We start from the raw sequence: 461,373 nt of genomic DNA, 5'->3' as shown, positions 1-461,373 counted from the left end.
CGTTTCAAAAAACATACATTATTAAAGTGTGTTATCGAAACTGGGAGAACTCATCAAATTAGGGTACACATGAATTACATAAAACACCCTGTTTTAGGAGACCCGCTTTATGCTTATAAAGAAGATGAAAAAATGGAGTTTGGACAATACTTGCATTCTCACAACTTAAGCTTTGAGCATCCGATATCAAAAAAAAATATCAGTCTAAATAGTGATTTACCAAAAGAATTTAATGATAAACTTAAAGAGTTAGAAGAATAGGTGTAAAATATGAACGCAAATTTTAGTGAATTAAAACTAAACTTGGTACACTTTTTAATTAAAGTTGAAAAATATAAAGCTTTACCTAAATACAGTAATGAAAATATTTCTTATTTAGTTAATCCTAAAAATAAGTTTCAAATTGTATGTGTTACTATTGGTAATCCTGTAACATCAGACAAAAATTTAGAAGAAATAAAAAATACAGTTAAGTCTGCTAAAAGAGAAAAATTAAATACTTTGATCATTGCCTTAACTTCAAATTTAGAGATATCGCTTGTTGATGGAACTTTAATAGATGTTGATTCTTTAGAAACTATTAAAACTAAATTAAGTAATCATTTCCCTAGAATAAATAGTCTTGTTATTGAAAAAAACGAAGATTCTCCAGAAATTGATGAAGAAGAATTGTTAGCCTCATTAAAAAATCCTTCAGAATCTAGTAATATTAAGTTAAAAAATCTAGCTGCAAGAATGACAACTAATAGTGCGCTGTCAATTTTGTTGGGTGCAATGTTTATAATTTTACCAATTGTTACTTATATAATGTGAACTATGTTAAATATGAGAAATCCAAATACTCCTTTAAAATCTGATGCAGTTGCCTCACTTTTCTTTGGTGCTACAAATAGATCTTTAACAGTTATTGGACAACAATATTGAAGAATATTCACATATGGTTTTACAGCTAATAATGGTGGATTGTTGAAAGCCATAATAGAAGTATTTATTATTGGTTCTTTAACCTTGAAACTATCTAAATACACAGAAGGTGTTCTGGGAACACTGAAATTTGCATCAATTACATTAATAACCTATGTTCTTGCTGGATTATTTGTATCAGTCATGATACCTTTTGGTCAATTTAATGGTGTATTAGGTTTCACAGCCTCAACAATTGCAGCTTTAGGTGTTACAACTTGAGATAAGAAAAACGACACCGTTATTATTTTCTCTAAAAATAGAATTATTATGCCACTTCTTATAATGATTGCATATTCATTATTTTTTAAAACAACAAACGAAATAATATTAATAGTTACTGCATCAGGTATTTCTGGAGCTTTAACTATGTTGATGACTTATAATTATAAAAATCTTGATAGATACTTTGTTATGCCAGTTGTAATGATTGCTGGATTCGTAATCATTCCAATTATTTTCCTATTTTTACCATATTCTTCTTTAGCAGAAGACCGTGATTCAATTAATGCTATGGGAGCTTATATACAATACAATACTTTTAGTGTTGAGCAAGCTAATCGCTTTTTAGGACTAAATAAATGAAGATTGTATTTCAATGCAAACGGAAACTTAGTACGTTTTTAAGTAGGAGGTTATAATGATAAGTAAAAGAAAGAACTATATCGACTGAGATACATATTTTTTGGCAATGGTTCAGTTAAATGCTATGCGAAGCAAAGATCCAGAAACACAAGTAGGTTGTGTAATTGTCAATAATTTGAATATTATCATTTCAACTGGTTACAATGGACTACCTAGGGGACTAGATGATGATAATTATCCTTGAGATCGTAATGGTGACTGAGAAAATACTAAATATCCATACATAGTTCACGCAGAATTAAACGCGATCCTTTCTTCACAAAGAAGTGTCGATGGATGCACATTGTATACCTCTTTATTTCCATGTAATGAGTGTTCTAAAAGTATAATTCAGTCAGGAATCAAAAAAATCATATATTCATCTGACAAATATTGCAATACAACTGAAAATTTAGTATCAAAAAGAATGTTAAATGATGCAAATGTAATATTGGAGTATAAAGAAGCTGTAGTATTAGAGTTGAAATAATTAAATAAAAATTAATACAAATAAATCCATACTTTGAAGTATGGATTTATTTGTTTTTATGAGACATTTATTTTATTTTGTCATTGAAATGTAACTTGATAAAACTTTTTACATCATTTGGCAAGCTGGTTTTATAATTGTTCACTAATGTCTTGACACTATTACCAGCCCCCAAAGGTAGATTAATGTTATATTTCTTACTTAGGGTTCCAATTGTGGTCAAAAAATGATATCTAGCAATTATACTGGCACAAGCAACAGCAATGACTTTATCTTCTGCTTTAGTGTAAAATTCAATATTTTTTATAATCTTAGTATTTTGGTCCTCGAGATAAGAAAAATATTTTTCTTTGTTAACAAATTGGTCCATTATTATTTTGTCATAGTTGATTTCAGCGTCTTCTAAAAATAGATTTAAACATTTGTTGTGTGCTATTGCTTTTAATTTATGTGTATTTTGGTATTTATCGTAAAGATCATTATATTCCTGATTATCCATTATATAAAATGAGTGTTTTATATTTTCAAGTAATAATGGATAAATTCGGTAAATATCGTTATCAGTTAATTTCTTAGAGTCTTTTATTTTAGAGAAAACGGTAGGCTCTGACTTGGCAAAGTCCTTAGGAACTAATGCACAACAAACAACAAGTGGACCAAAAAAGTCACCAACTCCCACTTCATCACAACCAATAACACTAATATCATTGAAACTTTCAATCATTGATTGTTCTTTTTTTTGACTGTTTACTGTGTTGTTGTAAGGTAAATTGAATTTAATAGCATACTTTTGTCAATTCGAAGATTGTATCAATAGAGTATTATTTGTATATATACTTATAACATCATTATTAGAAAGTCTAATAAGGTATTTTATATAAGGATTTTTACTTTGCTCAATGTAATTGTCATATTCTTTAGTGATACTATTGATGATTGTTAGGCTAACATTTTTTCAAGATTTGTTATTCACAATTGTACTCCTTAAAATCTACCTTAATATTATACTATTGCTTTTTATGTTCTATTTCATAAATAAAAGTTGGTATAATCTTTTTAGTAAATAAAGGAGCGCTTCTTGATGATATTTAATATTGGGCCATGATGACTTTTTGATATCTTAGCGTTAGCAATAATTATATCAACTACAGCTTTCGGTGCAAAACGAGGGTTTTTCGTTTCTTTTTATATCTTGCTTGTTGAACTTGTTGCAATTGTTTTAATGATGTTTATTCCAACAATAATAACTAATTCAATTAATAAAACAGTTGTGAATTTTTTAGCCTCAAAAGGTTTGGCTTCTGCATTTGAATCAATGTCTGATAGTATAAAAGATGTTTTGTTGAATTTATTCAAAACCATGGGTATTACTAGTGATCTTAATTTTGATTCTCAAGGCCTAGGCTATGAGTTTTTTACTGTTTGTGTTGCTTGTGTTCTTTATTTAATTTTAACAATATTGACATTTATTTTAGTCAACCTTATTGGTCTATTCTTATTTATAGCTGTTAAAAAAAGAATTAGACGTTTAAAAATAATTGGTTCAGCAGACACAATGTTAGGGGCTGTTAATGGTTTTGCAATAGGAATGACATTTTCTTTAATATTTACAACACTTTTATCGAATCCATTCATAGCAACTGAAACACAAACTCTTGGAAGATTGAATTTTAATGAAATGAGCGAAAAAGAACAAGCGGATTGGACAAAAGACGGTAATTCATTTAATAGATATGCAATTAGTAGAAAAATCTCAACTGAGATTCCTTATTTGAATTTTTCATCTATAGTTTATACTAATCAATGTATTCAAAAATATATGATTAAACCTTTAACAACTATTGCTAATCAAAAGATGGAATCTATGGATACCTCGACTTTGAAACCAGTTTTTAAAGAATTTGAGGAACTGATGGTAAATGGATACACTAGTGACAATCCTTTAACTGCTCCAATTTCAGCTTGTATAAATCTTATGCCAGAAGACAGTAAAAGTGTATTTAGAATTACAAGTGAATTACTACTTATGGGAATTCAAGCATTTGTTACCAACACAGAAAAAACAAAAGTTTATAGTCATGATCTCATTAATAGTTTAGAAGAATTTAAAAAAGAAAAAAATATAGAAACAAAACTTCAATGAGTAACACCAGAAGTATTAAAAGATTTTTATGATTGAAACAAGCAAAAACCAGACGCATCACAAAATGAAACTAATCCTTTTATAAAAATTGCTAACAATATAGACAATTTAGACAATGCAACTGATGACAGTGAAAGACGAGCACTTTCAAAAGTTTTAAGAAACCCTGTTAAGACATATAGTTTTATGAGAAACATTTACTACGTAAATCAGACAACAACAAAAAACATGGAAACTTTCCCATTCTTAGCTTCATTATATTCTTCCAACTTCTTTATAAAAGGTATGGAGTTTGTACCGACTGGTGGTTTATTGACACAAAAATTAGGTGAAATTGAAAACTGAAATCATTTAAATCCAAATGCATTGTTGGTTTTAGGAGGATCTGAAAATCCTGATATTGCTAAAAAAAATTATAATGGATTTTGAATAAATAAATACTTTGCGTATGCAGATTTGGGTGAGAATGATTAAAGTTGGTATAGATATTATAGAAATAAATCGTGTTTCTATAGAAGAACGTCTCATAAAAAGAATACTTCACACCGAAGAAATCGAGTTGTTAAATGCAATTGAAGACCATCAACGTAAACTACAATTTTTAGCGGGTCGATGAGCCGTTAAAGAAGCTATCTTTAAAGCAATTGATATAAACATAGCACCACATAACATCAATGTAAGTTATTTAAATAACAAGCCAATAGTAAAAAATGATGAATTAGAAGACATTCAAATATCTATATCACATGAAAGAAACTATGCTGTGGCAATTGCAATAAAACCATAATATCAATATATAATTATTTATAGTGAGGTGTTTATGAAACAATATCTAGAATTAGTAAAAACTATCTTAGAAAAAGGCGAAACAAGAATGGACCGTACTAGTACTGGAACTATTTCATTATTCGGTACACAAACAAGATATGATCTTAGGGAAGGTTTCCCTCTTTTAACAACTAAAAAAGTTTTTTTTAAAGGAATACTACATGAAATTCTTTGATTTATAAAAGGAGATACCAATATAAAATACTTAGTCGATAATGGGGTAGGGATTTGAAACGAATGACCATTCGAAATTTATAAAAAATCTTCTGATTACAAAGGGGAAACTTTGAACGAATTCGTGGAAAAAATAAAAAATAACGATGAGTTTGCAAAAAAACACGGAGATTTAGGTCCAGTATATGGAAAACAATGAAGAAACTTTGAAGGAGTTGACCAATTTACTAATTTGATAAATGACCTAAAGAATAACCCTTATTCTAGAAGACACATTATAAGTGCTTGAAATCCTTCTGAAGTACCTTTTATGGCTTTGCCACCATGTCATTCTTTATTTCAATTTTATGTATCAAGTGATGGTTATTTAGACTTACAACTATATCAAAGAAGTGGAGACATTTTTCTAGGTGTTCCTTTTAACATAGCTAGTTATTCTTTGTTGTTAACATTAGTTGCATTAGAATGTAATTATAAACCTAGATACTTTGTTCATACAATCGGAGATGCTCATATATACTCTAACCACTTGGAGCAGATTAATTTACAATTATCTAGAGAACCCAAACCATTACCAAAATTAAAAATTAACTTCAAGAATAAAACAATTTTTGATGTTACTTATGAAGATATCACTTTAGAAGGATATGAAAGTCATCCACCAATTAAAGGAGCTGTTGCAGTATAATGATTACTTTGATTTGAGCGCAAGACGAAAAAGGAGTAATTGGTTTAAACAATAGACTACCTTGAAATATAAAGTCAGAAATGCAATTCTTTGTTAACTACACAAAGAATAAAAAAGTATTAATGGGTCGTAATACATGAGAGTCTTTAAGATTAAAACCACTCCCTAACAGAACAAATTATGTTGTAACATCACGAGTTATTGATTTGAAGCACCCCGATCTAATAATAATCAATGATTTTGAAAACTTTCTAAATTCTTATAAAAATAGCTCAGAAGAACTTATAATTATTGGTGGAAAGCAAATTTACGATTTTAGCTTAAAGTTTGCAAATAAACTTGTTGTTAGCGTTGTTAAAGGCCTTTATGAAGGGGATACTTTTGCACCTCAAATCAATGATAAAGAATTTACATTAACAGAAACCATATATAACGATGAGTTCGAAGTTAAAATATATACGAGGAATTAAAAAATGGAAAAGAAAAAAGAATTAAAAGCAAATGAAGTAGCGGTCTCTGACCAAAAGCAATTACAAGTTAGAGAAGAAAGAAAAGAAAGAGAAATTGTTTCTAAATGAAGAATCTTTTTTAGTGCTTGAACGATATGAAGAACTGTAAAAAAAGCTAAAAAAATGACAAAAAAAATAAAAACAGACCCTAACATGTATTCTGAGGAGTATCGTTATAATTGAGTTAAGAAAAAAATTAGAAAAGTTCTAAAGATTGCAAATGTTAACATTTCAGTATTTGGTATTGAAAATTGATTAGATAGAGGAATAGTATTAGCACCAAATCATCAATCAAATTTAGACCCAATTCTTTTATTAGCAATTAATGATTATTCATTGCAACAACCTGTTGCATTTATCGCAAAAGAAGAATTATGAACAAAAAAAATATTTAAGCATTTTATGAACTTAACTGATAACATTTCATTAAATCGTGATAGTCCTAGAAGCGCCTTACAAGCTATGAAAGAAGGTAAGGAACTTATCAACCAATATAAAAGAACTGTTGTAGTTTTCCCTGAGGGTACAAGAAGTGCTAAACAAGAAATGAACGAATTCCTTGGGGCAAGCATGAAAATTGCTCAAATGGCATATGCACCAATTGTTCCAGTAACAATTATTGATTCTTGCAAACTATTTGATAAAAATAGGCCAAAAAAAATAGAAGTTAAGGTAATTTTTGGTAAACCAATGATGCCTGAAAAATTTATTTCAATTAAAACAGAATTATTAACTAAAAATGTTCAAAAAGAAGTTCAAAAAAATATGGATAAATACATAAATTTTGATCCAAAAGCAAATGGCTTAGTTCCTAAAAAAGTGGACAAAAAAAATAAATGTAGCTTTTATTAATATTTATCAATCTTATAGATTTGAATAGGTGAACGTAATGAGCTTTGTTAAGATCATTGAAAAGAAAAAAAATAACATAGAACTATCAAAAGAAGAAATAACATGATTAGTAAGTTCATTTACTAATGGCTCTTTAAAAGATTATCAAATGTCTGCGTTTAATATGGCAGTTTGATTTAACTCAATGACTAAAAATGAAATATCATATTTTACAGAAGCTATGGTAAATTCTGGAGTAACTTATAATTTAGAAGGTGTAAATGGGCCAACTGCCGATAAACATTCAACTGGTGGTGTTGGAGACAAAACTAGTTTAATTTTTGCACCGCTAGTAGCTGCATTTGGGGTAAAAGTTGCCAAATTATCAGGAAGAGGCTTAGGGCAAACTGGTGGAACAATTGATAAACTTGAAAGTTGTCCTGGTTGAACAGGTGAAATAAGTGAAAGCAAGTTCAAACAAATTTTAAACGAAGTTGGCCTTTCGATCATGAGTCAATCAGAAGATGTTGTACCAGCTGATAAAAAAATATATGCATTAAGAGATGTTTCTGGTTCTGTGGATTCAATACCCTTAATCGCTTCAAGTATTATGTCTAAAAAACTGGTAATACCAGCTGACAAGATTATTTTAGATGTTAAAGTAGGAAGTGGAGCATTTATGAAAACAGTCGACGACGCTATTGAGTTGTCAAAGACTATGATTAATATTGGCCTATCTCATAAAAGAGATGTAACTGCTATGATTACAAATATGAATCGTCCTTTAGGAAGAGCTATTGGAAACGCTTTAGAAGTAAGAGAAGCGTGGAATACACTTAATGGTAGTGGACCTTCGGATTTGATAGAATTGTGCGTTAAAGCAGCCAGCATAACGCTTGTAGAGTCTGAGATATTTGAAAATCTTAACTTAGCTGAACAAGAAATAATGAAACTATTGAAATCTGGTAAAGCAGCCAACTTGTTAAAAGAATTCATAATAGCGCAAGGGGGAGATTTCTCGGTTATCGAAAATTACGATAAAAATTTTAAAACAGCCCATACTATTGAAATACGTTCTCCTAAAAAAGGTTATATAAATTTCAAATCCGCTGAATCACTAGGCCTTTTATCAATGGAATTAGGTGCGGGTAGAAAAACTAAAAATGACAAGATAGATTTCGCTTCTGGCATATATCTAAATAAAACAACAGATGATTATGTAGAAGAAAACGAAGTCGTTATGACATTATTTACAAACAAAGATAATACAGAGAGTTTTACATTACAAGCTCAGGCTATAATAGATATTTTGCCTCAACCATCAAAAGAACCATTAATCCTTAAAATAATGAACAAACACGACATTTAGCATCGTGTTTTTTAATATGTTTTTTTGAAATCAATTATCGATTTTCAATTAGTACTAAAAAATTACCACCATATTTATTTTTAAAATTTTTTCAATATTCTCAAATTTGTTTTACATTTTCTTACACTCGTACTTTATAATGTAAAATTAAAAAAATCAAGGAGGTGTGTTGATTTTAAAATGTTGTCGGTGAATAAGAATATAAATAAACAAATTTGATTAACAAACCTTTTTAGTAATACTTTTACTATATATTCCAGTTAGTCATTTTTACTAAGATAAAAAAATATAAGGAGAGACAAAAAAATATGAAAAGATTATTAAGTTTAATCGGAGCAATCAGTATTGGTGCTTCGACGAGTGCAACAGTTGTTGCATGTGGCGCTAAAAATACTCAATTAATAGACTCAAATAACGAACAATATAAAAGCGTAATCACATCAAAATTAATGTCACAAACGGCAAAAGCTTTATTTATGAATCAAAATGAAAACATCGATTACAATAATAAGCACATAAGTACTTCTTCGATATTAACCTCACTTGTACAAAATAAAACATTGAGCGAGTTAGATATCACAGAAGAAGGAAATTCAAATGATATAAATGTAAATAGTAAGTTTAATGATGTTTATAATACTTACTTTGATAAAAACTTGATGGCAAAAGAGTTAAACTTGTCAGATAATATTTACCAAAGTGGTGTCAAAGCTCTAGATAATGAAACTATTGAGTCATTGAAGAAAGTTACAGATCTTTTACCAACAATATTAAATTTATGCACAAATCCTTCTAGTTTAGGTCAATTGCTTTTAATGTTAGCAAAAGACCCTTCATTTATTACAAATTTAATTTCAGAAGATACTTTAAAATCATTGGCAAAAGTACTTGATAATGATACTCTAAAATTATTTGAGAAAGCTTTTAGCAGCAATATTTATAAAGACATGACATATCAAGATTCACTTGATTCTAGTGTTATTGGATTAGCAAACGCTGTAAACAATCTATTTTCGATTGAAGGTTTTGATACATTAAAGTATGATACAAAAGATGATATAAATTCAAATTATGATAAAGCAATAGATTCACTTGCTAATAATATTTCTTATCTACTGAGTGGTGAAAAAACAATTAGTTTTGACATAACTAAGAATATTAAAGCTATACCTGAAGTTATTAGATTTGTAAGAACTTTATTATTGCCGCTTGATCAATTCAAGTTTGAAGATATTACATCCAGAGCAATGACCTTAAACGAGGTTGGTGCCATGAGGGATACAAAAATTGTTTCTAACAAAATAGATATAAAGAATATTTTTAACATATTAAATGCTTTATCAACCGATAATGAAGGCTTCATCTTAAAAAATATAGTAAACTTTCTTTTAGGAACTGACGACAAACTAAATATTAGTTACATTGATGCATTATTTGGAACTGTAAAATATAAAGGAAACAAAAAAGGCGGTTTAATCAAATTAGTTTCTAAATTTGTTGAAAAACTTAATAAAGCAGACTTCGTAGAATTCTCTGTTGTTGCGGGACTAAAAGTCAAAATTTCAATTGATTTTATTATAAGAGCATTTTTAAATATGGGTCTAGGGCAAAATAAGGATGATAATGGTTTAACTAGTTATGTTGAAGATGGTACAATCACCGCTGATACATTATTAGGTGTTGAAGCTCTACCAGATTTCTTAAAAAATGTTATAAAAGCCGTAAACGAAAACAATGACTGAAATAAGTTTGCCTTAAATTGAGTTGGGTATTTATGAAATAATGATAATAAACACTTAAATTTAAGTTTAAAGAGTTATTTAGACAAAACTGTTGGTGAGTTAGTAGAGATGTTTCAAAAACAACCAACAGATAAAGCATTAGGATTTGATCACGTAACAAATAATGCATTAGATATGATTTTTAATAAGAAATTGTCAGATATTTTCAAAGATTTAAAAGATTCTACAGAAAAAGTTGAAAAATCTACAGTTGATTTCGATACCTTAGCAAGTTTATTTAAAAGTATGTATGAAAATGATGCCTTACAAAATGCTCTTAACGATGTTAACCATTTATTTAAACATCTAGGACTAAATGATGATGGAAGTTTTGTAGAGTCATCAGTGTTAAGTAATGTAATCAAAATGGGTGCAGAGAATAAAGATTGATTAACTCCTCTAATTGGTTGTCTTGATAACTATATAAATGAAGAAACCACTAATTTAAGCACCATTAAAGAAAAAGTTTACCAATATTTTAAAAAGCTAACTGTTGATATTGAAATAAATGCAGAGAATGATTTTATTTATAAAGTATCAGATGGGAAAATTACTAACATATTTAATATAAAGTTGAAAACAACCAACTCTAAAGCACAAATAAGTGAAATAAGATTATTAAAAAATTAGTCATCATTAATGACTAATAAATGTAACTAAATACTCATTGAACATTAATATGTTTAATGAGTATTTTATTTTGCGAAATATTCATTAATTTAGATTATTTTTTAAAACTTTTAAAAATCAAAACAACTTGATACCACTTTATGGGGCTTCAAAGCAATCACAAACAAAAAAGCCTATAATCACATCTTCTAAGTTTGTTTTTGGTTGTTTATGACCCTTATATGGGGTAAAAACACTATCTTTGTTTAGTGATAATGAGTCTAAATTATTGATCAATAGATTGTTTATTATAAGTAAGTATTTTTTATAAATATTATTTACAAAATAATCACTCTTTATTGATATTCTGAACAAAATAAAATATAATTAAATATGTCTGGAACAGGTTTAAATATAGCCCATGTTGTTTATTTAGCCCTATCAAATAAGCATTTTTATAAATTTAATTATAATAATAGACTTGTTTTGGATTAAATCTTTTAAAAGTGCTCCGCCCAGAGTACTTTTTATTTTCTTTACTTACAAGTTACATTTTTTTTAGTCAAATGTAAATAAAAGATGATTACTCATTTTTTTAAAAATTAATTAAAATTTATTGACATAATGACTTATTATTTTGTATAATTGAAAAGGTTCTTATCTTTAAGAATTATCAGAAGACGCTGACTTAGCTCAGTTGGTAGAGCAATTGACTAGTAATCAATAGGTCGAAGGTTCGACTCCTTTAGTCAGCACCACTTATTATCTTGGGGAGATAGCGAAGTGGCTAAACGCGGGTGGCTGTAAACCATCTCCTTTCGGTTCGGCGGTTCGAATCCGTCTCTCCCCACCATTTTTTTATTATTGGGCTATAGCCAAGCGGTAAGGCAAAGGACTTTGACTCCTTCATGCGCCGGTTCGAATCCTGCTAGCCCAGCCATTTTATCAATACGTCTCGTTAGCTCAGTCGGTAGAGCAACTGGCTTTTAACCAGTGGGTCATAAGTTCAAGTCTTATACGGGACACCATTTTTTATTAATACCCCCGGGTGGCGGAAGTGGTAGACGCACTGGACTTAAAATCCAGCGATTTTAAACGGTCGTGCCGGTTCAAGTCCGGCCCCGGGGACCATTTATAGGACTTGATAAGACACACTTGTGTCTTTTTTTGTTTTCTAGTTTTGAACATTAATAACAATCATACTAGTAAGACCGGAGAATATTTTTTTCATAAAATGGAAAATATTTTAAAAAAAGTTACTGAAAAGAGTAACTTTTTTCTTTTGATAAATATAAAATACTTTATGTCAATAATGTGATTTTAAAAGACATTATTATGAAGAGAGGTGTAATGTTAAAGTAAGATGATTGTTTTATAGTTGAAAAAAGTAATTTTTTTTATAGGTCTAAAAATTACTTTTAAAATTTATAAAAAGTGTTTTATATAAAATCTTGTTTAAAATTTTTTTAATAATTAACTAATTTGACTTTAATATAATCAATTAACTATAGTTAAATAATTTCCGTTTTTTTTAAGCTATATTAATTTGTCATTTAGTTATTTTTTTAATAATAATTTTATTGATCATAATATCTATATTAAATAATAAAAATATTAATTTCATTAATGTGAACAAGGACTAATTTTAATTAGTCCTTATTAAAGGAGAATATAATGAAAAAATTAATAGGATTATTAGCATCAATAGGACTTATTTTATCTACTGGTTCAGCTGTAATTGCATGTGGTGGTACAAAGAATAAGTCTGAGGAAAAACCAACAACACCCACAGAAAATTTAGGAACAGTTAAAACTGATATCAATGAAGTAACAAGTAAATCTCAAAAAGTTAAGATAACTGTCAATTTAAAAGATACTTTAGCACCAAATCAAGAACTATCTCTATTTTCTGACCAAGGTGATAAATCTTTATTAGAACTACCCAAAAAGCTTTCTAAGGATTTTTTCGATAAAAAAGTTTATACAGGTACAATTAAAGTTAAAGATTTTGGTATTGTAACTGAAAAATTATCTGTTAAGATTGGTGATAAACTAGTTGGATCAGAAGTTTCAATAAAAATTAATATAATAGGAGATGTAAATCTTTCTTCTACAAAAATTGCAAGTAGTTCTGATGAAGTAACTTTAAATGTTGAATTATCTTCAACGTTGGCTGGTAATGAATCTTTAGAAGTTATTTCTGATAAAGGAGATAAATCTCTTTTAAAACTAAGTAAATTTGTAAAAAATGAAAAAGACCCGAAATTTTATACAAGTATCATCAAATTGAGTAAAAACGTTGATGGTACAACTACAGAAATGTTAACAGTTAAAAAAGGGGACAAATTAGTTGGAAACGCTACTCCCATAAAAATAATGCCGGTTGGAGAAGTAACTCTTAATAGCAAAATCATTACTAGTAAAAAACAAAAAGTAGATATTACAGTTAAAATAAATAAAACCTTAAATGAAACAGATAAAATAGTTGTATCTTCTGATAAAGGTACTGAGTCAGTTCTTCAAATCTCCGAGTTTACAAAAGTAGGTAGCTATTTTAAAGGTACTATTAGTTTGAAAAACTTAAAAGACGTGCCATTTACTACTGAAAAGTTAACTTTTAAACTTGGAAATGATAATATCGGACCTGGATTTACTATAGATATTAAGCATTTTGGAGAAACATATGCTTCAAAAGTCATTTTTAATAAAAAAGATGATACCAGTAAAATAGAAGTTATGTTAAACAAACCCTTAGGGGAGGGCGAAAAGTTATATATATCAAAGTCTAAAGAATCAAACTTTGATGTTACTGATTTAGTAATCGACCCAAAAGATAATAAAAAATATACTTTAGATGTATCGATTAAACCAGAAGCAATGGGTTATGGTCCTTTTGACACACCCGCAACAGAATTTATAGGTATAATAATTAATAAAGACAACAAATCTAGTGTTGTAGGTTTACCTTTACCATTTGTTTTTGATTATCATAATGTTGAGATTTCAATGCTTTCTGGCTTTTTAAAAGATGTTAAGTTAAGTCAAAGTGTAGATCTAAAAAGCCAAAAACAAGTTAAAGATGATTTCATAAGTTATGTTAATAAATTGGTAGAGCGTTATAGTTCTTTTGCGCCTGTATTAAAAAAACTAGATATAAATAAACTTGTTAATGAAACAGTTAAAATTGAATATTTTAATGATAAGAAAGAACTAGCAAAAGATAATATTGATACAGTAAGGTCATTTACTTTTGAAATTATAAAGGGTAAAGAAGACTCATTAAAAGGATTACATTTAACAGGTAAAGCAGAGGCATATGTAAGTAAATAAATTGAATTTTATAGATCTATCAAATATTAATTACTCTAATAAATAAGTCATCACTCAAGATTTTTTTAAAAAAGTGAATCTATTATAAATTGAAAGAACAGGGTATTCTAAACAAGCAAAAACAATTCTACACTAGAAAGAAGTGTAGAATTTTTTTTATGTCAAGAGCGAACAATTGAACAATGGTTAAAAATAATAAAATTTATAAAAATCAAGGAATAAGAGTTGTTGAGCTGTGATATAGAATTAAAAAAAATAAAGTTATAAGACTTATAGGTGAAATTCAAAAAAGATTTAGTATAAAATCTAAGTTACTAGATAATTATGGTATAAAAATTTTAATTAGAAAAAAGGTATCTGGAAGACATAAAAAAAGAGGTGATTCTGATATACCATAAATAAACGATGATTTAAATAAAGAGCAGAAAAAAGAAGTTATAGAAGATTGAAAATAAAATATACGAAAAAGAAAAAGAAGTGGTTAATAAAATACAATATCTAAACACAACAATAAAAGCAAGGATTATTTTAATGCATAGAACATTCTTTTACAAAAAAAAGCATTGTTAGAAGTTATAAATATAACCTTTTAAAAAGTGAGATATATATGTATTGAGTGTTTTGAAATCCATCTTTTGGAGTAGAAGAATAATTATCTTATTGAGACAAAAAAATTTTAATATGAACGACAAAATTCTAAGATACTATATAAAAAAAGAGGTTTTATTATTACAAAAAGTGAAAAACTTTAACACTAAGTTAAAGGATTTAATAAAGTGTGACTATAATCCTAAAACGATAAAATTATAGCAATTGATGTTTCTTATCTTCAAGAGTTGGTAGAAGGAAATAATTATTGTTTATCCGTAGCTATTATCCATAAGACAAACAAACTAGATGCTTATTATAAAAAAACACTTAATTAATGTTCGATACTTTAAAAAAACAAACAAGTTTTATATTGTACTCAGACCAAGGTTCTGAATTCTTAAGTTATGAAGTAAGAAATTTAGTAAAAAAATGAATAGTGAAATATGAATGAGCAGAATAGGCAACTCTTTAGACAATAGAAAAAATTAGTTTTCTTTTGATGTTCAATAAGTGAATATTTAAATTGTATCAATACTTACAAAAGGAAGTTCAACGAGATAAACGGGCACATAAATTGATATAATGAGAAAAGAATACAAAAAGTAGCAAATTAAAAAAACGCCAGCTAACGCCAGCGTTGTTATTTAATAACTGTATAATTTAAATTCCCAGTTTAGTCCTAACGGTTTTTTCCTTTAAAACTAATTATTGATTTTTCGAAAACTTTTTTGTATAGTTTTAAATAAACTTTTTTATACTAAGATTTAATAAATTATATTTAAAAGTCACCAAGTAATATCGAAAAATCACCAGTTAATTTTTTACCTAAGGTCATTTCTTTTCCTGATTTTATTGTTACATCCACGCTAAATACATCATCTACACCATCTTTTGCCTGTTTTCCATCATCTGTTATATATTCAAAATTGAACACTTCCGTGATTTTTGTTTTAAAAATTTCGTAATCTAATCCAGCTTTTTTAACTTTTGCTTCTGATTCTACTTTAATTTTTTCTAGAATTTGCGCTTGGTTTTTGTAAGATTCTAAATCTGATAGTTGTTCAACAAAGATATTTTCGATATTCAATTCTTCAACCTCAGAGATTGTAAAAGAAACTTCAATTGATGTTTCAGAATAAAAACTTTTCCCTAAAATAGCATCTATTTGTGCAGTTCCTTTTGTTTCATTAATAGAAATATTTTTAATATCTATATCATATATATTTCCGCTATTAAAACCTGTTGTTGAATTTTTTTCTAAAATAGCTTGTCTTATCACATATTCATCAGGGTTACCTTTATCTATTTTAAGTTGACCCAATTCTCTAACTTTTAAAGCTTCCTCTAACTTATTTTGTTCAAATATTTTGATTTTAGCACTACCAGTAATGTGATAACCATCTATTGTGTCCTCTTTCCCTTCAATAATTTCTAAATTAACGAAGGCAACTTTGTCCTGATTATTTATAGCTAAATCTGTGTCATTTTTCAAAAACTTTACATTCACCATTGATAGGAGCACATCTACATCAATTGCAAATCCATACTGACTCAATAAACCTTTTGCAAAGTTAATTAGTGTATCTTTTACTTTCTCTTGATTTTTAATAATGTTTGAATTCACGCCAATACCACTACCAATGACCGCTTGAATTAAATTTAAACTCACATCTGTTCTTGATGCATCTTTATTTTTAGATATTTTTATTTCAACAGAACCAACTTCTGTATCATTAAGTTTAACAGTTAATCCTTCACTAACCTCGTTTTCAGGTAAATCATCTTTTAACGAAACTTTATAAACAACTTTTTTTGTTTCTTTTTTTGTTTCTTCGATATTCAACAATGAGTTTTCACCTTTGTTACTTGTTACTGTAATTTTATCAGCACTTGCTAGATCTTTATTAAGTTCGACTGTTAAATTTGTTGAGTCATCTTTAGCACTCAAGGTACTTTTCTCTAAAGAGACTTTACCGATTGATTCAGTTTTTTTACCACATGCTACAACAGATACACCTGTTGAGGCCACCATTCCTAGTGCGCCTAATAATCCTAATAATTTTTTCATATAATTCTCCTTTTAGTATATTAATATTTAATACACATATAAATATGATACACAATAAAGTAATAATAATTTTCAATATAAAATTATTTTTAGATTTTAGAATTCTTTTAAAAATTAATGTTAATGCTAGACATTTTATAATTAAACTTTTTATTAAAAGTAAAAAAAACCTAAGACTTTCGTTAAGGAATCTCAGGTTTACGATTTTATTTCTTATTTATGTATTTATTTAAGTCTAAATTGTAATTATACTTTTCAAAATTTGATAAGCTTTCTTTTTTATCTTCAGAAGGTTTCGAACCATCAATTTTATCTGCTATTTTAATTTCTATTTGATCTTGATTAAGTGCATCATCGAATGTTTTAAATCATTTCTCTAAAGCTTCTTTATAATTGTTGTTAGTTGCACCTTCAAATCCTACTTCTCAAAATACAAGTTTACCATTTCTAACCAAAAGATAGAATGGTGTCCCTCTATTAGAAGATAAGTAGGTTTTAACTCTATCTTCAGCAATCTTATAATATCTTTTATAATTGTCTTGAATTTCTGGTTTTGTTTCAAATCTTACTTTTATATAAACTTTTACTATTTGTTCAACGATCCAATTGTAGATATTTTTACTTCAATTTTCATTTCAATTATTTGCTTTTTCATCAGTAATAAATTGATGAAAATCTATTTTATTGTGTTTTATTTTTCGACCAAAATCAGTCAAATCACCGTTATTTATTTTAGATTCATTACTATGTTTTGCATTATATATACTATTAGCTTTAGCTAATAGTTGCTCTAATTCATTGTTGGTCATTTTTAATGTGTCTTCAAATTGTTGACAGTAATCACAATCTTTGGCTCCAATGTATAATAAAAAACTATCTTCGTTTTTTATTCATGATTTAAATTCTCTAAAGTTAGCGTTACTACTACAAGCAACTACTGAAACTGTAGATGATGCTATTAAAGTAGTTGCAGTAAGTATACTGATAAGCTTTTTCATTTATTCACTCCTAAATATCAATATTATTTTACACATTTTTGAACACAAACTTTATATAATTTCTAAAAAAGGGTAGGAGAACATAATATAAGATTCTATAAGTGAACGAAATAATGATTAATCTATTTTATAAGAGGGGTCTATATTTTAATTAACAATCTCTTTATTGAACTATCCTAATATAATTTTTTTATCTATCTTGAAGATTATATTAAACTATATATTCTAGAAAAACTATCAAACAATTATTAAACTCACAATAATGATTGTAGAAAATGTAAATTATAACAACCAATAATCTTTATTTTAATTTAACAAGTATTGTTTCTTCAATTGAAAATATAAAATTCGCGCTAATAAAAAATAGTGTTATAAAAACGCTAGCATAAGCTAGCGTAGTTTTGAAATTATTAAGCCTGTCCTATTGAAAATTTGATCTCAATATTTTTATCATTTTGAATTGAACTGTTAAAATTAAATTTAAGTTTTGCTGTTCCTAATGTGTCATTAATTTGATCTAATTCTATATCTTTGCTTTTAAAAGCATCTTTCAATTTTTGATCAATATTTTTTTCTAATAACTTATCTTGTATTGCTTGTTTTAGTTTTTCTTTATCATTAGGGTCGACATTTAAAGCTCCTAGTTCATTATTGTTATTAGTAATTAGTTCTGATATTTTTTTCTTTTCTGCAAGTTTTACCTTTGCTTCTCCAATAACATGATAATCCTCAATATCATTAGCGTGACCATCTTTAACTGTGATTTTGATTGCTGCTACATCTTTATTTTCAGTAACTTCTTTTCCTGATTCATCTAAATAAGTTATATCTACCATTCCTAAAACTGTTTTTACATCCAATTTTATTATCATTTGAACAAGTTCTAATTCTAAAACATTTTTTACATACTCTTTAACTGAATCGTTGATAAAATTCTTATCTGACATTTTCCCAGAGTCAATTGAAAGAAATCCTTTATTTCCGAAGTTATTTATCGTACCTGCAAAACCAGTTCCGTTAATGAAATCACCAATAAGACTTAAATCAAATTGACCTCTTTGTGATATTGATAATTCAACACTTTTATCTGTTGCTTTTCCGTTCAAATTGGCAATCAATTTCTCTGTAGTTGATTCTTGTGGTAAGTCATCTTTTAAAGTGATTTTGAATTCATATATCTTAGCGTTCTTATTGTTCTTTACACCATCAGCAATTTTTAAAATTGATTCATTCCCTTTATCACTTGTAATTGTTAGTTTATCAGATGATGATAGTACTTCTTTTAATTCAACTTTTACAATAGATTCTCCTGATTTTTTACTAATAGTATCATTGTCTGTTTTTACAGATATGATTGTAGCATTGCTTTCTGTTGTTTCAGTGGTTGTTTTTCCACATGCAACAACTGTTGCACCAGTTGATGCAACCATTCCTAATGCTCCTAATAAGCTTAATAATTTTTTCATTTTTCTCCTCCTTATATAATAAATTTATTATATATAAACTAATATTACACTATTAAGATTTAACAAAGGTTGCAATAAATGTTTTTTTAAATCATTAAATTTCTTTTAAAATTATAAATTGCAAATATTTCTTAGTTGAATGATAAATATTTTAAAAAATTAAAAAACTTTTAGGTTTCTATTTTATGTGAAATATAAGTTAAACCATTTATATCAATTCACTTATTCGTGAGTAATTAATAAAAGTACAAAACTATTATCAAATTTTTATCTAGTTTTATTAATTTAAAATTATTAATCAATAATCGAAGTTTTTGCTTATGTTCAATTAGTATTAAAATAGTTGATAAGTTTTTATATAAGATAAGTTTTGTTAATATTATCCCTATAAGAATTGTGATCATAAAAGAAATTCGTCTTTTATTTATGAAAATATTAAAATAATTTATGAAATAAAAACACTAGCTAGGACTAGTGTTTGTTTGAAAACTTTAATATCTTTTTTATGTCATAAATGTTGTTAAATTTATGCAAATGTAAATTTGATAACTCTATTTACATCGTTTTGAATTGAACTATTAAATACAAATTTAATTTTAGTTGATCCAGATTTTGCTTCTTTATCAATTTCAACGTTGTCAATTTCAATATTCTTAGTTTTAAAAGCTGTACCTAATGGTTCAAAAGTATTTACAGCTAATAACTTCTCTTGTACAGCTTTCTTTAATTCTGCCTGGTCATCAAGATTTTTTATTGTTAATTCTCCTAAATCAGAAGTTTGAATTAGTTCTGATATTTTTTTCTTTTCTGCAAGTTTTACATTTGCTTCTCCAATAACATGATAATCATCAATATCATCAGCATGACCATCTTTAACTGTAATTTTAATTGATGCTACATCCTTATTTTCAGTAAATTCTTTTCCCTCTCCATCTAAATAAGTTATATCTACCATTCCTAAAACTGTTTTTACATCCAATTTTATTATCATTTGAACAAGTTCTAATTCTAAAACGTTCTTCACGTATTCATTAATCGAATTATAAATAAATTCCTTGTCTGACATTTTACCAGAATCAATTGAAAGAAATCCTTTATTTCCAAAATTATTTATCATACCTGGAAAACCAGTTCCGCTAATGAAATCACCTATAAGACTTAAATCAAATTCACTTCTTGGCGATATTGTTATTTCAACACTTTTATCTGTTGCTTTTCCGTTCAAATTAACAATTAAGTTTTCTATAGTCTCTTCTTGGGGTAGGTCGTTTTTCACACCAATTTCAAATTCATAAACTTTTTTATTTTTATCATTAGTTTTAACTTGACCTACTTTTAAAATTGAAGCGTCTCCTTTATCACTTGTTAAAGTAAGATTCTTAGTATTAGATAATTCTTTACTCATTTCAACTTTTACAGTTCTTGTTTCTGCCTTTTTACTAATACTATCTTCATCAATGGTTACTTTTTCAACTGAATTTCCTACTTCTGGTTTAACTTCCTCTTCTGGTTTATTTTCCTCTTCTGGTTTATTTTCCTCTTCTGGCTTTTTTTCTTCTGTGTCTTTTTTTCCACAAGAAACAACTGTCGCACCAGTTGATGCCAACATTCCCATAGCTCCTAATAAGCTTAATAGTTTTTTCATATTTTTTTATCCTCCCTATATATAAAATACATTATATATGTGTTAATAATACACCTTATAAGTTTGTCTATAAGAACATTAAAAGGTTTTTTAAAACTATAAAATAATTTATAATGAAAAAAAGGAATTTTTTTTCAGGAATATATCTAAAAAAAGTAAGAAAAATGTTATATTTTATAGTTTTTTTTGATATCATTAACTTGCTTATATCTTAAATAACCAAGGAGGCTATTACTATGCGCGAAGGAGTTATCTTACGTTGTTCAATCTGCAAAGAAGAAAATTATATTGCTAAGAATGACAAAAGAAAAGAAAAAATCGAAGTAAAAAAACATTGCTTTAAATGTAATGCACATCAAGTACATAAACAAAAAAAATAGGGATGCTTTTTGTGTCTCTTTTTTTTAAGCTAAATGAGAGGAATATATTATGAAAAAAGAGCTTTTATTAAAAATATTAGAAGAAAACAATGCGGAGGCTATTTTATTGTACTCTCCCCAAAATAGATACTGATTCTCAAGATTTCCATCTTCGTTAGGATATATTTTATTTACAAAAAATAAAAGTTATCTATTTGTTGATGGAAGATATATTACTGCTGCTAAGGAAAGTAACTTATTATTGAATATTGATGAGATTGTTGGTTTTGGAAATCCTTTTCAATTGATGAACAATATAATCAAAGAGAATAATATCAAAAAAATAATATTTGAGTCAGATTGAGTATTTGTCAACGAAGCCAAAAGGTTTGCTAAATCATTAGATGCTGAGTTAGCTGAATATAACTTTGAAGCGGTTAGAATGGTTAAGGATAGTTGAGAGATCGAACAAATTAAAAAAGCTTGTGAGATAACAAATCAAGTATTTTTAGAAGTTTTAGATTATGTTAAACCAGGTATTACTGAATTACAATTAGCTAGATTTGTTAGTGACTCATTTTTGAAAAACGGAGCACAAAAACTAAGTTTTGATACGATTGTTGCTTCTGGAGTTAATGGTAGCAAGCCACACGCTGTACCAACAGATAAAGTGATCGAAGAAGGGGACTTTGTAACCTTAGACATGGGTTGCTACTATAATGGTTATTGTTCAGACCAGACAAGAACATTTGCAATCTATAATGATCAAAATGTGAAAATGAAAGAGATTTATCAAATAGTTTATGAGTCTCAACAAGCTGGTATTGATGCAATAAAACCAGGTGTTTTGGGTAAAGAAATTCATAAAATTTGTTTCGATTACATCGAAGAAAAGGGTTATGGACAATATTTCACTCATGGAACAGGTCACGGTTTGGGTATAGAAATTCACGAAGAACCTTATAACTCTGTTGCAGGTGATAAACCATTAGTACCTGGAATGTGTGTCACAGTTGAACCAGGAATTTACATCCCTGGTCTTGGTGGAGTTAGAATTGAAGATGATATTTTAGTAACAGAATCAGGATATGAATATTTAACAACACCACTAAGATCATTGCAAATTACAAAAAATAAGTAATTTCTATGAAAGAATTGAATCATGTAGCAATTATATTGGATGGCAATGGTCGTTGGGCAAAGTTACAAAATAAAAATCGAACATACGGACATAAAGTTGGTATGGAAAAAATATTTTCAACTATTATGATTGCAAAAAAACATAATATTAAGTTTTTGAGTTTATTTTGTTTTTCTACTGAAAACTGAAACAGACCAAATATTGAGGTTAAGTATTTAATGAAGTTTCCAGGAGAAATATTTAGCAAAGAAAAACAACAAAAATTTATCGATGAGGGAATCAAAATAGTTTGGGTTGGAAGAAGAACAAAAGTTCCTAATGCAACTCGCAAATATCTTGAAAATATTGAAAAAAAGACAGCAAACTTAAATGAAATAGTTGTTAATATTGCTATTGATTATGGAACTAGTGAAGAATTAGAAAACAGTTTGAAGGCTTTGTGTCAAGAAATCAAAAAAAACAATGTTAATGTTGATAATCTACAATATAATGACATTAGTAAGTACTTTTATACGAAAGATTCACCAAATATTGATTTTTTGATTAGAACTGGTGGCGAAAAACGTTTAAGTAACTTTATGCTACTACAAGCAGCATACGCAGAATTGTATTTCACAACTACTTTCTGACCAGAATTTGATGAAATACATTTTGAAAAGGCGATAGAGGATTATTATAAAAGAGATAGAAGATTTGGAACAATTAAGGAGTAGTTATGAAAAATAAAATGCAAGACAACAATAATTTTGAAGAAAAAAACCTAGATGTTAGTTTTAAAACAACAACAGGTATGAGTGTTTTAAAAGTTAGAACTTTGTCTGCTATTATTTTGTTAATGCTATTAAGTTTATATGTTTTAACTGGTGCCTTATATTCTTATCTACCAAACTCAAAAAATATTGAAATTACTTCTTATTTTTCAATATTAATGAATATTGCAGTACTAGCGATCAGTATTTTTGAAATAAATAGGGCATTAGGTTTTAAAAAATGATATCAACAACTAATATTAATAAGTTTAAATGTTATTTTATATTTATTCCCTGTGTCAAAAGACTTATATAATTTCTCATTTTATCGATTATTAAATATGGACAACTGATTTGCAACTTGACAATTTACCTTACTTTTCCCGATGATTTTTCTTTTCTACATCATTTTAGGATTACTAGATAAGTCTATAGGGTTTAAAAATACAGGAATAAATTTTGTAATTTGTTTACTGATAACATTTGGGATAAAAGCTTTTACAATCACTTCTTTAGATTTACAAAGACCTTACAACACAACCCCTGAATATTCTTTTAATACAGCGGTTTGAATATGGTTAATGATCATATTTGCTGACACTTTTGCATATATTGGTGGAGTTAATTTAGGTAAAACACCTTTAGCTCCTAAAATAAGTCCAAAAAAAACTTGAGAAGGTGCATTAATAGGTTTATCTAGTGCAACAGTATTTGGGATAATTTATTCTGTAATATTTTTATATTTATTACCAGATTTTAAACCATTTAATTCAGCTATTTCTGAATTACAATCAAGATCTGGTAATAACTACACTGTTATAGCATTTTATGTAATTTTTAGCTTATTATTTCCGATAATTGGTTTGTTTGGTGACTTACTATTTTCATGAGTGAAACGTAGCGCAAATATTAAGGATTTCTCAAAAATCATCCCAGGACATGGTGGATTCTTAGATAGAATGGACTCGGTCATTTTATCATTTGCTGTTCTATTTTTGATAATAGTTTTCGTATAGATGAAAAAATTAATTTTATTTGGTGCTTCGGGGAATGTCGGTCAACAAACAATAGATGTTTTAACATTTAAAAAAACCGAGTTTGAAATAGTTGGTTTAAGTGTTGGTAACAATACAAAGAATTTGAAAGAAATGATAGCTACTTTTCCAAATATTCAAATGATTTACGTTTCAAAAGATCCAGAAAAATGACAACAAGAGTTTCCAAATGTAAAAATTATAAATGATGATATTTGTAAACTATTGACTTTAAAACATGATATTGTTGTTAATGCTTTATCAGGTTTTTTTGGTCTTAAAGTAACCCTAGAAGCAATTAAGAAAAACTCAATTATTCTAAATGCTAACAAGGAATCTTTTGTGGTTGCGGGTGATTTAATCTCGAATTTATTAGTTAATCATGAAAAGGCTAAAATTTACCCCCTAGATTCAGAACATTGTGCCATTTTTCAATGTCTAGATAATAAAAATAAACCAGAAATTCTTTATTTGACAGCTTCTGGTGGTCCGTTTAGAAGCATTTCGCTTGAGGAAACTAAAAATGTTACTTTAGAAAGAGCTTTAAATCATCCAAATTGAAACATGGGAGCTAAAATCACTATTGATAGCGCTACTATGTTTAATAAAGCATTTGAAATTCTTGAAGCATTCCATTTGTTCAAAATCAAAAATATTTGTACGTTAGTACATCCTGAATCGATTGTACATTCTATGGTAGGTTATGCTGATGGTTCGATAATATCACAAATGTCGGTGCCAGATATGAAGCAAGTAATCAATTATTTTCTTGAATATCCACTGAGAACTGATTTTGAAGGACAAAAAAACTTAAGTTTTCAAAAAAACTTAAGTTTAAATTTTAGCGAGATAGATCAAAAAAGATTTCCACCAATTAAAATGGCACTATCAATTCTTGGTAAGGAAAACTCAAAAGCTATTGCGATGAATGCAGCAAATGAAATATGTGTTGATTATTTTTTGCACAATAAGTTAAAATTTAATCAAATTACAGAAATTGTTTTACAAGTATTTGAGAATACGGAGAATATAATATTGAATACATACGAAGATATTTCGAATTTTGATTCAAAAATACGAAAAAAAACAATACAATTAATTAATGAGGTAAATTAAATGAGTAGTCTAATGATCGTGCTTGGATTTTTTGTTGGAATCTTTGCATTACTAGCTTTAATAACAATACATGAGTTCGGACACTTTATTGTTGCCAGATTATCTAAGGCATATGTATATGAATTCTCGATTGGATTTGGACCAAGAATATTTGTTTTTAAGGGAAAAGAAACTTGAATATCAATCAGAGCATTCCCGTTAGGTGGTTATTGTTCAATTGCATCAGATAAAGTTGATCCACCAAAAGACCGCGAAGATGTGGTTGTACCCAAGGAAAGACAGATGGATTATATTGCTAGATGAAAAAGATTTTTTTTCATTATTGCAGGTCCACTAATGAATTTATTTATTGCATTACTTTTATTTACAATAATATTTGCCAGCACCCAAGTTAAAAAGAATGATATGTCTTACTTCGGAGCTAAATATGACCAAAATAAAATCGCATATAAACTGATTGAAAAAGAAGAAAAAAAGCTTCTCAAAACAGATAAAGTCGATATCAATCAACAATATGTTATTTGAGGTTGAACTTTAAAGGACTTTGATTCAAATGAATTTATTTTTGATAATATTTGTGATAAAACAACTAAATGCGACGATAAGATTAATGAGATAAGTTCTCAACAAGCAGTCGATTACAAAAAAACGGTCTATAATTTTATCGATAATTTGAAACGTAGTGAAAATCATAAAAATGTACAAATTATGTTCCAATATAAAAAAGTAGATAAATTTTCAGGTTTAGCCTTAGATGGTTACAAAGATGGAAGAATTACTGAAATGTCAAGTACGGATATAAATGACAATTTATATTATGAATCTGGACAAAATGTTGGTATTGCTTCGCCTGATAGGTTTTATAAATCATCAAACGAAGCTTATCTTGCGGGTTGAAAAGAAACATTTGATCAATCATTATCGATTATCAAATCACTAGGTATGATATTTACTGGACATTTTTCTCAACTTTCAGGACCAATTGGAATAGCTGGACAAACGGCGACAATGTTGCAATCAGCAGATCAATTTTTCTTATATGTTGCAATGATTAGTGCTAATTTATTTATTTTGAATTTGATGTTTTTCCCTCCTTTTGATGGTTACAAAGTTGTAGAACTTTTCATAGAAATGATTATTAGAAGAGAAATTCCTCAAAAGTACAAAATTATTATTTACACCATTGGTGGGGTCTTATTTTTGGGATTATTAATCGCTGTTACTATAAAAGATTTTATTGTTTAACTATTTGGAGGAAAAATGGATAAAAGTTTGAAGGAGTTTTTCGATAAATTAAGTATCTTTTTAAGTGAAGAGGAAACTCTTTATTTTAAGGATGCTCATTTATATAAAAAATCTGAATTCATAAATTCTTTAAAAATGTTACGCATATTTGTTAAGCTTAAAGATTTTTTGCCGATTATTTTACTTGAAAGATTAGAATCAGAGTTAGTTAACAATACATTTTTACCAACTAAACTAAACTTACAAGTTGAAAATACAAACTATAATAAAGAGTTAATTTGAAATTATATAGAATACATAAAAGATAAAAAAGCTGAAGTCAAGACGGGTACAATTAAAACTCTTTCTCCAAAACTAATAGAATACAATGTTGATAATAGAACGGTTATTTTTTATGCTGAAAATGAATTAGAAAAAAATCTTCTCGATATGCATTCTGATTACTATAAAAATAAATTAATCAAGTACGGTTTTACAAATATCAACTTATCTGTTATTGTTAAAAATGATTTAGAATCAAATGCATTGAATGAAGTGAAGAAAATGTACGAAGATGCTTCGTTTTATAACGAAAATCATTTAAGACAAAATACAACTGTTGTTGCAAAAAAACCTAAATATAAATCTACTAAAGTTCTTTTAGAAACTCCAACTTATGAGAGTATTGCTGATTTAGAAGAAAATGCTCAAAATGTCACAATACATGGTCAATTAATTTCAAAAAGTGCTCGTGTTTCTAAAACCGGAAGAAAGATATACCACCTTCCAATAACAGATGGTAAATCATCAGTTTTGTGTGTCTTTTTTCAGTCAGACTCTAATCCAACTTATTTTGATGAATGTACTGATGATAACAAAAGTTTTTTTGCGGGTTATGAAGATCAAATGATAAACAAAGATGATTGAGTAGCTTTTAACGGAAAATACATTTACTCAGAATATGAAAAAAACTATATTTTTTACATAGATAAATTTCAGAAAATTGAATCAAAAACAGTTTTAAGAAATGATAATGCAGTTGATAAAAGGGTGGAACTTCATACTCATACCAAAATGAGTGCAATGGATGGTGTTAGTTCTGTAAAAGAATATATTGAAACTGCTAAAAGATGGGGTTGAAAAGCCATTGCTATTACAGACCACCTAAATGTCCAATCATTTCCTGATGCCTATTGGGCGTTAAAAAATGCAAATGATTCTATTCAAAGCGATCAAGATTTAAAATTAATTTATGGAAGTGAAGTCGTTATGTTGGATGACGATTTCTGATTTGTAAAAAATCCTAAGCAAACTAAACTAAGAGAAGCTAAATTTGTTGTATTTGACTTAGAAACGACAGGTTTATCACCAGAATATGACGAAATAATTGAATTTGGAGCCAATGTTTACGATTATAAAAATGGGACTTCTAAAAAGTTTGATATTTTAATTAAACCATCAAAACCTATTTCAAAGTTCACAACAGATTTAACTAATATCACAAATGAAATGCTTGAAGATAAAAATACAATCGAATCAGAAATAGGAAACATAATGGAAATAATTAAAGATGGAATTTTAGTTGCTCACAACGCGAACTTTGACTTTAATTTCTTAAACGTTTTGGCCATTAAGTTTGGATATGGAGAATTAAAAAACACAGTAATTGATACTTTAACACTTGCACGTAGTCTTAAACCAAAGTTAAAGAACCATCGATTAGGAACGGTTGCTAAGGCTTATGGAATATTATATGACGAAAAAATTGCCCACCGTGCAGATTACGATGCTGAGGTTCTAACTAATCTTTACGAACATATGTGAAGTGATGCAAAAAAAATAAGACCAATTGACATTGATAGTGATTGAGACTTGTTCAGAAATAATCCTTATGAAGAAGAAAACCATAAAAGAGTTAGAGGTCATCACTTAAATATCATTGCCAAAAACCAAGAAGGACTAAAAGATTTATATAAAATAATTTCGTTATCTCATACAAAAAACTTCTTAGGTAGTCCAAAAATATTTAAAAGTGCTATTTTAGAATTCAAAAATCGTAATAACATACTAATTGGTGATGGTTGTGTTAATGGGATGGTTTTTGATTATGCACGTACAGGCACTAAAAAAATGCTACGTGAAGCAATAAGTTTATTGGATTATATTGAAATACAACCTTTGAGTGTTTATAAAAAACTAATACAAGTAGGAGATTTAACTCTCGAAGATTTGAAATTTTATTTAAAACTTATAATTACAGAAGCTAAGAATTTGAATAAATTAGTTGTAGCTACGAGTGATGCACATTACGTTGACCCTGATAAGAAAATTATTCGTGATATTTATATCAATACAAAAGGACTAGGTGGAGTATATCATCCGTTGTATGATTTCAAACAAAGAGTAAAAGATAATCCTGATCAACATTTAAGAACTACTTCTGAAATGTTGAAAGAGTTTGAATGGCTTGATGATGAAGAACTTGTGAGAGAACTTGTAATTACTAATCCAAATCTTATTGCAGAAGTTATTGACTCTGGTATATGCCCGATTAAGTTTGGTTCCTTTCCACCGAATATCGATGACGTTGATAAAATGCTTGAGGATGAATGTTATAAAAATGCGAGATCACTTTATGGAGAAGTGTTACCAGAAATTGTGGAAAAACGCTTACAAAAAGAGTTAGAGTCAATCATAAAACATGGTTTTGCTGTTGTATATTGAATAAGTCACTTGCTAGTTAAAAAAAGTCACGAAGATGGTTATTTAGTTGGAAGTAGGGGTTCTGTTGGTTCATCATTTGTAGCAACAACCTCGAATATAACAGAGGTTAATCCCTTAAAAGCACATTATCGTTGCCCAAATTGTAAATATTCTGACTTTAACACACCACCAGAAGTGAAATGTGGTTATGATTTAGAAAAAAAAGTTTGTCCAGAATGTAACAACGAAATGATAGGTGATGGTCATGATATTCCCTTTGAAACATTCCTAGGTTTTGATGGTGATAAAGTACCAGATATTGATTTAAACTTTTCAGGTGAATATCAACCGATTGCTCATAACTTTACCAAAGAAATGTTCGGAGAAAATAATGTTTTCAGAGCCGGTACAATTTCAACAGTGGCAGATAAAACAGCTTATGGATTTACAATGGGTTATTTTGAAAAAAAATTTGAAAATCAATCTCAAATTAGGAAAGTTGAAATTGAAAGATTAGCCAATCTTTGTACTGGTGTAAAAAGAACAACAGGTCAACACCCCGGAGGAATAATTATTCTTCCTAAGGAATATGAAATTGAAGATTTCACACCTGTTAATTATCCAGCCGATGATGATACGAGTGAATGAAAAACAACACACTTTGATTTCCACTCAATTCATGATAACTTATTAAAAATGGATATTTTAGGTCATGTTGACCCTACCGCTTTAAGAATGTTATATGATCTAACGGGTGTAAATCCAATAACTATACCTACAAATGATAAAAAAGTTTACTCATTATTCTCTAATTTGTCAGCTTTAGATATAAACTCGGATGAATTACTTGGTGAATCAACTGGGGCCATTGGATTACCTGAATTTGGTACTCAATTCGTTAGAAATATGTTGAAGGAAACCAAACCACAAACATTCGCTGATTTAGTCCAAATTTCTGGTTTGAGTCATGGTACTGATGTCTATGTTGGTAATGCTCAATCTTTGATCAAAGATGGAACAGCTAATATATCTACTGTAATTGGTTGTAGAGATGACATAATGGTTTACTTGATGTCAATGAATTTGGATGCATCTACAAGTTTTAAAATTATGGAAAGCGTTCGTAAAGGAAAAGGACTTAACAAAGAATGAATTGATATGATGAAGGCACATAGTGTTCCTGATTGATATATCAATAGTTGTTTGAAAATAAAGTATATGTTCCCTAAGGCGCATGCAACTGCCTATGTTTTGATGGCATACAGAGTTGCTTGATACAAAATTTATTATCCAGAAGAGTATTATGCAACTTGATTTTCTACAAGATCAGATTTTTTTGATTTAGAAACAACCATAAAAGGACCTGAGGCAATTAAGTCTAAGTTAGAAGATATTAAACAAAGACAATTTAATAAAATGCCTGTCTCTGCAAAAGAAGTAGGGCTTATTACAACTTTTGAAGTACTTCTTGAAATGTATGCAAGGGGTATAACAATGGAAAATATCAATTTTAATATTTCTGATGGTATGAGATTTAAAACAGTAATTAACCAAGAAACCGGAAAAAAAATACTATATCCGCCTTTCAATGTAATAGATTCTTTGGGTGAAGCAGTTGCTAATTCAATAGTTAACGCTAGAAAGATAAGACAAATTACAAGTGTCAACGACTTAAAACAACGAACTCAAGTAACCCAAACGCAATTACAAATTTTTGCTAAGTTGAAAATTACAGATAATCTAAAAGATGATGAGCAACTTGCATTCGATTTTTAAAAAGTCTTTTAAAAGGCTTTTTTTGTTTCTAGTTTTTAAGATAAAATAACTTTGGTAAGGAAAATTAAAAATGTCATTGAAAATTATTGAAGAAAAATATAAAAAAAATATAGAGATCATTTTGGAGAAATATGGATTTGATTTATATGAATTAAATTGAATTTTTGATTTTGAGTCAAATGTTTTACAAGTTTTAGTTGAGAACATCGATAAAAAATCGATGTTCATAGATTTCGACCTACTTGTAAGCGCAAATGAGGAAATTTCTAATTTATTAGATCAAGAGGATATCATAACCGATAATTATATATTAGAAGTATCAAGTGCTGGTGCTGAACGCCAAGTTAAAAAAGAAGAAGTTCTAATAAATAATATTGGAAGCTATTTCTTTGTCAAATCTAATATCAGTTTTGAAGGAGTTAATGAATTTAATGCTTACTTAGATGCTTATGATAAAGATTCAAAAGATTATACTTTTTCCTTTTTTATTAAAGGAAAACCAAAAAAAATAAAACTTAAATACGAAGACATAAATTTTATAAGGTTTGCAATAAAGTTTTAAACCTTTTTTTTTTTTTTTTTGCAATAAATTTAATTCTGTGACGATATATCTAAGGGGTATTTATGGAGCTTAAATTTATAAAACAAAAAAGTGCAAAAGATTGTGGTCTAGCTGTTAGTTCGATGTTAATAAACTATTATCACAAAAAGAACTTTTCTATTGAAGAACTACGTTTCCAGAATACTTTAGAAGATAGTGAAATGAGCTTGCATAATATTGAAAAATTACTAGAAGTTTATAAAATTGAATTCAAGTCTTTTTATTGTGAATTCGAAGAGTTCTCACAGCTTGATATATCTAATCCAGTAGTTGTAAATATTTTGAATGCCAATAAGGATGAACATTATGTAATTGTATATAAAAAGAAAAAAAATCATTTTTTAGTAGCTGACCCAGATAAAAATGATATATTATGAGTCAAAAAAGAAGAACTGGCGTCTGTTTATCAGGGTTATTTTTCTACAACAAGTCTTTTAAAGAGGATTACTTTTAAGAGTAACAAATTAATATCATGATATAAGTTACTTGGTTATTATTTGAAAGAGATTTTAATGATTCTATTTATATCTTTGTTTTTAAATCTTTCGATATTATTATCAAATAATTTTTTAAAAATTTACTCTTTAAATGTAGGTCTAGAGGATTTTGATGATCTTAAAAAAGTCTTTTTGGCATTCAGCCTTTTGTTTGTATTTCAAATAGTTATTAGTTTTGTGGTAAATAAAATAATTTTTTATATACAATCCGACTTGAATAAGCGAATTTTCATTTTTTATAAGGATAAAATATTAAGCATTAACATAGAAGATTTTGGTTCTGTTTCGAAAGAAGAATGACTAAACAAACTTAAATATATAAATGTAATGTCATCATTCATTGTGCAAACTACATTGACTATCCCAATACAGTTTGTTCTCTTCTTTATGTCACTAATAATGCTTTCTATGATTTCGAATTTATTATTAGCAATCATTTTACTAGAAAACTTGGTATCGGTATTTTTATCCTTTGTTTTCTTTTACTTCATCAGAGATACTAGTATTAAGGCTAAGAGAAAGAATATAATTTTTGGATCAATGTTTAGAGAAATTATTGATGGATATAACGAGATAAAATTTAAAAAAATGTCTTCATATTTTTCAAGAAATATTGAAAATAACTTCAGCGAAGTTAATAACATAAGTAAGTTGTCTAATAATCAAACGAGTTTAAATAGTCTGACATCCAGCTTATTAAGTAAGTTTTTCTTTCTTGTTATTTTTTATATTTCTGCGTATATGATAACAAATAATGTGTATAAGTTTAATGAACTTCTGTTTTATATCTCTATTTCGCTTTATATAAATAGTTTTACTAATTCACTAGCAGGATTAATATTCAACTATCAAGAGATAAAAATTGCTTCTAGTGAGCTTAAGTTCATTTTTGATACAAGTGTTGACAAGAAAACTGAGAGCTTAAATAGTAAAATAATCTCAATCAAATGTGAAAATATTTACAAGTTCAAAAATGAGTCCTGTTTGATCAAAAATGTTAGTTTTGAGTTTAATAAAAATACTTTTATAAAAGGTAATTCAGGATCAGGAAAGACTAGTTTACTCAAATTAATATCAGGTAATATTCAAAATTTTGAGGGCAAGGTTTCATATAACAATGTTAGTCATTCTCTCTTAAATGAAGAAAAATTAACCTCAAAAATTTGTTACATAGGACAATATGACTATTTATTTAATGATACAGTTTGAAAAAATCTACAGTGTTTTCAGAATTATATAAATATCGACTACTTTAAGGATATGAATTTTTTAGGAATTTTAGAATCTCATAATATTGACATCCACAAAACAATAGTTGATAATGGGAGCAACTTGAGTAAAGGTCAAAGGCAAATGATTAATTTTTTAGGTTTGTTTTTTGTGGAGAAAGAGGTTTATTTGATAGATGAACCTTTAAGTAATGTTGATCGTAAAACAGCAAGAGTGTTGTTAGAAAAATTTATAGAGTCTAAAAAAAATAGTTTAATTATAATGACAGATCATAATCTTGATTATCAAAATTTATTTGAAGAAAGTTTGGTGTTGTAATATCTCTAATAGGGTTTTAATGTATTTATATTTATCAATTGTAGTTACAATAAGTTTAATTGGAGTTTTATCTTTTATCAAAAAAAGCGATGTTTCTTTAGCTACTATTTATATCAAAGAATCAATGAAAGAAACAGGTGAAGTAGTCCAAGAACCATATATTTTAACAACAGAGAAGATTAATATTTCAAATATTAAATCGGTAAAAGTGGAATTTATGAATGGTTACCAGAACTTTGGTAATGAAGTTTTAAAGTATAAAGATGGGTTATTAACAATAAAAGAAGAGGTTGTAAGTAATATAAAAAAACTGAATGGTAAAATTTGGTTATACAAGGAAAAAATATCTTTGCTAAAATACCTATTAAATAGTTTCTTTTAATTGATATAATTTATTTGGTGACTTTATGGACGATTTAAATTTTATTTATGATGATGATAGCGAAGAATTAAAGAACTATGAATCTGTATTTTCTCAGTTAGTGAGAATCACAAAAGATGTTCTTAACATCAATAATAGTTTAAGTATGTCTATTAATTATATAAAAGATGAAAAATCACTTGAATTGAATAAGAAGTATCGTAACAAAGATTATATTGGAGATGTTATCTCTTTCCCGATTGATGATGATTATGGATTGTATCAACAATTAGATTTTAGGGAAATTGGTGATATTTTTATAACTTATCAAGAAGCCAAAAGAAAAGCTGACCATTACAATCATGATATTAAAACTGAAATGTGTTGATTATTTGTTCATGGATTGTTACATATCTTAGGCTATGATCACGAGTTGAGTGATAAAGATGAAGAAATTATGTTTGCGCTTACGGATAAAATATTAAATAAAATAAATGTTAAATATAAAATAGTATAATAAATTTCATAGGAGCTAATTATGTCGAATAAAATTAAGAAAAAATCCAAAGTTGGAATAAGAGTTAAAAACAAATTCGGAAATGCAGCAAGAGGGATTGCTACTGCATTTAAAGAAGAATCCACTTTAATTGTGTACTTATTCGCTATTTTGTTCTGTATAGGATTTGGAATTTGATTAAAATTAAGTTACATTCAGTGGTCTATAATCTTGATTACAATCGGTGTTTTAATTGGTTTCGAATTTGTTAACACTTCTATAGAAAATTTTGTAGATTTATTAAGCTTTGAATATAATATACAAGCAAAAAAAATAAAAGATATATGTGCCGCTGCTAGTATAATAAATGCATTTATTTCGGTTGTTGTAGGATTTTTGATTTATCTACCGATGTTAATTGAAAAAATATCAAGTATGATCAATTAAAAGGAGTAAGTTATGAGTTATACATTCGACAAAGTATATGAAGAATTAAAGGAACTAAGGGTCTTTTCATATTCTCCATACTCAAATTTTAGGGTTTCTTGCATCATTTATTTAAAAAATGGCAAAAAAATAAAAGGAGTTAATGTTGAGAATGCTGCATACAACCCGTCTATTTGTGCAGAAAGAACAGCAATTTCACAACTAGTAACACAGGGTTATAACAAAAATGATGTGGATTTTTTAGCATTATACACTGATTCTAAGGGTTTTGGTTCACCTTGCGGTACTTGTAGACAAACATTGATGGAGTTGCTTGAACCAGAACAAAAAATGTGGGTTTATAATGCTGATAATTTTTTAGGTGAATTTACATTGAGCTCGTTTCTGCCTTATTTTTTTTCAAAAAATAGCTTGTAAGTTAACATTTTAACTAAAAGTCCTATAAAATAAATTAATAATTAAATTTAACTACACTTCAGTGTAGTTTTAATTTAACGGAGGAAAAATGGCTACTAAAACTTTAAATCTCTTTAAAAAACCTGTTGTTTGAAATGAAATAGGTGCAAGAGCAATTAGCGGTTATGCTATGATTTTGGGAATACCTTGCTCGTTTCAAGAAATTAACGATTTTATAATTAATAGAGAATTTTTAGACCCAAATGAAGATCATGGATTTGAAGATGAAATTGTTAATATGGCAAAGTCTTGGGAATCTATAAAAGAATTAATATTGGAAACTAAATACAATATTGAAAGTAAAAATGTGGAATCAACAATTGAAATTAGTCAACTTTTAGACGTTTATACAAAATTAGATCCAAAAAAAACTTATAGAGATTATTTTTTAGGTGAATCGGATGAAAGTAAAGATTTCATCCAGGCTATCAATGATGCATTAAAACATTTATCAATTGAAGAAAGTCATGAATCTACTTTGGAATATATGGCAACTTTTTTTATCGAACAATGTATCAAAAAACCATTAGGTGAGTTTACAGACCCATTTATTTTTTCACTTATTGAAGGACTGTTGATATTTAAAGATGTATCGCCGCTAGTCTTTATAGATGAAGACGAGTTTTTTAATGAAATATATAATCAACATACTAAAACAGTGGAGATTTGCTCAACTATACCGCAAAATCGATGAATTGAAAATACGATATTCAGACAATATGTTAATTTATGAATTAATAAGTCAGAATATTATTTAGAAATTAATAAAGAAAACTTTGATTTTTAGTGGAGGTCTTAATGAGTAAGAATATTTATGATATACCTTGAGATAAAATTGACAATAATATTTTATGCAATTTGTCCTATTTAGAGGGTAGAACTTTCTTGTGAGAGGAATTCGAAGACTTCATTTCTAATAATACTGACATACAAGATGATAAAGAAGATTTGTTTGAAGAAGAAATTTATAATTTATTAAATTCTTGAACACTTGTAAAAAAACTAATTATTTTTGAGATTGAAAACAAATTAGATTATAAGTATAGAAAAGTCAGATTGATTCATGATATGCGAAATGTTTACTCCAACATTGATCCTACAAAAAGAATGATTTATAGATTTAATATTCTTAAGCCCTCTGGTTATAAATTTTTGAAGGACTTATTTAAGCTATTCAAAAAAGTAAGTAGTGGAGATAATTACTTTTCTACAATTCAAACATTACTATATTTTTATATTGATAATACAATGAATCACACATTTGGTAAGTATTCCAGAGAATTATTTTGTCTTCTTTTCGAAGCTTGCTTATTGATAAAATTCAAAACACCATTGATATTTAGTCAAGACGAAGTTAAGGCTTTATCCGATATATGTGAAATTGTCAGAAAAAAATGTTTGTGCATTGAAAAAAGACATTGAAGTAACCTGATAGAATTTAGACAACTATTGAATACATTAGTTTCAACCTACGAGCTCAATAAATTAAATTATGTTCTTGGTGAAAGTTAATTAACATAATCAATATTATTACTTTAAGATAACTAAATATTAAATAAGAATAAAATAACTAAGAATTTTCTTAGTTTTTTTTATATAATGAATAATATGTCACTCGTAAACAAGGAGAAATTATAATGTTTCAAGAAAACACAATAGTAACAGATATTTTGTCAATTATTGGCCTTGTTATAATAGTTTTATCACCATTTTATTTCTCGATGTTACATCGTAAAATACTAAATGGTCGTTTACACACGAAAGTTGATGGCGAAAAACTTTTTGAAAAGTTGAAATATGATTTAAAATTATCAAAAATAACAGGTGTAGATAAAAAAAGATTATACAGAGATGTTGATTATGCAAAAACTATATTCCGCGGTGCAATGGAATATAACTCAAGAGAATTAGTATTATATTTCAATGAGTTATTTGCAAAAAGGTTCATACACAAAACAATCAATAATAAGTCGTTAGTTCACTTTTTGATATGAATTGTAACTATCGGAATTATTATGGGTGGATCTCTATTTGATCTTTGATATTGATTAACTAATATGAAGTCTATGGATAAATCTTCTGGGATTGTTTCAATATGAGTTATGTTTTTTATAGCCTTTATTGGTACAGGTATTAATAAATTTTTAGAGTTTTTCAAAGTAAAAACTGTTGTTAATGATGAAGTACGAAGAATAAATTTAGCTAAAAAAGAAAAAGTATGAAAGGATTATGTGATTGTATTTTGGTGTTCAATCGGCACTGGTGTTTTTGGTTTTTTACTTATATTCATCAATATATTCATCACGTAGGAGGATAAAATATGGGACATATGAGTAAAAATATTGATGGTAAACTTGGTGAAGTTTTCACAAAGAGATTTTTAAAATCAAAATATGTAAATATGGTCTCAGAAGGAGATTATTTAGCTAGATTAAGTAGTTGTTGTAAGGCTACTTGAGCTATGATATTTCAATGTCTTTGAATTGCATTCTTTTTATATGCAAGATTTGTTGTTGGTAAGCAATATAATAATTCGCTTATAAGTAATGAAGCTATGTCTTGACTATATAAAGAACAATTATCAGTCTTAAATAGTTATATATACATACAAATTTACCATATATTTATATTATCAACTGTTCTAATTGTCATGTTGAATATGACTATGGGTGTTGGTACAACCATTTACACCGTCTTTTTTAACCTACTATTTATTTCAGAAGCTTTATTGTATGGAAGTTTTATATTTATATTAGATTGAACAGGTTTACTTCACTCATTTAAAAATATTTCTTTTATTTGGGAAGTATTAAAAACTCAATGGTTATGATTGCTTTGCATTTTTATAGCAGTTTGATCATTTATTCCTATGTGTTCTATATTTAAGGATGTTAATATGCTTAATAGAGAATGAATTAGGGTAGATAGATATAGAAAAACAGAGGATAAAGAGAACGCATTTGTATTTAAAACATGAGTTACCCCAGGAGAAATCAAATCTAGAAAAGGGATGATTATTGCAGGGTGATTCGCTATCTTAACGGCCTCTATTTTCGAACTATGTGATGTGTTTATTGATACTAATTTTACTGTAATGAAATATATTATATTAATTTTCGGGTATGTAGTTTTTCTAGGTGCCTATGTAATACCCTATAGTAAAATAAGCTTAATTTTTTATTGAGTTAATCAAACATTTTTGTTATGTTTATTTATTTATAGCTTATATTTGGTACAAAATAAAGCTTACATTAGTGGCTATAGATATTATTATGCATATCTTGCGATCTTTGTACCTTGGTTTTTAAGTTTTAAAGCATCGATTCGTTACACATGAACTATCAAAGATAGGGAAGAAATTAAAGCAATAGTTCTTAATAGTTTTGAAAGTCAAGATGAATTTGAGGAATTTTTAGAAGAAAGAAATAATACATTAAAAGAAGCTGCCACAACGATTTAGCTTCTAAGGAGAAAAAAAACGTGGACAATATTAAATCAGGATTCATAGCAATCATAGGTAGACCAAATGTTGGAAAATCTACCTTACTTAATACTTTATTATCTAAAAAAATAGCCATTGTAACAAATAAGGCACAGACTACTAGAAATAGAATTAATGGAATTCTAACAAAAGAGGACTGCCAATATGTATTCGTTGATACACCAGGGGTTCATAAACCTCACAATGAGTTGGGTAAATATATGAATAAAGTAGCTTTGCAAACTACTAAAGGTGTAGACCTAATATTGTTTTTAGCACCTTCAGATGAATTTATCGGAGAAAATGATAGATTTGTACTAAACGCTCTTAAAGAAAGAGATCTACCAGTATTTTTGATTATAACTAAAGCAGATTTAGTTGATGAAAAAAGTATGGACATTAAAATCAAAGATTGAAAAAACCAAGGTTTTAACTTTGCTCAAATTATAAAAGTTTCTTCTACTATGAACTTCAATTTGGATGTTTTACTAGAAAAAATAAAAGAAGTTTTACCTGAAAATGGTGTTAAGTTTTACCCTGATGACCAATATACAGATCAACCCGAAAGATTCATGATACGTGAAATAATAAGAGAAGAAATATTGCTCCAAACTGAACAAGAAATTCCACATAGTGTTGCTATATTAATAGATAAATTTGAAGAAAATAAAAATATTATCAAAGTCATTGCATCTATTATATGTGAACGCACTAGTCAAAAAGGAATTATTATTGGAAGCAAAGGATGCAAAATCAAGTCCATTGGTATTGAATCTAGAAAAAAATTAGAAGAACTTTTTACAAAGCAGTTTTATTTAGAGTTGTTTGTTAAAACTAAGGAAAAATGAAAACAATCTGCTTCCTTATTAAAACAACTTGGTTATGATAAGGATAGCTATTAAAAACTTCAAATGAGTGCTATTAAAATAGATGCTTTTGTAATAAGTAACGAAGATTATGAAGAATTTGATAAAATTTTGACGGTTTTTACAAGACAATATGGAAAACTTAATTTATATGCTCCTGGTGTTAATAAAAGCACCTCTAAAAACAGCTACTCTGTTCAAAATTTCTCGTATAGTCATTTTGAAATATTCAAATCCAAGAGAAGCGATAAGTATAGTAAATTAAAAACTGGATACTTAATAAAAGATTATTATGCTATAACAAAAAATTTTACCAATTATGTCTATTGTTCAATAATTATGAAAGTTACAGAACAAATATTCGAATTTGGTCAAAAAAACTACAAGTTTTTTGATGCATTAGTAATTTGTATGGAAAATATGGAGTCAAACAGAGATGCATTTAAAAACTACTTAATGTTATTGTTTTTTCTACTTCAAAATAGCAGGTATAAATTTCATATTTCAAAATGTAGTAGATGCAGAAAAACTAATAATCGTTTTGTTAGATTTGAACATTCTAATAAAACTTTAATTTGTTATAAATGTATTTGACCCGAAGAAGTTAAGCAACCTATATCTTTCATAGATTTAATAACAACTTTCGATAGTTTGTCATTTATTGAAATCATACAAAAGAAATATAACCCACATGATTTAATTGTTTTACACAATATATTATTGGATTATTTCGAGTATGATTTAGGCTTTTATATACCACCTTCAAAATTATTGAAGAACACTTCCGCTACAAACTTAAACCAGAAGATCATCGATTTATATAAATAACACTTATAGTAGGTTGACAAAAACTTGGTATACATAGACAATCAATAGGGTACAAATAGTGTGTAAATCAACAAACGATATCAAGTTTGTTTTTTTATTTGTAAGGAGTTTAAAAGAAATGAAATTAGAAATTGATAAATTAATAGCACATCTAAAATCGCAAGGATTTGTGTTTCAAGGCTCAGAAATTTATGGAGGTTTAGCTAATTCATGGGATTATGGACCGTTAGGTGCAGAAATGAAAAATAAACTAAAAAAAATGTGATGAGATTTTTTTGTTAGAAGAAATCCTCATAATATTGGATTAGATTCTTCAATTATTCTTAATAGTAATGTTTGAAAAGCTAGTGGTCATTTAGGTAACTTTAATGATCCTTTACTTGATTGTAAAAACTGTAATTCTAGATGAAGAGCTGACAAACTTATTGAAGAAAAGTTTCCAGATATGAATGTTGGTGGTTGGAAAAACGAGGAGTTAGAGAACTATATACAAGAAAAACAAATAGCTTGTCCAAAATGTGGTAAGTTAGATTTCACAAATATAAGACAGTTTACTTTAATGTTTAAAACTAATCAAGGTGTTGTTGAAGATGACTCTTCAATTGTTTATCTTAGACCAGAAACTGCACAAGGTATATTTACTCAATACAAAAATTGTCAAAGGTCTTTAAGAATGAAATTACCATTTGGAATTGGACAAATCGGTAAATCTTTTAGAAATGAGATAACACCAGGTAACTTCATATTTAGAACTAGAGAATTTGAACAAATGGAATTAGAGTTTTTCTTTTCTCCTGATGATAGTTTTGATTGATTTGATTATTGACAAAATAAAGTAGTTTATTTTTTGGAAAATAAAGTTCAGCTTAAAAAAGAGAATTTCATTTTAAGAGCACATAGCGAAGATGAACTTTCACATTACTCAAACAAAACTACTGATATTGAATTTAAATTTCCTTTCGGAGTTGGTGAATTATGAGGAATTGCTCATAGATCAGATTATGACCTTTCTCAACACCAAAAGTTTAGTGGGGAAGACTTGTCATATTTAGACCCTTTAACTAATAAAAAAATAATACCACACGTTATTGAGCCAAGTGTTGGTGTGGAAAGACTAATGTTGGCTATTTTATGTCAAAGTTACTATGAAGAATCTTTAGAGTCTGGAACAAGAGTTGTTTTAAAATTACCTTATGCATTAGCACCATACTCATTAGCTGTTATGCCTCTTCAAAAACAACAAAAAGAAGAAGCTTATAAATTATATGAAAATCTTTTATTGGATTTTGATGCAACATTTGATGAAACAGGTAATATAGGTAAGAGATATAGAAGACAAGATGCAATAGGTACTCCATTTTGTATAACTATCGATTTCGACACTGAAAATGATGGTTGTGTAACAGTACGAAATAGAGATACAATGGAACAAGAAAGAATTAATGTAAAAGATTTAAAATCATACTTATTGAATAAACTTTCTTAAGAGGAAAAAGATAAATGAAAATCTCACAACAACAGATTGACAACATTATACAATTAACAGATATCAGTGAAGTGATTGGTAAATACTTAGATTTACAAAAAAAAGGTAGAGATTACAGGGCTGTTTGTCCATTTCATGATGATTCATCTCCATCTTTAATGATATCTAAGGAGAAAAAAATCTTTAAATGTTTTGTTTGCGGGACAGGTGGCAATGCAATAACTTTCTTACAAGAATTTAATAATATAAGTTTTTATACGGCATTATCTTTACTAGCAAAAGATTTAAACATAGTTATCGAGGGGTTAAATAATTTAGAAGATAAACCAAAAGTCTCTTCTTTCGAATCTAGATTATTCGATTTGAATAAAGAAGCCGCTAAATTTTTTAATGGACTATTACTTACTAGTGAAGCAAAAAAAGCTCGTAACTATCTTACAAATAGAAATATATCTTCACAAGAAATAGAAAAATTTAAGATTGGTTACTGCCCGGGTAATTCAAATTTGTATTCATTTCTTAAAGGAAAAGGTTTCACAAAAAAAGAAATAGAAATATCAGGACTTATTTATACTCAAGGAGTTAATCAAGTACCGTTTTTTAAAGATAGAATAATTTTCCCTATTACAGATATAGATTCTAATATTATAGGTTTTTCTGGAAGAGTGGTAGATCCAAATGATACACCTAAATATAAAAACAGTAGTGAAAACAATGTATTTAAAAAATCTCAGTTAGCTTATAATTTAGAAAATGCAAAAAAAGAGATCAGAATCAAAAACGAGATTTTAATTTTGGAAGGTTTTATGGATGTTATAAGTTTAGAAAGAATTAATATAAAAAACTCTATTGCAATCATGGGAACAACTTTCTCAAACTTTCATCTAGATTTGATAACAAAAGTTACTAAAAACATAAAACTCTTTTTAGATGGTGACAAACCAGGAGTTATGGCCGCGCTAAAAATTGCAAAGTTTCTTATGTCAAAGAGGTTAAATGTAACAATAATTCAAAATGATACATCTAAGGACCCTGATGAATTAGTTACAGCAGGTGAAGTAAATTTAATTAATCAAATGATAGCTAATTCAAAACATCCAGTAGACTTTGCAATTGACTATTTTGTTAAAGAAACTGATTTGAATGACACATTACAAGTCGATAATTTTATTAAAAACGTTATTGATGTTTTACAATATGAAAAAAACGAAATTATTTCAGCTAAGAACATCAATAAAATTTCTGAGTTAACAAATATAGATAAATCTCTTATAGAGAAAACTTTAGCAAAGACAACTCCAAATATATTTGTTAAGGAAGAGAAACCAAAAACGGAATTTATTCCTCCATATATTATTGGTAATGAAACACAAGATAATGGATTTTTTATACCAAATTATGACTTGCAAGAAAAAACACTAAACTTAGTTACTAAAAAAAGTTTTGATAATAACTTAAATAAACGGGATTTTAATAGGATTAAATCTGCAAAAAATAAAGCTGAGTCGGCAATAATTTTAGAACTTTTAAGAAGTGATGAAAATGCTAAGGTTATTGAAAAAAAATTAAATTTATTTGAATCCAGTTCATTACGAACGATAGCTAAGTTTATAATAGAACAATACCGAGAAAATAAATACAATGGTAATGATTTTGAAATAATTGCTAACGCGGCTTCACAAATAAGCCGTAAATTTCAAGAAATTCTATATAATATAAATAACTTGAACTTTGCTTGAGTTCAGAATAGGTTATCGGAAAAAGCAATAGAAGATATTTTTGATACAATCGAGATTTATCGTTTAAAATTAGAAGAAGAAAATTATATCAATAAATTAAAATCAACTAACAATTATCAATTAAAGAAAGACCTTATGTTGCAAATTGACAATATTAGAAAACAAATACAGGTTGTAGAAAAAAAGAGAGGAAATTAACAATGGCATTAAATTTAAAGAAATTTGAAACAATGGAGGAATTTAAGGAGTATCTTTTTAGTTATTTAGAAAAAAATGATAATGAAATTGCTCAAGAAGAAATACAAGAAGTCATCTTTAAAAAGTTCAAAGATGTAGATGACGATGAAATTGGAGAATTGTTTCAAGAACTAGCTTCTAGAAATGTAGTATTTACCGATGAATTGATAGAAGAAGAGGATTTAGAAAAATTAACTTCAAACCTTGATGAAGAAGATGGTGAATCAGCTTCTGATTTAGCTGAAGGTTTTGCAAAAAGAAAAAAACAACAAAAAGATATTAAAAGTGCAAACCAAAACAGCGGTCCTGTAAAATATAGGGTTGGTGGTATCAGTAATGAAACAAAAATACAAGATATCATAAAGTCATACTTTAATCAAATTGGTTCATCTAAGATTTTGACAAAAGATGAAGAAGTTATATATGCGAAAATGTTAGAAGATGATGATCCAGAAATCAGAAAAGAAGGTAGAGACAAACTTATAACTTCTAACCTTAAGCTTGTAATTTCTGTAGCTCGTAAACACTTAAATAGAGGGTTAGATTTTGCAGACCTTATTGAAGAAGGTAATATTGGTTTGATGAAAGCTGTTGATAAATTTGACTATACAAAGGGTTTCAAATTTTCTACTTATGCAACTTGATGAATTCGTCAAGCTATAACTAGAGCAATCGCTGACCAAGCTAGAACAATACGTATACCAGTTCACATGGTTGAAACTATAAATAAATTAACAAGAATCGAAAGACAATTAACTCAAGAGTTAGGACGCGAACCAACATCTAAGGAAATAGCAAAAAACTTTGGTAAAGGAATAACACCTCAAAAAGTTGTTGAAATTAAAAAGTTATCAATAGAGCCAGTTAGTTTAGAAAAACCATTCGGTGATGAAGATGATACTCATTTTGGTGACTTCGTTGAAGACAAAGACATTTCTTCTCCTGACGATTATGCAGAAAAAGAAGCACTAAGAGAAGTTATTGATGATGTATTTGCAGAACTGCTTGCACCTAGGGAAGAAAAAGTTATAAGAATGAGATTTGGAATTCTTCCAACTAAACTTAGAACTTTAGTTAGATTGGCAGAGGAGTGCGAAGATGACTCTTACGAACAACTAAAAGAAACTATCAGTGATCTAGATATACACTATGATACTTCGATTGAAAAAATACAAAGATATAGACATCCGATGATTCAATTGCATTTATCTAAGTATGATTCACCAAAAACTTTAGAAGAAGTAGGTAAGGAACTTAAAGTAACAAGAGAGAGAATACGTCAAATTGAAGCTAAAACTATTAGAAAGTTTAAGCCTTCTGCTTCAAATCCAAAAGCAAAGGTATTAAGAGATTTCTTTAAAGGTTAATATGAATTTTTTACGACCCAGGTTATTAACTATAGCAAGCTTGGTTTCTGATGGAGAAGTTGTAGCCGATATAGGTACTGATCACGCTTACCTATCTATTTATTTAGCAAAAGCAAATAAGGCCAAAAAAATATATGCTACTGATATTGCAAAAAAACCATTAGAAGTAGCTAAAAATAATATTTATAGTTTTAATGTTTCAGACAAAGTTGAAACATTATTAGAAAACGGAATTTCTTGAACAAAATCAAGAAATATAAAAATCTCTTCTTGTATTATTGCTGGGGTAGGTTCTTCAACTATTTTAGATATACTAAAAAATGATAATGACAACATCGATTGTTACATTATTTCTTCTAATACCAATCTAGAACCGATAAGAGAATGGGTTAAGAAGAATAAATATTACGTAGAAAAAGAAGTAATAGTTTTGGATAATGATATTATTTATGAACTAATGAAAGTAAATAAATACGCTGGTCAAAAAATAAGAACAAAACAAGATTTAGTTTTTGGTCCAATTTTAAAAAAAGATAAACAAAATAAACTTTTTTTAGAGCGTTGAATGAAAGAAGAACAAAAACTACATTTACTTCTTACTAAAATTCCAGAGCATACAAAGAAACATAAACAATATAAAAAAAGAGAGCGTTTCATAAAAAAAATGCTAAAGAAGGAGATTAATAAATAATGCCAAAAATTAAAGTCAATAATCTAATAAAATATCTTAATGACATCTTTCCACAAGTAACTGCTGCTGAATGAGACAAAGTCGGTTTTCAAATTGAAGAAGTTTACAATCTACCAAGTCAAGATGAAATAGATACAGTTGTAGTTTGTTTAGATGTTACTAAAGAAGTTATTGAGAAAGCTATTGAACTTAAATCTAATTTTATAATATCTCGACATCCATTTTTATTTAACTCACTTGAAGAAGAAATGAAAAATCCAGCTAAACGTAGAATGCGTAATCTACTTATAGAACACGAAATTCAAGTATTTTCTATTCATACAAACTACGACTGTAGTGTTAGTCAAAATATAATTGAATTATTGTCTACTCAGTTTAATATCAAAAAAGTCGAAAAAGTTGGAGAAACTAATGAAGGTTATAAAATAAATTTATTAAATGACGTAACTCTAAAAGAGTTAGTTGATAAAATGAAATTTATATTCGGCCGCAAACAAGCAAATCTAACAAAAAATATAGACTTAGAAAAGTTTGTTAAAAAGTTTTATTTAACTACTGGTTCGGGAGCATCAACCATGAGTTATTTGGAACTTGAGAACGAAGTATTTATAACTGGTGAAGCAAAATGAGATCAATGGTTATATGCAGATCAAAATAATATTGATTTAATAACTGTTGGTCATTACATGGAAAATCATTTTATTGACGATATTAAGAACAAGTTACTTAAAACATTTAATGATGACTTAAAAATATGCGCATTTGATATTAAAAATACATTCATAATCTATTAAAAAAATAAAAAAACCTAAAATAAAAATTGGTAACCAGAAGCATTTCCTTTTAGTACCAATTAATATTTATAGGTTTTTTTTCTTTCTAAAGCTCTTCTAAAAATTTGATAACTTGATTTTGGATTATACTAGATGTAGATGCACCAGCTGTGACTGCTACTGTTTTAATATTTTTTAAGTCATCTAAATCTATATTATTTTTTGTGTCTATTCGTAAAGTTTTTATTCCTTTACTCAAACCCAACTCAACAAGTTTGAGAGTATTGTTACTTCTTTCATCTCCAACAACATATAAAAGGTCAACCAAATTAGAATCTAAATCTAAGACAGCTTGTTGTCTAACTAATGTTGCCTCACATATATCATTTTTATAAAGACATTTATCATACTTACTTTTAATTGCTTTATGGATTTCTTCTGTATCTATTATTGACAAAGTGGTTTGATTTGTAACAAATATATTTTCATTTTCTATGTTGAGATTTTTAACTTCTTCAACGGTTGTGACTAAATGAACTTTTTCTTTATTTATACTTGTTAAAGCAATTGTTTCGGGGTGATTATGTTTACCAATAAAGATTACATCGTAACCTTTACCTAAATATTCGTTAATTAAAATTTCGGTTTCTAAAACTCATTCACATTTTGTATCTATCGTGATTAATCCTAAATCTTCTGCTAATTTTATAACCTTTGCATTTGTACCATGCGCTGAAAATACAACCACACTACCTAATGGTATATTTCTTATTATTTCTTCTCTAGGAATTTTTCAGTCATCGATTGCTATGATACCTAATTCGCTAAGTTCATTAACTATTATTTTATTGTGCACTAACAAACCTATCATATATACTTTTTTATCTGGGTACATTTTTAACGCATCTTTTGCCATTTTGATAGATTTAACTACTCCTAAACAAAAACCTCTTGGGGTCACTTTAATTACGTTCATTTGTATACCTCGCTAAAATTATTTTATAAGAAATATGTAGATATTTTAGTGTTTATTTTATTAAATGTAAAAAAATCCTTTAAAATATACTTATATTGATTGGAGAAAGTTATGAAGAAAATAATAGATTTTAATACAAGATTAAAACCTTACAAGAGTCTTTATAAAATATTTTGGTTATCATTCACACTTGTTGTCTTATTTCTATTTCAATTAATAATGCTTTCACTCACTATTGTTGTTCCTCATATAAACTCTGGTTTTTTTTATTGATCTCGTGGTGTTCATTCTTTGTTGTTGGATTCTCGTTCAGAACCACATTCTAGTCAAGGATTTATTTTTGCTGCAACTGTTTTGGGTTTATTTCCTTCGATTGCTATAATACCTTTTCTATATTTTATTTCTGCAAACTGATATATTAATGAGAAGTTAAGCGAAAAGTTTATAAACACCCCGAAAGTTAAATATATGAAATGGAGTAAGTTCATTCATTTCGCTATAATAGGAAGCGTTTTTATATTAATTCCAGGATTGATCTCACTAATGAATGGGGGAGGGTTATTACCTCACCATACCTATAAAGCAATAAGTGGTGCATTTAGTGATGAATTTAAAATAAGAACTGCTGGAATTGCTGCATTTTTATATTATGGTGTTGGTTGTTTATTTACTTCAATAGTGGTTTTTTGAGCATTAGGGATGATTTTAAAATGAATACAAATAAAAATAAGTGCAATATTAGGGAAATGGCTTGAAAAATATCGTGAATGAAAAAGTAAAAAAAGAGACCTGAAAATAAACAAAATAGAAGCTAGAATACAAAATAAAAATAAAAAAAAGAATAACTAGTCTTAATAAATAACACCAATATTAATCTAAAATTAAACATTTAAGATATAATATTGTTAATAAAAAGGAGTTGTTAAATACATGAATAAACTGATAATGTTACTAGGTTCAATTTCTATATCTAGCGCTTCTCTTTTAACTGTAGTATCTTGTGGAAGAACAGGCAGAATGAATGTTATTACAAGTGAACAAGAAAAAATCACTTCATTAACTAGTTTGAAAAAAAGTTCATTAACCGAAAATAATGTAAAATTAGGTGGAAATATCTCAACTGAAGAAATATGAAAATTAGTTGAAGCTCTTAAATTAACTGAAGTAATAAAAAATAATCCCACAGCAACAGCGATGATCGAAAGTCTTCGCTCTTTTGTTATGTCTAATATGTTATTGTCAGAAATTTCAGCAAAAGTACCGGGATTAGGTTGAATTGTTCAAAAATTACAGTGACAAAATTTAAATTGAGGTTTTAATCAACTTTACGATGTAGATAACGAAAAAAATGCATTTGCAAAAAATGCAAGTGGATGAATGGAAAATAATGACCAATGAAGTATATCTGTAACATTTTTGAATGAAGACTTAACAGGTTGAGTAGGAATAAATAATCCTGTATATGCTCGTATAAACATCAACCAAAAAGTAGGAGTTAATGATGACGGAACAGTAAATCTCAAAAATTCTAATCCTGATGCAGTTTGACCAGACGAAAATAACAAAATTGATGGATCTAGTGCATTTTTACCAATTGCATCATCTACAAGTGATCAAACAAAAAAACGTGGTTTTATATATCAAGGATTTGTTAACTCATCTGAACTTATAAATTTGACAGACATTTATGATCCGAATAGAACTACACTCCCTAGTGGTTCGCTGATTTATACTCCATCTGCAACTGATTTTGTAAACAACTCCATATTACAAGGTGATATCGTTAATGAATCGCTTAAAAATGCTAAAGATAAGATAAAAGAAGCAATCGAAAAATACTTATTAGATGACCCAATATTTATAAGCGATAATATGAATTCAGATCACATTCAAATAAGAATAAAAAATCAAATTTATGCTGTCTTATTTAAAGAACTTTTATTAAGAAGGAAACGAGACTTTAAGGAAGAACAGTTGGTATATTCTAACTCATTAATTACAATGTATTGAAATTCGATAATAACAAAGGCAAAAAGAGTGCGTGATTCAGAGTATATCAATTCTGATGACTATAATACTATTAATAATATAATCGAGGACTTCATCAGTAAAAAAGATAAAGATTTATCTACTGACTTTTCTAAGAATGGTGGTCTTTCTGAATCTGAAGCAAATACTGTATATGAAAATCTACTTAAAATTATTAAATTTAGTAAAAATGACAATGATGTTTCTAAGACAGAAGTTGATTTTGCTGAAAAAAATATAACAATAGAAATGTATAAAAGAAACTATGATTTCTCAAGTAATTCATTCAATAATGGCAATGATATTCCGCTACTTAAACCAGAAAATTACGAAGATTTTGGTTTAAATGGTAGTTATCAATTTAAAGTAATATATTACAATAAACCAATTGCAGAAAGTGATCGACCAGACTTCACTTATTTGTCAGACGAAAATAAAACTCCATTTAAAGATGAATTTATTTCTGATCTTGGGTTTAAAAATGTATTTACTAAACCAAGATTTGAAACATTACTAAAAACGTTTAATAAAAAAAGCAACGTGAATAATCAAACATTAATAGACGATTATAAAGATAGTGAAGCGACTGTTATTGAACCATTTAATTTAAGCGAAGTTGATGATAATAATGTAAAAAATCCATCATGGTTTAAAGATGCAGGTTACTTAAAACAATGGTTAGGTGATAATGCTGATGATTCTGATTGAAGAATTAGGAATCTTTTGGGTGTTATAAATAAAACATCAAAAGAAAGATTAATACAGATTTTCGATACAAGTTCGAAAACACATGAGAATATTACCAATTATAAAATATCAGCTAGTAATCTTGTTTTTGGTGAATTAACTAACCATTCAAATCCGTCAAGTTTTATAAATGGAAAATCTAATGATGATGAAGCATTTGCAGAACTTATCTCTAATAAGAGTGGAAATGAATTGCCATTCCACATTGTAGACGTTGATAAAAACGGTAACTCTGACTCAAGAGATTTTATACATGAGGCTGGACTAGAGAATTTACAACCATTTGATCTTAGACTTATGGTTGGCACATTGGATACCTATGGTAAAAAAGTCGATACATTAGATTATTCACAATGATGGTATAATGACTTATACGATTTATCATCTACAAAACTTGAAGTATGACTTAATATCTATAAATCTAAATCAATATATCAAGCGTTTGTTAATTATTGAAATGATAATGTTAAAAACAATGAAAACAACCCTGATAATAATATTTAGAAACAAAAAAAGACGTTCGAAGCGTCTTTTTTTATTATGTAAAATGTAGTACATACATTTATATATAGTTGATTTGTTAATAATTAAAAAATATGAATGAGTAATGAATAAGACTTATAATAACTCGTAAACTTATGGAAAGCGATTATAAGTCAAGTCGAAAGAAAGGATGTTATAAATAAAACTATCAACAACCTTATAATGAGGCTCGAAAGTGATGCGAAAGAGCTTGTCATTAACAGTTGTTTATCCATAAGTTGTCTAAATTGACAAAATAAGAATAACAAATATTTTAATGAGTTGCAATAATTTTTCACTTTTTTTTAAAAAGTTATTGATTTTTCTATACCATAAAACAAATGAAATTTATTTTCAATGCAAAAAACTTAAAATATTTTTTAAATATAGTATAAGGACAAACTTTATTTAATGCTAAAATAAGTTTAGAAATCAAAAAATTACAGGAGAGATATTTATTATGGCGATGCCTTTTATAGCTTGTGACCTAGACGGTACAATTGTTAGAAATGAAGATTTCAAGATCTTAGAATCTACAATAAATGATATATTAAATTATCAGCAAAATAGCGGTTCTAGGTTCTTTATTGTAACTGGAAGATCGTTTGAAACAACTAAAATGTATGCTAAAGAATTAGAGGTCAAGTTACCAGTAATTGGTTGCAATGGTGCAGTAATAACAGACCCCATAACTGGCAATGTTATATTTGAAGATGTAATAAATACCGAGATAAGTGTTAAATTAATAGATTTCTCTATTGAAAATCAACTTGACTTAGCTTTCTATACTTCATCTGCTATGATTGCCTTGACATTCTCTGAAAGAGATAATTATTTTAAAAAAGCTTATGCAGATATCGACAATGATATGAAGCCAAAAATTGTTTTTATTGATAGTCTTGAAGACATGAAAGAAGCAGTCATGAAAAATATCCATAAACCTGTTAAATTTTTGTTCTCGTTTCCTCAGGAAGGAAATGGAAAAATAGTGGAAAATACTAAGAATCTATTATCAAACCTTGGTTTAAATCACCCCATAACTTTAATGAATAATAGAATACTTATTGATGCGATGAATTCGAATATCAATAAGGCAACTGGTTTAAAGAAATGAGCAGATTTAGTTGGGGTTGATGTTGAGCTGATCCATACAATTGGAGATAATAACAACGATATTGAAATGACAAAGCAATCCAAGTTTGGGTGCGCTGTCGACAATGCTGTCCCTGCACTTAAAAATACAGCTAAAACTATCTTAAAATCTATTGAAGATAATGGGGTTGGATTGTATCTTTCAACTTTATTAGAAGATTAATAAGAATGAAAAAAATAGCTTTATTCGGTGGAAGTTTTGACCCAGTTCATACTGATCATGTCAATATTGTAAAAACTTGTCACTCGTATTTAGGATTTGATGAAGTTTGAATTATACCTGCATATGTAAACCCTTTTAAGGTTTTGTCTAGTTCAAGTGTAAAACAAAGACTTGAGATGCTTAAATTAGCTACCAAGAGTCTTGACTTTGTACAAATTAAAACTTTTGAAATTAGAAAATCTACAAAAAGTTATACATATGATACGGTACGTTATTACAAAAAGGAGTTTCCTGATTATAAATTTTCATTTATAATGGGTTCTGACCAATTGGATAATTTTGAAAAATGAGATCATTTTGAAAAATTGATTAAAGAGATAGATTTTAAAGTTTTTTTAAGAAATAAAACTTTTAACAAAGATGTTATCAAAAAATATGATATTGAAACTTTCGAATTTGAAAATAATTTTCTTAGTTCCACAAAAATTAGAAATTTAGAAGATTTACATTTACAAATTAAAGAAGTGAATGATTATGTCAATTCAAAATTAATGTATTTGTATGAAAGACTTGAATCTAAAGTTGATGAAGAAAGATATTTTCACTCATTAAATGTTGGAAGAGAAGCTTTAATGTTAGCTAACTTGAACAACTATGATTTGAACAAGGCTTTGATTGCGGGTACACTTCATGATATTGCAAAACAATGAAGTGATGAAGCAATGATAAATGCATTAAGTTCTTTTGATAAAACTTTGCTAAACGAACCTAAACCTGTATGACACTCATTTGCTGGTGCAATCCATATTAAAAACGATTGACTTATGGATGACGAAGATATATTTAGCGCAATATTTAAACATACGGTTGGTGATAAAAAAATGTCAACCTTGGATATGATAGTATTTTGTGCTGATAAAATCTCTTCGGAAAGAAAATATAAGGACGTCGATAAATATCGCGCATTAGTTTATTCTGACTTGAAAACGGGATTTATAGAGTTGTTGAAAAATCAATTTGAAGTCGCTGTTTCAAAGCATGGGATGGATTCCATCGGGACTAGGTTAAAAGAAGCTTATACATATTGAGTAAAAGGTGTTAAATAATGAATGTTTGTATAATTTTTGCAATGAAAGAAGAAGCACAATCGTTATTAAACGATTGTGCAGCAAAACAAATATCAAGTTGGCCCTTTAAAGTCTTTCAAAAGGATAATATTTTGATTGCAATTAGTGGTATTGGTTTAGTAAATGCCTCTAGTTGTCTAACATTTTTAGAAACTAATTATAAAATAAATTTTTACATCAATTGTGGGCTTGTTGGATCTGTTAACGATGAATATAAGTCATTAGAATGTCTAGTTATCAAGAAAACTTACTTTAGCACTGCCAATGCTACTGGGTTTGGATATAATTACGGTCAAATTCCTCAAATGCCAAAATTCTTTTCCTCAGATTTAAATCTGATAGACCAATTTCTTAAAACAAATAAAGATATAAAAATATGTAATATTGCATCTAGTGACATATTCATTAACAGCCTTGAAAAAAAAGAATTATTTATAGTTCCTATAAAAGACCAAATTGATGTTGTAGATATGGAGTACGCTGCTCTTTGCCAGGCCGCCTACTTGTTTAAAAAACCCATTTTTTCGTTTAAAATAGTTAGTGATAAATTCACTAACAAAACAAATGAACAGCAGTTCAAAGAAATTCTTGATATTGCCAGTCAAGAAATAAGTTCTAGAATGATTGTTTATTTGAAAGATATAAATTTAATCTAAACTTACCGTAAGGTAAGTTTTTTTTAACATCAATCTATTTAAAATATTTATAAAATTTGTTTATTGTATAATTATTAAATTGGAGATAAATAATGGAAAATAAATATTCTAAATACAGTTGTATTCTTTATAATGAAACTAAACCACCTGGAACTAGTGTTGATGGTGATTTGGAGTTCTATAAAAATTTATTGTTGCCAGTAGAAGGTTATATATTAGAAGCGGGTGTTGGCAATGGAAGACTTTTAATACCGTTATTAAGATACAAACTCAATGTTATTGGAGTAGATAAGTCTTTGGAAATGATTGAAATCTGTAAACAAAATATGAATATGGCGGGTTTAAATGCTAGTATTATTCATACAACCCTGGAAAATTATGTCGAGAACAATTTTTTTGAATTTATTATTATGCCGAATGCTAGTTTTTGTTTGTTAGAAAATAGAGAAAAGGCAAATATAGTCTTGACAAACTTTTACAATAGCCTTAAATCGGGTGGTGCTTTGGCAATAGATTTAATTTTCCCAATAGACTTTAAAGCAGGTACTAAACATTCGATGGAACATAAATTAAATAATGATCATGTGGTTGTAGAGAATTACTCTAAAGAGATCAATTGATATGAACAGTATACAATCAACGAAATTAAATACTATGTTGACCAAAATCTTTGTGAAACACAATTAATGAAATTACGATGATATGGTGTTAAAGAATTTGAAGAAATGCTAAGTAATATAGGCTTTACAGATATTGAGATAATCAAAAATTATAATAATAAAAGAATTCTCAATCTCAAAACAATCACAATCATAGGTAAAAAATAAGTAAAAATTCTGTTAAACTGAAAATGAGGTTAATCAAAATGAGTAATTTTAACAATGGAATTTATGAACTTTTATTAACAAGATTAGAAGCAGATGCTTTTAAGGAAGACGAACTTGATATATTAGAGGATGTAGATGATGAATGATTAATTAATCAGTTCTCACGTTTTCTTAAAGAAAAATTAAAACAATTTCAGGAGAAAGCAGATAAAATAAATTATTTGAATAATTTTTTAAAAAATGATAAATTGTCTGAATTAGTTGCTAACAGAAAGAATCTTGAAAAAAAATTTTATATTCATAATTTAAGTCAAAATAAAATAATAACGAGAAATCTTGATAAAGAAATGCATCAAGAGTTTTTTTCTTGCGATAGAATTAAAATTATTTGTCCTTTCCTAACAAAATGAAGTGTAACAGAACTAAGAGAAATAATTAAAGAAACTGATGAAAGCGTTATGATAAAAATTATTACAACTACTTACAACGGAGAATCTAATTTTTTGGATATTGAAGGCTTGCAAAAATTAGTGGAAGATTATCCTAGTCGTATTAGAGTGAAAATAGAAAATCTTTTTAGCGAAAATGTAAATAGATTACACATCAAGTCATATTTATTTGAAAGAGATAGTGGATTTTCTTCTCTTTACATTGGAAGTAGCAACTTTACCAAAACAGGTTTTGTAACAGGTAAAGAATATAGTGTTAAGATTAGTGAATTTAGAGAAAAAGAAATTATTAAACAAGCAATAAATGACTTCGACAACTTATTTGAAGATAATTTATTTATTGATATTTTAGAGAAAGAAAAAATAGCTACCATAAAAAACTTAATGTACGATAATTTACCTATTGAATATTTAGATAGAGTGAATAAACTTCAAAAAGACTATAAACCATATGATTATCAAAAAGAAATTCTTGTTAATTTTGAGAAAAGGCTATTAAGTGGTATAAAAAAACACTTATTAATTATGGCGACAGGAACAGGTAAAACAGCAACCTTAGCTTTTATTTATGGAATTTTGCAAAAGTGATTCAAAAACAATGAACCGTCCTTATTATATATAGCACCATCAACAGAAATATTGAAACAAGCAAAAGAAACCTTCCGTAATATATTAAACATAGACGACTTTGGTGTTGATTTATACGATGTCATTAATCCTAATTTGAATATCAAGAAAGAAAAAGTAATATTTACTACTAACTATACAGGTAATAATAAAATAGAACAATTCAAAGATACTTATTTCGATGTCGTTGTATTTGACGAAGCTCATCACTTAGAGGCAACAACTTTCTTAAATATCTACAATGCTGTAGTGAAAGAAGATAATTTCGTATTTGGTCTTACAGCAACACCTGAAAGAACTGATGGTATAAATGTATTGAAATACTTTGGAGATGAACCCTTGGTAGATATCAGATTATATGATTCATTAGAAAAAGATTTTCTTTGTGATGTAGATTATTATTTCATCAAAGATAATTCTATTGATCTTAGTGGATTTGATATTTTAAAACGTGAAGGTGAATACTTAAAAACCTTAAGTTCTAATAAAAGAAATGATTTTATTTACAAAACAATCATGGAGCATCTTGGTCAAAATAATTCTCATATTAGAGCCATAATGTTTTGTGAAAGTGTTGAGCAAGCGGAAACTTTAGACATATATTTGAAAGAACATGGAGAAAAAAGTGCGCTACTGGTTTCTGAAAGTAAGAAAATGAAAAAACCTCCAAAAGAAGTTATATCCGATTTTAGAGAAGGAAGAGTAAATTATTTGTGTGTTAGAGATATGTTGAATGAAGGTTTTGATGTTCCAGAAGTGAATTGTGTATTTTTTCTAAGACCAACAACATCAAAAATTTTATACTTACAACAACTAGGTAGGGGTTTGAGAAAACATTTGGATAAAAAACTTAGAGTTTATGACTTTGTTAATAATATTGATATGAAGGTAAACAAGAGATTTAACCCATTGATTCCTATACAAGTACTTACTAAAAATTTAAACTTACAAGAAATTGTTAAGAAATTTAATTATATAGATACTTACTTACCAGGAAACACAAGAATTATAATGGACGAATATATTAAGCAAGACTTGATCTCAAAGTTAAAAACATTTGAGTCCAATAATCTATATCATGAGATTATGGAAAGTTATGTTACTGGAATTTTCGAAGACTACGAGTCGTTCTTTAATGATTATGGTATCAATATAATAAGCTTTTACAAAATGAGATCTTTCTTTAAAGAAAATCGTAACCGTCTAACAATATTCAAAAAGTTCTCTTATATAAATTTAAGAGAAGTCTTGGAAGGTTTTTATTACATTCTTGAAAATAAAAAGTTTGTTTCAAATAGTAGAATAAACTTTCTATTTTTAAACAGTTATTTTTATAGCATAAACAAATCTAATCCTCTTTATAACGATGTTCAAAAATCTTTAGAAAGTATTTTTGAAGATGATAATAAGGCTTTTATAAAAGAGCTTACATATTTAATAAAATATAAGCTAAAAAATGATAAAAGTTTATTAAACAACATTGTCGATGAAAGTATTGAATCATTCAAAAATATATATTTAAATGTTAATCAAGCAAAAGCATTGCTAGGAAAAATGGTTAATATGCAATCTTTTACATCTGATACACAAAATAAAGGTATTGTAAGATGTCTTAACAACGAGTTGCTAATTGATTGTAGTTCTGAGACAGCATTAACTAAAGATGGACATAGAAATAGCTACGACTATAAAAATAAATTTTTATATTGGGAGTCACCAAACGGTTGAACCACAAATGAAAATATGAAACAAAAAAATCAGTTAGAGATGGAAAATACAAAAAATTTTAAAACCTTTGTTATATATCAATCAAAAGATTTGGCAGAATTAAAAGAAGACTTAAAGCAATTAGTAGGTATAGTTGATAAAGTCCATAACAGTAAGCAAGTACAAATATTAAAAGATGGAAAACTAATAAATAAAGTTCAATATACTTTGGAAATTAAATAAAAAAAGCAATTTCAATTGCTAACCTCTTGCAAAAAAAAAAAAAAAACTATAATTACTCTCATAAGAGATCGCAATCTCTTTCTAGATAGAGTAATTTTTTTTATGAATAAAATAAGAGTATTTGAAACATTTGCAGGAATTGGCGCACAACACAAAGCCATCTCCATTTTAAAAGAATATTTAAAAGATGATTATCAATTTGAAATTGCTGGAACTAGTGAATGAGATATTTGAGCAAACATTAGTTATAACGCAATTCATCATAACAATAAAAATATAGCTAAGAATTTGAGTGAAGATGAATTAGATGAGTTTCTTCTGAAGTTTGAACACTCAAGGGATTCTAAAAAACCTATGTCACCAAAAAACGTTATTGGGTTACAAAGAAATGTAAAAGAACTTCTTTATAGTTCTATTGTTAATTCTAAAAATCAAGGAAGCATTACAAAAATTAAAGGCGAAGATTTGATAAAGAACATCAATGAATTTCAAATGTTAACTTATTCCTTTCCGTGTCAAGATCTTAGTGTTGCTGGTAGTTTCCACGGATTTAACCAAGGTATGGCCAAGGGTTCAAATACACGAAGTGGATTATTGTGAGAAATAGAAAGATTATTAATTGAACTTGATGATATAAAAAAACTACCAAAATATTTATTACTAGAAAATGTAAAAAATATGATTTCTAAAAGACATAGAAAAGATTATGAAGAATGACTTCAGTTTTTATCTAGTCTTGGATATAAAACACAAACTTACGTTTTAAATTCCTTAGAGTATGGTGTCCCCCAATCTCGGGAAAGAGTTTATGCTCTAAGTGTAAGGGATGCCGATGATGGTGTTTTTCATGATACATTTAAAAAAAATGGATACATAACGGAAAAAAATAAACCAAAAGATATATCAAGTGAGATTAATATTTCACGTAAGTTAAATGAACTTTTACATATTGATTACGATAATGTTAATGATAAAAATGAAGCTCTAAAAGCAATACCAAACAGGACCGTTAGTAGAAAACGCATGTATGATGACAATAGATTATTATTTACACTTAGAAAAACAAAAAAAAACTCTCGCGAGCAACAAGCTAAGTATAAATATTATGAAGTTGATAATAAATATTATTTAACTCATTGTAGCACAATAACAACTAAACAAGACCGGCACCCTAATGCAGGAAACATAGATCTGAAAAGTACAAAATTAGGTGGAGGAAAAAAAGCGCGGTATAGATTTATAACACCAAGAGAGGCGTACCTGCTTATGGGTTTTCACGAAGCTGATGTAGATAAAATTTTTCAAAATGATTTTTTAAAAAAAGAAGTTCTGTATAGGCAGGCTGGAAATTCCATAGTTGTGAATGTCTTAGTAGCAATTTTTAACAAAATAATTAAAAAAAGAGGAGATTCTAAAAATGATTAGTAAAAACTTTGAATTTTTGAAAGACTATCATAAATACAAATGAGTTTATGAAAAAATATCTATTATAGAAGATAGTCTTTTAAGTGATGACAAATATACTTTACAAGTAGATTCAGCTAAGTTGTTAGAAAAACTTTTAAAACAAGTGATGAATGAAGAAGAAAGAATAAAAAAAACATTAGGAGAGTTAATAAATAATTTTAACTTATTTTATAAACTCAAAAAAAGTGATGCCTTACCGTCAAATATTTTAGCGTCTTTCAAATGATTAAACTCTATAAGAAGTGAAGGTGTGCATCATAATGATTTATCTTATGTTGAATATCAACTATCATTTACCTCAAAGGTAAATTTCATTTTAACTTTACGTAAAATTTTACATTTTATTATTTATAGTTTTGAAGACACAAAAATAAACTTGCCGGATTGTGATGATGATATTTATTATAATACTTGCAAACTGGCGAAGAATTTAAAAGACAAAAAAGATTTTGATTATGAGAATAATCAAATAATGACAGAGAAATTATCTATTGGAGATTTTGTTTTAAATAACAAGATCCGTTTTTTCATACCTACTTATCAACGGGACTACCGATGAACTACCGAAGAGTGTGAAGAGTTAATTGAGCAGTTATTTGATAAAAAAGATTCGAACGAACAAATATATTTTGGAACAATGGCATGTAGAATGTTTCCTAGCCAAGTTGGTAACTTTACAAAAGAAGTAAGATTAATGGATGGTCAACAACGTGTAACAACCTCATTAATACTTTTTAAAGCTATATTTGATGTTATTAAAGATAAACAAAAAGAACTGGATGATTTTTCTGAATCCATTCCAACAGAGTTAACAGACTTATTTGATTACAAAATAAATGATTTACATTCAGATGCCTTAATAAAAATTAAATATGAGAATAGTACTTCTACATCAGAAAATAATATATACAGTTTATATAAGGTTCTTACAGGATATAATATTGCATCCAAGTTTAAAAATGATTTGAAGCTACTCACACGAAGTCAAGTTATAACAAATTATGAGTATTTTTACAGTGTGTTTAAAAACTATACCATAGAAAAAAATTTGGATATATATAATTATTATGCAAATAATTTTATTGTCTCTTGTATAAGGTTTAATGATGATGATATAAACGAAATGGAAGTATTCGAGAATCTTAACTCGAAAGGAAAAGATTTAGATACTTTTGATATGTTGAAAAATTATATTTATAATATGGTCGATCAAAAGTTATTTAAGGAAAATTCAAAAAGAGTTGTAGATGAGTACAACAAATATTTTAACTTGAGCTTAGTTCCCAAGTTTAAAGGTAAAGAAGATGAACAAAATAAAAAATATGAGGCTTTCTTTTACAACTTTTTGACTTATAAGATTGCGCTTAAAGGTACAACAAACATTGATCTAAAACAAAATAAAAAAAGTTTATTAAAAGCTTTTAAAAAGTTTTACAATGAAAAAAATATTACTTTTGATAAGTACGCCTCTATTTGCAGTGAGATAGGTCGTTATTTTTATATTTATAAAAATGTAAAATTAGTTAAAGATTATGAAAATATTACAAGTGAGTTTTATAAGTTTAGAATAACTCTTTCCAACATAGACGAAAAAGACTTCTCAATATGTTTATTCTATTTATTTGATGTTTTTTCTGACAACTCTTGAAGCTCTGCTGAACGAAAATTACATCTATTTAATGAGCAACTTCTTGAAAAATGTTTGTTCCAAATAGAAAGATGATTTATTATGTTATTGCAAGTTAAAGGTACAGGTCAATCATTAAAAGGCGCTGTTATGATAAAATTGGTAAGATATTTAAAACTTTTTGAAAATTATTCTAACTTCAAACAAGATTTACCTCAACATTTACAAGAATGATTTGCAGGAAAAACAAAAATAACTAAAGAAAATGAACATCTACTAATACCGTTGGAAAATAAATTGCCTTCAAAAGAAGTTGCGATCGATTCATTAAAAAATAGGGATGTACAAAATAATTACATGAAAGTAATATTTTTAAAAAGATTAGAAAATTACTGATTAAATTTAAGTACAAAAGCTTGTCAAGAAGTTATATTCAAAGTATCTACAGTAGAACATATCATGCCTAAAACTCCAAATCAGGAGTGGTGAGAAATGTTAAACGAAAAAGAAAACCTTAACAGACAAGAATTAAAAGATAAGCACGCTGCATTTTTAAATAGAATTGGTAATCTTTTGTTGTTGGATTCTAAAAATAATTCAGAATTAAGTAACTCTCCCTTTAAAATAAAAGTTAATAATTATATTGCAAGTGATTCGAGGTTAGCTAAAATACCTTTCACAAATAAAAACGAAAGCTTAGTTGATATTGACCACTTTGATTTTAAAATGATAGATGATCGAAGTGCAAAGTTAGCTAAGATATTGGTTAATGATATTTATGAAATTGAATAAAGTACAAAGAATTCTTAACTTATTTAAAGATAAAGAGGATTATAAATTTTGAAACGTCAAAACTAAGATAACAACAATTATAGATAAGACTTATTTGAATTTTACATCTATAGAATCAAGTAAACGCATACCTTTCATAAAAGTAGAAAAGTATATAGACAATCAATATAGTCTAGTATGTAATGGAATTAAAATTACACCAACCGATAAGAAAATGCGAATAGTTAGTCTTTCAGCAATTAGACAATACTTAGATGTACTAGAAACTTTTCGAATAATAAAAAGAACAGATAAAATATCAAACGAATATAAAATTATAAATGAGGAGTTTTTGAATTTTGATACAAAGTTTGATTCTACTCACTTATTTGAAATTCTTTATAGAAACTTTAATAAATTATCAAAAAAAGGTAAAGAGCTTTTTTATAGCACTGTTGTTTCTTGACTTGCTATTGATTATTTAGATAATTATGATACATTAGAAATCATTTATGGTAAAGACAAAAATAAGAAAGTTACTTGTGACCAAATTTACAAAATGGCTAAAGATTGTGGTTATGATCTTATAAAAAATGATGCGGGTATTCTGGGTTATGATTTAGATGATATATATCTAACTTTAATAAATTTATTTAAAAAACAATTTTAAAAAATATTTAAATCAAAATATTAAAAAATGCTAATCAATAAAATGATTAGCATTTTTTAATAGTAGTTAAAATACTTTTTAATTTCCCAGTCTGTTATTTCTGAAACGTAATCTTTTCATTCTTTTTCTTTGATAGTTATGAATTTATCAATAATATCATTTCCAAAAACTTTTTTAATTAAGTCCGAGTTTATAAAAAAATTAAGTGCTTCTTTTAAATCTGTAGGCAAATTTTCTATACTTAAATTTTTTCTTTCTTCTTCTGAAAGGCTAAACAAGTTTTTCTTGATTGATTGGTGAGTAGTTTCTTTTGTTAATATACCATCTATTCCGGCCATAAGTATTGCGCTTAAAGCTAGATATGGATTGGAAGTTGAATCTACCGAACGCACCTCAACTCTTTTTGCTTTATCATTGGCGGCTGGTATTCTTATCATTGTTGACCTATTGGAATCACTTCATGCTATATAACATGGAGCTTCATATCCAGGAACCAATCGTTTAAATGAATTTATTGTAGAGTTTGTTGATAAAGATATATCTTTTGCATGTTTTAATACACCGTTTATAAAATGTATAGCCAACTCACTTAAACCGTTTTCCTTAGATGAATCATAAAATAAATTGTTATTATTTTTATCAGCAATGGAGCAATTTACGTGCATCCCATTACCATTCATACCTTTTAGAGGCTTAGGCATAAAATTTGCATGCATATTATATTTTTTTGCAACAGCTTTTACAAGTACTTTGAAAGTTTGTAATTTATCACATGTTTCCAAGGCATTTGAATATTCAAAATTAACTTCGTGTTGAGATCTTGAAACTTCATGGTGAGAGACTTCCATATTAAATCCTAACTTTTGTAGTTCGTACATTATTTCTCTTCTGACTAAAGAAGATGTATCAATTGAAGGCGTACCAAAATACCCGCTATCATCTGTATGTTCTAAAATTGGAGTATTATTTTCGTCAAGTTTGAATAAAAAAAACTCTGGTTCTAAACCCACATTAAAATATTTCCTATTTTTAAATCTCTCATTTTTTGTATGCAATTTTTTAAAATACTTCTTGGATCACTTTCAAAATGTGTTTTATTTGAAGTGTAAACATCACATAATAGTCTTCCTACTTTATATTCTTTTTTAGATTCCATCTCCAAAATTAATCAAGTATTCAAATCGGGATAAAGATACATATCTGCATCATTTATTTTAGAAAATCCTGTTATCGAAGATCCATCAAATATTATTTCATTGTCTAATGCTTTATCAATTTTCTCAGCAGGAATTTCAATACTTTTAAGAAACCCCAACATATCAGTAAATTGTAATTTTATATATTTAATATTCTCTGAGATAATAATTTTTTTTAATAATTCTTTTGTCATTTTTTTTCTCCATATAAAATATTATATAGAAAAAAATAATTTATTATTTATTTGCTAGAATATTAACATTCTTGGAAAAAACACTTTCAATTATAAATAAAACAAAAATAGTTTTTTTAAAACTATTTTTGTTAGCTCAATAAAAAAACTTAATATTTTTTATGTTTAATTCTATTTTTAAGAACTAAAACTATTTTTTAAAAGACAATCAGTTTTATTTATATTATATATTTTAAAATACTTTAATAAATAAAAGATTATTTATTAGTTTGCTTTATATGAAATCATAATTTAGTTGTTAAATGATTATTATTTAAAGAAGTTAACTTTTCTCGTTTAGCAGTTTTATCTAACTTTTCTTGTATGTGATAATCAATAAGAAGAAAAAACATCGCATTGATGGATATAAAAATAAATTTATTAACTTAAAAAACTTTATAGTAATTTATTATAAGTAGCCTTATACACGGGCGAGGGAAAAAATAAGGGGGTAAGAAATAGATCAAGTAAATATTTAAAACTGCTGTAAAAGCAGTTTTTATTTTGATTAAAAAAGAAATAAGGTGATTGAACGAGCAAATATGCAAATACTAAAACAAACATAAATTAAATATGCTGTGCGCTATCTTACTAAAAAAAAAAAAAAAAAGTCATGACTAACTTAAAATAAATCAACAATTGCTAAATAAAAATATATGCAATTTAATTTTTTGTATTGCTTAAATGAAAATTTTGAAAAAATGAACGATTATAATCACAGATTATACTCAAGAATTATTTATAAAAAATCATTTAAAAATATATCAAATAAATTAAAACTTATAAATTAACATTAAATAATTAATAATCTTTGATTATAATCAAACGATTATAAAAAAAGAAAATAAAAAATTTTCCCCGGGGAAAATAGAAAGGACATCTATGGGGGTTAAAAATAAAAAAATATGGTTGCTAAACCATTGATTTAAAGGATGAAATATTAATAAAACAGCTTTTGCAATTCAGAGTCCTTGAAATACAAATGGATTAATTTGAATTTATAAAAATTATTATTTATCAAGTAAATACAAAAACTGATTTGGTATTGAAATAAATCTTCGAAATTATAAAACAAATGAAATTCATTATTATCAAGAAATAATATACTCTTTATCCGAAAAACAAGTTAATCAAGTTTCGGGAGAAACATTAGCTCAATTCTTTGAAGAATTAAATGACAAAAATTCTCAAAAATATCGTGATTTTGTAAGTAATTTTATTGGAGAAAAATTATATGATTAAAACTAAATTGAATATAGACCATGATCTTGAGTATGAAAAACTTGATTATTTAATCAATAAAAATTTAAAAAATAATAAATTTAAAAATACTGGCATTTTTATATACGGAAAACCGGGGGTTGGTAAAACCACTTTTTTAAAAAAAATTTGTCAAAAATTATTAAATGAAAAAGTTGAAATACAAGGATATAAAATTCCTAAATATAAATTAATGTTTTTTAACTCAAATGATTGAATAAGAGATATTCAAAAATCATGGATAAAAGAACTTGAATTTTCTACAGCAACAAAAATTGATACTTCCGCTAATATATTATTGATTGACGATTTTGGAAGCGAATTTACACACAATTCTACATTACCTTATATATTAAATTTATTTGAATCAAGATTTGAGTTTATTAAAAAACAAGAAAAAAATACGACTACAATTATTACTTCAAATTATAGTATTGAACAGCTTAAAAATAAATATTCGAAAGTAATTAATGATTCGATGACAATTGAAAGATTATTTTCAAGAATACAAGGAATAATAAATTTAACTATAGAATTTGAAGGCGTTGACAAAAGGCACTCCAACAAAATTGAAAATAAAACATTTGAGTATGTGGATTTGTAATTGTCCTTACAAAAAAAATGAGTAAAATAATATTTTTAATTGGAGTTGGAGGAACTGGAGGACTTCTTGCTGGAAAACTAGCCAAGTTTTTGAGAAATAATGATAATTTAATTTTAATTGATGGAGATAAGGTAGAGTATAAAAATGTGATTCGCCAACCTTTTCAAAATCATGATGTTTATAATTATAAAGCTGAAAGTTTAGCTAAAAAAATAAATAGTATAAGTAGATTTAAAAATTGTTATTCTATTAATAAATTTTTAAATAAAGAGAATTCTTTATTTAAAATAATTAAATCTTTTAATAATTCTTTTAATAAAGTAATAATAATAAGTTGTGTCGATAACCATAAAACTAGAATATTTATTGAAAAATCTACAAACATGTTTAAAACCTGACTGACAGAAAAAGATTTTAGTTGATTTGGTTATTCAAAAAATTCAGATATAGTTTATATAGATTCAGCAAATGAAGATGTAAATGGTGACATTATTGTTAACGAATTTAGAAGTAATATTTACAATTTGAAAATTGAAAAAGATACTGAATTAAAAGTTACAGAAGAGAGTTGCGAAGAGTTAATAAATGATGGCGTTGTTCAACAATTTGCAACAAACGATCAAGCTAGTAATTTAATTTTAAAAGTTTTATCAAATATTGATATCTTTATAAAAGAGAAATATCATATTAAGTTTTGAGAGTTCAACTCTAAATTAGAAAAAATTAAAGGAAATAATAAAAATGGACATACACCAAATTAGTATATTCTTTAGTAATTTAAAAATTATTAAAGAATGTAATATTGATAGACTATATTTTTTGAAAAAAAATATTATAAACAAAATTTATTTATTAGCATGACAAAGAGATAAGTTAATAAACAATATTGTAGTTTATAATGAAGTACTTATTTCTAACTATGATAAATTTGATTTATATGAAACAATTTTACTTAATATAAACCAAAATGCATCAGAACCTAACTTTATTTTTAAAAATACTAAAAATAGAGTATTTGTAATAACAAAGTACTTAACTAAAATTCCAAAATACCAAAAAGAATATTTATTAGAAAACTTTAAAAGTTCAAAAAATATAAAAATCCTAAGTTTAGAAAATGAACTATTTTTTGAAATATTACCAATAATTGACAAAAATAAAAATCAAGATATTTTGTTTTTAAAAGAACTAGAAGAAAAACGAAAACAAATTAAGGAGCTTATAGATGAATCTAAATTTAAAAGAAATAAAAGAAATTAAACTTTTAGAAAATAATCCTGTTAAAGAGAAAAAAAGTTCTGATAAAAGTAAATACAATGAGTTTGTTCAAAAAAACGAAAATAACTTTAACATATTAAAGCTTATATATTCAATTAAAAAAATATCTAAAACATGATATTTATATGAAAAACTTAGAGTACAAATCTGTGAGTGAAATGAATTAGATTTGAATTGAGTCATTAAAATTAAAGAAATACTTGATCAAAATTCAAGTTTTTTGACACTTAATTTAAAAGAATTCTATAGTTTTATTCAACTAAAGAAACAAGTTGAAAAAGAAACAAGAATTTCAACTTTGCCCGAAAAGGAGATAACTTGTACAGAAATTATTTTTGAAAGGGTTGATGACTATGAAATCCTTTTCTAAACTTAAGTTGGAATTTAAAAAAAACGATAGAGGTTATTGCAAAGTAGAATTAGAAAATAAGAGTGGAGTTAATAAATCTGGATGAATTAAATTTAATGAATTTTTAAATTGATTATTTATTAATACAAAAAATAATGTAGATAAAATTGGAAGAATTAGTTTTTCTGAAAAACTAATTACTATAAAATCGAATGAATATTATGACTTATACTACTTTTATTATGAACCTTCCATTAGAGATATTCTTGTTTATAGCAAAGGTAAATATGTTCACAAAACAATATTTTTACCACAATTGATCGCAGAAGTTAGATTAAATAAAAAAAATGATTTTAACAATTGAAATATTAGGTTATTTGCTTTTACCGGAGAATTAAAAGCAAAAACTAAATTTTTCTCGATGTGTTTACCTCATTTCTATGATGATGGATCTTTGTGTTTAGGAAACTTAAATACTTTTAAAAAAATAAAAGAGTTAAAAGAGTTAGATAATCTTATGAATTATATATTTTCTACAAAATTTAGTCATGAATGAAATGAGATAAATGAACAATTTACAAAACCAATGCATTTTTTAAAAGGATTAGAAGGTTTAAAACAATATAAAAAAATCGATGAAAAAATACTTTTTTTATAAAAAATTAAAAATTTTCCCCAGGGAAAATAGAAAGGAAATGAAATATGTCAATATTTAGTGAAAATAAAGAAACAAAAGTAACATGACCAGCTTTTAAATTCAAAACTGGTAAAAAAATCAAACAAAAAATCGATACCAATAATTCTAATGAAAGTGAAATGGAGGAAGTGGTTAAAAAAACAAAAGCTTCTAAAGAAAATGAAAAAGTGGAAGAGATTGAAATAGATGAAATTATAGATATTCCAAAAGGTTCTATTTTAAGAATAGACGGTGAAGAATTTCAAATACATATATCTATTAAAGAAGATGCTGTAATTGATCAAAATTTTATTCATAAGAAAGTTATTAATCCAAATGGAATTATTAATAAATGAGAGTATAAAAATGGTGAGTTAAAATACGATAAAGAGGATAACATATTTTATTATGTAATAGAATCTCCAAAGAAAGGATAAATAAATGGCAATAAATAAAATTGAAAAAATTGAAATTGAACGAATCCTTCCCAATCCGTTTCAACCAAGGAAAAACTTAAATAAGGAAAAAATCGAAGAATTAGCAAACTCCATAAAAAAAGTTGGTTTGTTACAACCTATAATTGTAAATGTGAATGATAAGAATGAGATAAAACTTATTGCAGGGCAAAGAAGATTAGAAGCATTTAAGTTATTAAAGAATCAAACTATTGAATGTCTTGTTTTAGTAGGAAATGCAACTGAAAAAGATTTTAGACAAGCATCAATTATAGAAAATATTCAAAGAGAAGAAATGACAACTTACGATTTAGCAGTTTCAATTAAAGAGTTGAAAGAATTAGGTTTAAGTTTAAATGATATTAGTAAAAATATTGGTAAATCTATTAGTTGAATATCAAAAGCATTATCAGGTCTTAATTTAAGCGAATTAGATAATGAAATTAAAAACTATATTGAAAATGGAGAGTTAGAAATTTCTAAAGCTGCATTAATAGCAACAGATAAAACTCTAAATAATGATGAAAAAAAAGTTTTAGTTAAAGAAGTTGTTGAAAAAAATATATCTAAAAATAATTTAGAAAAAAAACATTTAACAGTAAAAGATAATTCTAGAAGTGATGAAATTATAAATCTAGAAAAAAAATTTAGTGAAATTTTAAAGGCAGAAGTAGTTATTGATAAATCAAAATTAAGTATAAAATATAAAACTTATGGTGAATTAGAGAATATTTTAAATTTGATTGAGGGTAAATAAAATGGCTTATAAACTTTTAAATAAAGAGCACTATTTATGACTTTTAAACATTTCAAAATATCATAATTATGAAGAAATTCATCATGCATTAAAAATAATTAGGCAACAAAAGAAAATTATTGATAATAAAGATAAATGAATTAATAAAACTACTTTGAGCAGAAATAGATATTGAATACTTTCTACATTAATGGACAAATACAATTACAATGATGTTTTAAATGCTTTGAATCAAATATTTTCAATATAAATAAAAAAAATTCAAGATGAGAAAAGAAAAAGATATGATAAAAATAAATTCATACCATAATTAACTTAATAATGTTTAAATGCAAAAATATTGAATTATATTGATTTTAGAGTAGAATTTCTATTAAAAAAGTATAAAAAGATTGTAATTTTAACTATTTATGATAAACTTAAATCATCCTAAATTAAGGAGAGTTTAGGCCTATTTATAATAGGTAGGGTGTTCCCTTTAAACAAGATGAAAAGCACATTGTGTGCTTTTTTTTATAAACAAGAAAGGTGATGAAATTGTCTAAATATAAAATTGGTGAATGGGTGGTATTATATAGCCCTATAAAAAATGACAAGAAGAAGACCGGCAAAGGTCAAGAAACTAGATTTGGTTTTATTTATAAAATCAATATAACTCACAATAATAATCAATATTTTGTACAAATGTTATCTTCTAAAGATAATGAAAATACAAATTGAGAATATCAAAGAAGTGACGGAACGTTTATAAGAGCAAGAAACTATTATAATGTAAAAGTTAAAGAAAAATATATTATTAGAAAAATAAACAAATTTAGGGAACTTAATGAAAAAGAATTAAAAGAATTAAGGAACACGATTAATATAGCTAAAATAAAAGAAGTCTCAAGAAAACAAGAAAAAAATAATACACTTGATTTTGAAATGTAAGATCCATGTTATTATAATAGTAGTAAATAGAGCACTAGCAGCGCTAGGACTCTATTTTTTTGTTTAAATTAATATGTTACTAGTTACTGCTAGTTTTTTATTTACCTATTTTCCCAGGGGAAAATAGAAGAAAAGAGGTATTGAAATTGAGAAAATTAGTAATCCTAGAATCACCAGGTAAAATTAAAAAAGTAAGTCAATTTTTAAAAGAAATTGACAAAAATAACAATTATATTGTTAAAGCTTCAATTGGACATGTTAGAGAGTTTTCAAATGAAAATGACTTTAATATGGGAATTGATTTAAAACAGATGAATCCAATTTATAAAATTTCAAATGACAAAAAGCAAGTTGTAAATGAGTTAATTGAACAAGCTAAAAATGTTCAAGAAATAATTATTGCAACAGACCCTGATAGAGAAGGAGAGGCAATTGCTTTTCATTTATTTGAAATATTAAAAAAATATAATAATAATTTTAAAAGAATGAGATTAAATGCTATTACAAAAGAATGTATTCAAAAAGAATTAAATAACTTAAATGAAATAAACCAAAGTTATGTAAACTCTGCTATTACAAGACAAATACTTGATAGAATGGTTGGGTTTAGAATTTCTCCAATTTTGCAAAAAACTATTGGAGCTGCAAGTGCAGGAAGAGTACAAAGTGCAGTGCTAAAAATATTGTGTAATAGACAAAAAGAAATTGAAGCTTTTGATAAAAAACAATACTTTTATATACAAGATGAAACCGTTAGAGACATTATATTTAAAAACTACGTTTATAATGAAAATAACAAATTAGTAATTAATAAAATTTATGATAAACAAAAAATTTTAGAGTTAAAAAATAGTTTAACTAGTAGTTTTATCATAAGAGATATAAAAGAGAGCGAATTTGAAGAAAATAACTTTAAACCATTTTCAACTGCAGATTTATTAAAAGCTGCTAAATCTAAATTAAAGTTAAAAACTAAAGAAACTACCAAATTAGCTCAAAGTTTATATGAGAAAGGTTTAATTACTTATATTAGAACTGATTCTAATAATTTAGATCATGAAACTGAACAGAAGTTAGTTAAATTTATTATTAATTACTTTGGCCAAGATAAATTAGGTAAACTAATTAAAACCCAAACTAAAGAAACAGATCAAGAAGGACATCCTGCAATTACACCAACTCATTTTGAATGACTTGTTGAAGATATTGATAAACACTGTAGTGAGCAAATAAACGATAAAGAAAAGAATTTATATTGATTAATATGACAAAATACTATAAATTCGATTTACCAAAAACCTAGCGGTATTAAAAAAGAAGTTTTTTTAGAAAATAATGGAAGTATTTTTTATACAAATTTAAAGCAATATATAGTTAAAGGATATTATGAAATTGATAAAAGTTTAGAATTACCTAAAAATATTGAATTTAATTACTTTAAAGATGATGAATTGAATGTAAATAATCTAGAAATTATTGAAGATTATGATAAAGCTCCTAGTAAACTAAATGAAGTTAGTTTAATTGAACAATTACAAAAGTTAGAAATTGGTCGACCTAGTACTTATAAAACAGCAATAGAGGTAAATGTTTTAAGAGGTTATGTTGAATTAGAAAAATCAAAAGCTGAATCAATGATAGTTAATGAATTAGGTTTAAAAGTTAATGACTTTTTAGAAGAAAACTTTAAAAGTATTATAAATTTAGATTTTACTAAAGACATGGAAAAAGATTTAGATTTAATAGCTAATAACAAAATAGTTGATCATAAGCAATACTTGAGAGACTTTTATTTAAAATTAGATAATTTATCTACTAACTATAATTTTGATGGTTTAAAGTGCTCAAAATGCCAAATAGGCTATATTCTAGAGAGAGTTAGCAAAAAAGGAACAAAGTTTAAAGGTTGTTCAAACTATCCAAATTGTGATTTTATTGAGTTTAATCAACCAGATTACTCAAATAATAAATCATGTAAAGTTTGTAAAAAAGGTTATATGGTTGAAAGAAGTTATACAGATAAAAAAACCAAAAAAACTAAGAAATTTATGGGTTGTTCAAACTATCCAAGTTGTAAAAATGCAGAATTTTAAACACCTTTAAAGGTGTTTTTTTTAGTATTATTAAATTATTAAAATTTTTTTATAAGGAGGTCTGAAATGAATTTTTTTTATTAGGAAATGGTTTTGATTTGGCATTAGGTAAAAAAACAAACGTTGCAGATTTTATTAATTGATTGAAAAAACACAATGATAATTTAACTAAAACACAAAATGAACAATTATGATTTTTTATAAAAAATTATGAAAATTTTTGAAGTAAAGAAAATAAAAGTAATGATTTAAATAATGAATTGGAATGAAATTTATTAGAAAAAAATATTTATTATTTTTTTACAAAAATTAAGGAAAAGGAATTTAAAGAATTTAAATTAAATTATAATATTTTTTATAAAAGCAGTAAAGAAAACTTTTTTATGAAAAATAAAAATGGATATTTAGTTTTTTCTTTTGTAATGCAGGAATTTTATATTAAGGAAATTACTAAAAAAATTAAAAGAAATTATGATGTTATAGAAAGTAAACTAAAAAGATTTTGCTCTTTTATTAATGAAGAAGATTATATTGTTTCATTAAATTACACAAATTTTTTAAATTTTATTCCTAATAATAAAATTAAATTGCCAACTAAGGTTTACTTTCTTCATTACATAATTCCAGGAATATTATTTTCAAACTATAATAAAAATTTAACAGAATCTAAAAAAGAATTAGATCCATTTAATTATATAAATTTAGGAGATTGAATGACTTTTGATGGTCTAATAGATTTAAATTCTGTTGATAATGAAGAAAAAAGATTAAAGTATTTAGGAAAAGTAAAATACTTTAAAAGTATTAATACTAGATCAATAAAAGTTGAAAAGTATTATCAATTACTTATTTTGGGAAATGAAAATATTGAGGATTCAGAATTATGCTTTTTAAGTAAAAATCAAAATCCAAATTTATTTATTCAGAATTATCCCAAAAAAATAATTAATGATATTAAAATAAGAATTATGTTATCTAATGAATCGGATAACACTATATATCTGTTTGGATATTCCTTTGGCGATTCAGATAAAGAGGTAAACTTATTTTTAGAGTGATTAATTAATAATAATTTTAAAATATGCTTATTATTTTTTATTGAAGATAAAGATAATATTGAAAAATTTAAAGTATTTCAAAAAATTAAAAATTTTTATAATAATTTTTTAAATAAAGAAATAAACAAAAATGATTTTTCAGAATTAATTTATTTTATATAAATATGTTATACTTAAATTAAGGTAAATAGAGCACTAGCAGCGCTAGGACTCTATTTTTTCGTTTAAATTAATATTTTGTTACTAGCTACTGCTAGTTTTTTATTTACCAATTTTCCCCGGGGAAAATAGAAAGGAATAATATGAAAAAAACTCCATGAGTTATTTTTAAAATATTGAAATTTAATCAACCAATTGATTCAGTTACCAAAGAAATAAGAAATAAAAGTAAAAAGGCTAGAGATAATTATTACAAGTCTGGTGACTATTTAAACTATATTTCTAGACCAGATGCTGTTTTTAATTTAAATATAGATGATGAACAAGTAAAACTATTAAATACTTTAAGAACCGGTTCAAGAGAAGATAAAAAGAAATATAATAAAATGCTTGAAGAAATAAACAAAAATTTTAAGAGTACCGGAATATATTCAAAAAATGGAGTAATGAGTATAGAAGAAGTTAAAGAACTAAGAAATGATATGAAAAAATTAGATGATAAACAAGTTTTTTGAGATACTATAGTTTCTTTTTCTGAAGAATTTATTAAAGAAAATAATCTTTATACACCAGAAAAAGTACAAAAAGCGTTAAACGTTGAGCTTAAGGGTTTTTTTGGTGACAACGGCATGGATTATGAAAAAGTAAATTGATTCTTTTCAATGCACACAAACACAGATAATAACCATATTCACCTAGGTTTTTTTGAAAAAGAACCTACTAGTTATGAATATGTTTTAGATAGTAATAAAAATAAGGTTTTAAATAAGTATGGAAAACCAAAAAGGAAAAGGATATGAAAACAAAACGGAAAATTATATTCAAAAATTGATTTTAGAGCAGGGCTAGATATAAACATTAGGAATCAACAAAAAGAAAGTATTAATTTCTTAGAAAGTCAACATAATTTAAGAAAAAAATTTGAAATATCATGAGATAGTTTTTCTAAGTCAAATACAACTTCTTGAAATGATGCAAAACAAATTTATGTTGATATTAATAAAAGTAAAATTAACTTGATTGACAAAATTGATTTATTTTCTAATCAATTAAAACAAAAACTAAAGTTACATTTTGGAAGTTTTAAAGATATCCCTTTAAAAAAAATCACCTATGGTTCTAAATATATAACTGATTTAGATAGGAAAAAGTTAGATGAAATAACTTTAGATTTTATTAAAAGTGATCCAAACTTAAAAAATGCATACGATGAATTTATTGAAGAAAATGATAAAAAAGCAGAAGATTTTTGTCGAATTTATTCAAGTTATGAATTAGAAGATGTTGACTTAAAAATAGAAGAAAAAAGTTTGATTTTAACAACACAAGACTTATTAAAAGAGGAAAAAGATTGAAATTTAAAAGATCCAATAGAAAAAATTAAATATAAAAAATTAAAGTACAAAAACGAACATATCAAGTCATTAAATGCTCAAGGTTTTTATCAAGGAATACTACCTGCATTTGGTAATAAAATATTAAAAAAAATCATTTGAAATTGAAAAAAAGAGAAATTTAAATCTAAAAGAAGTTTTGTAGGTAACAATTTATTCAATCCTAATGGAGTAATTAGTAATAAAAAGTATATTTCATCAATTTTATATATGCCAAGAAACTTATTTCAGATGATTCAAAAAGAAAAAAGAAAAGCGAAACAATCAGCAATGAATATTTTAAAAGAAGAAAATAAAATTAGAGATAAGTTAATTAAAGAAAGAAGGTCTTACAATGGAATTGACTATTAAAATATTGTCATGTTTATATGCATTGTTTTTTGTAATTTCAATTTTTTATTTTTATAAATATATATACCTACTATATAATTTTAAAAATAACAATAAAGATAAAGTGGATAATAATGATTTTAAAATAAATTATAAAAAAATTAAAAGAAAAGCGTTAATACTATGGTTAACTTTTTTACTTTTATTTTTGATTACGGTTATAACTACCTACATTTTAGTTTATGCGTAAAAAAAGTTTTAAATGAATAAATAGTTATAGAAAATTCATTTTAATTTCATTATCTATAATTTCAATTTTTACTATTTCTTTATTAACTATTGCTATCTTATTTATTTTAACTTTAATTAAAACTAAGTTTAATTTTTTATTTACAATTGAAAAAATTAAACACTTTAATTTTAGGGAGGAAAAAAAGACACTCATTTATATTATTTTATTTTTGATTTTGATTCATATTATATTTATCATTTTATTTGCTCATTTAAAAGGTAAGCAAACTTCTAAAAATTTAGTAAATGAAGCGAAAGAAAAAGCGTTTGGTAAAGCAAGTTGAGATGTAAATGAGTATGAATATCCAATAACTAAAAATCAACAATTATTGAAATTTGAAAATGTTTATAATAAAAATTTTGTTAATCCAAGTTTTATCACAAGAAGTGAAATTGATATTAAAAATAAAAATCTTAACGTTTGAGGGATAGAAGTTAAAAAAGCTGTTCACACTATTACAATTGGTTCTACTGGAAGTGGTAAAACCGAAAGAATAATTTATGTTTCTGCCTTTGTTAATTGTCAACTAGAGTTTGACAAAAAACCATGTATGGTATTTTCAGACCCAAAAGGAGAGCTACATGCAAATTTAGCATCAATATTAGAAGAAAACGATTATGAAATTTTGGTTTTGAATTTGAGAGACCCTATGTATTCTCAAAGTTGAAACCCTTTATCAAATGCTTATAAATTTTTAGTTCGTGGAATCAATTATATAAAGGATTTTGTTCTTCAAAATACATTTTACTCGAAAGTATTATTTGAAGATTATATTAAAAAAGTAAAATGCAAGGTTCATAAAGTTAAAAATTGTGTTATTTGTAAAGAAGAAATATTTGCAAATATGAAAATTGATAATAATATTGAACCAAATCCAGAAAAATATGAATTATCTGTAGTTTGAAAAGATTTATTAGTATATGAAATCGATAGTTATTGAACTTATGATGAAATACTTGCTAAAGAATTAATTTCAGGAGAAGTAAACAAATTAAAAAATTTAGCTTATGAAGAAATTAACAATTTAGCCTCAATTTTATTGAATCCTGGTGAAGATTCAAAAAACAAACAATGATATGATGGTGCTCAAGGACTATTTAAAGGTTTTATATTTGCTATGATGGAAATGATTGAAGAAAATATAAACTCTATTACAGAAAATCAATTTAATATTGTCACAGTTACAACTCATTTATCAGACAAAGAAAAAATACAAAAGTTTTTTAAAAAATGAAGTGTTGGAAGAGAAACAAATCAATCTGTGATCGCTGCAAATAAGGTTTTAACAAGTTCTAGTCAATCAATCGGTAACTTTTTTTCAATCATTTCAACTTGTTTACAACTTTTCGAAGGTAATGAACTAAGAAGCTTACTATGTAAAAATAATATAAATTTATTTGATTTTGTGTCTAGTGGTAAACCCAAGGCAATTTTTATGATTGTTCCTGATGATAAAGAACAAAAACATCCATTAGCTAGTTTGTTTATTAGTCAACTTTATCAAGCGAATGTTTTCAAAGCAGGACAAAATTTAATTAAATATGGTAAAGAGCAATTAGAAAGGGATGTAATTTTTTATCTAGATGAGTTCGGTAATTTCCCAGCAATTACAAATTTTGCAACCATATTAACAGTATCTAGAGGAAGAAGAATGTTTTTTAATTTAGTATTGCAGTCTTTTGAACAATTAAGTTCAAAATATGGAACTGATACTGCAAGTACAATAATGGCTAACTGTTTACTTACTGTTTATTTAAAGTCAGCATCAACAAAAACTCACGAGCAAATCTCAAAAATGTGTGGTGATACTACTGTAGAGGTAAAAAATAGTAGTCCAAATATTGACAAAAACGGTAAAAAAACATTTTCTTATCATTTACAAAAAAAACCTTTGATTGAACCAACAGATATTAGATTAATATTTCCTCCCGATAAAACTCAAAATAATAAATATGCTATTGTAATTTATCAAGAAGCAAACCCAAATATAGTAACATATGAATATTTTTACAAAATTAAAGAATTTTTTAATATAGAAGTTAAAGATAAAGATATAAATTTAAATAGGTCCATTAATTTTGAGAAAGACTACTTTATAAATTTGTTCAATTTAGATATAAAATCTAAGGTTATTAATGAAGAAATATTAACCGATGATGTAAATTTAAATGAAGCTTTTAAAAAGGAAAAAAATACTACTAGAGAAGATATATTTTCAATTTTAGAAGACACAAGTAATCAAGATATTGATAAATTATTGGATTTAAAGACTAAAGAACGAAATATAAGAAATGATTTGTACATATTACAATCTAAATCAGAAGATTTATTATCAAGTGAAGAAAAAGAAGAAATAAAAAGACTTCAAAAAGAATTAAAGGCTTTAATAAAACAAATTTAACACCTTTTGTGGTGTTTTTTTTGATATTATTTAATTAAAGGAAAAAAAATGGGAAAAAATATACCAAAGTTTATTATATTACCGGAAATTTTAGAAAATAATCAAGTTGAATTTATAAAATATGATATATATTTTAATTCTAAAAAAAATATTTTATATAAAAAAAATAATATTGAACAAAAAACAAATTTAAGTATTGTAAACTTTTATAATTATTTTCAAAGTATTTTTATATATAGTAGTAATTTATTATTATTTTTTACTGATTTATTTGAAGAAAAATTATTATTAAAACTTAAAGCACATAGTAATAATTTACCTATTAATTTTTTAAATGATATTAATTTTAGTGAATCAAAAATTAGATGACTAGTTTCAAAACAATTTGTTTTTAAAAACTCAATATTAAATTTTTTGATGAATCTTAAAGTATTATATAAGTTTTTTATTATAAATACTAATATAGATAAAGAATATGATAATTTATTAACTTTAAAACAGAGTTTAATAATATATTTATTTTCAATTTTAGAAAATATTATTGCTATGATAAATATTATAAATATGGGAGAAAAATTTTATAATATTTCTATTAAAGAAGAGAAAAATATATATAAATTAAATTCAAAAAATAGTGAAATAATTAATAATTTAGGAAAAAAAATTATTAATTATTTAGAGGAAAATAATAAAAATAGATTTATTGAAAATTATGAAACTTTAACTAAATTAAGAAATATAATAGCTCATCCTTGTATAGTTTATGAAAATGAAAATAAAGAAGTAGTTTATTCATATTGACAAATTGATTTTTTACTTAACAAAAATAAAAATAAATATTTAATTAATGATATTTTTTTGGCAAAAGTAGCTGAGAGAAATAAAAGTAAAGAAGATATTGAATTAGAATATTCTAAAACAAAAAATTTTTTCTTGAATGAAGAAACAATAGATATTATGAAATTATCTAAAGAAATGTTTGAAGATTTAAATAATATATTATCTAATTTCTTTAGTTAAATAATATTAAAAATATATTTATGTTATACTTAAATTAAGGTAAATAGAGCACTAGCAGCGCTAGGACTCTATTTTTTTGTTTAAATTAATATTTTGTTACTAGCAACTGCTAGTTTTTTATTTACCAATTTTCCCCGGGGAAAATAGAAAGGAAATAATATAAATGAGTGCTATAATTCCCAAAAAATTAGGAACACAAAAATTAAAAATTATAGGCAATATTACAATTATTGATTTTCTCAGTTGTGTTTCTTTTATTATAATTGCTACTATAATAACAATACCTTTAACCATAATTGGAGTCATAGGACAAATTATAACCGCAATTTTTATTTTTGGATTTCTAACAATTTTTTTATTACCTAGTGGTAGAAGTGGCATGAGAATTTATTATGTTATTTATTTATTTTTTAAATATAAATCATCAAATAAAAAATATAATCATGATAGTAAAAATTATCCTACGAGTTTACTAATACCATACAAAGAATTAATGGGAAATATTGATGAACTAGGAGTTATTAAAACCGATAAGTTATTCGAAAACAAAAATTTTTTTGTTTGTGCTGTTGAATTAGAGGGATATAACCTTTTAAATATGAGTTATGATGAACAATTAAAAAAAATAAACATTTTAAAATTTTTTTGATCAAGTATTGAGGTTAATTGTTCGTTAGTAAAATTAGAAAAAAACTTTAATAAAATTAAGGGTACAAAGTATCTAAATACAAAAATAAATGAATTAAAGGATATGAAACTAAATGAAAAACAAATTAATTCTCGAATTAAACAATTAAAAGATAGTTTACAACTTTTTGAAGATAATGGAGAATTAGGAAAAGATAATTTTCAACATAAATATTATTTATTTTTATACTGTGATGAATACAAACAATGTAAAGAAATCATAAATGGCGTTGTTCAAAAAGGCCAAAATGCAGGATTAAACGTTAACTCATTAAATGGCTATGAAATTATAAATGCAATTAAATATTTATTAGATCCTAGCGAAGAAGAATTTAGTGACGAATTAATTTATAAAAATAAAAATAACTTAAAAGAAATTATGAAGTTTGATAACTGTTTTTTTAAAAAAGATTCTTTTAGCTCAGGAGAATTGGAATATAATATCAGCACAATAAGAGAATTTCCAAAGTTTCCTGAACGTTGTTGAATGTTGCCATTAATGACAAGTGATTCAAGTGTTGTTATAAACATCGGAATTTTAAATAAACAAAAAGTGGTAAAAAAACTTCAATCAACTATATTAAATTTACAAAGTAATATGTATACATTATCAAAAAAAGAGTTAATTGGTGCTAGAGAAATGCAATTAGAATTAGAAATTTATAATGAAGTAGCTGATTCTATTGGTTATGGTGATGAAACAATCAAATCAATGAATATTTTTTTCATAAATTATGGAGTTGATAAAAAAAACTTAGAAAATAAAACAAGAAATTTGAGCAACACACTAAAAGATTCTGGATTTATTTTAGATAATTTAAATTATAGACAATTTGAGGGATTATCATCAGTTATATTGAAACCAACTGACCCTTTGAGTATTGCATTTTCAAGAGAAGTACCTTCAATTACGTTAGCAGAAGGTTTCCCATATTTAACAAGTGAATTAAATGATTCTAACGGATTTAGAATTGGAGAAAATATGCTAGGAAATCCAGTAATTTTAGACCAATATAAATTAACAAAAGATCGAAAAAATCACAATATGGTAATTATGGGAACAAGTGGAAGTGGTAAAACTACATTAGCAAAACTTTTATTGAATTATCATGCATCTGTGGGAAGAAAATTAATAGTCGTAGATCCAGAAAGAGAGTATAGAAATTTATGTAATTATCATAATGGAAATTGAGTTGATGTAGGAAATGCAACTTTTGGTAGAATCAATCCGTTACAAATTTTTACTACTTTAGATGATGAAATAAAACCAAATAATAAAACAGTAATTTCCAATCATGTTGCCTTTTTAACCGGTTGATTTGAAATTTTATTTAGTGATTTAGATAAAAATATAGTTAGGGCTTTCAGCTCTAGTTGTGCTGAATTATACGAATCTTGATTAGGAGATTATGCAGATATAGTTAATATGAAAAGTACTGAATACCCGATATTAAGCGACTTGATTAAATTTATTAGTAAAACCAAAATTATTAAAGAAAATAATGATGTGCAAGAAAATTTATTAAGTTTGTTAAAATCAGAATTTGAAAATTATGGGCAATATACCAATTTATATAATGGACATTCAACATTGGTAAAAAGCGATAATCCTTTTATAGTTTTCGATATTAACACTTTATTTGAAAAAGGGCAGCAAAACATTATTCAAGCTCAGCTTTATTTAGTAACTGCGTTTATTGGAAATGAAATAAATACAAATTATTTAAAAACAAATAAAGAAACATTTGTTTTGATTGATGAAGCCCATTTATTGGTTGATAAAGATAAGCCGATTGCTTTAAATTTTATTTTTCAAATGGTTAAAAGAATTAGGAAAAGACGTGGTGCAATGACATTAGTTACACAAAATCCAGATGACTTTCTAGGGAGTGAAGATGTTAAAAAGAAAACTATGGCAATGTTAAATAATGTACAATATTCCTTATTGATGAATTTATCTTCAAAGAATATTCAAGATATTGCTGAATTATATAGTAATTATGGCGATGGATTAAGTAATGAAGAATTAAATTTCATATCTTATGCGAAACAAGGAGAAGGATTATTAATGGTAACTGGATTTGATAGACACACAATTTCTATAAAAGTAACTCCAGAACAATTTAAAGCATTTAATAATGAGGTGATTATAGATGTCCAATAACAAGCAAAAACAAATTAATATTAGAATAACCAATAAAAAAAATCTTGATATTTTCTCTGAATGAGAAGGCAAATATCAGTCTAGTGAATTAGATATAAGTAAAAATAAAACACTTGAAAACTTACTTATAAACTCGATAAATTATGATTTGTTAGAGAATAAAACTGATTTTTTGGAGGAAAAATTTCAAAAACTATTTGAGAAAAATATAAATCATATTTTAAAAAGAGTTTTTGCAAGACAAGATTTGATTACTTTGAATATAATAAAGTTTTTAAAGATAGATGAATTAAAAAGTAATTATTTATTAAGTCAATTATTCGAATCTGGAATTATTAAGGATAACGCTTTTACTGACCCACACAAACAACAATTGAGTGATGCTCCTTGAGTTAGAAAACAAAAAAATAATTTAGATTCAGAATTCGCTTATTTACAAAAAACTGAAATAATTAAAGATTTTGCATCAATTGGAAAAGAAAGCATTGTGTTACAAAAAGAATTAGAAGATGACTTAAATAAAACTATTGAACTAATAAATAAAGATATTGATAATAAATTGAAAAAACATAATTTACAGTTAAGTAAAAAAATAACTAAAGAAAGAAGGAATAAAAATGACAATTAAAGATTTAACAGATTTATATGATGAAAAATTTTATGCTATAGAGCTTATATCAGATGAAACACTTGAGACATTAGAACCTTTCAAGTCCGATTTAGATAGCAATAAATTACAAGTATTAGCATTTAGCACTGATTTTGATGATAAAGAAAATGTAAAAGTTTTAAAAATTGTAGTTGATTGTAAACAATATATTGAACTTAAAAATTGATTAAAATCTAATAAATTAAGTTAAAATATTCATAATTATTCATAAATTAGGAGGAAAAAAATGAATAAAATAAAAGAAACATGATCTAATGATGTAAACAAAATCTTAGAAGAGCATTTTGGATTTGAAAATGTAAAAATTGTTTTTAAAGCAAATGAAGAAACTAATAAATTCTTTTATAATACAGCAAATGAAAATGATTATTTAATGGGTGATGTGGTTTATTTAATTAATGATTCGGTTTATTATGTGTTTGAGTTTTTTACAGATGATAAGTATGAATATAGATTCTCTTCTAAAAATAAGTTTTTTTATAAAATCAATAGAGAAACCAAAGAAAGAACACAACATAATACTAATTGAATAGATATTTTCAAAAAAAATAAAATTAATTTAGATAAATTTAATGGTCAATATAACAATTTCTTTTTAAAAGCAAATTACATAAACTTTGATGGTGCAGGAAAAGGAATATATGGAGTAAATGATAACTCCTTAAAAAAATTGTTAGAATTTAAACCTAAATAGAAATTTATAGAAAGGAAGTAAATAATGAAAAAATTATTAGGATTATTTGGTGCTTTGGTATTTATTGTTAGTGGAGGAACAACTTCTATTTCTTGTAGTGGTTGATCACCTTCGGGTAGTATAAATGAAGGTACTTCTGGTGATAGCGATAAAAACCCATATAGTATTATAGATATTTTAAAAACACCAAAAGAAAATTTGGATGTATTTGCAAAAACAAAAAAAGATTGAAATTATATTAATAATCTTTATTCAAGAGAAAGAGATAGAACAAAAAAAGGGGTGGAAGAGTTTAAAGAATGAGAACAAAATTCCTCAGGAGAAGTAAAAGAAAATTATAAAAAATTACGATTGACATTAGAAGTTTTATACTTATGATATTCAATTATTTCACAAGAAGCTGATTTTTATTTATATTTACATGAAAATAAAATAGACATTGATTATGAAAAAGACGAAAATTTATTAAATAATATTTTGATGATTAATGATAAAACTAAATTTTTAGAAGTATCTAAAAAAACGTCAAATTTATATAGAGATATTAATAACTTTAGCAATACTCAAGATAGTTGATGGAATTATATAAGTCATGATCCTGATTTTGATTCTAAAAAATATGAAAAAGAAAAAGAATCTTGAGAATATTTGAAAAATCCGATAATGTCTTCAAAAATAGATAAATATACTAAGTTTACAAATAAAATTGAAGAATATTTAAATAATATGAATTAATTTTAAAAAAATGATAATATAAAAGTGCAACTTATGCTAAATAATAGTATAAGTTGGTTTACATAATAGTTTATTGAAACATAAACAATAAAAAGAAGTAATTATTACTTCTTTTTATTTTTAATGCTATACTTAAATTAAGGTAAATAGAGCACTAGCAGCGCTAGGACTCTATTTTTTTGTTTAAATTAATATTTTGTTACTAGCTACTGCTAGTTTTTTATTTACCAATTTTCCCCGGGGAAAATAGAAAGGAAAATTATGAAAAATAAATATGGGAACTTGATTATTTCAGACCGAGGATTAGCGGCTCGAGAAGATGGTGCTGTTATATTTTCACAAATAACTAAAAAATGATTTACAGATATGTTATATGACACATCATATAACGATGTAGATAATTGACTAGAAATAAAACAAGAATTGAACAATTTAAATTTAAGAGAAATCAAAAAATTAGCAGAGATATCTTGAACTGGAGAATGGCATCATTCTGGTAAATATGCTGCAGAAGTAAAATACTTTTGATTTAATGACATGATTGATTATGTTGTTGAAAAAAAAGATCTATGCCTTGAAAATATAAGGTTTGAAGTAGGAAAAGATTTAGATAATAAAACTAATTCAGTTGAGGTTGAAGGAAAATATGCTGTTTGAACTGGAAGTAAAAAGCAACCAAAACTAGAAAAATGGGAACCTTTTAAAGGTGTTTTAAAAGGTGACTGAATTTATATAGAAGGGGTTGGTAAAAAAAAGCAACAGGGAACTGAATAGAATATGAGGAAATGAAATTTAGTAAGGAATCAGAAATAGAAATGGAGATGTAAAAATATAGTTTTCTAAAGTCTGAATACAAAAAAATACTAATTAATGTTATAAAAATTTATGATAAAATATTTTTGATTGATAGAGCACTAGCAGCGCTAGGACTCTATTTTTTTGTTTAATTTAATAGCTTTAACTAGCAATTGTTAGACTTGATTGTTGCTTAATTTTTTAAGGGTTTAGAAAGGTGATGAAATATGAATATTTATAATTTAAAAACTATATTTCCAGGAGATTTTCATCTAAATGATGATAAAAATGGAAAATATAAACAGGGTGATTGAAAGATAAGAAAAGTGGTAGAAATTGAAAAAATAGATAAAAATTGGGTTATTGTTGGTATTTTAAGTAATAAATATAAAAAAGAAAAAACTATAAAAATAAAAAGCAGTAATAAAATTTATAAAAACGGTATTTTAGTAAATACTCATAATTTACAAATTGATGATATTTTTATTGTTAATAAAAAAAGATTAAGAGAGAAAGTGGGGATCATTGATGAAAAAGACATAGAAAAAATAAAGATGGTATCAAAAAAATATTTATCTAATTGTAAAGAAAAGTTTTCATTTTTAGAAATGATTCAAAAGAAAAAAATATATAGATTAAGTTTTAATGAACCAGTAAATTGAGAAACTGTAAAACAATTTAGTAAAGTCAATAAAGATAAATATTTTAATGTTAATAAAATGATTTTAAGAAATAAAATAATCGATAAAAGACAAAAAGAATTAAATAAAGATATATTATCAGTTACAAATCAGCTAATTATTTTTACTAAGAAAGCTAAAGAAACAATTGAAAAAATTAATTTATTAAATAGTAAGAGTTTTTTAGACAACAAAGATAAAAACTTGCAAAAGCTTTACTTTGAATTAGCAGATGAAAAAGAAAAATTAAAAATTGAAGTTGATGTATATAAAAAACAATTAAATTTGCTTAAATTAGAAAAAGAAGATAGAAATGAATATATTAAAAAACTAAAAAATAAAATTAAGGAATTAAAAGAAAAAAATGAAATTTATAAAACTCAAAATAATAAGAATTTTGAAAAAAAAGAATTTGAGTAAAGTATTTTAGTTTAGAATTTAATTGAATTTAAAATAGAAAGGAAGAATAATGAATAAATTAGAAAAATTAGAAGGATTGAAAGTTTGCATTTATGTAGAAACTGAAGAAGGAAGATTAAATTTAGCAAATAAAGATGATTTAGAAAATTTTAAAAAATATAGTGCTAATTGATCAGAAAAAGAAATAAATGATTTTATGAGTAATATAAAAGAATCATTAGATAAATTAGAAAATGAATTTGATAAATAAAATCAAATAAATAATGTTATTATATTTATAAGGTAAATAGAGCACTAGCAGCGCTAGGACTCTATTTTTTTGTTTAAATTAATATTTTGTTACTAGCTACTGCTAGTTTTTTATTTACCTATTTTCCCCGGGAAAAAATAAGAAACATATAAAACTCAGGAAACTCATTATGAATATGATTGAATAAAATATTGTTTATAAGCTAGAAGGTGAAAAAAATGAGAAGCATTATTATTACTGTTGAAAATAAATATAATGAAATTATTGTTGGTGTTTCTTGCAAAGGTGATTCGCCTAAAGAAGTTAAACAATTTTTAGAAAGTTTAAATTTAACAAATAAACAAAAAATTAAGTATAATAAAGACATTGTAAATTGTATTAAGGAGTTTAAATTAGAGATGTCAAAATGTAGTGTAGAAATTGAAAAAAATAATAAAATTTGAGAAGAAAAAATGAATAATATTTTGCTTGATCAACAAAACAAGTTCAAAGAACAAGAAAACAAGTTCAAAGAACAAGAAGAAAAAATCAATAAGCTTCAAAGAGTTTTAAAAGATAATGAAATTGACTTTGAATTTTAATAACTATGCTATACTTAAGTTAAGGTAAATAGAGCACTAGCAGCGCTAGGACTCTATTTTTTCGTTTAAATTAATATTTTGTTACTAGCTACTGCTAGTTTTTTATTTACCAATTTTCCCCGGGGAAAATAGAAAGGAAAATTATGGATTATTTACAAAATTTAATCAAAATGTATGAAGAAAGACTTGAGTGTGCAAATGAAAATATGAAAGAACTTAATCAGGAACTAGAAAAAAATGATGGTAGTTACCCAAATATTGAGTTTGGACAAGAATACGAATCTGAAGAAGCTACTCAATGTTGGTTAGAGACCTTTTTAAAAGATTTAAAACAATTAGAAAAAGAACTAGAAAAAAATGAAGTAAATTTTGAAATTTAATTTTAAAAAAAGGAGATGATTTATATGAAAAGTTTTATAACAAATTTAAATATGAAAATACTTGCAGATGCACCCGATTTCAAACCTATTACTGATTTTATATGAGGTTATGGACTTGCGGCAATAACAGCGTTTTGTAGTCTTGTAAGTTTGTTTCTAATATTCGTTTTAGTGAAAATAGGTTTTAGAATTTCTAAAGCATCAAGTGATGGAGATATTGAAGGAAGAAGTGCTGCAATTAGAGATATAATTTGGGCATCTGTAGGGGCTGTAATTGTGTTCTCTGCAACCATTGCAGCAGGAGTGTTTTCATCAATATTTTTAAAAGGTTAGAAGGGAGAAAATAATATGGGTTTTATAGGAGAAGCTATTTGAACGGCTATACTTAAAGTTATTTGATTCATTTTTATTCAAGGACCTTTACAATTAATTTCTGTAGTACAGGGAGTTTTTGTGTACTTAACAACAGGCATCATTTATGATGTAATTTTTAATGGTCAAAAAGACTTTAGAATCGAAAACATTCCGCAAAGTTTTTGAGCATTTTGTATAATTGGTGGATTTGTTGCTGTTTTAATTTTTATAATTCAGTATATGACATACACTTTTAATGAAGATTTTGACTGAAAAACAAGAATTGTAAAATCTTTGAAGTCAACTTCCATTTCTATAGTCTTTGTATTTTTTATACCAATAGGATTTTATGGATTAACTTTTTTAATAGAATTTCTACAAAAAGCCTTTCAATTAGCTTTCGGTCTAAAAAATGCAAATTTAGCAGATTTATTATACAAAATGGGAGACCCTGATTGAAAGGGGGTTTTAGAAAATATCCCTACTGATTATTCAGCTCCCCCAAATATTAAAAATTACAACATAGTTGTAGAAATACTTGCAGTTGCATTTTTGCTTTATACATTAATAATGTTATGTATGGCAATTGTTCAAAAAAGTATTGAACTATTTTTAATGTTTTTAATTGGTCCACTTGTTGCTGCATGAATGGTAAATGATCACGGTATAAGAATGAAACAATGAAAAGATATGGTTTTGGCCAAAGCGCTTGTAAGTATTGGAAACATTCTAAGTTACATAATAATGATTAATTTTTTAATGTTATTTATTTCAAAATCAATAACTAAATTTGAATTTACCACAAAAATGTTTTTACTAATTGTTGTAATTCTCGGTGTTTCAACATTTGCACTTGTTGCCCCACAAATTATAGGGAGTTTCACAGGCGGAGAAGGAGTTACTCATAGTGAAGGTCAAAATGCCCTTTTAAGTGCAAAACACGGGAAAGGTATATTTAGTGCCGGAGCAAAAGCACTTGGATGAGCAGCTGGAGGAGCGGGATTGATGGCCTTATTTAAAAGCAAAGGTTCGTCTAGTTCGTCAAAGGGAGCGCTCAACAGTATTTCTGATAAGTTTTCTAATAATATGCAAATGCAAAACTTCTCTGCATTAGACCCAGATGGTTCTATTGCTGGTGGTAAACAAAATTTACAAAATTACCAAAATGGAAGAAAGAAAATGTCTGGAATACCAAGTGTGATAGGAAGAGTTGCAAGAATGGCTGCTGTTGGAGTTGCAGTTGGAGGAGGATTGTTTTCAAGAAAAGGTTGAGTAAGTATGGGAGAATCTGTAAAAAATTATACAAGTGGAGTTACTTCTAATATTGGTAGAACCATTAAAGAAAACACAAGTTCAATTTATAAAGCTAAAAATGAAAAAGCAACTAAAAATTATATAGAGGTATTAGAACGAGGAAAAACCAAAAGAAAGACTAAAATTGAAGAACTCAAACAGAAAAAAAGAAAATTTAGTATCAAAAATAAATAAAGTTTAAAAAGATAATAAATATATAAAAAGTATGTTTTTATGACATACTTTTTATTATAATAACTTTAAATATATCTTTTAAGAAAGGGAAATATTATGTCAGTTTTTAGAGCACTAGGATGATTGTTGGGTATTCCCCCAGCAGAACAAAGACAACAATCAAAAATGCTAAAAGAAGATGAAGGTAAAACTATTTGAAAGATAAAAGATAAAGTCTATGAATATACCGAAATTAAAGAAAAAATTTTTGAGGATTTAGATGTTTATTGACATATTAACGATTTAATAAATAGTTTTCTAATAACTTATAATAGTCAAGGAATAAGATTAAGTATTAATTCAAATTCATATCAAATGTTTGAAATAATAGTTTTTAAATATATAAATGATTTATATGAAGAATTAAAACTTGAACAAACCCAAGATAGTGAATTAAAAAATGCCGAAAATATTGCTAAAAAACATTTTGAAATATGAAAGAAAAAGAAAACCGTAGAAGAATTACAAGAAGTTTACGATTTAGCTATTTCAAAAGAAAAGAAAAGTGACGTTGATAAAATTGAAATGCTTGAAAAAGAAAAGAGAATATTAGAGTTAGAAAAAGAAATAAGGGAATTGAAGGCGAATAATAAGGAAAGAGATAGGTAAAAAGTATGGGGGAAAATACTTATAAAATTATCCTTACTGGAAATGGTTTTGATATGCTTCTTGATGAAATTTTCAACAAAAATAAACCTAATGCTTTTTCAAAAAATATTGAAAAAGCATTTATTCAAAACATTACAGACCTGAAAAATTTTGATAACTTAAATTTATTTTTTATGAATAAATTTAAAAACATCTTTCTTTATCGAAGATGAATAAATAAAGAAGATAAAGTGGAGCATATAAAAGATCTAAGTAAAAAATTTACAAAATTTACAAAAAATTCTTCAATAGAAATTACCTTCAAAAAGTTTTTTGATTATTATAATATTCAAGAAGAATATGAGAAAAATTTTTTTACAGACTTATATTTAGTAACTATATTCAATGAATGAAATAAGATTGCTTTAAACCTCGATAATAATTTACTTCATAAACTTGAAAAATTATCATTATCTGAATCAATGATTAAAAATAAACCGAATTTATTAATTACAACAAATTTTACATCTGGAACAAATACATTTAGAAAAATTATTAATAATTTATTAATTAAATTAAAAGTGAAAGAAAAAGTTTCTTATGAACAGATACACAACTACAGTTTTTATGGGTATAGTATACCCATAATTAGTACAAAGGATAATTTTGATGATACAAAAGAAAGTTTTGTAATATATCAATTGAATACTTTGGACTATATTTTTAAAAATCCAATAATCAACACAAAAATAAAAACATTAGATGATGTGAAGGACCCATTAGATAAAGTTTTCGATTTTTTGAATAAAAGTAACCCAAAAAAAATTATTTTTGAGACATTTGGTCATGCAACATATAATGATGAACATATATTTAAATATCTTAATTTTAAAAAAACAGAGTTATTAAAAGAACAAATAGAATTGGAAGTGATATGTAATTACTATTCTCCACAAGAAAAAAAACGTTTCAAAGACTCAAAATGAAACTTTTTAAAAATAAAAACACAATTATATAATGATTCTTGAATTTATGAGATTTTAAATAAAGTAATTTAGAATATTTAATAATTTAAAAAATAAAATAAAAAATAATTATGTTATACTCAAAATAAGGTAAATAGAGCACTAGCAGCGCTAGGACTCTATTTTTTTGTTTAAATTAATATTTTGTTACTAGCTACTGCTAGTTTTTTATTTACCAATTTTTCCCCGGGGAAAATAGAAAGGTTTAAAAATGATTATACAAGATGAAATTTATGATTATAGTTGTGAACTATGTTGTATTGATCTAAAGGAAGAAAATATCAAATTAATAAGTTCGTATAAACAAGGGGCAAAAACACTTTTAGAAGTTTGCAACGATTGCTATAAAGAAAATTTTATTTTAAAAGAAAGGAATATTAAATATGTTGTTTAATAGAAATTTTTATAAACAAGAGTTTATAACCATGGATAAGAGTATTAGAGCTTTTGTCGAATTAAAGGATGCAGAGCCAAATAAATACCAAATAATGTTTAAAAAAGATAATGAAATTTGAACAGAAGGAGAGAGTTTGATTACTTTCAACGATTGAACTAAAATAGTAGATAATAATTTGAAAATAGGAAGTTATAATATATATAATTCTCCAATAAATGATTATGACTATAAAAACATCTTATCGGGTTCTAAAAAGAAAGAATGTTATGGTTTTATTACAAATTTTGAAGGTTTTTTTCCTGACCGCGAAAATAAAGATATAGATACTTACTTGACTTTTAAATCACTGTTTAAGGAATTAGTGGAATATAGTTTAAGTCTTGAGGATGAAGATATTCAACAAAGTTGAGAAAAAGATAACATAAAGGGTTGTTATATAGATTATTTAAATAAAAATTTTATAGTCAATAATATTTGAAATATCTTAAAGAATAACGAAATTTTACCAATAATATTAGACACTAATTCTGATGTTGTTGCTTATGTTGCAAAAAACGATGTTGCTTTAGATAATTCATTTATTGAAAACTATATAAACACTACTTCAGTAACAAACAAGAATTTTATTTGTGAGTTTGATGTAAAAGAACCACTAAATTTGAAAAAGACTTTCTTAAAAGATTTTAAAAATAATTATTATAACAATTCAATATTAGATAAGAATGAAGAACTTGATATGGATTTATAAAAACTATGTTATACTCAAATTAAGGTAAATAGAGCACTAGCAGCGCTAGGACTCTATTTTTTTGTTTAAATTAATATTTTGTTACTAGCAACTGCTAGTTTTTTATTTACCAATTTTTCCACGGGGAAAATAGAAAGGAAATAATATAAATGAGTGAATTAATAGAAAAACTAAAGTTACTTAATAAAAAACTTCCAAAAGTTTATGTAAAAAATAAAAATATAGATAAAGTTTTAATGAAAGATTGTGTTATTGAAACAATAGATGTTTCTGGGTTAAATCTTACTAAAAGCGAGATTTGAAAGTTAAATATATTATCTGGAAAAGTATATGGTTCTACATTAGAACAGTGTTTGTTAAATAATTTGATTATCAAGGATTCAATAGTTAAAGAAGTTTTTTTAGAAAACGGTGTAATAAATGATGTTGAAATTAAAAACTCAAAAATAGAGTCTTTAACATTTAAAAATATGCTTGTTGATAATGTTAAATTTAAAGATTGTGAAATAGAAGAGATTATTTTAGAAGCTAATAATGAATTTATAGAAGTAAGTTTCGAAGACTCTAAAATTAACAAGAAAATCGAAATAAACGGTAACGTAGTTTTTCCAGAAGGCGACTTAAGATTTAAAATTGAAAATTTAAAAAAAATGTTAACAGAACCACATCATTTCGCAGAAAAATACAAAAATTATGGTTTAACAATTTCTGAAAATCACATAGATAAGAATGAAGAACTTGATATGGATTTTTAAAAACTATGTTATACTCAATTTAGGGTAAATAGAGCACTAGCAACGCTAGGACTCTATTTTTTTGTTTAAATTAATATTTTGTTACTAGCAACTGCTAGTTTTTTATTTACCAATTTTTCCCCGGGGAAAATAGAAAGGAAGAATATGAAAAAAATAATAATGTCTTTAGTACTTTGTCTAAACTTAGTTTATATCCCCATAACACCAGTTAATTTAGAAGGTAACAAATTAGAAAATATAGAATATAATAAAAATGAATCAATCACAAATTATAACTATGATCCATCATATCCAAGTTTTGATTTTTATGCTAACAATTATAGTGCCTTAAAAAGACTTTATATTGACAGCAGTGGAGATAATTGGTTACCATATTATTCAAATTCTATTGATAAAACTTATTCAAAAGTTGGCAACGGAAGTTGATATAACTTTGAATGGGAAGTAAAAAGAATTAATATACTAAATTATGCTCCAAATAAACAAGTTTTTTTAAATAACTATAAAAATATGGAAGTAAGTTTTTTTTATAACTATAATACTTGAGATTCATCAACTGGTTGAAGTGATAGTCTTGGCAAAAATATAAACTCAAGTATAAAAAGCAATAAAAATTACACACTAGATTCTAGTGACCGATGATTTAATTTAACAACGTATCATAACGAAACAAATAAGGCTCATGCAAATATGGATTTTGGTTGAAATTGAAATGGAAATGAAATAATTTTCAAATGAAGATTAAGTGCATGCGTTTATTGAACCGGATGGTCATCTATTGATCATAGTAGTTTAATAATTGTAAATTATGAATTAATAAAATTTAATTCTACTTTTAGTCAAAACAATTTAAAAGAAAAAATAATAAAAAGTTTAGAAAGCCCTTTCGAAATCAAAAGTGATACTTCTGCAAACATCTCATCAGAGGAAAAAAACGGTATTGCAGGCAATTTAACGAAGTCGAACAAAGAATTTATAAATGACGAAATTGAAAAAAGGTTAAAATACTCATTTGGGGTTGATTATGATGCTTGATTTAATAAACCCATTTTGAAAAGAAATGACACATTTAATGATGAGAAAAGTTTCGTTTCTATAACTTTTAAAGACGAGCAACAAATATCAGGAAATAGTCAATTTCTAAGTAATGTAGTTATGCCAATAACTGTGAAGTTAACTGACTTATATTATCAAAGAAGTGCACAAAAAAGGTTACAAGTTGTTCCGGGGAAAATTGTGAACCCAAATTCTAATAAAAACGAATTAGTTGTAGATAAACCTGAATATGATCCTAAAAATAATACTTTAATTTATCACAACTCAGTAGATATAACATTTTTTGCGATTAGTGAGTCAGAAATTATGACAGTTAACGGTAAAGAAGTTCCTGTTTTTAATAACATATATAGAATCAAATTAGATGATAGTGTTGATACATATAGAATTGAAGTAAATGGTATCAAAAATTCTGGGAATATCACTAAATTAAGTTTAAATATTAATATTCAAGCGCTTTCAAATCAATTAAGTTATAGATGAGTTGGTTGAAATCCAAAAGAAAATTTAGAACAAAGTAAATTAATAGAAAAAAATCTTCCAGATGGAAAACCAAATCCCGATTATGATTCCTCAATTAACCCAAAAACAGGAATGAGAAATGAGTATGTTTATATTGAAAAAAAATCAAATTATCCCTTTTACCAAGATCCATTGGATAAGTTTGGAAACAGAATAACTGATTTTAGTAATAAAAATACAGGAATAATCGTTGAAGCTAGTGTTGCAAATAGCGGTGTAACATTAATCGAAAAGTTTGACATGTCAAAGATTTATAGAGTTGACAGATTAAGATTAAACGAAGAACTTGAAGCAATTGAAACACAAAAAAATGTGAGTCTAAATTTAAATGAGCAATGGTCTAAAGAAGGAATATGACATTATGTAATATATTTGAAAGACTATGTTGATAAAGAAATTGACCCCTCAAATCCAGGAAATGAAGAAATTTTAGCTACAAAAGGAAGCACTATTCATAAAATGCTTTATATATCGAATAAAACCAAAGATTATACAAAGTTCTCAAGTTTGGACTTTGTAATAAAAAACCAAAATATTTCTAGATTTTGAAATTCTTTACAGGGTTCTCATTTGAAAAATTATTTAATTAATTACACCACAATAAATACAAGTCAAAAAATTGAACAATTAAGTTATGAACAAGTTATTATGTATTGAAAAAAGTATGTAAGTGATCAAATAAGTCAAAAAGTAGATGTGCCTCAAACCCCTGTTAACTTTAAAGACCTAAAAAACTTAAATATGAGTAATTTAAAAATGAACGAATTAAATCCTATTGAGGTAAGAAATAAAATTGTGGAACATATTAAAAAATATGTAAAAAAATATAGTGATAACGCAGTTTATAAAGAAGACTATACAATTTGTGACTCAAACGAGAATCAAATAGAAAATATAGACTTTAAAGATTTCACTTCTTTTGACGAAAATAAAAAAATAAAAAAAATAAATTTATATATTATGGCAATAAACACATCGTCTCTATTAATAGGAAGAAAAGAATTTACTATTATTAATAATAAAGATTTCGAAGAAAATAATGTCTTAGACCTTTCTAAGATAAATAATTTAAAAGAAATTAAATACAATTTCACAAACCTTTCTAACGAGAAAAAACAAAACTTTGTCAAAAATTATATCTATGATTATGTAGAAAAAATTCTTGAGTCTTATAAACCAATAAATATAAAATGAGATTATATTTATAAGGAAGATTATTACATCTCTATAAACTCGAAAGATGGAGTTGATATAAAAGATTTAGATACTTTTGAAAAGACAATTTCTCTCTTTTTAAATTCCAAAGAAGAAAGTTCAATAGAAGTTTTTATTAATTCTAGTGATGATTCTATAAAATTGAGTGGTTTTACAAGTTATAAAATTATTAATGACCCTTCAAGTAAAGAGGTGGCCCCAGATAAGCCAACTCCTCCAACACCACCAGATAATAAAAATCATCAAGAAGATAAAACTAAAATATATAAAAAAAATTTATGATGAATAATTTCTTGTGTTATTCCATTTATTGGATTGATAATTTTTTTCATATGATGGAAAAAAAATAAAAAAAATAAAAGAATAAAGTAATAAATGTGATATTATTAATTTATGGTTGATAGAGCACTAGTGGTACTAGTATTCTATCTTTTTTTGTCCTTTCAACTCGTATTTTAATATTGAAAGAATCTAGTATAACTAGAGTTTTTTCAATCAGATTTTCTTAATAAGAAAATGAAAAACTGCTTGTTAGGAGGAAATAAAAATGAGCGAAGTAACTAAAAAATTTACAAATATATATTTGCATAGAAATGCTATTAAAAAAACATATGTAAACTCTAATGGGAATGAATTTTCTATTATAGAGATTATTAATAATGATAAGGAAAAAAAATATATTACACTTTCAACAAAGTTAATAAAAAATATAGCTTTTTCAAAAGAAGATGACAAAACTTTTTCTTTGTCTGAAAATAAAGACTCGCCTTTTGTGCAGGTCGCCATTCCAAATAGCGGTGAAATCACAATTGATGTTTTAAATAAAGAGAAAAATAAAGATAAAGAAAATAAAAACTATGAAAAAGAAACAATAAAAGCAAACGATTTATTTTCTGACCTTTTAAAAACTAATCAAGAAACAATCTCTTGAGCAAAACAAGCAAAACAAAAATGGGTAAGAGATATTGAAGAATCTGATTTACCTTCTCCAAATTTGCAAAAAGAAATCGATGTTCAAGAAGGAGATCTTGATTTGTATAATTAATTTAATCAAAATAAAAGCTATAAAACACCAAAAAAACTTGGTGTTTTTTATTTTGCTATAATAGTTAAAAATTAGAAAGGATTTATTATGGACAATATATTTTCAAACGAATATACTTCAATTAATCAAATAGATATTTTAAAAAAATTAGAAGAAATATACTTTATAAAGTTAAGGAATGAATTTAAATTGAATTTGGAAAAAATTGATGAAGAAGTTGTAAATTCACAATGAAGAATAAATAAAGGATGAATCATTAAAGAAAAAAATATAAAAAGAACCATAATAACTAAATTCGGAGAGGTTACCTATAAAAGAACAAAATTTATTAATAAATTTAATGGAAAGTGTAGTTTTTTAGCGGATCCTTATATGGAAATAGAAAAATATCAAAGAATATCATTCGCATTAGAAAAAGAAATTCTTGAATCATTTAATCATGGAGAAAGTAACATAATAGTTTGAGAAAAATTTAAAATGTCAAACATTACAAAAAGAACGATATCAAATATTTTAAAACGCAATTCAAATTTTAGTTTTAAAAATTCAAACTTAATAAATCAAAAATTTGAGAATGATTTACCTATTTATGTGGACATTGATGATTGTTGAACAACTGCTAGATATAAAAAGAAAAAAAGATTGGTCAGAGTCAGGGTTGCTGTAGCATATCAAGGAAAAATAAAAGATAACAAAAGAAATAAACTAATTAATAAAAAAGTGTTTTTGAAAACTTTTTTAAAAGGCCGTTCATGTAACACTTATGAATATTCGTTATGATTACAAAATAAATTAAAAGAAAATTATGGAAATATGGAAAATAAAAAACTTATTATTTGCGGGGATGGGGCAAACTGAATATCTGATATTTCAAATTTTTTAGGAGCTGAGTTTATTTTAGATAAATTTCATTTATTTCAAAAAATATATGCTTGTTTTCCATACAAAAAAAGTAATAATAAAAGTAAATTAATAAAATTATATGAATTAGCTATTGAAAAATACAATTCTAAAAGTATCAAATCACTAATTAATTTTTTATGCGAAAATATTGACTCAAATGGTTTGAATAATAAAAGAATTAAAGACGCTATTAGATATATTTCGAATAATACTAAAGGAATTGAAAATCACTTTAAAGACTGATATATAGGTTGTTTTGCAGAATCTGCAGTAAGCCATTTGGTTAAATCAATAAAAGGATATGGAGCTAAAATTTATAACAAAAAAACTTTTGAGTTACTTATTAATTTAAAAGCAGCAAAAATCAATAATATAAACATTTTAGAAATAATTTATTCTAAATTTAAAGAAAATTTAGAAGATCGAATTTATGATGACCTAAACGTTTTTATTCCAAATGAATATGAAATATTTGAAAAAACGGAAATAAAAATTGTTAAAATTCCTATTTTAGACTCTAAAAAATCTGCTTATACTGATTTAATTAGAAAAATATTAAATTAATTATTTTAAAATCAGATAATCTGCAAACTTGGCCTCCAAGTTCTTTTTGTGCTAGTATTTATGCTAGCACAAAAATTGCGAATGCTAGCATTTTTTTTGCCAAAAAACCCTTTAATAAAGGGTTTTTCAAAAAAAGTGATAGTATTCCTTATCCTGTTACCAAAAACTGCGTTTTTCGGTAAAAAAAAGAAATTAGTCTTTTTTTTTAAATAATATGTGTTAATATAATTTTGAAATAAAAAACTATTTAGCAGTTCTAAATTTTTACTTGAAAATAATTTTGCCTTTTTGATTCGAATGAACCGAATCAAAAAGGCCAACACCCCCTTATTTTTTCCCACAGCCTTATACACTAGCAATTTGCATATAAAGCATCTATTTGGTAGTATAGAAATAAGGGGGTATTTATATGGACATAGCAAAAGAAGTCATAGGCTGATTAGGATTTGCTACTAGTTTCTCTATGCTATTACCTCAGGTTATTAAAGTTATAAGATCAAGAGATACAAAATCATTATCTTTAGTTATGTTTTTATTAACCTTTGTTAATGCATTATTGTGATTTACATATGGTTTAATAGAAAAAAACATGCAATTATACATAGCGAACGCCTGTGCAATGGCAGCAAGTGTCATAATTTTATTTTTCATTATTGTCAATTTGTTGAAGATCAAAAACAAATCAAAGAAAAATAAAGTTGAGAAAAAGAGTGAATAATTTTTAAAATTATTTAAGGAAAATGAAGCAAGGTTGTGTTTTTTTTTTTTTTTTTCAAAACTACTTTAATTTTAGAGAAAGTAGTTTTTTTATCCTTTATAATTAATGTCTTTTCTTGTAAATAGTGGAGAATCATAATCGAAAGGGAATAGATTATGGAAATCAAACTATATGCACCTTCCGATTGTTTTGTGAAAGGTCTAGAAGAATGTTCTTTTAAAGACTTCTCACGCACAAAAAATAGGCAAGGTTTTATAATGATAAGTAATAATAATAAATTTTGGTCACCGTTTGATGATTTAAAGATAAAAAAAATATCGTTTTCTAAAGAGTCTTTGAATTTAGAAGTAGAAATCAATAATTTCTGCATAATAGTTCGTGTGTATACAAATAACTTTAATAAAAATTTTATCACTCATAGTTTAAAAGAAGGTCAAATTTTAAAATTCGGTGAATCTTTTTTCAGCGCTGATTTCAATAAGATGAAAATCAGTGACTCTAAATTTGAAGTAGCTTTAATTTTTCAAACAAGTGAAAGTTTTAAACTTATAAACAATGTTCAAGAAAAAGGCTTGTTTGAAAAAGGTGACTTACTAGCAACTATAATCTTAGATAAAGAAAATATAAATGACGATGAGTTATTATTGACTGGGTATCAAAATAAATATCAAAATACCGCTAAGAATTTTATATCATATGTTGGAAGTTTTAGTAATTTTAAAGAAGTTTATAATTGCATGACAAGATTGAGATTCATTATTAAAGATAAAAAGCTTGTAGATACTAAAAGTATTTTAAAAAATGCTTTAGTTAAAGGCATAAAATGAAATGGTCTTGAACTTCAAATTGTTATTGGAGGAGAATGCTACAAGATCAAAGATGAAATATTTAAAATTAAAAAGTTAAATGAGGTACCAAATAAAGAAAATAAACCTTGTAAACCATCAATAGGTGCAAGATTGATGCAGGCAGTTGCTGGAATAATGGCACCAAATGTTCCAATTTTGATGGGAGCTGGAATTATATCAGCGCTTTACGCTGTGTTTTGTCAAGTCGGATTAACACAAGATTTAGGTCAAGGTACTTCAATGGGTAAGGCTGATTTATTTTCATCTATAATGTTTATCTCATCTAAAACTGGATTATTATTGATTGGAGTTTTCTTTTGTGTTAACACAACAAAATATTTTGGAGGAAATTACTTACTAGGTTTATTTATAGGTCTTGCACTAGTATCAAGGTACTTTTATGGAAGTGGTATTATTGATCCGAATAGCTATCATTTTGGTGCATATATCCAAAATGCTAATTATGGAGTGCAGGGTTGGTACTTATTTTCTATATCCGACTACCCAATAGTTATTAGATCTTATGAAGGAAGTGTATTACCATTTATAATAGCAGGAATAATTACTGCATATTCTGATAAGTGAATTAAAAGTTGAATGCCAAATGCTGTCGATATAATTTTTAGAACAGCATTAGTCTTTGTTTTCGCAATTGTACCAACATTATTCTTATTAGGTCCTCTATTATCTTTGATAGAGTTTGGAATGTCGCAGTTTATTTTTCAAATAGAAGGATTACCTATTGGATTAGGGGTGGCTATATTTGCGTTTATTTGACAACCACTAGTTTTAACTGGTGTCCATGTTGCTGTTATATTGACAATTATGATTCCTTTATTTCAAGGCACTCCAAGTTTAATTTTACCTGGGTATATCATTGCGGTTTGAGCACAAGTTGGTGTTGCAGTAGGGGTATTGTTCGCAACAAAAAATAGAAATTTGAAGGTTATAGCTTTAGGGGCAATACCGGGCGGTATTTTTGGTGTTACTGAACCAATAATTTATGGTGTATCTCTGCCAAAAGGAAAACCCTTTTTAGTCGGCTGTGCGGCTGCTTTTTTCGGTGGAATGTTATCTGGTATATTAGACATTAAACTTGATGTTCCTACTGGACAAGGTATTTTATCCATATTAGGAATTTCAGCATTAAAAAAACAACTTCTTTTAGTTTTGGTTTGAATCATTACCATAAGTTTAGCAGCAGTATTTACATTCTTTGTTTACCGAGAGAGAGTTAACGAGTATAAGTATGTTAAAAAAATTAATAAGAAAATAATGAATACTTTTAAAAAAGATGGATTCAAAAATATAACTATTTTGAAAAAAGAGTCCGATTCATTATTACATGATATTCATAACTCCAAAAAAGTATTACAAAACTACGAGAACTACCTGATCGGTTTAATAAAAATAGAATCTAAAATTTTTAACTTAGTAGAAAAAGAAGCTACCAAAAAAAACTTATTGTACATTTCTGCCAAAAAGATTTTGAATAAGAAAAAGTCTAGCAGAAATAGAAAAGTTGAAGCCGTTAATAAATATAACAAGTTTACTCTTGAATCTGAAATTGAAGTATTTATAAAAGAAAAAGAGAATTACATTTTAAGTAACAAAAAGAAATTAGAAGCTTACTCAGAATTTGTTGATACATTCATGATAAAAAGTGAAAAGTTTATCAATAAAATTGCAACTTTTTCTAAAAGAACATATATAAAATCTTTTATCAATGGATATTTCAATGCCGCAAATAGTGTTGAAATTGGTTATGGTTATAAAGATACAATGTACTTTGGAAAGTTAAAAGAGTAGTCGTTCTAATGAAATAACTTAGAAAATTTAACCAACCTATAATGTAGGTTGGTTTTTTAACACACATTTATTACTTTTTATATTATTTTTCACTTATAACAAGTTATGATATTATCTTTAATATAAGAAAACAGTCGAGGAATTATAAATGAATAAATACAAAGATAAATGATTTTATTTTGAAATATTACTTGGTTCTATGATAATTTTTGGACTTGTTTATGTATATCTTGACCATATGATTAATCAATATTGATTACGTAATATTGATTATCCATTCTCTGTAGTTATTTTTCAAGGTCAGTTTTTTAGTTTTTTCACTTATCAAAGTAATTTTATGGTCGCTATTTTCTTATTGCTTTCTGGAATCTTTTATAAAAAGAAATTAGCGTTTTGTAAAAGTCAAACTATATTGTTAGCAATTACTTCTTACATCACTGTAACATGTGTTACATACACATTTATTTTATTTCCATCAATACTTTTTAGCCATAAACCAATAAAACCATTAGATATGGTTGGAGGCACATTTTTTCATATGATTTCACCTCCTTTGATGATCTTCTATTGTGTTAAGCATATAGATTTATCAGAAATAACTAAAAAGAGTTATTTTACTAAAAGTTTTATTCTATATTTGATTTATCCTTGATTATATACATTATTTTTATTGGGAAGATTAATAATGTATACTGTAGATTTTAAGTTCACAGATGTACCGATTGAAATAATTTATCCGTATTCACCGTTCTTTGACTATAATTCTAAAAGTCTTAATGATTTTATGAGTGAAATTATTAATTTGATATTGTCTGTTATTGTTTTCTTTGTCTCTGTACATGTTTTATTTATTACAGTTAATCTAATATATTTCTTTAGTTTCAAAAAAATGGCAAACAAGAAAGCGTTAAATAATACTTTAACTCAAAACGAGAACTTAAATCTAAAAAATAAGGTTGTAAATAAATCTAAAAAAGTGAATACTAAACAAAAACAAAAAGAATAAGAGTCCATCTTTTACAAGAAAATAAAATTATTTTAGACTTTTAAAAACCTTTTACAACTTGTATTTCGAATAACAATATAATATATAATTTGTAAATATAGGAGAGAAAAAATGAAATATAAAAATTTTCAAGTGAGCTATAAATTATTTTTCGGTATTTTATCAGCTATAACTTTATATAGTTATTATTTATATAATGTAATTGATGGAAGTGAAATCAAAGATACATATTATAACAACTATGAGATATACACTATAGATTACTTTACAACATTTACCTTATTATCAAACGTACTTGTTCATGTATGATTAATTTATTCAGGTATCAAACACAAAAATGAAGGTAAAACAAAATTATTAAGTTATACAACAGCTAATGCATTAGCTACTATGATAACAATTACATTCTTAGTATACAATTGTGTACTAATTCCAGTTAACGGTTTTCCGTCATCTGCATTTTCAGTATTTACTACTTTAGTAGATCATGCAATAGTACCTGTTGCATTTGTAATATACGTATTATTTTTTATGACTGGTAAGCAAAGAGTTGGCTACAATGAATTCTTCCTTAAAAAATTTTGAATTCAATTTACACTAGTTCTAGGTTATTGCATATTTGCAATGGTTCGTGGGGAATTAAGATATGCAAACGAATCGTATTATTCTTATTTAAATAGTTCAGGTAAAGTTCAAAATCATCTTTACCCATACTTTTTCTTAGATGTACACCATAATGGTCCTATGAATCTACCTGGATATGTATGATTTATGATCGCTTTTGTAGGAATAATTGGAATTATGATTGGATTTTCATATTTATACAACTTTTTAAGTAACTCATTAATCAAGAAAAATTATTACCGTAATTTTGAAACAAATTAAAAGAATTAAATAAAAGTTTTCCGATAAAAGAATATAATGACCTTGGGAGATGAGTTTTATGAAAAAAATTATAGAAAACTTATACTTAGGTGATATGAATAGTGCTCCAAAAGACACAGAATTAAGAATATCTTGTGCTGAAGAAATATATTTAAAAATGGCACCAGATAAAGAAAAAAATTCTTTCTATGATGAAGCAGATAAATGCATTTATTATAAATTTGAAGATTATCCAATTTTTGAAGAAATGGAAATCAATCTAGTTAAGGATGCAATCAATACTATTGAGCAAAATATAAATAGCAAAAAGATTTATGTTCATTGTTTATGAGGAGGCAACAGAAGTGCTTCCATAGTATTTATGTTTTTAGTTAGAAATGATCATATAAAAAGTTCTGATTATTATGAAGCGCAAACTAAGTTTAATCAAATATACCCTAAACATAGTCCAAACCCAGGTTGAAAAGACTTTTTGATAAAAATGTATCCGTACAAATTTTAACTATCAAATATAAAAACCCAGTTTAATCCTAATTAAACTGGGTTTTCATTTTTAAATTGTATGCAATATTATTTAGTAGAATTTCATTCTTTAATCAAATCATAACCAATTTCAAGATTTTTGGCATTTTGTTCTATATTAGTTTTAAATAACTCCATAAAAATTAAGTCCACTACAACTAGTTGAGATAATTTACACGAAATTGATGTTAATTTTTGATTATCTTCGTATGTTTTAAAGTTAAGGAGATAATCGACTTTATCAACATTTTTAAAACTTAGTGAAGAAGTAATTAGTCCGCATTGAATGTTGTTTTCTTTAGACTTTTGTATTAAAAATTGAATTTCTTTAGACATTCCGCTTTTAGAAATTAGCAACACCATGCTATTTTGGTCGAGCTTCGCAAAATGTAACAATTGCTGATGATAATTCGTATTTAGGATTATATTCATACCGATTTTTTCTAAATTATTAGCTAGTTCACGGCAAGCCATGTAACTAGTTCCGACACCATACAATAAAATTTTGTTTGCTACTTTCATTTTTGCGACCAACTTATCAATCTCTTTTGGATCTAAGTCATCAAAAGTTTCATTTAATGAATATGAATGATAAAGCTTTAAGTTATTTATTATGGCGTTTGTATTTGTTTCGTCTATAAAATCATAATTTTGTTTTGCAAAGTTATGTTTATTTGATACTTCTAATTGAAAATCCTTCAATGATTGATATCCAAGCTTCTTAGACAATCTTGTGATCGTAGAAGTTGACACATTTGCTTTTTTTGCGATATCATTTATTTTTTCTGTAATAAATATTTCAGGATTTTGGTTAATATATTGAGCTAAATAAGCTTCTGAGTTACTTAATTTAACTTTTGGTATAACTAGTTCGATACTTTTCATCTTTTTCCACCTATAACTTCCATATCAATTTTTTAAAATTATTATTGATACATTATTTATAAGCCATTTATAGATAACTAATTAGGTCGTCATAAAATACTATGCTTGGATAGTAATTCTATAAAGTTGATAATGTAAACTATCATTTTGTCTACTTTATATTGTACTACCGAGATAGTGTCACTATTATAACACTATCTATGTTACTTTTACACCACTCATAAATGGCATTACTCTGAAACACGTTAAAAAACCCCTAAAAATCGTAATTTTCCAAGAACAATGTTTTTTTTCATTTTAAGGTACACTAGTTAAAAATAATTTTCAATTTTAAAATAAATTTATTTTTTCAATTTATTACCTGTTGTAGTTATTATAAAACTTTATAAACTGGTGCTAATAATGATAAAATTATACATATTTAGGAGAATTGCTATGAATAAAAAAGAAATGATGAAACAAATAAACATTTTTTTAAATAAACAGGGGTGCCAAGATATTCTTTTTTATGCACCAAAAGATGCAAGATTTTTGGTAAAAGAAAATTATAGGGTAATAAAAGATCTGTTTAAAATAAGTTTTAAAAATAAAAACATGCAAAATATAAATATATTTTTAAAATTTAATCCCAATTCATACATTTATAGAGCTAGCAATGAGGACACTATTTCTTATTTGATGGAGTTATCTGATGATGACAAGAATAATATTGATGAGATATTAAATCTTTATTCAGGTAGAGATGATAATATAGGATTTGAAAAAATGGAATTTTCATTACAATCAAGTCCAGTAAGATTTTTAAACACTTTGAATGAGTTTGAAATTAATATTTATGTAGAAATATTAAAATATCCAAATATGATAAAACAAACTTGTAGCATAACTAAAATAATGTTTTTTGATATTTTTGGACATTTCATGCGTGATTTTCTTCCGCTGTTTGTTTAATTTCTAATAAGTACCTAAAAATGAGTTTTTACAACTCATTTTTTTATTTTTTAACATTGAAAAAAAACACTAAAAAGTTATTTTTTTCATAAATATATGAATTTTATGTTTTAATTATGTTAATAAATTACTTTAGCAAGGATTGAATTTATGAAACTGTTCAAACAAAAAAGTATTCATAGCGATGATTACATTCTTTTAACAAAACTGTTAGGTGGAATTGAAAATATTGATAGTATTAATCGTTGCTCAACAAGAATGAGAATTGTTGTTAAGAATAACGAGGGTATAAATATCGATGATGTTGAAAATATATCATTTGTAAAAGGTGCAATTATCAAAGAAAATATAATTCAACTTATAGTTGAAGGTGATTTGAACACGATTAATAAAGAATATCTAAGAAGTTTGGGTATTTCCCTGCGAAAAGTGACAAATATTTTTGATGTTAAATTAACTACAAAGAAAAACTTTTTCAAGGCGACAATGGACGGAATTGGTGTTTTGATAACACCATTAATTCCATATTTAATAACCTTAGCAATTGTTTCGACTATTTCTAACATATTTAATGTGATAGAAATAAATGGTCAAAAGCTTTCTGGACAAGGCTCGACATTGAAAATAATTGGTGAAATGTTGGTTACTTTGCAAAATGCTTTAACATTAGCGTTTTCGATTCTAATACCATGATCAATTTTTAAAATGATGAATGGTAGTCAAGCAATTGGTATTTGCATTGGAGTTTCATTGTGTGCCAAAGACCTATATGTAAGTCAAAAATTTATGGAATCCGACCAACCTTTATTTAATTGAGTTACCTCTAAAGGGGGTGAAGGATTGTCTTTTGGGGAGTTAGCCAGTGGTTATCCTTGAAAAATTTCTTACGAAGGTCAAATCATTCCCCTTGTAATGATTGGTTTTTTAGCAGTTTATATTGAAAGATTAGTCAAAAAAATAAAATATGGTGTGATAAAGGAACTTATAGGTATTCCGATGGTAACAATAATCTCTTTCTTTGTAGGAATATTGTTATTAGCACCAATCGGAATGATGATTACTTACGGAATGAATATCGGAGTATTATGAGGAACTACCAATAAAATAGCAAAGTATATTTTCAATCCAATATTTGGTTTACTTTTACCTTGGTTAGTTGTTACTGGATTTATTCAAATATTTGTTGTTATAAATCTTCAACAATTCGCAACTTATCAAGCTACTTCTATTATGCCAATGTTCACACAACTAAATGTTGCTGTCGCAACGAGTGTTTTTGCTTTTTCTTTACTACATAAAAGTAATAAAGAATTACAAAAAGAAGCAATTCCATCATACTTGATTGCTTATATTGGTGGAACAACCGAACCTGCTTTATTTGGTATTTCACTTAGATTTTTATTCCCTGTTATAGCAACAAGTATTGGTGCCACTGTCGGTATCTTGATAACTACAGCTTCAGGTGTAATTACCACAATGGGTGCGGCCTCTTTATTAATATTTTTATCAACAATTCCTCAAGCATTGACTGCTGCACCATCATTTGGTATTGAAACATGACCAGGAACAGGATTTTTATGGATGGCTGTAGCACTTGGAGCAACAATAATAACTACTTTTCTAGCAACTATTTTACTTTCTAGATTAAATTATTTCAAAATTTCAACAAAAAAAGTACTAGAAAGAGATTTCTCACCAATCCCTATCAAAAAACGAAATGAATCGTAAGGAGTTAATATGAAAAAAAATGATGAATTATTAAATACAAAATACAACGAAATACCAAAAGATGAATATAAAAAAGCTAATAAGCTTGTTGACAGTGACATATATTACCGACCAACTTATCACATAGCACCACCAAACGGATTATTAAATGATCCCAATGGTTTAGTTTATAAAGATGGAGTACACCACATACATTATCAATGAACACCAATCCAGCCTTATCATGGTTTAAAACATTGACGATATTTAACTACTAAAAATTTTATAGATTTTGAAGACCATGGCGTATCAATAGTGCCAGAAGAAGAATTTGAAATCAATGGGGCATTTTCAGGAAGTGCTATCGACTTGGGCGATAAGATTAAATTATACTATACTGGAAATATTGAAGATGAATCAAATAATATTGCAAAAGAACATCAAATCTCTGCAGATTTAATCAACGGTGTTGTAACAAATAAAAAAATTGCTGTTGAATGGGATGCAACTAAATTTACACCTCATGTTAGAGACCCGAAAATATTTGAATACGAAGGACAAAAATATATGTTGTTTGGTGTTCAATCTAGTGATGACAAGGATGGTGGTTTAGCTATATACAAAATGATAAACGAAGATCAATTTGAATATAAAACTACATTAAAATCTAATAATAATTATTATGGTTACATGTGAGAATGTCCAAATTTAGATAAAGTTGGAGATAAATACTTATACATAATGTCTTCAGAAGGTTGAATCAAAGAAGATGATAAATATGAATTGAATGGTTTCAGAAATGTTGTTTATACATTGATTGAAAAATTAGATTTTGATGATACTAAGTTAAATGAATTATTCGAACCCAGAACAATGGACTACGGACATGATTTTTATGCACCTCAAACATATTTTGAAAATAACAAGTTGTTAGTGATTGGTTGAATGGGAGCTGTTGGTGTTCAATACCCAACAGATCAATATTCGTGACATTCTATGTTAACAATACCAAGAGAACTATCAGTTGAAGGTGATAATCTTATACAAAAACCATATATTGGATTTACAATGAATGCATTATCAGAAACCGAAACAATCTTTGATGATAATTTAGAAGTGAACAAAAGCATCCATCTTAAGTTTGAACTTGATGAGATTTTGGAAATTAAAATTTCAAACGATCAAGGTGAAAATGTTGTTATAAGTTTTTCAGAAAAAGAAATTATGCTTGACCGAGATTGTGGTTCAGAAATTGTAGATTGAGATTACGAAAATCCTCGATTTGCTAAAAGAAAATTAAAAGAACAAACTGTAGAAATATTTATTGATTCTTCTTCAATAGAACTATTTGCAGATAATTATCAAACAGTATTTACTTCAAGATTTTTTGTAAAGAACTTTAATAGAATTGAACTTTCTAAAAAAACTAATATGCAAGTATCAAAAATTAAATCAATCAAAGTGATAAATTAAAAAAATATTCACTTAGTTTAATAAGTGAATATTTTTATGCTCAGAAATTTTTAAAAAATTTTTTTACCTTAGTAATTTATTTACATATGGAATTTAGGTAATTAAAAATAACACTATGATATATAGTGTTTTTCATTTATAATATAAGGGATAAAAAGTATAAATTAATATATTTAAAGATAAATTAATAATATTATAAAGTCAATTTAAAGAATATGTTAAATTTTTATTTTAGAAGGGTATCAAGGAGGAAAAAACTGTGCTGAATAAAAATGAAAAGAAAGTTTGAAATATATCGTTTTGATTACTATTGAAATTTTCTTTTAAATCTGTAGTTTTAGAAAAATCATTTGTAATATTAAATTTAGTAGTTTCAATATTCTCAATAGGGTTTTCTTTTTACACATCATTTTTGAAATCTGGAAAAGAAATAGTTATTGCTTTTGATTACTACACATTAATTTTCATATCAAGTCTACTTTTTATAATAATACTAAGGGGACTACAGTTTTTCTTTAATAGGAAAGTCGAAGATAAAACAATGTATATTGTTATATCAAATCAAGTGTCAAGAAAAAAATTCTTTATAGCTCAATGATCATTGATAGTTATAGTTTCATGAGCAAATGTATTATTTGGTTATTTTATTATAAATTTTAATTATTTAGTTATGAACCAATTTGAGGTTAATAATGTTTTATTTAGAAAAACAACAGTTTTCCTACTTTATACATTTGTGGTTAGTGTTTGCTTAATCAATTTCATTTTATTTTTGTTGTTATTAACAACACCTCAAATAACAATGATTGCCTCAACATTATTATTATCGTTCTCATTTATAGCAAATCTACCTTTAAAATTTTTAAAAACTAAAGAAGAAAATGAATTATTAGTTTTTAACATGAAGAATACAAATAGATCACAACAGTTAACGGTTTCTTCTTTATATGAAACATTCAATTTGCAAAAATATATTAACTCAGGAGATATTAAATACAATTATTTGGCAAAATCTCTTAATGATTTTATACTTGAAAATAAGTTTGAAAAAGGAACATTTTCAAGTAAAGATAATATTGAAAAAAGACTGAATAATTATTGAAAAGAGTTAGGTCTTGTAGATGAAAAAACAAGAGAATTCAAAAAATTAAATGCAACTTTAATGAATTCTCCAAATGAACTTAAAGGTTGGGATTTTAACGATCCAATCGAAATAGATATGAAAATGAAGAATTTATTTATTAACGATTATCAATTAGAGAACGTTATTTTAAATGAAACAGATCAAAATAAAAAAAATGTTTTAAAAGATTTTTATGATTTTTCAAAATCAATACAAGCAATTTTACCAGATCTACAAAAACAAAAAGCTGAATTATTTAATGACTTTATTTATGTTGATGAAGCTAATAGTTTTATGGAAAATAAAAACAAGAATAAGAAACTTGATAAAGTTACATTCACAACTTCATATTTAAAATCTATTTATAAATATTACTTTACAAGTGCGGCTTCTCCAACTGATTTAACAGTTTCATCAAGTACTGAAGTAGCAAGTTTTATGGAAAATAATATGTATTTCCCACTTATGTTAGCTGCAAATATAGTAGAAAAATACTTGGTTGATTATGCAACTATCTACCAAATAGCAACAGAAAACCCTGTAATTCAAGAGCAAGGTCAATGAAAAACTTATAAATCTGGAAGAGATGCGCTCGAAATATTCTCTTATGTAAGTCCATTTTTTGGAACTTGAAGTACATATACTTATTTTTCTGGATACTCATTTAAGGACTTTTGATTTAGTCCATACAGTAGTTCAAAAATAATTTTAGACAATCAAGACAACTTATTTTTACCTTATGTTCAATATACCTTTAATTTAAATGATGACGGTGCTATAAAAAAAGAAACTTATAATGATTTCTTGAATCCTATTATATTTATAGGTGTTCAATTAGGTATTGCTGCAACATTAATGTTTATTACTGGTTTGAAATTTACAAGAAGGGACTTGAGATAATATGGAAGACTTAATTATACATTTTGATGAATACGTAAAAAAATTTAGAAACCACAAAATAGGTCCATTAAGTTTCGGTATAAAAAAAGGTCAATTTACAGCTATTTTAGGATCATCTGGAAGTGGTAAATCGGTTATCATCAACACCATAATTGGAGCTATCAAAACATTTCATGGAAAAGTAACGGTTAATGGATTTTCAAAAAAAAGTGGTAAACACTTTTACGGAAATAAAGATATTAGTCTTTATACTCAACTTGACTTCTCACTTTTCGAAATGTCAGCAATTCCATACTTAAAACAAATGTGTTTAATAATGGGAATTCCTAAGAAAGAAATCAAAGCTAAAATTGATTACTGATTGAAGTATTTTGATTTATGAAAAGATAAAACAAAAAAACTTAAAGAATACTCTTGAGGGATGCAAAATAGATTAAGTTTGATTCTTTGTTTAATAAAAGAAGCTGACGTTTTAGTTTTAGATGAACCAGCAGCCAATCTAGACTCATTTTGAAGAAATAAAGTAAGAAATTTATTAATAGATTACAAAAACGCTGGCAAGACTGTCATTATGACTTCACACAACATTGATGAAGTAAATGATCTAATTGATTATTATATAGTTGTAGAAGCAGGAAAATTACTTTTTACGGGATCAAAACTACAACTTGATATGTATTCTAAATATAAAGTTTTCTTCTCTGATGAAATTAATTTACCTAAATTGAAGGCATTCTTAAAAGAAAAAGGGTTAAAAACATTTAAATATGATGAGTTTGAAAACTCTCTTGTTATTGCTACAAATACTTCAAAAGAAATCAATTGAGTATTTTTATACTCACTTAAAGAAACTGCACCAATCTTAAACTTGGTAAAGTTACCAGTTAATATTGAATCAATTTATAAAGCATTAGAAGCAAATGCAAAAAATAACGACATAATAAAAAATTTAGTATAAAATAAATAAAAATGAAATGAAGGATGGAATTTATATGTATTATGTATTGGGATCAAGTTCATTGTTCTTTATAACAGATGCAAATGGTTGTTTTTATTATGTATTTAATGATTTTAATCAAGCCAAAAACTTTTGCGATTTATTAAATGCGCATACTAATAATTTTTATCAAACATTAATGAAAAACGATTATTATTTAAAAAGTTTATTTTATTCTACGCAAATAAACAATGTTTATCAAAATGTGGGATTAGTTAATAATAATTTTTCTAATCAATCATATTACGATATAAATAATGGTTTATCATTCAATAATAATCACTCAACAAACTCTAGTTACTCACCTAGAAATGATTTTTTTGGAGCTCAATTAGCTTCTCATAATCAAGGTTCTGCTACTTTCATAGCAAATCAAGATTATATGAATAAAAATAATCAACCATTTCCAAATAGTATAAATCAAAACTATAATACAGTAGCAAATGATTATTCAAATAAAACAAATTCATTTTTATCAGAAAATAAAGATAATAGCTTTATTAATCCATTAGAAAGTGTATTTGTTAAAAATAAACACGTTGTTAAATCAAAAAATGAAGATTATCTGTCATCTACTATCGAAACTGCTAATAAGATTTTAGAAAACTCTAAAATTGATGTTGTTGACTTTGACGATGTATCAAGTGCAGATTTTGACACATTAACTGTAGATAACTTTGATAATGTCTCAAACGAAAATGAAGAGACAACTTTAAATGAGACAACAAACAATAATACTAATTTATCAAACGAAGCAAATGATAGTAATTTTAATGAAGAAACTAATGATAATAACAAAGAAGTTGAAGTAGTGGAAAATAAAGTTGAAAGAAATGAAGATGACGATCCTAAAGAATCTGAATACGACTTCTCAAATTGAAACTACAAAACTATAAAGTTCGATGAGTTTATAAATAAAATCAATTAGTTTAATAAAAAAACCAAAGAAAGTTGGCTTAAACATGTTTAAAAAATTTTGGATACATCTATCATCTTTCATTTTATTATCTCCAATGGTTATTTTTATAACGAAGCTAAATTCAAATAAAGAAGATGAAGTGGTTACCAAAAACTTTGCAGAAGGACAAGAAGGTTCTTCGAATGTTAATGACTTTATGTGGGGCGGAAAAAGTCTACAATATTTTATTTACAAGCACTCAAATATTAAAGAAAATGAGGATGCAAATAAATTATTAAGAGAGTTTAAAAGCAGGTTATTAGATCCTTACAAAAATAATGAAGATGATTATTTTTATATGTCCTTAATATCGAGTGTAGTTAATATATCAGCTTATGGTATGTCATCTTACCAAGAATTTTTCGCTGAAGCTTATTCTAAATGAACCACTACTGAGGATACTGCAAAAAATAAATCATGAGAAATATTGAATGAATATTTTTCAAAAATTTATAATAATATTAAAAATGAGTATTCTGGTGTAATAAATGATACTAATTGAAATAATATAAAAGCATTAATTGATCAAAATACAATTAGTTCTAATATTTCATATGACACAAAAAAAACTAAGAGTGAAAATGATTTATCATATAAGGATTTGCTTTATAAAAGTGAAAATTTTGGTTTAAGAAGTATTGGTGAAAATGATTCAATCAAATATTGTCAAAATGCATTATTAGCAAGTGCTCAATATTATATTGGTAATGGTTCTAATGATACAAATTATGGTGCCAGTTCATCTTATCTTATTGATAATGAAGTTAAAAAGTTTTTTGGCATTTTTTCTTATGATTCCCTAGGTACAATTATGAATGACTCTTTCACAAAAGCTAGTGATAAATCTATTCAAGAATTTAAAACTTTTAAAAAAGAAAATGTCATGTTTGAAAGTTTTGATAAAATGAATGATTATTATTCAAAAGCTACAAATAATGATAGTTATTCAAATAACAAATACAAATTAAATCCAGGCGCTAATATAGCATTAGGTGACTCAATCGAAAGATTAGGTAAATTTTATAACTGAAGCACTGAAAAAGTAGATGAACTCAAATCTCAAACGTTGGATTTATTTAATATATCAATAAAATTGAGTAAGTACGGTGATGAATATTATTTATTATATTATTTATGAGGTTTTATAATTTCTTCAGACTTTCCTTTAAAAGATGCTGGAGAATCAACAATGGCCTACACCTTAACTAAGTTTGTAGTTAATAAAAGTAATAAAAATTTAGCAATTTCATCATCCAGTGCTTTTTTAATTTTTTCTAGTAAATCAATGAATATGTATGAGTCATCAAGCTTGAATGATCAATACCAAAAAGGTTGATGAAGTAGTCCGAATATTTTTTGTACATTAAATCACGAAATGGGTCATGTAATGGATGGTTATTTAGGATCTCTGAAAGTTTATTCCGAAATGAATAAAAGAAATTTTTCTGATTATATAAAACAAAATCCAAACAATGTAACTTATAAAGGGGAAATTTTAGGATATGAAGGGGACCAAACATACAACAAATCAAACTTATTTATGATTATTGGTATCACTGTTGGTTGTGTTGTTGGGTCTTTATTAATCGCTCAATTGATAAGAACATTAGTTAGCAAAAAACCTAAAAGTGAATAATAATTAATCTTACTTATGTAAGATTTTTTTATATGTAGGTAAAATTTTTTTTATTTATCTAAATTTGTTTTGAATTTCTATATTATTGGATATTTTAGTTTATTATAAATTTAACTTGTACTTCAAAAAAAGTTTAGAAAAGAGAGAACTTCGTGAAAAAATTATTAGGGATAATTGGAACGTTTACCTTATTGTCATCGGCTTCAACAAGTGTTGTTAGTTGTGGACCTAAGATATCAAGAGCCACAATTAAAGATGAAAATGTACTTGAACATAGTGAATCTTTATCTGTTGTTCTTTCCCAAGTTACAAAAGGATTATATTTTAATCAAAATAGTATCAAAAATAACGAACATATCAGTACTAATTATATTTTGAATAACTTCGTAAAAGACAAATCTCTCAATGATCTAGGTATTGATAAATTACCTAGTGAGTTATCTGGTGATACTAAATACAAAGAAGTTTACGAAGAGTTTTTCGATAACTCTTTGTTTTCTGAGCAGATAAAATTATCTGATAATATTTATCAAGGAACCGTATTGTCACCATCAAACAGTACATTAAGTTCAATAAATGAATACTCTAGTTTAATACCTATGATTTTGAATGGATTGATAGACCCATCAATGTTAGCCAGTCTCGGAAGTATGGTTAGTGGGTTTCTAAAACCAGATTTATTAGCTTCGGTTGCTAATTATGTAAGCAATGAGAACTTAATGCTTTTAGAAAAGGCTTTTAGTCCAGATATTTATAAAGACATGAGTTACCAACAGGCAATGGATTCTAGTGCTATTGGACTCGCTAATGCGATTGAAACATTACTGAATGTCAACTCAAATAAAATATTTAGTTATGATAATTCTGATGACGTTGCTAAAAACTTTTTACCAGCAATTGATCAGTTAGGAGATAATTTGATATCTTTAATCAAGGGTGAAAAAAAGTTAGCATTTGATATTGAGAAGAATATGAGTACAATTGCTGAGATTTTAAGGTTTGTAAGAACTTTGCTCCTTGCAATCGATTCATTTACTTCCGATGAACTAACAAAATCACCATTAAGTCTCGATTATGTTTTGAATAAAAGAAAAAGTAAAGTTACAACAAATAAAATAAATATTAATAAACTTGTGACATTACTTAAAAAAATGACTGAAGATGAAAATGGAGTGATTTTAAAAAATATTATAAATATTTTATTAGGAACTGGAAATATAGTTGATGGTAATGATGCAAATAGCAATGTTAATAAAGATGAAAACGGTGCTATGAGTTATTTAGGGGACAGCAACGGTGGTTATGTCAAAGTCTTAACAAAGATATTAAGCAAATTAATAAATAAGGATTATTTAGAGATAGATATAAAAACAGTAAATTTAAAAATAAATGTTGATTATTTATTGAGATGCTTTATTGATACAGGTTTAGGTGATAAGAAAAATCTTGTCTCTAATTTATTAAGGTCAGGTCTTATTACTCCTGGATTAATATTACAGGCAGGGGATAGTTTACCAGATATGTTCAAAAATATAATCAAGTCTTTTGATGATAAAGAGTGAAACAAATTCAAAGAAGACTGAATAGGTTATATATGGAATAACGATAACCAAACTTTAAACTTTTCTATAAAGAAATTATTAAACCAACCTTTAAAAAGTATTATGGAAAGTTCTTTATTTAGTTCAAACCCTTCAAAAACTTTCAATAAAGAAAAAAATAACTCAATGGATTTTCTAATGCAAAAAAGTATTTCTGAAATTGCAAATGACTTATATGAATCTGTAAATTCTTCTAATGCAACTTTAAATTTTGATGATGTTGCGTTATTGTTCAAAAGTTTATACGAAGGTAATACTTTGCAAAATGCATTGAAAGATCCAAAAAACATTTTTAATATTTTGGGACTAGATTCATCAAGTAAAAAGTTTAAAGAAGGGTCTCCGCTTTATTATTTAGCGTTAATTTTAAAAGAAAACATTGATTGAATAAAGAACGCTTTAACTAAAGTTCTATCTTACATAAAAACTTATTTACAAGAACTTGAAGAGTACAATAAAATAATAACCGAAGAATTCAATAACTTGAAAATTTCGAAATCTAAAATACAAAAGAACAAATTTACATATAAAGTATCAAATGGCAAAATTGTTAATAAGTATGAAATTCAAATAACTCAAAAAAACGGTTTATATTTAATTTCAGAAATAACTCTTTTTGACTAACAAATCCTTAGACAATAAAATTATGCTTGCTAGATATTAGCAAGATTTTTGTAATTATGAACCATAAATACCTATTGATTTTATTCTGTCACTTTTATTCACTATTACTTCCTAATAAATTGTAATATCCCATCATTAGTTTTATATATGGTTATTTCATTCGACTATCAAAATGTTCAAGCATTTATACTTGTACTTCAATTTTTGGTTTTTTCATTTATGAACACTTTTTATAGATAGATATTTTCTTTGAAACAATTTATAATCTTTTTATTATTAAGGAGTAAGTATGTCGAGGTTATCTAAAACACTTGTGAATATCGGAGCAATATTTTTGTTGAGCTGTTTGCCATTAGTTATGACTTTTTCAATATTATTGATAAGTTCAACATCTTTTATTGAAAGTGGTTATGACCAATTACATAAATTTGGTCAGTTTCTAAGAGAACTAACAGGTGAAGTTTTAAGTTCCATAAAAACGTTAGGATCTTTATTGTTTGTTTTATGTTTAATCATACTTAGTTTTATAATAATTTTCTTAGTTTTTGTAAATTCACAAAAAGCCCTTACGCAAAGAGTTGGATATCTTTTGGGAATTATTGGATCAGCGATCTTGTTTTTAGTATCTCTATCGATATTTTCAGCTACGGCAACAAGTGCATCTGATGGCTCTAAAATTTTATTATCAGGTTTGGGTTTAATATTTTTTGGAATAGCAGGATTGATTATCTTAGTCGGTTCAATTTTAGGAATGATTTGTGCAAAAACCAATAAATAATAATTTTAAAAGGAGAACTATGAATAACCCATTTGTTAAATTTTATAAAAACTCCTCTAAACTACCATTATCATTAGCTGGTACAGGACTTGGAACAGCCACTATGGGTAATGCTTGAGGATTATTTAATAATCCTATAGGTTTTGCATTTGATGGAAGTTTTGTGAAATATATTACTATATCAATTTCTCTTTTGTTGATAATATTAATGTTAATTAGATACATAATACACCCAGTTGATTTAATAAACGATTTTAAAAGTCCAGTGTCTAGTAATTTTATTCCTACGATCTTTATGGCTCTATTTGTGATATCTGGTTTTTTTGGTGTAGTTAATTGTAATTGAATACAAATAGTTATTTGACTAGTTTGTGTTTTTTTACATTTAATTTACATAGTTTCTTTTTTGATCTACCACCTAGTACGTTTTAAGTTTAATAACTATATGGCTTCATGATTTATACCACCGATTGGAATTGTAGTTGCTTGTGTTATGTCAAATAATCTGGGAAGTTTTTTAGGTGGTGATTTTGCTGCGGTTATCAATTTAATATCAAAGTCTTGTTGATATATTGGTCTTGCTTTTTATGTACTTATGTTACCACCAATGATGTATAAATATTTGTTTACAAATCATTTGAAAGAAAAAAAATTACAAACCTTTGGTGTTATGGCAGCACCACCAAATCTTTTATTAGCAGGTTATTTAACTACCTTTAGTAATCAAGATATTAGTAACCATAAATATTTTTTTGTATATATATTATGTGCACTGGCTATTTTGTTTACGTTAATTGTTTACTTATCTTTATTTAAAGTTTCAAGAGAAAAATTCTCTCCTTTGTTAGGATGCTATACATTTCCATTAGCTATCGGAATGATATCTATGATAAAAATGAGTGAGTTTTTATTCACAAGTTTAGGGGCTGATAACATTTATGTGATTAGTTTTAAAATATGAGCCCTAATTGAAACTATCATAGGAACAATAGTAATTGTATTATTCAACTTTGCAATATTTACATATAGTTATGTAGTTCTTTTTGTTGGAGAGTATCAAAAAAATAAAACGAATAAATTCATAAATTATATAATGAACTATTAAGTTGCTAAAAAATATTCTTTTTCAAAATAATTTTTGAAAAGAATTAACAAATTTTATAAAATATTTCCATAAACTTGCTATTTTCTTTTCAAAATGTAATCTTTTTATAAGCATATGTAAACATATGCGATATTTAAAAGGAGAAAAAATGAAAAAATTACTTGGATTATTAGGAGCTATGGGAATGGTAGCCTCTACTGGAGCAACAGCTGTTGCTTGTAGCAAAAAAGAAGACACTTTAGGAAAAGTTGAAGTTGACAAAAAAATTATCGAAAAAGTTGAAGATAAAATTACTATTAAAGTAACTTTAAATGAAGAGAAAAAAGATACTGTTAAATTAGTAGCTAAATCAAAAGCTGCTACTAGTATTTTAAAATTTGGAGAAGCAAAAGTTAACGAAAAAAATAAAAAAGAATACACTATTGAAGTATCTTTAATTGCTAATGAATTACCAAAAGCAGACGTTAAAGAAGAAGTTAATGTTTCACTTGGTGATAAAATGGTTGGTTCAAAAATAGAAATTACTATTAAAAAAGCAGCCGATGTTGCTTTATCTGGTAAAGTGTCAGCAGATAAAAATACAATTGATACAAAAGATACTAAAATAATTTTGACAATTGAATTAAATAAAGCAGTGGAAGCTAATACAGTTATTGCATCTTCTGATGCAAAAACATCACTTCTAAAATTTGGTAGTGCGGTACAAGATGGAACCACTAAAACAAAATATACTATAGAAGTTAGTCTTAAAGGTGCTGATCTTCCAGCAACTATGACTAAAGAAAAATTAACTGTTAAAGTTGGTGAAACAACCATCGATAAAGCAGTTGAAATTACTATTAATGCTAAAACAGCTTAATTATTAAATATTTTTGAAAATTTTGGGTAAAACCAAAATTTTTTTTATTCTCAAAAATATAAATTTTTTATAATACAAAAAGATTTTTACATTTTAAATCTTTTATTAGTTGTATTTTTTATGTTGTAAAATTAAAAAGCAATTAGAAAGGTAAAAAATACATGAAAGCAAAACTTAAAGAGTTTTTCTCAATAAAATCAAAATTAAAACTGATAATATTTTCAGTTATATCTTCATTAGTGTTCTTATTAAGCATCTTGATGACTGTTCCAGGTGTTGGATTAGAAGCTAAAAGATTTATAGACAGTATTGAAAAACAAATCAAGGAGGTTATGCCACAAGGAGTTTATGTAATTGAAGCTAGTGACCCGACATACGAAGCAGTCATGAACTCTGTTATAAAAAGTGCATACTCAAGCGATGCTGTTTCAACACTAAATTCTTATCAAGAAACAAATTATCAACAAAAAAAAGAAGCTTACATCAAGTTTTCAAATGATTGATTCAATAAAAGATGATCAAGTGTCATTGAAAAAAAACAAGATGTTGATCTTTACGATTTAGGAATGGACCTTGTTCAATTCGATCAAGCTGTTTCAACAGAATTCCTAAGCTATGGTTACGTTCACAGTGGTATCCAATGATTTTTCCAAAATGGAGGGATCAAAGATATCTTCTCTAAAGAAAGATTTGATGACTTAAAAAGAAATCAAACAAGTATAGACCAAGAAACTTATAATTCATATATGGACAACACTCCTCCAGGAACAGAGGGAATAACAATTAATCAATCAATAGGAACTTTATTAGTTAATAACAAAGTATGGTTCTTAAATCTACAAATTGAAAACATAAAATACGGTTTTAGTATATTTGGTCATAGTATTTTTAAAAACAAAGAACTTAACGAATCAAATATGCCTAAAAAATTTGTTACTAAAGATGAATTATATACACCATTTTTCACTAATAATTTAGAAGTATTGAGATCTGGAATTATAATGTTCTTTATTTACATAATATTTATATTACCAATCTCTGCTTATGCAATTACAATGCTAGCAATCAACTTAAAGAAAGGAAGTAAATAATGAAAAAATTATTAGGGTTTTTAAGCTCAGTATCTTTAACGGTGAGTACAGCCTCATCAGTTATAGCCTGTACTCCAATTCAAGCAAACGTTAGCTTTGAAAAAGATTACACAATTGGAAAAAATTTAGACAAGAGTAATGCCAAAGATACTAGTAGTGATCCGGAGAAACATTTTGGATTCTCAAACTTCTTTACTCTTGGAGATAGTCTAAGTGACAACTACGGACTTACAACAATTATCAAAGATGAACTTGGAGCAAATGCAAAAATGACTGGGGAATATAAAGAAGGTTTTAGTAATGGACCAACAGCCGCTAGATTAGTTAATTCGGCTCTAGGATTTAGTTCTGAAGAATTTGTTACATCAAATATTATTCATAAAGCAGATGTAACTAACGAAAAATATAAAGATACAAAAGTTTGAGGTAAAAACTACTCAATTGGTGGTGCAACAGCTTTTGTAAGTGATGGTGTTGCTGGAAAATTACTGATGGGAAACACAGGGATATATAAACAAGCACAAGCACTTGTTCAACAACAAGTTATCAATGATAAAGATTTATTTTTTATTGAAATCGGTGGAAATGATTTATTTGAAATGTTAGGAAATATTAATGACTATAATCATCAAGTTTCTGTTATGAACCAAGCGTTAGAAAACATCAAAAATGCTTTTTACACTTTATTAAATAATGGTGCTCGTAGAATAGTTTTTGCAGCTCCTCCAAAAATGACAATAATACCTAGATTCAATAAGGAAAATGATGAAGTCAAAAAAAATATTGAAAGAGTTAATAAAGAGTTTGATGTAAAGATTTCTAAAATTGTTAAAAAGATAAACGAAAGTTTTGGGGATGTTATTTTAGAATATAACTTATACTTAGAACTAGAAAATATACTTAATGGTTTCAAAAAAGAAATCGGAAATGGTGCAAACACAACAGATGCGTTATGTAAATCAAACGCTTTCAACCTTGGTGACATGGACTTTAGTAATATAGAACTAAAAGCAGAAATCAAAGATGGAAATGATGGTATGGAAGATAACTTCTTCTTTATAGATGAAGTGCACCCTACAAAAAAAGGACATGAATATGTTTCAAAAATATTAATCGATATAGTTAAAGAAAAATGAAAATCTAATTAAAGGAGTAAAGTATGAAAAAATTATTAGGACTATTAGGTGCTCTTGGTTTAACTGTTTCTGCAGGTGCAACTGTTGTTGCTTGTCAAGCAGAAAGTGAACAGATAAACTTTGACAATAAAAGTCAACAAGATTCAATATCAAAAATCATGTCTTCTTACTCAAAGGGTTTATTTTTAAACCAAAATGAGTTAGGAAAAAATAAGTATCACTTTAGTTCAGAATATCTAATGGCTAAAAAAATAAAAAACTCATATTTGAGTGATTTAGGATTAAAAGATTTTAATGAAAATGAAGGTGTTATGGACACAACTAGATATAGTGAAATTTATAATAAATATCTAGATAGCAATTTACTATCTGATGATCTAAAATTATCTGATGATATTTATCAAGGAGAAGTTTTATCACCAGAAAGTTCTATTGTTTCAACTCTATCATCAATTACTGGAATGGTGCCAACAATATTAAACCTTCTAAGTGATCCTAGTAAGGTTGGACAACTTTTATTAGGTTTTGCAGGTAATGTTGATAAAATATCATCAATTATTTCTCCAAGTGTTTTAAAAACATTGGCTAATGTTTTAAACGATGAAACATTAGAAACATTAGAAAACGCTTTTAGTAATGATATTTATAAAGATATGAGTTACCAAGAAGCTTTAAATTCAAGTGTTATTGGTTTGTCTAATGCCGTAAATAAATTGATAAACGGAAAAAATGTAAAAAAACTAGCTTACAAATCTAATGAAGATATTAAAACCAATTTTAAGGAAGCAACAAATGTTATTGCTACAAACGTTTTAGGATTATTCTCTGGTGAAAAAAGTTTTAAATTTGATATTTTAGAAAATATCGACTCTATAGCTGAAGTAATTAGATTCGTAAGAACTATGGTTTTGTATCTTGACTCATTCAAAGATGAACTAAATGGAAAATCTTTACTTACTATTGAGAGTGTTGATAAAAAAAGAACGCAAAAGATTGACATAAAGAAAAACTCTTTCGATGTTAAAAATATATTAAATATTTTAGAAGAAATGGTTAAAGATGATAGTGGTGTTGTCTTTAAAAACTTAGTAAACATTTTCTTAAGTACTAATGAAAAGATTGAGTTTAATAAACCTTATAAGTCAAATGCATCTGATGGATATATGTCTATCATAACTGCTGTTGTTGAAAAACTAGCTGGTGGGGAAAGCCTAAAAGTTGGACCTATTGAAATTTATGTTAGTAGTTTTGTAAGAAAGTTGTTTGATTATGGTCTAGGTCAAAAATTTGATAATGATCCTTTCCCGGGAATATTTGCAACGTTACCAACTTTTATTGACAAACTACCTGAAATGTTAAAAAAAATACTAAAACCAATTAATGATAAAGGTGATTGAAAAAACTTCAACGAAGATTGATTAGGTTACTTATGAAATAACAAAAATGAAAAATTAAATTTATCTATTAAAGGATTACTAAATAACCCAATTAAAAATATTTTAAGTGGTGGTTTACTAGGAATTGGTGGAAATACTGAGAAGCCAAAAAAATTTAACCAACAAATGAGTACATTCAGTCTTATTTTTGGAGAAAAAAGTTTAGCAGATATTATTAAGGATCTTAATAGTTCTTTGCAAGCTACAAACCCAAATATTTTTACAATAAATTTTGACACATTCAAAGATTTGATTGTAAAAATGAGAAAAGACGACACCTTAGTAAGAGCACTTAGGGATGTAGAAAACATGTTCTTTATCCTAGGTTTAGAAAAAACTAGTGATGGTAAGGCTAAAATCAAAGCTGATTCTGTTTTAGAACAACTATTTAAAATTGTGAAAGAAGTAAAACCAGTTGTAGAACCTTTAATGAAAGTTATCGATGGTTATTTAAAATCATACAACAAGAGTATGGATGAAATTACAAACGAAGCGTTTGAAGTATTCAAAAAACTAACAGTGACTACTGAGATTAAAGATATAAACGATTTTATATACACTGTTTCAGATGGAAAAATAACTAACAAATTTGAAATTAAACTAAAAGTGGTTAATAAAAAATTAAAAGTATCAGAAATAAATCTAATAAAATAAATCTTAAACCCACATTTTGTGGGTTTTTTAAATAAAAAAAATAAATTTTATGCTATTTTTTAAAAATCCCTTTAAAATAAATATCTAAGGTATTGATTACATTAGAAATTATAAATTATTTTAATAGGGGTGATTCGTTTGAATAAAAAAATAAATACTAAAAATATGGTTATGATCGCATTTTTAACAAGTCTTATGGTTGTTTTAGGAATGCTATCTAGTTACTTTACAAAACAAACAGGTAAAGGTATCCTTCAGTTATCAGAAGTTATTTCTTTATCATTAGTTAACACAGTTCCTTTTTTTATATTAGTATTTGCCTCCGTTTGTTCGGGAATATTAATTGATTTAGCTAGTGGAGGTATAATATATATACCAATCACGATAGTGGTTAAGTTACTTATTTTTCTAATAGTCTTTTTACTTAAAAAAAGAATAACTATGTACATTGTGGTTTACATAGCTTACCTACCAGTATTCATTTATGTACCTTATGCATGAATTACATATGATGGTAGTAGAGCAATTCAATCACTAATAAATGAATGTATACAATATACTGGTACAACAGTGTTTGCATGTGTGTTTTTAAGAGTGTTCAAAAATAAACGTATATATCAGTATTAAATTTATATTGTTTTCGATAAATCACTTGTTTATTTTTTACAAGTGATTTATTTTATATTAAAATGATGAGATTAATTATAAAATAAAAATAGTTTCTTTTAATGAAAAAGAAAGTTAATAGTGGAGTAAAACTATGGGTTATAAAGAAAAAATGCTAGTAATAATAATAATTATATGAATATTTGCTTTATTAATTACAGGTTCCTTGGCGATAATATATAAGGTAAGACATAAAAATTACTTGTCCTTAAATAAAGAATACACTCAAATTTTAAAGAATATTGAACCAGATTTTACTTTAAAAACATATGATGTAAAATATGAAATGCCAAAAGATGAAGAGTGTTACTATTTTATTTCAAATATACCCTTATATGTTTATCCAATAATTAAGAAACAAAAGAAAAAGTCTATCAATGAGGCAAATCCTAAATTCGAATTTTATCGCTCCTTAAAAAATAATTTTTCTTTAATATATATAAATCATAAGAAAAGTTGTCTAGTAACTAGTATCTTTGTCACTAATAATCGCGTGTTGTTTGAAACACCAAATGAATTTATACAGTTCCCTATAACAAAGATAAAAAATATTTATGGGGCAACTTATAATATTGATAAGACTTGATATAATGGAATTGAAATTGTTCTAGAGAAAGTTAGATATCGTATTAATATTTCGGATATCGAGTTACTTATGACATTCAAAAAAATTATAGAGGGAGGTAATAATTAAATGATAATATCAAAAACCAAAATAATTACTGGGTTAATTATGATTTTAATTTGTACATTAGTTTACTTATCAATGTTAACAATCACTATTATTAGATTAAGGAAATTGCAAAAACTAGATAAAGATCGTGTATATATAAGAAAACCAATTTATCATCTGTTTTATTGAACAATTTGCTTTATTGTACCTTTCTTTTTATCAATTAATATAGCTTTAGGAACAATGTCCTTGGTTCTTGGGGAAAATGATAAGTACCATCTTGGTTTGGTTTTTAATATCTTATACTTATTTTATATTTTGATTATTTTGTTAATAATATTAACTGGTCAAAAAATAATTAATTCTATGTATATTGCAGAATATCAAGGCAATTATTTTTTTATCAATAATTTAATTTCTAAGGAATCTATAATATCGATTCAACCAACATTAAGAAGAAAATCACTTATAATTACATTCAAAAATGAAGAGGAAAACATTGAAACAATGACTATCAAATATCATTGAGAATTATATGATTGATTTAAGCTAAACTAAACTTATTAAAATAATATACATTTTTTCTTACTCTTTAAATTATAATTATAATAATATTAAAGAAAGGTTGGAAGTCGAAATGATGAAAACATTTTTAAATAAAGAGGAAAAAAAGTTATTTTCAAAAAAGAATATTAAAAAAATAAAAAAAGAAGATTTTTTTTCATACTTAGAAATGCAAGAAACTTTCCTGAAATCCCTTAAAGAAAGTTATTACGGTGATAACGTTGATAATGAAGTAACCGAAAAACAAATAGAAAAGCAAGAAAAATATGTAGCAGATTTGAATAAATACTACTACGAAGTAGTATTAATTAGTGAAAAGTCAACTAAAGATCCTTTCCAAAACTTGGATAAGGAATTTAAAAATTTAATTAAACCCTTTGAAAAAATACAAAAGGATTAATTATAGATCAGGAATAATATATGATAAAACAAGCTAAATTTATAAAATCAGCAGCTCAGAAAAGCGGATGAATACAAGACAATGTTAATGAAGTTTGTTTCATCGGAAGAAGTAATGTTGGAAAATCAACATTTATAAATGCCTTAACTAATCAAAATAAGTTAGCTAAAACCTCTTCAACTCCTGGAAAAACTAGATTATTGAATTTTTTTGACATAAATAATGGTGAGTTTAGAATTGTCGATGCACCTGGTTATGGTTTTGCGAGAGTTAATCATGAACAAAAACTTGAGTTTGCAAAAATGATGGATGAATACTTAACATCTAGAAATAATTTGAAATTCGTATGTCAGCTGGTTGACCTAAGACATAAACCAACAAACGATGATGTAGAAATGTATAATTTTTTTAAACACCATAATATACCTGTTTTGATTGTTGCAACAAAAAAAGACAAATGCAAAAAAAACGATATCAAAAAAAATGAAAAAATCATAAAAGAAACTTTAAAAGTTGTGGATACGGATAAATTTTTGTCAATTTCCTCTATGGAAAAAAACAGTTTGCAAAATGTTTATGATGTACTAGTTGAAATGATCAACCCATAATATTAGAGAAAAAGGGGAATCGATATGTACAAAATCAAAAAAGTAGTGGCAACAGACTTAGACGGGACTATTGTTAACAGAAACAATCAAATATCTATGAATACTATAAATCTTATTAAAGAATTTAAGGAAAAAACCAATCATGCTTTAACTTTTGTTACTGGTAGAAATTATTTTTTAACCGTAGATCATGCAAAAACATTGGACATAAAGCTACCTCTCATAACAACAAATGGTATCAGTGTAATTGACCCTTTTACACATTCTTACATTGATAAATTACACTTTTCTAATGAAGAATTGATAAGTATAGTTGATATATTACACAAAAAAAACTTCAAATATAGTTTATTAGGAGATTTTGAAGTTCATTTGGTTAAAGATGCTGGTTATGTTATGGAGTTCAAAGAAATAAAATGAGACTTTTCTCATAAAAAAGATAAGGCTTTTAATGTCTACAATAATTATGAAGAATTATATAAGCACATTATTAAATTAGAGTCTTTCCCTTCAATCAATGTAGAGTGCTTTACTTCTCAAGAAAAAGAGGATGTCTATAATGCATTGAAAAATTTAGACATTGAAATAATTTCTTTCAATTATAATAAAAGAACTAATATAGAAATTTATAAAAAAGGTGCTGGTAAAGATTGGGGTATCAGAGCTTTATTGAAACATTTTAACTTATCTGATGAAGATGTTCACGTGTTTGGTGATGAGTTTAATGATTATCCAATGTTTAAAGTCTTTCCTAACTCTTATGCCATGGGAAATGCCATTGATGGAATAAAAAAACTATCTAAAGAGGTCATCGATTCCATTGATAATGACGGTGTTGGTAAAAAAATTACAGAACTAATAGAAGAGTTTATTTAAAAAAACCTATGTTTTTTCTTTTTTTTCTCTATCATAAAAATTGTATTTGAAAAAATTTGAATACAATATCATATGGAAAGAGGGAATAAAATGAAAAAAATTCTTGGAATATTAGGAGCAATGGGAATGGTTGCTACAACTGGTGCGACAGTTATCTCTTGTGGAACAAAAGTTTCAAAAGAAACTAGTGAAACAGAAAAAAATATGTTAGCAAAAATCGAAGAAGCAGTAAAAGATAAAACATTCAAAAATAACGACGAAGCAATTAAAGCAGTAAAAGATGCTGCAACTTCTGTTAATAATGTAACTGCCAATGATGCTGATCCTGCTGCTAATGGTAAAATCTTATTTGTTGAGGCTAGCGTTGTCACAAAAACAATTAAAGTAAAATATAAATATTCAATCAGCGATTCAAAAGATAAAGACAAATATATATGATCAAGCAAAGAAGAAACAAAATCATTTAATGTAAAAATTACAGAATAAAACAAATTTTAAATCATAAAAAATGTAATTAATAATTGTATTAATTACATTTTTTTTATCTTTGTTATAAAATAACAAAAAGAGGTAATCATAATGAGTATTCTAAAAAAATATCTAAAATTTAATAACGGATTAGAAATTCCGCAAGTAGGTCTTGGTACCTATAAATTAACTAACGAACACGAAACATATTCTTCAGTTCTAGCAGCCTTAAAAGCAGGTTATCGTCATATAGACACTGCTACAATTTATGGGAATCATAAGATTATTGCTAAAGCAATAAAAGATTCAGGTGTACCAAGAGGGGAATTATTCATAACATCGAAAGTATGGAATAGTAGCCACGATTATGAAAAAGCTAAGTTAGCTATCCAAGTTATGCTTGAAGAACTTGAATTAGAATATTTAGACTTGGTATTAGTTCATTGACCAACAGAAAAAAGATTAGAATGTTGAAAAGCTCTTGAAGAAGCGGTTGATGAAGGTAAAGTTCAATCAATTGGTGTAAGTAATTTCCTTAATGAACATTTGGATGAACTGATGAAGGTTGCAAGAATTAAACCTGTCATTAATCAGTTTGAATTACATCCTGCACTTCAATGTAATTCTTTGGTAAAAGCTTGTCAAAATTATGGAATAGTTGTTGAGTCATGAGGTACATTAATAAGAGGAAAATGTTTTGATATAGAACAAATCAAAACATTAGCTAAGAAGTATCAAAAAAGTGAACCTCAAATATGCTTAAGATGAGCATATCAAAAGGGGTATGTCATTATACCAAAATCCTCTAAACCAGAAAGGGTTGTAGAAAACATTAAAATAGATGATTTTGAATTAACTATTGAAGATATGGAATTATTAGCAAGTATTTCTGAGTACCGTGACGGACCAGATCCAAATAACTTTGATTTTTAAAATTTGTTGAAAGGGTATAAGTTTATGTTGTCAATCTATGAACAATTAGAAAACTTATCAAGACAAACTAAGAAAACTACATTTAAATTAATAGCTACTAAGTTGATTGAAATGTACTCAAGTGGAGTTTTTAAAACACAAGACGAAATCTCACGTGATTGTTATGTAGCAAAGTCAACAGTTACAAAATTTGCACAATCTATAAATTGCAGTGGTTATCGTGAGTTGATAGTATTAATGAAAGTAGAGTATCAAAAAATTTTAACTAAAAAAAAATTAAAGTCAGTTGAACAAGATAAAAAAGATTTTATAAACAATTCAATTATTAAATGAGTCTATGAAGACGTTGATTTTGTTAAATCTTTTAAAGAAGATTTGAAATATATTAAAAGTGTAAATATTGTTCCTAGTTTTCAATCGATGGAGAGTGCGAATTTTTTAGCACAAGTACTTTTGAACTCAAATATTTACTCTCAAATAATTGATGTTTCAAAACAAAACTATTTAATAAAGAAGCTTAATGTCTTTGATAATTCAATAAACCTGATTATTTTAACTGGAAGAGACAACGAAACTTTATTGAAGTTTATCAAAAAAAATTATCTTTATTTCAGTCAAAATATTAATTATATTATTTCTACATTAAATCAAATCGAGAAGCTAAATTATCTTCCTCAAAAAAGTCAGAAAATAATTACTTTTGAAGGGGATAACTCTGGTTTTTTTTATAGACATATAGCCTTAACACAATTATTTTTCTATATATACGAGATACTGTAAAATATTTTCTTTTTTAAAAAATAGTTTCCAAAGCACTAATTAAGATGTGCTTTTTTTCTTTTTGTTGTTAAATATAAAACGAAAGGATTAAAGGAAAGGAATATGAAAACTAATAATATACCTTGAAGCTTCCTGTGGGGAGCGTCAACAAGTGCTTATCAAGTAGAAGGGGGATACAATGCTAATGGTAAAGGGTTGAGCATCCAAGATATCAAAGATAAGAATTCTGGTATAGCAAACTTCGAAATAGCTTCCGACCATTATCATAGATTTAAAGAAGATGTTGCTTTAATGGCTGAACTTGGATTAAAATCTTATAGATTTTCTGTATCTTGAGCTAGAATTTTCCCAAATGGATTTGGAGAAGTTAATAAAAAAGGTATTGCTTTTTATAACGAACTAATAAATGAACTCTTGAAATATTGTATAGAACCAATTCTAACAATTTATCATTTTGATCTTCCATTGGAACTAGAAAAACTGGGTGGATGAAATAATAAGAAAGTTACTATTGAGGCTTTTTTAAACTATGCGAAAGTATTGTTTGAATCTTTTTGAGATAGAGTTAAATATTGACTAACCATCAACGAACAAAATATGCTAATTTTAGCAGGTAATGCGATTGGAGTAAGTAATCGTAAAAATGGTAATTCTTGAAAAGAATTATATCAACAAAATCACTATATGACATTAGCACAAGCGAAAGTTATAAAATTATGTCATAAAATGTTACCTAATGCTAAAATAGGTCCAGCACCTAATATTTCTTATGCTTATGCAGCAACGTGTAATCCCGAAGATAAAATGGCGGAGTTAAATGCAAATGCATTAAGGAATTGGTTGTATTTGGACCTAGCTGTCAAAGGTGAGTATAATCCAATAGTTTGAAGGTACTTTAAAGAAAATAATTACACTCCAAAAATCTCCAAAAGCGATATGAAAATAATCAAAAGTGGAAAGCCCGATTTCATAGCTTTTAATTATTATTCATCTTTAACTGTTAAAAAAAAGTTCGTACACAAAAGAAGATAATATAAACAAAAAAACTGATCAGCATATTTATAATGATTGTTATGGCATGTATGATGTACAAAAAAATGATTATTTAACTAGTGATAATTATGGTTGAACAATTGACCCTGTTGGTTTACGAGTAACAGCAAGAAACCTTTATGAGCGCTATGGATTACCATTGATAATAACAGAAAAGGGTTTAGGAGCAGAAGATGTTTTAACTTCTAATAATGAAATATATGACACCTACAGAATAGATTATTTAAGGTCTCATATCGAACAAATAAAAGAAATCATCAACGATGGTGTCGAATTATTTGGATATTCTCCTTGAAGTGCTGTTGATTTAGTATCAACACACCAAGGTTTTAGCAAAATGTACGGATTTGTTTATGTAAATAGAGGAGAAAAAAACTTTAAAGACTTGAAGCGATATAAAAAAGCAAGTTTTTATTGATACAAAAAAGTTATTTCTTCAAATGGAAATAACTTGTAAATTCTACTTTTTTATAGGTAATTATTAAGAAAACTTTGAAACTTAAAAAACTTTCAGAATAAAGATATAAAATTTTAAAAGCTTTATCAAGAATTTATTAAAAATTAGAACATTTTTGTTATAATTTTCTTAAATAATGTAAAAGGATTTGTGACAAAAATGGACGATTATCTGTCGAAAAAAATTAATTTATTAGAAAAAGAACTTGGTTCAAATATAGAAATAGGTTTGACTACCGAACAAGTAGAAGAAAAACAAAGGAAATATGGGAAAAATGAACTACCTGAGGCCAAAGTGACACCTTGGTATGTAATATTTCTTAAGACTTTAATAGAGCCAATTCAATTGATTTTAATAGCTGCTGGAGTTATTAGTATTATTGCACCCTTAATAAGCAATAATTGACAAGTTCACTTTGATGAGTTTATTGACTGTATTGTAATATTTTCAATCGTTTTGATTGACTCTATACTAGAAACTGTTCAAAGTGTTAAAGCAAGAAAGTCTATGGACTCATTAAAAAGTTTGTCTAAACCAAAAACCGTTGTTTTACGAAATGATCAACAACAAGAAATTGACGCATCTGAATTAGTTCCTGGTGATATTGTTATTCTTGAAGCTGGTAAGTATGTTCCTGCTGAGTTGAGAATTTTTGAAGCAAGCGACTTATGTTTGGATGAATCAATCTTAACTGGTGAATCATTACCAGTAGAAAAAACTCACGAAGAGTTAAAAACACCAACAAATATATTGGCAGAAATGCGAAATATAGCATTTATGTCAACTTTTGTTACTTCTGGTAGAGCAATTGGAATTGTAATTAAAACCGGTAAAGATACAGAAATAGGTAAAATTGCTACATCAATTAATAGTAGTGAAGAAGAAAGTACACCGTTAGAGAAAAAATTAGCGAAATTTACATTATGAGTTGCGCTAATGAGTTTCGTAATTGGTGCTCTGATATTTATTACTTTATTCTTTTCAGGTAACAAAAATGCATGATCAAATTATTTGATGGTAGCAATTACTTTAGCGATTGGTGTAATCCCAGAATGTTTAGCTGCCATTGTTTCGATAACTTTAAGTATAAGTACAAAAAAAATGGCAAAAGAAAATGTTATTGTTAAAAAACTACAAGCTGTCGAAACTCTTGGAAGTGTAAATGTGATTTGTACAGATAAAACTGGTACACTAACGCAAAACAAAATGACAGTTAAGAAAATGATTATGGATAACAAAATCATTGAATCAAAAGATTATTCTAAAGAGAAAAAAGATAAACACATGGATTTATTCTTAAATTCCCTAGTCTTGTGTAATGACTCTGTGACTGAGAACGATGAAAGAATCGGAGATCCTACAGAATTAGCTCTTGTAGACTATGCTGAAACAATAGGTTATGACGAACAAGATGCTCGTGAAGAATTCAAAAGAATTGATGAAATTCCTTTTGATAGTGAAAGAAAAATGATGACAACCGTTAATAATATTAATGGTGTAAATACAATATTCACTAAAGGAGCTATTGATGAACTATTAAAACATTGTACTAAAATTATGATTGACAATGTTGAAAGACCTATAACCCAAGATGATAAAGATTCTTTACTTGAAATTGCCAATAAATTGAGCAATGATGCTTTAAGGGTCTTGTCATTTGCATATAACGAAAATTATGACTCTTTTTCAGATAAAGATGATTTAGAACATGATTTAACATTCTTGGGTGGTGTAGCAATGATTGACCCAGTTCGTAATTCCGCAATCGAAGCTGTGAGAAAAGCACGAGATGCCGGAATAAAAGTTGTTATGATAACTGGTGATCACGCTGTTACTGCGTTGGCGATAGCTAAGGACTTAGATTTAACCGACAATAAAGATGAGGTTATGAGCTCTGAAAAACTAAATAGTCTTTCTGATGAAGAACTTTACAATATCATCGAGCAAATAAAGGTATTTGCTCGAGTTAACCCCGAACATAAAGTTAGAATTGTAGAAGCCTTACAAAAACGAAATAACATAACAAGTATGACTGGTGATGGTGTAAACGATGCGCCTTCACTTGCCAAAGCAGATATTGGGGTTGCAATGGGTATCACAGGTACTGATGTTGCAAAACAAGCTAGTGATATAATTTTAACCGACGATAATTTTGAAACAATAATTAAGGGAGTTCATGAAGGTAGAAACGTTTATCAAAAAATTAAACGTGCCATTGCATTTGTAATCGGTGTTAACCTTGCCAATGTAATATCAATCTTTATTCTTTCATCAATAAACACAGTTTCACCACTAGAAGCAACAGATATTTTGTGAATGAATTTAATTGTTGAATCACTAATAGCCTTAGCGATTGGTATGGGAGCAAACGATGATACATTGATGAAGATAAAACCGATAAAAGGTAAAAACTCTTTATTTAAAGGAATTGTGTTTACTTTATTTAAAATAATATTCTTTACAACAACTACAACCGTTGCCGCTTATTATTTAGGTATGACATTTTTAACAAATAATGAGCTAATTGACATAACTGAGTCTAATAATTATAGTTCTTGATGAAAAGCATTAAGAGATCCTAACTTGGATATTGAGAAAAAAACAAGGTTAGGTAATTATGGAAGAACGGCTGTATTTATAACAATTACAATCGCTCCATGTTTATATGCTAACTTCATAAAACTTTCTAATTGAAAAGCTTCGAGAAAACTTAATATAATAATAAATAAACCTTTATGAATGTCTTCAATCTTATCATTCACCTTGAATGTTATTGTTATTTTCTTACCTGGGTTGAATAATAACGTACTTAATTTACTTCCTACAAATAGTTATAATAGTTCTAATTGATATTTTGTTCCAATGTTTATAGCATTCGCAATGATACCAGGAACTTTAATTTTAATGGTGGATGGAATAATTTTTGTCAGTTATCATTATTTCCCAGAACCAAGAAGAAGAAATAAAATGATATTAGAAAAAATGATAGCTACCGATAAGAGAAAAACAAAGAAAAAAAGAAAAAGCTTACAAAGTTAATACCAATTATTAATCTTTTTAAAATCTAAAGAGCAAACACTCTCTAGATTTTTTTTTTTTTTTTTCAATTAACGGAAATATTATAAATTCAAGTTCTAATTTGGTAATGTACTATAAATGATAACAACATATAAATAATAATAATTTGAATAATTTGTAATAAGATTATGCCTTTATTAGTAATGTTGAAGTATGTTATAATTTCTTAGTAGGAGTTGTTTTTAATGAATGAAACAATTAAAAATATAAAGAAAAATATTAAAAAAGTATTAATCATATCAATTATAAGCTTCATACTATTTTCAATAATAGCATCAGTTCTTATTTTTATAAGACCTAGGTGATGAAGATTGGAAATAATATTTGCTTGCTTATTTGTAATATTGAGTGTCTTATGTTTATTTTCAATTGTTGGTGGAACAACGTTCTTGTTAGTTAATAGGAAAACCTTTGATATAAATATGATAAAAGCAAGAAAAGCTCTTAATATTGGAATATTTTACTTCAAATCATCAGGTAAAATAGAAACAGCACTAGATAAATAATTTTTTTAGAGATAAAAAATATTCTTTTATCAAATTAAGGATTTGTTATGAAAATTAAAACAAAAGTTTGAAAAGATTGAAAATATTTATATAAGGTTATAGCTGCTTTATTAGTTTTTGCTGTGTTGATAGACACTTATACAACAAACATCGTAAGTATTGCAAATAGCGGTTTCGATTTTGATGGTATTGATTGAAGAATAATTTTAAATGATTCAAAAACTTCTTATGGAAATGATTATCAAGGTTTTACCATAAGATATTTGAGTTTTTTTACCATTCAATCAAACATAATGGTTCTTATTTGATTTTTTGTTAGTGCACTAAAGCATTCTAGTGACAAAAAAACTTGAAAAAAATCAATAATTTTATTAAGAGAAGCCACAATTTCAATAACAATTTACATAATAATTACTGGTGTAGTCTATAATTCTGTAATTTTACCAGCATCATTAATGAGCGGTAAAATATTTAATGCGCATGCTTGAGTTCAACAAATGATGTTACATTTAATAATTCCGTTAATGATGTTTTTATATGTCTTCCTATTTAATGATCGAACTTTCGTAGCTAAATCATTCAGAAATTTTGCTAAAAAAGATATGTTGTATGCAATGATTTATCCAATTATATATCTAATTTATTCACTATTAAGGGGTGAAATGATATTTAGAGCCTATAATTCTAATTGGGATTTAGCAAAACCACATAGACCTTACCCATATTTTTTTCTTGAAGTACATAACCCAACGCCATTAAAAGGACTTCCAATTAGTGGTCCAGTATTGTTAATCCTAACAATCCCTGTGATTATTGGATTTATTATTGGATTGGGAGCTTTATTGAATTGAAAAATTTCTAAAGATTATGACTTAGCCGAACGTATTTCTAATAATAAATAATTTTCAAAAAGAAAAATTTTTTTAAAAAATAAAATTATTACACTTAATAATGACTATTTGTTTTTTTTATATATAATAATTTATTATCAATATATATAAAAAGGAGAAATTTATGGAAAAACCAAATCTTGTAAAAGATCAGATGAAGTTCATTAATGGTTTAATGAGACTTAAAAAGGGTGCGTTTTCATATTTCATTTTAGATCAAACAATATTATTATCAGTACTTATTGTATTTATATATAATTTTTTTTATAACATAAGCTACTTAAGTATTTTGATTTTTATTGGTGCAGGTTATTTATTATTTAAATTTGTTTTGATAAATTGATTTAAAATAAATACTTATTATAAATCAATAAGTGTATTTAAAATTAAATTACATGTTGACCGTACTAAAGTGTATGTTCAAAGAAATATTGATTTCTCACCATTGACATTTTTATTTTGAACAGTTGCTTCAAATTTCTTTACAGCAGTCTTGGTAAAATATGAAATTCTAACATTTTTGGAAACTAGCCCAAAATTAACTGTTGTAAAAGCTTTTACAATGGTTTCTATGGACATGCTATTAGTACCAACATTTATTAATTCATTCAATACTATGGCAGCTGGAAACCAATCAGTAACTTCTAACTACATCAAGCTAATTAAAGATCAATATTACTCAAATGAAAGTTTATTTGAGGATGTTGAATTTGAAAGCAATTATTTAAACTTAACTTGCGTAAAACCAAATTTAAAATCTAAAAACGGAATATTTGTACTATTAAGTCAAGATGATCTAAATAATAGAGAAGCAAAAGATATTAAAGAAATAAATAACGAAATTTTAAAAACTTACTCAAAAATATGAACAAGTTACTACGATTTACTTCAATCTCGTTTGAAAAGCAAATTTAGTAAATCAGCTTCACACAAACTGTATTGAATGGAAAGAATATACGACCACATATTTTTAGACTTTTTTGAAATTTAATCATTAGATATATGAAAACACTTAACTCCTAAATTTTTAGGAGTTTTTTAATTTCTTGAGTGGAATTTTAAACTGATTAACCAACTCAAATATTTAAGCCAAATGCCTTGCTTTTTGCTTAATTATAAAGTAAGTTTTATATAAGTTTGAAAAAAATCAAAAGAGGTGTTTTTATGAGAGCAAGTAAACAACATTTTATATGCTTAAAAGTATTGCTCTTTTTGACATTGATGTCATTATTTGTTACATCTTTTATATTAGAAAATTATTTTGTCACTTTTGAAAATATAAATATTTTTATAATATTTAAAGTTGTTCTTAATATAACATTTGCTATTTTTATAAATTGCATATACATATCTGTTCTTGTCAAATATTCTAAACGTGAGAAACTAAGTTTGTTAATGAAGAATGAAATAACCACTAAAGAAATATTTAAAACTTTTATTTATTTCAGTTATAGATTCTTTCTTTTAGTGATACCATTTCTTGGATTATTTATAATTAATGTTATGGTTAAAGAATGCAATATCGAAAGCTTGGTTCACCAAAATTATAAAGATAACGTATTAACTTCTTCACTTTTTGGTTTCATAGAGATATTCGATATTCAATACTTAATTTATGAATTGATTTTAATGATGTCTTTTTCCTTTTTACCGATAATTTTTTCTACACTTCTATTTGTAATGGTGATACTTTACAAGTTGGCTTCAATTATATTCAAGAAAATGATAGATTTTAGAAATTATATTATACTCAAAAACATTTCTATTTATAAAAAAGCTATTCTTGGTTTGAGTATTGCTACAATAATCTTACTTTTTATAGAAAAAATAAAACTATTTCTAAATTTAGTAAGGAAGTCTGTTTTTTTAATAATAAAAGTAAAGTTTTCTAATATTATACTCATATTCAAAAAAGGAACTACACCTCCAAACCTTAAATTCATTTAATTTAACAAGATTAATTGAATTTAAGGAGAAAAAGAAAATGAGAAAAATGCTGAATATTTTAGCAATAACAACTATAGTAGGGGCTTCTTCTTCAGCCACACTTGCTTGTGGTAATAAACATAAAGAGTCCAATAATAATTCAGAAAATTTAACAACTTTACAAAAAGATATGTTCGATGGTGTTAAATCTATTACTAAAATGATAATAGGTAGTAGACACGAAAACTTAAATTATAATTTAAATGAAATTTTATCAATGTATCTAACACCAACTAATACAGCTTTAAGAATACCAACTTCATACTCATTCGAGAATAAACAAATAAATGCCTTGGAAGATGTGGTTAAATTCAAAAATCTTATGTTTCCAAGCATTAATAAGTTTGATGTTGATAATTATGCAGGTATGTATGCAAGTTATGTTATGGGTATGTATGATGATGACTTTTATCAAAACTTTATCAAAGGTAATAATGGAGCCTATTCATTTGAAGATACCTTTTCTGCAAGTGGTAATGTTGGAAACAATAAACCTAAAGATAATGCAACTGGTTATCTTGCAGGTCTTAATAAAGATTTAAAATTATCAAATAACCAAGAAAGAAGAAACTTAAGCTGAGGTATTCAAGATACAGGTGCCTTAACTAACTTCTTATTAAACAATGGTCTTGATGGTGGTTTTCCAGGAGATACAAATAGTACAAGTGGACCTAAATCTAGTGCAACTGATAAAAAAGGTGGAACAAATGGTGGTGGTTATGCATGATATAACAGTTTAATAAGCACAACAAAAGGTAAAAATAATGCGAACAAAATAAAATCATTAGATATCAATACTAAATTGAACAATGATATAAAAATTTTAAATGCAAAGAATACAAATGAAGAATATGGCTCAAAGCTTAAATTTAAGGGCAAAGATTTAGAATTTAATAACACAGGTTCATTACTAACTAATACTGCTGGAAAAATGAATATTAATGGTTATATTAATATGTTTGGTGGTATGCCAGATAATATCTTTGAAACCGAGTCTGGAGCATTGGTATTAGGGGAATATCTTAACTATGTGCTACCTACAAGAGTTACCGAGGCCGGTGGATTATTCTCTCCAAATGCACATACTTTAATGCAACAGCAGGGATTTAAATTAATAACTTCTGGATGAGAAGGATTTTACAATTTATTAAATAATAAAGAAGTTGTTGATTACCTTAAAACAGTTGGTTTTGATGTTAATAAAGATTACTTTAAATTAGATAAAGCACCAGATGTCGGTGGAAGTGGTTTAATTCCAAGCCCAAAACCTGAAAATATTGGTTTTGATAAGTTATATGGGTTAATGCCAAATGACATAAACGAAAACGGAACTAATATGAAGTACTTAAAAAATATTATTATGGATCTAACTAGCATTTATAAAAATCTTAATAAAGAACAAAAAGTTGAGTTCACAAACCGTTTAATGATCGGTAAAAACACTCCATTTGAAAAAGCTTATTCTTCGCAATTAAATCAAATTGACAAAGATAGAAGCTTATGAAATAACATCATCCAAAATGATGGTCAAGGAGGAATAAATCTTTTAAATATGCTGAATAGGGTTTTTGAAGACGCTACTAATGATGGAATAAAAGAGCAAGTGAAACAAGCTGGTGAATTTATGGATAAACTTGAAAACTTTAAATTTAGTTCATTCGACCTTGCCTCTAAAAAACAGTATTTGAAAATTCTAGGCTATGATAATGGTAAGTTCAAAGATGGTAGTTTCTTAAAAAGATCTTTTGATGGATTAAAAAATGACAATGTAATCGGTTCAAAAGAATTTAGACAATTATTTGCAGGATTCAAAAATACAGTTTCAAATGAAATGCAAGATGTTCATAATAAATTAATCAAATACTTGATAGATGATAACTACTGAGTTTCTAAAAATGTAAATATTACTTCAACTAGTAATACAAGTATTGGTGCCAAACTTGAGTTTGACTTAGAATATCAAGGAATTGGTGATATCTCTTCAAATGCATCAAATCAATATAAAAAAATAGATGTTCCAGAAAACTTTAATCCTTATCAAACTAAAATCAAACATCAAGAAGAGGTTGCCAAAACTTTAGAAAACAAAATAGATAAATCAAGAATTTCAGGTGAAGTTTTAATAAACAACAACATGTTCAATGGTAATTTCAATGATGAAGATCTAATAAAATATGATGGTTTAGGTAATTACAATAATTATAAAAATGTTCGTAATAAATATAAAATAATATGGGAAAATATTAGTAAAGACCCAGATACACCTTTGTGAGTTATAACTTCTTTGAAATGTTATAATGATAAAGATTTGGAGTTTTTCAATATATATTAAGGAATGTGGACGATGCTATTATTTAAAAATGGTTTGAAAAACCTTTTGAAAGATTATATACAATTTTCAATATATATTATACTAATTAGTATTGCTGTAATTTTTACAGCAACTTTTGGTATATCTGCTTCCAATCTATTAAGAACCAATAATCAGGTATCTAGTCATAGTAAACACCACGATTACTCATTTAGATATACTTCTAGTAAATATAAATCTAACGATACACAAACTCTGTCGCCGTGATTTGCGTTTGATTCAGATTTAGTAAAAGATTATAAAAATAATTACTTTCCAACACTTACGATTGGTGGAAACAATGGTGTTTTAAAAGCATATACATTTAAAGATGGATTAAAAGAAAACAAAAGTAGCTATGATTCAAGCATATATATAATTGGTGACAAAGGTAATGATGGCAAAAAATGAATTAACTTTCACTTTGGTGATGTAGAACCAAACGTAATATCTTCAGAAAAAGACTTAAGTTATAAGCCAACATCTGAAAAAGATTACATACTTAATTTTACTAAGGAACAAAAAATAGAAAAAGTCAGAAGTATGGAGTTTGGAAGTTTTTATAGATTTAATAAAAACTCTAATGCATTCAAAAGATCATTAATTGGTCAGTTATATGAAAAAAATGATTATTTCCAAGGCAAATTATCTAAGAAAACAGAAAAAACTGCTCTTGATATTTTTGATTATATGTTCTATGTTAATAATTCTTCAATCACATCAGTTATAAAGTCTTCTATGGTGAATTACTATGAAACACTAAAAGATGATAAAGTACAAAAGATGAATAAATACATAAATGGTGATGGTATAAATGGTGATAAAACCAAAGATGATATCATCAAAAACGGTTATAATGGTAGAATTGGTAACATAGTAAAGGACGATAAAGACGATCAAAACTCATATTTTATTTGTGAAGATAAAAACTTTAAACTGAATGGTAAAGATTTGGACCCAGATAACACACTTAAAAAGTTTGGAAGTTATTTAATTAAAAACTTTTCTGCTTATAACCTTTTTATAAATCCAGGGACTAATAATAATCCATATAATATAAAGTCTAATCCATTAATTTCTAGAGATTTATTTAAAAATTATTATTCTTTATTAGGTGATCTCTCAGATTTTAATATTGATTTAACAAGTGAAGTTGTTATGTGAGACTCATCTGGTAAAAAGTTTAGATATGTTTCTGCATTCTATAATGAAAAAAACGAAAAAAATGAAAATATTGTAAAATTCTATAATAGAAAAAATTACACTATTTACGAAAGTTTAAAAGTTGATGATGGATCTCTGTTTACTGAAAAGAGTTTCATGGTATCAAGTGGTTATGCTAAATATAATAATATGGAATTAGGAGATGAGTATGAAATCTTTCCTGGTCAGGGTAAAAATGGAGCCCTTAGATTAGATGCAATTGGTGTTGACTCTCAAAATGTGTATCCATCAATCTACGAAGAAGACTTATTAACTAATCAACAAAATGAAGCGATATTTTATATATCAAATGATACCTTTAGAACAATGTTTAACGAAACTAACAATCAAAAAAACAACATTGTTGATGATAGTAAATACCAAGACGTTAGTAGAGGGTATATGTATTATCACGGAAAGATACATGAGAAAAAAGACAATCTTTCTAAGTTTAAATTATATGCAGCAGATAATTTGGTTAATATAAATGATGTAAAAGAACAACAAGAAGCCTATGCTAGCAAAGGTTCTTTAAGTGAAAACTCAGATTTGTCAAGAATAAATGTCCAAAGCTATAAAGATACTAATTTGATAAATTTAAGAAGTACACTGTTTGGTAGTGTCACAAAGTTATTTTTATTAATAGCAGTAGTATTTTGTGTCATATTCTTACTAATAATTTTATTTGTGGTATACAATATTGTACGAAAAATCTTAATATCTCAAAGATCTCAAATAGGTACCCTAAAATCATTAGGAACCACCAATAATAAAATATTAGTGAATTATGTAATGTATATGACGTTACCAATAATTATTACAGTTCCAATTGGTTGAGCAATAAGTGTATTCTTGCAAACTCCAATCATGAATATTTTTGAGTATTATTTTAATATTCCTTCAATGTTAACAATTGATTGAAAATTTTTATTGATAATGTGATTAGGGTTCTTCCTTGTTGTTGGTTTTATGGTCTATATGACAGCATATTTAACTGTTAGACAAAGTCCTTTAACATTATTACAACCTTCAAAAAGCTCGCATCCTAATTTATTTTTAGTTAGAATATTCTCGCGAATTAAATATATCAATTTTACTTCTAAATTAAGAGGTGTTATTGTTTCTGTCTCTTTGAAAGACATTTTCATCTTTTTGACAGTGATGTTCATTTCTTCAATAATTTTAATGGTTTCTGTAGCCACACCTAGCATTTTATCAACAATGTCCAATGAATATTACCGAAATGTTCGTTACAATAATGACTACACATACTCCTACAATACGCCAAATAACCCTTTGTCTAGATATTCATTTTATAATTTGAATAACAATATTACTCAAAGTACTATGGATGCTTCAACTTTTTCAGGTATTATAAAAACCAAAGAAGGAAAAGAAGTGACTTTATTTGGTGAAGATAAAGCATCTAAAAATTATTGAAAAGAAAACTCGGGAGATTATAAAAATTACTTTGAAAAAATGTTGATAAATAATTTATTTACATTTAAAGGAAATGTATTATCAGTTGGAATAATGGATAAAATGGTAGACCATTATGAAAGTTTATTTAATAAAGGGGAAGAAAATCTTGTTCTAACGTATCTAAATCAATTAACTTGTGAAGTTATTCCTAAACTATTCAATCAAAAATCACTAAGTTGTGACAATAAAAAAAGATCATATAAAGAAAGTATAAAAGAAATTTCTAATAACATCTTGCCATCATCTATTAAGCAACTATGGGATAATGATGATTCAGAATTTAAGAACTTTACATATGGATTTGGTTCAATTCCTTTCAACTCAAATGAAGATGAGCTATTTACAAAATTCGACGCTAGAATATTAGATGGATCAAAAGACGGTATAAATGTTCTTGGATATGGTTTGGATAAAGAATCTAATTTCAAAGGTATAGGTTTCAAAAATAGAAGCAAGTTATTTGAAAGTATGCGAGATGATGAAATACCAATCATTATAAATAGGAAACTTAAATTAAAAGGATACAATATCGGTTCAAAAATTAATTTAGCAACTGAACAAAATATAATAGAGTTAAAATCTGAAAATAACTCATTTACACCCGTAAATAATGATTGATGAAGCTATTCTGATTCTAAAAATACTAAAGACGTCTTCTCAATGGATTTAAGTAAACTAACTTTTTATGAGCAAAATGATGATAAGTTGTCTGAATGAAATTATAGAGATAATGATAAGCTAAGTAACTATAACAAATTACAAAATATCCAATTGAAAATCCCTAAAAAACTATTTAACCAAGAACTATTGAAAGAAGTTAATAGTAAGTATAAAGAGTATTCTGGATTTGATGTAGACACAACTAATGAAAATATCATTGTAAAACCTTTTGATGTGAGAATGTATCGTGGTGATAAATGAGAACCTCTTCAGATTACTAACTTACTTGGTGGAACTAACAATTGATGAAACATAGCTCTTAAAGAAGGTCTATTCGTTAATAATAAATTATCAAATGAATCTAAAATTAATTATAGAGTTGTTGATATAGTCGACACTTATGATCAACCAAAAATATTTGTTGATCAAGAAAAGGCTAATGAAATACTTGGATATAAAAATCCTAAAGAAAGAGTAAAAGTTGGTCAAACAAGCGTAAACATCTGAAGTAATGCGAAAATGAGTTCAAATGATATGATATCAGATCAATTACAAAGAATCATTTTCCAATCAAAAGATGGAAATATAACAACAGACGGTTTCAAACAATATATGGCAACCGCAATTGGTAAAACTGATTATATGAAAGTACGAAAAGAAGCTACTTCAAACTTGATTAGCTCAGCAACGAGTTTATCAATTGTCTTTGTAAGTATTTCAATTATTAGTGCCATCATCGTTATATACTTAATTACCGACTTATTTGTAGGTAAATATAAAAGATTTATGAACTATATGAGAATACAAGGGTACTCGATGCGTGAAGTTAACTCCATAATTATGTGGATATTCCTACCATTAACACTGATAGGAATAGTTTTAGCAGAAGTGTTAGTAACTTTAATTATTTACACAGCAATTCCTAAAATTTTAATATCTTTAAATATTGCAGTGCCTTTATCATTTAGTTGAACTGTGTTCCCGATAATATTGGTTTCTGGTTTATTGATATTTGCAATCGCTTACTTTGTAATAATATATAGTATGTCAAAAACTAAATTAGCATCGTTAATAGGTGTTTCTTAAAAAACTTTCTAAAACCATTCTAAATCTTAAGTATTTAGAATGGTTTTTTTAATAATTATGATTTATATGCTAATATTTAATTAAGTTTTAAAGAAAACTTAATATTTCAAATTAAAGAAAGATGATTTTTATGTACATAATAGAAAACATTAAAAAAATATATCAAAAAAAAGCTGTATTAGATATAAAACACTTGACAGTAGATGATTATGAACATTTAGGGATAATGGGTGTTAATGGTAGTGGTAAATCAACCTTAGGTGAAATTATTTTAGGTACTAAAAAACCTACAGAAGGAACCTTGAAAATCGATAATAAAGAGCTTAGAAAAAATGCTGTTTTTCAAGAAACATCATTTGATAATGAGATCAATTTAAAACAAATTGCAAATTTTTATAATGAATTATTTAAAGCTAGTGCAAATATAGATGAATTATTCCAAATTTTTGAGTTAAATGACTTTAAAAAGGCAAAATATGCAAAGCTTTCTGGTGGTCAGAAGCAAAAGTTCAAGCTGCTAATATCTTTTATTAACAAACCTAATTTATTGTTGTTAGACGAACTAACAACATCCCTCGATTATCAATGAAGAAAAAAAATTATAAATTTAATAAAAGAATATCTTAACAAAAACAAAGTTACATTAATCCTTGTTTCGCATGATGTTAGTGAAGTTGCTAGTCTTTGCAAAAGGGTAGTTTATTTAGAAAAGGGCAACATAGTTAAAGATATTGCTTTAGGTTCGGATTATAAAAATAACTTAGAAATATTAGAAAAGGAAAATGATTATGAAACCGTTGATAAAACTCCAAATCTATAAGTTTTTTAAGAATCCATTCAATATTATTTTTTCTGTTATTTTTCCAGTTGTATGAAATGTAACAATAGCACTTTTGTGAGGAAAATATTCTATTAAGTTTCACGGTAGTGATATCAATATGATGAATTTTATTATGCCTTCAATAGTTATTTTTCTGATTTTATCTTTTACGATAGCTAATGTACCTATTATTTTAGGTTCTGATAGATTAGATAAGAGAATCAAACATATATCATTAGCTGAAGGGTCAAGAAAGAAGTATCTATTATCTTTAATTATATTTTATTACTGTTCATATCTTATTATTTTCACTATAAATTTAGCAATTAGCCTAATCTTTTTTAATCTTGAAATCTCGGCCAGAATGATCTTAACTTTAATATTTTTGCCACTATTTATTTTCTATATACATTTCATGTTGTCTATTATCATTGCAAATAATACAACGACTCTAAAAAATAATACATTTGTAACCATTATTGCATTATATGCCCTAATGTTTCTTACAGGAGCAACAGTGCCAACTTACGTTTTAGATCCAAAGGATATTTGATTCAAGTATGTGCAATATCTTTCTCCCACTGGGTGTTCAGTAGTTTTAATGCAATATCTTTGCAATGGTTTAAATACTGGGGAAGTTTGATGATTATATTTAATATTGATAGGCTATACTGGTTTGTTAAGTTATCTAGCGGTTAAAACTTTTAAATGAGAGTAATATTTTATGAAACAAACAAGTATTATGGTATTTATTAAATAGAAAAAACACCTTTAAAGGTGTTTTTTCAGTCACTCAATTAAAAGCTAATAGTTATTTCAAACATATTTGTTTAATAATGTTTAATTTTCAAGTGTTTTTGGAGAAGGGTTAGTGTCGTTACTTTTTTTTGCTTCAATTTTATTTTGTATATAATATTTTAAAGCCCCAATAGGTAGAATCAAAATAACTAATATAATCATAACAATCGGTTTTCAAAGTTCCTTAGTTGATATTCCACTTATCATAATCATGACTGAACCAACCAAAGTTAATATGCAAGTAATGTATGAAAATATTACAAACAACCAAAACAATCAATTTTTATATACTTTCTTATAATCTTTGTCTTTCAATCTTAAATAAACAACGTTTGTGGTCATTATTATTTTCAAAGCACTAACTGCAAGGGAGAAGTAACCCAATAAATCTCTAATTTCATTGAATATTATGTAAAATGAAGCAGCAATCATCAACAACAACATTGAGTTATACGGTTTTCCTGAGAATTTAGACTCTTTTAAAAAGTGGTGAGATAAGTCTTTTTCTGTTGCCATTTTTTGAACTAAACTAGTTTGATAGACTAAATAGGAATTAAGGCCACCAACAAATAAGATAATAGCAATGGCATTGAATACTATTTTTGCTCAATATGGAGTATATGCAAAAACATTTAAAAATTTATTTTCACCAACTGAACCAATTGATAAGATAGCAACTGCATATATTAGATAGACTAACATAACAACTAGGACACCGACTAAAATAACTTTTGGTGTTGTTTTTTCTGGTTCTTTAGTATCAGAAGTAACATATGTAGGTATTTCTGTACCTGAATACGAGAACATAGTCATAGTAATTGCAGGTATCATAAAAGCACCACCGATATAAGCTTCTGTTAAATTTTTTTTCATAGCGTTTGAACTTAGTAAGTCATCTTTTGTACCATAAATTAATGCCAATATTAATATAAATAAAATTGGAAAGGTTTTTAAAACCATAAAGACAATTTGACTTTTAGTACTCATATTTTTAACAAATATTTGTGTACCACCAATAAAAAATAATATCAATATTGACGTAAATTTTCACAGATACTCGTTTTGATAATTTGTAAACTCTTGTAAAATGTTTGTTATCGCTAGACTTGCAGTAGCAATTGCTACTGCAGAAACAAACAGTGTTAGTACTCATCCAAACCAAAAGGCAACAATCTTTCAGTTTGCTCTCCTTAGTCAACTATAAGCGGTACCATTTTCTTTAAATGATATTGCTGGTTCGATCATTATGAAAGTTTCAGGAAGAATTATTATTCCACCAATAATTCAAGCAAAAATCATCAATAAAGGATTGTTTTGACTTAAAGAATAAACATTACCATAAGTAAGTATTATACTTGTACCAATGGTTGCAGTTAATGTCATAGCTAGTACTGTTCAAAAACCCATTTTTTTATTTTTCATTTATTAATTTCTCACTTTCTTTTGCAAATTCTAGTGTTTTAGTTATATATCCATTGTAATAATCACTAATCATATAAACGTGTTCTGAGCCTTCTGGTGTCCATATTTTACTAATTGGGGGATTAGGTTCGCTCTTAACCTTTTTTTCATACATATCTCAACTCATTTCATATGCAATGAAAGTATCTCCTTTTCCATGTACGAAAAATATAGGAATGTTCTTGTTTAAATTCATATACTTCAATAAGTTGTATTTATTTTGATTAGTCTTTGTCAATTTACTTAATTTCTTTGTATAACCAAAACTAACTACTCACCAAGGCTTTTTAAATAAGTTATTTTGTATGTAGTATCGATATTGCAATTTGATACTACTAAATCCACAATCAGAAACAACTCAACTTATTAGGTCTTTATAATTACCTTTTTGCGAGTATAGAACAGATGTCGAAGCTCCCATGCTATTTCCTATTAAACCAATGGATGTAACTTTATGCGTTTTTTTAAGATCTTCAATTATTGCATCCATCATTTCAATTGAAGAGTAACCGATATCTGTGTTTTCACCATAACTTTTTCCATGAGCAAATGAGTCGAATGTTAGTATATTATATCCTTTTTCATAAAAGTGTCTAACTAATCTTAATCCTAAGTATTTATCTTCAGTTCAGCCATGCAAACCAAAAACTCATTTGCTAGAATTATTTGCTATTGCTTTTAAACAACTTATATTACCTTTATCGGTTTGAATTTGATATTCTTCGAGTTCATCTTTTTCAAATGATTTAAATTTTAAGTTCATTTTTTCTAAGTCTCAATAGTGGTATTCTAATGTATTCGTTTCTGTGGGTATTTTTTTATAATATTCATTATTACCTTGATATCTACCAAATCTCGGGTAAGTAAAACAAAAGTCTCTGAAGTTATTGAACCTTCTCTTGGAAATGATAGCGACTATAGGAAATAACATAATTGTCGAAAATACTCTACTGAAATTGTACTTATATTTTTTAGTTGTTTTTGTCATATAAACCTACTTTAAGTGTTTTTCACAATAACATTTTAAAGTTAAAAAAATGAATTATTTTTTCAGAGTAAAAAATATTATTTATTAGGTTAATAAAGGCGACAGTTATGAGTATTTGTAAAATAATATATTCTTTTGAAAATTTTTTATTTATCTTTCATTTTAAGTTACTTAATTTATAAATGTTGTATTATTTATAAGAGGTAAAAAATATGAAGAAAATATTAAACTTATTATCATCAATAACGCTAGTGGGATCAACACTTGTAACCGTTGTTTCATGTAGTAAAAAGAACATAAAAAACGAAGGTAGTTCAGCAACTAATAATCAAAAAGAAATGATAGAAGGTGCTGAATTTATGACTAGACTTATTATTGGTGGTAGACACGAAAATTTAAACTACAATTTAAATGAAGTCCTTTCAAGCTTTATTACACCATCAAATACTGCGCTTAAGTTACCAACAGCATATACTTATAACGGAAAAGATATAGATTTATCTAAAAAACTAAATAGTTTTAAAAACGTATTGGCTCCTGGATTAAACGCATTCAATAATGATAGTTATTTAGGCGTTTATGCTAGTTACATAATGGGTATGTATGATGATGATTTTTATAAAAATATTATATCTCCTGAAAACAATAAACCTTATTTTGAAGATACCTTTTCTACAAGTGGTAATGTTGGAAATAATAAAAAGGAAAATAATGCTTTTGGGTACTTAGCTGGTTTAAATAAAGACATAAATTTATCTTTTAATCAAGAAAGACGAAATCTAAGCTGAGGTATTCAAGATACTGGTGCATTAACAAACTTCTTGTTAAATAACGGTTTAGATGGTGGTTTTCCTGGTGAGGTGAATAGAACAAAAGGTACAGATACTGACCCAGAGGATAAAGATGGTGGAACAAATGCTAGTGGTTACTTATGATACAATAGTGTAATTAGTAATCCTAACCCTGGTTCTAAAACTAATACAAGAGAGACTAGACCCAATAAATATGACGACATAAACAAAAAATTAAAAAATTCAAATTTAAATATAACAGGGATGTCAGGTCCAAATAGTTTTGGATCTAATATTAAATATAATGATAAGGATTATGAATTTAATAATACTGGTTCTCTTTTTGTTAATAAAGCTGGTGAGTTAAATGTCAATGGAAATATAAATGCCATTGGAAGTATGTTAGATAATATTGTAGAAACAGAATCTGGTGCCTTAATATTAGGGGAACTTTTGAGTTATATCTTACCAATTAAAAGAATAACATCAGGTTATACTGCTCAATTAACTCAAAATAATGGTTTTGGTATGATAAATGATGCATGAAAAGGAATTTATAATTTACTTAAGTCTGACGAGTATTCTGGTGCAAAAACATTTTTAGAAGAACAAGGGTTTAAATTAAAAAATAAAGATTATTTAAATTTGGATGATGCTTTATCATTTGGTCTCAAAGACAATATAGGTTTCGAGCAACTTTATAAAACTCAAAATAATGATAAAGAAGAAGGTAAAAACGGAACTAATGCAAAATATATAATTAAGTTCATTGAAGATATTGAAACTTTTTATAATAATTTAAAGGATAATGACAAAAATAAGTTTGCTGAAAAAATTATCCTAAACTCAGATTCCCCTTTTTATAATGCTTATAAATCTAAGTTATCTATAATAGATAAAGACGGATCGTTGTGAGAATCAGTTATTAAAAAAGATGGATCAGGTGGTATAAAACTTTTGAACATCATAAAAAGAGTATTTCAAGATGCAACTAACGATAAAATAAAAGAACAAGTTGAAAATGCAAAAGATTTTATGGAAGATATTGGAAATAGTAATTATAGTACTTATTCATTGGCGAATAAAAAAGAATATCTAAAAAGGTTAGGTTATGTTGATGGTAAATATGAGAAAGGAAGTTTCTTACAAAGATGTTTTGAAGGTTTAAAAGATTCTTCAATACCAGGATCTATTGAAATCGCTGGGTTATTATCTGGATTCAAAAACATTGCATCTAATGAAATGAAAGAATTACATGAAAACGTCATTCAATATTTATATGAAGATAAATATTGAAAACAAGATGATATTGTTTTGTCTACCACAAGCAGTACAAGTATTGGTGGCAAAATGGAGTTTGAATTAACATACACTGGTAACGGGGATAAAACTTCCAATGCGTCAACACAAACAAAAGAAGTAAATGTTCCAGAAAACTTTAATCCATATCAAACTAACATCAAACATCAACAAGGTGTCGCTAATTCTTTGAAAAGCAAAATAGATGAATCAAGAATTTCAGGTGAAGTTTTAGTAAATAATAAAAGTTTCGGTTGAAATTGAGATGACGATAAGTTTATAGCATATGACGGGTTAGGTAATTATAATAACTACAAACCTGTGAATAATAAATATAAAGTCGTTTGAGAAAATATTAGTCAAGACCCTCAAGCACCTTATTGAGTAGTTACTTCTATCAAATGTTTTAATGAAAATGGAAAACAATTTTACAATATTTACTAAAAAAATCTTTACTTTTTTAAGTAAAGATTTTTTTAGTATTTGATACTTAATAATACTAAAAAAACTTTTAGTTTTGAAGTATTTTGAATAAGTTTAGACAAAAAAACATTGTAATTAGTCATACAATGTTTTTTAAAAATAAATATTAAATTAATATTTTATTGTGCTTTTGCGTTTTTTAGAGTGTATGTTACGACAACTTGTCCGGTGTAGTTTGATGAATCCTTAGCTTTTATAGTTGCTTTAGCAACCTCTGCATCTCCAACAAGTTCAACATCATCCTTAGTTAAAGTAGAACTTGCGTTTACAACTTTGATTGCTGCCACTAATTGTTCAATAGTTGGAACTTTTGTTTGGTTATTCAAATCGATTTCTCCCAAAGCCTTTACTGTTACAACACTATCTAAAGATTTTTTTGCATCTGCTTTTTTAACTGTGTATGTTACTTCAACAGAACCAGTATATTTTGATGAATCAGTTTTAGCTTTTATTTTTGCTGTTGTAGCTGTTGCTGCTCCATCTAAGTCAACATCATTTGTAGTTAAATCAGAGCTTGCGTTTTTAGCTTTGATTGCTTTTATTAATTGATCAAGAGTTGGAACTTCTGCATCACTTGCAATATTAATTTCTCCCAAAACTTTTGTTTTTACAATACTTTCTAAAGTTGCTTTTGCGGCTGCTTTTTTAACAGTGTATGTTACTTCAACAGTTCCAGTATATTTTGATGAATCAGCTTTAGCTTTTATTTTTGCTTTTGTAGCTGTTGCTGCTCCATCTAATTCAACATCATTTTTAGTTAAAGTAGAACTTGCGTTTTTAGCTTTAATTGCTACTAGTAATTGATCAAGAGTTGGAGCTTCTGCATCACTTGCGATTTCTATTTCTCCTAATGCTTTTACTTTTACAATACTTTCTAAAGTTGCTTTAGCTTCATCTTTTGATTTATTACCACATGAAACTACAGCAGATCCTGTTGAGGCTACCATTCCCATTGCCCCTAATAATCCTAATAATTTTTTCATAAATTTGTTTTTCCTTTCAAATATTAACCACTTATGTAGTTAATATTTATAACATTATATATCAAACATTTTTCTATCCACTTAAATGTTTGAAACTGAAAAAAAATTTCATTATTAAGTTGTAATGTATTGATTTTTTTGATATTTCCTCTACGATTAAGTTTGTATAGAAAAGGGGAACATCTATGAAACTTAATAATACGAATGCTTTAAGATGTTATCTTTTCTTTTATTTTTGCTTGTCATGAACAAAATTTGTATTACGTCATCTTAAATTATCAGTTATGACGATAATCAGTGGTTATTCTATAATAACTAGATTTTTCTTTTTAAGTAAATTTAACTTTGTTAGTATTAAAAACAAACTTATTTATTCTTTAAATATTTTACATTTTTCTATTTTATTTATATTTGCCATTTATATTTATGTCACTAATTTTAATATGTTTGATTATGACACCATTTTTGATTTAGGATATACACTAAAGCTATTGTTTTTCCATGGTAATTTTGTAAAACTAATTATCATGACGCTTTTATATTTGGTGGCATTTTTCTTCTTTTGTTTGCTTTGATTTAACATACTTATAACATATGTATTGTTCATAGATTTTTTGATCATTAAATTAAAAAAATACATTGTTAAAAATATCAATCATTCTTCAATAATAAATATAAAATCTAAGTTTATATTGGTCAACTTAAATTTTAGTTTCATACTAAAATTATTTAATAACATTACTAAGAATTTATTAAATATTCGAAAAAATAGTGTAGTACTCAAAGTCAATACTATTAAAACTAAAATTACTATTGATTTAAAAAACGGTAATACTCCCCCAAATTTAATCCTTATCTAAACAAAAATGAATAGGAAAAGGGAGAGATTTTATGAAAAAATTACTGAATTTTTTGTTGGCTGGAAGCTTATTGACAACTTCTTTATCATCAGTTATTTCTTGTAACAAACCAAAAGTAACATCTAAAAAACAAAAGGAAACAAATAACCAAAAAGATATGCTAGAGGGGGCAGATTTCATTTCAAGATTGGTAGTTGCCTCAAGACATGAGAATTTAAACTACAATTTAAATGAAATTTTATCAATGTATTTAACACCCAATAACTCTGTTTTGAAAGTTCCAACAAGTTATGTATATAACAATCAAGAAATCAATGTAACCGAAAAAATTAGTAAATTCAAAAGACTTTTAGAGCCAAATTTAGACTTATTTGATGACAATCATTTTACAGGGATGTACGCAAGTTACGTTATGGGTATGTATGATAATGAGTTTTATTCAAATTTTATAACTGAAGGTAGTGATAAAGCAGTTTATTTTAATGATACATTTTCTAAAGAAGGTAACACTGGTAACAATAAACGAAAAAATAACGCAACTGGTTATGCTGCGGGTTTAAATAGAGATATCAACTTAGCAAAGGAAAAAGAAAGAAGATCATTAAGTTGAGGTATACAAGATACTGGAGCATTAACTAATTTTTTACTTGTTAATGGATTAGATGGTGGTTTTCCAGGTGATGCAAATAGTACTGCTTCACCAATGAATCCAGCAAGTGATAGATTAGGTGGTACCAATGGTGGGGGTTATGCTTGATATAACAGTTTGATAAGTTCAACAAAAGGTAACAAAAACGCAAATGGTATACAACAATTAGATGTCAATAAAAAGTTAAAAAACAAAAATATTGAACTAATAAAAAATGAGAACAAAGAGAGCTTTGGAACAATATTACAAGAAAATGGTGTCGGAGTAGAATTTAATAATACAGGTTCTTTACTTGTTAACACTGCTGGTGCATTAAACTTTGATGCTCATATTAATAACATTGGTAGCTTTTTAGATAATATTTTTGAAACAGAATCTGGAGCAATGATATTAGGTGAATTGATGAGTTATTTATTACCAGTAGTTCCAATGTCTAGCAAAAACGGTTTTGACGCGCAAGCAATATCTCAAGTTGAAGGTTTTAAATTGGTGACATCAACTTGAAGTGCGTTAAAAAATATAATAGACAATGAAAATGTCAAAAAATATTTACATGGAGTTGGACTAGATATTGCAAAAAAAGCTTACTCTAATTTAGATAAAGCACCAAACCCAGGATCATCAATAGCAGGGAATGAAGATCAAATTGGATTTGATAAGTTATATGGGTTAATGCCAAACGACAAAGAAAATAATGGAACTAATGCCAAGTACATTTTAAATATGATTGATGATATAGAAAAAGTTTATTCAAATTTAAAAGACTCTAAAAAACAAGAAGAGTTCGCAAGAATGATGTTCATGGATGACTCACCATTTAAAAAAGCATTTGAAGAACAATTAAAAAGTATCGACGCAGATGGAAGTTTATGAGAAAATACCATCCAAAAAAATGGTATTGGTGGAATCAATATTATGTCGCTTATGAAAAGACCATTCGAAGATGCAATTAATGAAGATATTAAAGAGGAAATGAATAAAGTTGCTGATTATATGAGAGAACTTCAAAAAAAGAAATTCACTAGTTTGAATTTAAAAGAGAAAAAAGTTTATTTAGAAATGCTTGGTTATAAAAATGGAAAATTCGCTAAAGATAGTTTTCTAGGAAGAGCTTTTGAAGGTTTAAAAGATAAAAATATTAGGGGAACTAAGGAACTGGAATATATTTTTAAAGGCTTTAAAAATAAATTATCAAATAAAATGAAAGAACCACATGATAAAGTATTTAAATACTTAGTTGATGATGAATTTTGAGATAAAAATGTAACTTATGTTTCTTCAACAAGTAATACAAGTATTGGAGCAAAGATGGAGTTTGATTTAACATATAAAGGAAAGGGCGATACTACTTCAAATGCTTCAAAACAAACAAAAGAAGTAAATGTTCCAGAAAACTTTAATCCTTATCAAACAATAAAAGATAATCAAAAAGATGTTATTGAAAAGTTAGGAAGTAGAATAGACACTTCTAGAATTTCTGGGGAAGTATTAGGCGTTAACAGTGGTGTTATTAGTAAAGATGATCTCAAAGCTTATGATGGTTTAGGAAACTATAATACATATGAGTCAGTTGAAAATAAATATAAAATAGTTTGGGAAAATATCAGTATAGACCCATCTTCACCACATTGAGTTATTACCTCATTTAGATCTTTTAATAATGAAGGTAACGAATTCTTTAATATTTATTAAAATGTTGTAAAAAATAACATTAACCGCCGAGAGTGGCGGTTTTTTTCATTTTTTCCACTTTTAGTAGATTTTTTTCCAAATTAGTATAAAATTTTTCTAAGTTTGGATAAAGATTTATTTTAAATTTAGTTCAGACAGTTTGAAAGGAGTTATAAAATGGATTTAAATAATATTGATAAAGAAGAACTTTTAAAAGTTGAAAAACCACTTTATTTATTTGAACTTGGTTATGTTGAAGCGTTAAAAGCTGTTGGCGATACAATAAAATTTTCAAATATGAAACATTTTATATTAGGAATATTAGCTGGAATTTGAATTGGGGTTGCTTTTACTGCTGCATTTTACGCATCATATGCACTATCAGCACCATCTGCACAAAAAATACTATTGGGGGTAGTTTTTGCAACCGTCCTTTCTCCAATCTTTTTTGTTGGTGGTCAGTTTTTAACATCTTATTTTTTTATTACTTTTAGTGTCATAAAAGGGTCGGATAAAGTGATGACCCTATTAAGAGCTTTTGGCTTTATTTATCTAGGAAATATCATAGGTCAACTATTTTTTGCTGTTCTATGACAATTTAGTAGTTTTGGACAAGATTTAGAAATGAATACTTATTTATATAATGTTGGTGTCTCTAGATTATTTGATATTGGTAAATCAGCATTAGCATTATCAGAATTTAATACAGGAAACATTTCTGTTAAGGATTATGCTATTACTATTCTTAAATGTCTTTTTTCTGCTATGATGTGTGGATTTTGCGTTACTGCTGCATTACCTGCATCTAAGTCTGTAAAAGGTACAAACGACCTTTTGGCAACTATATTTTTAATGTCAGTTATGATTTTCTTATTTGCAATTTCTGGTTATCAACACTGTGTTGCTAATTGATATTTATATATATTAATTTTGTTTCAAGCAATCTGTCAAAACGATATTTTAATGCATGGTATTCATCAACACTCATCCATTATGGTATTTATTTACTTAGTAATATTCAATTTACTGCCAACATTGCTTGGAAACTTTATTTCTGCAATTTTACTAGGTTGATTACTACATTTAATTAATAAAAGAATGAGCAATAGATATATAGCTTATAATGGTGCAATCAATGATGTTTCAAGATCTCTAAAACTTCAAAAAAAAGTAGAGGAAGAATATTTAAACTCTAAAAAAAAACAAGTAACTTTGAGATATAAAACTACTATTAAGTAGTTTTATTTTGCCAAGTTTTTAAGAGGTTATTGGTTAGTTATCCTTAGTTTTTTATACAACAAATATGAAACTTAAAAAAATTTTTTCATATTTTAGTTATAAAATATATACATAATGTATTTAAATTCATAAAAGGAAGGTAGTATAAACAATGGTTTTCATAAGAGGCAATAAAAAATCATTTTTAGAGTCAAAAATTAGTTTGTCATTAGTCATTTTATGTTCAATTTTTGCTATACTTCCTTGCTTAGATATTCTTTTCAAAAATGAGTTTGGAGTAAAAGCTTATTTTACTGCTAAGTCAACAATAAGTTTTGTAATCTCTTTGATTTTTATAAAGATCTTTGTATTTCAATTCAAAAATTTTGTAAAAAGTTATAATGAAGAAAAGAAAAAAATTACTTCTTACTTTTACTTCTTTAAGAATAAAATGTTTCATAATATTATAAAAACAGGTTTAATTTTAACAATATTTATCTTATTAACTTTTTACTATATTAACTTCTTACAAAAAAGTGAATTTACTGAGAATTTTTCAAGAAATAACGGTTTGATTTACAAACAAGGTGATTATTGAGCTTTAAATTCTGTCACAGATATAATGAATATTTTTAATAATTATTATGTTAAAAACATAATTTATCTATTGGTGTCTTCATCATCATTGTTTTTTGTTATTCTTGGAACAGGTATTATCATATCTTATACTTGCTTCAAAGTCTCAGAAGTAAGAATGCAAAGAAAAATTATTAAAAGTATTGAAAAAGTATATAGAATGTCAAAAATATCTAATAAAAAAGAAAAAGAGTCTAAATTAGAGTTTAAGAAATTCCTACTTGAAAAACAAGCTGAAAATAGAATTGTTTTTATAGAAACTTATTTATATACTTTATATAAAGTTATTTTTAGTGAGGTTAAAATACTTCGAGATACTAAAAAGGCTACAACCCCACCATTAGAAAGATACATTTAATATTTACAAGTGTGATTTCTAATTGCTAATGAATTTTTTAATAAAATAATATATTAATAATAATAGTCGGGATAAATCGCCAGAATTTTTATAATTCAAGGCGATTTTTTTGTAACATGGAAAGTAATTAATGAACTTTTTATATAGTTGTGAATTGATAATTTTAATTACATTTAAAAGTTTCTAGAAATATTAAGGTTTGAATAAAATAAATATACTTTTTTAAAATTTATTCAAAAAAGAAAACAAATGTTTTTTAACAGTTGATTTAAATAAAAATTTTAAATTAAATAGGGCGGATAAAAAGAATGATTGAAATTGCAAATATCCAAAAAAATATCGAAATAAGGTTGCCTTAAATATGTATCATTAAACATTTCTAAAGGTTAAAATGTAGTGATAATTGTTGCAAACGGTAGTGGTAAGTAACACTTGTAGAAATTATTTGCGGAGTCCAAAAACCTTCAAGTGTAGTGTAAAAAATATCTAAAAATATAGACGACATCATCAGTTTATAGTTTCAGGAAGGTAACTGGCCGACAAAATCAAGACCTTTATATTTAATAAAGCTTTCAAAGGGTAAAAATGAGCAAGAGGATAAGTATGTTGCAGACATTTTAAAATCTTTGAAATTGAAGAGATCTATAAACGCAATATTATTAAACCTTTACTAGGCAAAGACAAAGGTTTAAATGCTAATTACCGTAATAATGTTTCCAATATGATTAAAGCCGATCCAAGAATTGACACAAGGAATGAAAAAGTTGATGATAATAATCCAATTTATAAAGTTTATGATTATAAAGAAAATAACGGATTAATTTCTAATAGTTTCGGGATTGGTAACATTATTCGAGAATTTAAAACAATCAATGATCAAAACTTAGCAGATAAAGGTGGTATAAAATCAAACTTTTCACTTGGTGATGGTATAACTTTCTTAAATAGAAACAAAGAAGGTAAGTTATTAACAAAAACTAACAATTATCCATGAACAAATAGAAGATTCACATATTTAAACCCTAAATACAATTTTGATATGAAACAAAATAATCAAAATAATTTATCTTCACTACCTATTACCGGTGGTTTGAATGGTTTTTATGATTACTATGATGTTTATCAAAAAGGTAACTCACTCGCTTTTGGAGGACAATTAAAACTAGATGGTTCAATTACTGAAGGGACTTGAAAAGCAAATTCTACTTATGATTGGAATATAATGGGTAGCAACCTTTCAAAATATTCTTATGACATCAGTTTTATAGTGAAAGCAAGTCATGATAACAAAGTCTTAAATGATGTAATTAAAAATATAAATGTACTTACTACTTTTACTAATGATGGGAAAAGAGAGATAATTGAATCTCATAAACCAGTTATTGAAAATCTAGAAGATGGTTGATCAAGAATTACAATTAAAAATATTGCAACATCAAAAGAAAAAACTCTAGCAAAAATTGGACTTAAAATTAATGTAAATGATAATACACAATTTAAGTTTAATGTTGGTGAGTTTAATATCAGCAAAACTACTAATCCTTATAAAGGTGCTAAAGTTAAAAAGTTAAGTTCAGAAGCTATCATAACAAGAGGAAATGGAAAAACAAATGTTCGATTAGAATGAGAGACAGACAATAATAATTATGATTATTTCGAAGTCTATTATAATCTAGACAATAAATGATATCGTGTTGGTGAGTCAAAAATTAAGGCAGCATATATACCAAATCTGCCATTTAATGAAAATATGCTTAAAATTGGATTAAGACCCGTTACACAGGATGGAGAAAATAATACATTAAGCATTTTCAAAATAAAATCATAAAATTTAATACTCGAAATGATCGATAACTAAAATTATCAAAATAAGAAAATTCTCTAAGTAATTATTGTGTTTAAAAACATAAATCCTACAAGGAGAATTTTTTTTTATGAAAATTTGTGTGTTGAGAAATACGTCATATTATTATTTGATACCAAATATGAAGTTGTGATTAATCATTATATAATTAACCTTTAAATACAAAAAAATTAATCAACATAATAGAAAGGGAAAATCAACATAAAATAATAAGAGTTATTAATTTGTGATTTAAATAAAAGATTAAATTTACTAGAAGTGAGAAATGTAGTAAAAAAAATTTAAATGAATCAATATGAGTTAAGTGTTTAATGATAAAGTATCATACAACTATGAATATATATAAGAAAAGTAATTGATATATGAATTTCAGGAATAAATATAGCTTTTAACAAAAGAAAATTACTTTGAGTGCAATAAAGCTGGCAATTAATATAAAAGCTTTAGGATTATATCGACATTTAGAATTAAAAAATTGAGTGAAAACTCAAATAAAAAAAATAACGGACGGCTAGTATTTTGAATATAAAATCAAACAAAATACTAAATTAATTAGTGTTAAGTTACAAAACTACAAATACATTTTAAAAATTTTTTTTTAGTTTTATTTATCCATGATAAAAATCTTTTTAATCATGGATAATGTTTTTTTCTGTAATAAAGAATAAAAAATTTATAAAAAGTTCTTGAAAACTTTTATTTCTATAATTGAGGGATTTGAAAGTCTGATCTTGATTTTATAATGTAATTCATTATACCCTTATATTTGTGAATAAGTAGGCTGAGAAAATACCAATATTATTGTCTATAATTTTAATGATATAAATAATGTATGTGTGAAACATCCTTTTATAATTAAATGAGCAACTAACTCAAAACAAAATTGTTTTCTAATTTTAAGAGTTGTTGAATATTATGATTTATTTAAGATAATGTAAAAACATAATAAACTACTATATTTGGGATATTTTAAACTCATTATAACAATAAAACCCATAAATTAATAATTTTTTACGAGATGTATCTTTCAATTTACTTTCAATTTAACATCAACTGTAAAAAAACCTTCTTCTTATAGAAAATATCATAAATGATTATGTAATACTAAATATTTTTACATATCAAAGCTACAAAAGAAGTATTAGAAATAAAATGAAGGAATTTTGTTATAATAAAAACAGTGTAAAAAGGAGATATGTATGGATAATAAACTTATTAAAAATAATATTTTTTCAAGTACAAAAAATTTAAATATGCCTTTTGGTGTCGAAATTTTTAAAGAAAAATCTTTAAAATTTGATAATAAATATAAAATTGATGGATTGAAGTTATTAGATAAATTAAAAAATAATAGTATTCCGGTAGTGTTTTTTGATCCTCAATATAGAGGAGTACTAGATAAAATGGGATATGGTAATGAAGGAAAAAGACAAATTGGAAGAAGCCAATTACATCAAATGTCTGAAGAAACTATTATTGATTTTTTGATTGAAATTGATAGAGTTATGATGCCAAAAGGTCACTTATTTTTATGAATTGATAAATTTCATTTATGCGAAGGAATTAGTTCATGACTAAAAAAAGTAGATTTAGCATTGTTGATATGATAGTCTGAGATAAAGAAAAAATGGGAATGGGTTATAGAACTAGAAAGCAAAGTGAGTATTTGTTAATTTTGCTAAAACCTCCTTTAAGAGCAAAAGATGTTTGAAAAGCAAGAAACATTAGAGACGTATGATCCGAAAAAATTTCAAATAAAAAACATCCCCATCAAAAACCATTAGAATTACAAAAAACATTAATAGAAGCTGTTTCAAATCCAGGAGATATCATTTTAGATCCAGCAGCGGGAAGTTTTTCTGTTATGGAATCTGCAAATTCAGTAGACAGATTATTTTTAGGAACAGATTTAAAAATAAAAGAAGAGTAAGTATGAGTTTAATAAGAGATAGAAAAGAAAATGCAACTGGATCATATGAAAGAGTTTTAGGAATTAAAGAATTAGGTTCTTTAATTTCAAAGGTTCATGCAATAGTTATTAGTAATGGAACTGAATTGGAAAAGTATATTTTGGAGAATACAACAGCAAGAGTTATTGATAATGTTGAAGAGTTTAAGAAATTGTTAAATCACAATTTAAATGACAATAACAATGTTTTTTTGATAAAGAAAAAAATAGTTAAAAAATCTAAAGTATCAAAAAACAATAAGGAACCAGACTTTATAATTATTAAGAAATTTGAAAAGGAACTTGATATCATTGAATTAAAAGAAGGATGAGTATTTGATACTAAAAAGGCAAGAGGAGAATTCAATGATTTAAAACTCTTTGAACAAGAAATAGCAACTCAAATTAGTTATAAAACCAAAACTTTTATTTGTAGTTTTCATCAAAATAATAAAAGTAAAATAAAAGAAGGCTTTAAAAATGAAGTGCCAATTGAAAATATAATGAATGGTATCTAATTTTGTGACCTCTTAGGTATAAATTACGAGAACATCAATAAAAACAGGAATTATGAACAAGAAGAAAATTTGAATTACTTTATTTCAGAATTAATTAAAATACCTGAAGTTAAAGAAAAATTAAAAAAAATATTAAATGAAGAATACTAAAACACCATTTAATCACTATTTACTAGTGATTTTTTCATTTCATCCAATTAAGTTTTTAATACTTATTTCTTAGAAAGTTCTTAATTGTTAGGGAATCAATGATAAGTCTGCTGAGTAAGAAAGTAAGTTTATAATATAAAGAAGATATATGGATAAAAAACAAGAATACTAAAAAAACAATGAATTTAGCAAGTATCCAAGTTATAAAATGAGGAATATTAGAAATAATTTATTTTTATTAAAAATTAAAATTTAGTATAAAATAATTAAAAAGAGGTGTCTCAATGGCGAATAGATGTGAAATTTATACACCAATTAAGGTTGTTAAAAATATGCTTAACTTAGTTGATTATAAAGGCTCTAAAATACTTGATAAACATATAATTGATAATTCTTTTGGTAAAGGAGCTTTTTTGTTAGAAATAGTCGATTTATACATTCGTGAATATTTCAAAGTTGATAGCGATATTAATCGATTATCTAGAAATTTAGAAAATTTTATACATGGCATTGAAATAAATAAGAAATCAGTTATTTATACAAAAGCGCAATTGAATTTATTATTAAAAAAATATAATATAACAAATCGGATTAATTGAGATATTGCTTGTGGCGATGCATTGAAAGTTAATAAATATGATACAAAGATGGATTATGTTATTGGTAATCCGCCATATGTTAATATCCATAATTTAGTAGATGTAGATTATAGAAAGTTCATTTTCACACAAAACGGTATGATTGATTTGTATTTAATATTTTTTGAATTAGGAATTAAAATGTTAAATAAAACTGGAAAATTAATTTATATAACACCTAACTCTTTTTTAACTTCTAAGGCAGGAGAAATATTTAGAAAAAAAATAATTAATGATAAATTATTAGTCAAATATATTGATAATAAGCATAATTTAATATTCAAGAACATACAAACATATACAGGTATAACATTATTAGATAGAGAAAATAAAGAGGATATATGTAGATATGAGAATAAAGATAATAAAGTTGTAAAAAAACTAAAATATAGCGATTTTTTTATAAATCAAAAATTTTATTTTGATGCATTTAGTAATTCGAATATTTCAAAAATCCTTAATTTTAAGTTAAACTCAGATATTATTATTAGAAACGGATTAGCCACAAATGCTAATAATGTTTTTTTTGGATATAAAAAAGATACTATATTCTCAAAAAAAATATTTAAAATTAAAAACTTAAATAACTCAGAATTAACTCTTGGAAAAGGTATTTTTCCTTATGATAATGAATATAAACTTTATAGCATTGATTATATAAAAGATAAAGATACTGATTTATTTAATTATTTAAATTTAAATAAGAACATTCTCATAAAAAGAGCTTTAAAAGAAGGACAAAAATGGTGAGAGTATTCTAGAACACAAGGATTGTTTGCTTTAGAAAATAAAAAACTTGTTATAAGTAATATCATGCGTGCAGAAGATCAAGTCACTTTAAAAGAATTAGAGAAGGATATATTAGTTTATGGCTCAGGTTATTATATTTATTCGAAATCTAATGAGTATAATATCAAATGGATAAAAAAAATGTTTGCAGATTTAAAAATAAAAAGAGATTTTATTGATTACATAACTTTAATCGGTAAAAATAAAGGGTCTTCATATTATTTTTTTAGTACAGAAGATCTAAATAGGTTTATTAGTTATAATATTGAAATATATAAGCAAGAAAAAAAACTAAACAAATTATCTAATAATTTTATTAATTTGTTAGAGTATAATGATTAAAAATAAATATATATAGTAATTTATTTTTTTCTATTAAGAGGATTCAAAAATGATTAGAGATTTTAGTGATTTTAATTTAACAACAATTACATTTGGTGAAATAGTAATTTGAAATACCACAAATCGATTGGAACTAAATCACCCTACCCAAAGGCATTCAGTTTGAAATATTAGTAATGCTACCAAGTTTATAGAATCAATAATTGAAAAGTTTCCATTTGAACCAATATATGTAGTTAAAAATAGAGATAGATATTCAATAATAGATGGTAAACAAAGAATTTCTACTTTATTACTATTTATAGGTGGAATCGAAGAAGAACTTATTTATAAAGATAAATCCAAAAAAAATGATCAATCAATATATAAAAACTTTAAGTTATCATATTATGATTTATCTAATGACTTTATTGAGGATTATAATATTAAAGAAGAAGATAATATAGATTACGAATATTTACAAAAAATAGTTCCTAAATTCAATAATATTATAAGTACATTATTATTTCCATGCTATATATCATTTCAAGAAGATAAAGAGCTTGGAGATGAAAATAATGTATTTGAATTATTTATAAGAATTAATTCAAGTGGTGTTAGTATTGAAAATGGAGAAATAATTCAAGCTAATTTGTTAGAAAAAAATAATTCCAATGAATTTAAGCACGTTATAAAAAATCTAGAAAAATATATTTATTCGAAATATGAGCATTTACCAAGGAAAAGAATTTGACAAATTTTTGCGAAAATAATTTATATTTATGAGAATAAAAATAAATTTTTATCGGGTGAATTTGATTCGATAAATCTAGATGAAAATATTGAGAGATTTATAACTGATTTAGAACCTGAAAAATTAAATGAATGAGTTTTAAAGTTTTCTGAACTTAATGAAAAATTAAATAAATTTCTATCAAATAAAAATAATAATTACAATTTTTTTAATAAAAGTTCAAAAATGGATGCAAAACCTGAAAATATCTATTTGTATTCAATTTTGATTAAAATGCTAGATGATAATATTTCAGAATTTATAATTGACTCAATAAAAAAAGTCGTAGATAGCATTCAAGATAAAAAAAGTATTTTCTATTATGATGAAGTTATAGATAAAGAAAGAAATGAACGCAAATCTAGAAAATTAATTTCAAAATTTGATAGAGAACCTAAAAAAATAAAATTAGGATTATTTATTTCTAATTTAGATTTTCAAAAATTTATAATAAGAGGAGAAATGGATTATGAAGCAATCAGAGATAATATTATACAAAAGTTCATTTAAAAAAGATTTATTAGAAATAAAGTTTAGAAATGATGAAGAGTTATTGTTTCACATATATAGAAACTTTGAATTTTATATAAAAAAAATAATAAGTTATTTGATCAATATGCATATTTCAAAATGTAAATGTGATTTTTTGTTAAGAATTTCAAAAATCATAGAAGAGGATTTAAAAATCAATGTATCAGATTCTATAAAGTATTTTAAATCTTTCAATTACGAAAGATACTTTGAAAAAAGATTTAAAATATCAAAATTGTGAAGCAGATCTGTAATCAAAGATTATATAATTGGTTTAGAAAATGAAGATAAATTTAAATACTTTATAAATGAAAATACTAAAAAGATAAGGAATAATTATGCACATGGTTCTCTTTTGCAAACAAATTTAAATAATTATGTCAATGATAGAACTTATTTATTTAATGTTTCTATTTTATTGGATAAAATAGAAAAAAAAGTTTTATTTCATTAATAAGAAAATTTCTATTGATTTTTTTAAAAATTCACAAAAGGCACATAAAAAATAAATAAGATTATTTTTAAAATTTAGATATGTTTTAAATAAATGTTTCAAGTTTCTACCACTCATCCTAGATTAAAGAAAAGAGTTATTTTAATGGGTTTAAAGGTAGTAAGGTGTATTATTGATTTAGAGGAAAAAAATGAAAGCTATATTAAAAGTTATAAAAAAATATAATTTAAATCAAATTTTAAAAAATTTAGAATTATGTTTTGAAAACTCTCTTTTAGAAACAATAAAATACATCATTAAGAATAGTATTAATACTGTTGAGCCTTACATTTTTCAAATCTTATTGAAAGAAAACTATAAAGCTGATTATGATAAGCTTGTTTTCAATGGAGATAATTTCAACTTCAAAGATTTTTATGGCATATGTAAATATCTGTCTTTAAAAAAAATTTATAAATTCGAAAAATACGAAAGATTGTTTTTGAAATTTAAGGAATTAAGATGTTTAATCAAATGAATAAAAAAAAATAATGAGTTAGATTATATTGAAAACATTTTTTATTTTGATGTTCCTGATTTTATTATTCATTATAAAAATAAAATATTAGGGTTAGAAATAAGTTCTATTTATTATCAAAATACAACAAGTAAGCATAAAGAATATGAAGTTAATTTGTTATTACCAATAAAAAAGCTCAATGATTTTGCACAAAAAAATGGAATAGAATCATTGGAAAGTATGAATAGAAAGAATACCTTTATTTCTATTCATAGTATTTATAAAGAACCTAATTTATTGTCTTTCAAAAATCACATAAATTTTAAAAAAATTGATTCTTATTATAATAATATAAAAAACAAATATGTACAGAAAAATAAAATAGATTTAGAATTATTCTTTTATATTGATGAATATGCTGGAGAAATTCACATAGATGAACTAGAAAGAAAAAAAATTAATGAAGGAATTACATCGATACTAGAGAATTTAGGAAGTGAAAAAAGTTTTAAAATCTGTATTTACTATGAATATTCAGATATGTTGATATATTGCTAAATTAATAGAGTCTTAACGGTTCCAGAACGCTCTTTTTTAGTCTAGATCTCTAATTTAATTAGAAATGAATACAAATTAGTAAATTAGATGAAAAGCGAAAGTTCCTCAATAAAAAATATCTTAAGTTATTGTAAAAAAATAAAAGTGAATATAAGTTTTTTATTTTAAAATGTGTTATTTCAACAAAGTTTTTTTCTATAATAAGCCTTATTGAAAGTTAGATATAAAAGTTGAATATAGTATTCGAATAATTATAGGAGTTTTTGTTGAAAAAAAATCCTGTAAATAAATTAATTATCAAGGATTTGAAGGTTATAGAAGTTTTATAAAAAAAGCGTTGTAATAAATGATGTTGAAATATAATATTTGAAATAAAGTTACAACATTAAGAAAATTTGCTTTTTGATAGTGTCAGATTCAAGGATTGAGATATAATGTAAGTATTTTAGATAATAATAACAAGTTTATAGAAGTAAGTTTACACGATTAGAAGAAAATCAAAAAAAGATAGAGTAATTTACCCTAAATGAATATAATTCTCTAAGTATACATTATGTTAAAAAAAACATAAAATTATACAAGGAGAATTTTTTATATGGCTAATTTAAAAGAAAACAAATCAAACATCCTAAATTTTGATACTAAAAAAGAGTTGATTATCAAGCATTTTGATAAACATTTATTTTATAAAGACCTATCAAAAATGTACAATATTTCATATTCAACAGCTAGAAGAATGTGTATGGATTGAGAAGTTTTTGGTGATGAGTCGCTTATTTCAAAAACTGGAAAACACAATAAGCACAACGTAAAGATTAGAATAAAGTCAAAAGATCCAAAAGATAAGAAAATTGCAGAACTTAATAAAAAATTAAAATGATTAGAAATGGAGAATGAGGTTTTAAAAAAGTTCAATGAACTGATGGAGGATTCAAAAAAAATTATAAAGTATTACAAAACTATAGTTAAATATAATAGCAAATACACGGTTCTTTCTTTATGTAAATTATTCAATGTCACAAGAGCGAGTTATTATCGTTGATGTGGTAAAAATAAACCGGATTATGAAACAAATATAGATATGGACTTAGCATATAAAATAAAAAATATATTTATAATAAACAATGGAATTTATGGTGCACCCAGAATAAAAATAATTTTAAATAATTAAGGCATAGTAGTAAGTCAATCTAAAGTTGCTAGAATAATGAAATTATTCAATTTATATTCAGTTATAAGAATAAAAAAGATGTATAGAAAACCAAAAGAAGTAAAAAAAAATAACTTATGGTCCTAATCATGTCGATAGAAATTAATCTTTGTATTCAAAAAATGAGCTTTGAGTTACAGATATTACATATATACCTTTCAATAAAAAAATTTGCATATTTAAGTGTTTTGAAAGACGCAAACACTCGATTCATAGTAGGTCATGAGGTATCTTTAAAAAATGACATAGATATTTACAGAAAAACACTTGAGAAAGCTTCGCTTCATAGACAAGATCTATCTAAGAAACTTATTATCCATTCTGTTAACGGAAATCAATATACATCTATATTTGCAAAGCGTTAGCTAAAAAAATAATATTATAATATCATTATCTAGACCAGGTAATTCTATTGATAATGGGATGTGTGAAACCTTTTTTCATCATTAAAAGAAGAGTGAAAAATAAAACTAAAGTAAATTGAGTTTCTCAAGTTGAAAATAGCAACCGACAATTATATAGAGTTTTACAATTATGAAAGAATAATGATTAAACACAAGAGCCCTCCAGCGTATGCTTATTTAGATTTCAAATTATGAAAAAAAATACTTCAAACTTGGTTGAAGTATTCTTATAAAAAACATTTTGTATACTTGACAAAATATATTTACCTAAAATTGACGCGCTTAAACAAAAAAGAAAATTTAGTATCAAAAATAAATAAAGTTAAAAAAGATAAGAAATAATAAAAAGTATGTCTATAAGACATACTTTTTATTATAATAACTTTAAATATATCTTTTAAGAAAGGGAAATATAATGTCAGTTTTTAGAGCACTAGGATGACTGTTGGGTATTCCTCCAGTAGAACAAAGACAACAATCAAAATTGCTAAAAGAAGATGAAAGAAAAAGCATTTCAAAATTAGATGATAAAGTTTATGAATATACTGAAATCAAGGAAAAAATTTTTGAGGGATTAGATGTTTACCATAATATTTCATTTCATTTGATAAATAGTTTTCCAATAACTTATAATAGTCAAGGAACAAGATTAAGTATTAATTCAAATTCATATCAAATGTTTGAAATAATAGTTTTTAAATATATAAATGATTTATATAAAGAATTAAAATTCGAACAAACCCAAGATAGTGAATTAAAAAATGCCGAAAATATTGCCAAAAAACATTTTGAAATATGAAAGAAAAAGAAAACCGTAGAAGAATTGCAAGAAGTTTACGATTTAGCTGTTTTAAAAGAAAATAATAATGACGTTGATAAAATTGAAATGCTTGAAAAAGAAAAGAGAATATTAGAGTTAGAAAAAGAAATTAGGGAATTGAAGGCTAATAATAAGGAAAGAGATAGGTAAAAAATATGGAGGAAAGTACTTATAAAATTATCCTTACTGGAAATGAGGGAGTATATTTTTTTTGTAGTGTGAAAATTAAAATAAAATAAATTTAAAGGATGAAAAAATATGAAAGAATATAAAAATCAGGAGTATAAAGAACCATGACCTATCTAGATATAAAACTAAAAAAACTAAAAAGTTTAATTAATGAATTTGATAGTAGGCGAATTAACTTTTTTAAAAAATATCGGGATACTATTCTTTATTTGCCAGAAAATGTAACAAATAAAGAAGAATTCACTATTATTGCTGAAAGATATAATTCTGCAGAAAGCCAAATTTTAATACATTATAATATTTTTAAAAATATTTTTAATCAAATTGATTCATTGAATTATAAAGAATATCAGGGATTAATTTTTTATTCTTTGCCATTAAATATAACGATTTTAATAGAGCTTAGTTTATTTTTTAGAGAATGTTTTAAAACAGATCCAAATATTTTAATTGATGAGTTAAAAAGTAAAGACTTTAATAGAAACGGAAGCAGTTATTTCTTTTATAAGGAAATAGAAAAATTAAGAAAATGTTCAAATGAAAATATATATTTTTTTGAGGATTTGAAGCTCTTAAGAAATTCAATTGAACACCCTTTAAACTTAAAAGTAGATAAAAAATCAACAGCGATTAAGTTTTTAGATTCTAACAATACAAAAATTATAACCACATTAAGCAGTTTAGCTTTGGCTACTCACCCACTTAAAAACGATGGTATAAAATACGACAAACCAAATATTATTCGGGATATGGATATTATTGATACTTTTACAGAAATTTTTGCTTATATAATTGATGAAATATTTGTTTAAATGGATATAAATGATTGAATTGTTGCAATAATATCAAATATAATTTAAGCCATATTATATATAAAATATATGGAAATGTAAAAACTATGTTATTATAATAGTAGTAAATAGAGCACTAGCAGCGCTAGTGCTCTATTTTTTTGTTTAAATTAATATTTTGTTACTAGCTACTGCTAGTTTTTTATTTACCAATTTTCTATGGGGAAAATAGAAAGGTTTAAAAATGATTATACGAGATGAAATTTATGATTATAGTTGTGAACTATGTTGTATTGATCTAAAGTAAGAAAATATCAAATTAATAAGTTCGTATAAACAAGGGGCAAAAACACTTTTAGAAGTTTGCAACGATTGCTATAAAGAAAATTTTATTTCAAAAGAAATGAATATTAAATATGTTGTTTAATAGAAATTTTTATAAACAAGAGTTTATAACCATAGATAAGAGTATTAGAGCTTTTGTTGAATTAAAGGATGCAGAGCCAAATAAATACCAAATAATGTTTAAAAAAGATAATGAAATTTGAACAGAAGGAGAGAGTTTGATTACTTTCAATGATTGAACTAAAATAGTAGATAATAATTTGAAAATAGGAAGTTATAATATATAAAATTATCCAATAAATGATTATGACTATAAAAAAACCTTATCGAGTTCTAAAGAAAAAGAATGTTATGGTTTTATAGGAAATTTAGATTTCTCTTTCGCTGACCGTGAAAATAAAGATATAGATACTTACTTGACTTTTAAATCACTGTTTAAGGTATTAGTGGAATATAGTTTAAAACTCAAAGATGAAGATATTCAACATAGTTGAGAAAAGAACGACATGAAGAATCGTTATATTGATTATTTAGCTGATAATTTTAAAAATAGTACTATTTGAAATAGTTTAAATAATAACGAAGAATTACCAATAATGTTTGATACAGACCCTGATTGTAATATTATTGTTAATGTTGCAAAAAAATGATGTTAGAACTAGTTATTTGAGTCGTGAACCTCTAATTTTAAATGAGCAGTTTTTAAAAGATTTTAAAAATAATCACTACAAAAATTCAATATTAGATAAAAATGAAGGGATGAGAGAAAAAAAAGGGGGTAAAAAATAGATCGAGTAAATATTTATAATTGATGTAAAAACAGTTTTTATTTTGATTAAAAAAAGAAATAAGGTGATTTAAAGCGCAAATACGCAAATAATGAATAAACATAACTTAATTAAATGTGCTGTGATCTGCTAAAAATTAAAAAAAGTCATGACTAACTTAAAGTAAATAAATTAAATATCGCTAAAAAAATAAAAATGTATGCAATTTTAGTTTATTGTATTGCATAAATGAGAAATTAAAAAAAGGAGCGATTATATTTACCCCTAACTAAGTAAAGTTTCTTTAAATGGTTTAAATTTAAATAAAAATTAAATATAATAAAGATATTAGGAGTTGCCTCAATATCTTTCAACTAAATATGTTTAAAGCCAGTAAAAAATCGAAAAAAGAAGTACTAAATAAACAAAAATTAAAATTGAGGCTTGAAAATTATGAATACAAACAAGGAAGTTAAAAAATTTAAAAAAGATTATGAAAAATACTTATTAAAAGCTATTTTTCTTGAATCTTTTACTGAATTTAATAGTTTTGGAAAGTATACTTCTCAAAACGTGCCGTTAGTAAAACATGGTTATGAAGAATATATTTATCCTGATATTTCTAATTTAAAGCAAAATGATAAAAGAAGAAAAAATCTAGAATTTAAAAATGAAGAGACAAAAGTATATTTGAATATAAAAATAAATCTTGAGAAATTAGAAAAAGATGATTGATATAAAAAAGAAAGCTTTGATATGTCACTCTTTGTACAAAAGTATGTAGAATTCGATTTTGATCGTAATTTTGCAAGATTTTTAGATAAATTTAAAAGATCTTATCATTTATTTGTTGAAGGTTACATAAAAACTACCTATATTAAGATAAAATATATCAGATGTGATGCAGCTAATAGTATTTATTACAATAACGAGAACAACATGAAAATTTATGAAAATTATAATTCGGATGAACATAGTGATTTTTTGAATAATGCAAAAGCTTTAAATGATGTATTTAATAATTTTCATTTTAAGATATTTAGATGTAGTTTAAGTAATTCCTCAAGTAGGGAAAGATTTTTTCAAGAGTTATTTTTTAAAGGTGATCAAAAAATAGGATTAATATATTATGAATTGACACCTACTTTAACTTGCAAAGGATTAGAGTTAAGTAAAAATTGATTTATCAAAAACTGAAAGTTCATTTTAAATCTAGTCTTCTCAAAATTTGAACTCTACTAGGTTATTTTTTATAATTTTTTCAAATAAAAAACGCATCTAAATTTATCATAACTTCTTAGATGATTTTGTAAGAGTGTTGTACACTTGTTAAATTCAGATATTTATAAGTGAAATAATAGTTACTTATTTCCTCATTTGTTTGAATCAATTAAAACAAGGTTAATAAAATGCTTTATTTTAAAATAAGTACAATAAAAAAAACAAAGACTTAAAGAAAAAAATATCTAAGTATTTACTGAGATTATAGTAATGAAGTAATTTATATGCATATATAATTATAGTATTTAATAAACTTATATGAAAACAATTTTAAGATGCTTTGGGTTAAAAAACCTATATAAATACTATAAGAATCTCAAGATATATAAAAACTTAAAGAAGAGAAAAGTAACGAAAGTTTAGACTTCAAGCATGTAGGTTGAGTATATAAATGATTAAAACCCAAAAAAAGTGTATAATATTTCTAGACATAAGGAGTAGGTATCTTTATTCTTTCAGAGAGTTAGTGGTTGGTGCGAACTAATATTATAAAATACCGAAGGTTGTATGGTTAATTAAACTAAATATTTTAGAGTGGACTCACTTTTGAGTCAATCAGGATGGTACCGCGGATTTAATTCGTTCCTTATATATAAGAAGGAACGATTTTTTTATTTAAAAAGGAGAAAGTATGAAAAAAGAGTTAGAAAAAAAATATAATCACTTAGCAGTGGAAGAAAATAAATATGATTTTTGAATGGAAAAAAATCTCTTTGTAGCAGAAAATGATTCAAATAAACCACCATATTCAATTGTTATTCCACCCCCAAATGTAACTGGTAAGCTTCATTTAGGTCACGCGTGAGATGGTGCCCTACAAGATGCACTAATTAGATACAAAAAACTATTTGGCTATGATACCTTGTGAATTCCTGGAATGGACCATGCGGGAATTGCAACTCAAGTTAAAGTTGAACAGAAATTAAAGGAACAAGGGATTTCTAGATATGAAATAGGTAGAGCGAAGTTTTTAGAAAAAGCTTGAGAATGAAAAGAAGAGTATGCCAATACTATCAGGGAACAATGGAAAAAACTTGGTTTAAGTTTAGATTATACAAAAGAGAAGTTTACATATTCTCCAGAAATGAATAAAATTGTTAATTTTGTTTTTGTAGAAATGTATAAAAAGGGATTGATATACAAATCTAAAAGTATAATCAATTGAGATCCTAAACAAAAAACCGCTATTTCTAATATCGAGGTTATTTACAAAGAAACAAATGGTGGGATGTATCACTTCAAATATATTTTAGAATCTAATAGTGATAAATATTTAGAAGTAGCTACTACAAGACCAGAAACAATGTTTGGTGATGTTTGTGTTGTTGTGAATCCCAACGATAGTCGTTATACAGACTTTATCGGTAAAAATGTTATAAATCCAGCTAATAAGCAAGTTATCCCTGTTATAGCAGACGAATATGTCGATATAGCATTCGGAACTGGGGTTATGAAGTGTACACCCGCACATGATATTAACGATTTTGAACTTGGTTTAAAATATAATTTGGAAATGCCAATTTGTATGAATACAGATGGTACTTTAAATGAGCTAGCTAAAGATTTAGAAGGATTAGACCGTTTTGAAGCAAGAGAAAATTTGGTTAAAAAATTAAAAAATGAAGGAACATTTATAAAAAAAGAAGATATTGTCCATCAAGTAGGTTATTCTGAAAGAAGTGGTGCTATTGTTGAACAATATCTATCAGAACAATGATTTGTTAAAATGGAATCTCTAGCAACAGAAGTTATTAATTTACAAAATTCTGAAAAAGAGATAAATTTTTATCCTTCAAGATTTAATGAGGTTCTTTTAAAATGAATGGAAAACGCTAATGATTGAACTATCAGTCGTCAGTTATGATGAGGGCATCAAATACCTGCTTGATATCATAAAGAAACAGGTGAATTATATGTTAATATCAATCCACCAACCGATATTGAAAATTGAGTACAAGATGAAGATGTTTTAGATACATGATTTTCTTCTGCTCTATGACCTTTTTCAACAATGGATTGATCATCAACCAAAGATTCAAATTTAATGAAAAGATATTTTCCAGTTTCAACAATGGTTACAGGTTATGATATTATCTTCTTTTGAGTAGCTAGAATGATTTTCCAAAGTCTTGAATTCACAGGTTATAAACCGTTCGAAAACGTTCTAATTCACGGACTTATTAGGGATGAAGAAGGCAGAAAAATGTCAAAATCACTTGGTAATGGCGTGGACCCTATGAAAGTTATCGAAGATTATGGTGCTGATGCATTAAGATTTTTTCTTTTAACTAACTCAACCCCAGGTCAGGATTTACGTTATAGCGAAGAAAAAATAAGATCAAGTTGAAACTTTGTAAATAAAATCTGAAACGCTTCAAGGTTTGTCATGATGTATATTGATGTTATTCCTGATGAAACAAACTTTATTTTAAGTACGTCAAACTTTTCTTTTGAAGATAACAAATTAGAAAAATGAATATTAAATCGCTTGTCTGTTACTAAAAAAGAAGTTAAATCTGCTATGGACAAGTTTGAGTTCACAATTGCTGGTAAAGCTTTATATAATTTTATTTGAAACGATTACTGCAGCTGATTTTTAGAGTTAGCAAAAGCTAAAATTGGTGATAATAATAAAGCTGCATTAAAAACTAAAGAAACTCTTGGATATGTACTTAAACATATACTTATAATGTTGCATCCATTCATGCCTTTTGTGACAGAAGAAATTTATCAGAATTTTGATCTAAAAGAATCTATAATGTTAGAAAGCTGAAGTGAAGTTAATTTTGCATTTGAGAATGACTTATTTGAAGAAGTTATTTTAGAATCAATAACAAAAATACGTGAATTTAGAGCAATACACAACATAAAAAATTCTATTTCATTATCTTTTTACCTTAATTGTTCAACCTCTCAGGAGTCAGAAAAAATAAAAAGTCTTGTAAATATTTTGAATAAATATTTAGGTTTATTATGTAATTCAAATGTTTCATTAGAAAAAGCTCCTTCAAATGATATTACTTCTATACCTTTATATGATTGTTTTTTAGAAATATTAAATAGTGATTTCATCGATAAAGAAAAACAGTTACAAGAATTGATTTCTAAGAAAATAGAATTAGAAAACGAACTTACACGAAGCAAAAACTTATTAAATAATGAAAACTTTCTAAAAAAAGCTAATGCTTCTAAGGTCGAAAACGAAAGAAAAAAATATGATCAGTATGAAAATCAATACAATATAATTTTAGAAAAGCTTTCGGATATCAATAAAAATGATTAAATGAAAACCAATTAAGTTCATTGGTGGTGAAAGAATTAATTTAATTCGGTGTGAAGAAAAATATAAACATGATATATTTGAATATTGTAGTGACGAAAAGATAAATTATTTTCTTTCATTTGAAGTTCATAAATCAATTACTGATACAGAAAAAAATATTCAAGAATATTATTTAAATGAACCAGAAGGAAAGTTTTTAATTGAATTAAAAACTAATAACAAGGTTATAGGAGCGATAAATATAAGAAGTTATGAGAAAGATTATGCAATAGGTTATGTTGTTAATAAAATTTTCAAAATCTCGGATATTGTACAGAGGCTGTAAAAACTTTAACTGACTTCGCATTTGAAAAATTTAAATATAAAAAAATATATGCTTTACACGATATTGAAAATGTACCATCGGAAAGAGTCATGGAGAAAGCGGGATTCATAAAGACTGGAATGTATTATGATACTATCAACAAATACAATAAACCCGCAAAAGATTGTGTGCATCTTAAAAAAATACCATCTTAATATTTTATAAAGATAATAAAAAATCCTTAAATAAGCGATGATTGAATTCTATCAAAGATCTATCTCGCCTAAAGGTTTTTTTTTTTTTTTTTAAAAAAAAAAAAAAAAAACGTACGAATATATTTGTGGAGGGTACTTTGAAAAAGATTCATTACTTTTTTATTATTTTAATTTTGTTGTTAATTGCATTTTGTATTTTCTTATTTACTCGTAACAACAGTACGGCAACTATAAATAAAATTGACAATAAGATTACTCTGAAAGTTAAATATAACATACAACTAAAGGATAAAAATCTTATGCCTGATTATATTGAAAATATAAAAGATGCAAAAGATGAGTATGATTTATTAAAGAAAAATAAACTACTACATTTGTATAATATTTTTTACGTAGAAAGTAACAAAGATTACAAAAGTAAAAAAATAATTAACTTATTGCCAAAAGAACATATACAAACTATAAAAGTATCAAGATTTAAAACTACCGTAGGCTTTTTTGAAACTAGGGGAATATCAACCAATGTTAGTAATAAAACCGTAAAAATATTTAAAGATTATTCATTAAGTTTCGAAATGTGTTTAACAAAACTCAAAAAAATCTATGTTGGGAGTGATTATAATAGGCAATTTTTTAAAGAAGCTTTATGGCGTTTGGTTAACTAATGTTAACTACATCATATTGACAGCTATTAATATTGTATTAGTTTGTTTAACAAAGAAACTTAATTCTGATTATCTTATTTGATCAATTTACTCAATTCTATTTTTAACATACCTGGTTGATATCAAAAATAGCTATAAATTCCTAACAGTGTGGGTTATATTTTTGTGTCTATTTTTGATTTTCTATAAATACAATCTGTTTGTAATCAATAGTATAAATTTTTACCAAGTCTATGATGTCAAAGATAACTATTTCCTCTTATCGAAGGGACTAGATAAATATTATTTAAGAGTAGGGGAGATAAAATTAGCGGTAGGGGAGTATGTAAAGATAGTAGGGGATTTTAAAAAACTCAATGGTTATGCTAACTTTTGAGAGTTTGACTTTGGTTCTTATTTAAATGACAAAAATGTTATTTATGAAATAATGAATTATACAATTGAAAAGTATAGCTTCCATAATTTGCGTTATTATTTCTTTAATAACACTCAAGGTACTGAATTGATGAACCTATTTTTCTATCAACAAAGAACAAATGACCCTATCTATAAAAATCTTGTTGAGTTAGGTTTAAGTTTTATGTTAAATCTGAGTGGTTTTTATTTATACGGTATAGCTTTGATCTTTAATAAAGTTATTTTTAGAAAATGCAAAAAACTTCAAAAGTATAAAATAGTTTTTACTTTTTTACTTTTGATTTATTGTTATTTATTAAGGTGACCAAGCATTTTACTGAAATTTATTATATTTTCATTCATAAATTGGTTTGCCAAAATAAGGGGTATCACTCTGAAACGGACAATAAAAAACTCCTTGGTATGGAGTATAATGCTAATTTGGGACCCTTTATATGTATATAATATTGGTTTTATATACTCATCGGTAGTTATTGTGTTTTTAAAAAAGTTTCAAAATAGAAGAATGTTTTCTAATATAGTATTGAATTTTATAAATTTAAATTTAGTGTTTATTCCTATTCAAATGTACTTAGATTATAAAGTTTTTTGAATAAGTGAAATACAACAAATGTTCTTGCTTCCAAATATTTCTATTTGCTATTTTTTATCTTTTTTTGGGTTTCTTCAGTTTCTTGATCCTATATTTACTTTTTTTTATTCCACTTTAAACGAGACAGTCGCTTTCTTGAAAACTAATAATGTCATTACTCACTGTGGACATTTCAGTGTTTTTTTGATATTTGCTTATTATTTGTGTTTGTTTGTTTTCGTGAAAAGTGAATTAGCTCGTAGAATAACAAAAAATTTAATAAAAGGGACGTTACTATTAATCATATTTTTTATGATTCAATGAAATCAATTTAAATTAAACTATTCATCAGTTGATATGTTAAATGTTGGTAATGGAAACAGTTTTGTATTGATACATCGTGGTGAAGCTTTTTTATTTGATACAGGTAAAGGTAAGGGTGGTTATGGTAAAAACCTTTTAAAAGATTATTTGAACTATCTAGGGGTTCGTACTGTCAATACTGTTTTTATTTCACATAATCATGAGGACCATTATAATTTATTGGAAACTATCAAGGATGAATATAATATTGAAAATATTTTTTACAACTATGACAAGGTGCAATTTTTTAGTTATAAGGATTTAAAAATAGACAACTTTGTCGAAAATGGAAATAAAGATGAGAACGATAATTCACAAATTTCAGTCGTCAAAATTGGAAATAGAAAAATGGTGTTTACGGGTGACACTACTAAGAAAAGAGAATATAGAGTTATAACAGAAAAAAGATTTATAGAATCTATTGGAAATGGAGTGGATTTATTGCAAGTAGGTCATCATGGAAGTAAGACAAGTAGTTCAAAAGAATTTATAAGCTTATTAAAACCAAAGTATTGTTTTATTTCTGGTGAAAATATTCCTAGTAGACCTTTCCCTAATATAGAAACTATCAATACTTTGAATGAAATTCACTGCAAAACTAGTGTTACATATTCTAGGCATAGCTTTAGATATAAAATTGATGACAATATTGTTAGAGAAATAAAAAAAGAGTTATAAAACTCTCATAGAATAATTATTTCATCAATCTTGATTTTTCTCTAGCTGCTTTGTTTGCTTTTCAAATTCCTTTAGTTACTGATTTATCAATCAAACTCACTGCAGTATTGATTAAAGTTGTTTGTTCTTCAAGTCCATCTTTTTTTGCAAGTGCTGCTTTTTTGATAGCAGTTTTGACTTGACTTCTAAAAGCTTTATTAGCCAAACGAGATTTTTCGTTAGTTAAAATACGTTTCTTTTGTGATTTAATATTTGCCATCTAATTCACCCCTTTATAGTAAAATTTCACATATACAAAATGATTATAGAGTATTTTGGACAGCAAAACAAATAAAAATACAATATTTTACAAAAAATAGTGTTTAATTATATTGAAAGAAGAGTGTTGAGTATGTTTTTTATCTATTCTAGTGACAATTATTTAATAAAAAAACAAGTAGAAAAAATAACTAAAAAACTAACGTCTGATCAAGAATATGAAATATATACATATTCTTTGATAGATCACTCAATAAGAAATATCGATGAACAAGCCAAAACATATTCTTTATTTAATACCAAAAAACTAATAATTATTAATGATTGCTGATTTATGAATGAATCAAAAGTTAAATTAAATAGTGACTTTGATTTAAAATATATTGAGAATTTTCTAGAATTAAAATCAAATAATGTAACCTTTATATATACCTTAAACAGTGAAAAAATCTCAAAAAGGCTAAAAATAGTTAAACTTTTTGAAAGTAAAGTGAAAATTATCAAACTTGATCAACCAACATTTGAAACAAAAAAAGAATTAGTTATAAAAAAACTGACCACTTTAAATAAGGAGTTTGAAGAAGATGCAATTTTAGCATTTTTAGAGTTAATACCGATAGACATGTCTATTTTTTCAAATGAGTTGAACAAATTATTGAGCATAGAAAAAAAGATAACTAAGGAAGTTATTAACTCATTTTTCAACAAATATATGCAATATGACACTTTTGAAATAGCCAATGCATTTTTGACTAATGATATTAAAAAATTTTTAAAAAGCTGAAAAGATTACTCTGAAAGTAATAAAGATATATTCGGGTTTTTGATGCTTTTAGCAAATAGTTTTATAATACTAAGAAACGCAATAATATTAAAAGAAGAAGGGCAAAGCAACTCACAAATAGCTTCATATTTGTCTCAAAATCCCTACAGAATACAAAAATTAATGGAGCAAAATAAGTGAGATATCACACAAATTAATGATAAAATCAAATTGTTATATATATTAGATAAAAGTATCAAAGAAGGTATTATCGATAATAAGATTATTCCTTCTGTAATGTTGTTAAAAATGTTTGTTTAATATAATTTGAAAGGTAAAGATTGTCTTGGAAGCACAAAAAATATATGATAGCACTGTAATTTCTTTATTTAATATCGTAAAGAATGAAAAATTAAGAACAAAAATTGTTTTGGATGATAATTTTAAAGAACAAGTAATTCAAATGGTTAACAATCTACTTTTTTTAGAAGTAGAAGAAAAGACTTTGTATAAGGATATAAAATGAAGTCCTATTTTTGGAAAGTCAATTGTAAACATCTTAAAACAAAAAATCAAATTCGAAAAACCAGATAATAAAAAACTTGAAGACATATATGCCGATTATTCTTATACACTTACTTTTTGTTTAAATAATTACAGTGTATCTAGAGATGAATTGAATAATAGTTTGATTGATATCAGTGAGAAAGAAATCCAATTAAATAGTAGAGTATCAGAAGAAATGAAAAATCTTTATAATGAAGATACAAAAGAAAACCCAACTGTTGAAGTGGTGGACAAATCTGATGAACAACCTAATCAATCAAATAGTAATACCAACCAAAATTTCAACAACAACTACAACTATCAGGGTGAATCTATACCGATCCCACCAATGCAAGATCCAAGATTTTACCCATATTTGACTAAACCTAAGTATATTAGGTGAGTGAAATTAGTATTTGGTGTTATGTTCGGCTTGACAGGGTTGTTCTATCTTGTTCTTAATCTATTATTTTTATTTCAAAAACAAAATGTAGGAGCATCTGTTGATGAAATTAAAGATTTATTTGAAAATTGAAAATTCCTTGGTGGAAAAACAGGGATTATCGATAGTGGTTCTTTACTAGGAATTAAATCAGGTCAAGCCAATTACGTTATGATTATTTTAATAATGTTACTGCTTTCATGAATTGTTTATACAATAGTTGCACCACCGAAGAGATACAGAGAACAATTTGTTTTTCCAATTTATAACCTTATTGTTCCAGTAATATTCCTTGTCGCTATCGTTATAACACCTGGTATTGGCGGGTTTTCATATATTTTTGGTATGAATGATTTAGAAAAAAACATTTCAAATCTCCTTTCTACTCAAAAAGATATTCAAATAAATGATGGAGATATAAAAAGATTAGTAGATTTCTTAGTAGGTAAATTTAATCTACCTTTAATAAAAGCGGTTATTTGACTATTATTTGTATTTTTAATAGCATCATTCGCATCATTAATAGTGTTGATTTCAATTAATCCAAGATTAGATAGACAAAAAGTTATCAGAGCTACACAAGAATACCAAAAACTAATTAATGAAGCTCTTCAAGGTCGCAAATATCAAATGGATCCAACTTTATACGAAAATCAAGAAGAGGTTGACAATTTCTACAGAAAAATTAAAGAGAAAAGAGAAGGTCGTAACAAACCTAAAAATGATTAGACAAAAAAATCAAACTATATAATTTAGTTTGATTTTTCATTATAATAATATTATAAAGTAATTAGAAGGTGTGTATTATGGGTTATTATTATCGTCATCAGTTTAATTTTTCAACCCACAGCATTCACAGAATTCGTCAAAGACTTTTACTTCCTAATGAAGAAGAGTTTTTATTAAAAGAAAAGGTACTTGACTTGATTGAAAACTCAACTGAACACTTTGAAACTACAAAATACATTTATATTAAAGTTAATAAAAAAGACATTTTTTTAGTTATAGATATAGGTACGAAGACCATAATTACAGCAACACCGATTTCTCCAACTAAACAATTATGATTGATTGAGAATGAGTAAAGAGGATAAAAACATGTTCGAAAAGTATAATGAAATTTCAGAAAAAAAAAGGATTAAAAAGAACTTAATATTACCAAGTAGTTTTTTAGATAAATGAATAAGTACCAAAGAAGATGGTACAAAATGTTTTAAATATATAGATTTTCAATCAGATGAAATAATTGAAGTTGATGTATACAATGAACCTCTTATAAATGTTTTGTTTTCTTGAGACACGAGTTTTAACATTGATAGAATAAATAAAAGATATAATCAAATCTCAAAAATTGCAAAGTCTATAATCGAAAGAAGAGTAGATAAAGAACATGGTTATATTTCTTTGACAGGTAAAGAAGTTCTTTTTATAAAATATTTCTATTTTTTAGTTAGTTTACTAAATGGCGACTACAAATATTTTTTTGTGTCTAGGGATAAAAGATATAGACTTTTCGATGCTGTAAATAAAGAAACACCATCAGAAGTTAGAAGAACAATCTTATCAATAATAAGTTATGTTATATTTGAAATGTACGATTACATATTTACTTCTAGAACTTTTGAAAGTTTATATGATTATGTAGAAAACTCAGGAATAAATTTTAGTGAACAAGAATATAAAAAACAAATAATAATTCCTAATGATTTTGATCTTGAACAAAATTATAAGTTTGTCGATTATTATTTTCACAATATTGTAAATAATACTTTTTTAAAAATGTATAAAATCTCAATGTTGGAAAAATCTTCATTCCTACTTACTAACAAGACAATTGCACATTTTATGGATGAAAGAACAAAATTAAATGTTTTGAGCGTTTTTGTTGTTGATCCTAGATTTGCATTTGGTTTAGTTAATATGGGACCTGGTAGAGGTGAGTACCGACCTATGTTTAAATATTTAACTAGTCAAAATAAAATGGATAGAGAAAATATTTCTGCTTGTGTAAAACCTGAACATATAATTGAAGAAGAGGGTATCTATTTAGGAGAAACTCAAAAATTCTCGTTTAAACCATTCGAACTTGTAGAGAATCAAATTCGTTTAATTAATGATTGTCTTACTTATCGAGATCTAAAACTTGACTTTGAACAATTCTTAAAATATTAAAATTACTAGTTAAAAATTTTTGCATTATTTGTGGAGGACCTTATGATTATCAAAGATAAAAAAATGTTTAGGTTTATTTTTATTCCCGGAGCAATTGTGTTTATTTTAAGTCTCTCTGCTTTTATTTATGCAAGCCCTTGAGAAAATGATTTAGAGTTAGCTAAAATATTTGAAAAAGCATTGAGTTATGAAGTTTGAAAGTATTGGTCACAGTATTATTTGATGGCTGGTAATATGGATTTATCTGTCTTATTTTTATTATTAGGGTCGATATTATTACAAACGCATTTTCAATATATGAGAATAAAAAAACCAGCATCTTGATACTCTAATCAACATTGATTAACAAAAAGTATAATCATTTTTGCTGTGACTGCTTGATTAAGTGCATGAGCATATGAACTTTGTACTTTGTTTTTTGTGGACAATGGAATTGGTTTAGGTAATGATATAGAAATATTTGATAGTATAAAATATAAAATTGTTGGTAAGTTAGTTGCTTCTTCTTACGAACTACCATTTTTATTTTTTATTATGTTTTATATGATCGTAAGGTTCCCAAAGCGTAAAGATATTTTTGAACAAGAGTATTGAATTGACGCCATCAAAGGTTTGATGTTTGTTTTTTTAAATTATTTTATTATTGTTTTTTTAAAAGTTTTATTTGGTAGACCTTATTACTACAATATCTTCTTTGGTGATTTTTATTCTAAATTTAGCGAAGATTGAAAACAAAGTTATTTGAATTCAGGCTTAAGGTTTGGAAATTTCTATGAATTAACTAATGGTTATACGAGTAATATAAACGGGGAATGACCATGATGAAAAGTTAATGCATTCTTTTTACGAGACAATAACTCTTTTGCGGGTCGAAGTTTTTTTGATTATGCTTTTCCTTCTGGTCATGTTGTATCAGCATTTACTAACGGAACATTCATTTATTTACTTGTTGGAAAAAATAAAAAACGTAAGTTATCAAGTTATAAAATAATATTGATGTATATCATAACTTTACACGCAATTTCAATGAATTTTGCAACGGTTGTTATGAGAGGGCATTATATTACAGATACTTCATTCTCTATTTGTTTGTGTTTGGTATCAATACCCATTATTAATAGATTGGTTGACAAAAATGTCTGAAAATTTGTAAACAAATCAAGAATGAAAAGACAACTTGAAAACGAAGGTTTATTTATAAATAAAGGACAAAATATAATATTTTATGTAATCAATAATAATAGAAATTATTATATAAGCACTTTTAAAGCATCTAATGAGCATAAAAAAGAGAATTTAATTAAAAAATATTCAATAACTGAATCTAAAATTATAAAGAATAATTAATATTAGTTATATAATTAATAATTTTTTATAAACACACTTAAATTAATTATTTATTACTCATTTGCTTATATAAAATAACTTATTATTATATAATAACTTTAAGATAGTTTTGGAGGAAGTGTTTTGAAAAAAATAAAGATTTTAAAAAATAATAGAAAATCTAAATTTATGTTAATTTCACTAGCTATTTTTGCTTTTTTATACCTCTTATTCGGAACTCTAATGTTTTTCTCACCAGCAGTTATTGGTGAAACAGGAATTGATGAATCATTCGAAAAAATATACACATTATTCTATGTCAGAGACTACAAGAGAATGCCTAGTATATTAAGTTTTATTTTTTACAAAGATGGTTATTTTATTTTTGTACCAAATAAATTTACATTATTTTATCTACCGTGGATTATAGGTGGCTCAATTTTATTTTTGATTCTAACCAGAATTATTATTCATAATGTAGGTTATAATAACAAAACTAAAAAAGGAGTTGCAAGAATAGTTAAACCTATTAGGGGTTATCAACTAACAATGATAATTTGTTGAATAGGTATAGTATTGTTGGTATTAGGAAGTTTAATCACCTTGAATGCTTCTGCACCATTCTCGATAGGACTTTTATGAGAATATAGTTTTAAAGGCACTCCTATGGTTAATTCAGAAATTGTAAAATCCTTGTCAAATATATTAACAGAATCAGCAGATAAACTTTATAAAGCATTCTACTGACCTAGTTTGGTTTGGTTTTACGATGGTTTAATTTACATGGCAGGTGATAATGAATTATTGAAATGAGGGTGAATTCTAACGCCAACATTGTTAATATTGCCTATATTATTTATATCTTTTATTGGTGTTATTATAGGAGAATGTGCTTGATGAAATATCAATATAGCTGTTTTAAAAGATATTGATGCATACGTTGGGACACAATTAACTCCTGATTATGAATATGTTAAAAAACCAAATTTGAAATCAATAATATTGGAAGCTAAAGAGAACAAAAGTCAAACAAGTGAGTTGAGTAACGAGAAAGAAGAATTGAAGCGAAAATGTTTAAATTATTATAGAACATTATTGAAAATGCTTGAAATATCTAAAAATACTAATAGCAGTCTTTATACAAAAAATAAGAATAAATATGATTTTATTGTTAAAACTAAAGACTCACAAAACTGAAACTTTATTTTTGAGGAGATCAAAGAGAATTTTCAAGATTTAACACATACTGATCAAAGATTTGTAAAAATGATTGAAAATTTAACCAAAAGAAAAGATTTAAATATTTTTGGAAGGTATCTTGATGATTTAACAGAACTAATTAATGATTATTGAGTTGCAATTGAAACATGAAATATTTTAGTTGCTGAAAGTGTTGTAGAACAAATATTTGCAATCGCATTCAGAAAAGAAGCATTACTTGCAAAGGTTGGATACTGCATCAAAGAAAGACTGACAACTCACTTCAGACATATTCAAAAAGAAGCTAATTATCTTAGAAGACTTGATGAAGCAAAGCAAGCTGAAGATTATGAAGATTATCGAGATACTTGTCTAGAAGTTCTTCAATTAATGTCTCCTATCAAAACAAAGCTATCTAATTATGCCAATAAAATAATATATAATTAATCTAATCTAATGTAAATTAGATTTTTTTGTGGAGGGTTTATTTTGAAACTGGTAGGAGTAAGTGGTTTTATTGGTAGTGGTAAAACAACTTTATTAAAATATGTTAAAACTATGAAAAATGTTTTAATCATCGAAGCTGATGAAATAGCAAGAGAATTTTTATATCACAAAGATGTTGTGAGATTTATTGAAAATAATGTCTCAGAAGCAATAAAGGATAATATAATTGATAAAAGTATATTGAGAAATATTGTATTTAATAACACATTTTTAAATAACCAGTTTACATCTCTCATGTGACCGCTTATTTCAAATAAAATAAAAACAATAGTTTCTAATAATATGGATAAAGATATGATAGTTGTTGAAGCTGCTATGATCAATGGTATTGATATGAAATTTGATAAGAAAATACTATTAAAGAAAAAATGAACTAAACGTTTTTCTGATACTTTGAAGCGAGATAAAAGGGGAATGAATGAGTTTAAAAAAATAACTAAGTATCAAAAAGAACAATTAAAAAATTGTGAGTTCGATTATGTTATTAAAAATAATTATAATATTTCACAATTTCATAAACAAATAAAAAAAATTATAGACGAAATCTTAATGAGTTAGTCTATAATTTTTTACTTTTTGTTTTACTATTATTATTTGTTGTTTTTTCTTTTACATTTTGTGGTTTGGTTGTTTTTTTTGTATTACTAGAAGTTGTCTTAACTGTCTTTAGTTTAGTATCATTCAAATACCCAACTTTTTTTAAAGCTTCTTTAACAGCGTTTTGAATTAACTCTTGTGTTTCTTCTTCTGTGAATAATTTTTTACTTTTGTTTGATTCTTCTAACTTTTCTTCTTTAATAGGAGGTGTAGATTTTTTTTGTTTTTTGGGTGAAGAACTTTTATTTTTCTTTGTTGTTATAGGCTCAACGATAGGGGAGTTATCAGTTTTGATAATATCTTCCCCTCCTAACATTTTTCTTCTCAGTGATGCCATTCTGTCAGATATTTCTTCTTGAGTAACTGGTTTAGAGTCGGTATCACTATCAATCCCAGTTTTTTTAGTGTACTCTTCCTTTTCTTTTTTTATTTTTTCTTTAGCTCTGGCTAAAATATCTCCCAGAGTACCTTTTTGTGGCTTTCGCTTTGCTTCTTCTTTAAGTCTTTCTTCTTCTGTTTGTATCCCGTGCAACCTTCTTACCTTAGCTCCTAAATCATTCTCAATATTAGAAACCTTTTTAGTTACATTTTGTAGCTCACATACGTGAATTTTTAAATGTGTGGGACAAAATTTTGGTGCGAAACCTGACATGTGCTTACCTCCAGTAGTCTTAAAGTAGACTTTAATATACTAATTTTACCATTTTTTTTAAACTCAAAACAATAGGGGGTCAAAAAAAGTAACTTATAATTATATTATCTGAATAAACCAAATACATCAAATAAAGTGTATATTTAAATATATACACTTTATTTGATGGTAAGAGTTAAATCACAATCTAAACATTTTAAATTTAGTTCTTTTGAACTACTTATCTTTAAGTTGCAACCTAAGCAAGTGTAAGTATTTCTACTACTATACCCCTTTTGCGCTCTATTTATTGCATAGGTATGTTTAAGACTAAATACAGATTTATTAAAATCTAGTTTTTCGTCTATTATTTTTTTTAAACTTTCACTAGGTTCTGTAAACATGAAACCTTTTTTAGAATTTGTACCATCACCTCTCACAGTTTTAGGTAACGAAAGTTCCACTCTTAATGCCGCATCTCTAAATTTTTTATTATGTCTCTGATTATTTTCAACATCTTTTATTCCGTTTTCGTAATTGAATTGATGTACCATTTCGTGTAGCAAGATGGCTATTATATTATAATAATCACCGTCTAATGAAGATGTTCATATTGTGATTTGACTCTCTTTTGAACTTCAATTATCATTTGGTTCGAAAGTACCTTGGGTTAAAACTTTTCTACGTCTAATGTTATTTTCTATATTGATTTGAACAGAATGCAGCTTTCCTTCAAAAAATATTTGATTAAGTTGCCTATGAATTGATCTCAATTCTAAAATGATATCATCTAATTTAATATCTACTTGTGACATGTTATTCACCTTTTCATTTATCCATTATTTGTTTGTTTGATAAATGTACATCATCATTTTTTAAATATTTACTTTGACTTCGATTTTTTTCATTATACATCAATAATTTATTACCAGTGAAAATAAATTCTTTACCAAACTTGATATTCAAATCATAAATTATTCTTTCAATAAAATTTAAATTAGCAGTATCGTTTAAATCAATTTCATCAAAGGTTATTTGTTTCTTCTCTTCTATCTTATTTGATAACTTGGTTAATCGAACTCCTAATAACAAGAGTGGATCACCTTCTCAAATATCATAAAGACATTCTTTCGCAACTGAATAAATAACTTCTACATCATTTGTTGGATCGGTGATAGTTTCTTGTCTTATTAAGTGTTTCTTTCTTTCCTTCTTGTTGTATTCGCCATGACTATCACTTAAAAATTTTACAACTATAGCAATAGTTTTACCAACCAAATATCTTTTCTTTGCTCTTTCACTAACTTTTAGTGATAACTCGTATATTATTTCTTCAATTTCATCTTTGTTGGTTGTTGTAAAATGAAGTGTCATCTCGTTTCCAATAGATTTCAATTCACTAGACTCTCTAGTTACTGAATCATTACCTATACCATTCGCTCAATTTCATAAAACATAGCCACGTTTTCCGATGGAAGATATTACAGCATTGACATCAGCTTTCGCTAAATCTCCAATAGTATTAATATCTAAGCTCTTCATAATTTTTTCAGTAGCTTCGCCAACCATATGCATTTCTTTTATTGGTAATGGTCATAATTTTTCTGGTATATCTTTTTCTAATAAGAACGAAATTCCAAAAGGTTTATTGAAATCAACTGCAGTCTTTGCTAAAAATTTATTTGTACTAATTCCAATTGAACAAGTTAAACCTGTTTCTTCGAATATTTTATTTAAAATCGCTTGAGCTGTTCTCTTTACTGTACCATGTTTTTTTCAAATATTAGTCACATCTATATAGCATTCGTCTATTGAAGCTACTTCAAAATTTTTTGTAAAGTGTTCGTATATTATATCAAAAACCCTATGAGAGTATTGTATATAAAGATTAAAATCACTTTCAGCAATATATAAGTCCGGACATAATTCTTTAGCTTTAAACACTGGTGTTCCTGCTGAGATTCCAAACTTTCTTGCATTATAACTTGCAGTTGTAATTATTGCTCTTCTATTAGTTGATGCCACAACAACATTTTTATTTTTCAAACTCGGGTCATTAACCATATGACAACTTGCAAAAAAAGCATCCATATCTAATAAGAAAATAACTTTATTCATTGTTAACCTCAAAATATTTTCAAGCCGTTTCAACTATATCTAATATGTTATTTATTGTAGGTTGTTCATGACTGACATTACTTAGTTTTTCGATGTAACAAATGTATTCAATATTTTTCTTTTTATTTCCTAAAATAGGGGAAAAATCAATTCCGTTTACTCTGAAATTATTAGCATTACAATAATCAACTACCCTATTTATCGCTTTTTTATGATCCATCTTAGAGTTGATTTTTCCTTTTTTAACATCTTCTTTGTCTAATTCAAACTGAGGTTTTATTAAAAGTACACCAAAAGTATTATCGTCAACTATATCTTTTAAAGGTTTTAATATTTTATCTAAGGATATAAAACTCACATCACAACAAAAAAAATCAATGTTTCTATCGAAATGTTTTCTTGTTACATTTCTAAAATTAGTTTTTTCCATAGAAGTTACCCTTTTATCGGTTCGTAACCTATAATCTAATTGATTTGTACCAACGTCCACAGCAAATACATGATTTGCTCCGTACTGTAAACAGCAATCTGTAAAGCCACCAGTAGAGCTACCAATATCTAAACAAACTTTGTTTGTTATATCTAATTTTCATAAGTCTAAAGCCTTTGATAATTTAGCACCAGCCCTACTTACAAATTGGTTATCCTCATTTACTAAGTTTAGCTTTATTTTTTCACGATCAAATAATGTTCCTGGTTTAGTTATTTTTTCATTATTGACAATAACCTTTCCATCCATTATTAAACCTCTTGCTTTGCTGCGAGTCTCAACTAGTTTTGAGTCTAATAAAATTTGGTCCAACCTTTCTTTCATCCTTTCACCTCCTATTTAAATCTTTTTCTTTTTGCATTTATCTTTTCTTTCTTTAAATTCAATGCCTCAAGTTTTTTTTCTTTGTCAGCATTGTGGTAAAGAATATTTTCTTCAATTATTCACCCTCTAATTTTCTTGAATATTTCTGAACCATATGTATCAATAAAGCTTTGTTTAATTTTATTTAATTTTTTCATATATCTATTGCATGTTAAAGACATTCTTCTATTTAATTTAAGTTTATTATAATTACCTTTATTTAAATTATTTGCTATTTCATTTAAACATTCTTGTTTTTCTTCTTCTGAGTTCAAATAAATTTCTTTAACTTCATCTGATAAAGTTTCATTTTTATAATCTGATTCTTCTTGGTCTATAATACTTTGCGGAGATAAAATTGTTTTCATATCATCAGAATTTAGTTCTTTAGTGGTTTCCTGTATATATGGTTGAGATAAATTAAAAATATTTTTTTTAATCGGTTTAGGTTTAGTGAACTCCTTTTTAAGTTCTTTTATTTTTTCTGGAAAATCTAAATTATAATGTTCTGGAAAATCATCATACATGTTTTTGTTAAAAATATTTAACTCTTCGATTAATGTTTCTTCACTACCTGTTGGTATGACAATTTTATTATTGTATTCTTGAAAGATTTTTTTATCATTCTTTTCTTTTATATGTAGTATTTCTTTTATTTGATTTAAATTTTCAAGAAAGCTTTCTAATTTTTTTTCAGATTTTGAATCTAATAAATTATTTAAAAGTTCTTCTTCTGCTATTTTTTTAAGTCAAAACTCTTTATCTGTATCATTCATAATTTACCTCCTATTGTACTAATTGTTTTTTAAAATTATATTCACTATATCTTCTGGATCCATTTTCAAATAACTTAGCAAATCTTTTTTAGAACCGTGATGAATATCATTTCTATTTAAAGCATAACTATATATATTATCTTTCTTTTTATAAAATAAATCTATGTTTGTAAATAAATTATTTTTATTTATAACTTGTTCGTATACATAAATTTTATTTTCTTTATGTTTTTCCAATAATTTTTTATCTATGGGGTTTATAAATCTGGCATTTATTAAATTTATAGGATAGTTGTTATTGGTTATGATGTCGTAAAACTCTTTTAAGATCACACCGTATGTAATTATAGTTGACGAGTTATTTTTATTGTAAATAACTTCCACTCATCCTTGATCATTTTGATTTTCATTATAATTTAAATTTATCACTTCTGCTTTTTCATATCTTATGAATAATTGTTTTTTGTTATTAACAATTAAATTTTTTATATTTGAAATATCGCTTGAAGTAGCTGGACAATAAATAATTGTTTCATTGAAATTTTGGATTAAACTAACGTCATAAATTCCGTGATGACTAATACCTGTTGTATAATTTATACCTGCTCGGTCTATTAGAAAAATAATACTTAAGTTATTTCTAAAAATATCGTGTGTTAACTGATCAAACATTCTTTGGAAAAATGTTGAGTACACTGATATAAAAACCGTTTTACCCAAATTAGCCAACGAACTTGCAACTAGTGCTGTTAGTTCTTCGTTTATACCACAATCTATGACGTTTTTAGGATAATTTTCCCATAGTTTTGTGAAGCCACTGGCATTAATCATTGCAGGACAAATCAAGTAGGAGTTTTTGTTAAAACAACTTTCAATAAGTTCAGGTATTTTTTTTTGAAATGTATTATTTTTATTTTCTTCTATTGTGTGATTGAATGTTAATTCCTTTTCACCATTATATTTAAATCCTTTTTTAGTTATCACATGTATGATTACATGATTGTTGTATTTTTCACATTCATTGAAAGCATCAAATAATTTGGAAAAGTCATGACCATCATCACAATATACATAGTTGAATCCAATTCCTTCTACATATGATCTTAAGTTCTTTATTTTGATGGAGTTTCTACCAATTGCTTCATTATTATCATTAACAATTGTTATAGTTTTATTTTCACTTTTAATCAAGTTTAACAACCCTGCATTGGTATATGAACCGTAAAATGCAGCATCTCCAACAATAGATATAACTTTTTTTTCTGATTGCCCAACGCTATATCCCATAGCATATCCAATTGCTGTTCCGCTATGACCTGTTGATATATAATCAAAATCACTTTCTGAAATCTCTTGAAAGTTAGAAATACCATTAAATTTATTTATAGTTTCAAATGTTTCTTTTCTATCTGTAAGAAGCTTATAAACATGAGATTGATGTCCTGTGTCAAAAAGATAAATATATTTTTCTGGACTATACCTCGAAAGCAAGGCAATAGTTAGTTCTACTACACCAAGATTACTTCCGATATGACCACCATTCAAGTTTGTAAAATTAATAAGAAAATTCCTTATTTCCTCAGCCAAGGAAGCAAGAGTATCAGTACTTTCACAACCTGATATATCATTGTAATTATTGATTTCCTTTCAGTTCATAAACATCAACCCCCCTCTCTATATTTAAACATAAAAAGACCTAAAAAGGTCTTAATTAAAATCTTCTAACTCATCATTATCTAGAACTTTTTTTATTTCACCTTCTAAAGTTTCTAGTTGAGTTTTTGCTTGAGATATGATCTCCTTACCTTCTTTAAATAAATTAATTGACTCCTCCATTGATGTATTTGGGTCATTTAATTTATTAGATATTAACTTAATATTTTCTAACATTTCATTAAAACTTTTATTTGACATTCTTTAATTCTCCTTTAATTTTCTACTTTCAAATTGATTTTACCGTCAATCAGAATAGCTTCTATGTTATTTTGTTTGTTGATACTTCTGACTGATTTTATTATCTTTTCATCTTGTTTTAAAATTGCAAAACCGTGTTCTAAAGGTTTTAGAGGGTTTAATAAATCTAACTTTTCATCTAATTGAAAAATATTATTTTTCAATAAATTATAGTTTTCTAATAATTTTTTGTTTCATCCTTCATTGGTTGCAATTAAATAATTTTTTGTTTTATCAAAATTATGTTTGAATAGGAATCTTACATTGTTGATGTGGTTATTTAAACTTGTTTTTGCCATTTGGAATTTTCTAATTAAACTTTCATTCAAATAGTTATCCAAGTGAGATAATTCTTTATCCATGAATAAAATTTTATTTATCAAAACTTTCTTTTGTTCGTTCTCAAAATTTAATATTTTATTTTTTTCAATATTTATTTTATTTGATAACACATTACCCAACTCTTTTAGTTTATTATTTAAAGCTTGGATCAAGTTAGTTTTCTCGGGCGTTGCTCTTTCCCCTGCGGCTGTTGGTGTTGAAACTCTCAAATCAGCAACATAATCGGCCAATGTTACATCAGGTTCGTGTCCTACAGCAGAAATAATGGGAATATTAGATTTATAAATTGCTTCCAATACTGCCATTTCGTTAAACGTTCATAAATCTTCATAACTTCCTCCACCTCGACCAACAATCAATAAATCTAATTTTTTATGAAATCTATTAGCCTTCATTATTTTATTAGCGATATCATTAGCTGCAGTTTCTCCTTGTACTGATGCTGGGAATAAATAAATATTTACTGGTGGATATCTTCTTCTAGCTGTTGTTATAAGATCCCTTACTGCATCTCCCGATGCAGCTGTAACAATACCGATATTTTTTGGAATTTTAGGAATATTTTTTTTGATTTCATTATCAAATCAACCCTTTTGTTTCAACTCATTATATCGTTTATCATAAATTATCGATAACTCACCTATACCATCGAGCTTAACATTCACAATTGTAAATGTTAATTTTCCTGTTGGTTTATAAAAACTAAGTGATCCTGATGCGATAACTTCAGTACCTTCTTGTGGATTTAAGTTGATAAACTTTTGTGCATTACTTTTTCAAATAGCACAATCTATTTTCGCTTCATTATCTTTCAAAGAAAAGTATATATGACCTGATTTGTTATAAGTAAGGTTTGCAATTTCACCTTTTATATTAATATTTTTAAAATTATTTGATGACTCTATGAAAAATTTTAAGTTTTCATTCAAATCTTTAATTTTTAAAACTTTTGTTTCCAAAATGTATACCTCTAATTATAGTTTTCTAAAATTAATTTGATTTCCTTCGTTGTCGTTATGACTTTCATGTATAACTGATAATAATAGTGATAGGAATTAAGGTCTAAGTTATTTGTCTTAATTATTTCTAAAATGCGTTCGCAAGAATTGTTGACTAAGACATGCAATTCTTTCAATGTGATACCATCTAATGATGAATGGTTTCCTTTATTTTCTGTGTTATTCAAACTCACATTAGTATTACTTTTTCATAATTCCTTAAATAGATCAATATATCGATTCAAACTTTCCTTCAATTTGTTGGAGTCAAACTTGAATGAATCTATATCACTATAATTATTATCGCTTAATAATTTATCAATTAGTAAGGTGTTTTTGTTTTTAAAAATATTAAATTCGTGAGGTTCATTGATGTCAACAGTTTTCAAAAGATCACTATCTTCTCACATATTTTTTTCTTTTGCAAAAAAATTATCATCATCTTTTAAAGTTTCTTCTAATAGTGTTTGATCTTTTAAAATTTCTTCTCAATAATTATTTAAGATATCAGTTGGCTTTATTGGCTCTGAAACGTTATCTTGACATAACAACTTTTGCAAATCTTCTAGATTTTCAAAATTATATATTTCTAAAGTTTTAATTAAGTTGAATAAACTAGTATTTCTTATTGAGATTACGGGTGTATTATTTTTTAACAATTTTAAAAACGTACTTATATTATTCAAATACAAAGATTTATAAAGTGAGTTCATTTTTACATTATTGTAAAAAATAACTAGTGTATTTTCAGTAATTGCATCCTCACTCATTTTTATTTTTTTCTCTAAAGAATCACTATCGACTTCTATGTATGTGTTCATAAAAATTTTAAATTCGGGTATTATATGAGAATTTAAGTAGTTTTTTCAATCGTTTTCAAAGTTTAAACTTGTATTTTTAAATTTGTAATTTGTAATATTGTTAAATAATGAAACATCGTAATTTGAAAAATCATTTAATAGGTCTGTTTGCAAGTAATTCAACATCGAGTGATGAAATATGAATTTATGAAAGTAAACCTTATTGTATCAATTCATATTTTTTATACTTATATTCTTATTTGTATGTTTTGCTATTTTATTTACGAGGTCAACCATTTTTTTATTTTCTTTTGTTACATTATTGGCTCCAATTATAAGAATATTATCATACTCTTTATTCTCAATTTTTTTTGTTGCTTGAGAATTATAATTAGTTAAATATTTGTAATTATTTTCTGTAAAGTTTTTTTCAATTATTTTCTTTAAATAATGAACAGCTACAAACTCAGAAAAGCCTTTTTTCAAGAAACTTTTTTCTACATTATCAAACTTTTCTAATTTTGTTTTATAGATATAGTTCTTGAAATCAATCATAAAAAAAACCCGTATTTTTTCTTTAACTTCAAGAAAAAGTTTTTGTGCTTCTGAGATTAAAGTATCATAGTTTTTTAATTCCACAATATTAACCTTCCTTAATAGGATTTATTTGATCTAAAACTGCATTGATGAATGTTGGGTTTCAGTTCGGTAAAAATTCTCTTACTAACTCAATTGATTCGTTGATAATAACAGGTTTAGGAATATCTGTTTCGCTTATTTCGTAGACACCATTTAATAATATAGCCTGAATCATTTTAGGTAATCTATCTCAACTTCATGTTTTACCAATGAAAGGTTTGATGATGAAATAAGCTTTCTCACAATAATCTAGGTTATTTAACAAATACTCACTAGTTTTATCATCAATATTTTGTAATTGAAATCCATCAAGAACGTCTTGCTTTACTCTATCAATATTTTCATCGAGAATAAGCGCTCTATAAATCATTTGAATAGACATTCTTCTTCTTTTTTTCAAAAAACTAACACTAAGAGCCATTATATTTACCTCACTCAATAATTGTTTATATTATAACAAAAAAAAGACCTTGAAAAAGTCCATTTTGTTTATGAAGTTATTTTATTTTACTATTGTTAAACCTTTGATACATTTTATAGTAAATATTTGACCAAAGATGGTTGCATCAAAACTTTTTTTAGCATCTAATTGTGAAACTGAGGTTGTTTTAATATTATCCCCGATTTTTTCCTTGTATCCAATTAAATAGTTTATTAGCATTTCAGAGCTAAAGTTTTTATACTCTTCTGTTTTAGATTCATCTGTTGGGGATTTTCTTGTGTCTTTTTTTATTAGACTATTTATGAATAAGGTGTGATTTAGATTCTTGTTTAAAGCTTTTAAAATTTCTACTTTCAAATCTAACTCTGTTAGTTCACCCTTGACATTTTCGTCTAAATAAAATGTTGGATTATTACCAGTAGTTTCTTGATCTGTTGATGCTTTCATATTTTTATTTCAATTTTTTAATATTTTCATATTTTCATTTCAACCGAGTACATATGTGTAATTACCACCAGAGATTGACTCTGAATTTAAATAAATTGTATGTTTATTTGTAACATTGAAATCAATAGTTCCCAAGTTGTCACTTTTTAAATAGAATGTAGCCATTACAGGTTCATTACTTGATAAACCAGTATATTCTAAATAGTCTTCTAAATTAGTATCATTGATTTCTTCAGCTTCTTTATTTTTTTGTGGATTATCAAAGTAGACTTTAACATCTTCTTTATTGAACTCGGTATATGCCTTTTCTTGACTACTTTCATCACCATCTGTTGCACTAAATCGATATGCAACTAGTTTAGATAAAGATAGTTTTAATTTATCTTTTCAATCATCTTTTTTTTGAAAACTTTCCTCAACTTTTGATTTTACATAAAATTCTGATAAAGATATAGTTTTGAAATTATTTGTATTTCAAAGCTTTCCAATATCCGAGATGCTGTTAAATTTTTTATTTGATGTAGATGTGTTGCATGAGATTACCATAGAAGTGATTGGAGTTGTAACAAGACCAACTGATGCAATTAGAGATAGAATTTTTTTCATTTTTTCACCTATTCTTATTTAGAATGATTTTATCATAAAAGTAATTTAGTAATCTTATAATTTAATTTCACTAATTTCTTCAATGTTGCTTTCATTTAATAATTTTTTATATATATTTTTCAAAGATGTTTCCTTTACTTTTACTTCTTCATAGCTTTTTGAAAGTTTAACAATATTTGAGAATAACTCTTCCATTTTGACGTCATAATTTTCTATATATTTCATTGTTTTAATAAGAACTTCCACCTTTTTATCGAATTTACTAATATCATCGAATAATGACATATACTTGTCAACCGACTGAAGAATCGCCATCAATGTACTTGGACCTGCTATTATTACTTTTTTCTTGTATGCACTGTCTATTATATCTGTATTAGCATTTATATAAGAGAATATTCCCTCACTTGGCACAAACATTATGGCATATACAGTGTTATCTTCGCTACTAACATATTTTGATGTTTCTTTGACTCTTGCATTAACATCTTTTTCAAACTGTTTAACTAAGTCTTTATAGTTATTTGAATCGACTTCTGCATTTAGAAGCGCTGTATATGCATTGAAAGGAAACTTAGAATCAATCGGTATATTAACAAATTTTGAGTCATCACCTTTAATGAAAAGATCGACTATCAGTTTTTTACCTTCATTAAGTTTTTTCATTGTATATTGTCTTTCATAGATCAAATTGTGATTTTTGATAAAACCAGTTAAGTTAGAAAATATTCTTTCTAGTAAATACTCCCCTGAACTACCCGCCTTATTATTTTGACTTAATAGATTGTCTAATTTATTAACTTTTTCTTTTACTTCTGCTATTGGTAGTGATTGTTCTGCCACCTTATATATCATTGACCTAACAATTTCGTTTGCGTTTACTAGTTTATCTTGTGTTTCTCTGGTTTTTTCTGCAATGATTTCTCTAAAATTATTTTGAACACTGTATAAACTTTCTTGTTGTTTATTCATATTTTCTAATAACATTACTTTCAGTTCACTAGAACTCTCAGAGTTAGTTTTGTCAAACTCAAGTTTTAAATTTTCTAAATCAGTTTTTCTAACACCATCAGTGCTTTTAACTGATTTTTTAAAAACAAATATGAAAATCAGAACTAAAACCAATACTATTAGTACTATCAATAACGATAATGAAGCTGTTTGCATTATAAATCTCCTTTATTTTCTCAAATATTATTTTACTCGCATAACTTAATCATAATAAAAAAAAGTAATATAAATTACTTTTTAGACAATTTTAACTCTCTTTTTTCTTTTACTTTGATTAAAAAATTTTCTCACCAAGTATTATGAGCTTTGGTACCTTCTTTTATATAAATTGGTTTGAAAAAGTAGGTAAAGCTCAATCCAATTAAAACAAATGGGACACCCCCAACAAATGTTATCAATAATTGTAAAGGTCTTTTTAGATGAGTGATATTAAATGCACCAGCAACATCACCAATTATGAAATTTTGATCAAAGTAAAGATTATATACTTCAACACCAAATACCACTATAAAACCTGTAACTGCGCTTCAAACTATTGAATCTTTTGAAAGTTTATAGTCTGTATAACCATATAAATAAATATACATTGCAGTAAATAGAGTACAAGCATGAGATAAGTAGAAAGTGAAAAAGTTTATATCTCACAAAACTGGTTTTTCTGTTGGAAAAATAAATGTCACAACAGGACCCATTATCATATATGGGAAAAAGCAATTTAGAGTTCTTTTATTTGGATAGATCAAAATCACAATTGCAGCTCATGCTGATAATGAACAGAAATACAATAAGAAGTAGTCTGCAGGGTTACCTCAACCATTAACTCTTAAATGTAAATATCATGTTCTTTGGAGTTGAACAAATAGTAAAAATACTATTAATATAACTCTTATTGATGTGTAAGTTTTTTTATTTTTATAAAATTTCGGAAATAATGATAGTGAAGTTCATAAAAATAAAGAGAGAAATATTGCTAATAATCATGAAAATATAACCATAACGGCCTCCTTGAATACTATAAGTTTACTTTTAAAAAAGTAAAAAAAATTTTCATATGTTAATATTTGTGATATTTGGTTATTAGTCCTAATACCGACCTAAAGTCAGAAATAACTCATTTTTCAAATATATTATTAAATATTTCAAATTGTCTTATTTTATTATTTTTAAATAAAATAATTACTAGTAATAAAGGTATTAGATAATCAGGTAATTCCATCATAGTTGTAGCTGCTTGCAAAATTTCTAACACTAATATCGATCCATAAGTTAGGATTTTTATTAAATATACATTAAAAAACAATAAAATCACTCATTTCTATATTAATAATAAAATGATTCATAAGAATAGTATATAAAAAATATATTTTATAAATAATTTTTAAATAAGTAAATTATTTTAAGTATTTTTATCATTAGTTACGTAAATAAATAAAGTACTTTCAAACATTGTTTGTACTTTTGATGCCAAATGTATTTTAAATTTATTTTTTTAGTTTTCGATGAACTTATAAGAATGTTTTTTGGGTTCCCTATTTGTTTTTAATAAATTTTACAATAGATGTTTTTTCGCCTTATTCATTAGGAATAAATTGTGTTTGTGAGTTAGAGTACATAGTATTTTTTTCGTTATTTCCATCGATTATAAAAGTTTCTATTTCAAACAAACTATCTTCCTCTTTATTTGATGTCCTTTTCATTTTATGACCTATAAACTTAACTTATAAAATTACACACTTTTAAAAAAATGTGCAACAAAAAAACACTTTATATAAATATTATGACAACAGTCGTAATTTTTTATATAAAGTGTCTCAATAATTTTTTATATTGATTGTAATCCTAAGAATACACCTGCTGCCAATGTAGCACCTAGTAAAGGTCCTACGATTGGAACTCATGCATAGTTTCATTCTGCAGATTTCATTGATTTATTTGGTAGAGGTAGAATTGTGTAAATAATTCTAGGGGCTAGATCACGAGTAGGATTTAAAGCTGGACCAGTAATTCCACCAGCTCCAATAACTAAAGTCATAACTAAAAGTCCTGCTGTGATTCCAAAAATGAAGTTTTTAGAACTTCCAGTTAAATCGAATGTCCCTTTTCCGGCTGCGAAATATAAATCTGCACCCTTTAATCCTATCAATAGAATAAAAGTACATACTGTTTCTACACAAAAAGCTATTAAAAATTGTCCTTTTACTGAAACTTTATCGCTTTTGATTCTTGTTGTTGCGTGCATTGCAAAAATTTTGCTTGAGTCATCAGTTTCTTTAAAACTAATATAAAATAAACCATCTAATACTAATTGTGATGCCATTGCTCCAACAAATTGCGCAAGCAATGCAACTGGTACTAGTCAATAACCATGTTCAAATGTATTTCCTTTACCTCCAATTTGCAATATTATATCTAAAAGTGTTGCTGCTGGGTTTAATTGATGGTTTGAAAAACCTGAACCAATTACTCCTATGAATACAGCAAGTCCATAACCAATACCAACACCAAGTCAACTTAGTCCACCTACTGGTCTTTGAGTACCTTTTGTAGCTTTTAGGTCGTAGCAAGCTACCGCACCATTTCCTAAGAATATAAGAACAAATGTTCCTAGAAATTCACTAAAAAAGAATTTTAATGCATAATGATAATCCATAAATGTTACCTTTCTATAAAAGAGACAAAAAAAATAAAACTAAATACCGTTTAATTTTACAAATTTTGACCAAGATAATAATAACATTTTTTTGAGTTTTTTTTCTAAAATAGTGATTTTTTTCGTTATTACAGTTGTATAATATTTTGCTTTTTTTAAATAAAAAAAAAAAAAAAAGATTTGCTAAATCTCAATGTCAAATCTTTTCTCAAATGTATTTTGTTTCAATAGTTCTATTTCATCTTTGTATGGACTATACTTACCATCAATTCAAGGTGTTTCTAAAATTATTGGAATATCTTTAAAAAGTGGATTATGCACAATACTTGCTAATGCTTCAAAACCTATATGTCCATAGCCAATGTTTTGATGACGGTCTTTGTGTGCTCCAATTGGATTTTTAGAATCGTTTAAGTGTATTACCAATAGTTTGTTTAAACCAATCATTTGGTCAAAATTTTTAACAACTTGATCAAAGTTATTTTTAATATCATAACCAGAATCATGCATATGGCAAGTATCAAAACAGACCCCTATTTTTTCTTTATGTTTCACATTATCTAATACATACTTCAAATCTTCAAAGTTAGTGCATATTTCTGTACCTTTGCCACTCATTGTCTCTAGAGCCACCTTTACTTCTATATTTGGTAACTCATCATAAACTTTATCTAAACCTAAAATTAAGCTATCAAGAGCCTTGTTTTTAGGGGCACCAACTGCTGCCCCTGGATGTAACACTAAAAGTTTAACTCCTATTTGTTCTAATCTAATCAATTCCTCTTTTAATAATCTAACTCCTAAATCAAATGTCTCTTGTTTAACGGAATTAGCAAGATTGATGGTATAAGGTCCATGACATACTACTTTTTCAATATCTATGTTATTTTCTTCCAAAAGCCTTTTAAAATCGCTTATATTTAATTTTTCTACTGCTGTTCTAATGGTATTTTGCGGTGCACCAGTAAAAAACATTAGTGTATTAGCGTTGTTACTCAACGCTTCTAAAACACTTCCAATAAGATATTTATTCTTTGAATTCATACCTACATGACTACCTAAATAAAATTTTTGTTTTTCCATTTTTATCTCCTTAAGAAATGTTTATTTCTGTTTGTCTAATTTTTTCAACATCTTGTTTCAAAAGTTCCTTTAATTCTTCTATTGTATTAACCTTTTTATTATTACGAAGTTTGCAAATTGGTGTTATTTCAACTTCTCAGCCATAGATATCCTTATCAAAATCTAAAATGTTTATTTCTAATACTTTTTGATTTAACTCATTTATTCAGTAACAACCAGCACCTTTATAGCTTTTTGCAAGATGTTTTATATGCACATCACAAGCGTAAACTCCTTCTGATAATAAGATTGGCTCAGGGGTTAATAAATTTATTGTTGGAAACCCAAGGTTTCTACCCATTTTTTTACCCTCAGAGACTCTCCCAGATATTTTGTAATAAAGACCCGTTTTTTCTTTAAATTTTTTGAAATCGGCTTCTAATAGGATTTTTCTTAAGGAGTTTTTTTGCTCATCGATAGTTTCTTCGATAAGAAAACAATTATTATTCCAGAATTTTTTAAAGAACTCACTTGAAAAAACTATCTTATTTTCTATTTTAAAATTATCAACAACAATTATTTTTTTTATATTTAGAAATTCATAAAGATTTGAATGCAGATACTCTTGATTATCGTCGGTTGTAAAATCATTAAGAACATAAAATATAACGTTAGTGATATTCATTTTATCTGCTAGTTTTTTAATATTTTCGTAGTTTCATAGTCCAGTATTGATTTCGCTGGTTACTGGTACCAATAAGGTTGTGTTTAATTCATATTTTTTTGCCAACTTTTTAAGGTTTGATACTAGTTCCTCTTCGTAATTAGATCAATTTTCAAAGTCACAAACTAATGCCATACTTTCTTGTAAATTGATCATTATTCTAGATAAGTTATTGTAAAAAAATGAATTAACCATTAAAACCTCCTGATTATTATTTTTCTTTATAATTTTCTATTTTAGTTTTTATTATCATCATTTCTAACTCAACAAATCCTAAATTATTTTTTATTTCGTGTAGCTTTTCGAATATTTCTGGTTTAGATTTCCTTCTTGTTAGATGAAAATAATAAGCAAATAAACCAAAGACTGGTAATATAAACCAAAAGTATAAATTCTTTCTTGCTTTTTTTTCGTAAAAATTTTCTTCTTTAGTTAAAACTTCTTGCTTTTGTTCTTGTTTTTCCAACGAGTTATTAAGATCTTCTAATGACATATCATTATATTTTTCAAACATATAATTCCCCTATTCTGCTTTAACAATGCTTAGCAATATTTCGTTTATAATATGATTCATTGATTGAAATACTATTTTGATTTCGTTTGTGTGAGCTAAAAATTCCTTTTTTTCACTTTCAATACCAACAGCTTCAAGTGATGCGTAAATATTCTTTGTATCTTGCAAGAATTTTACTAAGTTTTCTGAACTTGCCAATCTTTCAACGAAGTCATCCTTATTATTAATATCATTGATTATATTTATTAAATCTTGTCCAAATTTTTTATTTCATTTCAATATATTAAAAGATTCAATTAAGTTTAAATAATTATATGTATAATTTTTGATTTGAGTTTCAAAGAAAGGAGCAACGTATTCCAAGAAAAATGTACCAGGATTTATTTCCATTGGTATTTCTATTCCAATAGAATATTTCTTTCACTCATTTTCTGTAACAAAGAAATAATGATATCTTTGTAAAAATAAAGTCAACATCAAGCTCAACTCAAACTTATCATCGGTTAAGTTTTTTTCGAAAACATTATTCAATCCCTCGTAAAGAGTTTTCAAGTTATCGGTTTTAGCTAAAACAATTATTTCAGATACGTCTTTCTCGCTAAGTTTGTAATCTTTAGATTCTATTAATGAATGAACATCTTTTTTGTATAAATTAAAAACTATTTTTTTTAAATCTATTTTGTCGTATAAATTCATTTTTCATTCCTTCTTATGATTTTTTGGTAAATCACATTTATTTTATCTTATTTTAATATACATAACCACCCTTTTGTAGTATCATAATTAATAGTTCAAAATAAAAGTATAGGAGTGTTAATTTATGTTTGTGATAGGTACGATTTTAGCATCAATAATTGGTTATTTTGTTGGCAGTTTCTCATTTTCAATTACTGTTGTTAAAATTAAAACCAATAAAGACATAAGGCAAGAAGGAAGCAAAAATGCTGGTGCCACTAACGCTAGTAGGATCTTGGGTAAAGCATGAGGAGTTGTAATTGTTTTTTTAGATGCTTTTAAAATACTATTCACAGCAATTGTTGCAATGCTATTTTCTTACATACCGTCTCCAGCATTCAATGAGACTAGTTTCTTTGTAGCATCTTTTTTTGCGGTTTTAGGTCACTGTTTTCCAATTTATTATAAATTCAAAGGTGGTAAAGCGGTTAGTTGTTTTTTTGGTTTAATGATGGTTACAAATTGAGCTATCTTATTAGTGTTTTTTGGTCTTTGATGATTAATATTACTAACAACCAAAAAAGTAAGTATTGCATCAATATTTTCATCAATTATTTCTATGATTTTACTTTGGGTCCCACAAATAACTGGTGGAAGTTCATTCATAATAAATGGACTAGAATTTTTCACCCCTATTTATGATAATGGTAATCATTTGTGTTGATTCAATTACTTATATGTTTGAAATAAACATAGCTATTTTGAAAGTTTCTTAACAATGAATATTGTTGTGACAATGTCAACAATAGTTTTAATTTTAAGACATATACCTAATATAAAACGTTTAATCAAAGGTGTTGAGCCAGCTTATTTAAAATCTAAAAAAGATAAAAAAGAACAAACACTTTCGAATGAAAAGAAATAAAAATTTACATAATCCTCTTAGAGTAAATAAATATAGTAATTCGTCAACTATGCTCATTGAGGATTTTTTTTATTATTAAATATCATAAAATACATTTTAAGATTTAAGTTCACTTGATAATTAGTTTTAAAATCATGTTTATAAAGTACCGTAGATATTTTGGTACTTTAGTAGTGATTAAAAATAATTTTCGCTTAAAGTAAAAAAAACAAATACTTTAAAGTATCTGTTTCAATGCTATTATTTCTCTTTGTTTTTTTTGGGAAAAATGTATTTGAAATATCTTTTTTTTATTATATTACTTTTTTCATATACATCACGAATCGTGAATCCACAATCAAAATGACCTGGATATATTGAGTATTCTCGAGAATAAGTTTCTAAGATTCATTTAATATTTTCTAAGATACTTTGATTACTTTTCTCAGAAGGTTTTGAATTTAAAACATCAAACTTTAAAAACAATGAGTCCCCATTAAATAAACTTTTAAGATCAACAAAATCTAACATTATAGAACCAATTGTGTGTCCTGGTTTAGTATAAATTTGTAAATTATAACCATTTACAATCATTGAACATTGTTCTGTAATAACTCTTAAGTTTTTTATTGGTTTTGCTGCTCAAGGTTTTTCAAGAACATCATAAAGACCACTAGTGTTTTTGCTTGGATCAAATAATGCCATTAAATCATCCTTACCAATATATACATTAGGATAATTCAATATTTCTGTTATTTCATTTATTCCATAAAAGTGTCCAAAGTGTCCATGTGTTATGAAAATATCTGTGATTTCAATATTGTTGTTGATAGCAAAATCGATTATTTCACGATATTTTCGAAAAGCTGTATCAATTAAAATTCCTTTTTTGTCCTCATTATAAATAAGATACGCATTTGTTCTTTTAAAATCTATATCACTAAAAACTTGTATCACAACATTCACCTTCTACTTAACTTTTATAAGACCTTTATGATTATACATATTATTAATCTAAAAAGTCTTTTATTTTAATTTATTTTTTTTAAAAATACATTCATTTTCTTATGTGTTTTATTATTTAGTAATTTGTATCAATCATCGCAAAGTATATTTTTTGTACCCTTCAAATGATTTTATCGAATTAACAAAAACACTCAGCCATAAAAAGTTTAAAAAAAAGCACACTGGTGCTTATAATTATTTACCCCTTTTAACGGCATTCATTGTTTTTTTGATATCTGCTTCAGTTGGTTTACGACCCATGCTTCTATACATTGCTCTGATTTGATTTTCATTAATTGGGGGATTATCTTTTAATTGTTTTTGAATTATTTTTCTTGTTATTATAAAACCTAAAATTCCACCAACAAGAGCGGCAACGATAGCTATTATAAGGACTCCTCATCATACCATAATTTAAATTCCTTCCTATGTAAATTTTACTTTAATATTAATATAACATAAGTTTATTGATTTATAAACTTGACGATTTTTTCTGCTATTGATTTAGCGTTAAAATCTAAGTGATTCATAATTGCATCATAAGGTGCAGAATATCCGAAATTATCGATACCAAAGGCAACTCCATCATCACCTAAAAATCTATGTCAGCCATAAGTTGTTCCTAATTCAATTGAGAAACGTTTGGTTTTCTTATTAATGATTTTATTTTGATAACTTACATCTTCTTTTAAAAATGCATTCATATTAACCATAGATACTACATTTACTTCAAATCCTTTGTTTTTAAGGATTTCTTTTACTTCTAAAGCGATTGATACTTCACTTCCTGAAGCAATTAGTGTGATAGAAGGATTATCAGCTTCACTAATTAAGTAGGCACCTTTTTTTACATCATCAAAAACATTTTTATGATCAAGTTCTTTCAAGTTTTGTCTAGTTGCTAGAATTACACTTGGTTTTGTTTTATCTTCCAACGCATGCAGATAACTTGCTTGAACTTCAGCCATATCACAAGGTCTAAAAACGTTTATGTTTGGTATACTTCGTAACATTGCTAGTTGTTCTATTGGTTGATGGGTTGGTCCATCCTCTCCTACTGCAATTGAATCATGTGTGAATATAAATAAAGTTTGTAGTTTCATCAATGATGCAAGTCTTATTGCTGGTTTTAAATAATCAGCAAATACAAAAAACCCTGAAGAGAACGGAAGAAGTCCACCATGCAATGCTATTCCGTTATTGATAGCAGCCATAGCAAACTCTCTTACACCGTACATAACGTTTCTACCTAGTTTATTATTGTAATCGTAATTACCATCGGCTCCCTTGGCCTTAGTTGACTCTGCTAAATCAGCACTTCCACCAATTAAAGAAGTTATATTAGAACTTAGTAGATTTAAAACTTCTCCAGATGATACTCTTGTTGCTTGCTCAACTTTTTTATTTAAAAATTTTAACTCCCCTATTTCTATTTTGTAATCCTTGTTTAATGAAACTTCAAATTCACTGGCTAGTTTTGGGTTTTCTTTTTTGAACTCCGCAAAAGTTTTAACCCACTCTTCATTCGCTACAACTCCCCTATCGTAAACTTGTGTTTTATAGTAGTTGTAGACATCTTGATCAACATTAAAATCATCATTTTCTCAGTTAAAATATTTCTTTACATTTACGATATCTAGTCCTAAAGGAGAACCATGAACCTTAGTTGTTCCTTTGTTTGTTGAACCAATCCCAATAATTGTTTTAACTTCAATATATGTTGGCTTATCAGAATTTTTTGCAATTTCGATAGCCTTCAAAATGTCATCTAAATTTTCACCATCTTCAATTTTCAAAGTATTTCATCCCGCTGCTTTAAAACGATCATCTATGTTTTCTGATTGGGCAACTTCCACTCTTGCATCTAATTGAATATCATTAGAATCGTGTAAAACAATTAGTTTATTTAATTTATATCTTCCAGCAAAAGAAATAGCTTCATTTGTAACCCCTTCTTGTAAATCTCCATCACCACATAAAATGTAAGTATAGTGATCAACTATCTTATGTTTTTCTGTGTTATATTTAGCTGATAAATGACTCTCTGCAAGAGCCATTCCAACACCCATAGCCATACCTTGCCCTAGTGGACCTGTCGTAGCGTCTACACCCTCTGTGTGTCCGTATTCTGGATGTCCTGGAGTTAAAGAATTTAACTGTCTAAAATTTTTTAAATCGTCTATTGATAAATTAAAACCTGATAAATGTAATGCAGAGTATAACAATGCGCTACCATGACCAGCACTTAATACAAATCTATCTCTATTAATCCAACTTGGATTAGAGGGATTAATATTCATCACTTTAGTGAAAAGTGTGTAAATTATAGGAGCTGCACCCAATACTATACCTGGATGTCCTGAGTTTGCCTTATTAATTGATTCAATACCTAGAATTCTCATTGCATTTAAATTCTTATTGTTTTTGTTCATTATTCGAATACCTTACCTTCTAAGATAATTATATATTTAGATACATAGAATATAGATTAAGAAATAAAAAAACTTCTAATTAATTTTAGATTCAAATTATTTAGTGTTGATGCAAATTCTGTTTGATTTTACTTAAGTTTTTTTCATTATTCATAATGAAAAAAACTTTATTTTTTATTTACGTCTTAAAAACGTATGATAAAAAATAAAGTATTGCAATCTATTAAACTTGTTGCTTTAAATCCTTAATTTTTTGTGGCGTTATATCTTCACCACTTTCATTTACAACTTTTATACTTTTTAATTGCTCTAATAATCCCTCTCTGAACAAACTAATATACTTTTCTCTTAAGAAATCTCTTTCTTCTAATTCTTCATTAGTTAATTCTCTTTCTTTTTTTATTCTTGCTAATTCGTTAATTCTATCTAATAATTTTTCCACAAAATTTTCCTCTTAAAATATTTTTCAGTCATTTAAGGCATAATAAGCTGTTCCAATCACTGCTGCATCATTTCCTAATTGACCAATTTCGACAATGATTTCATCGGCGAAGTTTTTAATAATATATTTTTTTATATTTTTATAGATAATATTTACTAATAAATCACCCATATTACCAAGTCCACCAGATATTATTATTGCTTCTGGATCTAATGCATTTACCATCGTTGCCATATGCATTATTAATGGGTTCAATGCTCTTTCTAGTAACTCTAAAATAGCGACCGGCTCATTGTTTTCTTCATAAGTTGATACGATATCTTTTGTTTGGAAAGACTCTATTTCTTTAAAATATATTGCAGCAGGGTGATTTGGTTCTTCTATAAAGGTATCTTCAAAAAACTTAGCAATACCTGGTCCTGAAGAAACTGGTTCAATACATCCGGTTAATCCACATTTACAAATGTATTTATCTTGGTATACACCACCACCGTGACCAAATTCTCCTGCAAAACCCCTTGCTCCAGAAATTAATTTTCCATCTAAAACAACAGCACCACCGATACCACTACCAATTGTATAAAAAATAATTGAATCATGTTGTTTTGCAGCCCCAGTTCAAAATTCTCCTAATGCAGCTGCATTAGCGTCATTTAAAACAAATATGGGTTTTTTGAAAAGTTCCTCAGCTTTGTCTTTTAAATAAAAGTTACTTCATTCTAGGTTTGCAGAATATCTTACAATTCCTAACATGTGATCAACAAAACCAATTGCTGCTATGCCAACTTTATCAATATCATCTTGGTAATTGATACCTACTGTTTCGATGCCTTGTACTATTTTTTCATATAAGTTTTCTAATAATCTTGAATTATCATGTTCAACATAAAATTTAGCTTGTATATCACCGTATTGATTGACCAAACCAACTTTTGATGCATTCACGCCTAGTTCAATGGATAAAATTAATTTCATATTATTTACCCCCAAAAAAGAATTTCTTCATATTCATAAAAAATATCTATTACTATTATATATATAATTTCCTAATTATTAAATCATTGCAGGTAATAGAGATATTTTAACCCCGAATTCTGTAACTGGTACAGTTACAGATAATTTCAAACCATTGTAAGATTTGAAATTTATTCACCCTAATCCTGAAATGTTTATATCGTAGTAACCTTCATCAATAAAATCAAATACTTTTGTTGTAAATTTAATACTATTATCCTTCAATCTAGGTGAAAGATTGTGTCTATTTTTTCTAAAATACCTATCAGTATTAGCTTCTTTTGTTCTATGTAATGGTAACTGTTTATTGACGTAAAAATGAAAATTTGTCTTTAATACTTTATTTTTTTTATTGTCAATATTTTCACCTTCTAAAAAGGTAAACCATCCTAAACCACCATAAAAAATAGTTTGACCAGCTAGTAACTGATATGTAACTTGTTTAATTTCTTTTTGAAAGAAAAAATAATCTCAATAAGATGGTGCTGTTGCTATAGCTATGTGATTATGTTTTACTAAACCGGGCGTATCGTAAATGAAATTAGATTCTGTGAAGTTTATTTTTATTTTATCTAATGTAGTGTTTACGTATTTTGAAGTTACAATTGAAGGTATTTGACTGTTAGCCTTTAAGCAAGCATTGATCAAACTAGATTTTCCAGCATTTGATATTCCTATGATGTATTGGTCATATTCAACAGATTTTAATTCATTAATTAAATTATAAATATATTGATTTTTTATTGAAGAAGTTAGAAGTATTTTTGAATCTTTAAGTGGCGAACTTGAAAAAAGACTACGCACATATTTATAAATTTTCTCTTTTTTTACCGCTTTTGGTAGTAAATCTATCTTATTTACCAAAATTACAACTTCTTTTTTTGATATTAGTTGCTCTAATCAAGTTAATCGGCTTCCAGGTAGATCGAATATGTCAACCACATAATAATATCTTATTTTATCTGTGGTTCTATTTATATTATCTAATATATCTATGAAATCTTTGTCATTTATTTCTTGTTCAACTAATCTATTATAGTGTTTTATTTTAAAACATCTTAAACAGTAATCTTGATTTTTAACATCGATAGCAAAACCAGGTTTAGTATCGTCAGTTGTCTGTAGTTCTTTCCCACAACCAACACATTTTTTAGGACCACTTGAGTTAATGTTAGTTGTATTTCCGATCCCAGGTTTTATTTCATGTAAACTAACTTTATTTTTTTGTTTAAATTTTCTTTTTTTTGGACTTTCAATATGATCAATGAGGATTTTGTCTTCCAAAATATCAATATCTTTTTCAATATCATCTAAATTATTATCGCTAGAGTATTTCATAATTACCTCCTAAATCTCCTTCATTATAAAAACCTTCGTGAAGTATATTTTTTTGTGCTAATTTTTTTAATAAGTGTTTCTCTAAGAACTGAACAAATTTTCCCTCACTATTATTTCTGTTTATTGGTGACACTAATATACTTTTGATATGTGCTCTATTAGCTACTAAGATATCAGTAACTACTTGATCTCCAATAAGCACCATTTCGTGTTCCTTGTAAGACAATAATTTTTTAACAAGTTTCATTTTACCAAGCAAAGGTTTTTTACAATCTCAAAAATAGTTAATAATACCAGCTTTTTTTGCAAAATTTTCTACCCTACTTCTTATATTGTTTGAAAATAAAACAAACTCCATATTATGGGCATAAACATTCTTTACAAAGTTAATTACATCAGTGCTTGGAATTCTTTCATTTCATCCGATTAATGTATTATCCATATCGCATAAAATCAACTTTATTCCATTATTTTTTAATGAGTCAAGATTAACTTTTTTGTAATTTTCTAAGTAGATAGAAGGTTTGAAATAGTTTAATAGTAGAGAAATACCATTTGTTTTCACTTTATTTTCCAAAAATTAACACCTCTTAACAAATATAATTATACATTAAATTGATTTCCTACTTCTTATTTGTATTACTTAGCATGTCACTTTTTTTGATATAACTGTTTTTAGACAAAGGTAAGTAAGTAAACTCGTAAACAAACGCTAAAAAGAAAAGCACTTTTAAGACATCGTTGTAACAATGGTCTATCACTTTTTTAATTATCTTATTCAATTCTTGATATTGTTCGAAACTCATTTTTTTATTTACTGGGTAGGAATAAAAATTATAGGCACTGCAACACATACTGTAAATGTCTTCATTTTCTTGTTTTAATGTATTTTCAGATATTAAAGCAAATCAATCAAAGAACTTTTTACTACTTGTTAAAGCTATAGAGTCATGTCCCTGTTTACCAATAGGTAGATAATTAGCATTTCAAAAACTTTCTCCATCTTTATTGGTATTTGTAAAACTCATAGAGTTTTCTAATATATCATATATGTCGAAATAATTTGCATTTAACTCACCTTTTTCTTTGTTATAGAAAGCTAAATTTAGGGTTTTTCGAGTGAAAAAATGTTTGTTATCGTTTATTCATTTATTTATTATTTTTATGTCATTTGTTGCACCAGCACAAACTATTGTTCTTATTTCTTTATTTCTACACATATTAAGAAAACTTGTTATCATTTTTTTATATTGTTTATGAAAGTCATAATCTGTATCATTATGAGCTCTTTTGATAGTTATAGATTTAATCGCTTTCTTATTATCTCTATGCGATATTTCTTTTAAAGATTTTGCAAAACTATATTGTATTACATAAACTAGGTCTTTATCATTCTCGTTATACAATTTTTCTGATATTTCGCCATTGTCATGTGAGTGATTGAAAAACTCTGTGTCTAATACTATTATTGGAAACTGTATGTTTTCTAATAACTTCCTTGCAACAGTTTTATCAAATCAAAAGCTTTGGTGTTTATTTAAAAGAAAAGAACCATCATCGAGATACTTTATCAAATTTCTTTTCATTATTTTACCTACTTTAATAGTATATTATCATAATATATATTAAAATAAATCAATAATAATATATTATATAATTGTTAGGCGGTATAAATTAAAATGAAAAATTTTAGTATTTTGAATGAGTTCACAAACAATGTGAGTTCACAATGATTTAAAAACTTTTTTACAACTAAGATGGATGAACTTAAAGTTGGTTTTTTTGATGTAGGTACCGATGAAGATGCGGATTTCACACCAAATTTAGCTACATTAAATAAAATTTTTACAAATCTTAAGAAAGATGTAAAAATTATTGAGACTCTTGAAGAAGTTAATTCATTCATTGACAAGATGATACTTAAAACAGCGGATGGTAAAGAAGATGTTAGAGGAAATACCTTGCAAAATGAATTAATAGAGGCTTTTAAAACCAATGCCAGCGATATAAATGAAAAAGTTACTGAAGTAATCGTTAAAATGCAACTAGGTAGCATATCGAAAAGTACTCAAAAAGCTTTAAAAGTAATAGAAGTATTAAAAAATAAGTTAGGTAAAGATACGATCTTCGAAGAAATTGAACGAGAAGATATTGAGTATATATTAGACAGTGAATTAAAAACAAGTATCGATAAATTGTTACATTGGTCGACAATCCACCCTACTCATGCAGAAAATTATAAAGAAGAATTAGATATACTTCAAAATCATAATAATGAAATAAAGGATAGAAATGAAGCAGCCACTATAATTGCACATTATTTTGGTACAATAATTGGCAACGAAATTGATCAATTTGATATAGAAGAATTAAACACTGGTGTTATTGATAAAAGATCCAAAGTTGTAATCTTTAATCAAGGTATATCAATATGCGATGAAATATGTGCAAAAATCGACTTAATTGTCGATGTATATTCAACTTTAGATCAACATTAATTTAAAACTTGTAACTATTGTTATAAGTTTTAAATTTTTTTTGTCTCTAAGTTAGTGTCTTTGTCTTTGATATGCATAAACTTTTTATTTAAAAATATAAAATAATCTTTATTTAATTCAATATCACTTTTTTTAACAACTAATCCATTTAAACTTTTGCTTTTTTGAATCAAGGTTGTTATAAGTTCCTCATTTTCAAAGGAAAAATCATCATTAATAAAATAAATGGCTTCTTTTTCGTTATACTCTAAAACCTTAAAATTATATAAAGTGCTCTCCATTCATTTACAAATAAATGCATAAGCATCTATTTCTGAATATGGTTCTGATGTTTTTACTTCCAATAGCATTTTTCCTTTAGTTTCTCAACCTTTATTTACAGTAACTGCTAGTGTTGTTTGTGTATTTGTCTCGAGAATTTTTTGTTGATAGTTAAATGTTAAGCTATCAACAAAAATATTTTCTATTACAAAAGTTAACCCTGTAAAATCATACTCATTATTAACTAAAGAAGTATCAAATATCTGAGCTAATGATGTAAAAAAAATTTTTTCAGCAATTTCCTCTTCTGTTTCGCCATATATATTTACAATGTGATTGTTTACTTTATATGTATCTAAACTGCTTTCAAAACCATTGTGTTCTCAATAACCATTTATGTATTCTAGATATTTAAAATTAACCGGTGTTATTTTATTGTCACCAGAAAAAAGTTTTTCTAAACCATCAGTTGTTATACGTGAACTTATAGAAGGAAATGTTTGTATTGGTTCGCAAGAAATAACTGTAAGAGGTGAAAAAGAAACTGGTATTAAAGAAAAAAGAGTTAAAAACTTTTTAAATTTCATCTTTACTTTCCTCACTTACTTTTAAAACTTCTATTTTTTTTATTAAATTCTTTTCAAATGAAAATGGTTCGAATTTTTGAGATATATTTCCTTCAAAAACTAAAGATTGATCGTAATTATTTAGAATTTTTTTAATATAATTCTTTACATTATTTATCCTTGATTCTTTTACGGTAATAACTATTTTATGTCCTAAATTTTCCTCTTCTTTTATTTGTTCGGACATTGAATTATCCTTCTTATCTTTATCCTCTTCTTCTTGAATTGTGTTTTTTTGAACTTCAATGTTTTCAGAAACTTTTTCATCAATATTTAACAAGCTTTTCAAAGCTTTTATGTTTAGTATAAATGAAGTGTTGTAAAATGCCAATCTTTCTCTGTGATTATTATTAGAATTATAAGTCACGTTTTGTTCAGAAAATAATATTAAATCTTTACTTTCTTCCAATGCGTTGAAATAATATGTATTTTCGGTTTCATCGATAGTAATTTGTTTACCTTCCATCTTGTAAAAGATTTCACCATTAGATGGCATAACATTTAATGATCTTGCTAACTTGTCATAAGAGAACTGTATTTTTTTGATATTGTCAAAATCCTTCTTATTTTCTTTTAAAGGATTATTATAGTCGCTACTCATTATGTTTTGAGCTGTGTACTCTTTTTCTCTTTCGCATTTCATCGCATCATTGCAATTTAATCCAAAATAATTGTCCTTCATTACAAAATTTTTTAAATTATCTAGATTATTATTGTTAAAATCTGGAAGCATTGAGAATTTTTTATCATTTGTTTTTTTTGATGAGAAAGTGTTAACATAGACAAAATTATTGTTAAATTCTTCGGCAACTATAACTGGTTTGCTGGTTCCACAAGATGTGCTTAATAATAAAGGTAAAAATATAAAATTTCCACTTATGATTCTTCAAAATTTTTTCATATAAGCACCTCATTCAAATTATAACAAATTGAAACCTAACATTTAACTATTACTTGTTTGTTGGTTAAAATAGTTAAGTCAAAATAAAAAAAGGTATAAACCTTTTCATAAACATTATTTATTGTTATTTTATAGGATCACTATTTTTTGGATTACCTTCTTCTCAAAAATTTATCGCTAATATATTTTTTACAAATTTTACAGTGATTTCAAATTCCCTAAATGGTAAAGATAAATAACCATTAGTAAAATTTATCGCTATATGAGCTAAGGTTAGTGGTGTCATTTCAGGTTCTTTTTTTATTCACTCTATTGGGTCTTGATTTAAAAATTCATCAAATCCATATTTTTCAGCCATTCTTTGTTTAAAGGTAGTTATACCAGGATCTAGTCAATTTTCTATTAGTCAATTCGTAATTTCGTTTCTCATAAAACCTTTATCTTGAATATATTTTGAAGTTAAATCAAAAATTCATGATGGAAGTCTCTTAATACCTTCATCAATTGACCCTACAATTAGAACCTCATTAATTTTTTGTCCACTGTCTGAAAGAAATGACACCGCTAAAAAAGCTGTGCCATCTAAAAATGTAATTTTACCCAAGCTAGACTCTTTTAAGTTATAAATTTTATTTTCCAACTTATTCACCACACCTTTATTTGAGTTGATTATACACCACTTTTTAAAATATTTTTTCTCCATTTTTAAAAACGTCTGCCTATTTTTTTATATTCTTTCTTCTATTTCTTTTTTTATCATTGATATAAAATCATCTATTTTATATTTGATTTCTGTATTATTTGAGTATTTTTTTACTGTTAATATATTATTCTCTTTTTCGTTCTTTCCAATAACTATATAGTATGGTGTTTTTTTTATGATTGAGTTTCTAACCTTGTAACCAATTCTCTCATCACTATCATCCAATGATGTTCTTATTTTATTATTGAATAAAATGTCTTGGATAGATTGTGCATAATCATTTACATCTTTTCCTAAAGATAATATATCGACTTGAACAGGAGAATATCATGTACTAAATTCTCCGTTAGTTTGTTCTAATAAAACAGAAATAAATCTTTCGTATGTACCAACTAATCCCCTATGTATCATAATTGGTCTAATAAGATTACCATCAGGTCCTACATATGTAAGGTCAAATTTTTGTGGTAGTAAAAAATCTAATTGAATTGTAGAAACAGTTATTTCATGCCCTTGAGAAGTTCTAGCCTGTATGTCCAATTTTGGACCATAAAATGCAGCCTCTCCTACCATTTTTTTATAATCAATTTTTAGCTCATCTAATAGTTGCTCTAAGTTATTTTCTGCTTCATTTCACATATCATCATCATCATAGTATTTTTCTTTATCATCAGGGTCTCTTAAAGATAAAGAAATATAGTTGATAGTTATATTGAATTTTTCTAATACTTCATTGATAAGTTTGTAACAATTTAAAAACTCGTTTTTTAATTGTTCCTTTGTTGCGAAAATGTGAGAGTCAGTTAATTCCATCGCCCTAACTCTTTCCAATCCTGTCAAACTTCCAGAAAATTCATATCTATGTTGTATTGCGTGTTCAGCAAACCTTAGCGGTAATTCTTTATAACTTCTTTTTTTATAGTCATATACCGAAATGTGATGAGGACAATTCATTGGTCTTAAAACAAGATTTTCTTTATTATCCATTTCAATTGAAGGAAACATATTTTCACGATAATGGTCTCAATGTCCTGATGTTTTATATAGCAATTCTGTACCTAATACAGGTGTTTCTATTTGTATAAATTTATATTCGAACTCCTTTTCCAACAAGTATTTCTTTATCTCGCTTTTTAAAATTGTTCCATTCGGTAATCAAATAGGTAATCCCTGACCAATTAATGGGTCTATATTGAATATTTCCAATCTTTTACCAATAACTCTATGATCTCTTTGTCTTTTTTCATCTAAAAGCTCACTTTTTTTTAGAATTTCTTCATTATCGAAACCGTATATAAATTCAATTTTTTGTATTGATTGTTCTTCATTTAAATGAAAAGCAGAAATGTTTATGATTTTAAATATTATTTCTTTATATTGAATATTTGTAAAATCAAGTTCTTTTAAATCAAACAAATTCTCATTTTGATCTTTTTCAATCTCGTCACTTATTGATAAACTTTTTATAGGTTTAGCAATTTTTATAATAGTATTATTAACTCCGCTTAAATTCTCTGTTGTGTCAAATAAAATAAAATTGTCATTTGTAAAATAGTTATAAATTTTAGAATTGTATTTAGAAATTAATAAAGAGTAAAGATAATTTTTTGCTATATTGTTCATAGTTATTTCAGTTAACTCGTCATTTTTTTCGCAAAGTTCTAGTGTGCATCCCATTTTTATTATCACTTCATCGTTTAGTATTAAATCGTTGTGTTTTAAAATATATTTTTTTCATTCTATATTTATATTTTTTTTAATATCTTTAACAGACATGTTTTCTTCTACAATTATTTTTTTAAAATTAATAATATCTAGTTCCATACATATACCTCATTATTCTATAAAACTTTTATTATCAAAATATGGTCTTAAAACATCTGGTAATACTAATTTTTCTCCATCATAATAATTTTCTAAAATGGCTGCAAGCAATCGGTCAATTGCTAAACCTGATCCATTTAGGGTATGTAAATACTCCAATTTACCGTTAACTCTATATTTTGAGTTCATCCTTCTTGATTGAAAATCTAAACAATTTGAACAAGATGATATCTCTCTATATTTATTTTGACTTGGAAATCAAACTTCTAAATCGTATGTTTTTGCTGATGCAAAACCCATATCACCAGTACACAACATCAATACTCTATATGGTAAATTGAATAATTTTAAACACTCTTCAGCATCTTCAACCATTTTTTCTAACTCTATAAAAGAACTATCTTTATCAGTGATTTTGACCATTTCAACTTTATTGAACTGGTGTAATCTAATTATTCCTTTAGTATCCTTACCGGCACTTCCTGCTTCTTTTCTAAAGCATTGTGTAAATGCAGTGTAATATAATGGAAGATTTGAATGTTCTATAACTTCTGAATTTAATAAATTTGTTAATGGAACTTCTGCGGTTGGAATTAAATATTGGTCCCCTTCTTGTAACTTATAAAGGTCTTCTTCAAACTTTGGTAACTGACCTGTTCCAAACATAATATTATCGTTAACAATTAAAGGTAACCAAAACTCTTGATATCCTTTTTTTGAGTGTTTTTTTAACAATATATCAATTAAAGCCCTTATTAGTTGTGAACCTTTATTTTTATAAACAACATATCTAGATCCAGCTAATTTAGTACCTAATTTGAAATCAATCAATCCTAATTTCTCACCAATTTCTCAATGACTTAAATTTGATGCAACTTTTTTGTCATCATTTCAGTTTCTTATCTCTTTATTATCATTTTCATCAAAACCAGTTATTACACTTTTATCAGGAATATTTGGTATGTTGATATTAATTGTAAAGATCTTAGACTCTATATCACTTAAAATCTTTTCTAAGTACAAAATTTCTTTTTCTATTTCTTGAAGTTTTACTTTTACAGATTCTAAAACAACAATTTTGTTTTGTACATCTTTGGTTATCTTATTTTTCTCAAACTTTAAGTTTTCTAAATCATAAATAATTTTCTTTCGTTTTTTATTGAGTAACAAAAGTTCACTAATCTCTTTTGTATAATTTTTTTGCCTAGTATTAAGCAATCTAATTATTTCATCTTTATTATTTTCTATGTAATCAATACTTAACATTTTAATGTCTCCAGTCCATGAGAAAAAATATATACTTTTGGAATTTTAACTATATGGTACTACCGCGACAAAATTCAAAAAACTTTTTTCTAGTGTCTTATTATTAACAAGGCATTTGAAAAAGTTTTTTTATTAAGTTTTATAATTTACTTCCAACTTTTTTTCTCTATTTTATTTTTGTCAATTTTTAAATTGATTTTAGTAATATCAATTTGTTTAGAATCCATAATTGATGAGAAATTTTTATCTAACATTTTTAAATAATTAGTACCATACTTCTCGTAATAATTTTCTGGCTCAGTTTTAACGAGACCGAGCGATTCTTTTCTAAGAGCTAAAAACTTACGAAATAACATAAATGATGCGTAATACATAACTATAACAGCAAATCATTTTAAGTAATATGTAAAGTCATTCATCTTGATATTTAAACCACCTTGAATACCTACAAATATAGTAAAAAATGCAAACACTGTACCAAATACTCCACCAATTAGCAAACCGTATGCTACTTTAGGATTATAATTATTATCTCTGTGGAAAGTTCATGCTGTTGTTGGCAATGCAAAACCAGCTGCACAGGTCATTATAGGAAATGCAATAATTGTTTCCATTCCTAATAATGAAACTATCGCTAATGCGGGTGCATATAAACCGATACCAAAACTTTGTAAACCACCAATTATAAAGAATGCTAATATACCAACACCTAATTTTCAACCAGATAGCCCTTTAGTTCCTGCGTTTTCAAATAAACCAACTTGTGCAAGAATCATTAATATACCAGCAATTGCTAAGCAAACTGATACAAACAAAGCTACTACTTTTTTATTAACTAAGTTAACTATTTTAGCTGCTAGAAATGCACCTATCATAGCTGATATTACAAGACTAATCAATGTCACTAATTCAACTTGTATAGCACTCACGAACAAAGTACCAGCTAATAAGTTTGGAATAGTTAAGCCAATATTTAAAGTTCCAGGTAAATTCTTCACATTTTTTACTGTGTTAGTGGCATTTAATGCAGCAACTGTAACAGCAAATGAACCAACACCAATTGTGTCAGTAAAACTACCTATGAATCCAATAGAAGAAGTCTTAAATAGGTTTTCTTCTTTATCTAGAAAAATTCTTTTCGTTGTTTTGGTAATTATAAAGACCAAGAATCCTATTATCAAACAAACACCGATACACATAAATATAAAGGCTGTAATCTGATCCTTATCTTTAAAACTAAATGTTTCTCCATTATTAGCTACTTTAAAATAATATAAGTAATTAACAATCAAACTAATAATCAATAAACTGATAGTCCCTAAAATCGCAATAAAAGCTATATTTCTAGGTTTTAGAGTTTTCTTTAAAATTGAGTAATCTTGTTTTACTTTCTTGATACTATCTTTGTTATTTTCTTGCTTTAAACTCTCTAGTTTTACTTGATATTCAGCTTTTAATTCAATATAGTTTAAATTATTTTTTATTAAATTTGATTGATTATACTCTCAAATAGCTAGTGAATAATTTAAATCTAAATAGTCTTTAATTTTGGATACATATTCAGAATATAAATTTGTTGATTCCACAACTTTTTGATCAAATTCTTCTTTAGTTAGCCTCTGATTCTTAAATTCTTTTCTTAAAAATCCTAGTTGCTCTTTGTAGAATGTCTTCATTTCTATTTTTATCTCTGCTAAATTATAAAGGTTAGATATATGAGTTTGTAGTTCTTCTTCGTTTTCCATAACATTTTTGATTAACTTTTGATTACTCATTCTTTATGCTACTTAAAAGCTATAACTTCTATTTCTATTAGACTATTTTTTGGTAAGTTTTTTACAGCAAATGTACTTCTTGCTGGTTTATGGTTTTCGAAAAAGTTCTCATATAAATTATTAACTTCTGAAAAATCTTTGATATCTTCTAAAATAATAGTTGTTTTAATAACATCATTTCTTGTGTAACCCGCTGCTAATAATATTTCAGAAATATTAGCAAAAATTTGTTCAGTTTGACCTTTTAAATCAGATTTCAATTCCATAGTATTAGGGTCTAAACCAATTTGACCTGAAACATACAAGAAACCGTTATCTAATTGAATTGCTTGTGAATAAGGACCAACAGCTTTTGGTGCTTTTGGGGTATGAATATATTTCATTTAAATGATAGAATTTAAAAATTTTTTCTCCATAACTGAATATCCATCTTTTTCCAAGTCATTAATCACATTTTTTAACTCTTCTTTAGTATTGATATCAACTACTAATCTTATAATTTCTCTATTAATTCCCAAAGTATTTTCTAATTGTGAATCTGAGATTTTATGTATTTGCACTCCATTATTATCTACAATATTAGTAATTTTTGAAAGATGTCCTTTTCCTAGTGGAGCATCTATTTTGATAACCACTCTACGATTTAAATCAATCAAAGCTCTGTTTGTTATATTTAAAAATGTTGTAACATCAATGTTACCACCAGATAATACACAAACAACTTTTTTACCTTTTATGTTTAGTTTATTAAATAACATTGCCGCACTCGAAACAGCTCCAGCACCTTCTGCAACTACTTTGCAATTTTCAAATAAGAAAAGAATTGTTTTTGCTATTTCTTCCTCAGTTACTAAAACCACATCATCAACATATTTGTTTAGTAATTCAAAAGTTACGTCCCCTGTTTGTTTAACAGCGATACCATCTGCTATAGAAAGTTTACCGTCAACCATGAATGGTTTTTTGTTTTTTCTAGCTTCATAATAACTTGGTACATTCTCACTTTCAACACCAATTAGTTTACAATTAGGGTTTACATTTTTGATATAAGTAGCAATTCCAGCTAATATACCTCCACCACCAATTGGAACTAGTACATAATCAGCATCTTTCACTTGTTCCATTATTTCTATACCAATACTTCCTTGACCCATAACAACATCGATATCATTAAACGCATGAACTAATGCCTTATTTGTTTCTTTTACAATTTCCATTGCTTTAGCATTTGCGTCATCAAAGAAATTTCCGTGTAAAATTACTTCCACACCGTAATTTCTAGTTGCATTTATTTTAGCTAACGGTGCAGTTTTTGGCATAACAATTGTAGCTGGCACTTTTAACAGATTAGCTGCAAAGCTTACCCCTTGAGAGTGATTCCCAGCACTGGCAGCAACAACCCCTTTTTTCAAAACTTCAGGATCAATTGACATCATTTTAGACAAGGCTCCTCTAAGTTTAAAAGAACCTGCTTTTTGTAGATTTTCTAATTTAACATAAATTTCGTTCCCGGTAAGTTGACTCATTTTGGTCGCATATATCATAGGAGTTTTATTTAAGAAAGGTTTTATTTTTTCGTATCTTTTTTCAATATCTTCTTTTGTGATATTATTACTCATATTAACACCTCTTTCATTCGTGGTTTCTCAACCACCTTTATAATAAACCTATTTTCGGTAAAATTTCCAATATAATACTTTATTTTAAAAATTATATCTATTGACTCATATTAAGAAAGTTTTCTAAAAAACTTACTCCCTTGCTTGTTAACTTCCTTCCTCTTGCTGTTTTTATTATTAAGTTATTTTTTAAAAGATTTGGTTCTATTAAAGTTATAATAAGTTGTTGCGACATATTTATAATTTGTTGAATACTCTCAATCCCTAAACAACCGTTTTTCCATAATATGATTAAATAATCTATTTCTAAAGATGTTAAGCCATACTTAAATAAATTCATTTTTTTAAAAGTATCTTTTATAAACTCAATATTAATACTTAAAGGTTTTTCTATCACAACATAGTCATTTATCCGCTTTAATAAGTTGATAGCTACCCTTGGATTTAACTTACAGAAACCAGATATAAAATTTGCAATCTCATCATCTATGTTAAAATTCATTTTTTGAACATTTATTTTAATTATTTGAGAAATATCCTCATTTGTATAATTGTCGAATGTAAAGTTGATAGGAAATCTATTTACAAATGGTTGTATTATTTTGTTTATCTCAGTTGTGGCACAAATCAAAGTAAATTCTGGTAGCTTGATATTAACTATTTTAGAGTTATATTCTTTACCTATTATGATGCTCAATTTTCGGTCTTCAAGAGCAGGATATAAAATCTCAAAAACCTCTTTTGATGCAGAATGTACTTCATCAATAAATATAATTTCATTATTTTTTAGCGCTGTTAACGGTGAAATTATATCGCTAGCTTTTTGCAAACTAGGACCATTTAATATATAAATCTTTTGTTTTAATATTCTAGAAATTAAATAAGCTAAACTAGTTTTACCAACTCCACTACCACCACTCAAAAAAATATGATCTACACATTTACCTCGAATTCGCGCAGACTCAAGGCACACTTTTAAATTTTCAATAATATTTTTTTGACCAATATATTCGGAAAAAGACTCAGGTCTAAACTCATTCATTTATATTTTTCCCCAACAAAATAAGAGATTCTTTCAATATGATGTCTTCTTTTTGACTAAAATTTACCTTATTTACAACTTGATAAACATCAGAAATTTTATACCCAAGTCTATGTAAAGAATTGATGATATTCATTTGTTTTTGTGAATATTTTTGCTTGAAATACTTCTCGCGCAATTTGTACATAATGTTTTTAGCATTTACTTCACTTATTCTGCTAAGATCTGTTAATCTAGAAATGTCTCCTGACTTTATATAAGCTAAAAAATCATCTAGTTTGACATTATCAAAGATATTTTCAATAGTTTTTAAACCAACATTTTTTATTTCTAGTAATATTTCAACTAAATCACGTGTTTTAGAATTATAAAAAAATAATATTTTATCTGTAAAATCATTTCGATAATGTAATATATAAAATAAATCACAATCTGTTTTACAAACACTTTCGTCTTTTGATGCTATTAATATACCTTTATAACCGATTCCATTAACCTCAATCAACAAATCCTTATTGTTATGTTCAATAACTTCCCCTTTTAAAAAATACATGTGAAACCTCCAATATGTATAATCTAGTTGGGAAATAAAAAAATTACACTTGCGTGCAATTATTTACTAATATTTTTCTTTTTTGTTGTAGTAGCACTTTTTTTAGTTGTTGATGCCACTTTGGTTTCTTTTTTCTTAGTTGATACGCTAGCTTTTTTACCTTCAGCTTTTTTGCTTAAATTAACTACCTTGCTTGTTTCTGTTTCGGTTGGAACAGAAATTGTTTTTTTATTTCTATTTGAGTTGAAAAAACTATTTCTTTCTTCGGTGATCATCTTAGCTCTTTTTAAAGTCAAAGGTTTACCGTCGATGTCATATTTATTTTTCATAGAATCGACTGAGTTATTATTTTTTCTATTTATAATTGAATCTATTCTTTCTTTATTTTTTATAGAATCTTGAACCCCTTTAGGAAGTTCAGAAAGATTACTTTTACCACTTTTAGAAGATGCAACGATAGCTGATTGCTTCAAAAGGTAAATCTTTGAGTGTTTTTCTTCTAACATTTTTGGTCTTGTAATAACTTTACCAGATGACATTTTATTTTCTGTATTTTTCTTTTTATCATTGACAAACTTTTGGTTGGTGCTTGCCTTAGTTGCTTTAATCATAATCGATTCTCCTCAATACTTGTAAACATATTAATTATATCGTATTTAACACTATATTAAAACAAAAAGCTAGATTTAGTAAAATTATTTATAATTTACAAAAATATGAAAATAGTGGTAAAAAATAAAAAAATTGGAATTAACCAAATTTTCTGTTTTGTTTTTGTTTGTAAATACGTTTTTCTTTTTTGCTTAAGTGATACTCTCTTTTTCTCGCTTCTGCTTTAGAAGAGGCAGCTACTTTTTGAAAACGTTTAAGTGCTTTTTCGATTGGTTCACCTTCGCGTACTACTACACTTGCCATCTAGATTTCAACTCCTAATTCAAAATTATTATACATATAAATGTATATCTTGTGAATAATTTTACATATTTTTTTTCATTTTTTTTATAAATTATCACTTTTGTAAAAGAAATATAGTTAAAATAACTATAAATAAGGGGTTAAATAGATATGAAACGTTTGAATTTGATTGTTACAGGTGGAATAGCGGCTAGTAAGTCAAAAGAGTTATATCATTTACTAGCTAAAAAATATGATGTGAAATTGATACTTAGCACAAATGCTGGAAAGTTTGTTGATTTTGAGTCGTATGAAACACATGACAAAATTTTTACTGAAAGTTTTTATGACCCACATCATTATGGTAAACATATTAAAATGTCTCATGAGTCTGATTTGAATATAGTTTATCCAGCTAGTTTTAACTTTATTGGTAAAATAGCTAACGGTATTGCTGATGACCTACCTTCTCTAGTTTTTGCTGCTTCTAAGTCAAAAACTATTCTCTTTCCAAGTATGAATTCCAACATGTATTTGAGTCCTATATTAGAAAAAAACAAGAAAACTCTTTTAACCCATACGAATATAAGATGAATTGAACCAACATATGGTAAACTGGCAAGTGGACATGAAGGTATCGGAAGATCATTAGAACCAATTGAAGCAATCAAAATAATAGATGAAGAATTAACTGATTATCTTAATATCAATAATAAAAAATTTATGTTGAATTTCGGAAGAACAAGAAGTTACATAGATAAGATAAGGTATATAACAAATACTAGTAGCGGTAAAATGGGATTAGCACTTAGAAATGCCCTTCTTAATTATTCTCAAAGTGTAATCAGTGTCTTTGGTGATACAGATTTTAATCTTCAACAGAATGAAAAAAACATTTATTGTAACACCAATGAAGAAATGTTGGAAGTAATGAAAAAAAACTTTTTCGATAGTGATGTCGTTATTTGTTGTGCTGCACTTAACGATTTCGAAGTGTTAGAGTATGTAGATAAAAAAATTGAAAAAAGAAATTTGAAAAATAACTCATTGAAATTAGATTTAAAATACTCAATAGATGTATTGAAAGAATTAGGCAGTATAAAAAGAAACCAGTTTTTAGTAGGGTTTAGTTTATCAAATGAATTTGATTTTCAAAAAGCTAAAGAAAAACTAGTCGAAAAAAATTTAGATATGCTTGTTGTTAATTTATTAGACTCTGTTGGAAATGATAAAACGAGTTTAAAAATTATGTTTAATGATAATACAAATATTATTCACCTAGATAACTTACCAAAACATTCAGTGGCATTTGAAATAATTAAAGCTATCAATGAAAAATTAGCTGTGCATAATTAATTTGTTTGTTACTTGAAAACTTTCTACAAAAGTTTTCATTAATTTTTTTCTCTCTTCATTTATTTCGAAATAAAGAAATCCGTTTTCAATTCTAAAATTCTTAAATCATTTATGATAACCTTTCAAATTAGACAAGCTTCTCAACTTTACTTTCAAAATATCATTATCAATTTCTATACTCATAATGTTTTTTGAACCTTCAAAATATTCAATAAGTTCTAAACACTGTTTTTTTATTTCTCATGGAGATATTTTTTTTGTCTTCTCAATATTGATGTCAAAGAATTTAAATCATAAGTAAAATGAGAAATAACCTATTAGCGAATAAATGATCCCTACTAAAGGAATTCAATATATACCAGTCTTCTGACCATTTATTGTTGGTATAACTCCATTCATTACAAAATCAAAAAGTCCAGTTGAAAAAGTTGTACCGACTTTTACTTGTAACAATGATGTCGTCATTCCCATAAACCCTGTTAACGGTGCATAAACAAGAAAAAAATAACCAGGCATTATAAAACAAAACATATATTCTACTGGTTCAGTAATTCCTAACAAGAAAGAAGTTAATGCTGCTGAGATATAATAACCATATTCTTTTCTATTAGAGTTTTTTAAAAATAGAAAAAGCGCAAGAGTTGGTAAGACAAACATAGAGTTTACAAATCCACCAGTTAGGAAACGAGTAACTCTAAAACCTATATTTCAACAATCATCAATAGAAACATATTTACTATTTAATATGGCAATAGATATTCTTTGGTCACCACTTATTTCCCAAAGTTTTTCTACGGAAGTTGTTTGATATATTCATTCTTCAATATTATTTAGTAAGTATTCAATGTTATTGGCTTTTAAAATATCAGATATTGAGTCTATATCCAAAGATCCTAAATTATAAATCTGGTCATAAATTTCTCTTGATATACCATTAGTTCTAGATAAATACTCTGCTAATAATTGACTTTGATATTGTGAAAGGTCTCCCCCTATTTGCGTATACCACATTGGAGCTTGCCACAATAAACTAGATCCGAATGGTATTAACATTCTTTGTATAGTTCTAAATACAAATGAATCTAAACCATTTGGTGATTTTGCAACTTGCGACCCAAGTCAACTTAGTAAAAATCCTAAAATTGGTCATATCATAATAAAAATTAAAGAAAATACAAAAGAGTAAAGCGGCATAATTAACAATGCAAATTTTTCTTTTTCAAAAAAACTTAAACTTTTTGGTAAGCTAACATTTTTTGTAAAGTTAAAAAAAATAACATTTAATGAACCGATCAATATACCTCCAATAACTCCATTATTGAATGTTTTATAGCCGAACAATTCAGTTAAATATATTTTTTGATTAAGAGCTTTTCAAAATAATATGCTAAAAGTATTTTTGTTGTTATCATTAAACTTTAAAAATGAGTTAATGATTACAATAAAAATAATATAACTCAATAAGGTAACATAAACAGCTGCGCCTTTATTCTTAGAAAAACCAATACTAATTGCTAATGCAAACCAAACACCAATATTTAAAAAAAGTATTTGTCCAACACTTGTAAAAAGTTTAGACAAAACATTATCGCTACCACCAGGCAAATATATTCTAAAAATATTTCCAAATGTAATTATCAAACCAAATATTGGCATTAGAATAATCACAAAAGAAAAACTGGCACCCAACTTTCCTACAAAACTTCTAAAGCTTGCTTTTGTATAATAGGATATATCTAATTCTTTTTTTCTTAAACCAGTTATTTTCATTTTGCATTCAACTCTATTTCTTTAAATACATTTTAACCTTTATTTTTTTTGAGTTATATTTTTTATTTAATAATCCTTGATTACTATGTCTTTTATATTCTTCCAATTCTACTTTTTCTTTTTTGGTAATGGTGTTCAAAACTTTTTTACGTTCTAAATAACTAACTCTTTTTTGTATTTGTAAGTTATAAGCTTTATTTATTAATAATTTCAAGTTATCAAACTTATAATTATTTTTATTTGTTTCCTCTTTTTCGAATTCAAAAACATTTCTTGCTTGAGTTATTTTCTCTTCGAAAGTAAGTTCATCCATCAAAGGAGTTTCTACTAAGTCGTCATTTGCTAAATATTCGGTATTTTTTAAGTTATTATTTTTATGTTTTAAATTTTTTATTGCTTTTAGGAACAAATGTTTTGTTGCTAAGTTTTTTTTCATGTTGAACGTTTTTCATTTTTTTTCTAAATGTTTATAAGCTAAGGATACTTTGTATTTATCTCTAAATATAATATAGTCTGTTTCTTTTTTTAAACGTTCTCTATCTTTTAATATTCTTTTTTCTTTTTCGATTTTATTTTGTTCTTTTAAAAAATTTAATTCTTCTAAAAGTTTTTCTTTTTCTTTGTTTAGCTTGTCTAAACTTTTTTCTTTTTTATTTACTGTTGACTCTAACGTATTAAAAATATTATTTATTTTTTTATTCGTTGCTTTTTTTTTTACTGTATCAGATTCAATTTCCTCCATTATTGCATTATACTTCGATGTAAAATTAATTCCATCTTCACTAAAAATATTTTGTGAATCACTTTCATAATCATCATCAAAACCTTCTACAGTAAAGAAATTATCTACATAAGGTTCGTTAGTTTTTTTGTTTGTTGTATTTTTATTTATTTTATTTTGGTTAAACCTTATCATATCTTTTTGTAGTTTTTTCAAAGCCACATTATTTTTTTCTTTTAAATAATCCCTAACGTTTTTTTCATCTCTTTCAATGTCGATGGTCAGGTCATCAGCTAAAAGTAAATCTAGTGGTAAAGATTCTACAGTTTTATATGTTTTAATTGCGTCATCTATCTTAACTAATTTATTATTAGCTTCATTTATTAAATTCATATTTTTTTGTTGTAAAGCAATATCGTTTTCTTTTTTTGCTTTCAAATAATTTTGTTTTGCAAGTTTGATTTTTTTATTTTCCTCGTCTATTACAACTTCAAGCATTCTCTTTTTATTTGCTAACTCTCTAAACTTTTCTTTCTCTCTTTGCTCTGGAGTTTTATTATCTTGATTAGTTACCATGATCTTTTTGAAATCATTATTCAATAAAGAATTAGTTTTTTCTTCAGTTGCCGAGTTCTTACGGTTGTTATAGGTCTTATTTTTTTCGTTATTAAATAATTGTTGTATCCTTAATAAATTATTTTTTCTTTGTTTCAAAACAAACTCTTGCTTATTATTTCCAAAAATGTTTTTCTCTTTTAAAAGATTTAGATGATTTTCTAATAACTCGTTTTCAATTATTAATAATCCTTCTATGTATTTTCCAATATTGCTTCTGATTTCTTCATCAAAATTAGAAAACTCATATGTAAGCAAGTTTACTGTTGTAGGATTTAAATTCAGATTCACTAATTCATCTATTCTACTTCTTATAGACTTTGGTAAACCAAATGTATTAACTTCATTTTTTCTTATTTTAGCCATTATATTCTCCTTAAAATAAGTGATTTAACTTAATTATAACAAAAAAGCTCTCTAATCCTGTAAGCCATTTGTGTTTCGTGTAAACATATGATTACGATCATTAATAATCATAAAAAAACTTCTTGTCCGCTTTGATAATATCACATTCTTCAATTATAAAACACATAAGTATATTGCTATTACTATTGAATTATTGTGTAGAACACTGTTTTTAGATATAACAAGTTGGTTTTTTTGAAATTATAGGTATAGTTATTACCTATCACTACATGTTTAAATTTTAAAATAAAAAAACCATTAATATGGTTTCGATTTTGTATTGTCGTAATACTAATATTCAAGTGTTTTTATTCTTTCAGAAAAGTTTACAACTATAATACTTACATAAAATAGTAAAGTAAATACTAAAATTCCTGAATAAACAATGATAGTTCCTATAGAATAACCAACAATTATTGGGTATAAAATAAATAACACAATAACCAGCAATGTATACACAAAAGATAAAATCAAAGAAACTTTTAACTTTTGAACTTTTTTGAAACAAAAAAGAAAATTAAACATAGCTGCAACTATTATTAAAAACCCAGTTAGTAATGATGGAATAATAATAGTTAATGAACTTCCTGATATAAGTACAATTATTGTAGATAAAAATCCCAAAACTGCGACAATACAAGAAATAACTAAAATAGATAATTTTGCACGATTCATATAATTCTCCTAAATAAAAAAATATCGAGTTTTTCTCAACATTTATAAGTTAATTATATCATAAAATACTTATTAATAACACATTTCTGTGTTTTGAAAGTGCACGTAATTTAATGTAGATTAACCTTCAATAAAATAAACAATATTTTATTATCCAAAAAAGAGTGAAAGATTTTTCATACTTAAATAACTCTTTTGAAAAAGATTTCACTTATAAAGAAACATTCCAAACAAAAAAAAAAAAAAAAACAAGCATTCTAGTTGTAACTACTTGTTTTAGATAAATTACTTTTTACTTAAATTAGCAAATAAATCGGACATATTTTTATTGTTAGAAACAAAATCTACTGAGCTATCTATTTTATCTTTATCAATTGTTAAAATATCTGTATTTTTAAAATTTTCTTTTGTTATTTCTACATTATTTTTTTTCAATGTGATCACCCCTTAAAATAATCTCAAATACGCTTGATCATATAAATATTTGTATACATATAAAAATAATTCATATTCAGAAAATACTTTACTTGAGTTCTTTTCTAAATTAATTTTACCATTTTTCTTTACATAAATATATTCGCAATTGTCTACAATTTCTAACACTAATTTCTCTCATTTTTTAATAAACTCATTACTTTCGAAAGAGTTATATAAGTAAATACAATATTTATGTAGAAAAGATGTCGTTAATAAGACTGCACTTCGTTTGTTACCATTAATTAGAAAGTGGCCTTTACAAAATCTAATTAATAAGTCGCTAGCTTTGCTAATTCAATTACCTTCTTGATTTTGAAACCATTTATAATAAATAAATAAGTTAATGCAAGATTCTTGCAATCCTGATGGTTTATCCTCAACATTTAATTCATACCCTATGCTTGTTTTTAACATTGGCAATTTTTTCATAACAGCTCCAAGTAAAGCATTACATTCGTTGTACAACTTACTACATATAAAATCATATCTGATAAATAAAAGAGAGTATATAGTCAATGATTACTTCCCATATTTATATTTAGTAAGAACTTTGATAACATTTTGATCTAAATGAATTAATTTATTATTAAAATAACTCGAGCTTAATGTTTTCTGTAATAAATCATTAAATAATTTGATATCCGCATCATTAGTAGCGATGTAGTTAAATTTATTTACGATCATATAAAACCAACTTTCATTATTGAATTAATTGCAATATATATTACTTTGTATTTTGCAAAATAATATCCTAAATTAATTTAATATGGAAAACTCGATAAACACATAAATTGATATAAGATATAAAATTTTAGAGATGAATCTCGCTTTTACCATTATTCTTGTTTGGTTATTTTAACACAAAGATTAATAGTTGTTATTCTCGATAGAAATTCCTTCTATTATTTTTACCCCAGAACTTGTCCCTATTCTAGATACCCCTAAATCTATCATTTTTTTAGCATCTTCATAAGTCTTCACACCACCAGCTGCTTTTACTTTTGCTCTTCCTTTTACAACTGAAAGCATTAGTTCAACAACTTCAAATGTTGCCCCTTGTGTTGAAAACCCAGTTGATGTTTTGACATATTCAACACCTGATTCCAATGCTAACTCACAAACTTTTATAATTTCCTCATTAGTTAATAAACAAGTTTCCAAAATTACTTTAACAATATTATTTGGAGCTTGTTTTTTAACTTCTTTGATATCCTCTAATACAAGATCTCAATTTCCATCTTTTACAGCGCCAATATTAACTACCATATCTATTTCATTAGCCCCTCTATTTAATGCTTCTTTTGTTTCAAAAGCCTTAACAGATGTTAAGGTCGCACCTAAAGGAAAGCCTATAACTGTTGTAATGCCAACATTACTTCCTTTTAAGGTTTGTTTTGCAAGTTCAATTTGAGTAGGATTGACACATACAGTAGCAAAATCATATTTGATAGCCTCTAAACATAACTCTTTGATTTCTTTGTTAGTGGCTGTTTGTTTTAGTAAAGTATGATCTATGTAATTATTTATTTTCATGTTATATAACACCTCTTTCGTCTTGGTTTCTTTCGATGACATTAAGTACTTTAATAGCCTCACAAGAAATATTCAATAAATAGTCTCTTAATTTGTAATCGTTATTTAATATCATTTTTGAAAAAACTGCTAATTCGTAATCAAATAAGTTTACTTCTAGCGGAGCATTTTCTTCATAAACAGTATTTTTGTTCATATTTTGATGAGAAAGAACAGAAATATTTTTTAAACTTATACAATCATCAAATATAATCGTAGCCATATCAGAAGATATTTCATTTTTTATTGTTCCTGCACTAGCTTTACTACAAACTATATTTACAATTGCTTCATTTTCGTGTCTTAGTAATACACAATCGTTTAAGCCACTACCATTAGGTAATTTCAAACCCATTGCTTTCACTTCTTTTACAGGACCAAAAAGCGATATTGCTAATTCAACAGGATAAATAAGCATATCATAAGTTGAACCTTTACCTAATTTCTCATCAAATACAGAATCGTATATTCCTTTTTTTACATTTTCCATTCTTGATGAGTATTGTTTTAAATTAAATGTTGCTAAAAAAGGATTTATATTATTTGAGTATTCGAATAAGATTGCGAATTGAGGTAAATGAATTGTTTTATATGCCTCCATTAAAATGACATTGTTCATTATTGCTAATTCTGATAACTCGAGTGCTTGATTATATTCTAATGTTAAGGGTTTTTCTAATAAGACATGTTTTTGCAATTGTATGAAATATTTAGCCTGTTCAAAATGTAAACCATTAGGTGTTGCAATATAAACAGCATCAACCTCATCGATCATTACATTAAATGAGTCAACTGCCCTTGCATATAATTTGTATTTTCTAATGATACTTTGTGCTTTGTCTTTTTTTCTTGAGTAACAACAAGCAATTTCAAGATTTGGATTTTTTAAAGCAGCCTTTATAAACTCTTCGACAATTTTTCCTGTCCCAATAGTTCCAATTTTTATCATTAATTATCATTCTCCATAAACGGATTGTCAACCTTTTTTTTATCCAAAACTTTTTCTTCTATATTTTTTGTTTTGTTCATAGGATTAACAACTGTTTCTTTCAGTTTAATTTCTTCATATCAAGTTTTATTAATGTGATGTTGTTCAGTTAGTCTTGATAATGTTTCTAGGATCGAAATAGAAACACCAAATATAAATAGTACTATAATTACTACAATTGTTGATATTAATCTTGTTCGTGGGTCTAGATTTTTGAATAAAATAACAGCTAAACCAAGTAAAAAAACAACAATCATGAAGCAACAAGACATTGATATGTATATTTTTTCATTCTTTGTAAACTTTTGTTTAGTTAATTTATGTATATAAAATCTTAAAATGAAGTAAATGATGCCAGCTAGAATTGCTAGAAAATAAAGTGTAAATTGAATTTTGTAATAAATTTCACTAAAGGCTAGCACATCATTGTTTTGAGTTTTTATAGCATATACTAGACTAATCAAACCAATTGAATACATCAAAATTAAAGATAAAGTCAATAAAAATTTAATGAATACAAACGTTTTTGGATTTATTTTATTTTTCATAAGCTAATTCACCTTCGATAATAGTTTTAATGACATCATAATTATTGTCTAAAACAACCAAATCTGCCAACTTACCTACTTCAATGCTACCTACTTGCCCGTAGATGTTAAGTTGTTTGGCAATATTGATAGAAGTCATTTTTATCAAGTTATTTAATGTTAATCCAGGTATTTCTTCCATCATTACACGTACATTATGATCATATGTTGCCCCTGCTCCAGCAAGCGCACCCCCCTCTTTTAGATAAACTTTCATGCCTTCCTTAATGACATCTAAGTTTCCTAATTTGTAATTACCATCACTTAAGCCTTTTGCACTCATCGCATCAGTTATAATACAAATTTGATCGGGTCCTTTAACTTTATATATAAGTCGTAGAGTTTCTGGTTTTATATGAATTCCATCTGATATGACTTCACACAAAATGTCATCAAAATATAATCCTGCAGTTGCTAAACCTGGTTCGTGTTGAGAAACACCACTCATACCATTAAATAAATGAGTGACATGTTTGACACCAAGATTATAATCTTTTATAAAATCCTTCAACATCAAATTTGTATGTCCTGCAGAGGGTAAAATATTGTTTTCTAATAAATACTTTGTAAAACTACCATCTTGTAAGTCAGGAGCATAGGTAACAATTTTAATATTATTATCTGATGCTTCTATAAATTCATTTAGAGTATTAATATTTGGAGTTTCTAATAATGCTAATTCATGAGCACCTTTTTTTGAAGGCGAAATAAAAGGACCTTCTAAATGGCAACCTAAGTTTTTAGAGTTTTTTGATCTTTGATTTTTCATAAACTCACTAAAAGCTTTCAAATACTTCAAATTGTTGTCTTTTGAATTTGTAACGCTTGCTTGAATAAAACTTGTTATTCCTTCGCGTTTTACAATATTTGCAAATTTATGATATGATTCTATATCTCCAGATTCAAAGTCAACACCATAACCACCGTGTACGTGACAATCTATAAAACCAGGAAGTATAAAATTGTTGTCTAAATCAATTCCATCTTTTAAACATTCTCCCTTGTTAATAGACTTGATTTTCTTATTTTCGATTTCTATTCAACCGTTTTCGATAATTCCATTTTCTAGAACAATTTGTGCATTTTTTAAAATCATTTTTACTCTCCTAACACATTAATTTTAAGGTAAATTTCTTAACATTCCGTTATTAAATAAAAAAAATCTTTTTTAAGATTTTCATTTAATGAACCCAAAAACAGATGCGGTTGAGAATGATATTAATACTAATGGCCAAGATGTCATTAACCATGTCGGCGCTGCAATCTCTTCTCTAAATAAAGTTCAAATAGTTAATTGTATAATTGTTGTTACAGTTCATAATATTATCAATTGGTTAAACATCAATTTATTATAATTAAAACGTTTTATATTTATTGCCATAATCCACCCTACTAAAATAGGAGTTAATGCGAAAGGCATAATTACAATACTTAAAACTGCAATAGTTATTTGTGTTGGACTTTTATATGGGTGTACTAACCCTGGTAAAATCATTGTTAATATGTAAGTTATAATCAAAAATCAAAATCAAGCATTTTTTAATATCATGCTTTTAAATTCTCTTTTAGAATCTATTCTAACATTTCCAAGTCATCCTGTGAATTTTGACATACCATTATTTCTTGTTGAAATAAAAGTTGCTGCTCACATAGTTGAAAATATTATCAAAGAAGATAGTGATATTGGTAATAAGATTACGATAAATACAAGAGATGCTTGTAAAAGATTTAAAGAAACATTACCATTATAAGTATTATTAATTTCGTTAATACCATTACCTAGCAAACTACTTAGCCCATTTTGGAAATGATATCTTATTATTGTTAGGTAAGTAAAACTATTCTTTAAGTTAGATGAAAAATAATTTTTATCTAGACTGTTTCATATCTTATTAACATTTTCTAATTGGTTTAATTGTCCTTCCAACAAAGAAATGGTTATCAAACCAACAATAGCTATAAATATAAAGATTCCAAAAGATATATACATACCATATTTACCAACAGTTTTGATTGCATCATATTTGTATTGTCTTTTTATTTTTTCTATTATTGTTAGAAATACTGAAATTGATAGTAAAAATCCTAAAATAATACCTAACATTGGTAGTAAAAAAGACCACATAACAGCAATAAATACTAGTAATGATGAATGAACTTTGATCATTGTTGGAAGCCCTTCCAATCCAAAAACAAAATACGCTAAATCTATTGGGTTTTTAAGATTGTTTTTTACACGTGTAAAATATTCTTTGCCTTCGTCACCTAAAAACTTCATTATATTATCGATTTCATTAGAAATGTTCACTTTATTATTTAAAACTAAAGAAATGATAAGAAATGTTAGAAAAGTAATGGCAAATGAAGATGTTATTATTATTAATGTTTTATGCTTCATAATTTGACCTCTTTAAATATTATATAATGTTTGATTTGTAATTAATTTATAATTTTCTCTTTTAAAGTTGATTTTCGGTGATTCATTTCTCTTGAACAAGCTCTCAAAAATAACTCTTTATTTGATAGGATAAATAAATTTTTCTTAGCTCTAGTTATGGCAGTGTAAATCATTTTTTTATTTGTAAAGAAGTTAGTAGACTTGTTTGTGTCATCTAATACTAAAATTACTGTATTATATTCACTCCCTTGAGTCTTATGAATACTACAAGCATAATTTAAATTGATTTTAGAAAAACCCTCAGGTTTAAAGAATTTTGATCTAGCATTGAAATTTATGTAACCATATTCTAGTTTTTTATTATCAAAAGTTAATTTTTCTATGAAACCTACATCTCCATTTGATAGCTCTAATTTAGGGTCGTTTTCAATATACATTACTTTATCATTTTTTCTATATTCATATGCACCACGTTTATAAACATTCTCGTGTAGACGAGCTGGATTTACGAGTTCTTGAATTTCTTCATTCAAATTAATGATCCCCAAGTTATTTTTGTACATTGGTGCCACAATTTGAATGTCTGTTAACTCATCTTCCAATATAAGTGGTCTATATTCTGAATAAATTTTTTTAATTTCACTTAAAAGAGCATCATTATTTTCATTAAAAATAAAATGTAGATTATCAGAATCAACAAAATCAAAGTTTCTTATAGTTGATTCTTTGATGGAGTTTGCCAAATTTATTATTTTATTTTCTTTACCTTCATGATTTGTTTGACGATTATTTTTTGTCAAAGTGATAATTTTGAACTTATTACTTTCAATCAAATCTTGAAAAAGGTTACCGTAATTTACACTTGGAAGTTGGTCAACATCACCAACAAGTACTAGTTTTTTTTCTATCATTACACCTTTTAATAGACAAGCGAACAAATGATTATCTATCATTGAACATTCATCAAGAATTACAAGGTCCTTGAATGTAGGATTTTTTTCATCTAAATCAAATTTATCGTTACCAGAGTACTTCAATAGTTTATGGATTGTAGTAGCTGAATAGCCTGATGCTTCTTTAATTCTACCAACAGCTCTTCCTGTTGGAGCTGCTATCGCATAACTTTCTAGATTAAACATGATTTCATACATTTTAACTAAGCCCATAATCACAGTTGTTTTACCAGTACCTGGCCCACCTGTAATTATAATTAGGTTGTAAGTATAGAAACTTTCTAATGCTTCAACTTGTTCCTCATTATATTTAAATCCTTCAATATTTAATGTATTTGAGATATGTTCTTCAACTTCGGTCAATATTTCATCAAAACTTTTATTACATTTATCAGATGGATATATTTCGTTTGTTTCATTAAGAATTTTTGCTATGTATTCTTCATCTTCAAAGCTTTCTTTTGTATACACCTTTTTATTTTGAAAGTATAATATTTTTTCTTGTTTTGCATACAATAATTTAGAGTCAATATTATCAATATGAGGAAAATGCTTAATAAGTTCTTTTCTAAGTGTTATTAAATCAGTATAAGTATCTCCTGTTTTAAAAAGTATGTTGGTTGTCAACATATTAGCTCATCAAGATATTCTTTTTTTACTATCGTAAGGTTCACCAAATGCCAAAGCTACTTTGTCTATCTCTTCAAATGGAGTCAATCCACTGTTATTTGCATATTTGTAAAAATCATTTTTTAAGACTCATGACATCTCTTCTTTGTTTTCAAAATCCATTTGCAATCTGTTATAGAATTCAATTTTCAAATTATTGTTTAAAAAAGTATCTAAAATTGGGTTCTCATTAAAATTTTTTTTAACTACATCTTGAATTATTTGTGATTTTTCTTTAGTCATCCCTTTTACTAACATAAGATCATTTGGGTTATCAAGAATTTTTTTGAATACATCGTCTTTAAAGAAATCAAAAATATTTTTGGCAAGAGTTTTACCAATAGTTGGGAATAAAGATGAACTTAAATAATGTATGATTAAATCACTTGTAAGTTCTTTAACCTGTTTAACTGTTTCAACAACAAAACTTGTCTTATTCAATTTGTTGTTTATAAAAAGTTCTCCTTCTATTTCGTATATTATACCTAGTTTCATAATTGTAATAGGACCTGTGATAACAATAGATTTCTTTTCATTATCTATCAAGTTAAAAATGGCAACACCAAAATTATCGCTATTATATATAAATTTTTTTACTTTGCCTTTAAGTGTTTGCATATATTAATATTCTCCCATAGTTATTTTAAATTAATTACATTTATTTATAGAAAAAAAATACTCCCTGAGTATTTTAAATTAAATCATCAAAATCTATTTTTAAGTCTTGAGTTGAATCTTCTTTATTATCATCAGTTACTTTATTGTCAATAATATTCGATTTTTCTTCATTAGAGTTTGTTTGTTCTGATTTTTGTTTTGCTTGTTTAGTTTCTAAGGGTTTTTTTATAATATTTTCCTTAGGTTTTTCTTCGTCTGCTGATTTTGGAGGTAACGGTATATCATTGTTTTTAATGATAAATGATTTTTCCAAGGTTGTTGTTAAAATTTCATTCATGTCTAAGTCTTCTGGAACATCTTCTAGATCAGCGTATTTGAAAGTATTTACATTTAATTGGGTAAGGTTATCTTCCTCATCTAAAATGTTTAAAATATCTTTTGAATTTACGTTATATAGAAATGTTGCAAACTCATCACGTTTTTTGTTTCAAGGATATAACCTAACACCTCTTTTTGGTCTTGTCATTATAGGAACTAAATCTTGTTTAATTTTTTTAACATTTCCTTTATTTGTTAGGATTAAGATATCTCCTGAGTCAAATGCCTTCCCTGCAATTATGTCTTCATCCCTTACAACCGTTGATTTAACCCCTTTTGCATTAGGACCAGCACTTGGAATTTCAGAAATATCATATCTAACAGAAAAACCAGTTCTCGTTAACATAGTCACATATTTAGTTTTAGAAGTAACAAGTGATGCAGAAACTAGCTCATCATCTTCTGCTAATTTCATTATTCTAAATGATTTTGAGAACATCTTTGTTTCTAAATCTTCAACAGGTGTTCGTTTGATCATCCCTTTTTTAGTGGCTAATAATATTTCTTGTTTTGCGTTTTTATAATCTCTAACCACAAAAGCTGCTAAGATTTTTTCAGATTGACCACTTAATGTTGCTAACTTATTAAGGTGCATACCAATTTCTTTTCACTTACTTGGAGTTATTTTATAAACAGGTATAGAATAGTAAGTCCCAGCACTTGATACTAATAAAATGAAATCTAAACTAGATGCTGGAAACTGTGATATTCAAATATCATTAGGTTTTCTTTTAAAGTCATCTGGAGAGAATTTTCCAAGTTGTGATTCCTCAATCGATTTTAGATATCCATCTTGTGAAACTCAAACTGTATAGTTCTTTTGAACGATTGTTTTTTTGATTTCAACATCGATATTTTCGATTTCATCTACAACTTCACTTCTTCTCTCGACACCATAATTTTTCTTAGTGTCTTGCAATTGTTTGATAATTTCTGAATTTAAAACTTTGTTATCATTTAAAATTGCTTCGTATTGTGAAACTAATCCTATTAACTCTTCTTTTTCCTCATTAAGTTTTGTGATATCTGTTGAAGTTAAACGATATAATCTCAAATCAACGATTGCAATTGCTTGAACTTCACTAAATTGATATTTATTTACTAAATTTTGTATAGCATCAGTTCTGTTGGTTGATTCACGAATTATTTTAATCACTTCATCAAGAATTGAGATAGCTTTTATCAAACCTTCTATTATTTCAAGTCTTTTCTTTGCTTTATTTAAATCAAATTGTGTTTTTCTTGTAAATACTTCTTGGTAATGTTTAATGTAAGCATTAAGAATTCCAATAATTCCAAGTTGTTTAGGTTGTTTATCAACTATAACAACATTATTGTAATTATAAGAAACCTGTAATGGTGTATTTTTCAATAAAAATTTTCGTGTTAATTCATAATCTGCTTTAGGAGATAATTCAATAACTATTCTTAAACCAGTTCTATCTGTTTCGTCTCTAACTTCTTTTACTTCTATTTGAGGGTTAGCGTCTACAACGTCACCTATTTTTCTAACTAAATCTTGTTTTACAATTTCATAGGGAATTTCATCAATCACAATTGCATTTTCCTCTTGATGCATTTTCGATTGTAAAATTATTCTCCCTTTTCCGGTTTCAAAAGCATTTAAAATACCTTCTTTACCCATAACAATTGCCCCTGTTGGAAAATCAGGACCTTTAATAATTTTTGCAATATCAGTGATTTTAGCTTTTTTGTTTTTAATTAAGAATATAGTGGCATCAATAATTTCATTGATATTATGTGGAGGCATATTTGTAGCATAACCAGCAGCAATTCCAGTAGCACCGTTAACCAAGATATTTGGAAAGTATCCTGGTAAAACTGTTGGTTCTTTTTCAGAATCATCAAAGTTTGGTGCAAACAAAACTGTATCTTTTTGAAGGTCATTTAATAATAAACTAGCTGTTTTTGACAATCTTGATTCAGTATAACGCATTGCGGCAGCGCCATCACCATCAATTGAACCATTATTACCGTGCATATCAACTAACGGTATATTTAATTTTCAATGTTGACTCATACGAACTAATGCATCATATACCGATGTATCACTGTGTGGATGATATTTACCAATAACATCACCAACAATACGAGCAGATTTTTTATAAGGCTTGTCATGCGTTAAATTTATTTCATTCATCGCATATAAGACACGTCTTTGAACTGGTTTTAGTCCATCTCTGACATCTGGTAATGCCCTTTCTTGAATAATGTATTTAGCATATCGTCCAAAACGATCACCCATCAAGTCTTCCAATGAATAATTCAATATTCCTTTTTCATTTTTATTGTCAGCCATAATTGTCTCCTTTAGTTAATTTCAAAATTTATCTCTGATATATCATTGTTTAAAAAATCCATTATATTTAAATTTTGCATAGTATTTCTACCCTCAGTTGTTAAAATTCATAATTTTGTTGTCTTATCTTGGACATACATTCTTGGGTCATTTTTTGATATTAAATCTCTTGCTATCTCGATCATTTGTAATGAAATATCTTCAACAAGACCGATGTAGTTATACATGTTTTCTACTTCTGATGCGATTGTCTTGTTAACTTTTAAGTTATTTTCATTAATTTTATTGTACTCTTCAATTTCTAGTCCGAAGTCAGTTGTTACAAAAGATTCAAAATAAATAGTATCGTTATCTTCTTTATAAAAACAAATACACCTAGGAATTCCTTCTATCTTACGTAATCTGGTTTCAATATCGATAATTTTATTGATTTTTTCTTTGCTTTTCTCACAAACTACATCAAGACTATCACCAATAATCTCAGATACTCTATCTTTTTCAATCAAAATGGATCTTAGGTTAATGAAAATCCCAAAAATATCAATTCTTGTTGAAGCTATTTCTTTAGCAATTTCCTTCGATTTTAAAAGAACGGGTCCAGAAGTTGGATTTAAATAATATGAATCGGTGAACTCATCATATACCAAGATTCCTACTTGTGGTTTTGCTAATTCACGGGCCTTTTTCATAGATATTTTTGATTTTTCAATGAAACGGTTCATAGTTTTAATTAATCAATTAAACTCTTTATCGTTTTCAATATTAATCATTATAGATTGTTCACTTGAAGCAGAGGTTACTAAAAGTTGGTCTTCATCATCTGTATTTCTCATTTCAAAATAAAGTTTACCCTGATCAAATTGATGAGAAACACTAAAACTGTTGAAAATACCAAACCGTTTAATGTCTTTATTAATTTTGTTGTATTCCAAGAATTTCTCTAAAATTGCTTGCACCTTTTTTTCGTAACTTAGTTGCTCCAAGATGTATACCTCCGGAATAATATACTTATTATACTTCTACATATTCATTATTATCTTCTAGTGTAAATTTAACATTCTCTTCAATTCACTCTTTTCTTTTTTCTGCATTATCTCCCATCAATGTTCTAAAAGCATTTTCTGCAGCTAATGCATCATCAATTGTTACTAAAATTAATTTTCTTGATTCGGGGTCCATTGTAGTTTCTCAAAGTTGTATGGCATTCATTTCACCAAGACCTTTATATCTTTGAATTTCTACTTTTGTTTTTACCTTTTTCATATAATCAACTAATTCATCTTCTGTTCATAAATAAATGAATTTACTTTTGTTACTTGCTTGTGTAATTTTAAATAAAGGAGGCATTGCTATATAAATGTGTTTTTCTAAAATAAGTTCTTTCATATATCTATAAAAGAATGTTAACAATAATGTTTGAATGTGTGCTCCATCTGTATCGGCGTCCGTCATTAAAATTATTTTTCCATAATTAATATCTTCAACATCGAAATCACTTCCAATACCAGCCCCGATTGCGTTAATAATTGTAGTTATCTCTTCATTTTTTAATAAATCTACTAACTTTGTTTTTTCTGCATTTATTACTTTTCCTTTAAGTGGTAAAATCGCTTGAAATTTTCTATCTCTACCTGATTTTGCACTACCACCAGCTGAATCCCCCTCAACTAAGAATAGTTCATTAATTGCTTTGTTTTTCCCTTGAGCTGGTGTTAGTTTACCAAGCATTGTTTTTCCTTTTGTTTTTGTTTTTTGATCTCTTATAGCTTGCCTTGCTTTTCTTGCTTCTTCTCTTGCTTTTCTTGCTAAAAGAGCTTTTTCAATAATTGCAATTGCAATTGTTTTATTTTCTTGTAATCAGAAATTAAAACTTTGTTCTGTTATTTTTTCACAAGCTTGTTTAGCTTCGCTAGTTCCTAATTTTCCTTTTGTTTGACCTTCATATTGAATCAAACTTTCAGGAATTTTAACTGTTACAACAGCAATTAATCCTTCTTTAATATCTGATGAGTCTAATTTTTTGTCTTTTTCTTTAATTAAACTATGACTTTTTGCATATTCGTTAAGTGATTTTATTAACCCAGACCTAAAACCTGTAATATGTGTACCACCATCACTTGTTTTAACGTTGTTAGCAAATCCAAGAACTGTTTCTGAGAAATCATCTGAATATGTAAGAGCTATTTCAACATCAATGTCAAGTTCGCTTCCTTTTATTATGATTGGATTACACAAGGTTTTTTGTTGACCTTTTAATTCATTTACAAACTCGATTAATCCGTTTTCGTACTTGTATTCAACATACTTAGTACTTCTTTCGTCTTTAAGAGTAAGTTTTAGTCCTGAATTAAGTAAAGCTGATTCTTTCAATCTTTCTGATATAGTTGAAAAAGAGAATTTTGTTGTAGAGAATATTGTTTCATCTGGTGTAAAATTAACCATTGTACCAGTAGTTTTAGATGTTCCTACTTGTTTTAGAGGTTGAGATAGTTTACCACCCTTAGAAAATTTAATTTTTGATATTACGCCATCTCTATAAATTGTTACTTTAAACTTACTTGATAAAGCGTTTACAACTGATGAACCAACACCATGTAAACCACCAGAAGTTTTGTAACCATCGCCCCCAAATTTACCACCAGCATGAAGCACGGAGAAAATTATTTCAGGAGTTGATTTATTGGTTCCTTTATACATTCCAATTGGAACACCACGACCATTATCTTTAACTGTGATAGAACCATCTTTTTCAAGAGTTACATTTATTTCTGTACATACACCTGCTAATGCCTCATCAATTGAGTTATCAACTATTTCTCATACTAAATGATGTAATCCTTTTACATCTGTTGAACCAATGTACATTCCAGGTCTTTTTCTGACCGCATCTAAACCTTCTAAAACTTGAATGCTATCTTCTGTATATAATAAATCTTTTTTTGTCTCTGCCATTTTTTTAAAACTCCGTTAATTTAGTTAATAAATTAAATATAACACAAAAAATTTATAAATGCTAAAAATTAAAAAAATGCGATTAAATCTTACTTTTTCTTAAAAAAACCGCTAAATTTAATAAAAAAACATTGATTTTCAAGTGAATTAAGAATACTTTTTAGGTTTTTTGATCGGAAAAATCAAAATACAACAAGTTTTTTAGACAACTCAAATTAAAAAAACATCTTAATAGATGCTTTTAATATGACTTTTTATTTCAATTACTTTAAATTTCTTTTATTTTTTCTACATATACTTCTTATTTTCGTTGCAATCATATCAATAGCGATATAATTTCCTTCGTAATAAGGAATTATTATATCTGCAAAATCAATAGATGTCTCCACAAAGTGCTTATACATTGGACGAACTGTTGTTAAATATTGGTTAACAATATCATCAAGTTCCCTACCGCGTTCTTTAACATCTCTAATCATTCTTCTAATAAACCTGATATCGTCATCAGTTCTAATGAATATTTTTATATCTGCTCTCTTTCTTAGCTCTTCGATATGTAAAGCTAAAATACCATCTAAAATAATCACATCACTTGAGTTGATTTTTCTGGTTTTTCCTGATTGAGAATGTGTTGTAAAATCATAAATTGGAACATCTACACTTTTACCTTCTTTTAATTCATCCAAATGTTTGCATAATAATTCTATATCAATTGAATTTGGATGATCAAAATTGAGATTACTACGTTCTTTTTTGGATAAATTACTATAATCCTTGTAATAACTATCCATACAAATTCTAACTACAGATTCTTTATCTAATATTTCATCGGCTATTTTTCTAGAAACAGTAGATTTTCCGCTAGCACTACCACCAGCAATTAAAATTATTGTGACTTTTCTCATAAGTTTCTCCACAATATAGTTTAGCAAAAAAAATATTAAAATGTTAAACTAATGTTGCAAAGGTTATGAAAATCACAAGGTCACATGACTTTTGGGATTTAATGCCTTATTGTATGGTCATTTTCTATTTGTAAATAAAATAAATTTTTCTATAAATAAGTTATAAAATAGTTACAAAGGAAGAGGTAAATATGTCAAAAAAAGTATTAGTAATTTCTGGTACAGTAAGTCCAGCTGATAAATCATATTCAATTGCTTTATCTGAAAAATTTATCGAAGAGTATTCTAAAATAAACAAAGAAGATGAAATTATTTATTTAGATTTGAATAAAGAAGTGATGGCTCAAAAAACTTTAACAAGAGATAATTTCAAAGAATTTTTTAATGAAGAAGATTCAATAAAATATATCAATCAATTAAAGTCAGTTGATAAAGTAATCATTTCTAGTCCAATGAATAATTTTGCCGTTACTGCTATGATCAAAAACTATTTAGATCATATTTTGATGGCTGATCAAACTTTTTCGTATAAGTATGTTAAAAAAGGTGATGCTAAAGGATTGTTGGAACACTTAAAAGTTCAAATCTTAACAACGCAAGGAGCTCCCTATGGTTGGTATCCATTTGGAGATCACACTGCTTATCTTAAAGGTACATGGGAATTTGTTGGGGCAAAAGTTAATGAACCAATATTATTCGCTGGTACTAAAGTTGAACCAATATCAAAACAAACACCAAAAGAAGCAATTGAAAGCATTTCTTCTAAGATAAAAGAAATTGCTGCCAAATTTTAACGAGTTTACTCGTTTTTTTATCTTTGGTTTATAAAATAATTAATGTATAATTTTTTAGGAATGGAGATATTAATTTATGTACGCTTTTGATTATGAAGATATCCAGTTAATACCTAATTTATGTGTAGTTAACTCAAGAAGTGAATGTGACACATCGGTAAAACTAGGAAATCACACTTTTAAAATGCCTGTAGTACCCGCTAACATGGCATCAGTTATCAATGAGGAGTTATGTGTTTTATTAGCAAAAAATAACTTTTTTTATGTAATGCACAGATTTAATATAGATACTTTTGAATTTACTAAAAAAATGAAAAGTATGGGTTTGATAGCATCAATCTCTGTTGGTGTTAAAAAAGAAGATTATGAAATTATAAAAAGACTAGCAAAAGAAAACTTAATACCTGAATATATAACTATCGACATTGCTCATGGTCATTCTATCAATGTAAAAAAAATGATCGAGCATATTAGAGAATATATGCAAGATAAAACATTTATAATTGCAGGTAACGTGGGTACCCCACACGCTGTTAGAGACTTAGAATATTGAGGAGCTGACGCCACTAAAGTCGGAGTTGGACCTGGAAAAGTTTGTATAACAAAACTTAAAACCGGTTTTGGAACTGGTGGTTGACAACTTGGAGCAATTAAATGATGTAGTAAGGCTGCCAATAAGCCTATAATTGCTGATGGTGGTTTAAGAGTAAATGGAGACATTGCTAAATCATTACGTTTCGGAGCTACTATGTGTATGATCGGTAGCCTATTCGCAGCTCACGAGGAATCTCCTGGTAAAAATGTTGAAGTTGATGGCGTTTTATTTAAAGAATACTATGGTAGTGCCAGTGAGTATAATAAAGGTGAAAAACGTTATGTTGAAGGAAAAAAAGAACTTATTCAAGTAAGAGGTAAGTTATTGGAAACTTACAAAGAAATGAACGAGGACTTGCAATCATCAATTTCTTATTCTGGTGGAAAAGTTGTTAGTGATATTAAAAAAGTAGACTATGTAATTTTAAAAACAAGTAACTTTTAATAAACTATAGTACTATAAGTAATTATGAATGTAATTAATACCCTTTTACTATAAAATAAGATTGTAAAAGGAGATGTTATTTATGGAAAAATGTTTATTAAATGGTTGTGGAAAAGCAATCAATCAATTGAGCCCAAAAAGAGTTTATAAATATGATGAGAATATTGAAGATGAAGTTGCTGTTCCAGTTTGTGATGAGTGCTATGATAATGATAAAAAAGAAGAAAATGATATCGATTGACTACACTCAGTAGAAGAATAATTAATTTACTAAAAGGTAATTACGTAAAAAAATCGCTAATTAGCGATTTTTTCTTTTTCCTATTAAAAAAAAGTTGTTTCCTTTACTAAATCCTGCAAAGAACTTCATTTTGATATACTCTTGACCGATACTAGGATTTTCATAACGGAATTTATTTAAAGCAGAATATAATTGCCTATCTTCATTTTTTAATTTATCTCATCAATCTTTATTAAATAAAATATTGTCGCATAATATTAAAGAACAATTTGAAATAAAGGCAGTCTCATTTTTCAATTTACCTTTGATCTCTTCCATATATTGCTCAAAAAAACTAGAAAGTCTATCATCTTTTGAATCATAAACAATTGTTACATACGAATAATTATCATGATTCTTTAAATTTATTGTTGCTGCCCTATTTTTTATATAAATATTATTTACTGAATTTAAAAGTAGATAATCTTTTGGACAAACTTGTGGCTGCAATATATCTGATATTTCAAATATTTCAGTTTGTGGAAGATTGAAAGTAAGCACCTTAAAAGTTGGTTTATTGTTAAATATATTTTCTATAAAACCTGTATATAAATTAATCAATGATTTAACATGGTTAGAGAGTTTTTTTAATTTATAAATTTCTAAAGCTTTGTAACCATCTTCTTTAATGTTGTTAAAATTTTCAACAAACTCTTCTTTAGCTACTTCTAATTGAACTCTACTAATAAATAATCTGTAAAGGACTATTTTAAAATGTACTTTATAAATATCAACATTTTTAGAATTCTTATCTAACTCAATTTTTTTTATCTCGTTATCATGTTGTCTACACAGACCAAAAAATTTGAAATTATTGTCTGTTACTTCTGAAAAAAAGTTCTCACCCATTTTATAATTATTGTCGAACGGATTTACTTTATTTGTTGTTACCATAGGATTTTTATCAAAATTCAAATTGTATAATTTATTTTCTGTTGCTTTATTACTACAATCTTTAAAATTACACTTCTCTTTTTTAGCTAAATCATTGAAGTGTTGCGTAAATAAGTTACTTGAATAATTCAAATATGTTTCGTAGTCATTTTTTGATAATAGACTCTTAACAAAAGGAACGTACTTGCTACTTACAGATGACTTCATAGATTTTTTACAGCAATCTTTGAAAGCTAAGGTACTCAAGCAATAGCAAAGTTCTTCGTTTTTAAATCTGAAGAAATCGATATCATTTGATTGCAAGAAATTAATATTATCATTATCTAAAAAATAATTTTCAAAAATAGAGTCTACAAATTTTTGTGCTTCCTCATTTGATATTTTATTATTTTTAATTGAGTCATAAATTGCGGTTCTGTCGACTAGAGTATTAAAATTTTTGTCTTCTTTTTCAAATTTTTTCACTATATATTAACCGCCTTTATTTTTTTTAACGCTTTTTAGAAAGTCTTTTTAATTGTCTTTTTAAATCTTTTTTCTTATTTTGAATGTTTCTTTTTATGTCTAATTTTTTCTTTTTTTCCCTTATTTTATTTTCTTGTTTTACTTTCTTTCTTTCTTTTTTTCTATTCTCTTTATCTTTTTTTATTCTAATTTTTTCTTGTTTTATAGCATTTTGATTCTTTTTAACTTCTTTAGGTTCATCAACAACTATTTCTTGATAAACAAACTTTTTATTTTTCTTATCGAAAATATTAAATGGTTCTTTATCTTGATCAAGTAAGTCATCGTCATTTATTACTAGTTTTTTAAATAATAAAGCTTCTTTGTCTGAATCATGGTGCAATTTGAAGTTAAATAAATTCATAAACTCCTTAGTATAAATTGCATTCTCACAATATGAGTCAAAAACTAGTTGTTTTATTTCTAAAGCATCATTAGATGATTTTATTGTATATATTCATTGAATATCTCTAAAATAGCACTCATATAACATTTCGCAAAAATCTTCTCTTATTTTTGGTTCATTTCTCATAAGAGGAATTGAATCAATGAACTCTTCAAAAGCTTTATTCTGAAAAAAGAAATCTGCTTGATCTCCGTAGTTTAAAACATCACCATCATCCATATTAAAAACGATTTGTCCTAACTTTTTAATAAATTGTTCATCATTTCTAAATGTTGATTTTAAGACTTCTAGATATTGCTTATGTAGTAAAATATCTGTTTTTTCAATCGGCATTTTTGAATACTCAAAATATTTTTCTCTCAATAAACCAACTGCGTTCATACCTGTAACTGTTAATAAATCCTTTTTACTTGAGTTGTATTTAGTAAATTTGTCGTAATGATTCCCTATTCCGATAGTTTTATCATCTGCAAATTCTGCTGGTTTTAGTGAAACTATAGGGAATATATAGGGATATGTACATTTGATTGAATAAAATCAAAGTTTTGATTTGATAAGTTTCAAATAACTTGATTTCATAATCACATTTAACTTCATAAGTTCTTCGTCTGTAAACTCAATAAGAGCATCTAATTGAAGATCCATGTCTGGTATTTTTTTCAGAAATTTTGGATAATACTTTTCGAAACTAAGTGTACTTTCTAATCACTTACCGTTAAACATTTCATTAATTAATTTTAAATCTTCTACATCATAAAATTCACCATCTATAAGTTTTTGATCATCATCAAAAACAAAAGTTTGTTTTCCCGGCATAATAAAATTATTAACGATTATTTTTCTTACGTACATAAAAAGACCCCTTTTACTATATTTGTATTATTATATCAAAAATGAGTCTTTATTTGAAGGGATATTTCCTAAGGTCAATCTAAACAGGAATGTATTAGTATTATTGGATATAAATTAGAATATATATAGTTAAGTAAAAGGTGTTCTTTGTATGCTAATTATTGAATGATGCATACAAATATACGATCATGGTTATTTACTATAAATATTATGGGTAAATACAGGACAATATCTTATGAAAGTGAAAGCCTTTTAGTACTTGAGTTAATATATATTTCAAGATTCAAATAACATCAAATATGAAGCACTTTTTATGATTATTCTTATTTAGCCTATAAATTAATTTTCTAATTTCTTAGAGATTTATTAAATTTGCTCCCTTAGTAAACTTTACTTTTAATAAAACTGTATATTTATACAATTTTGAATCTATTTGGTAAATAAATTTAAGTTATTCAATAAATATTATTTAATAAAATTAAATGCCGTACTAAATACAATTCTCTTATATATAGATTATATTAGAATTTTCTTATTCTAACTAAATACATAGAGAATTATAATCATAAAAAAACATATTCTATACTTGACAGAATATGTTTGTGACAAATTATTAATACATACTTTAAATAAAGTTAATCTCCTATTGCTTTTTTTTATTTTTTTTATGCTTTTTAACAATAACTAATGTAATTATAGTTATAAAAATTATTACTCCAGGGACTATTGTAAAAACCAATAACAATGTTGTTATTGTTCAAGAAGATAACCCATTACTTTGTGAGTTTGTGTTTGGTGGTTTAGGTTTAATTGGTGGGTCTGGTTTAATTGGTGGATCTGGTTTAATTGGTGGATCTGGTGGTATAGGTTCAGGTTGAGGATAACCTTCTGGAGCAATTGTATCTAAACCTAAAATAGTTTTTTTAAAAAGATTTCTATTATTAAAAGAAGTTTCTAATTTCTTTTAAAAATTTTGTTTTTGTATAACTTCATATTGTTTAGTTTGACCAAGGAAATAGTCCAATGAGTGCCCCATTTCATGACTTATTGAATTAATGACAACTGGTGTGGAAATAATATTATTATAATACTGTGCGTTATATTTTTCACTTTTATATTTAGTGAAAGAATCTTTTGAATACAATTGATATGTTCCAATACTAGAATCATTAGATGTGTATATGAATGTATAGGCGGTTGAAGCAGCTCCTTCAAAAAGCGGTCAAGATGACGTATATATATTTGTATATATAAAATATGCAAAATAATTTTCATTTTCATACTTTGTTATATATCAAGCTAAATTATATACTTTAAGAAGTAAGCTTTTAAATTGTTCCACTTTTTTAAGATACCAATTATTAACATATCCTAACGCATAAACGCTTTTTTCAAAATCTATATTAGAGTATTTATATTTTTCTATATATGTTAAATTTTTATAAAAGATTGAAAGATCTTCAAATGTTTTAAATTTTGAATTATCAAGAATATTGTGAAAATTTTTGATTGCTTCTGGAGATGCTTTTGTATAAATATCATTATTTAGTTTTCCTGAGTTCATCTATATTAAAACTTTCTTGATTAAAACGTTTTAAAATTTGTTTGATGTTTACACTATTATATTTTTTAAAAGAGTATGCAAAAGAGTATTGATGCAAATTATTATTTAATGTATATGTTCAAGCGTTTAAAGAATAATCAAGAATGTTTGGTACAAATCCATATCAATAAGCATTGGAATTAAAATTTCTCATTCCAAAATTAGCATCTTCATAATAAAGATCTTCATAAGTTAGATCGGTTTGCGGTTTTTCTAAAGTTGTACGAAATATTAAACTTTTGCTCTCCTCTTTTTTAAAATCTTCATCGATTATATTCTTTATGTAATCAAAATCTTTTAAAGCTCCAGGAGTGTTTGCTTTTAGTAGTTTATAAATATTTAAGAAAAAATAATTTAAAACCTCTCATGATTTATTTTTTATATTATCGTTGAATGTTTGTCATTTTGAATTAGACTCTGCAAAAAATTCAGTATAATCTGTTGTTGAATATAGTGATAACAATAAAGCACTCGAGACTATGCTTGAGTAAAATATGTTTTGTATACTAGTTAATGTTTTTTTATCTTCAAAAGATTTTGTGTTTAAAAAACTATCTTTTAATTCTGTTATGTATTTATTTTGCAATATATCTGAATGTACAAAAATAAAATATTGAATAGCAAGTCCGCCTCATCCAAATGAATCGACCTTTTCATCTTTCCTTTTATTATATAAACGATTATCGTATGAATTATATTGCTTTTCATTTGTGATATTTGATCCTAATATAAAAAATTGCAATGTGGTTAAGGTAGTCATTATGAATACTAATAAAATTTGTAAAGTTTTTTCTCATTTGATTCATTCCTATTTAAAATTTATACAAATTATATTAAATACTTATATGTGCATCACCTAATAATTTTTATTACCATATTATAAAAGAATAATATTTTTTTTACGGCTTTAAATTTACAAAAATTGATAAATAGGACTCAATTAAAATAATAAATTTTATAATTATATTAATAACTATCTTACAAAATTATTTATTTTTTGATTATTATATCTATTTGATATATTTTAGAATCATTGAAACTTATTAAGAAGTTCAATTTATAATAATTTATATTTAAAAGATTAGAGTGAACACAGTTCATTGGTTAATATTATCTTTAAAAATATAATTTATTTTGTAATTAAACTTAAATATTTACACTTTAAATAAATAATACATTATCAATTTCTATATATGCTGCGGCCTTTGCTCAATAAGCATTTCACGCTGTTGCATATGAACTAACTTCTACTCAACAATTTATTGATAAAGTAAAGTCATCGGTCCAGCTTATACTAATGTAACCAAAACATTTCATTCAGTTTGTATTTGAATAAATTATATCAAAAACTGCAGTATCATTTGTACCTCTAATTCCTATTTTTTTTGTTGTAAATTCGATGTTATCGGTAGTACCACTAAAGTGATCGTTATTATGTCATCTCTCACTATCCTGATTGTTTCAAGAATAACCTTTTCAATTGATACCTATATAATCAAATGAGCCTGCTAATGCATCTTTTCCTAGTGCAATGTTAAAATTTAAGCTTGCAGATTTTGTCATTGATTGTTCACTATTATATGCTTCCACTTGTGCTTTTTGAGTTCTAAAACTATTATTTTCATTTTGTTCACTAACAAATTTGCTATCAAAATCAACTAAAACAGATCCATCATAAGTTTTTGAACTTATCATTGCTTCTTTGTAGCTAATTGAGTCAATATTTAAATCATTAACAACTATATCATTATTTAATTTAACAACATTTGTTAATACAAGTTTCTCACTTGGATTTTTTATTGTACCAATGTGGGTATTTTTTAAAATATCTTTTAATTTAGCTTTTTCCTCTGTGTTTGTTTCTGGTTTTGTTTTAGAACAACCTTCTTCTCCATTTGTTCTACAAAAGTTTACATTTAAAAGTAATGAATTATCAAAATTTAAGCTTTCAATCATAGGAACAAATGCTAATGTGGTTTCTACTTTTTGGTTCGACTGAGTGGGTAGTGAATTTGGTAATCCTATAACTTCTCAATCTCTAGTATTTCTTACAAAACTATTGAAGAACTCTTTCATACCCTTTATTTCTCTATTTTTATTATAGGCATTTAATGAGACTTCTTTAGTTAAATCTTGAGTATTAAATGAGCCATCTTTATTATATTTATCTACTATAAAGTCAGATGTATCAATATAAATTTCACCAAGATCTATACGTTCATTAATATTAGATTTATTATTAATGACATTTGCGCTATATGTAGTTGCTAATGGTTGGCTAATTAATGTCATTGAGTTTAATAAACCCATTATAAACATTCATATTCCTCCATTAGTAGTTTTCCTACATGTTGATTATAGCTTATAGTAATATATTTTAATAAATTATAAAAATTTAATAATTTTTCCATAATACTTATTATCGGTTTTCTATTTAAGTGGCTATGATTATTAAAATGAGTTGTTTTAACTCTGATAAAATTATGAAAAAAGTTGTTTTTTTATAAATAAAGTTAATTTAAGTTATTATCTTTTTATTATTAATAGCACATTATTATTTTTCATCAAAAATAATTATTGATTTATTCGCTTTTATAATGATTAAATTGTGTGTTTTTTATTGAGTATGTTGACGAACGGCTTTAATAGTTTTCATCTTTCTTCAGTAAATAATTTTCTTTTAAAGTGTTAGTTAAATCAATTATGTAATCCATATCAACGGTAAATTTTATAACCTTAGTTCTAAATGATTATTCATGCTTTCGCTAATCTTAGATTTTCTTTTAAATTATTGTTAATGTAACATAAATATCACATACTTCTATTTTACATGTTAATTTATATAATTCTGAGTTTCCTTAAAGTAACAGCTATTATCAAATCAAAATTGATAAATTTTATAAAGAGCAAATTTAAAATGAAGTTATCAGTATAATTTAAAAATAACTGTAGATCTGCGTGACCTTTAATTGAAGAAAATTATTTAATTGAATGACAGAGAATACTTTTATATCCCCCCCATTTAATATTGACCATAGTTATTTTTATATGATAATATGAAATTGGAGGATGTAGTAATGAGAAAAGCAGCATATATAATTTCAATTATTAGTACAGTGTTAGCTGGTGTAGTGTTAATACCGTTATTGTGATGTATTCCAATGACATTAGCTACTAAAAAAGCGATGGATGATAATCAAGAACATATAACATTAGGTATTTGCCATATATTCTTTATGCCACTTGGTTTGATCTCTGGGATTTTATTATTAATTCCAGAAAAATAATATAGTACGAAATAAATGAAAAATAAAAACTTCTTTTTATGTAAAAAGAAGTTTTTATTTTTTTTAAGATTTATGTTTCTTTGGTTTCTATAAAAGTATTAGTAATAAGTCTATAAATATACAAAATACTAATGTAAATAACCAAATTTACTTGCATTACTAATTAAAATGTACATTTATTTGATATGACTGCTTTCAATTTCTTTAATTTTTGAAATTGCACTATTTATGTCGTTATCATAAATTAAAATCGGAATAGTTTGACCAAAACGATTTTGATAGCTGTATAAGTATGTTTTTCTTGTTAAAGTATCAATATTATTAATATTTGATACGCTACTTTTAACTGCATCAATAGCTAATTCTTGACTAGGATAATAAATAAATTTAGACTTATTGTTTGGGTCTTTGATTTTATAAACAGCATACCTACCATCTGAAATGATATTATCGTAAGATAATTTAAAGTTTTTGTTTCATTGATCGCTTTCTTCTCTATGAACAAATTTAGAAGTTAATAAAATATTGTTATATAACTTTTTTAATGCGGTTTTCTCGTTTTCACCCGAGATTTCTATATTACCGAATGCATCATAAACTAAAAACTGTTTTTTCAGTATTCTCTTTTTATTGATCATTTCTTTTTCCTTAGCTTCTTCAAGAGTATCTGCCAATAACTTACCATCCCTACTTATAATATCTTCGTTAGAACCATATGAATATTTTAAAATGGCATTAAAATTTCCTTGTAAAGGTAAAAAGTTATCTAATTGTTTTTTTGTTATATAAAGATCCTCTCTCATTTTATATTTTGTTTTACCATCAACCTGATAAGATTTCTTCAAAATTCTCTCTTTAATTGACAAAAACTCTTTATAACTCTTTATCAAAGAATTTTTATAACCTAAGTTTCCATTAACTTCGTATAGTAGGTCCTTCGCAATACTTCCATCAGAGTTATAATCTAAAATGTTATTTTTTAAGTTTTCAAAACTAAATATTGCATTTGGATCTTTAAAATCTTGAATAGAGTTAAAATATTTAGTAAATCATTTATCATAAAACAATGAAATTAAATCTTTTCCTATGTCATCTGTAGTATATGCGTGTCTCATTTTTGGAGATTTTCATATCTCTGATTTTATACCTTTTTTATTTTTAAAATATCCTGTAAATACAGTTTCTGTTTCATCGGTATAATGAAAATCATCGAAAAATGTTGGTGTACCTTTATAGGATTCTATAAGTAAATTTATTTTACCTTGTTTACAATCTTTATTTTTGTAATTAAAATCAAATGTTTTAGTTAATACTGGTCTTATTCCTTCATATTCTTCATGTCAACCGTTTTGGAAATCACTTTTAAAAGAGTTTCATGAAATATGTTTTTTATTTCCCATCATTTTTAATAAAACTTTATCATTGCTGTCGTAATCAACGCTTCCACCATCGCATTGAACTGTCATTCTATAGTTTTTCTTAGGTGAAATACTTAATGCATATTTAGAATTTAGATCTAATACTTTTTTGTAATAAGTAGAGTAAAAATCTTTAGCGGAGTTTCTTTTCAACTTTTCAAATATTTCAGATGAAGTTCCGAACAAGTTAACCATATCATCTTTGTCATTGAAAGCACTGCTTTTATTTAAAAAATAACCTGGTGTGAATTTCGATACTAAAGCATTTATATCCACTGGATTGAATGCATTGTAATATTGGTTATTATTTATGTAGTATAATGATTTATTTATTTTTAAATTATATTTTTCGTTAATTTTAGCTTCATCGGGTGTATTGAACCACAATTCTCCATCATAACTATATTTAGGTTTAACATTACCAAGATTTGCATATGTATTAAGAGCTTGTTCTTTTGTCATAGCGATGTTACCAAATGCGTCTCTATATATCCTTTTGAAATTATTTATATCAATATCATATATTTTCTTATCATCAAGTATCATGTGCTCATAATTTTTAATTATTTTAAGTGGATTTGATGAAGTTAATTCCATTTCAACAAAATTATTTTTCAATATGTACTCATTTAAATCTTGTGTCGAATAAAAGGTTTTATTATCAAACTTATTAATCTTGTTTTCGCCTAAATAAATACGATTATTAGTAATGTCCTTATAAAGATAATCAATTTGTGTTTTTGTAAAAGATTCATTTATCATACTATAATTTTTGATGTTTTTTGTAGTGCTCACTGGCAATGTTATTAACAAGCACATTGCTAAAATTAAATTACACTTGTAGAATATTTTAATCAAAATAAATTCACATCTTTTCTATGAATAAACATCGTTTATGTTTTTTTCAATTCATTGTTCAAAGTCTCGTTCACTTAAGAAAGTTTTATTATTTATACTAAAAGTTTTAACGTTTCCTTCTTTATTGATCACTTGGTAATTTATATTATTGTTTAAAAAGTTTCATGCTTGATTTAATGTTTTAAAGTACTTGAATTCGCCAAAATAATTTAGTTTATAAAAGTAAAACTTTTCACTTTGAAACTCTTTCAAACCCTCATAATCGTTATTTTTTATTAAATCACTACTTATAATTAACTTGTTTTCAACAACTTGATTATTTTTTATGAAATCAATTATCTCTTCTTCGGTGTCTCTATAAACTCTTGCCGCACCTTTCATGATGTAATAGAATTTTTTATTAAAATTTGCTTTGGCTAAGTTTTCTTTTAAACTTGATATTGCTGCACTTTTATCTTCAAATCCATTACCAAAACCATCTAAATAAAAATCTTTTTTATTAATAACATAGTTCTCTTCAAAAATTTGTTTAATGTATAATTCTTTCTCTTCTGCTAATTTTTTATGATATTCTGCTGTTGTAAATCCTTCATCGGAATTGATAGTTTTATTAAATCTTGGATCTTTGAGTTTGTAAAACTTTTCTTTATTCATAACATTCGCAAGTAATTTACTAGTTTGTAGAAATTTTTCTGGTTCTTGAAATATGTCTTGAACCAAATCACTCTCAGCTAAATCTTTATGTAAATAGTATTTACCTTTGTACTCATAAACTATTTTAAAAGTCTTACTTGTGTTTTTTGGTAACAAATAATTTAAAGGTGAGTCCGATAATTTTATTACTTCTACTTTGGGATCGGGTTTTTGTATCGCTATATTTAAAATTGGTATTTTTAAAGTTGGAACAGTATAAAATAAAGAAGTGTTTTTGTCTAACTTAGCTTCAAAAGTTACAATTGACATGAAACTTAGAGCTTGACTAATACTCCAAGCTTTACCAATTCAATTTAGTCCAGACATTAAATTTGAACCAAAACTTCTAGCTTTATTATTGTCTAAACCCTTAAAACCCATACCTTCATATATATTGATACTATTTTCTCTTATTATATTTTGATTTTTTACGTTAATATTATTCATTGATTTATCTATTTGTTGTTGTGAAGTGTTTTTATTAGTAAATGTATCTTTTATATCGTCTTTAATTTTACTTATATTTTCAATTGGATTCATAACGATTTCAGCCAATTTTTGGAACTTAGTTACAGCATTCAATATTTTTTGATTAACTCCACCCTTGTTGTAAAATTTGTTTACATTTATAAATAAAGAGTAAATATCTTTGAAACTAGCATCTTGTAAAACTTCCAATCCACTTTGCGAATCATTGCTAAAAATGTTTGACACCATTTTATCTTGTTGATTGATTATATCAGCCAATATATGAACACAATATCTTTCTAATGGTAAATCATATTGAGTACTTGATTGATTAACTTTATCTAAAAACAAGAATTTATCAAAAACTACTAACAATTTATGGAAATTTTTAAACTCAGGATCTTTTATTAGTTCCAAATCGACTGCAACCTTTTTTAACTTATTTGAATTATAAGGTAATAACAATATTTCTAACCCCTTCTTCCCTTCTTTGCTTCATTTAATTTTATTTCCTAAGTAATTTAAATATTCAACTGGGTTATATGAATTAGGTCCCTTTCCGTTTGATCATGGTGATGTCAACTCAAGTGAAGTCGAAGTCATAGATGAAAAAGTCATAGCATAACTATATGCAATAACTTGATTGATATCAACAGAATCAATCTGCTCAAATGAAAGTTTTGTGTTATCTATTTCTTCGCTTGATTCAAAATATTTTGGTCCAATTAAATAACCATTGTTCAAATCCAAATCACTTACTTGTGCTCAATAAGATTTCATATCAGCATTAACTACTTCTTTTATATATTCTCTTGAAATTTTTTGGTCTAACGGCTTCATACTATTCAAAAATTCTGAATAATTATACTCCGAAAAGCTTTTTCCTTGATATTCATATCCTTTAACTATGTTTTTTCTTAATCAACTTTTTATTTCTTGTTCTGTTTGACATATACCGCTTTGTAAATAACAAGTTGACTTACCACCATTTTTTTCAAGTTCTTTTATTTTAATATCTTCATAATATTTTCTTGCATCTGATTCATTGTTAAATTCGATACCATCAGCGAATACAGAAGATTCGTAATTCATATAACTTTCTAATGCTTTATCTTTTGTAAGATATGCACTTTTATCATATCCCTTATAGACTTTTGTTTTGTATTCATTGTTTGAAGTTATAACATCAGAAGACAACTCGCCAGAACTATTAATAGTAAAATCTCGAGGATTTCTCATTGTGTACTCTTCTGTTATTTTAAATTTTTGTTTGATGTAATCATTCATACTATTTTTTGTATTGAATAACTTATTATTATATTTATATGTATTTGTATCATACTTGAATGATAATTTATTAGAATTTTCATACGCATATTTATAAATATCGTCTTTATTTTTAAAGTTTTTTCCTAAAAAATCGTAACTCTTGTGTTTTTCTTCTTTTTTAGATGTTAATAGGATGCACCCCACAGTTATTGGTGTTATGACTAATATGGAGGTTAAAATTGGAATATAGATCATTTTACTTTTAAATTTTCTTCTAATATTTTTTTTAAATAGTTTGTCAACTAGTTCTGTTAAAGCACTTTTCTTTTCTTTCATATATTCACCTAAGAAATAATCATATTAATTAAAATATTTGATTTTTATTTCATTAGTTTTCCTTTCTGGAATCAATCTTTATTTAACAATCTTATCTTTTGTTAATTAAAAATTTATTCCATTGAATTAAACAATTTTTGTTGAGATTATATTTATGGTTTTTTTAGTTTTCTGTTGAAGCATCTGTATAGGTTCATACTTTGATAGCTTTTAAATAATCCTTAGTTTTATTTGTTATCCCTGAGTCAGGTTTATTTTGTTGGATCACATATCAATCATCAAAAACACTTTTATTATATCTTGGGGTAGTTCAAACATTTTTTTCAGTTTTTGATTCAAATGACTCGATATTCAGTTGAAACAATTTATATGAACAATATGCTCTAATAAAACCTTCTTTGATTTGAATATTTTGAAAGTCTTCACTCTCATATAAAAAATCTAGTCAATTTCGCCTTTCCGAATTACTTCATGCTTCCCCTAATTCATAATTCAAAGCGGATTCCTCCAAAAATAACTTATCTAATGCTTGTCCTATTTCTTCGCGTGTTTTTGGTTGTTTTGGAAGAAAATACTTTTGATATTTTTTTGTTTCGCTTTTACATGATATTACTGAAGTTCCAGCCATAGTAATTAAACTTAAACTTGAAATTATATTTAAAAATTTCTTCATTATTTTTCTCCTTTAAATAAGTGTATACACTGTTTATGTGTTAGTTTTATAGTATTTATATTTTTAACATTAAATTAAATAAACAAAAAAGCAATATAATTGTGTATTATTTTAATTAATTAACACTCGTCAACAAATTAAAATATTAATAATAATACAAAAATATATTTAATAAATGTTCAACAATTAATTGTATTTAAATCTATTTATTAATAATGTTAAATAAAAAGGATGTATAAGTTTAACTCGATTTAAGCTGCTATTAAAGTATAAAAAGATAAATCTTATCAAGTTTCAAGTATCTCTTATTGAACCTAGAAGAGTTAACTAGAAACATGATTTCTTCTTATTTTATCCCAATACTAATAAAAGGAGTTTTTTATGTATTAAAAATCTATCATTATTGAATGAAACAATTTATATTATAATTATATTTTATTTAGTTTTCTTTTGAAGCATCTGTATAGGTTCATACTTTGATAGCTTTTAAATAATCCTTAGTTTCATTTGTTATCCCTGAGTCAGGTTTATTTTGTTGAAAGACATATCATTTGTCAAACAGATCTTTACTATCTCTTGTACTTTTTCAAACCCTTTCCTCAAACTTTCTTTCAACAAATTCTATATTTAGTTGAAACATTTTATACGAGTAATATGCTCTAATGAAACCTTCTTTGATTTTAATATTTTGAAAGTCTTCACTCTCGTATAAAAAGTCTAGTCTTTTTGACTTTTGCAAATTTTTTAACGATTCTTCTAATCGAAACTCTAAAATTTCTTGTTCCACGGATAACTTATCTAATGCTTGTCCTATATCTTCGGGTGTTTTTGGTTGTTTTGGAAGAAAATATTTTTGATATTTTTTTGTTTCGCTTTTACATGATATTACTGAAGTTCCAGCCATAGTAATTAAACTTAAACTTGAAATTATATTTAAAAATTTCTTCATTATTTTTCTCCTTTAAATAAGTGTATACACTGTTTATGTGTTAGTTTTATAGTATTTATATTTTTAACATTAAATTAAATAAACAAAAAAGCAATATAATTGTGTATTATTTTAATTAATTAACACTTATCGACAAATTAAAATATTAATAGTAATACATAAATATGAAAAAAAGATTTAACAATTATTTAGAATCAAAAAAACTTTTATAAAAAATGTTCAATATAAGTAATAAATAAGTTACATCATTTTTAAAAGTTGATCAAACATAAAAAGACGATATGTATCGTCTTTTTATTATCTCTTGTTTAAATCCATAAAAGATATATACACATATTATTTAATTACTATTTTATTCCACCATTATTTTTTATTGTCTTTTGATATCAATAAAAGGAGTCCTTTTTATACCTCATCATTGTGCCATTTTCTTGATCATCTTTATCCACATAAACAAAACCATATCTTTTTTTCATTCCTTCATGGGTAGACACTAAATCAATGGCACTTCAAGGTTGATAACCAAACAAAGGGATGCCTTCATCTATAATTTCAGGTATTAATTTGATATGTTGCTCATAATAATCTATACGATACTGGTCGTGAATTTTTAAATCTTCTGTTAAACTATCTTTACCACCAATGCCATTCTCTGTTAGTAACAATGGTAATCTATATCGATCATACAACTCTCTACAGCATTGTTTAAAACCATCAGGATCGATTTCTCAACCAAATTGTGTTCTTTCCAAGTATTTGTTTTTAACAACTTTATACAAGCCTGGCATATCATATGGATTTTGTTGATCAAAACCTTCAAAATTTATTTTTATTTCATTGTTATCAGCAGCAACAGTCATTGTGTCGTAGTAATTGAATGCAATAAAATCTGGTTTACCCTTTTTAATTATTACCATATCATTTTTTTCGATCTCAGGTTCGTATTTTTTTTCAACCAACCAGTTTCAAACTAACTTATTGTATTCACCGTAAACAACTATATCTAAATACATTCAATTTCTTAGAGCTGAAGTTTTGTATGCAGCGTCAATATTTTTTGGATTAGAATCAACTGCATAAACCGGAGCGATATTTGGTGCAGGTCCGATAAAAGAATTTTGGTAAGCAAATTTAGTATGTAATAAGTTTATTACATGCGCTTGTGCTACAAACATATTATGTGCTTCTTGAAATAAAACTTTAAACTTATCTTCGGCATCATTTATTTTTTTAGCCGACAATACATGACCATACAATACCATCATATTTAATTCATTAATTGTTAATCAATATTTAACACGATCACCAAACAATTCAAATAAAGTTTCTGCATACTTACAATAAGCATCTATCATAAGTTTTTTATTTGATCAGCCCCCTTGTTTTTCGAGCTCTAATGGAGTATCAAAATGATAAATAGTAACGATCGGTTCTATATTATATTTCAATAATTCATTTATTAAGTTATTATAAAAATTGACTCCTTTTTGATTGACTTTATCTTTACCCGTTGGAAAAATTCTTGTTCAAGAAATGGAAAACCTATAAGACTTTAGTCCTAGTTCTGACATCAATTTTATATCTTCTTTTCATTTATTGTAATGGTCTGAACAAATATTGAAACTACATACATTTTCTTTAGCTTCTATTACATCGTGAATATTTAATCCTTTACCATCCACATTATAAGCGCCTTCTACTTGATAAGCACTTGTTGATGCTCCTCATAAAAAGTTCTTTTTTCAATTTTTATTTAACATGATTCACCTTTACATCTTTTTTGATGTATTCTAATTTTTGATCTAGTATTTGAAATGAAATTTCAACACAATATATAGCATTATAAAATATATTCTTAAACTCTTCTTTTACTTGACCGATATCTTTAAGTTTTGTAATTGTGTTAGAATAGATTTTATTTTTCTTAGTTGTTAGTGCGTTTACAAAGTTTAAATTTTTATTTTGTAAACTACTGATATTATTTCGTACATCTTCTTTTTTTAAATCTAAATTGTAATGATTGTAAAAATTATTTAGCGTTTTAAATTTCTCAAGGATTTTTTTGTTTTGTTTTTTATCATATAATGTTTTTAAATGATTTAATTTTTTAAATAATTGTTCTTTCTTTTTTTGTTCTCTTTCTTCTAAAAGTTTCAATTTTAATTCAAGTTCAGATATTTGTGAAAGATATTTTTCATAATTGTTGTAATCTTTTTTAGATTGTAAAATATCTTTTAACTCAAGATCAAATCTCTCAATTAATTTTAAGTAATTTTCTTTTTTATCTTTTTTATCTTTGAATAAGATACTTTTATTTATTAAGTTAATTCCTTTTTTCATATGCTTTAGTTCATTTTTTCTTTCTTTGTAGAAAAAGAAATTTATTAGTAAGCTACTACTAAATGATAATATTCAAATAACTATTATTTGTCCTTTTTTGAATGTAGTCTCATAACCAACAATTTCAAATACACCTCAACCAGAAGGATAATCAAGTTTAATTTTTAATAAACCAGATAAGACTCCAATAGGAAATGCAACAAGACAAGCAATAACAAACGGTTTCAATTTAGGAAGTGTTACTCCATAAATAATTGGTTCTGATATACCGAAGAAACTTCCAGCAGTAGATGCGATTGCTACTCTTTTAAAACTAAAGTTTTTTGTTCTAATTGCAATTGCAATTGCTGCACCAACTTGAGTAAATATTGCAATATTATATGCTGGGTACAATAAACTTGCATTACCTTGTCACAAGCTTAAATCAATTGGTGTACTAATTGCAATATGAGTTCCTGTTAAAACAAGAGGTTGTCAAAACATTGCATATAGTCCTACCCCTATTCCGAATGGTATTTTTTCAAATAAACTAAATATTTTAAACATACCAAACTCAACCAATCCCATTATGGGACCAAAAGCAAATCAAGTTATTATTAATGTTAATGAGACAACTATAAAACCTCTAAAAATAGTATCAACTAGCGGTGAAATTCATTTGCCCACTCATTTATCAAGAATTATAATGAATGCTCCTGCAGTAATAAACGGTAATACTCCACCTTCATAACTACCAACAACAATAGGTAATGTTTGTATATTGAATAATAAAAATCCACTTTTACCACCATAGTTTATTCATTTACCGAAACTTGCTAATTCTGGTTCTTTAATTCCTTCAGTTACAGGAATTCATCCCCTAGATGTTAATGCTATTCCTACAGCTAGTGCGAAATAAATATTACCATCGAAGTATTTTACAATACTAACTATAAAAAAAATACCTATTGAACTAAGAATGAATTTAAATAAAACAAACATTATTGCAGAGAAAATATCGTGTTCTGATATCTTACTCAAATCATCAATTTGATGAATAACTTTTGTTTCAGATAAAATAGAATAAATACCAGCAAATAAACCAGCAGCTATAAATATTCCCAGTATCGGACTTATAACTCCTGTTATAGTCATTAATATTTTACGTCCTATATTTATCTTGTCTAAATTAATTATTGTGTTTGGTGTATCCAAACTCTTCTTACTAAATTCTTTAAGTTTGTTAAACTCTTCAACAACTTTAACAACTTCCCCTCCAATAATTATTTGTAACTCATTACCTTGGAATAAAGCATCTTTAACTAAAGCTATTTTTTTTAACTTACTTAAAGAAACTTTCTTTTTATCTTTAATAACTGTTCTAAACCTTGTCATGCAATTGTAAGGAGAACTATAATTATTGTCATCACCTAAAATAGTTTTGATTTCTTTTGCTGTATCTTGAAATTTATTAGTTATGTTTTTGATGTTTAAATCATTTTTATCATGAACTTTGATGTTTTTTATTTCAAAGATCGCTATTAATTCACCTGCTTTAGCAGTTCTTTTTAAAATCTTTACATCTATCTTGTAATCACTTGTTTCCTCTACCACTAGTGGTGTTTCAATTGAAATATTTTCTTTTTTCAACATTTCAAGATCAACAGATAAAATTTTGTTTGTTGTTGAAATTTGATCATCTTTTTTAATAAAAATTTCAAATGGTTTGCCTTCTAGTTTTACTGTGTCCATTCCAACATGTAACAATAAATTAAACTTATCTTGTTTAAAATAGATTGCATGTTTGGTGTCAAATATTAATTCTACTGTTCCCTTATCCAGCGGGGAATAGAAAAGATTATTTTTAGGGATAATTACGATACCATTCCCTAATGTCCTCGACGCAAAAACCTTATCAGAGCATTTTTCAATTTCTTTTATTTCGCAATCTACTGGTGCATATATTTTGAGTTCCATATTCTACTTCCTTTCAGATATCATTATCCACTATTTATATAAAATTTATGTTTAGCTATCACTTTATAAAAGTAGTTTCTCTATAAAAAAAGTAGTTTAGTTTTCAAGCAAGTCTTAAAACTTTTTAATATCCTTTATTAATACATATCAAGTAATATAAAATGACTTTATTATCAATGAACTTATTATTTATAATGAAAAATTACTTTTTTTATAGAATATTAAGGATAATTTATGAAAGAATGAAAGTGTTTACCTGATAATTTGTTATACTCTCATTAATAGAAAGTTAGGAACTTTAAAAAACTCATTTATTTTAAAAATTAAAAGTATTATTTTATATTAGTTATTTATTTTTAATAAATAATGCTATTTCTTTTTTAATTTAGTAAAAAAATTTATTATTGTTTGCTTTGTTGCAACATTATCAATATTATTATAGTGAGGTTAAAAAATGGAAAAAAAAGAAATTGGTTATATTATAAGAATATACGAATTCAGAAAGTTAAAAGAAAGATTTGGCAATAACTTATTAGTAGACTTTTCTGATTATTTTATTACTTCTAATTCAGTTGAAGAAGATGTTAATATTGCTAATGAGAAAATAAATAAAATACGAGACTATAATTTTTTATTTCTTGACAAGTACACAGACATTAAGGCTTCTCAAGTCTTTGAGAATATAGAAAAACTATTGGTAGAAAAATATGGCAAAAAAAACTACCCTCTAAGAGTAGCTATTTTATTTATTCCTGAAGTTGAAAATTATTTAAATCAAAAACAAAACTACTGGATGATTTTTATTCAAGATAACTTAAAAATAAAAAGAAGTTAATAACTTCTTTTTATTTATTTTAATTATTTGTAAAGTAACTTATAAAAATTCAAGAACAAGTTCAATAAATGAACAATATCGAGAAGTTAGCAAAGTATAAATCAATTGGTAATGTTTTAAAAACAATCATGAAGTTTATTACTGCAGTTAGAATGAATATACTTAACGGTATAACGAACATATAGATAATACTTAACACATTATATTTTTTTTCTTCCAACATTGAAATAAGTTGTGCAAAAGAATAAACAAGTAACATTGTAGAAAGAACAATGTAAAGTAATGACATCAAGAATTGAATCAAGTTTGACTTATATCATTCTTCGCCAATTTGATATTTTGGAAAGAAGACTATATTGATAACAATGTTTATAAAAATCAAAGCAATAAAAAAGTATAGAACTAACATATTTAATCAATAAATTGTCAAATTATATTTTTTTGCTGCTATTATGATTCATATATTATAAATAACCATGGTTGTTAAAAAGATTGATAATATAAATGAATAGAAGAAAACATTTCCTAAAGTAATATTACTATAATATAATCCTAACCCTGTAAATGTAAACATAACAAGATTTAATATAATAGATAAATTTAATGCGCTATAAATTTTAGAAATATATAAACTTGATATTTTTCATTTATTTAAATTCGATTCCCCGTTTACTTCCAGTAAGTAATCAATTGTATTTCAACTATTTTTTGAGTAATAGTCATTGACCATTTTGAAATCAAGAAAGGTTTCATTTTTTTTATTTATCTTTCTTTGTTTTTCTTTTTCAAAGTTATTTTTTATTTTTTCCTCGACTAAAGTACATGCATTTTCAAGACCAACTAATGATTCCTCAGCTAAAACTTTTGAAGTTATAACTTCTATTAGATCAACTAAATAATGAGGTCGATAGCTTAATGATTGAAATTCCTTTAGTAATTTTTTAGCTTGTGTTATGTCATCATCTTTAACAGTTCCTTTTAATTTTCCTATAAAGTTTATACAAATCTCAAAATCATATAAAATATAATTTTTTAAATTTTTTTTATAACTCTTTATATTTACAAAACGAGAAAACAAAAGATTTTTTATCGCTGCATAAACAATTGAAAAGATAACCCCTAATATTATTAACTTAAACGGGCTGAATATTTGATAAATTGTTGAGTCTAGATTAGGTTTTTGTAAACTTTCAATTCATGAACTGTATAAATAATACATGAATGTCATAATTGATATAAATACTATTTGGTATATTAATTTTTTCATACTTAACCTTTCTAATTATTTGAAATATCATTCAATGTTTTGAATACTCCGGGAGTATTAGATAATTCGTTAAATGTTCCTTCTTGTACAATCCCCTTTTTGGGTTCTATTACAAAAATTTTATCAAAAGATTTTATTGTTGATAATCTATGAGCAATGGAAATTGTTGTTCTTCCAACCATAAGTTTTTCTAACTCCATTTGAATTTCTTTCTCTACTATATTATCTAACGCACTAGTAGCTTCATCAAGCACTAGGACTTGAGGATTTTTAACAAACATTCTTGCTATGACTAGTCTTTGCTTTTGTCCACCAGATAATTGTGAGCCTTTTTCAAATAAGACTGTATTATATTGTTCAGGTCAACTCATTATTAAATCATGTAGCTTTGCTTTTTTACATGCTTCAATAATTTCTTCATCGGTTGCTGAATACTTTACATATCTAACGTTTTCAAATATGTTTCCACTTAATATTTGTGGTTCTTGACCGACATATCCAACCTGATCTAATCAAGATTTCATTTCAAAGCTCTTTAATGGTTGATCATAATTTAAGAGAATTTCTCCTTTTGTTGGATCATAGAATCTTAAAAGAAGTTTGGTAATCGTTGATTTACCACTTCCAGTTTTACCAACGAAGGCATATTTTTTTCCTTGCTTTAAAGATAAACTAAGATTACTTATAATTTCTTCTTCTTTATTTGGATAAGAAAAACTTACATTTTTAAAAACAATATCACCATCTAGTTTTTTAAATGTTTTCTTACCTTCCATTTTTATATTTGGTTTACTATTAATAACTGCTTTTATGTTGGTACATGCACTTTCACTAATATTTAATGTAGCTAGTACATCTTTCAATTGCAAAACAGGAAGAACAATAATAATAACACCAGTAGTAAATGAAGTTATAATACTTAGTAAACGTTGCATTTCGTTGTTGTATAAGACAACTCCAAAAATTAATGTCGCCATAGCAAAACAACCAACCCCACCAACTAATATAGCTGTTGACATTTCATTTAATCATAGATTGTTTTTAGTTTTTTTGGCATTTTGTTTATTTAGGTTTTCAAATCTTTCAATCTCACTATCTCAAGTCCCAGATGCTTTTATCAATTCCATCAAATTTATCTTTTCACTTACTTGACTATTGATATCTGATTTAAAACTTTCTAACTTAATAGAGTTTTTTTTGTTTATAAATATTATTAAAGATACGAGAACTATTATCGATAACAATAGACCATAAACTATTACTGAAAGCTTTCAGTCGATAGTTGTCATTATAACAATTGAAAAGAAAATGGTTGTAAAGACTTGATAAATTACAACTGGTGCATTTTTCAATTGCATTCCGATTATTTGAGTGTCTTTGACAACAACTGAAATCAAATCACCGCTCTTATGTACATTAAAATAATCTAGATCATTTTTTAACAAGGCTTTAATTGAGCTGTTTCGTAATTTCATTTCCTCGTTAGCAGCAATCGCTCCACTGGTCATATATGCAAAGTAAGTAAACAAGACAACAAACACAATCGAACCAACCATACAATAACATAAATCCAACATATTCAGTTTTAAACCGAAAAGTTCCTTATACAAATCATTGCCATCATAATTGATATATTTAAAATAAAACTCATGAATTATTTTTTCTAATGTTTCATTATTAATTTTATTACTAAAAATAGGAATCAAATTTTTATCTAAACCTAATATATCAAATAGTTTCTCTAGATTTGGTGTGTTGTTAAAAAGATCAACAATATTTTTAGAAATCAGAATAGCTGTAATTCATTCAACTAATTTAACATTTATAACTAATAAAAACACAACAAAAGAAGAAAAGATTATCGTCAATAATGCAAATATTTTATTATTTCATCATGTTCGTAACAGTAGTTTAAAAAACTCATTTTTTTTAGTTTTAGTTAGATTCATAGTTATCTCCTGAATTACGTCTAATAATTTATTCCAAGTTATCAGTTACTAATACTTTATTGATATTTAAATTGTCATTGATATCACACATAGCCTCAATTTTTACAAATAATTCTAAAACAACTCAAAACTTATTTGCGTCATCTTCAAAGTAATTTTCTATTTGTTTTGAATTTTCGTATTTATCTTCATAGATATTTAAAATAAATTGAGTTCCCATCCCTCACTCTTCCATATGTTTCATATTGAACATATCTCTTAATATGTTTCTTTGTTCATTAGTCAGTAAAATTCGCTTCTCACTTACTATCTTTGCAATTAAAGTCGCATAATCTAAAATATTATCTTTTAAAATGACTTTAATTTCTTTTAGCGAAAGTACATCCTTGCCAAAGTTAACATTATTATAAGACTTTTTGATTAGATAATCAATTAATAAAAAAACTTCTTTAATTGAATAAAGTAGTCTTTGCAAATCCAATCGATTATAGTCATAATTTTCACGATCCCATTTATTGAATAAAACGATTGTCTTTTCAGTAAAATCTAAAAACTCATCTTTATATTCTTGAAACTCATCGAAATATTCCATATTTATAATTCTAGTTTTCAAATTTAGAAAACCTTCAATCAATAATTTATTCCTTTCTAAATAATCTTCAAATAAATCTAATGAAGCATAAATACTTGCATAAATCGGGGTAAAAAAAACCATAATTTTATTTATATTTTCCTTAGAAAAATCATATTTTCCTAACATTTTTTCACCTTCTTTAACTATTTAAATATGTTATATAATACAAATGTATTTTAATAGAAAGTTGATAAGAATGATAGAATATTTTAAAACAAATAAAATAACCAATAATGATATAGAACACTTGAAAAATATCAATCCTTTCTGAGCAAAAGATTTATCAAAAACAATAAAAAAATTGCAATTATGATTATTAAAGTTTAACAAAAAACAAGAGGATTTCCCCCTAGATAACGAAAAAGGTATCAATGGTTACATTGTGTTATTCCAACAAATCAACAATTATAGGAATTTTATAAATCAAAAGTATGATTATTTAAAAACTAATGCGAGAGTTTTAAAAAAATTTCATAAATTGTTATTCGATTATTGTAATATTTTGGGAATAGCAAAAGCTATAGAGATTATTGCGCAATTTTTTGAAGATTTTTTAACCAAGGATATTGTCAATAAAAGAAACCATTTAGTTTCTTTGTCAAATAGTTTTATCGAAAAAAACTTGAATATCTATAAAAAAGAGCTTGATAAACAATTACCAAATGATAAATATATTGAAATGTGTTTTGAAAGCATTATAATAACTGAAGTCGATATATATAATGTCCAAAATTTAATAAGCAATATGATGAAATATTCGAAATTATTGAGAAAAAAACAAAAAATATCTGAGAGTATATTTTTAGAAAATAGCATCAACTCTATTGAAACGGGTGTTTACTTAATGACTATTTCAAATATTCTTTCAAGGTTCTCAGAGAATTTATAATTAAAAAATCAGTTTTTTAAACTGATTTTTTCTGTTTTTCTAGAAGTAACTCTAGTTCTTCTATTAAGTTTTTTAAATAACTTATCAATGGTACATAAGCTTTTTCTTCATTTGGATCAAAACCATATTTTTTAAATAAATCTATTGTTTTCATTGAACCACCATCTTTAAGATAACTTAATATATTTGTGTAGTCATTTGTTTTTTTAAAATCTTCGTATAATTTAAAAGATACTGCAATCGATACGGCATATTTATATATATAAAACGGTTGCTCAAAAATATGAGAAATTGATGTTCATCCATATTCAATAACTTCATCGTTATATTTATCAAAAATAGATTCACCAAGAACCTCTTTAGATGATTGTTTTAATAATGATATTATTTTTTCAAGTGTTAGAGTATCCCCTTTTTCGACTGTTTTAAAGCAATTGTACTCAAATAATGATTCACTAACAGCTGAATAAAAATTAGAAATTATAAATTCTATTCTATTCTGTATTAAAACAATTTTGGTTTGAATATCAGTGCTTTCTTTTATTAAATAATCAAATAAAATATGTTCATTAAGTGTTGAAGAAACCTCAGCAATCAAGTTACCGAATGTATTAAGAGGTTCCTTTTGATACTTTTCTGAAAAACTATTATGAACTGCATGTCCGATTTCATGAGCTAAAGTGGAAATAGATTCGTAATCATCTGTATAATTTAACGAGACAAGTGAACCATATCCATTACTATAAACAGTAAAAGCACCCGATGATTTATTATCATCTTCGAAAAAATCAATTTTGTTATCAGCGATGCATAAATCTAACATTTCAGAGTACTCTGAACCTAAAGAAGACAATGCTTTTTTTAAGATAGATATCCCTTGTTCAACTAATATTTGTTTTTTCTCTATATTCGCTAGTGCAAGACAAGAATCTGTTGAATAAAATTTGTTATCAAATTGAAAGTATCTCTTTATTAGTTTATAAAAATCATTATATGGTTGATTATTATTAGAAACAAGCTTAATCAGACTTAAATAATTGTCTAAGGAAAAATTATCATCTTCAAAATAGTTCTCTGTAAAAGATTTCATACCAACAAGTTGTGTACTTTCTACTTCTTCTTTTACGATAGAGTCATAAAGTTTAGCTAATGTAAACTTTTTGTTTTTTTGATTCTTTTTATAAGCAAGACTTAATTCAATTCGAAGTTGTTGATCTTCTTTTGGTTTAGAATAGGTTAACACATCGCTTAAAGTGTATTGATCTAGCTTATATTCTTTTCCTTTATAAGTCAAAGTTTCAATTTTGTTATCTTTAAATCTTAATGTTTCGTATAACTCATAAATCATTGAGCTTGAGTTAGAGACTTGAGCTATTAATTTTCTTTCGCCTTCTGGTAATAAGTACTTCAAATTTTTAAAAAAATCTTGGTAATGTAGCTCATATGACATTAAATCTTGATCACTCTTGATTCATTTTAAAAAAGTTTCTTCTCCTATTTCCTTTATTTGCTCTGTGATTCATGTAAACTGACCATCGAATTCTTGCAATTTTAAGTAGTATAGAGATTCATTTTCAAGAGCGAGCGCGTTATTTTGTTCAACAAGTAAGATTTTTAAATAATGATTTATTTTGTTTCCTAAGTCAGAAACTTTTTTTGATTCTAAAAAAAACTCCTTGAATGTGTCAAAATCATTTAAACGACCTTTATATTTTTGAAGCTCACGATAGTTTTTTAAATAAATTTCTAAATCACTTTCAAAAGTTTTTTTATCTTTGTACAAGCTACCTATATTTCACTTATATTTTTCTGAAGCACTGTTACGATTCATACACTTCCTCATTTATTCTATTTAAAATGATAGTTTTTTAATTTCTACTTAATAAATATACTCAATATACTTCATTGCTTTAATCAAGTTGTGAACATCTTCTTTGACTTTGTTTGCTAATTTCTTTTTGTAACTTTCATAGCTAAATACTGTGTCGAAACTGATAACACCTAAACTTTCTTGAGGAGCATTATCTCGGAATGAAGTGTGTTCTATCTTAAAATCATTTTCTATAATTAGATAATTGAAATCCTTATGCTTGATATTTGAAAACCCATCAATTAATTTTGGAGTTAAAAATTTCGCTGCTCTAATATCACCTTTTTTTAAGTTGATATCATATAATTTATTAAATACCACTGATTCAGTTTGATAATTCTTATCAAACATTCTTCCACGAGTTATTTTTAAGCCATTGAAAGTATTATCATATAAATTATTTTCACACTTTAACAAAGTAGAGTTTTCATAATAGACATGTTCTTCAGTTTCACCATCAACAGTGTGACGTTCAACATGTCTGATTGGTAATTTATTTCTAAAGTTAACGGGAATATCTTTATATAAAAAAGTCACATAATTAACTTCATCATCTCTTTCCAAATAACTATTATTTGCAATAGTTGTCTTTGGATTAACAAGGAAAAACTTCAAATCTTTAATGTAATCTTTACCCTTTTCTTCACTTATAGAAATGCGATAAACTTCATCAAGTTTACCTTTTGAAAAGTGATGATTTATAAAGTTTTTAGTTAGTTCCTTTCGATCGCTATTTATATATATTTTAATTGCTGATATCAAGAAAAAGATACCTACACCTAATATAATCAATCCAATACATAAATATGGTAGTGGTAAAAGAAGACCAAGAGCTGTTGAAACACAAACCCCCACCATTAAAATTAGGGAAGCAACACCAGCGTAAATATAAAATTTTTTATTTACTTTACTTAAGGAATTAATAATATTAACAAATTCTATATCCTTATCATAGATATTTCCTATAATTGTTTTCAAAGCGGCTTTATCCATACTTTAATTCTTTCTAATTAAAAGATACTTTAATATCTTCACGTTCATTATCTGTGATTTCAAAAAAAGGTTGAAAACACAGACCAAGTTGCCTAGCTGCTATATTTGTTGGATAAGAGTTTATAGATTGATTAAAATAACTTACATTAGAGTTATAAATCCTTCTTGCTGCTGCAATATTATCCTCAATATTACTTGTTTTTTGCATTAATTCTCTAATTAATTCATTAGATTTTAGATTTGGATAATTCTCTACTTGTAAAGAAATGGTTTTTGTAATTTTATCTAAATCATTTGAGTTTTTTATCATTTGGTTGACATCACCACCAACCCTCATTTTTGTTAAATTCATAAGCATGTCTTTTTCGAAGTGGATACTTTCTTTAACTTCATCTATCAGTTTTATTAAAGTATCTCTCCTATTCTTTAGTTGAACATCTATTCCTGATTCTGCCTCTGTTATTTTTATATTTAGAGATCTTAACTTATTTAAGTTAACTAAATGTACTATAAAAGGAATTATTAATAATCAACTTATCACAAAAAATACCTTACCTATAAAAAGTATTTTTGGTTTGTTTCCTACTTCACTATTTAAAGTTTTATTATCTGGATATACAATCATATTTCTCCTTACAATGTAAATTATACATTAAATTAATTTACACTTAAATTTATAATTATGTTAATTAATATCACATTAATTCGAAAAAAGTTACACATTTAATGATATATTTTTTATTATGTTGCTATTCTTCTTTAAGTATTAACTTTTTTATTATAATAAAAAATAAGTCAAAAACATTAAAAAAGACAAGATATATATGTGTATATGGATGTTTCGTTAATCTAGATTCGAGTAAATAAATGTGTTTAAAACTAAATCTTAGTTATTATAATTTAAATTTGTCACAAACGTAATCAGACAAGATATAAACTATTTAAATCATACGGCATTCTTATTTCAAGCTTTTCTAACATCAAGATTATTATTGTCACAAATAATTATTTTGTATTAAAGTGCATAATTGATAATATTTATAGAAAATTTTCTAAAAATATTATAATTTGTTATTAATTTTTCTTTATATTAGTTAGAATATCAATGAGAGAAAGAAGAGTGAGAATTTGAAAGATATAAACTGTATGGGTGGTTGTAGTTCTAAATTAGATAATAATAGATTAACTAAAATTTTAAAACTGGCTAGCACAAATTTAATTGGAAACGAAGACTCTAGTATTTGAAATTTAGAAAACGGAAAATCCTTAATAGAATCTTTGGATTTCTTTCCACAAATTTCAGATTCATTATATACATATGGGCAAATAACGGCTTGTAATTCCATAAGCGATATATATGCAATGGGTGGCAAACCTGAGTTTGCTTTATCTATTTTAACAGTGACAAAAGATATGTCAGATGAAGATATTGCCTTAATTATAAAAGGAATGAAGTCAATATTAGATCCATTGAAGATCAAAATATTAGGAGGACATACAATTATAACTAATGACTTATTATGTGGTTTAAGTGTTACTGGATTTGTTGACAATATTGACCTTAAATTAAATAACACCCCAAAAGTTGGAGATATCTTAGTAATTTCTAAGCCTCTTGGTTTTGGAACAATTATGGCAGCTAAATCAATTGATATGGTTAATTCAAATGATTATGAAGAAGCTATTAGGTGAATGACAACACCAAATGAATTAGCTAGTCTTCAATCAATTAAATATAATTTTAACTCATTAACTGATGTCACTGGTTTTGGTCTTGCTGGACACTTACTTGAAAAACTAAATAATAAATTTACAGCATCTATTCAATTCGAAAGTATCCCCTTAATTAAGAATGTTTTGGATTACCTAGGCAATTATATTGTTAATGGTGCTTTGGCTAATAATAGACGTAATTATTCAAAAGATATATATTTTGATGAAGATACCCCTTTTGCTATGAGACAAATATTTTTTGATCCTCAAACATCTGGTGGACTTTTAGGAACACTTTCTGAAAAAGAGTATCTTAAATTGATTCAAGACCCTAAAAATGTTTTTACTAAAATTGGTGTAATAAAAGAAAAGAGTAACTATCTTATAAAGGTTGAAATTTAAATATGTCAAATTTATTTAGAGCTATTCCAAGTATTAGCGAACTACTTAAAAATGAAGATATCAAAAGCTATCCAATTGATGAAGTGAATAAACATTTTCTAATAGAAGAATCTTTATATGAGTTAAGGTACAATATTGGAACAAAAAATATAAGTACTATTAGTTATCAAGAAATAGTTCTTGAAATATTAGAAAAATTTAAGAATAGTATTCTATTCTCCTTAAGGAAAGTCATCAATGCTACTGGAGTTATTTTACACACAAATTTAGGAAGAAGCATTTTACCTACAAGCTCTATCAAGAATTTTATTGAAGTAAATTACGGATATTCAAATATTGAATATAATTTAAAAACCATGAGACGTGGTGACAGAGAAACGCATTTAAATAAAATATTAAGTGAGTTAACTGATTGTGAAGACTCATGTGTAGTAAATAATAATGCAGGAGCTGTATTTTTAGTTTTAAATACTTTTTCTAAAAACAAAAAGGTTCTAGTTTCAAGGGGTGAAAATGTCGAGATTGGTGGAAGCTTTAGAATACCAGATATTATAAAAGCAAGTGGAGCTAAAATTGTTGATGTTGGCACAACCAATAAAACTTATTTGAAAGACTATCAAACAGGACTATTAGAAAATAAAACTGCTAACATGATCTTAAAAATTCACAAATCTAATTATGATATTGTTGGTTTTAATAACTCTGTATCCGCACAAGAATTAGCTTCTATTAAGAATGAGAATATCATTTTAGTAGAAGATCAAGGTAGTGGATCATTGATAGACTTAACCAAATACAATAACAAGTTAACTAAAGAAAACACTGTAAGACAATCATTAATAGATGGCGTAGATTTGGTTTTATTTTCAGGAGATAAGTTATTAGGTTCAGCTCAAGCTGGAATAATTGTAGGAAAGAAAGAATTAATAAGTAAGATTAAGAAAAATCAATTATTCAGAATGTTAAGATCATCAAAAGTAGTTATATCTTTAGTTGAAGTTACTCTTGAAATGTATAAAAAAGAAAAAATAGCTATTAAAACCATACCTACATTAAGGATGATATGCGAAAACATTAACATGGTTAAAAATAGAGTTAAATATCTTATAAAACTAGTTAAGAACGATAATTTCAATTTGACTGTTGTGGAAACCAAAGCAACAATTGGAGGAGGTAGCTTACCCAAAGATATTATTGATAGTTATGGAGTTAATGTTGAATATAAAAATAAAAAAATAAATTATGTTTATGAAAAGTTAGTGAACCTACCTATTCCTGTAATTGGTACACTACATGATAAGAAATTAATTTTAGATTTTAAAACAATTCAAGTCAATGAAATAGAAATTATAGCGAGGTTTTTAAATGATGCAAAATGATAAAAAAGTAAAAGGAGATTTTAAGAACTACTCCTGCCCAGTGCCCTTGATAGAAACTAAAAAATTAATTGACAATAATCTTCCAGGAACAAGTTTCATAATAGAAGTAAAATCTCTAAATGCAAAAGATAATATTTCAGCTATGCTTGACGACTTAAAATATGAACATGAGTCTATCAACAAAGGAGATTATTATGAAATTAGTTTCACAATATAAATAGATGATTACTTTTCTTGATGGACGTTCTTCAAAAATAGCTCACCTAGTTTGTAAAGATAAAAAAATAGATAGCATTTATTTCCCTACCCCATTAAATATTGATAAGTATTGTGAATGATGTTTAGGTTTTAGAAACAGTGATATATGTTTAAAGATGTATGACCTATTTAAAAATAAAATAAATGTTGGTAAAAAGTTTTTGAAAGGAGATTACAATGTATGATTAGAAATGTAGTCCTATTAACAGATACAATTATTGGAAGTAATGACGATCCAGAATTAGGAGAAAAATTAATTTTATCATTTATTTATTCTTTGTGTAATTCTCCTGATGATGATTTACCAAGTCATATTATTTTATATTCTAAGGCTGCGAAATTAGTAACAATCAATGATCAATTATGTACTCATTTTTTAGAACTTCAACATAGAAAAGTATCTATATTGGTATGTGGTACATGTCTAGATTATTACGATATTAAAAAATTATTATTTGGAAAAGTTTCAAACATGTTAGAAATAGTAAGTATTTTAAATAACTCTACTAAAGTTATAAAGCCATAATATCAATAATTTATGGAAAGGGTTGGGTCGCTGGTGCGCCCACTAGCCTCCGAAGCTATGTTAAGAGTTTTGAAAACTTTTTGGTATGTTCGATTCGTACACCTTTCCGCCACATAGAAAAAACTATTGCAATAAAATAACGCTGACACTTGTCGGCGTTATTTTAATTTTGATTAATATTAAATACTTTAAGTTACTAAAAAAAAAAAAAAAAAACGTACTTCAATAAAGTACGTAAATTATTATTGTAGTTAATCTTTAATAACAAAATATTTATTATTGATTTTTTTTATTATTTTATCTTTTTCTAACTTACTTAAATAAATTAAATATATATCATAATCAATTTTTATTTTTGATTTCAGGTTTTCATAACTGATAGCATCTAAACTAGTTATTATTTTTTTTAGTTCTTGATAACGTGAGTTTAAAATATAGTAATCATAGTTCAACATTATAATTGAATTAATATTAATTAAATATTTTATAACTTGATTGAACACAATTTTATTGTCAACCTTTTCTTTTAATTGATTTATATTTTTTGCATTATATTTATAATCCTTCATTCTACTTAGTATAAAGTTTTTTATTTTATACTGTTGTTTTGAAAGTCTTACTTCGAAATGTTTCAATGAGTAAAACAAATTATCTTTTTTGATTTCTTGTTTCTTTATCATTATATTTAAAAAGTGTTCTATCTCTAATTGTTTTAAATCACTTTCTAAGTAAGTACTAATACTTGTAAGTGTTAAACCAGGACTTAATGGTTTTTTTAAATGATATGAAGTAAGACCTGATATAATTTTACTTTTTAAATATGTATAATTAGTTTTATGTATAACATAATTATTTTGAAAGATTAAATCACCGCTACTCTGTGTTTTCAATTCATCAATGTCTATATTTTTATCCAAATCATTTATACTAACAAGATAATTTTTGTTAAGCTCTATAAATAATTTTTGTTTTTCAATTTTGTTATCACTAGTTAAAATACTTAAATTATCAAGCTCTTTACTTTTAGTTTTATTAGAAACTACATTACTTCCTTTTAATACTTTGAAACTTTTATTTATATTTTTGTCTTTTGGAAGTTTAATTAAACATAACTGATCAATAGAAAAATACCATTCTTTTTCTAAAACTACTTGTCCATAAATTTTATTTTCTCTTTCTCCCAAGAATTTAAAAGCTCCCTTTAATCTTTTGCAACCTGCATAAATTTTGACACTTTTTGAAGCTATTATTTCTTTTTCTTCGCAAGTAAATATTTCAACAGAGAAACATTTACCAAATAAGATATTAGAATTTTTTACTAATATATCTCCGCGATGAATACTTTTCCAATTTATGTTACTAAGCTTTATAGATGTTCTTTGTCCTGGTTCTACATTAGGTACCGAGACATTATTACTTTGTAAGTCTTTTACTATAAAATTTTCATTTAGTGGAAGTAGAGTTACTTGATCACCAATACTCAACATTTGATTTTGACATGTTCCTGTTACAACAGTGCCAATTCCTTTTAACTCAAATGACCTATCTATGTCCAAACGAAACTCTTTCTGCTTTTCTCTTTTTATAATTGTATTGGAGTAATTATACAAATTGTTTTTTAAATTATTAATGTCATCTATATTTTTACTTGTATATTTTTGTATAGAGAATATATTTAACTTAAGTTTTTTGAAAAGATCTATTATATTTGATTCAACTTCTCAAACTCTTTCTTTTAAAACTAAATCTGTTTTTGAAATTATTGGTAATATATAATTTATATTTAATAGTTTTAGGATATTCAAATGCTCTAAAGTTTGTGGCATAATTCCATCATCAGCTGCAATCATAAGGATTGCTCCATCAATTCCGCTTAAACCAGCAACAGCATTATCTATAAAATCTTTATGACCAGGTAGATCGATTAATGCTATATTAATAGATTCATTTTCTAAAAAGGCAAAGTTAATATTAATAGATAAGTTTCTCTCCTTCTCTTCTTTTAGTTTATCTGTATCTTTTCCTGTTAATATTTTAACTAATGTTGTTTTACCGTGATCAACATGACCAGCAACAGCAAGACATATATTTTTTTTCACCTTTACTCATCACCATCTTTCAAAGCATTATTATTTATTCTTAAAATGTTATATGCTAAGCTAAACATAATTCCATCTTCATAAGCTGAACTATATTTATAAATAAATTTTTCATTATTGATTTTGAAACTAATATAGCCAACATTAGAAAATATATTTGCTGGTTTATATTCAAGGTTTGTAATTTTTGATGTTGGATATTTTTTTCTAACGCCATTTATTTGAAAATAAAAATGTCCTGGTTTAAGATACAATTTTATTTTTGCTTCTTTATCTTCGCTTACAAAGTTTCTTTTTTCTAAATCATAGAGTGTTTCATTAAAAGCAATATATTTATAAACTTCTTTGACGCGAATATAAGCAAAAATAGTCGACAACAATAACGGAATTAAACTTAAAAATAAACCGCTTAAAAGTATTAGCTTGCTTTTATTATCGGTTGTTGTAACAAAAAAACTTATGCCAACTATCATTAATAAAATTACAACACAACTTAGTAAGTTGTATAAGACTAGATGCTTAGACATTTTATACATTGCAACAAACCCAAAGTTATAAAACAAAACAAACAAAGAGATGAAAACTCAAGCAAATGTTTTATAAGAAGTAAATAAATAACCAATCATCTTAAAAGTTATTATAGAGAATATAACTAAAATGATTAATGTAATTACATTAACTCAAATCATTGATCTGTACTTTGCAAATGGTGAATTCATTGCTCGAAGATTATTTATTTTACTTTTATTTTTCATAAACTCTCCTTTGCTCGGCAAATAAAAATACAGTCTATGTATTTTTATTTGACTGTATCTAAATGTTTTTTGATAACTTTTTGTCTTTTAAATTTATAATACTCGTAAAACATCATTATAGATGTATAGAAAATAACTATTATGACTAAAAATAAAAGATACTTTACAAATTGTGTGTTACCAGCGAAACCTACAAAAATTGCTAAAAATGCAGATATAACACCAATAACTCCACCAATGGTAATTGCAACTGTTACTTTTGGAGCGTAATTTTTATCTTGAATAAATCTAATAGAACCTACAGGCATTAGAAATGCTGTACTTGCCATCATAACAGGAAAAGCAACTGTAACGTTCATACCCATTAAAGTAACAACAGCCATTGCAGGAGCATAAAGACCAATTCCTAAACTCATCAATCCACCAAGTATTAGAAATATAAATGCAGATACATAAATTTTTCATTCATCAAAAGGCAAGGAGATAGCATCACCTCCAGCACCAAATGCATTGACCATCGGATGAGATAACACCATTAATATAGCGGTTATAAATAGTAATGTTCCCATGACTATTTTCACACTATTTTTATTTATTTTATTTGCAATCACAGCTCCTAAGTAACTTCCGATAACTGCCATTGATATTAATACTATCAAAGTATAAGGATCTACTTTTACAGCCGCTATAAATATGATTGCTTCAAAAATAACAGGAATTGTATGACCAACATTTAAGATACCAAGTATTTTTTTATCATCATCTACAGCTTTAAAAGCTTTTAAAAATACTATTGTTGGTGCGAACGAACCTATACCAATTGTGTCAAAGAAATCTGTTATGAATCCTATAACTATACCCTTCGTAAAGTTTGAATTTTTTCTTTCTATTGGCAAAGTTTTCGAACTATCTTTTAATAATAAGAAAGAAATAACACCAACCATCACAATTAAAATTCCAGAAAGAGCTAAAGCTATTATTGATTCTTTGGCACCAAAATTATAACTCTCGCCATTATTTGATTGCGGATAATACACTGTGTAATTAATTGTTAAAGCAGTAATCAATACAAATACAGTTGAGGTTATAAAAATTAAAGTTAAAAGTATTTTATTAATTGTTCCTTTGAAAACTTTATACTCTTGAATTAACTTTTCAAGCTCTTTATGATATTTTAAATCAATTTGTTTAGATTTCTCTTTAAACTCATTTTTATTTTCAACTGTGGTTTTTTTTAACTCACTTTTCTCTACTTTTATTTGAGACTTCAAAACATTTATTTGTTCTTTTATTTTATTCTTTGTCTCTTTTGCATTTTTGTTTTTTTTAAAATTATTGATATCAATAAAATTTTCTTCCATTTTAATTGTTAAATTTTTAATTTTACTTTTAAGTTCTTCATAAGACTCATTGTATTGATTTTGTATTTCGTTTTGACTTGACTTGCCTGACTTTGAGTTTTTCCTCCAAAGAGTTTTATGCTCTTTTTTTAATTTATTTAATTTATCAACACTGTCATTGAACTCGTTACAAATTTTATCTAACGTTACATCTTTTTTTAGAAGTTCTTTTTTGAGTTCTAGTTCATGCGATGAAAGTAAAGATGCTTGCATATTATTTTACCTTTGGATTAAACCCTTCCTTAAATGGATCATCTGGTTGAAGAACGAAATTTGAATAACCTGTTATTCAAGCTTTACCAGTAATCTCTGGCATAATGGCTTCAAAGTCACCAACTTTTGTTTTACTTAAAGCTTTTCCAATAAATTTTGTTCCTAAAATAGATTCGTAAACAAACTCTTCTCCAAGTTTTAACTCACCCTTTGCAACTAACGTTGCAACTTTTGCTGATGTACCAGTTCCACAAGGAGATCTATCAAATTGTCCTAAACCAAAAACAACACAATTAGAATAATTATTGGGATGTCTTTTGTTAGGTTTTTCATAAAACTCAATCAAATCAATTTTATTTATAAATTTGTTTATTGGATGTTCTACTTTTACATTTTTATTTACGAACTTCAAAATCTTCATTCCTTTTTCAACGAAATTTGAATCGTTTTCTGGGATAATATCTAATCCAAGTTGACTAGATTCCAATAAAATGAAGAAGCTTCCACCAAATGCTATATCAAAATTAATTATACCTATTTCAGGCACATCTAAAACAACTTTTTCTTTATATAAGAAAGATGCTACATTTTCAACAGATACATTTTTAACTTCATTATTCACAATATTAACTTTTGCTAATACTAATCCAGCAGGTGTATCTAATTTTATTTCTGTTATGGGTTCTTTAATTTCTACCATTCCAGTTTCAACCAAAACAGTTGCAGTTCCGATTGTTCCATGACCACACATATTTAGACAACCTGCAGACTCTGTAAATAAAACTCCAAAATCAGCTTCAGGGTTGCACGGTGGAATAATAATAGCACCAAACATATCATTATGACCTCGGGGTTCATTCATTAATATTTTTCTAAATCAATCGTGTTCATTTAATAATGAATCTTTTTTTTCCGCCATTGTTTTTCCTTTTAAATTAGGTATGCCAGAGAAAATAATTCTTGTGGGTTCTCCTTCTGTGTGAGACTCCACTGTGTAAATTGCTGATTTACTAGTTTTCATATTCGTTGCTCCCTCCTTTTATGATATTTTAAATATTTGCATGATATTCATAAGGTAATGGTACAACTTTTCCTGGTTGATCTATTTTTACTAGTTGTGTTAATGTATCTCTTAATATATTAATTTGCATTTCTTTGTTATTAGGCTCTCCTGCGTTTGCCCCCATTGGAACCAATGGAGCAACCGCTCTTGGAGTACCATTTTGTACACAAACTGGTGGTAATGCCGCAATTATAATTGTCGGTATACCTACAGCTTCAATCGCTCTTTGAATAATAACAGCGGTTCTATGACATGTACCCCGGCCTGCTGTTAAAACTACAGCATCAGTATTTTCTGATTTTAATATTTCTGCTACTTTTGGTCCTGTTACCTCGCTAAATGCTTGTTGGTTTCCTCCACCACCCATGGTTGAAATCATTATTGGTGATACTCCTTTTATGAAGCCTTCATCTACCAACTCACGCATTCTATCGATAGGAAACATACAATTTATATCCTTATTAACATCACCATTATCATATCCTCCGTGCGAAACCATTAAGTCATCAACGGAAGTATTTGAGGGAATTATTCTATAAGATGTGTCACCTGCCAAATTATATGGTGGATCACTTTTCAAGTGAACCCCTGCAGCAGTAACAATTGTTACATTCATATCTACCAATTTTTTAGTAACCGGTGTTCACACTGGTTGTGGTGTAACTGGTACATACACCTCTGATTGCATTCCTTTTATTGCCATATTTTCTCCTTTCTATTCTACTTCTACATAACTCATATAAATAGTAATATTTTGTCCTACAATGAGTTTTTTGTTTGTAATTATTAATCTTAACGGTAATCTCATACTTCCCATTCTACCTAATAAATCTATAGAAACACTAACATCATCAACGCTAGTAATAACACCTTGATATAATCTGATATTGTCGATATCTAAAAGCATTAAACTTCTTTCTCGTAGATTTCTCTACGTTTTCTAGATTTCTCAAGTGTTTGCTCATTCAATACCAACTCAATTTTTTTATTTAGACCATCTTCAATTAATTTAATGTTATTTAATTTAATTTGAGGGTCTCATCGTCTTTCTGCTTCAATTATTTCTTCACCAGAGATTACTGATTTTAACATTTCTAATGCTCTAATGGCATCCTCTAATGTCAATGTATTATTAGAAAGTATTTCATTTTCAATTCCTTGTTTTGATTTGTTCATATCTATTTGGGCATACATATATTCATTACCAACAACAAGACCACCTTGCACAGCAGAATAAGTAACACCAACAACTTTGATTCCTCGTTTACCTATTTCTCTATGATGTTCTGCATAATCAATGTGATTGTTACCAAAACCTTCTGTTGTAATAATCACTCCATCTGGTTTTATATATTCAAACATCATTCCAACTCTTCTAGCTACATAAAATTTTTCGTTATTTACTTGTGGAGAACCTACAACAACAAGTCCTACAAAATCAATATCTTGATCATTCAAAGCTTCTATAATCAATGGTTCTCTAAAATAATGTCGTGAAGTTTCTTTTGAAGCTGGACCGATACAAGTTAATGCATGTATTCCACCATCTAACAATTCTAATGGTGAGATAGCAATTGGTAAATTACCTAAATCAACATTAGGTACAGCACCAATAGTTCCAATAGGTTCAACAGGTAATATTAAGTTGTCGTGCATAGCACCTTGACCCATTATCTCTTTTAAAATTGCAACTTTTGGTTTACCTGCACGGGAAGTTTGTTTAAATTCTTCGGTTTTTGTTATGGTTAAATCTTTCGCTTCTTTTAGTGCATCACGTATTTCTTGCACAATAACATTTGAACATAAGTGAGCAGCAAGTGGACCGGGTCTTTCCATACCAGCGTTAGCTTTAATTACAACATGACATCTTATAAATATATCCCCATAATCTGGTGCACCGGGTCGACCTCACATAATGTTTCGATTTATTTCACCTTCTGATGAACCAAACTCCCCTATTTGTTTATTATTTTCATCAACACCTGTTAGTAAAAGAATTACTTTATCTAATACTCTTGTTTTACCTTCTCCAAGAACTCCTTCAACTTTTACTGCTATTGGTTGAATGTCCATAATTGTGTCGATAACTTTTCCATAATCTTCTTCTGTCAATATATCGTACTCTAATTTTTTAACTAAATTATTACCTTTTGATATTGCTAATTCTGACAAGTTTTTATTTATAGTTAATACGTTATTTTCAATACTAGTTTTTTTACCTAGAACAACTTTATCAACTTTAACGTACTCTTTAGTCAAAGATCTTACAACACTTTCTGTTGCATCTTCTTTTATTTTATCCAAAGGTTTCTCGTTAAAAGATTTATTAGAATTATAATCATAACTTGAATTAGTAATTGGAAAAGATATATTAATATTTTCACCTTTACCAATTTTTATATTTACAATACCGTTGTTTATCAAAGGTTCATTTATCATTACATTTGTATTTGTTTTTTTATCTTCAACTATTTTTTCTTCTTGCATTGATGCACTTGTTCAACCCTCAACATTATCAGGGGTAAGTGGTGTTAAAGCATCAACAGTCATTTTTAACTTACCACCAATTACCTGCCCAATTTTTAATACATTGTCTGGTAGTACTACTAATCCAGAATCAATAAAGTCGGGTAATAAATTTGGATCTTCCAGTATTTTTTCATCTACAAGTGAACCTTTTTCAAATCTACAACAAGTAATTGCTGGTTTGTCTTTAAATTTCTCAATTTTTTCTTTACTTAGGGACATATTTTCCTCCTTTTTTGAAATGTATTTGTTTCAAACCGTTTAATCTTCAATCTTTCGATAAAGTTTATGATTTGAAGCTCTTAATACAAAATCTGTCTTATGGATTAATTTCAAACCCATATTTGGAGTTACCTTAGCAACAGTATTAGTCCGGGACTCACAGGTACCAATTAATATTGCTGTAGCTCCTTCTTTTTTTAAAGCCAATACTGTTGGTGCTTGACCTGGACATATACCAGGTAAATTACATCTTAGTCTTCCGTTTTGATCAGGAAGCATTCTTTTACAATTTCTTTCACCAACAACTTGTCCACCCATAATATTTGCTAGTTCTCTCAACTCTTCGAGTTGAGCGCCACACTCACAACCAATAAGTCCAAATTTTTCTTTTTCAAAATGATAGAATGGGGTCGCAACTAAAAAACCCCCACTAGTTTTAGTGACGGGGGTTTCCATATCTCTAATTTGTCCTGTAAATGGTCCTCCAACATACAATGGACCAGACGAATCTATAGAACCAAAAACTTTTTCCAAAATACTTTTGGCAGTTAATCCTATAGGTGTATCTAAAAAAACTTTTCCTTCTGAAAGAGAAACTTGATTTACTCTGCCACCAACCGTTAGATCTTTTGTAATGACTGGTCTGAGTTCATCGATTGCTCTACTAACATTTTTAACAGTCTCCACATTAGTTACAATAGACTTGGTTTTCCATGGTAATTCGCCTGGTTGCAATTCAATACCGGTTATTTCACGTATAATAACTCGTTCATCTCCGGCAGGATACATATCTGTTAAATCAAAAATTTCAATATTTTCTTCTTCTAAAAGTGCTTTTCTTATAGTTAGGAATGCTTTAGTATACTTATGTTTAGTAGCAAAATATCCTTTTTTAGCGTTAGTGATTTCCATTAAATGTTTTAGTCCTTTAACTATGACATTTATATTGTTTTCAACATAGCTGATGTTATGATTCAATATCGGCTCACATTCTGCTGCATTAACAATAATTTTTCCATTATCATCATCACTAAATTTTATTTTAAATTTTTCATAAGTAGGAAATCCTGCTCCACCAGCACCTACTACTCCAGCACTTTTTATTAAGTCTAATTTAGATAGTTTTTCGTCTAGTCTTATATATTGCGAATCATCTTCGTTCAAATCATAATTAAGAAGCTCAATTGATTTTTCATCAATCTTACCTATTTGCGCACTAAAACTAGAATGTATGTTGGAACCTAATCCATTTGGAACGGCTATTAATTGTCCCCTTTTTACCATATCACCAGTGTTGACGATTGGTTTACAAGGAACACCAACGTGTTGCTTTAATAAAATTTTTAAAGCCGTAAAAACCATTCCCTTCACAAATATGATATACCCATTAGTGAAAAAAGGTAATTAAAAGAAAAAAAAGATTTGCATCTTTTTTTACGTATATTTACTTTGGAAATACTAGATATTAAACATTTTTACTATGTCTATTTTTATAGTAGTACCATTTATATAGAATCCACCAAAAGTATACTTAATTTCTTTAGAAACATTATTTTGACCTTTTTTAGCTTCAATAACGACACTAAATTGATTACTAATAACTGCAGTTCCTTTTCTTATTTGAATATCTTCAAGCTTCATTGGATTTAAGTCTTTGTTTAAACTCATAAATTGTTTTAATATTGATTCTTCAACTTTAACAGGATTATCAACATCACTCATACTTAGAAAATCTTGGGTAATAAAGTTACCACTTTCTTTTATTTGGTTTGCACTATCACTTAAATCTAATGGTGCAACTCTTATGAATACATCATCTAATGATCCATTAACTTTTGTAGAGTTTGAGTTTGCTTTTAGATTAAATTTCCTATTTATTTTTTGTCCTTGTATAACATGGAAGTTTGATAATTGAATTTGACCAACTATGTCATCTGAAATATCAGCGTAACCATTTTGTTTGAAAAACTCTTTTATCAAGTTAGATTTATCTGTTGAATTTAGGTCTAAATCAGTATATTTATTTGCATAACCTTCAACAAATCCTAATATACGATCAAACTTAGAAATATTAATGCTTTCATAAACTTCTAAATTAAAGCTTACTGAGTCAGCGTTTTTATATGATATCGTAATAACTGTTTTTCCTTTAGATAAAGGAGTAATTGTAATTGCTTTAAGATTAGAATTGTATTCGACTTTAGCAACTTTTTCTACCGAACTTTTAATTACTGGTAACTCATTTGCGATTGGATTCTTAATAGATAATGAAACGTTTTTTGAACCATCTTTTTCAAATAGCGCTTGATCGGCAATTTTTTCAATAACTGGTTTTTCTACTACTTTTTCTGTAACTTTTACTTCTACTGTTTCATCACTAACTGCATTATCACTTCCAAAAACAAGAGATGTTGAACCAGCTTGTTTGACATTTAATTTTATCTCCTTATTTGATTCGTTAATGTTTATATCTAAAAATGAAGGTTTTTGTGATTTTAATTTAAGGTTTTTGATTTTATCACTGTATGTTATTGTTGCAGCTGGCAAGATATTATTTTCTATGATCAAATCAATTTTATTTTTACTTAAACCTAGATCAAATTTTTCCTTTTTAATACTTACAATTAAAACTTCTTTTAAATGATATTCTTCACTAAAAAAAGCAACAGAATAATGATCACCACTAAAGTTTTTATCGATTTTAATAGTGATTTCTTTTAACTCATTATTTATATCTACTGTTATACCCATAGTCGTGAATATTTCCACAACTTTAAGGTCGTTTATTTTTTCGTTAAAGTTTATAATTTTTTTAGTTTCATTAGTTTCATCGAATGCTATAGTTTTTTGAGGTAAAATGTTTCCAATAATTGGCACATTTTCATTAATGTCTGGTGAAGTATTAGGTTTAGATAACCCTTTTCAAACCCCAAAGCTTATAGCTGAAATTAAAGGAATCAAGAGAACAAAAAGCATATAATACATTTTTTTAGGATTTACTCTCCTTATTTTAGTTTGCATATGAGATTCATAAGATAGATTTGAAGGTTTTCTTTTTGAAATACTCTCTTGTATCTTTGTTTCTATTTGGCAACTTTGGATACTTGGACTTTTTTTAAAATCATATTTACCAACTATTCGTGACCTAAAATGTAGATATTGTTTTTTATTTTTAAAGTAAAATTCTGTGTAACAATTTATACACTTGTAATGCCCACAAATTTTATCATAAGCAATTTTTAAATGTTCACACATGTCACCGTCATTTTTTAAATAAAATGAGTTAAATCTTGTACTCATACTTTATTCCCCCTTTCCTCAAAAAAATTTGTAATATATTTTAGCAAAAATGAAGCTAAATATAAATAAAAAAATATTATTTCTTATATTATAACATTTTATGTGTATAAAAAAGTCTCTTTGTAAGAGACTTTTATGTTGTTTAAATTATATTGATATTTTTAAAAAATAATAATTTATATTTTCATTTTGTCACACTCATTTTCGATGTGCTTGAGTATGAATATGTAAATTTATAAATATATATTTTCAAAGTTGTGCTATTTTTTTGACCTTCAATAGTCGGTATATAAGAAACACCCTGTTCTTTAATATCAGATAAGTTATTTAGTTCTGTGAAGTTTTTGATGAATGGTTCAAGAGTATCAGTATACTCACCATCTAAGGAAATATCTTTAATTATTAAAGTGTCATTTAATTTGATTGAACTAGTCTTTGTATAACTGTCATTTAATTTATCCTTTTTTTCACTTAAATTGAATACTTTCTTTTTTGAACAATCAAAATCATTACAAAATTCTGCTTTGCTGTCTTCTAAGTCTTTTATGAATGTTTTATCATTTTTTTCGTTCTCAAAGTTTAATTCCTTAGCAGGATCTTCGATCCCACAAGAAATAGTTAAAGATGATGTAGTACCTAAAGAAAACGAAAGTGATAGTGTACTTATTATTGATATAAGTTTTTTCATTTATTTTCTCCTTGATTTTTATATTATAAAAATTGTAACAAATAATATTATTTTTTTTATATAATTTAGACCTTCAAAAAAACCTTCTTTTAAGAAGGTTTTCACATTAAGATATAGTTATTGTTTTTTTATACATTAAGGTTGATTCACCTTTAAGTTTTTCTTTAACGTTGTTTTGTGACGGATTTTCTTCTGGTAATTTTGCATCTAATTTAAAGTTGTAAATAAAAGTTGTAAATTCTGAGCTATCTTTTACTCCCTTGATAGTCATAAAATAATAATCAACAGTTACTCTTTTTTCTGTTTTATTTACAACTTGCTTATTTTTAAAGTCATTTAATTCATTAAAAATTTCTTTCATGTAATTTGGAAATGAATCTTCTATTCTTGAATCTTCATTTGATTCTTCATTATTTATTGCAGTTGTTTTATCTACAGTAAAATAGACTGCTGATCCTTCATATTTACCAAAATCTACTTCATCTGATTCATTCTTTTCATCAAGATAGTCCCTTTGTAATTTATTTTGATCAACTAATAATCCTCTTCCCTCAGAATCATTACCGATTTTAGTTTTATTTTCTAAAACTTCAACAAAGCTTCTGTCATTTTTTCCTTCTTTGTAAGTTAATGTTTTTACTTCATCTGAAGGTTTTGCTTTTGAACAAGAAACAACATTAGAAAATAATGTTCCTGTTGATGATACTAAGCCAATAGCGGCCATTAAACTCATTAATTTTTTCATTTTCTATTCACCTCAAAAAAAATATAACAAATAATAAGTGTTATTACAATACACATTATAAGTTTTTTTAAAGTTTCACTCTTTATTTAGACAAAATTATTAGAAATTCGTTTTAGATAATACCAGTAATTACACTAACTCTTATAAAAACAAAAAAAACTCTACTTCTATTTCTTTTAAAAATAACATAATTTATTTTTTTATTGATAAAAATATTAGTTTGTTACTTATAAACTATAGAAAAATTTAAAGCAGCATATAGACTAAACAAGTTAAAAGTATATAATCGATAACTCCAATTTGTTTATTTGTGTATGATAATCTTTCTCTAGTTTCTCTTCTTAAAAATTTATGTTTTTATAAACCAAACAAAGCTGCAGAAACTGTTAATCCTATTGAACTTAATAAACCTATTCCAAACTTAATATTCATTTTTTAATCACCATTACTTTATTAATTAACAGTTGTTGAATATTTTTTATATTAACAATATTTTGGAGAAAGAAAATTATATATAATAAAAGCATTTTTACAAATATTAAGTTACTATAAATAATTATTTTGAGTGCATCAAATTAAAAAAATTATTAGATATACTGGTAGTAAGAAATTTTAAGGAGGATTTTTAGTATTAATATAATTAGGAAATTATAATCTTATGTAATATAATAAGTTTTTAGGGGGCTTTATGAGTAAAGAAAATAATTACATAAAAGAAAAGCAAAAAAAAGCGAAACTAGAACATAATCAATATGTGCAAGATAAAATAAGTCAAGTCCTAGATAATCCTATGGAAAAACAATTATCTTTTAGGAATTCTAAAAGATTAAGATATTATGATTACATTATAATTATTTTGGCTTGTTTGTTTGCTATTGGTATATCTTTTTTAATTTCAATATATTTACTAAAGAATATATCTCGAACAGAGTGAGTAACAGCAGCTTTTACAGTTTTTTCTATAATCGGTGGTCTCGTAACAAGTTGATTAAAGAACAATTATGTAGCAAATTACTATAATGATAAACGTAAGAGATATCAAACAACTCTTTCTGATGAAGAAGGAACTATGAGAAGAATAGCAAAAATTTTTCTCATAACTGGTGCAATCTTATTAATAGTAAGCATCGTTTTTATATTTGTGCTTTAAATAAACACTCTCATGCATATAGTATGGGAGTATTTTATTCATGATTGCTTTTTTTACTTAAATAATTTAAGACCAAAGTTACTCACCTTCAAATTGCAACTCAACGTCTTTATAAAAGATAACATTATTTAATAATAGATAGCTCAAATCGTTGCTTTTAACCTTTTTTTAGTATCATAAATTGCGACTCAATGTCAAATAGAAAGGTAATAAAAAGATGAACGGATTAGCCAAAGGTGGAATAATATCATCAATTATAGGAGCTAGCATTTGTTGTCTGGTTGGTATTCTATTACTTGTCGAAGGATCAACAATTGCTAAAACATTTAAATTTATGAGTGCAACATTATTAGTTATGGTCAGCGTTTTTTTAATACTTGGTCCTTTACTTGTAATTATATTTGGTGGATTGGCATTATCAAAAAAATCAAATACATTCAAAATTATTTGTGGTATTTTATCTTTAATATGTGTAACATTTGCATGATCAGCTTATTACGTACCATTAATTTTATTTCTTGTTGGTGGAATTCTAACACTATGTGGAAAAGTTAAAAACGCATAATAATAAAACTATAATTATATATAAAAAGAATTTCTATTTAAGAAATTCTTTTTCTTTTTAGCTACTTTTAAAAATATTTAAATATCCACAAAAAGCCCTATTCATTTAAAATATTTCCTTTTGTCTATAATGATTATTAGATAATAAACACATTTCAAAAAAGGAGTTACCTCCTATTTTTTAAAAGAATCAAGGAACGTTAGTGCCCCTAAATGTCTAACTGTTTGATTAGCAAATTTATTAGACTTCATAACTATTTCAAAAATCTTTTCCTTGCTTGAGTCAGAACCTATATTTTCAGAAACAAATTCGTTAATAAGACTTGAAACAAAAGCATCGCCAGCCCCTGTTGTATCAACCAATTCTTCACATTTGATTGTTGGTACATATAAAATCTCATTATTTCAACCACACATTGTATCTTTTGAACCACGAGTTATACATATTAATGCCTTTTTATTATTTTCCATTAGTTTTATTAAAGCTTTTTCTTCATCCTTGATACCTGTTAAAAGTTGCAACTCTTCGTCACTAAGTTTGATTAAATCCGCTTTTAATAAAAACTCGTTTGTGAACTTACAAAAATTATTAATATCTTCACTTGTCAACCATAGCTTATCTCTAAAATTAGGATCAAAACTGAATCTTATATTGTTTTTCTGAGCAAATCTAAATAAATCTCAATAAGATTTATTTAGATTACCTGGTAGAAATCCTGTGGCACTACCGAAATGAATGAAATCAATTTCTTTTAGTGATACATCTTCAATCAAGTCAAGATTAAATTCAGCATCACTATTTCTAATAAATTCAAAAAATCTTTCTTTATTTTCATCTAATGTAACTCTAGCTATAGTGGTTTGCAAATTTGAATCTTGTATAAAATTTGTTTTAACATCAAATTTTTTTAAGAAAGAATTAATTGTTTCTTTATGATCATCATTACCCAAAGAACCCATAAAATAACTTTCATTTGTTCCTAAAGCAGCAATAGAACATGCAACATTAAAACTTGCTCCCCCAACTTCTGCCTTGTCAATGCCATCAGCAGAATAGACGTCCATTAAGACTTCACCTATTGAAACTATTTTTTTCATATCTTATTCCTCTATTTCATTTTTGAAGATTATATTATTTCAAATGTACTTGTTTGAAATCAGCTGATACGCTTCAAATTCTTTTAAATTTAATTTAATTTTACTATGATTTTTTATGAAAAATCTTAACGAAATTGCATACTGACCATTATTTATAAATAACTCTAAACAACTTCTATCGATCATTATTCTAATATCTTCGATGTTTAACTCACCAAAATTTATTTGCGAAGGTAAATTAGTTTCATCTATATAATCCATTTTTGATCTATCTATTGAAAAAACATTGTTTACATTTTTCAAAATTACATAGTTATTATCATTACCTATAGAGATTTCGAAGTCATTATTATTTATGTTTGTTGATAACAATTCCACAGTTCCATTATAATAATTTATTTCGTTATTGTTTGTTTCAATTTTATTAGAACGTAGTGCTTCTAATTCTTTTATTGGTAGTTGATGAATGACTCCGTTTTTTAAAAATAACTCTCTTGGGACTGTTAAATGATTACTTCAAGTCGTTAACTCATTAGGATATGGATTAGATTTTGAATTACCTAATCAACCCATCATAATTACACGCTCATTTGTATTAGCAAATACTTGAGGTGCATAAAAATCATAACCTAAATCAATTTTTATTAGTTTAGATTTGTATTTGAAGTTTATTTCATCATCTAATTCTATCTCTCTATATTTTACAAAATGACTACCTTCATTTAAGGGAGCATCTTGTTCAAGGCAAGCAAAGATAAATTCCTTACCTTTCAATTTGAAATAATTAGGGCATTCCAACATATATGAGTTTTGTTCATCACCAGAATCAATATTAATATCTTTAAATCATTCTCAAGTTGTTCCGTTGAAAACATAAAGATTAAGAACACCTTCTTTTTGTTTAGTTTGTGCCCCATTTAGCATATATAGCTTTTCATTTTTCTCAAATACAACTGGATCTCTAAAATGACCAGTATATTTATCCAAATCACACTCGAATAATAATTCTTTTTTCACAATCTTTTCTTTTAAATCTATGAAAGCTTTTAATGTGTAACTTGTTCTATTAATATCATCAAACTTTATGTTTCCTGTATAGTAAATTTCTATTTGTCCATCTGAATTAACTCTGGCACTTCCTGAAAATACACCATTTTTATCATACTTATTTGAAGGTATTAGTGTAAGACCTTCGTAAACATAATTAATGAAATCCTTAGTTGTAAATAAAGCCCAAGATTTATTATGGTGTTCAATGCTAAAAGGACAATTTTGCATAAATACAAAATATTGTCCTTTGTAATAAACTAAACCGTTTGGATCATTTGTAGAACCACAATAACCAGATAAATGGTATTGGTTATTATATCAGTCTTGTTCTTTTTTCATATGATATTCTTCAAACAAGTTTAAGTGATCTTCATTAATTAAACTATATTTTTCTCACTTCATTTTATATACCAACCATTCTATCGTTGACTTCTTTTGCTTTCAAGCTTTTTTTTTTTTTTTTTGATTTTATCCAAGTGAGCTTGTCATTTTTGAGGGTCTTTTTTCAGATTTTTTAGTTCTTCTTTATTTTTAAGTTTTGCTTCTTTTTCTGCTTTTTCATTCATTTTTAGTACTTTAACTTCTTCAAGATAACTATCGTACTTTTGTTTCGCATTTTTTAGTTTTTCTTCTTGTGATTTATATTTTTTTAATTTACTTTCTGCTTTTTCTAATAATTTATCATGATTATCAACAGATGTATCTTTTTTAATTCTCTTAAGATCTAATTCAGCATTAACAACTTTAGTTGACAACACTTGCAATTGTTTTTCTGTAACTTTTTTTCCTGATTCTCAGTAAAAGAAAATAGTTAGTGCAAATGCAGATGAAAAGGCAACAATATTAACCAAGATTATTAATAATAAATTCCTTACATTGTTTGAATATAATAGTAATCCAGGAAGTACTGTCACTCCCATTCCAGAACAAGTTACTTTTAGTAAACCTGCAACAAATCCACCAACAAATCCACCAACAGAAGCAAATATAAATGGTTTAATTTTAGGTAAGTTTACTCCAAAAATTGCGGGTTCAGTTATTCCAAAAACTGTCGAAACAGCTGATGAAATTGCTAGATTTTTTTCTTGCTTAGCTTTTGATTTCAAGGCTACCGCCATTGCAGCACCTCCTTGAGATATAATTGAAGCTGTTCAAATTGCATTAAAGATAGATCCTTGTGCAACTCCATTTTCAGGAATGCTTCCATCAATTACTAATTGCATTTCAAGTCCTTGTAAAACTTGATGACATCCTGTTATAACAATTGCTTGTAATAGTCCCGCAATTAAAGCAGTTCCAAATCCAAATGGAATATTTAAGATTGCTTTTGTACCAATTAGTACCCCTTTTTCTACTAACAATAGGATTGGTCCTAGTGCTAGTAATGCGACAGCAAGTGAAATTGCTATTGTTAAAAACGGTGTAAATATGATATTAACTGATTTTGGCATTCAAGTCTTTATTCATTTTTCTAAATAAGCGACTCCAATACCAATAATTAAAGCTGGTAAAACAGATCCTTGATAACCTGTTATTGGAATAATTCATAAATATAGAGGTTTAACTGGAGTATCCATGATACCTAAACCAGTAGAAGCCATTCATTCTTTTTCTCAACCTTCACCATGTTTATTTTGGAAGGCGCTTTGAGCATCTCAAGTAGCGATAGCTCCTTTATCAGGTAGTAAAGGACTTATCAGCATCAAACCAATAATTATTCCTAATACAGGGTTACCCCCAAAACGTTTTACAGTTGATCAACATACTAAAACAGATAATGAACTAAAAGCTGTTTTAGTTACGATATCAATGATTTTTCCAAATAATGAGCTTTTATCGTAATGAAAAATATTTTGAAATAAAGCCGCAAGCCCCATTGCTAACCCAGCAGCTACTATTGCGGGAATAATTGGTAGGAATATATCTCCTAAAGTTTTCATACTCATTTGAATTCATGCAAACTTGCCCCCTTTGTTTCTTAAGGCTTCTTTGTTTGCTCTTGCTTTCATTTTGAATTCTTCAAAGTCAGTATTTTTATTAGTTTTTGAAGCATTACTGCTTTCAATAGTTGTTTCTAGAAGTTTTTTAACTTCTGCATAGGCAGCCTCTACAACACCTGTACCTAATATAATTTGTAATTGATTTTGACTTCAATTAATTCCTTTTGTAATTGGTGAGCTTTTGATTGCATCTATGTTTACTTTTTCTTTATCATAAACATTAAATCGCAACCTAGTGACACAATGTAAGTATGTATCAATATTTTCTTTTCCACCAACTGCATCAAGAAATCTTTTTGCCTCATCAGTATAATTAATTTTTGCCATTGTTTATTAACCTTTCTTATTTTCTTCACTCAATAAAGTTTCATTCAAAATAACTTGGTTGATAATAACTTTTTCTAAACTCTAATAGTTCACCAAAAATATCGTAAACTCTTCCTTCATCTAATATCAAACCGTTATTTATCTCATCTTTTAAAGCGAATTCTTGTTTCAATGATTCACTATCAGTTATAAATGAGATTTTCTTAGAAGAGTGGCTCAATATTGACTTTGATTTATTTTCAATAAAATAAATCAAACCATGGTTGTTTAAGTCATCTAATGTTAGATTTTTAAATTTTTCTTTAGCTAAATAACTCTCTTGAAACAAGATTAATTCATTTTCTAATGTAAATCTAACACACTTATATTTGATAATTCTTTGGCCCACTTGATAACCAGTAAGTTTCGAGATTTCTTGATCACAAACTACTTCAATAAAATCTTTGTAAATATTTTTAGATCCTGGGAATAATTCTCGAAAGCTAAATAAAAGATTATTTGCAACTTTATCTTGGACAATAAAACCTTTACCATTGACAGCTTTTACTATTTGTAATTCTATTAGTTTATTAAAAGCCATTCTTATAGGTTGTTCAGAGTATTGAAACTTAGTTTTTAACATATTTTGACTAGGTAATGATTCTCCAGGTAAAACTTTATTTTCTCTTATCAAATACATTAAATAGTCAAATACTATTTCTCATTTTTTGTCCATTATACGTTTCCTTTATTGAAATTATACAATGATTATCAATAGTTTAGTGTTAATCAATCATTTTATCTAAATATATAATTTATTTTGTGAATTGATACATAATGATTATTTAATAAATACTTCAATAGAGAAACACCTATAATCATAAGTTTTGTAAAATTAGGTCAAAAAAAGAAACCTTAGTGAATTAAGGTTTCTTTATTTAAAATGTGAAACTTTCTATAAAATTAATTATTAATTCTTGGAATTTTCTAACAATTATCTCTCGATTTTTGGTAATATCAGCAACTTTATTTATGATAGTTTTTTCATCACCTTCAATATTATTTATACTTTTTTGGAATACTGATTTAAATAATTCAAAAGATGATGTCTTTCATTTACCAAAATCATCCATAACATCATTCGAAGCACCTTGATTTTTTAAATTATTTTCCATGATGATGATTCTTCTAATCATTCCTATAACGAATGCAAAACTTTCTGGATCTGCTATGAAAATATTTTTATTTTTATCTGATACTAAAAATGGTATTTTGAATTTGTCGACAACTGAAGTTGCCACTAATATAGCATAAGAACCAGATTCCTTAGCCATGTCTTCAGCCAATTTAGTCTCTCAGCTTTCTTTTCACTCTCCATTTTTACATTCAAATACTATTCTCCCTATTTCTTTGTCATCTACTTTAACAATTTGAAGGTAATCAGCTTTATTACCTACTCTTGTTATTTTTTTGATTTCATCATTCGAAATTGCAGCCAACTTTCTTAATTCAGTTTCAACCTCTAATTCTCAATTTTCGCCTTTTATTTTATTATTTAAAATTCTATTTGTGGCATTTGCTAATTTTAATTCATTGATTATTTTATCTTTTTCTTCCAATAATTCGGCATTCATTTTTAATAGTTCTTGCTCTTTTAAAATTAACTCAGTTTTTAAAGAGTTTTTTAAGTTATTAACCTCTTCTGTTAATGAAGCAATCATATTGTTTTTACTTAACTCAACTTCCATAACTTTTGATTTTAAAATATTATCTACTTGTTCTTTATAAGATTGGAATTCTAGTGTTGTAGTGTTTAACTTATTTTCAAGATTACTATTTTTTTTATTAACTTCTTCTAATAATTTTGAGTATGTGTTATTTATTTCTAACTCTTTTTGTTTTAAAGCTAATTCTCTATCTTTGTCACTAGAATCAAGAGCTTTTTCAAGTTCATTAATTTTTGTTAGATATTTATCAGTTAATTCCTTTTCCTTATTTAAGATTGATTTCTCTTTTTCTAGTTGTAATCATTCGATTTGTTTTTCTAAATTGTTGATTTTGTCTTTGTTTTCGCTTTTTATGTTTAATTCTTTTAACTCAACTTGTTTTCTTAATTCTTCTTGATAGTTTCTTTCAAGCTGTTTTTTAATCTCTTGATAATGCTTTTCTTCGTACTTACTTACTATCGAATTCTTGAACTCGTTGAATTCAGAAGTGTGTTTATCTAAATTTTCATCCGATATATTTACTATTTCTAAACAGTTCGGACATTTAAATTTGAATTCCATGTTTTTTTCTCCTTTTTTTTTTTTTTTTTTTTTACAATAATACTTATTTTTAGAAATATCTATATAAATTGCTCTATCGCAAATAAATAATAAATTACTTGTAAAATTTTACTTTTCTATTTTTTAAATAATAACAATATTATATAAAATAATATTTTTTAAAATTATGCTAAAAGTAATGTTCGATATTTTAGTTACTCTTTTAAAAAAGTGTAAATTATAAATATTTTATTTAAATAAGCGTTACTCATCATGATCTATTTATCAATCAGATATAAGTTATTAATCTTTAAATATTATTTTAATATTTATTATTATAGGTTTTTTCCTAAATATTTTTTTTAATTTTCTTTTAATAAAAAAATACATATTAAATCCTCCTTTTGAGTGTAATAGACAAAAGTTTTATTTGTTTTTAAAACTACTTACAAATTAATTTAACAAACACTCAAGAAAAGAGGAATATGAACTTAAATTTTTAAAAATAAAATATTTTGAATGATATATAAAGGAATTTTGTGACTGATGTACTAAGGTGTTAATTATTCCTTAATAATGATGGTTATATAAATCCTTTAAAAATATTATCTTTATAAAAATAAGCATTACTCATCATGAACTATTTATCAATCAGATATAAGTTATTTTTGGGCTATTACATATTTATAATAACATATAAGTTGTCTTTTCTCCTTTTTTTTTTTTTTTTTATTATCATTTAAACCTTTAATAATTGATAAAAAAGAGATAATAATTATTAATAATCATATATTTAGGTAAAATGTTTCGATATTTCAAATTATAATTTATCACTAATCAACAAACTTTTACTTATTTTTTATAAAACTATACATATTTGTTTGCAGTAATTATTTTAATAATCTTCTAAGATGTTTAAAATAATAGAAAGTTCATCAACGTCAAATTCTTCAACTTCCTTATTATTTGTAAGTGACATATAAATTTTTTGAGATAATTTAACCTTATCTTCAGCGGCAAAATGAATAACACCTGTGTCAGTTTGATTGAAGTTTCTTATTTGTTCTTTTGACAAGTTAAATAAAAATGATAAGGCAACAATTTTAATATTATAGTTTCTAGCTTTAATTTTAGTATTCTTTTTATATGCTTCAAGTTGTCTTTTAATTTTTGCTTTCTTACTTTCTAAGTTAGTGTTATTTCAGTATTCGGATCACTGTTTTAATTCTAAAATCACTATATTATAATCATCTGCTGTTTTGGTAATTAGCATTAAATCAGGTCTAAGAGGAAAATATGTTTCTTTAGCTCTTTCATTTTTACTTTTTCAATGTACTTCTTTTTCAAAAACTAATCAAGTATTTTTTATAAAGTTTTTCTTATTCTCGTTATAAAATAAAGCTTTTAAAGGCCCGAAGTTTGCAAATCAAGATTGTTTTTCTTTATTTGAAATATCATTTATTTGATTACATGCTAGTAAACTCATAACAATCATTCAACCATTATCTGATTTAAAATCCTCTAATGTCATGATAAATTTTGCATTATTTTGTGTTCCTTTTTCTACTTTATCAAATACAAATTTTAATGCTTTTCTATAATTACTATTGCTAATAAATTGTCGTTCTAATCTTTTGAAAAAGCTATCAAAATGAGTTTCCTTACGATTATTGTCATTTAAAAAGTTTTTAATTGATTCTTGTTGAAAAAGTAATAATTCATTTTCTTTTTGTCGATAGCGACCAATTATCATTCTATTGTTTTGTTTTAAATTTAAATTTTCACTAGATAATTCAGATAATTTTTTCTTATTATTTTGTAATACTTCCTTAATTTGCTTATTCTTATTTTTATTCCAAAAAATATAAACCATTAATACAAATATTATTAAAGTAAAAAATATTATAATTCAATGTAAATAATTCATCTTTCTTTCATCCTTTTTTTGATTATAGAATAAAGTAATTGAAAAACTTTTTAAAATTGTGAATATAAATATAATGTTCGTTTATTTATACCTTTAGAAAAGTATTTTGTATATTTCTTTAAAATTAAACTCCAATAAATTTTTAATTTTGAATAATTAATATAAATAAATCATTTACATAATGATAATAATCATCTATTAAGTTAATGAAAAATCTATTTATATGATTATCTACCAATAATTTTGAATATGATGAATTAAGAATACAAATCTAACATGTTAAATCTTGAAACGTTCATATCAAGCAGAACTTTAATAAAAAATGCCTCAACATAGTCAAGTAAATATATTTTGTTTTAAAATAAGAAGTATTTAATTCTATTTTTAGATTTGTACCATCAACTCCAACTACATTAGGAGTATTGTAATTCATTTCAATCAAATCATCTCTAACATAAGAGTTATGTTTTTTAGATTCATTGAAATAACTTGATTTTTTGTAATTGTCCCTATTAAATGAGTTTTAAATACCTCAGGTTTTTCTCTTTTGATTAGGTTAATCATTTTTTCAGAGACTCTTTTATTCTTATTAACAAAAATTCATTTCCTTATTAAAAGAGAACCTGTTTTTAAATCATTATTTGCTTCTTTAAAATCTTTTACTAAGTCTACTGCATTTTCAAAGCTTTCATTTTCATAGCTATTAATAGTTGGAATCTTTAGCTTGAATTTGTATAACAAAATAGGGTTTTCTAATTTAATCTTGTTTTAAATTTCGAATATGTATTTTTATGAACTTTAAAATAATTTATTAACCTATTAGTTCTCATACCATAATTAGCAACTAAATAATATATTTGAGAGCATGCATAATATTTATAAGCTTTTGTTGCCATTATCATTATCTTTTCCTTCTTGCTCATTTTCAATAAATTCATCAATATTGTTGCCGTGCAAGAAGGAATGGACTTTTCCAATATTTCTTTACTCGCTATTGCTAACAATTTTTTTTCTATCTCAAACTTTAAGTTTTTTTCTAATTATTTTATTCAGTCATTAAGTATTTTATTTTCCTTATTTTTTTAAGTTCCTTAGAAATAAAATCTTTTTTTAACTTTTTACTCATCAATTTAACCTCTTTGCAATCCTTATATATACTATAAGAATAACAAGATTTTGAGGAATTATATCAGATTCTTATTAATTGCGATCCTGCTTTAATATTTAAATCATTAGCTATTTTGTCTATATTTTCACCGTTTTTGTACCTTTTTACGGCCTCAGTTTTTATATTCTTATCATAAATTTGGGGCATTATTTCCTTTCTATCAAAAAAACCAGTAATATTGTACTGGTTTACTTAGCTTCCTTTTTGCTGATTTTATTTAGTTATAATTTAATAGTTTTTTTATATTTTAGATAACCAATATACCACAAAATAATCATTGATATAAAGTACATAAAGTACAAGTAAATATAATTTACAAACTCAATGGTTTGTTCTTCTAAATTTTCAAGTTTTACTGGTCCTTCCTCATTAGAAGTATCAATAAAATATTTATATTGTAAAGGTGTGGTTGGACTTTCAAATAAATTATTTGGTGAAGTAATTGAAAATTTATCATGATAATATTTATAGTTTTCTCGAAAATAATTACCATATGAAAGTTGTGATAGTTGATTAAATGGGTTGATATGTGTAATTAATTTTATTTTATTTAGTAGCTCTTCACTTGGTGTTAACTTTAAATCTATACCTTTTTTGTAATTTAATTCATAATAGTTATTTCAATAAGTTATTTCAAAAAACATTGAGGAAATAAAATAATATAGGTCAAACTGATCTGGTGTTTTATAATTTATAAGTGTGTTTTTAAAATAACCCTGGTTGATGCTATAATCTATAAAACTATTGGCAGGATATGAAACATTCCCTTTATAGGTCATTATAAATTCAAAATAATTATTTGAAATATCTTTAAGAGCATTTAATATATTTTTGTATTTACTTTCATTTGATAAACTAATAACTTTATTTAATATGTTGTAAATTCTATTATTATTTTTCATTAAATAGTTAAAATTAAGAACAATGGGTCTGAAGTTGTAAGTAAGAGTGTCTTCCATTTTAAACCCATTTAAATTATAGTTAGTAAATTTAGTATAATTTTCATCAAACAACTTATTTAAATAAACTATGAAATCAATATAGTTAGTTCCAAAAGTATCAATTGCCTCTTGTTTATATTTTTCTAGAATATAAACATAATTTCCATATTGATATTGAATGAAATCTGGACTTGTGTAATTATATGCTTTTTTGAAACCTTCAAATATATCAGTAAATATATCATCATTTTTAAATTTATTTATAAAAGAAGTTTGTTTATCATACATAAATGTATTTGCCTGAAAACGATATAGTTCATTAATTTCGCTATATTTAATTCCTCAAACTACCTGCGAAACAGATATTAAAGAAGCTAATATAGAAATTAAAGTAAGTGATATTTTTGCTTTAATTAACAATAATAATATAAATGCTAAAGCAGAAACAATAATTATTAATAAAAACTTATAGGCAAAAAAACTTAAAACTTTTAATTTTGCCTCTATAAAATAGTTACTTATAGAAAGCGTTAATAAGCTTTGGAATATTAAATTAAATATAAGTATTACAATGCATGTAACAAAAAATATAATAAATCTTGAAAAAAAACTTTGAAATACACTAATTCTGAATATATTTTGTAAAGTATACAAAATGTTTTTTATAAAAATACTTCAACCAAGTTTGAAGTATTTTTTTCATAATTTGAAATCTAAATAAGCATATGCTGGGGGCTCTTGTGTTTAATCATTATTCTTTCATAATTGTAAAACTCTATATAATTGTAGATTGCTAATTTCAACTTGAGAAACTCATCCTCCTTTAGTTTTATTTTTCACTCTTCTTTTAATGATGAAAAAAGTTTCACACATCCCATTATCAATAGAATTACCTGTTCTAGATAATGATATTATAATATTATTTTTTTTAGCATAAAGCTTTGCAAATATAGATGTATATTGATTTCCGTTATCAGAATGGATAATAAGTTTTTTAGATAGATCTTGTCTATGAAGCGAAGCTTTCTCAAGCGTTTTTTTGTAAATATCTATGTCATTTTTTAAAGATGCCTCATGACCTACTATGAATCCAGTGTTTGCGTCTTTCAAAACACTTAAATATGCGAATTTTTTATTGAAAGGTATATATGTAATATCTGTAACTCAAAGCTCATTTTTGAATACAAAGACCAATTTATATTAACGTAATTAGGACCATAAGTTATTTTTTTGACTTCTTTTGGTTTTCTATACAACTTTTTTATTCTTATAACTGAATATAAATTGAATAATTTCATTATTATAGCAACTTTAGATTGACTTACCATTATGCCTTTATTATTTAAAATGATTTTTATTCTGGTTGCGCAATAAATTCCATTGTTTATTATGAAGCTTTTTTTATTTTATATGCTAAGTCCATATCTATTTTTGTTTCATAATCCGATTTTTTTTATCACATCAGCGATAATAACTCTCTCTTGTGATATTAAATAATTTACATAAAGAAAGAACCGTGTATTTGTTATTATATTTATCTATAGTTTTGTAATACTTTATTATTTTTTTTCTGAATCCTCCACCAGTTCATTGAACTTTTTTAAAACCTCATTCTCCATTTCTAATCACTTTAATTTTTTATTAAGTTCTGCAATTTTCTTATCTTTTGGATCTTTTGAATTGATTCTAATCATTCCGTTGTGCTTATTGTGTTTTCCAGTTTTTGAAATAAGCGACTCATCACCAAAAACTTCTCAATCTACACACATTCTTCTAACTGTTGAATATGAAATATTGTACATTTTTGATAGGTCTTTATAAGATAAATTTTGATCAAAATGCTTGATAATCAACTCTTTTTTAGTCTCAAAATTTAGGATGTTTGATTTGTTTCCTTTTAAATTAGCCATATAATAAATTCTCCTTGTATAATTTTATGTTTTTTTAACATAATGTATACATAGAGAATTATATTCATTTACTTTTGAGGTTATGTTTTTTTTATAAAAATCTTCTATGTATTTTAAATTTAATTATTTTTTAGTTTTTTTTCTTATAAATAACCATCGAACTAACATCTTCGTATTTGACTTTTCTATCTTTATCAATCTTTTATTAGGCTGAATAATATGAAAATTTTAAGACATCTTGCAAGCTATTTTAAAAGACTTTGGAAATATTTTAAATACCTAAGAAATTTTAGGTATTGTGCCAATTAATCAATTTGTAATAAAAAATAAAAAACTACTTTTTATTTTAATGTAAAGAAAAGTAGTTTTTTAAAATGTAATTAAAGCTTTTTCAGAAATTATTTTTCTATTATTGTTAATCCAGTGGTATATGCTCAAATACCATCAATTGTAAAATTAATATTTAGAAAATCTAAACTGAAGTTAATGTCAACAGCTTTTTCACCATTAGTATAAATTTGGTGAATGAACAACCCGCTATTATTGATAAAAATTACAACATCAAATGCCTCTCTTAAAAATTGTCAATTAAAAGTTGATTGATTTCCTTCTAATAATAATTTATCCAAATATTCTTTTTGAGTAGGTAGTTTTAATGACAATGATTTATTTAATTCCCTTCTATACTGATTATCTTGTGCCCTAAATAAATCTCATAAATTAGTTATTATTCCAGGTGTAGAACCTGTAAATGCTGACATTGCTCTTTCATTTTTGGGGCTTTTAATTCCAAAGGTTTTATGAAATGACTCAATACCATTCAATGTATTATAGTATACAGATGACAAAGTTTTTGATGTATCTATTGAAGCGAATCGAGTATCATCTCAGTTTTTATCATCAAGATCAACTGCATATCCTGTTAAAATTCTAAACTCAGGTAGTTCTTGAGAATAATCATTACCAATTTTAAATTGTAGACCTTTTAAGTTGACATATCCTAATTTAGATGTGCAAGATAAATCTTTTGTCAAAAGTTTCTCTTTTTCAGCTTGATCAAAATAATCTAAATTGTTTATAAATGTTTGCAAATCCTCCTTATATTTTTTTAACATAGAAGTTGTTTCACCAGACAAATATTTATATAAAGTAGGTATTTTATTATCATTATTATTTGAAGAATCTGATTTAGGTTCTACATACTCTTTTTTAAAAATGAAATCATATATGTCTTTACCATTATCTTTTTCATCTTTTCATGCATAGGATTTAGGTGATTTATTTTGTAATTTTACAAGATAATCAATTTTTGAGAAAGTATCTATGTTAGAAGCAAACGATAGGTCAAGTCTTTGAATAAATTCATTATTTTTTGTTGAGCTTAGATCATTTTTGATAAATGTTAGCAAATCATTTTTAAAAGACTCATTATTGAAATAACTTGCAACAAGAGAATCCTTATTGAAAAATTTATCTTTTTTAGAATCTAACCCCAAAGCTGATGCATCTAATAATGAATTTTTCTTTGTTTTATTAGATTCAATGAAGTACTTATTTTTTAATTCTTTTATTGTAGTTTCACCAAAATATTTTATAGCTTCATCATTAGTTAGCGAATAAATAAACGAACCATCAATTTTATGTTCCTCTAAAACACCCTCTTTATCTTTGTAATTAATAACTAAAGCGAAATTAAGTTTAACATTTGATGCAAACCCCTTTTCCTTATTTTCCGATGTGCTTGTATCTCTTTCATAATTTTTGTAAGTTATGTTCAAAGTATTCCAACTTATTTCTAATTTATCAAATAAATTATCAACACCATCTAAAATAATGTTGTACTTTGTATCATTCTTGATAGTGTTAAGTTTACTTTTTATATCTTGGATAAATAATTTATTATTTAAGTCTACTAATAAACTATTCTTATTTTCTTTATTTAATGTATTTTCTTTACCTGCAAAAGTTGTAATATTTGATTTATTCAAAAATTTATTTCTATTTTCATCTTTTGTAAGTTCAATTAGTTTTTCATTAGCTTTCATTAATTCGCTAGACACCATTGAATTAACTTCTCTTTTGAATTCTTCGATTGTTTTTAAATAATCTTTATCCTCTATTGGATTAACTGGTTTATTTGCAGTATTTTTTGTGCTGCAAGATAAAGTTGTTAATGAGGGAATTGTTGCTAAAGAAATTGTTGCTAAAATGTTTAATAACTTTTTCATACTTATGTTTCCTTTCATGATTTCCTTTTTCATAGTAACAAAAAAAAAAAAAAAAACAACTTTTGAAAGACAAGTTAAAAAGTTTAACAACTTATAAGTTAGTTACATTATCTTTAAAGGTAGGTTTTATAGGCCTTATATTTAACAATCAAAATGAAAGAAATATTTTTAAGTTGGACTTTTATATTAAAAAATCAACAAATGATGAATATTATTTTCAATAAAATAAAAAACCATTTATTAAATGGTTTTACAGAAAAAAGATAAATTATCAGTTATGATAATCATCATTTGCAACATGTTTATTATTTTTTTTGATAAATTCTTCTCTTGAAGATGAATCAGAATCTCAAGAACTTTGTTTTTCGGCTTCTAATACTTCGAACTTATAAAAACACTTATTATCTTTGGGTTTATGTCTATCAACTTCAATGAACTCATCAATGATATAAAAAACTTTATCCACTATGTCTTTTTTAAAATCTTTTGCAGCTACTCTAATAGTTCCAGAAACCGTTAGTATTGTTTCTTTTATATTTTCTAACATTTTAAAATATGATGATTTATCATTAAACTCATAAGATATTAAATTTTTAGAAACTAAATAGCGTCTCCCGTATTCTTTTACAAGATTAATCATAAAATCAGTATCATATTTATTATTATAATGGCCCCTGCTAAGTGTCCGACTTGCTAATATCGATCTTTCTGTTTTAGTATTTATTATAACTATCATAATTATGTTTAATGTCAAAACACAACAACCTATGACTAGAATGTTAAAATTTGGTTCATTACCTTATACATTTTCTATAAATATAAAATTGTTTTTCGTATGATGGTAGTAGATTTGATTCATTATATAAGTCATTATCATTAGTGCTTCTTTGTCTAATAAGTACGCTATATAATTTTATTAATGACTATTCGAGAATCTAAAATCATTTTTTTAGAATGCCTTGAATTTTAAATGCATTCAAATAGATATTCTATTATCTTTTAGCCTTTTTTACCATATTTTTTTTAATCCATTAATCCCTATAATAATGTCCTGTTTCTTAGAAAATTATTGAGAATTATAGTTAACTAGCTTTTAAATAATATTTTCTTCCTTAAACAAACAAAAAAACATATCTTGATTATAAAAGATATGTTTTTTAAAGATATTATTTTTTTTCAAATACAGTTGCAGTTCTATTAAATAGAGTTCCGATATCAAATTTAATTTTTACAAAGTCTAATTCAAATTCTAAATTTACTGGTGCATATCTCAAACCATTAGTGAATTCTTTTATAACTATCCCTTTATCATTAAGGGCAAAATAAGCTCTATCACTTTTGCTATAACCAGGATCTTTAAAAGCGAATTTAAAGTCTTTTTGTTCACCATCTTTTAATAATCGAGTTCTATATTCAGCAAGAGCTGGTTCTGAAAGATTAGTGTAATTAGAAACTCAATTCCCATTTCTTGAGTAGTAATTCATATCCCTACCGTTGTTTATTTCTTTAAACTTATCTCACAATGAATTATTAATTCCGTCTGTTTTACCAGTAAATGCAGATAAAGTGTTGCTATCAGTTGGTTTTTGAATTCCATAAACTTTATGGAAGCTTTCAACACCTTTCACAACATTGTGGTATATTGCTGCTAAATTTATTGAAGAATCCATATTCAAATTATCTTTTTCGAATAAATTTTCTTTTCCATCAACACTAAAAGCAGTTAATAAATCAAGATCTGGTAACTCATGAGTATAATTACTAATTTTTAGTGTTAAACCTTTTAAAGTCATATAACCAAGTTTAGAAGAACTTGTAATTTTTATATTTTCAAGTTCGTTACTCTTGTTCGCTGCTTTCAATACATTTTCAACATCCTTTTTATAAGAATCGATCATGCTTTTGTAATTTTTATTAACTCTCTCATATATAGATTTTTCAACATCAATAGAAGAACTACCTAAATTTTTTTTCTCAATTTTAGACTCGTTTTTAAATATATATTTATAAATTTCACCGTCATTTGTTATTCAAGTTCCGTTTTCTTGTTCTTTCATTTTTAAAGATGCATCTCATTTTATGCTTTTAAATATATCTTCATTAGCAGAAAACTCTACTTTAACAGCTTGATTACCTTGATTATCATCTATTTTCTTTAGTTTTCCAATAACATCAGCGGCCATACCTTTATTTACATCATTAATATATTTTGCATATTTATCAGAGTTGTCAGAGAATATTTTATTTTTATCATCATTATCCATTAAATCTGAATTTATAATACTTTTTCCACCACTAAACAAGTAAGTATTTTTGATTTCGTCATACGCAGTTTTACCTCAGTTGATAATGTTCTCATTATTTGACTGAGAATACACGAATTTTAATTTTGTATCATAAGTTTCAGTAGCTAAATCAATACTTTTATAATTTGTAACTATTGAAAAATCGAATACCACATTGGATATGGTAATACTTTCTGTGTTATATTTGATTCTTAAAGTATCTCAATCTATTGAAGTTTCCTTGTATACGTTATCTAAATCTTTTAATAAAATATCATATTCTGAATTTGTTTTTAAACGATTAAGTTCACTTTTGATATTTTCAATATTTATTTTAGACTCTAAATCTTTAGTTAAACTGATTTTTTGCTCATTAGTTAAAGTGGGCTTTTCAGTTTCACCTTTTTGTACATCTTTCAATATATCGTTTTTTAAGAAACTATTCTTAGATGATTGGTCACCTTCTAGTTCAAACATATTTTTGATAGAATCATTAAATTGTTTAGAAATGATGTCATTTACTTCTTTTTTAAATTGTTCGATTAATTTTAAGGTGTTTTGAGTACTATCTGTTGCACCTTCATCACCATTACTATTGTTTGCTTCTTTGTTTTTACTTCCACAAGAAATCATGTAAGTTGTTGGTGAAACCGTTACAGTTAAGCCACCTAATATTGCTAATAATTTTTTCATAATTTTAATTACTCCTTTTATAAAACAATGAAATTATATCAAATAGAAATTAAAAAACAACCTTATTAGTTGTTTTTTTAAAATATTTGTTCATTGATAATTTTTTAAACTAAATTATAGTAGTTTTATCTTATCGTTAAAAAAGTTTGTAAATCAGTGAACAAACCTTATAAACCTAACGATGTTAATTTAACAAGGTATATCTAGTACTAAAAAAAATTTTGCTTATAAAATCTTAAGGAAATTAAAAATAACTTTTGAACAAATAAGAATAATTGTTTATTTAATGTTTATTTTTTATTGTAAATTAAAATTTTGAAAATTCCATTAAAATCCGGATTTACAAATTATAAAAAAGTCTAAAAATAAAAAACTCTAAAGGAAAAATCTGAATTACAATACACCCCAAACAACAAGTTTTTATTAAGATGATAGACTAGATAAAATCTTTTACGTAATCAGCGATATGATAATATTTAATTTCATATTTATCCAAAGCTTTTGAAATATGATCTGAAAACACATATTTTTCATCAGTTATGATTATTTTTTCAACATATTCATTTACTAGAAATTGATATGATAACAATTGACCAATAGCTTTATATACTTCCTTTTGAGATGTTTTAATTTCAAAAATGATATTTTTTTCATTATTATGAGCTTATAAATCTATAACTTGGTTATATTCCATAAAAGTTTTAAAACCTTTCAAAATCATAAAACTATTTAAAAAATTTTGTAATTTATTGTGTTTCACACTTAAATCTCTTTCACGAGTTATTGTTAATAAATCTTGTTCAACAGTACTTAGATTATGTTCATCTATATAATCTAAGAGCTTTTGGTTTGTAGTGTCTTGTTTATAAATATATAAATCACTTAGTGCTTTCTCCAGTAATACATCATCGACAACGTGATCTATCTCTCGTGTTACTCTATTTATTCTCAATGTAACAAAATTATAATTTGTACCATTATATTCTCCGCCAAAAAATCCGCCAAAGATAAAGTTTTCAAACAACTTATCATCATAAGTAATTTTTGGACCATTACGCATAGGACTTTTTTTTCCAAAATTCAATGTGAATTCTTTTCTGTAACCCGCTCTTAGCCCGAATGAAATCGTACCCAATAACGTTTTTTGTTTAAAATTTTCTAGTTTTTCAAAAGAAAAAGCGTTTCCTTGAAATAAACTATTGTGAAATTTAGCTTTTATATAATCTATATGCTGTCAGAATTTATCTATATCAATATAAAATTCACCCACAACTTGAAATACATTTTCTTTTGATAAATTAATAGTTTGGACATTAAAAAAATTCATAAATTTTTCCAACTCATTTTTAGGTAAAGTTGGGGATTTCATATTATTTGTATCTTTATCTTCATTTTTAAACTGTCTTGATTTGTCAACTATCCTTTTAGCATGATATCAAATCATTACATCGCCATCAATAATAAATCTATTGCTCACTTTAATCCACCCCTATTCTAAATTAGATGATTATTTTTATAAACTCTTCTAGCGAGTATTTTTTTACTTTATCAGCTTTAAATTTGTAAGTAATGTCAAAAATACGGCTATCTAAATTTTCTACTTTCAATAACGGTAGATCTGTTTTCTCAAAAACATCTATATGTACATCTTTCAAATTTATTTTGTAATCTAATACCTTCGGAAACTTATCAACAATTGACTCTAATTCCTCTATCTTGTCTTTTAGAAAATCATTTTTTGAATGTCTAAACTTGTCAAGGAAGTATATAAGATTCACACCATTGTCATCTTGTTTGAATGTAACACCTATAATATAGGGATTTTGATTTTTTATTTGATCAAACTTTACTAAGAATTCTTCTTTGTAACTACTGTTTGTTTTAACCTCTAAATATGCATTTTTTTCTTTAATATAAAAATCATATTCCATCAAATCGTTATGATGAAATCAATACTCTGCTGAGTTACTTATTTCCATAGCCTTCTCTAAAAATACAAATTCTCCTAAGTAACCAATTAGTTTTTTTTCTTCCAAAATTCTTTTTTGTTTTTCAAATATCATTTCACATTCTTTAATAATATTGTGTAATGATAATAGTTTGTAATTTTTCTTTATGGATTCGATAATTTTAAATAGATTATTAGTCATTTTAACATCAAGTAAATTTCTATCATTTACTTTTAAAATTTTTATAATTTCTGAATTTAAGATTTTAATTTCCTCTTCAGTTTCTACCTTAGCAATAGTTGAATGATATTCTCAATATTTGTATTTCTCATAAACTTCATTTTTAAAGTTCTTCTCTTCATTTCAATATATAATTAAATACTCGTCTAAATTATTTCTAATCAACTTTAACTTCAATTCTTGATTTTCATTAATAACATCATAATCTAACATTTTTTTACTCCTCCCGTAATATCTATTACATGAAAAATCATATTTTTTAATTCCTCGATAAGTATATTATCTACTATTAATTTGTTATCTATAGCTTCATTTTTCATAAATGTATTTAGTTCTATTATTTCGTTATATGCTTGTATAGAATTTTTAGGCATAAAAATAATCATATATTTATAATAGTCATTACGGTAACCCAACCATCTTGCTCTTTGCGCATGGGTGTCGGCACTTATTTTTCCGTTAGGAACGTTACACATAACCTCCATCAAAAGATTTTTGAATGTAAATCCCCTAGAAATCAAGTCACCGCCTATAATTATTCGATTCTGAGATCCGTCTGAAACATACTCGTTAGTTTCATTATTATTCAATAATATTTGATTTTCTTCTCTCTTTAATTCCTCGTAGATTGATAAAATCTCTTTGTAAAGTAAATCTTCATCAACTATCAAATCGGTTCTTATTCTTAAGAGTTCTAACTCATCCTTAAAGTACTTTTTTCAATTGAAGAAAGATAAATAATTTGATAGTTCTTGAAGACAATCATTTATTAGTAACATTTGAAACTTTTGCTTTTTATTTTCTCTATTAATATTGAAAACTAACTCAAACTTTTTTTTCTCTTCTAGAACATTATATCCCGCATTCATTACTAAGAAATATTTAATCACTCTTATTACGATGTCTCAGATCTCTTTTTCATTTAAATCAGAATTTTTTATATTTTCAATTTCTTTATAGATATAGTTATTTTTCTTAAAAAACTCTAGACCATTATATGTTGATGGTGGTGTCAAAAAATATACAACTTCTGCTTTCAAATCATCACTTAGAGAATTTACAATATTTGCATAAGGGGTGGCAGTAAACATACAATATTTATTAAAATTACTCAAGTTTAAAATTTTTCTAATAGTCGAAAAAACTGCTTTTGCTTCGTTTGTTTTAGATGTATTTACAGAACCAAAATCAGATTCATCATCAATAACTAAAAGTCTTTTGTCTTTTATAGCTGAAACGTTTAACTTTTCAAATAACTTAGTTAAATTAGTTCTTTCCTTCATTGTATTTATAAAAATAGTTTTATTATTTTCTAACAATAAGTCAAAATTACAATCTTCAATATTTTTTTTATCTAAATATACTAATCCATCTTTTTGGGTTTTGGAAGTATTGAACCTTGATTGTGTTTGACTCAATAGTAAATTGGAAGTACCTCCAAATAAAACCACTATATCATATTTATTAGAGAAAAGTGAAATTTCTATCAAACTCAAAATATTTTTAGTTTTACCTGATTGCACATCACCGAAAACTAAAACCTTGTTATTAGTTTCTAGAAGTTGAATTATATTCTTGGGGTCATTAATAGGATATTCTGGTGGCTTGTTTTCAAACCCAAACTCAATTTTAATTTTCTTATTCAACTAAACAAATTCTATTTGATATATAAGAAAAAATATCTGATATTGAGTTTGGGTTATCCACTTCAAAAATGTCAAGGTCATTAAAAATACTTCTCTCATCTTTTTTAAGAACTTCAAATTCTTCTTTTTTCAAAACAACAAAATCTGTTAATGCAATCACAATCGCAAACTTATGCATTTCAATCATAATGTTATCATAGATTTCTTCACCGACAATTGGTGATCATATTGGATGTTTGGAGTTTAAACTTAACACACAACTATCAATGTCTTTTCAAAAAACATCGAACAGTTTATCTTCGTTCTTCATTTTAGTTACTATATTTATTTTTATATTTACTCTTTTAGAATCATCTTTTAAAAGTTTTACTATGTAATTAGCCTCTAAACTTTTATTATCTATCTCAGAAAGTGTCACAATATTTTTATTCATTGAATTATTAAGTTGTTCAGTTATTTTGTTAGATGTTTTATTTGAGACCTTAAGACTTTCATTTTGTGCATTAAAATAAGTTCTAAAAACTAAGTCATATTTTTCTATGTGATTTTTTAAAACTTCGTTAAACTTTAGTCTAGCTTCTTCATCTAATCATTGTATTCCCGACTTGTTTGAAGTTAGGTCTAAATAAATACGGTCGCCATCTTCGTTCTTAGCATCGTATAGATTGTCTAAATTAATATAACCAAATCAACGTCTTTTGTGGTTATTCGAACCACTAATGTCATCATCAAAAATATTTTCAATGTAATTAGACATACCAAGTTCTTTGTTATTAGGTCCAGACATTATGGCTCTATTAGCCTGAAATAAAGTGAAACCGTAATACTTAACATATGTTTGACTAAAACCAAGTATATGCTTGCTAATATCTTTATGAGCTAGTATACCGATTTTACCACTTATTTTTATTCCATTGAGTATTGTTTCATCAATATCTCAAACGAGATTTTCACCTCTCCTTATTTTATTAATAAAATCTTCCTTTGATTCTTCGGAAATTGTTTTAGATAACTGAATTTTATCAATTATATATTTAATAAAATCTTTAATTGATTTTCCAGTTAAAATATCATGTTTTTGTGCTTCTTCTAAAAATATTGAAGTATTATCAAATAAAGGTAAACTTGGTTTTATATTTTCTTTTAAAGTAATCTTGTTCTTTTCTTCTAAATTAACATTAATTGACATACCATTTAATAAATAAAAATAATATTTTGTTCTTAAATTGCTAACCATACTCTCTAATTTAGTTTTAGTCAATTTTCCTTTTCTTAATTTTTCAATCTTTATTCTTGTACCTGACTGACTTTCAAAAGAAGAAGTTACGATTTTACCTTCTACGGTTCCTATATCATATCTAACGACTTGATCATCACTTCTCTTAATTTCATCGATATCAATTATTGTTTTCAAACCTTGATTAGTACTTTTTGAAAAGGTTAAAATACTTAATTTTTTACCTAAGAAAAAACTAGCTTGTTTTAGACCAACTCCATAGATATTTAAAGGTGAATCTTTTGCTTCTTTGTTTTTATCACCAAACTCTAAACATTTATCTAATTGGCTATAATTCATTCCATTAGCATTATCGATTATTTCTAGTCAGCTATTGTTTATGTTGTTCCTATTAATATTAATTTCAATTTTTAACTCACTAACATCACCACTAGGGTTGTGTTTTTGGTTTATATAACTTGAAATTGAATTATCAATTAACTCGCACAACATCAAATAGTCATTAGAAGGAAAACTTGCATACTGTTCCAAAGTAGCATAAGTCATCTTGATTTCTTTACTATTATTTTTCATATATTACTCTCCATTTATTCTATTATAAACAAAAAAATAAAGTTATTTAATAACTTTATTTCAACATTTTTAGGATAGCGGTTGCAATTGCCTTGGCCATTAATGGTGGGACAGCATTACCAATTTGAACAAGTTGTCATTTTTTGGCACCTTCAAATACAAAATCATCAGGAAATGATTGTAGTGCTGCCATTTCCCTTGGAGTTAGAACTCTAGGTAACTTAGGATGAATATTAACACCACCATGATTCTCTTTGATCGTGCATGATGGTTGTTCTCATGGAGATTTTTTTCAGGCATCCGAATAATTTTTGTATAGGGATTTACCTTCTGGAACTTGTGATAATTTTGTTTTCATATTTTGACTATGTTTTGTAAATATATGATTATTTTCTTTTTTTTCTTCCATTTCTAAAAATCTTTCAATTTCTTCACCTAAAGTTTTATAATTTTGTTTTTCTAGAATTGGTTTAGGAAATAAATTAACTTGGTCTAAGCAATTTGCTATAAAAAAAACACGTTTTCTTATTTGTGCTACACCAAAGTCAGCAGAATTGATTGTATGGGCTGAAATTTTATAACCAATGTCTTTGTAGTCGCTTAAGATCTTCTTCTCGACTTTTCCACCAAGTATATTTCTAAGACCCTCAACATTTTCCATAACAACAACTTTTGGCCTTACCCTTTTAACTATTTCAAGCATATCTAAATACAAAGAATTTCTAGGATCAATGAATACTCTATTTCCTGACATGCTAAATCCTTGACATGGAAAACCACCAATAATTAAATCAACCTTGTTTTTTAAAGCATTATTAATAATAAATTCCTTAGTTTCTCTTAATTTAATATCTCTTGTTTCAGTATTTTCATGTGAAAATTTGTTAGAATCTATGAAATTTCGTTTATAAGTATTAACTGCACATTCTAAAATTTCTACATTTCCAACTGGTTCATAACCCGCCATTGCAAAGCCACAACTCATTCCTCCAGCTCCTGAAAATAAATCAATAAATTTTAAGCCATTACGATATTCAGAATTTCATCCATCCTTTTTTGAGAATTCCTTCTTTATATCGATAAACTCATAATCATCATTATATACTTCCTCGTTTAATATCAAATCATTTGAAAAGTCTAGATTATATGGATTCTTACCTTTTTTCCACTCGTTATAATCTCTTTCAGAAACTAATATTGCACCCTTATTACTTTTCTTATGAACTTTTATTTTTTGAGCTGATATTACTCTTCTTATCATTTTGATGCTCTTGTTTTCTCTATTAGAAATTTCTTTTATAGTAAGTAGATTTTCTTCCATATAACCACCGTAATTATTATAAAACAAAACAAAATTTATATAAATAAAAATAATTATATAAATAAAATAAATGTATAAATAAAAATTATTATTAAATGTTTAGAACAGTAATATCGAAAAAATCAAGCTATTCTTAGTTCGTTATTTTTCATTTTTCTCCGAAATAACAATTTCAATATATGTTAGACACAAAGTTTATCCTCTTATTACACTCTACACATAATGTAGTTTAATAAAACGAGTATTCTAAAATATTTGTAATGTTTCACCAAAATATATATGATCAAGTGAAATATCTTAAAGCTTATTTAACAAAAAAAGTATTTTCTAACTTCATACTACTTTTATCAACTTTAACATGATATATGCTTAGAATTGTTTATATGAAACCTTTTTTTATGTGATACTTTACTAAATGTATTTCTTTTTATTCAAATGAAATCATCTAATTTTTGATTTTTTTCTTTAAAAAGGTTGCTAATTTTTTATTTTCACAATAAACATAAGTTCCTTTTATACCTCTAGTAAGTAAAACTTTATAAGTGTTTTTAATAATTTTATCTGCAATTTCTTCTGCATATTCTTTATTAATTTTATGCATTTTTTTTAATCCTTTTAATGACTTATCTGTTTTTGCTCTTGCAAATAAATTTGTTTTGATATCATTATCATAAAATATATCATTACCGATAATTACACCACAATAATCTATTTCCAAGCCTTGACATGTATGAATACAACCGATTTGATCAATTGATGAAGGATTAACCATTCAATAATTGTCTGTACTTAGATTTCACTTCTTTTGAAAATCATCAATGATGATATCATTTACATTTAAATTATTTTTAGATTCTCAATTTCAACAATAACCAGCTACACACCTAGCATTATTATTAGTATTTTTTGCTTTTACAGCATCAAACATTTCTTGAGCATCATCAAATATTCTAAAATCGTAATTATGTAAAAAAGATATATCTATAGGTAGCTCATCACCGTATATTATATGATTAACAAAGTCAATATATTTATCAGCACCAGATGTTCTAAATTGAGTTTTCAACTCAGGAAGTTCTTTAATTAATTTAACATCAATACCCTCTTCATAAGCAGCTCTTTTAATAGTTTCAATTGTTCCTATATCTTCTGTAGTAACAATCTGACGTTCATCTACAAAAAACACAGAAATTAAACTCTCACATATTATTTCTCGTATTTGATTATTATATCCTTGACCTTCTTTAACATATTGTGATTTGCTAATCAACCTATGCGCTTCATCAACAATAGAGGCATCATACTCATTTTTTCTTAAAGATATAAACGATCCAGAACCTTTGAATAAATTAGCAATTCTAGCTTTTGTGTATTTTTTATCACCATTATTATCAATGATTTTTTTCTCGTAAATATTTCTTAGATTTTTGTTTTTTGAAATATAAAGAGAATTCATATCGTATTGTAGACATTTAGATAGTAAACGTAATGCAATCACTGTTTTGCCAGTTCCAGGACCACCAGGTAAAATTAATACTCGTTTTTTCTTATCATTTTTAGATTTTCTAATATAAGAAAGAATTTTCTCAAAAACTATTTTTTGATCATCTAATAACGTAAATATCTCATCTCCATCAATTATGTTTTTTACAAACTCCTGAAGGGACTTTCCTGGTCTAATTTGCCCTTCATCTATGTCTGTTATCAATTGACCTTCATCACCCTTACAAATTAATTGTTTTATATACTCTTTAAGCTTTTTTTTATCTTTTTTAAAAAATAAAGGTGCTTTTTCAATATATTCTTGATACTCATCTGCAATTATATCGGGATAATTATCTATATCATAATTATGCAAAAAAGCACAAGTGTTAATACCTATATCATTGTTTGAGTAAACAACTTCTGAATAATCTTTTAAAAATACTCCATATGAGTGTGCTTGATAAGAAGGATGAGTTGTATCACGATATGATTTACTTAGAAAAGTTCTCACAATCATATCTTGTTCTTGTACTTTTTCACATTTCTCTCATTGCTTTAATTCAATAATAATCAAGTTTCTTTTATTTTCATTGATTCCTGTTATTATGAAATCTATTCTTTTTGAAGTTCTTGGTAAGTTATATTCTAAAGCAATTCCAATATTGTCATCAATTTCTTTATCACTTAAAACAAGAGCCATATCTTTTAGAGAATTATCTCAACTTCTCATTTCTCCTTGGGAAGTTGATCTATTCAATCTGAATTTAATCTCATTTTCTAATTTTTCCGTTAACTCACCAGAATAAATATCTTCTAAAAAACCAGCTTTATTCGTTTTATAAATTATCATTCAAATACCCCTTTTTTATCTTTTTAATATTATAATGGTTTAAAAAATAATTGAGAGTTTACCTTAAAAAAAATAATACTAAAAAAACACCTTGTTTTTAAAAAAGACTACAAGAGAATTCTTGTTGTCTTTTTAAAACTAGACGTTTTATTAGTTATTTAGCTATCTTAATTGATAACTCTTTAAGTTGTGTTTCAGTTACTATATCAGGTGCATTTGTCATCGGGTCAATACCAGAAGAGTTTTTTGGAAATGCAATAACTTCACGAATATTTGGTGCACCAGTTAATATCATTGTTATTCTGTCTAAACCTAGAGCACACCCAGCATGATAAGGAGCCCCATAATTATAGGCATTTACAAATCAACCAAAATTATCTTTAATTTGGTTTTCAGTTAACCCGATAGCATCAAACATTCGTTTTTGAATAGTTTGATCAGTAATTCTTTGACTTCCACCACCAATTTCAAAACCATTAAGAACTATATCATATGCTTTTGCAAAAGCTTTTTCTTTATTTATGTCAAAATCTTCTAAACAATTTTCTGATGGCATTGTAAATGGATGATGAGCAGCAACATAACGGTTCTCTTCTTCAGAAAAATCAAATAACGGAAAATCAACAACCCATAAGAATTTCAATTCATTTGGGTCTAAGATATTTAATAAGCTTGCGACTGTGTTTCTTACAGCACTAAGTGCTTTACTTGCACGATAATATTCATCAACTACAAATAGAATTGTACTTTTTTCTTTAATATCAAACTCTTTGATTAATGCTTGTTTTTCTGCATCATTCAATTTTGAACCAATTGAACCAGATCATTCATTTTGATCAAATTTAGCAAAGGCTAAAATATTCACGCTATTTTGCTTAGCTACTTCGCTTAATGTTTCTAAATCTTTTTTAGTTAAAAGTGTGTCAACACAAATCGCTCTAATTTTTTTATCTTCAAGATTAGAAAATAAAGGTATTTCTGTATTATTAAATATATTATTTAAAGTGTGAATTTCGTATCCAAAACGAATATCAGGTTTATCATTTCCATATTTTTCCATAGCTTCTTGGTAAGTTAGGCGTAAAAAACTACCTTTTATGTCAATGCCTTTTAAATCTAATACTAGTTTTTTCAATAAACTTTCAATTGTTTGCATAACATCTTCTTGTTCTGCAAAAGCCATTTCCATATCCAATTGAGTGAACTCTAATTGACGATCAATTCTTAAATCTTCATCTCTAAAACATTTAACTATTTGAAAGTAACGATCTAACCCTGCAATCATGAATAATTGTTTATATAATTGTGGAGATTGTGGTAGAGCATAAAATTTACCGGGATTTAATCTTGAAGGAACCAAAAAGTCTCTAGCACCTTCTGGTGTAGACTTACCAAATATTGGTGTTTCAATCTCGATAAAATCGTTATTTACAAAATAATTACGAATAATATTATTAATTTTACTTCTTGTTACTAAAATATTTTGCATTTCAGGGCGACGCAAGTCTAAATAACGATAAGTTAATCTTGTGTCTTCTTGTGAGTCAATGTTGTTTTTAATCTCAAAAGGAGTTAATTCTGATTTATTAATTAACTCAATTTTATTTACTTTAACTTCAATTTCACCAGTGATTAAGTCTGCGTTTTTTGATTTTCTTTCAATAACAACTCCCGAAACTCTAACAACATATTCAGGTTTCAAAAACTCTAAACTCATATTTTCATCTACCACTAATTGTGTAATACCATAACGATCCCTTAAATCCACAAAATTTAATGCTCCCATTTTACGAACTTTGGCAACTCATCCTTCAAGAACGACATTTTGGTTAATTTCCTTAATTGTTAATTGACCACAGGTGTGACTTCTTCTCATTATTTTTATTTCTCCCTTATTGTTTCTATAATTTTATCAAAAGGTACAGTTATTTCCTTTTTGGTTATCTGATTTTTAATAACCACAACATTGTTTTTTAATTCATTTTCTCCAATAATTATGATATTTTTAGCCTTAAGTTTTTCTGAAAACTTGAATGCTGACTTTAAATTTCTTTCTTGGTAATTGAACTCTGATTTTATACCTGCACTACGCATCATTAGTAATAAAATACTTGAGAATTGTTTAGCTTTTTCACACAAAGCGATAATATAGCAATCAACACTTTGTTCTTCAGCCAATGATATACCTAGTGTTTCCAGTTTATTGATGATTCTTTCGATACCCATCCCAAATCCAGCAGCCTGTAACTCAACATTTCCTAATTCTTGAACTAAATTATCGTATCTTCCACCACCAATAAGGGTGCTTCCAGTATCATCAATAACTTCAAAAACAAAACCAGTATAATAGTCTAATCCACGAACAAGCATACCATTTTCTTGATAAGTTATTCCTAAGTTATTAAGATTTTTTTTAAGTTGTTGATAGTATTCTTTCTCACCATCACTCAAATACTCTTTCATATCTTTTAAATCTTTGAATTTAGGTGCATCAATTTTGCAATCTAAAACACGTAAAGGATTTAATTCAATTCTCTTTTGACAATCTTGACATAAATCTAAACCACTTAATGTTTCTTTTAAATATGCAATATATGTTTCTCTTTTTTCTCCCGTAATTAAGTAATTTAAGTTTACTTGAAACTCTTCTATTCCAACAGTTCTTAATATTGAAACAGCTAAACATAGTATTTCTGCATCTAATTCAGGGGTTTTTTTACCAAAAACTTCAACTCCAAACTGATTGAATTGTCTTTGTCTTCCTGATTGGGGTCTTTCGTAACGAAACATGCTACCAAAATAAAATAGTTTCAATGGTAAGTTTTCGTTTATATAAAGTTTATTTTCAATAATAGATCTAACTGTTGGTGCAGTTCCCTCTGGTTTTAATGCTAGTTCACGGTTTTTTTTATCATTAAATACGTACATTTCTTTAGAAACTATGTCAGTTTGCTCACCAACACTTCGTTTAAATAGCTCTAATGACTCAAAAATTGGTGTTCTTATTTCTTGATAATTGTATAAATCGACTAAATTTCTAATAATCAACTCTAACGCGAAGAATTCTCTCACCTTTTCATTAAATAAATCTTCTGTTCCTCTTGGTTTTTGAATCATATTAATCTCCTATTTCTAACCATATAATTTTACACCATTTTTAAAAGGTTAAAAATACTAATTGAGCATAATAAAAACCTTCATAAAGAAGGTTTTAATAAATTATTTAATAGTTTTATACTTATCTCTAATTCCATCAGTACCCAAAAATACTAATTTTAACTTTTGATATCGGATATAATTGTCGTAATTAAGAATGCATTACGAAGTACTTTTGATAAGGCTACATCAATAAATACTAATGAATTTGTTAAAAATGCTACGAATATTCCGTCAAGTGAAGCTGTTATATTTATTTGCTTTTACACTCTAAAATGGTGCATAACCCCATCAATTAGTTTTTTTTCGATCTTTATACCATTTTATATCCGCTTGTTTGATACAGAACTAGCGAAATTTTATTGTCAGTTCTTTTCTTTTATTAAACTTAAAAAATTATAATATTTCATTTTTTTAAAAATTTCTGACAGTTTAAAAAAATAACCAAAAGTATTTACTATCAAGTTGGTTGTTAGAAATTCACTATGCATAATAATTCAAATCGTTAACAGACAAACGAAATCTCATGTTTTGTTACAAATAAGATTTTTGTCGAATCTTAAAAGTGCTATTTTGTTTGGTCTCTGAAGTATTTTTCTCATTTCAAAGCAAAAGATAAAATTCAAGTAGTTTGACTTTCAAAGAACAATCACTGAAAAAATATACGCAAAGAGTAAAGAAGATTAAGTTTTTTTAGCAAGCAATAAAAAAATAAATTTAACTAGAGGTGTATACTAAAACTAGGTGATGATATGAAAATAAGGCTAAATAATAAAATAATTATAAATCATAAAATGATATCGATATTCTTCGTGATACTTTTGTCTCTAACACTTACATTTATATATCATAATTTACAAAACTCTTTATTATTTTTATTTACATCTTTGATTAATTTCTTTAGTCTTTTGTTTTTTGTATCTACAATGTTACTTTTTATAAACTTAGTTAAAACAATGTCTTCATATTGTTATGAAATAATATATTGATTTAAATATTATTTAACTATTTCTCTTATATCTATGTTAAATATCATCTTTTATTTGTATACAAATAATAAACAAGTTGATTTATTTGTTTTTTTTAATCTTTTAACAATTCTACTTCTGATTACATATGCTTATACTTTTTTGATTTTGCAAATAAGTTTTGCAAAATCAAATTTAATAAAGATAAAAGTTATAGAGAATATTTTTTCTGTGATTACAACTTTTTATGAGTATATTAAATCTTTAATTTTCTTTATGTTTCTGATTAGTTTTGAGATTTACAAAAGTTATAAAAGAATCACATATTTAATTGTAAGTTTTTTGAAAACACAATTTATAAAAAGATTAAGATTATTTTATGGTGATCAGTTTGCTTAACAATTTTTTGAACATTTCACAAATTATTTGTAAATAATTTTAGAAAGGATTAAAATTGTGAAACTTACAAGATTAACTAATAAATATTGGTATTTGATTTTCGCTTACTTTCTAATAACATCCGTTTCAAACGGTTGTATGGTTTATGCAGGATATCAATTATCTAGTGTTTTAAATAATGTCTTTGAAAAAAATATTCAAGGTGTTACAAAAGATACGATAATAGTGGCAATATCGTTTTTATTATCAATAATATCAAACTATATATCTAACATACTAAAAATATATACTGTTAAAAAAATAAAAATTGAATTAAAAAACCTTATATGCAGAAAAATAATTTCATTTAGTGATCAAGAATATAACAGTTATAAAAAAGGAGAATTGATATCATGATTTACAAATGATGTCAATTCAATTGAAAATTTATGCATAGAAAACTTGTTCAATGTGATCAAAAGCTTGTCTGCTATAATTTTAGCAACGTATGCTATTTTTACATTTCATTGAATAATAGGTTTATCACTTTTAGGTATAACAATACTTATGATAGTACTACCGACATTAGTTCAATCAATTGTTACTAAAAAAACCGAGAAAATGTCAAAAGAGAGAGAAATTTTTTCAAGCAAGGTTGAAAACCTACTAAATGGTTATATAATTTTTTCTTATGCAAATGAAAAAAGAAAGTTTGCAAACTTGATAAACATAGCTAATAAACGCGAAGAAAAAGCTGTCGCTTCTTATCAATATGTAAACGCTTTTCAAGGTTTAATCTTATTCTCTTTATTCATTTCTAGTCAAATGATTATGCTATTTGTTTCAATTTTCTTATCGTTAAATAATTACACAGAAGTTGGTTCAATACTTGCAGTTACAAATATATCAGGTACATTTTTTAATGGTTTAAACGGTTTATTCGGTTCTGCTTTTATTATTAAAGCAGGAACTATCATAATCAAAAAATTTAATTATAACGAGAAACAAGTACATCCAAAAAAATTTATTGCTTTTGAAAAGCTAGAAGTAAAAAATTTAAGCTATAAAGTTGCTGAAAAAGACATATTCAAAAATATTAATTTAACTTTTGAAAAAAATAAAAAATACTTGATTGTTGGTGATTCTGGAAAAGGTAAAACTACTTTACTAAATATTATTTTCGGTTTAATAGATAACTATCAAGGTAATTTGATAATAAATGAAAAACACAATTATAAATCATTGAGTAAGGAGGATATTAAAAATTTAATTTGATATATGCCCCAAAAAACTATCATTTTTAATGATAGTTTGAGAAATAATATTTCTTTGTTTGATCCAAGTATTGAAGATGAAAAACTATTCAAAGCTTTGGAAAACGTTAATTTAAATGAATTAGCAAATTCCGCTAGTTTGGAAAGTGATTTAAATAATGACTTCAGCAATTTGTCTGGTGGTGAGTTACAAAGAATATCAATAGCAAGATCTTTAACACAAAATAAACAAATATTGATTTTTGATGAAATAACTTCAAATTTAGATAAAGGAAATAGAGAAATAATAGAAAATATTATAGGTGGTTTAAAGAAAACTATTATATTTATTTCCCACACAACTAATATTTTAAACAATCAAAATTTTGATGAAATAATAAAATTATAACTACAATTCTCCTTATATACATTTATGTTTATTTATTCATAAATTCTATATATGGAGATTTTTTTTATGACTAAATATAACATTATAAAAAAAATAAAATATCTATACTACATTGAGATATTTTATTTAATCGTATTTGTGCATTAATTTTTTGTTGTTGTAAATACAAAATGGAATCACTAATAAAGTAGTTACTAATAAAATTAAAATATTCATTATTGCTATATTTTCAAATAACTTTAACAAGTTAAAATTCGAAGCATTAAATCCATAAAAACAAAATATAAATATTGAGAAGAATAATGTTGAAACAAACAGACTTATAAGAGTTATTACAAAGTTTGTAATAATAATGACGAACATTATCTGCTTTTTACTAAAACCAATTTTGTATATCACCTTATAATTACTTTCTTGACTTGTAAAAAATGCTACTAACGTGTTTGTAAATACTATTAAACCAAATATAGAATTTATGATTAAGAGTATATAAATCCCCCTATTGTTTTGTGAGTTATTTTTTTCTACTGCACTAAACGAATATGTAGAATAAATATAATAAGCGAACATTGAAAAAGCCATTAACAAGTTAATAAGAACGAAAATTTTATTAATATTTTTAATTAGAGATTCTAAAACAATTGTTTTATAAATGCTTTTTGATCTTTTGTTAAATAGTTTTAAAAAGTAACATAAGAGTTTTTTTCCTATAAGACTGAAAGCAAAAACAAAATTTATAATAACTGTTATCAATAAACCTAATCCTAAACCTCCTCGCATAGTGTAACTGTTTGACAATAATGCAATGCATATCAAAGAGAAAATAGAAGAAAAAATAATACGTAGATTTCTTTTCTTCTTACTTTCTGGTATATCAAAACTCACGCTCGCTATTTTTCTTAATCTTTTTGTTGAAAAGTATGTTGAAAGCAATGTAATTAAAATAGTTGCTAGCACAAATATATAATGATATGAGTACTCATTATATATTTTGAAATTACTTTCAATTACTTGCTTATTTTTTAACTCCTTTAGAATAAAATTTGCAAATGGAATATTTAAAAAGAAGGAAAATAAAATTGCAATAGTCATGTAAATAAAAATTTCAAAAAAAATAAATACTCTCAGTTTTGTGTGACTGATACCAATAATTCTAAGCAATTTAAAACTAGAATCTCTTAAACTCATAGATAATGTGATAAGACTAAAAATAGAGAAAATGGATACAAAAAATATTATACCTACTATTCCATTAAAAAAAGTTAATGGACCTAAAGGGTTTGTTAATTCCAAAACATCTTTATAAGCATATGCATAAATACTATTAGCAAGTAGTAAACCAAAAGTGAAAATGAGAAATGTTGATAATATCAATGTTAATAAAACCCCGATTGATATTACTATATTCTTTTTAAAATAAGATAAAAATAGATTATTCATTTATTTGGAGTTAAGTAGATATCTTTCTACATTTTCAACATTTTTTATTCCATTATATTTCTTTAAGGTTTTATTATCAATTATAAATATACTATCACTTTCAATTGCAACATAAGGATCATGAGTAACTAATATCAAGGTTTTATTATACTCTAAGCAAAGATCTTTAAGTAGTGTGTGATGTTATTTCTATCCTTTATGTCCAAAGAACCCGTTGGCTCATCAGCTAAAATTATATTGCTATTGCACATTATCGATCTTGCGATTGCTACTTTTTGTTTTTCACCACCAGATGAATAATTTATTTTATTCTCGAGTTTATTTGCTAAATTTAGTTTATCAATTACATACTCAAATTTTTTTAAATCAAGTTTTGTTTTAGTTAATTTAGAAATTAGTAATATATTATCTCTAACGTTTAAATAATCTACTAAGTTTAAATCTTGAAATATGTAGGTCATATTCTCTCTACGATATTTTGTTAATTTTGATTCCTTTAAAGTATTAATACATTTATCATTAATATAAACTTCGCCTTTTAAAGGTTTTTCTAAACCATATAAAATGTTTAGTAAAGTTGTTTTTCCAGATCCTGACAAACCAATTATTGATACAATTTCTCCAGCATAAAAAGTACAATTTATGTCTTTTAAAATTTCAAAGTTTTTTATGTGGTGACATATATTTTTTAACTTGATGGTTTTATTCATGTACTTCAACTCTCTTCTTTTTTTTAAATTTCAGATAAAAAATTTTATATGAAATTCTGTTTAAAAAATACCAAATATCAAAGATTTTAAAAATAGTATTTTTAAATGGTTACGATTTTATTTATAAAACAAATCTAATAATTTAATTAAATTTGTTTTTCAATACTAGTATAAACGAATTTCCTAAATTTACTTTTTCAATTTATGTTAACACTAAATATTAACTAACAAAAAAGCAAAAAAATAGTGAAAAGGTTGGTTAATGGATATTATTAAATACAGTAAATATACTTTGACAAGTAAAGGGTCACCCTAAACTACACCAAAAATTATGTATATAATTTTTATAGGAGGGTGTCTTTTTTATGGTTAAAACAAAACTATTTACTGCAGATGAAAAAATGAAAATAGTAAATGAATTTTTAACATTTGACATAAGTGCAAAAAAATAGCAGAAAAATATAATATTAAACAACCATGTACTATTTATCAAGGACAGAATAGGTATGTAACTAGTGGGATCCCTGGTTTATTTGATCAAAAAAGAGGTAGAAAATCCAATATTGATAAACAAAAAAACATCGAAAACATCAAACAAGAGTTAAGTTTTTTAAGAAAAGAGATGCAAAATAAAAATAAGGAAAATAGAGAATTAATTAATAAGGTCGAAATTATGGAAAAGTTCACAGCATCTCTGGTAAAGGATTTTAAAAACAAAAAAATAAACATTTAATTTTATAAAATAATAAGTAAATACTTGCAAAAAAAATATAAAACTTTCATGACTATTAAATTTATTAAACATTAATTTTAAAACTTATAAAAGTTGAGTTAATAATGGTTCGAAAGATTATAAAACAAAAAGAAATACTTCTTATGATCTATTCATAAAACTAGTATTTAATGATTGTGACTTAAAATATGGTACACACCGTAAATGAGGTCATAAAAATATAGTTTTAAAATTAGGCGTTGGTAGAAAACAGTTTTAAGTTCAATGAAAAGTCAAGGACTTTTTCCTGATAATTGTGAAAAAAGTAGAAAGTGAAAATCTTATGTTAGTGAAAAAAAAGAACCTGTAAATACTGCTCCAAATTTATTGAAAAATCCAATTACTGGTAAAGTAGAATTTTTTGCTTCAAGATCATTGGAAAAAATATGTTTAGATATATCAGAATTTAAGTTTAATAACTCTAAATTATATATGTTTGCATATATTGATGTTTATTCAGATTACCTTTAAAAACTTATTTTCAAGTAATCAAACTACAAAAGAATTAATAAAATCACTATATATATTAAAAGATAACTACAATATAAATAATTCAATTATCCATACAGATAGAGGATCCCAGTTTAGAAGTATTAATATGATGGACTTTTGTAAAGCAAATAAAATACAACAAAATATGACGGATGGTTATGCTTCATAACAAAACGCAATAGTAAAAATTTTTTTTAATATTATTAAACAAAATTATTTTAAAGGACACAAACTTTTAAACAAAACATAATTTCTATCTTGAATGGAAAATTGTATCTGAAATTATTCAAACAATAGAATAATAAATAAAAAAAATACTCCTATAGAAATGTACAAGAGTAATTTGTTAAAATAATTGTAGTTTGGGGTGACCCTTTATTAAATGTAATTTTTATTAATAAATTTTATATAGAAAATGCAAAAAAATCATAAACACTTATAATATAATAAGAATTGAAGATCTGTATAGATAATGTTGAATCAGCAACTTTAGACTAATAATAATGTATTTAAAATTATTTTTAATTGACTTTAAAAAATTTTAAAATGTTATATTTCTTTTTATTCAATAAATAATAAAATTAATTTCATTGTATAACTATTTATTACATTTTATAAATTAATAATTAATAAAATTGAAACAAAATCTATTAAACATTTAATAAATAATTATTTTGGTTCTAACAAAGTTTCATAAATTAAATCCACTTTTATTATTTCGTTTTTACACAATTGTTCCATCATTTAATAAATTTATTTGTTTTATCAAACACTTATCTGTTTGAAATTTAATTCGTATTTCTAATTTATTTTTCACTGTGTAATTTTCTGTTAGTATCTTTAAACCATGAATAGTTAAGTTAGTCTCTATATTATCATCTCTAAGCAAGAAAAAAAATCAATAAATAGAATCTAAATAATTGCTTTTACCTGAACTGATCTCTCCAAATAAATAATTTAATTTATTATCTAAAATTTCGAGTGTTTTATGGCCATTAGTTAAGTTTCTAAAATTTTTTTATTCAAAATTTAATTTTCATTTTTTGTTACCTCTCTAATAGATTACCAAAAAATTTTATCAAATATGTATAAAAGAAAGAATTTAAAAAGTTTTATGTTTTAAAAGTGAATATAGGTAGCTTTTATAAAACTTAAAAAAATTTATTCAAAATTAAAAAAGTAGGTGAAAATCATTCATATGAATAGTTTTATAGTTTTTATTACCAAGTATTAAATCCTGACTAGGACTATCATAATAACTAATATTATGAATGTAATGTTTAAATATATGTTCAATGAGATCGCATATATAATGATTGAAGTTCTATAAGAAGCGGTTTTATTTCCATTATATTGATGATTTGGTAAATTAACATTAAATAGTGTTGAATAAGTTTCAAAGTTAAAAAAGCTTATTCTTATATTTTTATGACTTTACAATTATTATTTTTATTATTAACTTGTTTGTGAAAAACATTATAAAAAAAACTTAGCACCTTGTAATTCATTAAACTCTATCTACAATAAAAAAACATATTCTATAATTGACAGAATATGATTAAAATTAATATTGACTGTTTTTATATTTTAATTTAAATATAAGTCTAATTAGCATTATTTTTTTGAAAAATTTCATACGCATTGCATCAAAAGTTTTTAAAAATAATTTCTGGCATATTTTTAAGTTTTGCTTGAATTTCGATACTTTGATCAATAGATTCTTTTACTAAAATTTGGTTTAAAATTCAGGAATTAGCTCTAATATATTTCAAAAATAATTTGTATAATTTTTCATAATTTAATGAATAATTAATTTTATTTATATATCTTTTTCGTGCTAGTTCTAAATATTTTATATAATTATTAAAAGGTAATATGTTTAAATCATATGATATATCTTCGTAGTTTTTAGCATTTATAAGTTGACTATTTATAAATTCTTTTACTTCGTTATAATTTGAAAACTTGATTAATTTCATTCTTTTAGAGCTTATATAGATAAAATACATTATAGAAAAGATTGAAATTGTATAAACAATAGAATTAGATAACATATATTGTAAATAACCATTGTCATTTTGTGAATATATAAAAAAACTTCCTATAAAAATTATTGAATTTAAAATAATGAAAAAAATATAAGAAGTATATATTTTTCATTTTTCATTTTTTATGTAAATTGGAAAAACTGTTGTAAGGGTTTCTTTATTAAATATTTTTTTAACTGAAGTGATATTTCTTCATAAAATATATTGAAAAATCATAAATCCAAAATAACCTGAAGATATAATAGGAATAATACCTAAAGAAATATAGTATCACATTCTAAAATTTTACCAAATCTATTCATGCAACTATTGCTCCAATTGTTGCACATAAAGCAATTAAAGCAGGCATACATCAGCAAAGAGGAGTTATACATGTCAATGTGGGTAACAATATATTTCTAGCTGTTGATGCTAACACTTTACCTGATGCAATTGTAGCAGTAAGTGCTGAACCAAACTTACTTCAGTTGTTCTTTTCGTTGTCATATTCTACCAAGGCTATGCTCAAACCAACTGCTGTAGCACTCAATATACCCGCTGCAGTTGAACACCCAATAGCTCAAGGAATAGTTGAACCAAAACTTCAGAAAGCACCTGCTCAAAAACCTGCTGCAGCTATCGCAGAAGCTGCAGCTAAACTAGCTATAGTAACTTTTGCTATTTTTAATTTTGAAACTAGTTCACTATTTTTTTGATATGATGATAATTTTTCAATATAATTAATATTCTCACCAAAAATATTTGAATTAGTTTTTTCATATTGATTCAAAAAATTTGTATAGTCTTTTTTTTTTGATTCATGTCCTTGAATTGATTAAAACCATCTTTATAGGAATTTTCAAATCTTTCATTATTCAATTTAATATAGTCTATAGTTTCTTCCAAACTTAAATTCTGATTTGAGAGTTTACTAAGAATTTCTTGTGATTTACTTTGTGAAAATTCAATGTATTTTATAATTTCACTTTGATTTATTTTTTTAGAAAAATTCGAATTGTTTTCATTATTGTACACTATGCTTTTTTTTACATTATCGAATAAGCTTATAAGTGCTTGATTTGTTTCACTTCAGTTTAATTCATCTTTAATTTCATAATTTGAATTATTTTTCTGAACTTCGCTTTTTGAACTTATTAAATAACTAGCTCCTGAAGCTGTTATAGAAAAAGTTCCTACTATGCTTAGTAATTTTTTCACATTATAATACCTCCATTAATTACTTAATAACATAATAACAATTAATTGTTTATATTTGTGAAAAAAAATAAATAAATTTATTTTTTTCTACCTAAAATTGAAAATTTTTTAGTGGCAGGATAAGCGTGGTTAGCTCTTTTTTCAAAAAACCCTTTAATAAAGGTTTTTTTCTCAAAAATTGTGCTAGCACTTACCATTTTTGCACTAGCATTAATGCAGCACAAAAAAAGCTTGGAAGACAAGTTGGTTTTTTCTTATTTTTGCAAATTTATTTGATACTTTTGTTTTATTTATTGATTAATTTTCTTATTATATCACCATATAGGTTTTTAACAGCTTTTATTATAGGTATATTTACTCTATATAAACTTTTATATTTTGATTTAATAACTTCATCTACTAATATAAAGTAATCATCAACTATTTTATCTTCAAGTAATTTATCACTGTAATGATATAGATATGGATATATGTTTACCCCATTAATTTTTGCTACATTTATATTAATTAAAAATTACTCCAATAGAAATGTACAAAAGTAATTTGTTAAAATAATTGTAGTTTGGGGTGACCCTTTAAAGTATACGAAATGTTTTTATATGATTACTTCATTAATGTTTGAGTTTTTTTAGTTATATAAAATTATATGATTATCAGATGTTTTTTGACTAAAAAAGTTATTATGTTTAATTTCATTTTAATTAAAAATTTATGTGCTGATTTTTAAATAAAGTACTTGCACGGCAACTTTTTAGTATCGAGATTCAATTTGGTTTTATAAATTTTATATAAAAAAAATTCTCCTTGTATAGAATTATGTTTTTTACATAATGTATACTCAGAGAATTATATCTACACTTGTTTTATGTGTAAAATTTTTTTAAAAAGATTTACTTCAATAATATTATTGAATAAATTATTTAGCTTTTAACTTTTGTTTTTCAGCCAATTGTTTTTGATATTCATTTTGTTTGATTTTCAAGTTTTCCTCGAATTGATTGTATTTATTTAGTTTGCTTTCTAAAACAGCAATTTTTTTGTCATTACCTGTATACTTAGAAATTCTATTTTGAATTGATTCTCTAACTCCATTAGTACCTGAAAGTACTAATTTACCGTTTTTGATATCTGCCATTCTTCAGAATCCTAAGATTATACCCATAATTATTGAACCAACCATAAATGCTGTAATAAAGAATGCAATACCAAGTCCTTTTGATAAAGCTACATCATTAAATACTAATGAATTAGTTAAAGGTGCTATGAATATTCCACCATGTGGAGCTGTAATAGTAATTTGCATTGCACCAGCGATGGCTCCAGCGATTGCACCACCAACCATAGCTGATACTGAAATTCTTTTTGGATCTTCAATCATAAATGGAATTGCACCTTCTGAAATGAAACATACTCCCATTAATCAGTTAGCTTTTGCAGAATCTTTATGTTTTGCACTTCATTGTCTTGGGAATAAAACAGTTGATATTGCTATTCCGATTGGTGGAACCATTCCACCAACTAAGCTTGCTGTCATAATCATAGTTTGTGATGAATATGCTGCACTATTTGGGTCTTTAACTAATTGATTTCCAACAGCTAAAACTCCAAGTGAGTAAGCGATTTTATTGATTGGACCACCCATGTCAACACACATCATAAATCCGATTAATGTACATACTATGAATAATAAATTTTTGTCTGCTAAGAATACAATACCTTCTTGTAGTCCTAACATTACGTATCCTAAAGGAATATTGATTGCTAACATAATTAAAGCAATTGCTGCTAATGATAACACAGGAACAAAAACAATGTCTCTAGCTCCTTGTAAACCTTTTGGTAGATTTTTCATCATTTTTGCTAAACCAAATACTGCTAAACCTCCAAGGTAGGCACCAATTAAAGCACCAATAAATCCTGATGAAGGAACTTTTGTGATTGCTTCAGGAAGGAATCTTGATCATCCTCCACCTCATGATTTAACAGTACCATAAACGAAACCATCTCCATTAGAAATAAGTCCAGCAACTGCTCCAACCATCAATCCTTGTGCTCCTACTAATGAGTAACACACGTATGCTGCCAAGATTGGAATCATTAATTCCATTCCTATTTTACCAACAGCAGTGACTGCTTGAGCGACTCCCCAAACAGAACCAAAACTGCCAGAATAATAATACTTAGCACCATCAGATGCTACTCAATAACCAACCGCGTTTTTGAAATCATCAAAAACTTTTCCGTCAAATAATTGCTTGAATTTATTTTCATCAGCGATAGCAGTAATTCCTAAAGACGCTGTATAAATATAGTCTAATAGGAAACCAAATCCTAGAATAATACCACCTGCAACAACAAATGGCAACATTCTTGATACACCTGCTAATAAATTGTCTTTTACTTTTTTAAATTGCTTTAATGTTAATTCTCCAGATCCTGAATCCTCATCATCTTTTGCATTTTCAACTTTTTGAGCTTTTGGATGATTATCAAATCCAACGATTAGATCTTTTCCCTTATAAATAGCTTCTTTAGTTGTTGTATCGATTACTTTGTAACCGTTAAATCTAGCCATTCCTTGAATAGCCTTATCATGTGCTAAAATAATAACTTTTGCATTTGCAATATCATCTGCAGTAAGTTTATTTTCTACACCCCTACGACCTTGTGTCTCTATTTTTACACTTAAACCTTGTTGTTCTCCGTATTCTTGTAACTTTTCAGCTGCAAGATATGTATGAGCAATTCCAGTTGGACAAGCAGTAATTCCGATAACATCATATTTACCATTTTTTGGTGCGTTATCTTTTTTTTCTTTTGGTTGACTAAATAAAGTTTTTACAATGTCAACACTTTTTGCACTTCTTAGTCCTGCTTGAACTTCTTGTTTTATTAAATAACCTGATAAACTTGCTAAAGCATCTAAATGCTCATTTCCATCTTTTCCATTTGTCATGATCATAAAAACCAAATCAACTGGTTGATCATCCAATGATTGTCAATCAATTTTATTTTTTAGTTTTACAAATGCAATTGCTGATTTTTCAACAGTTGGATTTAATACGTGTGGAATTGCAATTCCATCACCAATACCTGTTGAACCTTCGCCCTCACGTTTGTAAACTGCGTCTTTAAAATCTTTTTCGTCTTTTATGAATTTTTGTGATTTTAATTTTGAAGTTAAAAATTCAATAACTTCGTCTTTTGTATTTAAATCTTGTTCAAAAAAGGCGATTTGTTTATGAAACAGTTCTTTTAATTCCATAAGAACCTCCTTATATTTTTTCTACTGTTATTTTATTAACTAATGATTGTATTTCTTCTTTTGAAGCTAATCATTCATTAAAAGCTGTTGCAGCACCACTGGCAGCTGCATATTGTAGTGTTTCTTCAATAGATAACTTTTGGTCTATCCCATGAACAAAACCAGCGAGCATACTATCTCCTGCTCCAACTGAGTTTACTAACTTACCTTTTGCTACACCAACTCTATATATTTCACCTAACTCTGTAAAGTATAAACTACCTTGTGAACCTTTACTCAATAATATGTTACGAGCCCCCAAATTCTTCAATTGAAGAATAAGTTCTTTTGTTTCATCAAAAGTAATGTCTTCTTTGAACTCGATATTTAAAGTTGAGCAAATTTCTTCTAAATTAGGTTTAATTAAAAATGGTTTTTCTTTTAAAGCATACTTTAATAACTCGTTTGTGGCATCACAAACGAGTGTTGCATTGTGTTTATTTGTTAATTTTCCAATTACTTGATAAATTGTTTTTTCAATTCCTCTTGCAACACTTCCTGTGACCATAACAATGTCATTAGGTTTGATAACTCCATCTAAATATTTAATAAGTTCATCAATGATAGAACTCTGAGTTTCAAAACCTAAACCGTTAAGTTCTGTTTCTTGTTTAGACTCAAGATTCTTAACTTTATAATTAACTCTTGTTTTGCCTGGATTTAATAAAAATTTATTATTTAAATTTACTTCCTTAAATTTTTCTAAAAATATGTCTTTGTTTTCATCACCAAGGATACCTATTGCTTGGACATTAGAACCTAAATTGTTCAAAATGATACCAGCATTAATTCCTTTACCACCGACTACTTTATACTCATCATTGTAGTAGTTTGTTACACCCAATTCAACCCGCCTATCTGTTAAAATGATATGATCAATTGCTGGGTTTAATGTTATTGTATATATCATATTTTATACCTCTTCATTTATAAGAGCTATTTTGCTCTTGTCACTAAATCTTACAAAGGATTTAGAATTCATTTTACTTGTGTCTGCTAAACCAAAAGCAAACTGTGCGTTTTTGATAATTTTCATTTTAATCTCTGCTTCGTCATCGTCAGTAGTATAAAAATTAAATTCCTTATCTATGGCGTTAATTCCTAAGAAAGCTACATCAAAGTTATACTTCGAAATTGCAGCAATAGTTTCAACCCCACAAATAGCACCCGTCGATAGTTTTAATTTACCAGGTAATAAATAAATGTCTCTTATTCCATTATTTGCTAAAACCTGAGCATTAATTATTGAGTTTGTGTAAACCTTAACATTCAAATCCTGTGTGATAAGTTTAGCTAAAAAGTAAGTTGTTGATCCTGCATCTAAAAATACAGTTTCAAAAGGTTTAATACAGTTTAAAGCCTTTGAAGCAATTAATTGTTTTGCATCAATGTTAGAAGTTAGTTTTTCATCTAATTTTGCCTCTAAAATAGACTTTTCTTTAATGGATTGAGCTCCACCATGAACACGTTTTAATTTTTGTTCATAATTCAAATCCGTTAAATCTCTTCGCAAGGTGGTAAAAGGAATATTAAGTTCTTTAGAAATTTCTTCATTTGAACAATAACCGCTTTTATTTACAAAATCGATTATCAGTTTAAGTCTTTCTTCTCTCAACATATTTAGCACCTCACTCATATAGTACTCTTATAAAATAAGAAAAACAACCAAAAACAACCAAATTTTCTTAAATACAACCAAAAACAACCGATTATACTGTTAATCTTTTTTTAGATTTGTTAATTTCTCATATTTTGAATGTTAAAATGAAACTTGCAATTATAAACACTATTACATTAGTTACTATCAAGGGATAGTTCATAATCATGACAGCTGCTATCAATCATAACAGTGCAGCTAGAACTGCAATAATGTACATTATCAAGGAAACATCTTTTGAAGATTTTGTTACTATAATTTTAATAAGTTGTGGAATAAATCTAATACAACTTACTATAGTCGCAAATCATGAAACTATTTGAATAAAAATTTCCATTTAGAGTTCCTCTTCTTTCGGTTGGTTATTAGATACTTTATTTTTTAAGATTGAAATTGACTTCAAAATCATCAAAATAACACCAAAACTAAATAAAAGTGTGTTTGTAAAAGCTAGTTGAATCAAAGTACTTTGATCATACAAAAAAATTTGTAAATAAGCATAAATACATCAACTTCCATTCCCAAATACAAAACACAAGATTGTAAATAAACTTACGTCTCTGGCACTTTTTGTTCTTCACATTTTAATTATTTGTGGTATTAGTGACGATGCTAATAAGATTGATGCAACTCAACTAATTATTAAATAAGCCATATATAATCTCCTAGTAAATTCATTATAATTATTAAACTCTGAGTTTTTTTTTTTTTTTTTAAAAAAAAAAAAAAATGTTCGGTACACCAAACTTTTTTAAAAACACTCCAATGATATCAAAAAATATAATTTAAATATTTGAAATCTAAAGAGATGTATGTTGGGGAAATCTTATGTTCAATCATTATACTTATATAGAAGTAAAATGTTATAAAATTGTTTAACGTTTTATTTAAAATCAACAAAGTTAATTTGTTTATCTTCACTATTAATCTTATTTAAATAATAAGAATATTTTAAACATTTCATCATCAATTGAGTTTTCCAAGATTAATTTAAAAAAAATATTTAACATAACAGATTTAACCCGACTTATATTTATACCTTTATTATGCACAATACTGTTTATTCTAAGCAAAACAAAAACTTATTCAACAATACACATTGTTCTAATTTTTAAGATATATAATGTTGCATTATTTTTAAAACTTAGCCTATAAAAAAAATCTCCTTGTATAAATATATCTTTTTCAACACACTATATACTTAGAGAATTATTTTTTTTTTTTTTTTTGTTTAGATGTAATATTTTGTTATTATTAACTTTTTTTCAGAGTATTTAAAAAACCTAATCTTCTTTTGTGATTTTAATAGTTACTGGACCACCAACAAACTTAGCTTTTTTAAAAACATCAGCCTTTTTAACACTTATAGTAAAAGAATTTTTATCAGTTGATATGTTCAACATAAATAAATTTAAAAACTCATTTTTGAAATCTTCTTCACTAAAACCAAATACACTATCCATTAAGGCCAAATAGAATGAGTCATCGTCTGTAATTTGAGCACCGAACCCTTCAGTATCGGATTCAAATAATGCATTGATAATATTTTTATTATTTACTTCTTCATCAGTGAACAAAATGATACTATCAACGTTTTTAAACACATATTTTTCTATATCTAAATATGAAACTGCAGTTTCATCAATTTTATAACTAAAAGTAATTGTTAGTTTATCATTATTTAGTTTTACACGACTATTAAATTTATTTGTTACTTCGATACTTCCAGATTTATTAGATTTATCATATTTTAGTATTCCAAAACTAAGATCTTGATTCTCAACTGCACCTTCAGCATCAGGATTGTCTTTTATAAATTGTTTCTTTACTGTATTCAAAATTATAGTTTCATTTTCTAAAGCAACAGTAACTTCACCTAATTCAGTTTTAACTCCCTTAAGGTCTTTTTTCTCTGCAACTTTAACATTTGCTTCACCCGAAACTGTATAACCATCAATGTCATTTTCATGCCCGTCTTTTATAGAAATTTTGATTGAATTTATGTCTTTAGTGTTATTATCAATAATTTTCACCCCATTACTATCTAGGAAATCGATGTTTACCATAGAAATAATATTATCAACGGATATATTGAAATTTAACCCCAAACCATTAGCATCCGCTAAGACTTTGGTTACATAAGTTTTTACAGCGTCTATAATGCCATTTTGATCTTTAATTTTTCCTGGTTCCAGTGATAAATAACCTTTATTACCATAGTTTCCAGTTACCATTTCCGCAATTCCACTGTGATTTATTGCATCTTCTATTAATTTTAAATCAAATTCAGCTCTATCATTTGATTCTTCGCTAAATATTTTTATTTCAACAGAGCCAACTTCTTTATCATTAAGTTTAACAGTTAATGCTTCACTAATATTGTCTTCAGGTAAATCATTTTTTAATGAAACTTTATAAACAACTTTTTTTGTCTCTTTATTTGTTTCTTCAACTTTTAACAATGAATCTTCACCTTTATTACTTGATACTGTAATTTTATCTGCACTTGCTAGATCTTTATTAAGTTCAACAGTTAAAGTGGTTGAGTCATTTTTTGACCTTAAGCTATTTTTCCCTAAAGAAACTTTACCAATAGATTCAGCTTCATTTTTTTTGCCACATGATACAACAGATACACCTGTTGAGGCCACCATTCCTAGTGCGCCTAATAATCCTAATAGTTTTTTCATTTTTTTTCTCCTTTTGGTATATTAATATTTAATACACTTATTAATATGATACACAACAAAGTGAAAATAATTATCAAAGTAAAATGATTTTTAAAATTTAGAAATATTTTAAAAATTAATTTTACCACTAGACTTTTTTACATAGTGTAGTAAAAAAAATCATATGCTTGTTAAAAAGGTTTTAGTTTTTCGACTTTTATTTATTTATTTATATATCAATAAAATTTGATTTTTAATTAATTTTTTAAAATTTGATAAATTTATCTTTTATATAAAAAGTTCAAATTATTAGTTTTTCATCTCTATTAAATTTTCTAATTAGTTTGATTATGTACATAATCAAATGTTTTAAAACATATTATTGACGTTTTTTTCATAATTGTAATTACCTTCAAATTATGGCATTGTTTCAATCCTTAACCTCGGCAAAGTATTTATAATTACCATTCTTGTTCTAAAATTCTTAATATATTTTAAGTATAGCAACTATCAACTTTAGCTAATAATACACACAGTTCTATTTTAATCAAAATGAATGTGTCTTCAAATTGTTGAAAATAATTACAAATTTTAATAAAGGTATGTTTTTAAAATCCTATTAATATCAAATGAATTAAGGGACTTTTGAGATATTTCAATTCTTTGAATCAAAAATGAAGTTAGTCATAAAAAAACACCTATGATAAAATCCAACAATAAAAAGAGTCTCTTTTAATCGCTAATTTTATTTTAGGTGTTCAAATTTTTAATAATTATAATTTGTATCGATTTTTGAGTAAAAAACTTTATTAGGTATACCTGATTTATTAACTGGTTGTATTCCTATATAGATAAAATGGTCTTCATTATCGTTCAACTCTCTTAAATAGTACTTATTGATGGTTGTCTGACCAAGACGATATCAATTAATCCCATCATTTGAATAAAAGATATTGAAGTAATCACTATCCTTATTGTCTATATCTCAATTAAATCTTATATTTACATTGTTATTGTCAGATGATCTTTTAACAACATACTCGTTTTTTATTTTTTTTACCGTAGTTTCATTAGTTGATTGCTCAGCATCCAAGTTTTTAGAAATGTTAAATCCACCAACAGAATATAAAAACTTAGTTTCATTAGCAGGATTTATTTTAAGTCCTAATTTAGCAATCCTATTTCCACTATTAATACCTGATAGCTTACTCAAATCAGCTGTAACTTTATACCAACCATCATTAATTTCTGTTATTTTTGTATCATCAATGACTTTTGGTCCTTGATTTTCATTTGATGTTGTATAAGTTATTTTGGTGTTTTTATCATTAATGATGTCATTTGACTTTGTATCACTTTTACTTTTTTTGACAAAATAACTAACATTGTAATTGTTTTTACTTAGATTAGTTCCCATTATATTTCAATAATAATCTTGATTTGGGTATCATATACCTGGTTTTACAACTCCATCATTATCAAAGTCATAACCCATACCAACAGAAATGGAATTACCTTTCATGTAAGGATTGTAATAATCATAATATGGTGCTAATTGCCCTTTACTTGTAATTGTACTTACGTTTTTCTCACCATCTAGAGTATCAATTTTAATTGTATCTTGAACTTTTTCTTTACTTCAAAAATCTCATTGATATGTTGGCATAACATCTCCTAAGCGAGAATTTGTTCAAGGAGTAATTTTGTCATAAAGTGCTTTGCCTTTACTATCTCTGTTAATAAATTTAATTCCCGAACCAGTAGAAAAATAAGTTGTCATTGATGGATCATTTTCAATTTCTTTTGGTTCTTTGTTACTGTAACTACTGTAATCGTTATCAATAACTGTATCTGCTACTACGGTTTTCTCTAAAAATGAACTCCCTACTCCAACACTATATTTGTAAACATTATTCTCACTTCGTTTGAATAAATAATCGATAGGAGAAATTGATAAACTTTTATTAAATTTTTTGAAATCAATTCTTGGATCGTATTGATAAAGTTCATCAATATCTTGTTGTCCTTGCGAAATCATATCAGTAAAACCTTTCTGATCGTTTTCAAGATAACCATTTTTTCCAACCATTTGATAAGTTGAGTATAAATTTGATAATTCTTGTTGCATTAGTAAATATTTATACTCGTTTTGATCATTTATTAAGTTTTCTGAATTAGCTCAGTTTTTGAAAGATTTAGCATACTCATTAGCACCACCTGAACCAAATATTGAAAAAGAATTATTAGCCTTTTCTAAGTCATATCTATTGTACTTATCTTTATTAAATATCAAATTTTTATAATCAAATGCACCAAGTCCAGGTATTGTTACACTTTCGTTTAATAGTGTATATAAATCTTTTCTTTTTTCATTATTACCAGCGTGTTCTTCTTTTATATATCTATCCAGATTAGGTGTGCTTTTAACAAAATCTAATTGGAATGCACTTGCACTTTTAGCTGCTTCAAAAGTTTTTCTAGAGTTAGGTTTTTGAGTTACGGGGTCATATTCCAAAGAACTATCATTAGTATAATAAATTATACTTAATTTTCTACCTAATGACCACTCCAACTCTTTTGCTCTTTCATTGAATTGCTCCATAATTTTGTTAATTTCACTATTCTCAATAACGTATCCATCACCTTGAGAACCATTTGCTTCGTTATTTATTATTCAGCCATCAAAGTTTAAATCAATACATTGTTGTATTAAAATATTTACCATTGTAAAAACACCATTGGGATCTGTTGTCAAAATTGATTTTAATGATTCTCTTGTTAAATCTTCTCATCCTGACATATATCATAAACCTAAAACAGGAACTCCGTTTTTGTGCATATAATCAGTATAATCGGCAAATGATGGTGTTAATCAACCCTTGTTAGTAATTGCGGGTCAAGTATACATTTGGTGTGTGTAACTTAAATTAGTTAAATTACCCCCGAACGTATTTTTAGTTCCTACAATTGAACTTGAAGAATTTGAAGGGTCATGAAAAAAATTAAAAAAGGTTTGTTTTTGTTGCGTATTTACAGTTTTTTTAGCAACATAGTTTCTACCTTTTAGTTTTTGACTAGCCTTATTATAATCAAGATCCATATCAGTTCCATCGTTTCAATCAGGTAGAGAATTGATGTAATTAAATTTACGAGATCTTGATTCAAAACCGAAGTCCAATCATTTATTACCATTCGGACGATATGATTTTATTATCGGAGAACCAGTGGTTGCTTGTTTTTTTATGAAGTTTGCACCTTTATATGAAGTAGAATATTTATCATAATTAAATATTTTATCTACTGGGCCTTGTTCTCCTTGTACACTTTCTAAAGGTAATTCATCATTGGTGATTTTATTTCCAAAATCATCATAATACCAATTGTATCCATCTCCATCACTTGTTTGTCCTGTTTTTCAATTGAAATCATCAAAAGATTCTAAATGCGCTCTTGTTGAAAACTTTCCAATATTACAAGAAATAGCATTACTTGAAACACCAACAATAACACTAGTTGACATTAATAAACTAAGAATTTTTTTCATTATTTTATCCCCTTTTTAGTTAGACTTTTTGCAACTAATCAAAAAGTTGCTATTCATAAAAATGAATTAAATAAAGCTATTGGTAAAACAAGTTCGGCTTTATTAGTTAAGAATGTAAATGGTATTTCTAGTTTTGGATTAAAAATAGTTTGTAAAATATTATATTCATAAATATATGTATTTGTTAATAATGATACTATTGTTCATTGAAATGATTTAATAGGTAATAAATAACCTAAAATATTCAATACAATATTTGAATTACTATTCGACAAATCGTTAACATTTATTATGCAATCACCAAGAAGTAAAAATAAAATAACAATAATAAAATTAATTGCTTGTACAATAACTAATGACTTACATAAATTACAAATTATATAAGAAATAATTAAGATACAAAATAAATATAAGAAGAACATCACTGCAGTTAAGGTTATTGAAAATAAAAATCCACATGCTTCTGCAAAGGTTCCTTTAACAAAAAATAATTTTGGTAAGCTTATAAAGTAATTATTAAAATTTTGTACTCTTAAAACTAGATCGAATAAGTTTAAACAAATTATCAATGTCAAGAAAGAAAGCACTGTCATAACACAAGTAACCAAAAATATTGATGAATATATTCTTCATCTACTAATTAAAAAGATTTTAGATTGCTTTACTAAGACGCTGGCTTCTCAATTTAATATTAAAAGTGAGAATGTGAAAAACGAAAATGTGAAAGGAATTATAAATAATTTAGTTATTTGTCCTAATTGATTTGAATAATCTTTGAAACCAAAAGAAGTCACAAGTAAGTAAATCAAAATAGAAAGTAAAACAGGAAATATTATTGCAGTTAAATAAACTTTAGCTGACTTGAATGTTATTTTAAAAGTATAACTAAGTAAACTAGAGAATGAAACTTTTGAAATATTTATTTTTTCCATAACATACCTACTTTCATTTAAAGAATCTTATTGATAAATATATCAATAACCCTAACACAATTATTGATATCGTTATTAATGCATACAAATTATTCAAGAACATGAAACTTTTTTTAGACTGCACTACTTGTTCTATTCCACCAAAATCTATAAAGCTAAATGATGATGTGATTAATAATATTCAAACCATATATTTAGTTATGCATAGATAACCAAAATAATTTAAAAATCAATTTTTTCCTCCAATTAGTGAAGGTATTGCTACATCCGACATTATCAATGATATTAATATAACAACTAATGGAACTGAAGTTCTTATCAATTTTCCTTTAAGTAAATCCATTACGATTACACTTAAACACAAAATTGCAATTTCTATAAAAACTAGAACTATTAAGTATCAAAGTCAGTTTCATCATAATAAGTTACTCATATAAACAAAGTTTATTTGTAATTGAAATTTTGACATTATAAACAATCAAAGAATTGATAACAATGAACTAACTAGAGTAAAAAAACTAGCGCATATAATGAAAGAAAATATTATAGAAGTTCTTTTTATTCCAACAAACTTAATTCTTTTTAAAATAGAAGTGTCTTTCAGGTTTGATAAGAAAATTGCAAAATAAGCACCTGTTATAAAGGCTGGAACTAATAAAAAGCTTGCTAATTGTGGTGGTAAAAGTTCATATGTTTTTGAATATGTTGAATATGCATAAGCAAACACAGAAACTAAAATGATTGAAGATAAATTTATGATAACTCATGCTCTTTCATTTCTAACACTTAATGAAAAAGTAACTGACAACATTTTTTTAAAATTTGTTAAATTACTTTTAGTAAAAAAATTATTGTGTTTCATTGTTAATTTCCTTAAAGTATTTATTTAAAAACAAACGAACTGAACCATGTTCTTTTACAATGTCAACTACTTTAGCGTCTTTATAAATTTTTCCTTCATTTAAAACAATTACGCGTTTGCAAATTTGTTCAATTTCTTCTGGAATATGTGAAATTATTATTAAAGTGATGTCTTCTTTCTTTTTAAGTTCATCAAAAAAATTAATTAGTTTCATTTGCATTTTTAAATCTAAACCAGTGATTAACTCATCTAAAATTAATATTCTTGGTTTTTTTATAATAGATAACAAAGAGTTAAATCTTTGTTGTTCACCACCTGAACATTCATTTAATCTTTTGTTAATGATGTTTTTTACTTCAAAAATATCTATCAATTCATTGATGTATTCACTACTTGATCATTTTTTGCCAACTAAAAGATTTAAAAGATCGACAGCCCTTGTATTAAATGGTCAATCTCCTTTTTGAAATTGGATACCAATGCTTTCTTTTAATTCCTTGTCAGTTTCATTATTTTGGTTCAAAAAGAGAACTTCACCACTTGTTTGCTCGTTTATACCAGCGATTATTTCAACAAGTGTAGATTTTCCGCTTCCATTAGCCCCTAAAATACCGATGCTTTCGCCATTTGGAATTTCTAAATTGATGTTTTCTAAAACGATTTTATCTTTATTATATCTCTTTGTTAAATTATTTATTTTAATCATAAGTACCTCTAACTCATTTTTTCCATAGCAAATAGTAAAAGATTTCAGGTTTTTTTAACAAAATCTTTTATTTGTTGATTAAGCTCTACTCAAGGATTAAATGATAGTTTTGTTCTATTTTCGATATTATTATTTGTATTTTTTATTTCGTCAACAATTACTGGGTCTTTTCCATTAATGTCTTTTTCAAATTCAATTCAATTATTTTGATCATAACTTATATAAATATAACGTGAATCAGCGTCGTCATATTTAAATAAAAATATTCTTAAGTCATAGTATGAATTATATTTGTAAGCGTAATATAACAATGAACCAGGAGTAGCTCCTCCACCGCCACCTTCTTTGTGAGAGAATACATTTTGAATTCCTTCTAAAGGAGGTGCTTTAACGTTATACATGTTTGATTTAGGATCAATAAAATTAATATAACTTAAGGCGATTTCTATATAAATTTTTATAAGGTTATTTGCGATGTAACATTGTAAATTTTCTTCGTTTGAATTATATTGATTTCAATCTCATAGTTTATATTGAATAAACTCATTTGAGAAATGCTTCAAAATCGAAATATTGACTGTTTTTCTATGGTAATTAGGATCATAAACAGTTAATACATCTTTAGGTTCTTCTTCATTAACAGCAATTAAATTTATTGGAACTACTTGACTATTTCATTTTTCAATTGTTTCTTTATTAACAACCTTTGAGTTAGATTTGAAATAGATGTTATCTGTTTCATTTAAATTATCTAATTTAAAATAAGTTTTACCCTCATATTCGTAAGTTTTTTCTTTATCAATATTTAAAATCTCTAGTAATTCATTATTGTCAACTTTATTCAAGTAAACACTATACCCTTTTTTCTCTAAAGCATGAAAATTACTAATTTCGTATCTACCAATTTCATTTAATTCAGAAGCTGCAGGAGCATTGTGCCCCATTACTTGTAAACCAAGATAAATAGCATCAGTTAGTTCACTTTTTACTGTAATTGGTTTTTTAGCTTTAAAATCAGCATTTAGGAAATTCATATCACCATCTATGACTTTTTTCATATTATTATTTAAAATTACTTTGTAATTTCAGTCATAAGCAGCTGTATATTTATTTGAGCTTTCAGCAAGACTTTCTAAACTAGAACGATAACTTGGTTCCAACGGAATATCTTTAAAATCTAACAAATTACTTAAAGAGTTTAAGTTTTTATTGTTATTTGAATCCACATATTGTTTAATTAACGAAACACTAGAAAATAATGGTATTGTTAATACACCGCTTAATGTTATTGGTAATAAATATCTACTTCTTATTTTTTTCTTTTTCATATAATTTCTCCAAAATTGATTATATAAGTTTACAAGGACAATGTCAATCATAAGTTTCGTAACATTTTTAGTGTTTTATTAAACTTAATATCATTTTGGGTAAGAAATATCCAAAAAAAATCATGATATATGGGTATTTATGCTGAAACTTGACAACAGTTGCTCATAACCCTTTCGAATATAACCTAATCTTTTAAAAGTGTTCACATTTGATTGACTACACATCTAGAATTAATAAATACAAGATTATTTACTACTATTATTAATTCTCAATTGTAATTAAAAGGCTCGGTAATCTTATAATTTCATCAATAAGAGCAATTATATATTCTTTAAATTTTTTTTCTTAGCTTAGAGTTAGATTCATCATTCGTTATTATATTTATATATAGTCTTGTAATACTTTTCATTATTTCTAAATTTCCGTCAGTTCATTAATTTTTTTAAAACTCCATTCTTGATTTTTAATCACTTTTTTTAAGTTCTGCATTTTTTATCTTTTGGATCTTTTGAATTGATTATAATATCTCCATTGTGCTTATTGTTTTTTTGGTTTTTGAAATAAGTGACTTATTACTAAAAACTTCTCAATCTACACACATTCTTCTAACTGTTGAATATAAATATTGTACATTTTTGATAGGTCTTTATAAGATAAATTTTTATCAAAATGCTTGATAATCAACTCTTTTTTAGTCTCAAAATTTAGGATGTTTGATTTGTTTCCTTTTAAATTAGCCATATAAAAAATTCTCCTTGTATAATTTTATGTTTTTTTAACATAATGTATACATAGAGAATTATATTCATATGACAGAGCACACTTATATTTTATTATTATTCTTATTTTGTTGTCCACTACTCTTTTATTTCAAAAATTGCGTTATATTTATTGTCTTTCATCTTCTTTTAGTGATAAAAACACTTAAAGAAACCTAAAATACCTTATGCTTTTGGTTTCTTTTTGATTATAATCCTATGTTTATAAAATATTTATTTTAATAATAAAATCATCAAGCTTGCTTTTGTATTCTATAAAGAAGCAATTTTTATATCATCTATTTAATTATTATTACATTGATAAAAAGATATTAAGAGAACTTTGCACAGGTCTTTTACTGCATAAGATGTATTTGAAGTTCCTTTATTCATTTGAATACTTGCAAGATGATTACTTGTCTATGATATTTTTTATGAAAATTACTAGTTTACCTTTTAATAACGTAGTTATATTTTTGTTTTCTAATTCATCAAGAAAGTATCTTTTTACTCACTGCATTGTTTTGTGTAACCACTTCTAAAACAAAGTTCTTCAGCTATCTTAATCCGTTTTTCTACTGCTAAAATTTCTTGATTGCTATTTACTTTATTTTGTATCAATGAAATTTGGTATTAAAAACAACCTTTCAATTGGAACGAATTAACAAATAACTTTTGTTAATATGGTTGCTTTAAGGTTGTGTATTCATTGTTTATATTATGCAATTGTTTTATTTGCTTTTATAACTTGCTTTTATAAAACTTGATATTATTTTATTTTTTTCTTCAACTTCTAAATGTTCGTAAGATTCATTTAAATATAAAATAAATAAACTTATCGGTTCGATTATAAAGTTTTTAAATTCGTTTAACTTTGTACTATCACTAAAGCCATTAAAAACTTCTTTTTTTATTATTTCATGTTCTAAGCAAATTTTTATCAAGATTTTCTTTTCCATTTTTACTAAGTCAATAATTAATTCTGAGTCTACAACTATTTTAATTTCTAAATCTAAGTTATTCTCTTTAAAGTTTTTTTCACTTACTGGTTTTTTTGCATCTAATATTTTGAAATTAATTTCATTACTTTTTATTTCATTAAAGGTTTTTTCGTCGAAATATGAAGCGTACATTGTATAATTTCCAACTTCTAATACTCCGCTTTTAAGAGTATAATTATTTCTTCCATTCATAAAAACTGGTGTTAGAGAGTTCAAATTTTTATTATTAACGAAAAAATCAATTTTTTTTGATTTATTTATATACTTATTAGCTCTTGTACTTAATACAAATTCAAGTATTTCATCTGAATAAAACTCTTTGTCTTGTGGTGATAATGATAAACTTTTTATAAAATCGAAATACTCAACTTCTTTGTTTGTGTTTGTATGAGATTCTTTATTTTCATTTCTATCATTTGGTTTATTTTTAAATGTTTTACTTGAATTTAAAAAACTTAAGTATGTTCCTTTTACTTTTTCAGATATACTATCTAAGACATCTTTATCAATTTCTTGAGAGAAACTTTTTTCTGCAATGATGTTATTAATATCAATAAGGTCTGGTAATTTACAAATTTTTTCTAAAATTGCATCAATTAAACCTTTTGTATCTTCATTTTCTTTTATTTTAGAACGATCTGATGTAAAAAAATTATATTTATCATTTCCCAAAACGTCTAAATTTACAACAATCAATAATCTATACTTTAAATAATCTAGTCCTTTGTTTTTGATTTTTTGAAAACTTTGGGTGGTTATAGTTTGTCCATTAACTACAAAAATCATTGGATTACAATATATATTAAATTGTTTCATTACATCTTGAGCTTTTGAGTCGCTACCTCAGTCTTCTTCTTTTGTAGGAAGGATAACAAAATAATCAATATTGTAAGGTTTATTTTTAAAATTGAAGTCTATTTCGCCGCTGTAGTCTTTTTTAACATATTTTTTATGAGTTTTTAACTTCATAAATGAACCAAAAGCATTTCTTTTTTGCAGTTTCTCATTTAAACTAAAATTTTTCCTATTTTCTGTCAACTTTATGGGGATTTTTACGTTAAATAATTCTGTGTTTATATAATCGATAAATGAAGCTGGTTTTGTTATATCGTTTTTTCTAAACTCTGGACTTATATCTGTGTCTATCATTCTTATTAAAGTTCCAGATTCTTCATTTGTAAATTCTGATAAATAAGAATCTTTTACATCAAAGTCATCTATTAATGAGATTGGTTTATCGTCTTTTACCAAATAAAAGTAAGGTGCATTTTTATAATCTCGAACATTTATCGAAGTAATTATGGTCATGCTATAATTACCGTCTTTTTTTGATATTATTAAAGTATATTTTGCAAAAGGAAGTGATGTTGATCCACCTTGACCAAAAGCACCGATTAAGTACTCTTTATCTCTTGATAATTTATTACCATTATTTAAAGATAATAAAGTATTTTCAAATTCATCTTTATCTACACCGATTCCTTTATCTATAATATCAAATGTTGGTTTAGAAATATTTGTGCCATCGTTCGCAATTAATTGAACCATTCCATCAATATCTTTTGCTTCATTTTGCATATTAATATCTTTTTCTGAAACTATTTTTTGATAACTGTTATAAAAATTTGGAAATGCTTTTTCAATAATTTTCAAAGATAAATTAGTATCTTTAATGTTATGCATTATTTTTTGTTTTTCAATTACAGCGTCAATACCATTAGTTAATCTTTCGATTATACCTTTTTCACCTTTTGTTAATAAATTAATATTACTTACATTTGATGGGTTGTCTCCAAGAACTTTTCAACAATCACCAACATCATTATAATTAATATTTTTTTCTAGATATTTGATAGTAAAGTGATTTTCAATAAAATTTTCCACATCACTAGACTTATACAATTTTAATAATTCTGATAAATTCATAATCATCCTCTTTCAATAACTATATTATACAAAAAAATACAAATTTTGTTTATCTTTGATAAGGCCGGGGTTTTTAACAAAATAATTTATAAATATTAAATGATTTCTGCATATTTCTAGGTATTTTTGTAGAATCCATAAACTATTAACTAAGATAATTTTGATTTTTTACTGCCCTCTTATTAATCAAGTGCTACTTTTCTATATCTTAAGTAAGAGAGACCTCCAAATAAAATAAAAATAGATAAGTAAGAAAAATATAAGGCAAAATAACTTGAAAAACTTACATTTACTTCTTCAAGATCATCTAATTTAATTGGACGGTCATTTTCATCCCTATTTTTAAAATATTTAAACTCTAAAGGAATAGTTGGTGATTCAAAAGTATTATAAAATACTCCTCCCGATAAACTATTGTAATAATATAAACTGTTTTTTGAAAAGTAATTACCAAACTGTAATTGTGCTAATTGATTAAAAGGATTGCTATTTGCATTCCTTTTTAAACCATAAACCAAACTTTGTTCTGGTGATAAATCAATTTTTATGTTTTTTTCATACTTCTGTCTAATGTTATCTTGTCAATTAAAAATATCATATGATATCGAAGACAAGAAATAGTAAAAATCATATTGATCACTTGTTTTGTAATTTTTAAAAGTTTCATCAAAATAACCATCAAGTACAGATCTAGAAATAAATGATTGATTAAGGTATGCAATGGACAATGGTGATTTTTCTAAGTATTCTAAAAAGTAGTTAGAATAATCTTTCAATATATTCAAAAAATTAGAATATTGTTCATTTTTTGATAATCCTATAATTTTATTAATAATGTTGTATATTAAGTTTTGATTTAATGTTTTATAACTAGCATAGTTTTTTCTATAATTGTATACAAAACTATCTTCTAATTTAAAACCAGTTGAATCTGGATTATTAAATAAATGATAATTATCATTAAATAACTTATCCATATCTTTAATAAAATTTATAAAGTTATCACCATAGAGCTTTTTATCATCAGAAGTTAAATTGTTCATAACATATCAATAATTTCCATAAGCTCATTGATACTTGTCGAAACTACCTCTATTTTCATATATTTTTTCAAAGTTTGGTAAAAAATCATTAAAAGTTTTATCTGATTTTAATTCATTATTAAAAGCCGTTCATTTTTGAAATGTTGTGGTGTATGACCCATATCTATATAAATTTATACAGTCATTATATCTAAAAGAGCTAAGTGTACTAGATAATGAAATCAAACAAGAAATAATACTAACAACAGTTAAGACAACTTTTGAATTAAATATCATAATAAAAAAGAATGTTATTGAAAATATCATTATTGCTAAAAGAAAGTAAAAATACATAAAGTTAATAACTTTATGTCTCGTTACTACAAAATAATCATTAATTGTTAATGTAAATAGCGATTGCATTGCTAGTAAAAATAATATTATAGTTAATATAAATGATGTTATTATAACTATTCTTTGAAGATATGTTTGAAATAAGCTTATCCCACCTTTTAATTCAAGATTTATTCTGCCTTGTTTTTTGTCGATATAAAAACATATTGTTGTTAAATAAATAACAATTATTGAAAGCATTAGCATGTCAAATATTTTTTTAAAAAAGAATATTTTGTTAAAAAGATCATTCATATTGTCGAAATAAATATTAGAATTAAAATAATAATTATAAAAAGAAGCTATCTCTAACAAAGTAGATATTATCAAAAAAGTTATTGTAATTGATAATAGCATTTTGTTTTTTATAACATTTTTATAGTTAAAACTAAATAATTTGAAATTCAATTTATTCATTTTATAACTTCGCTCTCTAAAATAATTATAAATATATTTTGTCGAGTATACAAAATGTTTTTTATAAAAATACTTCAACAAAGTTTGAATTTTTTTTTTTTTTTTCATAAATTGAAATCTAAATAAGCATATGCTGGAGGGCTCTTGTGTTTGACCATTATCCTTTTATAATTGTAAAACTCTATATAATTGTTAATTGCTATTTTCATTTTGAGAAACTTATTTTTCTTTAGTTTTATTTTTCACTCTCCTTTTAATGATGAAAAAAAGTTTCACACATTCCATTTTTAATAGAATTACCTGGTCTAGATAATGATATTATAATATTATTTTTTTTTAGCATAACGCTTTGCAAATATAGATGTATATTGATTTCCGTTATCAGAATGGATAATAAGTTTTTTAGATAGATCGTGTCTATGAAACGAAGCTTTCTCGAATGTTTCTGTTTATATCTATATCATTTTTTAAAAATACCTTATGCCTAATATGAATCCCGTGTTTCCGTCTTTTAAAACATTTGAATATGCATTTTTTTATTCAAAGGTATATATGTGAACTCAAAGTTCAATTTTTGAATACAAAGATCAATTTCTATTAACATAATTAGGAGCAAAAGTTTTAGTAATTTCTTTTAGTTTTTTATACATTTTTTTATTCTTATAACTGAATATAACTTGAATAAATTACTTATTCTAGAAACTTTAGATTGACTTACCTTTATTCCTTTGATATTTAAAAATATTTTTATTCTCGACACACCATAAATTCTGTTGTTTTCTATAAAAAGCTTTTTTATTTTATACGCTAAGTTTATATCTATTTTTGTTTTTTAATTTCATTTTATTTTTACTACAGCACGATAATAACTCGCTATGTAATATTGAATAATTCACATAAATTTAAAACTATGAATATGTTATTATGATTTTTATATTTATGAGTTATTTTATAACTTTTTCTAAACCTTCCGTCAGTTTATCGGATTTTTTAGAACCTAATTCTCCATTTTTAATAACTTTAACTTTTTGTTATTTTATGAATTTTCTTATCATTTTGATCATTTGAATTGATTCTAATCTTTCCATTGTACTTATTGTCTTTTCTATTTATTGAAATAAGTTACTTATCACCATCAACTTCTTAATCTAACACATTATTCTAAAGTTTAATATGAAATGTTTTACATTTTTTGATAGGATTTTATAAGAAAATTTTGATCAATTGCTTGAATATCAGCTTTTTTTAGCTTCACAATTAAGAACGTTTGATTTGTTATCTTTTATATTTACCATATAAAAAATTCTCCTTGTATAATTTTCTTTTTTTAAACAAAATGTATACTTAGAGAATTATATTTAGTTCGAAATGTTTAATCAAATTAAACTTTAAAAAATGAATCATTATTTAAATTCTTTTATAATTTTAGCAACATTACTGATATAGTAATTTCTTAGACTTTTATTGGATTTTTCAATACAAAATATATTTGGAAAAGATGACTTTCCTCCAACTACAATGTCAGATAATATTCTAAATCTTTTAAAGAAATAATCTTTCTCAACTTTTCAAAATTCTTTATAACCATGCGGTACTTTTATCAAGTTATAAAAATCAATAACCTCCTTAGAAATAATATTACGTTTATAAGGTGCTATATATGAATCTTTCAACAAGTAATAGCCTGTGCTAATTTTCATCACTCTTGCCTTTTTTCCATTTTTAAATTCATAAAATAATAATGTATTATCTTTAATCGTTTTAGAACTCGGAAAATATTTTAAACTATAATTATACGGCAGATTATGAACTTTTTTTCTTGCGTTCCTGATGATATTTTCTATATTATTTAATATGAAATTTGAATTGACAACATCATTTTTTTTAGTTATTTTCAAAAATTTTATGATATCGAACTCTTCGAAATTTAAACCATAGTATTTATATTCTAGTTGCATATCACAATTATAAATGTCAAATAGTTTATAACCATCATTACTTTTCTCAAAGATTTCAAATCAGTTTTTACATAAATCATCAAAAATAAGGGTGAATTTTTTTACATTCTTAGTATTTTTTACATAACATTCTAAATCTCAAGTAATATAATTCTTACATTTAGAGTCATATATATCTCTTTTTTGTTCTTTTAATTTTTTTAATAAGTCAGTTTTCGAAAGTTTATCTAAATAAAGATTTATACCTTCAAAAATACTTATATCGTTTTCTAATCAGTCTATTATTTGGACATCGGATAAAATATTACAAAAGCGATTTATTCAATAATCCTTGATGTTGATATTTGTAGCTATATCTATAACTTTTAATTTTTTATTTTCTTTTTTTCTTAAACCACGTCCTAGTTGTTGTAAGTATATCGTTTTAGATTGAGTTGGTCGTAAAAAAATGATGCTATCAATGTGTGGAATATCAATACCTTCATTTAAAATATCAACAACACATAAGTAATTAATTTGTTTGTTAGCAAATCTATTCAATTTCTCCTTACGTTTTTCATCTCCAGAAACTAGATAGCTTGAGTTATATCCATTCTTAATTAACAAATTATTTATTTTTTTTGCATGATCAATATTAATACAAAAAATGATTGTTGTAGCACAATCTGAAATATAGTTTCTAATCGACTCTAAAACTAAATTGTTTCTTTCAATATTGTCTGCTTTAATTAATAATTTAACGTCACTTTTTAAGTCTTGACTAGAAAGTTCAATACCACTCTTATCACCCAATAGATAATAATCTATTTCACACACTAAATTTTTTTTAATTGCTTCATGTAATTGCATTTCACATAATATGTTCTTGAATATTTTTGTTATACTTTCAAGCCCTTTTCTTCTTTCGGGAGTTGCTGTTAAAGCGATATTATTAATTGGTTTGAAATATTTAAAAATGTAATCAAATGTATTTGTTTCTGACTCATTATCAAAATGATGTGCTTCATCGTAAAATATAATTTCAAATTGATTCTCATTAAACATTTTTTTATCAATTAAATTTTTTAATAATTTATTTGTAATAAATATTGACTTATTTTTAATATTGTTAAAATCAATGCTTTTTGATTTTCTGTATTTACGATTATTGCATCAAGATCATTGTTAACTTGTTTATAACGTTTATATGCATTATTTATAATTTCAACCCTATGGGTTGTGAATAACATTTTTGCATTTCTAACTTTATTTGTAAATTCTAAAAACATATGTGCAGCAACTATCGTTTTTCCTGTTCCCGTTGGTAATATTACACTATGGTTAGTTTCTTCAAACATATCTAGTTTATAACGTTCGATTATTTCTAATTGATAGTTATGTAATTTAATGTTGGTATTTGTATTTTCATCAAAGTTCATAATTTTATAATGATTATGTTCTAAGTTGATTCAGTCTTTTCTAGACATTGAATTAAAATTAATTAATTTATAGTCTCCGTTTTCATTTCACATAAAATCAATTTCCTTTTTTAAATTGATTTTAGTATCAATAGCTTGCAATGTTGAAACTTCTTTTCCATATAAACCGCGATATGTAAAATTAGCGCTTCCCAGTATAATGTCAAAATCATTTTCATACATAAAACCATAAATTTTTTTATGTATCGGTTGTTCAGTTTTTTGAACTACTTGGACTTTGATTTCAATCGCTTCTTTATATGTTTCGTAAATATAGCTCAAATCATCATAATTAAAAGACTCACCACTCTCGGTAAAAGTAGAAGTGATAACCTTAATTTTTCCACCTTTTTCAGTGAATTCTTTTAACTCGTTTTTAAAAACACTAAATGCTTCTTTTGTAATAAATGGACTGACAATGTAAAATATTTTTGCTTTAGATATTAATTTTTTTATTGCATCAACTAGACTTGTTGAACTTAAATCAGAATAATACATACTATTGACCTTTCATAAATTAATATAATATTACTATAAATAAATTATTTGTTTATATAAAACATGTTAGATTTATTAACAAATTTAAATAAATAATATGTACATTCATTTTTTATCCAATTTAAAAATGCTTAATTGTTTATATTCCTTTAACTGAATCATTAGGATTTTTTAATTACTTTATGTTTGGTACCTATTAAATAACTTTTTTTAAAAAAAACTCAATGTTTATATTTGTGAATAAGATATTCTGCTCCTAATTAGTATATTATTACACCTTAAATATTGAATAATAAATCACCGATTAATTTTAAAACTATTTTCATAGGAATTGAATTATTGTGACTAACTTCATTAGTTCAAGATTTTATAGCTAAATTTTCATTAGTTTTTTTGTTAAAAAAACAACCTATTTTCTAAACCAAATTAATAAATACTTTTTAGTAAATTTGGTAGTTTAAGGTTGTTTTTTAGATTTAGTTTCTGTTACTTTTTTTATCTAAAAATTGTTTTAATAATAACCTTTGGAAGGTCATATCTCATATATTTTTATTTTTTCCCACTTGTTGAGGATCATCGACTGTTTTATCATTAACTATAAAACCAGCTAATGCTTCTTTTTCTTCATTTCAAATACTAATAGGTGGGGAACATCACTCAAATTTCCCTGTTTCCTTATTTTCTCTTATTAAAGCTCTAAAAGCCCCTAAAATTGGATATATAATACCAGTGGGAACACTATATTCTAATTTATTTTTAAAGAACTTTGATTCTCCGTTCTTTTTTACTTTAGCATATTTTTTTACACCATACTTTTTGTTGTTTTTATTAAATGCTTCTGGAAATTGAGTTTCAATTAAGTCATATAATTCAAATATTTCTTCAATAATATTTGAAAACTTATTAACACTTTTTTCAATATCTGGCAAATCTAAGTATTTTTTTAATGTCACTTCTTTTCCTGTGTAACTTTGAATTGGTGGATTAGATTTTATATCGTTACTATAGATATCAAGATTAAACATATTCATTATTGCTATAATTTCTCTAATGTCTATGTTTTTTTCATTATCAAATTTTTCTTCATTCATTTTATAAATAATTCTATCTTTGAAACTAATTTTATTATTTGTAAATAAATCTTTAATAGCCTGAAATTTTCTTTCTAAATCTGCAATAGATTTTTGATCAACCTGAACTGTTTTATTTCTTGCTGCTGCCAGCTCTACAATTTCATCCCTATTTTCAATTCCTGTAATAATTTCAACAAAAACATAAGCATCACTCGGGTCATGTTTGAGTTTTTTGTTATCCTCATTATTTTTTAAAATTATTCTAAGAGTATGACCTCCATCTATGTTTCCATGAATTTCCTTATCAGAAAATATCATTTCAGCAAAGTTTAAATTATTATCAAATTTAACACTTTCTGCAGAGAAAAGGATTCCTTTATTTAAATTATAAAAGAATTCCGGATTTTTTTTAAGTGAGGTCATAATACCTTTACTTACATTTTGATCTGTATTTTGATATCTAGGATTAGTATCAAATCATTCCTTTATATCTTCATCTATTGTTGATGTTTTAACATACATAACATATTTAATAATATTATCTTCACCATTTGGTGAAGATAGTTTTCTGAAGCTACTCACTTCAAATTTAAATTTTTCCATAAACTATTCCTTTCATTTTTTTTTTTTTTTTTTTGCATCAGAACAAAAAATCTTCTTATTTTATGCAAACAAGAAGATTAGATAGATTAAATTAACATATAATATCACTTAAAATAGTAATTTTGAGCAACACTTGGTTAAACTCACTGTTAATATAGAAATTTAGTCCTCACAAAATGTACAGGAATCTCTAATATCTTGTTTTTACTCTGATAATTTCAATATAACACTTAATAATTGTTTTGTCAACTTTTATGATACTTTTTTTTTATAGATATAACTAAAATTTGTTTAAATTCTTTAACAAACTATATAAAATAATTCAATTCTTTAATTTTATTGATTTCATCTAAAAAGCTATCTAAGTTTATTTCTACAGTATTCATGTTTTCTTTTATAAACAAAATATTGTAAAACATTCTTTCTAAGTCTTCATATTTCATACTGATACGTTCAACCTTATTTTTCTTTAAGTTAAATAAATAGTATTGAAATTTATCAAATTTAGATCTTAAATCACTATTTTTTGAAATAATTAATTTATATAAAAGTAACTGTAATCTGTGAATATTACTTAATTCATTTGTAAATTTAAATTCTCATATTCTTTTATTTTCAAAATCAACACAATCAAGTATTCCTATATAGTTTCTACCATTTATATTTTCCATTTTTATATTATATTCGAACTTAAATTTCTTGCTTAAAACTCCTGCATTATCTCCCAATATGATTTCAAATACATCATTGGCTGTTTGATCATCTTTTTTTGTAATTCAGTCTATTTCTTGGATTTGATTTATTCTTGAAATGTCTTCATTTTCTATTGCCGAAAGCAATAGAACTACTTTTAATATATTAATATTCTTGTTTTCATATTCATCAATAATACTTTTAACCCAAGCTTTTTTTGGTTTTAGAAAACTTAATAAGGTGTCAGAGTCGGATTTAGATTCAGATATTTCTTTTAAAACTTGTTTAATGGATTTGATTATGTCATCAAATTTATTGACTTTTTCTAAAAACATAATTGGAAAGTATTTACCGTTAAAGATTGATAAATTTTCAGAGTATTCTTTCTTTTTTTTAAAAAAGGTTTTTGAGTTTGGCACTTTCTCCAAAGAATAACTTGGTTTTATGACAAAACGTTCAACTTTCATTTTATCTAAATATTCTCTTAATTTTTCTAAAGGTAAAAACTTCAAGAGATCACTAACAGATGTGTTTAAAACTGTATTTTCAATTCTCCTATTAATACTTTTGTTAGCTTCTTCTCAAGTTCTTTTTTTATCTTCTTCTACTTTAAAATCAATAAACTTATTCAAATTATCAAAGTTTAAAAACTTAAATGCTGAGTTATTATAGTGGTTGATTATTATTGTTTTTTCAGTTGCTCTTGTAAGAGCTACATAATGAAGATTGCTGGGTTTCATATGATCAGAATTTCTATCATAATATTCAAAATAACTATGTTCCATAGAAAAAATGATGGCTACTTTTCTTTCTCTTCCTTTTGATTGGTGAATAGTTGAGAAAGCAATTTTGTTTTTCAATTCTTTGTCACTTAAATTTTCTTCCTCACTTAAAGATATATAAACTAAATGACCTTTTTCCGATAAAAGCGTTGCTAATCTTGACAGAGGAGTATTTGTCCCCTGAACTTTATTCGATAATATAAAAATATCTTCATCTTCGTATTTCTCAAAAACAGGTTTCAAATATTCATATAAAGCCTTAGTATTAAATGCATCAATCACCGTATAAAATAAGTTCTTTTGCTGTTTTCTTGATTTGAAGTAATGAAATTTTCGTTAAAATAAACTTCATTCAAAAAAGTTGCATTATCTTTTGTGATTCGGTAACTAGTACTTAACTTAGTGCTTTTTCAACTAAAATTATTAAGATTTCCAAAAGCAATTTCTGCTTTTGATAAAAAAAGTGGATTAGCCCCTCTAAAACTATATATTGATTGTCTTGAATCTCCTAAAATACATAGTTGTGAATTAAAATATTTTTCTTTAATAATCTTGACTAAAGGTTTATAAATATTGAAGGACATATCTTGAACTTCATCTAAAATAAGTAAATCAAAATGTTCTAGATTTTTAATTACTTCAATTTTATTGATTATTATATTATTTAGAGCTTGATCATCTTTACAAGTGTCACCAAAACAGTTTCCAATAAATGAGTGAAATGTCTTGCATTTAATATTTGTTAAACTATGCTTCTTAATTTTTTTATTAGTTTCATCAGATAACTTTTTATTATAAGTTAAAATTATTATATTTTTGTCCTTAAAAGCATCTGCTATAAATAAGCTAGTTGTAGTTTTACCACTTCCAGCTACTGCTTCAATTTTTAAATTATAATTAGCTTTAAGGTAGTTAATTATTTTTTGTTGTTCATCACTAATTTTAAAATTCATATTTTTCATGCTCCGCATTACACATTTAATTATGATTTATTATAACCTAAATAAATAAAAATATAATACTAAAAGTGTGAATATAATTCTCTAAGTATACATTATGCTAAAAAACACTCATTTATACAAATGAATAAACCCTCTATACATAGAGTTAAATAAAAAAATCTAATATAATCTATAATTTAAATATAATTTGTCAAGTATGCAAAATGTTTTTTATAAAAATACTTAAACAAAGTTTGAAGTACTTTTTTTTATAGTTTGAAATCTAAATAAATATATGTTGGATGGTCTTATGTTTATCATTATTATTTTATAATTGTAAAATTATATATAATTATCGATTGCTATTTTTAACTTATGAAAATTATTCTGCTTTAGTTTTATTTTCGCACTCTTCTTTTAAAGAAAAAAAAGTTTTACACATTCCATTATCAATAGAGATACATGGTCTAGATTATGATATTTTTTCTAACATAATGCTTTGCAAATATAAATGTATATTAATTTCCGTTATCAGAATGGATGGTAAGTTTTTTAGTTAGATCTTGTCTATGAAACGAAGCTTTCTCAAGTGTTTTTCTGTAAATATCTATGTCATTTTTTAAAGATACCTCATGACCTACTATGAATCCAGTGTTTGCGTCTTTCAAAACACTTAAATATGCAAATTTTTTGTTGAAAGGTATATATGTAATATCTGTAACTTAAAGCTCATTTTTTGAATACAAAGATCAATTTCTATTAACATGATTAGGACCATAAGTTATTTTTTTGACTTCTTTTGGTTTTCTATACATCATTTTTATTCTTATAACTGAATATAAATTGAATAATTTCATTATTCAAGCAACTTTAGATTGACTTACTACTATGCCTTGATTATTTAAAATGAGACAATATATTTTGAAATCTTTGAAATATATGCAACCATTTTTTTCTATAACTAGACAATATTATTTTTTGATTATTTTAAAGACAATCATTTGTTTTCCTTTAATTTAAACACTTCCATCCCAAGTTCACTTGTATCAAAAACTTCTTGAAAAAATACTTCTTTTTTATTATATTTTAATATTATTCATCTTCTTATTATATTACCAGTATTTCAACTTTCGCAATAACAAACATAATATTTAAAAAAATTCTTTTTTCTATCATTATTAGGTATTTTGAATCAAGTTTGTGAATCATCATCGAAAAAAACAGTCCCCACTTTTGTCGATCAATTGATTCTTTTTTTGGTCAAGTGATTTGATGGAAAAAAAGTTTCTAATTCACCATTATAATTAATACAAATATCTTTATGATTTAAAAGTTCCGAAGAGAATATTGTTTCTGAATACAACTGAATTTGGAATATGAACTGTTCCTTTGAAAATTCTGATACTTTAAAAGTATCTATGTAACAATTATTTGTTACAACATCAGAGATATTTTGATGATAAAACTCCTTTTCGAACTTTATCTCTTTAAAAATGTAATATATTTTAAAACCCGTCTCTATCCTAACCTTATTTTTAAAGGCGTAAAATTTATTTTCTAATAAAAATTTAATGAAATTATTCGTAATCTTTCTAAATTTTTCTTTATCCAAAGGATAATATTTTATATTTCACATTTTTTCATCAGAAATTTTATTATCGCAAAAAATTAAATTGGAGCATATAAAAAAAATATTGTTTATCAATGGTCATTCAATTTTTAAGTTATTTTCTAAATATATATCAGAATAATATATTCTATTCTTTTTTGCGTCGCATTTTTTCTTTTTAAAATACTTTAAAATAATAAAATCTATTAATTCAATAACCTTTCAATCAAAACTATTATATATTTTTGTAGATGTTGTGTAATGGAGTTTAAAATAAGAATTAATTTGTACATTTCTTGGAAATGAAAATTTATCATTTATTAAATTCATAATTTCTTTTATCTCTTCACATGTATGGTATTCAGTTTGTTTGAAAAAATAACATAGAAATATATACGCATTTTGAATTAGGCTATTATTTATATTGATTAAATATTTTTTATCATGAATGTTTCCAAAGTTGTTATTTACAGGTGTATTTATTAAATCTAAGTGCAAAAAATAGTAATTATAAAAGACATATTTATATGTCAATGTTTTTTTATATTTATAAAATGTTTTTTTTAAGTGATATTTTAAAATATTTACATGACTGTTAGCTTTTTGAAATATCTTAATTCTTAGAAAAATATTGGCCCATTTAACAAAGGTTTTATAACAAGAAAATGAGTTAAATAATCTTTTATAAAATATGATTGCATCATTTTCAGATAAATTTAATATACGATTTGTAAAATAACTTATATAAAAAATTTCCATATTTCTGTCATTAAAATCTGTCAAATCAATAAAATTACATAGAATATTTTCAAACTTCATAATATTTATATTATCTATTAAAAATGTGATACATTTTTCATAATCTTCCCTTTCCAACTCAATACATTCATTTAAATCTTGAACGTTGAAGTTTGATATTAAAAAATAAAAAAAAGATATTTTATATTCATGATTCTTATTGAGTACTAGTTTTTTCCTTTTTTCCTTAAAAGAAAAAAGAAGCATAAGTTTATTCAAAATACTTTTATTAATTCTTTTTACTAGTAAGATATCATCGTCCTTATTTATAATAAATTCTATGTTAACTTCTTCCATTTTTTCAGATTTTAACAACAGAACAAAAGCTGTATATCATTCCTTCAATTCTACGTCATCCCTATATTCTTTATCATCCTTACATTTTCTCATATGCGTTAGTAACAATGGTAGGTATAACATTCTATCTTTTAAAACAAACTTTTCTTTTTCTTTTGCCACTATACTTCGAGAGTTAAAAAAAATTATTTCACTTTTATTTTTTTTAAAGAATTCTGATTTCTCATCAATACCATAGTAAAAAGTTTTAATATTATTTTTTAAAAAAGTTCAATAACTTTTTCAGTCTACACATTTCTCTCCTTCGAAGTAAAACTCAAAAAAATGCTCCAGAATATTTCTTCATATAAATATGAAGTGATCAGTATTTTTTTTGATTACAAATCCTTTATTAGATAATATAATTAATGAATGGATAAAGTAATTAATTTCTCTTAAAGACAGTAAATTAAAAGAAATAGTTTGAATTATCTTATAATATTTCTCATAATTACTTGGACTTATAAGAGTAGACACTCTATACATATAGTTACTTTCCAAAGAATTTTTAAATTCAATTGTTCCTATATTTAAATCAAGTTTTTTTATTTCCTTTTTGCAAACACCAGTAATTATAACTTTGATATTAATAGCTAAAAGATTTATTATGATTTTTTCAAAAATGCGTTTAAGAGAAAAATCAAATTCATTTATCCCATCAAAAATTACATATTTTAAATTATTGGTATTTATGTTTTCTTCCAAATCTTTAATTTTTTCATAACTAAGATCTTTTAAATAATATGCTTCAATATCTTTATGATTGGCTGAGTTTTTTGTGAACATAGTTTTACCAGAGCCTCTGCTACCATAGTAATAAATGCAATTAAAATTCAAAAAAATTTTAACATCTTTTTGATAGAGTTTATCAGTGTTTTTTGTTATCTCATCAATAGCATTTTCCTTATTTTTATTATCTTTGAAATTTATAATTGCTTTTTTATACTCATCAAATGTGAATATTTTCTTCATAGGAAACTTTATATCACTTGCAAATAAATTAAAACTAAAAAAATCAATAACTGAGAAAATTTTATCTTTATTATTTAATAATTCATCCATATTTTAAAACTCCATTTTTAATTTTTTTTATTATAAATGAATTTATTAACTTTTGTTTGTTGAATTAAAAAAATATATTTTTAAAGCATTCAACAAAATGATATAGCTAATAAACAAAATGCTTTTTAGAAAACAATATATAACTTTAGACAGATATTATAAGTTGAATATATTAAACCTCATGAAACTCGTAAAAGAGAGGTTGTTAAAATGAGAAAAAAAACTGATGTTATTAGAAGAACTACATTATGCACTTCATTATGCTAATGGCCACACATATAGAAAGCTAGACTATTGAAAAGTATAAGTCTTCATAACTTTATACATAAAAATAATGTTAATGCAGGAAGTGAGCTAGTGAATAAATAACAAGGTTGAAGTTTGCTAGTTAAATTATTGAGTAAAAGATTGAATAAGCATATTTGTTACTATTTGCAAGAAAATTTATAGATTAAATTTACAAAGTAATTTCCCCAATATAAAAAACTACATAAATAATGAGTAAATTTATAACATTTTATTTTTTTATTTATACTCATTATTAAATGTATTTAAAACAAAAAATAATCAAATATAAATTATTAGGATGGTATATTTTATAAAATTCTGTTTATATTTAAATAAAAATTTAAAACTATAAATTTTATATGAAAAAACAACTATGATATTTTTATTACGTTGACGATGTAATAAAACACATTTATAAAATAACATAATAGGTTTGTATAAATTAAAAAGCTTATAGAGAACTTATTAAAAATTGTTGTTTGAATAAAAATTTGAATTAATTTAAAAACATCTTATGTAGTTAACAAATATATTTAATAGTTTTCTATCAATGCTTTCAATTTAATATTTTCTATATTTCAATCAATTTTTTTTGAGAGTTCCAACTCAAAAGATAAAACAAAAAGGAAAACAATATCTTTGTAGTTAATATTTAAAGTTAAGGCGTTGTGATCAGCATTTCAGTTACTTACATCTTTACTTTCAATTACAACAATTTTTCTAAAGATATGAGTCATATATAAGTAATGTTCAATTCTCTTCTTGTAGTAACTATATTCAAAATGTAAGTCATCATTATTAATTAAACTAGTAATTTGTTGTTTGTATATTATTAAATCTGTGCTTTTAGATTCAATAAATGAATAGCAAACTGCTATGTTTTTAAAAATACTTTTTAACTTTTTTAAATTGATAATCTTTGAGTCAGATATGAAGTTTATTGATCGTAAATCAGGGTTGAATAATTTTAAGGTAAAAGAACTGTTAACGGTAATAATAACATTAATATTGTATTTACCAATCCATTCTAATATAGTTGCGCTAAGTTTTAGAATATTATTATCATCTGCACAAGCATCGGGAAGATCTAATAATAAAAATATTGGTCGTTCTTTATCATTGAAATCAATCTCTAAAAACAAGATCTCTAATATCAACATTCTTATGGTAAATCTGCTATATGATTTCTCATCAACTTCTTTAGATTCATCTTCTTTATATAAATAAACTTTTAATAATTTATCAATAAGGCTATCTATTGCTTTGGTATCAATATTGAACTTTACAGATATTTTTTCATCTAAGTCAAACATTTCTTTGAACTCTAATGAATTAATAACCTCTTCTAAATCATTGTAAAAAGTATTTAGTCGGTTTTGAAAATTTTCATTATCTTGTTGCATTATTATGTGACTATTAATTTTCTTCAAAATACAATTTCGTAAGAGATTAGATTTTGTTAGTTTTAATTCATTTTGTAAATCAAATAGTTCTTTTAAAAAAACACATTGATATCTAGCAACACACGAGCTTGAGGAATTAAATGAAAGTTTGTATATTTCTTTACCTTTAAGACCTTCATAAATTTCATGTAATAATAGGCTTTTTTTAGAGTTATTAGTACCATATAAATATGCTATATTATTATGAAAATTAATTGTGGTTTTTCCAAAAAAGTTACTATTAAGTACTAAGTTAGTTTCCACTATAATTCCAATATAAAATCAATGTTTTGATTTTCTTCTTGAAAAGTCTTGCTACCCACTAAAATTTTCATATCTTTATATTGTTTTTCTGTTATACCTATCATTCTAACGTCTCCTTTTTTAGGCTTAAAGTTCTCAATTTTTTTTTGATAGATTAACATTTGATCATAATTTATACATAACTTTACATATATAGAAAATTGAATCATATAGAAACCATTTTGAATTAATATTCTTCTAAACTTAGTGTATTCTTTATTTTCACCTTTAGTTGTATTAGGTAAATCATAAAACACAAATAATCTCATTTGTCGAAACCTACTCATACTCATAGATATCATCTACTTTTTCTTCATAATATATTATTGTAGGAAGCTTAAGTTTTAGAGAACTTGTTGTTTTTAAAACTGTTACATAACTTCTAACCATTATATCAATTGCATTTGTGATAGTTTGAAACTTACCATCAACTGATACAAATTGATTAAGTAAGTTGATTAATTCCAGTCTTTTATTATAACTAAGGTTCTCCCCTTCTAAACCATCAAGATTTTTAATTACTCATAAATCAACAAATGGTCTAAACGGTTCCAATAAATCATAAGATAGGTTTCAATTATTAGTTTTACCAATATGAAAGATACCTAGAAAACATAGTAATCCGTATTTAACTAAGGTTCTAGATATTGCAGAAGCTAAAATTGTGTAACCATAATTTAAAGTTTTGTTTATGATATCATCACTAAATCTAATAAAATTACTTCCATATAACTCTCTAAAAAAGACTTTAGCAGCAAGTCCTTCTCTATTGGTTGTATCGTTTAATTTGACTGTTTTTTGAAAATTCGATACCATTTCGATTGATCTATCACTACAACCAATCATGACCATAACATTCAAAGAATTTTCAATCTTTTTTTCAATTATTTGTTTTCATATTATTTTTTTATATTCTGGATTAATACTTATTTGCTTTTCGATAATAGCTAATGGTTTTCAATGATTATGATATGAGAGCATAATTCCATTAGGTTCATAACTATCATTACAAACAACTAGAAACACATTATTATCTAATAATTTAGAAATAAGTTGTGTAGAAATTAGTGTGTAGTTATTTTCTAATATTATACAATTAATATCACTTAATGAGAATGTTAATGATTTGTCAGATTTCTGTTTAGTATTTTCTATTTTTAATAAATTATTTTTAAGTGATAATTTATCATACTTATTTATAATTATTGTTTTCCAAGACAAAACGTTATTCCTTTCCTATATACATAAATATAAGTTCATTTTATGTAATAAAAAAGTAAAAGACCATACCACTATAGTTTGAATATGTTAGTTTTCAAATTATATTTCCAAATAACCTAACAAAATTAGTAAAATTTTAAAGGTAAATTTGTAAAATTATCTATTTTTTAGGTCTTTTATATTGGATTTTTAAATAAGTATAACTTGATAGTAATTTTAATGATAGTTTTAATTGTCGTCTATTCCTTAGATATGTCAGATAACTAAAACTTTGTTTCTCATAATTAAACTTCTCATTTAGTCGTCTATTCCTTAGATATGTCAGATAACTATAACTTCTACATTTGGTTAGATCTGTAGCTCCAAGTCGTCTATTCCTTAGATATGTCAGATAACTAAAACTGGTGGTGTTACATATGTAATGGAATGCCAGTCGTCTATTCCTTAGATATGTCAGATAACTAAAACAAAAGGGCTTGCCTGTAGTATCTTTTGATAGTCGTCTATTCCTTAGATATGTCAGATAACTAAAACCATCACACTATGTCATAAGGTTTAAAAACAGTCGTCTATTCCTTAGATATGTCAGATAACTAAAACTAATCTCGTCAGGGTTGGCGAACTCCTCTAGTCGTCTATTCCTTAGATATGTCAGATAACTAAAACAGTCCAAGTGGTTCGGTCAATCTTAAAGGGGTCGTCTATTCCTTAGATATGTCAGATAACTAAAACGAAATCGTACAAGAATTTTTTCCATTTTTTGTCGTCTATTCCTTAGATATGTCAGATAACTAAAACGATTTCTTAATTTCCATTTTGGAAGAAAAAGTCGTCTATTCCTTAGATATGTCAGATAACTAAAACGTAGTTGCTACGACCGCGAAATTGATATGTGTCGTCTATTCCTTAGATATGTCAGATAACTAAAACTTAACACTCTCTTTTTCAAATATATACTTTGTCGTCTATTCCTTAGATATGTCAGATAACTAAAACTAAGTAGGTTCCTATTTGGTAAAAGGTTAGGTCGTCTATTCCTTAGATATGTCAGATAACTAAAACAAAGATTTATTCCTCAAGGACTAGATTTTAGTCGTCTATTCCTTAGATATGTCAGATAACTAAAACGCACTCTCAAGTGATAAGGTTTGTTGTCGAGTCGTCTATTCCTTAGATATGTCAGATAACTAAAACATTCCTAGAATTATCAAAAAACCTTGATTGGTCGTCTATTCCTTAGATATGTCAGATAACTAAAACTTGTTCCAACAAAACTAGGTTCAGATAAGCGTCGTCTATTCCTTAGATATGTCAGATAACTAAAACTTTAGATCTATACATAAATTTATATTTATGGTCGTCTATTCCTTAGATATGTCAGATAACTAAAACTGCCTTGGTCCAAGCGAGTGAGTATTACAAGTCGTCTATTCCTTAGATATGTCAGATAACTAAAACCTTGTGTTGAATCAGCATCAATTGTCATATGTCGTCTATTCCTTAGATATGTCAGATAACTAAAACGACTTAATTGAAAAAACACAAAAAGAAATGGTCGTCTATTCCTTAGATATGTCAGATAACTAAAACTTTAGATCGTAACTACATTCGATATTCATTGTCGTCTATTCCTTAGATATGTCAGATAACTAAAACTTGCTGTAACTGCGATTGTTATGGTGTTGTGTCGTCTATTCCTTAGATATGTCAGATAACTAAAACAAGTTGCATCAATTGTCATATCAGCTTTAAGTCGTCTATTCCTTAGATATGTCAGATAACTAAAACATTATTAGCAACAAGGTCCATTATCGAGTAGTCGTCTATTCCTTAGATATGTCAGATAACTAAAACATATTTATTATTGATAATAAACCTTATCACGTCGTCTATTCCTTAGATATGTCAGATAACTAAAACTCAATTACTTTTCCCGTAGCGTCATAAATCGTCGTCTATTCCTTAGATATGTCAGATAACTAAAACTAAAGATACCTTTAAGGAATTTCGAGCAATGTCGTCTATTCCTTAGATATGTCAGATAACTAAAACTCACCTAAAAAGTTACTTCCTGGAGATTGTGTCGTCTATTCCTTAGATATGTCAGATAACTAAAACTTATCTCGTCAGGGTTGGCGAACTCTTCTAGTCGTCTATTCCTTAGATATGTCAGATAACTAAAACTAATATAACTATTGAAATACATTTCTATACGTCGTCTATTCCTTAGATATGTCAGATAACTAAAACTAAATGTATAGACAAGTAGGAGATTGTTTGGTCGTCTATTCCTTAGATATGTCAGATAACTAAAACGTAACAACGGGAGAAACAATACGAACAATCGTCGTCTATTCCTTAGATATGTCAGATAACTAAAACTTATCTCATCGGGATTGGCAAACTCTTCTAGTCGTCTATTCCTTAGATATGTCAGATAACTAAAACCAATATTTATTATTGATGACAATCCTTATCGTCGTCTATTCCTTAGATATGTCAGATAACTAAAACATGACATTCTTGTATCTTTTTATCGATATAGTCGTCTATTCCTTAGATATGTCAGATAACTAAAACATTGCTTCACTAGCATATTTGTCTCACATTGTCGTCTATTCCTTAGATATGTCAGATAACTAAAACATAGTCCAAGTGGTTCGGTCAACCTTAAAGGTCGTCTATTCCTTAGATATGTCAGATAACTAAAACGATTATTACAAGAAAGGAGAAAAGAATTGAGTCGTCTATTCCTTAGATATGTCAGATAACTAAAACATTAGTTGTTTCCTTCTAAGATTTCAATTGGTCGTCTATTCCTTAGATATGTCAGATAACTAAAACCTCAAAATTAGGCTCTACCCAAAATATCTATCGGAAGTATTTTTATTCCTTTTAAAATATTAGACAATGAATCATACTGATTTTGTGTACCAAATATTTCTTTATTTTTGTTTAGTAATGAAATAAATGTTGTATTTATTTTTGTGGCGTATATTTTTGAACCATTTTTAGATTTAAACACTTTGTATTCATAGTTGTCGTCTTTATTTTTATAACATACTGTGTCATTAGGTCTTAAAATTATTTCATTATCTTTTAGTTTCAAAACGTTTTTATTTTTAAATATATCTATTTTTTTTATTCATCTAGGTTTATTGATACCCTTTTTATCTATTATAACTCCATAATAAACATTTGTTTTTCAAAGGTTTCCATGTCTATCAGTGTGAAATTGATCTTTGTTGGAATCTTTTAATAATTTTTTTGCAGCCATTTTTTCACTTGATGTAACAGATCCAGAAACTTTATGATTTACTTTATAGGAAACAAAAGGATAATGGATATCGCCAACAACATTAGCATTCTTCAAAGTTTCAATATATTCTTGTGGATGTTTAACCTTTACAAATACAGGTCTTTTAACTTTTATTTCTTTTTTAAAGTCTTTTTCATTTAAAATAGATAACTCGTTTAAATTTTTGAAATTTCTCTTCAATTCTTTTTCGGTTAATTTTACTGTATCAACATCAACTTTAACTGATAGTTCAATCGGCATTCTTAAATCAATTAATTTATCTAAATTTTTTACTAAAGGAAACATCTTAATTGCTTGGCAATCTGAATTTATAAAATCATCAATTCTCTCAATTGGCTTTGAAATTTGAAACTGTCACTGATAACCACTATTATCATGTCACTTACTACATATTTCTTTAACGTTATTATGATATTGTTCTAAAGAAATGTTTTTATATTTAAAACTTTTAAATTCATTTTCAATAGCTATCAAGTCAGAAGCAAAATCAACACTTCCTTGGTTTTTAAACTGTGATAATACTATCGCATCAACAGCATGATGAAATGGTGTTATATCACGAACTTTTATATCTAACCCTCATGGAGAAAAGCGTAACCATTTTCTTCTAAATCTTGAGGTGACAACCCCTTTAATCATTAACACATTAGATTTGTATTCTTTATTTTCTTTCTTATATTTATGAATTAAATTATTTTTAAGTCAATTAGCAAAATACCTAGCAATATAAGAATTATCTACTAAATTTCTAGAAGAAAATTTATTTTGATCAATATCTAAAACTGATTTAACTAATAGGTTTTCATACTTATTTCAAGTGATATTACCCTTACGATATAAATCAAGACAATTTTTTTTATAGCTATTTATAATATCTGGATTTTCAGCATTGAAATATTCTAATGGGGTACGATTTTTTTTAAGTTGATTCTCTGTTGTGTAAACTAACACTTTATTATCAAATGAGTCATCTGGAAACATCGAAATCGGTAATATATGATCGACTTCAAGTTCATGTGAGTTTAATTGTTCTATATTAATATCTCTAAGTGAGTACAAACATTTTTTATCTTGAGCTAACCATAGTTTATATTTCAATATTGACGTTGTGTTAGCTACAATACCAATTTTTTCAAGTTCAGATTTTATTACTTCATTTTTAGCTCTTGAATCAAGATTTTTTTTGTTTAACTCATTTCTGACTTCGCCAGACTTACCAAGTTCACGAGATGTTTCCACATTTATTTTTTCAAAATCATTATACTTTCTGAAAAGTGCTTTTAACACTTTTCTTGCTTCATTAATTGCTCTAAAAACTACTGGATTTCTTACCAAATCTCCATCAACAATAGGTTGTAAGAACTTCTTAATGTTTAAGTCTGTATACTCATTTGCTTTTGCTTTTAATTCATCTTGATATACACCAGCGATTTCACCTTCAAGGAAGTGTTTTATTACCATTAACATTGCCTTTTTACAAAGATTACTTGTTGTAGTTACTTTTGAAGGAGTTAAAAGTAATTGATTTATATTTTCGTCGTTAATTGTTACATTATTATCGCTTGCTCATTTTTTTATGTTACTTTTTCTCAACTCTGGAGTTATATTTTTATTTAAAATATCCCCTAAATCATCTATTATATTTGAGTCTAAATTATCAATATTTAATTCTTTTAGTTTTTCCATCCCAAAAACTTTGATGAATCTTTTGGTAAATCCAAATAAATCAGTTTTTTTAGCATTATCTAATGCCTTTAAGTTTTTTAAATCTTCTGATTTGACACCAAAATCAGTTTTTAAAACACTTTCAATCTGCTTTTTATTATTTGAAATAAATTTTTCATCGGTTAAAGCTAAATTGAATAGTTTATTATGAAAGTCTTTTATTGTTTGTTTATTCTCTAAAAAAGAAGAAAACTTAGAGACTTCAACTGCCATTTGATATAAATCAAAAATTATACTTGACTTAATATATCTTTTTTCATTAGGAAAAAATGTACAATTTCCTACTAATTCAGTAAATGGTTTATATAATTTATATGCTCTTAAAGAATCTCTTAATGCAATATAATGATTATTTTTGTCTTTAATGTTTGATAATTTTTGTTTAATTAATTCAATATTTTCTGCTCGAGAGATATTTTTAGGTCCAAAACCATCCTCAAAGAATCTTTGTCTTAATATAGTATCCATGATTTTATCCATAATTTCATTGTTTAGTTGAGGATAATACTCTGCTTGTTTATTTAAAATAAGTTCTAGTTCGTATTTATATGCCGCTCTTGGAAAAAGAAATCTAAATTGACTATCTTTATTACGAACATTTAACAAATTTTTATTTTTTTCAATCCTTGTAGAACTTTCTTCATCAATGAAGGCTTCTGCAATTGTTTTTTTACAAGTTTTTGTGGCTATATCGTAACCTATTAATTTTCTAGCAATTATAATTGAATTTGCATAATCTTCTTTTTCGTTGATTTCAGCATCATCTTTTAATTCTGATTTATCTTCACCTTTTTCTGGATCAAATAAGTTTTCAAAACCTCTATTTTTGGCGATGTGTACAAGCGCAATAGTTAGTTCTTCACTACTTAATTTTTCCTTTAACCCTTTTTTTCTAATAACATATGGATTAAAGTATTTCTTTTCATCATATACAATTTTATTTGTTGGTTTTAATGAAGAAATAGAAAAATTGAAAGTTTTTTCGTATAAATTCTCAGTAATAATACTTGAGTCTATTAATATTTTTTTCAATAACTTTATTCTAGCTTTTTTTCTTCTTTTTAATCTTCTTGAGCTTCGAAATCCTCTTCTTTCTGCAGCTAAAGATGTTTTATCTTTTGGCTTTTCAGGTACTTCGAACAATCTAACACCAAAATCATCTAATCAAGGCTCTATAACATTCTCATCATCGTAACCTGTGACAGCTCACCCTACTGACGAAATACCAAGATCAAGACCTAATATATATTTTTTCATTTTTTCACCCTTTTTTACTTTCAAAAATATTTTATCAAAGTTATATAAATTTGTTTTGAAAATAAAAAAAAGAGCAGGTTTAGGGATGCTCAACCCTTCACTAAGAAGTTTATCTTAGTTTCTGACATATCTAAGCAACAGACGACTAGTTGCCTGACAAAATTATGATAACATAAAATATAAATTTTTCAGTATTTTTTTAAAAAAAAATATTGGTTTAATTTTTAAAAACTGTATTATTCAATAAACTATTCCTTTATTTATAAAAAATATCGTTTTTTTAAAAGAGTGTATTTAAAAAGAATTATTTAAACAGAAAAATAATTATATAAAACAGAAAACGACACGCCTTTAAATATAAGATATAGAGCAAGAAAAAAACAAGAAGTTAATACTACTCCTTGTTTTTTAACATAACTAATGCTTCAAAGCAATATTGTTATTCCAAAGACTCTATGAATTTTTTAAATCAATAAAAACTCTCTTTTTTATATCTTTTTTTTGTTCCCTTACCATAATCATCTTGATCAACATAAATGAGACCATAACGCTTAGACATCTCATTACTTCCACTAGATATTATATCGATTGGAGTTCATGTAGTATAACCAAATACATTAACACCATCTTCAATAGCAAAACTTATTTGTTCTATGTGTGACTTTAAATATTCAATTCTTTCATTATCAATTACTTTGAATTCATCATTTAGTTTATCATTAAGACCAATTCCATTTTCTGCAATGAATAATGGTAGTTGATATCTATCTCATAGATCATTTAATGTAGTTCTTAAACCAACAGGATCAATTTGTCAACCTCATTCACTTTCTTGCAAAAAAGGATTTTTTCCCATTTTTAATAAATTAGCTTCTACTTTAGATGTATTTTCAGTTGAGTTAACTCCACTCATATAATAGCTGAATGAGATGAAATCTATTTTGTATTTACTTATTATTTCCATATCTTCATTTGTATAATTTATTTTAATATTATTTAATTCTCAATATTTAAGAATATAAGACGGATAGTACCCTTTCGTAAATACATCATAATAAAAGTATACTTTTGTTTGTTGGTCTTGAAGATTTAAGAAGACATTCTCTGGCTTGCAATTTAACGGATAACATGTGAATTGAGCAAGCATACAACCAAATTTAAAATTTTTATCAATTTCCCTACCAATTTTAATAGCTTTTGCATTAGCTACAAATTGATTGTGTAACGCTTGATAGCAACTTTCTAATACATTCACTTCTTTATCAACTATTATACCGACACTGACCCAACTCGAGAATATCGCAGCGTTAATTTCATTAAAAGGAGTTCAATATTTTACATAATCTTTATATTCATTAAAAACGACTTTTGCATATTCGAGATAAATATCAATTAATTTAGGATTTTTTCATCCTCCATATTTTTCTACTAATATGTAAGGTAAGTCAAAATGTGATATTGTGACTAATGGTTCTATGTTATATTTTTTACACTCTTCAAAAACCTTTTTATAGAAATTTAAACCTTCTTGGCAAATAATACCATCATCACAATTTGGAATAATCCTTGCTCAAGAAAGTGACATTCTAAATGTATTCATACCTATTTCGCTAAATAGTTTTATATCTTCTTTATAGTTGTTGTAAAAATCAACACCCATTCTTTTAGGAAAATATAAATCTTGTTCATTCTTGATTGCGTAATTGATTTTTTCACTTGTTACTTCTTTAGAATCTGTAATATTTTTTCGATTCTTAATATCTTCAAAATATTTTAAATCAGCCACAGTCAAAGATTTACCATCTTTGTTATACTCTCCTTCAAGTTGAGGTGCAGCAGTTGCGCCACCCCATAAGAAGTTCTTAGGAAATTTCATTATTAACCTTCTTTCTTTGAAAACTTAAAGTATCATCTTTTCTTTGATTGATTTCAAAGTAAATATCTAATGAATGTACGGCATTATAATAATTATTTTTTATCAGATCTATTTTTTTATCATACTTTATTTTACTTTCTACAATGTTATTGATTTTTTCTAAAATTGTACTTTGTAAAGTTTTAAGCTTATTTTTACTATTTAAATAAAGCTCATTTAGTTTCTCTTTTTTCTCTGTTAGTATGATCATTTTTTTATTATTTTCTGCTTTAACTATATTATTTTCAACTCTTTTTATACTCATTAACTTATTTTTGCTTTTTAAAGCAACTATTTTTTCATTTAACTTAACTAACTTTTCATTTTGTTCATCTTTCATTTGTGAAATCTTGGCTTCAAAGTGTGAGTTACTTTTAAATACTTTTTCAATATCTTTAAATTGATGTTTTTCATCTTTTGAAAATTTTAAATTATTATTTAAGTTTTTTAATAATTCTTTTTTTTCTTCAAGTGAAATATAGTTATTTTTAAATAAATATTTTGTAAATCTTTTATTAACTTTATTAATAGATTTATTTTCTTTTTCTCTTTCTACAAAGAATAAGAAAGTAAATAGATAGGCAGAACCAATTGAAATAAATGACCCTAACACAAAGAGACCAATTTGATAGGCTCCACCAGGTAGAAATCTTGTTACTCCTAATACACCCATTCCTCCTGCAACAGTTGCATTAATTCCAAGTAGTCCAGTTGTTAAACCACCAATTGCTGCTCCTAGACACCCAGTTAAGAATGGTGTTACTCTTGGTAAAGTAATACCATAAATGATTGGTTCGGTAATACCAACAATTGCTGAAGGTATTGAAGAGTAAGCAATCTCTTTAGTTTTATAATTATTTGTACTATTACCAACATAAATTACAGCACCAAGTTGTCCACAAACTCCAAACACTGACACCGCATAAAGTGGACTTGGTAAGTTTTGTATAATGGCCATAATAACTGGAACATGAGTTCCAGTTAATACAAGAGGTTGTCATAACATAGCGAATAACATTGTTCCAATACCATAAGGGATGTTACCCAATCATTTTACAGCAACACCAATCAATCCCTCAATAACACCAAGGATCGGTCCTAAAACAAACATAATTGAAACCATAACAATTAAAAATGCTATACCTGTTCTGAAACAAATATCTATTGAGGTTGGCATTCAAGATTTAACTCATTTGTCTATGTAAACATATAATGCTCCTGCCACAATTTGAGGAATTATTGAATTGTAATAACCACCTAGCTTAATTTTAATAAAACTTCATTCTATTAAAGTGAAGTTTACTCCTCACATCAAATAAGGACTAGCTACCGCAACACCAATTAGGGCTCCAACAATTACATTTCCTTTTAAATATTTCACTGTGCTAATACATAAAAATATCCCTAACATTCCAATCCCTACTTCTGCGATTATATAAATGAATGCTGAAAAGAGATGTGCATTTTTCATTTGATCATAATTTTTTATATCATCAATAAGATTTGATTGTATTAAAATAGCCTTTAGTGCCATCAATAATCCTGCTGCTAAGATAATTGGTATTGTAGGGACAATAACACCACTTATAAATCCTAGTGCTCTATCTTTAAATTTCTTTTTGTTATTATTTTTAGTTTCAAATATGGTCTCTTTATTCATTATTTTTTGTACTTCTTCGTTTACTTTATAAACATCTCCACCAATTATAATTTGTAACTCTTGACCACTTCAGTTTATTCCCTTTACTAAGGGAAGTTTTTTTAACTTGTCTTCATTAACCAATTTTTTATCGATGATACTAAATCTTAATCTTGTCATGCAATTGTAACAGTTTTGAAAGTTTTTTACTGTTCCAACAGCCTCCAAAACTTTTTGTGCAGTTACTTTAAATTTACTTTCTTTGACAATTGATTTATCATCATTTTTTTTAGTCTTATTAATCGTTAATATTCCTATTTCCTCACCATGCTTTACATAACCTGTTTTTGTTAACTCAAATTCCATATCATCATCGTTATCAAAGACAACAATAGTTTCAGTAGACAATTTCTCTTTTTGAATCATCTTATAATCCACATCAATTAAGGGTTCTTTATAATTAAAAGTATCATCAACTTTTTTCAAATACTTGAAAGGTTTTCCTTCTAATCTTACAGTGTCGATACCAATATGTATCATTGCTTTTAATCCAGAAATTGTTTCTAGAAGCACTGCATGCTTAGTATCAAAAATCATCTTAATCTTGGACTCTTGAAAAATACTATATATAAAGTTATTTTCGGGTTCGACCAAAAATCCATCACCAAGCATTTTATCAGCGAAAGTTTTATCTACACATTTATCAATTGATTTGATAGTCCCGTCAACCGGGGCAAAGATTTTAATTTTATCCATGCTTTTTTCCTCCTGCATTTATATAATGCGGCTTGAAAGCTATTTTTGATACTAAAAAGGAACAATAACTAAATGGTTTCCAAAAGAGAAAGTAGTTGGATACATCTGATGTCTAAACTATCAAATATTAAATCAACCTTCTTAATTTGAATAATCAAGTTAGTAGATTTTTATTTAAAAACACTTGATAATATAAAAATCTACTAACTTAACATTTACGTCAAATTAGTAGATTTAGTTTTTAGCCTTATTTAAATTGATTTAGTTTTTTTATTTTCTTTTACTTTTTCTTCTTTTGTAATATTGGATGTCATAATTTCATTAATCTCAGTATTATTTAAACTTAGTTTTTTATTTTTTCTTTGAACATTTAAGTATCACATCAACATTGCAAATCCCATAAAAATAACTAAGCCACCAACCGAAAGTAATAAACTAGTTAAAGAAGTGACTCAATCACTTTTTCATGACACTGGTGAAGGAATTGCTCCAAATATTATTGCTATTATAATAACCATTAAGGATATTGAGGTTATTGTGATCGCAATATATTTATTTTTAAAGAACTTAGTAGTTCTTTCTGTATCTTCCAATTTTCATCTTAATTTTATATACGATATAAAAAAGAATAAAAAAGGAAAAACCGACATAGTAGTAGTTGTTTGAGTTATCAAAGTCAAGAAATTAGAAGAACCTTTTCCAATAGCTCCAGTTGTAGTAACTCCAACAATTAATAAAATAATTGTTACAACAATTGCTTGCGCAATAATTCCATTAGTAGGAATTCCTGCTTTATTAGTTTTTTGTGCTCATTTTCCCATTACACCTTCTGGTATTTCTGAAAAGAAAACTTTAACTGGTCCTACAGTTCAAAAGAATAGAGCTCCTAATCCATTTAATGCTGTTACTAATGCAACAACTCTAATTATTATTGTTCCACCAATTGAATCAAAAGGTAAATTAAACATATATGAAAATACGTAATAATAAGTATTTGAAAGACCTCATTTAGTAATTAATCCTTGTTCAATTACAAGACTTAATGCTAATCCTCCACAAACCATTAAGAAGATAACAATCAGCATTCCAATCAATGTTGATATTTTGAAAGCTTTTGGACCTTTTTTAGTATCTCTCATAAATACAGCCATTGTTTCAATTCCATTATAAGAAATCATAATTCAAGGAAAAGCTGACATAAATCCTCATCAGTCACCATCAAAACCTCAAGAACTCATTGGATTTAAATGTTCTTTATCAAAAGAACTTGGTACTTGTCCATTTTTAAATACTGGTAATGCTACAAATAAACACAAAACAATAAACACTACTCCCAACATTAGTGAAGCAGTTCCACCAATGTTGGTAATGATTCCGATCCAACGTGCTCCTTTTTTTGCAATAAATGAACCTATTCAAAAAATAACAATGGCGATACAAGCCAATAAGATAGCTGATACTCGACTAGCATTATCTTCGTCCATTCCGTTCTCATTTAATTTTAAAGCCAACAAGTCAAAACCATTTGTTCCTGTAATAACAAAACTAATTGCTATAACAGTAAATGGTGCCAAGGTAGCAAAGTAAAATAGGTTTGTAAAAAATGATGATCAACTTGCTAAGAACCCACATTTTTTACCAAGGATTAGGGAACAATAACTCCCTAATCCTGCTTCAGCATTTTTTAATTTTTTGATACTTGCAAATTCAGAAGATATGAATACTATCGGAATTGCATAAACAATTCCCCCTACTAAAAATAGTAACATTGATAATAAACCAAACTGAACTTGATTGTTAATAATATTTCTTAAAGCGAAAACTGTCGCAAATACCATAAATATAATGGTGAGTTTCGACAAGGTTTTTTTACGCTCGTTCATGATATTTTCCTCCTTTAAAAATAAAAAAATATAAATTTTATTTAAATAAAATTTATATTTCCATAATATTTGAAAATTGTAACTCTACACAAAGTGTCTGTTACATTATTATTAATAATATTATTTAAGATAACTATAAAAGGTTTCACAATAAATACTATGAAAACTTATCTTAGTTAAACTACAGATATATAAATTTAAGTTTTTGATTTTTGATTTACACTTTATCTTCTTATCAGTTATCATAGTATTCACCTCCCAATTTTTTTGCAACTCTATGAGTATAACACTCCAGAGTTAATTATTTTAATTTAATTTCTATTTAATTTACTATAGAAACTTTTGTTTTTGTTTTTATAATTTTCGATCGCTTCTAAACGATTATAAGATTTACCTCAATTTTTAGGATTTATTTTTAATATAAAATCATTTTCATCTATGTTAGCTTTTGAAATTCTCAACTCATTTATTAAGAAAATTATTAACAACAATGTTGTAAAGATAATAACAAATATTGGTTGTAATATTTGACCAACATCATCTGATCATAATTTTTTAAAGATATCATAATAAATGTATATCAAAAATAAACTCATGATACTTGAAGCTATAACATTATAATAAACACTACCTCTGACATTTAAAACATCACCAACTTTTTTAGTCTTATGATTAACAAGCGCTGCCACCATCAAAGTTAAATAAGTTGTAAAAGCAATAACAACTGCTGAGTCAGATATTTTGTCAATCAAGAATGTTACTGCTTGACCAACATAATAATATTCGCTGAGTTTATTAGTTCTATCAAGTGAATTTCGATAAACTAGTCATGAAGTTGTTGTAATAATGACTAGTGTTAATGAAATAATAACAGCATTTATATAACCGCTCAACTTATGCGAAATCATTGCTTTACCTTGTTTGTAATATATTAATTGCGGACCATTATTGTCAGTTGTGCTAGATAAGTTTATTACTCCAAAACTAGTGAATCCAGCAACTGATCCTAGCACAACTACTGCAATTAGTAACTTACAAAATAATGCTCAATCTTTAGGAATAATTGCTGATATCAATGAAAATGAGTCTGCATCCAATGTTCCAAAATATAGCGAAACTGCAAATAAGATATTTACCAGTACCACTAAAATAACACCAACAGCTTGTCCAGCAACCAACATTTTTTTATGTTTGATTTCTTTTTCAATACTAGAACCATACATAAATCCATCTAGTTCAAATAAAAGCATTGGTATTACAAGAATAAAGTAACTAAATTTTCATTGTGAAGTATTCGCTTCATTGAAAGCTGTTGTACTTAAATGGAACTTTGCATAAAAACCTAATCCGATGACAAAAACTAATGGTAAAAACTTTAAGTTGTTAAAAAATATATGTAAATATTTAAATCATCCATTTGAAGCATGAGCATTTGATATACACATGAAAAAGATAATTAATACAGCTATAAATATTATTAAGAAGGCTTCTGTATCTGGATTGATTCAAGCTTCATTATTGTGGTAATCATCAATTACTCTAAAAATATAGTAAGAAACTGTTATAGCCATTAGACCAACATAAACAGGAACATATATTATTGAATAAAAGAGTGAGAATAAACTTCCTGTTCTTCTTCCAATAAAAGTCTCTGCAAAACATGTATGCGTATGATATCTATTTTTTGCACTAGTTCCTAACTCAATAAATACAAACACCATTGAAATACCAATAAACGCCATTAATCCTAAAATAATTAAAACAATATATGGGTTATGTGCTGCTAACAATGCTTGTTTACTTTTTAGATAAACTCCAACACCAATTGAATTTCCAAAGACTATTGAGAATACTCTTCAAAAATCAAAAGCTGCAGAGTTTCGACTTTTTTTGTTAATAATTTGATTTTGCATACTTCCAGTAGGATCAATCCTTTGGTTTTCTGCATTTATACTCTTCATTTAATTCTCCTCATTTTCTATTTGATAAAAAAATATAAAAAAAATATAAATTTAATTTTTTCTTAATTAAATTTATATTTACTTCTGTATTAAGGTGGTTTAATTATTAGATATTAATTGACAACCTTTATAAAACTGTTTTCATCATTACACGCAAAATAATTCAAAAAACGTACCAAAAGTAAATACTTTGTGTTTCTTAAATGCCATAAACTTATTTTTAATGATGGTATATTTACGCATAACTTGATCTCCGTTTCTAATAATTTTTTTATCTCTATTAATCAGTAGATAAATTAAACTCATTGTCTCTTTTATAAAGTTATAAATGAATTTTTAAAGTTAGTACATTCTTAAACATTAGTTTTAAGTAAAATTTTGTATTAAATACAAATAAATTTTTTTCTAATAAAGTACTAACTTTATTATCTTTTTTCATTATACACTATCTGATAAAATTAATTGATTAAGTTGTAGTAATTTTAATTTATAAAATTATTTTTATAAATTAAAAACAACCTTGAAGAAATGATTAGAATAATAATTAAATTAATTCATTTCTTTAAAAGGTTGTTTAGTTTTTTATTATCTTCTTCCTTTTTTATTATTTTTAGTTTCAATACCTCTAACTTTTTTCATAGCATAGTTTAAATCTTTGAATTTCTCTTCTAGTTGAATTGCTTCATCCCATAAAGGGTTAATTGCCTCACGTTTTTGGCTTTCTTTTTTAGCTTGTTCTGCAATTTGTGCAGGATTAGCACCTTGTTCAATTTTAACTGCTTGTTCCATTGTAAGGTATGGATCTTCAGGTCTTACACCTTTATTAACTAATGAAGCTATTTGCATTCTAATTTGTGAGCTAGATAATTTTTTATCTTTAAAATCAACTTGTCATTGAACTGGACTTTTGTCTTCAAATTTATATGGTTCTTTTATTATTGCATATAACATATTAACAAATTTTTCAAATCCAGATTCACCTTTTCAAAAACTTGCTTCGTCATTCAAGACTAGTTGTCCACCATTAATCAAATCATATTTTGAGTAATGCATTTCAAATACTTTTGAAGATCAATCAGATTCTGGTATTAAATAAAAATTAGTAAATAAAGTACAGTTGAAGATATGATTATCAAATTCATAAATAGAGAAGTTGAATCTATCAACAGTTGTTGTATCAATTGAAACATTGAAGTTTTTAACATCAACAACTTTTGTTAATCATTGTAGAACTGCTTGTGCATACTTTAGTACAAACTTAAGTTTTTGACTTGAATAAATCAATGTTTTTCATCTTGTAAAATTAAAGTCATACTCTGATTCTTTTCTTGTTGAGGCTAAATTAAAATCCAAGTTTGCATCAACAAATTCTTGAATAGGTAAATAAATCATTTCTCTTCTCATTACTTCTTCCCCTTATAAGTTACTAAGCTTATTATATCACAAAAATACCAACTCTTAGTTACCAATTACCAAACGGCTCAGGGGATAGGTTTCAAATAAATGTTTTTATTAAACCTCAGTGCTGTCGTTTCTACTCATGATGTCGTTATCTGATTCATTAGGTTTTTTTACATCAGTGTAACCTTTTTTCTTAAATCATTTGAATTGTTTTTCTCATGGATAACTTTCATTTATGTGTTTTTTTAATTCTTCATTATATTCTAATTGTTTGATGTTATGTCATTTATAGAGTTTTAAAAACCCTAACTTAGTGAAGAAGTTGTTTTTATATTCTTCCATTCCTAAAATATCCAAAGCATTGGTTATTTGTTTTCCTTTGTAAGTACCAAAACAAATCTCCCTATTTCTTTTAATTGCTCCATAAATTCCTATGGTTATAAAAAATAATAAAAATAAGCTCAAGAAACCAGCTTGTTTTAGTAAGTATAAGGTATCTATAATGTTAAAACCATTCTCGCTAATACTAAAGAAAATAGCTCCAAATCCACTAATGGAATAACTAAATATTGCGAAATGACTTAAAAAATGGAAGATACCAAATTGCAAGATTGCAGGGAAAGTTCCTCAACCACTCGAAATGTTCATAACCATATATACTATGACCATAAATCTCCCAACCGTCTCGTCTCTAAAACTAAATCATAATGCTTGAACACAAATAACTATTATCAATTCTATGAATAACATTCATAATCAAGTTGATAATAAGGCACTTGAACCGATTATATTAAATGGTGACAAAGATAATGTTGCTAAAAGTAAAGTCGCTTGTAAAACACCAGTCAAATACATAAGTAGTGTTTTTGAAAAATACCATTGGATCGCATTTGCTTTAATAAATCTTTTTGCACGATCGTAAATGAAAGTTTGTACAAAGGCACCAACAAATAGTCCAAGAGTTATAAATAATTGACCTAAACCAATTCCATAATATCCTTCTTTAGAACCACCACTTTGAGTGTCAATGAAACTATCTAACTTTAATTTATCAACTATTTCACTTCATTGAGGAAATAATCCACTAAACTCACGTAATGTTTGTATTAAAATACCTGCCATAAGTGCATCTTTATTTTTTAATATATTTTCAAAAAAGTAACCTACAACATAATTTCTTTCGAAAGTTGTGTATAACTTAAGTTTTTCTGTTGTAAAATCCTTTAATTGAATAGAGTGCGATAATATTCCATAAAGTTCTTTTAATAAATGTGCAGAGAAATTCTCAGGTACATAAACTTGCACAAAATCGGATTTGTTTTTATATTCTTTTTTTGCTTTCTCACCTTGCAAGTAGCTGAAATTATTAAATGTAATATTTGATAGATTTTTTGTTGACCATTTTGTTTCTTCTTTATTTTTATAATTTGCATCATTTGGTTTAAATACACCGTTTTTAATTAAAGTATCAAAAAGACTTGTTTCACTGGTGAGTTTATCATCATACATGTAAGTAATATTTTCATTAGTTGTATTTAAATAAAGATTATCACTATCCTTAGCTTTTACTATTTCATCTTTTGTTTTGAATACTTTACCATTTTTATCAACTAAAACACCATATTTTTTAGCAGCTAAATTCTTATAGGTAAAGTATGTTCCTTCGTTATCCAAAAAAGAAGCTGGTACTCTTCCTAAATTTGCCATTGGATTTCAAAATGCCATGATTAAAACAAAGGCATATAAAAAAGGTACTATTAATACACCAAAGAATTTAATAATTCTTTTTGGTGATGATAATACCCGTGTTTGTATTTCGATTGATAAACTTTTAAATAAATTTCTCATAAAACCCTCTAAACTTAATATTTCTACAATTCATAAATACTATGTTAATGGTTGATAAATATTATTATTCAAAATTATCTCCTGATGTTAATGCTCTTGTCACCTTAGAAACTCCAGCGATTTCAGCAAGCGCTGTCATAGTTTGGTTCAAATGTTCAGTATTTTCAACTTCAATAATCAAACTACCTTTTCCTAAAAATTCTTCTTCCACTGTTATTAACTTTGCTTCTGTAATATTAACTCTACGATTTGTGAAAACTTGGATTATATCTGCCAAGATACCAACCCTATCGTAGGTTACTAATCTAATTTTTGTTGCGTATTTTTTTCCAACTACTTTTTTTGGAACTCACTCAGTTGGTAAAAGGTTGTGGACCTTCCTAATATTTACAATATTGATACATTCACTCCTATGAACTTGTATTCCTTTAGTTTTTGACATAAAACTAGTTACTTTTTCCATTGGAATTGGATAACAACATTGAGCAATTGAACAACTAACTTGTTCAATCCCATTTATTTTTAAGTCATCTCTTCCTTTTACAGAAATATATTTTCTTGTTTTAAGATCATTAATTTTTTCAACATCTCGTAATTCTTCTTTAGAAACATAAACGACTTCAACGGCTTCAGGAATCGAAAAATCACCTTTACCAATAGAAAGTAAGAAAGCATCAATATTCTTGTAATCTAGTACTTTAAGCTTCTTTTGAATTTCATCTATCGAGTTTATCTGTCATTTTAAGTTGTTAGCTACGATGTATCTATCGATTTCTCTTTTAGTATTTCTAATTATTTTTTGATTAGTTATTTTTTCTTTTTCTTCTTCTATTTTTTTACGTTCAGCCAAATAAGCTTCAATTGCCTTACGGGCAGTAGAAGTTCTAATAAAACGAAGTCATTTTTCTGTTGGAGCTGCTTCTTTCGAAGTTTGTATCTCAACCATTTCACCCGAGTTTAAGGTTGTATTATAAGGAGAGAAAACCCCATTGATTTTTGCACCGATTGTTTTATTACCAATTTCAGTGTGTATTTTATATGCAAAATCTAAAACTGTAGAACCAAAGGGTAACGTAACAACATGACCATCAGGGGTTAAAATATATATCAAGGGAGCAAGATAGTCTGATTTAACAGTTTCTTCAATTTCTTGTTCTAGATTGCCAATTCCACTTTCGTTATATTCCACTTCCATACCATCAGAAGCTAGTTTTTCAAGATTCATTAGTCTTGTAAACATATCTACTTTTTCATCTATTTCTCTTTGTTTTGTAGCTACGTCAACATTTCCTTCGCCTTCTTTATATTTCCAGTGAGCTGCAGCCCCGTGTTCAGCGATATCATCCATTTCTTTTGTTCTTATTTGTACTTCAAAAATTATCCCGTCCCTGTTGGCTAGAGTTGTATGTAAAGATTGGTATAAATTGTTTTTAGGTGTTGCGATATAATCCTTAAATCTTCCTGATAAAGGTGTATACATTTGATGAACTCAACCTAATAATTTATAACATTCATCAACAGTATTGGTTATGATACGAACAGCTAAAATATCATTAATATCTGAGAAAGACTTTCCAAAGATAGACATTTTTTTATAAATAGAATATATTGTTTTTGATCTACCAAAAATAGTTAATTGTTCATCTTTTAATTCATTTTCCACTCTTTTATTTATATCATTTATGATTTCACTAATCATTTGTGTTCTTGCTTCTTTACTTTCTTCTAAAAGCTGAGTTATTTTTTCAAATTCTTCTGGATTTAAAAAATAAAAACTGTGGTCTTCTAAAAGGTTTTTCGCAGACTTCATTCCAATTCTGTGAGCGATTGTTGAATATATATCCAAAGTTTCTTTTGCAATAATTTTTTGCTTTTCTGGCGTCATATATTTAAGAGTTAATAGGTTATGCATTCTATCAGCAATTTTTACAATGATAACTCTTATATCCCTTATCATAGAAACAAAAAGTTTTCTCAAATAATTTGCTTTCATCTGTGCGCGGTTTTCTTTAGTAAAATAGCTCACCTTAGTAACTGCTTCAACAATATCAGCGACATCATTTCCATATAATTCTTCTATTTCATCAAATGTTACGGGTGTGTCTTCAATAACATCATGTAATAGTCCAGCAATTATTGTTTTAGGCCCCATTCTTCATTGAGCTAAATAATATGCTGTTGATAATGGATGTATTATAAATGGATCTCCATTTTTTCTTTTTTGAGGTCTATGTTTTTCTTCGGCATAGTCATAAGCTTCTTTAATCTCTGCAATGATTTTTGAATTATGAATATACTTTTTTATCTCAGTTATTAAAATTTCAACGTCTCGACATTCTACAAAATTAAAACTACCTGAATCTTCGAACATCTTGACACCCCTCTCAATAATACTTTTCTTTGATTAATTATAACTAATTATAGTGAATAAGTCTATAATTACCCCTGTACCCAAAAAATAAAAAAACCAAACGAGTTTGGTTTTAAGATTTCATTTTTTCCAAAAAGTTATCGATGTCTCTTTTAGAAAGCCTAAGTTCACCAGCGCTTGAAGGTTCGGTGGTTTCTTCTACAGTCCAATCATTAGTATCTGTAACTTCTTTTTTTCTTTTGTTTAATTTTTTTTCTTGTTTAACAACAAATTCATCATCCAAGCTTTCAAGATTTAATGTGTCATCAGAATCATCAAATGATGCTTTTGATTTTTTAGATTTTATATTGTTGTTGCTTTCAAAATAGTCACTTTCTTTTTGTTTTGGAGTCTCTTGATTAAATTGAACTGGGTTAAGTGGTTGTTGCAAGAAAGGCATTTGTTGAGGAACAAAATCACTAAACTGTTTAGGTTGTACAAAAGGTTGTTGACCATATGCTATAGGACTTGATTGTGGATGTGGTGAACAATTAATTGTTATGTTACCGTAACTAACTGGTAAATTTCTTGTTTCATTTCCATAAGGTGAATCTAATAAATTTTTTTGTATTGTTGGGAAAGAACTAGGTAAAAAATTTGCAATTGCATTATTTCCAAAACCTCCTTGGAAATTTGTGTTTAAACCTTTAGATTGAAAATTTAAAGAGTTAGCATAGTTTTGTGCTTCTGAGAAATTAGTGAACTTAGCTACTCTATTAAAGTTTCTGTCAACTACTCAAAAATTCATACCGTCTGCAAAAACATAATTCATATGCGCGACCTCCTTAATTTATTAACTATATTATAATACAAAATACAAAAATAAGCAACCCACTCCTAGTGCTAGGTTACTTCACGTTCAATAACTAAATTAGCTTTATGCTTATTACTTTTATTATAGTTGGTTTATTTGAATTTAGCAAATATTTTATCTATATTTTAAAAAAAATTATTAACTAAGTGAATAAAGTTTATTTTAGTATTGTGAATACATCAAAGCTTGATCATCTAGTAAATAACAGGAAACAAACAATAGTAACCATTTACAAATAGGTTTCTAATGGAGATAAATGATTATTAATACTAATGAGTTTTCATACAAATTAATATTAAAAAACACGAAAAAAGAGACTATATTGTTGAGAAAATAAAAATAATAAATAATAAATATAATTTTTCTAGTATTAATTTACTAAATTATGTTTGTTCCTAAAATCGTTGATATTTCAGGTGTAAATGTTAATATGAAATAGTAAAAAAATATTGTGGTTTTTTTACACTATCAAAATTTAGTATAAAAAATATTATTTAAAATAAAAATGCAAATAAGTTATCTTAACACAAAGGAATAATTTATTTAAAATACCATAAATTGCACTTCTATTAGTAAATTCATAACATACTATTGATGTATGTAAAAAAGTCCAATTAATCAGTATTATGGTGTAACTTGTATAATAAATGATTAGTTAACTGAATTTACTTCATTTTAATAATATAGTATTATTTTTAAATAAAAATAAACAAATTTTGACAAGGAACTGTTTTAAAATTACATTTCCATTCTATTTATAAGTTATTAATAAAAAAAAGCCCTTTATAAGGGTTTTTTTTAGTAACTAACTAGTGTTTTTCAATCGTATTTATCAAATATTTCTGGTTTATGAAGTGAAGTTATATCAGCTAGAAAGACAATTCCTTCAACTGAAGCATTGCTATCTTCGACTAAGTTTATAATAGCCTCCATAGTTCCACCAGTTGCAAGAACGTCATCAATGATAACAACTTTATCATTCGCTTTAAGATCGTCCTCATGAATTTGAATATGACCAGAACCGTATTCTAAATCATACTTGATATCTTTTACTTTTCTGGGTAGTTTGTTTGGTTTTCTTACTAAAACAAAACGGCAACCAGTAACATATGCAACAGCACTTGCGAAAACAAATCCTCTTGCTTCTGGAGCTACAATTACGTTTGCTCCTCTGCTTTTAACATATTCAGACATTTGGTCTACAGTATATTTAAAAGCTTTTATGTCATTTAGGACAGGTGTGATATCTTTAAAAGTTATTCCTTTTATTGGAAAATCTTGAACATCTCAAATATATTTTTTTAAATCCATAATATTACTCCTAGTTATTAATCATTTATACCTTCAATAATTTGCTCTTCACCAGAAACTTTAAGGTTGTTGATGAAGTGTTTTCTTGAAAGATGATTTCTAATTCTTAATTGTTCTAAACCAATTCATATTGGTATTGCTACAAATAATACAACTAATGCTGATGATAATATACCTATAATTAAACTGATACCAAATGCTAATAGTGGTGATAGTGTCATCGCCAATAGTAAGGCAACAGCTATATATACCGATCCAATTAAATAAGTTCTTTTAACACCAAATCTAAATGTTTGAACCATCACTTCTTTAAGGTAATTATTCTCTTTTGCTACTCTTGAAATTTTAATCTTGTTTTCTTTTCTAATATCTTTAAATGCTAAATATTTTTCTTGTTTTGTCTTACTGAACTGTGCATACAGTTCTCTTTTTTCTTTAACAGTTAAATCTTTACTTTTGAGTGCTAATTTAAGGTCTGCTTTAATTAAGAAAAGTTCATCCTTAATTCGTTTTTTTTCTGATTTCGTATTATATGAATATTCAATTTCTTTTTTGAAGTATTCATTTAAACTCTTTTCATCTTTTGAAACAATTAATGACCTTGCTTTTCCAAAAATTATAAATAATGCCATACATACAAATGAGATAGAAGCAACAATAGATATTAATGAGCTCATTCCTAATGGTATTTGTAATGCAACAATAGCACCAAGGGTAATTGCAGGAGTTAATATGATTGCCACAATCATCGCAATATAGTATGTTCATTTGAATCTTATCAATATATAAATTAATAAGCCTAATATAATAGCTAGAACTGTTCATAGCATTTGGAATGACATTCATAGCATAGTAGCTGGTCTAATTCTTTTTGAAATAAATCCTCTGTCTTCACGAGCGTTCGTGATGTTAATTCCCATTCTTTGGAAAACGTTTTTAGCAATTGATGATTGCTCTGAGTTAGTTGTTGCTACTGATAAAGAAATTCATGGATAGTTTTCTTCATCAGATGTTTTAGAATTATATTCAAATTTAGAACCATATGAGACACTGTGATTATGATTAACATATGTAGTTATCGCATTTGTAATATTCGCTAGGTAGTTTACATATTCTTTGTTAAGAAATACTGTATCTATGAAATTACTTACTAATTGAGTTTTCTTAAGTTGTCTTTTAGATGAACTAGGTTCTAGAGTAGGATTCTCATTTTCAAAATCATTGAAGTTTTCAACTGTGTTTTTCGCAATATTTATTAATTCATTATTTGGTTCATCTTTATTAGATACCGCTTCGATATTTTGATAGAACTCATCAATGTTACTTCCTCAAATTGTATACTCGGTTCTGTTACCAAATGTTGCGTCGTAATTAGGTCCTCATAAACCACCAACCAAGGCTGCTATTGAAGTTAAAATAATTAAAATAAATGCGAGTAGTTTAGATCCGTGTTTAATAACCTTTTCATAAGTTTTTACTTTCAACTTTTCTTTAGTTGAAGTAACTATTTCACTTTCTTGCTCGATAATTGTTTCTGTATTATCGTTCAAAACATAATTTAGTTCTTCGATAGCTAAATTTAATTTATTTATCTTAGTAATATATTTTTCTTGATCTAACTTAGAGATTTTAGTTTTGATTTTAGTTATTTTTTTGTTTATTTTTTTGTTAAGTTTCTCTTTTATTTTTTCAGCTTTTAACACATGCAGTTCTTCGTGTTTCTGTTCTTTTTGTGCTAATTTAGTTTCTAAAGTTGCTAATTTAGCTTGTAAAGCTTTTCTTTTATCAATATCTTTTGAATCTATTTTGAAACTCTTTAGATTTAATAATTTCTTCTCTATTTTCTCTATTTTTTTAAGTGTAGCTTTTTGACTTTTACTTGACAATGAATGAACTGAGTCATTTAAAGAAGACTTTTGTCTTTCTAAAACTTCAATTTTTTTATCATTAATTGTTGCATAATCTAGTTTTTGAATTTTATTTTTCAAAGTGTATATTTTGTAATTTAACACTGGTCTACCATTTTTGGCGAAACTAGTGTTTAATGCAAATAATCATAGATTATTATTGAAGATATTTGTATTTATTAACATTTTGAATAAGATTACAGCAAATAAAACTGTCAACAATATTGAGAATGCCATCCCCATTGAGATTATTATTGCAAATGATTGAAGTGCGTTAGAAGTAATTCAAAATAAACAAATACTTGGCACAATTAGGGCAACTATAACATCAATGGCAATACCAAGGTTTTCTTTAATTGAAATGTTGAAACTTGTCTTGACTCCCCTTTGCTTATTGAAAATATTGTACTTAATATTTTCAAATATTAGGACAAATATTTCAAGGTTGAGAGCGATAATTAAAATTATTCCAATGATTGTTTCAGGTCCTAAAGTTAGTCCAAATCAAGTAGTAGATAACAATGTAAGGCCTGTAATCGCTAATATTATTGCAATCATGAAAATACCTAATACCCTATATAAAAAGGCTATATAAATCATCAATGCTAAGGCGATAACACCCATAAATATGATAGCGAATGAAAGCATTAAACTAGTAATTGAACCAGATATTTCTGAAATTTCGTTTACTGTGAAAACAAAACCTTTTGTAGAAGCGTTAAATACAGATGCCCCCATTTTAGCTTTAGATTCAGGATCTTTAGGGTACTCTGTAATAAAATGATTATCTTTTATATAACCATAAGCACCATTAACTGATGTAGAAGCTTCATTTAATCTTCCACTATTTGAAGCAGTACCATCAAATAAGAAGTAATTTGTTAAAGAATTATAAATCTTTTTATTCAATGAGTTAGCATTTGTATTAAGAAACTTAGCCATAACAGGGTTAAACTCATTGAATAATTCATTTACTTTACCTAATTTTGTACTGCGGTCATTACCGCTTGATATTGAATAACCAATAACTTCTTCGGCATATTTTCCACCTTCTTTGAAATCATCAGTCTTAGCATTGGGATCATAAACATACCCAGAAGTATCTGATAGAAATTCAAAATCACTAAAGTGGTCTAAAAATGTTTTTCTTTCAAAATTTTTGTCAAGTAAATTAACATAAGAATAAGATTTATTATTACCAGAAGTTGTAATTGTATAACGACCTTTAAAAAAGTCAGCTAATATTTTCTTAGCGTTATCACTTGTCTCACTATTATTATAAATATTTCTAAATGGTTCGATTATTTGTTCGAAGTAAAGATTTACTTTTTCTTCATTTTTATCAGCTTCAACTAAATTATAAAAGTTTCTAATATCATTATAAAAACCATCAGCATCAATTAATACTGACATTTTTAACTTAGCAGATGTTTGACCCTCTTCTGCTTTAAATAAAGAAGAAAAGTTTGAACCTTTTAATTCAAATGACACAGCTGGGTTTTTACCTCTAGCTGTAGTTATAGAAGTAGATTTAGCACTTGAGAAAAAGTCATTAATTCCAGTTCTCTCTTGATCTTTGAATTGTAAATCTTTGTATTCTTCATTTAAAAGGATGGCTCCACCCTTTCTTTGAATTTGATTTTGGAAAACAATTTTGTTTTTATATGCTTCTATTGGTGACAAAACTTTTAAATAATTCAAACCAGCAGTTTCAATTATTATTTGATTTGTACCCATAGGGTTTAATCTTTGTTCTAATACCTTGGCTGCCTCTTTTGCATCACCATTAGGTTGGTTATTGGCTTTTTTTTCATTATTTACGTTATCAACTGAAACCAATGCTGAATAATAACCCCTAAAGTCATTACCTAGCTTGTAATCTTTTGAAAAACGTCATGTACTAAATAAAATTCCAAGTGCTAATGAACATAATAATAAGAAAATTGTTAAAAACCTAAAAACATTTTTATTAATATTTTTTTGATTTGTTTTTTGATTTTTTTTCACTTTGACCACTTATCCCTCTAATATAGATTTTAAATCTGTTTCTATCGTATTGGTTTTATCCAATAAAACATTTATGTTCATGTATTCAAACAACTTATTAACTTTGATATTCATTATGTAGAAAGAAGCATCATTAACATCCCTTATTTTATTTTTCTTAAAAATGACATTTTTTAAATAGTCATATATATCAACAATTGTGATTTGTTTTATTTGTTTTTTTACCTCAATGAGTTTTATTTCTAACATTTTATAAATAATATCTTGCAAATAATTATTTCACATTCAAATCACCATACTTATTTATTATAAACAAAAATTTTTAAAGAAATGATAAAATCTTATTTTTGTTATAAGAACTACACTTTATTCATCATAGATATCTTTTTGAGTCATACGGTTATTCTTGTGCTTATTCGCCCTTACAAAACCGTTTTTATCGAGGCTTATGTTATCTCTTCTTTTCTTATTATTTTTACGATTCTGTCTTTCGGTTTCTCTATTAAGTTTTACAATTGCTATTTGTCTGATTTTTTCCAATTCCATTTCATCAGAATTTATTTTTCTATGAATGAAATCTCTTTCATCATTTTTCTTGATTTCGTAGTTAAATATTCCTTTAACAGCCTTCGTTTTTAAAATGTTAATTTTAGCCTGTGGATCAATTAGAAAAACTTCTTTTTCTAAGGAATCTCAATCCATAACTGACATGGCAACCATAATAACACTTCTGTGTAAGTAGTTTTTATTTATTCGGTTAGTACCATCTCAAGTTACAATATCATTTTGAAACCCACGCTCTAGGAAAAAATTGTTTATTTCTTTTGGTTGGTTAGTAGTAATTAAGTATGTTCTTAGTTTAAATTTAGGATATAGTGCATTTGTTGTTGCTGAACTGCACAAAATTAAGACAATTGATGCAAACAATGATGGACCAAATATAAAAGTTAATTTCACTTTTACTAGTGTTCAACCAGCGAGATTTTCACCAAAACCGTTGTTACAAGCTAATTGAACTAAATAACGGTATAGGTAATTATTATCAGGTTGCTTACTTACTAAATAATCAATTAATTCTGAAACACTATAAATTTCTTTTGCTTTTGCATCTCCCAATAAATCAAAATATTTTGAGAATGCAGGGTCCAAATATGCTGGTCCACGATTGTCTTTACCAAGAACATATTCAAATAATGACTCTATTAGGTTTTTACCATCCTTTGTGTAAGTTTGAAAAGCGTCATCAACTGAAAGATTGTACAAGGCATTCATCTTTTGTTCTGCACTCAACATACTAGCTGGTAGAATGATTGAGTTCATTATGATTATGAAACCTAATATCATGAAATTAGCATTCCTATTTAAATTACCAACTGGTTTATTCTTAATTTTTGAGAAAAAAATAGTTAAAAAATCTGCTCCTCCTGATGATGAACCGATTTTATAGACAATTGAATATGAAGCGCCTAACAAAACTCCCCCTAATGATCCAAAAATAAATAACCATATAGAAGTATTTCAAGAATTTGAAAGGTTTTGAATTAGAGAAAAATTAATAATTATATGAAAATCTGTTGGGTTGAAAAATGGTATGATTTGAAGGATTTGGTCAAATGCTATTTGCAAAATTATAAATAAAACAGTAGTAAAAGTGAACTTTTTACCTAGCTTAAAGTATCCAAAAATCATCAATGGTATGTTTATTGTGAAGTAGTAAATGAAATAAAATGAACTTTGAAGTCCAATGTCGGTTGGGAAAGTTAAAATTGCAAGAAAACGAGCAATTGCACCAACTCCAGCGGGAAATAAACCTGTTCTACCAGTTGCAGAAATAAAGTAGTCAAAAGTTATTGTGATCATTAGGGCAGCTAATGCTAGTTTTCCTAGTTCTCTTCAAAATTTACTTTTGAAGTACTCTTGAACTAATAGTCTTTGCTCCCTTTTGGACATAACTATACTTTCAATATTACTTAATTCTATAGTGTTACCTTCATTTTTAGCAAGTTCTTTTGCTGCTTTTTTTATTGTTCGTTGTTCGCTTTTTGAATGAAATGATTCTTTTGGCTCATCAATAACCAAATCTTCTAAAGTTTTAGTTGCTTTGTCATTTAAGATATCATCATTCATTTTGCAAAATTCCTTCTTTTTTATTTACAAGTATTGTATTATAAATATTTATGTTTTAAAATTTTTTTTATTTATTATAGTCATCTTTATTTTTTTTGACATTATTTATTAAACTTGACAAATTATTTGAGTTTCTTTTTTGTTTTTGTCGATTTAATATCAATTCTCTTAATACATCCGAATCATAAGCTGATTTACCTTTTTGGCTTGCACGCATTATAATTTCTCTTTCATCACTAGACTCGGGCGTATATTTTATTTCTTTTTTGATATTAGTATTTTTATTTTTCGCGTCAAAAATAATCTTTTGAATTCCCGATAAGTTATCATAAGAATTTTTATTAGGTTGCGGTGTTTTTTTAGAATTAGTTTCAATACTGAAACTTAAATTTTCTAACTCCATTGTTGATAATTCTAATAACTCTTCAAAAGCGAGTTCAACCGTTTTATCATTATCAATTAAAGTTTTTTTACTCATTATTGTGGCCACCTTTAATATAAAAATAACATAAACAAATAAAAAAAATCACATAAAGTGATTTTATTTTGTAATTATCCTTTTGTTTTCAAACGAATTGTAACTTTGAATGAACCAACTTTCAATGGGTCATAATCATTTCTTGTAATATCAACAACAGTGAAATCTTTTTGATCTTTTGCTGAGAATCCACCAAAAACAACTGGTTGGTTGGCTTTTGATTTAGTTTCGATAAATACAGGAATTTTGATTGCTCCCATTGCAGGAACTTTAATGTATACAACTATTTTTTCAAATGGTGAGTCAACATCTGCTAATTGTTCATTTAAGTGTTTAATGAACTCGTTAGCAACAAGACTAGAACCTTTTTTTCTACCTTCTACAAACTCGTGAGTTTGGTTGTGAGTAATGTAGAAAGAGATAGCAGCATCAACAGTTACTAACAAGTGTTTTTTGTTAACTGTTGCACCATCATAAGTATATGAAGATTTATCTTGAGAACGTTCTGCAATTACTTTAGCAATAGCTTTTGAAACTTCTTCGATTGAATTTATTTTACTTTTCTTAACATCATATTTAGCTGATTTATTTCATAATAGTTCATCATCATTAACATGCATATTTTGTAAGAACATTAATTTACGTAATCATTTTTTAGGAGCATTTTTTCACTCATCTTCTCCTAAAATAACTTTTGATGGACCTTCATCCTCAATTTTTGATTTCATAACTTCAACAATATCAAGTGCTTCTGGTTTAAGACTTTTTTTGTCAACCAACATAACTGATGGTCCCATACCTGAGATGATTGATGCTACATCACCCTTAAAGCGTTTAACTCATGAATCGTGTTCTAATTCAAATAACTCGTTAATTACTTCTAATTCATCGATTGAGTTTTTTGTGAAGTCTAACACATATCTTGATGATAATAAGTTGAATAATCTTGCTAATAAGTATTTTAATGTATTTGCAGTTTCATAGATTTTAAATTTGTGTAGTGGATCGTTATCTCATGGAGATAAAGCATTGTTGTACATAATTTTCATTGCAACAAAGTTTACACTAGATTTTTTAGCAACTTGAGCTAATGCTCCAGCTTCTGTATCTATAACATCAATAGTTTGACCATATTTGTCAACCATTTCTTTAAATTGTTTTGAGTTGTAGATTAACATATCTGATGTTCCTACAATCCCATCTGAAACTCCAAGTTTGAAGTTTTTTACTTCATTTACAAATTCAGTGTTGAAAGTAAATGCTTCTGGTTCATGAACAATTTGTCCATATTTAATATCTTTGAAAACAGTCAAGTCTGCATCTCTATAAATAAATTTAGTTGCCATAACTGTATCTGTTGTATCAAATTTGTCGTTTGTTGATAATGCCAAGTCTACGTTTAGTACTGTTTCTAAACCTGGGTATTCTTCCATTAAGTATGTAATTGCCATAGCAGCATTTGCTTTACCATATCCGATAGTAGCTATAACAAAAAATTTTCCTCTATATTTAACATGTTGAATAACCATATTTCTTCATCAGTATTTTTTTACCGTTCTAATTCCAGGACGATCTTTAACTGTAAAGTAGGCTGTCGAAATAATTCCGATCATCTTGTGTCACCTCATAATTTCCGTTTTTTACCTCTATAGTATGTTTAACATATATAAAGATTATTATTATTATACTAAAAAATCGATAAAAGGGGTTGATTTTTTTCAACAAATAATTATTTGCGGAAAATAAATACAAACTTCTAAACGATTATTATTTACTTTAAAAATATTAATTACTCGGTTTTCAAAATATCTAAAGTCATAACAAACGACTCAATTGTTTCAGCAGAAAATAATTTGCCATTGTAGTTATTTTTTTCTGCGTCAACTCCGTGAAACATAATTGAGATATCTCGATTATCAATCAATCCTTGAACCCCTGATACTGTCACTAACTTTTCTACAAGAGTTTTACCAAAAAAAAGTGGTTCTGTTTGAGTTAGAATACCAAACTCCATTCTTTTAAAAAAACCAAAGCCAGTTATTTTTGCATCGATTATCATATATTCACGAACAACATTATTAAGCATTGAAAACAAATCTTCATTTTTTTCAAAATAAAGAATTATTAAGTTTCCTTTTTCTCTAATTTCCATATATATCCCCTCAAAGAAACTTAACCAAATAGTTCTTTATTTCTTTTCTCTAACTCTTGAGCTTTTTGTTTTGCTTTTTCTAATTTTTTAGATTTTGGTGAAGTCTTATGAACTTCTCGCATTCTTTTTTTATCTCTAATTGCATTCATTTCAGCCAATTGCTCATCACGATAAGCAACTTCTTCTTCTTTAAGTTCTCTTAGGTCTCTTAAAGTTTCATTTAATGATTTTACAATTTGTTGAGTTGCATAAGGGTCGTTAGGATCATAATACATAACATTATCAAAAACTTCTTGTGTTTCAACATTTGGCATTGTACCAACCACTAAGGAATGAAATCTATTATAGTTTTCTTTTAAATTAGCAATTTGTAGTCTTGTTTTATTTGGAACAGAATCCATCATGAAATCTGAAACCATTAGAAGATCAGCTCTTTTAAATTCTTCGGTTGTCATTTTTTGTATTGCTTTTTGAAAAGCAGGAACAGAGTTTGTTCTACCGTAAAATGAATTTGCAAGAAATTCTAGCATTTTTTTTATATTTACATTTCTTGCTTTGACAACGAATTCTTCAACATGTTGATTTGCAAAGTTTAAAAAAATTAAATCCCTGTTTTCTTTTAAAGCTACTTTTGCAACCGCCATTGATAATGCTTTGGCTATATATTCACCAGCACCTTCCATCGAACTAGAAGTATCTATACAAATTATAAACTTTCCTTGTTCCAATGGAATTGGAGCTTCGTATTCAACCTCTTCAATCTCATGCTCAATAATTCTTTCATTTGACTCAAACAAAAATGATTGTAATTGTGATTCAACAAACTTTTTAAAAAATATAATTTCTAAATCTTCATCAAAAAGATTTGCAAGCTCCATTGGTAATAGTCTTTCAATATCTTTTGACATTGTTATACCAACTAACTCTTCTGGGTTATAAGGTAATTTAACTTCTGTAGGGTAAGTTGTAATTTGTTCAGTAATGTTTACTTCCATTTTGTCATCTTCACCATTAAGCCTACCAAGCATTTCGGCAATTTTTAGAATTGATGGATCTTTAAAAAGGAACTCAGTGAATCTAGAGATTGATTCTATATTTTGATTTTTTAATTCATCTTCGATATTTGCAACCTTACCAAAAACGTCATACATAGTTTTATAAATACGGGCATACTTTCCGTAGTTTTTTATTATAGAGTAAATTTCAACTAAATAGTTATAGCGCAAATCTTCGACAGTCTTCATACGAAAATCTATTATTCTTTTAGTTAACATAAATGTTCAAGTACTAAAAAATTCAGTTAACCATTCGCGTCCTCTTAGTTCAACATAACCATTATCAATTTTTCATTTCATTGTATCAATATATGTTGAAAATGGAGAGTCAAACTCCATCAACTTTGTTTGTATTAAATTGATATTCTTAGCAAAACTTACTTCATCATATTTATCAGAAATAAAGTTGTAATAGACAATTTCTTTTCTAATTGGTTCAGGTAATTTTATTTGATTGATAGTCGACATTTTAGAGGCGCTATAAAAATTATTAATTTTATCATCTAATTGCTCTGCGGCATGTTCATGGTTTTTTTTGAATAACAAAAATTCGCTGTTGTGAAGATCTTTCTTTCTTAACTTTTCAAGCTCTTTGTTTATTTCACTTTTAGGTTTTTCTAAATCAAATTCCATAATGCCACCCTCTTTTAACGATTAATATTGTTCAATTTCGATGTCTGATTGTTCTTCGTTAGAAGTTTTCTTATTAAAAGTATCAAATGCTTCAGATATTTTTTCGTTATAAATATCTTCAAAGAAAATACAATTCATACCTGTATATTTTTTATATTCTTTGTACATTTTCTTTGAAACTTCTAAGACTTTTTTTTCAACTTCTTGAACTTCTTGACTTAAAGTTATCATTTGATTATTAAATTCTCCAGGATTATCATTCTGAACTTGATACTTTTTGTTTTCATTAACAAAAAGTATTTGATCAGATTTGTAAGATTTAACTAATGTAACTTGGCTACCAACATATTTATTTATGTTTGGTCCAAAGTGTAGTTCCACTTCGAAAGATTCGCTAGTTAATTTACTTATTTTATTTCAGTCAGCAGCGGAAATAAAACAATATCTGTAGTTGTCACCACCGTCTGTAAAGTTAATTAAATAATAGGTACCAATAAGTTTTCCTCTAAAGGGAGAATCGTATGGAGTTAATCTTAAATATTGTGCTTCTACTTGACCAATTTGAGAGTTAATTGTATCAAGTTGATTTAATAAGTTTCTTTTTTCATTTCTTCAATCTAAACCAAACTGATCCAAAAATGCTTGGAAAAAGATTTCTTTATAGGTTTTCTCTTGTTCTTCATTATCTCATATACAAAAAGGAATAACAAATAAGTCTGGGATGTCAGTTTCCCCTCTTCCATTAAAAAAGGCACTTGTTTTCATCAAACCAGCTATTTTCTTTCATCTACGGTCTGATATATAAGCTTCTCCATTTGTGTCTTTTTGCATTTTTTTTCTGAAATAGTGTATAAAGTCTAAAGTTTTTCTACTCATATTGACTTGTCTAGATTGTTTTTTTCAAGCCTCTAATTCAACAATCGAGATTTGTAGACTTGGATCAACATCAACATCTAATGCAGAATCTGAATTTAATAGATCATCAAAGTTATTTTCACTTTTTAAACCCTCTGCAATGTATCTAATAATGAATCTATCGAAAAGAGCTTCTAATCCTTCACCCTCTGCTGGTAGTTCGTTTGATGCTGAAATTAATAATTTCAAAGGAACCTTAATATCATTTGGTCCGTTTCTAAAAAGTTTCTCATTAATAATTGTAAGAAGTGTATTTTGAATACTTGGTCCAGCTTTTCAAATTTCGTCTAAAAATCCAACATTAGCTGATGGTAAGAAACCATCAATAACTCTAACATATTTTCCTTCTTTAAGTAATTTAAGATCAATAGGACCATATATTTCTTCTGGAGTTGAGAATTTACTCATCAAATATTCAAAATTTTTCCCGTTTTTAATTGCAAATTTCATTCTACGAGATATAAGCGACTTTGCTATACCTGGCTTACCTAGTAAAAAAATAGACTCTTCACCCAAGAGTGCTAACATTGCTAATTTGAAGATTGTTTCTTTTTCATAAACTTGATAAGAAAGTACCTCAATCAGCTTTTTAATTCTTTCTGTTATATCCATAATTGCTCCCCTTTAAATATTATGATTATAGAACATATAAGTTCATTTTTAAACTTTAATATTGTAATTTTTTAATTGTCAAACAAATCTTCACGTCTTTTTTTGTATTTTGCTTTTTTAATTTTAGCAATTGATTCTTTAATATGTTTTCTTCGAATGTCTTTCTTAATTTTATCGATTTCTGCCTTACGCTTCTTTTTGTATCCAGGTTTAATTGATTTAGCTTTATATTTGCTGATTATTTTTTGTTCTTCGATGTTAGCTGGATTATTTTTATTTATAACTTTCTTTTTACTTTTTTGAGTTATTTCAACTAAATCGTTTTGTACAAGTTTTTTATTTGTAAAAGTGAACCCCATTGATTTCAAAGTATCAATTTGGTGTTGATTATTTGAATTAAATAAAATGTAACTTTGACCAGTATAGTTATTTCTACCTGTTCTTCCACTCCTGTGAACATAATATTCCAATTCTTTTGGTAAATCTATCGAAATTATATGACTAACACCATCTATATCCATACCACGGGATGCAACATCACTTGCAACTATTCATTTAAACTCCATATTTTGGATTCTCTTTTGCATATTTGTTCTTACACGAGCATCTAAATCTCCGTGTAATTCACCAACATTTTTTATACCAAACTCATTTAGTCATGAAATTATTTCTTTTATTTGATCTTTTTTATTTACAAAAATCATTGCGATATATGGATTAATTGAATCTACGATTATTTTAAGTACATCTTTATTTTCTTTGTTTTTTGTTCATACTAGAACGTGTTCAATATTTTTATTACTTGGTTTTTTTTCAGTACTCTCTATAAAAATAGCTTTAGAAAGATATTTTGATAGAAATGGTTTTAAACCATTACTAATAGTTGCTGAAAATAAACTTATTGAAACATTCTCATTCATTTTAGATAATATGAAGTCCAACTCATCAATGAAACCTAGGTCAAATATCATATCACACTCGTCGATAACGACATTTTTAGCTGTTGTGATTTGTAAAGCATTTTGCTCATACAAGTTTTTTAACCTAGTTGGTGTCCCAACCACTATTAATGGTTGTTTATTTTTTAAAGCTATAGCTTGTTTCTCGAAGTCATCTCCTCCAACAAATAAGGCAACTGAGCTTTCAGAGTTAAATTCTAATAACTCTTTAACATTTTTATAAATTTGTCTTGCAAGTTCTCTAGTTGGCGTAACTATTACAAACTGTGTTTTTTTACTTGCATAATCAATGTTGTTCAAAATAGGTAGTAAAAATGAATGTGTCTTTCCAGTCCCTGTATGTGATTGAGCAATCACTGATTTATGTTTTTTAAGTAAAGGTATTACCTTTTCTTGTATTTTTGTAGGACTAACAAATCCTATTTTTTCTAATGCATCATTTAAGAATTTTTTAAATCCAAAATCTGAAAATTTCATTTTTTACCTCGCTTTTTGATTATACCTTTTTATAATTTATCTTTCTAAATAATCCTCGCCCTTTTCAACTTCTACTAGGCTAAGACCTTCATAATCTCATTGTCTTAATACTTCATAAGATGCTATCCCTACACTATTTGCAATATTCAAACTTCTACCAGTTGATAACATAGGGATTCTAAAACATCTTTCAAGATTCTCTTTCAGAATATTTGTTGGAATTCCAGTAGATTCTCTACCAAAAACTAAAAATATGCTTTCAGATATGACCTTGAAATCAAAAGAAGATGGCGGTTTTTTTCCATATCTAGTCATAAAAAATAATTCTTTTGGTTGATTTATGTTGATGAACTCATCTCAATCTTCATATCTAGCAAATTCGCACCCTTCAAAGTTATTTGCACTACTTCTAAGAAAATTTCTTTTATCAAATACGAAACCAAAAGGTTCGATCAAGTGTAATTTAGCACCAATCAATGCACATGTTCTCATAATTGCCCCAACATTTGCAGCTATTTCTGGTTCATATAAAACAACATTTAATTTACGCATAATTCCTCCAAAACAAAAGAGAGCTAGAAACTCTCTACGATTATCATTATAAAATATCTTAATAATTTTTCGAATTACTTACTAATATTTTAACAAGTTTCAAGGTTTTTCTACATATTAATTTTCTTTGTTATATTCTTTAAAAAATTTTTTCATCAGTTCGATCGCTTGTCGTCTGTGTGATATAGAGTTTTTTTCTTCAAATGTCATTTCCGCAAAAGTCTTAGTATAACCATTAGGAATAAATATCTTATCATATGCAAAACCATTTTCGCCTTTTTGCTCGAATGATATAATGCCATCAACCCTACCAACAAATGTTTTATGAATATTGTTTTTTTCATCTAAGAATGTGATGCATGCAATAAAGTGAGCTTTTCTGTCATTTGGTGTCAATAAATTTGCTTCTTCTAATTTAGATAATAACTTATCGTTTATCTTGGACCAATCAGTCAATGGTTTAGCTCATCTTGCAGAATAAACCCCTGGAAAATTATCAAGATTATCAATACAAATTCCAGAATCGTCTGCTATAACTTTTTCATTAACAATTTTAGCTAAGTACTTTGCTTTTGCTAATGAGTTACCTTCAAAAGTGTTTTCATTCTCAGGAATATCAATATTTTTATCCAAGTCTTTTAAAGTCTTAATTTCATAATCAGTTAGTATAGTTTTAAAGTCTTTTATTTTTCCTTCATTATTAGTTGCAATTCATATTTTTTTCATATTTCCCTCTTTTTTTAGATTATATAGAATAACATTAACTTGAGGTGGCAAAAATGAAAAAAACTTACAAGGGGTTAACAAATGATATTACTGTTGAAAAAGGCTACATAGTTAAAAAATCGAAACCAATAACCATAGAGTATCTAGATAAGAAAAATGAAAAAAACGTATTATTAGAGTTTATCGATGCTGATCAAAAAATTATGTTAAAACCTGCAGCTTTTTCATTTGAAAATGGAGAACTAACCTCAAAATTTCAAATTTTAACAAATCACTTTACATTAGAGGAACTTGAACTTCAAGAAAATCACCTCAAAATGGTTGCATCAGCTATTAAGGAAATGCATGAAGTTGATGTCAATAAAAAAAATATAAAAAACTTTGATTATGAGTTTTTTTTAGATTTTTTTTATAATGGTATTAAAACAATGTTTTATAACTTAACTCAAGAATATGAATTAATTAAGCAAAAGTTGAAAATCATCGATAACTTGGAACAAGTTATTAGTCATAATGATTTGGTTCCTGGAAATATCTTAATTAATGACCAAGAGTTAATATTGATAGATTACGACTTTGTTATGTTAAATAATAAGTTCTTTGATATAGCAAGTTTCATTACAGAAACTTGTTCTAGTAACGATGACTTTGTTAATATTTTTATTGAAGAGTGTTTAAATGAGGGAATTTTAAAGAAAAATGAAATGCATATTTTAAACTTTGTTATCAAATATCAAGATTTGTTGTGGACTTTATGAGCTAATTATATGTATGAAAAAACTAAGGAAAAAATATATTACAAAATTGCTAAAATAAAATACATAGTACTTAAAGAAAGAAAAGATATAAAATAGTAACTATTTAAAGTTACTATTTTTTTTATTTCTTTTTTTATTTTCTTTTTCATCAAGTTTATCATTTATATTTTTTATTCTTTGATTTTTTTTGTTATCACGTTCTTCTAGTTGTTTGTTGATTTTATAATCTAGTTCCTGTTTGAACTTTTGTAAATCTTCTTGTCTCTTATTTTTTTTGAAGATGTAAGTTTCGTACCTTCTTAATTTTATCTCTTTATTAGTTGGTATTTTGTCACCATTTTTTCATGCTTTGTACATGATCTCTAAATTTTCTTTTCGTCGAAGTTCATAATTTTTAAAAACTAATGTAGTAAAAACAGAAATACTCATACTTAATATAATTGCCACTACCACTATTATGAATTTGACTAGAATTCAAACATTTTTATTAGGTAACTTATATCCAATCAAAATAACAGTTATTATTGCTACAGTAATTGTGATTGAGAATGTAAAGTTATCAGATTTATGAAATTTACAAAAATAAAAGATTGTTGTAGATAAAAAAGTATAAAGAAAATAAACAAAACAAATAAGTGCAACAAAACCGATTACTGGTTGTGGTAAATTTTGGTTCATTGTTACACCAAAATCAAACCCTACAAGAATTCAAATTGTGATTCCAGGGATCAGTGATTCGATAGATACGAATAAAACACTTAATAAAAAGTTAGTTCTATCATTATTAAACTCTCTTATAAAATTTATTTGCTTTTTATTTTCTTTCATAACTTACCTTTCCAATTAATAAATAAAAAACCTCATATTGAGGTTAACTTTCATAATGGAGCGGGTGAAGGGAATCGAACCCTCACAGTCAGCTTGGAAGGCTGAAGTTCTACCATTAAACTACACCCGCGAATCAAACACAAGTAGATAATATATCATTAATACATTTGTGTCAATAAATTTTAAAACTTTTTTAATATTTTTTTTATGTTAGCAACCTACAAACAATAATACACCAAATAAAATCAATAATTATAAATAAAATAATAATTATTTTATTTTAGCATTTAAAAAAACTTTTTCTGAGATTAGGAAAAACAATATCATCATTGCAATTGAACGGTATCGATAATCATTTGTGCTTATAGGATAATTAACCATAAGTTTTTCTCATCTACTATCGTCTGGAATTTCTGTTATGTGGTTTTGTGTTGTAATAATAAATACATGAGCAGTCAATATTTTTAAGAAGTCAAGCATTCTAGAAAGTGTATCAGTATCTCTCCCTGTGAAAAGAATTAAAACAACTTCATTTTTAAAATCAATATGTCTTACAATTTCAAGATTGATAGAACTATCCATTATATGAACTTCAATGCCTTGATTTCTTAAAATTGTTTGAAGATAAACTGCTGATTGCATTGATTGAAACGAGGGTGCAATTCACAATTTTCTTCTTTTATTAATAATTTTTGAAAACTTTAAAATGAAATCAGAAGACTCATAAACTCAGGTCTTAATAGCCTCAAAGTTGGTCAAATCAAGATTCTCATAATCTATTTTTTTTGGTGCATCATGACGATTACCACCAAGAGTGTTTTCGTATTCTATTTTCAAACGGATTGTTAATTCTTTGTAACCTTCACACAAGGTTGCTTTAGAAAATTGAGTAATTGTTGCCAATGAAACAAAACAAGTTTCAGCAAGTTCATTTTGTGATTTAAATATCCCTTGCTGGAAATCAAGTAATAACTGTTTAGCTATAATTTTAAAAGTGGTATTTCTGTTATCTTTGATTAGGTTTTCTACACGTTCATACATTGAAATCATAATATCGCCTCATTTTTTTTATTATAAATTATTTAACTTCAAATGTATATAATTTGATACATTTTCAGTCATTACTTGAAAGTTTTGATAATCATGATTAAATCATTTTATGTCCTCAAATTGATTTTTAAACCACGTTAATTGTCTTCTTGCATATCTTCTATTATTTCTTTGCATCAATTCAATACATCTTTCATAATTAATTTCATTTTTTAGATAAGATAGAATTTCTGGTCCACCAATACACTTCAAAGCTTGCGAAGTCTCATTGTAATTATTATCTGATCATGCTTTTTTTATTTCTTCGAATAAACCTTTTTCGACTAGTTTTAAAACCCTATCTTCAATTTTTTTATGTAGAAGTTTCCTATCTGGTTCTATACCAATAATAATTACTTCGTCATAAAACATATGTTTATTATTTTTTATTATCGTTGATTTTACTTGTCCATTTATTTCGAAAATTTCAAGCGCTCTTAAAACTCTGTATCTATTGTTTGGATGTATCGAAAGGGCTGCTTCTTTATCAACTTTTTCTAATACATTTCATAATTCTTGATTATCCAAGTTACTATATTTATTTTCAAAATCAGGAATATGTTCTTTACTATTAAAATTATAGTTCATTATAAGTGCATTAATGAAAAGTCCAGTGCCTCCAACAATAATCGGTAGTTTTCCTCGTTCTAATACCTCATTTATTATCTTTCGACCATCTCTTTGGTAATCAGCAACGCTATAACTTTCATTAACTTTTTTTATTGAGAATAAATGATGTGGAATGCCTTGCATTTCACTTTCTGATATTTTATTAGTTGCAATATCTGTACCTTGAAAAATTTGGGTAGAATCTGCATTGATACATTCTCCATTAAATTTTTGTGCTAGTATGACTGACAAATCAGTTTTACCTGATGCGGTTGGACCAACAATAACGACTATTTTTGACAAGTTAACCTCCTTTTTTGTTTTTTTAACAACTATTAATTTTTAATTCTCATTAAAAAAACAAAAAAAATATTTCCACCCGCTATGAAATGCATGAGATAGGAAATACTAATTTATAGAGCGGTTTTGGACACTCACGCAAACGTAAGAATAACAAATATTCTTGGTGTCCCAAAGGACATATTTATTATAATATAAAAAATATCCCTCTCGGGGATATCTTTTATTATTTCTTAGATAAAGGAGCTTTTCTAATTTCAATATTGATTTTTTTTGGTTCAACAACTGATGATTGGAACAAAACAGTTTTTCTTGCTTTATCCAATGCATCACCAGGAACTTTTACTTCCTTCATGTAGTTATAAATTTGTTGCATTTCTCTAGCGCCAGTAACTGCAGCAACTCAAGGTTCACCAGCTTTACGCTTAATTTTAGCATTCATTCAGTGCAATGCCACAATGTTGTTTACATCATCGTATTCACCTTCTGGATCAACTAGTGCATGAACTCAACCGAATTCAGATTCTAAACCGTATTCATTGTGTTTAATAATTGCTCCCGCTACATCTTTTCTATATATAGCTGAGTTTGTTGCTGATACTGGGTCTGCTTTTTCTCATATAAATTTTTCTTGACCTTCTGTTAACTTAATTAATTTATTAACAATTTTGTTTGGTTTTGGATCAGTAACTTTTTTTCTTGTTTGGATATGTTGTGATCTTTTTGCATTAGAGGCAGCTCTTTTAACTGCTTTTATTTCTGGTCCTTTATTTGTTGTATTTGCCATAATTTTTAGCACCATCTTTCTAGTCTTAAAACATAATCATTTTAATATTCTTTTTTGGAACACCAAAACATATTACTATTATACACCAAAAAATAGTTTTTTTCTATTTAGCACTCTAATTGTTTTCAGAATTTTTTAAGAAAATCCTTAGTTTTTCTTAAAGTACTCTTTCATACCATTAATTGGGTTTGCTTCTTCCACTTCTTTAAAAGTAAAATTATTGTTTGATAAGTTCTTTAATTGATTGTTGATATCTTTGATTTTCAACCCTTTACCACTTATAAATAATTGGCATTTTTTGTTAAGTTTCAGTTCAATATTTGTTCGAAAGTCATTAACTTTGTCTACAATTTGAGAGATTATTGTGAAGATTGTATTTTTTGTAAAATTGTAAGTTAAAACTTTTTGTTGATACAACAAGTAATCATCTTCTTTAAAAAATGATACTTGTCCATCTTCTATTGTTGAGTCTGAGAAATCTAATTCATTTAAGTTCTCATAATCTATATCCAATTGAGAAAGAACAAATTTTATGTTATTGATTCCGTTTTTTGAAAAATACCCGTAAATATATTTACCATTTGTAATTGGATAACAGAAATCTAATTTGTCATCTACTTGAATAGCTTTATTCACGATTACTTTCGAACAAATAAAGTCATCAATAGCCGAGGATATATTATTTTCTTTTTTGGTAATTGCAAGATGTTTAGCATATACTTCAGAAATTCCAGTGCCTATTAAAAAGTTATAACCCTTATATTCAAATTTGTAATTTATATCCTTTTTGGAAATACTTGGGTAAATCAGATTTTTCTTATCAACCAATTTCATAATTGTTTCTGAGAAACACCTTTGTTTGTAATCTAAGAATCCACTTGAGGAAGCATCTGTTATTTCTATAATATTTTCATGAATTAAACTGATTAAAATTCATCCCTTCAGCGTTGTTCATTCGCTAAGGTTCTCATAATTTGCATTTTTAATTTTAAATATAGGTAAATATCCACCATTTATCAATCCATTTATTTTTTTAAGTTTTTTCTTTAGATTTTGTTCGACATTGGATGAAACATTATCAATTGGACAATATCCTTTATCAATTGGTCTCTTATCTTGGTCCAAAAGGATCAAACTGTGACCAAATGATGATAAAAAGACTTTCGTATCTCTTGGATTGTTTTTCAACACTTCATCAAATATCTCATAGATTTCAGGCATAATATTCTCTACGATTATACGATTGTTATAATCGTATAAAAACTCATAGTTAGGTCTCCTTTTTTTGAAAATCAACTTGCGTTTTTCGTTATAAACTTCAACATTTAATGCAAGAGCACTGAAATTAACATAAACTTCGTTCATTTTTTTACCTCGATTTTAAATATTTTATAATAATAAAAGATAAAAAAAACCTTTTTTAAAGGTTATTTTCTTATTTTTAGTCTTTCGATTATTGATTTGTATCTTTCAACATCTTTTTTTAATAAGAAGTTTAGTAAGTGTCTTCTTTTAGCAACTTTTTTTAATAAACTTCTTCTTGAAGTTATATCTTTTTTATGAACAGACAAATGTTCAGTAAGGTTTGATATATCTGTTGTAAGCAAAGCAATTTGAACTTCTGCTTTTCCAGTATCTTTTGGATTGCTACCAAATTCGTTTAGAATATCTTCTTTTTGTTTTTTTGAAACCATATTTCTTTCCCCTTTTAAACTTGATTGAAAAAGTTTAAACAAAGCTAAAATTTAGGGAAAATCATAGCAATGTAAAAACATCAATACCGAATAATTATAGCAAATTTTTTTATTTTTTATAAAATTTTAATATTTTTATGCAATATTTTTTAGAGTGCATTAGATTATCGATTTTAAAAAAATTATTTATATATTGAACTTTTAACTTTTTGTTATCAATTTCAATTTTATAAGTTCCTTCTCTCAATTCTAAATTACTATCAACTATTGAAAACATATTTTTTTTGTTCGAATTACTAATGATTTCAATTTCTAAATCCCGTTTGATTTGTCTACGAACTTTCCTTATCAAACCATTTTTTAAATAATATTTGATGTTCGATGTTGAGTATTTTTCACATCGTCTGTATATAATTACATTTTCAGATTTAAAAACACTTATTAAATCCGAAACATTCCCTGAACTCTTGTGTCCAAAAGTAAAATCACTTCCTACAATTATCTTTTCTACAAGAACCTTATCTTTTAAAAAAATAATAAATTCTTGTTTTGAGGTGGCGATTGTTTTATCGTTTACTTGAATCTCAAGAATAAAATTTGGTTTGTAGGAAGATGAAATTAAATCATATTTTATGTGATTTGATTGAATGATAGTATTTTTATTCCTTAAATAATCTCTTATTTTTTTTGAAAATGTAATTACACCTCAATCAAGATCATATTTTTGGGCTATTTTTTGAGCTCTCCTTAAAATTTTTTGATGGTATTTATGTAATCCATCGAAAAAACCAATACAAACTACTGTCCCCTTTTGAAAACTGAGATTCTCGTTTTCTTCAAGGTTGGAGTTAATTAATACCATTAAAATTTGACCTTTCAGCGTCTGTTAAAATTGCCTTATCATCAACTTCTCATAATCCTCTTTGACATGCATAAAGTTCGTGTGCCACTCATCGATATATTGCTATGACATTTTTTTTGTCATCAATTATAAAAACAATTGGAACGTTTATATTAACTAATGTGATAGCTTTACCTTGTTTTATATCTTCAATTTTATGGTATTCTATCAGAGCTTGTTTATTTTGAATTAATCCATCATAGATAGAGATGATATCGTTCTCAGTCACTTCCTCAATAGTTTTTGCTTCAGTTAAGAAGAACTCACCAGAAGCCACTCTTTCTAACTCCTTGACTGTACTAATCGTTGATAAGTCTTTTGCAATATCTTTTACTAAACTTCTTATGTAAGTTCCCTTACTACAACTAACACTAAGCTTAATTGTTCCTAGTTTTGAATTATAATCTAAAAGCTTACAACTATTTATCGTCACAGTTCTAGGTTTTATTTCAACAGATTGATTATTTCTTGCATATTCGTATAACTTCTTACCCTCTACTTTAACAGCAGAATAGATTGGTGGATATTGTTCATACATATATCCATCGTATTTATTGACAACATCAGTAATTTCTTTTTTACTGAACTTTCTTGGTGTTTCTTCTTTCAATACTGCTCCAGTGATGTCATTAGAATCTGTTTGAATAAATAATTTCATTGTAACATTGTAAATCTTATCTTTACTCAATAAGTAATTTGAAATTTTAGTAGCTTGGTTAACAAGTATTACCATTATCCCTGTCGCCAATGGATCTAATGTACCTGCATGACCAATTTTCTTTATTTGGAATTTTCTTTTTAGTTTTTGTATTAGATCATTTGAAGTTATACCGCTTGGTTTATTTATTAAATAAATACCTGATTTTTGAGACATAAATACCTCCAAGTTGTCTAATCACATTTAACTTAATTATACCCTCTACTGTCCTATTTGAAAAGGAAAAATGGTCATATTTATGTTATAATATTTACAATTGATAAGCGGCGGGGTGATATTGTGCGTATAAAATCAGATTTTTATCGTGAAATCGAAGCAGAATTTAAAACTATTGCCGAAAAAGAAAACTTGGGTGGAGGAGCAAATCCTGTAAGTAACTTGAGCACTCAAATGTTTTACTTGTCCAAACATCAGTTCAACTCTTTCGATGATTTTGATCAAGCAGTTGTTAGTGAAGTAGCAAATACAATTCAATCACTTGAAGACATAATTGTTAAAAAAGCTTTATCTTACCAACAATTGGCTAAAGAAACCTATAATCAAAACATTGACCCACAAAAATGAGTGGATTATGCTCAAAGTGAAGCATATAAACTTAGTTATGAAATGTATGATGAAAGAGAATTAAAGTATTTAAGACATTTTCATATCATTTGATTAACATGAGTGTTTTGTGATGAAGAATTGAAAAAATTGAGAATAAAAGCTAGTAGAGATCTTTATAGACATATCGGAAAAACAGCTGAAAATGTTCATATCAAGCGAAGAAATGACCTTATGAAGCAAAAAGATAAGTAAAAACAACCTTAGATTAGGAGTATAGTTCTCTAAATATATTTTTCAAGCTCGTGAGAATAAAATATACTTAGAGAATTTTTTTATTATAAATGAGAATACGTATACGAACCAAATTATATATCGGTACTTAGAAACTAATAAAGCAGATGTTAGATTTTAAATAGTTTATATGTATGCATCAAAAGTGCAAGTACTTTTATAATTAGTCGAAATATATAAAAGATTATTAAATCCCATGTAAAGCTTTAATTTGTGTAATTAATATATCTTAACTGTAATCACACCTAATATCAAGGTGAGTTTTGAAATCTTAGTTCTAAATTTATATAATAGAAAAAAAGTTTTATCATGTAAGCAAATTATATGAAGATCTTGCTAAGAATAAAAGACTCTTTTTAAATAATGTTTATTAAAGGTATACAATTAATGCTTATTTGATTGCATAGAAAAACAGAGTAAAATTTAATTAAATTAAAAAAACTAATGTTTCACAGGAATTGAACATTGTGATCTTATTATATGGATTGAAAAAATGTCCTAATTAACTATACAATATCAATAATTATAGATAGTAACTTTAAAGATAATACATTTATTTATTGAGCATCAAGTTAAATGATGATTCTAACCTATGAAAAGTTACAAAAATCAAGTTATTAAAACTCGTAGAATATATTTAACGCTGTAAATAAGTTGTTATAATGTGATACATTTTGGTTTTTAGTGTGTTCTAATATTTAACACCAATTTGTTTTAATTCTTCAAAAAGCCTTTCATTATTTTTTATATTTCATATGCCTGCTTTTTCGTTAAAGATAAAAGAAGTTAGTATCGGATAAGGAAATTCTTTATCTATTAATCTTTTTATGCATTTAAAATAATCATTTTTTAAGTGCAAAATATTTTCTACAACTTTTTGTTTTCAAGGTTTTTCATATACAATCCCAGAATAAATGTCGTTTAATTCCGGAATTATGAAATTATAAATTCCACCTACACCAACTTCTTCTCCTTTATTTTTCTTATCATTTGGGTGTTCAAAAATTTTAATATGTAAAACGAGATGTTCTAATAGGTTACAATAAACAAGTCTATTTGCTTTTTGATATTCAAATTTATTCTTTATAGCTCAACTAGGTGTAGACAATAATATTGCCTTGTCTTCATCAATATGGTGTATATAAAGACCATCCTTACCTCTAGTGATTTTAGTATTTTTCTTAGTACATTCTAAATCTAAAAAATAATCGCCTGGTACAGGACCATACTTTTTAATCAAGAAGTCTACACATTTACTATAATTCAAATCTAATAAATATTCTATTTCCGTCATAATATAACACTCCTTTTATTTTATATACACGAAAGATTGTGGTGCGGCACTTATTCCAAATTCAATCAATTCTTTTGGCTCATTAAATTCCGTATAATCATATATTTCATATGCAATAGCCTTATTTTTATTTTCATAATAATCATAATAAAATTTTTTATCTACTCCTGAATAGTCTTTAGTAAATTTTCATATATTTTTCGGAGTATCTATGTGAACTTTACTAATTCTCGCAACCCCTACAACTTTGGAAATTGGGGCTGTTGCATATATATAAATTTCATTTTCACTAAACTTTCTAGCTTCAACTTTTCTGAATTCAAATCTCTTATTACCATTTTTGATATTTTGTATATGTTCATTATGTATTGACATCAAGATTTTCATTATTTTTCAACCTCTCTAAAATTAATTTGTATATTAATTCTCTATTTTTAATAGCGTATGCTGGTAAATAAAAATTTTCTGGTCAAATCTCATTTTCTCTTAACCAATTATGAGTTACATTATTCCCTTCACCAAAAGATAAAATATGAAAAAATTTAATTACTATTTTTCTACCACGGTTAAATTGATCCTTTAACTCCTCAAGCGTAAAAACTGATGTGTTTCCAACTAAATTTAATCATGCATCAAATTGCATTTTATTTCCGTCATGAACTTCATTTACTATACCGACACCTGTAACAACAGAATTAAAAGTTTTAGGTGCTATATCACTCATTCTGTACTCCAATAAAAAATCTCCATTTTTTGGTAATTTATGATAACTTATTTTTGATATATATGTTTTACTTATACTAATCGACGAGGTATCAAATTCTTTTGATTGATTTTCAACATTCAATAGCTTATTATCAGGTAATAGTTTATCATGATAAACAGCTTCTAATGGGATTAGATAAAAATCTGAATTTTCGTATAAGTTTGAAATGGGTTCTTTGAAATACCATTTATAATTTTTTTTAACTGTGTCCATTGTTTTATAACTAAATTTTGTCATTACAATCTCCGCGCCTTTAGTTCCAGTATCAATGAATCCTCATGATGATAAGATATTATATAATAAAGGTTGTTTTTCTTTAAATAAAGTGATATATGCTTCATCAATATTGTTTTTTTCCATTTCAGCAAAAATTATATTAATGACTGACTCAGATAATCTTTGTGATTTATTTGAGTCATCAATTTTTAGTGTTGATATTTTAATTCTCTTTTTATTTGATTGAAAAGGAACAATATCTTCTTCTATTTCATTCTTAATTTGCAACATTAAAAAAGCCTTTATATTCGAAAAATTATCAAATTTCACATAAGCCTCAAAGTTTGCACTTGCTTTTTTGTTGAATCATTTTTCAAAACTATTTTTACCATAATCTTCTCTTAGAGAATCAAAGAAACCATCCCCTAATCTTAAACTTTTTAATTTAACTTTTTTTAAAACTTCCATATTTCATTACTTCCTATATGAAAATATTAACATAAATTTATCTTTAATAAATTCTATCAATATTTTTAACTTCATATTTATCAATAGGAATTATTTTTAATTTTTTATCCCGCTGGTTAGATTTTAAAACTCTCAATCTTACACCTTTATCGATAGTAATAAAACTGAAAATACGTTTCAAAACGATAGTATCAATGACATAAAAGAGTTTTAGTAAATATTCTCTTATACTAATAAATTCTTCAAACATTAGTCCTACTACGTTATCACTCTAGTTGTTGCATCAATAATCAAGTTATTATCATATTTACAAAGCATTTGATTTGAATCTATGCATTGATTTTATTAGTATATTTCAAGTTATCTTCAAATATAAAGGAAGATTTAAACTCAAATAGTATATAAAAAATATTTATACTACATAACTGCAAATTTCAATAATTCCAGTTATAAATTGCTTATTTAAAATTGAAAGTGCTATTTGCTTGATTATATCTGTGTACATTTAAAAAACAAATGAATGCTGCGGAATAACTTTCTTATTCACGGTTAATCATTAAATAATTAATATGATTATCATTTTGGCTTCAAAAAAAAATTTGTGTTTATTCAAAAAAATATAGTAAGACTTTGGTTGAAGAAGTTATTTATGCATATGATAAATAGAACAACCTTTGATTAGGTTGTTTTTTCTTAATTATCATTTTCAATAATCCAATCTTCTGGGTTGATTTTTTCTAGTATTGTAAGAATTGCCTTTATAGTTATGTCAAAATTAGCTTGCGAGTTGAATGGATATTTTTTATCAAAATAAGGTATTAAATAACTTATTTTGTTTTGATAACTTGTTAATCAATTATGAGCAATTATATTAAGATCTTCCATAGCTTCTCTTTGATATTTAGTTCTAATGTCTTTTTTCAAATCATCTGATAACTTAGTATATAAAGAAGCTCCTAATTTTGTGAATCATTTTTTAAACATTGCATAATTAGAAAATCCTGTAATAATTTTTGGGCTTACAAAGTATCTTTTACCATCACTTTTAGCCTTGTCCCAAGAAACTTTTGAATATCCATCACTATTAGAGTATTTTGATGATATATCATTAAGATCATCATAATTTTCCAAGTCAAAAATTCTAAAACCGTCAAAATATGTGATTGGTTGTCTAAATGAGGTTTTTGTATTTAGAGAATACCTTGAAACACCTTGAAAGATTTCGTAATCTTCAAACTCTAAACTATTGAAGTAATAAGTATTGGTATCTTGAAACTTTATAAGTATAAAATAGAATAAATTATTGATTTTTATCTCTTTAGCAAATCATTTTTTTAAATTCTTTCTATTCATAAATTGATCAATATTAAAACTAGACCCTTCCCTTGCAGTTTTACTCTCTACATAAGTATTTATTGTTCTACATAAATATTCATAAAATCAAGTGATAATTGCATAATCGATATTATAGGTGTACTTAAATTGTCCACCAAGAATAAAATTTAATAGTTTTTTGAATTTAAACAAGACTCCGTTACTAATATTATTAGCTTTAATAAAATCATTTGTTAATTTTGAACAATAATCTTTTTCTATGTTCCCATTTCGATTTGCGTAATCAAAATAATTTTTAGAATCGTGATTTCTAATCATCAGAATTATTCTAAAATATATTTTTATATTTTTAAACTGAGTTGAGATAACTATATAGTTATCGTTTCTTTTGATAGAAAACTTATGAGGAAGCTTTTTAAAGAAATCTAATACTTCATCATGAGCTTTTTTCATATCAAAAGAGTTATAAGTTATGTATTTTATCAAAGCAAGATCTAAATCTATTACATCATCATTTAAAATATAAGAGTTATAACGAAAGTCACCTAACTTTTCAAAGTGATAATCTGAATTATCCGTAGTAGCTTTAATCTCAAAATAACTTTCCTTAATGTAATTGATTAACTCTTTATTTAAGGATAAATTTTTATTTATAGCTATCTTTCATTGGGCACATAGATTTGGTTTAGACATTAAAAATCTCTCCTAAATTTATATCGTATTTATAAAAACTTATAAAAACAAGAAATAAACCAATATTATTATCTGATGGATAAACGTTTTTGGTAACTATACGTATCTCTAAATCATCATATAATTTTTTTCTTTTTTTCATAGTTATATTAGAATTTCCAGTTGTATTTTTTAAATATGGTGTTGTATCATATCAGAATAAAATATCGTTTTTTTCGTTACCATCTTCAAAAAAGGTTTCAGCCATTTTCATATATTTTTCCAAAAAACTTTTTGTACTAGAATAACTATTATTATATACTCATTTTAAATTTTTGAGTTTTACTAACGAATATAACTTATCAAAAGGTTTACTTTTCTTATAATATATATTCTTAGTCTCAAATAACTCATCTAAAATTTTATTTTTAGGAAAAAGTTGATAGAAAGCATATGCTAATCATTCCTTAAAATAATTATTATTAATCAGATTTCATTGCAAATCTTCCATTATTTTTAGTTTTATAAATCAACGTTGTTTGGCAGTATATTTTTCTCGAAAGTTTAACCTTATATAAAAGAATAATATTTCAAGTTTTCTTAGGGTTAACTTGTTAAGTATTTTATAAGTTTTAACAAAGTTTAGTGAAAAAGATTTTGAATACTGATTTCTACTACAAATAATTAAAGGATATTCATTGTGAGTAAGAGCACCACGTATAATTATCGAAAAAACTATTTTATTTTCTTTAATAAAATCAATTTTAACTGAATCTGTATGATAAATAAATTCGTTTTTGATGTATTTAGCCGGATATTTTTTAATAAAATAGCCAACATTTATATTATCATTAATGCGATATTTATCTCTTAGTGTCTTAAGTACAATTTCGTTAACTTTACAAATTTCACAATCAAAAAAATGATCTTTTGTTTTTATTTCATTTTCATAAACAAAATAATTTTTCTTGCTTACATATTTTATAGCTAACAAGTCGACTTTGAAAGGATTGTCAAAATTAAAAACATTCTTGATAGCATAACTACCATGTTTTTTTATTCTTACATATTTCTTAAGCTCATTTTGAATGAACCTGATATTTTTATCGATAAACCTTTTTAGTTCATTAGGTAAAGAAACTGTCTTTAACTGTTTGTTTATCAATTTTATATCCGTTGTAACAGAAAGACTTTGTTTTTTCTCAAACATAGTTTACCTCTTCTCAATACTTAATTAATCATTCTTTTCATAAACAATCGCACTAAGCGCATAAATAGCGGCAGTTTCCGCTCTTAGAATATTATCACCGAGCGATACTGTCTTATAATTCATTTGTTGTAGTTTTGATATTTCATTTTCACTAATTCCGCCCTCTGGTCCAATAATTATGTTGATAGTTTCTCAATTAGTTTTTAGAAAATGTTTAAAACTCTTTTCATTCTCTTGCTCTCAAGCAACAAGTTTTAGATCAGAGTTGATATTATTGATCTTATTGATATCTCTTATTATCGAATGTATTTTAGGAATAGTTAATCTTTTAGATTGTTTTGCAGCTTCAACACATATATTTTGTCAGCGAGATAATTTACCTTCTTCTTTTTTTGGATCTATGTTAACAACATTTCTTGAAAAAATAACAGGATAAATATTATCAATCCCTAACTCAGTTGCTTTTTGTAAGATTAAATCTCATTTTTGTTCTCTAATTACTCCAACAATTAAGTTAGTGGTCATTAATGATTTTTGGGCAGAAAGTTGTTTTTTTATAATTGCTGTACATTCATCTTGAGTTACATTAAATATTTCACATAAATACTTTTTTTCCTCAAAAATACAATAAATTTCTTCCCCTGTCTTTAATTTTACGACATTTCTAAGATGATGTAGATCGTCACCTTTGATAACAAACTTATCCCCAAATTTTTCTTCCAAAAAAAAACTATGCATTTTGTTATCTCCTATTTAGATTATTATATAATAATTATCGAGGTGAATAAATGAATTGAATTCTATTTAATAAATTTAATTAGAATGGAGATTAAAATGAAAAATACTGATGACATTAATCAAGAGGTTGATAATCAAAAAGTAACTGTTCAAGATAAGATAAGTTATGATTTAGATAATATCGACTTAGATTATGAAATCAGCAAACTTTCTAAATTAAATAAACGAGCAAGAGTTAAGAGTGAAACACTTAATATAGCCCTTGTCAGTTTGTTACTAAGTATTTCTACAGCTGTTAGCTTAATCAATGTAATTATACCTGTCCCATTAACAACTATAAATTTGGGATTTGTATTAAAATATTTTGTGATAGCTATAAGCTTTCAAGTAGTTGGCGTATACTGGGGTATGATAACAGGTTTGTTAGATGGATTATTACAATTTTTAATTTGGGGATTAAGCCCTTTATTTAGGTTTACATCATCATTAGGTCTAATGATTTGGGTCCTAATGTTTTGATTGTTATTTGATAAAATTTTTAGAATATATTATGTTGAAAGTCGAATATATAAAGTTATGTGTTCAGTTTGTGCTGGAACAATAATTTTATTTGTTCAACCATTCTTTTCTGCTTTGCTTTCTTTGGGTAGAGCAGCCATTGAACAAGATACATTATATGGAATGTTCGTCTTTGTTAATACATGAATTAGCTTAATGGTTTTTGACTTATTTGCTATTATATTATTCACACTCACAACTAATAGAATTCAGTTCATTGTATCAAAGTTTAAAACATAAATTTATATTTAAACAAACGATTATAAACAAAAAAATCTAACTGGAAATTAATCATTACGATTTAATTTATGGTTAGATTTTTTTTAAAACAAATATGTTATCGTTATTATTTTATGTCCTTCAAAATTTCTTCAATTTTGTTAGCATTTTCCAAAGATTTATCGTATTCAAAAACTAGTTCAGGAACTGATTTCATTTCAACTTTACTTGCCAGAATCATTCTGATTTCTTTAAGATAATCATTGATTTCTTCTTGAACTTCTTCTTTATCTGCATTTATATCTAAAAATGAGTAAAAAATCTTTGCGTGACTCATATCACTAGATAATCTAACTTCGTGAATTGATAGAGTTTTTACATATTCACTATCTGGAAACTCTCTTTGTAAGATCAAATTTAATTCTCTTAGGATTGTAGATTGTGTTCTTTCTAGTTTAATATCTTTTGCCATACTATTTCACCTCTTCTACCTTGTATGCTTCAATGATATCATTTTCTTTCAAATCATTAAAGTTTTTGATAGTTATTCCACATTCTTGCCCCTCACGAGCCTCTTTGATATCGTCTTTTTTTATTTTAAGTGAAGATAATTCACCTGAATAAATAACTATACCATTTCTTAATACGTGTACTTTCGACGCTCTTGGAACAGAACCAGAAACAATTCTACAACCAGCAATAGTCCCTACTTGTGAGTGTCTAAATAGTTGTCGAACTTCAGCCTCACCTAGTGATTTTTCTTCAAAAACTGGGTCTAACATACCAGTGGCTGCTTCTGCAATTTCTTCGATTAATTTGTAAATAATATTATGCAACCTGATATCTACACCATCTTCTTCGGCTTTTTGTCTAACTTGAGCATTAGGCCTAACATTAAAACCATAAATAAGCGCATTAGAAGCTAGTGCTAAGGTAACATCACTTACAGATATAGCACCAACAGTTGCACGAATTACATTGACTTTTACTCCTTCAATACTGATTTTAAGCATTGAATTCCTTACGGCTTCAACAGTACCTTGCGTGTCTGCTTTTAAAATGATATTAATAGATTTTAGCTCACCAGATTCAATTTGATTTTTAATAGAGTCTAATGTAAAACTTTGATTTTTTTGTCTAGCTTCTGAAGCTTGTTTTTCTGCTTGAGCTTGGGCAATAGTTCTTGCCATTTTTTCATCAGAAACTACCATGAACTTGTCTCCAGCTCTTGGTACATCGTTTAATCCAATTATCAAAGCTGGTTGACCAGGTAATGCTAGCTTTATTTTGCTTTTATTTTCATTTTCTATATCTTTAATTGCACCAAAAGTTCCCCCTGCTATCATTATATCTCTCAAATTCAAAGTTCCTTGTTGAACTAAAATTGTTGCAACAGGTCCTCTTGATTTGTCTAAATGAGCTTCGATAACTGTTCCTTTTGCATACTTATTAGGATTAGCTTTTAAATCTTTAAGTTCGGCAATTAATAATATCGTTTCAAGTAAAGAATCTAAACCTATTTTGTTTTTTGCAGAACCTTCTATGAACGGTACTTCTCCACCGAATTCCTCAGCCACAATACCATATTTCATCAATTCAACCTTAACCTTATTAGGGTCAGAATCTGGTTTATCTATTTTGTTTATAAACACTATAATTGGAACTTCTGCTGCTTTAGCATGATCAATTGCTTCTTCAGTTTGGGGCATAATACCATCATCTGCAGCTACAACTAATATTACAATGTCAGTAACTTCACTTCCTCTTGCTCTCATTTCTGTAAAAGCTTCATGACCTGGAGTGTCGATAAATGTAATTTTGTTATTTTTTAATGTAACTTGGTAAGCACCAATATGTTGTGTGATTCCACCGAACTCACCTTGTGTTACATTGGCATTTCTTATTGAGTCTAATAATGTAGTTTTACCGTGATCGACATGACCCATTATTGTCACAACTGGTGGTTTGTTTTTTAAATCTTTTGGGTCATCTTTTACATCAAATGTCTCAAAAATATTTTCTTTTGTGACTGCTGTTTCTTTCTTGAAATCGTATCCAAACTCTAGACACAACTCTCCCATTTGCTCTTCTGTTAACATTTGATTTTGTGTGACCATACTCCCGTTAGTGAAAAATCACTTAACAATTTCGGCTGCACCTTTGTTTATTTTACTTGCAAAGTCTGCAATTGAAAGTGGTTCTGTATATACAAAAACACCATCAATTAAACCGGTTTGTTTGGTTTCTTTTAACTTGTTCTTTAAGTTAGCGGTATGAGCTTTAGACTTATTTTTGGCTATTTGTTTATTTTTTTGATTTTTTTCATTTTTTGCCATAAAATCATCTCCTTGCTTATATATTTTTTTTGATAAGTTTAATAAAATTGATGTCTTCTAAACCAACAGCTTTCACATTTTTTCTTCCAACTGACTTATTTAGTTCATCTGAGTCGAATAATCCATTTATGATTTCAGTATCATAGAAACTGCACTTGTCATTTATTTTTTTTAATTGACTTTTACCCATATCCGAAGTTGTTAATACTAATTTAATTTTTCTTTGTTGTATTTTTTTGAATAATTGTTCACCATAAACCAGTTTATTTGCAGAAGATGCCATACCTAAGCAATTAAGTAAGCTTTTCATTAATCTCAATTGTTTTTAATTTCTTCAATTAATAGATTATATATTTCATCTTCAACTTTAGTTTTTAAACCTTTTTCAAGAATTTTTGTTTTTTTAATTTTTTCTACTGAAGCTATTGTTGGTCTAATATAGATTCCTCTACCATTTGCTTTTCTTGTATTATCTATAAAAATTTTACCTTCTTTATTTTTAACAATTCTAATTAATTCTAATTTCGGATACATTTTATTAGATGCAACGTCTTTTCTCAAACTAATATGTTTATTTTGCATATTATTCTTACCCTTCGTAGTAATTATCATATTCATCAGGATCGATTGTTAAATCATCGACATTGCTATCTTCCAAATCTTCAAAAGCAGCAATATTAGATTGAATTTCATCTATCGAAGCGTTGCTTTCGAAAAGTAGTTCATCTTCAAGATCATCTTGGAACTTATTATCATTGTATTTAGGTTTGTATGGTGTTCTTTCCCTTTTTTTATTTACCTTATTTAAAAAATCAGGGTTTGATAATTCATCTTCTGTAATATTTCCATTTCAGTGAATTTCCATACCTTTTTCTTTTGCGTTATCTAATGAAAAAATATTGATTTTCATGTTTACAAGGTTTGCAACCAATCTAGCTGCCATACCTTTTTTACCAATAGCTAATGATAATTGCTCATTAGGTACCACGATAAAGCATTCATTTTCTTCTTCATCAATCTCGATACTAATCACTTTAACTGGTGCCAAAGAATTCATAACGAAGGTCTTGCGATCCTCATTTCAAAGAATAATGTCAATCTTTTCTCCATTTAGCTCTTTTGAAACGTCTTTAATTCTACTTCCAGCAGCACCAACACAAGCACCTATTGGGTCAACACCTTCTTCATATGAATAAACAGCTAATTTAGAACGTTTTCCAGGTTCTCTAGCTACTGATTTAACCTCAATAATACCTTCAGCAATTTCAGGTACATATGTTTCAATTAATTTAGATAAGAATTCAGGGTGGATTCTTGAAGCTTGTATTTGAGAATGTTTATTATCCTTAGATACTTCCTCAATATAGAAGCAAATTCTATCACCTTCATCGAAATCTTCCCCAGGAATCATTTTTTTATTTCAAATAGGAATAATTGAACCATCAACGTCTATCAAGTAGTTGGTTTCTGTAACATCTTTTACAAACCCCCCAACAATCTCATGATTTTTAGGTAAAAATTCTTCATATATTTTATTTTTTTCACCTTCACGTATTTTTTGTTTTATTATTTGACCTACTTGAGCAACTGCAAGTTTAGAAAAATCTTTATTGAATAAAACTGGTTCATAAATATTTTGACCAATAGTTACATCATCACCATATTTTTCTTTAGCAGCGTTTATTCCTATTTCTAATCACTCATCTTCAATTTGTTGAACAACAGTCAATTCTTTAAAAACTTTAATTTGTCCAGTTACTTCATCAATATCAACTCGCACGATAGCTTCTGGATCAAAGTATTTTTCATAAGCTTTTTGAAAACCTTCTCTAATTCCTTCAAATACTAAATCTTTTTCGATTTTTTTTTCTTTTGCAATTGTATAAATTGCTTCTAATAATTTCGCACCATCAATCATGGTATTTTAATCCTCCTAATATATTATTTATATATATTTCGTCATTATATCACCCAAGAAATAGAAAAGAAGACTTACGTCTTCCCCTCCTTTTTGAATCTGACAATTTAATTATAAATCAAAATTTCTAAAATATTAAAATAATTTAGCGTTTTTGTGCATATTTTTGATACAAATTAACTAATTAGATTAGCTATATAGTTTGTATCTTTAAAAAATTACTTAACTTTAAAACTTCGATTTTTAATTATTAATCAACTTTGCTTGTTTCTGGTTTGATTGTTATTTCTTTATCAGCGAAAATTCTTTGTGTGATAACATCTTTAAATCCAATATTAAGTTTTACAACTTTTTCTTTTGTTGGGTACTCTGCTTCCGCATTAAATGTTATTTCACCATGGTAAATTCTTTTGTTATCAGCATTTTGTTTCAATTCTGATACTTTTAAAGTTTTATCTATTTGAGTATTATCTGCATTATTGAAATAAGATTCAAATGCATATTTTGAGCTTAAATCTTCTGGCAAAATGATAAAAATAGTTATTTTATCAGTTTTTGATGTAAATTCAGTTTTATCTAAAAATCCTAATCTTTTAGTTGTTGAAAATTCTGGTATATTTTCACTACATGATACTGCTAAAGTACTTGAAGAAGCGGTTAAAGCAAACGCTCCTAACATAATTAATTTCTTCATATTTATTCCCTCTTTCTATTTCGATAAATAAATTTGATATTTATTTACAAATGAATTATATCATATTAAAACTAATTTTATAAATGTCCTAAATATGTGGTAAACCATATATTATTAAAATGCAAATTTAATAGAATGAAAAAAGTCATTAAAGATTGATATTATAAACTTCAAAATTCTAGGGTCTTAAATACAAAATATTTAGTACTTCAGTCTAAGTAATAAGAAGAAGCTTTATTTTTTATTATTTTTATATATTTTTTCATATAAGTTAGGGTTTTTCTCGTTTTCATTAATATACTTCAAATACAATTCTTTCAAATTTTCTTTTTCACCATCTACATATTTATCTAGTAAAACTTCACCTTTATTTATCAATATCAAATGATTAGTTATTTTAGCAAAATCTTCTATTTGATGTGTTGTAATAAAAAAAGTTACTCCTTTTTCGTTCAATTCTTTGACTAATTTCACAAAATAATCTTGAGAAGCGATATCTAAATTAGCTGTAGGTTCATCCATGAATATATATTCTGGTTCATTCACTAAAATTGCTGCAAAAATAGCTCTTTTTTTTCAACCAGCGGATAATTCTTTTAATTTTTTGTTAAAATGCTCCTCTAAATTGAAGGATTCTTTTAATGATTCTAACTTTTCTGCCAATGTTTTTTTGTCTACTTTATAAATTATACCAACGTACTCAATATATTCCTTTACAGTTAAAGTTAAAGGGATATTGTTGCTATCAGGGAAAAAAGCAAACTTATTTAGATCTTTACTAGTTAGTTTATTTTGGTTTGTTTTTATTTCTCCACTATCATATTTTAGTTCCTGGAAAATTGATTTAATAGTTGTGGTTTTACCTGCACCATTAGGTCCACAAAATAAACATATGTCATTTTTGTTTATTTTGAAACTAATGTCTTTGATTGCGGGTTTTTTATTTTTTTTAAATCTTTTACTTAAATTAATTACTTCAATCATATTTATCTCCTTATTCTTAACTGATTATTGTTAATTTCAATTTATAATAGTTTAATCAAATTATAAAAAAGCTCACAATTAATAAGAAAAAGTAAAATCCTTCATAATTGAAAATGACTCTTTTTTTGCCTTCATAATTTAATATTTTATAATCTGTATTTATTATCGGTATAGTTTTTTCTTTTAATGATCAATATTCACGTCCAAGAGTGAAATTATTATCATCAAAGTAATTCCCAATATTTTGATAATATAATCCTTTGTTGTAATAACTTCCTAATCTTATTTGATTAAATAATTCTATTGGATTAAGATACAAAAGTGTTTTTATGCTATTTATTATTTTACTATTTTTATTATCGATCAATATTTCTATACTATCGACACCATTTTCACGTTCTATCGAAAAATTATCTAATGACTGATACGACGTTGAAATCAATCAATACATAGCAATTTCTTGGACTGAAGTGTACTTATTTAAATCTTTGTGGTCTCATAAATTTATATCTATTTTAGCTAAATTATCATCAATATATAAATTATCGTTAAAAGTATTATTAAATATGAACTTTTGTGAGAACATTTCTAGATTTTTAAAAAAATCTTTGTAAAGTAAGTTATCGTCATAATTATTGAAGTCTTTTAATATATTTAAAAAATAATATGGGTCAAATGTTTCGATGGTTATAACCTTGTTGTAATAAAAATCATTTAACTGTGAATAATTCGATATTAATGAATTAGGATATATTGTTTTATACCGATCATGAATGTAACTTATAAAGTCAAAAAACTCCTGATTTTCACTTTTTATTCTATTTAAGTAATTATCATTTAAAAAGTTCCCTTGACTTACAGTTTTATCTTTAGTTGAGCCTATATCAAACTTCAAGTTTAATGAACTTTTCAAAAGACTATCTTCAAGTATACTATTGGATAGTTTATATAGATCATCAAAAATAATGCTTTTTGTATTTATTTCAGCAGAGTTTTTAATTGTATTAAAATATGTTTGATTTGATTTTAACAGGACCGGCATTAAATATAAGACTAATGGCAATATCAATAATGATGATCCAAAAAGTATGTAAACGACGTAATCTTTTATAAAGTTAAATAGAAGAAATGTAAAGCTGACTGTAATTATAATATTCAACAAGTAAAAGCTATATTTATTTAATGTTAAACTACTAATATGCTTGAAACTTTCTTTTATGAACAACGTACAAATATATTCGCAAAATAAGCATATTAATAATGTACTAATACAATAAGTGAAAATAATGATTAGCCTATATAATATTCCATATTTTAGTTTTACTCCAGCCTTAATCTCTAAGCTTAAAATTCCTTGATCTTGATGCTTTTTAATAAAATAATATGTAAATACAAAGCCTAAAATCGTAAAAAGAATATTTGATACTATAGTTTTAAAATAAATTATGGAAACAACATATTGAGAAAGTTCGGAAATAGAACTTTTGTATTTGATATTATTAGAGGTTGCTAAAACAACTATAATTTGCATTACAGTCACTGAGATGAATAATAAAAACATTATCAAAATGAATTTATAGTTCTTGATGATTTTCTTAAATAAAAAATTCATTATTGAAATATTATCTCTAAATTCTCTCATTCTAGATCCTCCTTTAAATATCTAACTTTATTGACTAACTAAATATCTTCTAAAACTTAAATAACTTGGAGCTATTAATAAAATAAACAAAAGTAAATATACTAAATAAGTTTCTACATAGTTAGTGATAGTAACTTCAACTTCTTCTATATCATCGAAACTTATATTAGAGTTTTCGGGTTTACTTGCAACTTTATAATATTTGATTGAATTTGGTATTATCATTATAGGTAATGAACTTTGGTAAACTGATTTACCAAAAGTTTTGTAATAAACATCACTATTATCTTCTTTATAATCTCCAAATTGTAAAGAAGATAATTGATTAAATGGGTTATAATTTGCTTGTTTTTTTAGCTCCGACAGATTTTCTTGAAAGCCATCATCTAACACTAAATTAGAAAGATTTGTTTTAGCAATACTGTACATTTCAAAATAAATTAAAGATAAAAACCAATAAAAATCAATTTGATCTACAGTTTTATAATAATTTTCAGAATCGTTCAAAAATGAGTTTTGGTGGTCTTCGTTTTCATTAATAAAATTTTCAAGTCTAACTCTGGAAATATCTATTGAAGAAAAACTAATTGAATCGAAAAATTTTAAAAACTCTAATGAGAATTCTTCTAAAGTTTTCAAAAATAAGTCATACTTCGGTTCTTTATTTAAATCACTCACTTTTTTTATTAAATTATATAGGTAATTTTCATTAACTTCTGATGATTTCATGAATAAAATATTCATTTTATAGATATAACTTTGTTTGATTTTATGATCGTTTGATTGAGAATCATACTTTTTAAAACTACTAATATTGTTTTCAAAAATTTTGTCAAAATGTTTGATTAACTCAACTAAACTTGGTTCATCTTTAAAAATATCTGTTTTTTCAACAAGATAATGATAATTACCCGTTAACAAGGCTGTGGCATCATCTGTTTTAGTACTTGAATAAATTTTATAAAATGATTTATCAATATTTTTTAAATTTTCATCATTTTTCATATTTGTATCGTAATTATGATAACGTTTCAATCCAGAATATTTACCCATCACTTCATAAATTTTATTTGTTTTGTCATAATTTGAGATACCTATTATTGGAGAAAGAGATAATAAGGTTATAAAAAAAGAAATTACAGGTAAGCTAATTTTTTTATTTATGAACAAAATTAAAACTAATGTTATAGAAAATACAATTATTGAGTATAAAAACAGAAAGGGAAAAGTTTTAAAAATTTTTAAGGCTGCATCTTTATAGTTTTTAATTATTGAAATAGCAATTAAAGATTCCAGTATGATAAATATCGATAGTATTGACAAAAGATAAATTATGAAAGTCGATATTCTTTGTAAGAATATGAATTTTCAACTTATGCCACCTTTAATTTCTAAACTCAATTTACCATTTTCTTTATCAATCAAAAATAATAAAACAGTTAAATAAATAATTAAAATGCCTAAAAATATCAAATCAAAAATATTTTTGACAGAAAAAAATGAATTAAAAGTTGAATATCCAGAAGCAATAGTTTTAGAATCATTAAAAAAATTTATAAATGAAACAAGCTCAATTACTATTGATAAAACCACAAATAGTGTGCTTAAAATTCAAGTTCATTTATTTTTAAGTGGTTGTCTCAAATTATAAAGAAATAATCTGTTATTCATACTTTCACCATTTACGCTTTCGTTTTTATAATATATAAATTTCCACTAAATTATAAAATACATTTATATATTTTGTAGTGGTTGAACCATTTTTAAATCTATACATTCCATTATATTTAACTCTTAGGTTTAAATTATCCTCAAGGACAAAAGCAGCGTTTAGAAATACCCACTTGTCATATGTTCCTACTTCCTTTTCAAAAGTAAAAGTACCAGAACTTTCAAATGAGATTAAACCGATTTCAATATTATTTCCTTCTTTGATCTTTAATTCCGTTTTTTTCTTGCTATAAGGATTATTTAAAATATTTGCATCACTACTTATTGAACTTAATAGAACTTCTAAATTCAAATAACTATTATAAAAATTGTAACTATTTCCATTATATTCGTTAATTCCGATTCTAACATCAAATCTCGCAGTTAAAGATGTATATTTATTTTTTAAGTGAGCATTGTTATTCACACCAATGTTATTTGTGTATACTTTAACGTCTCTTGATGTAAGACCACTTTCACTCAAACCACTTCAACTATTATAATCACCTTCTGAAATTGGTGTCTGTTTATTAAAATTTAAATTAATTTTGCTATTTTTAAAATTTGATTGAAATTCTTGGTTACCAATATTATTATTTAAAACACTTTCATTTTTGAACAAACCAATACATACGTAAAAAGGCAAAAATAACATCAAAGCTATTCTAAAATTTTTTTTCATTTTGACCCACCTTTTTTTGTTATTATACATTAATACAAACAAAAATAATCATAAAAATTTCTTTAATTAACACTTGCAAAGTGATATATTTTATAGATATTTAAGACTTTATGTGTTATTTGATAAAATTATCAACGAAAAAGTAAAAAAGTTTGCAAAAAAACTAAATAAGTATACAAACAATCTTAATATGAAATACTTAACTTTAATTATAAATTATTAAAATAGTCTTTGAAATGTAATATCTCACATTTTTTAAGGGCCTTGTAAAATATAATTCCTCTTATTTACAATAATGTAATCAAAACAATAAAGAAAGCAAAAAAAGCAAAAAATAACCAGACAATAATAATTTTTTTAATATAAAAATAACTAGATAAATAAAAAATTATTGTTACATTGGAATATGTACAATGTGTTAGTAAGTTATTAATATCGATTTCAGAACAAATAAAAATATGTATTAATGAGGTAAATTAAAAAAAACAAGTTTTTTATAAAAACTTGTTTTTAAAATGTTATTATTATTAATTTTTTAATCCTCGACAGTATAAACACAATCTAGTTGACGATAAAGATCATCAATTTCAAAACCATACCCAACTATGAATTTATTTGGTACTTCAAATAGTGCCTTATAAGGGTATTTGAATTCAGGATGATTTTCCTTCTTAGTTGCCAAAACTACAATGTCTAATGTTTTTGGATTTAAATCATGTAGATATTCATATACTCCAGTCATTGTTATTCCAGTATCGATGATGTCCTCAATTATCAAGACATGTTGGCCTTCAATAATTGGTTTTATCACTTTTTTATGAAACTTTAATTCCTTAGTGGAATTAGTACCTGAATAGCTAGAAACAACAATTGTATCCATTTTTATAGGCATTTCAAACAGTTTTACAAGATCTGCAAAAAAGAATACAGCTCCATTCATAATTGTTATAACAGTTAAAGTCTCATTCTTATATTTTTCATTTATTTCTTCAGCAAAAACTTTGATTTTTTCTTGTATTTCATTATTACTAATTAATAATTTTAGATTATGTTTAAATTCCATATTTCTCCTTAATATTTTTATATTTATTGAATGAATGCGTAGGCAATAAAGTATAGAATAAATACTACATCCAAGAATCATAATAGAGGGTGTATTTCTTTGGTTTTTTTAGTACCAATACATCCGATAGTATAACCCATTAACCCAAGTGCTATACCATTTGCTATTGAGTATGTTGTTATCATAAATATTATTGACAAGAAAGCACCAAGACTAATTTCTGGTTTTTTTCACTCAATGTCTATAATTGATTTCATCATTACAGTTCCGATGAAAACAGTAGCTGCACCACTTATACAACTTGGCATCATTTTAAATATTGGGAACAATGCTAAGCTTAATGCGAAACAAAGTGAAGTTATGATATTTGCAAATCCACTTTTTGCACCTTGAGATATACCAACACAACTTTCTACATAAGCTGACATATGGCTGACACCAAGTAAAGATCCACCAATTGTAGCTCCTGCATCGATAATCAATGATTTTTGTGTTAACTCAGTATTTAAACCAGTAATACGATTATATTCGATGTTTATAGCTTTTAATGTTCCAGTTGCATCGAAAAAGTTTAATATAACAAATATAAATATTGATACATAAATTATAGGTTTATTTCATATATTTGTATTACCAAATTGAGTAAATGTATTTTTCAAGTTATATCAAACTCCATCAAAGTCATCATAGTTTCAACCCACTCATTTAGCAGATTTAAATGATTCTTGTACAGCTTGATCATTTGTTGTATTTGCTAATATAATAGCTAATATAAATCCACCAAGCATCATAACGGCTACTGGTGCAATAAATTTTTTGAAATATAATAAAACTGATCCAAATAAAATTACTGTTCCTAGTATTATACCTGGGTAATTTAATTTAAAATTTGATAATTCTGCTGAAGGAATTCCTCCACTAGTTTTGAATCAACCAATGTTTGTTAATCCAACGTATGCTATAAAAAAACCAATTCCTACACCAATTGCTAAGTGTAATGAGTGAGGAATACTTCTTATTAATATTGCTCTTAATTTTGTAATTGATACAATTGTAAATAATATTGAAGATATTAGGGTTGCAATCAAAGCACCTTCATATCCAATACCGTTGTTTGCTATGTTAAATGTAAACATTGCATTTAAACCCATACTTGGTGCTAGTCCAACAGGTAAATTAGAAAATAAACCCATTACTAAAGTTGCAATAAATGCAGACACGGCTGTTGCAACAAAAATACCACCAGCATTCATGTTTGCTCCACCTTCTACAACACTTTTAGCTTTACTTAATATATCTGGTTCTACAGAAAGAATGTAAAGCATTGCTAAAAATGTACTGAAACCACCAATTATTTCTTTTTTGAAAGTAGTCTTTAAATAATCAAATTTAAAGAAACTTCTGCGCTTAATTGATTCATCAAGCTCACCCTTTGTTTTATTTATTTTAAAATCATCATTTTTTTTGATTTTATCCATAAGTCCTCCTTAGACTATTTTATTTGAAATGCGAGATGAAAAAAAACGTCTCACACAAATAAACAAATTTATAAGTGTAATTAATAGAGACGTTTAAAAATAAATGCTTACAGTAATAGCACTAATAGAGTTAGATAGGTCTAACGTAGAGACGCCTACCCTTTATGTAGGCTTATAAAAGTGACTATTAATTACTCTTTTATTATAAGGGTATTTTTTTTCAAATTCAATGTGTTAGTTGTTTTTATATAAATTATTCTATTGAATTCAATACAATATAATTTAACCTAAAAATACTAATTATCTACCTTTTCAAATACCGAAGTATTATATCTAGTAATGCTACCTGGGGTTGTTGGTCGATAACGCCAACCTTCTTGTGAATTAAATTTTAGGTTTACAAAATCAAGTTGATAAAGTATATTTATACTTTCTTCACCGGCCGCTCCACCACCAGGTACGCCTTCTAATGATGGGTTATTTGCATAGTTTTTGAAATAGAGTCCTTTTTTAGAACCATCATCATATTTTAATGAGACAGCATTATACCCGAAATCTCATTTATAGGTGTTTTGGTTTCCATTCAATAATAAATAATCTTTAAACGCTTTAAGTTCATCCAATACAAGGCCAAATGTTTTTGAAATTTTTGTATCAAAATAAATAATACCATTAGAATTAGCTCAAAAATCTTTGCTAATATCTCAGAAATTCTTATTTATTTTTTCATTTTTTCCTGTGAACGCACTTAAAGCTAAATCATTTTTAGTTTCTCTAATACCAAACGTTTCTTTATAAGATTTTACTCCATTATATGAATTGAAATAAATTGAAGCAAATAATTTTGAGTTTTCAATTGTTTTGTTATCTTGATAAATATCTTCTTTTTCATCAATTGCATAAGAGGTCAACAATTTAAAATCTGGTAAGTCGTGTATATAATTTTTACCTATATGAAATTGAAGTCCAGTAAGCTTAATATAACCAATCTTATTAGCTGATTTAACGGCATCGGTGTCTGTTTTTAAGTTATTTTTTTTCAAGAAATCAAAAGTATTTTGTTTGTGTGAATCAACTCATGTTGGTGCATTCGTATTTATATAGTTATATAAACTTTCGTCGATTGTTTTTTGAGTACCTGATACTGATTTTGTGTCAGTCGATTTTTTATCTCTAAAAATGTAGTCATATAAATTTTGACCTTCTTTATTATCTTTTCAATTGTAGTCTGTGGTTTTGTTAGCAACAAGTTCCTCAACTCACTCTACTTCTTTATAAAGATTTGAGTTATCTTTAAACTTTATTACTCCTTGACCCTCTAACAAACTATTTTTATCGATATATTTAAGAACTTGACTTGAAAAAGTGTTTGTATTTACGTAGTTTGGTAGTAATTTACTACTTTTATTAAAAAACTTATCGTCTTTTTCTTGTTTTATTCCTAAAAGATTAGCATTCAAGTGCGTCAACTCTGCTTTTTCAAATACCTCATTTTTTAAATTTTCGACTAAGTTTTTTCATCACCCTACTATTTTAGTGTCGCTTGTTTGAGAGTATTTCATTGTATTTTTTACATTATAACTTTCAATAAAATGATCTCTTGTTTCATAATTAGCAACAAATTTATAATCACAACGAACGCTGATGATTTTAAGTTTTTCACTATCCTTAGGAAAATCTATTTTTAATGTGTGAAAGTCAAATTCTATATCTTTCAAGACTTTTTCTACGTTTTTAAGAATTGAATCATAGTATGCTTCATTCTTTAGATTTTGTATCTCATTTTCTATAGTTTTATAATCTACAAGATGTTTTACATCTGTTTTTAGGTCTTTTTTTTGTTGATCTGTTAAGTTATTATTTTCAATTTTTGTTAACAAATCATATTTTAAAAAACTATTTTTCATTGCATTTGATTCATGTTCGAAAAAATTTGAAATAGTATTTTCAACTTGTTTATTGATAATAGTGCTAACTTCATACTTAAACTTTTCTATGATTTTATTCAAAGATTCCTCTTCTTCAGTAGTTGGTGGTTCTTTATCGATCCCATCCTCACCCTTATTGTTTGTGCTGCAAGCAATAATCTGAATACCAAAGTAACTTGCCATAGACAAGGAACCAAGAATAGTTAAAAGCTTTTTCACGATTATCTCCTTTATTTATACAATGAAGAAGATAACAAAAAAAAAAAAAAAAGCAATTAACATAGTAGTTACTTGCTTTCATAATCATATTATAAATTTAGCGACACAAAAGTGACAATTATTGTTGATTCATTGAGAAGAAATTCTATTTTAGAATCAATGCGTAGTGTATTATTAATGTACTTATTTAGTAAGATAATATATAAAATTAGAATGCTTGTTCAAAAATTGAAGTATCATATCTTTCAAAAGCACTAGGATATTTAGGCTGCCATCTTCATCCTTCGGTAGAATAAAACTTCAAATTTAAAAAGTCTAAATTTAATCTTATATTGATCCCTAATTCTCCAGCTGCTGCACCATTAGGTTCATTCTTTATATCATTATTAACCATGTATCTATAGAAATAAATTCCCCTATTAATTTTGTCATCGGCTTTCATTACAATATGATAATCTCTATCAAATTTTCATTTAAATGTACTTTGATTACCTAACATTAATAAGTAGTCTTTATATTTGTTTAACTGATTTAAGTTTAGGCTCATAATATCAGACAATTTTTTATCCATATATATTTTTCCTTCATTTTTAGAAGGTGCTAGTTTATAAATCAAATCTCATAAATTTTCTTTTATTTTTTCGCTTTTACCAGTAAAAGCTGCTAAAGCGTATTGATATTTAGTAGGTTTTATACCAAATATCTCTTTGTATGCGTTTATGCCTTTTAAAGCATTGTAATAAATAGATTGGTTAAGTGACGACTTTACAAAACCTCTATTATTTACATAAATATTTTCTGTTTCATCTATTGAATATGATGTAAATAATTTAAATTCCGGAAGCTCTTGTGTATAATTTTCTCCAATTGATAATTTAAGTCCAGAGAAAAATATATAACCAAGTTTTATTGCAGAATTGAAATAACTAGTTGTATTATCAATTTTCAACTTTTTTGCAAGTTTTTCGGCATTATTCTTAAATCCCGAAGTGTAATGATCTATACTTCTACTCAAATGGTAATATAAAGCGTTCTCAACTTTAATATTATTTTCTCCCATTTGCTCTGTTATTAAATCTGACTTATTTCTAAAAATCAAATCGTATAAACCTTTACCATTAAAATCTTTGTCTTTTCAATTATAAAACTGTGAGGTATTATTAGCGGATAATTGTAAATTTCATTCTACTCTAGAAAAAATGTCTTTTTGATCTTTAAAAGAAAGTTTACCAAACTGACTTAATTCATTGTTGTTATCAATAAGTTTTAGAATTGTTTCTGCTGATTTACCGTTATTAATATAGTTTGAAATATATTTATTATCTGTAAAAAATTTATCATTAGCATCATTTACTTGTAAATTTTTAGATGTTAAATGTGTAATATCAGATTTATCATAGATAACATTAGAAAGTTCATCCATTAAGTTCTCTCATCAACCAGTTATTTTTTCATTATTTGTTTGAGAGTAATTAAAACTATTTTTGACTCCATACTCTTCGATTATTTTATCTTTATTTTTAAAGTTAGTTACTATTGAATAATCAAAGGTGATATTAGAAATTTTGATTGTAGATTTATCTTCTGTATATTTTATATTAATGGTGTCGGTACGTATTTCAATTCTTTGAAGAACTTTTTCAATATCTCTCAATAATATGTCATATTTGGGATTAGATTTAAGTTTTTGTATTTGAGTGTCCATTATATTATAATTAATTTTATTTTTTAAGTCTTTAATTAAGGCTTCTTTTTGTTGATCTGTTATGTTATTTCCTTTTATTGTTTTTAATACATCATTTTTTAAGAATGAACTATTTTGTGCATGACTTTCAAGCTCAAACAAATTTGATTTTGTTGCATTTAGCTCATCATTCACAATTTTATTTATATCACTTTTAAATTCTTCTATTAGTTTATCTAGTGACTCTTCTTCACCTGTTCCTGGTTTTTCAGGTTTTTCAGGTTCGGTAGGGTCTACTTTAGTATTATTTTTTGTACTACAAGATACTATTTGTGTACCTATTAACCCTGTCAGGGATAAAACCCCCAACATCGACATAAGTTTTTTCATAAAAAATTCTCCTTATATGAATATGTTTTTTTTTGATACAAGGCAAGTATGACAAAAAAAAAAAAAAAATCTACCTACAATAATGGTTAGATTTATGTCGTGGTTATTTGCAAAAAATGAGCTAAGGAATTTAGATTAACATAAACGAAAATAAATGATATTAAATCAAGCATCAATAACTTTTTTACAAGTTATTTATTTTGTTATTAGCTATCATATTTTAAATTATAAAAAAGCGTTTAAAATTTTTTAGGTAACTCTTTCAAATAAACGCGTACCATTTCGTTGAAAAACATTTGAGCCAGCTGGTTGCCAACGTCAACCATCATATGAATTAAATATCAGGTTCAGAAAATCAAGCTTATAATCTATTTCTACCGATTTTTCTCCAGCAGCTAAACCACCGGGTACACCTTCTAAAGATGGATTCTCTACAAAAGCCTCAAGAAAAAAACCTTTTTTGTCAGTGGTATTTCTATAACCATAAGTAAAATAGGTCTTTCTTCCAAAATTTCATTTATAGTTATCTTGATTACCGTTTTTTAATAAATAATTATATTGCTCTTTTAATAAAGAATGTGTTAGGGATAAAACATTATTTATTTCTTCATAAAGTCATCAAAATAATTTACCATCTGTAAAGCCAATTTCATTTACGGCTATATCTCATATATTTTTATTAAGAGAAGGATTAGACCCCGTGAATGCGCTAAGTGGATAAGAAAACTTTGATTTTCTAATACCGAAAGTATTCTTAAAGGATTTCACTCCACTCAAAACATTGTTATAAATCGATCTTAGTAAGTCAGAATTTTCTATCTTTTTGTTGTTAACATATATATTTTCATTTTTGTTAATTGAATACGATGAAAATAACTTAATTGTAGGTAATTCTTGTGTATAATCATCAAAGCTAATTTGTAAACCTTTTAAATATATGTATCCAAGCTTATTTATAGAATTTGTTTTATTGCTGTTGAGAGATAATTTATTAATTTGAACATCAAGATCTTTTTTATAATTTATTAATCATTTTTCTGACTCCGAATTTATATAGTTATATATACCTTCCTCAAAACTATAATTTGAGTTGCCAATAACTTTATCTATTTTTGATGAAGTATCACGAAATATAAAATCATAGGTTTTTTGACCTGTTTTTCCATCTTTATAATCATAAGTACTTGCACTATTAGCATTTAATTCCTTTGTTCATTCAACATTAGAATAAATATTTTTAAAATTTTTAAAACTACTTTTGATTTTATTTTTTGAGTCTAATTTCTTGTCAAAATATTGGGTAACTTCTTTTGCAAAAACTTCATTATTAATATAATTTGGAAATAGGTTTCTATTTTTAGAAATGAATTTATCATCTGTTGTGATACCTAGTTTTTCAGGTGTTATGAAAGTAAGATCGGTTTGATTTCAAACTTCTGTTACTAAATTATTAACAATATTTTCTCATCATTCAACCAAATCTTTGCTATCGGTAAGTGAATAATTAAACTTATTTGTAAACTTAAAGTTGTCTTTTGTGTGTCAATTATTAAAATAATTTATTTCAATTGTATAATCAAATACAACATTTATAATCTTAAGTTCTGAGAATTTCTTTGGCATTTTGATTTCAAAACTTTCATAATCAATTGATATTGGACTAATTATATCGTTAATACCATTTAAAAATAAATCGTACTCAGATCTATTTTTTAAACTTTCTATCTCATTAGACATGTCTTTGTAGTTTATCTTATTTTTTAAGTCCTTAATTAAAAGTGGTTTTTGTTCATCTGTAATCTTATTACGACTAATTTCATTTAAAGTATCGCTTCTTAAAATGTCATTTTTTTGTGCGTTACTTTCATACTCAAAAAGTTTAGATTGGGCAGAATCTAAACTTTTTTTGATTATTGAACCAACTTCATTTTTAAATTCAGTTAGTAAATCAGCTATGTTTTTATCTAAGTCGCTAGGAATAGACATATCGATATTAGGATACTTATTTTTTGTTGAACAAGCAATAGTTTGTGTCATTGTAAAGCAACTCATATAAAAAGCACTGAATAAGAATAAAATTTTCTTCATTTTTCAATCAACTCACTTTGTAATATTTTATCAAATAACTTAAAAGTTTCCACACTGCTTAATGTTTTAAAATAGTTTTTTACTCATTAAATTAAATAGAAAAAAATTCCCCATAAGGGATATTAGTAATTAAACACTAATGTTTTGTGGATGTGTAACATTTGTTCAGTAGAAGTAAAATGATCGACTATTTGCAAACCAAATTGTAAAGCGCCACCAATTGAACTACCTGTTATTACATTACCGTCTGCAATAGCACTCATATGTGGTTTTTTTATCGCTTTATCTAAGTACTTATCACATCCTGGGTAATGAGTTACTTCTATGCCATCCACTAAATCTAAGAAACCTAGAATTTGAGGTGCAGCACAAATAGCTGCCATTACTTTCCTTAACTTTGCTTGTTCTTTTAATCCTTTCAATAAGTTATCACAAGACATTAAATTATCAGTTCCAGGTTGTCCACCAGGTAAAACGAAGCAATCATAATCATCAAAGTTTATCTCTTGAATTGTTTTATCAGCCATAACTTCTATGTTATGTGATCCTTTAATATTTTTTTTATCATTTACTGAAATAATATCAATAACTGGAAAAGTTCCTTTAAAAATTTGTTCTGCTCTTCTTAATACATCCACAGTTGCTATCATTTCAGTTTCTTCAAAACCAGTAGCAACAAAAACCGCTATATTTGCCATATTTATACCTCTTTCTTTCTTAATTATAACTAAAAAAAATAAGTTATAATTAAAACGGGTGATTAAATTGTCTGTTTATAGATTTACTAAAGAGTTTCTAAAGTTACTGAAACCAGAAAAAAATTATGATCAAATTTCTAGAAAAGATGCTACACATCAACTTATGCATAATAATCGCTTGAAAAATGTATACATAAGGACTATAAAAAATTACAAACAAAAAATGGAAGCATTATTTTTCAAAGATAGAATAAAAATGGAAGCTGGGTTTAGAATAATCAACTCTCATGGTTTTAACTCTTTTGGTTTTAAAGAAGAAGTCGATTTAGTTTTTTGCGACAAAAGACACCAAGTTATAGAAACATATTCAAATTTCAGAGTGAATAAGATGACTAGATATGTAGAAGGAACCTACTCTATTTATGTTTTAGCACCAAATTCCAATAAATATTTGAATATAAAAAATAATGACATATTAAAACTTTATAGATAAAGTCCCACAAATAATATTGTGGGACTCTTTTATTTCTTATTTAATGCATCTTGTTTAACTTTGTCTCAAAAGTTGATAGCTAAGAACTTGTCAACTACTCTTCCAGAAAAATGGAAACCCTCAAAATAAAAGTGTAACTTATTAAACCTTAAAGCAATATGACCTATTACAACCGCCATGAAATTATAGCCATCATAAATCAGTTGTTCACCAGTTTTATCTCTAAACTCAGGAAAACCATATTGTTCATACATAGCTTCTCTCATAGTTTCTACTCCGGGATTGAATCAAGTTGTTAATAAGTATTTTCTTAGTCGTTCTATTTTTTCAATACCCATTGGTCCTAGTTTTAATCATTTACTAATAACAGTTTCTTCAAAAAATAATGCGATTTTTTTTACACCTAGCTCTAGACTTGGGAAAAATACTTGAACAGGTTTTTCGCCCTCAATTTCAAAGTGACATAGAAATCAAGGTTTATCAAAATTAACAACGCCGATTTGATTTGAATTTATTTGATAAATTTTTTCACTCATACTTTTCTCCTTATTCAAAGGTAATTATAACATAATATATAAAGTAAGTTTTATGTGGTTATGACGATAAGATTTTGACGATAAACTAAATTGAAATGATATCTATTTTATATTTATACATTTATCATAAATTCTAAAGATACCCATTTAGTAACTTATAAACATATTATGCCAAGTATAAAGACATCTTGTATAATCGATAAATCATATTTACCTATTACTAGTTTAGAGTTTATATTTCCCAATTTACACATGTTTATTTATTACCTAGCCATAACATTGATTGAGACAGTTTAATGTAAATTGTTAACAATTGCAGGAACCAATAATTAATTAAATCATTTAAACATTGCGTTAAATGGTAAATTGATATTTTGTTTAAAAAATATTTTTATTTAAATTTTAAGTCTTAAATATAATCTATTAATATATCTAAACTTGTTGCATATTTTAAAATATTAGAATTTTTTTACATTACATCGATTAAATTAACTTACAAATAGTTAAAACTTGATAAAAATAACTAATATAAGATAAATATAATGAATAAATATTTATTGTAAAAAAAGAAAAAAGTTATTTGTAGTAATTACAAATAACTTTAACAATATATTTATTAATCCAATTATAATGGTAAGTCTTTTTTAGTGAACACGAAGTAAGAAGTAGTATATAAACCAATTGAAAGGATAAACATAGATAAATATTGTCCAAGATACTTTCCAACTTGACCAACTTCAGTGTAATCAATTGTAAATAGAGTATTCAATGAGAAGTATTTTAAAAATTCTACTGATTCATTAATTTTACTTACAAAATATAATACATAAAATATAATAGCTATTCCTCCCGCTGTTGCTAAAGAGTAAGCTGATTTATTAAAATAACAACTTGAAAGAAAACTGATTGAAGACATCAATAAAATTATTAGAAATAAACCAATGAAATACATCCCTATTAATCCAAAATTAATTTCTGAACCTTTTCCTAAAATTCCAATTGTACTAATAGAAGTTATGAACAGAATAAATATACTTAGAACTAAAAATGATATGTGAGTTAACATTTTTGTTAATAGAACACTTTTTCTAGATTGGTTAGTTGTAAGTAAATTTACCATTGTCCCTTTTTCAACTTCACCTGCTACTAAGGAATTACCAGTTACAAGAAGATATACTAAAATCAACAAATACGCAATTCCTGTTGTGCTTGTAATCAAAGATGTAATTGCCCCATTTATAATAATTTCTCAACTAACCCCGCTTGCAACCTTATCTAAAACCGATTGATTGTTAAACATAACCGAAAACACAACAATAGACATTATAGTTGGTATTATAGTCATAAAGAATCATAGCCAAAATGACTTTCTTGAAGTATCTTTTATAAGTTCGAATGAAACAAATGATTTTTTGGCACCCGACTTTAGTTCTATATTATCTAATTTCTCTATAACGTCCTTTTCAATTTCATTTTGGTAATATTTCATAAAATATTGTTCAAGATCTAAAGGATGCTCTTTGATAAACTCAATATCATTATGTGAAATAGTTTGGATAAAATCATTGATATCCTTATTTTCTACGACAACAAACATTATATTATTTTCAAAACTTTTTACTTTTCATTTATGAGAGATTATTTTTTGTTCATCTACTTCATTTTTGAATTTAATTTCATAAGTTTTTTCTTCATTATATTGAATATCTTTGACATCAACAGTAGAAACTATTTTTCCTCTTTTTATTATTGCAACATAATCACATGTCTTTTCTATTTCTGAGAAAATATGTGATGATAAAATGATTGCTTTACCTTCTTCTTTGGATTTTTGAACTAACTTAACGAACTTGTCTTGCATTAAAGGATCAAGTCCAGTTGTTGGTTCATCCAAAACAATTATGTCTGGATTATGCATTCATGCAATAACTAATGCTACTTTTTGTTTCATTCCCTTAGACATTTTTTTGATTTTCATATTGGGATTAAACTCTCAATAGTCAATAAGTTTTCTAACATCATTTCAATCTGACATGTTTCTTAATCTAAATATTTGTTTTAACAAATCAATTCCTGTCATATGAATTGGGAATGATATTTCTCCAGGAACATAACCTAGATTTCTTTGTACTTTGTTTGAATCAACTCAAGAATCATATGAAACAATATCATTAATTAACTCTTCATTTTTATTTTTATATGTTATATTTGAGCTCCCGCTATCTGCTTTTATAAATCCCATCAAACTTCTTATTGTAGTGGATTTACCAGCACCGTTAGGTCCTAAATAACCAAAAACTTTTCCATATTCAACTGTGAAATTAATATCAAATATACCATAGCCTGATTTGAATTTTTTATTTAAATTTTTTACTTCGATTGCTTTATTAAGCATATTAAACCTCCTTCGAAATATTTTTTTCTTGTTAATTAATATATGAAGGTTTAAATTTGTCACCCCTAGAGATGTTATTTAATTTGGTTATGCTAGTAAAAAAATATTTGTAGATGTTATTACCTTTGAAAATATTAAAACGCAAAATAAAAATTTCTTTCAATAACAAAAAATGAATGTATGTACTTAAAAAATGACTATGGTTTTCATTTTTATAGTCTTTAAAATTCTTTTCAATTGCAAAATTAAATTCATAAGTTCAAATTTCTTTCAATTCAAAGTTTTTGTAATATTCATATAATTTAATTCTAATTAAAAAATAGACAATCAAAGAGATATTTACTGGTAATCTATTAATCAAGACCTTACTGTAATTATTATAAGAGTCTTTGATATTCATAAAGAATAATGTAAATCATAGCAATAGGTTTAACAACAACAAGATGACTTCGTTCAAAGATTTTTTATATTCTATATATGTGTTTTTGTAAACCTTTAGTAGCTTGAATCTTTTAAAAATTAATATTCAAAACATAATTTGAATAAATCAAATGAAGCCAATTGCAAAAATATAAATCGCAAAAATATAAGGAAGATCACTTAAAAGTAAAATAACTAAAATATTAAAAATACTTCCCAAAAGGAGTATAAATTTCAATGTTAAATTTAGATTATACTTTTTCACACTAATCACCTTAAAAGTTATATTATCACAACTTTATTAAAACCATATAATTTTCATAGAAAAAAACTACTTAATAAGTAGTTTTTGAAATATTTTTTATATTGATTGTTTTATCCCGTCATTAATGAACTTGGAGGTTCCTTACGAATCTTTCTGGTTGTTATAATTGTTGATAAAATAAACATACCAACGACTAATATTGTTGAGACAAACGGTGCCCACCAAGTGTAACCAAATGGAATTGCAATGAAATTATTATTTATATATGTTGTTACTCCGAATATCACTAAATAACTTGTTAAAACACCCGTTACATAAGTAATCATAGAGAATAAACTTACAAATCCAAACGAGTATTTAATTATTTTTCAGTTAGAGTATCCAAGCGATTTCATTATGATCATGAACTTTTTGTATTGGTTTACATAAAGATCAGCAATCAATGTTGTTGCTAACGAAGAAATAATAATTATCATAGATATAAATAAGGTACCTATTGAAATAATCAGTTTAGATATTTGGTCAATAAGTGCTTGTTGTTGTGATAAGAACTCGGTATCTGTCGTTTCAACCCATAGTTTATAAGTGCTATCACCATTTATAGTATCTTCACCAATTTTTGGATTTCTTGAAAAAGATGCTTGAGTTGTTAAGAAATAAGGTTCTTTTGCATTAGAATAAACTCCATTGTATCAAAGATTTGGTCTTATGCTTTTTTGTTTATCGTTTGTTCCATATATTAAATTATTTGAACTCTCATTATTTATAAGATTATTAGGATTAACATAGTCATATGTATTAACTTTTACTCCATTTTCTGTGTAACTACCATTATTTTGTGAGTTTTTATCCTCATATTGATAATTGAATGGCAAGTACTTGTCAATAGAATATCCATGTACTAAGTTAACGATATTTTGATCAGCGATGATTAAGTTATTACCATAAACTTTAAGGTCTCCAACTGATTTAAGGTTAATTTTTTTTATATTACCCCCAGATATTTTGTTTCAATCCATAGTTTTGTTTGCGATGGCAAATGGATTATTTTGAGATTTAAATGATTGTCACAAAAAGTTTTTGTAAGAATCTGTTAATTGTGATAATTCGATACCTGTAAGGTTTGCTTTTGGTTTCTCATATTTACCCCTTACATCGTAATGCAAAGAGTATGGTCTTATTCAAACATAATCATTGCTTTTTGTTGCGGGATCGATATTTTCCCACTGTTTAACTGTGTCTTTTGGAACATTATCTCTATTGATATAACCAAACCATTCAGAAGTATCTTTATTTCCTAAATTTTTAATAGCTTCAAATCTAGTTGCTTTTGATTTAGGTATGAATAATGTTATATTGTCATATTGATAATAAGGTCTTATTTCAGCTTTAAGAGTTTCATGTTCATTTTCGTCATATTCACTTTGTAAATTAAAGAATCCATAAGAATCTTTAACCAAAGAGTTAGGAATAACACCATTATATTTTTCGAACCCTTTATTAGTACCATTACTGTAATTGAAAATAGGTGCATAAGTCATCTTATTAGCTGAAAGAGCACTAGCTCTGAGTCAACCTTCATCCTCTTTTAGGTCATGATTTAAAAATTTTTGATAATCTCTATCATCATACATTCAAGCTTCATTAGGTATATTGGTTTGATCTTCAGACAATACTAAACGATCTGCATTGAAAGTTAGTTTATCTAATAAATCATCTTTGAAAGGATATATTAATTTTGCTTGACTATTTGTAATAGTTGGGATTGTTAATTCCCCGTTATCTTTATCGTAAACTTTAAAATTATCAATATAAATATCTTGATTTTCTTTGCCATAGATGACATCTTGCAATTTTCTTGCTTTATACTCACTTAAAAATATATTATTTTTAATATTAGAAAAGTTGTATGCATTTTGTGTTGATTGAAGACCAATAATAGATAATTTATTATTATTAGTCTCAGCATTAATTTTTGTATATAGATTATCTACAGTTGGAATATAATTGTTAATTGTTCAACCAAATTTGAATTGATTTTGTCTGTTTTCAGACTTGTTAAAGAAGTTTTTAATGTATGAAGGTGTTTGAGAAACAATAACATCTAGAATTTGCTCTTTTCAAGTACCTTCTCCTTTTGCACTAGTATTCATAAGTTGAGCAATTATTGGTGGAAATGTACTAGACAATAAATCTGATGCAGTTTTTACCTTTTCTTTTCTCGCCATAAATTCATCACTTTTGAATTCATTAGAGTGAATAATTCAATCTAATGTTTTTTGTATTTCTCCAAGAGATATACCTTTTCCTAAAAGTTGATTGATATTATTACCAAATATGCTACCAATAATTGATACTAGGCTGTTATTGTCTTCATTTTGGTTGTTATTGATGGAGTTTGATAAAGTTTGATAAAGTCATTCAGATTCTAATTTACCATCCTTAACATTTAGGGTTAAATGTGGTAATACAGAAGTATCTGAAACTCCACCTAAATTTGATGGTGCTTCTGAAATAGATTTTACTTCATCTCCAAAAATACCTTTTGAATCATATAAATATTTATCATATTCTTCCACTCCCTGCCAAGCAGATAAAGATGTTTTTGACATCGGTGCATTACCAATTGACTCAACATTTTGAATATTATTCGCGTATTTTACATTTTTGTAATAATTGCTTAGTGCAACATCAACGACACCAAGAAGTGTTAAACAACCAGAAACTATAAACGCTGATAGAAACACCATAGCGCCTGTCAATAAGGTTTTTGAAAATCCAGAAGCAGCTAACTCAATACTAAATCTTGTTGTGAACTTAGTTCTTTTTGTAAGTTTGAATTTAAGATTATCAAGAAATTTTATACGTTTGACAACGTCTTTTTTATCCATAATTGTAAGGGCTGGTTTTCTAGTTAAAATGTAAGCTACTAGGTATGACACTAATCCAACCAACAATCCAAACAATAGAAATGCAATCAAGAATGATTGTCAATTAAAAATAACTTGTCAATATACACCACCCATATAACTTAAAAAGAGTCGGGCAATGGTTTCTTGGGTAAATGCAGCAGTTAATCAAGCTACTGGTATAACAAAAATCATTATAAAGATCCCATATCAAACATATGATAATGAAATTTCACTAGCTTTTGCACCTAATGATTTTAAAATTCCTATTTCACTTGAATTCATTTCAATAGTCTTTTTAACTGTAATACCAGTTGCAACTAAGGCAATTATAATAACAACACTGCTTAAAATTATAGAACATAACTTGAATATTTCGACAACTTTTGGAGTTAGTTCTCAATTATAGGCAAATGGTGAACTTGCAAATTTAGTGAATTCCTCACTGCTTTCAGAGCTATTAAATTTTACATCCTCATCGTTGCTTAATTTGTTTAAAGTTGATAAACTTTTAACTATTTCAGATGGGTTATTGAATTTGCTAGCTACGAATCTAGACATGTTTTTATCCAAATTCTTTTCGTTTGATTTGTTTGTTACTAAAGTGTACAAAGTTTTAGTAATTTGTTTTTGAAAATCTCTTGAAATAACACTTTCAAAAGTTGCATCATTCCCATAAACAATCGCTGTTTTAGCACTATTAGGTATCGCTTCTAGAGTATCGCTAATTGGAAAATAACTAAGAGGATCTGATGCTAAACCACTTACAATAAATTCACCACCACCAATAGTTAGATTTTGTCCTAATTTTATGTGTTGTGCTTTTGCAAATTGACTATTTATAATAACTTCATTTTTATCTCTTGGTTTTCTTCCTTGGTAAATTGTTAATCGTTCACTTCAAAGAGGATCCAAAACTACCATACGATATCTTATTTCAGTTAAATTATCTTGAAAAAGAAACTCAGCTCTTTCTTCAATATTTAAATCACTAGCTTGCCCAATCAATTGATTACGCAAGTAATAAAGTTTTGGTGTACTTACTTTACTTCTTGTGATGATATTTCTATCTGTAAAACTATTAAAACTTGTATCATATGACAATACCTCATTTAAAGTTTCATTTGGGCTTTCATTTTTAAGTATTATAGATTGATTTGTTGTTCCAACACTTCCAACAACTCTATCTTTTGAATCTAATTGAACTAAAAATTGATTTAGCGAACCTCTCGCACCAAATTCATAAAGATCTTTTGCCTCTTGTAACACTAAACCCTTGTAATTTAAAACAGCTGATTCATTTAGATTTAAAGTTTGTATTCATGGTTTGTTCTTTTTACTGACTACCATTTCTTCAATTTTTTTATTATTATTGTTTGTTTGTTCTCCATAAACTCTACCAAATATGAATGCAAAAAGCACATTCGCAATGGTATCGTTGTTATTGTTTAATCATTCAAAACCAGCAGCCTTTTGATAATTATTGTTGAAGTTTTCTTTGACACTTTCTAAAGTATTGTCTTTATCATTTGAAATTGCCTGGTTAACATAATATTTTATATAATCACAAGTCATATAAAATATTTGACTTAAAACAGTTTTTAAAGAAGTATATAGATAAATATCATAGGGATTCAAATTTTCTTCATTGTAACCCTTTACGGAAAAGTCTTCAAACTTGATTAAAGATTTTTGCTTTAATTGGAAAAATGGAGAGTTTATCAAATATGGTGCGGTTTTTTTATCACTACCAATACCATCTTTGCCATCATATTTAAATAGATCATTTAATAACAATCTTTTAAGTTCTTCTGAAGAATTCATAAAATAATTTTTTATTGGTTCTGGTTTGTTATCAAATTCACGGTACATTCAACTACCATCTATATGATTAGTTCAACCATCTTGATTTGGTGGGTATATTGTATTACCATTCAAACCATCATATTTATAATCAAAAAAACTCTCTAAAAATTCTTTTGATTTAACCATTTCAAAATAATATTTTTTAAGTTCTCCATTATCAGAAAAACCTTTTGTTAAAAAAGTTTCTCTATAAGTTGATTTATAATCATTGGTTAGACTTTTAACATTCTCGTCATTTTCATACATACCGAAGTCAAAATTACTTATATTGAAATTGTAATTCACTCCAGAATCAAGACTATTATATGAACTACCATCACCAAAAGTTTTTGTTAATGATTGAAAATTAATGAAGTCCATCATTGGTACAAATTTCGCATCTTTTTTACCATTGGCCTTAACACCGACATCTTTACTAGAAATATAATCAAAACGATCCATTTTATTCATAACTTTGTCATACTCATTTGTTAATCTCTGTGATAGAGAAAGTGAAATAGTTAGAACAAAAGTTGATATAAATCCTAAAATTATTATTATTATTAAAAATTGTATTCTAAATTTAAATATTCCTTTGAAACCTTGTTTTAAATATAATGCTAGTGTAGATTTTCTTTTTTTAAACATATATTCCCCTTATATTTTTTAGTATTTACATATGATTATTATAAATACATTTTTAAATTATTAAAGTTTTATATTAAATAAAAATATTATAATATAAATATTAAAATTGTTTTAAAAGAGGTTGAAATGAAAAAATTACTTATTATATTGTCATGTATATCAATTGGAACATCAACAGTTTCAGTTACAGGGTGTACATTGGTTAATTATGAAAAACAATATATTGCCAACAAAATAACAAATCTTGTTAATGTTTCTAGTACACTTCTACGAAGTGCTGTAGTTAATGATTCTTCTGGATTAGACAATGACTATTTACAAAGTATTCTTCTACCTAGTAAAGCAAAAGATATGAATACTGCTTTTGGTGAATCAAAACAAACAACTATGGAGTCATTAAGTAAATCTTATTTCAAAAGTTCATTTAACACAGAGAGCATAAAAAAATTGGGAGAAAACTCAAATTTAACACTTGGAGGTAAGAATGCTAATACTTCCATAGATAAAGTTATTGATTATGGATTAATTTTCCTAACCGCTATTAAGTCTAGTGGTGGTATAAATACTCGCTTAGCTGGTTTTTTAGAAGGAGCCCTTCCAATTTTAGCTAATCTTATAGTAAAAGATGGTAATGTTAACCTCCCTATTCCTGATGATATTTTGACTAACATAAGTAAGAATGCAGGTTCACTTGCTAAAGCAATTACCTTTTTATCTAAATCTGGGCTATTAAAAGGAATAATGGATAACTTTTTGAATGTACCATTTTTAAAAGCAATCGAAAATAAAGAGATCGGAAATATTATTTTAAGCGTAATAACAGGACTATTCAAAATATTCAGAAATTTCAGAGAGTTTGAAAACTACATAAATAACGAAATGTTCAATGATTTTCCACAAAGAGAAAAATTAACAAATAAAGACATACAAAACTCAATAGTAATAAGAATAAACAACATACTTGTTGATTTAACAGGTAAAGGAAAAATAGAGTCAAATAAATATAAAAATATTGTAGGTGATAATGATTTTCTAAATAATATAAGCGATTCAGCTTTAGAGTTAATTAAAAATATAAATGATGTAAAATTTCTAAATATTATTTCTCACATCGATGATTTATTTTTCATAATCGGTGGGTTTCTACAAATAATTGGTTCTATTGATTTTGAAGATTACACTCCAACTGATTCAAAACATTTATATGCTACAAATGAAAGTAATAGCGTTTATCTAGAAAACTTACGAAATAAACCTTTTGAGAGTTTTTCATTTAATAAAGTGATTAAAAACTTAGCAATCGCAACAAGTAACGTTGATAACCCAAATGGAATTCAGATGCAAAAGCTATTAAATTTAATTATTTACTCAGGTGGAAGCGATATAGAGATAAAAGGTAAAAAATGGGATTTTAATAGTATTTATAATTTACTAGTAAAAATAAAAGGTAAAGAACAGGGCGTTCAATCGCCATTAGGTATATTAATAACTGGTCTAGGAAATGGGTTAGTTGGTAGTTTACTTGATCCAAAACTAGCAGAAGGATTAAAAAGTTTAAATCCTGGTTATCTTATAACCCAAGTGGTTGATAATATTACTCAGAATACTAATACTAGTGGTTTATTCCCGCTTATAAAATCATTATCATCTTCTATAAATTTAGATTATAGTCAAAATAATGAAAAAATGGTTAAACCTTTTAGTGCTCTTTATGACGAAGATTCAACATTATTCAAAGAGTTATTAAATTTAGAAATAAATAATAAAAACTTTAATCTAAGCAATTTATTTAACGCTACCATAATGGATGGCATGACTATATCCGATTACCTTAAAAAATTGTATGAAGAATTTTCTACATATGCACTAAATAAAGAAACAATCCAAAAAAGTACAGATAAAATCAAAGAAGGAATTGAAAGTATTTGCAAATTGCTTACAGAAAAAAATATCGAATTAAAAGAGAATGATAAGATTTTTAAAACTGGCCTATCTTCTTTAGAAGCAGCGATGTACACAACTCAATATAAAGGACTAATCTATACAAGTCCTAATGGTGTTGTTTTAAAAGGAACTAAGGCTGCAATGTACCTTTTAGGTTATAGACAAGATAGTAATACATTTGAAAGTGACTCTATTTTGGGTGGAGCAGAAAAGATTTTTGCAGATGAAAATGTGAAAAAAATCGTAAACGATGCTATTGATTCATTAAAATTAATGCAAGAGAATAAACGAAATTATATTAACGACAATTTTAAATCATATTTAAGTGAAAACAACTTCATAATCGATGGAATAGAACATGATGGATTTGAAAATAATAATGATGCAAAGATCAATTACAATATTATATATACAGATCCAAGAACAAAAAAAGTAACCAAATATGCAGTTAAAATTAAACAAATGAATTATATGGAAGCTTGGGAACTAGAATCGATTTTAAAAATAAATTAAAAACTTGTACAAAAGTACAAGTTTTTTTAAATGAGAATCATCATTGTTATAATTATTGAAATTAATCCAACGGGTAATAAAAATCAACATAATCATAGTTTTGATTTCCACTTAGATGCATATCCTTCTTTTCTAATTTTTGGTTTCTTTTCTTTTTTTGGAGGAACAATTTTTATTTCTACCTCTTTTTGTGAATTCAATGGAGGTGCTTTTCTTCAATTTGGGTTTTCTTCTATAGGTTTTAACTCTTCGTGTTTTTTTTCATGTTTATGTGGAACTATTTCTTTTGCCTTTTCTAAATCTTCGTCAATTACTTGTTCTTTTTCATTATTAGCCAGTAATGGATCATCAGATTCAGGTAAAATTTCTATCACTCCATTTGTGGAACCTCTCAAGGTGTCAATGAAGTGTTTGGCAACATCTTTGTTAGGTGTTGCAAAAGTTATTCCATTACCAAAACTATCGCTTTGTAGTGAAACGTAATTAAGTCCTTTTGGAGTCTTTGCTAGTTGTAGTTGAATTTTTTCCAGTCGATATGAATCAAAAGGCAAATACCTTATTTGTGTATTACTATCATTATCAAGAACTTCCAATGTAAAAGTTCTTTTTGTGGTTATAAAAACAACTCCTAACATATCATCATCATATCTTTTAAAGCTTGCTCAAAGAGCAGAAAGTACTTCTTCATTTTCGTTGAAGTACGTTTCCATATTACTTCAAACTTTTTCTAGTATGTTCTTGTAATTTGGCATTCAATTGTAACCATTCTTGGCTAAATCTTCTACTATTTCTAAACTGGTTTTCATCTTAAATGCCTCCTTTACTTATTTTATTATTTTTTATTAGTAAATTTATAATAAATTTCTTTTAATTTTTTCTCATAAGCTGAGTGTGGTTTGAATTTAAAATACTCACGGTTTTTTATTTCATTAGGAAGATATTGTTGTTCTACTCAATCATTTTCAAAATTATGAGGATATTTATACCCTAAACCATAACCTAGCTCTTTTGCGTTTTTATAACTAGTATCTCTTAAAAAATTAGGAATTGGTGGTGTATTACCTTTAGCTACATCATCTAGTGCTTCATTAATGGCTAAATACGATGAGTTAGACTTTTCACTTAAAGCCATTTCAATAATAGCCATTCCCAAAACTAATCTTCCTTCTGGCATACCAACTTTTCTAAAAACCTCACATGCTTGGTAAACCCTAGTAGCTATAGCTGGATTTGCCAAACCAACATCTTCATAGGCAATAATTATCATTCTTCTCATCAGGGTTTCGTAGTCACCTAATTCCATAAGTCTAGATCAATAATGTAGTGCGGCATTAACATCACTTCCTCTTATTGATTTTTGTAGCGCACTCTTTAAATCGTGGAATTCATCACCAACACCACTACCTCTAATGTAAGACTTATTAAATATTGCATTTATAATTTCAACATCTATTTTTTGATCTTTGTATAAATTAAAGATGATTTCTATTGCATTAATAGCAACTCTTAAATCGCCATTTGCATAATTACACAAATGTTCAAATGCATCTTTTTCAAATTGCAAGTCTATATGGTTGTTTTTCAATATCTTTACTAAGCCATCTTGCATTTCTTCCAGAGTGATATTATTTAATTTCATTATAGTACATCTGCTTCGAATAGCTGGATTTATGACAAAAAAGGGATTTTCGGTCGTTGTTAAAAATACAGTAATCTCACGTGACTCAATAAACTCTAATAAAAAATCTTGGATGTTACGATTCATTCTATGTATTTCATCAATTAATAAAACTATTTTTTTATTTTTTGAATTTTCCACAATTTTTAAAAGTTTATCTTTTTTGTCATTAGCAGCATTAAAACAAATATATTCTAAGTTCAAGTCATTAGCTAATGAGATAGCCATAGAGGTTTTTCCGATACCTGGTGGTCCATAAAAAATGATGTTAGTTATGAAATTTTTTTCTTTCATTTTATAAATTATTCCGTTTTTTTTATTTAATAAATGTGTCTGACCAACTATATTATCCAAAGAGTTTGGTCTCAACAAGAAACTAAGCGACTTAACCATATTTACCTCCATACACTATATGTATCATACCAAAATAAAAAAACCAATTTCTTGGTTTTTCTAATTAATGTGATGCTTCATCTGGTTTGTTTGAAATTGTTGCAATTGGTAATTCAGTTGTGAACTCTTTTGCTTTTACACCAAAAACGTGTTCATAAACTTGCTCATATTTTTCAACAGGAACAATTTCTAATTCATTTCTAACTTCCTCTGGAATATCATCTATATCCTTAGTGTTTTTAAATGGTATCAATATTTTTTTCAAACCACTTCTATGAGCAGAAATTGATTTTTCTCTTAATCCTCCGATTGGGAAAACTAATCCTCTTAGAGTTATTTCACCAGTCATACCAATATCTTTTGGAACCGGTTTATTTGTTAAGGCTGACACAATTGCTGATGTTATTGTAATACCAGCACTTGGTCCATCTTTTGGAACAGCTCCTTCTGGAACGTGGATATGGATATCGTTTTCTGTGAAAACTTCTTTAGGGATATCAAAGGCTTTATAATTTGCCTTTACAAAGTCATAAGCGATTGTTGCAGATTCCTTCATAACATCACCTAATTTACCAGTTAAAATTAATCCACCTTTACCAGGGAAATGATTTACTTCAATTGGAAGAATATCTCCCCCGAATTGAGTGTAAGCTAAACCAGTTACTACCCCAACTTGTGGTTGTTTTTCTTTTTCAGTGTGCTCAAATATTCGTTTTTTCAATAGCTCGTTAACTACTTGAGGAGTTACTTCAAGTTTTTCTAGTTCTTTATTTAGCATTTTTACTACAAATTTTCTTGTAATAGAAGCAATTCATCTTTCCAATTGACGTACTCCTGCTTCACGAGTATAATGCTTGATTATTTCACTTAAACTTTCCTTAGTAAAGTTTAATTGCTCTTTTGTAACAGCATGATCATCTAATACTTTAGGTACCAAATATTCATCTGCTATTTTTAATTTTTCTATTTCTGTGTAACTAGATAACTCAATAATTTCCATTCTGTCGTAAAGAGCTTCAGGAATATTATCAGGATAGTTTGCTGTTGCAATAAATACAACATCACTTAAATCATATTCTTCTTCTAAATAGTGATCAGAGAATTTTGAGTTTTGTTCAGGGTCTAAAACTTCTAACATTGCAGAAGCAGGGTCACCTCTATAATCACTAGCCATTTTATCAATTTCATCTAGTAAGAAAACTGGGTTTTTAACTCCTGCTTTTTTCATACCTTGAATGATTCTACCTGGCATAGCACCTATATAAGTTTTTCTGTGTCCTCTTATTTCTGATTCGTCTTTAATACCACCTAAAGCAATTTTTACAAAACCTCTACCCATTGATTCAGCAATTGATTTTGCTAAACTTGTTTTACCAACACCCGGAGGCCCAACTAGAGTAATGATTTGTCCTTTAACTTTATTTGTATTTTGTTTAACAGCAAGATATTCGATAATTCTTTCTTTTACTTTTTCTAAACCGTAGTGGTATTTATCAAGTATGTTTCTCGCAAACTTCAAATCAGTTTTTTCTTCTGATTTTTCTCATCATGGAGTTTGCATCATTCAATCAATATATGACCTAATTATGTTAGCCTCACTAGAAGCTGCGGGAAGTCCCTCATAACGATCAATTTCTTGTAAAATTCTTTTTTTAATGTTTTCAGGAAATGGTTCATTATCAAGGCGTGAGCGATATTTTTTCATATCATCTCCTTCACCATCCATATCTCCTAATTCGTCTTTAATAGCCTTTAATTTTTCTCTTAAATAAAATTCTCTTTGTTGTTCATCAACTCTTGATTTTATTTTCTTGCTAATAGAAGTCTCGATGTCAGCAGATTGACGTTTTTCATCTAAAAAGTCATTAATAATTGTAATTCTCTTAACTGGGTCCAATTCTTCTAATATAGCTTGTTTTTTTTCTATTGGCATGAAAGGCATTAAATGTGCTGCACTATCAACTAAATAACTCGGATTTATGTGTGGACCAGTGTCTTTTAGTATGTCTTCCATTTCAGAAGGAAATTCATCTTGAGAAGTAATCATAACTTTGATATATTTTGTTATTTTATCTAATGCAGTTTTATCTTCGTTTTTGTTTAATTCTTTTTCCTCGTATTCTGCAGTGTAATAATCATTTAATTCAATTGATTTAATTTCTGTTCTTGAAATTGCTTTAATATTAACAGTTAAAGTACCATCTTTTCATTCTTTTTTAACGCTAACCTTCGCTAATACTCCAAATGTGAATAAATCTTCAATTTTAGGATCATCTTCAAGTGGTTTTTTTTGCGATACGATTAGGATTAGTCCTTCGTGATTAGCTACAGCTTCTTTAACCGCCAAGGTAGTTTTATCTCTACCAATTTCCAAAACTTGTTCAAATGTTGGATATACATAACTTCCACGTGTTACAAGTAACGGTAATTTTTTACTAATATTCATCTTTCTTCCTCCTATTTCGGTACAAAATTATATTATCACAAATTTTAGCACTTGCAAGGTTTAAGTGCTAAAAAATAAAAAAAAATACATTTTTTTATGTATTTTATCCATTATTTTCATATAAGAAAGTAACTAATTTTTCTCTTATAATTTCTTCTTTAATTTGTTCTTCGGGTAAGATAACATTTTTGATGTAATCTAACTCAAGATTAAATTGACTTGCTAGCATTTGATACTTAGCATCTAGTTCTTCTTTAGTAGCTTCAAATTTTTCGGTATTACGCACTTTATCAGTTACTAAATAACTACAAATTTTACGTTTTGCATCATCAAATAATTCTTCTCTAATGTCAGCATCAGTTAAACCTGTTTGTTTTTTATATTCTTTCATTGTAAGTTTTTGACTTAAAACTTTACTTTCAAACTCTTTAAATAAGTTATCAATTTCTTTGTCAACTACTGACTTTGGTAATTGAATATTTGATTTTTCAATGATTTTATCAATGATTTTATTTACAAAAGTATTCTTTTGAATATTAGTTTTTTGTTCTAAAATTTGTTTTTTGATACTATCTTCTAACTCTTTGTAAGTTTTAATGTTTGGTAGATTTAAATCCTTTGCCAACTCATCGTCTTTATTTGGTAGAATTCTTTCTTTGATAGATTTGATATTTAATTCAAATTCCGCTTCTTTACCAGATAATTCCTTTGTGTAGTCAACAGGAAAAGTTACTTTTATTTTTGTTTTACCTAACTTTTTACCAATCATAGCATCTTCAAAACCAGGAATCATATTGCCAGAACCAATTATAAATTGGAAATCGGTACCTTTTCCACCTTTGAAACTTACCCCATCAATAAATCCTTCGAAGTCGAACTTTACATTGTCCCCTTTTTTGATTTTATCTTCTGGTCCTCTTTCTTTTTCCATAACAAATTTTTCTCTGTATTGATCGATTGCTTTTTCTAAGTCTTCGTTTGTTACTTCAATTTTCTCTTTAACTAGGTCTTTTGATTTTAAACCTTTGTATTCACTAATCTCTATTTCTGGTCTTAAATCAAATACAAATTCAAGTTCACAAGAAGTTTCAGATACTTTTTTTGGTGTTGGAACCGGTGAATTAAAAGGTTGAATGTCAGTTTTTTGCTCTTTAGCAAAGTCTCAAGCCTTTGATAAAACTGATTGAACTGCTGCATTTAAGTACTTAACTGGTGTTAAATATTGTTCAATTTTCTCTTTGGGTGCTTTCCCAACTCTGAAACCAGGTATTTGAATTTTTGCTGCCGCTTTATTTTTACCTTTAGCAACTGCCTGTTTTCATTCTTCTCCATCAATTGTTACAGTTCATATACCTTGCACATTTTGTGCAGATTTTTTCGCACTAAATTTCATATTATTATTCTCCTTTATAATATTGACAAAATTAATTATATCAAAATAATACGATTATATAATAGTTTTAGCACCTAAGTTTAGCTCCGTTTTGTGAAGGTTTTCCTCTATATCAATAAGTTTTTCCTTGGTAGTTGCAATATAACTTGCATTTTCATCAACTACGGTTGTACGTATAAATAGAACCGCAATGTCACCAATTAACTTAAATAAAAAAGATATTCAGTTTTGAAACTCTATGTGAATTTCTTTTTTGATTTCTTCTGGTCCAAAATCTATATATAAGTTGATTAGTTCTATTAAATATTCTCATTCATTTAACTGAGCTCTTATCTTAAATCCAAAATCATTATCAACTTCTCTCGCTAAATTTAGAGACCCTAAGTTCTTATCGATGGAGTTTAAATAGTTTTTTGATAATAATTTATTATAAGATTTTTGATTTATTTCCATATCCTTTGATAATTGTTTGAATAATTTTTTAATATATTTTCCATGCTCGTTGCTTTTTATTAGATCATTAATATATGTGTTTAATTTTTCTTCGTAATTTGTTGTTTTCTTAAAGTTTTGAATAATAGAATGCAAGCAGCATCAACAACATAGTTCAATATCACATAAATCCGATAGAATCACGCAATTACAACTTTGAATATATTTTGTATCACAATTACAACATTCCATAATGCTCCTTTTAACTTTTCTTTGTTTGAAAGTTATTAACCTTTTATATTATAAAGAAAATTTAGTACTTGTAAAATATCTTCATCAGTATAATCGTGTAAGTTCGAGTTTATTTCTCTTAGTGTTTTGATTATTTCATTTTTATCATCAAATGTAAGGAGATTTGATATTAGTGTCATATCAACCTCAGATAAAGTTTCTTTTGGTTTCATTAATAGATTATTTTCCAGTTCTTGTTGATAGTAAATTATCAATTTCGCTAGTTTATTGAAATATGTATAAAATATAGCCTCAAATAGCTCCAATTTAGTTTTTATTTGTGGTTTAGAATCCGTGTTATTCTTTTTTAGAATGACAAAGTATTCTTCTAATAAAGCATAGATTAAAATGGGTAAGTTCAGAACCAACTTTTTTTCATCCATAGGTATCATTTTATTAATTGTTCTATGATCTTGTGTTATTGCAATAAGCATATTTCTTAATGGTATCTTTCCAGTATCTATTTCCCATCCCCCATTTGATCTAATCATCTCTAATGTAGGACCTCAAATAGAAGTTGTTTCTGATTTAATAAGCTTGAAAATAAGAGTTGTAAAAAACACTCTGATAAGAATGTCAATTGTAACACCAAAATTTCAATATCTTGCGTCGTCAGGTAGGAACTCTATCGAACTCACGATATTTTCGTATTTTAAGTAAATATCTATTGGTTGGCCTTGTAATAAATTTTTTAATGCTATTGTTTCTTTAAACTTTTCGTATTTAATTAAGTTATAAGTTGTTTTTTCTAGATTATTATTGTCCATATTTGACATGAACTTATTTATTGAATTCAACTCTTTGATCAAAATTTTATATTTACTATGATAATTTATTTCTTCATCTTCATTCATGTTTTTTAAGAGCGCTAATAAATTGTTTTTTAAATTTTCATCTTGTTTGAAATTATTATTATAGACCCACATTAAAAAATTAGATTCAATTAGTTTGATGGTTTTATTTCAATCAATGCTAGTTTTTTCAATTATAAATGTATTGTTAAGAGATTGATTATAAATTTTATTTAATTCTTTATTAACGTACTTATAATCTAAATAATAGTTTTTTGCTGGTTTTGTTAAATAATAATTTCGTAAAAGACTTTTAATATTGTCAGCAATTAAAATATCATTAGAAGCTTTTTTATAAGTTCAATTAAAATTTTCAAATGCATTAAAAACTTCTGCCTCAGTATTTAAGTTATTTTTATAAATAAAGCGATAAAACTCTTTAATGTCTAGTGTTATAAGTTCTTTTATAGATTTATCGTGATTAAAGGCTACTATCTCTGCTGAAAGATAACCAATAGTTTTATAAGCCAAGTTTATTGCTTCTGTTGCTGTATAAAACATAATTACCTCCAAGTTAGTATAATTATACATATATTTAT

At 26.1% G+C, this 461,373-nt stretch carries 382 protein-coding genes, 7 tRNA genes, 4 pseudogenes, 1 CRISPR repeat array and 1 other annotated feature (1 of these 395 running past the window's edge); of the genes and pseudogenes, 179 read left to right on the top strand and 214 right to left on the bottom strand.

What is annotated here, in order from left to right:
- The 3 genes in view from ACI2WZ_RS03805 to ACI2WZ_RS03795 are tightly spaced (at most 13 nt apart) and all read left to right on the top strand, a layout consistent with a single transcriptional unit that may run on beyond the window.
- Positions 1-261, top strand: partial view of an RluA family pseudouridine synthase gene (locus ACI2WZ_RS03805; RefSeq protein ID WP_023789799.1) — the final stretch only. 654 nt of this gene lie to the left of the window's left edge; 261 of the gene's 915 nt are visible here — the last part of the coding sequence; its start codon lies beyond the left edge, outside the window; it ends in the stop codon at positions 259-261.
- A gap of 9 nt (positions 262-270) precedes the next feature.
- Positions 271-1,590, top strand: coding sequence for a hypothetical protein (locus ACI2WZ_RS03800; protein ID WP_500244693.1), 1,320 nt, complete (start codon positions 271-273; stop codon positions 1,588-1,590).
- 13 nt (positions 1,591-1,603) lie between these two features.
- A complete protein-coding gene (locus ACI2WZ_RS03795) occupies positions 1,604-2,077 on the top strand; it encodes a deoxycytidylate deaminase (RefSeq protein ID WP_023789795.1) in 474 nt (157 codons plus the stop codon).
- Between the two features lie 67 nt (positions 2,078-2,144).
- Here ACI2WZ_RS03795 and rnhC read toward each other — a convergent pair whose 3' ends face one another.
- Positions 2,145-3,050: a ribonuclease HIII gene (rnhC, locus tag ACI2WZ_RS03790; protein WP_500244692.1), complete on the bottom strand. Its 906-nt coding sequence runs from the start codon at positions 3,048-3,050 to the stop codon at positions 2,145-2,147.
- A 108-nt stretch (positions 3,051-3,158) separates the two neighbouring features.
- Between rnhC and ACI2WZ_RS03785 the strand changes: the two genes are divergently transcribed.
- The 15 genes from ACI2WZ_RS03785 to ACI2WZ_RS03715 all read left to right on the top strand — a co-directional run bounded on the left by ACI2WZ_RS03785 (position 3,159) and on the right by ACI2WZ_RS03715 (position 15,390).
- Complete coding sequence (locus tag ACI2WZ_RS03785; protein ID WP_500244691.1) at positions 3,159-4,694, top strand: CvpA family protein; 1,536 nt, start codon at positions 3,159-3,161, stop codon at positions 4,692-4,694.
- Positions 4,687-5,007 carry a holo-ACP synthase gene (locus tag ACI2WZ_RS03780; protein ID WP_041612614.1) on the top strand — a complete coding sequence of 107 codons (321 nt, stop codon included), beginning with the start codon at positions 4,687-4,689 and terminating at the stop codon, positions 5,005-5,007. Before ACI2WZ_RS03785 ends, ACI2WZ_RS03780 begins: the two co-directional genes overlap by 8 nt.
- A 33-nt stretch (positions 5,008-5,040) precedes the next feature.
- Complete coding sequence (locus ACI2WZ_RS03775; protein WP_500244690.1) at positions 5,041-5,910, top strand: thymidylate synthase; 870 nt, start codon at positions 5,041-5,043, stop codon at positions 5,908-5,910.
- Positions 5,910-6,380, top strand: a complete 471-nt coding sequence (locus tag ACI2WZ_RS03770; protein ID WP_023789784.1) for a dihydrofolate reductase — start codon at positions 5,910-5,912, stop codon at positions 6,378-6,380. Before ACI2WZ_RS03775 ends, ACI2WZ_RS03770 begins: the two co-directional genes overlap by 1 nt.
- A 3-nt stretch (positions 6,381-6,383) precedes the next feature.
- Positions 6,384-7,271, top strand: coding sequence for a lysophospholipid acyltransferase family protein (locus ACI2WZ_RS03765; protein ID WP_500244689.1), 888 nt, complete (start codon positions 6,384-6,386; stop codon positions 7,269-7,271).
- A 37-nt stretch (positions 7,272-7,308) separates the two neighbouring features.
- Entirely contained in the window at positions 7,309-8,619 is a 1,311-nt protein-coding gene (locus ACI2WZ_RS03760; RefSeq protein ID WP_500244688.1) for a thymidine phosphorylase, read from the top strand.
- Between the two features lie 308 nt (positions 8,620-8,927).
- A complete protein-coding gene (locus ACI2WZ_RS03755) occupies positions 8,928-11,030 on the top strand; it encodes an MOLPALP family lipoprotein (RefSeq protein WP_500244687.1) in 2,103 nt (700 codons plus the stop codon).
- A 661-nt stretch (positions 11,031-11,691) separates the two neighbouring features.
- Positions 11,692-11,767: transfer RNA gene (locus ACI2WZ_RS03750), tRNA-Thr, on the top strand.
- Positions 11,768-11,778: 11 nt separating this feature from the next.
- A tRNA-Tyr gene (locus ACI2WZ_RS03745) sits at positions 11,779-11,862 on the top strand.
- A gap of 12 nt (positions 11,863-11,874) precedes the next feature.
- A tRNA-Gln gene (locus tag ACI2WZ_RS03740) sits at positions 11,875-11,949 on the top strand.
- A 12-nt stretch (positions 11,950-11,961) separates the two neighbouring features.
- A tRNA-Lys gene (locus tag ACI2WZ_RS03735) sits at positions 11,962-12,037 on the top strand.
- A gap of 14 nt (positions 12,038-12,051) precedes the next feature.
- Positions 12,052-12,140: transfer RNA gene (locus tag ACI2WZ_RS03730), tRNA-Leu, on the top strand.
- 543 nt (positions 12,141-12,683) lie between these two features.
- Positions 12,684-14,339, top strand: coding sequence for a lipoprotein (locus ACI2WZ_RS03725; RefSeq protein WP_500244686.1), 1,656 nt, complete (start codon positions 12,684-12,686; stop codon positions 14,337-14,339).
- A gap of 158 nt (positions 14,340-14,497) precedes the next feature.
- Positions 14,498-14,737 (top strand): hypothetical protein, encoded by a 240-nt coding sequence (locus tag ACI2WZ_RS03720; RefSeq protein WP_500244685.1) that lies wholly within the window; start codon positions 14,498-14,500, stop codon positions 14,735-14,737.
- Between the two features lie 527 nt (positions 14,738-15,264).
- Entirely contained in the window at positions 15,265-15,390 is a 126-nt protein-coding gene (locus ACI2WZ_RS03715; protein WP_500244684.1) for a hypothetical protein, read from the top strand.
- A gap of 318 nt (positions 15,391-15,708) precedes the next feature.
- On the opposite strand, the gene ACI2WZ_RS03710 is transcribed toward ACI2WZ_RS03715, so the two are convergent.
- From ACI2WZ_RS03710 to ACI2WZ_RS03695, 4 genes are all read right to left on the bottom strand, one after another.
- Positions 15,709-16,998 carry a lipoprotein gene (locus tag ACI2WZ_RS03710; RefSeq protein WP_500244683.1) on the bottom strand — a complete coding sequence of 430 codons (1,290 nt, stop codon included), beginning with the start codon at positions 16,996-16,998 and terminating at the stop codon, positions 15,709-15,711.
- Between the two features lie 206 nt (positions 16,999-17,204).
- Complete coding sequence (locus ACI2WZ_RS03705; RefSeq protein ID WP_500244682.1) at positions 17,205-17,996, bottom strand: lipoprotein; 792 nt, start codon at positions 17,994-17,996, stop codon at positions 17,205-17,207.
- 410 nt (positions 17,997-18,406) lie between these two features.
- Positions 18,407-19,462 carry a lipoprotein gene (locus ACI2WZ_RS03700; RefSeq protein WP_500244681.1) on the bottom strand — a complete coding sequence of 352 codons (1,056 nt, stop codon included), beginning with the start codon at positions 19,460-19,462 and terminating at the stop codon, positions 18,407-18,409.
- Positions 19,463-19,988: 526 nt separating this feature from the next.
- Positions 19,989-21,107, bottom strand: a complete 1,119-nt coding sequence (locus tag ACI2WZ_RS03695; RefSeq protein ID WP_500244680.1) for a lipoprotein — start codon at positions 21,105-21,107, stop codon at positions 19,989-19,991.
- A gap of 236 nt (positions 21,108-21,343) precedes the next feature.
- Here ACI2WZ_RS03695 and rpmG point away from each other — a divergent pair, with 236 nt between their 5' ends.
- The 24 genes from rpmG to ACI2WZ_RS03575 all read left to right on the top strand — a co-directional run bounded on the left by rpmG (position 21,344) and on the right by ACI2WZ_RS03575 (position 47,104).
- The gene (gene rpmG / locus ACI2WZ_RS03690; protein ID WP_023789764.1) at positions 21,344-21,487 is read left to right on the top strand and encodes a 50S ribosomal protein L33; all 144 of its coding nucleotides are present in this window, start codon (positions 21,344-21,346) and stop codon (positions 21,485-21,487) included.
- 49 nt (positions 21,488-21,536) lie between these two features.
- Positions 21,537-22,607: an aminopeptidase P family protein gene (locus ACI2WZ_RS03685; protein WP_500244679.1), complete on the top strand. Its 1,071-nt coding sequence runs from the start codon at positions 21,537-21,539 to the stop codon at positions 22,605-22,607.
- A 5-nt stretch (positions 22,608-22,612) separates the two neighbouring features.
- Complete coding sequence (uppS, locus tag ACI2WZ_RS03680; RefSeq protein WP_500244678.1) at positions 22,613-23,320, top strand: polyprenyl diphosphate synthase; 708 nt, start codon at positions 22,613-22,615, stop codon at positions 23,318-23,320.
- A 2-nt stretch (positions 23,321-23,322) separates the two neighbouring features.
- Positions 23,323-24,372, top strand: coding sequence for a phosphatidate cytidylyltransferase (locus ACI2WZ_RS03675; protein ID WP_500244677.1), 1,050 nt, complete (start codon positions 23,323-23,325; stop codon positions 24,370-24,372).
- Positions 24,373-25,506 (top strand): 1-deoxy-D-xylulose-5-phosphate reductoisomerase, encoded by a 1,134-nt coding sequence (gene dxr, locus ACI2WZ_RS03670; protein WP_500244676.1) that lies wholly within the window; start codon positions 24,373-24,375, stop codon positions 25,504-25,506.
- On the top strand, positions 25,507-26,751 hold the full coding sequence (gene rseP, locus ACI2WZ_RS03665; protein ID WP_500244675.1) for an RIP metalloprotease RseP: 1,245 nt from the start codon (positions 25,507-25,509) through the stop codon (positions 26,749-26,751). It begins immediately after the preceding gene.
- A gap of 15 nt (positions 26,752-26,766) precedes the next feature.
- Complete coding sequence (locus ACI2WZ_RS03660) at positions 26,767-31,209, top strand: PolC-type DNA polymerase III (protein ID WP_500244674.1); 4,443 nt, start codon at positions 26,767-26,769, stop codon at positions 31,207-31,209.
- A gap of 70 nt (positions 31,210-31,279) precedes the next feature.
- Positions 31,280-31,771 (top strand): LSm family protein, encoded by a 492-nt coding sequence (locus ACI2WZ_RS03655; RefSeq protein ID WP_500244673.1) that lies wholly within the window; start codon positions 31,280-31,282, stop codon positions 31,769-31,771.
- Between the two features lie 62 nt (positions 31,772-31,833).
- Positions 31,834-33,855, top strand: coding sequence for a cysteine peptidase family C39 domain-containing protein (locus ACI2WZ_RS03650; protein WP_500244672.1), 2,022 nt, complete (start codon positions 31,834-31,836; stop codon positions 33,853-33,855).
- 19 nt (positions 33,856-33,874) lie between these two features.
- Entirely contained in the window at positions 33,875-34,237 is a 363-nt protein-coding gene (locus ACI2WZ_RS03645) for a hypothetical protein (protein ID WP_023789746.1), read from the top strand.
- Between the two features lie 25 nt (positions 34,238-34,262).
- A complete protein-coding gene (gene ybeY, locus ACI2WZ_RS03640; protein WP_500244671.1) occupies positions 34,263-34,733 on the top strand; it encodes an rRNA maturation RNase YbeY in 471 nt (156 codons plus the stop codon).
- Between the two features lie 21 nt (positions 34,734-34,754).
- Positions 34,755-35,159, top strand: a complete 405-nt coding sequence (locus tag ACI2WZ_RS03635) for a diacylglycerol kinase family protein (RefSeq protein ID WP_023789742.1) — start codon at positions 34,755-34,757, stop codon at positions 35,157-35,159.
- A 12-nt stretch (positions 35,160-35,171) separates the two neighbouring features.
- Complete coding sequence (gene cdd, locus ACI2WZ_RS03630) at positions 35,172-35,576, top strand: cytidine deaminase (RefSeq protein WP_500244670.1); 405 nt, start codon at positions 35,172-35,174, stop codon at positions 35,574-35,576.
- An 88-nt stretch (positions 35,577-35,664) separates the two neighbouring features.
- Positions 35,665-36,402: a hypothetical protein gene (locus ACI2WZ_RS03625; RefSeq protein ID WP_500244669.1), complete on the top strand. Its 738-nt coding sequence runs from the start codon at positions 35,665-35,667 to the stop codon at positions 36,400-36,402.
- Between the two features lie 11 nt (positions 36,403-36,413).
- Positions 36,414-37,127: a hypothetical protein gene (locus ACI2WZ_RS03620; protein WP_500244668.1), complete on the top strand. Its 714-nt coding sequence runs from the start codon at positions 36,414-36,416 to the stop codon at positions 37,125-37,127.
- 125 nt (positions 37,128-37,252) lie between these two features.
- Positions 37,253-37,924: a hypothetical protein gene (locus ACI2WZ_RS03615; protein ID WP_500222049.1), complete on the top strand. Its 672-nt coding sequence runs from the start codon at positions 37,253-37,255 to the stop codon at positions 37,922-37,924.
- 11 nt (positions 37,925-37,935) lie between these two features.
- Positions 37,936-39,075 carry a hypothetical protein gene (locus ACI2WZ_RS03610; protein ID WP_500244667.1) on the top strand — a complete coding sequence of 380 codons (1,140 nt, stop codon included), beginning with the start codon at positions 37,936-37,938 and terminating at the stop codon, positions 39,073-39,075.
- A 20-nt stretch (positions 39,076-39,095) separates the two neighbouring features.
- Positions 39,096-39,998, top strand: a complete 903-nt coding sequence (gene era / locus ACI2WZ_RS03605) for a GTPase Era (protein WP_023789730.1) — start codon at positions 39,096-39,098, stop codon at positions 39,996-39,998.
- Positions 39,999-40,007: 9 nt separating this feature from the next.
- A complete protein-coding gene (recO, locus tag ACI2WZ_RS03600; protein WP_500244666.1) occupies positions 40,008-40,790 on the top strand; it encodes a DNA repair protein RecO in 783 nt (260 codons plus the stop codon).
- A 118-nt stretch (positions 40,791-40,908) separates the two neighbouring features.
- Positions 40,909-42,276: a glycine--tRNA ligase gene (locus ACI2WZ_RS03595; RefSeq protein ID WP_023789726.1), complete on the top strand. Its 1,368-nt coding sequence runs from the start codon at positions 40,909-40,911 to the stop codon at positions 42,274-42,276.
- A 14-nt stretch (positions 42,277-42,290) separates the two neighbouring features.
- Entirely contained in the window at positions 42,291-44,213 is a 1,923-nt protein-coding gene (dnaG, locus tag ACI2WZ_RS03590; RefSeq protein WP_500244665.1) for a DNA primase, read from the top strand.
- Between the two features lie 2 nt (positions 44,214-44,215).
- Positions 44,216-45,619: a sigma-70 family RNA polymerase sigma factor gene (locus tag ACI2WZ_RS03585; RefSeq protein ID WP_023789722.1), complete on the top strand. Its 1,404-nt coding sequence runs from the start codon at positions 44,216-44,218 to the stop codon at positions 45,617-45,619.
- A 1-nt stretch (position 45,620) separates the two neighbouring features.
- A complete protein-coding gene (locus tag ACI2WZ_RS03580; protein WP_500244664.1) occupies positions 45,621-46,310 on the top strand; it encodes a tRNA (adenine(22)-N(1))-methyltransferase in 690 nt (229 codons plus the stop codon).
- Positions 46,310-47,104, top strand: a complete 795-nt coding sequence (locus tag ACI2WZ_RS03575; protein WP_500244663.1) for a Nif3-like dinuclear metal center hexameric protein — start codon at positions 46,310-46,312, stop codon at positions 47,102-47,104. Before ACI2WZ_RS03580 ends, ACI2WZ_RS03575 begins: the two co-directional genes overlap by 1 nt.
- Before the next feature lie 85 nt (positions 47,105-47,189).
- Here the strand turns inward: ACI2WZ_RS03575 and ispH are convergent, their stop codons facing one another.
- On the bottom strand, positions 47,190-48,059 hold the full coding sequence (gene ispH / locus ACI2WZ_RS03570; protein ID WP_500244662.1) for a 4-hydroxy-3-methylbut-2-enyl diphosphate reductase: 870 nt from the start codon (positions 48,057-48,059) through the stop codon (positions 47,190-47,192).
- Between the two features lie 111 nt (positions 48,060-48,170).
- On the opposite strand from ispH, the gene ACI2WZ_RS03565 reads away from it, so the two are divergent.
- From ACI2WZ_RS03565 to ACI2WZ_RS03520, 10 genes are all read left to right on the top strand, one after another.
- Positions 48,171-48,908, top strand: a complete 738-nt coding sequence (locus tag ACI2WZ_RS03565) for a hypothetical protein (RefSeq protein ID WP_500244661.1) — start codon at positions 48,171-48,173, stop codon at positions 48,906-48,908.
- An 81-nt stretch (positions 48,909-48,989) separates the two neighbouring features.
- The gene (locus ACI2WZ_RS03560; protein ID WP_500244660.1) at positions 48,990-51,338 is read left to right on the top strand and encodes a hypothetical protein; all 2,349 of its coding nucleotides are present in this window, start codon (positions 48,990-48,992) and stop codon (positions 51,336-51,338) included.
- Between the two features lie 478 nt (positions 51,339-51,816).
- On the top strand, positions 51,817-52,671 hold the full coding sequence (locus ACI2WZ_RS03555; protein WP_500244659.1) for an HAD-IIB family hydrolase: 855 nt from the start codon (positions 51,817-51,819) through the stop codon (positions 52,669-52,671).
- A gap of 5 nt (positions 52,672-52,676) precedes the next feature.
- On the top strand, positions 52,677-53,777 hold the full coding sequence (locus ACI2WZ_RS03550; protein WP_500244658.1) for a nicotinate-nucleotide adenylyltransferase: 1,101 nt from the start codon (positions 52,677-52,679) through the stop codon (positions 53,775-53,777).
- Positions 53,777-54,454, top strand: a complete 678-nt coding sequence (locus ACI2WZ_RS03545; RefSeq protein WP_023789706.1) for a 5'-methylthioadenosine/S-adenosylhomocysteine nucleosidase — start codon at positions 53,777-53,779, stop codon at positions 54,452-54,454. The genes ACI2WZ_RS03550 and ACI2WZ_RS03545 overlap by 1 nt, the downstream gene beginning before the upstream one ends.
- A 92-nt stretch (positions 54,455-54,546) precedes the next feature.
- A complete protein-coding gene (locus ACI2WZ_RS03540; protein ID WP_500244657.1) occupies positions 54,547-55,281 on the top strand; it encodes a class I SAM-dependent methyltransferase in 735 nt (244 codons plus the stop codon).
- A 38-nt stretch (positions 55,282-55,319) separates the two neighbouring features.
- Positions 55,320-58,307 (top strand): DEAD/DEAH box helicase family protein, encoded by a 2,988-nt coding sequence (locus tag ACI2WZ_RS03535; protein WP_500244656.1) that lies wholly within the window; start codon positions 55,320-55,322, stop codon positions 58,305-58,307.
- Between the two features lie 102 nt (positions 58,308-58,409).
- Positions 58,410-59,732: a DNA (cytosine-5-)-methyltransferase gene (dcm, locus tag ACI2WZ_RS03530; RefSeq protein ID WP_500244655.1), complete on the top strand. Its 1,323-nt coding sequence runs from the start codon at positions 58,410-58,412 to the stop codon at positions 59,730-59,732.
- Complete coding sequence (locus ACI2WZ_RS03525) at positions 59,725-62,193, top strand: DUF262 domain-containing protein (RefSeq protein ID WP_500244654.1); 2,469 nt, start codon at positions 59,725-59,727, stop codon at positions 62,191-62,193. The genes dcm and ACI2WZ_RS03525 overlap by 8 nt, the downstream gene beginning before the upstream one ends.
- The gene (locus ACI2WZ_RS03520) at positions 62,171-62,842 is read left to right on the top strand and encodes a hypothetical protein (protein WP_500244653.1); all 672 of its coding nucleotides are present in this window, start codon (positions 62,171-62,173) and stop codon (positions 62,840-62,842) included. The genes ACI2WZ_RS03525 and ACI2WZ_RS03520 overlap by 23 nt, the downstream gene beginning before the upstream one ends.
- A 56-nt stretch (positions 62,843-62,898) precedes the next feature.
- Here ACI2WZ_RS03520 and ACI2WZ_RS03515 read toward each other — a convergent pair.
- Both ACI2WZ_RS03515 and ACI2WZ_RS03510 read right to left on the bottom strand, forming a co-directional pair.
- Positions 62,899-64,232: pseudogene (locus ACI2WZ_RS03515) on the bottom strand (glutamine synthetase family protein).
- Positions 64,233-64,489: 257 nt separating this feature from the next.
- Positions 64,490-64,624: a hypothetical protein gene (locus ACI2WZ_RS03510; RefSeq protein WP_500244652.1), complete on the bottom strand. Its 135-nt coding sequence runs from the start codon at positions 64,622-64,624 to the stop codon at positions 64,490-64,492.
- Between the two features lie 529 nt (positions 64,625-65,153).
- Here ACI2WZ_RS03510 and ACI2WZ_RS03505 point away from each other — a divergent pair.
- The 40 genes from ACI2WZ_RS03505 to ACI2WZ_RS03310 all read left to right on the top strand — a co-directional run bounded on the left by ACI2WZ_RS03505 (position 65,154) and on the right by ACI2WZ_RS03310 (position 103,850).
- On the top strand, positions 65,154-65,513 hold the full coding sequence (locus ACI2WZ_RS03505) for a hypothetical protein (protein WP_500244651.1): 360 nt from the start codon (positions 65,154-65,156) through the stop codon (positions 65,511-65,513).
- A complete protein-coding gene (locus ACI2WZ_RS03500; protein WP_500244650.1) occupies positions 65,506-66,135 on the top strand; it encodes an AAA family ATPase in 630 nt (209 codons plus the stop codon). Before ACI2WZ_RS03505 ends, ACI2WZ_RS03500 begins: the two co-directional genes overlap by 8 nt.
- 17 nt (positions 66,136-66,152) lie before the next feature.
- On the top strand, positions 66,153-66,896 hold the full coding sequence (locus tag ACI2WZ_RS03495) for a ThiF family adenylyltransferase (RefSeq protein ID WP_500244649.1): 744 nt from the start codon (positions 66,153-66,155) through the stop codon (positions 66,894-66,896).
- On the top strand, positions 66,877-67,395 hold the full coding sequence (locus tag ACI2WZ_RS03490) for a hypothetical protein (protein WP_500244648.1): 519 nt from the start codon (positions 66,877-66,879) through the stop codon (positions 67,393-67,395). Before ACI2WZ_RS03495 ends, ACI2WZ_RS03490 begins: the two co-directional genes overlap by 20 nt.
- Positions 67,361-67,783 carry a hypothetical protein gene (locus tag ACI2WZ_RS03485; RefSeq protein ID WP_500244647.1) on the top strand — a complete coding sequence of 141 codons (423 nt, stop codon included), beginning with the start codon at positions 67,361-67,363 and terminating at the stop codon, positions 67,781-67,783. Before ACI2WZ_RS03490 ends, ACI2WZ_RS03485 begins: the two co-directional genes overlap by 35 nt.
- Entirely contained in the window at positions 67,767-68,420 is a 654-nt protein-coding gene (locus ACI2WZ_RS03480; protein WP_500244646.1) for a hypothetical protein, read from the top strand. Before ACI2WZ_RS03485 ends, ACI2WZ_RS03480 begins: the two co-directional genes overlap by 17 nt.
- 44 nt (positions 68,421-68,464) lie before the next feature.
- Positions 68,465-68,875: a hypothetical protein gene (locus ACI2WZ_RS03475; protein ID WP_500244645.1), complete on the top strand. Its 411-nt coding sequence runs from the start codon at positions 68,465-68,467 to the stop codon at positions 68,873-68,875.
- A 4-nt stretch (positions 68,876-68,879) separates the two neighbouring features.
- On the top strand, positions 68,880-69,650 hold the full coding sequence (locus tag ACI2WZ_RS03470) for a ParB/RepB/Spo0J family partition protein (protein WP_500244644.1): 771 nt from the start codon (positions 68,880-68,882) through the stop codon (positions 69,648-69,650).
- Position 69,651: 1 nt separating this feature from the next.
- Positions 69,652-69,900 (top strand): hypothetical protein, encoded by a 249-nt coding sequence (locus tag ACI2WZ_RS03465; protein WP_500222001.1) that lies wholly within the window; start codon positions 69,652-69,654, stop codon positions 69,898-69,900.
- Positions 69,901-70,187: 287 nt separating this feature from the next.
- Positions 70,188-70,580 carry a hypothetical protein gene (locus ACI2WZ_RS03460; RefSeq protein ID WP_500244643.1) on the top strand — a complete coding sequence of 131 codons (393 nt, stop codon included), beginning with the start codon at positions 70,188-70,190 and terminating at the stop codon, positions 70,578-70,580.
- A 146-nt stretch (positions 70,581-70,726) separates the two neighbouring features.
- Complete coding sequence (locus ACI2WZ_RS03455) at positions 70,727-72,673, top strand: type IA DNA topoisomerase (protein WP_500244642.1); 1,947 nt, start codon at positions 70,727-70,729, stop codon at positions 72,671-72,673.
- A 98-nt stretch (positions 72,674-72,771) separates the two neighbouring features.
- Entirely contained in the window at positions 72,772-73,893 is a 1,122-nt protein-coding gene (locus ACI2WZ_RS03450) for a hypothetical protein (protein WP_500244641.1), read from the top strand.
- Between the two features lie 140 nt (positions 73,894-74,033).
- The gene (mobL, locus tag ACI2WZ_RS03445; protein ID WP_500244640.1) at positions 74,034-75,635 is read left to right on the top strand and encodes a relaxase MobL; all 1,602 of its coding nucleotides are present in this window, start codon (positions 74,034-74,036) and stop codon (positions 75,633-75,635) included.
- 221 nt (positions 75,636-75,856) lie between these two features.
- Positions 75,857-78,307: a type IV secretory system conjugative DNA transfer family protein gene (locus ACI2WZ_RS03440; protein WP_500244639.1), complete on the top strand. Its 2,451-nt coding sequence runs from the start codon at positions 75,857-75,859 to the stop codon at positions 78,305-78,307.
- 48 nt (positions 78,308-78,355) lie between these two features.
- Positions 78,356-79,327 (top strand): hypothetical protein, encoded by a 972-nt coding sequence (locus ACI2WZ_RS03435; protein ID WP_500244638.1) that lies wholly within the window; start codon positions 78,356-78,358, stop codon positions 79,325-79,327.
- A 163-nt stretch (positions 79,328-79,490) separates the two neighbouring features.
- The gene (locus ACI2WZ_RS03430; protein WP_500244637.1) at positions 79,491-82,178 is read left to right on the top strand and encodes an Mbov_0397 family ICE element conjugal transfer ATPase; all 2,688 of its coding nucleotides are present in this window, start codon (positions 79,491-79,493) and stop codon (positions 82,176-82,178) included.
- Positions 82,168-82,806 (top strand): hypothetical protein, encoded by a 639-nt coding sequence (locus ACI2WZ_RS03425; RefSeq protein WP_500244636.1) that lies wholly within the window; start codon positions 82,168-82,170, stop codon positions 82,804-82,806. The genes ACI2WZ_RS03430 and ACI2WZ_RS03425 overlap by 11 nt, the downstream gene beginning before the upstream one ends.
- Entirely contained in the window at positions 82,796-83,038 is a 243-nt protein-coding gene (locus ACI2WZ_RS03420) for a hypothetical protein (protein WP_500221985.1), read from the top strand. The genes ACI2WZ_RS03425 and ACI2WZ_RS03420 overlap by 11 nt, the downstream gene beginning before the upstream one ends.
- 36 nt (positions 83,039-83,074) lie before the next feature.
- Complete coding sequence (locus ACI2WZ_RS03415) at positions 83,075-83,542, top strand: hypothetical protein (RefSeq protein ID WP_500244635.1); 468 nt, start codon at positions 83,075-83,077, stop codon at positions 83,540-83,542.
- A 24-nt stretch (positions 83,543-83,566) separates the two neighbouring features.
- Complete coding sequence (locus tag ACI2WZ_RS03410) at positions 83,567-84,277, top strand: lipoprotein (RefSeq protein ID WP_500244634.1); 711 nt, start codon at positions 83,567-83,569, stop codon at positions 84,275-84,277.
- Between the two features lie 261 nt (positions 84,278-84,538).
- A complete protein-coding gene (locus tag ACI2WZ_RS03405) occupies positions 84,539-85,051 on the top strand; it encodes a hypothetical protein (protein WP_500244633.1) in 513 nt (170 codons plus the stop codon).
- 248 nt (positions 85,052-85,299) lie between these two features.
- Complete coding sequence (locus ACI2WZ_RS03400; RefSeq protein ID WP_500244632.1) at positions 85,300-86,172, top strand: hypothetical protein; 873 nt, start codon at positions 85,300-85,302, stop codon at positions 86,170-86,172.
- Between the two features lie 49 nt (positions 86,173-86,221).
- Positions 86,222-86,422: a hypothetical protein gene (locus ACI2WZ_RS03395; protein ID WP_500244631.1), complete on the top strand. Its 201-nt coding sequence runs from the start codon at positions 86,222-86,224 to the stop codon at positions 86,420-86,422.
- A gap of 218 nt (positions 86,423-86,640) precedes the next feature.
- Positions 86,641-87,003, top strand: a complete 363-nt coding sequence (locus tag ACI2WZ_RS03390; RefSeq protein ID WP_500244630.1) for a hypothetical protein — start codon at positions 86,641-86,643, stop codon at positions 87,001-87,003.
- Between the two features lie 143 nt (positions 87,004-87,146).
- Positions 87,147-87,383: a hypothetical protein gene (locus tag ACI2WZ_RS03385; RefSeq protein WP_500221972.1), complete on the top strand. Its 237-nt coding sequence runs from the start codon at positions 87,147-87,149 to the stop codon at positions 87,381-87,383.
- A 24-nt stretch (positions 87,384-87,407) separates the two neighbouring features.
- Positions 87,408-87,716 (top strand): hypothetical protein, encoded by a 309-nt coding sequence (locus tag ACI2WZ_RS03380; RefSeq protein ID WP_500244629.1) that lies wholly within the window; start codon positions 87,408-87,410, stop codon positions 87,714-87,716.
- 15 nt (positions 87,717-87,731) lie between these two features.
- Positions 87,732-89,225, top strand: coding sequence for an Mbov_0396 family ICE element transmembrane protein (locus tag ACI2WZ_RS03375; protein ID WP_500244628.1), 1,494 nt, complete (start codon positions 87,732-87,734; stop codon positions 89,223-89,225).
- 96 nt (positions 89,226-89,321) lie between these two features.
- Positions 89,322-89,873 (top strand): hypothetical protein, encoded by a 552-nt coding sequence (locus tag ACI2WZ_RS03370; protein WP_500244627.1) that lies wholly within the window; start codon positions 89,322-89,324, stop codon positions 89,871-89,873.
- Positions 89,874-89,878: 5 nt separating this feature from the next.
- The gene (locus ACI2WZ_RS03365; RefSeq protein WP_500244626.1) at positions 89,879-90,910 is read left to right on the top strand and encodes a hypothetical protein; all 1,032 of its coding nucleotides are present in this window, start codon (positions 89,879-89,881) and stop codon (positions 90,908-90,910) included.
- Positions 90,911-91,088: 178 nt separating this feature from the next.
- A complete protein-coding gene (locus ACI2WZ_RS03360; protein WP_500221964.1) occupies positions 91,089-91,271 on the top strand; it encodes a hypothetical protein in 183 nt (60 codons plus the stop codon).
- Positions 91,261-92,022 (top strand): hypothetical protein, encoded by a 762-nt coding sequence (locus tag ACI2WZ_RS03355; RefSeq protein ID WP_500244625.1) that lies wholly within the window; start codon positions 91,261-91,263, stop codon positions 92,020-92,022. The genes ACI2WZ_RS03360 and ACI2WZ_RS03355 overlap by 11 nt, the downstream gene beginning before the upstream one ends.
- A 149-nt stretch (positions 92,023-92,171) precedes the next feature.
- Complete coding sequence (locus ACI2WZ_RS03350) at positions 92,172-92,777, top strand: hypothetical protein (RefSeq protein WP_500244624.1); 606 nt, start codon at positions 92,172-92,174, stop codon at positions 92,775-92,777.
- Positions 92,778-92,921: 144 nt separating this feature from the next.
- The gene (locus tag ACI2WZ_RS03345; protein WP_500244623.1) at positions 92,922-95,942 is read left to right on the top strand and encodes an Mbov_0399 family ICE element protein; all 3,021 of its coding nucleotides are present in this window, start codon (positions 92,922-92,924) and stop codon (positions 95,940-95,942) included.
- 175 nt (positions 95,943-96,117) lie between these two features.
- The gene (locus ACI2WZ_RS03340) at positions 96,118-96,615 is read left to right on the top strand and encodes a hypothetical protein (RefSeq protein ID WP_500244622.1); all 498 of its coding nucleotides are present in this window, start codon (positions 96,118-96,120) and stop codon (positions 96,613-96,615) included.
- 87 nt (positions 96,616-96,702) lie between these two features.
- Positions 96,703-98,082 (top strand): Mbov_0401 family ICE element transposase-like protein, encoded by a 1,380-nt coding sequence (locus tag ACI2WZ_RS03335; protein ID WP_500244621.1) that lies wholly within the window; start codon positions 96,703-96,705, stop codon positions 98,080-98,082.
- A gap of 409 nt (positions 98,083-98,491) precedes the next feature.
- Positions 98,492-98,800 carry a SemiSWEET family sugar transporter gene (locus tag ACI2WZ_RS03330; protein ID WP_500221955.1) on the top strand — a complete coding sequence of 103 codons (309 nt, stop codon included), beginning with the start codon at positions 98,492-98,494 and terminating at the stop codon, positions 98,798-98,800.
- A 155-nt stretch (positions 98,801-98,955) separates the two neighbouring features.
- Complete coding sequence (locus ACI2WZ_RS03325; RefSeq protein WP_500244620.1) at positions 98,956-101,457, top strand: PTS transporter subunit EIIC; 2,502 nt, start codon at positions 98,956-98,958, stop codon at positions 101,455-101,457.
- Between the two features lie 148 nt (positions 101,458-101,605).
- On the top strand, positions 101,606-102,463 hold the full coding sequence (locus tag ACI2WZ_RS03320; protein ID WP_500244619.1) for a hypothetical protein: 858 nt from the start codon (positions 101,606-101,608) through the stop codon (positions 102,461-102,463).
- Positions 102,464-102,574: 111 nt separating this feature from the next.
- On the top strand, positions 102,575-103,348 hold the full coding sequence (locus tag ACI2WZ_RS03315) for a Pr6Pr family membrane protein (protein WP_500244618.1): 774 nt from the start codon (positions 102,575-102,577) through the stop codon (positions 103,346-103,348).
- A 58-nt stretch (positions 103,349-103,406) separates the two neighbouring features.
- Positions 103,407-103,850, top strand: coding sequence for a dual specificity protein phosphatase family protein (locus ACI2WZ_RS03310; RefSeq protein WP_500244617.1), 444 nt, complete (start codon positions 103,407-103,409; stop codon positions 103,848-103,850).
- A 68-nt stretch (positions 103,851-103,918) separates the two neighbouring features.
- Here ACI2WZ_RS03310 and ACI2WZ_RS03305 read toward each other — a convergent pair whose 3' ends face one another.
- On the bottom strand, positions 103,919-104,755 hold the full coding sequence (locus tag ACI2WZ_RS03305) for a MurR/RpiR family transcriptional regulator (protein ID WP_500244616.1): 837 nt from the start codon (positions 104,753-104,755) through the stop codon (positions 103,919-103,921).
- A 435-nt stretch (positions 104,756-105,190) separates the two neighbouring features.
- Between ACI2WZ_RS03305 and ACI2WZ_RS03300 the strand changes: the two genes are divergently transcribed.
- From ACI2WZ_RS03300 to ACI2WZ_RS03140, 33 genes and pseudogenes are all read left to right on the top strand, one after another.
- On the top strand, positions 105,191-105,706 hold the full coding sequence (locus ACI2WZ_RS03300; protein ID WP_023789682.1) for a hypothetical protein: 516 nt from the start codon (positions 105,191-105,193) through the stop codon (positions 105,704-105,706).
- 150 nt (positions 105,707-105,856) lie between these two features.
- Entirely contained in the window at positions 105,857-107,434 is a 1,578-nt protein-coding gene (locus tag ACI2WZ_RS03295) for a PTS transporter subunit EIIB (protein ID WP_500244615.1), read from the top strand.
- A gap of 9 nt (positions 107,435-107,443) precedes the next feature.
- On the top strand, positions 107,444-108,886 hold the full coding sequence (locus ACI2WZ_RS03290) for a glycoside hydrolase family 32 protein (RefSeq protein WP_500244614.1): 1,443 nt from the start codon (positions 107,444-107,446) through the stop codon (positions 108,884-108,886).
- A gap of 259 nt (positions 108,887-109,145) precedes the next feature.
- Positions 109,146-110,909, top strand: coding sequence for a hypothetical protein (locus tag ACI2WZ_RS03285; protein ID WP_500244613.1), 1,764 nt, complete (start codon positions 109,146-109,148; stop codon positions 110,907-110,909).
- Between the two features lies 1 nt (position 110,910).
- A complete protein-coding gene (locus tag ACI2WZ_RS03280; protein ID WP_023789673.1) occupies positions 110,911-111,867 on the top strand; it encodes an ATP-binding cassette domain-containing protein in 957 nt (318 codons plus the stop codon).
- 34 nt (positions 111,868-111,901) lie between these two features.
- Positions 111,902-112,834, top strand: a complete 933-nt coding sequence (locus tag ACI2WZ_RS03275) for a hypothetical protein (RefSeq protein ID WP_500244612.1) — start codon at positions 111,902-111,904, stop codon at positions 112,832-112,834.
- Positions 112,835-112,868: 34 nt separating this feature from the next.
- Positions 112,869-114,500, top strand: coding sequence for a hypothetical protein (locus ACI2WZ_RS03270; RefSeq protein ID WP_500244611.1), 1,632 nt, complete (start codon positions 112,869-112,871; stop codon positions 114,498-114,500).
- A gap of 152 nt (positions 114,501-114,652) precedes the next feature.
- The gene (locus ACI2WZ_RS03265; protein ID WP_500244610.1) at positions 114,653-116,725 is read left to right on the top strand and encodes an MOLPALP family lipoprotein; all 2,073 of its coding nucleotides are present in this window, start codon (positions 114,653-114,655) and stop codon (positions 116,723-116,725) included.
- 289 nt (positions 116,726-117,014) lie between these two features.
- Complete coding sequence (locus ACI2WZ_RS03260; protein WP_023789665.1) at positions 117,015-117,503, top strand: hypothetical protein; 489 nt, start codon at positions 117,015-117,017, stop codon at positions 117,501-117,503.
- Between the two features lie 19 nt (positions 117,504-117,522).
- Positions 117,523-118,608: a TDT family transporter gene (locus ACI2WZ_RS03255; protein ID WP_500244609.1), complete on the top strand. Its 1,086-nt coding sequence runs from the start codon at positions 117,523-117,525 to the stop codon at positions 118,606-118,608.
- A gap of 148 nt (positions 118,609-118,756) precedes the next feature.
- On the top strand, positions 118,757-119,467 hold the full coding sequence (locus ACI2WZ_RS03250) for a lipoprotein (protein WP_500244608.1): 711 nt from the start codon (positions 118,757-118,759) through the stop codon (positions 119,465-119,467).
- Positions 119,468-119,628: 161 nt separating this feature from the next.
- Positions 119,629-120,558: a hypothetical protein gene (locus ACI2WZ_RS03245; protein WP_500244607.1), complete on the top strand. Its 930-nt coding sequence runs from the start codon at positions 119,629-119,631 to the stop codon at positions 120,556-120,558.
- On the top strand, positions 120,558-121,706 hold the full coding sequence (locus tag ACI2WZ_RS03240; protein WP_500244606.1) for an SGNH/GDSL hydrolase family protein: 1,149 nt from the start codon (positions 120,558-120,560) through the stop codon (positions 121,704-121,706). Before ACI2WZ_RS03245 ends, ACI2WZ_RS03240 begins: the two co-directional genes overlap by 1 nt.
- 11 nt (positions 121,707-121,717) lie before the next feature.
- Positions 121,718-123,784, top strand: coding sequence for an MOLPALP family lipoprotein (locus ACI2WZ_RS03235; RefSeq protein WP_500244605.1), 2,067 nt, complete (start codon positions 121,718-121,720; stop codon positions 123,782-123,784).
- A gap of 138 nt (positions 123,785-123,922) precedes the next feature.
- A complete protein-coding gene (locus tag ACI2WZ_RS03230) occupies positions 123,923-124,411 on the top strand; it encodes a hypothetical protein (protein WP_500244604.1) in 489 nt (162 codons plus the stop codon).
- A gap of 133 nt (positions 124,412-124,544) precedes the next feature.
- Entirely contained in the window at positions 124,545-125,144 is a 600-nt protein-coding gene (locus ACI2WZ_RS03225) for a hypothetical protein (RefSeq protein ID WP_500244603.1), read from the top strand.
- Entirely contained in the window at positions 125,145-125,681 is a 537-nt protein-coding gene (locus tag ACI2WZ_RS03220) for a hypothetical protein (protein ID WP_500244602.1), read from the top strand.
- Between the two features lie 79 nt (positions 125,682-125,760).
- Positions 125,761-126,087, top strand: a complete 327-nt coding sequence (locus ACI2WZ_RS03215; RefSeq protein WP_023789647.1) for a hypothetical protein — start codon at positions 125,761-125,763, stop codon at positions 126,085-126,087.
- Positions 126,088-126,107: 20 nt separating this feature from the next.
- Positions 126,108-126,695, top strand: a complete 588-nt coding sequence (gene yihA / locus ACI2WZ_RS03210; RefSeq protein ID WP_023789645.1) for a ribosome biogenesis GTP-binding protein YihA/YsxC — start codon at positions 126,108-126,110, stop codon at positions 126,693-126,695.
- 24 nt (positions 126,696-126,719) lie between these two features.
- Complete coding sequence (locus tag ACI2WZ_RS03205; protein ID WP_500244601.1) at positions 126,720-127,571, top strand: HAD family hydrolase; 852 nt, start codon at positions 126,720-126,722, stop codon at positions 127,569-127,571.
- A gap of 90 nt (positions 127,572-127,661) precedes the next feature.
- Complete coding sequence (locus ACI2WZ_RS03200) at positions 127,662-128,057, top strand: lipoprotein (protein WP_023789641.1); 396 nt, start codon at positions 127,662-127,664, stop codon at positions 128,055-128,057.
- A gap of 93 nt (positions 128,058-128,150) precedes the next feature.
- Entirely contained in the window at positions 128,151-128,972 is an 822-nt protein-coding gene (locus ACI2WZ_RS03195; protein ID WP_500244600.1) for an aldo/keto reductase, read from the top strand.
- A 24-nt stretch (positions 128,973-128,996) separates the two neighbouring features.
- Positions 128,997-129,752: a MurR/RpiR family transcriptional regulator gene (locus tag ACI2WZ_RS03190; protein ID WP_500244599.1), complete on the top strand. Its 756-nt coding sequence runs from the start codon at positions 128,997-128,999 to the stop codon at positions 129,750-129,752.
- 102 nt (positions 129,753-129,854) lie between these two features.
- A pseudogene (locus tag ACI2WZ_RS03185) lies at positions 129,855-131,262 on the top strand (glycoside hydrolase family 1 protein).
- Between the two features lie 159 nt (positions 131,263-131,421).
- Positions 131,422-134,301 carry a cation-translocating P-type ATPase gene (locus ACI2WZ_RS03180; protein WP_500244598.1) on the top strand — a complete coding sequence of 960 codons (2,880 nt, stop codon included), beginning with the start codon at positions 131,422-131,424 and terminating at the stop codon, positions 134,299-134,301.
- Positions 134,302-134,525: 224 nt separating this feature from the next.
- Complete coding sequence (locus ACI2WZ_RS03175) at positions 134,526-134,846, top strand: hypothetical protein (RefSeq protein WP_023789631.1); 321 nt, start codon at positions 134,526-134,528, stop codon at positions 134,844-134,846.
- Positions 134,847-134,893: 47 nt separating this feature from the next.
- Positions 134,894-135,748, top strand: coding sequence for a Pr6Pr family membrane protein (locus ACI2WZ_RS03170; RefSeq protein ID WP_500244597.1), 855 nt, complete (start codon positions 134,894-134,896; stop codon positions 135,746-135,748).
- 112 nt (positions 135,749-135,860) lie between these two features.
- Complete coding sequence (locus ACI2WZ_RS03165) at positions 135,861-136,727, top strand: hypothetical protein (protein ID WP_500244596.1); 867 nt, start codon at positions 135,861-135,863, stop codon at positions 136,725-136,727.
- Positions 136,728-136,900: 173 nt separating this feature from the next.
- Positions 136,901-137,683, top strand: coding sequence for a hypothetical protein (locus ACI2WZ_RS03160; protein WP_500244595.1), 783 nt, complete (start codon positions 136,901-136,903; stop codon positions 137,681-137,683).
- 37 nt (positions 137,684-137,720) lie between these two features.
- Positions 137,721-140,054, top strand: a complete 2,334-nt coding sequence (locus ACI2WZ_RS03155; RefSeq protein ID WP_500244594.1) for a hypothetical protein — start codon at positions 137,721-137,723, stop codon at positions 140,052-140,054.
- Between the two features lie 12 nt (positions 140,055-140,066).
- Entirely contained in the window at positions 140,067-144,503 is a 4,437-nt protein-coding gene (locus ACI2WZ_RS03150; RefSeq protein ID WP_500244593.1) for an FtsX-like permease family protein, read from the top strand.
- A gap of 130 nt (positions 144,504-144,633) precedes the next feature.
- A complete protein-coding gene (locus tag ACI2WZ_RS03145; RefSeq protein ID WP_500244592.1) occupies positions 144,634-145,323 on the top strand; it encodes an ATP-binding cassette domain-containing protein in 690 nt (229 codons plus the stop codon).
- Positions 145,292-146,041 (top strand): ABC transporter permease, encoded by a 750-nt coding sequence (locus ACI2WZ_RS03140; RefSeq protein ID WP_500244591.1) that lies wholly within the window; start codon positions 145,292-145,294, stop codon positions 146,039-146,041. The genes ACI2WZ_RS03145 and ACI2WZ_RS03140 overlap by 32 nt, the downstream gene beginning before the upstream one ends.
- A gap of 122 nt (positions 146,042-146,163) precedes the next feature.
- On the opposite strand, the gene ACI2WZ_RS03135 is transcribed toward ACI2WZ_RS03140, so the two are convergent.
- Together ACI2WZ_RS03135 and ACI2WZ_RS03130 are read right to left on the bottom strand one after the other, a co-directional pair.
- Positions 146,164-147,543 (bottom strand): amino acid permease, encoded by a 1,380-nt coding sequence (locus ACI2WZ_RS03135; RefSeq protein ID WP_500244590.1) that lies wholly within the window; start codon positions 147,541-147,543, stop codon positions 146,164-146,166.
- On the bottom strand, positions 147,533-148,570 hold the full coding sequence (locus tag ACI2WZ_RS03130) for an alpha/beta hydrolase (RefSeq protein WP_500244589.1): 1,038 nt from the start codon (positions 148,568-148,570) through the stop codon (positions 147,533-147,535). Before ACI2WZ_RS03130 ends, ACI2WZ_RS03135 begins: the two co-directional genes overlap by 11 nt.
- A 212-nt stretch (positions 148,571-148,782) precedes the next feature.
- Here ACI2WZ_RS03130 and ACI2WZ_RS03125 point away from each other — a divergent pair, with 212 nt between their 5' ends.
- On the top strand, positions 148,783-151,104 hold the full coding sequence (locus tag ACI2WZ_RS03125; protein WP_500244588.1) for a lipoprotein: 2,322 nt from the start codon (positions 148,783-148,785) through the stop codon (positions 151,102-151,104).
- Between the two features lie 158 nt (positions 151,105-151,262).
- Here the strand turns inward: ACI2WZ_RS03125 and ACI2WZ_RS03120 are convergent, their stop codons facing one another.
- A complete protein-coding gene (locus tag ACI2WZ_RS03120; protein ID WP_500244587.1) occupies positions 151,263-152,126 on the bottom strand; it encodes a DUF7941 domain-family protein in 864 nt (287 codons plus the stop codon).
- Positions 152,127-153,017: 891 nt separating this feature from the next.
- Here ACI2WZ_RS03120 and ACI2WZ_RS03115 point away from each other — a divergent pair.
- From ACI2WZ_RS03115 to ACI2WZ_RS03010, 22 genes and pseudogenes are all read left to right on the top strand, one after another.
- Positions 153,018-155,327, top strand: a complete 2,310-nt coding sequence (locus ACI2WZ_RS03115) for a hypothetical protein (protein ID WP_500244586.1) — start codon at positions 153,018-153,020, stop codon at positions 155,325-155,327.
- A 156-nt stretch (positions 155,328-155,483) separates the two neighbouring features.
- Positions 155,484-156,545: a formate/nitrite transporter family protein gene (locus tag ACI2WZ_RS03110; RefSeq protein ID WP_500244585.1), complete on the top strand. Its 1,062-nt coding sequence runs from the start codon at positions 155,484-155,486 to the stop codon at positions 156,543-156,545.
- 151 nt (positions 156,546-156,696) lie between these two features.
- Positions 156,697-157,518 carry a hypothetical protein gene (locus ACI2WZ_RS03105; protein ID WP_500244584.1) on the top strand — a complete coding sequence of 274 codons (822 nt, stop codon included), beginning with the start codon at positions 156,697-156,699 and terminating at the stop codon, positions 157,516-157,518.
- A gap of 721 nt (positions 157,519-158,239) precedes the next feature.
- The gene (locus ACI2WZ_RS03100) at positions 158,240-159,346 is read left to right on the top strand and encodes a hypothetical protein (protein ID WP_500244583.1); all 1,107 of its coding nucleotides are present in this window, start codon (positions 158,240-158,242) and stop codon (positions 159,344-159,346) included.
- Between the two features lie 1,289 nt (positions 159,347-160,635).
- Positions 160,636-161,312, top strand: a pseudogene (locus tag ACI2WZ_RS03095) (DNA-methyltransferase).
- 2 nt (positions 161,313-161,314) lie between these two features.
- Positions 161,315-161,848 carry a type II restriction endonuclease gene (locus tag ACI2WZ_RS03090; RefSeq protein ID WP_500244582.1) on the top strand — a complete coding sequence of 178 codons (534 nt, stop codon included), beginning with the start codon at positions 161,315-161,317 and terminating at the stop codon, positions 161,846-161,848.
- A 434-nt stretch (positions 161,849-162,282) separates the two neighbouring features.
- Entirely contained in the window at positions 162,283-163,767 is a 1,485-nt protein-coding gene (locus ACI2WZ_RS03085) for an HsdM family class I SAM-dependent methyltransferase (RefSeq protein ID WP_500244581.1), read from the top strand.
- Positions 163,768-163,816: 49 nt separating this feature from the next.
- Entirely contained in the window at positions 163,817-165,049 is a 1,233-nt protein-coding gene (locus ACI2WZ_RS03080) for a GmrSD restriction endonuclease domain-containing protein (RefSeq protein WP_500244580.1), read from the top strand.
- Positions 165,009-165,524, top strand: coding sequence for a hypothetical protein (locus tag ACI2WZ_RS03075; RefSeq protein WP_500244579.1), 516 nt, complete (start codon positions 165,009-165,011; stop codon positions 165,522-165,524). Before ACI2WZ_RS03080 ends, ACI2WZ_RS03075 begins: the two co-directional genes overlap by 41 nt.
- Positions 165,525-165,714: 190 nt before the next feature.
- Positions 165,715-166,581 (top strand): hypothetical protein, encoded by an 867-nt coding sequence (locus ACI2WZ_RS03070; protein ID WP_500244578.1) that lies wholly within the window; start codon positions 165,715-165,717, stop codon positions 166,579-166,581.
- 595 nt (positions 166,582-167,176) lie between these two features.
- Entirely contained in the window at positions 167,177-167,752 is a 576-nt protein-coding gene (locus ACI2WZ_RS03065) for a transposase family protein (protein ID WP_500244577.1), read from the top strand.
- Between the two features lie 128 nt (positions 167,753-167,880).
- Positions 167,881-168,156: a hypothetical protein gene (locus ACI2WZ_RS03060; protein WP_500244576.1), complete on the top strand. Its 276-nt coding sequence runs from the start codon at positions 167,881-167,883 to the stop codon at positions 168,154-168,156.
- Positions 168,157-168,610: 454 nt separating this feature from the next.
- Entirely contained in the window at positions 168,611-169,165 is a 555-nt protein-coding gene (locus ACI2WZ_RS03055) for a hypothetical protein (RefSeq protein ID WP_500244575.1), read from the top strand.
- Between the two features lie 143 nt (positions 169,166-169,308).
- On the top strand, positions 169,309-170,016 hold the full coding sequence (locus tag ACI2WZ_RS03050; protein ID WP_500244574.1) for a hypothetical protein: 708 nt from the start codon (positions 169,309-169,311) through the stop codon (positions 170,014-170,016).
- Between the two features lie 395 nt (positions 170,017-170,411).
- Entirely contained in the window at positions 170,412-170,627 is a 216-nt protein-coding gene (locus tag ACI2WZ_RS03045; protein WP_500244573.1) for a hypothetical protein, read from the top strand.
- A 159-nt stretch (positions 170,628-170,786) separates the two neighbouring features.
- Positions 170,787-170,996: a hypothetical protein gene (locus ACI2WZ_RS03040; protein ID WP_500244572.1), complete on the top strand. Its 210-nt coding sequence runs from the start codon at positions 170,787-170,789 to the stop codon at positions 170,994-170,996.
- The gene (locus ACI2WZ_RS03035) at positions 170,974-171,129 is read left to right on the top strand and encodes a hypothetical protein (RefSeq protein WP_500244571.1); all 156 of its coding nucleotides are present in this window, start codon (positions 170,974-170,976) and stop codon (positions 171,127-171,129) included. Before ACI2WZ_RS03040 ends, ACI2WZ_RS03035 begins: the two co-directional genes overlap by 23 nt.
- Positions 171,130-171,560: 431 nt before the next feature.
- Entirely contained in the window at positions 171,561-172,349 is a 789-nt protein-coding gene (locus tag ACI2WZ_RS03030; protein WP_500244570.1) for a hypothetical protein, read from the top strand.
- 454 nt (positions 172,350-172,803) lie between these two features.
- Positions 172,804-172,978, top strand: a binding site (T-box leader).
- 41 nt (positions 172,979-173,019) lie between these two features.
- Positions 173,020-175,671 (top strand): valine--tRNA ligase, encoded by a 2,652-nt coding sequence (locus ACI2WZ_RS03025; protein ID WP_500244569.1) that lies wholly within the window; start codon positions 173,020-173,022, stop codon positions 175,669-175,671.
- Positions 175,664-175,996: a hypothetical protein gene (locus ACI2WZ_RS03020; RefSeq protein WP_500244568.1), complete on the top strand. Its 333-nt coding sequence runs from the start codon at positions 175,664-175,666 to the stop codon at positions 175,994-175,996. The genes ACI2WZ_RS03025 and ACI2WZ_RS03020 overlap by 8 nt, the downstream gene beginning before the upstream one ends.
- Before the next feature lie 331 nt (positions 175,997-176,327).
- Positions 176,328-176,855 carry a hypothetical protein gene (locus tag ACI2WZ_RS03015; RefSeq protein ID WP_500244567.1) on the top strand — a complete coding sequence of 176 codons (528 nt, stop codon included), beginning with the start codon at positions 176,328-176,330 and terminating at the stop codon, positions 176,853-176,855.
- Positions 176,856-177,030: 175 nt separating this feature from the next.
- The gene (locus ACI2WZ_RS03010; protein ID WP_500244566.1) at positions 177,031-178,884 is read left to right on the top strand and encodes a ComEC/Rec2 family competence protein; all 1,854 of its coding nucleotides are present in this window, start codon (positions 177,031-177,033) and stop codon (positions 178,882-178,884) included.
- Between the two features lie 16 nt (positions 178,885-178,900).
- Here ACI2WZ_RS03010 and rpsT read toward each other — a convergent pair whose 3' ends face one another.
- Entirely contained in the window at positions 178,901-179,143 is a 243-nt protein-coding gene (gene rpsT / locus ACI2WZ_RS03005) for a 30S ribosomal protein S20 (protein WP_023789539.1), read from the bottom strand.
- 132 nt (positions 179,144-179,275) lie between these two features.
- Here rpsT and holA point away from each other — a divergent pair, with 132 nt between their 5' ends.
- From holA to coaE, 7 genes are all read left to right on the top strand, one after another.
- Positions 179,276-180,226, top strand: coding sequence for a DNA polymerase III subunit delta (gene holA / locus ACI2WZ_RS03000; RefSeq protein ID WP_500244565.1), 951 nt, complete (start codon positions 179,276-179,278; stop codon positions 180,224-180,226).
- A 25-nt stretch (positions 180,227-180,251) separates the two neighbouring features.
- The gene (locus tag ACI2WZ_RS02995) at positions 180,252-181,622 is read left to right on the top strand and encodes a hypothetical protein (RefSeq protein WP_023789535.1); all 1,371 of its coding nucleotides are present in this window, start codon (positions 180,252-180,254) and stop codon (positions 181,620-181,622) included.
- A gap of 77 nt (positions 181,623-181,699) precedes the next feature.
- Positions 181,700-181,978, top strand: coding sequence for a hypothetical protein (locus tag ACI2WZ_RS02990; protein WP_500244564.1), 279 nt, complete (start codon positions 181,700-181,702; stop codon positions 181,976-181,978).
- 13 nt (positions 181,979-181,991) lie between these two features.
- Positions 181,992-183,065, top strand: coding sequence for a hypothetical protein (locus tag ACI2WZ_RS02985; protein WP_500244563.1), 1,074 nt, complete (start codon positions 181,992-181,994; stop codon positions 183,063-183,065).
- Between the two features lie 42 nt (positions 183,066-183,107).
- Positions 183,108-184,412 (top strand): phosphatase PAP2 family protein, encoded by a 1,305-nt coding sequence (locus ACI2WZ_RS02980; RefSeq protein WP_500244562.1) that lies wholly within the window; start codon positions 183,108-183,110, stop codon positions 184,410-184,412.
- Positions 184,413-184,535: 123 nt separating this feature from the next.
- Entirely contained in the window at positions 184,536-186,038 is a 1,503-nt protein-coding gene (locus tag ACI2WZ_RS02975) for a hypothetical protein (RefSeq protein ID WP_500244561.1), read from the top strand.
- Between the two features lie 42 nt (positions 186,039-186,080).
- Positions 186,081-186,656, top strand: a complete 576-nt coding sequence (coaE, locus tag ACI2WZ_RS02970; protein WP_023789525.1) for a dephospho-CoA kinase — start codon at positions 186,081-186,083, stop codon at positions 186,654-186,656.
- A 1-nt stretch (position 186,657) separates the two neighbouring features.
- Here the strand turns inward: coaE and ACI2WZ_RS02965 are convergent, their stop codons facing one another.
- From ACI2WZ_RS02965 to ACI2WZ_RS02870, 20 genes are all read right to left on the bottom strand, one after another.
- Complete coding sequence (locus ACI2WZ_RS02965) at positions 186,658-187,347, bottom strand: hypothetical protein (protein ID WP_500244560.1); 690 nt, start codon at positions 187,345-187,347, stop codon at positions 186,658-186,660.
- A gap of 158 nt (positions 187,348-187,505) precedes the next feature.
- On the bottom strand, positions 187,506-188,141 hold the full coding sequence (locus tag ACI2WZ_RS02960; RefSeq protein WP_500244559.1) for a SprT-like domain-containing protein: 636 nt from the start codon (positions 188,139-188,141) through the stop codon (positions 187,506-187,508).
- A gap of 1 nt (position 188,142) precedes the next feature.
- Complete coding sequence (gene dinB, locus ACI2WZ_RS02955; RefSeq protein WP_500244558.1) at positions 188,143-189,444, bottom strand: DNA polymerase IV; 1,302 nt, start codon at positions 189,442-189,444, stop codon at positions 188,143-188,145.
- The gene (locus ACI2WZ_RS02950) at positions 189,437-190,258 is read right to left on the bottom strand and encodes a TlyA family RNA methyltransferase (protein ID WP_500244557.1); all 822 of its coding nucleotides are present in this window, start codon (positions 190,256-190,258) and stop codon (positions 189,437-189,439) included. Before ACI2WZ_RS02950 ends, dinB begins: the two co-directional genes overlap by 8 nt.
- 11 nt (positions 190,259-190,269) lie before the next feature.
- The gene (locus ACI2WZ_RS02945) at positions 190,270-191,073 is read right to left on the bottom strand and encodes a hypothetical protein (RefSeq protein ID WP_500244556.1); all 804 of its coding nucleotides are present in this window, start codon (positions 191,071-191,073) and stop codon (positions 190,270-190,272) included.
- 18 nt (positions 191,074-191,091) lie between these two features.
- Positions 191,092-192,729, bottom strand: coding sequence for a 1-deoxy-D-xylulose-5-phosphate synthase N-terminal domain-containing protein (locus ACI2WZ_RS02940; RefSeq protein WP_500244555.1), 1,638 nt, complete (start codon positions 192,727-192,729; stop codon positions 191,092-191,094).
- A gap of 51 nt (positions 192,730-192,780) precedes the next feature.
- Positions 192,781-192,987: an exodeoxyribonuclease VII small subunit gene (xseB, locus tag ACI2WZ_RS02935; protein WP_023789511.1), complete on the bottom strand. Its 207-nt coding sequence runs from the start codon at positions 192,985-192,987 to the stop codon at positions 192,781-192,783.
- A gap of 14 nt (positions 192,988-193,001) precedes the next feature.
- Positions 193,002-194,327 (bottom strand): exodeoxyribonuclease VII large subunit, encoded by a 1,326-nt coding sequence (gene xseA, locus ACI2WZ_RS02930; RefSeq protein WP_500244554.1) that lies wholly within the window; start codon positions 194,325-194,327, stop codon positions 193,002-193,004.
- 11 nt (positions 194,328-194,338) lie between these two features.
- Positions 194,339-195,805: a hypothetical protein gene (locus ACI2WZ_RS02925; RefSeq protein WP_500244553.1), complete on the bottom strand. Its 1,467-nt coding sequence runs from the start codon at positions 195,803-195,805 to the stop codon at positions 194,339-194,341.
- A gap of 4 nt (positions 195,806-195,809) precedes the next feature.
- Complete coding sequence (locus tag ACI2WZ_RS02920) at positions 195,810-196,226, bottom strand: transcription antitermination protein NusB (RefSeq protein ID WP_500221818.1); 417 nt, start codon at positions 196,224-196,226, stop codon at positions 195,810-195,812.
- A gap of 81 nt (positions 196,227-196,307) precedes the next feature.
- Complete coding sequence (locus tag ACI2WZ_RS02915) at positions 196,308-197,300, bottom strand: lipoprotein (protein WP_500244552.1); 993 nt, start codon at positions 197,298-197,300, stop codon at positions 196,308-196,310.
- Between the two features lie 54 nt (positions 197,301-197,354).
- Positions 197,355-198,467, bottom strand: a complete 1,113-nt coding sequence (rmuC, locus tag ACI2WZ_RS02910) for a DNA recombination protein RmuC (RefSeq protein WP_500244551.1) — start codon at positions 198,465-198,467, stop codon at positions 197,355-197,357.
- A gap of 74 nt (positions 198,468-198,541) precedes the next feature.
- Positions 198,542-199,306, bottom strand: coding sequence for a TMEM164 family acyltransferase (locus tag ACI2WZ_RS02905; RefSeq protein WP_023789499.1), 765 nt, complete (start codon positions 199,304-199,306; stop codon positions 198,542-198,544).
- Positions 199,307-199,365: 59 nt separating this feature from the next.
- Positions 199,366-199,611 carry a hypothetical protein gene (locus ACI2WZ_RS02900; protein WP_500244550.1) on the bottom strand — a complete coding sequence of 82 codons (246 nt, stop codon included), beginning with the start codon at positions 199,609-199,611 and terminating at the stop codon, positions 199,366-199,368.
- A 271-nt stretch (positions 199,612-199,882) separates the two neighbouring features.
- On the bottom strand, positions 199,883-200,008 hold the full coding sequence (locus ACI2WZ_RS02895; RefSeq protein WP_023789495.1) for a hypothetical protein: 126 nt from the start codon (positions 200,006-200,008) through the stop codon (positions 199,883-199,885).
- Between the two features lie 125 nt (positions 200,009-200,133).
- Positions 200,134-200,961: an MIP/aquaporin family protein gene (locus tag ACI2WZ_RS02890; protein WP_500244549.1), complete on the bottom strand. Its 828-nt coding sequence runs from the start codon at positions 200,959-200,961 to the stop codon at positions 200,134-200,136.
- A 183-nt stretch (positions 200,962-201,144) separates the two neighbouring features.
- Entirely contained in the window at positions 201,145-202,044 is a 900-nt protein-coding gene (locus ACI2WZ_RS02885; protein ID WP_500244548.1) for a deoxyribonuclease IV, read from the bottom strand.
- 10 nt (positions 202,045-202,054) lie between these two features.
- Positions 202,055-202,942: a riboflavin kinase gene (locus tag ACI2WZ_RS02880; protein ID WP_500244547.1), complete on the bottom strand. Its 888-nt coding sequence runs from the start codon at positions 202,940-202,942 to the stop codon at positions 202,055-202,057.
- 16 nt (positions 202,943-202,958) lie between these two features.
- Positions 202,959-203,261 (bottom strand): hypothetical protein, encoded by a 303-nt coding sequence (locus tag ACI2WZ_RS02875; protein ID WP_500244546.1) that lies wholly within the window; start codon positions 203,259-203,261, stop codon positions 202,959-202,961.
- A 9-nt stretch (positions 203,262-203,270) separates the two neighbouring features.
- A complete protein-coding gene (locus ACI2WZ_RS02870; RefSeq protein WP_023789485.1) occupies positions 203,271-203,957 on the bottom strand; it encodes a hypothetical protein in 687 nt (228 codons plus the stop codon).
- A 124-nt stretch (positions 203,958-204,081) separates the two neighbouring features.
- On the opposite strand from ACI2WZ_RS02870, the gene plsY reads away from it, so the two are divergent.
- The gene (gene plsY, locus ACI2WZ_RS02865) at positions 204,082-204,861 is read left to right on the top strand and encodes a glycerol-3-phosphate 1-O-acyltransferase PlsY (protein WP_500244545.1); all 780 of its coding nucleotides are present in this window, start codon (positions 204,082-204,084) and stop codon (positions 204,859-204,861) included.
- 240 nt (positions 204,862-205,101) lie between these two features.
- Here the strand turns inward: plsY and ACI2WZ_RS02860 are convergent, their stop codons facing one another.
- The 8 genes from ACI2WZ_RS02860 to ACI2WZ_RS02825 all read right to left on the bottom strand — a co-directional run bounded on the left by ACI2WZ_RS02860 (position 205,102) and on the right by ACI2WZ_RS02825 (position 212,657).
- The gene (locus ACI2WZ_RS02860; protein WP_500244544.1) at positions 205,102-205,797 is read right to left on the bottom strand and encodes an MBL fold metallo-hydrolase; all 696 of its coding nucleotides are present in this window, start codon (positions 205,795-205,797) and stop codon (positions 205,102-205,104) included.
- A 243-nt stretch (positions 205,798-206,040) separates the two neighbouring features.
- A complete protein-coding gene (locus ACI2WZ_RS02855; RefSeq protein ID WP_023789479.1) occupies positions 206,041-206,256 on the bottom strand; it encodes a YneF family protein in 216 nt (71 codons plus the stop codon).
- A gap of 53 nt (positions 206,257-206,309) precedes the next feature.
- Positions 206,310-208,280, bottom strand: coding sequence for a transketolase (gene tkt, locus ACI2WZ_RS02850; protein ID WP_500245182.1), 1,971 nt, complete (start codon positions 208,278-208,280; stop codon positions 206,310-206,312).
- Positions 208,281-208,500: 220 nt separating this feature from the next.
- Positions 208,501-208,719, bottom strand: coding sequence for a DUF896 domain-containing protein (locus ACI2WZ_RS02845; protein WP_500221793.1), 219 nt, complete (start codon positions 208,717-208,719; stop codon positions 208,501-208,503).
- Between the two features lie 12 nt (positions 208,720-208,731).
- Entirely contained in the window at positions 208,732-209,694 is a 963-nt protein-coding gene (locus ACI2WZ_RS02840) for an ROK family protein (protein WP_500244543.1), read from the bottom strand.
- 78 nt (positions 209,695-209,772) lie between these two features.
- A complete protein-coding gene (gene yqeH / locus ACI2WZ_RS02835; RefSeq protein ID WP_500244542.1) occupies positions 209,773-211,071 on the bottom strand; it encodes a ribosome biogenesis GTPase YqeH in 1,299 nt (432 codons plus the stop codon).
- Positions 211,058-211,648, bottom strand: a complete 591-nt coding sequence (locus tag ACI2WZ_RS02830; protein WP_023789469.1) for a YqeG family HAD IIIA-type phosphatase — start codon at positions 211,646-211,648, stop codon at positions 211,058-211,060. Before ACI2WZ_RS02830 ends, yqeH begins: the two co-directional genes overlap by 14 nt.
- Positions 211,649-211,694: 46 nt before the next feature.
- Positions 211,695-212,657: a hypothetical protein gene (locus ACI2WZ_RS02825; protein WP_500244541.1), complete on the bottom strand. Its 963-nt coding sequence runs from the start codon at positions 212,655-212,657 to the stop codon at positions 211,695-211,697.
- A 93-nt stretch (positions 212,658-212,750) separates the two neighbouring features.
- On the opposite strand from ACI2WZ_RS02825, the gene ACI2WZ_RS02820 reads away from it, so the two are divergent.
- Positions 212,751-213,569 (top strand): hypothetical protein, encoded by an 819-nt coding sequence (locus ACI2WZ_RS02820; RefSeq protein ID WP_023789465.1) that lies wholly within the window; start codon positions 212,751-212,753, stop codon positions 213,567-213,569.
- A gap of 29 nt (positions 213,570-213,598) precedes the next feature.
- On the opposite strand, the gene ACI2WZ_RS02815 is transcribed toward ACI2WZ_RS02820, so the two are convergent.
- The 12 genes from ACI2WZ_RS02815 to rpsU form a co-directional block, all read right to left on the bottom strand.
- On the bottom strand, positions 213,599-214,417 hold the full coding sequence (locus ACI2WZ_RS02815; RefSeq protein ID WP_500244540.1) for a hypothetical protein: 819 nt from the start codon (positions 214,415-214,417) through the stop codon (positions 213,599-213,601).
- Positions 214,407-215,357 (bottom strand): hypothetical protein, encoded by a 951-nt coding sequence (locus tag ACI2WZ_RS02810; RefSeq protein ID WP_500244539.1) that lies wholly within the window; start codon positions 215,355-215,357, stop codon positions 214,407-214,409. Before ACI2WZ_RS02810 ends, ACI2WZ_RS02815 begins: the two co-directional genes overlap by 11 nt.
- Positions 215,358-215,481: 124 nt before the next feature.
- A complete protein-coding gene (locus tag ACI2WZ_RS02805) occupies positions 215,482-215,997 on the bottom strand; it encodes a hypothetical protein (RefSeq protein ID WP_144083786.1) in 516 nt (171 codons plus the stop codon).
- Positions 215,998-216,084: 87 nt separating this feature from the next.
- A complete protein-coding gene (gene thrS / locus ACI2WZ_RS02800) occupies positions 216,085-217,884 on the bottom strand; it encodes a threonine--tRNA ligase (protein WP_500244538.1) in 1,800 nt (599 codons plus the stop codon).
- 12 nt (positions 217,885-217,896) lie between these two features.
- Positions 217,897-219,150, bottom strand: coding sequence for a serine--tRNA ligase (gene serS, locus ACI2WZ_RS02795; protein WP_500244537.1), 1,254 nt, complete (start codon positions 219,148-219,150; stop codon positions 217,897-217,899).
- 146 nt (positions 219,151-219,296) lie between these two features.
- Positions 219,297-220,925, bottom strand: coding sequence for a sulfite exporter TauE/SafE family protein (locus tag ACI2WZ_RS02790; RefSeq protein ID WP_500244536.1), 1,629 nt, complete (start codon positions 220,923-220,925; stop codon positions 219,297-219,299).
- 8 nt (positions 220,926-220,933) lie between these two features.
- Positions 220,934-221,308: a RidA family protein gene (locus tag ACI2WZ_RS02785; protein ID WP_023789451.1), complete on the bottom strand. Its 375-nt coding sequence runs from the start codon at positions 221,306-221,308 to the stop codon at positions 220,934-220,936.
- Positions 221,309-222,544 (bottom strand): threonine ammonia-lyase, encoded by a 1,236-nt coding sequence (ilvA, locus tag ACI2WZ_RS02780; RefSeq protein WP_500244535.1) that lies wholly within the window; start codon positions 222,542-222,544, stop codon positions 221,309-221,311. It lies immediately after the preceding gene.
- A gap of 97 nt (positions 222,545-222,641) precedes the next feature.
- On the bottom strand, positions 222,642-223,586 hold the full coding sequence (ruvB, locus tag ACI2WZ_RS02775) for a Holliday junction branch migration DNA helicase RuvB (RefSeq protein WP_500244534.1): 945 nt from the start codon (positions 223,584-223,586) through the stop codon (positions 222,642-222,644).
- Positions 223,573-224,139, bottom strand: a complete 567-nt coding sequence (locus ACI2WZ_RS02770; protein WP_500244533.1) for a helix-hairpin-helix domain-containing protein — start codon at positions 224,137-224,139, stop codon at positions 223,573-223,575. Before ACI2WZ_RS02770 ends, ruvB begins: the two co-directional genes overlap by 14 nt.
- A 59-nt stretch (positions 224,140-224,198) precedes the next feature.
- Positions 224,199-224,750: a hypothetical protein gene (locus tag ACI2WZ_RS02765; protein WP_500244532.1), complete on the bottom strand. Its 552-nt coding sequence runs from the start codon at positions 224,748-224,750 to the stop codon at positions 224,199-224,201.
- 139 nt (positions 224,751-224,889) lie between these two features.
- Positions 224,890-225,054, bottom strand: coding sequence for a 30S ribosomal protein S21 (gene rpsU / locus ACI2WZ_RS02760; RefSeq protein ID WP_023789442.1), 165 nt, complete (start codon positions 225,052-225,054; stop codon positions 224,890-224,892).
- Positions 225,055-225,204: 150 nt separating this feature from the next.
- Between rpsU and coaBC the strand changes: the two genes are divergently transcribed.
- The gene (gene coaBC / locus ACI2WZ_RS02755) at positions 225,205-226,389 is read left to right on the top strand and encodes a bifunctional phosphopantothenoylcysteine decarboxylase/phosphopantothenate--cysteine ligase CoaBC (RefSeq protein WP_023789440.1); all 1,185 of its coding nucleotides are present in this window, start codon (positions 225,205-225,207) and stop codon (positions 226,387-226,389) included.
- Here coaBC and ACI2WZ_RS02750 read toward each other — a convergent pair.
- The 16 genes from ACI2WZ_RS02750 to udk form a co-directional block, all read right to left on the bottom strand.
- Positions 226,372-228,159, bottom strand: coding sequence for a PTS transporter subunit EIIC (locus ACI2WZ_RS02750; protein ID WP_500244531.1), 1,788 nt, complete (start codon positions 228,157-228,159; stop codon positions 226,372-226,374). The two genes, coaBC and ACI2WZ_RS02750, sit on opposite strands and share 18 nt — an antisense overlap.
- Before the next feature lie 13 nt (positions 228,160-228,172).
- The gene (locus ACI2WZ_RS02745; RefSeq protein WP_500244530.1) at positions 228,173-229,861 is read right to left on the bottom strand and encodes a hypothetical protein; all 1,689 of its coding nucleotides are present in this window, start codon (positions 229,859-229,861) and stop codon (positions 228,173-228,175) included.
- Positions 229,862-230,191: 330 nt separating this feature from the next.
- Positions 230,192-230,575 carry a hypothetical protein gene (locus ACI2WZ_RS02740; protein ID WP_023789432.1) on the bottom strand — a complete coding sequence of 128 codons (384 nt, stop codon included), beginning with the start codon at positions 230,573-230,575 and terminating at the stop codon, positions 230,192-230,194.
- Positions 230,576-230,860: 285 nt separating this feature from the next.
- Entirely contained in the window at positions 230,861-231,010 is a 150-nt protein-coding gene (locus tag ACI2WZ_RS02735) for a hypothetical protein (RefSeq protein ID WP_166484601.1), read from the bottom strand.
- A 12-nt stretch (positions 231,011-231,022) separates the two neighbouring features.
- Entirely contained in the window at positions 231,023-231,481 is a 459-nt protein-coding gene (locus ACI2WZ_RS02730) for a hypothetical protein (protein WP_500244529.1), read from the bottom strand.
- Positions 231,482-231,571: 90 nt separating this feature from the next.
- Positions 231,572-231,736, bottom strand: coding sequence for a hypothetical protein (locus tag ACI2WZ_RS02725; protein ID WP_500244528.1), 165 nt, complete (start codon positions 231,734-231,736; stop codon positions 231,572-231,574).
- Between the two features lie 183 nt (positions 231,737-231,919).
- Positions 231,920-232,585 carry a deoxyribose-phosphate aldolase gene (gene deoC / locus ACI2WZ_RS02720; protein WP_500244527.1) on the bottom strand — a complete coding sequence of 222 codons (666 nt, stop codon included), beginning with the start codon at positions 232,583-232,585 and terminating at the stop codon, positions 231,920-231,922.
- Position 232,586: 1 nt separating this feature from the next.
- Positions 232,587-233,573, bottom strand: coding sequence for a Gfo/Idh/MocA family protein (locus ACI2WZ_RS02715; RefSeq protein ID WP_500244526.1), 987 nt, complete (start codon positions 233,571-233,573; stop codon positions 232,587-232,589).
- On the bottom strand, positions 233,573-234,160 hold the full coding sequence (locus ACI2WZ_RS02710; RefSeq protein WP_500244525.1) for a hypothetical protein: 588 nt from the start codon (positions 234,158-234,160) through the stop codon (positions 233,573-233,575). The genes ACI2WZ_RS02715 and ACI2WZ_RS02710 overlap by 1 nt, the downstream gene beginning before the upstream one ends.
- Entirely contained in the window at positions 234,150-235,295 is a 1,146-nt protein-coding gene (nagA, locus tag ACI2WZ_RS02705; protein WP_500244524.1) for an N-acetylglucosamine-6-phosphate deacetylase, read from the bottom strand. Before nagA ends, ACI2WZ_RS02710 begins: the two co-directional genes overlap by 11 nt.
- Positions 235,296-235,367: 72 nt before the next feature.
- The gene (gene scm1, locus ACI2WZ_RS02700; protein ID WP_500244523.1) at positions 235,368-236,597 is read right to left on the bottom strand and encodes a motility-associated protein Scm1; all 1,230 of its coding nucleotides are present in this window, start codon (positions 236,595-236,597) and stop codon (positions 235,368-235,370) included.
- Positions 236,598-236,638: 41 nt separating this feature from the next.
- On the bottom strand, positions 236,639-238,837 hold the full coding sequence (gene recD2, locus ACI2WZ_RS02695) for an SF1B family DNA helicase RecD2 (RefSeq protein ID WP_500244522.1): 2,199 nt from the start codon (positions 238,835-238,837) through the stop codon (positions 236,639-236,641).
- Between the two features lie 73 nt (positions 238,838-238,910).
- Positions 238,911-241,535 (bottom strand): DNA topoisomerase IV subunit A, encoded by a 2,625-nt coding sequence (gene parC / locus ACI2WZ_RS02690; RefSeq protein WP_500244521.1) that lies wholly within the window; start codon positions 241,533-241,535, stop codon positions 238,911-238,913.
- An 11-nt stretch (positions 241,536-241,546) separates the two neighbouring features.
- Entirely contained in the window at positions 241,547-242,518 is a 972-nt protein-coding gene (locus ACI2WZ_RS02685; RefSeq protein ID WP_023789414.1) for a hypothetical protein, read from the bottom strand.
- Between the two features lie 28 nt (positions 242,519-242,546).
- Positions 242,547-244,487 (bottom strand): DNA topoisomerase IV subunit B, encoded by a 1,941-nt coding sequence (gene parE / locus ACI2WZ_RS02680; RefSeq protein WP_023789412.1) that lies wholly within the window; start codon positions 244,485-244,487, stop codon positions 242,547-242,549.
- Between the two features lie 263 nt (positions 244,488-244,750).
- Positions 244,751-245,392, bottom strand: a complete 642-nt coding sequence (gene udk, locus ACI2WZ_RS02675; RefSeq protein ID WP_023789410.1) for a uridine kinase — start codon at positions 245,390-245,392, stop codon at positions 244,751-244,753.
- A 191-nt stretch (positions 245,393-245,583) separates the two neighbouring features.
- Between udk and ACI2WZ_RS02670 the strand changes: the two genes are divergently transcribed.
- The 3 genes from ACI2WZ_RS02670 to ACI2WZ_RS02660 all read left to right on the top strand — a co-directional run bounded on the left by ACI2WZ_RS02670 (position 245,584) and on the right by ACI2WZ_RS02660 (position 247,487).
- Entirely contained in the window at positions 245,584-246,186 is a 603-nt protein-coding gene (locus ACI2WZ_RS02670) for an FMN-dependent NADH-azoreductase (RefSeq protein WP_023789408.1), read from the top strand.
- Between the two features lie 76 nt (positions 246,187-246,262).
- On the top strand, positions 246,263-247,225 hold the full coding sequence (locus ACI2WZ_RS02665; protein WP_500244520.1) for a GMP reductase: 963 nt from the start codon (positions 246,263-246,265) through the stop codon (positions 247,223-247,225).
- Positions 247,226-247,307: 82 nt separating this feature from the next.
- Complete coding sequence (locus ACI2WZ_RS02660) at positions 247,308-247,487, top strand: hypothetical protein (protein ID WP_023789404.1); 180 nt, start codon at positions 247,308-247,310, stop codon at positions 247,485-247,487.
- A gap of 39 nt (positions 247,488-247,526) precedes the next feature.
- Here the strand turns inward: ACI2WZ_RS02660 and ACI2WZ_RS02655 are convergent, their stop codons facing one another.
- From ACI2WZ_RS02655 to ACI2WZ_RS02635, 5 genes are all read right to left on the bottom strand, one after another.
- Positions 247,527-248,864 (bottom strand): hypothetical protein, encoded by a 1,338-nt coding sequence (locus ACI2WZ_RS02655; RefSeq protein ID WP_500244519.1) that lies wholly within the window; start codon positions 248,862-248,864, stop codon positions 247,527-247,529.
- Between the two features lie 25 nt (positions 248,865-248,889).
- Entirely contained in the window at positions 248,890-250,161 is a 1,272-nt protein-coding gene (locus ACI2WZ_RS02650; protein WP_500244518.1) for a hypothetical protein, read from the bottom strand.
- Positions 250,162-251,125: 964 nt separating this feature from the next.
- Complete coding sequence (locus tag ACI2WZ_RS02645; protein ID WP_500244517.1) at positions 251,126-251,725, bottom strand: hypothetical protein; 600 nt, start codon at positions 251,723-251,725, stop codon at positions 251,126-251,128.
- On the bottom strand, positions 251,703-252,524 hold the full coding sequence (locus ACI2WZ_RS02640; RefSeq protein WP_500244516.1) for a hypothetical protein: 822 nt from the start codon (positions 252,522-252,524) through the stop codon (positions 251,703-251,705). Before ACI2WZ_RS02640 ends, ACI2WZ_RS02645 begins: the two co-directional genes overlap by 23 nt.
- Before the next feature lie 401 nt (positions 252,525-252,925).
- Complete coding sequence (locus ACI2WZ_RS02635; protein WP_500244515.1) at positions 252,926-254,083, bottom strand: hypothetical protein; 1,158 nt, start codon at positions 254,081-254,083, stop codon at positions 252,926-252,928.
- 758 nt (positions 254,084-254,841) lie between these two features.
- Here ACI2WZ_RS02635 and ACI2WZ_RS02630 point away from each other — a divergent pair.
- Positions 254,842-255,051, top strand: a complete 210-nt coding sequence (locus tag ACI2WZ_RS02630; RefSeq protein ID WP_023789392.1) for a hypothetical protein — start codon at positions 254,842-254,844, stop codon at positions 255,049-255,051.
- Between the two features lie 176 nt (positions 255,052-255,227).
- On the opposite strand, the gene ACI2WZ_RS02625 is transcribed toward ACI2WZ_RS02630, so the two are convergent.
- The 6 genes from ACI2WZ_RS02625 to ACI2WZ_RS02600 all read right to left on the bottom strand — a co-directional run bounded on the left by ACI2WZ_RS02625 (position 255,228) and on the right by ACI2WZ_RS02600 (position 266,011).
- Positions 255,228-257,264: a hypothetical protein gene (locus ACI2WZ_RS02625; protein ID WP_500244514.1), complete on the bottom strand. Its 2,037-nt coding sequence runs from the start codon at positions 257,262-257,264 to the stop codon at positions 255,228-255,230.
- Positions 257,265-257,345: 81 nt separating this feature from the next.
- Positions 257,346-260,093: a hypothetical protein gene (locus ACI2WZ_RS02620; protein ID WP_500244513.1), complete on the bottom strand. Its 2,748-nt coding sequence runs from the start codon at positions 260,091-260,093 to the stop codon at positions 257,346-257,348.
- 163 nt (positions 260,094-260,256) lie between these two features.
- Positions 260,257-260,766, bottom strand: coding sequence for a lipoprotein (locus ACI2WZ_RS02615; protein ID WP_023789386.1), 510 nt, complete (start codon positions 260,764-260,766; stop codon positions 260,257-260,259).
- Between the two features lie 439 nt (positions 260,767-261,205).
- Positions 261,206-261,715: a lipoprotein gene (locus ACI2WZ_RS02610; protein ID WP_500244512.1), complete on the bottom strand. Its 510-nt coding sequence runs from the start codon at positions 261,713-261,715 to the stop codon at positions 261,206-261,208.
- Positions 261,716-262,062: 347 nt separating this feature from the next.
- Positions 262,063-263,475 carry a glycoside hydrolase family 1 protein gene (locus tag ACI2WZ_RS02605; RefSeq protein ID WP_500244511.1) on the bottom strand — a complete coding sequence of 471 codons (1,413 nt, stop codon included), beginning with the start codon at positions 263,473-263,475 and terminating at the stop codon, positions 262,063-262,065.
- Positions 263,465-266,011 carry a PTS sugar transporter subunit IIABC gene (locus tag ACI2WZ_RS02600; RefSeq protein ID WP_500244510.1) on the bottom strand — a complete coding sequence of 849 codons (2,547 nt, stop codon included), beginning with the start codon at positions 266,009-266,011 and terminating at the stop codon, positions 263,465-263,467. Before ACI2WZ_RS02600 ends, ACI2WZ_RS02605 begins: the two co-directional genes overlap by 11 nt.
- 454 nt (positions 266,012-266,465) lie before the next feature.
- On the opposite strand from ACI2WZ_RS02600, the gene ACI2WZ_RS02595 reads away from it, so the two are divergent.
- The gene (locus ACI2WZ_RS02595; RefSeq protein WP_023789381.1) at positions 266,466-266,846 is read left to right on the top strand and encodes a hypothetical protein; all 381 of its coding nucleotides are present in this window, start codon (positions 266,466-266,468) and stop codon (positions 266,844-266,846) included.
- A 19-nt stretch (positions 266,847-266,865) separates the two neighbouring features.
- On the opposite strand, the gene ACI2WZ_RS02590 is transcribed toward ACI2WZ_RS02595, so the two are convergent.
- The 3 genes from ACI2WZ_RS02590 to ACI2WZ_RS02580 are packed head-to-tail and all read right to left on the bottom strand — an operon-like array spanning position 266,866 to position 270,822.
- Entirely contained in the window at positions 266,866-268,113 is a 1,248-nt protein-coding gene (locus tag ACI2WZ_RS02590; protein WP_023789379.1) for a hypothetical protein, read from the bottom strand.
- 11 nt (positions 268,114-268,124) lie between these two features.
- A complete protein-coding gene (locus ACI2WZ_RS02585; RefSeq protein WP_500244509.1) occupies positions 268,125-270,062 on the bottom strand; it encodes an ABC transporter ATP-binding protein in 1,938 nt (645 codons plus the stop codon).
- Between the two features lie 28 nt (positions 270,063-270,090).
- Positions 270,091-270,822 (bottom strand): hypothetical protein, encoded by a 732-nt coding sequence (locus ACI2WZ_RS02580; RefSeq protein WP_023789375.1) that lies wholly within the window; start codon positions 270,820-270,822, stop codon positions 270,091-270,093.
- Positions 270,823-270,865: 43 nt separating this feature from the next.
- Between ACI2WZ_RS02580 and ACI2WZ_RS02575 the strand changes: the two genes are divergently transcribed.
- Positions 270,866-271,585: a hypothetical protein gene (locus tag ACI2WZ_RS02575; RefSeq protein WP_500244508.1), complete on the top strand. Its 720-nt coding sequence runs from the start codon at positions 270,866-270,868 to the stop codon at positions 271,583-271,585.
- Between the two features lie 16 nt (positions 271,586-271,601).
- On the opposite strand, the gene ACI2WZ_RS02570 is transcribed toward ACI2WZ_RS02575, so the two are convergent.
- The 3 genes from ACI2WZ_RS02570 to ACI2WZ_RS02560 are packed head-to-tail and all read right to left on the bottom strand — an operon-like array spanning position 271,602 to position 275,073.
- On the bottom strand, positions 271,602-273,416 hold the full coding sequence (locus ACI2WZ_RS02570) for a M3 family metallopeptidase (RefSeq protein ID WP_023789371.1): 1,815 nt from the start codon (positions 273,414-273,416) through the stop codon (positions 271,602-271,604).
- 48 nt (positions 273,417-273,464) lie between these two features.
- On the bottom strand, positions 273,465-274,448 hold the full coding sequence (locus tag ACI2WZ_RS02565) for a hypothetical protein (RefSeq protein ID WP_023789369.1): 984 nt from the start codon (positions 274,446-274,448) through the stop codon (positions 273,465-273,467).
- A gap of 13 nt (positions 274,449-274,461) precedes the next feature.
- Positions 274,462-275,073 (bottom strand): LemA family protein, encoded by a 612-nt coding sequence (locus ACI2WZ_RS02560; protein ID WP_023789367.1) that lies wholly within the window; start codon positions 275,071-275,073, stop codon positions 274,462-274,464.
- Positions 275,074-275,576: 503 nt separating this feature from the next.
- On the opposite strand from ACI2WZ_RS02560, the gene selD reads away from it, so the two are divergent.
- The 6 genes from selD (at position 275,577) to ACI2WZ_RS02530 (ending at position 278,838) form a co-directional block, all read left to right on the top strand.
- Positions 275,577-276,563, top strand: a complete 987-nt coding sequence (gene selD / locus ACI2WZ_RS02555; RefSeq protein ID WP_500244507.1) for a selenide, water dikinase SelD — start codon at positions 275,577-275,579, stop codon at positions 276,561-276,563.
- Between the two features lie 2 nt (positions 276,564-276,565).
- Positions 276,566-277,945 carry an L-seryl-tRNA(Sec) selenium transferase gene (gene selA, locus ACI2WZ_RS02550; RefSeq protein ID WP_500244506.1) on the top strand — a complete coding sequence of 460 codons (1,380 nt, stop codon included), beginning with the start codon at positions 276,566-276,568 and terminating at the stop codon, positions 277,943-277,945.
- Positions 277,929-278,159, top strand: coding sequence for a sulfurtransferase TusA family protein (locus tag ACI2WZ_RS02545; protein ID WP_500244505.1), 231 nt, complete (start codon positions 277,929-277,931; stop codon positions 278,157-278,159). Before selA ends, ACI2WZ_RS02545 begins: the two co-directional genes overlap by 17 nt.
- A gap of 4 nt (positions 278,160-278,163) precedes the next feature.
- Positions 278,164-278,397, top strand: coding sequence for a hypothetical protein (locus ACI2WZ_RS02540; RefSeq protein WP_500244504.1), 234 nt, complete (start codon positions 278,164-278,166; stop codon positions 278,395-278,397).
- A complete protein-coding gene (locus tag ACI2WZ_RS02535) occupies positions 278,382-278,726 on the top strand; it encodes a hypothetical protein (protein WP_500244503.1) in 345 nt (114 codons plus the stop codon). The genes ACI2WZ_RS02540 and ACI2WZ_RS02535 overlap by 16 nt, the downstream gene beginning before the upstream one ends.
- 14 nt (positions 278,727-278,740) lie before the next feature.
- Positions 278,741-278,838, top strand: a tRNA-OTHER gene (locus ACI2WZ_RS02530).
- A 139-nt stretch (positions 278,839-278,977) separates the two neighbouring features.
- On the opposite strand, the gene selB is transcribed toward ACI2WZ_RS02530, so the two are convergent.
- The 11 genes from selB to ACI2WZ_RS02475 all read right to left on the bottom strand — a co-directional run bounded on the left by selB (position 278,978) and on the right by ACI2WZ_RS02475 (position 291,737).
- On the bottom strand, positions 278,978-280,825 hold the full coding sequence (gene selB, locus ACI2WZ_RS02525) for a selenocysteine-specific translation elongation factor (RefSeq protein ID WP_500244502.1): 1,848 nt from the start codon (positions 280,823-280,825) through the stop codon (positions 278,978-278,980).
- 2 nt (positions 280,826-280,827) lie between these two features.
- Positions 280,828-281,580, bottom strand: coding sequence for a hypothetical protein (locus ACI2WZ_RS02520; protein WP_500244501.1), 753 nt, complete (start codon positions 281,578-281,580; stop codon positions 280,828-280,830).
- A 44-nt stretch (positions 281,581-281,624) separates the two neighbouring features.
- Positions 281,625-283,193: a sulfite exporter TauE/SafE family protein gene (locus ACI2WZ_RS02515; RefSeq protein ID WP_500244500.1), complete on the bottom strand. Its 1,569-nt coding sequence runs from the start codon at positions 283,191-283,193 to the stop codon at positions 281,625-281,627.
- A 1-nt stretch (position 283,194) separates the two neighbouring features.
- Positions 283,195-284,214, bottom strand: coding sequence for a proline racemase family protein (locus ACI2WZ_RS02510; RefSeq protein WP_500244499.1), 1,020 nt, complete (start codon positions 284,212-284,214; stop codon positions 283,195-283,197).
- A gap of 28 nt (positions 284,215-284,242) precedes the next feature.
- On the bottom strand, positions 284,243-284,959 hold the full coding sequence (gene prdB, locus ACI2WZ_RS02505) for a D-proline reductase (dithiol) protein PrdB (RefSeq protein ID WP_023789347.1): 717 nt from the start codon (positions 284,957-284,959) through the stop codon (positions 284,243-284,245).
- A gap of 12 nt (positions 284,960-284,971) precedes the next feature.
- Positions 284,972-285,163 carry a CBO2463/CBO2479 domain-containing protein gene (locus tag ACI2WZ_RS02500; RefSeq protein ID WP_023789342.1) on the bottom strand — a complete coding sequence of 64 codons (192 nt, stop codon included), beginning with the start codon at positions 285,161-285,163 and terminating at the stop codon, positions 284,972-284,974.
- Entirely contained in the window at positions 285,163-287,004 is a 1,842-nt protein-coding gene (prdA, locus tag ACI2WZ_RS02495; protein WP_500244498.1) for a D-proline reductase (dithiol) proprotein PrdA, read from the bottom strand. Before prdA ends, ACI2WZ_RS02500 begins: the two co-directional genes overlap by 1 nt.
- A gap of 39 nt (positions 287,005-287,043) precedes the next feature.
- The gene (prdC, locus tag ACI2WZ_RS02490) at positions 287,044-288,366 is read right to left on the bottom strand and encodes a proline reductase-associated electron transfer protein PrdC (RefSeq protein ID WP_500244497.1); all 1,323 of its coding nucleotides are present in this window, start codon (positions 288,364-288,366) and stop codon (positions 287,044-287,046) included.
- Between the two features lie 96 nt (positions 288,367-288,462).
- Positions 288,463-290,304, bottom strand: coding sequence for a hypothetical protein (locus ACI2WZ_RS02485; protein WP_500244496.1), 1,842 nt, complete (start codon positions 290,302-290,304; stop codon positions 288,463-288,465).
- Positions 290,305-290,446: 142 nt separating this feature from the next.
- Complete coding sequence (locus ACI2WZ_RS02480) at positions 290,447-290,992, bottom strand: hypothetical protein (protein ID WP_500245173.1); 546 nt, start codon at positions 290,990-290,992, stop codon at positions 290,447-290,449.
- A gap of 106 nt (positions 290,993-291,098) precedes the next feature.
- Positions 291,099-291,737 carry a hypothetical protein gene (locus ACI2WZ_RS02475; RefSeq protein WP_500245172.1) on the bottom strand — a complete coding sequence of 213 codons (639 nt, stop codon included), beginning with the start codon at positions 291,735-291,737 and terminating at the stop codon, positions 291,099-291,101.
- 688 nt (positions 291,738-292,425) lie between these two features.
- Between ACI2WZ_RS02475 and ACI2WZ_RS02470 the strand changes: the two genes are divergently transcribed.
- Together ACI2WZ_RS02470 and ACI2WZ_RS02465 are read left to right on the top strand one after the other, a co-directional pair.
- A complete protein-coding gene (locus tag ACI2WZ_RS02470) occupies positions 292,426-292,887 on the top strand; it encodes a hypothetical protein (protein ID WP_500245171.1) in 462 nt (153 codons plus the stop codon).
- A 217-nt stretch (positions 292,888-293,104) separates the two neighbouring features.
- Positions 293,105-293,452 (top strand): hypothetical protein, encoded by a 348-nt coding sequence (locus ACI2WZ_RS02465; RefSeq protein ID WP_500245170.1) that lies wholly within the window; start codon positions 293,105-293,107, stop codon positions 293,450-293,452.
- Positions 293,453-293,625: 173 nt separating this feature from the next.
- On the opposite strand, the gene ACI2WZ_RS02460 is transcribed toward ACI2WZ_RS02465, so the two are convergent.
- The 25 genes and pseudogenes from ACI2WZ_RS02460 to hisS form a co-directional block, all read right to left on the bottom strand.
- Entirely contained in the window at positions 293,626-294,549 is a 924-nt protein-coding gene (locus ACI2WZ_RS02460; RefSeq protein WP_500245169.1) for a carbohydrate kinase family protein, read from the bottom strand.
- 3 nt (positions 294,550-294,552) lie between these two features.
- On the bottom strand, positions 294,553-296,001 hold the full coding sequence (locus ACI2WZ_RS02455; RefSeq protein WP_500245168.1) for a glycoside hydrolase family 32 protein: 1,449 nt from the start codon (positions 295,999-296,001) through the stop codon (positions 294,553-294,555).
- 17 nt (positions 296,002-296,018) lie between these two features.
- Positions 296,019-297,926: a PTS transporter subunit EIIC gene (locus tag ACI2WZ_RS02450; RefSeq protein WP_500245167.1), complete on the bottom strand. Its 1,908-nt coding sequence runs from the start codon at positions 297,924-297,926 to the stop codon at positions 296,019-296,021.
- Positions 297,927-297,942: 16 nt separating this feature from the next.
- On the bottom strand, positions 297,943-298,641 hold the full coding sequence (locus ACI2WZ_RS02445) for a GntR family transcriptional regulator (RefSeq protein WP_500245166.1): 699 nt from the start codon (positions 298,639-298,641) through the stop codon (positions 297,943-297,945).
- A 202-nt stretch (positions 298,642-298,843) separates the two neighbouring features.
- Positions 298,844-300,193, bottom strand: a complete 1,350-nt coding sequence (locus ACI2WZ_RS02440) for a DUF2130 domain-containing protein (RefSeq protein ID WP_500245165.1) — start codon at positions 300,191-300,193, stop codon at positions 298,844-298,846.
- Positions 300,194-301,067: 874 nt separating this feature from the next.
- Positions 301,068-302,099 carry a hypothetical protein gene (locus ACI2WZ_RS02435; RefSeq protein WP_500245164.1) on the bottom strand — a complete coding sequence of 344 codons (1,032 nt, stop codon included), beginning with the start codon at positions 302,097-302,099 and terminating at the stop codon, positions 301,068-301,070.
- Positions 302,100-302,507: 408 nt separating this feature from the next.
- A complete protein-coding gene (locus ACI2WZ_RS02430) occupies positions 302,508-302,840 on the bottom strand; it encodes a hypothetical protein (protein WP_500245163.1) in 333 nt (110 codons plus the stop codon).
- An 11-nt stretch (positions 302,841-302,851) separates the two neighbouring features.
- The gene (locus ACI2WZ_RS02425; protein WP_500245162.1) at positions 302,852-303,103 is read right to left on the bottom strand and encodes a hypothetical protein; all 252 of its coding nucleotides are present in this window, start codon (positions 303,101-303,103) and stop codon (positions 302,852-302,854) included.
- A gap of 41 nt (positions 303,104-303,144) precedes the next feature.
- On the bottom strand, positions 303,145-303,414 hold the full coding sequence (locus tag ACI2WZ_RS02420; RefSeq protein ID WP_500245161.1) for a hypothetical protein: 270 nt from the start codon (positions 303,412-303,414) through the stop codon (positions 303,145-303,147).
- 74 nt (positions 303,415-303,488) lie between these two features.
- A complete protein-coding gene (locus ACI2WZ_RS02415) occupies positions 303,489-304,862 on the bottom strand; it encodes a hypothetical protein (protein WP_500245160.1) in 1,374 nt (457 codons plus the stop codon).
- Positions 304,863-304,921: 59 nt separating this feature from the next.
- Entirely contained in the window at positions 304,922-305,086 is a 165-nt protein-coding gene (locus tag ACI2WZ_RS02410; RefSeq protein WP_500245159.1) for an IS3 family transposase, read from the bottom strand.
- Positions 305,087-305,105: 19 nt separating this feature from the next.
- Positions 305,106-305,402: pseudogene (locus tag ACI2WZ_RS02405) on the bottom strand (DDE-type integrase/transposase/recombinase); the annotation flags it as partial.
- Positions 305,403-305,767: 365 nt separating this feature from the next.
- Entirely contained in the window at positions 305,768-306,118 is a 351-nt protein-coding gene (locus ACI2WZ_RS02400) for a helix-turn-helix domain-containing protein (protein ID WP_500245158.1), read from the bottom strand.
- A gap of 398 nt (positions 306,119-306,516) precedes the next feature.
- Positions 306,517-308,346, bottom strand: a complete 1,830-nt coding sequence (locus ACI2WZ_RS02395) for a hypothetical protein (protein WP_500245157.1) — start codon at positions 308,344-308,346, stop codon at positions 306,517-306,519.
- A gap of 268 nt (positions 308,347-308,614) precedes the next feature.
- A complete protein-coding gene (locus ACI2WZ_RS02390) occupies positions 308,615-309,082 on the bottom strand; it encodes a hypothetical protein (RefSeq protein ID WP_500245156.1) in 468 nt (155 codons plus the stop codon).
- 430 nt (positions 309,083-309,512) lie between these two features.
- Positions 309,513-311,324, bottom strand: coding sequence for a lipoprotein (locus ACI2WZ_RS02385; protein WP_500245155.1), 1,812 nt, complete (start codon positions 311,322-311,324; stop codon positions 309,513-309,515).
- 436 nt (positions 311,325-311,760) lie between these two features.
- Positions 311,761-311,913 (bottom strand): hypothetical protein, encoded by a 153-nt coding sequence (locus ACI2WZ_RS02380; protein ID WP_500245154.1) that lies wholly within the window; start codon positions 311,911-311,913, stop codon positions 311,761-311,763.
- A 75-nt stretch (positions 311,914-311,988) separates the two neighbouring features.
- Complete coding sequence (locus ACI2WZ_RS02375; protein WP_500245153.1) at positions 311,989-312,801, bottom strand: hypothetical protein; 813 nt, start codon at positions 312,799-312,801, stop codon at positions 311,989-311,991.
- Positions 312,802-312,823: 22 nt separating this feature from the next.
- The gene (locus ACI2WZ_RS02370; RefSeq protein WP_500245152.1) at positions 312,824-313,726 is read right to left on the bottom strand and encodes a hypothetical protein; all 903 of its coding nucleotides are present in this window, start codon (positions 313,724-313,726) and stop codon (positions 312,824-312,826) included.
- On the bottom strand, positions 313,720-315,159 hold the full coding sequence (locus ACI2WZ_RS02365) for a Z1 domain-containing protein (protein ID WP_500245151.1): 1,440 nt from the start codon (positions 315,157-315,159) through the stop codon (positions 313,720-313,722). Before ACI2WZ_RS02365 ends, ACI2WZ_RS02370 begins: the two co-directional genes overlap by 7 nt.
- Entirely contained in the window at positions 315,152-316,969 is a 1,818-nt protein-coding gene (locus tag ACI2WZ_RS02360) for an ATP-binding protein (protein ID WP_500245150.1), read from the bottom strand. Before ACI2WZ_RS02360 ends, ACI2WZ_RS02365 begins: the two co-directional genes overlap by 8 nt.
- 55 nt (positions 316,970-317,024) lie before the next feature.
- On the bottom strand, positions 317,025-318,290 hold the full coding sequence (locus ACI2WZ_RS02355) for a DNA cytosine methyltransferase (protein WP_500245149.1): 1,266 nt from the start codon (positions 318,288-318,290) through the stop codon (positions 317,025-317,027).
- A gap of 445 nt (positions 318,291-318,735) precedes the next feature.
- Positions 318,736-320,625 (bottom strand): DNA/RNA helicase domain-containing protein, encoded by a 1,890-nt coding sequence (locus tag ACI2WZ_RS02350; protein WP_500245148.1) that lies wholly within the window; start codon positions 320,623-320,625, stop codon positions 318,736-318,738.
- 154 nt (positions 320,626-320,779) lie between these two features.
- A complete protein-coding gene (gene aspS / locus ACI2WZ_RS02345; protein ID WP_500245147.1) occupies positions 320,780-322,501 on the bottom strand; it encodes an aspartate--tRNA ligase in 1,722 nt (573 codons plus the stop codon).
- A gap of 5 nt (positions 322,502-322,506) precedes the next feature.
- Entirely contained in the window at positions 322,507-323,742 is a 1,236-nt protein-coding gene (gene hisS, locus ACI2WZ_RS02340; RefSeq protein WP_500245146.1) for a histidine--tRNA ligase, read from the bottom strand.
- A gap of 1,463 nt (positions 323,743-325,205) precedes the next feature.
- Between hisS and ACI2WZ_RS02335 the strand changes: the two genes are divergently transcribed.
- Complete coding sequence (locus ACI2WZ_RS02335; RefSeq protein ID WP_500245145.1) at positions 325,206-326,789, top strand: ATP-binding cassette domain-containing protein; 1,584 nt, start codon at positions 325,206-325,208, stop codon at positions 326,787-326,789.
- Between the two features lie 126 nt (positions 326,790-326,915).
- On the opposite strand, the gene ACI2WZ_RS02330 is transcribed toward ACI2WZ_RS02335, so the two are convergent.
- Together ACI2WZ_RS02330 and ACI2WZ_RS02325 are read right to left on the bottom strand one after the other, a co-directional pair.
- Entirely contained in the window at positions 326,916-328,229 is a 1,314-nt protein-coding gene (locus tag ACI2WZ_RS02330; protein ID WP_500245144.1) for an FtsX-like permease family protein, read from the bottom strand.
- Positions 328,230-328,381: 152 nt separating this feature from the next.
- A complete protein-coding gene (locus ACI2WZ_RS02325) occupies positions 328,382-328,939 on the bottom strand; it encodes an ABC transporter ATP-binding protein (RefSeq protein WP_500245143.1) in 558 nt (185 codons plus the stop codon).
- A 997-nt stretch (positions 328,940-329,936) separates the two neighbouring features.
- Between ACI2WZ_RS02325 and ACI2WZ_RS02320 the strand changes: the two genes are divergently transcribed.
- A complete protein-coding gene (locus tag ACI2WZ_RS02320) occupies positions 329,937-330,182 on the top strand; it encodes a hypothetical protein (protein ID WP_500245142.1) in 246 nt (81 codons plus the stop codon).
- A gap of 1,625 nt (positions 330,183-331,807) precedes the next feature.
- Here the strand turns inward: ACI2WZ_RS02320 and ACI2WZ_RS02315 are convergent.
- The 49 genes from ACI2WZ_RS02315 to rdgB form a co-directional block, all read right to left on the bottom strand.
- Complete coding sequence (locus tag ACI2WZ_RS02315) at positions 331,808-332,182, bottom strand: hypothetical protein (RefSeq protein WP_500245141.1); 375 nt, start codon at positions 332,180-332,182, stop codon at positions 331,808-331,810.
- A gap of 346 nt (positions 332,183-332,528) precedes the next feature.
- Positions 332,529-333,020, bottom strand: coding sequence for a hypothetical protein (locus tag ACI2WZ_RS02310; protein WP_500245140.1), 492 nt, complete (start codon positions 333,018-333,020; stop codon positions 332,529-332,531).
- Positions 332,927-333,448, bottom strand: coding sequence for a lipoprotein (locus ACI2WZ_RS02305; RefSeq protein WP_500245139.1), 522 nt, complete (start codon positions 333,446-333,448; stop codon positions 332,927-332,929). Before ACI2WZ_RS02305 ends, ACI2WZ_RS02310 begins: the two co-directional genes overlap by 94 nt.
- A 916-nt stretch (positions 333,449-334,364) precedes the next feature.
- A complete protein-coding gene (locus ACI2WZ_RS02300; protein ID WP_500245138.1) occupies positions 334,365-336,713 on the bottom strand; it encodes a PTS fructose transporter subunit IIABC in 2,349 nt (782 codons plus the stop codon).
- A 10-nt stretch (positions 336,714-336,723) separates the two neighbouring features.
- Entirely contained in the window at positions 336,724-337,662 is a 939-nt protein-coding gene (locus tag ACI2WZ_RS02295; RefSeq protein WP_500245137.1) for a 1-phosphofructokinase, read from the bottom strand.
- 3 nt (positions 337,663-337,665) lie between these two features.
- Complete coding sequence (locus ACI2WZ_RS02290; RefSeq protein ID WP_051372143.1) at positions 337,666-338,388, bottom strand: DeoR/GlpR family DNA-binding transcription regulator; 723 nt, start codon at positions 338,386-338,388, stop codon at positions 337,666-337,668.
- Between the two features lie 73 nt (positions 338,389-338,461).
- Positions 338,462-338,746 (bottom strand): SemiSWEET family sugar transporter, encoded by a 285-nt coding sequence (locus tag ACI2WZ_RS02285; protein ID WP_500245136.1) that lies wholly within the window; start codon positions 338,744-338,746, stop codon positions 338,462-338,464.
- Positions 338,747-339,064: a SemiSWEET family sugar transporter gene (locus ACI2WZ_RS02280; protein ID WP_500245135.1), complete on the bottom strand. Its 318-nt coding sequence runs from the start codon at positions 339,062-339,064 to the stop codon at positions 338,747-338,749.
- Positions 339,065-339,692: 628 nt separating this feature from the next.
- Entirely contained in the window at positions 339,693-341,099 is a 1,407-nt protein-coding gene (locus ACI2WZ_RS02275) for a lipoprotein (RefSeq protein ID WP_500245134.1), read from the bottom strand.
- Between the two features lie 745 nt (positions 341,100-341,844).
- Entirely contained in the window at positions 341,845-344,622 is a 2,778-nt protein-coding gene (locus ACI2WZ_RS02270; RefSeq protein ID WP_500245133.1) for an endo-beta-N-acetylglucosaminidase, read from the bottom strand.
- Positions 344,622-345,554, bottom strand: a complete 933-nt coding sequence (locus ACI2WZ_RS02265) for a hypothetical protein (RefSeq protein ID WP_500245132.1) — start codon at positions 345,552-345,554, stop codon at positions 344,622-344,624. The genes ACI2WZ_RS02270 and ACI2WZ_RS02265 overlap by 1 nt, the downstream gene beginning before the upstream one ends.
- A 7-nt stretch (positions 345,555-345,561) precedes the next feature.
- The gene (locus tag ACI2WZ_RS02260) at positions 345,562-346,416 is read right to left on the bottom strand and encodes a hypothetical protein (RefSeq protein WP_500245131.1); all 855 of its coding nucleotides are present in this window, start codon (positions 346,414-346,416) and stop codon (positions 345,562-345,564) included.
- Entirely contained in the window at positions 346,403-347,122 is a 720-nt protein-coding gene (locus ACI2WZ_RS02255; protein WP_500245130.1) for an ATP-binding cassette domain-containing protein, read from the bottom strand. Before ACI2WZ_RS02255 ends, ACI2WZ_RS02260 begins: the two co-directional genes overlap by 14 nt.
- Before the next feature lie 8 nt (positions 347,123-347,130).
- The gene (locus ACI2WZ_RS02250; RefSeq protein ID WP_500245129.1) at positions 347,131-348,450 is read right to left on the bottom strand and encodes a hypothetical protein; all 1,320 of its coding nucleotides are present in this window, start codon (positions 348,448-348,450) and stop codon (positions 347,131-347,133) included.
- Between the two features lie 592 nt (positions 348,451-349,042).
- A complete protein-coding gene (locus ACI2WZ_RS02245; protein WP_500245128.1) occupies positions 349,043-349,192 on the bottom strand; it encodes a hypothetical protein in 150 nt (49 codons plus the stop codon).
- Between the two features lie 748 nt (positions 349,193-349,940).
- On the bottom strand, positions 349,941-352,136 hold the full coding sequence (locus ACI2WZ_RS02240) for an ATP-binding protein (protein ID WP_500245127.1): 2,196 nt from the start codon (positions 352,134-352,136) through the stop codon (positions 349,941-349,943).
- Positions 352,137-352,318: 182 nt separating this feature from the next.
- The gene (locus ACI2WZ_RS02235; RefSeq protein ID WP_500245126.1) at positions 352,319-354,076 is read right to left on the bottom strand and encodes a chemosensory receptor; all 1,758 of its coding nucleotides are present in this window, start codon (positions 354,074-354,076) and stop codon (positions 352,319-352,321) included.
- A 526-nt stretch (positions 354,077-354,602) separates the two neighbouring features.
- On the bottom strand, positions 354,603-354,767 hold the full coding sequence (locus ACI2WZ_RS02230) for an IS3 family transposase (RefSeq protein WP_500245181.1): 165 nt from the start codon (positions 354,765-354,767) through the stop codon (positions 354,603-354,605).
- A gap of 349 nt (positions 354,768-355,116) precedes the next feature.
- A complete protein-coding gene (locus ACI2WZ_RS02225; RefSeq protein WP_500245125.1) occupies positions 355,117-355,263 on the bottom strand; it encodes a hypothetical protein in 147 nt (48 codons plus the stop codon).
- Between the two features lie 108 nt (positions 355,264-355,371).
- Positions 355,372-356,982: a DEAD/DEAH box helicase gene (locus ACI2WZ_RS02220; RefSeq protein ID WP_500245180.1), complete on the bottom strand. Its 1,611-nt coding sequence runs from the start codon at positions 356,980-356,982 to the stop codon at positions 355,372-355,374.
- 8 nt (positions 356,983-356,990) lie between these two features.
- Positions 356,991-357,881 (bottom strand): DEAD/DEAH box helicase family protein, encoded by an 891-nt coding sequence (locus tag ACI2WZ_RS02215; RefSeq protein ID WP_500245124.1) that lies wholly within the window; start codon positions 357,879-357,881, stop codon positions 356,991-356,993.
- A 476-nt stretch (positions 357,882-358,357) separates the two neighbouring features.
- Positions 358,358-359,557, bottom strand: coding sequence for an AIPR family protein (locus tag ACI2WZ_RS02210; protein ID WP_500245123.1), 1,200 nt, complete (start codon positions 359,555-359,557; stop codon positions 358,358-358,360).
- 1,627 nt (positions 359,558-361,184) lie between these two features.
- Positions 361,185-361,985, bottom strand: coding sequence for a UvrD-helicase domain-containing protein (locus ACI2WZ_RS02205; RefSeq protein WP_500245122.1), 801 nt, complete (start codon positions 361,983-361,985; stop codon positions 361,185-361,187).
- Positions 361,986-362,491: 506 nt separating this feature from the next.
- A complete protein-coding gene (locus ACI2WZ_RS02200) occupies positions 362,492-362,686 on the bottom strand; it encodes a hypothetical protein (RefSeq protein WP_327194847.1) in 195 nt (64 codons plus the stop codon).
- Between the two features lie 269 nt (positions 362,687-362,955).
- Positions 362,956-365,778: a hypothetical protein gene (locus ACI2WZ_RS02195; RefSeq protein WP_500245121.1), complete on the bottom strand. Its 2,823-nt coding sequence runs from the start codon at positions 365,776-365,778 to the stop codon at positions 362,956-362,958.
- 821 nt (positions 365,779-366,599) lie between these two features.
- Positions 366,600-367,772, bottom strand: a complete 1,173-nt coding sequence (locus tag ACI2WZ_RS02190; protein ID WP_500222979.1) for a hypothetical protein — start codon at positions 367,770-367,772, stop codon at positions 366,600-366,602.
- Positions 367,772-368,098, bottom strand: coding sequence for a CRISPR-associated endonuclease Cas2 (gene cas2, locus ACI2WZ_RS02185; RefSeq protein WP_500222977.1), 327 nt, complete (start codon positions 368,096-368,098; stop codon positions 367,772-367,774). The genes ACI2WZ_RS02190 and cas2 overlap by 1 nt, the downstream gene beginning before the upstream one ends.
- Complete coding sequence (cas1, locus tag ACI2WZ_RS02180) at positions 368,091-369,032, bottom strand: type II CRISPR-associated endonuclease Cas1 (RefSeq protein ID WP_500245120.1); 942 nt, start codon at positions 369,030-369,032, stop codon at positions 368,091-368,093. Before cas1 ends, cas2 begins: the two co-directional genes overlap by 8 nt.
- 234 nt (positions 369,033-369,266) lie before the next feature.
- Positions 369,267-371,876: direct repeats of the CRISPR family, unit length 36 nt; unit sequence GTCGTCTATTCCTTAGATATGTCAGATAACTAAAAC.
- Between the two features lie 7 nt (positions 371,877-371,883).
- Entirely contained in the window at positions 371,884-375,333 is a 3,450-nt protein-coding gene (cas9, locus tag ACI2WZ_RS02175; RefSeq protein WP_500245119.1) for a type II CRISPR RNA-guided endonuclease Cas9, read from the bottom strand.
- Positions 375,334-375,772: 439 nt separating this feature from the next.
- Positions 375,773-377,209, bottom strand: coding sequence for a glycoside hydrolase family 1 protein (locus tag ACI2WZ_RS02170; protein WP_500245118.1), 1,437 nt, complete (start codon positions 377,207-377,209; stop codon positions 375,773-375,775).
- Entirely contained in the window at positions 377,196-379,643 is a 2,448-nt protein-coding gene (locus tag ACI2WZ_RS02165) for a glucose PTS transporter subunit IIA (RefSeq protein ID WP_500245117.1), read from the bottom strand. Before ACI2WZ_RS02165 ends, ACI2WZ_RS02170 begins: the two co-directional genes overlap by 14 nt.
- A 251-nt stretch (positions 379,644-379,894) precedes the next feature.
- Positions 379,895-381,526, bottom strand: a complete 1,632-nt coding sequence (locus tag ACI2WZ_RS02160; protein WP_500245116.1) for an APC family permease — start codon at positions 381,524-381,526, stop codon at positions 379,895-379,897.
- A 311-nt stretch (positions 381,527-381,837) separates the two neighbouring features.
- Complete coding sequence (locus tag ACI2WZ_RS02155) at positions 381,838-383,487, bottom strand: amino acid permease (protein ID WP_500245115.1); 1,650 nt, start codon at positions 383,485-383,487, stop codon at positions 381,838-381,840.
- A gap of 585 nt (positions 383,488-384,072) precedes the next feature.
- Positions 384,073-384,891, bottom strand: a complete 819-nt coding sequence (locus ACI2WZ_RS02150) for a hypothetical protein (protein WP_500245114.1) — start codon at positions 384,889-384,891, stop codon at positions 384,073-384,075.
- Positions 384,892-384,999: 108 nt separating this feature from the next.
- On the bottom strand, positions 385,000-386,736 hold the full coding sequence (locus ACI2WZ_RS02145) for a hypothetical protein (protein ID WP_500245113.1): 1,737 nt from the start codon (positions 386,734-386,736) through the stop codon (positions 385,000-385,002).
- Positions 386,737-386,800: 64 nt separating this feature from the next.
- The gene (locus ACI2WZ_RS02140; RefSeq protein ID WP_500245112.1) at positions 386,801-389,107 is read right to left on the bottom strand and encodes a RelA/SpoT family protein; all 2,307 of its coding nucleotides are present in this window, start codon (positions 389,105-389,107) and stop codon (positions 386,801-386,803) included.
- A gap of 112 nt (positions 389,108-389,219) precedes the next feature.
- Positions 389,220-389,918 (bottom strand): hypothetical protein, encoded by a 699-nt coding sequence (locus ACI2WZ_RS02135; RefSeq protein WP_500245111.1) that lies wholly within the window; start codon positions 389,916-389,918, stop codon positions 389,220-389,222.
- An 840-nt stretch (positions 389,919-390,758) separates the two neighbouring features.
- Positions 390,759-391,271, bottom strand: a complete 513-nt coding sequence (locus tag ACI2WZ_RS02130) for an adenine phosphoribosyltransferase (protein ID WP_500245110.1) — start codon at positions 391,269-391,271, stop codon at positions 390,759-390,761.
- A gap of 17 nt (positions 391,272-391,288) precedes the next feature.
- Complete coding sequence (locus ACI2WZ_RS02125; protein WP_500245109.1) at positions 391,289-395,185, bottom strand: protein translocase SecDF, variant type; 3,897 nt, start codon at positions 395,183-395,185, stop codon at positions 391,289-391,291.
- Positions 395,186-395,194: 9 nt separating this feature from the next.
- Positions 395,195-395,470: a hypothetical protein gene (locus ACI2WZ_RS02120; RefSeq protein WP_023789196.1), complete on the bottom strand. Its 276-nt coding sequence runs from the start codon at positions 395,468-395,470 to the stop codon at positions 395,195-395,197.
- A gap of 81 nt (positions 395,471-395,551) precedes the next feature.
- A complete protein-coding gene (locus ACI2WZ_RS02115) occupies positions 395,552-397,312 on the bottom strand; it encodes a YitT family ABC transporter (RefSeq protein ID WP_023789195.1) in 1,761 nt (586 codons plus the stop codon).
- A 67-nt stretch (positions 397,313-397,379) separates the two neighbouring features.
- The gene (locus ACI2WZ_RS02110) at positions 397,380-397,790 is read right to left on the bottom strand and encodes a hypothetical protein (RefSeq protein ID WP_500245108.1); all 411 of its coding nucleotides are present in this window, start codon (positions 397,788-397,790) and stop codon (positions 397,380-397,382) included.
- 74 nt (positions 397,791-397,864) lie between these two features.
- Entirely contained in the window at positions 397,865-399,403 is a 1,539-nt protein-coding gene (gene fib, locus ACI2WZ_RS02105) for a cytoskeletal motor fibril protein Fib (RefSeq protein ID WP_500245107.1), read from the bottom strand.
- A gap of 176 nt (positions 399,404-399,579) precedes the next feature.
- A complete protein-coding gene (locus ACI2WZ_RS02100; RefSeq protein ID WP_023789192.1) occupies positions 399,580-399,942 on the bottom strand; it encodes a hypothetical protein in 363 nt (120 codons plus the stop codon).
- 20 nt (positions 399,943-399,962) lie between these two features.
- Positions 399,963-401,630: a vWA domain-containing protein gene (locus ACI2WZ_RS02095; protein ID WP_023789191.1), complete on the bottom strand. Its 1,668-nt coding sequence runs from the start codon at positions 401,628-401,630 to the stop codon at positions 399,963-399,965.
- Between the two features lie 21 nt (positions 401,631-401,651).
- On the bottom strand, positions 401,652-403,157 hold the full coding sequence (locus ACI2WZ_RS02090; protein ID WP_023789190.1) for an AAA family ATPase: 1,506 nt from the start codon (positions 403,155-403,157) through the stop codon (positions 401,652-401,654).
- Between the two features lie 71 nt (positions 403,158-403,228).
- On the bottom strand, positions 403,229-404,593 hold the full coding sequence (locus tag ACI2WZ_RS02085; protein ID WP_500245106.1) for a DEAD/DEAH box helicase: 1,365 nt from the start codon (positions 404,591-404,593) through the stop codon (positions 403,229-403,231).
- 36 nt (positions 404,594-404,629) lie between these two features.
- Entirely contained in the window at positions 404,630-405,145 is a 516-nt protein-coding gene (locus ACI2WZ_RS02080; RefSeq protein WP_023789188.1) for a tRNA (cytidine(34)-2'-O)-methyltransferase, read from the bottom strand.
- 117 nt (positions 405,146-405,262) lie between these two features.
- The gene (rdgB, locus tag ACI2WZ_RS02075; protein WP_500245105.1) at positions 405,263-405,871 is read right to left on the bottom strand and encodes an RdgB/HAM1 family non-canonical purine NTP pyrophosphatase; all 609 of its coding nucleotides are present in this window, start codon (positions 405,869-405,871) and stop codon (positions 405,263-405,265) included.
- A gap of 53 nt (positions 405,872-405,924) precedes the next feature.
- On the opposite strand from rdgB, the gene ACI2WZ_RS02070 reads away from it, so the two are divergent.
- The gene (locus tag ACI2WZ_RS02070; protein ID WP_500245104.1) at positions 405,925-406,725 is read left to right on the top strand and encodes a phosphotransferase; all 801 of its coding nucleotides are present in this window, start codon (positions 405,925-405,927) and stop codon (positions 406,723-406,725) included.
- 3 nt (positions 406,726-406,728) lie between these two features.
- Here the strand turns inward: ACI2WZ_RS02070 and ACI2WZ_RS02065 are convergent, their stop codons facing one another.
- The 9 genes from ACI2WZ_RS02065 to truB all read right to left on the bottom strand — a co-directional run bounded on the left by ACI2WZ_RS02065 (position 406,729) and on the right by truB (position 413,711).
- The gene (locus ACI2WZ_RS02065; protein ID WP_500245103.1) at positions 406,729-407,457 is read right to left on the bottom strand and encodes a DxFTY motif-containing membrane protein; all 729 of its coding nucleotides are present in this window, start codon (positions 407,455-407,457) and stop codon (positions 406,729-406,731) included.
- Positions 407,458-407,513: 56 nt separating this feature from the next.
- Positions 407,514-407,587 (bottom strand) — tRNA-Gly (locus ACI2WZ_RS02060).
- Between the two features lie 140 nt (positions 407,588-407,727).
- Positions 407,728-408,507 carry a MurR/RpiR family transcriptional regulator gene (locus tag ACI2WZ_RS02055; RefSeq protein ID WP_500245102.1) on the bottom strand — a complete coding sequence of 260 codons (780 nt, stop codon included), beginning with the start codon at positions 408,505-408,507 and terminating at the stop codon, positions 407,728-407,730.
- A 21-nt stretch (positions 408,508-408,528) separates the two neighbouring features.
- Positions 408,529-409,458 carry a tRNA (adenosine(37)-N6)-dimethylallyltransferase MiaA gene (gene miaA, locus ACI2WZ_RS02050; RefSeq protein WP_500245101.1) on the bottom strand — a complete coding sequence of 310 codons (930 nt, stop codon included), beginning with the start codon at positions 409,456-409,458 and terminating at the stop codon, positions 408,529-408,531.
- 223 nt (positions 409,459-409,681) lie between these two features.
- Positions 409,682-410,242, bottom strand: a complete 561-nt coding sequence (locus ACI2WZ_RS02045) for a hypothetical protein (protein ID WP_500222929.1) — start codon at positions 410,240-410,242, stop codon at positions 409,682-409,684.
- A gap of 147 nt (positions 410,243-410,389) precedes the next feature.
- Positions 410,390-411,607: an FGGY family carbohydrate kinase gene (locus ACI2WZ_RS02040; RefSeq protein WP_500245100.1), complete on the bottom strand. Its 1,218-nt coding sequence runs from the start codon at positions 411,605-411,607 to the stop codon at positions 410,390-410,392.
- Between the two features lie 62 nt (positions 411,608-411,669).
- On the bottom strand, positions 411,670-411,936 hold the full coding sequence (rpsO, locus tag ACI2WZ_RS02035; protein WP_023789180.1) for a 30S ribosomal protein S15: 267 nt from the start codon (positions 411,934-411,936) through the stop codon (positions 411,670-411,672).
- 109 nt (positions 411,937-412,045) lie between these two features.
- Complete coding sequence (locus ACI2WZ_RS02030; RefSeq protein WP_500245099.1) at positions 412,046-412,798, bottom strand: nucleotidyl transferase family protein; 753 nt, start codon at positions 412,796-412,798, stop codon at positions 412,046-412,048.
- Positions 412,785-413,711, bottom strand: a complete 927-nt coding sequence (gene truB, locus ACI2WZ_RS02025; RefSeq protein ID WP_500245098.1) for a tRNA pseudouridine(55) synthase TruB — start codon at positions 413,709-413,711, stop codon at positions 412,785-412,787. Before truB ends, ACI2WZ_RS02030 begins: the two co-directional genes overlap by 14 nt.
- A gap of 57 nt (positions 413,712-413,768) precedes the next feature.
- Here truB and ACI2WZ_RS02020 point away from each other — a divergent pair, with 57 nt between their 5' ends.
- Positions 413,769-414,353: a hypothetical protein gene (locus ACI2WZ_RS02020; RefSeq protein WP_144083784.1), complete on the top strand. Its 585-nt coding sequence runs from the start codon at positions 413,769-413,771 to the stop codon at positions 414,351-414,353.
- Between the two features lie 730 nt (positions 414,354-415,083).
- Here the strand turns inward: ACI2WZ_RS02020 and ACI2WZ_RS02015 are convergent.
- From ACI2WZ_RS02015 to ACI2WZ_RS01985, 7 genes are all read right to left on the bottom strand, one after another.
- A complete protein-coding gene (locus ACI2WZ_RS02015) occupies positions 415,084-415,686 on the bottom strand; it encodes an SAV1803-related protein (protein ID WP_500245097.1) in 603 nt (200 codons plus the stop codon).
- A 15-nt stretch (positions 415,687-415,701) separates the two neighbouring features.
- Positions 415,702-416,073: an ASCH domain-containing protein gene (locus ACI2WZ_RS02010; RefSeq protein WP_500245096.1), complete on the bottom strand. Its 372-nt coding sequence runs from the start codon at positions 416,071-416,073 to the stop codon at positions 415,702-415,704.
- Positions 416,048-417,136, bottom strand: coding sequence for a hypothetical protein (locus tag ACI2WZ_RS02005; RefSeq protein WP_500245095.1), 1,089 nt, complete (start codon positions 417,134-417,136; stop codon positions 416,048-416,050). Before ACI2WZ_RS02005 ends, ACI2WZ_RS02010 begins: the two co-directional genes overlap by 26 nt.
- Before the next feature lie 43 nt (positions 417,137-417,179).
- Positions 417,180-417,386, bottom strand: a complete 207-nt coding sequence (locus ACI2WZ_RS02000; protein ID WP_500245094.1) for a hypothetical protein — start codon at positions 417,384-417,386, stop codon at positions 417,180-417,182.
- A gap of 443 nt (positions 417,387-417,829) precedes the next feature.
- Positions 417,830-419,164, bottom strand: a complete 1,335-nt coding sequence (locus ACI2WZ_RS01995; RefSeq protein ID WP_500245093.1) for a hypothetical protein — start codon at positions 419,162-419,164, stop codon at positions 417,830-417,832.
- A complete protein-coding gene (locus ACI2WZ_RS01990) occupies positions 419,157-420,353 on the bottom strand; it encodes a hypothetical protein (RefSeq protein ID WP_500245092.1) in 1,197 nt (398 codons plus the stop codon). Before ACI2WZ_RS01990 ends, ACI2WZ_RS01995 begins: the two co-directional genes overlap by 8 nt.
- A 24-nt stretch (positions 420,354-420,377) precedes the next feature.
- The gene (locus ACI2WZ_RS01985) at positions 420,378-421,091 is read right to left on the bottom strand and encodes an RsmE family RNA methyltransferase (RefSeq protein ID WP_500245091.1); all 714 of its coding nucleotides are present in this window, start codon (positions 421,089-421,091) and stop codon (positions 420,378-420,380) included.
- Between the two features lie 96 nt (positions 421,092-421,187).
- On the opposite strand from ACI2WZ_RS01985, the gene ACI2WZ_RS01980 reads away from it, so the two are divergent.
- Positions 421,188-421,889, top strand: coding sequence for a hypothetical protein (locus ACI2WZ_RS01980; RefSeq protein ID WP_500245090.1), 702 nt, complete (start codon positions 421,188-421,190; stop codon positions 421,887-421,889).
- A 106-nt stretch (positions 421,890-421,995) separates the two neighbouring features.
- Here ACI2WZ_RS01980 and rbfA read toward each other — a convergent pair whose 3' ends face one another.
- The 16 genes from rbfA to ACI2WZ_RS01900 all read right to left on the bottom strand — a co-directional run bounded on the left by rbfA (position 421,996) and on the right by ACI2WZ_RS01900 (position 441,382).
- Complete coding sequence (rbfA, locus tag ACI2WZ_RS01975) at positions 421,996-422,340, bottom strand: 30S ribosome-binding factor RbfA (RefSeq protein ID WP_023789172.1); 345 nt, start codon at positions 422,338-422,340, stop codon at positions 421,996-421,998.
- A 1-nt stretch (position 422,341) separates the two neighbouring features.
- Positions 422,342-424,204: a translation initiation factor IF-2 gene (gene infB / locus ACI2WZ_RS01970; protein WP_023789171.1), complete on the bottom strand. Its 1,863-nt coding sequence runs from the start codon at positions 424,202-424,204 to the stop codon at positions 422,342-422,344.
- 16 nt (positions 424,205-424,220) lie between these two features.
- Positions 424,221-424,514, bottom strand: coding sequence for a L7Ae/L30e/S12e/Gadd45 family ribosomal protein (locus tag ACI2WZ_RS01965; RefSeq protein ID WP_500245089.1), 294 nt, complete (start codon positions 424,512-424,514; stop codon positions 424,221-424,223).
- Complete coding sequence (gene rnpM, locus ACI2WZ_RS01960; RefSeq protein WP_500245088.1) at positions 424,514-424,786, bottom strand: RNase P modulator RnpM; 273 nt, start codon at positions 424,784-424,786, stop codon at positions 424,514-424,516. Before rnpM ends, ACI2WZ_RS01965 begins: the two co-directional genes overlap by 1 nt.
- Positions 424,787-424,793: 7 nt before the next feature.
- A complete protein-coding gene (nusA, locus tag ACI2WZ_RS01955) occupies positions 424,794-426,122 on the bottom strand; it encodes a transcription termination factor NusA (protein WP_500245087.1) in 1,329 nt (442 codons plus the stop codon).
- A gap of 250 nt (positions 426,123-426,372) precedes the next feature.
- A complete protein-coding gene (locus tag ACI2WZ_RS01950) occupies positions 426,373-426,816 on the bottom strand; it encodes a lipoprotein (protein ID WP_500245086.1) in 444 nt (147 codons plus the stop codon).
- Positions 426,817-427,050: 234 nt separating this feature from the next.
- Positions 427,051-427,800 carry an ABC transporter ATP-binding protein gene (locus ACI2WZ_RS01945; RefSeq protein ID WP_500245085.1) on the bottom strand — a complete coding sequence of 250 codons (750 nt, stop codon included), beginning with the start codon at positions 427,798-427,800 and terminating at the stop codon, positions 427,051-427,053.
- 16 nt (positions 427,801-427,816) lie between these two features.
- Complete coding sequence (locus ACI2WZ_RS01940; protein WP_500245084.1) at positions 427,817-429,442, bottom strand: hypothetical protein; 1,626 nt, start codon at positions 429,440-429,442, stop codon at positions 427,817-427,819.
- A 27-nt stretch (positions 429,443-429,469) separates the two neighbouring features.
- Positions 429,470-431,113 (bottom strand): ABC transporter permease, encoded by a 1,644-nt coding sequence (locus ACI2WZ_RS01935; RefSeq protein WP_500245083.1) that lies wholly within the window; start codon positions 431,111-431,113, stop codon positions 429,470-429,472.
- 25 nt (positions 431,114-431,138) lie between these two features.
- Positions 431,139-431,834: a hypothetical protein gene (locus tag ACI2WZ_RS01930; RefSeq protein WP_500245082.1), complete on the bottom strand. Its 696-nt coding sequence runs from the start codon at positions 431,832-431,834 to the stop codon at positions 431,139-431,141.
- A gap of 535 nt (positions 431,835-432,369) precedes the next feature.
- Positions 432,370-432,897 (bottom strand): phosphoribosyltransferase, encoded by a 528-nt coding sequence (locus ACI2WZ_RS01925; RefSeq protein ID WP_500245081.1) that lies wholly within the window; start codon positions 432,895-432,897, stop codon positions 432,370-432,372.
- A gap of 23 nt (positions 432,898-432,920) precedes the next feature.
- A complete protein-coding gene (locus ACI2WZ_RS01920; RefSeq protein ID WP_500245080.1) occupies positions 432,921-434,375 on the bottom strand; it encodes an NCS2 family permease in 1,455 nt (484 codons plus the stop codon).
- Positions 434,376-434,671: 296 nt separating this feature from the next.
- On the bottom strand, positions 434,672-436,522 hold the full coding sequence (locus tag ACI2WZ_RS01915) for a hypothetical protein (RefSeq protein WP_500245079.1): 1,851 nt from the start codon (positions 436,520-436,522) through the stop codon (positions 434,672-434,674).
- Positions 436,523-436,730: 208 nt separating this feature from the next.
- The gene (locus ACI2WZ_RS01910) at positions 436,731-438,596 is read right to left on the bottom strand and encodes a hypothetical protein (RefSeq protein WP_500245078.1); all 1,866 of its coding nucleotides are present in this window, start codon (positions 438,594-438,596) and stop codon (positions 436,731-436,733) included.
- Between the two features lie 249 nt (positions 438,597-438,845).
- Positions 438,846-440,684, bottom strand: coding sequence for a hypothetical protein (locus ACI2WZ_RS01905; RefSeq protein ID WP_500245077.1), 1,839 nt, complete (start codon positions 440,682-440,684; stop codon positions 438,846-438,848).
- A 122-nt stretch (positions 440,685-440,806) separates the two neighbouring features.
- Positions 440,807-441,382, bottom strand: coding sequence for a DJ-1 family glyoxalase III (locus ACI2WZ_RS01900; RefSeq protein WP_500245076.1), 576 nt, complete (start codon positions 441,380-441,382; stop codon positions 440,807-440,809).
- Between the two features lie 58 nt (positions 441,383-441,440).
- On the opposite strand from ACI2WZ_RS01900, the gene ACI2WZ_RS01895 reads away from it, so the two are divergent.
- The gene (locus tag ACI2WZ_RS01895) at positions 441,441-441,875 is read left to right on the top strand and encodes a hypothetical protein (RefSeq protein WP_023789157.1); all 435 of its coding nucleotides are present in this window, start codon (positions 441,441-441,443) and stop codon (positions 441,873-441,875) included.
- Positions 441,876-441,904: 29 nt separating this feature from the next.
- Here the strand turns inward: ACI2WZ_RS01895 and ACI2WZ_RS01890 are convergent, their stop codons facing one another.
- From ACI2WZ_RS01890 to ACI2WZ_RS01880, 3 genes are all read right to left on the bottom strand, one after another.
- On the bottom strand, positions 441,905-442,411 hold the full coding sequence (locus tag ACI2WZ_RS01890; protein ID WP_023789156.1) for a hypothetical protein: 507 nt from the start codon (positions 442,409-442,411) through the stop codon (positions 441,905-441,907).
- A 625-nt stretch (positions 442,412-443,036) separates the two neighbouring features.
- Positions 443,037-444,806 carry an ATP-binding cassette domain-containing protein gene (locus ACI2WZ_RS01885; RefSeq protein WP_500245075.1) on the bottom strand — a complete coding sequence of 590 codons (1,770 nt, stop codon included), beginning with the start codon at positions 444,804-444,806 and terminating at the stop codon, positions 443,037-443,039.
- 795 nt (positions 444,807-445,601) lie between these two features.
- A complete protein-coding gene (locus tag ACI2WZ_RS01880) occupies positions 445,602-450,893 on the bottom strand; it encodes an ABC transporter permease (RefSeq protein WP_500245074.1) in 5,292 nt (1,763 codons plus the stop codon).
- Between the two features lie 126 nt (positions 450,894-451,019).
- Here ACI2WZ_RS01880 and ACI2WZ_RS01875 point away from each other — a divergent pair, with 126 nt between their 5' ends.
- Complete coding sequence (locus ACI2WZ_RS01875) at positions 451,020-453,350, top strand: hypothetical protein (RefSeq protein ID WP_500245073.1); 2,331 nt, start codon at positions 451,020-451,022, stop codon at positions 453,348-453,350.
- A 26-nt stretch (positions 453,351-453,376) separates the two neighbouring features.
- On the opposite strand, the gene ACI2WZ_RS01870 is transcribed toward ACI2WZ_RS01875, so the two are convergent.
- From ACI2WZ_RS01870 to ACI2WZ_RS01845, 6 genes are all read right to left on the bottom strand, one after another.
- A complete protein-coding gene (locus ACI2WZ_RS01870) occupies positions 453,377-454,156 on the bottom strand; it encodes a hypothetical protein (RefSeq protein WP_500245072.1) in 780 nt (259 codons plus the stop codon).
- A 26-nt stretch (positions 454,157-454,182) separates the two neighbouring features.
- The gene (locus ACI2WZ_RS01865; protein WP_500245071.1) at positions 454,183-455,421 is read right to left on the bottom strand and encodes a replication-associated recombination protein A; all 1,239 of its coding nucleotides are present in this window, start codon (positions 455,419-455,421) and stop codon (positions 454,183-454,185) included.
- Positions 455,422-455,485: 64 nt separating this feature from the next.
- Entirely contained in the window at positions 455,486-457,867 is a 2,382-nt protein-coding gene (gene lon / locus ACI2WZ_RS01860) for an endopeptidase La (protein WP_023789148.1), read from the bottom strand.
- A gap of 103 nt (positions 457,868-457,970) precedes the next feature.
- Positions 457,971-459,260: a trigger factor gene (gene tig, locus ACI2WZ_RS01855; RefSeq protein ID WP_500245070.1), complete on the bottom strand. Its 1,290-nt coding sequence runs from the start codon at positions 459,258-459,260 to the stop codon at positions 457,971-457,973.
- Between the two features lie 54 nt (positions 459,261-459,314).
- The gene (locus ACI2WZ_RS01850; RefSeq protein ID WP_041612578.1) at positions 459,315-459,848 is read right to left on the bottom strand and encodes a hypothetical protein; all 534 of its coding nucleotides are present in this window, start codon (positions 459,846-459,848) and stop codon (positions 459,315-459,317) included.
- Positions 459,849-459,979: 131 nt separating this feature from the next.
- Positions 459,980-461,335, bottom strand: a complete 1,356-nt coding sequence (locus tag ACI2WZ_RS01845; protein ID WP_500245069.1) for a hypothetical protein — start codon at positions 461,333-461,335, stop codon at positions 459,980-459,982.
- Positions 461,336-461,373: the final 38 nt, after the last annotated feature.

This window comes from Spiroplasma endosymbiont of Megachile willughbiella, assembly GCF_964273395.1.
Lineage (GTDB): Bacteria > Bacillota_I > Bacilli_A > Mycoplasmatales > Mycoplasmataceae > Spiroplasma_A > Spiroplasma_A apis.
The sequence above is the reverse complement of the archived record's forward strand: the minus strand, read 5'-3'. Positions and strand labels throughout refer to the sequence as shown.